The sequence below is a fragment of the Aeromonas allosaccharophila genome, assembly GCF_016026615.1.
In the GTDB taxonomy this organism is placed as follows: domain Bacteria; phylum Pseudomonadota; class Gammaproteobacteria; order Enterobacterales; family Aeromonadaceae; genus Aeromonas; species Aeromonas allosaccharophila.
On sequence record NZ_CP065745.1, the window covers coordinates 1,548,914 to 2,010,286 of the forward strand.

381 protein-coding genes, 8 tRNA genes, 1 other RNA gene, 3 pseudogenes and 2 riboswitches (1 of these 395 running past the window's edge) are annotated in these 461,373 nt (G+C 57.9%); of the genes and pseudogenes, 192 read left to right on the top strand and 201 right to left on the bottom strand.

The genetic code is table 11. The features are described 5' to 3' along the window. The first annotated feature begins 101 nt into the window (after window positions 1–101). Window positions 102–1,049 (top strand): magnesium/cobalt transporter CorA, encoded by a 948-nt coding sequence (gene corA / locus I6G90_RS06890; RefSeq protein WP_005337059.1) that lies wholly within the window; start codon window positions 102–104, stop codon window positions 1,047–1,049. A 148-nt stretch (window positions 1,050–1,197) separates the two neighbouring features. Beyond that, the gene (locus tag I6G90_RS06895; protein ID WP_124929286.1) at window positions 1,198–1,659 is read left to right on the top strand and encodes a DUF2919 domain-containing protein; all 462 of its coding nucleotides are present in this window, start codon (window positions 1,198–1,200) and stop codon (window positions 1,657–1,659) included. Between the two features lie 12 nt (window positions 1,660–1,671). Here I6G90_RS06895 and I6G90_RS06900 read toward each other — a convergent pair whose 3' ends face one another. Beyond that, entirely contained in the window at window positions 1,672–2,391 is a 720-nt protein-coding gene (locus I6G90_RS06900; protein WP_408628323.1) for a hypothetical protein, read from the bottom strand. Window positions 2,392–2,686: 295 nt separating this feature from the next. On the opposite strand from I6G90_RS06900, the gene I6G90_RS06905 reads away from it, so the two are divergent. Together I6G90_RS06905 and I6G90_RS06910 are read left to right on the top strand one after the other, a co-directional pair. Next, entirely contained in the window at window positions 2,687–3,238 is a 552-nt protein-coding gene (locus tag I6G90_RS06905) for a lipoprotein (RefSeq protein ID WP_042062293.1), read from the top strand. 199 nt (window positions 3,239–3,437) lie between these two features. Further along, window positions 3,438–5,435, top strand: a complete 1,998-nt coding sequence (locus I6G90_RS06910) for a hypothetical protein (RefSeq protein ID WP_197930422.1) — start codon at window positions 3,438–3,440, stop codon at window positions 5,433–5,435. Between the two features lie 84 nt (window positions 5,436–5,519). Here I6G90_RS06910 and glgC (I6G90_RS06915) read toward each other — a convergent pair whose 3' ends face one another. Then, entirely contained in the window at window positions 5,520–6,794 is a 1,275-nt protein-coding gene (gene glgC, locus I6G90_RS06915; protein ID WP_042063835.1) for a glucose-1-phosphate adenylyltransferase, read from the bottom strand. Window positions 6,795–6,983: 189 nt separating this feature from the next. On the opposite strand from glgC (I6G90_RS06915), the gene I6G90_RS06920 reads away from it, so the two are divergent. Further along, complete coding sequence (locus I6G90_RS06920) at window positions 6,984–8,624, top strand: EAL domain-containing protein (protein ID WP_197930424.1); 1,641 nt, start codon at window positions 6,984–6,986, stop codon at window positions 8,622–8,624. Here the strand turns inward: I6G90_RS06920 and I6G90_RS06925 are convergent. The 9 genes from I6G90_RS06925 to I6G90_RS06965 form a co-directional block, all read right to left on the bottom strand. Next, window positions 8,587–9,081 carry a hypothetical protein gene (locus I6G90_RS06925; protein ID WP_042063839.1) on the bottom strand — a complete coding sequence of 165 codons (495 nt, stop codon included), beginning with the start codon at window positions 9,079–9,081 and terminating at the stop codon, window positions 8,587–8,589. The genes I6G90_RS06920 and I6G90_RS06925 overlap by 38 nt on opposite strands. A gap of 176 nt (window positions 9,082–9,257) precedes the next feature. Next, window positions 9,258–9,620, bottom strand: a complete 363-nt coding sequence (locus I6G90_RS06930; RefSeq protein ID WP_005337077.1) for a DUF2750 domain-containing protein — start codon at window positions 9,618–9,620, stop codon at window positions 9,258–9,260. A 180-nt stretch (window positions 9,621–9,800) separates the two neighbouring features. Next, window positions 9,801–11,105: an inosine/guanosine kinase gene (locus I6G90_RS06935; RefSeq protein ID WP_058051782.1), complete on the bottom strand. Its 1,305-nt coding sequence runs from the start codon at window positions 11,103–11,105 to the stop codon at window positions 9,801–9,803. 187 nt (window positions 11,106–11,292) lie between these two features. Then, window positions 11,293–11,685: an MAPEG family protein gene (locus tag I6G90_RS06940; protein ID WP_197930426.1), complete on the bottom strand. Its 393-nt coding sequence runs from the start codon at window positions 11,683–11,685 to the stop codon at window positions 11,293–11,295. A 34-nt stretch (window positions 11,686–11,719) separates the two neighbouring features. Next, window positions 11,720–12,694: a ferrochelatase gene (gene hemH, locus I6G90_RS06945; protein WP_075112403.1), complete on the bottom strand. Its 975-nt coding sequence runs from the start codon at window positions 12,692–12,694 to the stop codon at window positions 11,720–11,722. A gap of 98 nt (window positions 12,695–12,792) precedes the next feature. Beyond that, a complete protein-coding gene (gene adk / locus I6G90_RS06950) occupies window positions 12,793–13,437 on the bottom strand; it encodes an adenylate kinase (RefSeq protein WP_042657889.1) in 645 nt (214 codons plus the stop codon). 298 nt (window positions 13,438–13,735) lie between these two features. Then, window positions 13,736–14,494 (bottom strand): tRNA isopentenyl-2-thiomethyl-A-37 hydroxylase MiaE, encoded by a 759-nt coding sequence (gene miaE / locus I6G90_RS06955; RefSeq protein ID WP_197930428.1) that lies wholly within the window; start codon window positions 14,492–14,494, stop codon window positions 13,736–13,738. Between the two features lie 204 nt (window positions 14,495–14,698). Continuing rightward, a complete protein-coding gene (gene purF, locus I6G90_RS06960) occupies window positions 14,699–16,219 on the bottom strand; it encodes an amidophosphoribosyltransferase (RefSeq protein ID WP_058051778.1) in 1,521 nt (506 codons plus the stop codon). A 21-nt stretch (window positions 16,220–16,240) separates the two neighbouring features. After that, the gene (locus I6G90_RS06965) at window positions 16,241–16,729 is read right to left on the bottom strand and encodes a CvpA family protein (protein ID WP_042657886.1); all 489 of its coding nucleotides are present in this window, start codon (window positions 16,727–16,729) and stop codon (window positions 16,241–16,243) included. 8 nt (window positions 16,730–16,737) lie between these two features. On the opposite strand from I6G90_RS06965, the gene I6G90_RS06970 reads away from it, so the two are divergent. After that, the gene (locus I6G90_RS06970) at window positions 16,738–16,914 is read left to right on the top strand and encodes a hypothetical protein (RefSeq protein WP_162626921.1); all 177 of its coding nucleotides are present in this window, start codon (window positions 16,738–16,740) and stop codon (window positions 16,912–16,914) included. A 2-nt stretch (window positions 16,915–16,916) separates the two neighbouring features. On the opposite strand, the gene serS is transcribed toward I6G90_RS06970, so the two are convergent. The 5 genes from serS to lrp all read right to left on the bottom strand — a co-directional run bounded on the left by serS (window position 16,917) and on the right by lrp (window position 23,893). Continuing rightward, window positions 16,917–18,212: a serine--tRNA ligase gene (serS, locus tag I6G90_RS06975; RefSeq protein WP_042657885.1), complete on the bottom strand. Its 1,296-nt coding sequence runs from the start codon at window positions 18,210–18,212 to the stop codon at window positions 16,917–16,919. A 290-nt stretch (window positions 18,213–18,502) separates the two neighbouring features. Beyond that, window positions 18,503–19,840: a replication-associated recombination protein A gene (locus tag I6G90_RS06980; RefSeq protein ID WP_197930430.1), complete on the bottom strand. Its 1,338-nt coding sequence runs from the start codon at window positions 19,838–19,840 to the stop codon at window positions 18,503–18,505. Between the two features lie 153 nt (window positions 19,841–19,993). Next, window positions 19,994–20,602, bottom strand: a complete 609-nt coding sequence (lolA, locus tag I6G90_RS06985) for an outer membrane lipoprotein chaperone LolA (RefSeq protein WP_042063852.1) — start codon at window positions 20,600–20,602, stop codon at window positions 19,994–19,996. An 80-nt stretch (window positions 20,603–20,682) separates the two neighbouring features. Next, window positions 20,683–23,199, bottom strand: coding sequence for a DNA translocase FtsK (locus I6G90_RS06990; protein WP_269668409.1), 2,517 nt, complete (start codon window positions 23,197–23,199; stop codon window positions 20,683–20,685). Window positions 23,200–23,401: 202 nt separating this feature from the next. Then, window positions 23,402–23,893 (bottom strand): leucine-responsive transcriptional regulator Lrp, encoded by a 492-nt coding sequence (gene lrp, locus I6G90_RS06995; protein WP_005300047.1) that lies wholly within the window; start codon window positions 23,891–23,893, stop codon window positions 23,402–23,404. A gap of 150 nt (window positions 23,894–24,043) precedes the next feature. Between lrp and ald the strand changes: the two genes are divergently transcribed. From ald to I6G90_RS07010, 3 genes are all read left to right on the top strand, one after another. Beyond that, entirely contained in the window at window positions 24,044–25,159 is a 1,116-nt protein-coding gene (gene ald, locus I6G90_RS07000) for an alanine dehydrogenase (protein WP_197930432.1), read from the top strand. A gap of 186 nt (window positions 25,160–25,345) precedes the next feature. Continuing rightward, window positions 25,346–26,296, top strand: coding sequence for a thioredoxin-disulfide reductase (gene trxB, locus I6G90_RS07005; protein WP_058051777.1), 951 nt, complete (start codon window positions 25,346–25,348; stop codon window positions 26,294–26,296). A gap of 63 nt (window positions 26,297–26,359) precedes the next feature. Next, window positions 26,360–27,607, top strand: coding sequence for a diguanylate cyclase (locus I6G90_RS07010; protein WP_111808473.1), 1,248 nt, complete (start codon window positions 26,360–26,362; stop codon window positions 27,605–27,607). 108 nt (window positions 27,608–27,715) lie between these two features. On the opposite strand, the gene I6G90_RS07015 is transcribed toward I6G90_RS07010, so the two are convergent. Next, a complete protein-coding gene (locus I6G90_RS07015; protein WP_005337104.1) occupies window positions 27,716–28,186 on the bottom strand; it encodes an outer membrane lipoprotein in 471 nt (156 codons plus the stop codon). A 19-nt stretch (window positions 28,187–28,205) separates the two neighbouring features. On the opposite strand from I6G90_RS07015, the gene aat reads away from it, so the two are divergent. The 3 genes from aat (at window position 28,206) to infA (ending at window position 29,913) form a co-directional block, all read left to right on the top strand. Next, window positions 28,206–28,913, top strand: coding sequence for a leucyl/phenylalanyl-tRNA--protein transferase (gene aat / locus I6G90_RS07020; RefSeq protein ID WP_019445527.1), 708 nt, complete (start codon window positions 28,206–28,208; stop codon window positions 28,911–28,913). Then, window positions 28,910–29,626, top strand: coding sequence for an arginyltransferase (locus I6G90_RS07025; protein ID WP_075112408.1), 717 nt, complete (start codon window positions 28,910–28,912; stop codon window positions 29,624–29,626). The genes aat and I6G90_RS07025 overlap by 4 nt, the downstream gene beginning before the upstream one ends. Before the next feature lie 68 nt (window positions 29,627–29,694). Next, window positions 29,695–29,913, top strand: coding sequence for a translation initiation factor IF-1 (gene infA / locus I6G90_RS07030; RefSeq protein WP_005300033.1), 219 nt, complete (start codon window positions 29,695–29,697; stop codon window positions 29,911–29,913). Between the two features lie 68 nt (window positions 29,914–29,981). Here the strand turns inward: infA and clpA are convergent, their stop codons facing one another. Together clpA and clpS are read right to left on the bottom strand one after the other, a co-directional pair. After that, window positions 29,982–32,237 carry an ATP-dependent Clp protease ATP-binding subunit ClpA gene (gene clpA / locus I6G90_RS07035; RefSeq protein ID WP_042657877.1) on the bottom strand — a complete coding sequence of 752 codons (2,256 nt, stop codon included), beginning with the start codon at window positions 32,235–32,237 and terminating at the stop codon, window positions 29,982–29,984. Between the two features lie 59 nt (window positions 32,238–32,296). Continuing rightward, window positions 32,297–32,614, bottom strand: a complete 318-nt coding sequence (gene clpS, locus I6G90_RS07040; protein ID WP_005337111.1) for an ATP-dependent Clp protease adapter ClpS — start codon at window positions 32,612–32,614, stop codon at window positions 32,297–32,299. 229 nt (window positions 32,615–32,843) lie between these two features. Here clpS and cspD point away from each other — a divergent pair, with 229 nt between their 5' ends. Continuing rightward, window positions 32,844–33,062, top strand: coding sequence for a cold shock-like protein CspD (gene cspD / locus I6G90_RS07045; protein WP_005300025.1), 219 nt, complete (start codon window positions 32,844–32,846; stop codon window positions 33,060–33,062). 117 nt (window positions 33,063–33,179) lie between these two features. On the opposite strand, the gene folD is transcribed toward cspD, so the two are convergent. Then, on the bottom strand, window positions 33,180–34,034 hold the full coding sequence (gene folD, locus I6G90_RS07050; RefSeq protein WP_197930433.1) for a bifunctional methylenetetrahydrofolate dehydrogenase/methenyltetrahydrofolate cyclohydrolase FolD: 855 nt from the start codon (window positions 34,032–34,034) through the stop codon (window positions 33,180–33,182). 213 nt (window positions 34,035–34,247) lie between these two features. Here folD and I6G90_RS07055 point away from each other — a divergent pair. The 8 genes from I6G90_RS07055 (at window position 34,248) to I6G90_RS07090 (ending at window position 40,620) form a co-directional block, all read left to right on the top strand. Continuing rightward, window positions 34,248–34,324 (top strand) — tRNA-Pro (locus tag I6G90_RS07055). Between the two features lie 37 nt (window positions 34,325–34,361). Continuing rightward, a tRNA-Arg gene (locus tag I6G90_RS07060) sits at window positions 34,362–34,438 on the top strand. Window positions 34,439–34,489: 51 nt separating this feature from the next. Continuing rightward, window positions 34,490–34,565 (top strand) — tRNA-His (locus I6G90_RS07065). A gap of 323 nt (window positions 34,566–34,888) precedes the next feature. Next, window positions 34,889–35,599 carry a two-component system response regulator RstA gene (gene rstA, locus I6G90_RS07070; protein ID WP_197930434.1) on the top strand — a complete coding sequence of 237 codons (711 nt, stop codon included), beginning with the start codon at window positions 34,889–34,891 and terminating at the stop codon, window positions 35,597–35,599. Window positions 35,600–35,620: 21 nt separating this feature from the next. Further along, window positions 35,621–36,946 carry a two-component system sensor histidine kinase RstB gene (rstB, locus tag I6G90_RS07075; RefSeq protein WP_197930435.1) on the top strand — a complete coding sequence of 442 codons (1,326 nt, stop codon included), beginning with the start codon at window positions 35,621–35,623 and terminating at the stop codon, window positions 36,944–36,946. Window positions 36,947–37,000: 54 nt separating this feature from the next. After that, window positions 37,001–37,183, top strand: a complete 183-nt coding sequence (locus I6G90_RS07080) for a hypothetical protein (RefSeq protein ID WP_111809659.1) — start codon at window positions 37,001–37,003, stop codon at window positions 37,181–37,183. A 153-nt stretch (window positions 37,184–37,336) separates the two neighbouring features. Continuing rightward, the gene (gene mprF, locus I6G90_RS07085) at window positions 37,337–39,886 is read left to right on the top strand and encodes a bifunctional lysylphosphatidylglycerol flippase/synthetase MprF (protein WP_197930436.1); all 2,550 of its coding nucleotides are present in this window, start codon (window positions 37,337–37,339) and stop codon (window positions 39,884–39,886) included. An 11-nt stretch (window positions 39,887–39,897) separates the two neighbouring features. After that, window positions 39,898–40,620: an AcvB/VirJ family lysyl-phosphatidylglycerol hydrolase gene (locus I6G90_RS07090; RefSeq protein ID WP_197930437.1), complete on the top strand. Its 723-nt coding sequence runs from the start codon at window positions 39,898–39,900 to the stop codon at window positions 40,618–40,620. 292 nt (window positions 40,621–40,912) lie between these two features. Here the strand turns inward: I6G90_RS07090 and I6G90_RS07095 are convergent. The 3 genes from I6G90_RS07095 to I6G90_RS07105 form a co-directional block, all read right to left on the bottom strand. Then, window positions 40,913–41,000: transfer RNA gene (locus tag I6G90_RS07095), tRNA-Ser, on the bottom strand. A 183-nt stretch (window positions 41,001–41,183) separates the two neighbouring features. Next, the gene (gene dauA / locus I6G90_RS07100) at window positions 41,184–42,920 is read right to left on the bottom strand and encodes a C4-dicarboxylic acid transporter DauA (protein WP_197930438.1); all 1,737 of its coding nucleotides are present in this window, start codon (window positions 42,918–42,920) and stop codon (window positions 41,184–41,186) included. Window positions 42,921–43,028: 108 nt separating this feature from the next. After that, entirely contained in the window at window positions 43,029–43,358 is a 330-nt protein-coding gene (locus I6G90_RS07105) for a hypothetical protein (RefSeq protein WP_197930440.1), read from the bottom strand. Window positions 43,359–43,407: 49 nt separating this feature from the next. Between I6G90_RS07105 and I6G90_RS07110 the strand changes: the two genes are divergently transcribed. Together I6G90_RS07110 and I6G90_RS07115 are read left to right on the top strand one after the other, a co-directional pair. Continuing rightward, window positions 43,408–43,483 (top strand) — tRNA-Asn (locus I6G90_RS07110). A gap of 2 nt (window positions 43,484–43,485) precedes the next feature. Continuing rightward, window positions 43,486–43,561 (top strand) — tRNA-Asn (locus tag I6G90_RS07115). Between the two features lie 223 nt (window positions 43,562–43,784). Here the strand turns inward: I6G90_RS07115 and I6G90_RS07120 are convergent. Beyond that, entirely contained in the window at window positions 43,785–44,774 is a 990-nt protein-coding gene (locus I6G90_RS07120) for a DUF2860 family protein (RefSeq protein WP_197930442.1), read from the bottom strand. A gap of 276 nt (window positions 44,775–45,050) precedes the next feature. On the opposite strand from I6G90_RS07120, the gene I6G90_RS07125 reads away from it, so the two are divergent. From I6G90_RS07125 to I6G90_RS07160, 8 genes are all read left to right on the top strand, one after another. Continuing rightward, on the top strand, window positions 45,051–45,536 hold the full coding sequence (locus I6G90_RS07125) for a YqhA family protein (protein WP_042657617.1): 486 nt from the start codon (window positions 45,051–45,053) through the stop codon (window positions 45,534–45,536). A gap of 127 nt (window positions 45,537–45,663) precedes the next feature. After that, a complete protein-coding gene (locus I6G90_RS07130) occupies window positions 45,664–46,113 on the top strand; it encodes a hypothetical protein (protein ID WP_197930444.1) in 450 nt (149 codons plus the stop codon). A gap of 4 nt (window positions 46,114–46,117) precedes the next feature. Further along, a complete protein-coding gene (locus I6G90_RS07135) occupies window positions 46,118–49,108 on the top strand; it encodes a YncE family protein (RefSeq protein ID WP_197930445.1) in 2,991 nt (996 codons plus the stop codon). Next, window positions 49,108–49,947 carry an FTR1 family iron permease gene (locus I6G90_RS07140; protein WP_197930446.1) on the top strand — a complete coding sequence of 280 codons (840 nt, stop codon included), beginning with the start codon at window positions 49,108–49,110 and terminating at the stop codon, window positions 49,945–49,947. The genes I6G90_RS07135 and I6G90_RS07140 overlap by 1 nt, the downstream gene beginning before the upstream one ends. A gap of 102 nt (window positions 49,948–50,049) precedes the next feature. Then, window positions 50,050–51,474, top strand: a complete 1,425-nt coding sequence (locus I6G90_RS07145) for an NAD(P)/FAD-dependent oxidoreductase (RefSeq protein ID WP_197930447.1) — start codon at window positions 50,050–50,052, stop codon at window positions 51,472–51,474. A gap of 141 nt (window positions 51,475–51,615) precedes the next feature. Continuing rightward, window positions 51,616–52,176, top strand: coding sequence for a hypothetical protein (locus tag I6G90_RS07150; protein ID WP_197930448.1), 561 nt, complete (start codon window positions 51,616–51,618; stop codon window positions 52,174–52,176). A gap of 106 nt (window positions 52,177–52,282) precedes the next feature. After that, the gene (locus I6G90_RS07155; protein WP_197931173.1) at window positions 52,283–53,563 is read left to right on the top strand and encodes a hypothetical protein; all 1,281 of its coding nucleotides are present in this window, start codon (window positions 52,283–52,285) and stop codon (window positions 53,561–53,563) included. A 54-nt stretch (window positions 53,564–53,617) separates the two neighbouring features. After that, on the top strand, window positions 53,618–54,829 hold the full coding sequence (locus I6G90_RS07160; RefSeq protein ID WP_197930449.1) for a Bcr/CflA family multidrug efflux MFS transporter: 1,212 nt from the start codon (window positions 53,618–53,620) through the stop codon (window positions 54,827–54,829). 92 nt (window positions 54,830–54,921) lie between these two features. On the opposite strand, the gene nhaD is transcribed toward I6G90_RS07160, so the two are convergent. Both nhaD and I6G90_RS07170 read right to left on the bottom strand, forming a co-directional pair. Then, entirely contained in the window at window positions 54,922–56,346 is a 1,425-nt protein-coding gene (gene nhaD, locus I6G90_RS07165; RefSeq protein WP_058051667.1) for a sodium:proton antiporter NhaD, read from the bottom strand. Window positions 56,347–56,453: 107 nt separating this feature from the next. Beyond that, the gene (locus I6G90_RS07170; RefSeq protein ID WP_042059795.1) at window positions 56,454–56,921 is read right to left on the bottom strand and encodes a DUF4357 domain-containing protein; all 468 of its coding nucleotides are present in this window, start codon (window positions 56,919–56,921) and stop codon (window positions 56,454–56,456) included. A 197-nt stretch (window positions 56,922–57,118) separates the two neighbouring features. On the opposite strand from I6G90_RS07170, the gene I6G90_RS07175 reads away from it, so the two are divergent. The 4 genes from I6G90_RS07175 to I6G90_RS07190 all read left to right on the top strand — a co-directional run bounded on the left by I6G90_RS07175 (window position 57,119) and on the right by I6G90_RS07190 (window position 64,074). Then, window positions 57,119–57,799, top strand: a complete 681-nt coding sequence (locus I6G90_RS07175; RefSeq protein WP_111809487.1) for an ABC transporter ATP-binding protein — start codon at window positions 57,119–57,121, stop codon at window positions 57,797–57,799. Between the two features lie 30 nt (window positions 57,800–57,829). After that, the gene (locus I6G90_RS07180; RefSeq protein WP_197930450.1) at window positions 57,830–60,259 is read left to right on the top strand and encodes an FtsX-like permease family protein; all 2,430 of its coding nucleotides are present in this window, start codon (window positions 57,830–57,832) and stop codon (window positions 60,257–60,259) included. Next, entirely contained in the window at window positions 60,256–61,335 is a 1,080-nt protein-coding gene (locus tag I6G90_RS07185; RefSeq protein ID WP_197930452.1) for a lipocalin-like domain-containing protein, read from the top strand. Before I6G90_RS07180 ends, I6G90_RS07185 begins: the two co-directional genes overlap by 4 nt. 576 nt (window positions 61,336–61,911) lie before the next feature. Then, window positions 61,912–64,074, top strand: a complete 2,163-nt coding sequence (locus tag I6G90_RS07190; RefSeq protein ID WP_197930454.1) for an AAA family ATPase — start codon at window positions 61,912–61,914, stop codon at window positions 64,072–64,074. A 24-nt stretch (window positions 64,075–64,098) separates the two neighbouring features. Here the strand turns inward: I6G90_RS07190 and I6G90_RS07195 are convergent, their stop codons facing one another. Further along, window positions 64,099–64,917 (bottom strand): alpha/beta fold hydrolase, encoded by an 819-nt coding sequence (locus I6G90_RS07195; RefSeq protein ID WP_197930456.1) that lies wholly within the window; start codon window positions 64,915–64,917, stop codon window positions 64,099–64,101. A gap of 118 nt (window positions 64,918–65,035) precedes the next feature. Here I6G90_RS07195 and I6G90_RS07200 point away from each other — a divergent pair, with 118 nt between their 5' ends. Genes I6G90_RS07200 through I6G90_RS07210 form a run of 3 tightly spaced genes read left to right on the top strand, consistent with a single transcriptional unit; the run spans window position 65,036 to window position 66,285 of the window. Beyond that, the gene (locus I6G90_RS07200) at window positions 65,036–65,419 is read left to right on the top strand and encodes an MmcQ/YjbR family DNA-binding protein (RefSeq protein ID WP_197930458.1); all 384 of its coding nucleotides are present in this window, start codon (window positions 65,036–65,038) and stop codon (window positions 65,417–65,419) included. Next, window positions 65,416–65,892: a GNAT family N-acetyltransferase gene (locus I6G90_RS07205; RefSeq protein ID WP_197930460.1), complete on the top strand. Its 477-nt coding sequence runs from the start codon at window positions 65,416–65,418 to the stop codon at window positions 65,890–65,892. The genes I6G90_RS07200 and I6G90_RS07205 overlap by 4 nt, the downstream gene beginning before the upstream one ends. A 57-nt stretch (window positions 65,893–65,949) precedes the next feature. Next, window positions 65,950–66,285, top strand: coding sequence for a DUF3802 family protein (locus tag I6G90_RS07210; protein ID WP_101347415.1), 336 nt, complete (start codon window positions 65,950–65,952; stop codon window positions 66,283–66,285). A gap of 262 nt (window positions 66,286–66,547) precedes the next feature. Here I6G90_RS07210 and msrA read toward each other — a convergent pair whose 3' ends face one another. Continuing rightward, on the bottom strand, window positions 66,548–67,180 hold the full coding sequence (gene msrA / locus I6G90_RS07215) for a peptide-methionine (S)-S-oxide reductase MsrA (protein ID WP_197930462.1): 633 nt from the start codon (window positions 67,178–67,180) through the stop codon (window positions 66,548–66,550). Window positions 67,181–67,448: 268 nt separating this feature from the next. On the opposite strand from msrA, the gene argA reads away from it, so the two are divergent. Both argA and lysC read left to right on the top strand, forming a co-directional pair. Beyond that, entirely contained in the window at window positions 67,449–68,777 is a 1,329-nt protein-coding gene (gene argA / locus I6G90_RS07220; protein ID WP_042657634.1) for an amino-acid N-acetyltransferase, read from the top strand. 107 nt (window positions 68,778–68,884) lie between these two features. Continuing rightward, window positions 68,885–69,108, top strand: a riboswitch (Lysine riboswitch). A gap of 90 nt (window positions 69,109–69,198) precedes the next feature. After that, entirely contained in the window at window positions 69,199–70,551 is a 1,353-nt protein-coding gene (gene lysC / locus I6G90_RS07225; protein ID WP_197930464.1) for a lysine-sensitive aspartokinase 3, read from the top strand. Between the two features lie 82 nt (window positions 70,552–70,633). Here the strand turns inward: lysC and I6G90_RS07230 are convergent, their stop codons facing one another. Next, entirely contained in the window at window positions 70,634–71,719 is a 1,086-nt protein-coding gene (locus tag I6G90_RS07230; RefSeq protein WP_197930466.1) for a protein kinase family protein, read from the bottom strand. A 255-nt stretch (window positions 71,720–71,974) separates the two neighbouring features. Between I6G90_RS07230 and I6G90_RS07235 the strand changes: the two genes are divergently transcribed. After that, entirely contained in the window at window positions 71,975–74,230 is a 2,256-nt protein-coding gene (locus I6G90_RS07235; protein ID WP_197930468.1) for an LTA synthase family protein, read from the top strand. Window positions 74,231–74,293: 63 nt separating this feature from the next. Here I6G90_RS07235 and I6G90_RS07240 read toward each other — a convergent pair whose 3' ends face one another. Beyond that, window positions 74,294–75,310 (bottom strand): S66 family peptidase, encoded by a 1,017-nt coding sequence (locus I6G90_RS07240; RefSeq protein ID WP_197930470.1) that lies wholly within the window; start codon window positions 75,308–75,310, stop codon window positions 74,294–74,296. A gap of 269 nt (window positions 75,311–75,579) precedes the next feature. Here I6G90_RS07240 and I6G90_RS07245 point away from each other — a divergent pair, with 269 nt between their 5' ends. From I6G90_RS07245 to cysG, 5 genes and pseudogenes are all read left to right on the top strand, one after another. Next, complete coding sequence (locus I6G90_RS07245; RefSeq protein ID WP_197930472.1) at window positions 75,580–76,422, top strand: patatin-like phospholipase family protein; 843 nt, start codon at window positions 75,580–75,582, stop codon at window positions 76,420–76,422. Window positions 76,423–76,622: 200 nt separating this feature from the next. After that, entirely contained in the window at window positions 76,623–77,681 is a 1,059-nt protein-coding gene (gene asrA, locus I6G90_RS07250; protein ID WP_075113046.1) for an anaerobic sulfite reductase subunit AsrA, read from the top strand. A 1-nt stretch (window position 77,682) separates the two neighbouring features. Beyond that, complete coding sequence (asrB, locus tag I6G90_RS07255) at window positions 77,683–78,522, top strand: anaerobic sulfite reductase subunit AsrB (protein WP_021229668.1); 840 nt, start codon at window positions 77,683–77,685, stop codon at window positions 78,520–78,522. Window positions 78,523–78,533: 11 nt separating this feature from the next. Then, window positions 78,534–79,544: a sulfite reductase subunit C gene (asrC, locus tag I6G90_RS07260; RefSeq protein WP_197930474.1), complete on the top strand. Its 1,011-nt coding sequence runs from the start codon at window positions 78,534–78,536 to the stop codon at window positions 79,542–79,544. 196 nt (window positions 79,545–79,740) lie between these two features. Continuing rightward, window positions 79,741–81,133, top strand: a pseudogene (gene cysG, locus I6G90_RS07265) (siroheme synthase CysG). Between the two features lie 114 nt (window positions 81,134–81,247). On the opposite strand, the gene I6G90_RS07270 reads toward cysG, so the two are convergent. From I6G90_RS07270 to I6G90_RS07310, 9 genes are all read right to left on the bottom strand, one after another. Beyond that, window positions 81,248–81,850 (bottom strand): hypothetical protein, encoded by a 603-nt coding sequence (locus tag I6G90_RS07270; RefSeq protein ID WP_197930476.1) that lies wholly within the window; start codon window positions 81,848–81,850, stop codon window positions 81,248–81,250. Between the two features lie 288 nt (window positions 81,851–82,138). Beyond that, on the bottom strand, window positions 82,139–82,456 hold the full coding sequence (locus I6G90_RS07275; RefSeq protein ID WP_042657642.1) for a heavy metal-binding domain-containing protein: 318 nt from the start codon (window positions 82,454–82,456) through the stop codon (window positions 82,139–82,141). 172 nt (window positions 82,457–82,628) lie between these two features. Then, a complete protein-coding gene (gene dedD, locus I6G90_RS07280; RefSeq protein ID WP_197930478.1) occupies window positions 82,629–83,429 on the bottom strand; it encodes a cell division protein DedD in 801 nt (266 codons plus the stop codon). 74 nt (window positions 83,430–83,503) lie between these two features. Beyond that, window positions 83,504–84,763: a bifunctional tetrahydrofolate synthase/dihydrofolate synthase gene (folC, locus tag I6G90_RS07285; RefSeq protein WP_197930480.1), complete on the bottom strand. Its 1,260-nt coding sequence runs from the start codon at window positions 84,761–84,763 to the stop codon at window positions 83,504–83,506. Window positions 84,764–84,765: 2 nt separating this feature from the next. Continuing rightward, a complete protein-coding gene (accD, locus tag I6G90_RS07290; protein WP_042657645.1) occupies window positions 84,766–85,629 on the bottom strand; it encodes an acetyl-CoA carboxylase, carboxyltransferase subunit beta in 864 nt (287 codons plus the stop codon). Window positions 85,630–85,748: 119 nt separating this feature from the next. Next, window positions 85,749–86,558 carry a tRNA pseudouridine(38-40) synthase TruA gene (truA, locus tag I6G90_RS07295; RefSeq protein WP_197930482.1) on the bottom strand — a complete coding sequence of 270 codons (810 nt, stop codon included), beginning with the start codon at window positions 86,556–86,558 and terminating at the stop codon, window positions 85,749–85,751. A gap of 199 nt (window positions 86,559–86,757) precedes the next feature. After that, window positions 86,758–88,956 (bottom strand): FimV/HubP family polar landmark protein, encoded by a 2,199-nt coding sequence (locus I6G90_RS07300; protein ID WP_197930484.1) that lies wholly within the window; start codon window positions 88,954–88,956, stop codon window positions 86,758–86,760. A gap of 270 nt (window positions 88,957–89,226) precedes the next feature. Continuing rightward, a complete protein-coding gene (locus I6G90_RS07305; RefSeq protein WP_197930486.1) occupies window positions 89,227–90,243 on the bottom strand; it encodes an aspartate-semialdehyde dehydrogenase in 1,017 nt (338 codons plus the stop codon). 192 nt (window positions 90,244–90,435) lie between these two features. Continuing rightward, on the bottom strand, window positions 90,436–91,557 hold the full coding sequence (locus I6G90_RS07310) for a 4-phosphoerythronate dehydrogenase (RefSeq protein WP_197930488.1): 1,122 nt from the start codon (window positions 91,555–91,557) through the stop codon (window positions 90,436–90,438). Window positions 91,558–91,804: 247 nt separating this feature from the next. Here I6G90_RS07310 and I6G90_RS07315 point away from each other — a divergent pair, with 247 nt between their 5' ends. From I6G90_RS07315 to I6G90_RS07325, 3 genes are all read left to right on the top strand, one after another. Next, entirely contained in the window at window positions 91,805–92,548 is a 744-nt protein-coding gene (locus I6G90_RS07315; RefSeq protein WP_075113057.1) for a phosphatase PAP2 family protein, read from the top strand. A gap of 98 nt (window positions 92,549–92,646) precedes the next feature. Then, entirely contained in the window at window positions 92,647–93,324 is a 678-nt protein-coding gene (gene rnt, locus I6G90_RS07320) for a ribonuclease T (protein WP_197930490.1), read from the top strand. Between the two features lie 263 nt (window positions 93,325–93,587). Then, on the top strand, window positions 93,588–94,910 hold the full coding sequence (locus I6G90_RS07325; RefSeq protein WP_042657651.1) for a Na+/H+ antiporter family protein: 1,323 nt from the start codon (window positions 93,588–93,590) through the stop codon (window positions 94,908–94,910). A gap of 592 nt (window positions 94,911–95,502) precedes the next feature. On the opposite strand, the gene I6G90_RS07330 is transcribed toward I6G90_RS07325, so the two are convergent. The 4 genes from I6G90_RS07330 to ydiJ form a co-directional block, all read right to left on the bottom strand. Then, entirely contained in the window at window positions 95,503–97,413 is a 1,911-nt protein-coding gene (locus I6G90_RS07330; RefSeq protein WP_042059352.1) for a DEAD/DEAH box helicase, read from the bottom strand. Window positions 97,414–97,594: 181 nt separating this feature from the next. After that, the gene (locus I6G90_RS07335) at window positions 97,595–98,056 is read right to left on the bottom strand and encodes a hotdog fold thioesterase (RefSeq protein WP_139409031.1); all 462 of its coding nucleotides are present in this window, start codon (window positions 98,054–98,056) and stop codon (window positions 97,595–97,597) included. Between the two features lie 108 nt (window positions 98,057–98,164). Further along, complete coding sequence (locus I6G90_RS07340) at window positions 98,165–98,653, bottom strand: hypothetical protein (protein ID WP_042059346.1); 489 nt, start codon at window positions 98,651–98,653, stop codon at window positions 98,165–98,167. Continuing rightward, window positions 98,653–101,724: a D-2-hydroxyglutarate dehydrogenase YdiJ gene (gene ydiJ, locus I6G90_RS07345; protein ID WP_197930492.1), complete on the bottom strand. Its 3,072-nt coding sequence runs from the start codon at window positions 101,722–101,724 to the stop codon at window positions 98,653–98,655. The genes I6G90_RS07340 and ydiJ overlap by 1 nt, the downstream gene beginning before the upstream one ends. A gap of 163 nt (window positions 101,725–101,887) precedes the next feature. Here ydiJ and I6G90_RS07350 point away from each other — a divergent pair, with 163 nt between their 5' ends. From I6G90_RS07350 to I6G90_RS07365, 4 genes are all read left to right on the top strand, one after another. After that, window positions 101,888–102,814 carry a cation diffusion facilitator family transporter gene (locus I6G90_RS07350; protein WP_042059343.1) on the top strand — a complete coding sequence of 309 codons (927 nt, stop codon included), beginning with the start codon at window positions 101,888–101,890 and terminating at the stop codon, window positions 102,812–102,814. A 300-nt stretch (window positions 102,815–103,114) separates the two neighbouring features. Continuing rightward, window positions 103,115–104,650, top strand: coding sequence for a TerC family protein (locus I6G90_RS07355; RefSeq protein ID WP_197930494.1), 1,536 nt, complete (start codon window positions 103,115–103,117; stop codon window positions 104,648–104,650). Between the two features lie 196 nt (window positions 104,651–104,846). After that, window positions 104,847–105,968 (top strand): alkene reductase, encoded by a 1,122-nt coding sequence (locus tag I6G90_RS07360; RefSeq protein WP_197930496.1) that lies wholly within the window; start codon window positions 104,847–104,849, stop codon window positions 105,966–105,968. Between the two features lie 148 nt (window positions 105,969–106,116). Continuing rightward, window positions 106,117–107,103 (top strand): zinc-binding dehydrogenase, encoded by a 987-nt coding sequence (locus tag I6G90_RS07365; RefSeq protein ID WP_197930498.1) that lies wholly within the window; start codon window positions 106,117–106,119, stop codon window positions 107,101–107,103. A 113-nt stretch (window positions 107,104–107,216) separates the two neighbouring features. Here the strand turns inward: I6G90_RS07365 and I6G90_RS07370 are convergent, their stop codons facing one another. Beyond that, complete coding sequence (locus I6G90_RS07370) at window positions 107,217–108,281, bottom strand: adenosine deaminase (protein ID WP_197930501.1); 1,065 nt, start codon at window positions 108,279–108,281, stop codon at window positions 107,217–107,219. A gap of 198 nt (window positions 108,282–108,479) precedes the next feature. Here I6G90_RS07370 and I6G90_RS07375 point away from each other — a divergent pair, with 198 nt between their 5' ends. From I6G90_RS07375 to asnB, 4 genes are all read left to right on the top strand, one after another. Next, window positions 108,480–109,229 (top strand): HAD-IIA family hydrolase, encoded by a 750-nt coding sequence (locus I6G90_RS07375; RefSeq protein ID WP_005337281.1) that lies wholly within the window; start codon window positions 108,480–108,482, stop codon window positions 109,227–109,229. Between the two features lie 54 nt (window positions 109,230–109,283). After that, complete coding sequence (locus I6G90_RS07380; protein WP_197930503.1) at window positions 109,284–110,858, top strand: cation:proton antiporter family protein; 1,575 nt, start codon at window positions 109,284–109,286, stop codon at window positions 110,856–110,858. A gap of 141 nt (window positions 110,859–110,999) precedes the next feature. Beyond that, the gene (locus I6G90_RS07385; RefSeq protein WP_197930505.1) at window positions 111,000–111,368 is read left to right on the top strand and encodes a cupin domain-containing protein; all 369 of its coding nucleotides are present in this window, start codon (window positions 111,000–111,002) and stop codon (window positions 111,366–111,368) included. Between the two features lie 216 nt (window positions 111,369–111,584). Then, window positions 111,585–113,249, top strand: coding sequence for an asparagine synthase B (asnB, locus tag I6G90_RS07390; RefSeq protein WP_197930507.1), 1,665 nt, complete (start codon window positions 111,585–111,587; stop codon window positions 113,247–113,249). Between the two features lie 403 nt (window positions 113,250–113,652). Here the strand turns inward: asnB and I6G90_RS07395 are convergent, their stop codons facing one another. The 16 genes from I6G90_RS07395 to I6G90_RS07470 form a co-directional block, all read right to left on the bottom strand. Further along, window positions 113,653–114,789 (bottom strand): ISAs1-like element ISAs12 family transposase, encoded by a 1,137-nt coding sequence (locus I6G90_RS07395; protein ID WP_021141311.1) that lies wholly within the window; start codon window positions 114,787–114,789, stop codon window positions 113,653–113,655. A 264-nt stretch (window positions 114,790–115,053) separates the two neighbouring features. After that, a complete protein-coding gene (locus I6G90_RS07400) occupies window positions 115,054–115,506 on the bottom strand; it encodes a hypothetical protein (RefSeq protein ID WP_197930509.1) in 453 nt (150 codons plus the stop codon). Window positions 115,507–115,577: 71 nt separating this feature from the next. Next, the gene (locus tag I6G90_RS07405; RefSeq protein WP_332260274.1) at window positions 115,578–116,897 is read right to left on the bottom strand and encodes a capsule biosynthesis protein; all 1,320 of its coding nucleotides are present in this window, start codon (window positions 116,895–116,897) and stop codon (window positions 115,578–115,580) included. Window positions 116,898–116,909: 12 nt separating this feature from the next. Then, entirely contained in the window at window positions 116,910–118,994 is a 2,085-nt protein-coding gene (locus tag I6G90_RS07410) for a capsular polysaccharide biosynthesis protein (protein WP_197930511.1), read from the bottom strand. Between the two features lie 22 nt (window positions 118,995–119,016). After that, the gene (locus tag I6G90_RS07415; protein ID WP_232254431.1) at window positions 119,017–120,078 is read right to left on the bottom strand and encodes a galactosyltransferase-related protein; all 1,062 of its coding nucleotides are present in this window, start codon (window positions 120,076–120,078) and stop codon (window positions 119,017–119,019) included. A gap of 35 nt (window positions 120,079–120,113) precedes the next feature. Then, complete coding sequence (locus I6G90_RS07420; RefSeq protein WP_197930513.1) at window positions 120,114–120,959, bottom strand: hypothetical protein; 846 nt, start codon at window positions 120,957–120,959, stop codon at window positions 120,114–120,116. 51 nt (window positions 120,960–121,010) lie between these two features. Beyond that, window positions 121,011–122,066, bottom strand: coding sequence for a CgeB family protein (locus tag I6G90_RS07425; protein ID WP_197930515.1), 1,056 nt, complete (start codon window positions 122,064–122,066; stop codon window positions 121,011–121,013). Further along, on the bottom strand, window positions 122,066–124,684 hold the full coding sequence (locus I6G90_RS07430) for a CgeB family protein (RefSeq protein ID WP_197930517.1): 2,619 nt from the start codon (window positions 124,682–124,684) through the stop codon (window positions 122,066–122,068). Before I6G90_RS07430 ends, I6G90_RS07425 begins: the two co-directional genes overlap by 1 nt. Before the next feature lie 83 nt (window positions 124,685–124,767). Next, a complete protein-coding gene (gene wecC / locus I6G90_RS07435; RefSeq protein ID WP_197930519.1) occupies window positions 124,768–126,024 on the bottom strand; it encodes a UDP-N-acetyl-D-mannosamine dehydrogenase in 1,257 nt (418 codons plus the stop codon). 68 nt (window positions 126,025–126,092) lie between these two features. After that, window positions 126,093–127,268: a non-hydrolyzing UDP-N-acetylglucosamine 2-epimerase gene (gene wecB / locus I6G90_RS07440; RefSeq protein ID WP_197930521.1), complete on the bottom strand. Its 1,176-nt coding sequence runs from the start codon at window positions 127,266–127,268 to the stop codon at window positions 126,093–126,095. Window positions 127,269–127,316: 48 nt separating this feature from the next. After that, window positions 127,317–128,309: a CgeB family protein gene (locus tag I6G90_RS07445; RefSeq protein WP_232254432.1), complete on the bottom strand. Its 993-nt coding sequence runs from the start codon at window positions 128,307–128,309 to the stop codon at window positions 127,317–127,319. Between the two features lie 228 nt (window positions 128,310–128,537). Then, window positions 128,538–129,764: a sugar transporter gene (locus I6G90_RS07450; protein ID WP_197930523.1), complete on the bottom strand. Its 1,227-nt coding sequence runs from the start codon at window positions 129,762–129,764 to the stop codon at window positions 128,538–128,540. A gap of 15 nt (window positions 129,765–129,779) precedes the next feature. After that, entirely contained in the window at window positions 129,780–130,430 is a 651-nt protein-coding gene (locus I6G90_RS07455; protein WP_197930525.1) for an ABC transporter ATP-binding protein, read from the bottom strand. Window positions 130,431–130,441: 11 nt separating this feature from the next. After that, window positions 130,442–131,242: an ABC transporter permease gene (locus tag I6G90_RS07460; protein ID WP_139473516.1), complete on the bottom strand. Its 801-nt coding sequence runs from the start codon at window positions 131,240–131,242 to the stop codon at window positions 130,442–130,444. Window positions 131,243–131,306: 64 nt separating this feature from the next. Beyond that, window positions 131,307–133,058 carry a polysaccharide biosynthesis/export family protein gene (locus I6G90_RS07465; protein ID WP_232254433.1) on the bottom strand — a complete coding sequence of 584 codons (1,752 nt, stop codon included), beginning with the start codon at window positions 133,056–133,058 and terminating at the stop codon, window positions 131,307–131,309. Between the two features lie 20 nt (window positions 133,059–133,078). Then, the gene (locus I6G90_RS07470; protein WP_197930527.1) at window positions 133,079–133,450 is read right to left on the bottom strand and encodes a hypothetical protein; all 372 of its coding nucleotides are present in this window, start codon (window positions 133,448–133,450) and stop codon (window positions 133,079–133,081) included. A gap of 1,057 nt (window positions 133,451–134,507) precedes the next feature. On the opposite strand from I6G90_RS07470, the gene I6G90_RS07475 reads away from it, so the two are divergent. Then, a complete protein-coding gene (locus tag I6G90_RS07475; RefSeq protein ID WP_197930529.1) occupies window positions 134,508–135,032 on the top strand; it encodes an acyloxyacyl hydrolase in 525 nt (174 codons plus the stop codon). Between the two features lie 100 nt (window positions 135,033–135,132). Here the strand turns inward: I6G90_RS07475 and dcuC are convergent, their stop codons facing one another. The 13 genes from dcuC to I6G90_RS07540 form a co-directional block, all read right to left on the bottom strand. Then, window positions 135,133–136,506 (bottom strand): C4-dicarboxylate transporter DcuC, encoded by a 1,374-nt coding sequence (gene dcuC / locus I6G90_RS07480; RefSeq protein WP_197930531.1) that lies wholly within the window; start codon window positions 136,504–136,506, stop codon window positions 135,133–135,135. A 9-nt stretch (window positions 136,507–136,515) separates the two neighbouring features. Continuing rightward, window positions 136,516–137,754 (bottom strand): peptidase T, encoded by a 1,239-nt coding sequence (pepT, locus tag I6G90_RS07485; RefSeq protein ID WP_197930533.1) that lies wholly within the window; start codon window positions 137,752–137,754, stop codon window positions 136,516–136,518. A 481-nt stretch (window positions 137,755–138,235) separates the two neighbouring features. Further along, window positions 138,236–139,732 (bottom strand): C69 family dipeptidase, encoded by a 1,497-nt coding sequence (locus I6G90_RS07490; RefSeq protein WP_197930535.1) that lies wholly within the window; start codon window positions 139,730–139,732, stop codon window positions 138,236–138,238. A gap of 462 nt (window positions 139,733–140,194) precedes the next feature. After that, complete coding sequence (gene maiA / locus I6G90_RS07495; protein ID WP_197930537.1) at window positions 140,195–140,830, bottom strand: maleylacetoacetate isomerase; 636 nt, start codon at window positions 140,828–140,830, stop codon at window positions 140,195–140,197. A gap of 139 nt (window positions 140,831–140,969) precedes the next feature. Beyond that, window positions 140,970–141,965, bottom strand: coding sequence for a fumarylacetoacetate hydrolase family protein (locus I6G90_RS07500; RefSeq protein WP_197930539.1), 996 nt, complete (start codon window positions 141,963–141,965; stop codon window positions 140,970–140,972). A gap of 10 nt (window positions 141,966–141,975) precedes the next feature. Beyond that, entirely contained in the window at window positions 141,976–143,127 is a 1,152-nt protein-coding gene (locus tag I6G90_RS07505; protein WP_197930541.1) for a homogentisate 1,2-dioxygenase, read from the bottom strand. Further along, on the bottom strand, window positions 143,120–144,259 hold the full coding sequence (gene hppD, locus I6G90_RS07510) for a 4-hydroxyphenylpyruvate dioxygenase (RefSeq protein ID WP_197930543.1): 1,140 nt from the start codon (window positions 144,257–144,259) through the stop codon (window positions 143,120–143,122). The genes I6G90_RS07505 and hppD overlap by 8 nt, the downstream gene beginning before the upstream one ends. 224 nt (window positions 144,260–144,483) lie before the next feature. Continuing rightward, on the bottom strand, window positions 144,484–145,164 hold the full coding sequence (locus I6G90_RS07515) for an HAD family hydrolase (RefSeq protein WP_197930544.1): 681 nt from the start codon (window positions 145,162–145,164) through the stop codon (window positions 144,484–144,486). A 26-nt stretch (window positions 145,165–145,190) separates the two neighbouring features. Next, window positions 145,191–145,850, bottom strand: a complete 660-nt coding sequence (locus I6G90_RS07520; RefSeq protein ID WP_197930545.1) for a TIGR01621 family pseudouridine synthase — start codon at window positions 145,848–145,850, stop codon at window positions 145,191–145,193. Between the two features lie 209 nt (window positions 145,851–146,059). Further along, a complete protein-coding gene (locus I6G90_RS07525; RefSeq protein ID WP_005337302.1) occupies window positions 146,060–146,752 on the bottom strand; it encodes an ABC transporter permease in 693 nt (230 codons plus the stop codon). Window positions 146,753–146,755: 3 nt separating this feature from the next. Further along, window positions 146,756–147,496 (bottom strand): ABC transporter permease, encoded by a 741-nt coding sequence (locus I6G90_RS07530; protein WP_042053114.1) that lies wholly within the window; start codon window positions 147,494–147,496, stop codon window positions 146,756–146,758. Window positions 147,497–147,682: 186 nt separating this feature from the next. Continuing rightward, complete coding sequence (locus tag I6G90_RS07535) at window positions 147,683–148,456, bottom strand: ABC transporter substrate-binding protein (RefSeq protein WP_197930546.1); 774 nt, start codon at window positions 148,454–148,456, stop codon at window positions 147,683–147,685. Window positions 148,457–148,505: 49 nt separating this feature from the next. Beyond that, window positions 148,506–149,276 carry an ABC transporter ATP-binding protein gene (locus tag I6G90_RS07540; protein WP_033138423.1) on the bottom strand — a complete coding sequence of 257 codons (771 nt, stop codon included), beginning with the start codon at window positions 149,274–149,276 and terminating at the stop codon, window positions 148,506–148,508. Window positions 149,277–149,809: 533 nt separating this feature from the next. On the opposite strand from I6G90_RS07540, the gene I6G90_RS07545 reads away from it, so the two are divergent. Next, complete coding sequence (locus I6G90_RS07545; protein WP_197930547.1) at window positions 149,810–150,712, top strand: lysine exporter LysO family protein; 903 nt, start codon at window positions 149,810–149,812, stop codon at window positions 150,710–150,712. A 91-nt stretch (window positions 150,713–150,803) separates the two neighbouring features. On the opposite strand, the gene iadA is transcribed toward I6G90_RS07545, so the two are convergent. Continuing rightward, a complete protein-coding gene (iadA, locus tag I6G90_RS07550; RefSeq protein ID WP_197931177.1) occupies window positions 150,804–151,934 on the bottom strand; it encodes a beta-aspartyl-peptidase in 1,131 nt (376 codons plus the stop codon). Window positions 151,935–152,110: 176 nt separating this feature from the next. Between iadA and I6G90_RS07555 the strand changes: the two genes are divergently transcribed. Beyond that, entirely contained in the window at window positions 152,111–152,719 is a 609-nt protein-coding gene (locus I6G90_RS07555) for an acyl carrier protein phosphodiesterase (RefSeq protein WP_197930548.1), read from the top strand. Between the two features lie 56 nt (window positions 152,720–152,775). On the opposite strand, the gene I6G90_RS07560 is transcribed toward I6G90_RS07555, so the two are convergent. Then, window positions 152,776–153,159, bottom strand: coding sequence for a DUF2069 domain-containing protein (locus tag I6G90_RS07560; protein ID WP_197930549.1), 384 nt, complete (start codon window positions 153,157–153,159; stop codon window positions 152,776–152,778). Next, on the bottom strand, window positions 153,156–153,506 hold the full coding sequence (gene arsC, locus I6G90_RS07565) for an arsenate reductase (glutaredoxin) (protein WP_197930550.1): 351 nt from the start codon (window positions 153,504–153,506) through the stop codon (window positions 153,156–153,158). The genes I6G90_RS07560 and arsC overlap by 4 nt, the downstream gene beginning before the upstream one ends. A gap of 60 nt (window positions 153,507–153,566) precedes the next feature. On the opposite strand from arsC, the gene I6G90_RS07570 reads away from it, so the two are divergent. Next, window positions 153,567–154,049, top strand: coding sequence for a TlpA family protein disulfide reductase (locus I6G90_RS07570; protein WP_197930552.1), 483 nt, complete (start codon window positions 153,567–153,569; stop codon window positions 154,047–154,049). A 100-nt stretch (window positions 154,050–154,149) separates the two neighbouring features. Here I6G90_RS07570 and bepA read toward each other — a convergent pair whose 3' ends face one another. Further along, complete coding sequence (gene bepA / locus I6G90_RS07575; RefSeq protein ID WP_362808102.1) at window positions 154,150–155,604, bottom strand: beta-barrel assembly-enhancing protease; 1,455 nt, start codon at window positions 155,602–155,604, stop codon at window positions 154,150–154,152. 121 nt (window positions 155,605–155,725) lie between these two features. On the opposite strand from bepA, the gene I6G90_RS07580 reads away from it, so the two are divergent. From I6G90_RS07580 to I6G90_RS07590, 3 genes are read left to right on the top strand one after another with little or no spacing between them, the layout of a single operon-like run. After that, entirely contained in the window at window positions 155,726–155,959 is a 234-nt protein-coding gene (locus I6G90_RS07580; protein ID WP_075112720.1) for a sulfurtransferase TusA family protein, read from the top strand. Between the two features lie 25 nt (window positions 155,960–155,984). After that, window positions 155,985–157,055, top strand: coding sequence for an AI-2E family transporter (locus tag I6G90_RS07585; RefSeq protein ID WP_042059293.1), 1,071 nt, complete (start codon window positions 155,985–155,987; stop codon window positions 157,053–157,055). Window positions 157,056–157,103: 48 nt separating this feature from the next. Next, window positions 157,104–157,910, top strand: a complete 807-nt coding sequence (locus I6G90_RS07590; RefSeq protein ID WP_139406263.1) for a MipA/OmpV family protein — start codon at window positions 157,104–157,106, stop codon at window positions 157,908–157,910. A gap of 97 nt (window positions 157,911–158,007) precedes the next feature. On the opposite strand, the gene I6G90_RS07595 is transcribed toward I6G90_RS07590, so the two are convergent. After that, window positions 158,008–158,808, bottom strand: coding sequence for an alpha/beta fold hydrolase (locus tag I6G90_RS07595; protein ID WP_197930553.1), 801 nt, complete (start codon window positions 158,806–158,808; stop codon window positions 158,008–158,010). Between the two features lie 128 nt (window positions 158,809–158,936). Between I6G90_RS07595 and ppk2 the strand changes: the two genes are divergently transcribed. Beyond that, a complete protein-coding gene (gene ppk2 / locus I6G90_RS07600) occupies window positions 158,937–159,752 on the top strand; it encodes a polyphosphate kinase 2 (protein ID WP_197931178.1) in 816 nt (271 codons plus the stop codon). 113 nt (window positions 159,753–159,865) lie between these two features. On the opposite strand, the gene I6G90_RS07605 is transcribed toward ppk2, so the two are convergent. From I6G90_RS07605 to yejK, 5 genes are all read right to left on the bottom strand, one after another. After that, window positions 159,866–161,002, bottom strand: coding sequence for an ABC transporter ATP-binding protein (locus tag I6G90_RS07605; protein ID WP_042658642.1), 1,137 nt, complete (start codon window positions 161,000–161,002; stop codon window positions 159,866–159,868). Between the two features lie 68 nt (window positions 161,003–161,070). Then, window positions 161,071–161,961, bottom strand: a complete 891-nt coding sequence (gene malG / locus I6G90_RS07610; protein ID WP_197930555.1) for a maltose ABC transporter permease MalG — start codon at window positions 161,959–161,961, stop codon at window positions 161,071–161,073. Window positions 161,962–161,973: 12 nt separating this feature from the next. Beyond that, a complete protein-coding gene (gene malF / locus I6G90_RS07615) occupies window positions 161,974–163,626 on the bottom strand; it encodes a maltose ABC transporter permease MalF (RefSeq protein ID WP_197930557.1) in 1,653 nt (550 codons plus the stop codon). Window positions 163,627–163,702: 76 nt separating this feature from the next. Next, the gene (gene malE, locus I6G90_RS07620; protein WP_197931179.1) at window positions 163,703–164,884 is read right to left on the bottom strand and encodes a maltose/maltodextrin ABC transporter substrate-binding protein MalE; all 1,182 of its coding nucleotides are present in this window, start codon (window positions 164,882–164,884) and stop codon (window positions 163,703–163,705) included. Window positions 164,885–165,292: 408 nt separating this feature from the next. Continuing rightward, window positions 165,293–166,354, bottom strand: a complete 1,062-nt coding sequence (yejK, locus tag I6G90_RS07625; RefSeq protein WP_197930558.1) for a nucleoid-associated protein YejK — start codon at window positions 166,352–166,354, stop codon at window positions 165,293–165,295. Between the two features lie 73 nt (window positions 166,355–166,427). Here yejK and I6G90_RS07630 point away from each other — a divergent pair, with 73 nt between their 5' ends. Next, entirely contained in the window at window positions 166,428–166,655 is a 228-nt protein-coding gene (locus I6G90_RS07630) for a YejL family protein (RefSeq protein WP_005333874.1), read from the top strand. Between the two features lie 48 nt (window positions 166,656–166,703). Then, entirely contained in the window at window positions 166,704–168,554 is a 1,851-nt protein-coding gene (locus I6G90_RS07635; RefSeq protein WP_197930560.1) for a DUF3413 domain-containing protein, read from the top strand. Window positions 168,555–168,639: 85 nt separating this feature from the next. Here I6G90_RS07635 and I6G90_RS07640 read toward each other — a convergent pair whose 3' ends face one another. Next, window positions 168,640–169,425, bottom strand: a complete 786-nt coding sequence (locus tag I6G90_RS07640) for a MetQ/NlpA family ABC transporter substrate-binding protein (protein WP_197931180.1) — start codon at window positions 169,423–169,425, stop codon at window positions 168,640–168,642. A 605-nt stretch (window positions 169,426–170,030) separates the two neighbouring features. Here I6G90_RS07640 and asp point away from each other — a divergent pair. Further along, entirely contained in the window at window positions 170,031–171,905 is a 1,875-nt protein-coding gene (gene asp, locus I6G90_RS07645; protein WP_197930561.1) for a serine protease Asp, read from the top strand. An 18-nt stretch (window positions 171,906–171,923) separates the two neighbouring features. Then, window positions 171,924–172,382, top strand: a complete 459-nt coding sequence (locus tag I6G90_RS07650; protein ID WP_197930563.1) for a serine protease chaperone — start codon at window positions 171,924–171,926, stop codon at window positions 172,380–172,382. Window positions 172,383–172,433: 51 nt separating this feature from the next. On the opposite strand, the gene I6G90_RS07655 is transcribed toward I6G90_RS07650, so the two are convergent. Then, a complete protein-coding gene (locus I6G90_RS07655; RefSeq protein WP_197928825.1) occupies window positions 172,434–173,762 on the bottom strand; it encodes an IS4 family transposase in 1,329 nt (442 codons plus the stop codon). A gap of 126 nt (window positions 173,763–173,888) precedes the next feature. Next, window positions 173,889–176,261 (bottom strand): phosphoenolpyruvate synthase, encoded by a 2,373-nt coding sequence (gene ppsA / locus I6G90_RS07660; protein ID WP_197930565.1) that lies wholly within the window; start codon window positions 176,259–176,261, stop codon window positions 173,889–173,891. 348 nt (window positions 176,262–176,609) lie between these two features. Between ppsA and ppsR the strand changes: the two genes are divergently transcribed. Further along, on the top strand, window positions 176,610–177,422 hold the full coding sequence (gene ppsR, locus I6G90_RS07665) for a posphoenolpyruvate synthetase regulatory kinase/phosphorylase PpsR (RefSeq protein ID WP_197930567.1): 813 nt from the start codon (window positions 176,610–176,612) through the stop codon (window positions 177,420–177,422). 251 nt (window positions 177,423–177,673) lie between these two features. Here the strand turns inward: ppsR and I6G90_RS07670 are convergent, their stop codons facing one another. Beyond that, window positions 177,674–177,946, bottom strand: coding sequence for a hypothetical protein (locus tag I6G90_RS07670; protein WP_232254434.1), 273 nt, complete (start codon window positions 177,944–177,946; stop codon window positions 177,674–177,676). A gap of 410 nt (window positions 177,947–178,356) precedes the next feature. On the opposite strand from I6G90_RS07670, the gene I6G90_RS07675 reads away from it, so the two are divergent. The 3 genes from I6G90_RS07675 (at window position 178,357) to I6G90_RS07685 (ending at window position 185,450) form a co-directional block, all read left to right on the top strand. After that, entirely contained in the window at window positions 178,357–179,739 is a 1,383-nt protein-coding gene (locus I6G90_RS07675) for an amino acid permease (RefSeq protein ID WP_005333893.1), read from the top strand. Between the two features lie 961 nt (window positions 179,740–180,700). Continuing rightward, window positions 180,701–183,859 (top strand): glycoside hydrolase family 2 TIM barrel-domain containing protein, encoded by a 3,159-nt coding sequence (locus I6G90_RS07680; protein ID WP_197930571.1) that lies wholly within the window; start codon window positions 180,701–180,703, stop codon window positions 183,857–183,859. Between the two features lie 79 nt (window positions 183,860–183,938). Then, the gene (locus tag I6G90_RS07685) at window positions 183,939–185,450 is read left to right on the top strand and encodes an APC family permease (RefSeq protein WP_197930573.1); all 1,512 of its coding nucleotides are present in this window, start codon (window positions 183,939–183,941) and stop codon (window positions 185,448–185,450) included. Between the two features lie 796 nt (window positions 185,451–186,246). Here the strand turns inward: I6G90_RS07685 and zorD are convergent. The 4 genes from zorD to zorA are packed head-to-tail and all read right to left on the bottom strand — an operon-like array spanning window position 186,247 to window position 194,742. Beyond that, on the bottom strand, window positions 186,247–189,489 hold the full coding sequence (gene zorD, locus I6G90_RS07690; RefSeq protein ID WP_064339933.1) for a type I Zorya anti-phage system protein ZorD: 3,243 nt from the start codon (window positions 189,487–189,489) through the stop codon (window positions 186,247–186,249). After that, window positions 189,489–191,480, bottom strand: a complete 1,992-nt coding sequence (zorC, locus tag I6G90_RS07695) for a type I Zorya anti-phage system protein ZorC (RefSeq protein WP_024941362.1) — start codon at window positions 191,478–191,480, stop codon at window positions 189,489–189,491. The genes zorD and zorC overlap by 1 nt, the downstream gene beginning before the upstream one ends. Next, a complete protein-coding gene (gene zorB1 / locus I6G90_RS07700) occupies window positions 191,480–192,223 on the bottom strand; it encodes a type I Zorya anti-phage system protein ZorB1 (RefSeq protein WP_024941361.1) in 744 nt (247 codons plus the stop codon). The genes zorC and zorB1 overlap by 1 nt, the downstream gene beginning before the upstream one ends. An 11-nt stretch (window positions 192,224–192,234) precedes the next feature. Then, complete coding sequence (gene zorA, locus I6G90_RS07705) at window positions 192,235–194,742, bottom strand: anti-phage ZorAB system protein ZorA (protein ID WP_024941360.1); 2,508 nt, start codon at window positions 194,740–194,742, stop codon at window positions 192,235–192,237. 251 nt (window positions 194,743–194,993) lie between these two features. On the opposite strand from zorA, the gene I6G90_RS07710 reads away from it, so the two are divergent. After that, window positions 194,994–195,437, top strand: a complete 444-nt coding sequence (locus tag I6G90_RS07710) for an antitoxin Xre/MbcA/ParS toxin-binding domain-containing protein (RefSeq protein WP_232254452.1) — start codon at window positions 194,994–194,996, stop codon at window positions 195,435–195,437. A gap of 284 nt (window positions 195,438–195,721) precedes the next feature. Here the strand turns inward: I6G90_RS07710 and I6G90_RS07715 are convergent, their stop codons facing one another. From I6G90_RS07715 to gcvT, 17 genes are all read right to left on the bottom strand, one after another. Continuing rightward, entirely contained in the window at window positions 195,722–196,021 is a 300-nt protein-coding gene (locus I6G90_RS07715) for a hypothetical protein (RefSeq protein ID WP_024941359.1), read from the bottom strand. Between the two features lie 60 nt (window positions 196,022–196,081). Beyond that, on the bottom strand, window positions 196,082–197,704 hold the full coding sequence (locus I6G90_RS07720; RefSeq protein ID WP_064339932.1) for a TnsD family Tn7-like transposition protein: 1,623 nt from the start codon (window positions 197,702–197,704) through the stop codon (window positions 196,082–196,084). Between the two features lie 4 nt (window positions 197,705–197,708). Then, complete coding sequence (locus tag I6G90_RS07725; RefSeq protein WP_064339931.1) at window positions 197,709–198,668, bottom strand: TniQ family protein; 960 nt, start codon at window positions 198,666–198,668, stop codon at window positions 197,709–197,711. After that, on the bottom strand, window positions 198,665–200,113 hold the full coding sequence (locus tag I6G90_RS07730) for an ATP-binding protein (protein WP_064339930.1): 1,449 nt from the start codon (window positions 200,111–200,113) through the stop codon (window positions 198,665–198,667). The genes I6G90_RS07725 and I6G90_RS07730 overlap by 4 nt, the downstream gene beginning before the upstream one ends. Beyond that, window positions 200,110–202,278, bottom strand: coding sequence for a transposase (locus I6G90_RS07735; RefSeq protein WP_231556886.1), 2,169 nt, complete (start codon window positions 202,276–202,278; stop codon window positions 200,110–200,112). The genes I6G90_RS07730 and I6G90_RS07735 overlap by 4 nt, the downstream gene beginning before the upstream one ends. Window positions 202,279–202,288: 10 nt before the next feature. Continuing rightward, complete coding sequence (locus I6G90_RS07740; RefSeq protein WP_024946119.1) at window positions 202,289–203,161, bottom strand: TnsA endonuclease N-terminal domain-containing protein; 873 nt, start codon at window positions 203,159–203,161, stop codon at window positions 202,289–202,291. A 440-nt stretch (window positions 203,162–203,601) separates the two neighbouring features. Then, window positions 203,602–204,393 (bottom strand): M48 family metallopeptidase, encoded by a 792-nt coding sequence (locus tag I6G90_RS07745; protein WP_197930575.1) that lies wholly within the window; start codon window positions 204,391–204,393, stop codon window positions 203,602–203,604. Between the two features lie 4 nt (window positions 204,394–204,397). After that, window positions 204,398–207,676 carry a type I restriction endonuclease subunit R gene (locus tag I6G90_RS07750; protein WP_197930577.1) on the bottom strand — a complete coding sequence of 1,093 codons (3,279 nt, stop codon included), beginning with the start codon at window positions 207,674–207,676 and terminating at the stop codon, window positions 204,398–204,400. Further along, window positions 207,673–209,166, bottom strand: a complete 1,494-nt coding sequence (locus I6G90_RS07755; protein ID WP_064339928.1) for a VWA domain-containing protein — start codon at window positions 209,164–209,166, stop codon at window positions 207,673–207,675. The genes I6G90_RS07750 and I6G90_RS07755 overlap by 4 nt, the downstream gene beginning before the upstream one ends. Then, on the bottom strand, window positions 209,157–210,686 hold the full coding sequence (locus I6G90_RS07760; RefSeq protein WP_064339927.1) for an AAA family ATPase: 1,530 nt from the start codon (window positions 210,684–210,686) through the stop codon (window positions 209,157–209,159). The genes I6G90_RS07755 and I6G90_RS07760 overlap by 10 nt, the downstream gene beginning before the upstream one ends. Window positions 210,687–210,800: 114 nt before the next feature. After that, on the bottom strand, window positions 210,801–211,487 hold the full coding sequence (locus I6G90_RS07765) for a UPF0149 family protein (RefSeq protein WP_197930579.1): 687 nt from the start codon (window positions 211,485–211,487) through the stop codon (window positions 210,801–210,803). Then, window positions 211,484–212,662 carry a restriction endonuclease subunit S gene (locus I6G90_RS07770; RefSeq protein WP_064339925.1) on the bottom strand — a complete coding sequence of 393 codons (1,179 nt, stop codon included), beginning with the start codon at window positions 212,660–212,662 and terminating at the stop codon, window positions 211,484–211,486. The genes I6G90_RS07765 and I6G90_RS07770 overlap by 4 nt, the downstream gene beginning before the upstream one ends. Beyond that, entirely contained in the window at window positions 212,652–214,175 is a 1,524-nt protein-coding gene (locus tag I6G90_RS07775; RefSeq protein WP_064339924.1) for a type I restriction-modification system subunit M, read from the bottom strand. Before I6G90_RS07775 ends, I6G90_RS07770 begins: the two co-directional genes overlap by 11 nt. Window positions 214,176–214,225: 50 nt before the next feature. Next, a complete protein-coding gene (locus tag I6G90_RS07780) occupies window positions 214,226–214,816 on the bottom strand; it encodes a restriction endonuclease subunit S (RefSeq protein WP_231554860.1) in 591 nt (196 codons plus the stop codon). A gap of 310 nt (window positions 214,817–215,126) precedes the next feature. Continuing rightward, window positions 215,127–218,003 (bottom strand): aminomethyl-transferring glycine dehydrogenase, encoded by a 2,877-nt coding sequence (gene gcvP / locus I6G90_RS07785; protein ID WP_197930581.1) that lies wholly within the window; start codon window positions 218,001–218,003, stop codon window positions 215,127–215,129. 273 nt (window positions 218,004–218,276) lie between these two features. Next, window positions 218,277–218,666 (bottom strand): glycine cleavage system protein GcvH, encoded by a 390-nt coding sequence (gene gcvH / locus I6G90_RS07790; protein ID WP_042060204.1) that lies wholly within the window; start codon window positions 218,664–218,666, stop codon window positions 218,277–218,279. 85 nt (window positions 218,667–218,751) lie between these two features. Continuing rightward, window positions 218,752–219,849: a glycine cleavage system aminomethyltransferase GcvT gene (gcvT, locus tag I6G90_RS07795; RefSeq protein WP_197930583.1), complete on the bottom strand. Its 1,098-nt coding sequence runs from the start codon at window positions 219,847–219,849 to the stop codon at window positions 218,752–218,754. On the opposite strand from gcvT, the gene I6G90_RS07800 reads away from it, so the two are divergent. Then, window positions 219,826–220,053 carry a hypothetical protein gene (locus tag I6G90_RS07800; RefSeq protein WP_033138042.1) on the top strand — a complete coding sequence of 76 codons (228 nt, stop codon included), beginning with the start codon at window positions 219,826–219,828 and terminating at the stop codon, window positions 220,051–220,053. The genes gcvT and I6G90_RS07800 overlap by 24 nt on opposite strands. A gap of 212 nt (window positions 220,054–220,265) precedes the next feature. On the opposite strand, the gene I6G90_RS07805 is transcribed toward I6G90_RS07800, so the two are convergent. The 3 genes from I6G90_RS07805 to I6G90_RS07815 form a co-directional block, all read right to left on the bottom strand. After that, window positions 220,266–221,549: an FAD-dependent 2-octaprenylphenol hydroxylase gene (locus tag I6G90_RS07805; RefSeq protein WP_197930585.1), complete on the bottom strand. Its 1,284-nt coding sequence runs from the start codon at window positions 221,547–221,549 to the stop codon at window positions 220,266–220,268. Between the two features lie 136 nt (window positions 221,550–221,685). After that, a complete protein-coding gene (gene ubiH, locus I6G90_RS07810) occupies window positions 221,686–222,909 on the bottom strand; it encodes a 2-octaprenyl-6-methoxyphenyl hydroxylase (protein WP_197930588.1) in 1,224 nt (407 codons plus the stop codon). Between the two features lie 177 nt (window positions 222,910–223,086). Beyond that, entirely contained in the window at window positions 223,087–223,656 is a 570-nt protein-coding gene (locus tag I6G90_RS07815) for a UPF0149 family protein (RefSeq protein WP_111809561.1), read from the bottom strand. A gap of 173 nt (window positions 223,657–223,829) precedes the next feature. On the opposite strand from I6G90_RS07815, the gene zapA reads away from it, so the two are divergent. Next, entirely contained in the window at window positions 223,830–224,162 is a 333-nt protein-coding gene (gene zapA, locus I6G90_RS07820; RefSeq protein WP_005333910.1) for a cell division protein ZapA, read from the top strand. Window positions 224,163–224,178: 16 nt separating this feature from the next. Continuing rightward, window positions 224,179–224,360, top strand: a non-coding RNA gene (ssrS, locus tag I6G90_RS07825) — 6S RNA. A 177-nt stretch (window positions 224,361–224,537) separates the two neighbouring features. Here the strand turns inward: ssrS and emrD are convergent. From emrD to I6G90_RS07840, 3 genes are all read right to left on the bottom strand, one after another. Next, entirely contained in the window at window positions 224,538–225,734 is a 1,197-nt protein-coding gene (gene emrD, locus I6G90_RS07830; RefSeq protein ID WP_197930590.1) for a multidrug efflux MFS transporter EmrD, read from the bottom strand. 262 nt (window positions 225,735–225,996) lie between these two features. Next, window positions 225,997–226,659, bottom strand: coding sequence for a glutathione S-transferase family protein (locus I6G90_RS07835; RefSeq protein WP_197930592.1), 663 nt, complete (start codon window positions 226,657–226,659; stop codon window positions 225,997–225,999). 215 nt (window positions 226,660–226,874) lie between these two features. Further along, window positions 226,875–227,330, bottom strand: coding sequence for a hypothetical protein (locus I6G90_RS07840; protein WP_075112662.1), 456 nt, complete (start codon window positions 227,328–227,330; stop codon window positions 226,875–226,877). 199 nt (window positions 227,331–227,529) lie between these two features. Between I6G90_RS07840 and suhB the strand changes: the two genes are divergently transcribed. The 15 genes from suhB (at window position 227,530) to I6G90_RS07915 (ending at window position 241,230) form a co-directional block, all read left to right on the top strand. Continuing rightward, window positions 227,530–228,333 carry an inositol-1-monophosphatase gene (gene suhB / locus I6G90_RS07845; RefSeq protein ID WP_042060219.1) on the top strand — a complete coding sequence of 268 codons (804 nt, stop codon included), beginning with the start codon at window positions 227,530–227,532 and terminating at the stop codon, window positions 228,331–228,333. A gap of 321 nt (window positions 228,334–228,654) precedes the next feature. Further along, window positions 228,655–229,587 (top strand): ZIP family metal transporter, encoded by a 933-nt coding sequence (locus I6G90_RS07850; RefSeq protein WP_197930594.1) that lies wholly within the window; start codon window positions 228,655–228,657, stop codon window positions 229,585–229,587. Between the two features lie 169 nt (window positions 229,588–229,756). Beyond that, on the top strand, window positions 229,757–230,449 hold the full coding sequence (gene mtnN / locus I6G90_RS07855; RefSeq protein WP_197930596.1) for a 5'-methylthioadenosine/S-adenosylhomocysteine nucleosidase: 693 nt from the start codon (window positions 229,757–229,759) through the stop codon (window positions 230,447–230,449). Continuing rightward, window positions 230,446–231,408, top strand: coding sequence for a cobalamin biosynthesis protein CobD/CbiB (locus tag I6G90_RS07860; protein WP_197930598.1), 963 nt, complete (start codon window positions 230,446–230,448; stop codon window positions 231,406–231,408). Before mtnN ends, I6G90_RS07860 begins: the two co-directional genes overlap by 4 nt. After that, the gene (locus tag I6G90_RS07865; protein ID WP_197930600.1) at window positions 231,401–232,234 is read left to right on the top strand and encodes a cobalamin-binding protein; all 834 of its coding nucleotides are present in this window, start codon (window positions 231,401–231,403) and stop codon (window positions 232,232–232,234) included. The genes I6G90_RS07860 and I6G90_RS07865 overlap by 8 nt, the downstream gene beginning before the upstream one ends. Window positions 232,235–232,339: 105 nt before the next feature. Continuing rightward, complete coding sequence (gene pseB, locus I6G90_RS07870) at window positions 232,340–233,344, top strand: UDP-N-acetylglucosamine 4,6-dehydratase (inverting) (RefSeq protein WP_197930602.1); 1,005 nt, start codon at window positions 232,340–232,342, stop codon at window positions 233,342–233,344. Next, entirely contained in the window at window positions 233,341–234,486 is a 1,146-nt protein-coding gene (gene pseC, locus I6G90_RS07875; protein WP_197930604.1) for a UDP-4-amino-4,6-dideoxy-N-acetyl-beta-L-altrosamine transaminase, read from the top strand. The genes pseB and pseC overlap by 4 nt, the downstream gene beginning before the upstream one ends. A gap of 26 nt (window positions 234,487–234,512) precedes the next feature. After that, window positions 234,513–235,229 (top strand): pseudaminic acid cytidylyltransferase, encoded by a 717-nt coding sequence (gene pseF, locus I6G90_RS07880; protein ID WP_197930606.1) that lies wholly within the window; start codon window positions 234,513–234,515, stop codon window positions 235,227–235,229. Next, window positions 235,226–235,927 carry a PIG-L deacetylase family protein gene (locus I6G90_RS07885; RefSeq protein ID WP_197930608.1) on the top strand — a complete coding sequence of 234 codons (702 nt, stop codon included), beginning with the start codon at window positions 235,226–235,228 and terminating at the stop codon, window positions 235,925–235,927. The genes pseF and I6G90_RS07885 overlap by 4 nt, the downstream gene beginning before the upstream one ends. A 7-nt stretch (window positions 235,928–235,934) precedes the next feature. Further along, window positions 235,935–236,966, top strand: coding sequence for a UDP-2,4-diacetamido-2,4,6-trideoxy-beta-L-altropyranose hydrolase (pseG, locus tag I6G90_RS07890; protein WP_197930610.1), 1,032 nt, complete (start codon window positions 235,935–235,937; stop codon window positions 236,964–236,966). After that, window positions 236,963–238,021, top strand: coding sequence for an N-acetylneuraminate synthase family protein (locus I6G90_RS07895; RefSeq protein ID WP_197930612.1), 1,059 nt, complete (start codon window positions 236,963–236,965; stop codon window positions 238,019–238,021). The genes pseG and I6G90_RS07895 overlap by 4 nt, the downstream gene beginning before the upstream one ends. Then, window positions 238,018–238,464: an acyltransferase gene (locus I6G90_RS07900; protein WP_197930614.1), complete on the top strand. Its 447-nt coding sequence runs from the start codon at window positions 238,018–238,020 to the stop codon at window positions 238,462–238,464. Before I6G90_RS07895 ends, I6G90_RS07900 begins: the two co-directional genes overlap by 4 nt. Continuing rightward, entirely contained in the window at window positions 238,454–239,122 is a 669-nt protein-coding gene (locus I6G90_RS07905) for a WbqC family protein (protein ID WP_197930616.1), read from the top strand. The genes I6G90_RS07900 and I6G90_RS07905 overlap by 11 nt, the downstream gene beginning before the upstream one ends. A 15-nt stretch (window positions 239,123–239,137) precedes the next feature. Further along, window positions 239,138–239,734 carry a class I SAM-dependent methyltransferase gene (locus tag I6G90_RS07910; protein WP_197930618.1) on the top strand — a complete coding sequence of 199 codons (597 nt, stop codon included), beginning with the start codon at window positions 239,138–239,140 and terminating at the stop codon, window positions 239,732–239,734. 77 nt (window positions 239,735–239,811) lie between these two features. Beyond that, window positions 239,812–241,230, top strand: coding sequence for an IS66-like element ISAs21 family transposase (locus I6G90_RS07915; protein WP_004576012.1), 1,419 nt, complete (start codon window positions 239,812–239,814; stop codon window positions 241,228–241,230). Window positions 241,231–241,334: 104 nt separating this feature from the next. On the opposite strand, the gene I6G90_RS07920 is transcribed toward I6G90_RS07915, so the two are convergent. The 7 genes from I6G90_RS07920 to flaB (I6G90_RS07950) all read right to left on the bottom strand — a co-directional run bounded on the left by I6G90_RS07920 (window position 241,335) and on the right by flaB (I6G90_RS07950) (window position 248,591). Beyond that, window positions 241,335–242,753 carry an IS66-like element ISAs21 family transposase gene (locus I6G90_RS07920; RefSeq protein ID WP_004576012.1) on the bottom strand — a complete coding sequence of 473 codons (1,419 nt, stop codon included), beginning with the start codon at window positions 242,751–242,753 and terminating at the stop codon, window positions 241,335–241,337. Between the two features lie 180 nt (window positions 242,754–242,933). Beyond that, window positions 242,934–245,027 (bottom strand): motility associated factor glycosyltransferase family protein, encoded by a 2,094-nt coding sequence (locus I6G90_RS07925; protein WP_197930620.1) that lies wholly within the window; start codon window positions 245,025–245,027, stop codon window positions 242,934–242,936. A gap of 8 nt (window positions 245,028–245,035) precedes the next feature. Then, window positions 245,036–245,335 carry a hypothetical protein gene (locus I6G90_RS07930; RefSeq protein WP_197930622.1) on the bottom strand — a complete coding sequence of 100 codons (300 nt, stop codon included), beginning with the start codon at window positions 245,333–245,335 and terminating at the stop codon, window positions 245,036–245,038. Beyond that, window positions 245,332–245,745, bottom strand: a complete 414-nt coding sequence (fliS, locus tag I6G90_RS07935) for a flagellar export chaperone FliS (RefSeq protein ID WP_197930624.1) — start codon at window positions 245,743–245,745, stop codon at window positions 245,332–245,334. Before fliS ends, I6G90_RS07930 begins: the two co-directional genes overlap by 4 nt. 43 nt (window positions 245,746–245,788) lie before the next feature. After that, a complete protein-coding gene (gene fliD, locus I6G90_RS07940) occupies window positions 245,789–247,177 on the bottom strand; it encodes a flagellar filament capping protein FliD (RefSeq protein ID WP_197930626.1) in 1,389 nt (462 codons plus the stop codon). Between the two features lie 29 nt (window positions 247,178–247,206). Continuing rightward, window positions 247,207–247,644, bottom strand: coding sequence for a flagellar protein FlaG (locus I6G90_RS07945; protein WP_232254435.1), 438 nt, complete (start codon window positions 247,642–247,644; stop codon window positions 247,207–247,209). 35 nt (window positions 247,645–247,679) lie between these two features. Beyond that, entirely contained in the window at window positions 247,680–248,591 is a 912-nt protein-coding gene (gene flaB / locus I6G90_RS07950) for a flagellin N-terminal helical domain-containing protein (RefSeq protein ID WP_197930630.1), read from the bottom strand. 413 nt (window positions 248,592–249,004) lie between these two features. Here flaB (I6G90_RS07950) and I6G90_RS07955 point away from each other — a divergent pair. Next, window positions 249,005–250,143, top strand: a protein-coding gene (locus I6G90_RS07955) for an IS3 family transposase (RefSeq protein ID WP_197930632.1) whose coding sequence is annotated in 2 segments (ribosomal slippage) — window positions 249,005–249,242 and window positions 249,242–250,143 — 1,140 coding nt in all. Because the reading frame shifts where the segments join, the coding sequence is not laid out codon by codon here. 207 nt (window positions 250,144–250,350) lie between these two features. Here the strand turns inward: I6G90_RS07955 and flaB (I6G90_RS07960) are convergent. Further along, entirely contained in the window at window positions 250,351–251,268 is a 918-nt protein-coding gene (flaB, locus tag I6G90_RS07960; RefSeq protein WP_197930634.1) for a flagellin N-terminal helical domain-containing protein, read from the bottom strand. Window positions 251,269–251,850: 582 nt separating this feature from the next. Next, window positions 251,851–252,768 (bottom strand): flagellin N-terminal helical domain-containing protein, encoded by a 918-nt coding sequence (flaB, locus tag I6G90_RS07965; RefSeq protein ID WP_197930637.1) that lies wholly within the window; start codon window positions 252,766–252,768, stop codon window positions 251,851–251,853. Between the two features lie 382 nt (window positions 252,769–253,150). Here flaB (I6G90_RS07965) and I6G90_RS07970 point away from each other — a divergent pair, with 382 nt between their 5' ends. Continuing rightward, window positions 253,151–253,783, top strand: a complete 633-nt coding sequence (locus tag I6G90_RS07970) for a trimeric intracellular cation channel family protein (RefSeq protein ID WP_111805894.1) — start codon at window positions 253,151–253,153, stop codon at window positions 253,781–253,783. A gap of 100 nt (window positions 253,784–253,883) precedes the next feature. Beyond that, complete coding sequence (locus tag I6G90_RS07975; RefSeq protein ID WP_042063739.1) at window positions 253,884–254,276, top strand: hypothetical protein; 393 nt, start codon at window positions 253,884–253,886, stop codon at window positions 254,274–254,276. 59 nt (window positions 254,277–254,335) lie between these two features. Here I6G90_RS07975 and I6G90_RS07980 read toward each other — a convergent pair. Continuing rightward, window positions 254,336–255,662: pseudogene (locus tag I6G90_RS07980) on the bottom strand (IS4 family transposase). Between the two features lie 124 nt (window positions 255,663–255,786). After that, window positions 255,787–257,235, bottom strand: coding sequence for a tRNA uracil 4-sulfurtransferase ThiI (thiI, locus tag I6G90_RS07985; RefSeq protein WP_111805892.1), 1,449 nt, complete (start codon window positions 257,233–257,235; stop codon window positions 255,787–255,789). A 177-nt stretch (window positions 257,236–257,412) separates the two neighbouring features. Between thiI and I6G90_RS07990 the strand changes: the two genes are divergently transcribed. Then, a complete protein-coding gene (locus tag I6G90_RS07990; RefSeq protein WP_197930638.1) occupies window positions 257,413–258,378 on the top strand; it encodes a hypothetical protein in 966 nt (321 codons plus the stop codon). A gap of 426 nt (window positions 258,379–258,804) precedes the next feature. Here I6G90_RS07990 and pbpC read toward each other — a convergent pair whose 3' ends face one another. The 4 genes from pbpC to I6G90_RS08010 all read right to left on the bottom strand — a co-directional run bounded on the left by pbpC (window position 258,805) and on the right by I6G90_RS08010 (window position 268,807). Beyond that, the gene (gene pbpC, locus I6G90_RS07995; RefSeq protein ID WP_197931181.1) at window positions 258,805–261,201 is read right to left on the bottom strand and encodes a penicillin-binding protein 1C; all 2,397 of its coding nucleotides are present in this window, start codon (window positions 261,199–261,201) and stop codon (window positions 258,805–258,807) included. Between the two features lies 1 nt (window position 261,202). After that, window positions 261,203–266,089: an alpha-2-macroglobulin family protein gene (locus I6G90_RS08000; protein WP_197930640.1), complete on the bottom strand. Its 4,887-nt coding sequence runs from the start codon at window positions 266,087–266,089 to the stop codon at window positions 261,203–261,205. A 165-nt stretch (window positions 266,090–266,254) separates the two neighbouring features. Further along, window positions 266,255–266,914, bottom strand: coding sequence for a DedA family protein (locus I6G90_RS08005; protein WP_111805882.1), 660 nt, complete (start codon window positions 266,912–266,914; stop codon window positions 266,255–266,257). A 204-nt stretch (window positions 266,915–267,118) separates the two neighbouring features. Continuing rightward, on the bottom strand, window positions 267,119–268,807 hold the full coding sequence (locus I6G90_RS08010) for an FAD-dependent oxidoreductase (protein WP_197930642.1): 1,689 nt from the start codon (window positions 268,805–268,807) through the stop codon (window positions 267,119–267,121). A 135-nt stretch (window positions 268,808–268,942) separates the two neighbouring features. Here I6G90_RS08010 and I6G90_RS08015 point away from each other — a divergent pair, with 135 nt between their 5' ends. The 3 genes from I6G90_RS08015 to I6G90_RS08025 all read left to right on the top strand — a co-directional run bounded on the left by I6G90_RS08015 (window position 268,943) and on the right by I6G90_RS08025 (window position 273,472). Next, window positions 268,943–271,879, top strand: a complete 2,937-nt coding sequence (locus tag I6G90_RS08015; RefSeq protein ID WP_197930644.1) for a sensor domain-containing phosphodiesterase — start codon at window positions 268,943–268,945, stop codon at window positions 271,877–271,879. 65 nt (window positions 271,880–271,944) lie between these two features. Next, window positions 271,945–272,742: a pyruvate formate lyase 1-activating protein gene (gene pflA, locus I6G90_RS08020; RefSeq protein ID WP_082034841.1), complete on the top strand. Its 798-nt coding sequence runs from the start codon at window positions 271,945–271,947 to the stop codon at window positions 272,740–272,742. Between the two features lie 88 nt (window positions 272,743–272,830). After that, entirely contained in the window at window positions 272,831–273,472 is a 642-nt protein-coding gene (locus tag I6G90_RS08025; RefSeq protein WP_182970775.1) for an energy-coupling factor ABC transporter permease, read from the top strand. A gap of 84 nt (window positions 273,473–273,556) precedes the next feature. Here the strand turns inward: I6G90_RS08025 and I6G90_RS08030 are convergent, their stop codons facing one another. Together I6G90_RS08030 and ycfP are read right to left on the bottom strand one after the other, a co-directional pair. Next, complete coding sequence (locus I6G90_RS08030) at window positions 273,557–274,849, bottom strand: NAD(P)/FAD-dependent oxidoreductase (RefSeq protein WP_197930646.1); 1,293 nt, start codon at window positions 274,847–274,849, stop codon at window positions 273,557–273,559. A 74-nt stretch (window positions 274,850–274,923) separates the two neighbouring features. After that, entirely contained in the window at window positions 274,924–275,463 is a 540-nt protein-coding gene (gene ycfP / locus I6G90_RS08035) for an alpha/beta hydrolase YcfP (protein ID WP_042061892.1), read from the bottom strand. Window positions 275,464–275,945: 482 nt separating this feature from the next. On the opposite strand from ycfP, the gene I6G90_RS08040 reads away from it, so the two are divergent. Continuing rightward, window positions 275,946–277,352: a nucleobase:cation symporter-2 family protein gene (locus tag I6G90_RS08040; RefSeq protein WP_042657363.1), complete on the top strand. Its 1,407-nt coding sequence runs from the start codon at window positions 275,946–275,948 to the stop codon at window positions 277,350–277,352. 59 nt (window positions 277,353–277,411) lie between these two features. On the opposite strand, the gene I6G90_RS08045 is transcribed toward I6G90_RS08040, so the two are convergent. From I6G90_RS08045 to I6G90_RS08055, 3 genes are all read right to left on the bottom strand, one after another. Then, the gene (locus tag I6G90_RS08045) at window positions 277,412–279,208 is read right to left on the bottom strand and encodes a M3 family oligoendopeptidase (RefSeq protein WP_197930648.1); all 1,797 of its coding nucleotides are present in this window, start codon (window positions 279,206–279,208) and stop codon (window positions 277,412–277,414) included. 127 nt (window positions 279,209–279,335) lie between these two features. Further along, window positions 279,336–280,253 (bottom strand): DUF808 domain-containing protein, encoded by a 918-nt coding sequence (locus tag I6G90_RS08050; RefSeq protein WP_197930650.1) that lies wholly within the window; start codon window positions 280,251–280,253, stop codon window positions 279,336–279,338. 1 nt (window position 280,254) lies between these two features. Then, the gene (locus I6G90_RS08055) at window positions 280,255–280,395 is read right to left on the bottom strand and encodes a hypothetical protein (RefSeq protein ID WP_193392583.1); all 141 of its coding nucleotides are present in this window, start codon (window positions 280,393–280,395) and stop codon (window positions 280,255–280,257) included. Between the two features lie 252 nt (window positions 280,396–280,647). Between I6G90_RS08055 and I6G90_RS08060 the strand changes: the two genes are divergently transcribed. Beyond that, a complete protein-coding gene (locus I6G90_RS08060; RefSeq protein WP_197930652.1) occupies window positions 280,648–281,250 on the top strand; it encodes a DUF924 family protein in 603 nt (200 codons plus the stop codon). 87 nt (window positions 281,251–281,337) lie between these two features. Here I6G90_RS08060 and I6G90_RS08065 read toward each other — a convergent pair whose 3' ends face one another. The 4 genes from I6G90_RS08065 to I6G90_RS08080 all read right to left on the bottom strand — a co-directional run bounded on the left by I6G90_RS08065 (window position 281,338) and on the right by I6G90_RS08080 (window position 285,045). Then, the gene (locus I6G90_RS08065) at window positions 281,338–282,597 is read right to left on the bottom strand and encodes a dicarboxylate/amino acid:cation symporter (RefSeq protein ID WP_042657367.1); all 1,260 of its coding nucleotides are present in this window, start codon (window positions 282,595–282,597) and stop codon (window positions 281,338–281,340) included. A 204-nt stretch (window positions 282,598–282,801) separates the two neighbouring features. Further along, window positions 282,802–283,233 (bottom strand): CC0125/CC1285 family lipoprotein, encoded by a 432-nt coding sequence (locus I6G90_RS08070; protein ID WP_197931182.1) that lies wholly within the window; start codon window positions 283,231–283,233, stop codon window positions 282,802–282,804. Between the two features lie 279 nt (window positions 283,234–283,512). Next, window positions 283,513–283,589 (bottom strand) — tRNA-Pro (locus tag I6G90_RS08075). A 112-nt stretch (window positions 283,590–283,701) separates the two neighbouring features. Then, window positions 283,702–285,045, bottom strand: coding sequence for a dihydroorotase (locus I6G90_RS08080; RefSeq protein ID WP_197930654.1), 1,344 nt, complete (start codon window positions 285,043–285,045; stop codon window positions 283,702–283,704). A gap of 79 nt (window positions 285,046–285,124) precedes the next feature. Between I6G90_RS08080 and I6G90_RS08085 the strand changes: the two genes are divergently transcribed. Continuing rightward, complete coding sequence (locus tag I6G90_RS08085) at window positions 285,125–286,000, top strand: 6-pyruvoyl trahydropterin synthase family protein (RefSeq protein ID WP_162518151.1); 876 nt, start codon at window positions 285,125–285,127, stop codon at window positions 285,998–286,000. 69 nt (window positions 286,001–286,069) lie between these two features. Here I6G90_RS08085 and I6G90_RS08090 read toward each other — a convergent pair whose 3' ends face one another. Then, window positions 286,070–288,082, bottom strand: a complete 2,013-nt coding sequence (locus I6G90_RS08090; protein ID WP_197930656.1) for a methyl-accepting chemotaxis protein — start codon at window positions 288,080–288,082, stop codon at window positions 286,070–286,072. Between the two features lie 252 nt (window positions 288,083–288,334). Here I6G90_RS08090 and hinT point away from each other — a divergent pair, with 252 nt between their 5' ends. The 12 genes from hinT (at window position 288,335) to tyrA (ending at window position 300,679) form a co-directional block, all read left to right on the top strand. Beyond that, the gene (gene hinT / locus I6G90_RS08095) at window positions 288,335–288,685 is read left to right on the top strand and encodes a purine nucleoside phosphoramidase (protein WP_197930658.1); all 351 of its coding nucleotides are present in this window, start codon (window positions 288,335–288,337) and stop codon (window positions 288,683–288,685) included. After that, complete coding sequence (locus tag I6G90_RS08100) at window positions 288,685–290,121, top strand: COG3014 family protein (protein WP_197930660.1); 1,437 nt, start codon at window positions 288,685–288,687, stop codon at window positions 290,119–290,121. The genes hinT and I6G90_RS08100 overlap by 1 nt, the downstream gene beginning before the upstream one ends. Before the next feature lie 82 nt (window positions 290,122–290,203). After that, entirely contained in the window at window positions 290,204–290,602 is a 399-nt protein-coding gene (locus I6G90_RS08105; RefSeq protein ID WP_197930662.1) for a YcfL family protein, read from the top strand. Continuing rightward, window positions 290,602–291,198: a penicillin-binding protein activator LpoB gene (gene lpoB / locus I6G90_RS08110; protein WP_033135283.1), complete on the top strand. Its 597-nt coding sequence runs from the start codon at window positions 290,602–290,604 to the stop codon at window positions 291,196–291,198. Before I6G90_RS08105 ends, lpoB begins: the two co-directional genes overlap by 1 nt. Further along, a complete protein-coding gene (locus tag I6G90_RS08115) occupies window positions 291,188–292,045 on the top strand; it encodes a phosphotransferase (RefSeq protein ID WP_197930664.1) in 858 nt (285 codons plus the stop codon). Before lpoB ends, I6G90_RS08115 begins: the two co-directional genes overlap by 11 nt. A 3-nt stretch (window positions 292,046–292,048) precedes the next feature. Continuing rightward, window positions 292,049–292,906, top strand: a complete 858-nt coding sequence (locus I6G90_RS08120) for a DUF6279 family lipoprotein (protein WP_042655848.1) — start codon at window positions 292,049–292,051, stop codon at window positions 292,904–292,906. Between the two features lie 98 nt (window positions 292,907–293,004). Next, window positions 293,005–293,439: a hypothetical protein gene (locus tag I6G90_RS08125; protein ID WP_197930666.1), complete on the top strand. Its 435-nt coding sequence runs from the start codon at window positions 293,005–293,007 to the stop codon at window positions 293,437–293,439. 159 nt (window positions 293,440–293,598) lie between these two features. Further along, a complete protein-coding gene (gene secD, locus I6G90_RS08130; protein ID WP_197930668.1) occupies window positions 293,599–295,401 on the top strand; it encodes a protein translocase subunit SecD in 1,803 nt (600 codons plus the stop codon). Window positions 295,402–295,551: 150 nt separating this feature from the next. Next, the gene (gene secF, locus I6G90_RS08135) at window positions 295,552–296,469 is read left to right on the top strand and encodes a protein translocase subunit SecF (RefSeq protein ID WP_197930670.1); all 918 of its coding nucleotides are present in this window, start codon (window positions 295,552–295,554) and stop codon (window positions 296,467–296,469) included. Window positions 296,470–296,697: 228 nt separating this feature from the next. Then, a complete protein-coding gene (gene glgC / locus I6G90_RS08140; protein WP_042655852.1) occupies window positions 296,698–298,014 on the top strand; it encodes a glucose-1-phosphate adenylyltransferase in 1,317 nt (438 codons plus the stop codon). A 345-nt stretch (window positions 298,015–298,359) separates the two neighbouring features. Continuing rightward, complete coding sequence (locus tag I6G90_RS08145; RefSeq protein WP_197930672.1) at window positions 298,360–299,433, top strand: 3-deoxy-7-phosphoheptulonate synthase; 1,074 nt, start codon at window positions 298,360–298,362, stop codon at window positions 299,431–299,433. Window positions 299,434–299,551: 118 nt separating this feature from the next. Further along, window positions 299,552–300,679: a bifunctional chorismate mutase/prephenate dehydrogenase gene (tyrA, locus tag I6G90_RS08150; RefSeq protein ID WP_139408824.1), complete on the top strand. Its 1,128-nt coding sequence runs from the start codon at window positions 299,552–299,554 to the stop codon at window positions 300,677–300,679. Window positions 300,680–300,840: 161 nt separating this feature from the next. Here tyrA and I6G90_RS08155 read toward each other — a convergent pair whose 3' ends face one another. The 3 genes from I6G90_RS08155 to carA form a co-directional block, all read right to left on the bottom strand. Further along, window positions 300,841–302,007, bottom strand: coding sequence for a DUF1615 domain-containing protein (locus I6G90_RS08155; RefSeq protein WP_197930674.1), 1,167 nt, complete (start codon window positions 302,005–302,007; stop codon window positions 300,841–300,843). A gap of 300 nt (window positions 302,008–302,307) precedes the next feature. Then, the gene (carB, locus tag I6G90_RS08160) at window positions 302,308–305,532 is read right to left on the bottom strand and encodes a carbamoyl-phosphate synthase large subunit (protein WP_197930684.1); all 3,225 of its coding nucleotides are present in this window, start codon (window positions 305,530–305,532) and stop codon (window positions 302,308–302,310) included. 16 nt (window positions 305,533–305,548) lie between these two features. After that, complete coding sequence (gene carA, locus I6G90_RS08165; protein WP_005337628.1) at window positions 305,549–306,685, bottom strand: glutamine-hydrolyzing carbamoyl-phosphate synthase small subunit; 1,137 nt, start codon at window positions 306,683–306,685, stop codon at window positions 305,549–305,551. A 706-nt stretch (window positions 306,686–307,391) separates the two neighbouring features. On the opposite strand from carA, the gene I6G90_RS08170 reads away from it, so the two are divergent. Beyond that, complete coding sequence (locus I6G90_RS08170; RefSeq protein WP_197930685.1) at window positions 307,392–308,729, top strand: IS4-like element ISAeme15 family transposase; 1,338 nt, start codon at window positions 307,392–307,394, stop codon at window positions 308,727–308,729. Between the two features lie 66 nt (window positions 308,730–308,795). Here I6G90_RS08170 and dapB read toward each other — a convergent pair whose 3' ends face one another. Further along, the gene (gene dapB / locus I6G90_RS08175) at window positions 308,796–309,608 is read right to left on the bottom strand and encodes a 4-hydroxy-tetrahydrodipicolinate reductase (RefSeq protein WP_197930686.1); all 813 of its coding nucleotides are present in this window, start codon (window positions 309,606–309,608) and stop codon (window positions 308,796–308,798) included. 331 nt (window positions 309,609–309,939) lie between these two features. Between dapB and I6G90_RS08180 the strand changes: the two genes are divergently transcribed. The 4 genes from I6G90_RS08180 (at window position 309,940) to serA (ending at window position 314,559) form a co-directional block, all read left to right on the top strand. Further along, window positions 309,940–311,274: a Na+/H+ antiporter NhaC family protein gene (locus I6G90_RS08180; protein WP_197930687.1), complete on the top strand. Its 1,335-nt coding sequence runs from the start codon at window positions 309,940–309,942 to the stop codon at window positions 311,272–311,274. 315 nt (window positions 311,275–311,589) lie between these two features. After that, a complete protein-coding gene (locus I6G90_RS08185; RefSeq protein WP_042057745.1) occupies window positions 311,590–312,186 on the top strand; it encodes a 5-formyltetrahydrofolate cyclo-ligase in 597 nt (198 codons plus the stop codon). A 161-nt stretch (window positions 312,187–312,347) separates the two neighbouring features. After that, a complete protein-coding gene (gene rpiA / locus I6G90_RS08190) occupies window positions 312,348–313,001 on the top strand; it encodes a ribose-5-phosphate isomerase RpiA (protein WP_182969314.1) in 654 nt (217 codons plus the stop codon). 325 nt (window positions 313,002–313,326) lie between these two features. Next, window positions 313,327–314,559: a phosphoglycerate dehydrogenase gene (serA, locus tag I6G90_RS08195; RefSeq protein ID WP_197930688.1), complete on the top strand. Its 1,233-nt coding sequence runs from the start codon at window positions 313,327–313,329 to the stop codon at window positions 314,557–314,559. Window positions 314,560–314,765: 206 nt separating this feature from the next. Here serA and I6G90_RS08200 read toward each other — a convergent pair whose 3' ends face one another. Next, window positions 314,766–315,146, bottom strand: a complete 381-nt coding sequence (locus I6G90_RS08200) for a diacylglycerol kinase (RefSeq protein WP_075112066.1) — start codon at window positions 315,144–315,146, stop codon at window positions 314,766–314,768. A 144-nt stretch (window positions 315,147–315,290) separates the two neighbouring features. Here I6G90_RS08200 and I6G90_RS08205 point away from each other — a divergent pair, with 144 nt between their 5' ends. Continuing rightward, complete coding sequence (locus I6G90_RS08205) at window positions 315,291–316,358, top strand: 3-deoxy-7-phosphoheptulonate synthase (RefSeq protein WP_182969315.1); 1,068 nt, start codon at window positions 315,291–315,293, stop codon at window positions 316,356–316,358. A 144-nt stretch (window positions 316,359–316,502) separates the two neighbouring features. Here the strand turns inward: I6G90_RS08205 and I6G90_RS08210 are convergent, their stop codons facing one another. The 3 genes from I6G90_RS08210 to I6G90_RS08220 form a co-directional block, all read right to left on the bottom strand. After that, the gene (locus tag I6G90_RS08210) at window positions 316,503–317,300 is read right to left on the bottom strand and encodes an ATP-binding cassette domain-containing protein (protein ID WP_197931183.1); all 798 of its coding nucleotides are present in this window, start codon (window positions 317,298–317,300) and stop codon (window positions 316,503–316,505) included. A 65-nt stretch (window positions 317,301–317,365) separates the two neighbouring features. Then, window positions 317,366–318,373, bottom strand: a complete 1,008-nt coding sequence (gene btuC, locus I6G90_RS08215) for a vitamin B12 ABC transporter permease BtuC (RefSeq protein ID WP_197930689.1) — start codon at window positions 318,371–318,373, stop codon at window positions 317,366–317,368. A gap of 99 nt (window positions 318,374–318,472) precedes the next feature. Continuing rightward, entirely contained in the window at window positions 318,473–319,204 is a 732-nt protein-coding gene (locus tag I6G90_RS08220) for a substrate-binding periplasmic protein (RefSeq protein ID WP_042656045.1), read from the bottom strand. Window positions 319,205–319,317: 113 nt separating this feature from the next. Between I6G90_RS08220 and I6G90_RS08225 the strand changes: the two genes are divergently transcribed. Continuing rightward, the gene (locus tag I6G90_RS08225) at window positions 319,318–319,674 is read left to right on the top strand and encodes a DMT family protein (protein WP_075112061.1); all 357 of its coding nucleotides are present in this window, start codon (window positions 319,318–319,320) and stop codon (window positions 319,672–319,674) included. A gap of 58 nt (window positions 319,675–319,732) precedes the next feature. Next, window positions 319,733–320,872: a type IVa pilus ATPase TapW gene (gene tapW, locus I6G90_RS08230; protein ID WP_042057762.1), complete on the top strand. Its 1,140-nt coding sequence runs from the start codon at window positions 319,733–319,735 to the stop codon at window positions 320,870–320,872. Between the two features lie 96 nt (window positions 320,873–320,968). Here the strand turns inward: tapW and I6G90_RS08235 are convergent, their stop codons facing one another. Further along, window positions 320,969–321,418 carry a methyltransferase family protein gene (locus I6G90_RS08235; RefSeq protein ID WP_197930690.1) on the bottom strand — a complete coding sequence of 150 codons (450 nt, stop codon included), beginning with the start codon at window positions 321,416–321,418 and terminating at the stop codon, window positions 320,969–320,971. 173 nt (window positions 321,419–321,591) lie between these two features. Between I6G90_RS08235 and alr the strand changes: the two genes are divergently transcribed. Beyond that, window positions 321,592–322,818: an alanine racemase gene (gene alr, locus I6G90_RS08240; RefSeq protein ID WP_058054059.1), complete on the top strand. Its 1,227-nt coding sequence runs from the start codon at window positions 321,592–321,594 to the stop codon at window positions 322,816–322,818. Between the two features lie 64 nt (window positions 322,819–322,882). Here alr and I6G90_RS08245 read toward each other — a convergent pair whose 3' ends face one another. From I6G90_RS08245 to I6G90_RS08275, 7 genes are all read right to left on the bottom strand, one after another. Then, window positions 322,883–323,827 (bottom strand): TerC family protein, encoded by a 945-nt coding sequence (locus tag I6G90_RS08245; protein WP_033137996.1) that lies wholly within the window; start codon window positions 323,825–323,827, stop codon window positions 322,883–322,885. A 301-nt stretch (window positions 323,828–324,128) separates the two neighbouring features. Continuing rightward, complete coding sequence (oppF, locus tag I6G90_RS08250) at window positions 324,129–325,124, bottom strand: murein tripeptide/oligopeptide ABC transporter ATP binding protein OppF (RefSeq protein WP_042057772.1); 996 nt, start codon at window positions 325,122–325,124, stop codon at window positions 324,129–324,131. After that, window positions 325,125–326,105, bottom strand: coding sequence for an ABC transporter ATP-binding protein (gene oppD / locus I6G90_RS08255; RefSeq protein ID WP_042057775.1), 981 nt, complete (start codon window positions 326,103–326,105; stop codon window positions 325,125–325,127). Between the two features lie 100 nt (window positions 326,106–326,205). Further along, window positions 326,206–327,117 (bottom strand): oligopeptide ABC transporter permease OppC, encoded by a 912-nt coding sequence (gene oppC, locus I6G90_RS08260; RefSeq protein ID WP_042057777.1) that lies wholly within the window; start codon window positions 327,115–327,117, stop codon window positions 326,206–326,208. A gap of 14 nt (window positions 327,118–327,131) precedes the next feature. Continuing rightward, the gene (oppB, locus tag I6G90_RS08265; RefSeq protein ID WP_042057779.1) at window positions 327,132–328,052 is read right to left on the bottom strand and encodes an oligopeptide ABC transporter permease OppB; all 921 of its coding nucleotides are present in this window, start codon (window positions 328,050–328,052) and stop codon (window positions 327,132–327,134) included. A gap of 98 nt (window positions 328,053–328,150) precedes the next feature. Further along, the gene (locus I6G90_RS08270) at window positions 328,151–329,770 is read right to left on the bottom strand and encodes an ABC transporter substrate-binding protein (protein WP_075112057.1); all 1,620 of its coding nucleotides are present in this window, start codon (window positions 329,768–329,770) and stop codon (window positions 328,151–328,153) included. A 279-nt stretch (window positions 329,771–330,049) separates the two neighbouring features. Then, the gene (locus tag I6G90_RS08275) at window positions 330,050–330,685 is read right to left on the bottom strand and encodes a YchE family NAAT transporter (RefSeq protein WP_005337678.1); all 636 of its coding nucleotides are present in this window, start codon (window positions 330,683–330,685) and stop codon (window positions 330,050–330,052) included. A gap of 840 nt (window positions 330,686–331,525) precedes the next feature. Here I6G90_RS08275 and adhE point away from each other — a divergent pair. Further along, the gene (adhE, locus tag I6G90_RS08280) at window positions 331,526–334,195 is read left to right on the top strand and encodes a bifunctional acetaldehyde-CoA/alcohol dehydrogenase (RefSeq protein WP_042656041.1); all 2,670 of its coding nucleotides are present in this window, start codon (window positions 331,526–331,528) and stop codon (window positions 334,193–334,195) included. 537 nt (window positions 334,196–334,732) lie between these two features. Here adhE and I6G90_RS08285 read toward each other — a convergent pair. The 3 genes from I6G90_RS08285 to I6G90_RS08295 form a co-directional block, all read right to left on the bottom strand. After that, window positions 334,733–335,473 (bottom strand): YebC/PmpR family DNA-binding transcriptional regulator, encoded by a 741-nt coding sequence (locus tag I6G90_RS08285; protein WP_033137210.1) that lies wholly within the window; start codon window positions 335,471–335,473, stop codon window positions 334,733–334,735. 102 nt (window positions 335,474–335,575) lie between these two features. After that, window positions 335,576–337,342 carry an aspartate--tRNA ligase gene (gene aspS, locus I6G90_RS08290; RefSeq protein WP_197930691.1) on the bottom strand — a complete coding sequence of 589 codons (1,767 nt, stop codon included), beginning with the start codon at window positions 337,340–337,342 and terminating at the stop codon, window positions 335,576–335,578. A 32-nt stretch (window positions 337,343–337,374) separates the two neighbouring features. Next, complete coding sequence (locus I6G90_RS08295) at window positions 337,375–337,626, bottom strand: FmdB family zinc ribbon protein (RefSeq protein WP_005337686.1); 252 nt, start codon at window positions 337,624–337,626, stop codon at window positions 337,375–337,377. Window positions 337,627–337,788: 162 nt separating this feature from the next. Here I6G90_RS08295 and I6G90_RS08300 point away from each other — a divergent pair, with 162 nt between their 5' ends. The 6 genes from I6G90_RS08300 to I6G90_RS08325 all read left to right on the top strand — a co-directional run bounded on the left by I6G90_RS08300 (window position 337,789) and on the right by I6G90_RS08325 (window position 343,985). Beyond that, window positions 337,789–338,637 carry a DUF72 domain-containing protein gene (locus tag I6G90_RS08300; RefSeq protein ID WP_197930693.1) on the top strand — a complete coding sequence of 283 codons (849 nt, stop codon included), beginning with the start codon at window positions 337,789–337,791 and terminating at the stop codon, window positions 338,635–338,637. Window positions 338,638–338,912: 275 nt separating this feature from the next. Further along, window positions 338,913–339,659 (top strand): carboxy-S-adenosyl-L-methionine synthase CmoA, encoded by a 747-nt coding sequence (gene cmoA / locus I6G90_RS08305; RefSeq protein WP_042656038.1) that lies wholly within the window; start codon window positions 338,913–338,915, stop codon window positions 339,657–339,659. Continuing rightward, entirely contained in the window at window positions 339,656–340,633 is a 978-nt protein-coding gene (gene cmoB / locus I6G90_RS08310; protein ID WP_197930695.1) for a tRNA 5-methoxyuridine(34)/uridine 5-oxyacetic acid(34) synthase CmoB, read from the top strand. The genes cmoA and cmoB overlap by 4 nt, the downstream gene beginning before the upstream one ends. Before the next feature lie 52 nt (window positions 340,634–340,685). After that, the gene (locus I6G90_RS08315; protein WP_232099085.1) at window positions 340,686–341,474 is read left to right on the top strand and encodes an ATP-dependent zinc protease family protein; all 789 of its coding nucleotides are present in this window, start codon (window positions 340,686–340,688) and stop codon (window positions 341,472–341,474) included. 3 nt (window positions 341,475–341,477) lie between these two features. Next, entirely contained in the window at window positions 341,478–343,016 is a 1,539-nt protein-coding gene (locus I6G90_RS08320) for an inactive transglutaminase family protein (RefSeq protein ID WP_040067874.1), read from the top strand. 3 nt (window positions 343,017–343,019) lie between these two features. Further along, complete coding sequence (locus I6G90_RS08325) at window positions 343,020–343,985, top strand: alpha-L-glutamate ligase-like protein (RefSeq protein ID WP_040067876.1); 966 nt, start codon at window positions 343,020–343,022, stop codon at window positions 343,983–343,985. A 408-nt stretch (window positions 343,986–344,393) separates the two neighbouring features. On the opposite strand, the gene I6G90_RS08330 is transcribed toward I6G90_RS08325, so the two are convergent. Then, window positions 344,394–344,996 carry a peroxiredoxin C gene (locus I6G90_RS08330; RefSeq protein WP_005337701.1) on the bottom strand — a complete coding sequence of 201 codons (603 nt, stop codon included), beginning with the start codon at window positions 344,994–344,996 and terminating at the stop codon, window positions 344,394–344,396. Window positions 344,997–345,142: 146 nt separating this feature from the next. Between I6G90_RS08330 and I6G90_RS08335 the strand changes: the two genes are divergently transcribed. The 3 genes from I6G90_RS08335 to I6G90_RS08345 all read left to right on the top strand — a co-directional run bounded on the left by I6G90_RS08335 (window position 345,143) and on the right by I6G90_RS08345 (window position 347,183). Continuing rightward, a complete protein-coding gene (locus I6G90_RS08335; RefSeq protein WP_042057802.1) occupies window positions 345,143–346,051 on the top strand; it encodes a hydrogen peroxide-inducible genes activator in 909 nt (302 codons plus the stop codon). 195 nt (window positions 346,052–346,246) lie between these two features. Continuing rightward, window positions 346,247–346,696, top strand: a complete 450-nt coding sequence (locus tag I6G90_RS08340; RefSeq protein ID WP_042656036.1) for a C40 family peptidase — start codon at window positions 346,247–346,249, stop codon at window positions 346,694–346,696. Between the two features lie 310 nt (window positions 346,697–347,006). After that, window positions 347,007–347,183, top strand: coding sequence for a hypothetical protein (locus tag I6G90_RS08345; protein ID WP_005337704.1), 177 nt, complete (start codon window positions 347,007–347,009; stop codon window positions 347,181–347,183). A 168-nt stretch (window positions 347,184–347,351) separates the two neighbouring features. Here I6G90_RS08345 and dsdC read toward each other — a convergent pair whose 3' ends face one another. Continuing rightward, the gene (dsdC, locus tag I6G90_RS08350) at window positions 347,352–348,296 is read right to left on the bottom strand and encodes a DNA-binding transcriptional regulator DsdC (RefSeq protein WP_197930697.1); all 945 of its coding nucleotides are present in this window, start codon (window positions 348,294–348,296) and stop codon (window positions 347,352–347,354) included. A gap of 223 nt (window positions 348,297–348,519) precedes the next feature. Between dsdC and dsdX the strand changes: the two genes are divergently transcribed. From dsdX to I6G90_RS08365, 3 genes are all read left to right on the top strand, one after another. Beyond that, complete coding sequence (gene dsdX / locus I6G90_RS08355; RefSeq protein WP_197930707.1) at window positions 348,520–349,857, top strand: D-serine transporter DsdX; 1,338 nt, start codon at window positions 348,520–348,522, stop codon at window positions 349,855–349,857. 16 nt (window positions 349,858–349,873) lie between these two features. Then, window positions 349,874–351,205, top strand: a complete 1,332-nt coding sequence (locus I6G90_RS08360; protein ID WP_197930709.1) for a D-serine ammonia-lyase — start codon at window positions 349,874–349,876, stop codon at window positions 351,203–351,205. Window positions 351,206–351,514: 309 nt separating this feature from the next. Then, window positions 351,515–351,691 (top strand): hypothetical protein, encoded by a 177-nt coding sequence (locus I6G90_RS08365; protein WP_111805851.1) that lies wholly within the window; start codon window positions 351,515–351,517, stop codon window positions 351,689–351,691. A 75-nt stretch (window positions 351,692–351,766) separates the two neighbouring features. Here the strand turns inward: I6G90_RS08365 and icd are convergent, their stop codons facing one another. Next, complete coding sequence (icd, locus tag I6G90_RS08370; protein ID WP_197930711.1) at window positions 351,767–353,020, bottom strand: NADP-dependent isocitrate dehydrogenase; 1,254 nt, start codon at window positions 353,018–353,020, stop codon at window positions 351,767–351,769. Between the two features lie 156 nt (window positions 353,021–353,176). After that, on the bottom strand, window positions 353,177–354,052 hold the full coding sequence (locus I6G90_RS08375) for a helix-turn-helix transcriptional regulator (protein WP_197930713.1): 876 nt from the start codon (window positions 354,050–354,052) through the stop codon (window positions 353,177–353,179). Between the two features lie 133 nt (window positions 354,053–354,185). Here I6G90_RS08375 and manA point away from each other — a divergent pair, with 133 nt between their 5' ends. The 8 genes from manA (at window position 354,186) to tauD (ending at window position 364,020) form a co-directional block, all read left to right on the top strand. Next, complete coding sequence (manA, locus tag I6G90_RS08380) at window positions 354,186–355,385, top strand: mannose-6-phosphate isomerase, class I (protein ID WP_197930715.1); 1,200 nt, start codon at window positions 354,186–354,188, stop codon at window positions 355,383–355,385. Window positions 355,386–355,888: 503 nt separating this feature from the next. Beyond that, window positions 355,889–357,781 carry a PTS fructose transporter subunit EIIC gene (locus I6G90_RS08385; protein WP_197930717.1) on the top strand — a complete coding sequence of 631 codons (1,893 nt, stop codon included), beginning with the start codon at window positions 355,889–355,891 and terminating at the stop codon, window positions 357,779–357,781. 233 nt (window positions 357,782–358,014) lie between these two features. Beyond that, window positions 358,015–358,767 (top strand): DNA/RNA non-specific endonuclease, encoded by a 753-nt coding sequence (locus I6G90_RS08390; RefSeq protein WP_197930719.1) that lies wholly within the window; start codon window positions 358,015–358,017, stop codon window positions 358,765–358,767. Window positions 358,768–359,089: 322 nt separating this feature from the next. After that, on the top strand, window positions 359,090–360,193 hold the full coding sequence (locus I6G90_RS08395) for a YdcF family protein (RefSeq protein WP_197930721.1): 1,104 nt from the start codon (window positions 359,090–359,092) through the stop codon (window positions 360,191–360,193). 385 nt (window positions 360,194–360,578) lie between these two features. After that, window positions 360,579–361,553 carry a taurine ABC transporter substrate-binding protein gene (tauA, locus tag I6G90_RS08400; protein WP_182937784.1) on the top strand — a complete coding sequence of 325 codons (975 nt, stop codon included), beginning with the start codon at window positions 360,579–360,581 and terminating at the stop codon, window positions 361,551–361,553. After that, window positions 361,554–362,348: a taurine ABC transporter ATP-binding subunit gene (gene tauB, locus I6G90_RS08405; protein WP_408628317.1), complete on the top strand. Its 795-nt coding sequence runs from the start codon at window positions 361,554–361,556 to the stop codon at window positions 362,346–362,348. It abuts the gene before it with no gap. Continuing rightward, window positions 362,345–363,172: a taurine ABC transporter permease TauC gene (gene tauC / locus I6G90_RS08410; RefSeq protein WP_197930723.1), complete on the top strand. Its 828-nt coding sequence runs from the start codon at window positions 362,345–362,347 to the stop codon at window positions 363,170–363,172. Before tauB ends, tauC begins: the two co-directional genes overlap by 4 nt. After that, entirely contained in the window at window positions 363,169–364,020 is an 852-nt protein-coding gene (gene tauD, locus I6G90_RS08415) for a taurine dioxygenase (RefSeq protein WP_197930729.1), read from the top strand. Before tauC ends, tauD begins: the two co-directional genes overlap by 4 nt. 65 nt (window positions 364,021–364,085) lie before the next feature. Here tauD and I6G90_RS08420 read toward each other — a convergent pair whose 3' ends face one another. Then, window positions 364,086–364,460: a DUF805 domain-containing protein gene (locus I6G90_RS08420; RefSeq protein ID WP_019446635.1), complete on the bottom strand. Its 375-nt coding sequence runs from the start codon at window positions 364,458–364,460 to the stop codon at window positions 364,086–364,088. A 368-nt stretch (window positions 364,461–364,828) separates the two neighbouring features. On the opposite strand from I6G90_RS08420, the gene I6G90_RS08425 reads away from it, so the two are divergent. Together I6G90_RS08425 and I6G90_RS08430 are read left to right on the top strand one after the other, a co-directional pair. Further along, complete coding sequence (locus I6G90_RS08425) at window positions 364,829–366,754, top strand: NAD(P)-binding protein (RefSeq protein ID WP_197930736.1); 1,926 nt, start codon at window positions 364,829–364,831, stop codon at window positions 366,752–366,754. After that, window positions 366,751–367,956 (top strand): c-type cytochrome, encoded by a 1,206-nt coding sequence (locus I6G90_RS08430; protein ID WP_197930737.1) that lies wholly within the window; start codon window positions 366,751–366,753, stop codon window positions 367,954–367,956. Before I6G90_RS08425 ends, I6G90_RS08430 begins: the two co-directional genes overlap by 4 nt. A gap of 99 nt (window positions 367,957–368,055) precedes the next feature. Here the strand turns inward: I6G90_RS08430 and I6G90_RS08435 are convergent, their stop codons facing one another. The 3 genes from I6G90_RS08435 to I6G90_RS08445 all read right to left on the bottom strand — a co-directional run bounded on the left by I6G90_RS08435 (window position 368,056) and on the right by I6G90_RS08445 (window position 369,983). Then, the gene (locus I6G90_RS08435; RefSeq protein WP_042057852.1) at window positions 368,056–368,391 is read right to left on the bottom strand and encodes a DUF3634 family protein; all 336 of its coding nucleotides are present in this window, start codon (window positions 368,389–368,391) and stop codon (window positions 368,056–368,058) included. Window positions 368,392–368,497: 106 nt separating this feature from the next. Next, complete coding sequence (locus I6G90_RS08440; protein ID WP_197930738.1) at window positions 368,498–369,466, bottom strand: nucleoside hydrolase; 969 nt, start codon at window positions 369,464–369,466, stop codon at window positions 368,498–368,500. A gap of 223 nt (window positions 369,467–369,689) precedes the next feature. After that, window positions 369,690–369,983, bottom strand: coding sequence for a hypothetical protein (locus tag I6G90_RS08445; RefSeq protein WP_042656987.1), 294 nt, complete (start codon window positions 369,981–369,983; stop codon window positions 369,690–369,692). Between the two features lie 212 nt (window positions 369,984–370,195). On the opposite strand from I6G90_RS08445, the gene I6G90_RS08450 reads away from it, so the two are divergent. From I6G90_RS08450 to I6G90_RS08515, 14 genes are all read left to right on the top strand, one after another. After that, the gene (locus I6G90_RS08450) at window positions 370,196–371,641 is read left to right on the top strand and encodes a coniferyl aldehyde dehydrogenase (RefSeq protein ID WP_197930739.1); all 1,446 of its coding nucleotides are present in this window, start codon (window positions 370,196–370,198) and stop codon (window positions 371,639–371,641) included. A gap of 11 nt (window positions 371,642–371,652) precedes the next feature. Then, window positions 371,653–372,273, top strand: a complete 621-nt coding sequence (locus I6G90_RS08455) for a TetR/AcrR family transcriptional regulator (protein ID WP_197930740.1) — start codon at window positions 371,653–371,655, stop codon at window positions 372,271–372,273. Next, window positions 372,254–372,772 carry a hypothetical protein gene (locus tag I6G90_RS08460; protein ID WP_197930741.1) on the top strand — a complete coding sequence of 173 codons (519 nt, stop codon included), beginning with the start codon at window positions 372,254–372,256 and terminating at the stop codon, window positions 372,770–372,772. The genes I6G90_RS08455 and I6G90_RS08460 overlap by 20 nt, the downstream gene beginning before the upstream one ends. Window positions 372,773–372,790: 18 nt before the next feature. Further along, on the top strand, window positions 372,791–373,975 hold the full coding sequence (locus tag I6G90_RS08465; RefSeq protein WP_197930743.1) for an iron-containing alcohol dehydrogenase: 1,185 nt from the start codon (window positions 372,791–372,793) through the stop codon (window positions 373,973–373,975). Window positions 373,976–374,177: 202 nt separating this feature from the next. Further along, a complete protein-coding gene (locus I6G90_RS08470; protein ID WP_005337747.1) occupies window positions 374,178–374,438 on the top strand; it encodes a GNAT family N-acetyltransferase in 261 nt (86 codons plus the stop codon). Beyond that, the gene (locus I6G90_RS08475; protein WP_139708929.1) at window positions 374,425–375,015 is read left to right on the top strand and encodes a nucleotidyltransferase family protein; all 591 of its coding nucleotides are present in this window, start codon (window positions 374,425–374,427) and stop codon (window positions 375,013–375,015) included. The genes I6G90_RS08470 and I6G90_RS08475 overlap by 14 nt, the downstream gene beginning before the upstream one ends. Before the next feature lie 71 nt (window positions 375,016–375,086). Next, complete coding sequence (locus tag I6G90_RS08480) at window positions 375,087–376,910, top strand: SulP family inorganic anion transporter (RefSeq protein ID WP_197930745.1); 1,824 nt, start codon at window positions 375,087–375,089, stop codon at window positions 376,908–376,910. 120 nt (window positions 376,911–377,030) lie between these two features. Further along, window positions 377,031–378,392: an MATE family efflux transporter gene (locus I6G90_RS08485; protein WP_042057867.1), complete on the top strand. Its 1,362-nt coding sequence runs from the start codon at window positions 377,031–377,033 to the stop codon at window positions 378,390–378,392. Further along, the gene (locus I6G90_RS08490) at window positions 378,389–379,000 is read left to right on the top strand and encodes a hypothetical protein (protein ID WP_111805811.1); all 612 of its coding nucleotides are present in this window, start codon (window positions 378,389–378,391) and stop codon (window positions 378,998–379,000) included. The genes I6G90_RS08485 and I6G90_RS08490 overlap by 4 nt, the downstream gene beginning before the upstream one ends. Window positions 379,001–379,276: 276 nt before the next feature. Beyond that, on the top strand, window positions 379,277–379,492 hold the full coding sequence (locus tag I6G90_RS08495; protein ID WP_042057872.1) for a YdcH family protein: 216 nt from the start codon (window positions 379,277–379,279) through the stop codon (window positions 379,490–379,492). Window positions 379,493–379,653: 161 nt separating this feature from the next. Next, window positions 379,654–380,847: a sugar ABC transporter substrate-binding protein gene (locus tag I6G90_RS08500; RefSeq protein WP_197930747.1), complete on the top strand. Its 1,194-nt coding sequence runs from the start codon at window positions 379,654–379,656 to the stop codon at window positions 380,845–380,847. Next, a complete protein-coding gene (locus I6G90_RS08505; protein ID WP_197930755.1) occupies window positions 380,844–382,982 on the top strand; it encodes a GGDEF domain-containing protein in 2,139 nt (712 codons plus the stop codon). The genes I6G90_RS08500 and I6G90_RS08505 overlap by 4 nt, the downstream gene beginning before the upstream one ends. A gap of 138 nt (window positions 382,983–383,120) precedes the next feature. Further along, window positions 383,121–383,780, top strand: a complete 660-nt coding sequence (locus I6G90_RS08510; RefSeq protein ID WP_042057879.1) for a YceH family protein — start codon at window positions 383,121–383,123, stop codon at window positions 383,778–383,780. Between the two features lie 85 nt (window positions 383,781–383,865). After that, complete coding sequence (locus I6G90_RS08515; protein ID WP_103250621.1) at window positions 383,866–384,423, top strand: HutD family protein; 558 nt, start codon at window positions 383,866–383,868, stop codon at window positions 384,421–384,423. Between the two features lie 131 nt (window positions 384,424–384,554). Here I6G90_RS08515 and azu read toward each other — a convergent pair whose 3' ends face one another. Then, window positions 384,555–384,995, bottom strand: a complete 441-nt coding sequence (gene azu, locus I6G90_RS08520) for an azurin (RefSeq protein ID WP_042656977.1) — start codon at window positions 384,993–384,995, stop codon at window positions 384,555–384,557. Window positions 384,996–385,331: 336 nt separating this feature from the next. On the opposite strand from azu, the gene I6G90_RS08525 reads away from it, so the two are divergent. Next, complete coding sequence (locus I6G90_RS08525; protein ID WP_197930764.1) at window positions 385,332–386,390, top strand: FAD:protein FMN transferase; 1,059 nt, start codon at window positions 385,332–385,334, stop codon at window positions 386,388–386,390. Window positions 386,391–386,441: 51 nt separating this feature from the next. Here I6G90_RS08525 and I6G90_RS08530 read toward each other — a convergent pair whose 3' ends face one another. After that, the gene (locus I6G90_RS08530; RefSeq protein ID WP_042057885.1) at window positions 386,442–386,867 is read right to left on the bottom strand and encodes an Hsp20/alpha crystallin family protein; all 426 of its coding nucleotides are present in this window, start codon (window positions 386,865–386,867) and stop codon (window positions 386,442–386,444) included. A gap of 296 nt (window positions 386,868–387,163) precedes the next feature. Here I6G90_RS08530 and I6G90_RS08535 point away from each other — a divergent pair, with 296 nt between their 5' ends. The 10 genes from I6G90_RS08535 (at window position 387,164) to I6G90_RS08580 (ending at window position 398,807) form a co-directional block, all read left to right on the top strand. Continuing rightward, the gene (locus I6G90_RS08535; protein ID WP_197930766.1) at window positions 387,164–388,810 is read left to right on the top strand and encodes a tetratricopeptide repeat-containing response regulator; all 1,647 of its coding nucleotides are present in this window, start codon (window positions 387,164–387,166) and stop codon (window positions 388,808–388,810) included. A 66-nt stretch (window positions 388,811–388,876) separates the two neighbouring features. Further along, window positions 388,877–389,839: an ion channel gene (locus I6G90_RS08540; RefSeq protein ID WP_111805803.1), complete on the top strand. Its 963-nt coding sequence runs from the start codon at window positions 388,877–388,879 to the stop codon at window positions 389,837–389,839. Window positions 389,840–390,064: 225 nt separating this feature from the next. Further along, window positions 390,065–390,871: an exodeoxyribonuclease III gene (xthA, locus tag I6G90_RS08545; RefSeq protein WP_058054096.1), complete on the top strand. Its 807-nt coding sequence runs from the start codon at window positions 390,065–390,067 to the stop codon at window positions 390,869–390,871. 144 nt (window positions 390,872–391,015) lie between these two features. Further along, on the top strand, window positions 391,016–391,447 hold the full coding sequence (locus I6G90_RS08550; RefSeq protein WP_111805801.1) for a PPC domain-containing DNA-binding protein: 432 nt from the start codon (window positions 391,016–391,018) through the stop codon (window positions 391,445–391,447). A gap of 8 nt (window positions 391,448–391,455) precedes the next feature. Further along, window positions 391,456–392,034 carry an ECF transporter S component gene (locus I6G90_RS08555; RefSeq protein WP_042018813.1) on the top strand — a complete coding sequence of 193 codons (579 nt, stop codon included), beginning with the start codon at window positions 391,456–391,458 and terminating at the stop codon, window positions 392,032–392,034. Further along, window positions 392,034–392,735 (top strand): energy-coupling factor transporter transmembrane component T, encoded by a 702-nt coding sequence (locus tag I6G90_RS08560; RefSeq protein ID WP_197930768.1) that lies wholly within the window; start codon window positions 392,034–392,036, stop codon window positions 392,733–392,735. The genes I6G90_RS08555 and I6G90_RS08560 overlap by 1 nt, the downstream gene beginning before the upstream one ends. Further along, entirely contained in the window at window positions 392,732–393,550 is an 819-nt protein-coding gene (locus I6G90_RS08565; RefSeq protein ID WP_197930770.1) for an energy-coupling factor ABC transporter ATP-binding protein, read from the top strand. The genes I6G90_RS08560 and I6G90_RS08565 overlap by 4 nt, the downstream gene beginning before the upstream one ends. Continuing rightward, complete coding sequence (locus tag I6G90_RS08570) at window positions 393,537–394,289, top strand: energy-coupling factor ABC transporter ATP-binding protein (RefSeq protein WP_197930772.1); 753 nt, start codon at window positions 393,537–393,539, stop codon at window positions 394,287–394,289. Before I6G90_RS08565 ends, I6G90_RS08570 begins: the two co-directional genes overlap by 14 nt. Window positions 394,290–394,493: 204 nt before the next feature. Then, on the top strand, window positions 394,494–395,693 hold the full coding sequence (locus tag I6G90_RS08575) for an efflux RND transporter periplasmic adaptor subunit (protein ID WP_111805791.1): 1,200 nt from the start codon (window positions 394,494–394,496) through the stop codon (window positions 395,691–395,693). A gap of 9 nt (window positions 395,694–395,702) precedes the next feature. After that, complete coding sequence (locus tag I6G90_RS08580) at window positions 395,703–398,807, top strand: efflux RND transporter permease subunit (RefSeq protein WP_042656972.1); 3,105 nt, start codon at window positions 395,703–395,705, stop codon at window positions 398,805–398,807. A gap of 59 nt (window positions 398,808–398,866) precedes the next feature. Here the strand turns inward: I6G90_RS08580 and I6G90_RS08585 are convergent, their stop codons facing one another. From I6G90_RS08585 to I6G90_RS08595, 3 genes are all read right to left on the bottom strand, one after another. Next, a complete protein-coding gene (locus I6G90_RS08585; protein WP_197930774.1) occupies window positions 398,867–399,952 on the bottom strand; it encodes an HlyD family secretion protein in 1,086 nt (361 codons plus the stop codon). Further along, window positions 399,949–400,404 (bottom strand): hypothetical protein, encoded by a 456-nt coding sequence (locus I6G90_RS08590; RefSeq protein WP_058054103.1) that lies wholly within the window; start codon window positions 400,402–400,404, stop codon window positions 399,949–399,951. Before I6G90_RS08590 ends, I6G90_RS08585 begins: the two co-directional genes overlap by 4 nt. Window positions 400,405–400,552: 148 nt before the next feature. Next, the gene (locus I6G90_RS08595; RefSeq protein ID WP_197930777.1) at window positions 400,553–401,752 is read right to left on the bottom strand and encodes an OmpP1/FadL family transporter; all 1,200 of its coding nucleotides are present in this window, start codon (window positions 401,750–401,752) and stop codon (window positions 400,553–400,555) included. A 399-nt stretch (window positions 401,753–402,151) separates the two neighbouring features. Here I6G90_RS08595 and I6G90_RS08600 point away from each other — a divergent pair, with 399 nt between their 5' ends. The 4 genes from I6G90_RS08600 to I6G90_RS08615 all read left to right on the top strand — a co-directional run bounded on the left by I6G90_RS08600 (window position 402,152) and on the right by I6G90_RS08615 (window position 408,064). After that, on the top strand, window positions 402,152–402,646 hold the full coding sequence (locus tag I6G90_RS08600; protein WP_197930778.1) for a hypothetical protein: 495 nt from the start codon (window positions 402,152–402,154) through the stop codon (window positions 402,644–402,646). 300 nt (window positions 402,647–402,946) lie between these two features. Further along, window positions 402,947–404,455: an efflux RND transporter periplasmic adaptor subunit gene (locus I6G90_RS08605; RefSeq protein WP_197930780.1), complete on the top strand. Its 1,509-nt coding sequence runs from the start codon at window positions 402,947–402,949 to the stop codon at window positions 404,453–404,455. Between the two features lie 73 nt (window positions 404,456–404,528). Next, window positions 404,529–407,657 (top strand): efflux RND transporter permease subunit, encoded by a 3,129-nt coding sequence (locus I6G90_RS08610; RefSeq protein WP_197930782.1) that lies wholly within the window; start codon window positions 404,529–404,531, stop codon window positions 407,655–407,657. A 44-nt stretch (window positions 407,658–407,701) separates the two neighbouring features. Beyond that, window positions 407,702–408,064: a copper-binding protein gene (locus I6G90_RS08615; protein WP_197930784.1), complete on the top strand. Its 363-nt coding sequence runs from the start codon at window positions 407,702–407,704 to the stop codon at window positions 408,062–408,064. Window positions 408,065–408,171: 107 nt separating this feature from the next. Here the strand turns inward: I6G90_RS08615 and I6G90_RS08620 are convergent, their stop codons facing one another. The 6 genes from I6G90_RS08620 to I6G90_RS08645 all read right to left on the bottom strand — a co-directional run bounded on the left by I6G90_RS08620 (window position 408,172) and on the right by I6G90_RS08645 (window position 415,198). Continuing rightward, entirely contained in the window at window positions 408,172–409,089 is a 918-nt protein-coding gene (locus I6G90_RS08620; protein WP_197930786.1) for an ABC transporter substrate-binding protein, read from the bottom strand. Between the two features lie 84 nt (window positions 409,090–409,173). Further along, window positions 409,174–409,977, bottom strand: coding sequence for an ABC transporter ATP-binding protein (locus tag I6G90_RS08625; RefSeq protein ID WP_106842624.1), 804 nt, complete (start codon window positions 409,975–409,977; stop codon window positions 409,174–409,176). Then, complete coding sequence (locus I6G90_RS08630; protein ID WP_197930788.1) at window positions 409,977–411,014, bottom strand: FecCD family ABC transporter permease; 1,038 nt, start codon at window positions 411,012–411,014, stop codon at window positions 409,977–409,979. The genes I6G90_RS08625 and I6G90_RS08630 overlap by 1 nt, the downstream gene beginning before the upstream one ends. A 7-nt stretch (window positions 411,015–411,021) precedes the next feature. Continuing rightward, a complete protein-coding gene (locus tag I6G90_RS08635; RefSeq protein WP_197930790.1) occupies window positions 411,022–412,038 on the bottom strand; it encodes a FecCD family ABC transporter permease in 1,017 nt (338 codons plus the stop codon). A gap of 109 nt (window positions 412,039–412,147) precedes the next feature. Next, window positions 412,148–414,115 carry a TonB-dependent receptor domain-containing protein gene (locus I6G90_RS08640; RefSeq protein WP_197930792.1) on the bottom strand — a complete coding sequence of 656 codons (1,968 nt, stop codon included), beginning with the start codon at window positions 414,113–414,115 and terminating at the stop codon, window positions 412,148–412,150. A 279-nt stretch (window positions 414,116–414,394) separates the two neighbouring features. Further along, the gene (locus tag I6G90_RS08645; protein ID WP_197930794.1) at window positions 414,395–415,198 is read right to left on the bottom strand and encodes a siderophore-interacting protein; all 804 of its coding nucleotides are present in this window, start codon (window positions 415,196–415,198) and stop codon (window positions 414,395–414,397) included. A gap of 322 nt (window positions 415,199–415,520) precedes the next feature. Between I6G90_RS08645 and I6G90_RS08650 the strand changes: the two are divergent. Then, window positions 415,521–417,039 (top strand): annotated as a pseudogene (locus I6G90_RS08650) (HD domain-containing phosphohydrolase). A 94-nt stretch (window positions 417,040–417,133) separates the two neighbouring features. Here I6G90_RS08650 and I6G90_RS08655 read toward each other — a convergent pair. Both I6G90_RS08655 and dnaQ read right to left on the bottom strand, forming a co-directional pair. Beyond that, a complete protein-coding gene (locus I6G90_RS08655) occupies window positions 417,134–418,399 on the bottom strand; it encodes a TIGR03503 family protein (RefSeq protein ID WP_197931184.1) in 1,266 nt (421 codons plus the stop codon). Beyond that, window positions 418,396–419,130 carry a DNA polymerase III subunit epsilon gene (gene dnaQ, locus I6G90_RS08660; protein ID WP_042656957.1) on the bottom strand — a complete coding sequence of 245 codons (735 nt, stop codon included), beginning with the start codon at window positions 419,128–419,130 and terminating at the stop codon, window positions 418,396–418,398. Before dnaQ ends, I6G90_RS08655 begins: the two co-directional genes overlap by 4 nt. Window positions 419,131–419,209: 79 nt before the next feature. Between dnaQ and rnhA the strand changes: the two genes are divergently transcribed. Further along, window positions 419,210–419,674, top strand: coding sequence for a ribonuclease HI (gene rnhA, locus I6G90_RS08665; protein WP_042656956.1), 465 nt, complete (start codon window positions 419,210–419,212; stop codon window positions 419,672–419,674). On the opposite strand, the gene I6G90_RS08670 is transcribed toward rnhA, so the two are convergent. Further along, window positions 419,662–420,384, bottom strand: coding sequence for a methyltransferase domain-containing protein (locus tag I6G90_RS08670; protein ID WP_042656955.1), 723 nt, complete (start codon window positions 420,382–420,384; stop codon window positions 419,662–419,664). The two genes, rnhA and I6G90_RS08670, sit on opposite strands and share 13 nt — an antisense overlap. A gap of 72 nt (window positions 420,385–420,456) precedes the next feature. Between I6G90_RS08670 and gloB the strand changes: the two genes are divergently transcribed. Both gloB and I6G90_RS08680 read left to right on the top strand, forming a co-directional pair. Continuing rightward, window positions 420,457–421,221, top strand: a complete 765-nt coding sequence (gloB, locus tag I6G90_RS08675) for a hydroxyacylglutathione hydrolase (RefSeq protein ID WP_058052089.1) — start codon at window positions 420,457–420,459, stop codon at window positions 421,219–421,221. Window positions 421,222–421,291: 70 nt separating this feature from the next. After that, window positions 421,292–422,842 carry a lytic transglycosylase gene (locus I6G90_RS08680; protein WP_139708894.1) on the top strand — a complete coding sequence of 517 codons (1,551 nt, stop codon included), beginning with the start codon at window positions 421,292–421,294 and terminating at the stop codon, window positions 422,840–422,842. Between the two features lie 159 nt (window positions 422,843–423,001). On the opposite strand, the gene astE is transcribed toward I6G90_RS08680, so the two are convergent. Both astE and I6G90_RS08690 read right to left on the bottom strand, forming a co-directional pair. Next, entirely contained in the window at window positions 423,002–424,027 is a 1,026-nt protein-coding gene (gene astE, locus I6G90_RS08685; RefSeq protein WP_197930796.1) for a succinylglutamate desuccinylase, read from the bottom strand. Between the two features lie 294 nt (window positions 424,028–424,321). After that, on the bottom strand, window positions 424,322–424,531 hold the full coding sequence (locus I6G90_RS08690; protein WP_011706670.1) for a DUF1127 domain-containing protein: 210 nt from the start codon (window positions 424,529–424,531) through the stop codon (window positions 424,322–424,324). 523 nt (window positions 424,532–425,054) lie between these two features. Between I6G90_RS08690 and I6G90_RS08695 the strand changes: the two genes are divergently transcribed. After that, window positions 425,055–425,948, top strand: coding sequence for a DNA replication terminus site-binding protein (locus tag I6G90_RS08695; RefSeq protein ID WP_197930798.1), 894 nt, complete (start codon window positions 425,055–425,057; stop codon window positions 425,946–425,948). Between the two features lie 154 nt (window positions 425,949–426,102). Here the strand turns inward: I6G90_RS08695 and I6G90_RS08700 are convergent, their stop codons facing one another. Beyond that, window positions 426,103–429,978, bottom strand: a complete 3,876-nt coding sequence (locus I6G90_RS08700) for a DEAD/DEAH box helicase (protein WP_197930800.1) — start codon at window positions 429,976–429,978, stop codon at window positions 426,103–426,105. Between the two features lie 518 nt (window positions 429,979–430,496). Continuing rightward, a tRNA-Ser gene (locus I6G90_RS08705) sits at window positions 430,497–430,586 on the bottom strand. A 391-nt stretch (window positions 430,587–430,977) separates the two neighbouring features. Between I6G90_RS08705 and I6G90_RS08710 the strand changes: the two genes are divergently transcribed. Together I6G90_RS08710 and I6G90_RS08715 are read left to right on the top strand one after the other, a co-directional pair. Continuing rightward, window positions 430,978–431,919 carry a L,D-transpeptidase family protein gene (locus I6G90_RS08710; RefSeq protein ID WP_232254437.1) on the top strand — a complete coding sequence of 314 codons (942 nt, stop codon included), beginning with the start codon at window positions 430,978–430,980 and terminating at the stop codon, window positions 431,917–431,919. A gap of 39 nt (window positions 431,920–431,958) precedes the next feature. Further along, window positions 431,959–432,945 carry a DUF481 domain-containing protein gene (locus I6G90_RS08715; protein ID WP_197930801.1) on the top strand — a complete coding sequence of 329 codons (987 nt, stop codon included), beginning with the start codon at window positions 431,959–431,961 and terminating at the stop codon, window positions 432,943–432,945. A gap of 98 nt (window positions 432,946–433,043) precedes the next feature. Here I6G90_RS08715 and I6G90_RS08720 read toward each other — a convergent pair whose 3' ends face one another. The 4 genes from I6G90_RS08720 to I6G90_RS08735 all read right to left on the bottom strand — a co-directional run bounded on the left by I6G90_RS08720 (window position 433,044) and on the right by I6G90_RS08735 (window position 437,285). Next, entirely contained in the window at window positions 433,044–434,459 is a 1,416-nt protein-coding gene (locus tag I6G90_RS08720; protein WP_042057969.1) for an SLC13 family permease, read from the bottom strand. A gap of 245 nt (window positions 434,460–434,704) precedes the next feature. Then, the gene (locus tag I6G90_RS08725; protein ID WP_042655982.1) at window positions 434,705–435,430 is read right to left on the bottom strand and encodes a MaoC family dehydratase; all 726 of its coding nucleotides are present in this window, start codon (window positions 435,428–435,430) and stop codon (window positions 434,705–434,707) included. 246 nt (window positions 435,431–435,676) lie between these two features. After that, window positions 435,677–436,648 carry a 23S rRNA (adenine(1618)-N(6))-methyltransferase RlmF gene (rlmF, locus tag I6G90_RS08730; RefSeq protein WP_197930802.1) on the bottom strand — a complete coding sequence of 324 codons (972 nt, stop codon included), beginning with the start codon at window positions 436,646–436,648 and terminating at the stop codon, window positions 435,677–435,679. Between the two features lie 148 nt (window positions 436,649–436,796). Beyond that, window positions 436,797–437,285, bottom strand: coding sequence for a C40 family peptidase (locus I6G90_RS08735; protein ID WP_042057977.1), 489 nt, complete (start codon window positions 437,283–437,285; stop codon window positions 436,797–436,799). A 275-nt stretch (window positions 437,286–437,560) separates the two neighbouring features. Here I6G90_RS08735 and I6G90_RS08740 point away from each other — a divergent pair, with 275 nt between their 5' ends. Together I6G90_RS08740 and I6G90_RS08745 are read left to right on the top strand one after the other, a co-directional pair. After that, window positions 437,561–438,283, top strand: coding sequence for a 4'-phosphopantetheinyl transferase family protein (locus tag I6G90_RS08740; protein WP_182937850.1), 723 nt, complete (start codon window positions 437,561–437,563; stop codon window positions 438,281–438,283). Continuing rightward, window positions 438,280–439,128: a tetratricopeptide repeat protein gene (locus I6G90_RS08745; protein ID WP_197930803.1), complete on the top strand. Its 849-nt coding sequence runs from the start codon at window positions 438,280–438,282 to the stop codon at window positions 439,126–439,128. Before I6G90_RS08740 ends, I6G90_RS08745 begins: the two co-directional genes overlap by 4 nt. 153 nt (window positions 439,129–439,281) lie before the next feature. Here I6G90_RS08745 and I6G90_RS08750 read toward each other — a convergent pair whose 3' ends face one another. Further along, complete coding sequence (locus I6G90_RS08750; RefSeq protein ID WP_005334342.1) at window positions 439,282–439,524, bottom strand: Lpp/OprI family alanine-zipper lipoprotein; 243 nt, start codon at window positions 439,522–439,524, stop codon at window positions 439,282–439,284. Window positions 439,525–439,749: 225 nt separating this feature from the next. Beyond that, window positions 439,750–440,403 (bottom strand): 3,4-dihydroxy-2-butanone-4-phosphate synthase, encoded by a 654-nt coding sequence (gene ribB / locus I6G90_RS08755; protein ID WP_139408112.1) that lies wholly within the window; start codon window positions 440,401–440,403, stop codon window positions 439,750–439,752. 104 nt (window positions 440,404–440,507) lie between these two features. Beyond that, window positions 440,508–440,664: riboswitch (FMN riboswitch) on the bottom strand. Window positions 440,665–440,921: 257 nt separating this feature from the next. On the opposite strand from ribB, the gene purU reads away from it, so the two are divergent. Continuing rightward, window positions 440,922–441,758: a formyltetrahydrofolate deformylase gene (gene purU / locus I6G90_RS08760; RefSeq protein WP_042655976.1), complete on the top strand. Its 837-nt coding sequence runs from the start codon at window positions 440,922–440,924 to the stop codon at window positions 441,756–441,758. A gap of 78 nt (window positions 441,759–441,836) precedes the next feature. Here purU and I6G90_RS08765 read toward each other — a convergent pair whose 3' ends face one another. Both I6G90_RS08765 and cls read right to left on the bottom strand, forming a co-directional pair. Further along, window positions 441,837–443,099: a DUF945 family protein gene (locus tag I6G90_RS08765; RefSeq protein ID WP_197930804.1), complete on the bottom strand. Its 1,263-nt coding sequence runs from the start codon at window positions 443,097–443,099 to the stop codon at window positions 441,837–441,839. A gap of 106 nt (window positions 443,100–443,205) precedes the next feature. Next, window positions 443,206–444,687 carry a cardiolipin synthase gene (gene cls, locus I6G90_RS08770; RefSeq protein ID WP_197930805.1) on the bottom strand — a complete coding sequence of 494 codons (1,482 nt, stop codon included), beginning with the start codon at window positions 444,685–444,687 and terminating at the stop codon, window positions 443,206–443,208. Between the two features lie 97 nt (window positions 444,688–444,784). On the opposite strand from cls, the gene I6G90_RS08775 reads away from it, so the two are divergent. Then, a complete protein-coding gene (locus I6G90_RS08775) occupies window positions 444,785–445,327 on the top strand; it encodes a DUF1439 domain-containing protein (RefSeq protein WP_058052102.1) in 543 nt (180 codons plus the stop codon). Between the two features lie 5 nt (window positions 445,328–445,332). Here the strand turns inward: I6G90_RS08775 and I6G90_RS08780 are convergent, their stop codons facing one another. Then, complete coding sequence (locus I6G90_RS08780) at window positions 445,333–445,773, bottom strand: GNAT family N-acetyltransferase (protein WP_075112598.1); 441 nt, start codon at window positions 445,771–445,773, stop codon at window positions 445,333–445,335. A 355-nt stretch (window positions 445,774–446,128) separates the two neighbouring features. Here I6G90_RS08780 and I6G90_RS08785 point away from each other — a divergent pair, with 355 nt between their 5' ends. Beyond that, on the top strand, window positions 446,129–446,851 hold the full coding sequence (locus tag I6G90_RS08785; RefSeq protein WP_408628324.1) for a lytic transglycosylase domain-containing protein: 723 nt from the start codon (window positions 446,129–446,131) through the stop codon (window positions 446,849–446,851). A gap of 90 nt (window positions 446,852–446,941) precedes the next feature. On the opposite strand, the gene aqpZ is transcribed toward I6G90_RS08785, so the two are convergent. Both aqpZ and I6G90_RS08795 read right to left on the bottom strand, forming a co-directional pair. Beyond that, window positions 446,942–447,631 carry an aquaporin Z gene (aqpZ, locus tag I6G90_RS08790; protein ID WP_042656004.1) on the bottom strand — a complete coding sequence of 230 codons (690 nt, stop codon included), beginning with the start codon at window positions 447,629–447,631 and terminating at the stop codon, window positions 446,942–446,944. Window positions 447,632–447,900: 269 nt separating this feature from the next. Further along, on the bottom strand, window positions 447,901–448,113 hold the full coding sequence (locus tag I6G90_RS08795) for a DUF1653 domain-containing protein (RefSeq protein WP_197930806.1): 213 nt from the start codon (window positions 448,111–448,113) through the stop codon (window positions 447,901–447,903). A gap of 381 nt (window positions 448,114–448,494) precedes the next feature. Here I6G90_RS08795 and I6G90_RS08800 point away from each other — a divergent pair, with 381 nt between their 5' ends. Next, entirely contained in the window at window positions 448,495–449,709 is a 1,215-nt protein-coding gene (locus I6G90_RS08800; RefSeq protein WP_042058000.1) for a pyridoxal phosphate-dependent aminotransferase, read from the top strand. 65 nt (window positions 449,710–449,774) lie between these two features. Here I6G90_RS08800 and I6G90_RS08805 read toward each other — a convergent pair whose 3' ends face one another. Further along, window positions 449,775–451,250, bottom strand: a complete 1,476-nt coding sequence (locus I6G90_RS08805; protein WP_197930807.1) for a YfcC family protein — start codon at window positions 451,248–451,250, stop codon at window positions 449,775–449,777. A gap of 162 nt (window positions 451,251–451,412) precedes the next feature. Continuing rightward, complete coding sequence (fabV, locus tag I6G90_RS08810; RefSeq protein ID WP_005344170.1) at window positions 451,413–452,606, bottom strand: enoyl-ACP reductase FabV; 1,194 nt, start codon at window positions 452,604–452,606, stop codon at window positions 451,413–451,415. A 327-nt stretch (window positions 452,607–452,933) separates the two neighbouring features. On the opposite strand from fabV, the gene I6G90_RS08815 reads away from it, so the two are divergent. Beyond that, window positions 452,934–453,866: a sugar ABC transporter substrate-binding protein gene (locus I6G90_RS08815; protein WP_182969374.1), complete on the top strand. Its 933-nt coding sequence runs from the start codon at window positions 452,934–452,936 to the stop codon at window positions 453,864–453,866. Window positions 453,867–453,934: 68 nt separating this feature from the next. After that, complete coding sequence (locus I6G90_RS08820) at window positions 453,935–454,624, top strand: type 2 periplasmic-binding domain-containing protein (protein WP_197930808.1); 690 nt, start codon at window positions 453,935–453,937, stop codon at window positions 454,622–454,624. A gap of 52 nt (window positions 454,625–454,676) precedes the next feature. Here I6G90_RS08820 and I6G90_RS08825 read toward each other — a convergent pair whose 3' ends face one another. The 4 genes from I6G90_RS08825 to I6G90_RS08840 form a co-directional block, all read right to left on the bottom strand. After that, complete coding sequence (locus I6G90_RS08825) at window positions 454,677–455,264, bottom strand: histidine phosphatase family protein (protein WP_197930809.1); 588 nt, start codon at window positions 455,262–455,264, stop codon at window positions 454,677–454,679. Between the two features lie 153 nt (window positions 455,265–455,417). Beyond that, a complete protein-coding gene (locus I6G90_RS08830) occupies window positions 455,418–456,071 on the bottom strand; it encodes a helix-turn-helix transcriptional regulator (RefSeq protein ID WP_040065159.1) in 654 nt (217 codons plus the stop codon). 65 nt (window positions 456,072–456,136) lie between these two features. Continuing rightward, window positions 456,137–457,426 carry an L-cysteine desulfidase family protein gene (locus tag I6G90_RS08835; RefSeq protein WP_075112587.1) on the bottom strand — a complete coding sequence of 430 codons (1,290 nt, stop codon included), beginning with the start codon at window positions 457,424–457,426 and terminating at the stop codon, window positions 456,137–456,139. Window positions 457,427–457,448: 22 nt separating this feature from the next. After that, entirely contained in the window at window positions 457,449–457,832 is a 384-nt protein-coding gene (locus I6G90_RS08840; protein WP_075112586.1) for a Rid family detoxifying hydrolase, read from the bottom strand. Between the two features lie 250 nt (window positions 457,833–458,082). Here I6G90_RS08840 and I6G90_RS08845 point away from each other — a divergent pair, with 250 nt between their 5' ends. Together I6G90_RS08845 and I6G90_RS08850 are read left to right on the top strand one after the other, a co-directional pair. Beyond that, window positions 458,083–459,378 carry an SLC5/6 family protein gene (locus tag I6G90_RS08845; protein ID WP_058052110.1) on the top strand — a complete coding sequence of 432 codons (1,296 nt, stop codon included), beginning with the start codon at window positions 458,083–458,085 and terminating at the stop codon, window positions 459,376–459,378. 197 nt (window positions 459,379–459,575) lie between these two features. Next, window positions 459,576–461,373 carry the 5' portion of a methyl-accepting chemotaxis protein gene (locus I6G90_RS08850; protein ID WP_058052111.1) on the top strand. The gene runs 209 nt beyond the window's last position, so 1,798 of the gene's 2,007 nt are visible here — the first part of the coding sequence; it begins with the start codon at window positions 459,576–459,578; the stop codon falls past the right edge of the window.

Genomic DNA, 461,373 nt, shown 5'->3' on the forward strand with positions numbered 1-461,373 from the left:
GCCCGATCTGCTTATCCACGGGATCGCCTTCTTCAGCGATCTAAGGCCGCATGACCTGTGCAACCATCCCTGATTACCCATGACTTTTTAAGGGGGGACAGATGATCACCGCCTACATTCTCAATAACAAGGTGCTGGACATAGTCACGCTCGGGCCTGACGACATAGTACCTGACAACACGGTCTGGCTGGATGCCTACAAGCCGGACACGGCAGAGCGAGAATGGTTGACGGGCCTGTTCCTGGAAGAGGTTCCCGACAAGGAAGAGCTCGACGACATCGAAGCATCCGCCCGTTTCTACTGGGATACCGATGGTCTGCACATTCACTCCCTGTTTCCCCAGCGGATCGGTCGTGACACCAAGGGTGTCCACGTCTCCTTTACCCTGCGCAACAACCTGCTGATCAGCATTCGTGAAGATGACATCGGGCTGGTACGCCTGCTGCGTCACTATATGCGCCAGGATCGACTGGAGGTAGAGGATGCCCTCGATATCCTGCTGGAGGTGCAAAACCTCAAGGTGGAGTACCTCTCCGACCTTATCGAAGATGGTTACAAGACCTTGGAAAACACCGCCGATCAGATCTTCGAGCCGGATCAGATCAACCCCATGCTCAAGGAGTTGATGGCTCAGGAAGAGGCCAACGGCCAGATCCGTCTCTCCCTGCACGATACCCGTCGCGCCCTGCGTTTCCTCAAACGCAGCCTGCGCCAGCGCATGAGCCTGGAGCAGAACAAGTGGATCGACGAGATGCTGCACGACGTGGAATCTCTCTTGCCTCACACCCAGTTCCTGTTCGACAAGATCAACTTCCAGCTGGAGGCCTCCATGGGGGTGACCAATCTGGAGCAGAACAAGGTGATCAAGATCTTCTCGGTTGCTGCCGTGATCTTCCTGCCGCCGACCCTGATCGCCAGTATCTACGGCATGAACTTCGGCCGCATGCCGGAGCTCGCCTGGGAGTATGGTTATCCCATGTCGCTGGTGCTGATGGTTATGTCATCGCTGGGCACCGGGCTCTTCTTCAAGCGCAAAGGCTGGCTGTAACGCCGCCGACGCGCACTGCGATATCTGAAGACATGGATTGGGGGGCATGGCCCCCCGATTAATTTGCGCTGATCCCAACGCCTTGCAAAGGGCGTTTCGTCGCCCCATATCCCTTCCATCACTCCATTCAAGTGGCTAACGGGCAACCATGACCCTCTACCCTGAACACCGATATGACGATCACGGCCAGTTGCGCCCGCCCCTCTGGTTCTGGCCCATCGCCCTGTTGCTGACCCGCTCGGTCTGGCTGTTTCTGATGGCTGGCGTCACCCGCGAGAGCGGCAGCGAGATCCTGACTCTCTTCTATCCGGACAAGATCACCCTCTACATCAGCCTGCTGACCGACGTGCCCGCCATCCTGGCGTTGCTCGCCTGCGGGGGCACCTATCAGCAGACCCAAAGCATTCGCGCCAGACTCCGGCGCCACAGCCCGCTGCTGCTGCTCTGCTCTGCCGTCAGCGGCCTGCTGATGCAACTGCACAGCCTCAATCTGCAGAAGTGGTCGTTCAGCTGGCCCACCGCGCTGGTGCTGGTCGCCAGCCTCTGGTCCCTCTGGTATCTGCTGCGCAGCCGCCAGCTACGGGAATATGCCGCAGACCAGCCCCACTGACGGGGCTGACACCTATTGACGAGTAACCCGGATCTGCAGGGTCTGGTGCTCGCTTTGACTGCCTCGCCCTCCCTGTAGCTGGGTACCGAGGCTGCTCCCCTGATCCGCAGAGCTGGTCGAGAGCTCCCCCACCGTCAACCACTGGCCCGGAGCCCCGCTCACTTCGGTGGCACTCTGCCCACGATTGATGGTGCCCTGCTCCAGCCTCGCCTGTTCGCTGCTCAGCGCAATCTGCACCCGATCACCAATCAAGGTGGCCGTGGCATAAAGGCCATTCACCAGCGGCATCATCCCCACCACGGCGCCCCCGTTCCACTGATAGAAGGTCACCGGCTGATAGGAGCCCATCTGCAGCAACACGGGGCGACCCGAAAGTCCGCGCACCTGCCAGCTGTCGTTCTGGCTGCGCTGGTACTGTTGGGCGTTGCCATCGAGCAGCCACTGCCGCTTGGCCTCGTCGCGACTGATTGAGCCCCCCAGTTGCTGACCGCTGGCAGCCCCATCCACCCGCCACTCGATAAGCAGGCTTTGCGGCGGCTGGTTGATCTGCGCCAACGTGGCTTCAGCCTCCTGCAGCTGGGCTGGCGTCCCGCTCAGCACCAGCTGGTTGCCCATGGCGCTTACCCCCAGCTGGGGATAGATCTCCTTGAGGGTCTGCACCGCCGCCTGCGCCTCGAAGACCGGGATCACCTTCACCTCGGCCCACAGCGACGGGCTCCAGAGCCCCATCATGCAGCCAAGCCACAGCAGCACCCTGCGGCCAACCTTGCCCATCCGAACCATTGCGCTCTCCTCGATCTCTGTTCTCTTCTTGTGCTCTGCTCAGGCTGCTCGGCTCAGACGTGGCCCAACGCCTGCAGCCAACCGATCGGCCCGACTCTGTTCACTCGTTGATGATGAACCCGGCTGTTGCCAAAAAACAACCGGGAATGCAGCAAGACCGTGATTTCCCACGGTATGAGGCTCTCATTCCACGCCCGTTATCGCGTAAGATAGCGCCATCATATTTGCCCAAGCGGAATCCATCATGTTGAAACAGCTGTTGTTACTCCCCCTTGCCCTGCTGCTGGGGGCCTGCTCCCTGACCCAGTACAACGTCAGCGAGGCCGAAATCAACCAGTACCTCAAAGATCAGGTCTCTTTTGAAAAACAGCTGGGGATCCCCGGTATCATGTCGAGCAAGATCCGTCTGGATGAGATGCAGAGCCGTATCGGCCGCAAACAAGCAGATCGCATCGAGCTGGACGCCGCTGGCGACCTGCAGGTGAGCAGCCCCCTTGGCAGCCAGCAGATGAAGATCCGCTTTGCCCTGAGCGCCCGTCCGGACTATGTGGCCGATCAGGGCGCCATCTATCTGCGCGATCTTGAGCTGGTCTCGGTCAAGACCGAGCCGGCCGATATCGGGGCCGCCCTCACCCCGCTGCTGCCCACCTTCAATCAGTCGCTCTCTCTGTTCCTGTCGCAGACCCCGGTCTACCGCCTCGACAGCAGCCGCAAGAACGAAGCCAGGATCAAGGACAAGGTTGAAGCCCTCAAGGTAGAGCCGGGCCGTCTGGTCATCCCGTTCAAGGTGCTCTGATCACCGCCGCACTGGCACTTTCATCGCAATAAACAGATAACCGCCCTCTTCGACAACGCACATCCGGTTTAACGTGCAGCCGAATGGGGCGGTTTTTTACTTCTCAAGTCCCCTCCAACACAGCATAATGCAGACCATTCTCATTTAGATTCGTCATGAGAAGCGTCAATAATAAAACCAACCAATGGTGAGAAGGGACATGAGAAAAACCGTACTGGTTCAGGCGATCGCCTGCGCACTGATCAGCGGCGCCGCACACGCTGCCGTCAAGGTCGAAGACAAGACATTCAACACCGCCGCCAACATGCTGGCCTATACCGAATTCGAGCTCTCCGGTGAGCCGCTGGCCGAAGCGCTGGGGCTGGATCTGGATGTGCTGGATGCCAACCGTGCCGATGAGCCGACCCCGTTCGACTTCGCCGCCGGCATCGAATCCTACGAGTACTCCGAAGAGGCGATGTACGCCCTCAACTACCAATCCGGCATGGGCCCGCACCTGGTGAACGGGCCACAAAACCTGGCCCGTGGTGGCACCATGGCCTCTCTGGGACAACGGGTGCTGGCCATGGCCGATGCGGTTGGCTTCCCGGCCGATGAAGTGCCGCAGGGCATGTATCCCCTCTCCCTGCCCTACGCCTCCGCCAATCCGGAATTTGCCCAGGCCGTCAACGCCACTCCGGTCAATGGTGACCAGATCACCATCAAGACCGCCAAAGGCACCGAGAAGACCGTCAAGACCCAGGTGCCCGCCTACTTCCGTGACTACAGCACCCTGCGCTGGAGCGGCAGTGACAACCTGCTGGTGCCCGCAGCCGTGGGCGGCATCCTGCTCAAAGAGGTGATGTGGTCGCAAGACTTCCTCGGCGGTATGCACGTGGCCGAGACCGATGAAGAGGTAGAAGCCGCCTCCGCCACCATGGATCAGGATGGCAAGCACAAGCTGGGCGTCTCTGCCGCTGACGGCTTCAACGGCATGATGCTGACCGAGCAATCCATCGACAAGCTGGCCATCATGCAGAACCAGCTCGGCTTCGATGGCAAGCAACTGGGCGCCAAAATCACCCCGCAGTACGATCCGGCCAAGGGCGTCATCTACTTCCCCCATCAGGTGAAAGTGACCGAAACCAGCAACAACGATGCCGGTGCCATCGGCAAGCTGGAGGTGGTGGATGGCTCCGCCCAGCTGCGCGATGCCTGGATGATGCTGTGGCCGCTCTCCGAGTTCTATGCCTTCAGCGATCAGCGCAGCGCCAACACCAACCAGAACCCAGCCTTCCACGCCGTGTTTGACGGCGCACCGTTTGCCGCTGCGCCAGCTGCCAACCAGGCCAATGACCTGGGCAAAGCGGTCGCAGGCAGCGATGCCTTCTCGCTGGCGATCAATCTCTCCAACCTCACCTTCAAGAACCTGGCGGCCCTGCACTTTGATGGCAAGACAGGCACCCTAGTCGACAGCTGGCAGGCAGGCAAACAGGGCAAGCACGTCACCACCTTTGACGCCGCTTACGCACTGGTCGCCCTGCAGATCTTCCAGCGCGCTCAGGATGCATTGCCGGTCGGTTACGCCGCCGGTGACAATGGCGAGCTGAACCTCAAGACCAAGCAGGGTCAGCAAGCGCTTGAGCTTATCCGCAAACAGGCCGATTTCATCCTTGCCAACCTCAAGGGCAAGAATGGCCTGGTGCATGACGGCATCACCCTGGGGGGCAAACTCGATGTTGGCCAGTCTGTCGATGCGCAGTTCGCCGCCATCCGTGGTCTGACCGCTGCGTTCCTCGCTACCTCCGATGCCAAGTACCGCACCGCTGCCCGCGAGCTGTTCATCGCCGCCGACAAGGCCTACTTCAATGCCAAGGCGGGTACCTGGCTGGCGGGTAAACAGGGTGAATACACCCCCTGGACCCAGGCTGCCATCTCCGGCGCCCTGCGCTCTGCCATGCTGAACCTGCGCAACGAAGGTGCCGAGAAGGCGCCCGAGCTGGAGCTGGCCAAGCTGACCGGTCAGTACGTCAGCTGGTTCCGTGGCACCGTCAACGGTGGCATGCAGATGGCCGAGTGGATTGGTGACTCCGGCGAGAACATCATCGAAGGTGCCGGCAGCGACACAGACGAAGATGGCGTACCGCAAGTGACCGCCGCCGGTGGCAAGCACGGCACCGCCATGGTGATGGCCGCCAAAGCGGTGGTTAGCGAGTAATCTTCGCCATTCACCCGGATGAAAAAGGGAGCCAATTTGGCTCCCTTTGCATTACAGCGTCTGACACAGTTTCAAGGACTTTCCTCAAACCAGCTTGTCCAGCATCTCCTTGGTCACCAGCACGATCCCCTGCTCGGAGCGGTAGAAGCGGCGGCTATCCTCGTCGGCATTCTCGCCCACCACCAGCCCATCGGGCAGCACACACCCTTTATCCACCACCACCCGGCGCAGACGGCAACCGGCGCCGATCTCGACCCCGGGGAAGATGATGGCCTGATCCAGGGTGCAGAAGGAGTGCACCCGCACATTGGTAAAGAGCACCGAGTTGAGCACGAACGATCCGCTGACGATGGTGCCGCCCGAGAACATGGAGTTGATGGTCATGCCGTGCTGACCATTGCGGTCCTGCACAAACTTGGCCGGTGGCGTCAGGGTCTGGCTGGTCCAGATGGGCCAGTTCTGATCGTAGATATCGAGCTCGGGCAACACGGAGGCGAGATCCATGTTCGCTTCCCAGAAGGAATCCAGGGTACCCACGTCACGCCAGTAGGGTTTTTGCCCCTCGCGGGCGCCGACACAGGACATGCTGAAGGGGTGCGCAAACGCCAGCCCCTCCTCCACGATGCGGGGGATCAGATCCATGCCGAAGTCGTGTTTGGAGTCCTGATTGAGAATGTCCTCCTCCAGCAGTTGATAGAGGTACTCCGCCTCGAAGATGTAGATCCCCATGGAGGCCAGCGAGCGATCCTCGCAACCCGGCATGGCGGGCGGATTGGCCGGTTTCTCCACAAAGGCGCGGATCTTGCGCTGCTCGTCGATGTCCATCACCCCGAAGGCGGATGCCTCGGCTCTTGGCACCTCGATACAGGCCACTGTCACCTTGGCACCGAGGCGCACGTGATCGAGCAGCATGGCGGCGTAGTCCATCTTGTAGATGTGATCCCCCGCCAGCACCACTATGTATTTGGGGCCGTAGTCACGGATGATATCGACGTTCTGATAGATGGCATCGGCGGTGCCGCGATACCAGTGCACCTCGTCCACCCGTTGCTGGGCCGGGAGCAAGTCGATGAATTCGTTCATCTGGTAACGCAGGAAGGACCAGCCCGATTGCAGGTGACGCAGCAGGCTGTGGGATTTGTATTGAGTGACTACACCAACGCGGCGGATCCCCGAGTTGATACAGTTGGAGAGCACAAAATCAATGATCCGGAATTTACCACCGAAATGGACGGCAGGCTTGGCACGGTTGTCGGTCAACTGTTTCAGGCGACTGCCACGCCCTCCTGCCAGCACCAGTGCCATACTCTGGTTCAGTAATTGTCGTGCTTTGGCACTATTTTCGGGCTCTAACAACATGATTTACCTCTGCCTTGTTTGATCTATTTTCAACTCATCTTCGCCTGATTCGGTAGCTGTGAAAGTGGTTTCACTCACATTTAACCGATCCCAATTGACCCTTTTAACCAAGTTGCGAGGAATAGCATGCTTTGCTCCGCCAGCTTGGTTAAAATTCCCCCATAAAGCAGCCACTTCAAGGATGACAAGATGGTTCACAAGCTCGGACGTTCCCTGTTTCTCATCGACACCATAGTGACCATACCCCTGCTGCTCCTGCAAGCAGTTTGGTTGGCCCTTCAGAGCACACCGCTCACCCTGGCCATTATTGTGGCCACCACACTGCTTGGCATGATCCTGCTGCTGATGCTGGCCATTCGTACCCTGGATGGCCTGCTCCAGCATCAGGAGCTCACCTGGGTCAAGGCGCTCAGAAGCCGGGATCCCTCCCAGCTCGATGAGCCCGCCTCCCGCGAGGTGCTGCAACAACTGCTGGAGCAGTTCGAAAGTGCCGAGCAGAGCGCCCATCGCCAGCTGACCGAGCTCAGCAATCTGGCCACCACCGATGAGCTGACCCAGCTACTCAACCGCCACGCCTTTCGCCGCGACATGACCGAGTTGCTGCAGCGGGATCAGGACACCCAGACCGCCACCCTGGTGCTGATCCGCGCCACCGAGCTTGGCAAGATCAACGCCCAGCGCGGCTTCCAGTCTGGTGATGCCTATATCAAAGACATGGCCGCCCTCATCAAGCGGGTGGTGAGCCGCTTCCCGGGTAATCAGGTCTATCGCATCTCGGGTGCCGATTTCGCCGTGCTGGTGCAACCGGTGGCCAATATTCCTCCCCATCTGCTGGGGCAGGATTTGAAGGTGGCCTTCGATCACTATCAGGATCAGCACGAGCTGGAGAGCACCGGTTACTCGGGGCTGACCAAGCTAAGCAGCGGCCAGAAAATCGAAGCTGTGCTGGCCAGAGCGGACCTGGCGCTGGCTCGCGCCCAGACCGAAACCATCAACGGCTGGGCTATCCAGCAGGATGACAACGTCTCCGATCTGCAGGGGCAACACCACTGGCGCGAAGTGCTGACCGAAGTGCTGGCGCAGGAGCGGCTCAGCTTTACCTACCAGCCGATCCAGCCGCTGCACCGCAGCATGCTGGCCTACAACGAGATCTACACCCGCTTCAGCGGCAACGACGGCACCGCCCTGCCCACCGACACCCTGTTTGCCATGGCCCAGCGGCTGGATATGGTGATGCGGCTGGAGCAGTTGGTCATTACCCACATCATGCGCCAGTACCGGGCCTTTGGTGCCAACCAGAGTCGCTGGGGGATCAACCTCTCCCCTAACCTGCTGCAAAACAGCACCTTCCTGATCTGGCTTGACCGCCAGCTGCTTAAAGATCCCAATACCAGCGCCAATCTGGTGTTCGAACTGGATGAAGAGCATCTGGAGCGCAACCTGACCGGCGCCAAGCGGGTGTTTGAACTGCTGCGCCGCAACGGCAGCCGCTCGGCCATCGCCAACTTCGGCAAGGGGATCGGCTCTTTTACCCTGTTTCGCGAGCTCAAGCCCGACTACATCAAGCTGGATCCCGCCCTGATCACCGGGCTGGAGCAGGATCAGACCAACCAGCAGTTCGTGCGGATGATCGTTGATGTATCACATCGGATGGGGTGTCAGGTGATTGCAGAGGGGGTGGAACAGCTTGGCCAGAAACAGCTGCTGCAGGGGATGTACGTGGATGGTTTGCAGGGCTATCTGATCGCCCGGCCGCAACCGCTGCGACCGGATATCAGCCAGCTGGGGCTCTTTACTGAGGATGCTTCAGCTTCAAAAGGGTCAGAATGATGTCATTGAGCTGGCGATAGCGTTCCAGCTCTTTCTGATCGTAACGGGTCGCCAGGGTGGTGGGGTTGTGGCGATTCTTGAGATAACGGTTGATTTGCAGGCGATTGAACCCCGCCACCTGATAGACCTGGCCAAGCAGGGTATTGAGCTCATCGTGCTCCAGACCGGCTCTGGCCAGATATTCCCCATCGGCGGGACTCTCGGTCTGATGGCTCCATTTGCCAATGCGGCCACTCTCTTGCAGATAGCTGAGCCACTGCTCGATATAAAGCGGTTTGCAGCCCGCCAGCAGATTGAAAAAGCCCACCGCATCGCAACGACAACCGCTCAGGAGCACGACCGCCAGCTGATCGTCATCGCACTGGAAGGTCACTGGCCCGGCTTGCGCCCAGTCCAGTGCCTGCACCCGAATGCTGGCCTTCTCACCCGCAGCTCCCGTTACGTCGAATACAAACATGGCGCTCCTCCCTTGGCAAAAGGTTGATGATGGACCATCCCCCTGACAGGTGCAAAGGCAAATCGGCTTTTAACTCATCAATCTGGATATTCGACCATAAAAAAGACCGGTATCCTGAACGAATACCGGTCTTTATCTTGATGGCCTGTACGTTCAGGCCATCAATGGAGGCGCTTTCAGGCGTCCAGTTCAACCAGTGCCTTGGCCAGCTCGATGGGTTCGAGCTCCTGACCTTCCAGATCGGCGTTCCAGTTCGGGCCGACCAGCACATCATCTTCATCCAGATCGTTGATCCAGATATCGAGAAACTCTTCCAGATCGATCACTTCCGGCTCGTAATCGGCCCACTCGTCGACGCAGTGCAGACGGGCGTCCTCTTCGGCAGACCAGAGCGGCATCACGTCGGCGTCTTCAAATTCGGCGGAGCGGCAGACGACCCAGTCTTCCCCATAGCGCAGACCCCACACCTGACCCGACTCGCGGACTTGTTCGATAAACAGTTGGAAATTGGCGTCAAGGTTGTCGTTAAGCATGCTCATGGGATTCTCTCTTTCTTTCGGGTGCTGCGGCATTGTCGGGCGACAATACAATGGCCAAATGGTGTCGCAAAAGCGACATGGACTCAAGCATATTGGGGTTATTACTGGAAAAAAGCCGGGATAACCCCCATTTGCCTGCAAAAACGCCTCCCGATGGAGGCGCCTTGCAGATTCAGGAGATCAACGCTCCCAGTAAACCTCTTCCAGGCTGTCCTCTTTCTCCGGCAAACCGCGGGAGAGACGGGGGCTGCTCTGGGCCAGCACCTCGTAGCTGACACGGTTGGCATATTTGCACACCTGGGCCAGTGAGGAGTAGGTCAGGAACTCGGAGGTGTGCTTGGCGGAGTTGGGCACATTCATCCGGTGATAGGAATTGGCGACCATGTCGTGCAGCACGGCAGAGAGCGCGCCATCCCCTGCCCCGTTGGTGTTCTTGATCTTCTCCGGGCCCCCCATGTACGGGGAGATGTGGGAGTAGATGCGGGCCGGTTTGCGGCACTTGGCGCGGGCCATCGGGCGGCTGAACTCATACATGTTGAACTCGGGGATCACGCCAGGCAGCAAGGTATGGGTGGTCTCGCGCTTGTAATCCTCGTCGGTGTAGCTCGCCATGTAGAGACCGATGGGGCCTGCGGTACAGAGCACCATGTCGGCCCAGTCGAGCGCCTTGTCGGCAGCACCGAGCGGATCAGCGATGCCGGTCAGGGCTTCACCCTCGTCTTCATTCATCGCCAGCACGGTCACGTTCTCGGCAATGAAGTCGCGCCACCACTGGGGATTTTCATCGATGACGAAACGGGTGCCCAGAGTCAGCACCACGGGAATACCGGCCTCGCGGGCATAACGGACGGCCGCCATCGCGGCCTCTTTCATCGGATCACCATCGTCACCGCGGACCAGATAGGCGGTGATCACCAGTGCAGAGGCCCCCTTGATCACATCCTCCGGAATGTGCTGCACATCCAGCTGATTCATCTTGCCGGCGTTGATGCCGAAGCTGCGCTCACCGCACTCGGTGATGAAGGTGAAGCAACGACCGATAGGGCCATCCACCGGCTGCAGATAGTCCAGATTGACGCGGGAAGAGGTGTTGCACAGATAACGGTAGGCGTAGCAGCCGATGCGAATGTCCTGGCTCATTACACCCAGCAGGATGGAGTGGGAATCGGCCAGCACCGAGTAGTTGTGTACCGTGTTGCCGATGGTGCCACCGGCAAACTCGCTCACCACCATGTTGTTGGTCTTGAGCTCGTCATAAATGCGTTCGGCCACGTCGTCGTTGATGACGACGGAGTGCCCCTTGCTCAGACCATAACGGGTCAGAAACGCTTCATCCACATGGGCTTCGATATCAACCAGGGTCTGATCAATCCCGACCACGTAGGCTTTGCCCAGCTCGGTTAACAGGGGATTTTGCGGCACCAGGGGATCGCGTCTGTCGACAGGGAAGTAGTGTTTGGACTTGCGCTGACCGGGAAATTTCATGGCAATGTTCTGTGCTCTGGGGGAAAGAGGGGCGGGATTTTAACACAATCCGCCGTCCCGAAAAGTCGCCCTGTTTAAATAATGGAGTCAGTATAGACAAGGCTTGCAAGGAAAAACGTTTGCCTTTTCACCATAAAAAAACCACCCCGCCCGGGGTGGTTCTGAAGTACAAAAACGCGGCCAGCGTTCAGAGTGCCGCAACGCCCTGCAACAGGGCCAGCACCGAGAAGAGTCCGAGGGCGAGCCAGAACAGCAAGGTACCCAGAAAACGGGGCACATTGGGGGCTTTCGGGATCTGGATGCCGATGGCATGAAGGATGCGGCCAACCAGCAGCATGGCGCCACCGGCATGCAGCCAGAGCGCACCGGCACCGGATAGCTCGCACAGCGCCATCAGCAGCAGGGTCAGCGGCACATACTCGGCAAAATTGCCGTGAGCCCGGATCGCCGCCAGCAGCTCGGGGGCTTCCCCCTGCCCTATCATCACCCCGAACTGGGCGCGGCGTCTGACCACCCAGAAGGAGAGCCCCAGAAACAGCAGCCCCAGCAGGCCTGCGTAAATCAGTGTGATATGTACCATGACTCGACTCCTTGTTTGACTGACTGCCGGTCACTCATGCCAGTTCGCGGCAGATGAGCGAGACCATCATCCGGATATGGGCCTGATCGCTGTTGAGGGCCGCAATATATTCAAACCGCTCGCCACCGGCCTCCATGAAGATCTCCCGATTCTGTACCTGAATTTCCTCGAGGGTTTCGAGGCAATCGGCGGCAAAGGCAGGACAAATCACATCGAGCCGCTTGATGCCCGCTGCCGGCATACCGGCGATGGTCACGTCGGTGTAGGGTTTGAGCCACTCCTCCTTGCCAAAGCGGGACTGGAAACTGGCCGTCCACTGCCCGGCCGCCAGCCCGAGCGCCTCGGCCAGCAGGGTGGCGGTGTGGCGACACTGGTGACCATAGGGGTCCCCTTCGTTCTCATAGCGCTCGGGAATACCGTGGAACGACATCAGCAGGTGATCACCCTGGCCGTGCTGCTCCCAGTGACGGCGCACGCTCATGGCCAGCGCCTGAATGTATTCGGGATGGGCGTGATAATCACGAATGAGCCGCACCACCGGCAGATTGCGCTCCTTCTTCATCGCCTTGCCCCAGGCATCGAAGACCGAGGCGGTGGTACTGACCGAATATTGCGGATAGAGCGGCAACAGGATCACCCGGTTGACCCCTTTGGCCTTGAGCGCCTGCCAGCCATCATTCACTGACGGGGAACCATAGGTCATCGCCAGCTCCACCGGCACCTCGACCCCTTCCCGCTTGAGCTCCTGCTCCAGCGCGGCGCGCTGCTGCTTGCTTATCACCATCAGCGGCGAGCCCTGCTCGGTCCACACCTGCTGATAGAGCTTGGCCACTTTGGGCGAGCGCGTCGGCAAGATGATGAAGTGGAGCAGCGGGCACCAGAGGTAACGGGGCAGGTCCACCACACGGGGATCGTGCAGGAACTGGCTGAGGAACGCTTTGACGGCAGCGGTGGTCGGTGCGGCTGGGGTACCCAGATTGACCAGCAATATTCCGGTTTTCGTGGTCACGTTGGCTTCCTGTCTATCTGTCATTATGCAAAAAGGGCCCCGCAGGGCCCTTCTCTTTATTTATCTGATGGCACGGGAAACTGTGCCGGCAGCAAAGATCAGCCCAGAATGGTGGCAAGCTGCTTGCTGACCTGATCAACCGGCTGGGTGCCGTCGATCTTGACGTAACGGGTGTGGCCCGCTTCCGCCTCTTTGCCGTAGAAACCGATCAGCGGCGCGGTCTGCTGATGATATACATCCAGACGCTTGCGTACTGTGGTCTCTTCGTCATCGGCGCGGATCACCAGATCTTCACCGGTCACGTCATCCTTGCCTTCCACTTTCGGCGGGTTGAACACCACGTGGTAGGTACGGCCGGAGCCGGAGTGAACGCGACGGCCGCTCATGCGCTTGACGATCTCTTCGTCCGGCACAGCAAACTCCAGCACGAAATCAACCACAACACCGGCGTCCTTCATGGCTTGCGCCTGGGGAATGGTGCGCGGGAAACCGTCCAACAGGAAGCCTTTGGCGCAATCCGGCTGAGCGATGCGCTCTTTGACCAGACCGATGATGATGTCGTCAGAGACCAGCTGACCTGCGTCCATCACAGCTTTGGCTTTCAGACCGAGCTCGGTGCCCGCTTTGATCGCCGCACGCAGCATGTCGCCGGTGGAGATCTGGGGAATACCGTGTTTTTCCATGATGAACTGAGCCTGAGTACCTTTGCCGGCGCCCGGAGCCCCCAACAGAACAATGCGCATACACGCTCCTATTGATTGGTTATTCAAATCTTGCGAAGGCAAAAAAGTACACGGTTTCGCCCGTTTCTACAAGCTCGCGCCGCCTGAATGGCCACTTTATCGCCATAAAAAACGGCGGCACGACGCCATACAAATTGGCAGGCGCACGGGAAAAGTGAGTGAAAATTCAACAGAAGTGCTGACAACAAGCTGACGACGGGGATAAAAAAATCCCGGCTCAAGGCCGGGAATTGCGCTCAAAAGTAACTACTTGTCGCTCGTAGTAGGAACAGGGCAATAGTAGTTTGCCCCCTGTGCGTCAACAACTGTCAGATGTGACAGGGAGGCCGCTATGAAACCGGAACTGGGGGTCTGGCGAGGAGATAAGCTCGGCTTCCAGCTTGCCAAAATAGGCAACCCGCTCGCTGATGTCCTCCCCCGCATACTGCTCGGCCAGCGCGAGGTAATCCTGATAGTGGCGCGCCTCGGAGCGCAGCAGGGAGACGTAAAAGCGCCCCAGCTCCTCGTCCAGATGGGGAGCCAGCTTGGCAAAACGCTCGCAGGAGCGCGCCTCAATATAGGCACCGATGATCATCTTGTCGACAATGGTGGCAGGCTCATGGGTGCGCACATGCTGCATCAGTTGCCGGGCATAGCGAGAAGCGGTGACCGGGCCATATTCGATGCCGCGGGCCTGCATGATCTCCAGCACCTGCTCGAAGTGATGCAGCTCCTCCTGAATGAGCCGCACCATGGGAAACAGCAGCGGATTGCGTTCCAGCTCGGCAAAGACGGTGCGATCAGACTCCCCCATGCTGCGTTTGCCCAGGATCTCGGCCTTCTCCGGGATGGCATCCAGCTCGCGATAAAACTCCAGCTTGGGCAGCAGATGGCGCTTGCCCTTGGGCAGGCAGTAGCGGCGCACCAGACTGTGGGCGGTGAGTGCGGCCTTGGTCTCACAGTTGGCGTGATCGATGAGCAGGGTCGGTAAACGGGCCGGATCCCGCGCCATCTCTACCCACTCCTCCGGGGTCTCGCACTGCAAAAACTGGCGCACTGGGGCTAGCAGATCATCCATCTGAACTCTCGTCTCTTAAAAGCGTATCGGTCATATATGTTGCCGCCTATGCTAGCGGATCCCGCTGGCCATGCCCATATCCGGCACGATAAACGGATATTTTTCAAACAGATACTCTCTCCCCTTCTGCCCGTGTGCGGCAGAAACGACAATGGGGGCCACTGGCCCCCATCTCGCTATCCCATCCGGCAAAACCGCAAACGTTTAACTGCCTTCGTTAAAAATTTCCAGATTGCTGGTGCCTTCCTGCCATTCACGCACCGCTTTGGTGTCATCGTTGCGCAGGGCGTTGAGGTGATCCAGATAGGACTGATCCACGTCGGAGGTGACGTAGTGGCCATTGAACACCGAGGTCTCAAAGTGACGCAGATCCGGGTTGATCTCCCGCACGGCTTCTTCCAGATCTTCCAGATCCTGGAAAATCAGGCCATCGGCACCAATCAGCTTGCACACCTCTTCCACTTCACGGCCGTGGGCGATCAGCTCGTTGGCGGTGGGCATGTCGATACCGTAGACGTTGGGGAAGCGGATTTCCGGCGCAGCCGAAGCGAAGTAGACCTTGGCTGCCCCTGCTTCACGGGCCATCTGGATGATCTGCTCGGACGTGGTACCGCGCACTATGCTGTCATCCACCAGCAACACCTTCTTGCCCTTGAACTCGGAGCCGATGGCGTTGAGCTTGCGGCGCACCGACTTCTTACGCTGGGTCTGGCCCGGCATGATGAAGGTACGGCCGATGTAGCGGTTCTTCACGAAGCCCTGACGGTATGGCAGGTCGAGGGTGTGAGCGATCTCCAGCGCCACGTCACAGGAGGTCTCGGGGATGGGGATAACCACATCAACGTCGAGATCTTCCCATTCGCGAGCAATCTTCTGACCCAGCTTGCGGCCCATGTTGAGGCGGGCAGCGTAGACCGAGACCTTGTCGATGCACGAATCGGGACGAGCAAAGTAGACATATTCGAAGATGCAGGAGCTCATCTGCGGGTTCTCCGCACACTGCTCGGAGAAAAGCTGGCCCTGCTCGGTGATGTAGATGGCTTCACCCGGCGCAATATCCCGCACCGTCTCGAAACCGATGGCGTCGAGCGCCACGCTCTCGGAGGCGAGCATGTACTCCACTTGACCCTGCTCGTCCTGACGACGACCGAGGATCAGCGGGCGAATGCCGTTGGGATCACGAAAGCCGATGAGGCCATGGCCAATCACCAGCGAGACCACCGCATAGGCGCCGCGGATCTGCTGATGGGTTCTGCGCACCGCCGCGAAGATATCTTCGGGGCGCAGCGCCATCTTGTCACAGCGATCCAGCTCGTGGGCCAGCACGTTCAGCAGCACTTCCGAATCGGAGGTGGTGTTGATGTGGCGGCGGGCGACCTTGAACTGCTGCTCCTTGAGCTCCTTGGCGTTGGTGAGGTTGCCGTTATGGGCCAGCACCATGCCGTAGGGCGAGTTCACATAAAAAGGTTGGGCTTCAGCGGCACTTGAGCTGCCTGCGGTGGGATATCTGACATGACCTATGCCGATGTTCCCTTGCAGACGCTGCATGTGGCGCACTTCAAACACGTCCTTCACCAGGCCATTGGCCTTGCGTTGCCGGAAGTTTCCACTCTCAATGGTCACGATCCCGGCGGCATCCTGTCCCCTGTGCTGCAACACCGTCAAGGCGTCGTAGAGGGCCTGATTGACGGGGGTGGTGCCAACTATACCGACAATACCACACATGTCTTTGCTACCTCGAAGTCACTATACCTGTTTAAGAAAACTGGATGAGTTCAACATGAACCCGAAAAACCACTGGATCACCGGCTTGAACTCCGGCACCAGCTTGGACGCCACCCACCAGTCGCTCTGGGAGAGGCTGGTGAAGGTATCCATGAAAAAAAGCAGGGCACTGACGATCAGCACCCCGCGAATTGCGCCGAAGCAGACCCCCAGCACCCGATCGGTACCGGAGAGACCCGTCTTGTCCACCAACAGGCCCACCACATAGTTGACCACGCTGCCGAGGATCAGGGTCGCCACAAACAGCGCCGCGATGGCCAGACCGTTGCGCACCAGCGCGTCGGAGAACGAGGTGAAATAGACGGCGAGATCGGGATAGAAATGGCTGGCAATAAAGAAGGCGATAAACCAGGTGACAAGAGACATGGCCTCCTTGACGAAGCCGCGCACCAGGCTGATGAGAGCAGAAAAACCGACGATGCCGATGATGGCGTAATCAATCCAGACCATAGAAAAAGATGTCCTGCGAAATTGCGGCGCAGTCTAACAAAAACGATTGCGCATTGCTTGATAAAAATGTGTTAACTGTTCAAAGCGGCGCCGAAAAGCCGCATTTTTTCAGCACTAAAACGGTTGACCGGCGCCAGAATGCACAACGCCATGGCAATGCCATGGCGTTGTGGTCAGCGGTGTGAGCTTACCCGATGTGGGTCAGGCCACCCATGTAGGATTGCAGCGCAGCCGGGATGGCGATGCGGCCATCTTCCTGCTGGTAGTTCTCCATCACCGCGACCAGAGTACGACCCACCGCCAGACCGGAGCCGTTCAGGGTGTGCAGCAGCTGCGGCTTGCCGTCGATGCGCACGCGAGCCTGCATGCGGCGCGCCTGGAAGTCGGTGCAGTTGGAGACAGAGGAGATCTCGCGGTAGGTGTTCTGGGCGGGCAGCCACACTTCCAGATCGTAGGTCTTGGCGGCGCAGAAGCCCATGTCACCGGTAGAGAGTGCCATCACGCGATACGGCAGTTCCAGCAGTTGCAGCACCTTCTCGGCGTGACCCACCATCTCTTCCAGCGCTTCCCAGGATTGCTCCGGGTGAACCAGCTGAACCATCTCGACCTTGTCGAACTGGTGCATACGGATGAGACCACGGGTATCACGACCGTAGGAGCCCGCTTCGGAGCGGAAGCAGGGGCTGTGGGCGGTCATCTTGATCGGCAGTTCCTGCTCGTCGAAGATCTCGTCGCGGGCCATGTTGGTGAGCGGCACTTCGGAGGTCGGGATCAGCGAGAACTTGCGCATCTTGCCTTCATCTTCCCCTTCGCCCTCAATCCCGGTATTGAACAAATCCTGGGAGAACTTGGGCAACTGGCCGGTGCCATAGAGGCTATCCGGGTTGACCAGATAAGGGACGTAGCATTCGGTATAACCGTGCTGCAGGGTGTGCAGATCCAGCATGAACTGGGCCAGCGCGCGGTGCAGGCGGGCAATCTGCCCCTTCATCACCACGAAACGGGCACCGGAGAGCTTGACGCCATTCTTGAAGTCAACGCCCTTGGCCGCTTCACCGAGATCGATATGATCACGCACCGGGAAGCTGAACTGACGCGGGGTACCCCAGCGGCGCACTTCCACGTTGTCGTTCTCGTCACGACCCACCGGAGTAGTCTCGCTCGGCAGGTTGGGGATGGCGTCGGCAATGGCTTTCAGCTGGGCCAGCAGGGCATCCAGCTCGACCTTGCTGGTTTCCAGCTCGTCGTTGATCTTGGTCACTTCGGCCTTGAGCGGGGCAACATCTTCACCACGACGGGCAGCTTCACCGATGGATTTGGAGCGGGCGTTGCGCTCGGCCTGCAGCTCCTGGGTACGGGACTGCAGATCCTTGCGTTTCTCTTCCAGAGCGTTGACAGCCGCTACGTCCAGAACGTAACCGCGTGTCGCCAGACGAGCGGCAGCCTCTTCGATATCGCTGCGCAGATATTTGGGATCCAGCATGGTTTACCTACTTTTTTAAAATGGGATCTGGGCCTGAGTCATCATGACGGGCTGGGAAACAGATCCGGAAGTTAACATCGGTTGGCGCACCCCAATCGTGTTCAGAATCGGGCCTTCGAAATCAAGAAGATGGTATCAGGCCGAAACCAACGGGGTCAGACGGGCAGTGTAGCAGACCGCCCCCCCGCCCGAACAGGGACTATTGGGGTCGTTTTTGCCGACTTGTGGGGTCAGACACCCCATTTTTCCGGTGTCTGACCACTTTTCATCCAGCAGGAGAAAACACGCGACTAGCGCCCCCGTTTTTGCGGGCTCTGCCGGTCCAGTTCGTGGAGGTAGTCGAGCTTCTGGCCGATCTGCTTTTCCAGACCGCGATCGGTGGGCTGGTAGTACTGCTTGCCCGCCAGCTCCGGCGGAAAATATTGCTCGCCCGCGGCATAGGCCCCCGGCTCGTCATGGGCGTAGCGATATTCGGCGCCATAGCCCAGATCGCTCATCAGTTTGGTCGGGGCATTGCGCAGGTGTACCGGCACCTCGAAGTCAGGCAGGTTTTTGGCATCATGAAGCGCCGCCTTCCAGGCGGTATAGACCGCATTGCTTTTCGGGGCACAGGCAAGATAGACGATCGCCTGGGCGATGGCTCGCTCCCCTTCCGCCGGACCGATCCGATGGAAGCAATCCCAGGCCGACAGGGCGACCTGCATGGCACGGGGATCGGCATTGCCCACATCTTCCGAGGCAATCGCCAGCAAGCGGCGGGCAATATAGAGCGGATCGCAACCGGCACTCACCATGCGGGCATACCAGTAGAGCGCCGCATCCGGCGCCGAACCGCGAATGGATTTGTGCACCGCCGAGATGAGGTCGTAGAAGTGATCCCCCCCCTTGTCGAAGCGGGCCACATGCTCCCCCACCACGGCAGCGAGCAGACCGCTGTCGATCACCCGCGCCCCAGTGCTGTCGGTTTCGGCCATGTCGGCCAACAGCTCCAGATAGTTGAGGGATTTGCGCCCGTCCCCATCGACCGCCTTGGCCAGCGCCTCTTTGACGCCGGGGGCAAAGGTGAGAGCCGGATCATTGAGACCACGGGGGTCCTGCATCGCCTGATCGAGCATGGCGAGGATGTCGCTCTCTTCCAGCCGCTTGAGCAGATAGACCCGGGCCCGGGAGAGCAGTGCGTTGTTGAGTTCGAACGAGGGGTTTTCAGTGGTGGCACCGATAAAAGTGATGGTGCCATCTTCGATGTGAGGCAAGAACACATCCTGCTGGCTCTTGTTGAAGCGGTGCACCTCATCCACGAACAAGATGGTGCGCACCCCGCGCCAGCTGTACTCCTTCGCCTTGTCGATGGCGGCGCGGATCTCCTTGATACCGGAGGTAACCGCAGAGAGCCGCTCCACCTCCGCCTGGCAATAATGCGCCATCAGCTCCGCCAACGTGGTCTTGCCGGTACCGGGCGGCCCCCACAGGATCATCGAGTGGCAGTGACCCGCCAGAATGGCTTTGCGCAGGGGCTTGTCAGCCCCCAGGATATGCTGCTGACCGATATACTGGTCGAGGTTTTGCGGCCGCATCCGGGCCGCCAGCGGACGAAAGTCCGATGAAAAATCCAGCGACAAGTTGCTCATCTGTATTGACCGTTCAGTATCACGGATACCGCCATGGAAAAACGGTCCGACGAAAAATCCAACCAGAGGTTGCTCATCGGTATTGACCACCCAGCGTCACGCCACCCGCCTTTGACTGGCGCAGTGGCGAGCAATCCAACGACCGCCTGCTCATTAGCGCTGGTCGTCCAGCTCGACCCCCTTCGGGATCTTGAAAACAAATTCGTTGCCCTTGAGCACCGGCTTGCGGTTGAAGCTGCTCAGGGTGAATTCACTCCACTGCCCCTGCGCCTCTTTCACATCGAAACGGCTGATGTTGTTGGCCCGATCGAAGGTGACGCGGAAGGAGGCGATCAGCTCATCCTTGTTGCGGCTGGTGACGGTGTAAACATCTCCCTGCTGGGTCACGTCATAGTTCTTCCAGAACTTGTCGTCATTGCCAGCGATCAGAATAAAGGGAGTGTTGAGCACCGCATCTTTCAGCTTGAGGGCGGTGACCTGCTCGACGAAGGGATCATAGACCCAGACATCCTGACCATCGGCCACGATCAGGCTCTCGTCCGGCGAGGTAGTGTGCCAGTTGAAACGGTTTGGCCGCTGCACCAGCAGATCGCCGCTGGCCTTTTGCAACTCCTTGCCCTTGCTGTCATAGACGGTCTGGGCAAACTTGGCGGAGAAGAGGCTGACACCCGCCAGCTTCTGTTTGAGATCGCTGGCCGCATCGGCCCACACCTGACTGCTGGCCATCAGCAACACAGTACCCATCAACAGTTGTTTTTTCATCACGCTCTTCATAAAGACGCTCTCGATAAAAGGCCACGCCCGCGGAGGGCATGGCCAGGGATAGTATGAAACGGTGAGGCTTAGTCCCGCACCGGCGGCGGTGCCAGCACGTCGCGCTGACCATTGCCACCCGGTGAGCTGACGATGCCCTGATTCTCCATCTGCTCGATGAGACGGGCTGCCCGGTTGTAACCAATCTTGAACTTGCGCTGGACGCTGGAGGTCGAGCCACGACGGGACTCCACCACAAAGGCGACCGCTTCATCGAACAGGGGGTCCAGCTCTTCATCGCCACCGCCGCCATATTCGCCGCTGCCACCTTCGCCACCCGACTCACCGGAGAGGATCTCCTCGATGTAGTTCGGCTCGCCGCGCAGTTTCCAGTCCGCCACCACCTTGTGCACTTCGTGGTCATCAACGAACGCACCGTGTACCCGGGTCGGGTTGGAGGTACCGGACGGCATGTAGAGCATGTCGCCCATGCCGAGCAGGGATTCGGCACCACCCTGATCGATGATGGTGCGCGAGTCGATCTTGCTCGACACCTGGAACGAAATACGGGTCGGGATGTTGGCCTTGATAAGGCCGGTAATCACATCCACCGACGGACGCTGGGTCGCCAGAATGAGGTGAATACCGGCCGCCCGCGCCTTCTGGGCGATACGGGCAATCAGCTCTTCCACCTTCTTGCCGACGATCATCATCATGTCGGCAAATTCGTCCACCACCACCACGATGTGGGGCAGTTTCTCCAGCTCCGGCGGCATCTGATCCATGGAGTCACCCGGACGCCACAGCGGGTCGAGCAGCGGCTCGCCCGCCTCGATAGCAGCCAGCACCTTGTCGTTGTAGCCCTTGAGGTTACGCACGCCAACTGCCGACATCAGTTTGTAACGGCGCTCCATCTCGCCCACGCACCAGCGCAGAGCGTTGGCGGCGTCCTTCATATCGGTCACCACCTCGGTCAGCAGGTGCGGGATCCCTTCATAGACCGAGAGTTCCAGCATCTTGGGGTCGATCATGATGAAGCGCAGGTCATCGGGGGATGACTTGTAGAGCATGGAGATGATCATGGTGTTCACCCCCACCGACTTACCGGAACCGGTCGTACCGGCCACCAGCAGGTGCGGCATCTTGGCCAGGTTCACCACCACCGGCTCCCCTGCAATGTCCTGACCCAGGCCCATGGTAAGCGGGTTGCGGCTGTCGCGGAAGGCATCGCAGTCGAGGGTCTCGCGCAGGTAGACGGTCTGGCGCACCCGGTTGGGCAGCTCGATACCGACGAAGGTCTTGCCCGGGATCACCTCAACCACCCGCACGCTGCTGGCAGAGAGGGAACGGGCCAGATCGCGCGAGAGGTTGGTGATCTTGCTCGCCTTCATGCCCGGCGCCAGATCCAGTTCGAAACGGGTGATGACCGGGCCCGGATAGACACCGACCACCTTGGCCTGCACGTTGTAATCGGCGAGTTTCGCCTCCACCAGACGGCCCATGCGATCCAGCTCATCCTTGCTCATCATCTGGGTCTTGGCAGGCGGTCTGTCCAGCAGCTCGATGCTTGGCAACGGGGGCATCGTTGATTGCGGACGACGCTTGGGCCTGCTCGGTGCGACGGCAACCGGTGCGGCGACCTCATCGTCACCTTCGGCCCAGGGCAGATCCAGCTCGTCCTCATCATCGTCATCGGCCACAGCCAGTACCGGTTGACGGCGACCATTGGCGGCCGCCACCGCACGTTTCGGCTTGGCAGCCGGAGCCGGCTCGTCATCTTCATCATCAAACTGCGGGTCGAACTCGAAGGTATCGTCGTCGAGTTCCGGCAGCCACTCTTCGGCGGCGGCCTTCTGATCCTTGGCCTTGGGTCGGCGAGTCCAGCTGGTGTGCGGCTCATCTTCCTCGTCATCAAACGCGATGGCCCCGACCCCGCCTTCCAGCAAGGGGTCCGGCCCCTCGTTGCGAGGTTGACGCCAGCCACCGGTCAGCCAGCGGCCGAGGGTGGTCGGGAAGTGGTAAACAGCGCTGACCGAACCGGTACAAGCCGCGCCGATCTGCTCGACGATGGTAAGCCAGGACCAGCCGGTAAACAGGGTGATGCCGGTTGCCACGAAGCAGAGCAGCATCAGGTTGGCCCCGACGCCGCCAAACAGCGGCACCACCGCGGAGGCGATCACATCCCCCACCAGACCACCGGCGGAGAAGTTCTGCATATCGTTGAAGTTCATGCTGGCAATGGCCGACATGCCGAGCACGGTCAGGATAAAGCCGATGATCCGCACCCCCAGGGTGAGGTAATCCACATCGAGCAGACGGCTCGGGCGCCAGAACAGACTCCAGCCCAGCAGTACCACCAGCGGCGGCACCAGATAGGAGAAGGCACCAAAGGTAAACATGGTGATATCGGCGAGCCAGGCACCGGCACTACCGGCGAGGTTCTTCACCTCCCCTTGCCAGGAGGTCTGGGACCAACCGGGATCAGCGGGATGATAGGACAACAGGGCAAGCAGAAGATAAGCAGCCATCAGGGTGATGGCGATCAAGACGGCTTCGAAGATCCGTTGTGTACCTGATAAAGGAGTAAACAGCTTTTTATCGGCCAAACTCCGGCTCCTTTCTGAAAACATGTAATGCAGGAAATAAGGGGGCCTAGTATCCCCGAAAAGCCCACCGATTGTCAGCCAGAGCCTGATGGGACGGGGCCATATTTGCAATTATCTTTACAAGAAGAAACGAGCGGACCGGCCGCTCGTTTCTGACTGTCATGGTGTCTCATATGGAAAAGAAACCACGGCATAACCTGCTTTATCGGGTGCTGATCACCAGACGACTGCTCTGCTTGACCTCTTCCATCACCACGTAGGTGCGGGTGTCATTGACACCGGGCAGACGCAGCAGGGTTTCCCCCAACAGACGGCGGTAAGCCGACATGTCGCTGACTCGGGTCTTGAGCAGGTAGTCGAAGTCACCGGAGACCAGATGACACTCCTGGATCTCTTCGAGTACCTGAACAGCCTTGTTGAACTGTTCAAATACATCAGGCGCCCCGCGATTGAGGGTTATCTCTACAAACACCAGCAGAGATGCGTCCAGATAATGAGGGTTCAGAATAGCGGCATATCCTTCGATATAACCTTGTCGCTCGAGGCGACGAACCCGTTCCAGACACGGTGTAGGACTCAGGCCAACTCGTTTGGACAACTCAACATTCGAAATCCTGCCATCCTTTTGCAGTTCATTAAGAATGTTGCGGTCAATCCTGTCCAAATCCTTTAGCCGACTCTTAGCTTCCATCATTTTATTCCATCCTTTGGCTATTTTTTGGTAAGAATCACCAGTCATTTTATAATTATGGTCACAAATCCTGTCAATACCTGAATATACTAGGCGCAAATGTTGGTTAACATTTTGGCAACATGAAACACCAATCTATAGACGAGGGATAGCATGATTATCGGTGTACCTAAAGAGATAAAAAACCATGAATACCGCGTAGGCATGGTTCCGGCCAGTGTACGTGAACTGACAGCACGAAACCATACTGTTTTCGTCCAAAGCGGTGCCGGAAACGGCATTGGCTTCAGCGATGCAGATTATATCGCTGTTGGAGCCGAAATTTTGGCCTCTGCAGCAGAGGTTTTCGCCAAAGCCGAGATGATCATCAAGGTCAAGGAACCTCAGCCTGTCGAATGTGCCATGCTGCGTCCGGGTCAAACCCTGTTCACCTATCTGCATCTGGCGCCAGACTTGGCCCAGACCGAAGCCCTGCTGCAAAGCGGCGCCATCGGCATCGCCTATGAAACCGTCACCGACGGCCGTGGCGGCCTGCCCCTGCTGGCCCCCATGTCGGAAGTGGCCGGACGCATGTCTATTCAGGCAGGTGCCCAGGCGCTGGAAAAATCGCGCGGCGGGAGTGGAGTGCTGCTCGGCGGCGTACCCGGCGTCGAACCGGCCAAGGTGGTGATCATCGGCGGCGGCGTGGTCGGCTCCAATGCAGCCCGCATGGCCATTGGCCTGCGCGCGGATGTGACCATCCTCGACAACAACGTCGATACCCTGCGCCGTCTCGATAACGAGTTCCAGGGCGCCGCCAAGGTGGTCTACTCCAACAGCGAGACCCTGGAGCGCCATCTACTGGCGGCGGATCTGGTCATCGGCGGCGTGCTGGTACCGGGTGCCACTGCGCCAAAACTTGTCAGCCGTGACCACATTGCGCGCATGAAGCCGGGCTCTGCCATCGTCGATGTGGCCATCGATCAGGGCGGCTGTGTGGAAACCTCCCACGCCACCACCCATGAAGATCCGACGTTTATCGTCGATGAGGTGGTGCACTACTGTGTCGCCAACATGCCGGGGGCGGTGGCCCGCACCTCGACCGTGGCGCTCAACAATGCCACCCTCCCCTTTATCATCAAGCTGGCCCAGCAAGGCTACCGCGACGCCCTGTTGTCAGACGTACACCTGCGTCATGGCCTCAACGTGATGAATGGCAAGCTGACCTGCAAGGAGGTAGCCGTGGCTCATGGCCTTGCCCATACGGATGCCCTGACCCTGCTGAACTGATCTGCGCTGGCCTGCGCCAGTCAACGATGAGTGAAAATCCGCCCGCGATGGGCGGTTTTTTTATCCCTTTATTTCGCGCTGTCACCCCTTGCGCACACGATTAGTGCAATCGACTCACCAGCCTTTGACCGCGGATCACGAATTACCTACAATCGCGCAAACTCATCACATCCCGGAAATTACATCATGAGCCAAGTCACTCACAGCAAATTGCTGATCTTAGGGTCAGGCCCGGCCGGTTACACCGCGGCCGTCTACGCCGCCCGCGCCAACCTCAATCCCCTGCTCATCACCGGCATGCAACAAGGTGGTCAGCTGACCACCACCACCGAAGTGGAGAACTGGCCAGGTGATCCGGAAGGTCTGACCGGCCCGGCGCTGATGGAGCGTATGAAAGCCCATGCAGAGAAGTTCGATACCCGTATCCTGTTTGATCACATCAACAGTGTCGAATTGACTCAACGCCCATTCCGCCTCAAGGGCGACAACGGCGAATACACCTGCGATGCCCTGATCATCGCGACCGGCGCCTCCGCCAAGTATCTGGGTCTGCCCTCCGAAGAGGCCTTCAAGGGCCGCGGTGTCTCTGCCTGTGCGACCTGTGACGGTTTCTTCTACCGCAATCAGGAAGTGGCAGTGATCGGCGGCGGTAACACCGCTGTTGAAGAGGCTTTGTATCTGGCCAACATCGCCAAGAAGGTGCACCTGATCCACCGCCGCGACGAATTCCGCGCCGAGAAGATCCTGATCAAGCGTCTGCACGACAAGGTCGCGAGCGGCAACATCGTGCTGCACACCCACCAGACTCTGGACGAAGTGCTGGGCGATCAGATGGGGGTCACCGGTGTACGCCTGCGCAACACTCAGGACAACAGCACCAGCGAGCTGCCGCTGATGGGCGTCTTTATCGCCATCGGCCACCAGCCCAATACCCAGATCTTCGATGGCCAGCTGGAGATGCAAAACGGCTATCTGAAGGTACGTGGCGGGCTCGAGGGTTTTGCCACCCAGACCAGCATTGAAGGGGTGTTTGCCGCCGGTGACGTGGCCGACCACAACTACCGTCAGGCCATCACCTCCGCCGGTACCGGCTGCATGGCCGCCCTCGATGCCGAGCGTTATCTCGACGCACAATAAACGCGCGCAAGATGTGATATAAGGCATACCAATCGGTATGCCTTTTTTCATTTAAGGAGTCTAATGAAACAGAAGATATTGATTGTCGAAGATAGCCTGACCATTCGCCGTATGCTGACTCAGGCCATTGCCCAGCAAACTGGCCTCGAGATTGATGCCTTCGATACCCTCGAAGGTGCCCGTCACTGCCGGGGCGAGGAGTATGTGGTCGCACTGGTGGACTTGACCTTGCCGGATGCTCCCCGTGGCGAGGCGGTGAACGAGCTGCTGGAGCGGGGTTTGCCGGTGGTGATCCTCACTGCCGACATCAGCGAGGATAAACGTGCCGCCTGGCTGGAAACCGGCGTGTTGGACTATGTGATGAAGGACTCGCGCCACTCGCTGCAATATGCCGTCAGTCTGGTGCACCGCCTCTATCTCAACCAGTCCATCGAAGTGCTGGTGGTCGATGACTCACGCACCTCCCGCCACCGCACCATGGCCCAATTGCGCAAACAGCTGTTGCAGGTGCATGAAGCAACCCATGCCCGTGAAGCGATGGTGATGCTGGAGCAGCACCCGGCCATTCGACTGGCACTGGTCGACTACTACATGCCGGATATCGATGGCATCAGTCTGGTGCGGATGCTGAGAGAACGTTACAGCAAGCAGCAGCTCGCGATTATCGGGATCTCGGTCTCGGACAAGCGCGGTCTCTCTGCTCGCTACCTCAAGCAGGGCGCTAACGACTTTCTCAACCAGCCGTTCGAGCCGGAAGAGCTGCAGTGCCGGGTCAGCCACAATCTGGAGGCGCTCGAACAGTTCAACAGCATTCAGGAGTCAGCCAATCGTGACTACCTGACCGGTCTCTACAACCGGCGTTACTGGTTCAACGAAGGGCAGAAGTGGTTTGAAGAGCATCAACGCCAGCAGACACAACTCGCGCTCTGTGTGCTCGATGTGGATCACTTCAAGCAGGTCAACGATCACTGGGGCCATGCCATCGGCGATCAACTGCTTTGCCACCTGACCCGGCTACTGACCCAGTTCTTCCCCGATGCCATGATTGCCCGCTTTGGCGGAGAGGAATTTGCCATGATGGTGCCTCACTGCACCGTCCCCGTGTTGATCAAGCGTCTTGAAGGGCTGCGTCAGCAGCTGCGCCAGCAACCCCTGTCACCGGAGACCCCGCTGTTTGTGCGCGCCAGTTACGGCGTGATCAGCGTCGGGCGGGTATCCATGGACGAGGCGCTGAGCGAAGCAGACCGGCTGCTTTATCAGGCAAAGAACACCGGTCGCGACAAGATAGTCTCTCAAGAGACGGCTGTCTGAATCCTCAGGGCATCAGTCCCGTGTATTACCGCCCGACAGACTTTCCAGCAGGAGAGTCTGCGGGTTCCTTTCCTGCCACAGTCTCCCCATCACCATGACTATCGAAAGTCAGTAAGTCTTGTCGACCCGCACCCCATCATCGAAATAGAGAATGCGCACCTTGTCCCCATTGGCAAAGACCATGGCGGGATCATAATCCTGGATAACGTTGATAAGGGCATTTTGCTCGTTGCGGATCAGCAGCTCCACCAGCTTGTTTTCCACCACGGTTCCCCCGGACTGGTATTGCTGCGCGGCCGCAGCACCCGCCAGCGCCCCGACGGCGGTGGCGATTTCACGGCCATGACCGCCGCCAAACTGGTTGCCAAGCAGGCCGCCCAGCACGGCACCACCCAGCGTCTTCCAGCCAGAGTGCTCGGACTCCAGGATCTGACGCTGGGTAATATTGCGCACCGTTTCGACCTGGCCAAACACCACCTGATTGACCGGCCGCGCGGTATTGCGCTGGTAAACTTCCGCCCCGGCGGGCGCCGTGACAAAGCAGAGCAAGCTGGATACTATCAGGATAATGGCCTTCATCTATGAACCTCGTTGCCTTATGTCTCGCTATCTTACCCAACTGGATGATGAGCTTTGCTGGTTTCCCGATCCCAGCCATGCGCTGGAAGAGCCCAACGGCTTGCTGGCGATCGGCGGGGATCTCTCCCCTGCCAGATTGCTGGCAGCTTACCACAAGGGGATCTTCCCGTGGAATGAACCCCACCAGCCGACCCTGTGGTGGTCACCGGATCCCCGCGGAGTGATCCGCCCCGACCAACTCCATGTGGGGCGGACATTGCAGAAGATTATCCGCCGTACCCCATTCGATATTTCCGTCAATCGCGCCTTTAATGAAGTCATCACCGCCTGCGCCGCCCCTCGTCGCACCGCTGATGGCACCTGGATCAGCCAACCCATGATCGAGGCCTACCAGCAACTGCACCGGCTGGGTCATGCCCACTCTATCGAGATCTGGCAGGAGGGAGAGCTGCAAGCGGGACTGTATGGCCTCTCTATCGGCCGACTGTTTTGCGGTGAATCCATGTTCAGCCGCATCGATAACGGCGCCAAGCTGGCCATGGTGGCACTCTGCCGCCATTTTGCTCGCCATCGCGGCGCCCTCATCGATTGCCAGATGCAGAACCCGTTTCTGGCGACCCTGGGTATCGAGGAGTGGCCAAGAGCCCGTTTTCTGGCCGAGCTGGCGCGCCTTGGCCATCAACCACTGTTGGCTTCCTGCTGGCAAGAGGGAGAGATCAGCTTATGACTGAAGAAGTGATCCTCAAGGTTGGGCTGACCCCCAAGCATCCTTGCAGCTATCTGGATCATGAGCAGGAACAGTTGCTGGTGCTGATGGATCACAATCTGCTCAATGCCAACGGCTACGAGCGATTGTTGACTGCCGGTTTTCGCCGCAGTGGCAACGACATCTATCGCCCCCACTGCCCGGCGTGCCATGCCTGCCAATCCCTTCGTATTCACAGCGAGCACTTTCGTCCCAGTCGCGGCCAAAAGCGGATCCGCCAGCTCAACAAAGATATCGAGCTCGTCCTGAGCTACGATGACAAACCCGAGTATTACCTGCTCTACGAACGCTATATCCGTGAACGCCACCATGATGGCAGCATGTATCCCCCCAACCGCAGTCAGTATCGCGGTTTTCTCCATTGTGACTGGATGCCGCCGCTCTATCTGGAGATGCGCAAGGAGGGCCGTCTTATCGGCGTGGCCACCACAGACCTGCTGCCCCACTCCCTCAGCGCCATGTATACCTTCTTCGATCCGGACTATGCCGATCGCTCCCTGGGCACCTTTGCCATCCTCTGCCAGCTCGATCTGGCCAGGCGAACCGGGCGAAGCTGGCTCTATCTTGGCTATCTGGTGGAGGCGTGTCGCAAGATGAATTACAAGCGCAATTACCTCCCCCATGAGCTGTTAATTCAGGGGGAATGGAAAAATATCGACACCAAGCCCGAGTAAACTTTACACATAGCCTTAAATCCGGCATGATCCAGCGGTTTTTTGTTGTGGCTTATCAAGAGGATTCAATGGCTAAAGAAGACAGTATTGAGATGCAGGGCACTATTCTCGAAACCCTGCCCAATACCATGTTCCGTGTGGAACTGGAGAATGGTCACGTGGTTATCGCTCATATTTCAGGCAAGATGCGCAAAAACTACATTCGTATCCTGACTGGAGACAAAGTAACGGTAGCACTGACTCCCTACGATCTCTCCAAGGGACGTATTGTTTTCCGCTCTCGCTAAGCCAGGAATTCAGCAAAAAACCCCAACCTGTCGGTTGGGGTTTTTTGTCGTTTTCTGATCACTGACGCTTAGTGGGAAACAGCTTCAACATTGACCTGAAAATCAAAGCTGAGGCTGTCATTTACCAACTCAACCTTCACTATCCCCCCGTCAACCAGTGAACCGAACAGGATCTCGTTGGCCAGGGGTTTCTTGAGGTGCTCCTGGATAACCCGACCCATCGGTCTGGCACCCATGGCTCTGTCATATCCCTTCTCTGCCAACCAGTGGCGGGCACGCTCGGACACCTCGAGAGAGACTCCCTTCGCATCCAGTTGAACCTGCAACTCGACAATGAACTTGTCGACCACCTGATGGATCACCGTCATATCGAGATGGTTGAACCAGATGGTGTGATCAAGCCGGTTACGAAACTCCGGACTGAAGGTCTTGTTGATCACCGCCATGGCATCGTGGCTCAAATCCTGTTGCTGGAAGCCAATCGACTTGCGCTGGGTCTCCTGCACACCGGCGTTGGTGGTCATGACCAGGATCACATTACGGAAATCTGCCTTGCGCCCGTTGTTATCGGTCAGGGTACCGTTGTCCATCACCTGCAACAGCAGGTTGAACACATCCGGGTGAGCCTTCTCAATCTCGTCGAGCAACACCACCGAGTGAGGATGCTTGATCACCGCATCGGTCAGCAACCCCCCCTGCTCAAACCCGACATAGCCGGGAGGCGCACCAATCAGACGAGATACGGTATGGCGTTCCATGTACTCGGACATATCAAAGCGCAGCATCTCGACACCCAATGCTTTACCCAACTGCTGGGTCACCTCTGTTTTACCGACACCGGTAGGACCGGCAAACAGGAAGCAACCAACCGGGCGGCGCTCGTTGCCAAGTCCGGAGCGTGACAGGCGGATGGCATCAGCCAGCACCTCAATGGCCTTGTCCTGACCAAAGACCACCATCTTCAGATTGCGCTCCAGGTGTTTCAGCACCTCCTTATCAGAGGAAGAAACTGATTTTTCCGGAATGCGGGCAATCTTGGCAACGATGGATTCAATCTCCTGCACATTGATCACTTTCTTGCGCTTGCTCGCTGGCAGCAACCGCTGTCCGGCACCGGCCTCATCGATCACGTCGATCGCCTTGTCAGGCAAATGACGATCATTGATGTACTTGGCAGAGAGCTCGGCAGCCGCCCGGATCGCCTTGGCGGTGTAGCGTACGCCGTGGTGGGCCTCGTAGCGGCTCTTGAGCCCCATCAGGATACGCGTGGTGTCATCGATAGTCGGCTCGACGATATCGATCTTCTGAAAGCGACGCGCCAGCGCACGGTCTTTCTCGAAGATCTGGGCATACTCCTGATAGGTGGTGGATCCCACACAGCGGAGCAAACCATTGGAGAGCAGCGGCTTGATCAGATTGGCCGCATCCAGCTGACCACCGGATGCCGCACCGGCACCGATGATGGTATGGATCTCGTCGATAAAGAGGATGGCCCCTTCCTGACGCTCAATCTGCTTGAGCAGTACCTTGAGGCGCTTCTCGAAATCACCACGGTATTTGGTGCCCGCCAGCAGAGAACCCATATCCAGCGAATAGATGGTGCTGCCCGCAATCACCTCTGGCACATCACCCTTGACGATGCGATAGGCCAGCCCTTCGGCAATGGCGGTTTTGCCCACGCCTGCTTCACCCACCAGCAGCGGGTTGTTCTTGCGACGGCGGCAGAGCACCTGAATGGTACGGTTGAGCTCCTGATCACGGCCAATCAGTGGATCGATGCGCCCTTCCAGCACCAGCTGGTTCAGGTTGGTGGCAAAGCTCTCGATCTGGGCGGCCGAGACATCATCATCAGACTCGGGATTGTTATTGCTGCCGAGATCCGGCTTGTTATCCTTGCGCACCCCGTGGGAGAGGAAATTGACAACGTCGAGACGGCTGATCTCGGCTTTTTTCAGGAAATAGGCAGCTTGTGACTCCTGCTCACTGAAGATAGCGACCAGCACGTTGGCGCCGCTGACTTCAGTATTGCCGGAGGATTGCACATGGAAGACGGCACGCTGCAACACACGCTGGAAGCCCAGTGTGGGCTGGGTTTCACGATCTTCATCATCGCGCGGAATGAGCGGGGTAGTTTGGGTGATAAATGCGCGGATCTCCTTGCGCATCTGTTCGACATCGGCACCACAGGAGCTCAGCGCCTCATGGGCTGAACTGTTATCCAGAAGGGCTAACAACAGGTGCTCGACAGTCATGAATTCGTGGCGCTCGTCACGGGCCAGTTTGAACGCCTCGTTCAGCGTCTTTTCTAGATCTTTATTCAACATAGGCACCTCCCCTAGTACAGCTACAATGTGGTGTCACACTCGCCATCAAGTCATCAGATTCAAGCCTTTTCCATAGTACAGAGCAGTGGATGTTCATTGTTACGTGCATAGGTGTTGACCTGGACAACCTTGGTTTCGGCGATCTCTGCAGTAAACATGCCGCAGACACCCTTACCACTATAATGCACACTCAGCATGACCTGAGTCGCCTTGTCCAAATCCATACCAAAGAACTTTTGCAGCACCTCCACCACAAACTCCATCGGCGTGTAATCATCGTTGTTCAACACAACCTTATACATGGGTGGCGGCTGCAGCTTTGTTTTCTCTGCTTCTGCAATCTCTTCATTAGCAAAGAGTTCTTTCTGCTTGCTCATAATCGCGCTTTGGTACCTCTAGATTACTACCGTCTAACACAAGGTTGTCAATAGACTTGTTAACCAGATCACATCAGCTGTTAACAACTTCTTGACTCGCTCAAAAGTTGGACTAGATTGGTTACTTGCTAATCTGTGCCCGTCTGCTACGGGCTTATGTCCCTAGTTATAAAGGGCTGGCGCAGGTTACTCAACGACTTCTGGGTAATCAATAAAAGGATGTAGAAGTATGGCAACCGGCACAGTTAAGTGGTTTAACAACGCAAAAGGATTTGGGTTTATCTGTCCGGAAGGGGGCGGTGAGGATATCTTCGCTCACTACTCCACGATTCAAATGGAGGGCTACAAGACCCTGAAAGCGGGTCAGGCCGTCAATTTTGAACTGCAACAGGGGCCGAAAGGAAATCACGCTTCTGTGATTGTGCCAAACGAAGCACAAAATATGTAAATAACACCCGTTGGATAAATAAAAAACCGGTTCCTCTTTGAGCAACCGGTTTTTTATTGTCAGATTTCTGGCGCGTCCTGCCTCCTCACGGGATCACAGGGTGATCACCAGCCATGATCAGTCGTGATATTCACTGCAGGCGATCAGGGTATTTTCCATCAGGCTGGCTACCGTCATCGGGCCCACGCCACCGGGTACCGGAGTAATGAAGGAGGCATGGCTGCGCGCCGTCTCAAACTCCACATCCCCGACCAGTGAGCCATCAGCCAGGCGGTTGATACCCACATCGATCACCAGTGCGCCCGGTTTGATCCACTCGCCCGGAATGAAGTTGGGCTTGCCGACCGCAACAACCAGCAGATCGGCACGGCGTACCTGATCTTCCAGATCCCGGGTAAAGCGGTGACAAGTCGTGGTGGTGCAGCCCGCCAGCAGCAATTCGAGGGTCATGGGACGCCCCACTATATTGGACGCCCCCACCACGACCGCATGCAGACCATGCGTCTTCACGCCGGTGGTCTCGATCAGCGTCATGATCCCTTTCGGGGTGCAGGGGCGCAGCGCCGGAATACGTTGGGCCAGGCGGCCTACGTTATAGGGATGGAAACCGTCTACATCCTTGTCAGGGTGGATCCGCTCCAGCACCTGAGTGGTATCGAAGTGATCCGGCAACGGCAACTGAACCAGAATGCCATCTACGTGGCTGTCTTCATTCAACTGGTCGATCAGCGCCAGCAACTCTTCCTGACTGGCGGTTGCACTCAGATCATAGGAGCGGGAGAGAAAACCCACCTCCTCACATGCCCGGCGTTTGCTGCCGACATAGACCTGAGAGGCGGGATCCGCCCCCACCAGAATGACTGCCAGCCCAGGAGCCCGTTTCCCTGCCGCCAACCGCTGTTGGACTTGCGCCGCGACCTGGCTGCGAATCGTTTGCGCAACCTGTTTTCCATCTATGATTTTGGCAGACATCGTTCTCCACTCACCATGTGTTCAACTGCCGCGCATTGTCGCATTTTTTTAGCCGGGGTGTTAGCGGCAGACGCACGCCAGACCTGTAGCGGGCAATAAGTAGGCACTTGAATTTACTGGGGGAAAAATACGTTGACGCTGGCCCGTACGCTTGGCTATGATGCCCGCCCGTTGCCCAGTACGACGCTTGTCGATATGCTGGTCAGGGATTTTCGGTGATTAGCGCAGTCCGGTAGCGCATCTGGTTTGGGACCAGAGGGTCAAAGGTTCGAATCCTTTATCACCGACCATGTTCATCGACTCGTCGTCAAGGCGTGTTGATACAGAGCGCCCTTAGCTCAGTCGGATAGAGCAACGGCCTTCTAAGCCGTGGGTCGCAGGTTCGAATCCTGCAGGGCGCGCCATTGATTCTCCCCTTCCATCTGGATTGGTGAGCGTTGATGAAAATTTCAGTGGTGGCTGTAGCTCAGTTGGTAGAGTCCCGGATTGTGATTCCGGTTGTCGTGGGTTCGAGCCCCATCAGCCACCCCATTTTTCTGTCGATAATTGCCGCAAGGTGATGTCAATCGACCATGTGCAGTGACCTTCTGGTCTGCCCCACGAAAAACCGGCCTTGGCCGTTTTTTTTGTTTTTGCGCATGCTTGCGCACAACAGCGCCTTGCCTTATCTGCAAGGCCATTCTCCAGATCGATAAACGCGGCTCTGCCCATTTGTCACGATGTGCTCCTCCCCATCGATGACACTGCCACGCTCCCCCGCACATCAGCCTGCCCGGTTCTTTTTCTGTATTTCCCAAGCACCATTGATATGCTGATCGCTCTTCTTCTCTCCTGCTTCCCGTTGGAGCTTTTCTATGCAACGCATTCTTTTTGTCGAAGATGATCCCGAGATTGGCCAGCTCATCAGCAGTTGGCTCGGTCGCCACGATATGGACGTGATCCTCGAGCCCAGAGGGGACATGGCGCTGGCCCGGGTCGAGGCCGAACAGCCCGATCTGGTGCTGCTCGATATCATGTTGCCGGGGCAGGATGGCATGTCCCTCTGTCGGGATCTGCGGCCGCGCTTCGACGGCCCCATCGTGATGCTCACCTCGCTGGACAGCGACATGAACCAGATCCTGAGTCTGGAGCTGGGCGCCAACGACTACATCCTCAAAACGACGCCGCCGCCGGTGCTGCTGGCCCGGTTGCGGGTGCAGTTTCGCCAGCACCAGCAAACATCAACCCAACCCGTCACCACCAGCAGCGTTCCTCAGCAACTGCAATTTGGTCGGCTGCGGGTGGATGGTCCGGGACGAGATGTGCGGCTCGATGGCGAGAGCATTGCCCTCTCGACCGCCGACTTTGATCTGCTGTGGGAGCTCGCCTGCCACGCGGGCCAAATATTGAGTCGGGAAGCCCTCTTTCGCAGCCTGCGCGGCCGGGAGTATGACGGTCAGGATCGCAGCATGGATGTGGCCATCTCCCGCCTGCGCCGAAAACTGGGTGATAACCCTGACAACCCGACCCGGATCAAGACGGTGCGCCAGAAAGGCTACCTGTTCGTCCCCCACGCCTGGGAATAACCCTCTTTCGGGAGCACTGCCATGCGCCGCCTCTTTATCCAGTTCTATCTGTTGCTGATCGGCTGCTTCACCCTGGCCATCCTGCTGGTGGGCGTGGTCTATCAGGTGACCGCCGAACGGGCGGGTGATCGCTATCTCGAACGCATGATGCAGGGCTCTCTTGGCCTGTTGACCGGCGAGTTGGCAAGAACCCCGCCAGAGCGCTGGCCCGATCGACTGGCCGAGCAGAGCAGTCAGTTTACCCTCCCCCTCAAGATCGGCGAGCTGGTGCGCCAGCCGCTGGCCAGCGAGGATCAGGCCTTTCTGGCCGCTGGCAACATTGTCATCGTCGAGGAGGATGACACCTTCCTGCAGCGCATTCCCGATACCGACCGGGTGCTGATTGTCGGTCCCGTTCCTTACCTCTCCTACCTGCATGAACTGCACTGGGTCGATGTGGGACTGCTGCTGGTGATCGGCCTCTCCCTCGGCCTGCCCATCCTGCTGTGGCTACGCCCCCACTGGCGCGGCTTGCAACAGCTGGAGCAGACCGCACGTCGCGTGGGCGATGGGGATCTCTCCTGTCGAACCAATCTGCCACCGGGCAGTAGTCTGGCCCGGGTGGGACGTACCTTCGATCAAATGGCGAGCCAGTTGCAGGCCATGATTGCCAGCCGCAAGCAGCTGACCGATGCCATCGCTCACGAACTGCGCACCCCGCTGGTCCGGTTGCGCTATCGGCTTGCCATGCTCGATCCTGCCCCTGCCGAGCAGGAGCAGTTGGCGCTGGAGCGAGATCTGGGAGCGCTGGACGCCCTGATCGAAGAGATGCTCACCTACGCCAGGCTGGACCGACCGGAGCTACCGTTGCAACAGGATGAGCTGGAGCTCAGCCACTGGGCACAAGCGCATCTCGGCGACTGGCAGGCGCTGGCCCCCGAGAAGAGGCTCTCCCTCGAGCTGCCGCCGCGCCACATGCCCTGGTGCGGCGATCAGCGTCTGCTGACGCGCGCGGTGGAGAACCTGATCGGCAACGCCCTGCGTTATGCCGAAAACCGGGTCACCCTCTCGCTTTCGCGCTTGCAGGATAACTATCTGCTGGAGGTGAGCGACGATGGGCCGGGGATCGATCCGGCACTGGCGCCACAGATCTTCGAGCCGTTCGTACGCCTTGATCAGAGCCGGGATCGTCGCACCGGCGGCACCGGGTTGGGACTGGCCATCGTGCGCAGCATTGCCCGTCATCACGGGGGCGATGTGACGCTGCTGACCAGTGACCACGGCGCCCGCTTCTGCCTCACCCTGCCTGTACATTTGGATACAAACCGTCACCAACCGCTCACTGAAGGACCGCCGCAACCGTCATAGGATGACTGTCATGGAGAACGCTCCATAACATCAACCCGAATAAGGAAATTGAACATGAAAAAGATCATTCCCCTGACCCTGGCTGCCGTCTTCGCCCTCACCTCCGGTTTCACCATGGCGGCCACCCCGACCAAGACCGCTACACCGCAGGCGACCCAGACCAAGGTGGTGAAAAAACACCATAAAGCCACCCACGCCAAGAGCCCAGCCGTCAAAGTCGCGCCGAAAACCAAGTGATCCAACCGGTCACTGGATAACACAGAGGGAGGCTGATACCTCCCTTTCCATCTCTTCCCGAAATTTTCCTGACGAGCGCCTCCCTCGTCCAAACCGGATCCACGACCCGGCTCCCCCTTTGCGGGAAACGGTCAATGACCACAGGAACATGGCATGTGGCGTCATCTGCTTAAATGGCTCGGCCCCTTGTGCAGCTTGCTGCTGCTCGGCACCGCACTGACCGTGCTGTATCACTTGACTCAGGCATGGCACTGGCACGATATTCGTGTGGCCATCTGGTCCCAACCCCTGCCGCGACTGGCGGGCGCCCTGTTGCTGACCCTGCTCAGTTATGGTTGCCTCTGCAGCTATGACATGCTGGCACTCCATGCGCTGCGCAAGCGACTTCCCTGGCAACAGGTCAGTATCACCTCCTTTATTGCCTACACCTTCTCCAATACCCTGGGATTTGCCCTGCTGACCGGCACCTCGGTACGCTACCGGCTCTACTCCGCGCTGGGGCTCGCCACCGGGGAAGTGGCCCGCGTGGTGCTGTTCTGCTCCATCACCTTTTTCCTCGGCCTGCTGGCGTGGGGAGGTGGCGCCCTACTGACCTGCGATGTGACACAGCTGTTGCCTGACTGGCCGCACTGGGCAGATACCCTGCTCAGGCTGGCGGGCGTGATGGCACTACTGTTGGTGGCCTGCTACCTCTGCTGGCCCGCCCCACGTCTCTCTTTGCGGAAACACACCCTGACCCTGCCGAGCTTCCGGGTACGTCTGTTGCAACTGCTGGTCGCGCTGGCTGACTGGATGGCCGCTGCTGCCGTGCTGTTTGTGCTGCTGCCCGCCCAGAGCGTTCCCTACCCCGTGCTGCTTAGCGCCTTCGTGCTGGCCAGTTTCCTCGGGGTGCTGGCCCACGTGCCGGGCGGGATCGGCGTGTTCGAAGCGAGCATGAGCCTGCTGCTGGCCCACTACCTGCCGGCCGACAAGCTGCTCGCCTCGCTACTGCTCTACCGCTGCATCTATTACCTGCTTCCCTTTCTCTGTGCCCTGCTGCTCTTTGCGAGTCAGGAGATGCTGCAACAAAAAGCACGCTGGCAGCGGCTACAGGGGCTGATGAGCGCAATACGCGAATTTCTGCCCGCCCTCATCAGCATGGGGACCTTCGCCGCCGGCAGCCTGCTGCTCTGCTCGGGCATGATCCCGACCATGCGCAGCCGCATCGAAGTGTGGCTGCAGGTGCTGCCGCTCCATCTGCTGGAGCTCTCCCATGTGCTCGGCAGCGTGAGCGGTATCCTCCTGATCCTGCTGGCGCGCAGCCTCTATCGCCGTCACGACGCCGCGTTTCGCATCACCCAGCTGCTGCTGGCACTGGGGATCGCCTTCTCCCTGCTCAAGGGGGGAGACTGGGAGTCCGCCCTGCTGCTCGGCAGCTTCCTGCTGATCATGACCCCTTGTCGTTCCCTCTTCTATCGCAAGGGGTCGCTGCTCTATCCCCAGTACACCCCGGGCTGGCTCATCTCGGTCGGCGCCGTGCTGCTGGGAGCGCTGTGGTTGCTGCTCTTCTCCTATCGTCAGGTGGAGTATGACCACGCTCTCTGGTTCCACTTCTCGCCCCACGGCGGGGCTGCCCGCGGCCTGCGCGCCATGGGGAGCGTGGTGGCCGTGCTGGCCGTTGCCGGGGTTGCCCAGCTGCTTGCGCCGCTGCGCGTGGTCGGTGAAAAGCCGGACAAAGAGACGCTAGCGCGCGCCCACGAGCTGGTGGTGCGTGAAGGGGGGATCCACGGCTATCTGGCCCAGTTGCAGGACAAGTCCCTGCTGTTCCATCCCGCCGGCGACGCCTTCCTGATGTATGGCATCGAGGGCAACAGCTGGATTGTGATGGGGGATCCCGTCGGCCGTTCCGAGCTGATCGAAGAGCTGCTCTGGCAATTTCGCGAGCGGTGCGACGAGCACGACGCCAACCCGGTCTTCTATCAGGTATCGGCCCGCTATCTTCCGCTCTATCTGGAGTTGGGGTTGATCCCTTTCAAGCTTGGTGAAGAGGCGATGGTCGATCTGGCCACCTTCGATCTGGCGGGCAGCCGGCTGCGCAACCTGCGCCAGAGCCATGCCAAGGGCAAACGGGAAGGGTTGACCTTCGAGGTGGTCGAGGCAAGTGCCGTGGCCCCCCTGCTGACCAGATTGCAGACCGTCTCCGATACCTGGCTGCAGAGCAAGATGGGCAAGGAGAAGGGCTTCTCGGTCGGCCGTTTCGAGCCCGACTACCTGACGTTGAGCCCGGCTGCGCTGGTGTGGCATGAGGGGCAGATTGTCGGCTTTGCCAACCTCTGGGTGAGTGATAACAAGGAGACCCTCTCCATCGATCTGATGCGCTACAGCCTGGATACCGGCACCGCCCCCATCATGGATTTTCTCTTTGTCGAACTGCTGCTGTGGGGCAAGGCGCAAGGGTACGCCAGCTTCAATCTGGGGATGGCCCCCATGTCCGGCTTCAACGATCACCCGCTCAACAGCTACTGGGCCCGCCTTGGCAATACCCTGTTTGTGCGTGGTAGCCGCTTTTACAATTTCCAGGGGCTCAGACGCTACAAGGAGAAATTTTCGCCCCGCTGGGAACCCCGCTACCTGCTATGCAGCAGCAAGCTGACGCTGCCCAGAACCCTGACTCACCTGATCACCCTGATTAGCCGCGGCCCGCTGGGGCTGATCAAGAAATAGGAGCATGGCCAATGAGAGCCCTGATATTGCTGTTACTCAGTCTCGCACTGCCCGTTTCGTCTTTTGCGGCGCACGCCGCCCCGGTCAAGGATGACCTGAGTCTGATTGAGCTGCCGGTCAAGCAGACATCCGACGCCCCCATGGTGATCTTTCTCAGCGGCGATGGCGGCTGGGCAGCCCTCGACAAGGGATTGAGCACCCAGTTTCAGCTGAACGGCATGCCGGTCGTGGGCTGGAGCTCCCTCACCTACTACTGGAAGAAGAAAACCCCGGAGCAGGTGACCGCCGATCTGGAGCGGATCCTCGATGATTATCAAACTCGCTGGCAGCGCCCCCGCTGGCTACTGGTGGGCTTCTCGTTTGGTGCCGAGATTGTCCCCTTCGTCATCAATCGGTTGCCGGAGCACTATCGTCAGGGGCTGGTCGGAGCCGTGATGCTCTCCCCCTCCACCAGCTCGGATTTCGAGATCCACGTCAGCGACATGCTGACCCACAAGGCCCGCAGCTACCCGACCGAACCGCAGGTGAAGACCATCCGCGATCTGCCGATGCTCTGTCTGCAAGGTGCCGATGATGACGACGACGACCGCCTCTGCCCCCGCCTCAACCAACCCAACGTCACGACCGTCACCCTGCCGGGAGGACACCATTTTGACGATAACTACCCCCACCTCTACGGCGCCATCACCAGCCGCCTTAACTTGCGCTCGGATCCGCAGCCTGTGGAGCGTTAACCGGTATCCGGTATCACCATTAAATGCCTTATAAACTCCAATCAAGACAAATCAGCGAGCAATGAAAAGGGCCTCTCTTGCGAGAGGCCCTTTTACTGAATTCGACGGAAAGTTTGACAGGAACAAGCTTGGGTACGGCGTCAAGGTCACTGCAACTTTTCACTGCGATTGCCAAAGCGGCTCAGCCAGATGCGCTATCAAGAATGAAGATTTGCATTCTTATGCCAGCAACCACGCTGGGATTGCGCCATAAAACAAAAAGCCCTGACGTTTCCATCAGGGCTTTGCAATTTGGCGGTGAGGGAGGGATTCGAACCCTCGATACGTTGCCGTATACACACTTTCCAGGCGTGCTCCTTCAGCCACTCGGACACCTCACCAAATTTTTGCTCACTGCTTTATGTGCTTGAGCTGCACATTCGCTGTCGGGCCATGCCGCGGCGACGGGGCGTAATGTAAGGGATACGATGGCTTTTGGTCAATGCAATTTTTTACTTTTTGCGTTCGTTTGCTCAATATCCGAACCAAGTGACCAAAAATATGCCGTTTCGTATCCCTTTCAATCAATTTACTGCCGCTTCGTGCAAATGTTCACCTTTGAGCGCCTCTTCCAGCGAGCCGTAGAATTCCAGCTTGCCGGACTGCGGCCGCACCTTGGCACGGGCCAGGGTTTTGAGCGGTTGGAACTGCAACTCGGCCACCCGCAACTCGACACCAGCTTTGGCCATCTGCTTGCCAAAGTGGAGGAAGGCAGACAGGCCGCCCGCATCGAGGATGGAGACCGCCTCCATCTGCAACACCAGCACCTTGTGCCCTTTCACTTGTGCTTCCAGCTCGGCAAAGACCCGTTCGGCCGCTGCGAAGAAGAGCGGGCCGTTGATCTTGTAGAGCAGGCCGTTGTCCGGCACCTCGTGGGCATAGCGCTTGTGTTCGGCCAAATCGTGCAGTTTGGTCATCTTGGCGATTTCGCGCATAAAGAGCAGGGAGGCCAGGATCACCCCGAAGGTGATGGCGATGACCATGTCGAAAATGACGGTGAGTGACAGGCAGACCAGCAGCACCAGCACATCGGATTTGGGCGCGCGGCGGATCAGCTCCACCACCTTGTGCGCTTCACTCATGTTCCAGGCCACGATGAGCAGCAAGGCGGCCATGGCCGAGAGCGGCAACCAAGAGAGCCAGGGGGCCAGCACCAGAATGGCGGCCAGCACCACCAGCGCATGGACGACCCCCGAGATGGGGGACGTCGCCCCGGCGCGGACGTTGGCGGCAGAGCGAGCGATGGCGGCGGTGGCGGTAATGCCGCCAAAGAAGGGAGCGAAGATGTTGCCAAGCCCCTGCCCCACCAGCTCGGCGTTGGAGCTGTGTTTGCGACCGGTCATGCCATCCAGCACCACGGCGCAGAGCAGCGATTCGATCGCCCCCAGCATCGCCATGGAGAAAGCGGCAGGCAGCAGCCGCTCAAGGGCGGCCAGATCCCACGCCACAGGGGCGCCATCCGGTCCGGGCAAGGCCCAGGGCATCACCAGGGTCGGCGCGATGGGCGGGATCCCCATCCCCTGGCTGCCATCGGCCAGGGTATAGCTGAACTTGCTGCCGATAGTGGCCACATCCACTCCAAAGTAATGGAGGCCAAAACCCAAGCCCACCCCGACCAGCACGGCAGGCAGGTGGCCGGGCACCGGCAGACGCAGCCGCGGCCAGAGCAGCAGCACGGCCAGCGTTGCGACCCCCACCAGGGTATCGCCCCACTGCCAGCTTGGCAGGGCGGCGGCCAGCGCCTCGACCTTGCCCAGATAGGTTTCCGGCATCTCTGGCACGCTCAGGCCAAAGAAGTCCTTGATCTGCAAGGTGGCGATCACGATGGCGATACCACCGGTAAAGCCCAGCGTCACTGACGGCGGAATGTACTCGATGAGGCGGCCAAGACGGGCCATCCCCATCGCCACCAGAAAGAGGCCTGAGATGAGCGTCGCCATCAACAGGCCACCGACCCCGAACTGCTGGGCGACCGGATAGAGGATCACCACAAAAGCAGCGGTCGGGCCGGAGATGGAGTAACGGGAGCCACCGGTCACGGCGATCACGATACCGGCGATGATGGCGGTATAGAGACCGTGTTGCGGCGGCACACCGCTGGCGATGGCCAGCGCCATGGCGAGCGGGATGGCGATGATGCCCACCGTCACACCGGCGATCAGATCACGGCCGAAGCGGGCCATGCTGTAGGGTTCATCAATACAGGACTGGCGTAAGGCGATGGCGAGCTTCACGCTATTTAAAGAGGCTTGCTTGTGCATGTATATCGTAATACCAGAAGAGGGAGATAAAGGCCGGAGAGATCCGGCGCCCGATCATCATCAAGGGCCGGCAGGGCTGTCGACGCGGCGATGGTATCCTGCGCAACCTTACTCCAGACGGGCCATTTTTTCGATGGGCAGGATCAATGAAAAGCACTCTGACCCATTATTTGGCCTATTTGCCGCCAAATCGCCGATCTTGACTCCTGCTCTCCCTCTTTTAGCCGCAAAGATTACCATTTGAGCCTCCATTGATTGCCAGCACGTTCGCGACATCATGCTGGCATCATCAGGTTGATGCGAACCGAATAAATCCACCCTGCACCGGTTGCCAAAGGTAATGGCAAGGGACTGATTGTGCTGAAAATAAACCGCAAAGCGCAACTTTTGGGCAAACAGTCCGAAAATCTGGTTTTCGGGGAGTTCGCGGGTTGACACCCGCCGCCCTGGTCATTAATATTCGCCCCGTCTTAACGAGACAGGCAATTCCTCCTTAGTTCAGTCGGTAGAACGGCGGACTGTTAATCCGTATGTCACTGGTTCAAGTCCAGTAGGAGGAGCCAATTCCCTCGTAGTTCAGTCGGTAGAACGGCGGACTGTTAATCCGTATGTCACAGGTTCAAGTCCTGTCGAGGGAGCCACATTATAAAGCCCAGCCTTTTGGCTGGGCTTTTTCGTATCTGCTGTTCGCCCCCTTCCCTGCCACGCGCGCCCCTCAAATGTCCTCTGCCATAACGTCTCTTGTCGGCATGTGATGACCAACCAGCACACTGTTTGACATGCCAATTGCACGCCATCCCATCAACAAGTGGCTGGATTGACCAGCCCCTGTGTGTGCCCTCATCTCACTGCCGGATGCCGGGATCAGAAGCGGTAGAGCAGCCCCGTGGTCATGCTGGTGGAGCGAATGTCGTAAAAGTCGATCCCGGAGTTTGCCGTGGCGTAGCTGGCGCTGAGGAGTGCAGAGAGCGGCGCGATGCCAAACAGCTGGTGCCAGAAGAGGGTGGCATCGATGGCCATGTCGCGGCTGTCGGCACGCTGGCCAAACAGCGGGTTGGCCTCGTCATAGTCGCGCTTGCCCAGATAGAGGTTGCTGACAAATGACCAGCGGGGCGAGGTTTTGGCGTAGGTGAGCTGCAACCCCTTGCCCACATAAGACTCGGCACTGCCCGCCAGATCCGCCTTCTGGTAGCGCAATGCTGGCTCGAGGAACTGATCGTCTGCCAGCCGGAACTGGTAGGAGAGCTCGGCGGTGTTGACCCGGCCATTGCGATCCAGCATCCCCATCGTCTCGCGGCCATATTGCTCGCCACTGGACTCCTCATCCACCCTGACGTCACGGCTGGTGACGCTGCCACTGAGCGCACTGCCCCAGATGTTGTCCCACGCCAGACGGGCACCGTGGGATCGCACAGCGCTCTCCTGACGTGCCACCCCCACCGCAAAGGGATCGCGCCACACCTTGACCGGGGTGGCATTGAACACCAGCGAACCGGCCACGATCCCCTTGTCCCCCAGCTGCTGGCGCAGCCCGAACTGCTGGGTGCCGTCGCCGCGAATGGCATCCTGAATGAGGTTGCCCAAGAACAACTGACTGCCGGTGGAGGCAAAGGTGTAGCGCAGATCCCCGTTGATCGCCGGTGCAACATTGTGTTGCTTTACCGCAGCCCCCAGCGCGTCTATCCGCTCGCGACCTGCACTCCCCGTGGCAAAATTGGACTGGGTCTCGACAACGCTGGCCCCTGCCAGCACACTGCCGGAAAAGCCAGATTCCCCGGGAATGGCTCCCAGATCTTGCGCCTGAACCCCGCTTGCAACCAGTACACCCATACCCAACAGCAGACCAATACGCATCGCAACACTCCTGGCAAGCGGCCACTAACGGTGGCCGAGCCTGATAAATAGAAGGGAGGCAGTCGCCTCCCGGAATCGAGAAGCGGCATGTTACGGCAGGGAAAAATCACAAATAAGACGGCGGGATGCGGTTTTATTTTTTATGATGGCGTTTTATTTTTTATAGGCGCAAGCAGGGGGCGACCCGGCATAATGAGTCCCCACAGTCGTGCAACGCTGCGGGCTGCTCGCGTCATACTCACTCTATTTACCCCTGTTCCCAACATCGGAGTTTTCATGCGTCGATTCAATTTCATGCTCAATGGCAGCCGATTGATGATGTTCCCCTTCTACGTCTGCATTCTGGTGTGCGTGGCCCTGCTGATGGTGAAGTTTGCCATGCAGCTCTATCTGCTCTGCATCAACATCATCGAGATCCCCTACATGGACCTCATCACCGGCGTGCTGACTCTGGTGGACTTCGTGCTGGTGGCCCAGATGCTGATCCTGGTGGCGGTCTGCGGCTATGTGCAATTTATCCAGACTCAGGAACAGCGCGAGGCTATCGGCGACAACTGGCTCAGCAAGATCAACTTTGCCTCCCTCAAGCTCATCGTCATCAACTCGCTGGTGACCATCGCCGGGGTCGAGGTGCTCAAGGCATTTCTCGAAGATGGCATCACCAATGAGGTGGAGATGAAGTGGTCCGTGGTGGTGTTTCTCGCCTTCTCGCTGGCCGCGCTCATCTATGCGGTGACCGAGCGGATGGCGGATCACAAATAGTCGGGCTTGATCACTGTGCTTGTTCAGCCTTGATTCACCAGCAATACAATTGATAACACTTTTCATTACTCTTACAGCGTTATAAACTTGCTCCCCCGGGCTGCCCCGCCCGGGTGCTGGAGCCTTTATGACAAGCCTTTCCCTCTCACCCCGACAATTCTGGCAGTGGCTGGCCTACCCCCATCAGGCCGCCGAGGGCACCCTCTATCTGATGTTCTTCTCCGGCCTGCTGCTGTGGGAGCCGCTGACCCCGACCTGGTCACTGGCGCGCTGGAATCTGTTTTTCCATGTGATGCTCTCGCTCACCCTGTTTCCGCTGTTGTTTGGCGCCTTCTGGCTATCCCACCGCTCGTTGTTGAACCGCAGCAGCAAACCCTTTTTGCGCACCACGGGGCGGATTATCGAAGCCCTGCTGCTGGTCTGTCTGGCCAGCGGCCTGCTGCTGGTGCTGCACGGCACTCCGGGCGATGTCATGGGCAACCTCGCCAGCTGGGCCCACTGGCTGAGCGCGTTGGCGTTAACTCCTCTGGTGCTGCGCCACGCCTGGCGCTGGACCATCTTGAAATGGCGCTCCTGATCCCATGTTGAAGTTATCGTTCTCTGCATATTTGTCACCCCTGCTGGCCCTCGTCCTGCTGCTGGTTAGCCCCTTTGCGCTTGCCCAGCAGATGGGCGCCGGGATGCTCGCCTATGAGGAGGGGCAAAGCCCACGCCTCGTTACCGCCAACCTGAGCGCAGGTTCCGTCACCCTGCTTGAGCGCGATAGCGGCAAGCGGCTCAAAGAGGTGCAGCTGGGCGGCGATCTGCGCCAGCTGGCCCGCGCCGATGACGGCACCCTGCTGGTCACCGACTACAGCGGCGATCGCCTGCTGCTGCTGGATGATGATCTCGATCTGGCAAAGGCGATCCCCACCGGCCATCGCCCCTACGGGGTCATCTTCGATGCCAAGCGGCAGTGGTTCTGGGTCACGCTGTTCGAATCCGCTCGCCTGCAGGCCTACGACACCGCGGGCAACCTCCAGCTGGATGCAGAAACCGCCGAGACTCCGCGTGGGCTGGCCCTGACCGACGATGATCGCCTGCTGCTGACCCACGCCATGACAGGCCAGCTCGCCATCTATGATCTCGCCAAGCTTGGCAACAACGCCAAGGGCACCACCCTCCCCAAGCCCAAGCTCATTAGCCTGGCCGAGACCCACAGCAATACGCCGAGCGACTCTCAGGGATTGCCGCGTCTGCTCGATGGCATCGCCCTCTCCCCCGATGGCAGCGAAGCCTGGCTGCCCCACGTGCTGTGGAGCTTCGATCACCCCTTCCAGTTTCAGAGTACCGTCTTTCCGGCGGTCTCCATCATCGATCTCGATGAGGAGAAAGAGCGGGTCGATGAAAGAAAACAGCTCTTTTTGCAGATCAATCTGCCCAGCGTCGGCAACCGCAGCCAGATCGTCTCCAACCCGTTCGCGGCGCGCTTTGCCGCCGATGGCAAGCGGGTCTATCTGACGCTAGCGGGCTCGGAAGATCTGCTGGTGTTTGACCTCTCCCGCAGCGGCAAATCCAACAACAACCGCCACCGCCGCAAGAAGTTTCAGGGGGGCGCCAAAGCGACCCAGCTCTTGCGCCACCTGCCGGGCCAGAATCCGCGGGATCTGCTGATCGACGGCGACCATATTCTGGTGCACAACGCCATGGGGCAGGATCTCACCCGCCTCAATAGCGGCGGCAGCGGCCCTTTCGCTCGCGTGACGGTGGATACGCCCCACTTCGCCAAGCTGGTAGAGACAGATCCGCGCCCCGAGCCGCTTCAGCGCGGCGAGCGGCTGTTCAACCTTGGCAACACCGCCGCAAACTCACGCTTCCCCATGGCGGGGGACAACTGGATGGGCTGCAACTCCTGTCATCTGGACGGGTTCAACTTCACCAACCGCTATCTGATGGCGGCCCATCGCCAGAAGAGCGGCGACAACGCCATCAACGGCCACGCCAACCTCACCAACATGGTGGCGGGGGATTTTGTCGGCGAATACCTGCGCATGACCCAGCAGACCCAGGGCGGCATGGGCCATGACACCCGCGATGGCGCCGAGGCGGTTGACCCCGCGAGGCCCCAACCGGAAGTGAAGGCCATGATGGAGGACTTGCACGCCTTCGTCACCGCCGATGGCAACCTCCCCTATCTCGCCAACTGGCTGCGGCTCGATGCCCCGCGCACGGATCCCGCCAAGGCGCCAACCACGCACCCGAAAGAGTGGCTCAACTCCGCCTCCTGCCAGAACTGCCACCAACAGGCCTTCAAAGATTGGAGCGAGAGCAACCACCGGCTGATGGGCAACTCCCACCCCTACTACAAGGTGGTGCAGGCGCTGGCCCGCGAAACCGAAGGGGAAGCGTTCGGTCAGTGGTGCCAAGGCTGCCACATGCCCCAGCAGGTGATGACAGGCCAGCTGGATCTGCCCAAGGGCTCCCACATGTTCGAGCAGGGTGGCGCCTCGCTGATCGCGGCCCACCAGAAAGGCGAGCCCGTGGTGGAAGAAGGGACCGGCTGCGTGCTCTGCCACCGCATCACCAAGGTAGAAGACGCGGGCGGCAACAGCGCCTTTACCGTGAATTTGAAAGACCGCGAGAGCTATGTGTTCGAGGATGCCCCGGGCGGCAGCCTTAAGCACTGGCTGGCCGAGCGGCAGATCAACGCCCGTCCGGCGGCCCACAAAGCCTCCTATCAGAAGGATTTCTACCGCGACGCGGCCCTGTGCAAATCGTGTCACAACGAGTTTGCCCCGGGCACCGGCGCCAATATCGTCAACACCTGGGACGAGTGGGAAAAATCCAGCTTCGCCAAGGCCAAGGATCCCGCCAAGCGGCGCACCTGCATCGACTGCCATATGAACCCGGAGCCGGGCAATGGCGGCGCACCGGTGGCGGGCCAGTCCACCGAAAACGGCACAATGAAGGCGCGGCTCTATCGCCACAACTTTACCGGCGCCCAGCACCAGCTGGTGGGGCTGCGCAATCCTGCGCTTGAGCTGGAGAGTCTGGCCCTGCTGCGCGCCAGCGCTACCCTCTCCGCCCGTATCGAACAGGCTGCCGATAGTCAGCAGCTGGTGGTGCGGGTCGCCAATACCGGCGCAGGCCATGCCCTGCCCACCGGGGTAGCCGATTTTCGTGAACTCTGGCTGGAGCTGACCGTCACCGACGCCAGCGGCAAGGTAGTGCTTGCCAGCGGCCAGCCGGTGGATGGCGCCGTCCCTGAGGATGCGCGACTGTTCAGAAAAGTGTTCGGTGATGCCGAGGGCAAGCCGGTGGGGCTCAAGTTCTGGCGCTACGCCAAGCTCTTGGAAGATACCCGCATTCCGGCCGATGGTTGGCGCGATGAAGCCTGGCCGCTGCCCGCAGATGCCCAAGGGCCCTTCAAGGCCGATATCAAACTCAATTTCCGCACCTACCCCAAGTGGGTCAATGATGCGGTGCGCGCCGCCGAGCCCAGCTTGCCGGAGCCACCCATAGTGCAGCTAAATCGGTTGCAACTCACCTTGCAGCCTCTCCCCATCACGCCCGCTACGGAGCCTCAATCCTGATGTTTGCAAGTTTTCTCATTACCCTGCGCGAGGGGCTGGAAGCCTTCCTGCTGGTCGGCATCTGCCTCTCCTACCTCGCCAAGCTGGGGGCGAGCCGCTACAACAAGTTCATCTATCTGGGGGTGGGGCTTGGCCTTATCGCCTCCCTTGTCGTCGCCTTCCTGTTCCAGGTTGTGGTGAGCCAGTTCGAGAGCGAGCGCTACAACCACCTCTTGATGGCGGGGATCCTGATCTTCGCCACCTTGGTGCTCACCTATATGGCGATCTGGATGCAAAAGCAGGCCAAATCCCAGGTGGGGGCCATGACGGCGCGCATCGATGCGGCCATCGATGGCGGCAACCTGTTTGGTCTGGTGCTACTCGCCTTCCTGGCGGTGATGCGCGAAGGGTTTGAAACCGTGCTGTTCTTCTCCGCCCTGCTCTACTCAGGGCAAGGGGTGGATCTGCAATCCGGCCTGATGGGCGCGCTGGCGGGGCTGCTGGTCTCCATCGCGCTGGTGTGGGGGCTGCTGCGATCCACCCGCAAGGTGGCGCTGGCCCCCTTCTTCCGCTGGACAGGGCTGCTTATCATCATCATCGCCGCAGGCTTGCTCTCGTCCGCCGTCAACATGTTGCAGGCAGCGGACGTCATCACCTTCTGGACCACGCCGGTGTTCGACATCAGCCACATTCTCGACGATCAGGGGGTATTTGGTACCTTCCTGCGCGCCCTGTTTGGCTACAATGCCTCACCCGCTGGCTTGCAGCTGCTGACCTGGGCCCTCTATCTGGCGATTTTCGTTACCCTCTGGCAGCGCAGCTACCGCCCGCAGGTGAACGCGCCATCCAGCAAGGGCTGAGCCAACACGCCCTGTGGTAACAAGACCACGGGGTAACAACACCATTCGGGGGCCGCGCCTTGGCGCGGTTTCCTTATCTATCAAGCAGTTTCGGAAAACGTCATGAGCGATAACAACAAGAAGCACATTGCGGTGCTGGGCGCTGGCCCCGCCGGTTTGATGGCTGCCTGGCGCCTGCGCCGCGCCGGTTTTGCAGTCACCCTGTTCGAACAGGAGCCGGTGGTCGGTGGCATGTGCGCCACCCAGACCTTCAAGGGGCGCGATGGAGAGTATCGCTTCGACTACGGCGGTCACCGCTTTATCACCAAGAACCCCGAGCTGCTCGCCTTTATCGACGAACTGATGGGGGACGATCTGCTCCACGCCGAGCGCAAGAGCGTGATCCGCTTTGGCGGGCGCACCTATGACTACCCCTTGAACCTGCCGAACCTGCTCAAGACGGCGCCGCTGGCCCTGATGGCCGGTGCGGTGAAAGACTTGCTGCTGTTGCCTTTTGCCAAGAAGCCGGATGATTTCGCCAAGGCGAGCTTTGCCGAGTGGATCCAGAGTCACTTTGGCCGCACCCTCTATCGCCAGTTCTTCGAGGGCTACACGGCTAAGCTGTGGGGCATCAACCCGGACAAACTTTCCGCCGACTGGGCCGGTCAGCGCATCAGCCTGATCGATCTCAAAGACGTGGCGCGCCGCCTGCTGCCAAGACGCAACGGCAGCATTTCGGTGCGCACCTATGCCCGCAAATACCGCTACCCCAAATATGGCTTCGGCCAGATCTTCACTACTCTGGGGGAGCGGCTGGAGGCAGAGGGCGTTGAGCTGAAAACCGGCGCCACCATCACCCGCCTTGAGCAGGCTGATGGCCGCATTGAACGGGTGTATTGGAAACAAGATGACGTTGAGCAGAGCGAGTGCTTTGATCAGGTGATCTCCACCCTGCCGCTGCCGCTCACCTGCCAGCATCTGGGCTTGCCGTGCGATCTGCACTACCGGTCGCTTCGCTTCGTCAATATGCCGCTGAAACAGGAAAACCTGTCGGACAACACCTGGCAGTACCTCTCCGACCCCCATATTCTGGCCACCCGTTTGCAAGAGCCGCGCCGCCGCAGCCCCTTTATGGCACCTCAGGGCCAGACCTCGGTGATGCTGGAGATCCCCTGCAACCCGGGGGATGCCACCTGGCAGGCGCCGCTCTCTGATCTGCGCGGTCGGGTTACCGCCGATCTCGCCAGCCTCGGTGTCGATACCGCCAAGCTTGGCGATGAAACTTTTGAAGCGCGTAGCGAATACGCCTATCCGCTGATGGATTTAGGCTATCAGGCGCGCCGTAACGAAGCCATCAAGGCGCTGATGCCGATCACCAACCTCATCATGACCGGCCGTCAGGGGACATTCCGCTACATATTCACCGACACCGCCATGGAGATGGGGATGATGGCCGCCGACATGGTGATCGACGGGGTGGACAGACGCCACGCCATCTTCAATCATCGCAACGAAAATACCGTGATTGAAACCCAGAGCGTGGCATGAGAAGCATTGTCGGTGTCCAACAGGTAGACAGACGCCGCAACACCTTCAACCAGCGCAACGAAAACACGTGATCGAAACCCAGAGCGTGGCCTGAGTGCCGCACCATGGGCATAGCCTCTTGGCATAAGAAAGGAGAACAGGATGACCATCCGCCTGGGTTTACTCGCCCTCACCCTGCTGCTGACCCTGAGCGGTCAGGCGCAGGCATACTCCTACGCCGCCGCCGGCAAGGAGCCACTGATCGACGCCCGCGAGGCACTGCTGGGCGCCGCCACGGACGGCAAGGATGCCAGCGCCACCTTGAGCGAGATTGCCGACGAGCTGACCTATCTGGAAGAGCACCACAAGGTGGAGCTGCAAGCGCCGCTGACCGCCGCCATCAAGGCCCAAGATGCATCCGCCACCGCCGCCCTGCTCAACCGCGCCTACAAGGCGGAGATCGAGCGCCGCCTCGAAGGGGCCAGCCAGAATCTTGGCGACTACCAGACCGCCAAGGTGCTGGTGGTCAAGAGCAAGCGCTTCCTGGATCTCATCCTCCCATCACTCAATGAAGGGGATCGCAAGGCAGCCGAACAGGCGCTGGCCAAGGTGCTCGATGCCATCGGCAACCCGGGGGTATTCGGGGTGGGGGCCAAGCCTGCCGATGCCGCCGCCTTTAGCGATGCAGAAAAAGCGCTGATGGCCGTGCTGGCACCGCTTTGATGGCCGCTCATTGATGACGACGGCCCCCCTCATCCCCGGCCCCTCTCCCGCAAGGGGAGAAGGGGGGCGTCACCACGGCCGATTACGCTTCGCTAATCGACCCTACTTGCTGATCCTGCTGCAACTGGCCTGGCTTGGCTGGCTGCTGGCCTTCCCGGTGGCGCTCGATTCCGACGATGCCCTCAATTTCGCCCACGGGGTAACGCGCTTTAGCGTGCTGGAGTTCTCCCCCCACTTTCCGGGCTATCCCGCCTTTATCTGGCTGGCGCGGCTGATCAACCTGGTGGTGGACGATCCGGCCCTCGTGGTGCAGTGGGCAAGTCTGCTCGGTAGCAGTTTGCTGGCGCCGCTCGCAGCCTTGCTGGCGGTCAGATTGTGGCAGCGACCTAGTCTGCTCGCCCCCGTCTGGCTGCTGGTACTGGCCCTGCCGCTCACCCCGACGCTGGCGCTCTCCGGCCTTTCGGATGGGCCCGCGCTCGCCGCCTGGCTCGGGGCGCTCTTGGCCTTGCAGCAGCGCAGAATTGCGCTGGCCGGTCTGCTGCTGGGTCTGCTGCTGGCCCTGCGCCCCTCCTATTTTGTGCTGGCGCTGCTGCCCTTTTGGCTCGGTCTGGCGCAGCAGGGCACGCGCGTCAGGTTTATGCTCCCCATCGCGCTGGTTGGGCTAGCCTGCCTGCTGTTTGTCTGGCAAGCCGATGGCTGGGCCTATTTCAGCGAGGGACGGCGCTTTACCGACGGCCACTTTACCCTGTGGGGCAACACGGCGGCGGCCCACGGCGATCGGCTGCTAAGTTGGGCCCGCACCTTCAACGATCAGCTCACCCCGCTCTGGCCCTTGGCTGTCGGAGCCTTGCTGGTGCTGCCGCTTTGGCAAAACTCAAAAGGCCAAGCCACTACCCTCTCGCCGCTCTGGTCGCTCTACTGGCTCGCCCTGCTGCTCTGGACCCTGTTTGGCCAGAATCCCGACAATCCCCGCCATCTGGCCCCCATCACCCTGCTCGGTATCGTGCTGCTGGCAGGCTGGCTGCCACGTCGTGGTGAGTGGCTGGTCGCGGTCGCTGGCTTGCTGCTGCTCGCTGCAACCTTCACCCTGCCCCGCCCACCCGCCATGGTGCAGGCGGCAAGGCTTGCAGAGAAAGCCTGCCCGACGCTGGTGACCCAATGGGGCGTAAGATTGCTGCGAGAGACCACTGCCCTACCGGTGACAGACGGCTGGTACAAGGGAGATGCGGCGCTGGCACTCTCTCAAGGAGCCTGCCGTCTCAGTCGCCGCCCCATCGCCGCGAGCGAGATGCCCACTGCGGTGCGCCAGCACTGGTTTGCCCCGCGCTTTGCCGCCGAGCCCGGACTCTGGCTCGCCATACCGGATCCATCGGCGCGACAAAACTGATAGACTGCTTTTTTCGCGCTTTTCAACCCGACGTTTCGCATCACTGGACACCCTATGCCCCAATCGCCCACTGCTCAGGCTGCCGCCCTCTCCCCCCGTTTCCTGTTTATCCTGCTCGGAGCTCTGGCGGGCCTGACCCCGCTGGCGGTGGATATGTATCTGCCCGCCATTCCGGCCATTGCCCGGGATCTGGCCACCAGCATCGACGGCGCCCAGCTCACCATCAGCGCCTTTCTGGGCGGTTTTGCCATCGGTCAGCTCTTCTACGGCCCGCTGGCCGATAGCTATGGCCGCAAGCCGGTGATCCTGGCGGGGCTCACCATGTTTGCCATCGCCTCGGTCGGCTGCGCCATGGCGGACTCCCTGCCCGAATTGCTGGCCTATCGGATGCTGCAAGCCGCGGGCGGTGCGGCGGGCTCGGTGGTGGTCAATGCCCTGCTGCGCGACCTGTTCGAGAAGGATGCGTTTTCCCGCGCCATGTCGTTCGTCATTCTGGTGATGACCCTGGCACCGCTGGTGGCCCCAGTGGTGGGCGGCTATATCAGCGCCCACGCCAGCTGGCGGGTGATCTTCTGGCTGCTGGTGGGGATCAGCCTGCTGGTGTCGCTGGTGATGCAGTGGAAAATTCAGGAGACCCTGAAACCCGAGCACCGCCAGCCTCTCAATCTGGGCCAGATCCTCAAGAACTACTGGGGCGTGCTCTCCCATCGCGGCGCCATGGGTTATGTGCTGTGCGGCTCCCTCTCCAGCTCCGGCATGTTCGCCTTCTTAAGCGGCTCCCCTTACGTCTATATCGAGTATTTCAAGGTGCCGACCGAGCACTACGGCTGGCTGTTTGGCCTCAATATTCTGCTGATGATGGTGGTCACCTTCGTCAACAGCCGACTGGTAAAAGGGGTAGGCGCCGAGCGGATGCTGCAATACGGCCTGCTGGTGCTGCCCTGCGCGGGCGCCCTGCTGATCTACAACGCCTGGAGCCAGACTGGCGGCCTGTGGGGCATCGTCATTCCGGTGGTGCTCTTTATCGGCCATATCAGTCTGGTGGGCGCCAACGCCATGACCGGCCTGATGGGCCACTTCCCGCAATCTGCGGGCACCGCCTCGGCACTGGCGGGCACCCTGCGCTTTGGTATCGGCGCCGTGGTCGGCATTCTGGTCAACCTCAACCCGCCCCAATCGCCGCTGCCCATGGCCATCGCCATCGCCTGCTGCGGTGTGGGTTCCACCCTGAGTTACTGGCTGCTGACGGGCAAGCGAGGAGAGTAGCCCCCCTTCTCCTGCACCGACCACGATCCTTGCATCTGGATCAACGAGGCCCCGCATCTACGGGGCCTCGCTGGTTATGGCGTAATACCGATTCAGAACATGGCGCGATTGAGCAATAGATGCGCCCCTATGCTCACCAGATAACCGAGCACGATGGCAGGCAGCCACTTCAGGTGGCCAAAAAAGGTATACATGCCGTGGGCCTGCCCCATCAGGGCCACCCCGGCCGCAGAGCCGATGGAGAGCAGGCTCCCGCCCACCCCGGCGGTCAGGGTCACCAGCAACCACTGCCCCAGCGCCATATCCGGGTTCATCGACAGCACGGCAAACATCACCGGAATGTTATCAACGATGGCCGACAACACCCCGATGAAGATGTTGGCCATGGTGGGATCCCCACCGGCATACAACCAGTGTGACACCAGCTCCAGATACCCCATAAAACCCAGACCACCGACACACATCACCACCCCGTAGAAGAAGAGCAGGGTATCCCACTCCGCCTTGGCCACCTTGTTGAACACGTCAAATGGCACGACAGACCCCAGACTGCGCAACCGCACATCATCGCCATTGCGTTCATAGAGCGCACGCTTGCGGGCAAGGGATCGCGGCAGCGACTTGCGCAAATAGAAGCCGAAGAACTGCAGATAGCCCAGCCCCAGCATCATGCCCAGTACGGGCGGCAGATGGAGGAAACTGTGGCACAGCACCGCCGTGGTGATGGTCAGCAGGAACAGCACGACGATGCGGCGGGCTCCCCGCTTGAGATCGACCACTTCGTTATCAGCCTCCGGCACATGCCGTGGCACCATCAGGCTCATCAGAATGGCTGGTACTAGGAAATTGAGCAGAGAGGGAATAAGCAGGGCGAAGAACTGGCCAAATTGCACCTTGCCCGCCTGCCACACCATCAGGGTGGTAATATCGCCAAAGGGACTGAACGCCCCTCCGGCGTTTGCGGCGATCACTATGTTGATGCAGGCAAGATTGACAAAACGCCGATCACCATTGGCCACTTTCAACACCACGGCGCACATCAGCAGCGCAGTGGTCAGGTTGTCTGCCACCGGCGAAATACAGAAGGCAAGCCCCCCGGTCAACCAGAACATGGTGCGCAAGTGAAACCCTGAACGTACCAGCCAGGCACGCAGGGCATCGAACAGCCGCCGATCCTCCATGGCGTTGATGTAGGTCATCGCCACCAGCAGGAACAACATCAGCTCGGCATATTCCAGCAGGGTATGGCGAAATGCCTGCTCGGCGACAGGGCTCATCCCCTGCTGTGCATAGGCGATACCGATCAGGATCCAGATCACCCCGGCGGCCACCAGCACGGGTTTGGACTTGCGCAGTTGCAGATACTCTTCAGCCATCACCAGGGCGTAGGCCAACACAAACAGTCCGACACAAAAAAGTCCGATGGCGGAGGATGTCAACATAACAGGGCCACTACTGGCATGGGCGGGAGGGATAAACAGGAAAAGCAGTAAAATAACAGGGGTGAGCGCAGACATGGTCTCTTCCTTTTAGAACCATCTGGCAACGATGCTAGCACCTGGATGAAAAGAAAAATTCATCCAGGTCAATTAACGCTTAATTAGTGTGCTGTCGAGACGCCGGGTTATTTCTTGCCGAAACCCGACTGCTTGAGGGTATAGCCTGCGCTGTTTTGCCAGGCATCCAGACCGCTGCGGTTATTGCCCGCTACCAGACTGGCGGCCAGGCTCGGGCTGTTGAACAGCTGATCGGCGGTAAAGACAAAGCCGCCCTGACTGCGGGGCACAATGATCCCCTTTTGCAGCAACTCCAACCGCAGTTCAATCACCGCTTCGCGCAAAGAGGCGGCATCCTCGCCATTGGCGGTGGAACCGGCCAGCACCATAAAACCCGGATTTTGCCGCTTGCCCACCGGATAACCGTGGGCCTCGGCCCCTTTGCCGTTGAAGTGGTAGAGCTCGCGCTCCCCCGGCCGGTTGTCAGAGAGCGCCTTTTGCAGGGTCATCAGCTCGTTGTAGATCTCGATGGGGACGACGGCAGCCTGCTTGTTGCCCTTGCTATCGATGATAAAACTGACTTGCTTGTGTAACATCCTTGCTCATCCTGTGACCCATGGAAGCCCCTATTCTAACCACCTCGGGCAAGCGGGATCCAGCGAGGATCCACTGCTCTTTTGCCGACTCGATCACTAACTGGCACTCTTGATCAACCGTAAGGGGTGTTGATCATTACCGACCGTGCTAGCGTACCAAGCATGATGAAAGCCATTGACCATCAAACGGTTACCCCATGCTGACCCTGCGCAACCTCTGCAAGAGCTTCGATAACGGCAGTGAACGACTGCCGCTGTTCCACCATCTCGATCTCGCCCTCCCCGCTGGCGAGATCACCCTGCTGCTGGGCCAAAGCGGCTGCGGCAAGTCCACCCTGCTCAATCTGATCGCCGGGCTGATTGCACCGGACGAAGGGGAGATCTGGCTGGGGGAGACCCGGATCGACACCCGCTCCCCCGACGAGCGGGCGCGCCTGCGTGGCCGCCATTTCGGTATCGTCTATCAGGATTTCAACCTGCTGCCGACTCTGAACGTGGCCGAGAATCTGGCCCTGCCGCTGGCTATCAACGGACTGCCACCGGATGAAACCAGGATTGACCAATTGCTGCAACGGCTCGATATGAGCCACAAGCGCCATGCTTGGCCGGAGCAGCTCTCCGGCGGTCAGCGCCAGCGGGTGGCGCTGGCCCGCGCCCTCATTCATCAGCCAAAGTGGCTGCTTGCCGACGAACCCACCGGCAGCCTCGATGAACACAATGCCGAACAGGTGATGGCGTTAATGATCGCGGCGGTGCGGGGCACAGGCGCAGGCTTGCTGCTGGTGAGCCACAACCCGGCCTATGCCGCCTTGGCAGACAGAGTATTGCGCCTCGAAGGGGGCCAACTTATCGAACTCAAGGGGCCCCGTCATGACTAAGCGGCGACTGCGTCTGCCGGAGGCACGCTGATGCTGCCACTCAAAGCGCTGCTGCGCCTCTATCGCAGCCACCCCTGGCTGCTGTTGATGAGTCTGGCCGGGCTGGTATTGGGGGTGTCGCTGGTGGTGGCCATCGAGCTGCTCAATCACAGCGCCCGCACCAACTTTGTCGCCGCCCGCAGCCAGCTTGCAGGGGAAGCAAACTACCGGCTGGCCCCCGCTGGCGGGCTGGATGAGCAGCTTTACGTGCAATTGGTGACCAGCCAGCCCGCCCTCGATGCCATGCCACAGCTCCATGGCTGGCTCAAGGATGAGCAGGGGCGCAGCTTTCAACTGCTGGGGATGGATCTCTTCAATCCCGGCCCCCTGCGCCAGCTGTTTGGCGCCCGACCCGCGAGCGAACCCGCGTTCTCCTTAAACAGGGCCGACAGCATCTGGCTGGCGGCCCCCGAAGCGGAGCGCCTTGGCTGGCAAGCGGGCCAGAGCCGCCGCTTTGTACTGGGCGGCAGCGATGGCGCCAGCGCAAAAATCCTGACCCTGACGCTGGCGGGTACGTTTGAACCCGGCGCCGTGCCCATGGAGCGGCTGCTGGTCACCGATATTGGCCTCGCGCAACCGCTGCTGGGCAAAGCGGGTCGGCTCGATCGCATCGTCTTCAAGCTAAGCGACGCCGAGGCTCGTACCCTGCAGGCCACCCTGCAAACCGATTACCCGAACCAGCCATTGTGGCTTGAGCCCATCAGCCCTGCGCTCGATGCCAGCCAGCTTGGCGATGCGCTGGCCCTCAACCTGACGGCGCTGTCATTGCTCGCCATGGCGGTGGGATTGTTTTTGGTGTTCAACGCCCAGAGATTTGTCCAGAGCGTGCGCCGCCCCCAGCTGGCCCAGTTGATCATTCTGGGGATGGGGCCGAGTCGGGTACTCCGCTGGCTCATCCTTGAGCTGCTTATTCTTGCCACCATCGGCACCCTGCTCGGGGTGCTGCTCGGCAGCCTGTTGGCGCTGGCGCTGATGGGGCAACTGTCCCAGGCGCTGGCCGATCTCTATGGCCCCAACCCCATTGACCTGTTGCGCCTCTCCCCTGTGAGCCTGCTCAAGGCGCTGTTGATCGGGCTGTTCAGCACGCTGGCCGCCAACCTGCCCGGCTGGTGGCAACTGCTGCGCCAATCCCCTCTCGAACTGCGCGCCGGGAGCAGCCGTCCTCCCGTGCATCCGTGGCGACGGCGCGTGCTGGCCATCGCCATCTTGCTGCTGTGCGCCCTGTGCCTGTGGCTGCCGCAAACCGGTCTGACCGGCGCCCTCTTTATCGCCGGAGGCTGGCTGCTGGCCATGGCGCTCTGGCTGCCCGATGCCCTGCGCGGCCTGCTTGGCTGGTTGCGACGGCGCGCGGGCGGCCCCCTCACCGCCCGGCTCGGGGTGGCAGAGACCCTATATCATCTCGATCGCACCGCCATCGCGGTGATGGCATTGCAGCTGGCCATCGCAGCGGCCATCGGCATCGGGGTCATGGTGTCGAGTTTTCGCTCAAGCGTGGAGATCTGGCTCGGCCAGCGTCTGGCCGCCGATCTCTATGTCACCGCTCCCAAGGGGGTGGCGGGTAACAAGGGCACTTTAAGCGACACAACCCTCGAGACCCTGCTCGCCAATCCGCTGGTGAGCGCCGCCTCGCGCCGCTCTGTGCACCCTGCCCGCTGGCAGGGGCAGCCCATCGAGTGGGCGCAGATGGACTTTATCCCCCAGCTTAAAGCGGCCTATCCGCTGCTGGCCGGACGCTGGCCGACCCGCCCCGACGAAGTACTGGCGAGCGAACCGCTGACGGTGCGCCTCGGGGTCAAGGTGGGCCAGCAGTTGGCGATCAGCGGCGAGCAGGGGCCAAGGCAGTTCACCGTCACCGGCGTCTATCAGGACTACGGCAGCGACAAGGGGCAACTCCTGCACGCCTTCGAGGCCGGGGCGGTGCAATCCCTCGCCCTCTTCAGCAATGATCCCGAGCAGTTGGCCGACCGCCTGCGCGAGCGCTTTGGCGAGCGGCTCAATCTGCTCTCCGCCCCCGCCATTCACAGCGCGGCGCTCAAGGTGTTTGACCAGACCTTTGTGGTGACCGAACTATTGAAACTGCTGATCCTCGGCATCGCCTTTGTCGGGATCGGCTCGGCTTTTATGGTGCTGGGGCTGGCACGTCGTGGCGAGCTGCAGACCTTGCAGAGTCTGGGCTTGAGCCCCCGCCACTGCCGCCAGCTGCTGGTGTGGCAAGGGGCTGGATTGGGGCTGCTCACTGCGTTGCTGGCACTGCCGGTGGGGTATGGCCTTGCCTGGGTGCTGATCGAGGAGGTCAATCCTCGCGCCTTTGGCTGGCGCCTCGCTTTCGAGGCGGCCCCCCTTCATGCGGTCACGGCCCTGTTGCTGGCGCCGGTCTGTGGCGCACTGGCCTCCTGGTATGCCGCAAGGAGAGTGGTATGAAAAAAATCAAAGGGTGGGCGCTGGGGGTTCTCTGGACACTCTATAGCGGGACTATCGGTGCCAGCGATCTGGGCGCCCTGCTCGGCGGTGGCAACGACAGCTTTAAAAAGGTGCTGCCGGGGCAAACTATCCAATTGCCGGAGGATCACGCCGCCCACCCCGATTACCGCTCCGAGTGGTGGTATCTCACCGGCAATCTCAAGGATGAACAGGGGCGCGAATATGGCATGCAGTGGACCCTGTTTCGCCAAGGGATCGAGCAAGAACTCCGCACCAGCAACCCCTGGCTCACCCCCCAGCTCTGGCTGGCCCAGTTTGCCATCACGGATCTCGAGCGTGGCACCCACCAGCAAGATGAACGGGCCAGTCGGCAGGGGCCGGGACTGGCGGGGGCCAGCGGCGGCCAATATTGGCTCAGGGAGTGGCGGCTTGCCTCGCAAGGGGCTGCGCTGTTCCCCGCCACCCTCAAGGTGCAGAGCAAGATTGGCGAGCTGAACCTCACCGTCAATGCCGCCAAGCCGCTGGTGCTGCAAGGCAAGGCCGGTTACAGCGAGAAGAGTCCGGGCAACGCCTCCTTTTACTACTCCTACCCGCGCCTGCATTTGAGCGGCACCCTGACTCGTGATGGCGAGACCCGCACCGTCACCGGCCAAGGCTGGTTTGATCACGAGTGGAGCAGCTCGGTATTGGCCGAGTGGCAATCGGGCTGGGACTGGTTTTCGCTGCAACTGGCCGATGGCCGCGAGCTGATGCTGTTTCGCCTGCGCACCAAGGCGGGGCGCGCTAATCCCGAAAACCAGCCAGAAAACCGCTACGGCATTTTGATTGAGCGGGACGGCAGCAGCCGGGTGCTCGCCCCCGACGCGATTCGCCTTACGCCGGGCAACACCTGGCGCGGCCCCAAGGGGCAGGATTACCCCGTCGAGTGGCAGCTAAACGCCGCCGGGATGACCCTCACCATCAAAGCCCGTCAGCCCAATCAGGCCATGACAGGTCGCTTTGACTACTGGGAGGGAGCGGTCTCTGTCTCGGGAGATGCCAAGGGGGTCGGCTATCTGGAGATGACCGGCTACTGATCAACGTCGACAAACGTAGCCGGTCTGCTCAATGACCCGAAACCAATAGCCCTTATAACAGGACATAAAACAGGCATTGCACAGCAATCCATATAACTGGGCATCAGCAATCAAGGATGCCGAGCCCGCTTGCTTATCGAACAAACCTCCTCAGTCCCCTGCCATCTTGGCTCAAGTCTGATCCCTGTCAAAAAACCAGCCAAAACCTGATCGTTAACTGACTTTCCACTCTCTACAATCAGTCAGCGTTTGATACCCTACTCATCCGGCCCTCACAGCCCCAAAAGCAGCCGAGGTAAGCCCATGATTTACTAACTTCGATCTGATTAAAAGCAGCACTCGGAGAGCTGTAACCCCGTGCGGTAGCCATCCCGGTCGTAGGGTGTCAATAAGCGAAGCGCATTGCACCACCACCTTATCTTAAAGACATAGGGATAGAGCAACTTCTCATCCTTACATCTCGGTAAACGTTGAGTTTCGTAAGCTCAGCCCAACCAACCTTGCAGCCAATATTTCCCAATGAACTTAATGCACCTATAAAAGCAATGGAACATTAAAAATTATTAAGGAGACGCAATGATAACAAATATTGTACTAGATAATGTAGCAAGCTACAGGTCAAAAACAGAGCTAAAAACAGAGAAAAAAGTCAATATAATCTATGGCTTGAATGGGTCAGGAAAGAGCACTTTTTCAAACTATTTTTATAATTCTGAAAATACAAAATATCAGCAATGCTCTCATATTAGTACTGATGATACAGTTCTCGTTTACAACCAAAAATTCATCCAAGATAATTTCTATGCGAAAGACACTCTGAACGGTATTTTTAGTCTATCCAAGGAAAATAAAGAGGCAAAAGAAAAGGTAGAAGAAATTACTCTTGAATTAGATGGGATTTCTAAAGATAAACAACAACTCCAAAAAGATATAGGTGTTCTTCGCTCTAAAATCGATCAAGCAAAGGAAATCGCTCAGAATAAAACCTGGGAAATAAAGACAAATTACGCAGGTGGTGATCGAGTGCTGGAGTTTTGCCTGAAAGGCAAAATGGGCGGCAAAGAACCACTTTTCAACCACCTGTGCTCTATACCTTTACCAACATCCAAACCATCAAAAACAATTGCAAATCTCAAAGAAGAAGCGAGTGCAATAGATGGTGAATTGGCTATCAAGCACACACCACTTAAAAATTTAGGTATATTTGATCTACCTTCTGATGATTTAATATCGCTCAATGAAATCATTGTTGGGAGTGAAGATAGCCCTGTATCAAAACTTATTATTACACTTAAAAACTCAGATTGGGTAAGTGAAGGCCTTAAGTATCTCGAGAAAATTGATGGCCCTCAGTGTCCATTTTGCCAATCAGAAACAATTACAGATGAACTAGCAAAACAAATCCGTGATTATTTTGACGAAACATATATAGAAAGTGTGAACAACATTAAGTCTATTCAAGTTCGCTATGATTCAATTATTGAAGGCATCCCTAGTCTAGATGACTATAAAGAAAGTCAATTCTCCACAGCCTATATTGTCAAATTAAATGAATATCATGCCAAACTCTCTAAAGATACAAGTGCTAATATTGAACTAATAAAACAGAAAATTGCAAATCCCAGCCTACAAGTCACATTAACCGATGTTTCCAGCTCTGTTGAAGAATTCAATCTTGTTATAGACTCCATCAACAAACTGATAAATGAACATAATGCAAGAATCGATAACTCCACAAACGAACTAAGCCGAATTAAAACTGAGTTTTGGAATATTTTACGATATGAATATGATCAAACAATCAGCAACTTTAATAACATTAAAAAGAATGCTAACAAGGCCATAACTGATAAAGTAAGAGAAGAAACTACGATAATAGAACTAGAAGAAGCAAAAGATGCTGAAAGGGCAGAACATCAGAAATCCACAGTAAACATTGATGATGCGATATTAAACATCAATCAGGGTTTAATTGATATTGGCATTACAGACTTTTTCATAGAAAAATATGAAAATGAGTTATATAAAATAGTTCGCACCGGATCTAATTCGAAAATTTTTTCATCGTTAAGCGAAGGAGAAAAAATGATTATTAGCTTCTTATATTTTAGAGAACTATTCAGAGGGAAACAAAACGCAACAGAAGGGAAATTGAAAAAAATTGCGATTATTGATGACCCTGTATCCAGTCTGTCACATATCTTTGTTTACAACATAGGTCAATTACTAAAAAATGATTTTTTCAATTCAAAGGAAATTGAACAGGTCTTTGTGTTAACTCATAGCTTGTATTTTTTTTACGAACTTGCCGATGCAAATCATGAAAGGAGAGAAATGAATCAGAATTTATTCCGTCTCTCTAAAAATGCAAGTGGCAGTTCTATTAGCTCAATGAAATATGAAGAAATACAGAACGACTATCAATCATATTGGTCTGTAATTAATGATGAAAAACAACCACCCGCTTTAATTGCCAACTGCATGAGAAATATCATTGAATATTTCTTTAACTTTGTACAAAAAGCTGACCTAAGTAATGTAATTCAAAAACCTGAATTAAAAAACATACGATTTCAGTCGTTCTTACGCTATATAAATCGTGAATCACACTCATTAGGTCAGAATATTTTCGATTTTAAAGAGTTCAATTACAATGATTTTAAAGAAGGTTTGAGGTTGGTTTTTGAACATACAGGGTATCCTGAACACTACAAAAAAATGTCAAAAATCAAAACCTAAAGCTAAGAGTTAGCTAAGAGTTTTTTAGGATGGAGGCCTTTGATAAAAATAAGTGTGAACTGCATCCATCTGCTTGGACAAAAACGCCAACGACTGCCGATTAAAGTGATCCGGCTGCTCCACATTGCAAACATGGCCGCAGTTTTCGATGATCTCGAGCTGACTGTAAGGATCGCGGGCCACCTGTTCGCGCACCGGAGCCAGAAACATATGATCCTCCTCCCCCATCACATAGAGGGTCGGGATCGGCAGGGAGCGTTCGCGGAAGTAGCGCATCAGCGGGTTGACCTCGGTGGCGAGGCGGAACCAGCGTTTGAACTCTTTCTGGCAGAGCTTGCGGGCCTCGCGCACAAAGAGGTTGCGCGACTCCTGATGGTGCTGGCGCGGCATGATGATGAAGGCAAACAGCCGGTAGAGCCACATATAGGGCAGGATATGCTGGCCGAGTCGGCCCAGCTGCACCAGCACCCGCGAGCGGATATCGAGCCGCAGGATGGCGCCCCCCAGAACCATGCTTTTGACCCGCTCCGGGCAAAGCTCGGCTAGATGACGAATAAGGATGGTGCCAAGGGAGATGCCGACAAAGTGGGCGCGGCGGATATTGAGATGATCGAGCAGCCGAACGATATCTTCGGTCACTTCCCGAAAGCTGTAGTGGCCCTTGACCACCTGTTGCAGCTGGTGGGACTGGCCGTGGCCGCGCAAGTCCAGCAGCAGCACATTGAAGTGTTCACGATAGGCGCGCAGCTGCTTGAACCAGATGGAGGAGCTGCCACCGGCGCCGTGGACAAACACCACCCAATCCCGCTCGGGACCCAGCTCAAAGGTCTTGTGATACAACATCCAATAGGCTCCCTTGGTGATGGGGGGTATACTCGGCTGCGCGCATATTAACAGAACAGACCCGCCGATAGATATGCGCCTGACATGACCCGGATCACCCCTTGCGCGAGAACTCTCCATGGATTTGACCCGTTTGCGCCACTTTCTGCTGACCCTGCCGGGCGCCACCGAAGATACCCCGTTTGGCCCGGAGATCCTGGTCTACCGCATCGCGGGCAAGATGTTCGCGCTGGTGGATTGGCAGGCCGACCCGCTCACCATCAACCTCAAATGCGAGCCCGAGCTGGCGTTGCTGCTGCGCGAGATCCACCCCGAGGTCAAACCGGGCTGGCATATGAACAAGCAGCACTGGAACACGGTGACGTTAACCGATGCGCTGCCGGACGAGCTGTGGCAAGGCTGGGTGCATCACTCCTATGAACGGGTTGTCGCGGGTCTGCCCAAAGCCAAACGACCACAGGCGCCACGCCCCCTCCACCCCACTGACGACCAGACCTTATGACCCCGGAATTACGTATTGTCCCCCTTAGCGAGGCACATATCCCCGCCCTCGTGAGCCTGTTTGAGCAGGCGGTGCGACGCAGCGGCCCCGAGCACTACAGCGCCGAGCAGGTGGAGCAGTGGGCCCTCGGCGCGCGCCATCCGGGCTTTGTCAGTCAGTTGCGCGAGCACCACGGCTGGGTGGCGGAGCTGGCAAATGTGCCCCTCGGTTTTGTCACCCTGAGCCCCGATGGACACCTCAGTCTGCTCTATGTGAGCGCCGACCATCAGCGCCAGGGATTGGGCAATCTGCTGCTCACCACGGCGCTGGCGGGGGCTCGGGCGCTCGGTCTGAAGCACATCACCACCGAGGCCAGCGCCTTCAGTTATGAGCTATTTTTACGACATGGCTTTACGTTGACCGGGCTGGAGTGCGTAGAGCGGGGCGGAGTCAGTTTTACGCGCCATCGCCTGCACTGCTGCTTGCCAAGCTAGGGCAAGCCACTAAAATACGCTTAATTTTCGTATTGTTACTGTATTGAGGCAGCAACCATGGTGGTAGAAAGTGAAGGCTATATCTCGCTGATCGAGTATCTGGTGGAGAGTTTGGGATTGTTTGAATCCCAACAGCAGAGCAACGGGGAAGAGACCATCGAAGATCTGGTCAGTGGCCGTGTTGCCAGCAACCTGATGGCTATTTGCGAGCAAAATCCCCAGCTCGATCCCAAGGTGCGTTTTGCCATTATGCAGGAGGCCGACGCCGTGGTCGCCGATCTTGAAGAGGTGCTCTCCGCCGTCTGGCTGCGCGCCCCGACCCCGGAACAAAAAGCCTTCCTCATCGAGTTTATTGACCTGATCAAGAACCTGTTTGACAGCGCGATCGGCTGATCTGCCGCTTGGTTCTCCCGCCCAACGCAAGGTTTTCAAAACACGCAGACAGGAAAAGGGCCGCCTTGGTGGGCAGCCCTGCTTGCTATCATTTTCAATCCACCCAAGCGTTCATTCATCAGGTGGTTTTCAAGGCAAGAAATGTGTCTGGACTTTGCATCCGATCCCTGGACGCTACCTAGTTAGTCCTGTCAGGTAGCAATAAGTTCCCGCCAGACCTCATTTATTTTCACTTTTTTTAAGAAAGTCCCTACAAACCTGTTCAGCGGTTCAGATTCGGCGGCAAACAGACTCCAATGCCACCCAATCCGCAGTAGCCATCCGGATTTTTCTCCAGATATTGCTGGTGGTAATCCTCGGCGTAATAGAAGGGTGCCAGCGGCAGAATGCGGGTGGTGATGGCACGGCTGTCGCCGCTCGCCGCCATCGCCTGCTGATAGGCCGCCATGCTCTGCTGGGCAATGATCTGCTGGCTCTCGTCGCCATAGAAGATCACCGAGCGGTACTGGGTGCCCACATCGCCCCCCTGCCGCATCCCCTGCGCCGGATCGTGCTGCTCCCAGAACAGTCTGAGCAGATCGCCGTAGCTGATCACAGCCGGATCAAACACCACCTGCACCGTCTCGGCATGGCCGGTCAGCCCGCTGCACACCTCTTTGTAGGTGGGATTCTGGGTGACGCCACCCTGATAACCGGCCGCGGTGGAGTAGACTCCCGGCTGCTGCCAGAACAGGCGCTCCACGCCCCAGAAACAGCCCATGCCAAACCAGGCCACCGCCATCCCTTCCGGCCAGGGGCCCTGGGTCGGGTTGCCGTTCACCGCATGCTGCTGACCAATCACCATCGCTTCGCGTCGTCCCGGCAGGGCATCTGCCGGTGAAATAATCTGTTCCATGAATTCTGTCCTTGTATAAAACCCTGTGAAATCACACAGCTGACGAAAAGGAGCATCGAAGATAGCAGTTTATCGCGCCGGATCAACCGGCGTGCCCCTCCCCGCTCGCTCCGACGGCTATCTGCGCTTCCTGCCACCGGTTCCCAATCCGCACGGCCAAGCCGCTCCTCGTAGACCAGAAACGGCCAAAATCAATATTTAGTCTTGATTTGTGAATTAATTTTCATATATTGAGCCAATCGCTGTTTTTTTATGGAAGAAATATCAAGTGCGTGAACGCGAACCCAGTCTGGTCAATGCCTTTCGGCAATCCACCCCCTATGTCAATGTGCATCGGGGTGCCACGTTTGTGCTGATGATGGGGGGAGAAGCCATCTGCCACCCCAACTTCGCCAATATCGTCAGCGATATCGCCCTGCTGCAGACACTGGGCATACGCCTGGTGCTGGTGTTTGGTTCACGTCCGCAAAACGATGAGGCGCTGGCCCGCGCCGGTATCGAGGCCCAGTACCACAAACGGATCCGGGTCACCGATGACGAGAGTTTCACCATCATCAAACAGGTGTGTGGCGGCCTGCAATACGACATCACCGCCCAGCTCTCCATGGGGCTCGCCAATACCCCGATGCAGGGGGCGCGGATCAGCGTGGTGAGCGGCAACTTCGTCACTGCCCAACCGCTTGGTGTGGATGATGGCATCGACTTTTGCCACAGCGGCCGGGTGCGCCGCATCGACGTCGAGGGGATCACCCGCCAACTCGATCAGAAGAGTCTGGTGCTCATCTCCCCCATCGGCTGCTCGGTCACCGGCGAGAGCTTTAACCTCAGCTCCGAAGAGGTGGCCCGCCGGGTGGCGGTCGATCTCAAGGCAGACAAACTGATCTGCTTTAGCAGCACCCAGGGGGTGATGGACAGACGCGGCGAAGCCATCTCCGAGCTCTTCCCCGAGCAGGCCGAAGAGCTGCTGGTGGAGCTGGAGCAAGCGGGTGAAGAGATGTCCGGCACCGCCCGCTACTTGCGTGCGGCCATTGCCTCTTGCCGCGGCGGCGTGCCTCGCTCCCATCTGGTGAGCTATCAGGATGATGGCGCCATGCTGCAAGAGCTGTTCAGTCGCGACGGCCTCGGCACCCAGATTGTGCGGGAAAGTGCCGAGCAGGCTCGCGCCGCCACCATCGAGGATATCGGTGGCATTCTGGATCTCATTCGCCCGCTGGAGGAGGAAGGCATTCTGGTGCGCCGCTCCCGCGAGCAGCTGGAGATGGAGATCGACAAGTTCACCATCATAGATCGCGACGGCCTGATCATCGGCTGCGCGGCCCTCTACTGCTTTATGGAAGAGGCGATGGCGGAGATGGCCTGCGTCGCCATCCACCCCGACTACCGCAACTCCAACCGGGGAGATCAGCTGGTGGCCAAGGTGGCCGAGCGGGCCAAGCGGCTCGGCATCCGTCGCCTGTTCGTGCTCACCACCCGCTCCATCCACTGGTTCCGGGAGCGGGGCTTCGATCCGCTGGAAGTGGAAGATCTGCCGGTGGCGCGCCAGCGTCTCTACAACTGGCAGCGCCGTTCCAAGGTTTTGTCAAAAACCATTGCCTAACCCATTGATTCTGCGTTGAGTTAGCCGACAATTTGAACTTTTTCACAAACTCGATTGACAGTGCAATCCAACGCAGGGTATTTCTAAATGCACTCCACCGCCCTGGTGGAGCCAGAAGAGGAGCGCTGCCCAGGCAGCCCAAGGGAGGACGCCAGCGTCCGGTGAACTTGGGTCAGGGGGAGCAGCGCCGAGACGTGTGAGGAGACTGGTGACCTCAACGTCGGCTGCGGGGGCTGAATCCCCCGGGTTGTCATCGGTAGTGATCATCCCCCACCGCGCCCTATCAGGGGCGGTACGGGATGGGCTCTGCAGGTGGAGTGCTTCTGGCCGGGATAGCTTCGTTCATTCCTGCCATTTTCAGCCTCCTCCTCTCTTTTTTGCCCGATGGAACCGGAATCTTAAATTAAGACAGGAGTAAGCAATGAGCCCGATCAATGTCGCCAAGTTTGGCGGAACCAGTGTCGCCAACGCCGCGGCCATGAATCACTGCGCCGATATCGTGCTGGCCAATCCCGCCACCCGGGTGGTGGTACTGAGCGCCAGCGCCGGTGTCACCAACCTGCTGGTCGCCCTGGCACAAGGTGAGCTGGACGAAGCGGGCCGCGACGAGCAGCTGGCCAAACTGGCCGGGATCCAGCAAGCCATTCTGGCCGATCTCGGCAACCCCGGTGATGTGAGCGCCCTCATTCATGGTCAGCTGGACGAAATCCGCCTCATGGCCCAGCAAGCCCACCAGCATACCGATGCGGAGCTGGCCGATCGCCTCATCGCCTGCGGCGAGCTGATGTCTACCCGCCTCTTTACCGAACTGCTGCGTCAGCGCGGCGTCAAGGCCCACTGGCAGGATGTGCGCCAGCTGATGCGCACCGACAGCCGCTTTGGCAAGGCCACCGTCGATCTGGCTACCACCCGCACTCTCTGCCAGCAGACGCTCGGCCCGCAGCTGGGTGACAGCCTCATCATCACCCAGGGCTTTATCGGTGCCGATGGCGATGGTCGCACCACCACGCTGGGTCGCGGCGGCTCTGACTACAGCGCGGCCCTGCTCGCCGAAGCGCTCGATGCCGCCAGTATCGAGATCTGGACCGATGTGCCCGGCATCTACACCACGGATCCGCGTCTCGTCACCCGCGCCCGCCCCATCCCCGAAATCAGCTTTGTCGAAGCGGCGGAGATGGCCACCTTCGGCGCCAAGGTGCTGCACCCCGCCACCCTGCAACCGGCGGTGCGCCAGAATATTCCGGTGTTTGTCGGCTCCGCCAGGGATCCTGCCGCCGGTGGTACCTGGATCCGCGCCAGCACAGATTCAAGCCCGCTGTTTCGCGCCGTCGCCCTGCGCCGCCAGCAGGTGCTGGTGACCCTGCACAGCCTCAACATGTTCCACGCCTACGGCTTTCTGGCGGAAGTGTTCGGCATTCTGGCCCGTCACCGCATCTCGGTGGATCTCATCACCACCTCGGAGGTGAGCGTGTCATTGACGCTGGATCACACCGGCAGCCAGAGCAACGGCGAGCCGATCCTGAGCGACAAGGTACTGGCCGAGCTGGGGCAACTCTGCAAGGTGGAGGTGGAAACCGGTCTGGCACTGGTGGCACTGATCGGCAACCGGATGAGCGAAGTGAACGGGGTGGGCAGTCAGGTCTTTGACGCCCTGCGCGAGCACAACATCCGGATGATCTGCTACGGCGCCAGCGCCCATAACCTCTGCTTCCTGGTCAAGGAGAGCGAGGCGGGCAATATCGTCAATCGCCTCCATCAGGAGTTGCTGGACTGACCCTCACCGCGATGCGTTTCCTACCATGCAACAGGGCGCCGACAAGGCGCCCTGTTTATTTGTGTATCACTGACGTATTGGCTCAGGCAAAGCTGGTGGCGGGCAACTGGCAGGCCACGGCTTCGCGGCGCAGCTGCTGCAAGCGGGCCAGCAGTCCGGTCTGGCCAAGCTCCGTCTCCTGAGAGGAGAGATTGTCCACCAGTAGCGGATAATGCTCCGTCACCGCCTGCATCAGCCAGTCGAGCCGACGCAGGGTCAGCGGGCCGCAGCTCTGGCCGCTCAGATCATCGGCCACATCGAGCCGGTGGCTGCGATACATGTCCCGCCACCAGTTGGCGACCAGCGCCTCGTCGCTCGCCAGTGCGGCGCTCCACTCCCCTTGCAGGGCGTGCAGGCGGGCCAGCACTGGCGCACTGGCCCCTTCACGGATCAGGTGATGGATCTCCCGTTTCACCCACTTGAGGCAGAGCTCGCGCCAGTAGCGAAATTGCTGCAGGGGATCGGCCTCATCGAGCCAGAGCCCGGAGAGAGTGCGGGTCTCCAACCGCTCCGGTACATGGAACTGCGGATCGACCAGACCGTTGGAGTTGTATTCAAAGCGGGGATCGAAGGTCCACATATAGCCAAAGTCGAACACGCTGATCTGCTCACCGTCGTCGAGCAGGTTGCCCGGGCTCGGATCCCAGTCAAACCAGCCCCAGCGGGCCAGCTCCCCCTGCACCTCCAGCATCTGGGCCAGATTGCGTTCGTTGAGCTGATGCACCGGCACGCCCCGCAGCCAGGGGGAGACCAGCACTCCGGCCCGCGCCGAGCCGAAGCTGGTGCAGACCACATGGGAGAGGATGGTGGGATGCAGCTCGCGCAGCGCCTCGATTTCGCGCCGCCGCTCCAGTTCGGTCAGAAAGGCGGTCTTGCCATCGAGGTTGGCCACCAGCGAATCCTGACGCCGCCGCTTGAGACACCAGTGGTGCCCCTCCACCTTGAGGTGAAACACCTCAGCAGTGAGACCGTGACGATAGACCTTGATCACCGCCGGATGGGTATCCTTCAGTTTGACCAGCTGTGCCAGCGGCAACGGGCAGTCACGCTCGCGCCCGATCCGGATCTCTTCCTTGCTCTCCAGCATGCGCAGCAATCTGGCCTGGCGCGCCATCACCTTAGGATTCATACATGTACCTCCTGTCGCTATTGAGAGACTAAACAGCGCCTTTCTCCCAGGCCAGCGGCAAAACCCCATGATGACGCTTTCATCACATATTCCGTGCAACCCCTCGATCGGGATCACAATTTGCAAGGTTGAACTGTAACCAAATATTCATTGAGTGGTCATTAAATTGACAACCCGGAACAAGGCCCGCACCATCGGGTCAAACTCTATGCGGATGAACGATCTCTCCCTCACTCGCTCAAAGGATGAGCTTATATGAATCGCCCCTCCTCAGGCCGCCACCGCGTCCTGAGTCTGCCCTCTCTGCTGCTGGCCCTGCTGGGCGGATTGCTGCTGCTGACGCTGTTATTGCCGCTGATCAATCCCGGCAGCTGGCTGGGCCGTGCCCAGCCGCTGGTGCTGGGCCCCGCCGACAATCCGCTGGCCACCCTCACCCGCCACGCCCTGCTCTATAAAAGCGACAGCCGCGGCCTCTATCTGGTGGTGCGCAGCCAGTGGCAGTTGCGAGGGCCACTGCAAGCGGGGGACAAGGTACGGGTGGAGCTGCTCAACGACAAGGGAGAGCGGATCGACGAGCTGAGTCAGGCGGTGGATAAACGTCAGGTGTGCCGCAATAACCGCTGCTCGCTGGATCTCAACAGCACCCTGCGCGCCCCGGACGACGCGCTGGCCAGCCGCTATCAGCTGCGCATCGGTCTGCTACTCAAGGATCGCCCCGAGAGCGGTGATTTCAGCCAGATCCTGCAAACCCTGCCGGAGCAGGGCTTCAACCTCACCTATCTGGTGGTGAGCCTGACTCTGGTGCTGGCCCTGAGCGCTGCCGTGCTCAAAACCGTGTTGCCAAAGCTGCGCCGCAGCCTGCGCTGGCGGATCATCGGCAGCCTGCTTTTGGGCAACCTCACCTTCGTGCTGCTGCACGGCTTCGTGGTGTTCAAACTGGGGGAGTTTCTGCTCTGGTCAGGCTTTCGGCCGGAGCACTACTATCTCGCCTGGGGCAGCATGGTGCTGGGTTGGAGCCTCTGCGCACTGGCGGGCTTCAACCTCTATATGGGGCTGGTCTTTACCGCGCTTTCGGGCATAGGTCTGCTCGCCAACTTTATGAAGATCGCCATCTACGGCGTGCCGCTCGGGGGGGATGATTTTGGCAACCTGCTGGCGCTGCTGCGGATCCTGCTCGATCAACATCCCATCCTGCCTATTTTCACCCTCTTGCTGGCACTGTTTCTCTGCTGGCGCTTCGCCCTGTCACGCTGGGTGCTGCGCACCGCCGCCGCTACCGTCGCCTTCTTTGCGCTGTGCGTGTTTGCCACCCAGACCGGCAACAAGCTGCTGGGGGCCAACATTCGTTACGTGGACCGCGCGGTCAACTACCACAGGGACATCATCCGCTCCGGCCCCGGCCTCTATCTGTTCAATCTGGTGGACGAGATGCTGCAAAGCGGCAGCGTGTTTCGCTACCCCTTGCAGATCAACGAGCTGACTCCGCAGTTGAGCCATCCGCCCCAGGGCATTGCGCCGCGCTGGGATCTGGTGATCGTGCTGCAATATGAGTCGCTGATGCTCGACTGGCAGGGGCGGATCTGCGCCCCGGCCCCCACCCTCTCCCTGCCTGCCAGCGTGCAGCAGTGGCACAAGACCATCCACTCCCCCACCACTGGCGGCATGACGGTGCTGGCGGAGTTCGAGATGAACACCGGCCTGCCGGTGGGCTTGCTCAAGCAGGGGGTGGTGCCCTACTACTACCTCTCGGAGCAGGTGCCGGGGCTGGCCCAGAGCGCCAGACAGAGCGGCTATAAGACGCTGTTCGCCCACCCCTATGTGGAAAAATTCTGGGGCCGCGCCAAGGCGATCCCGGCGCTCGGCTATGAGGAGCGCTGGTTCGATACCCGCTTCACCACCCTCGAGCACAAGGGGCTTTATATCTCCGACGATGCGCTGATCGACCATATGCTCAAGCGCAGCGAGCAGGATAGCCAGCCGCTGTTTGCCTACGCGGTCACCATGCAGGGGCACGGCCCGTTCGATGGCCCCCGCTATCAGGGGCAGGAGCGCAGCGGAGCCTGCCCGAACCAGAGCGAGAGTGACACCCAGCTGCTCAACACCTACTACACCGGGGTGGTGGATGCCATGGCCTCGCTGGAGCGGCTGCTCAAGACCCTCGACCAGTCGGGCAAGCGCTATCTGGTGGTGGCCTTTGGCGATCACCAGCCGTTTTTGATGTCCGCCGGCAAGGGCATTCACGGTGACAAACCGGCGCGCGATGCCACCTACCAGATCCCCATGATGGCCTTTGCCCGCGCCGATGACCCCCTCAATCTGGCGACCCAGTTTGCTCCGGTGCGCCAGCTCTACCAGATGGGTCAGGCCACTCGTCAGCTGCTGGCGGGGGATATCACCCCCATCGAGGACAAGCCCCTACTCCATCCGGTGCTGGGGGAAGAGAAGGGATTCGACCCCTCAAGCCTGGTGCCGCAGATCCGCGCCAGCTTCCGGCCCGATGCCCTGCCCTGATCCCGCCCCACAAAAACAGACAAGGCCGCATCAGCGGCCTTGTTTTTGACATTCATTTCGCACTCATTCTGCTCGCCACCAGGGCTGCAGCAAGGTGAGCTGCTGGCGGTCGAGATCGAGCGCCACCTCGATACCCAGCGGCAACGTCAGCATGGGGTGGGTATGGGCGCAATCAAACTCCGCCAGAATGGGGAAAGTCGGTTCCCCCACCACCTCCAGCAGGATATCGAGGGGGCGCTTGCCACTGCCCTGATTGTTGAACTGCTCGTGCTTGCCGAGGATAAGCGCGCCGATCCGATCAAACACCCCGCACAGCTTAAGGTGGGCAAAGGAGCGCTCCAGCGTCTCGGCTGATTTCAGGCTGTCCTCGAGCAGCAAAATGTCGCCGTGCTCGATGGCCGGCATATAGGGGGAGCCCCAGCTCCCCGCCATGGTGTTGAGGTTGCCGCCGATCAGCCGTCCCTCAACCCGACCTGAGCCCACCGAGATCAGCCGATTGGGCTGGCACTGCTTGGCCCGGGTCTGGTTCTCCCAGTCCAGCCGTTCATCGCTCCACTGCGCGGGGGTGGGCAACGTGCAGGGGACGCCAGCTTCATCGGCCAATGCAATCTGTAAAAAACTGGCCAGCGTCTCGTCCACCAGCGGCGGCAACTCGCCAAAGGAGGCCACCAGCGCCGGGCCATAAAAAGTAACCAGGCCAGTTTGGGCATGGATGCCGAGCAGCAGCGCCGTCACGTCTGAGTAGCCGACGATGATCTTGGGATCGCGCTTGAGCGCCTCGAAATCGAGGTAGGGCAGCAGGGAGTTGGAGTTGCTGCCGCCAATCACCGACATGATGCAGCGCACTTGCGGGTCGCGAATAAGGGCGTTGAGCTCTTCGGCCCGCGCGGCGATGGAGCCGGATCGCCAGTGATCCTGCTGGCCGGTCAGGCTGCCCGCCTTGAGCCGGAAGCCCTTCCCCTCAAGAAACGCCCTGGCGCGGGCAAAACGGTTGGGGGCCCAGGCGGTCGCCGCGCTGGAGGGGGAGAAAAAAGCGATGGTATCGCCACGTTTGAGCAGCGGGGGAACCAATAACGTCATGACACGCGCATCCTTGCCAACATCCAGCCATTACAGAATCTTTGAGACTCTTACATAACCCCTTTGATCACAACGGGTTTTATCGTTAGAGTTTAGAAATACCAAACACTTGATTCATTATTAACAGATATTCTAAACGCTATCCCCTTCCTAGAATGACCTCATTGCGATGGCCAACACCGGTTGGCTATCAAAGCGGTCGGTCTGACAGCCCGGACGTTTCTCCCCCACTTATCTTTTATCTCTCACTTATCAATGAGGTGCTTGTCATGAATAGAACCGCATCCCCCAGCGCATTGGTTGTAGAAGGCGGTGCCATGCGCGGCATCTTTGCCAGCGGCGTCCTGGATGCGTTTATCGAGCATGACTATCGCCCCTTTGACTTCGCTATCGGCGTCTCGGCTGGAGCCACCAACCTCTTGGCTTACCTCGCCAGTCAGCATGGCCGCAGCCACGACATCCTGACCGAACTGGCGTGCAGCCAGCAGTTTATGGATCCCCTGCGCTTTGCCAAGGGGGGCAATCTGGTGGATATCCACTGGCTGTGGAACACCAGCTGCCGCAAATACCCCCTCGATATCCATCGCTATCGCGAGACCGGCATCCCCTTCTATGCGGTGGTGACCAATACCCTGACCGGCAAGGCGGAGTACATCCGGGTCAAGCCGGAGAACATGAACGAGGTGCTGCCCGCCAGCTGCGCCATTCCCCTCGCCTCCCACGAATACCCGGAGGTACACGGGGTACCGATGACAGATGGGGGGGTGGCCGACTCCATCCCGGTGATCGAGGCCTACCGCCGCGGTGCCCGTCATATGACGGTGATCCTCTCCGAGCCGCTTGGCTACCGGCTCAAACCGATGCCGTTCCCCTGGATGATCCGCACCCTGCTCAAGACCCGCCCCGCGCTGGCCCATGCCCTGGAGCAGCGGGATCGAAGCTATAACGAGGCGCTCGATTTTATCGCCAATCCGCCGGAGGACTGCCAGATCGAGGTGATCGCCCCGGCCAACTACTTCCCCGTCTCCCGTTTTACCCGCGATATCAACAAGCTGGAGATGGGATACGTGATGGGCAAGTGCGCAGGCTATCAGGCCGCCCTGCTCAATTGATAAGGGTTTTACAGGCATGACCCGACCTGCCGCGACGCACGCGCCGCCAACACAATAACCATCGGGTCAGTTGAGCAACATGAGTCATAAAAACAGACCGTGGCGAGGCAAGCGCGGCCAGAACCGATGCCAGACATCCTGACCGGCCCGCTCCTCATCCCTATGCCAGGGCATCTCACCCTCATACAAGGTGTTTATTTATGTCGTTTCTTCTCACCCATCCCGCGCTGGCGCAGCTGTTCGAGCGGCTGCTGCCCGATTACCGGATCATGGCGCCCGCGGCCGAATATCGGGGCGGCCGCTTCTCCGACACCGACAACGTCACCTACCACAGCATCCGCCATCCGGCCGATCTGGTGTGGCAGGAGAAGTCCCACTTCTCCCCGAAAGAGGTGGTGCTCCCCATCACCCAGACCTTGTTCCACTTCGACAATCTGGAGCTGCGCGAATCAAAGGTGGAGGCCAAGCCCACCCTGCTGTTCTTGCGCAGCTGTGATATCCACGCTCTGCGCAGGCTGGATCAGGTCTACCTGAAAAATGGCCAGAACAGCGACGTCTACTACGCCCGGCTGCGCAGCAAGCTCAAGCTGGTGCTGCTGGAGTGCCGTGAGAGCTTCGAGAACTGCTTCTGCGTCTCCATGGGCAGCAACGAGACCCAGGACTACGCCGCCGCCATTCGTCTGAGCGATGAGGGGGCCCGCATCGAGGTGAAGGATCCCGAGCTGCTCGGCTACTTTGCCGAACTCGGTGAATCCGACGACTTCACCCCGGAATTTGTCCAGAGCAACCCGGTCAAGGTACGCACTCCGGACAGCATCTGTGACGACCCCCAGCGGATCCGCCAGATCCTCACCGCTCATCCGGTCTGGGCCGAGTATGACAGCCGCTGCATCGGCTGCGGTCGCTGCACCACCTCCTGCCCGACCTGCAGCTGCTACAGCGTGCACGACCTCACCTATGCAGAAAACCCCAAGCAGGGTGAGCGCCGTCGCCAGTGGGCCAGCTGCATGGTGGATGGCTTCAGCGACATGGCCGGTGGCCACGGTTTTCGCGCCAAACATGGCGAGCGCCTGCGTTATCGCGCCCTGCACAAGGTCAACGACTACAAGGCACGTCAGGGGGAGGAGCACATGTGCGTCGGCTGTGGCCGCTGCGACGATCGCTGCCCTCACTACATCTCCTTTAGCAACATCATCAACAAGATGACCGATGTGGTCGAACAGACCATCGCAGCCGACAACGCGCAGGGGGCGAACTGATATGTGCCAGTGCCAGCAAACCGCAACAGCAGAACCGCAGCAGGACGTGGTCGAAAACCGCCTGCTGCCCAAGGCCTACACCATTCTGGCCATCGAGCGTCACACCGAGCTTGAGTGGAACTTTCGGGTCTCCCGCGACTTTGATGTCCACTACGGCCAGTTTGTGGAGATCTCCCTGCCCACCGTCGGCGAAGCGCCTATCTCGGTCTCCGACTATGGCGATGGCTATGTGGACCTGTTGATCCGCAAGGTCGGCAAGGTGACCGATGCGCTGTTTGCCCTCGATGTGGGCGACAAGGTGTGGATGCGCGGCGTCCACGGCAACGGCTATCCGCTGGAGACCTACCGCAACCAGCACCTCATCGTGGTGGCGGGCGGCACCGGCGTCGCCCCGGTCAAGGGGCTGCTGCGCCGCTTCAGCAAACATCCGGAAGAGGTGAAATCCCTCGACATGATCCTCGGCTTCAAGAACGAGCAGGCGGTGCTCTATCGCCACGAGATGCCGCTCTGGGCCGAGCAGCAGAACCTCATCGTCACCCTGGACGAGGGCAAGGAGAGCGAGCAGTTTCGCATCGGCCGGGTCACCGACTACATCGACCAGCTGGATCTCGCTGACAAGGAGGATATCCAGGTGATCGTGGTCGGCCCCCCCATCATGATCCGCTTCGTGGTGCTCGCCTTCCTCGAGCGGGGCATCCCCAAGGATCGCATCTGGGTCGACTACGAACGCCGCATGGCCTGCGCCGTGGGCAAATGCGGCCACTGCCGGATGGGCGACACCTATATCTGCGTGGATGGACCGGTCTTTCGTTTTGACCAGGCCCAGCATCTGATCGACTGAGGGAGAACACCATGAGTCTCGATATCGACATCATCAAGGCCCGCGCCAAGAACGAATACCGCCTCTCCAAGGTGCGCGGCGAAGCGATGATCAGCGTACGCATTCCCGGCGGGATCATGCCCGCCCACCTGCTGGCGGTGGCCCAGCAGATCGCCGAACAGTACGGCAACGGCCTGATCCACCTCACCACCCGCCAGAAGCTGGCGATGCCCGGCATCAAGTATCAGGACATGGACAAGGTCAACGCCGCCCTCGAACCCTTTATCAAGGAGATCGAGGTGGAGACCTGCGGCATCGAGGTAGAAGACACCCAAGCCGGTTACCAGACCATCGGCGGGCGCAACATCGTCGCCTGTCAGGGCAATACCATCTGCCAGAAGGGCAATATCGACTGCACCGGGCTGGCCCAGCGGATGGAGAAACACCTCTACCCCAACCCCTATCACCTCAAGATGGTGATCGCCGGCTGTCCCAACGACTGCGCCAAGGCCAACATGGCCGACTTCGGCATCCTCGGCATCGCCAAAATCCACTTCAATGCCGAGCGCTGCATCGGCTGCGGCGCCTGCGTCAAGGCGTGCAGCCACCACGCGGTGGATTGCCTCGCCATCAAGCATGGCAAGGCGGTCAAGGAGGAGAGCAAGTGCATCGGCTGTGGCGAGTGCGTACTGGCCTGCCCGACCATGGCCTGGCAGCGGGATCCCAAGCAGCTCTACATGGTCAAGCTGGGGGGACGCACCAGCAAGAAGACCCCTCGTACCGGCAAGCTGTTCCTCAACTGGGTCACCGAAGAGGTGCTGCATGCGGTGATCAAGAACCTGTTCGAGTTCGAGGCCGAGATGCTGGATGGCAAGCCCATCTACCTGCACATGGGTCACCTTATCGACAGGGCCGGTTATCACAAGTTCAAGGAGCGGGTGCTGCGCGGCGTCACCCTCAACCCGGAAGCCATGGTCGCTGACCGCATCTTCTGGGCCGAAGATCAGTACGTCGCCAACATGCACGTCAAAGCGGTGCAATAGAAAAACCTCGTTTGGGGAAGCGTGATCAAGTGGCCGACACCGGTGGGGATCTGTCGTTGGCCCGGGCGTCGATCACCCTTCCCCTTTTTTATTCCCGTCGGGGGACCGTTCCCCCGACCATCCGGGGTGCGTCACGGCGCGCCCTGCTATCTCGCCCGGCGCGGTATTGCGAGCGGGCCAGCATCCGGAGCCTGTTATGGACTTTCTCCCTCTCTTCTGTCAGCTTCAAAACAAGCCGGTACTGATCGTCGGCGGCGGTGAGGTGGCGGTGCGCAAGGCGCGTCTGCTGCTCAATGCCAAGGCGAAGATCACCATCAATGCCCCGCACCTGGAACCCCAGCTGATGAGCTGGGCCGAGCAGGGGCGCCTGACCGTCTGCGCCGCCGATTTTCACCCCGAACTGCTCGATGGCAAGTGGCTGGTGATCGCCGCCACTGACAATCCAGAGGTCAACCATCAGGTCTTTCGCGAGGCGAGCCTGCGCCAGATTTTCTGCAATGTGGTGGACTCTCCGGCCCACTGCAGCGCCATGATGCCCGCCATCATCGACAGATCGCCGCTGATGGTGGCCATATCCAGCGCAGGCGCGGCGCCGGTACTGAGCCGCCAGCTGCGGGAAAAACTCGAAGCCATGCTGCCGCAGCACCTCGGCCAGCTCGCGGCGCTGGCGGGCAAGCTGCGCGAGCGAGTAAAGGCCATACCGGACAAGCTGGCCCGCCGCCGCTTCTGGGAACGACTCTTTAGCCACGATCGCCTCGCCCTCCAGCTGGCGCGCGGCCAACAGCAGGCAGCCGAACAGAGCGTCGCCGAGCTGCTCAATGAGCCGCTGCAGAGCAAAGGGAGCGTCACCCTGGTGGGGGCTGGCCCCGGCGATGCGGGGCTGCTTACCCTAAGCGGTCTGCAGCAGCTGCAACAGGCAGATGTGGTGGTCTATGACCGGCTGGTCTCGCAGGAGGTGCTGGCACTTGTTCGCCGGGATGCCGAGCGGATCTTTGTTGGCAAGGAGGCGGGCCGCCACTGTGTGCCCCAGCAGGCGATCAACCAGCTGTTGCTGGAGCAGGCTCGCCTAGGCAAACAGGTGGTACGGCTCAAGGGGGGGCGATCCCTTTATCTTTGGCCGGGGCGGCGAGGAGCTGGAGACTTTGGCCGAGGCAGGCATCCCCTTCTCGGTAGTGCCGGGCATCACCGCGGCCTCGGGTTGCGCCGCCTACAGCGGCATTCCCCTCACCCACCGCGACCATGCCCAGCGAGTGCAGTTCATCACCGGTCACGACAAGGAGGGCAATATTGCCCAGGAGTGGTCGGCACTGGCCGCGCCTCACCAGACCCTGGTGTTCTACATGGGGCTAGCCCACGCCGCCCGCATTCAGGATGAGCTGCAAACCCACGGCATGCCCGGCCACACCCCGGTGGCGCTGGTGGAGCAAGGCACCCAGCTCAGTCAGCGGGTGGTGCGCGGCGAGCTGCAACAGCTGGCCGCACTGGCTCGTCAGGTGAAGAGCCCGAGCCTGATCATCATCGGCTCTGTGGTGACCCTCGCCGACAAGTTGGACTGGTATGGGGAGGCCAACACCCTCACCGGTGTCTGATCCGGCAGACGTGTCCAAGGGGCGGGATAATGCCCTCCATAGACAAAAAGCAGACACCGTGCAACCGGTGTCTGCTTTTTTCATCAACAGGATAAGCGCTAAACCGCGCGCCCGTTACTCCAGCGTGATGGGGCCGGTGTTCTGGGCATCGCTGTCATTCCAGTCACTCTCATAACGAATGCGCGGATCCCCCTGCAGGGTATAGAGAATGGTGCCCTGACGAAACTGCAGCGCACCATCGGCCCGCTTGGCCTTCACCTTGACCCCGTTGACCCACACCTGCTCCTTGCCATCCACCTGAATGTTGGCCACGGTGGCACCGGTCTCGCTGTTTCTGGCGGTCCACTTGCCCTGATAGGGGGAATCCCCTTTGGCCATCGGCAGCGTAGCCGCCTTGCCAGCAGACCAGGCGCTGACCGTACAGATGCCGTTGGCGCGCTTGTCATGCTTGATGGCGTAATCGACGCTGGGCTCGCTGGTCGTGGAGTCAGAGGTGATGCCGATCATGATCTTGCCGCTCTGGGCGGTATAGGCGGTCGGCGCATCGGTTTTCAGCGTGGCCTTCTTGCCATTGATAAAGACATTGCCCCCTTGCGCCTTGACCTGAATATTCATCGGACAGCTGGCGGTAAAGTTGGGAACGGCCGCGGCAACACTTCCGGCATAAGCGGCGATGGCCAGCGTGATAACAGTCAACAGAGCAGATTTTTTGTGCATCTTGATACGCCTTCAAGAAAGAGTGGTTCATGCAAAATGGGGGTCATCCGTGATGAGGTGTCGTCCTGATAGCTGCCACTCTAGTCCGGCGATCCAGGGGGGCCCAGTTAAAAAAAATAAAACCCGAGCCATCGGGTTATGAAAAAACATAAAAGTTTGAAATCAGCAACTTAGATTCATTAATGGCATGGGTCCAACACCCCGTTCACGCCTCGTTGCCAGCAGCCGGGCACAAAAAAGCCGATAACCCGGTTATCGGCTTTGGCCCGAACAGCTGGCGGCAGGATATCAGAACACCACGGCGGTGCCGCTGATACTGACCATCAGCATGCTGCCGTTTTGCCCCACCACCTCGTAGTCGATATCGATGCCGACCACTGCGTTGGCACCAAGGGCCGCGGCGCGCTCTTTCAGCTCGTCGAAAGCGATCTCGCGGGCACGGGCCAGCTCTTTTTCATAGGCGCCGGAGCGGCCACCGATGATGTCGCGGATCCCGGCAAAGAGATCCTTGAAAATGTTGGCGCCGAGGATGGCTTCGCCCACCACGATGCCGCGGTATTCACGAATGGTTTTGCCTTCCAGCGTGGGGGTCGTCGAGAGGATCATCTTGAACTCCTGTGAGTAGCAGAAGGGCTCAGACTACCCCAACTGCCCGAAAATCCCAACCGGGTGGAGGCCTGTGCGACGCCGACCTTAAAAATCACGACGGCCAGATAAAAAAACACCGCGCACGGAGCGCGGTGTTGCTATCGGAACGTCATGGCCAGCGGCCAGACCGTTACGGATTGTATGAGACCACCGAGCCACTGAGGCCCGTCATCTGGGAGATCCGCCCCTGCATCCCCTGAAGCTTGGCCTTGGAGACATCCGGCCCGATAAAGACCCGGTTGAGCTGACCCTGCACCGGTGTGCGCGGCGAAGTGTGGGCAGAGTAGCCCGCCGCCCGCAGCTTGCTCACCAGCGCGTTGACGCTGTCGACGTTCTTGAAGGCGCCAAGCTGGAGGATCCAGCTACCCTGCGCCGGCACAGCAGCAGGCGCGGGTGTGGTCGGCTGGGTCATCTTGCTTTCAATCAGATCGTCGAGGGACTTGATCTGACCCGCCTGCGCTTTGGCCGGCGCGGGCGCCTTGGCCACTTCAACCGGTTTGGCTGGCGTCGGCTTGGGTGCTGGCTTTGGCGGTTCGACCGGCTTTTTGGCCACCACTTCCGGTTTGGTTTGCGGCTTGGGTTGGGCATTCGGTTGCGACTGGACCTGCGCCGGTGCGGCAGGGGTTGTCGCCTGCTGCGCGCCGTTGCCCTGACCGGCGAGGGTCATGGGGTCAGCCACCTCTTCCACTTGCCACTGTTGGGCCGCAGAGGCCTGTTGCTGGCTGGCCAGATGCTCAGCAGGCAAGGTGCTGGCCGCCGAGACTTGCAGCGCAGGCTTGGCTGGCTCCAGCTCGGGGCGCAGCGGGATCTTGGCAAAGGCCTCCTCCTTTTGCGCCAGCTTGTGACCATCCAGCAAGTCCGGCAGGAAAATAACAACCAGGGCCACCAGGATGACGGTGCCCACCAGACGGTTTTGAAACTTCGAGGCCAAGTTAAATCCTACCTTTACGTAACTCAATATGCGATTTGGCTCCCCGCCCGAGGGCCGGGGAGCCGGGGTGTGGCCTAGACGGCGACACCCGCCAGAATGTCGGCGACAGTGTAAAACGAACCAAACACAATGACCATATCGTCCGGACTCGATGCGGCCAACGCAGCCTGATAAGCGGCACTGACATCATCAAACGCCCTGGCTGGCCCCTTGCCTTCCCCCAGTGCCGCAGCCAGCTGCTCGGCAGTGGCGGCGCGCGGGCCGGTGAGACTGGCCAGATACCACTCGCCAATCAGACCATCGAGTTCGGCAAGCGATCCTGCCATGTCCTTGTCTTTGAGCATGCCGACTACGGCGCGGCGCACGCCTGCGCAGGGCATTTTACGCAGCTGGGCCGCCAGATAGGCCGCCGAATGGGGATTGTGGGCCACATCGACGATCACCTGCGGCGCACTTTGCAGTTGCTGCATCCGGCCAGCCAGTCGGGCATTGGCCAAGCCGTCACGGATGGCAGACTCCGGCAGCGGCAAGCCGAGGGACTCCAGCGCCGCCAGCACGGTCACGGCGTTCATCAGCGGCAAGGCCGGTTTTGGCAGATCCCGCCACTGGTTGAGGCCCTGATAATCCCAGCTGCTCTCGTGCTCATCGCCACGAAAATCGATACCGACCTGACGCAGGTTGGCACCAATTCGCGCTGCTTCGCTGGCGATGGTCGCTGGCGGATTGGGCTCGCCGCTGATGGCGGGTTTACCGGCGCGATACACGCCAGCCTTCTCCACCGCGACCGCTTCGCGGGTATCACCCAGCCAGTCGCAGTGATCGAGGGCAATAGAGGTGATCATCGCCACATCGGACTCCACCACATTGGTGGCATCGAGCCGACCGCCCAGCCCCACTTCCAGCAGCAGCACATCGGGCGCGGCGCGGCAGAAGAGCCACAAGCCGGCCAGGGTCGCGAACTCGAAGAAGGTAAGGGCAATCTCGCCGCGAGCAGCTTCCACCTCGGCAAAGGCGGCGCAGTGATCGCTGTCGGGCAGCTCTTGCCCGTTGACCCGCACCCGCTCGGTAAAGCGCAGCAGATGGGGCGAGGAGTAGACACCGACCTTATAGCCTGCGGCCATCAGAATGCTGGCCGCCATGGCACAGCTGGAGCCCTTGCCGTTAGTGCCCGCCACCGTGATCACCTTGAACGGCAGTTGGGTAAGCCCCATACGCCGGGCGACGGCACCGACCCGATCCAGACCCATGTCGATATTGACCGGGTGGATCTGCTCCAAATAAGAAAGCCAGTCGACAAGCGACCGGCTTTGGGATTGTTGCATGTTTGAACTCATCTTCACTCTTCGATGACGTGAGTATTCAGCATTTTGGCGAGCAGGCTGGCCAGACGGTTACGCATTTCGCGGCGATCGATGATGATATCGATGGCACCCTTTTCCAGCAGGAACTCGGAGCGCTGGAAGCCTTCCGGCAGTTTCTCGCGCACGGTCTGCTCGATAACGCGCGGGCCGGCAAAGCCGATCAGCGCCTTGGGCTCGCCCACGTTGATGTCACCCAGCATCGCCAGACTGGCGGAGACGCCACCCATGGTGGGGTCGGTCAGCACGGAGATATAGGGCAGGCCCGCCTTGGTGAGTCTGTCCAGCGCCGCACTGGTCTTGGCCATCTGCATCAGGGAGAACAGCGCTTCCTGCATGCGAGCACCACCAGAGGCGGAGAAGCAGACCAGACCGCGACCTTCCTTGATGCACTCCTCGACGGCACGCACGAAGCGGGCACCGACCACGGAGGCCATGGAGCCACCCATGAAGGAGAATTCGAACGAACAGGCGACAACCGGCACCCCTTTGAGGGTCCCTTTCATCACCACCAGCGCATCTTTCTCTGCCGTATCTTTCTGGGCGGCAGACAAACGATCCTTGTAGCGCTTGGAATCCTTGAATTTCAGTACATCCTGCGGCTCCAGCTCGGCACCGATCTCGGTACGACCCTGCTCATCGAGGAAGCTCTCGAGACGGGCGCGGGCGCTGATACGCATATGATGATCACACTTGGGGCACACTTCGAGGTTGCGCTCCAACTCTGCCCGGTAGAGCACCTGTTCACAAGCACTGCACTTGGTCCACACCCCTTCCGGAATGTTGTGACGACGGGGCGCAGTGATCTTGCTCTTGGGAAGAATCTTCTCAAGCCAGCTCATGGAATTCCTTAATGCTTTTGTGCCTGACAAAACGCATCGAGCCTAGATTGTTCAATGACTTACTAGCTCGATGGCAACAAATGACGGGTCATTAAACCACAATTTTTCGGGCGCAGTTACTAAAAACTGGTCGTACCCGGTGCCGAGTCCGGCAACCACAGCGGGCCGAGCGGCAACTGCGGCAGAGCAAACTCGGCCGGGTAATCGACGTCGACCAGATAGAGGCCACCGGCCTTGGCGGTCGGCCCGGCCAGATTGCGATCCTTGGCAGCCAGCACCTCGGCAATCCACTCCACCGGTTTGAGCCCCTGCCCCACCAGCAGCAGGGAGCCGGTGATGTTGCGCACCATGTGGTGCAGGAAGGCGTTGGCCTTGATGTCGAGCACGATGTAGGGGCCGGAACGGCTGACGCACAGATGGGTCACATTGCGCCACGGGGTGTTGGATTGGCAGGCGACGGCACGGAAGGTGCTGAAGTCATGCTCCCCCAGCAGGCTCTGGCCCGCCCGGTGCATCAGCTCGGCATCGATGGTCTCGTGATAGTGACTGACGCCACTGCCGAGGATCGCCGGCCGGTAGTTGTGGTTGTAGATGACATAGCGGTAGCGACGGGCGGTGGCGCTGAAGCGAGCGTGGAAGCTATCGTCCACCTGCTTGACCCAGCGCACGGCGATATCCGGCGGCAGGTTGGAATTGAGCCCCAGGGTCCAGGCGCCCTCGGCGCGGTTCGCCTCGGTATCGAAGTGGATCACCTGGCCGGTCGCATGGACACCGGCATCGGTGCGTCCGGCACACTGGATGGAGACAGGGTGGTTGGCAATCCGGCTCAGAGCCGTCTCCAGTTCAGCCTGCACGCTGATCACTTCACGCTGACGCTGCCAGCCGAAATACCGGCTGCCGTCATATTCAATACCTAGGGCAATTCGCATGGATAAACTTGTCTTGTTGTGAAAACGCAGTGAAAGAAACGGGGCGGATTATACGCGCTCAGCCCGAAAAGTCCCACCACGCGCGCAATTGGCCTGGATGGTCAGCCTGCATGGCCACCCTCACCCCATCGCAACTCGCCAAAAGAAGAGGGCAGCCACTGGCTGCCCTCGTTTTGCTGATCCCGTGATGGGAATTGATTTAGCCCAACCGCTTGAGCAACTTCTCTGCTTCGGCGCGCTGGTGATCGCTGCCCTGCTCTGCCGCCTCTTGCAGCAGCTCGCGAGCGCTATCCTTGTCATCGATCTCGAGGTAGGCACGGGCCAGATCCAGCTTGGCACCCACACCGCCGTCGTCGGCATCCACATCAAACCCGGTGGATTCCGGCAGCACCTCGGGGAAGCCATCGAGCCCCACATCCAGCGAGAAGCCCTGATAAGGCTCCTGCTCAGTGGTGCTGGCATCGGCCTCGGCCAGCAGCTTGTCGATCTCGACGTAGCCGCTCTCCTGCGCTTGCTCACGGGGCTGCACATCGGCCGGATGAGATTCCACCTCGGCGAACGCATCTTCGAAATCGGAGAGCGCCAGCTCGTTGGGATCCCACTCCAGATCCAGCTCGGCTTCCTTCGCCTTGGCTGGCTCAAGACCGAGCTCAGCCAGCATCGCATCGGCACTCTCGTCGGCGCCGTCTTCGGCACTGAGATCAATGGCGTTGTCATCTTTGCCAGCGGCGGGCTCGTCGAAGGCATTTTCGAACTCGCCGAGATCGAAGCTGGCCAGATCGTCGTCAGCGGCGCCGACTTCGTCAATGGAATTCAAATCGGGCTCGAGGTCGGCAGAGAGATCCGCATCCAGCTCGGCAAACAGGGCGGCCTGCAGTTCCTCTTCGCTCATGACTTCATCAGCGGCCTTGGGCTTGGGATTGAACTCGCTGGCCAGATCCATGGCGGGTTCGTTGGCCAGGGCGATCGGCTCATCCAGCGAGAGATCGAGATCCGGCACCAGATCCGGGTCACGACTGGCTGGCTGGGCCGCCATCCGCTCCGGCTCGAAGCCTTGCAGATCCATCTCACCGTCGTCGCTGAACACCAGATCCAGTTCCGGCTTGTCCGGTTCAACCGGCATGAAGCCATCGGGGGTGTTGAGATCCGGCACCGGGCGCACCGGCTCATTGTCGGTCACATCGACGCTCAGCAGATCATCAAATTCGCTCTGCTCCTGATCCATCATCATCGCAGTGGATTCGGAGAGGCTCTTCTCCTGCTCTTCCAGCTCGCGACGGGCACGGGCCCGCAGCCAGAGGGTCACCAGTGCCAGCACCAGCAGCACCGGCAGCAAGATGATCATGGCGAGGTTGAGCGGTGAGGCGAGCAGATCCATCAGCCAATTTTGCTTGGGCTCGGGCGCAGCGACCACCGGAGGAACCGGCTGGGCCTTGAGCTCGGCAATCTCTTTTTGCAGCGCAGTCTGATCCTGCAGCTGGGCCTTGAGGGTCTCCACCTCTTCGGTCAGCGATTGCAGGCGCAGCTTGAGCCTGTGGTTCATTTCGGTCACCTGACCGAGCTGGGCATTGGCATCTTCCAGTGCCAGCGCCATCTCGGTGGCCGGTTTGCCCACCGGTTTATCCAGATCTGAAGGCAGAGGCGCCGGTGTGGTGCCTTCTGCGGCGCTCGGTACAGGTGCGGGAGCCACCGCCTCTTTCGGCGCGGGCTCGCTCACCTTGGCCACTTCTTTGGTTTCAGCCGCCTGTTGCGGTGCCACAACAGGCGCAGGAATGGGTGCGGCTTTCGCCACCGGCAGCGGTGCCGGAGCGGCTTTCACCGGCTCGGACTTGGCCGCCTCAACCTTCGCCGGTTTGACAGCAACCGGTTTGGCCGTGTGGGCCTGCTTATTGGCCAGATATTTGGGGCTCAGCCCTTTCCAGCTGGCGTTGTCGCTGCGGAATTTGGCGCGGGCCTGGGCATCGGTGATGACGCTCGCCTCGGCCACGGTCGGCAGCAAAATGCGGGAGCCCACCAGAATGTGGTTGATATTGCCATCGGCAAAACTGCGGGGATTTTTCTCGTAGATCGCCACCATGGTCTGGTAGACGCTGACACTCGTAGAGGGGCGATATTTGCTCGCCAGACTCCAGAGGGTATCGGTCGGACGAACAGGGCCATAGCTACCGGCATTGGCCGTGACCTGACGCACCACCGGCTCGGCGGTTGCGCGCACCGGCTGCGCCACGGGTCTGGCGACCGGTTGCGCCAGCGGCTGGGAATTGACGGCGGGAGGTGCAGGTTCGTCAGGGCCTTTTAGCTCGACAAAAAAAGGCTCCCGCGCCGAGTCTTCAGCCTGGACGGTGCCCAGCAGACCCAATGCGAGTAGCGTTGCCAATGTTATGCGGGAATGTCCCATATTCGTTCCTTCGTATGACGGCCCTATCGCATTGAAAAATCTGGATAGTTACCCCAAAACAGTCGGTTCAATATAAATCAGGCTCGCCTAGCAAGCCAGCAGTCCGACACATTTAGCACCCAACTTGACTCTGAGTGTAGGAAAAAACTTAATCAGTTGATATCGCAACAGAATCTTGAAGTGGCGGAGTGCGGCATGGGTCACACCCCGCAGTGCTCACCGGCCGGATGCGCAGCACTCCCTGCTGCGCATCGGTGGCATCGTCCCGCTTTACAGATAGTCGCGAACCAGCAGCTCGGCAATCTGTACACTGTTGGTTGCCGCGCCCTTACGAACGTTATCGGCCACGATCCACATATTGATACCACTCGGATGAGAAATATCCTGGCGCACCCGACCGACCAGCACCTCATCCTTGCCTGTTGCGTCACGCACCGGGGTCGGATAATCCCCTTCGTCATCAAACAGGGTTACGCCCGGCGCATTGCGCAACAGATCCTTGACCTGTTCGGCATCGAGCGGCTGGTGCAGTTCGACGTGTACCGCCTCGGCGTGGCCGTAGAAGACCGGCACCCGCACACAGGTGGGGTTCACGGCAATGGTGGCATCGCCCAGGATCTTCTGGGTTTCCCACACCATCTTCATCTCTTCACGGGTGTAGCCGTTGTCGGTGAAGCTGTCGATCTGCGGGATCAGGTTAAAGGCGATCTGTTGCGGATAGAGGGTCGGTTCCACCGGGCGACCGTTGAGCAGATGAGCGGTCTGGCCCGCCAGCTCGCTGACCCCCTCTTTGCCCGAGCCTGACACGGATTGATAGGTCGCCACGTTGATACGGGCGATCCCCACCTCATCGTGCAACGGCTTCAGAGCCACCAGCATCTGGATGGTGGAGCAGTTGGGGTTGGCGATGATGTTGCGATTGCGAAAATCGGCCAGCGCGTCCGGGTTTACTTCCGGGATCACCAGCGGGATATCTTCGTCATAACGGAAGCAGGAGGTGTTGTCGATGACGATACAGCCGTGCTCGGCAGCAATCGGCGCCCACTTGGCAGAGACCTCGGCACCGGCGGAGAACAGCGCGATCTGCACCTGGCTCCAGTCAAACTCCTCCACATCGAGGATCTCGAGGTTCTTGCCGCCAAAACGCACGGTATCACCGGCGCTACGGCTGGAAGCCAGCGGATAGAGGGTCGCCACCGGAAATTCGCGCTCTTCCAGGATCTCGATCATCGCCTGACCCACGGCGCCGCTGGCACCCAATACCGCTACGTTAAACTGCTGGCTCATTCTGTTCTCCTCTGATAATGCTGCAATGGCACCGGCTGGCGCCATGGTCGGCAGACTCTCGCGCTGCGAGATGACGCTGCCTGATATGGCTGAACCAGCGCAGTAAAATCTGCGCCAGCTCAGTAAAAAATCGGGTCGGTGTGGCCAGTACGGCTCACCCCTTCCGGTTATCTTCCAACAATTTGCCCCCGTTCAGGGGCGTGACAGCGCAAATCCCAACGCGCCCAGCGCCTTGTCGGCAAACTCCCCATCGATCTGCAGGGAGGATAGTTCACGGCGCTCGGGATAGTGTTTGCGCTGCTCGTCAAAGCTGCCGGACAGGCCGAGTCGGGCCCGAAAACGGGCATCATCGCGGCGCACGTCATAAACCAGATGCACCAGCTGCTTGATCAGCGCCTGATCCGGCGCGCGGCCCGGCACCACCGCCTGCACATCGGGGGCAGGCAACAGCCGACTCAAATCCTGACGAGGCTGGAGCCCCAGCTGCAGGCAGAGCGCCTGATAGAGCATCCAGGTGCCGCGCGCCTTCCCCTCCAGGCTGTAACCGGCGATATGAGGGGTGGCAATCTCGGTATGGGGCACCAGCGCTGCCAGTGGCTCGGGCTCCTTCTCCCACACATCCATCACCAGTCGCAATGGCGCATCGCCCAACTGACGCGCCAGCAGGGCCCGGTTATCCCACACCTCGCCTCGGGAGGCATTGATCAGGATCTGCCCGGCAGGACGGGCGGCAATCTGCTCGGCATCCAGCAGATGGTAGGTGGCATCCGGCCCTTCGCGGGTGATGGGTACGTGGAAGCTGACGATATCGGCGCCAAGGGCGGTCTGATAATCGACAAAAACGCCGCTGGGATTATCCCTCGCCTTGGGCGGATCGCAGCGCAGCACCCGCATGCCGAGCGCTTGTGCCTTGCCAGCCACGCACTCGCCGGTATTGCCCGCGCCAATCACCGCCAGCGTCATGGCCGAGAGGTCGAGTTCGTAACGCTCCGCCAACACCAGCAGGGCGGAGAGCACATAGTCCCCCACCGAATACTTGTTGCAACCTGGGGCGCTGAAGAAAGGAATATTGCGGCTCGCCAGCAGTGCCTTGTCCACATGGTCGGTGCCGATGGTGGCGGTGCCGACAAACCCGAGTTTCGGGCTGGTCGCCAGCAAATCGCCGTTGACGCGGGTGACCGAGCGCACCAGCAGCACATCGGCATCCAGCAGATCGCGGGCCTGCATCTGCCGTCCGGGCAAGGGGATCACCTCGCCAAATTCGGCAAACAGCTCCACGGCATGGGGCATATTCTCATCAACGACTATCTTCATCGGGCTCTCTTTGGTCACAACCGCCACGGGGGCGCCATTCTAGCGCAAAGCCGCCCGAGATTTCAGCCTGTGATGCAATCCGGCGCGAAAGGGGGCCACATTGCGCGGCGACCGCCCCATCCGCCCATTCAAACAGAGGATGTCGCCACAAATGTGTAAGCAGAGGTAACAAACTGACTGCTCGGCTTTGTCCGGGCATGTCACGGTGGCACAATGCCCCTCTTTTTCGCGATCGCCCATACCCACCATGCCGCAACACGCCCCGTCGCTCCCAGCGTCAACCGCCTCACTCACCCGCAGTCAGGTGCTCGGATTCAGTGCCCTGTTGATCCTGCCCCTGCTGCTACTCGCCACGCTGCCCTGGCAACCGTTTCTGACCGGCTCGCTGCAAGCTGGCTGGCTATGGTGGTCATACGCCCTCACCCGCATGGTCGATATTCCCGGGATTGGAGTCAGTGGCGCCCTCTTGCTGCTGCTGAGCCGCTACAAACTGAAACTGGAGTGGGCCCCCTTCATTGCGCTGGGGTGTGCACTGGCGGCCCTGCTTGCCAGCGACTGGGTGCTCAAGAGCCTGATCAAGCACCTGACCGAGGAGCCCAGACCCTACCTGCTCTGGCTGGAGAGTCAGGCGCTGATCCCGGCCATCAAGAGCTTCTACGCCAGTAGCGTCGAGGTACGCAGCGAACAGGTTCACGCCGCCAGCCAGTTGCTGGCACTGCCCGAGTGGCTCGGCCACCACTGGCAAAAGGAGGTGAATTACGCCTTCCCCTCTGGCCACAGCATCGCCGCCATCAGCCTGGCCCAGTTTTTCGGCCTCATCTGGCTGGCCCGCGCGCCCACGGGCGTCTGGCTGCTACCGCTGTGGGCGCTGGGGATTGGCCTGTCGCGCATGGTGATGGGGATGCACTGGCCGATGGATGTGCTGACCAGCGCCCTGCTGGGCACTGTCACGGCGCTGATCGCCGCCCGCTGGTGGCTGCACAGATATTGAATCCAGCACCACTTGCACAGGCTTCCTGCGTGGGATGGGAGGACAAGCCTGTGCTTTTTTGCCATAATGCCGCCTCATTTTATCCCGACCGAGATCCCATGACCGACGCAGTTCATACCCTCAAGGGCCGTTTCCGTGGTTTTTACCCCGTCGTCATCGATGTTGAAACAGCCGGGTTCAATGCCAAGACCGATGCTTTGCTCGAAATCGCGGCTTACACCCTGAAAATGGATGAGCAGGGCTGGCTCGTTCCCGACCAAGTGTTCCACTTTCATGTCGAGCCCTTCGAAGGGGCCAACCTGGAAAAGGCCGCACTGGAGTTCACCGGCATCGATCCTTACAACCCGTTGCGTGGCGCTGTCTCGGAAAAAGAGGCACTGACCGAGATCTTCAAGGGGATCCGCAAGGGGATGAAGGAGCAGGATTGCGGCCGCGCCATCATAGTGGCCCACAACGCCACCTTCGATCACGGCTTCGTGATGGCCGCCGCCGAGCGCGCTGGCCTCAAGCGCAATCCGTTCCACCCATTTGCCACCTTCGACACCGCCGCCCTCTCCGGGCTGGCGCTGGGGCAGACCGTGCTGGCCAAAGCGTGCCAGAGCGCCCGCATCCCGTTTGACAATAAAGAGGCGCACTCTGCCCTCTATGACACCGAGCGCACCACCGAGCTGTTTTGTCATATCGTCAACCGCTGGAAGAGCATGGGGGGCTGGCCGCCTGCTCATCTGGATGACGACACGCCGGATACCCCTGCCGACGATGACGGGCAGGCATAAACGGATGAAGGCTGCCACAGGCAGCCTTCGTTTTTTTCGGCGGCGTGATTGATCGCTCTGCGCACAAGAACGCACTATCAACCCTTGTATGCGCTGTGCACGGAGACAAACCGGCCACAAACCCTCATGTTGATCAACCTTGTGCCAGATGCTGCTGCGATATGAGGGGGTTGACTGATTTTTTTCTCGACATTTGTCACATTTTTCGCAAACTAACTCCCCTTCACATGACAGACAGCAATAACAAACTATAAGGAAATCAAATGAATCCAGTTGTTATCGCAGTCGGGCTGATGCTGGTGCTCAGTCTGCTGCGGATCAATGTGGTGGTCTCGCTGGCGCTGGGGGCCATTGCTGGCGGCCTGGTCGGCGGGCTGTCGTTGACCGATACCCTCACCACCTTCAGCGGTGGCCTGGGCGGTGGCGCCGAGATTGCCCTCTCCTACGCCATGCTGGGCGCCTTTGCGGTTGCCATCTCCCGGTCCGGGATCACCGACCTGCTGGCCCGCAAGGTGATCAGCCAGTTGGGCAAGGATGCCAGCTCGACCCGCATCATGTGGGTCAAGACCCTGCTGCTCTGTTCCGTGCTGGCCGTGGCCATCTCGTCCCAGAACCTGATCCCGGTTCATATCGCCTTTATTCCCATCCTGATCCCGCCGCTGCTGCATGTGATGGCGCAGATGCAGATCGACCGTCGTCAGGTGGCTTGTGTCATCACCTTTGGCCTGACCGCCACCTATATGGTGCTGCCGGTCGGCTTTGGTGGCATCTTCCTGAACAACATTCTGGCCAAGAATCTGATCGATAACGGCGTGCCCATCACCACCAGCCAGATCCCGCTGGCGATGGCCATTCCGGTCGCCGGTATGTTGCTGGGCCTGCTGATCGCAGTGTTCATCAGCTATCGCAAACCGCGCCAGTACGATCTCGCCAAGATCCTGGATGCGGAGCCTGAGACCGTTGAACTCAATCTCACCCACATCTGGGTCGCCCTGCTGGCCATTGGCGTGGCACTGGGGCTGCAACTGATGACCAACAGCATCGTGCTGGGTGCGCTGGCCGGTTTTGTCATCTTTACCTGCGGTGGCGTCATCAAATTTCGCGAAAGCCAGGATGCCTTCACCCAGGGGGTGCGCATGATGTCGCTGATCGGCTTCATCATGATCTCCGCCGCCGGCTTTGCTGCCGTGATGAAGGCAACCCACGGTGTCGATACGCTGGTTCAGGTGGTCGCTTCCGGCATCGGCCAGAACAAGGGCATCGCCGCCTTCCTGATGCTGCTGGTAGGCCTGCTGATCACCATGGGGATCGGTTCTTCCTTCTCCACCGTGCCCATCATCGCCACCATCTATGTGCCACTCTGCCTGCAGCTGGGCTTCTCACCGATGGCGATCATCGCACTGGTTGGTACCGCTGGCGCGCTGGGGGATGCGGGTTCACCGGCCTCCGACTCCACTCTGGGCCCCACCTCCGGCCTCAACGCCGATGGCCAGCACGACCATATCTGGGACAGCGTGGTGCCCACCTTTATTCACTACAACATCCCGCTGGTGATCTTCGGCTGGATTGCCGCCATGGTGCTCTGATAGCCCCGCAGGCAGCGACCAGTACACTTCACCATGTACAACAAGAAGGCGACCTGATGGTCGCCTTCTTCATTGACGCCAACCGATTCTCCCGCTCGACATGAATAGTGGCCGCCAGCCAGATAGGCCTTCTGAGCGACCACCTCACCACCACCGCTTCCGACCGCCGAAGTCACCGGGCGCAATGCTGTCTGTCTCCGTGCAACCATCCACCCAAGCGCACACGTCCCAACGCCTGACCTTGAGGTCATAAAGAGTGCGCGTCTCCCCAGGTGCGCTCCAGTGGATTGCACAACGATGCGCTGCACTGTCGCAGTACTATCGGTTCGCTCAACGCTTGCCAATACAGAGAAACGGCTGCCCGCTCTGCCTTATGGCAGCACGGCGGATGACACCAGACCACATCACAACCGCCTGTCGAGTAGAAAAGGCGTTCTCTCTCCCCGGCATCCAGTTATCAAGTAGCGGCCATCATGCGCTAACCCATGTAACACCTTATGCCACCCTGGCGTTCAGCAAGAACACAGGGCAAAACCGCAGGCACAAAAAAAGGCCGCTCAATGAGCGGCCTTTTTCATAACGGGGTCAGCAATCAGCTTTCGCGACGCTTGCCACTGAATTTGCGATCTTTGTTGAAGCCACCTTCACGGCGCTCACCGCTCTTGTTGAACGGGCGGTCACCCTGGGGACGGCGATCCTTGTTGAAAGGACGCTCCTTGTTGAAGGGGCGATCGCTACGCGGAGGACGGGGAGCAGTGTTGCTGCCAGCCGGCACTTCGGTGTAGCGAGTGATCTGCAGCGGACGCTGGCAAACACGGGCTTTCTTGATCACTTCCAGTACATCGGCGGTCATGCCTTTCGGCAGATCGACGGTGGAGAAGTCATCGGCGATGTCGATGTTACCGATGAAACGGCTCTCGATGTTCGCTTCGTTGGCGATGGCGCCAACAATCTGGCCCGGCTTGACGCCGTGATGGGCACCCACGTCTACGCGGTAACGCTCCATCTCCACATCCGGGTTGTCTTTCAGCGGACGCGGCTCGAGGGACGGCATGCGACGGGCAGGACGATCACCACGGTCGCCGAAGTCACGGGCACCGAAATCGCGGCCACCGTCACGACGGTCGAAATCACGACCACCACGATCGTTGCTGGCATTCAGCAGCGGATCCGGGATGGAGTCATCCAGCAGCAGCGGTTGGTCGCCCTGTACCAGTTTGGCCAATGCGGCAGCCAGCTCCAGCGGATCGGCAGAATCTTCTTCGATCAGCTCGTTAACCAGGTTCACATAGATCTCGAGCTCTTCACCCATCATGGTTTCCCGGATGCGCTCTTTGAACTTGGTCAGACGGTGCTGGTTGATGTCCTCGGTGCTCGGCATCTTCATCGGCTCGATGGCCTGACGAGTAGCGTGCTCGATGGCGCGCAGCATGCGACGCTCACGGGGAGCAACGAACAAGATGGCTTCACCTTTACGACCGGCACGACCGGTACGGCCGATACGGTGTACGTAGGATTCGGTGTCGTACGGAATGTCGTAGTTCACTACGTGAGTGATACGCTCAACGTCCAGACCACGAGCGACAACGTCGGTGGCGATCAGGATGTCCAGCTGGCCTTGACGCAGCTTGTCAACGGTACGCTCACGCAGTTTCTGCGGGATGTCACCGTGCAGCGCTTCACAAGCGTGGCCACGAGCGGCAAGTTTGCCAGCCAGCTCTTCGGCAGCATTCTTGGTGCGCACGAAGACCAGTACGGCTTCGTACGGTTCGACTTCCAGCAGACGGGTCATGGCGTCCAGCTTGTGCAGACCGGTTACCTGCCAGTAACGCTGGCGGATGGTCGGTGCAGTGGACGTCTTGGTGATGATCTTGATCTCTTTCGGCTGCTTCAGGTGCTTCTGGGCAACGCGACGGATCTGGTCCGGCATGGTAGCGGAGAACAGGGCAACCTGACGGGTGGCCGGGCACTGCTCCATGATCCAGTCCACGTCGTCGATGAAGCCCATACGCAGCATTTCATCGGCTTCGTCCAGTACCAGGGCTTTCAGGCCGGAGAGGTCCAGGTTCTTGCGACGGATCAGATCCATCACACGACCAGGGGTACCGACGACAACCTGGGCACCACGACGCAGGGCGCGGGTCTGGGTTTCGTAAGAGGAGCCGCCGTAGATCGGCAGGACATGGAAGTCAGGCATGTGCTTGGCGTAACGTTGGCACGCCTCGGCAACTTGCAGGGCCAGTTCACGGGTCGGAGCCAGCACCAAAACCTGAGTGTTGCGGTTACCAGCTTCCAGACGAGACAACAGAGGCAAGGCAAAAGCAGCGGTCTTCCCTGTACCGGTTTGCGCCTGCCCCAGCAGATCGTGTCCCGCCATCAGGTGGGGAATTGCTGCGGCCTGGATCGGTGACGGGCGCTCATAGCCCACGTCTTGCAGCGCTTTCAATACAGGCGCGGCCAGTCCAAGCTCACTAAAAAGGGGCAGTTGTTCGGTATCAGACATAGATTCTTCCAGATTAAGGCAGGCGGCTAAGCACCGCGGAATAGCAAAAAGGCGGCGATTATAGCGCCACTTTGTTCTGCTGTCTTGAAAAATGTGATAAGCCTCTCAAGACGTTGGCAATTATAGAGGGATCTTGCGACTATGGCTTGCTTATTTTTCACTACTGGTGCGTTATTGCAGGTCACTCCTCGCTGGAGTCCTTGCCCCGCTTGTGTTTGAGCACCGCCATCGTCAGTCGGCTGGTACACAATAAACGTCCCCGTTCGTCCCGAATTTCAATCTGCCACACCTGAGTCGTCGCCCCCAGATGCAGCGGCGCGCAACGACCGGTCACCACCCCTTCCCGCTTGGCCCGCAGATGGTTGGCATTCACCTCCAGTCCCACGCAGTAGCTATCTGGCCCCACCGCCATATTGGCTGCCAGCGATCCCAGGGTTTCTGCCAATACTACCGACGCGCCGCCGTGGAGCATGCCAAGGGGTTGGTGGGTACGATGATCCACCGGCATGGTCGCTTCCAGCCAGTCCGGGCCAAAGCCGGTATAGACGATGTCGAGATGGGCCATCAGGGTGTTACGAGAGGTGGCGTTGAGCCCCTCCAGACTCATGGGCTTGCGCCAGATGGGGGCGTTTTCTTGACTCATGGCGAGCAGACTCCTTATGTGATCAATGGGTTAGACGCGAGCAGCGTCGGCGAAAAAGACAACGAAAAAAAGATGCCCCGACCGGGGCATCCTGGCAACCACCTTGCGTCACCAGGGATAGGTGACTCCGGGCCACTCGGCCCACGGCACCTCTCGCCCCGGCAGACGGGGTTCCGGCCACTGCCACACCCTGGCGAGCCAGTCGCGCAGCTGCGCCTCCAGCTCCTCATCCATGATGGGCGCCTCGGCCACCTTCCAGAAGAAGAGCTCTACAGCTACCTCCGGCAGCACCGAGGGGTAAAGATAAACCCCGCCCCAGAATTGCGGCTCCCGATCCGGGCTCCAGAGACCATAGGCAAAGGAGCGCTTGGCCAGAAACTCCGACTGCTGCCACTCCAGATCCCCTTCGTGCTGGCTCAAGCTGAAGTTGGCGGAGGGCCAGATATCGTTCGGGCGAAACAGCTGATGGAGCTGCTCCCGCTCGCGCAACATGGCGACAAACTCCACCACCGCCTGAGCGGGAGTGGCAGGCAACAACAAGAAACGTGGATGCCGATAGGCCTTCGGCACCCGAAACCGCTTGGGAAAACGCAGCATCAGAGCAGCTCCAGTAGGGCCTGCAATGGATGTTTGAGCTTCTCCCCCTCCATTCGCTTGACCTGACTGCGGCACGAATAGCCGGTCGCCAGACAGCGCGCTTTGGGCAGACGAGCAAGGGGATCGGCCCAGCTCAGCCCATAGATGCCCTTGGAGTTCTCCACCTGTTTGACGTCGTGACCATAGGTGCCTGCCATGCCACAGCAACCCACAGAGACCGGCTGCAAACTGGCCCCGAAGCGGCCAAACAGGGTGCTCCAGTCGCCGTGAGTCGAGGGCTTGGCGGTTTTCTCGGTGCAGTGAGCGAACAGATACCAAGGTTCGCTCCCCTCCCCGCTCTTTGCCTTGTCGGCGCTAACAGGCAGCTGATCTGCCGGCAGCGACAGCAGCCACTCCTGCGGCAGCAGCACCTGAAAATCACCGCGGGCCGACCCCAGCGCCTTGGCATACTCGTCGCGATAGCAGAGCACCATGGCCGGATCCACCCCCACCATGGGAATACCAAGCGCCGCCACCTTGTTGAGGAACTGGGCGCTGTTGGCGGCGGTGCGGGCAAAGGCGCGCAGGAACCCCTTGATATGCTGGGGTTTGCCGTTCGGTTTAAAGGGCAGCAGGTAGGGCTGGAAGCCGAGCTTGCTGGCAAGTTTCACCAGATCGCGCACCACGGGGGCATCGTAATAGCTGGTGAAAGGATCCTGCACGATGAGCACCACCTGCTTGCGTTGCTCGGCGCTCATCCGCTCCAGTCCCGGCAGATCAAAATAGCGGGCGCGGTTGTCATGCAGGCTCTCGGCCAGAGTCGGCACCGAGAGCAGCGGCACATCGACCATGCCGATGCTCTTCTCGGTCGCCTTCTGGGCCCACTCTTTTTCGAGGAAGAAGTTGACCAGTTTCGGTGCTTTGGCGAGCAGCGGCGCATAGCTTTCGACGGTGCCGACAAAGTAATCCTTCGGCGCGCGCAGGTAGCGGCCGTGATAAAGCTGCATAAAACGGGCGCGAAAATCGGGCACATCCACCTTGATCGGGCACTGGCTGGTGCACGCCTTGCAGGCCAGACAGCCCGCCATCGCCTCCATCACCTCGTGGGAGAAGTCATACTCGCCACGCTGTTTGGCCCAGCTGTTGCGCACCTTGTCCACCAGCTGCTTGAAGCGCACGCCACCGGATTGCAGCGCCACCTCTTCCGCCAGCGGATCGAAACCCTGCTCCGCCAACTGACGCAACCATTCGCGCATCAGGCCCGCTCGCCCCTTGGGGGAGTGGCGGCGATCGCGGCTGATCTTGACCGAGGGGCACATGGGGGAGTCGGTCTCGAAGGTGAAGCAAAGACCGTTGCCGTTGCAATCCATGGCGCGGGTGTAGCTGGTGCGCACGGCAAGCGGGATCTGACGGTCATACTTGCCGCGCTTGGGGCCATCCACCGACACCAGCTCGGCGCCGCTGCCATAGGGGATACAGATCTTGCCCGGGTTGATACGGTTGGCCGGATCGAACGCCCCCTTGACCCGCTGCAGCTCTTCCCACAGCTCGCCAAAGAAGGCGGGGCTGTATTCGGAGCGAAAACCCTTGCCGTGTTCCCCCCACATCAGGCCGCCATATTTGGCGGTGAGCGCCACCACCTGATCGGAGATGCGCCGCAGCAGCACCTCCTGCTCCGGGTCACAGAGGTCCAGCGCCGGGCGCACATGCAGCACACCGGCATCGACGTGGCCAAACATGCCGTAGTCGAGGCCGTGGGCGTCCAGCAGGGCGCGAAACTCCATGATGAAATCGGCCAGCGACTCTGGCGGCACGGCGGTGTCTTCGGTAAAGGCCACCGGCTTCTTGCGCCCTTCGGCGTTGCCCAGCAGCCCCACCGACTTCTTGCGCATGGTGTAGATGGTCTCGATGCTCGGCAGGTGGTCACACACCTGATAGCCGATGATCCCCGCCTCGCCCTTGGCCAGCAGCGCATCGATACGGCGGCAGAGCTCAGCCACCTTGGCCTTGTGTTCCGCCTCGTCGGTATCGGCAAACTCGACGATGTTGAGCCCCTGCAGATCCTTGCCGGGCACATCCTGAATAAGTTCTTTGACCGAATGCCAGATGATGTCGGCGCGGGCCAGTCCCAGCACCCGGGAGTCCACCGTCTCCACCGAGAGGGCCTGCGCCTGCACCATAAAGGGGGCGTTGCGCAGAGCGGAGGGGAAGCTGTCGTACTTGACGTTAACGAGCGTGCGGTAGCGCGGGATCGGTGTGATGTTGAGTCTGGCTTCGGTAATGAAGCCAAGAGACCCTTCCGAGCCGCACAGCACCCGGCTCACATCCAGCGTATCTGTATCCGGTTGATAGAGGTGCTTGAGATCGTAACCGGTCAGAAAGCGGTTGAGCTTGGGGAACGTCGCCTCGATGTCGGCGCGCCGCTCCTTGCCGATGCGATAGAGGGTGCGATAGATCTCCCCTTCCCGAGTTTCGAGGGCCAGCTTGTCCTCAAGACGGGAGCCATTGACCGGCTCGGTGACCATGATGTCACCGTTCTCCAACACGGCTTTCAGGCCGAGCACGTGATCCGAGGTTTTGCCGTAGACCAGAGACCCCTGCCCCGAGGCATCGGTGTTGATCATGCCCCCTAAGGTGGCGCGGTTGGAGGTGGAGAGATCCGGCGAGAAGAAGTAGCCGTGGGGCTTGAGCCAGGCGTTGAGCTGGTCTTTCACCACCCCGGCCTGGGCGCGCACCCACCCCTCATCCAGATTAATTTCCATGATCTGGTTCATATAACGGGAGAGATCGACGATAATGCCGCCGCCCAATGACTGACCATTGGTGCCGGTACCGCCACCACGAGGGAAAAAACACAGGGAAGCGAACGCCGGCTCTGCGGCCAGCTTGAGCATTGCTGCTATGTCATCCGCACTGCGCGGATAGAGAACCGCCTGAGGTACTACCTGATAGACGCTGTTATCCGTCGCCATCGCCAACCGGCTTGCATAAGACTTTTCGATATCACCACGAAATGCGCTGCGCTCTAGCAACTCAAGAAACTGCAGGGTTGCGGGTGACAAACTGTCCTGGTAATCGAGTCTCGGGATCATGAATCCTTGTTCCCATCCTTTGCTTGATGCCGGCACGCCGGCGACTACGACTGGCCGCCTGTCAATGGCAATCAGGCCAGTCCGCTCACATGTGAGCGGGCAGTATATCAGCTAGAAAACCGCTTGCGCTTGGCAATATTCACCATTTGAAAGGAGGACTTTTATGGCTCACCCCAGCCATGTTATCAGTACGCTTATCACCACCGAGAAGCAGGCGCTCACCCTGTCACTCGTCGGCAGCATCGCCTTTGCCATCTTCGGTATTGGCTACGGTCTGCTGGTCGGCTCCCACGCCATCATGCTCGACGGTATTTTCAGCCTGTTCAGCATGGGCATGACAGGTCTGGGTCTGGTCACGGCCTACTTCGTTACCCGTCCCTACGATGAGCGCTTCCAGTACGGCTACGCCCACTTCGAACCCATCGCCAACGTGATCAACGGCCTCATCATCTTGCTGCTCTGCCTGGGGGCACTCTATAACGGCATCACCACCCTGCTGGAGGGTGGCCGCGAGATAAACCTCGGTCACGCCCTCATCTGTGCGGCCATTTCCACCTTCCTCTGTTCGCTGCTTTATCTGGTCGAAGCCCGCTTGGCCAAGCAGTTCAACTCCGAACTGGTGCGGGTTGATTCCGAGGAGTGGCTGGTCGATACCATTTTAAGTGCCACCCTGCTGGTCGGTTTTCTGGTCGCCATTGGTCTGGATGCCATCGGCCACGGCCAATACAACCGCTACATAGACCCGGTGCTGGTCTCGCTGCTGGCCCTCTGTGCCACCCTCATTCCCATCAAGGTGCTGAGCAGAAACCTGCGGGAAGTATTCAAAATTGCCCCCAAGGGCGATGTGTCACAGCACGTCGAGCGGGAAATAGAGACGCTGCGCCAGCGTTATGGCTTCGAGTGCTATAGCCATCTGGCGAAAAGCGGTCGCCGCTTCGATCTGGAGTTGAACATTCTGGTGGCACCGGATCAGGATTGGCCGGTCGAACGGCAGGATGCCCTGCGCCATGAGCTCTGGTCCCGCCTCGGCGATACCCTGGGCGATGCCTGGCTCTCGGTCTGCTTCACCCGCGAAAAGCGCTGGTTGTAACGACCGCACGGGGGAGCGCGGCCCAGCCGCCTCCCCCTGTCTCATCACAGCCCCGTCACGCCCCGTTGATGCTGCACTTGCCAAATTGGCGCCAATCGTTATCATCAGGGCTCATTTTTTACCCGAGGTTTTATTGCCCATCATGGACAATCCCCGAAGTTGCCCTTCGTCCCTTTCTGTCAAAGCCTATCTTTATCTGCTTCATCAGCGCCTCTGAATAACACCTTTGCCTTGCTGTTACTGCGGCCATCGCGCGCCGTGATCACTGTTTGCTCTGTCTGTTTATATTGAGGTCACACAATGGAATTGCTGCTGGATCCCCATATCTGGATTGGTCTGTTTACCCTGATCATTCTGGAAATCGTGCTGGGGATCGACAACCTGGTCTTCATCGCCATCCTGGTGAAAAAACTGCCACCTGCCCAGCGGGACAAGGCGCGCATCATCGGCCTGTCGCTGGCCCTGCTGATGCGACTCGCGCTGCTGAGCGTGATGTCATGGCTGGTCACCCTGACCACCCCGATCTTGCATCTGTGGGATCACCCCTTCTCCGGTCGGGACCTGATCCTGATGGGGGGCGGCCTGTTCCTGCTGTTCAAAGCCACCTCCGAGCTGCACGAGCGGCTGGAAGCCAAACCCCAGGATGACGGCCCGGTAGGCGCCTATGCCAGCTTCGGGGTGGTGATCGCCCAGATCCTGGTGCTCGATGCGGTCTTCTCGCTCGACTCCATCATCACTGCCGTCGGCATGGTGGAACACCTTGGCGTCATGATGGCCGCCGTGACCATCGCCATGGTGGTGATGGTGCTCGCCTCCAAGCCGCTGACCCGCTTCGTCAACGCTCACCCGACCGTGGTGGTGCTCTGTCTGAGCTTCCTGCTGATGATCGGCTTCAGCCTGGTGGCGGAGGGCTTCGGCTTCCACATTCCGAAGGGCTACCTCTATGCGGCCATCGGCTTCTCGGTGCTGATCGAGTTTTTCAACCAGCTGGCCCAGCGCAGCGCCGAGCGCCACGAATCCAAACAGCCGCTGCGCGAGCGCACCACTGCCGCCATCTTCAAGCTGATGGGCAGCAAGGCCTATCAGGATCAGCCTGATGACGATCTGGACGCACCGGCGCCTGCGCCGCTGAGCTTTGGCGAGGAGGAGCGTTACATGGTGACCGGCGTGTTGTCGCTGGCCGAGCGATCCATTCGCACCATCATGACCCCGCGCTCCGAGATGGCCTGGATCGATATCAACGACTCCAGCGACGAGATCCGCGCCCTGCTGCAGCGCGAGCCCCACAGCCTGTTCCCCATCTGTGACGGGGATCTGGACGAGGTTATCGGGGTGCTCAAGGCGCGCGACCTGCTGTTTGCCTTGAATGAAGGGCAATCCTTAAGCGAACTGGCCAAGCAGAACGACCCCATTATCGTGCCGCAGACCATCAACGTGATCCGCCTGCTGGCGGAGCTGCGCAAAGCCAAGGGGAGCCTCATTCTGGTCTCCGACGAGTTTGGCGTCATTCAGGGGCTGGTCACCACCCACGATCTGCTGGAGGCTATCGTCGGCGAGCTGCCGGACGAGGACGAAACCCCGGATATCGTGCGCGATGGCGAAGGGTGGCTGATCAACGGCAGCACCAACATCCACCATGTGGAGCAGGTGCTGGAGCACGAAGGGCTGGTGAGCGAGAGCGACGAGTACGTGACCCTGGCGGGCATGCTGCTCTCCCACTTCGGCACCCTGCCCACCCCGGGCCAGCAGCTGCAACTGCAGCAACTCAACTTCGAGGTGATCGAGGTGAGCGAGCGGCGCATCGAGCGGGTGAAAGTGATGCCAGGCACGGCTTGAGCCTGCCACCGGTAAAAAACTGAAGAGGGCCAGACGGCCCTCTTTTTTATGCTTCAACTTTATGCCTCAACACCGCCTTTCGCGGCGGTTTGCGCTGATTGCTGCATCAAGCGCAATTCTCTTGTGCAATTACCCCTCTTTTTCACAACAAGATACCGGCATAGAGTGGCCTCACTTCCACCATGAGGAACTCAAAATGAGCCACGATCACCTGTTCTGCCCGCTGCGCCTCGGCCAGCTGCACCTTGCCAACCGCATCGTCATGCCCCCCATGACCCGCTCCCGTGCCAGTCAGCCGGGTGATGTGGCCAACGCCATGATGGCGAGCTACTACGCCCAGCGAGCCGAGGCGGGCCTGATCATCAGCGAAGGCACCCAGATCGACCCCATGGGCAAGGGCTACGCCTGGACGCCGGGGATCTACAGCGCCGAGCAGATCGCCGGTTGGAAGGGGGTGACCGATGCCGTGCACGCCAAGGGCGGCACCATCTTCGCCCAGCTCTGGCACGTCGGCCGGGTCACCCATCCCGACAACATCGGCGGCGCCCAGCCCATCTCCTCGTCAGCCATTGCGGCCACGGGCGTCAAGGTGTTCGTCGATAACGGCAGCGATACGCCGGGCTTTGTCGAGACAGTCACCCCACGTGCCATGACCCAGGCCGATATCGATGCGGTGGTGGGCCAGTTCCGTCAGGCGGCCCGCAACGCCATCAGCGCCGGTTTTGACGGCATCGAGCTGCACGCCGCCAACGGCTACCTCATCAACCAGTTCCTCGACTCCGAGTCCAACGCCCGCACCGACCGTTACGGCGGCTCGCTGGAGAACCGGCTGCGCTTCCTCAAAGAGGTAACCGAGGCGGTCAGCAGCGAAATCGGCGCCGATCGGGTTGGGGTGCGTCTTGCGCCGCTCACCACCCTCAACGGCACCGTCGATGCCAACCCGCAGGAGACCTATCTGGCGGCCGCCCGCCTGCTGGGCCAGCTCAATGTCACCTACCTGCACATTGCCGAAGCGGACTGGGACGATGCCCCCCTGATGCCGGAGAACTTCAAGCAGGGTCTGCGGGATGCCTTCCCCAACACCCTGATCTATGCCGGTAAATATGATGGGGCCCGTGCGCGCGCCGCCCTCGAAGCGGGCTGGGCCGACATGATTGGCTTTGGCCGCCCCTTCGTCGCCAACCCGGATCTGCCGAACCGGCTACGCCACGACTACCCGCTGGCCCCCCACGATCCGGCCACCCTGTTTGGCGGCGGCGAGCAGGGGCTGACCGACTACCCCGTCTATCAGGCCGATGACGCAGCGACCAGCAGTTGATTGCCGATGGCCAACCGGCCACGTAAAGCAGGCCCCACAGGTTGGGGCCTGTCGTATTGTTGCGCATTCGCAAGAGTGATATGACTGACCGAATCACTGTTGCAATGACCTCATTGTTCTCCCCCCCTCGCTTTCACAAGGAGTCCCCATGAATCACACCCAAGCCTGGTGCTGGCATGCCCCCGGTGAACCGACCCAGCTTACCCTCGCCGATCTGCCCCTGGCACCGCTCGCCCCTGACGAGGTACTGGTAGCCAACCGGGTTATCGCCTTCAACCCGGTGGACTGGAAGCTGATCGAATATGGCCACTCCAACTGGCAGGATGGTCAGGTGCCCGGCGTCGATGGCATGGGCACTATCGTGGCGCTCGGCGCCAACGTCAGCCATCTGCGTCTCGGCGCCCGGGTCGCCTACCACACCGACCTGCGCCACCACGGCAGCTTTGCCCGCCACACCCGGGTACCGGCCCGCGCCCTGCTGCCGGTGCCCGATGCCCTGAGTGACGAGGCGGCGGCCGCCCTGCCCTGTCCCGGTCTCACCGCCTGGCAGGCGCTGGCCAAGCTGCCACGCCTGCACGGGGAAGCGCTGCTCATCACCGGTGCGGGCAGCAGTGTCGGCCGCTTTGCGGTGCAGCTCGCCCTTAAACAGGGGGCGCGGCTCTTTGCCAGCGCCAGCCCACGCCACCATCAGTGGCTCAAACAGATCGGGGTGCAGGGGGTGGCCGATTATCGGGATCCGGAGTGGCTGGCCACCCTGCAGGCCACCAACGGCAACGAGCCGTTCGAGGGGATCATCGATCTGGTCTCCAGCCAGCAGGCGGAAAGCTTGCTGCCCGCCCTTGGCTACTACGGCCATATGGTGACGGTGCTCGGGCGCATCCCGCACAATCCGCTGCCCGCCTTTGCCCAATGCCTCTCATTACACGAAATTGCACTGGGCGCCCAGCACGCCTTTGGCTCGGACAAGCAGTGGAGCCGACTGGTGGCGGCCGGTGTCGCCATGATGGCGCAAATGGCGACCGGCGAGCTGACTCTGCCGCCGCTGGTGATCGGCAACTTCGAGGCGCTGCCCACCCTGCTCGAGCGCTTCAAGCGCGAAGGACAGGGCGAGAAGTTTCTGGTGCGGGTGGCGTAACGCTGACTTCGCCCGGCAGCTACACCAGCCTTTGAAATGAGAGAGGCCCGCCAGTGATGGCGGGCCTCTTTGTATATCAACTGCTTTTCATATCGACGGCATTGGCGCCTGACTCAGTGCAGGATCACCCCGTGGGTCGCAGCATAGCCACGGATCTCCCGGGTCAGCCGCGCCTTGTCAGCCAGAGAGAGCCAGCTCGCCTCAACGGCATTGAGCGACAAGCGGCAGAGCTGACTCATGGTCGCGCCGAGGCCATCGGCCAGCGCCGCAAAGTTGGCCCCCATATAGCCACCGAAATAGGCGGGATCGTCGGAGTTGATGGTGACGCAAAGCCCCTGCTCCAGCAGCCGCAACACATTGTGCTGGGCCATATTGCCAAACACCTTGAGCCGGGTATTGGAGAGGGGACAGACGGTGAGCGGCAGACGGGTATCCGCCAGATAACGCAGCAACTCGGGATCGTCGGCCGAGCGCACCCCGTGATCGATGCGGCACACCTGCAGCTCGTTGATCGCCTGCCAGATGTAGTCGGCAGGCCCCTCTTCGCCCGCATGGGCCACCACAGGCAACCCCAGCTCGCGGCAGCGGGCAAAGACCCGGGCAAACTTGCTGGGCGGATTGCCCTGCTCCCCCGAGTCGAGGCCGATGCCGTGAATGCGTGACAGGAAGGGCATAGCCTCTGCCAACGTCGCAAAGGCATCCTCTTCACTGAGGTGGCGCAAAAAACTCATGATCAGCCGCCAGCTGATGCCAAACTCTTTCTCCCCGCTCTGCAACGCCCGCTCGATGCCGCCCAGCACGGTAGCAAAGGGGACGCCGCGGGCGGTGTGGGTCTGCGGGTCAAAGAAGATCTCCACATGCACCACCTTGTCGGCAGCGCAACGTTCAAGATAGGCCCAGGTGAGGTCGAAAAAATCCTGCTCGGTCACCAGCACGCTGGCGCCGCAATAGTAGAGGTCGAGAAAGGATTGCAGGCAGTCAAAATCATAGGCGGCGCGCACGCTGGCCACATCAGGCCAGGGCAGCGGGATGTTATTGCGGCGGCCCAGCTCAAACATCAGCTCGGGTTCGAGGCTGCCTTCGATATGCAGGTGCAGCTCCAGTTTCGGCAGTCCGGCGATAAATTGCGCGGCGGTGAGGTGTTCGGATGTGACGGGCTTGGGAATCGGGGTGTCCATAGCGACGGCTCCAGCAGCAAAGTGATCCCGGCGTCAGCCCCTCCACCAGACTGACACCATGACAACTTTATTGTGCACCCAAGTGGCGAGACAGGGGAGACTTGTCATCAAACAGACTTATAATGGCGTCACAAAAATCATAATTGATTGAACATCTTAACGATTGGCGGCTCGCCTGCGCCCTGACAAGGAGTTTTCATGAAGAAGAACGTCATCTGCGATATCGACGGTGTCATCCTGCACAATAACGATCTCATCCCCGGTGCCGACCGTTTCGTACATCGCCTGCTGGAGCAGGGCAGCAAGCTCTTGTTCCTCACCAACTACCCGGCCCAGACCCAGAAAGATCTGCAAAACCGCTTCCGCTCCGCCGGGATCGAAGTGCCGGAGGAGTGCTTCTATACCTCCGCCATGGGCACCGCCGACTTCCTCAAGCGTCAGGATGGCAAGAAGGCCTATGTGATCGGTGAAGGGGCGCTGACCCACGAGCTCTACAAGGCCGGTTTCACCATCACCGACATAGACCCCGACTTCGTGGTGGTGGGGGAGACCCGCAACTACAACTGGACCATGATGCAACAGGGCGCCAAGTTCGTCGATCAGGGTGCCCGATTTATCGCCACCAACCCCGATACCCACGGCCCCATGATGCACCCGGCCTGCGGCGCCCTGTGCGCCCCCATCGAGCGGATGACCGGCAAGAAGCCGTTCTATGTCGGCAAGCCGAGCGCCTGGATCATCCGTGCGGCGCTCAACCGGATGGAGGCGCACTCCGACGACACCATCATCATCGGCGACAACCTGCGCACCGACATTCTGGCGGGCTTTCAGGCGGGGCTCGAGACGGTGCTGGTGCTCTCCGGGGTGAGCAAGGTGGCCGATATAGACCGTATGCCGTTTCGCCCGAACCATATTTTCGACTCCGTGGTCGACATCGATATCGTCTAATCACCACCCAAGCGTTAAACAGGGCAGGTCTCTCCTGCCCTTGCAGGATCTGTTATGGAACCCATTCTGATCGCCGTGGCCTTTGGCTGCGGCATGGTAGTCAATCTGATTGGCCTGCCCCCCCTGCTCGGCTTTCTGGCCGCCGGTTTTATCCTCAACGGCATGGGATATGAAAATACCCCCGCCCTGAGCGAGGTGGCCGATCTCGGCGTCACCCTGCTGCTGTTCACCATCGGTCTCAAGCTCAATATCAAGACCCTGATGCGGCGCGATGTGTGGGGCACCACCAGCCTGCACCTTCTGCTCTCCACCCTGCTGTTTACCGTGGTGCTGCTGGTCTGCAAGGGGCTGGGGCTCCACCTCGCCCTGTCGCTGGACTGGAAGCTGGCGCTGCTGCTGGGCTTTGCCCTCTCCTTCTCCAGCACTGTCTTCGCGGTCAAGGTGCTGGAAGATCGCAGCGACATGAATGCCCTCTACGCCCGCATCGCCATCGGCGTGCTGGTGATGCAGGATGTGTTCGCGGTGGCGTTTCTAGCCTTTTCCAGCGGTAAGTTGCCCAGTATCTGGGCGCTCTGGGTGTTGGGGCTGCCGCTGCTGCGCCCGCTGCTCTTCAAGCTGCTGGAGCGGGCCGGTCACGGCGAGCTGCAGGTGCTGTTCGGAGTATTTCTGGCGCTGGTGGTCGGAGCCGCCGGTTTTGAAGTGGTCGGCCTCAAGCCGGATCTCGGGGCCCTTATCATCGGCATGATGCTCGCCTCCCATCCTGCCGCAGCGGGCCTTGCCAAGGCGCTCTTCAACCTCAAAGACCTCTTTCTGGTCTGCTTCTTTCTCACCATCGGCCTCAACGGTCTGCCGACTCACGACACCATGTTGTTGGCACTGGCACTGGTGCTGGCGCTACCGCTGAAAAGCGCGCTCTACTATCTGGTCTATAGCGGTGCCCACCTGCGGGTGCGTACCGCCCTGCTCTCTACCCTGGCGCTCACCAACTTCTCGGAGTTTGGCCTCATTGTCGCGGCCATCGCCGCCAAGGCAGGCTGGATCTCCCACGAGTGGCTGGTGGCGGTCTCGCTGGCACTGGCGGCGAGCTTTATGATCTCGGCCCCGCTCAATGCCCAGAGCGAGCGCATTTATCACCGCATCGGCCACTGGCTGCGAGGATTACAGGCGAGCAACCTTCATCCGGAAGACAGGCCCATCGAGCTTGGCGATGCCGAGGTGATCATCCTCGGCATGGGACGGATCGGTCAGGGGGCCTACTTCGAGCTGGAGAACAAATACGGCAACGTCATTCTCGGGGTGGAGAACGACAGCGAGAAGCTGCCCACCCTGCGCGCCCAGGGGATGAACGTCATCGAGGGGGATGCCACCGATACCGACTTCTGGGACAAGGTGCTGCTCTCCAATCAGGTCAATCTGGTACTGCTGGCGATGCCCCACCACTCGGGGAATCTCTACGCCATCGAGAAGCTGCGCAGCCACGGCTTCAACGGCAAGATCGCCGCCATCGTCCGCTTCGAGGACGATATCGCCTCCCTGCAAGAACAAGGGGTGGATGCGGTGTTCAATGTCTACAACGAGGCGGGCAGCGGCTTTGCCCGCCATGTGATCCGCCGCTTGCAGCCGCGCTGAGAGCTGGTATCGGAGGCTTGGCGAGGGCCCTTGGCAAGGGGATGTGCATCGTTTAAGTTATGCTCAACCTCGTTTAATAAAACGAACAATCGCGGGGCCGGGATGGCCCCGCTTTCATATCCCCATTACCAGGGAGGCACCATGAAGACCCTTAACGACTGGATTTTGCTCGACCGCCACGAGGCAAGCCCCACCCCGCTGATGCCTGCCCCCGAGCGCATTAAAGCGGGCAACCCGAGCCAGACGGTATGGAACCACTACTCCGACCCCAGCCAGCAGTTTCACGTGGGCTTCTGGAGCTGCGAGCCCGGCCGCTGGGCCATTCACTACACCGAACACGAGTATTGCCAGCTGCTGGAGGGGGATGTGGTGATCCACGACAGTCAGGGCGGCCAGCTTGCCCTCAAACCCGGCGATCAATTCGTCATTCCCGCCGGCTTTGTCGGCGAGTGGGAGACCCTTACGCCCTGTCGCAAGGTATATGTGATCTTCGAACCCGCTTCGGCTTGACGTGCACGTCACCTGAACCCACTCCCTGTACCACGACCGGCGCCACTACCGGCCCCCTTATCCCGTTGATCCGCTTGACGCTTACGGCATGATTTTCTGCGGTTTTCCCGCTTGCAAAAGGTTTTTCCGCTAGGCATTGTGTCTGACGAGGAATGTAAATGGAATTTCGAGCCCGGACGTGGGGGGCTCATATAAAAATCAAGAGGATTACCGCCAATGTGTTCAATTTTCGGCATTCTGGACATCAAAACCGACCCGGCTCTATTGCGCAAATCGGCGCTGGAGATGTCCAAGCGACTTCGTCACCGCGGGCCTGACTGGTCCGGCGTCTACAGCTCCGACAAAGCGATTCTGGTGCACGAGCGCCTGGCCATCGTCGATCCGGGCAATGGCGCCCAGCCGCTCTACAACCCCGAGCGCACTCACGTATTGGCCGTCAACGGCGAGATCTACAACCACAAAGAGCTGGAGAAGAACCTCAAGGTCGACTTCCAGTTCCAGACCAAATCAGACTGTGAAGTGCTGCTGGCCCTCTACAAGGAGAAAGGCCCGGCGTTTCTGGACGATCTCAACGGCATCTTCGCCTTTATCCTCTATGACGCCGAACAGGATGCCTATCTGATTGGTCGTGACCACATGGGGATCATCCCCCTCTATACCGGTCGCGACGAACACGGCAACTTCTATGTCGCCTCCGAGATGAAGGCGCTGGTGCCGGTCTGCAAGAGCGTCGAAACCTTCCCACCGGGACACTACCTGTGGAGCAAGGATGGCGAACTTAAGCAGTGGTACAAGCGCGACTGGATGGAGTACAGCGCGGTCGAGCACAACGTCAGCGACAAGGCCGAGCTGAAAGCGGCACTGGAAGCGGCGGTCAAACGCCAGCTGATGTGCGACGTGCCCTATGGCGTGCTGCTCTCCGGCGGGCTGGATTCGTCCGTCATCTCCGCCATCACCAAGATCTACGCCGCCCGTCGGGTGGAAGACGATGGCAAGAGCGAAGCCTGGTGGCCGCAACTGCACTCCTTTGCCGTGGGGCTGGAAGGCTCGCCTGACTTGGCTGCCGCCCGTAAAGTGGCCGACCATCTGGGCACCATCCACCACCAGATCCACTTCACCGTGCAAGAGGGTCTGGATGCCCTGCGCGACGTCATCTATCACCTCGAGACCTATGACGTCACCACCATCCGCGCCTCCACGCCCATGTATCTGATGGCCCGTTACATCAAGGCGATGGGGATCAAGATGGTACTCTCCGGCGAAGGCTCCGACGAGCTGTTCGGTGGCTATCTCTACTTCCACAAGGCGCCCAACGCCAAAGAGTTCCACGAAGAGAACGTGCGCAAGCTCGCCTCTTTGCACCTCTATGACTGCCTGCGCGCCAACAAGTCGATGGCTGCCTGGGGGGTGGAAGGTCGCGTGCCCTTCCTCGACAAGGAGTTCATGGATGTGGCGATGCGCCTGCAACCTGCCGACAAGATGTGCGGCAAGGGCAAGATCGAGAAGCACATCCTGCGCGAAGCGTTCGAGGATCTGCTGCCCCACGAAGTGGCATGGCGCCAGAAGGAGCAGTTCTCCGACGGCGTGGGTTATTCGTGGATCGACAGCCTGAAAGCCATGGTGGAACAGGAAGTGACGGATCAGATGTTCGAGGCAGCGGAATTCCGCTTCCCCATCAACACCCCGCTCACCAAGGAGGCCTACTTCTACCGCGCCATCTTCGACGAGCACTTCCCGCTGGAAGCTGCTGCCCGTACCGTGCCCTACGGCAAGTCGGTCGCCTGCTCCACCCCCACTGCGCTGGAGTGGGATGCCAAGTTCAAAGAGATGGCCGACCCGTCAGGCCGCGCCGTGATGGACGTGCACCAGCAAGGCTACTAAGCCCGCACGGGTTCACCCGAGCGGATAACGCCAGATAGCAAAAAGCCCTTCACCACGGTGAAGGGCTTTTTAATTATTCAATTACGGATAATCATCTAACAACCTCAAAAATGACATAGATCATAGAAGTTTAATTTACCTGACGCAGGTAACAGTCTGAATCACTATATTCATTTTCTGTTCATAACTAGATGCTGGAAAATATTCCATCTGTCACGAAAATATTATGAGCGTTTATTTGTCCATTTCAGGCGTTCATCAAGCACTCTGTATATTCCCAGATAACACCATGGAGATTACATAAATGTCCAGCGTAACGAGAAGGTCGTTACCGCAACATGCTCTCGCCCCACAACCCAGTGAACCTTGGGTGCATATCCAGGGTGAGAGCGTGAACATTTTGTTAAATTTCACCCAGTTTTTTGAGACCCGCATTGAGTACCGTTTCCAGATATTCACTGCTCATTCCTGCGATTTTTTGCTTCCGTCTTACGCTCGCCTTGCGTGAAGTCTCGGCCCTGAGCATGTTCAGCCCCATGTGCCGGATGCACGCCAAAATCTCTGCGGCATCACCGCGATAAATCGGGCAATCATCCTCGCCCATCGTGACGTCCAGCACCCAGTGCAGGCTATTTTCGATGGCCCAGTGCCCACGCACCGCTCGCGCAAACTCATCCTGCACCAACGCTTTGGAACTGATGAAATAACGCTGCTCTATGGTAATTTTTTGCATATTTTCAACGCGATAGGAGATGGCCACGCCAATGCTGTGCAACTGTTTCCAATGAGGAAACTGGGCGGCCAACTCGCCCGCCGCCATGACATGGTACTCACGACCATCGATGCGGCCATGAGCCTTCTCAAGCGTCATCGTCTCTGCGCATAACGGGGTGGCCGCCAGCGGGGCGAGGGCCTGTCGAACCGCCTCGAACAACTTGGGTTGGTTGCCTTTGACGGCCAATAAGTAATCGCCACCTTGCTGAAGGATGGTCTCGGCGATCTCGGTCTGGCACCCCATCGCATCGATGGATACCAGGCAGCCTTTGATGTCGAGCAGCGCCAGCAACTCGGGAATAGCGGTAATTTCATTGGACTTGGCGTCGGTTTTTATCTGTCCGAGCACCAGCTTATTGGCGGCGGCATAGGCACTGACCATGTGAATGGTCGACGTTCGATCCTCACGGTCATAGGAACTGCGCAGGGTTTTGCCATCGATAGCGACCAGGGCGCCATCGGTGTGCTGGTTAATGGCTTGAGTCCACCGCACAAAGGCGGCCTGAAACGGCTCTGGTTTGATGCCGGAGATGATCCTGGCAATGGTGTCATGGACAGGAATGCCGTTTTTAAACAGTCCCTTGGATTGAAACCAGGGAAGATGAACCTCGCCGAAATCCTCAATATCTTCCCAGCCCTCAGCCCCGCCGATCACGGCACAGACGGTGAGAAACAGGACATCGTAGAAGGGATAATAAATCTTGGCATGCTGGCGAGGGTCGTGAATATTGTCGAAGAACTGAGCGAAAACGGCATCAATAGACATGAGAGCACTCCTGAAAAGGAGCATGAGATCACAGCCGGATCACCAGGTCAAATTTCAGGGTGAGGATGTGAGCAAATTGTTAACTATGGAAATCATGGAAATTATCATTTTTTGGATTTCATGCGCATTTTTTGAGCTGAAATGACGTGCAGTGACGATTAAAAAGTGTGAAGGCGATCCTGACTATAAAGTTAACTGCATATCACAGGCCTATAAGTATTTGTTTTGTAGGCAAAAAACTATTTTTAATTTTTAACAAAATGTTCACGATCTCGCCCTGGGTGCATATCCCACCTCCAAAGCCAACGACTTGTAACCCAGAGTCGCCATCGGCAGCGCCGCAAAACCATCAGAACCAGATCCATTCAGATAGCCTGCCTGCAACCCTAAACCGGCAAAGGCATGCTCGGTAAAATACCACTCTTTACGATAGGAAACCCCTGCATAACCAGCTGTTTTCTCATAGGAATCCCGATACATCCCGCCACGAAGCGCAAACTTTCCCATATCGTTATCACCCCAAAACACCCACGCAAGTCCCAACCCCGGGTTAACGCCGTTCAAATCGCATGTCTTGCTTTTCGACCCATGCCCTTTCTCGCAACCACTGTGGATCGACGCACCATGGATCAGGAGGGAGAGGTCATGATCTGAAGCCATCACAAAACTTGGCAAGCACAACAGGCTCACAGACAACATGCCGCTTTTTATATTCATCTTACCCACTCCTTGTAATTAATCACGCCAAATGATTAAACCACAAAAGCACTTCATAAAAAACTCTGCTGTCAATAAAGCTCAACAATCACAATGTCACTGGCCTGCAAGATATAGTGAATGACAAGAAGATATGTAGATGTAGAAAAAAACTGTTCTCTTAATGAACCATGTTTTTTATTTACACAAACCGAATTTAGTTCTGGCTCAAGGAGCGCCATTTTCTTCATCACTGCATGGGCACTCAAATCCATATGACGGTAAAAACTGGCATTGAGCTGGGTCAAATGGAGCAAGGAGTGGCGCACTCGTTTAAACGTGTCGGCACATACCGGGCTCTGCTTGTGCCAGAAGGATGCCAGTGAGCCTTTGGTGGTCAGGCCGGCAATATCATAGAGTGCCCGCCCCATACAGAAGGTAGGCACATCATGCAGCAGCGCAGAGAGACCGACCGTACTGTTGATGGTGATAACCCCTTTGAGCAAGGGATACAGGGTTGGCAGCGGCAGTTCATAACCGTAAAAGACCCTCCCCTCCAGGCCAAGCACTGCGATGAGTCTGTTTATCTGGGCGCGATAACTGACATAGCCCCGATCCATGGGGTGATGCTTGAACAGCAACACATCTTCGGGTTTGGCATGCTGCGCAAAGGAGTTGATCACCTGCGCAACCATCTCCTCTACCCCGCTCAAGTCAGAGTGTTCCCTGATCTGAAAATCTTCGGTCACTTGCAGTGGCACAAAGAAGATCCGCCCAGCGTGCTGCGGCAACGCTTTGAGCAAGGCGCGATCCTGGCGCAAGTTGCCGTATTTCACCATGGCGCCGCAGACCCACCCCATCGCCTCCTGCACCAGATTCCAGGGGCGATGATTGACAAAATGGGGATAACGCCACTGCATCAGCGCCTTGCTGATATGGTAACGACTGGCATTCCAGGCGCGCACAGCAAAGGTCTTGCCCACCTTGAGCGAACTGTCATAAGGCTCTGGCCAGTCCAGCAGGGCAAGCTGATCACGCCGCTCATACCAGGGACTGAAGGCATTGACCCCCCCCTGTTCCAGCGTGACGTAATCGGGTCTGAGATACCCCTCCTCCATCGCCCAGAATGGCACTTTTTTCAACTTGCAAATGCGACCAGCAACCAGATGGTAGTAACGGCAATCCCCGTAACAGATCACCGAATCGATACCGTGATGCTTGAGCAATCTGCGGAAAAATGCGTTCCAGCTCTCTGGTTTACCGCGAAAGCACACATTGTCTCCAGCGCAGGGCCAGCACTCATCCCCCCCATTGAAATGGATCTTCACCACCTGATGCCCCGCCTCGGTCAGCTGATGGCTCAGGGTCTGAAAGAAAGGGCCAAGCGGTCCTTGCAGCAACAAAATCTTCATTGATGACTTATCTCAAAAGCGGGGAAGAGAGGGGCGCTGCGTGAGCGTCTGAGCCAGGTAACTGAACTTGATTTGCCAACGTTGCCAGCGGCTCGCTTTTTGAGCCGATGAGTGTCCCTGCTTCGCCAACTGGCGGATCAACTGCTCGGGACTGATCCAAAGGCCGGTCTGCCAATCGATATAGAGCGGATAAGCGACCAGCGTCAAATAGACCAATGCAGCCAAAGGCAAGCTACGCTGACGCCGTGCCGGAGGATTGGCATCCATCGTCAATCCCCAGCCACTGTAGAAGGGTTGACCCCAGGTAGTGACCTTGACCCCCTGCACCAGCGCCTCAAAACCACTGAGCGACGTCATGGTGTGCAGCTCATCCACATGGGGGTAGAGGCTGGTGAGGCCAATATCGAGCACCTGACTATCGATACATTCCGCCAGACAGGCCGCTGAAATCGCCCCTGCGCGATTACCCGCCACCACATCAGGATGAGGCTTGTAGAGGATATGAGCTTCGGGTTTGGCTGCGCGCACCGCCCACAGCAGTTGCTCGTTGCTGCGAATATGCGGGCTACCCGTCAGGATGGAGGCATCGCCATCCACCTGACCCACCACCAGCACCAGCTCGCGACCATCATCCGGCTTGGAGTAGTGCTGCGGCTCGCCAACATTGTATTTGCTGACTCGGTGTTCACGTAGCAATGCGATCAGGGCGTCACCACGCTTTACCTCTGCCTCGGTCAACTCCTGATAGTTGAGCAACTGTTCAAGCCCGCTGGGGGTGCGGCTGTCAAAATAGATCCCGACCGGATCCAGTGACAACGAAGAAGGGCGACACAGATTGGAGCCAAGCCCTCTGGAGCGAATAAAGCCATCCTCGACCCGGATAGCAGAGGTGAGATCGGGGTGACGACTGCCCCACACTACTATCTGCTCGTCACCGGTCAACCGCTTGGGAGGCTTGCTAACAAAACAAAGCTCCTCGGCCAAGTGATGACAAAACGCCTGCATAAAGGCGCGCTTCCACAGCGAGAAACCGACCAGATAAAGCCTGCGCCAACGTGGAGCAGGCTTTTGCTGGCGAGCAATGATGGCAACGACCTCTTCCACTTCACAACGTTGGCCAAGCACGGGGTCAAGATAGCGCGGGTAGCAGATTAAGGCTGCAGCAACCAGCTGGGGGAGCGACACTTTTACGTTGCGCCGTTCACACTGCTTGGTGTCATGGGTCAGCCCCCAACCGGCATAAAATGGCATACCGAAGCAATAGACAGGCTTGCCAAGCAACAGGCCCTCAAAACCAAGTTGGGATGACACCGTATAAACAGCATCCACCACCTTGAGTAGCGCATGGGGATGGCAGTGATCGGCAACAATCTCCACATCATCCAGGTTCAGACGGGCCAACACCCCACTCTTCTTGCCAAGGCGAGTATCGGGATGGGTGCGCAGCAACAGGCGCGCATCGGGATGATTGCGGCGCGCCGCCTCCACCATCGCTACAAAATCCGCTTCACTGGCCATGGCGCCCGGAATGGAGAGATCCCCTGCGACCTGATCGACCAGCAGGATCCTGAGTTTGGCGCTCTGCTGCAGACGTGTGGCAAGCCCTGATGGCAAGCCACCATAGTCCCCGACAGCAGAGAGGGCGGTCACGCTGCCGCTGACAATCGACTGACCGGGGGCAGTGGCATAACAGTTGTATTTGGTGACCCCGAGGCGTACCAGCTCACCAATCAGTCGTTCGGCCCGTTCCAACATCTGTGGCTCGCACGGGGTGGCAATCAACTGCTCAAGCTGGCTAGGCTGGCGGGCATCGTAATAGATCCCCACCGGATCGGCGATCAGCGAGACCGCCTTGCCCCCCCTGGCGGGATGGCCGATATAACCGATAAAGCCATCTTCAAGCTGCCAATAGGGCAAACTCAGGGTCTTGGCCTGCTCCTTGATCTGGTGGGTATTAGCCTTCTGGCCCCAGCCGATCAGCACATCACCCGGCTGTACGGCATCAGGGGAAGCGAATCGCGCCAATGGCTGTCCCAGACAGGCGCTGATTTGAGTGCTGCGGGCCAGAATGCCGCTGGATTGTGTCCATAGAGTCATGCAAATTGCTCAGATAAAAAGTTCAGCGAGATGTGGGCTTAAACATATCTCTGAAAAAGGCCCGAGGGTTGAGGTAGAGCTTGCGCAGCTTGCGCCACAGTGGCCGCTTGCGCTGCACACCCTCTTGCCAGCGCAACAGCCCCGGATATTCGCTCACCGGATAGCCCGCCTCCTCCTGCAAACAGATCATCCACTCGCGAAAATCCGGCAGCTCCTCGCCAAGGTCGTTACAGGGCACCACGGGCCCCTTCAACGGGCCTCGCTCTGCTTCGCTGCGAGCCAGCATCTGCTCAAGCAACTGATCATTGTTAGCCCGCCGCTTGTGGTAAGGGTGAGTCAGTGGGCGTGGATGCCACTGGTGAACCAGAAACCGGCCGGCAAACAGATGGGGCAGCGCATAATAGCTGAAATAGCGCCGAAACCCCTGATAATCTCCCGGATGCTGGGCCTTGATATTGAGGGCATAGTCATCCGGCCTTGGCCCGATGGGGTAGTGGCGGGTGAGCCGGTCAATCAGTTCAAGATCTTCGCCGCCATGGCCGACAAACTGCTCGTCAAAGCCCCCCAGCTGCAAAAACCACTCGCGATTGATCAGCAAGCAACTACTGGCCAGGGCGATTCCCTCCACCCGGTGATTCTCCCCGCGCAGAAAGGATTCCAGGCAGCCCTGAAAATCTCCGTCAAAGTGCTCTGTCTCCTCCTTGGTTAGATAGAGACAGGGGTACATCTCAAAGGCTGTATGATTGACAGCAAATAATTTATTTGCCTTTGAATTAATTTCATCAGCAAGGTTTGGATTGCAGATTAAATCTGCATCCATAAAAAAAACATAGTTAGAATCAATATGACTGATTGCTAAGTTTCTGTCGTGCCCGGGGGAGTAGATAAGTGTTGGTTGTAGTGTAATGACAGAGATGTCTATACCTAAATAGAAATGCTCAATGTGACTACTTGTTGCAACATTAATCCCAATGCCGTTTTCTTTCAGAGAGGATATGCATCTTAATAGCCTATCCCTCACTGATAGTTTACATTCTCTATGAATCGTATCTTTAAATGGGATTACCGTTGAAATATTAACCAAAAAAGTCACCTTAACTTAAGTAAAACAGCAATAAGCTATTTTTCTAGTAGAAGAAAACTTGACTTGTAGAAATGTTTGAAAGCACAATCAAGGCGTTCAATTGCAACCTCAAATGTATCCGCATCATGCCCCTGAGTTTTACTGGAATATAAGTCAAATACTATTTCAGAGTTAATTACTACGTTTTTCTTTATTTTAAATAGGCCTTCTATAAAAATTTTAAAATGTAAATCAAAATGATGTGAGTCATATGTATTTTGAATGTAATACACATTTGGTATATGCTTTTGTTTTTCAAAAAGTGCAACTACATTAGTTCTTTCAGGTGGGAGGCCTATATTGTTGAAGTTATTTTTTATGATCTCTGCATAGTAGTTACCGTGATACTTCTTTATATCTATCTGTGGGTTTTGTACAATCGCCTTTGAACCTTTTAGATAGGCAGACATAATTAACGATGAAAAACCACCCGCAGAAGAGCCATAAAAAATGGTATTTTCTCTAGCTATCATGAGTTGTGAAGCTATTTTACTGATCACATTAACTATTTTGGTGATTGCATATTGTTCTTGAACACCTAAAAACCAACCAATATTGAATTTTCCTGTCTCTAAGGTTGGATCACTAATAACAATAGTTGACTCAGAAAACTTATTTGCCCAACTCCAACGATGATAAAATGGTGGAGTCACCTTTGTTGCATCAATTGCTCCTGGGCTACATATAATTAGTTTATCTGAGTTTGACTTAAGGCTCATGTATAAGCTGTAATTAACACCATCTACATCTACATTCAATATATAGTTTATTCCTATATGTATAGGATAGTTTTTTCCTGATGTAAAATGATATTTGCAGTGCTCAATTGTATCTACTTTCATTTAAGTCTCATAATATATATGTGCCTGCAATGCAGGCACTTATAATAAAAGTTAGTATGCGGTAAATGATAAAGATCTAGCGTAAGAATCGCCACTTAGTATTTTTTCTGGATTTTTCATAATATCAACTAGGAATAATGCTCTTGACTTGGCAGAATAATCTTTTTGAAAGCGATTACTTATTAACCTGGATTGTTCTAAGGCGAAGTCATAATTATTTATTATTTCTTGGATATAAGGGCGCAGTTCATTTATTGTTTTCTTTACCTCTATCTCAGGGAAGACCTCTTTCATATCTTGTTCACCGAGCGCTACTATTGGTAATCCTGACGCTGCATATTGAATAACCCGACTTGGAAATTGGAAATAGCCTAAGTTCTCTAGGCCATCAAAATAGTATTCATCAAGACCTATATAACTTTCAAAGTATTGAGGGATACTTATTCCGAATTTAGCAAGCTGCAACTGCTCACTTATTTTATGTATATTTATATAGCCATCCCTGATGTTTCCACCATGCATGCCATTAAAATCACTGTCAAGTAATCCGAAAATTTTAACATTGCAATCTAAGCCAGCGATTTCTTTATAGCGTTTGTGCCTTACAGCACCGTGCATATTCCCAAGAAATATACCATCAGTTGTAGAGAATTCAGGAGCATAGATGTTTGGTAATGCGATATTATCTGTCCAGAAAGGAAAGTTAACACCCGCCTTATGCCCCTTATCTTTATAAAAGCTTAGAACTCGCTCGCTACCACAGTGTAAAATGATATCGTACTCATCAACTACTTCACCATAGCATGTTTTGTAGAGAACAGGATCATCTGAAAGCCATATTGCAATTGCTGCATGTTTTTTAATTTTGGCAAGCAAAGCTTTGTTAAGATTCATCGGCCTGAATGAGATGACAAGATCTACGGAGTTATCAATGTATTTTTCAACAGCTGCTTCCATCACTTCAATATGTTTTGGGTCAGAAATCATGGAGTGACCATGTAGAATCAGGTCTGTATATATCACCTCGTGGCCCAATTCTGTAAAGGCTCTTTGCAAGCTTTCACATAAATGTCTTTCTAGAATTGTGTCAAACAATACGATTTTCATTATATCCCCACAACACTGTTTGTTTTATAAAGAAATGCCTGATGTGATACCTGCTTCTGTGGGTACTCCAATATGCTAAACGGATCACAGGAATATATCGACGGTTCTTTATTTTTTTTTGCTGACATAGACAAGGCTGACTGCCAAATGTCATAATTTTCTACATATGAATGAATACTGTCCTTGTTAAAGACCGAAAGCTTGTCATTTTTCATCTTGAAGAAGCTAGCTTTTGTAATAATATCAGCATTTGTAAATTTGAACGGCAACAGCAGATCAAATACATAATTGTCGAAATAATGGTACTTATCACTCATAAATACAGCGTATGACTCACTATCAGAAATAGATAATGCTTCGTCGAGGGATCCTACAACTGAAAACGTGTCATCAGACATAGAGCAAAATTCGCTATTAATTATAATTATTTTATTTATATTGTACTGATTGTATAGTTTTTGTCTCTTGATAGATGTCAGCATCCTTGTAATGCTAACGTCATCGCTTGCAGATACAATAACATTGAAAGATTCGGTAGCTCTCTGTACCGTGAGACCGAGTTCTTTTGCAATAGATTCTGCTCTGTCTAAATAAGTGCAATATGCATGTATATATCTATATCCTAAGTGACTCTTTTTGTACCAAAATATTTCATCGCTTAAGAGTTTTTCTGCAGCCAGATTAGCTTCTTCTTTATTTTTTACGGTAAGAACAAGACCAGGTAATTGCTCAAAAATCGCCTTAGATGTCGTTGAGATTATTGGTGTGCCAGACGCCAAAATTTCATAAACTCGTCTTGACATCATGCTTGGCGAATTTGTAATGGTATTGACATTTAAGAAAATATTAAATTTCTTATAAGTATCCATCATTTCATTAAATGGTATACTAGGTTTTAGATAATTATTATATTTTTCTGGGAACTTGTACCGATCACTATCAGAGCCTGATGCCCTGTCATATATAACGCCATTACGACCTTCAAGTGTAGACAAGACAACATCCATTTGATCTCTTCTATCACCGTGATCATGTGCATAGTATGTTCCAGCAAAGCATATATCACCCAAGCACATGTTATTTCTACCAACAGGATTACAAGAGCTTGTTTCAGCTGCAAATGGTAACCCATAAACATTGCTGTTATAGGTGTCTCTCTTATAGCTATCCACTTTATTTGTGTCAGTTGTGAAGATGAAGTCACTTTCCTTTGCAATATTAATGAAGGTTTCATAATGCATTGGATCTTCTTTATTCCAAAAAACAATTGGAATATTCTTCTTCTTTAAGCGGGATAGCGCATCTAAAAAACGCTGAGCATTTATATGTGAAAAGTTTGGGGATGTTTGAGCATACAGCCAAGTGCCTTGGTTTGCATTCCAACAGCTTTCCATGAAGAAAAAATCAAAGTCTCCATTTTCTATTTGATCTATATAATTGTCATAGGATAGAGGCGTGATATTAAATACTGCTGACCAGCACGCATGAGAAATTGGGTCAAGCAGGCTTAGCACTTTTATGTTCTTTGTACTATCAAATGAACGAGTTCTGACTTTTGTTGAGGTCGCTGCAGGAGATTTAGATCTTAGTTTTCTACGCTTAACCTCCTCTCTTAATTTATATAGCTCAATTGGCAACTTAATTATGCCGGATATTGATTTCTTACTATTAATAAGGGTTGAGCCAAGACGATAACTAATTGAGTTTTTGGCATTGAAGTGAGCTTTATTTGACTTGGAAAGCTCTTTCTCCAATTTATTAACTTTATTCAGAAGGGCAGGTACAGTTTTTTCAGAACCAATTACACCAGATAATGGTGACATGTCTTGAAGCGACTCGAATATTGTACTTTTAAAATATACTCGAGAATTTGGATTCCAGGAGCGAATGCCCACCTTAAATGTCTTTATGACTGGTGGTAATGTGACATTGCAGCTGAAAATATCAAATCCATTAATGTCATTGACATACAAATAATAACCTGCGACAGCTGACAAACCAAATCCGTTTCCGTTCTTGTATTTTTCATCAAGAGTATGCTCACCAAAGTCGAAGCATATTAAAGCAGACTGCTTGCTATCGCCATCAATATAGCATGGGATATGTATGGATAGTTTTTTACCAGGGTTTACATATTCTTTTAACCAAGTCGTATTTATATAACACGCTTGGTTGAGATCCCGTTTATGATTAGTTATTAAAGAACTTGTTTTTAACTCTGTTGCTGAAATGAAATCCTTAGACTCGTTATTATGCTTCCATTTCTTTAAAATAACTTTTACCTTCTCTACATTGGAAGGGATTTTTAGTGTATCACTATAGGTATTATGCCCTTTTTTGATATGAAGATATTTGTAGTTGCCTAGTACAGATGAATTACTAATATTATTAGCTTTTAGTGCCTCAAGTGAAGGCTTTGAATCGAGAAAATCAAAGCACATGCACATCCCATCTTTTTCATGACCAAGTGATGAATCAACGGAGAAGCTAAATGATGTGATGCCTTCTTTATTTTCAAAAATGCCAATTAGATGCCCATCATTTAATATATTTAAATTCTTCACATCACTACTTTTAGTACTATTTCGTTGGCTCTTCTTATTTATTCTCTTCCGCATGCTTGGTTCCATAATATATCAGATAAGTGTGCTATTGTGATGCAGTATAACGTGCTGGAGGATATCCACCAGCACGTTATCACTTAATAGGTAGCATTTACGAAATCATATATTTTAGCTTCTTTAAAATCTCTTTTTGATAGAGAAGTGAACGAATTATGCTTAACAAGAATTACGACTATGTCAGCTTTTTGAATAGCATCAGACAGAGATGTCAATTTGACGTTATTACGATTTTCTAATGCTGCTGGCAAAACCTCAATGTTAGGCTCAACAGCCAAGATCTGATAGGCCGGGTTGTTGGCCAGGGTCTTGGTGATATCCAGCGCCGGGCTTTCACGCAGATCGTCGATATCCGGTTTGAAGGCCAGACCCAGACAGGCTATTTTCGGGTTGCTCAGACCGGCAACCGCTTTTTCTACCTGCTCCACCACATAGTGCGGCTTGTAGTCGTTGACCAAGCGAGCCTGGTGGATGATTTTGGCGGTTTCAGGATTCTGGTTGACGATAAACCAGGGGTCAACGGCGATGCAGTGACCACCCACGCCACAACCCGGCTGCAGGATATTGACTCGCGGGTGACGGTTGGCAAGGGAGATCAGCTCCCACACATTGATGCCCTGCTGGTCACAGATCAGCGACAGTTCATTGGCAAAAGCGATATTGACATCACGGAAGGCGTTCTCGGTCAGCTTGCTCATCTCGGCGGTGCGAGCTTCGGTGGCAATGCATTCACCCTTCTTGACGAACATCTTGTAGACCTGAGTGGCGGCTTCGGTACTGGCCTTGTCCATGCCACCGATGATGCGATCGTTCTCCACCAGCTCGCGGATCACCTGCCCCGGCAGTACGCGCTCCGGGCAGTGCGCCACAAAGATATCAGGGGTCTGGCCTTCTGCCACTGTGTGCGGGAAAGTCAGATCGCTGCGCTCTTCGGCCAGCCATTTGGCCATCTGTTCGGTGGCCCCCACCGGAGAAGTGGACTCCAGTACCACCAGATTGCCTTTCTCCAGCATGGGCGCCAGGGCACGGGAAGCACTCTCGATATATTTCAGATCCGGTTCGTGATCTTCACCCTTGAACGGGGTCGGCACAGCAATCAGGAAGGCATCCGCCTTCTGCGGGCTGGTGTATGCGCTCAGGTGGCCATCCTGCACCGCTTGCTTGACCAGATCTTCCAGGCCCGGTTCCACGATATGGATCTTGCCCTGATTGATGGTGTCTACCGCATGCTGGTTGACATCGACTCCGATAACCCGAATGCCGTTGCTGGCGATGACTGCTGCTGTTGGCAAACCGATATAGCCCAGACCAACGACGGAGATGGTTTCGAATTTCATTATCTTGTGCTCTCAAAAGTAAAACAGGGGGCAATATGCCCCCCAAGGACAGTTATGTAATCTGTAAATCAGGCCACTTGCAGGCTGCTGTCAATCTGCTGGCCGAGGGCGCCGCTCAGGCCAATGACGGCCTCGACGATGCGTTGACTGGTTCTGCCATCCCCATAGGGGTTGTTGGCATGGCTCATCACCTGATAGGCCAGCTCGTCATCCAGCAACCGCACGGTCTCTGCGACGATGGTGGCGTCACAGGTACCCACCAGACGAACCGTTCCCGCCTTGACCGCAGCGGGACGCTCTGTGGTATCACGCATGCACAGCACCGGTTTGCCCAAGGTAGGCGCCTCTTCCTGAATACCGCCCGAGTCGGTCAGGATCAGGTAGCTCTGCTTCATCAGATAGACGAACGGCAGGTAATCTTGCGGCTCGATCAGATGCACATTGTCGAGCCCCTTTAGGTTGCGGTTGACCGGCTCTTGTACATTGGGGTTGAGATGAACCGGATAGACGATTTGCACATCATCTCGCTGGGCCAGCACGGAGAGCGCCTTGCAGATCCGCTCAAAGCCATCGCCATGGTTTTCGCGGCGATGACCGGTGACCAGGATCAGCTTCTTGCTCTTGTCGAGGAAGGGGAAGCACGCGGCCAGTTCAGCCTTCATGCCATGGTTTTTATCAATGCGTTGGGAAACCTCAATCAGGGCGTCGATCACCGAGTTGCCGGTGACGAAGATGGTCTCCGGTGAGATGTTCTCCATGATGAGGTTTTTCAGTGAGCTGATCGTCGGGGTGTAGTGTTGATCGGCGATGCCTCCAGTCAAACGACGCATCCCCTCTTCCGGCCAGGGAGAGTAGATGTTGCCAGTGCGCAGCCCTGCTTCAACATGGCCAACCGCGATACGGTGGTAGTAAGCAGCCAGTGTCGCCGCAAACGACGTAGCCGTGTCACCGTGCACCAGAATGCGGTCCGGTTTGAACTCGGCAAAAACGGGTTTGAGCCCCTGCAAGATGGCGGTCGTGACATCGGTCAGATCCTGGCCCGGCTTCATGATGTTGAGATCATATTCCGGCTCAATCTCGAACAGGTTGAGAACCTGATCCAGCATCTCCCGGTGTTGCCCGGTAACACAAACCCTGACGTCAACCTTGCGATTGGCCTGGAAAGCCTTGACGATAGGGGCCATCTTGATGGCTTCCGGTCTGGTACCAAAAACGATCAATACTCGCTGCGCCTTAATTGGCATAATAATCACTCCCGTGTGAGCTAATTGGTTTTATCTATCCGAAATTAACTAATAAAGACTGAGTTCACTGTTGAGCTGTGTCAGCCTGTGTTGCCAGGTGTGTTGGGCCAGCACGATTTCCATCGCGTTTTGACCCAATTCGTCTCTTAGTCGAACATTATTTTGTAATTGTTCACACCATTCGCGCGCCGCAGCACCATCCTGCACTGCGACAATGCTCTTGCCAAAAATGTTATCCATGGCGATCGAAGGCGTACTGATAATAGGGCAGCCAGCAGCGGCCAATTCAAACACCCGACGGGATAGCATTGTTGAAGATTGACTAATTGTATTGAAGTTTAAGTATATTTGATATTGCTGATATGCCTTGGCAACTGACATTTGAGTGATCGCAGGCTTACAGTAAGGTTGTAGTTGCTCAGGATAGCTGCAGCCATTTTCTTTCTGCCAAAACCGGTCAAAAACAATCAGATTCTTATCTCGCAATGCCAGAAGAATATTCTCCTGAATCCTGCTTCGCTCAGCCAGCTCGTTACCATAATAGCCACCCAGAAATGCGACCTCCTGACCCCGCACTCCCTTCTCTGCAGGTTGATACCAGCGTGGCTGGGCAGCAAACATCAGCACACCGACATGCTGAAAACGCTGATGGGGGAGCGCATGATAGCGCTCCAGTGAGCCGGAGTCCGTGGTGTAGACTACATCAAACAACGCGGCCGCATCAGCAAAGCGTTCGAAGTGAAACGGATCTTCTTTGTTCCAGAAAATTGTTGTGATTTTCCGCTTTTGGCAGAATTCCAGCAACCTCCGCAGCTCTGGTTTATTAGGCGAACTATGGGCATAACTGGCTATTTTCCCTTTCCAGCTATCCTTATAACCACGCCAGGCTGATTCGACAAATAAAAAGTCAGGTTTGTAAAATCTTAACTTCCATTGCCAATCTATCGGTGTTATTTGAATTAAATCTGCGTCTGGAGCCAAACTGAATGTAGTAAACTGGTCGGCCACTAAAGCAATACATGGTCGTTTATTATTGCCCAAAGAAATTGATCCACATATATAATAAAGTGAAAATCATAGCCACCTATTATCTACATAGCGTGGAATATGAACAGCATGCTTATTTTTATCAAAAAAACAATAAATTTTTATAAAATAGTCACTTGGCTATATTCTGACAGGCAGACCTCATTCCTCAACGTTATCTCTTTGGCAGATGATATTCTTATCTGCCAAGAATACAGATCTGACCTATCTTGCATCACCCTATCAATCCTGATGTTCACGCAAGGTCGCCAGCCCCATAACAATCAGGCCATAGAAGAGGCAAAGCAGAACACCAATTGTGACCAGGTTATACAAGCGGCGTGGGTATTCGGCTTCTTCCGCCAAGGTTGGCTTCGTCACGACCAGCAGGTGTTTCAGCTTGCGATATGCCTCAACGCGAGCTTGCTCCAGACTGATAAGGCCCGTCTTGTAGAGATCAGCAGCCAGGGTAGCCTGAGTTTTCAGATCCATATATTGGGCAGTGATTTCGTTCATCGCCTCGGGTCCCACCTGTTTGCTAGCTCCTGTACCGTTGGTGGTCAATTTGGCCTTTTCCTGCAACAGTTGCTTGCCAAGGGCATTGACCCTTGCCTGTACCGATACCACCGCAGGGGCACTCTCTTTCATATAACTGTGCAACTGCTTGAGTTCTGCCTGCTGGCGAACAAGCTCGGCTTCAATTTCACTGACCACACCAAGACGTGCACTGCTGGTCGATTCCGGGCTGATTAGCTGATGGCTATTTTGAAACGCCAGTACCTTGGCTTTCTCTGCCTGCAAGCGTTGATGAGAACGGTTGACCTCTTGCTCGACAAAGGCGAGCTGATCCATGGCGACCTGATGGCCCAGCTGGTTGATAAAACCCTCCGCCTCTTTCAGCATCATGCTCACTACCTGCTGGCCATATGCGGGATCAAAAGCCTGCAGTTCGATGGTTAATACCCCGGAGAGTTCATCAAGACGCAGGGTCAGGTGATCACGGAAATATTCAAGAAACTCTTCGCGGGTCGCCTCCCCCGATAAACGGGAGAAGAAGTCAGCATCATTGCTTTGGTAGTGCGCTTTAAGCGCCAATTCGCGATCCAGCTTGGCCAGCAGATCCCAGGAGCGTAGATAGTCTTGTACCAACAATACGTCCTGATGATTGTTACCACCCAGCCCCAGCATCGATAGGGCATCGGGCAACATTTTGATTTGATCTGCCTGCTTGATGATGATTTCGCTGCGGCTGACATAACGGTCTGAAGCAATCCCGCCAAAATAGATCGATGCCATGGTAAAGCAGGCTACAACCCACAAAAAGCTGCCCAGTTTCAGACTCTGTTGCCAAGACCTGTGGGCAATTTTATAACCGTTGGAATCAATGAAGAAACGCTTCGGCTCTTTGCCCAGTTTGCGAAGCTTCCGCACGAAGCGTGATGGCTTTTCTGTTCTGATAGGTTGTGTCATGTTTAATTGTGCTTATTATAGATTTTGATAAATACGGATGGCATCATCGATATTGTCAAATACCTCCAATCGGCTATTTCGTAATAAAATACCCATATCACACTGCTGACGCAGGTTTTTCATATCGTGCGACACCATAATAAGGCTGGCAGTTTCACGTTTCTGGTTAAATACATCGATACACTTCTGCTTAAAACGCGCATCCCCCACCGAGGTGATTTCGTCAGTCAGATAGATATCGAAATCAAACGCCATGCTAACTGCAAAGGAAAATTTGGAACGCATACCACTGGAGTATCCCTTGATTGGCAGCTCGAAATGCTGACCTATTTCCGAGAAATCCTTGACCCACTCCTCAACAGCAGCCGTCTCGCGCACCCCATGAATGCGGCAAACAAAACGGGTATTTTCACGCCCCGTCATACTGCCCTGAAATCCTCCCCCCAATGCCAGTGGCCAGGAGACCCGGCAATGCCGGCTTACCTTGCCACGATTGGGCATATCCATGCCCCCGAGGAGTCGCAACAGAGTCGATTTGCCCGCCCCGTTGACCCCCAGAATGCCGATATTGCGATCTCGAGGCAGCGTGAGCGATACATCGCGCAACACATAGTTGCGACCAAATTTGGTCGGGTAGTACTTGGTAACAGAGTCAAGAACGATCATCGGGTTTCACTTTAACTGGCGATCAGGCGGCGATGGCTCAACCGATAGCAACTCATGGCAAAGGTGAGCAGAATCAGGGTGACAGCAGCCAGATACTCCCAACTAACATATGGGCTGCTATAGCCGGCAATCCAGCCACTGCGAATAAGCTCGAGGGCATGCACCAGCGGATTCCATAAAAACCAGTGCCGATATTGGGCCGGAATGGTGGCCAGCGGGAACATGACACAAGAGATAAACATCAATGGCATCATCAGCAGGTTGAGGAATTTGTCGGCCTCTTGCACCAAATTGCAGATAACACAAAAAACAATACCGAGGGAAAATGAGAATACCATCAGCAGCAGATAAATAAGGAGCACCTGCAGCGGGTCGGCGGGGATGGCATCAAAACCAAACCAGATTAGCCCCAACATCAATATCCCCCCAACCATCATCCCGACCATGGTTTCGAGCATAAAGCGCGCGATGAAGGTTGAGAATGGGGTGACCTGACGGTAGCAAAACAGCCCCATATTGGAGCTAACTGCCGTTTGCAGTTTACTCACCACATTTTTAAAAAAGATAAAGGGCAAATACCCGGCTGTGATAAAGAGTGGTGCTGGCGCGCCGCCAAAGCCACTGTGGTTCCGCAGGCCAAAAATCAGGCTGAAAAAACCAATCATTAGCAACGGATCCAGTAGCGCCCAGGCATAGCCCAGGCGGTAGCTGCCAAAACGGGTTTTCAACTCGCGAATAAGCAAGCCAAAGACGACATCGCGCAATACCTGTAAAGAGGTCCGTGGCGTCTGATTGAGAATGGGTTTATGCATTGGCGTACTTTATGGTGCGGCAGGCTTGCCTGACGGCAAGCCTGCCTGGTGCGAAGATTCGGGATTAGTTAATCGCTACGTTAGCAGCCACGGCGATCTGATAGATGATTTGAGTAATATCTTTGACCGATTGCATGGTTTTGTTATCGACCTTGGGCAACACAAGGATCTGATCTCCCGGCTGAACACTCCCCTGATCTTTAAACTCCACCAGCCCGTTGGCATGAACCACGGCGATCCGCTTGTCATTAGCTCGTTCTGTGAATCCACCTGCCCACGCCACGTAGTCATCAAGGTTTGCTTTTCCGTTGTAGACCACGGCTTGCGGCATCAACACTTCCCCACCAACCTGGATAAGATCCGTTTTGTTGGGAATGACTATCTGATCACCCTGTTCCAGCTGAATATTGGCAATGACGCCACGGTCGGCCACCACCACCTTACCCAGCGGCTGGATCTTGCGCGCTTTTTCGACAAACTGCATCACCAGTTCAGCCTCTTTGGCACGAATCGTAGCTTCCCCATCCGAACTTGCAGGAGCTGTGAACACACTACGTTCCAGTCGGTTGAGTGACTCATCCAGCATCTCTTTCTGCCGCGCCGCCACACTCTGGCGCATCAGATAGATAGATTGATAATCGGCAAGCTGAGGATCAATCGGAATGTGGTTGAGCAGGTCGTGCAACTTGGTCTGTTTGCGCACAGTAAAGTAAGAGGGGCCCATATAGCTGCCAGAGACCTGCACATCATAAACCTGTGCATGCATGTCATCGTTGAATAGCACTTTGTCGCCATCTTTGAGCTGAATGTTGGCAAAATCTTTGTATGGTAGATAGACAGAGAAGGGGCCGTTGGCACGATCACCAATCACACCGACATGGCTCACTTTGGCAAGCGGCAACGCATAATTGATAAGTTCCGCCCCCAAGGTATTGCGCTGGGTCAGTTCAAATCGGAATGGATTACGGACCTTTCCAGCCACATTGATCATCGGACCTTGCGGTTCCACCAGGATCACGTCCTGATCCTTGAAGGAGAGGATGGGCATTTTGCCCTGCCGCATAAATTCATACAGGTCGACTTGCTGGATCACCCGATTCTGGCGCAGCACCTTGATCTGGCGGTAGCTGCCCCGCTCTGAGTCAATCCCGCCAGCTCGTTTGAGGAAATAGAGCACGCTGTCTGAGGATTGACCGGCATATTGACCAGGGCGGATGACAGGGCCGGTGACATAAACACTGACCGGTGTCGTGGTAAGCAGATTGACGTAAACATTGACGTTGTTGGTGAATACATCGCCAATTCGGCTGGTCACCAGCCCGTTCACCTGACTGGCCGGCACATTCTTGACATTGATAGGGCCCACATCAGGGATGAAGATATTGCCCTGATTATCCACCGTCACCACATTGGAAAAATTGACTGCTCCCCAGATCCAGATATTGAGTTTGTCGCCTGCGGCTATCAGGTAATTGTCATTCAACCCGTCACTGCGTTCGGTTTCATAACCACCGGCAAACAGGTTGGCACCGTATGGAGGAGGCAATCCGGCCTCTGCTTGTGGCAACAACTTGCGCACATCCGCCTCGCCCGGCAGTAACATACCCTGCCGATTCTGCTGGGCAAAACTGCCGGTGGTGGAATCTGTATTGGCTTGACCACCTGGTGCAGAGTGCAAGCCTTTGTTGTTCGTCAGTTGATAGCCAAATGTCTGGCCATCGGCTTGGGCCAGATTGGGGGCACTGGCAGAGAGTACGGGGAAGGATGCAGTGACCAGCCACAACATCACACTCAAACGGCTACTTTTAATCTTCAAAACCTAACCCTTTCGCGTTGTTACCCGGCAAACAGATTGCCCAAAGATGCCTGATCCAATTGAGGAACCTGGTACCACTGCTCAGCACTCTTGCAAGCTGCACTGCGTTGCTGGTGCCCTTGCTGATGACTGTAAATCAGCTCGACACACTCACGTCCGAGCGCCGAGACATAACGCTTCCCGAGCGTAAATGTGGTGTTGTGATGGGTGAACGCCGAGCCTTGAGGCAGCGTATTAAGCGCTTGTTGTACTGCACTTGGCATGACGGGCTGTGCATTCATATCAACCGGGTTAACCAAGGGACGAGATGCCTCGACCTGCTTGGGTTGGTATGCGCAGCCACCGATCTGAATGGCGAAGATGACCGCCAGGAACGGGGTGACGTTGTTCATGTATCAAGATATTCCATTAGTTCACATTGCGAGATGCGAAGTAGTGTTCCGTAAATTCTTGGAGGAAGCGAGCTTTCGATGAAATGAAACAAGGCAGGTAGCCGCATTCCGCTCAGTGCGCACCGAGACGGCTTTCTGACTCGCAAGTTAAACTTGCCGCATACGATAACTGTGTACGGGAAGCTTGACTTGATGGCCACGAGCACGAAGAAAAGCTCTAAACACGCGAAGAGCCCATTACTGCCATGACATTATGCATAGCTACCGCACGACAATTGCCATACGTTTCAATAGACATAGCTACCGCACGGCAATGACATCTTCCCGAGTAAAAAACAAACAATCTGGATGAGAAAAAAATAGGAGGGACTATAGCGAGGCTCGCCAGCTCAAAAAGCCAACGAGATTGATTTCAATGTAAGCACCCAACCCGTACACGAAATGTCACTATGTGACACACATCATGCTTATTCTTATTTTTCATGAATCCTATCAATCAGGCACGATTGGGTCAAGACTCAAAAAATTCCTACCGATAGTGACATACAGAGTAAAAAATACAATAACACATTGTTTTTAATTGACTTTTCCATCAAGTTTATTGATGGCAGCTGAAAAACATTTGCTGTATTACTTATAACGAGCAATTTTTTCGATGTTAAACCATCACTTTAGTTATATAGCCAACCCACCATTTAATTTTATTTTGTGACAAAGATCACTTGAAATTACAGCAACAATGGAAATCAAACGTACATCTCCGTTAAACCGCGTAATATGTGATCTAACAGATACCTCAAACAACCAAATCATTCATTTAGCAAAACCAAATGCTGTCTGTTCTGCTGCTCCTCTATCACGCGGACCAATAGCTCAAATAACGTACAGCAAGTTCGGTTTTGCTTGATGTAATAGACATGACGAAGGCTATGCATTAACCAATGCGTCTTTGTTTTTTAAGTGCCCCTCCCGCCATTGACAAGGATTGCTCCGATTGACTATGCCTGAAGGGTGATCAATAGGATCACCACGATGACAACAAGGATCGGGAGGGGGCATGGACGCTAACACTCTTTCAAGGATTGGCCTGCTGGCAGCACTGCTCGTCAGCTCGGCTACGATGGCCAATGACAATATCGCGGTGCTGCAGCTTGGCAACGCCTTCAGCAATGAAAAGCTCGACATAAAAATTGCCGATGCCAAGTTCCACCATATGTTTTGGCGTTGGGGAGATTCTGGCTGCCAATTTGGACTGGGGGTTCGTGGCGGTACGCTCAAGGTTGAAGATGAAGAGACCGCCAGACTGGGAGGTGGAGCCCGTATCGAATGCCAATGGGGTAAGTGGGTGACCTGGATCCCCGGCGAAATGGTCTGGCTCGATCAGCATCAATTCGGAACCCGCGGCCATGGCTACAAAGATTACGGCGGTCCCTTCCAGTTCGCTCTGGGTATCGGCCTCGGTTACGCCATCACCAAAAATTGGCTGATCGGCTATCAGTATGAGCACATGTCCAACGCCTATATGTATGACAAGAACCCGGGGCTCGACAGCCATACCCTCCATATCGAGTATCGTTTTTAGCTGGAGGCACCCCACTGCAAGTGGCATAACGCGATGCAAAAAAGCCTTCACTCCCGTGAAGGCTTTTCGTTATTTCATCTCCGGATAACCGAAGAGGCAGTTACAGATAGAAGATCCCCACGATCAGGGTATGGAAGACAAAACCGACCATCAGGGGCACCGAGGTGCGCTTGATCACCGCAAACGGGGTCAGCTTGGCGCCACTGGAGACCGCGATGATCACCCCGGAGACTGGCGACATGGCGCGCCCCATGTGGGAGGCCTGCTGCATCGGCAGGATCATGGCGGCGGTATTGACCCCCATGCTGGCTGCGATCTGCGGGATCAGCTCGACAAAGGCGAGGAAGGGCGCATTGCCGGAGCCCATGATAATAGCGGCAACCAACGTCACCAGTGCAAAAACGATCGCCATGGCAAAGGCGGGCAGCCCCACATGTTCGGCGCCGACGATCAGAATGTCGATCACCCCCAGCACCTTGATGCCGTGAGCGAAGATCCCCGCCGCCACCAGCAGCCCCACCACGTTGCTGAACGCTGACCCCATGCCGTTGAGGAAGTGGCTGAAACCGCCGCACACCAGCTTCATGTCACGGGTTCTGGCTGCCTCCACCACCATACTGATAAACATCGAGATCATCACGATGGTGATGACGTTGAGCTTGATGTGATCGACAAACAGGGAGGAGAACCCCACCGCCATGATGATGGGCAGCATCGGCAAGATGGCATAAAAGCCGGGGACTCCGACCTGTTGCTCTGAGTCGTCCACCGCAGCCGCGCCCTGATGCTGGTGCCCCTCCTGCAGATCGCAACGACGCTGCCAATAAATGTGCATCAGCCCCACCACCAGTACCGTCGCCAGCGCAGCCGGCCCCTGATAGGTGTAGACATATTCGATCACGTTATGGCCCATGCCCACCGCATCGGTTGCCCGGATGGCGTCGATAGCGGTCGGGGTATAAGCCACCCCGAGGGAAGTGGCAATCACCCCGGCCGACGAAGCGGCCGACAGCCCCAACCCCACCATGATGGGGAACAGGGTCGCCATCAACAGTACCGCCAGACCGGTCGCCGAGGGGATCGCCAGTTGCAGCGCGCTGGCCAGCAGATAGGAGAAGAAGAGCAACACATAGGGGGAGCGCAGCTTGCGCAGCGGACGAATCGCAATGCGCACCACCGCATCGTTGGCACCGATATGATCCATGTAATGGGCAAAGCCCATCAGCGCCATGATCATCAGCCCCAGATCGGCCGCCCGCGAACTGAAGAGATCCCGCATCACCTCGAAGGGGTCAAACAGGGCAATCCCGGTGCTCTCGACCCCTTTGGGTAGCACACTCCCCCACCCTGCCAGCTGGCTGGCCACCATCAGCACCAGACCGGCGGCAAACAGCACCGGCTCGGCCCGATAGCCTTTGAGGATCAGTCTGGCCACCAGCACGATGACCAGCACTGCAATCACTACCTGCAACATGACGACTCCTTAGCGGCTGAAACGGGCATGGGTGAGCTTGATTATCTCGATCACCACGGCACTGGCCGCCTCGAGGGAGCTAACCGGCAGGTACTCGTAGATGGAGTGAAAGTTGTGAGCACCGGTGAAGAGGTTCGGGCAGGGCAATCCCTTCTGGGAGAGCACGGCGCCATCATAACCACCGCGCATCGGGATGGGCTTGGGGGTGATGCCCAGCGTTTCATAAGCGGCCAGCGCCAGTTCGATGGGATAGCGGTTCTCCCCCTGCAGGCTGTTGAAGACATTGCTGTAGCGATCGCTCAAGTGGTAACTCACGCTCTGCTCACCCCACAGTGCCTGACAGCTCTTGCCGAGGGTGTCGAGCAGGGTCATTCGTTGCTGATACCCCTCCTGAGTGAAGTCGCGCACATCCAGCTTGAGCACAGTTTGGGCGCTGTTGCCCTGCATCTGCTTGACCCAGTAGTAACCTTCACGCCCCTCGGTATATTCAGGCGCTTCGCCCCCCGGTAGCATGGCGATAAACTTGTGCGCCATCAGCAGGGAGTTTTTCAGCTTGCCCTTGGCCGACATGGGGTGGGCCGAGGCACCGTGAAAGACAAACTCCGCATCCCCCGCATTCCAGTTCTCATAGACCAGCTCGCCAATCCCGCAGCAGTCGAGGGTGTAGGCAAAGTCAGCGCCAAAACGTTCGGTATCGAACGCCTTGGCCCCGCGCAGCCCCTGCTCCTCGTCAGGTACCAGACCAATTTTGATGGTGCCGTGGGGGATCTCTGGATGCGCCTGCAGATAGGCCACCGCATTGACGATGGCGGCGATGGCCGCCTTGTCATCGGCCCCCAGCAGGCTGGTGCCGTCGGTCACGATGATCCGATCGCCGACATAGTTGGCCAGCTCGGGGAACTCGCTCTGGCGCAGGGTGATCTGCTGGGCGGCATTGAGGCAGATATCCCCCCCTTCATAGGCCACCACCTGGGCATGGGTATCGTTGGTGTGTTCGGCACTGGTATCGAGATGGGCAAAGAAGGCCACGGTGGGCAGATCCCCCGCCACATTGGCAGGAAGTGTGGCGGTCAGGATGGCGTTGTCCGCCACCTCCACGGTCAGCCCCAGGGCGATCAGCTCCTCTGCCACCTTGTCAGCCAGCACCCGCTGCCCAGGAGAAGAGGGCATCACCCCGGCGGCCCCCGCGTCACGGTTGGTGGTGGTATTGATGGCGGTGTATCCCAAAAATCGGTCGACAATCTGCATTGCGGTAGTCCTGTGAGTAGTGACGGATATGATGCCGTGACGAGATCCGGCGGCGCGGTCACCTTATTCAGAAAGCAGCCGCCTTTTTCTGCAAACAGCCGTCTGATGAAGCGATAACGCCTTGGATTAACGAGAAAAATGAGATGGATAAAGAGAGTGCCCATCACAGTCGAATCAATGGGTAGTGATAAATAACACAGAAAAGCTGCATAAAAGCCATCAGATAACCAAAAGTGGGTAGCTGATCACATGCCTGATATGCTGAAAGGCGAAATAAAAACCTGAATGAAAGTCTCTGCTTTCGTATCGGGTAGCGAAATCCACTGCCAGCCAGACACATTGGCGGGATGTCATAGAGGAAAAATGCCGGAGCACAGGCTCCGGCATCGATAGAGGGAAAGTGTTCAGAGGAACCGGTCAGCCCGGCGACCGCTCAGGCTGACCGTCGGGGCCCCTCTTTGGCATGATGAGTGCGTCGCGATTAATCCTTTTTCGCCTTGTTGGCGAAGAAGATATCGGCCTGAATATCCTGGGTGCGCACCGTGAAAATCTGGTTGGTCAGATCGTCGGTCAGCGTTTCGGCCTCCTGCATCACCCGCAGATTGAAGTCGTTAAGCATGCTGTTGGCGGCAACCTTGTCGGTCTTGACCGTTTTCAGATAGTTGGCTTCCATCTCTTTCTGCTCTTTGGCGATCTTCGCCTCCCAGCTCTGGTACGCCTGCTTCACCATGGGGGCCAATTTGGGGTAATCGGTCATCACCAGGGTCTGCAGCTTGCGATATTTCCAGTAAATGGAGTCGCTGTCGGCCTTGTCGCTGCCCATGGCATAGTGCGCCGGATAGGCTTCCAGCCCACTATAGTAGGGAACGAAGGCGGTCAAGTCCGCCATGCCGAGGCCCACATAGGTCACCTCCCCCACTTCGCGAGGCATCCAGGGGCGTACCTGCATCACGTGGGACTCATAAGTGCGGAACACACTGACAGGGCGCCACGGCTCCTGACCGTTCAACCCCTTGCTGTAGGGATCGTGCTCGGTGCCATCATAGTGATTGCGCAGCACCGCCTTGACCTCCTCCAGCGTCATCTTCTTCTCGGGGGAGAGGGTGACCGGGAACTGGCGACCGGCATCCACCGCCTGCTTGAGCGAGGGATTAAACATCTGCTGGATGGTCCAGACCCGCGGATCGTTATAGGTGCGATCCCGCTCGTCATCGCGGGTATAGGCTTTCGAGAAGTTGAACGCCCCATCCTTTTGCGGATGGTAGAGCCCCTTCTCGGTGGCAAATTCAATCAGATTTTTCGAGCCCATCATGTCGGCACTGGCGGGATCGTACTGCTGCAGGCGGCCCTGATTGCCGGTGGCAAAATAGTGATTTTTCGGCAGACGCTGCGCCATCCAGTGGTGGCCGGTGGCGGTCTCCAGATACCAGAGCTCGTTGTCATCCACCACGGCAACGCCAAATCCCTCTCCCGCGCCTATGGTCTCGATGATGTTGCCAAGCAAGGCGATCGCCTCGCGGGCCGAGGTGGACCGGGAGAGCAGCACATCGGGAATGTCATCCTCGGTGATCCCCTTGTCTTCCACATAGGGGTCAAAGGCGAGCGCTTCGGGTGAGGCGAAAATGGACTCGGTGCCGCTCACCCCTACCCCCTTCTCATTGAACCCGGTGGCGCCGTGCAGCTGGGTCTTCCAGTTCGGCACTGTGGTATAGCGCAGGGAGTTTTTCGGCAAGGGGTAGCTGAAATCATTGGCGCCGTTGTGAGCCTTGGAGCTGTGCACGCCACTTTGCCCCTGCTTGGCCGGATGGATCACAAAATGTTGGGCTTTCAGGGCATCGCTGTCGGCGCTGCGGGCCACCATCATGGATCCATCGGCGCTGGCCTCGCTGCCGACCAGCAAGGTGGTACAGGCGAACGCCGACGAGAAGAGGGCAAGGTTGATGGAGAGTGCGACGACGCACTTTTTGAAGGAATGCATGAGATCTCCTTGTTGCACAGAGTGGTTGCAAATAAACGGTGGCTCGCCAGTCAACCTGCCTCTGTCGCAAGGGATAGCCACAGTGACAGCGGCCGGGCAGTGCGGGCCATCAAACCGTAAAAAATGAAAAAAGAGAGGTGCGGACAAATCGCGGGACAATCGACAGAAACCCAGGCGCCCCCTGATAGGCGACCTGTTCGCATCTCCCCTTCGCCTATACCTCAGGCGTGGCAATCCTAGGCTTAATCAACTGATGGGAGTGTGATTAATAACGCAAAACACTAACAATGAAGCGCATGACGACTCAAAATATTGATAACTGTGACAAGAGTGGAGTTTTTGACAATAAGTCGATTCACCAGCAGCGCCGGAGGCAAACCGGCTATGAGATCAACCAAGAGGGGGGCGGATAGCGGGATAACGTGATCACGTCATCCCGTCATTTTCAGCTGTGTCAGCGGATCACTGCGCATCCGGCTGGTTTGCGGGGGCGGCCTTGATAAAGGCCTGCAACTGCTCGCAGTTGGCGACGATGCGGCGGATGGTGGGGTAATCGTCCAGGGTCATGTCGTAACGGCGCGCGTTATAGACCTGGGGCACCAGCATGCAGTCGGCCAGAGTCACTTCATTGCCGACGCAGTAGACACCGGCGGTGGTCATCAACAGCTGTTCGAGGGCAGTGAAGGTCTCGTCAATCCAGTGGCGATACCAGTCCGCTTCCTGTGCTTTGTTGACCCTTAAGTGCTCTTCCAGATAGCCCAGCACCCGCAGATTGTTGAGCGGGTGGATATCGCAGGCGATCATATTGACGATCTGGCGCACCCAGGCCCTCGCCTCGGGAGCAGAGGGCATCAGGGAGTAGGCGGGATAGGTCTCATCGAGGTACTCCATGATGGCAACGGACTGGCCGATCTGCAGATCGCCATCCACCAGAAACGGCACCAACCCCTGTGGATTGAGGCGGCGATAGGCCTTCTCGCGCTGTTCGCCCTGCCGCAAATTGATCGGATGCTGCTCGTAGGCGAGCCCCTTGAGCTGCAACACGATCCGCACCCGGAAACTTGCCGACGAACGCCAATAGCCAAACAACTGCAACATAATCTGTCCCTGCTTTTAATCTGGGCCCGAAGCCCGGCAGGTGCTCACCACCTGCCTCCTTGTGTATCCGGCACCGGTTGAGGGCTCGTCGTGATCCGGACATATCCCGAATAGGTTTGCCACCAACCGGCGCTGGCCATCAACCTCCCTGACCGCTCGCAGGCATCACTTGTTGAGAGATGGTGCCAAACAGGTTTTGGCCAGAGCGATCTTCCATCGCGATCGACACTCTATCACCAAACTGCAAATAGGAGGTTGTAGCTTGATCACAATCAAGAATTTCCAGCATGCGGCGCTCGGCGATGCAGGATGAACCGGCGCTGCGATCGTAGTTGGAGACAGTGCCCGAGCCGATGATGCAGCCAGCGCCAAGGGGACGGGTCTTGGCGGCGTGGGCAATCAGTTCTAAGAAGCTGAAGGTCATATCCACCCCGGCATCCGGTGCACCGAACAGGGCGCCATTCAGATGGGTGCGCAGGGGCAGCATAACCTTGCCATCGCGCCAGTCATCCCCCAGCTCGTCCGGGGTGATCGCCACCGGCGAGAAGGCGCTGGACGGTTTGGACTGGAAGAAACCAAAGCCCTTGGCCAGCTCCCCCGGGATCAGGTTGCGCAGGCTCACGTCGTTGACCAGCATCATTAATTTGACGTGGCTGGCGGCCCCCTGCGCGCTCACCCCCATCGGCACATCGTCGGTGATGATGGCCACCTCCGACTCGAAATCGATCCCCCACTCCTCCGAGCCCATGACAATCGGCCCACGGGGTGCGAGGAAGCTGTCGGAGCCCCCCTGATACATCAATGGATCGTGCCAGAAGCTCTCGGGCATCTCGGCGCCGCGTGCCTTGCGCACCAACTCCACATGGTTGACGTAGGCGCTGCCATCGGCCCACTGGTAGGCGCGCGGCAGCGGAGAGAGACAAGCCGCTTCGTCAAAGGGGAACGCCTCACCAACGTGGCCCTCGTTAAGCTGCTGATAGACAGCCTCGAGCCTGGGGGCAGCCTCGGCCCACTCGTCGAGGGCGGCCTGCAAAGTCGGGGCAATCTCGCTCACCCGAACCGCACGGCTCAGATCCCGGCTCACCACCACCAAAGCGCCATCGCGCTTGCCATTGTTCAATGTTGCCAATTTCATAAGCGATTCCTTATTTGCCGGCAGCCGCGTCCGGGCGCTGCCAGCTGGAGACATACCGGGTGTTCTCGATCCCTTCGCAAAGGCTGCCGACGTTCAGCGCATCGCGGGTGTCTAGCATGACCGCCACCTCGTCGGTGAACTTCTTGGCATAGGCCTGCCCCGCCGCAAACGCCTTGGGATGGGGGCCGTGGGTAAAACCGGCAGGGTGGAAGGTGACCATGCCCCGCTCGATATTGTCCCGGCTGAAGAAATCCCCTGCGTGGTAGAAGAGCACTTCGTCGTAATCATCATTGCTGTGATAGAAGGGCACCTTGAGGGCTCCGGGGTCGCTCTCGATGGGGCGCGGCACGAAGGTGCAGATGACGAAGCGGCTCGCCACAAAGGTGGAGTGGGCCGACGGTGGCAGATGGTAGCGGTGGCTCATCAGCGGGCGGATATCCCGCCAGTTGAGGCGCACCACGCACAAGTCGCCGTGCCACCCCTGCGCATCCAACGGGTTGAACGGCCAGGTGATGACCGACACCTGATCGTGGCGCTTCACCTGCAGCGACCAGGGATTCTCATCCTGCTGGGCCAAAAAGCGCTCGTTGATAGCGGGAACATCCAGCGCAGTCGGATCGAAGATGGCGTGATTGCCCACCAACCCCTTGTCCGGCAGCTGATAGCTGTCGTTGGTCGCCTCGATCATCAGGATGAACATGGGCGAACCGGGTTCGATGCGCCACATGGTGCCACGGGGGATCACCACATAGTCGCCATCGCGCAAGGTCAGGTGGCCGTAATCGCAGAAGAACTCGCCGCCCCCCTCGTGGATAAAGAGCAGCTCGTCACCGTCGGCATTGCGCACCAGAAACGGCATCGCCTCGGAGAGCCGCCAAATCCGGTAGCGACAGTGGGGGTTGCTGAGAATATCGGGGGCCACCCAGGGGGAGAGCGAGCTCACCTCCTCTTGCAGGGCATTCAAGTCAAACAGCCGTGGCCGCAGTGGCCCCTCCCAACTGCTCCAGTCGGTGGGGGCATGCTTGTGGTGCATGTGGGTAGCGGGACCGAAAAAACCGCTGCGCCCCAGCTCGCGCTCATAGATGGCCTGTTCGGGCAGATCGGCATGGGCCTGTCGGGAGTGGGTCCCCTCCCGATGGGGGAAACTTATCCAGTTACGCATTATTTGGATCTCCTTTGCCATGCTCAGCGTCATCCAGCACGCCGCGGCGGATCTGGTCCAGCTCGATCGATTCAAACAGCGCCTTGAAATTTCCCTCGCCAAACCCTTCGTTGCCCTTGCGCTGGATGATCTCGAAGAAGACCGGGCCAATCACGGTATCGGTGAAGATCTGCAGCAGGATGCCATCCTTGGTGGGGGAGCCGTCGATGAGGATACGCAGATCTTTGAGGGCCGCCAGATCCTCCTGATGCCCCTCGACCCGGCAGTTCACCTTCTCGTAGTAGGTATCCGGCGTCGGCATAAAGCCAGTACCGCGGCTGCGCAGGGTGCGGATGGTGTGGTAGATATCGCTGGAAGCCATGGCGATATGCTGGATCCCCTCCCCCTTGTACTGACGCAGATACTCCTCAATCTGGGACTTGTCATCCGCCGACTCGTTGATGGGGATGCGGATCTTGCCGCAGGGGGCGGTCATGGCACGAGAGTGCAGCCCGGTCAATTTGCCCTCGATATCGAAGTAGCGAATTTCACGGAAGTTGCCGATCCGCTCATAGAAGTTGGACCAGACATCCATATTGCCGCGATGGACATTGTGGGTCAGGTGATCGATCTCGATGAGACCGGCATCCACCTCGGCCATCCGGGCCTGCCAGTCGGGGTAGAAAACAAAATCCACGTCGTAGATGGAGCCCTTGTCGCCATAGCGGTCGACAAAGGAGAGAGTGCTCTCGCCGATACCGTAGATGGCGGGAATGTTGAGCTCCATCGGGCCAATCTTGCCAATAAAGGGCTTGGCCCCCTTGGTGATGGCGAACTGCTGGGCCTTGCCCGCATCGCTCACCCGAAACGCCATGCCGCAAACGCTCGGCCCGTGCAGGCTGGCAAACTGCTCCGCCTGGGAGTGAGGTTCGGCATTGACCACGAAGTTGATGTCCCCCTGCCGGTAGAGCCAGCACTGCTTGTGTTTATGCCTGGCGACCTCGGCAAACCCGAGCGAGACAAACAGGCTCTTGAGGGCGGCAATCCCTTTGGCATCGGGGGCTGTGTACTCGACAAACTCGAAACCGTCCGTTCCTAACGGATTCGAGCTCAGCGGATTGATGGTATGGGTGGCGGAAGAGGTGGCATTCATCGGGCGCTCCTTGCTCTTGATTCGGTTAAAACGGATTGCAGCACCCAGCGGCGCAGCAAGTGTTAACAACTTGTTTCATTAGAGGCAGGGCGTAGCAGGAAGAGAAGAGGCGAGATGCAGATAGTTTTTCGCAGCTGGCAGCAAAAGATGTAAACAGATTGTGACATTAAGACCACAACCTTGCGGATCAAACGGTGACGACCCGCAGGGCTGTCAGCTTTGGCTTACAGTTGCCAATTTTTGACCATCAGATGGGGCAAGCGGGCCCGGGCTTTTTGGAGCCGCGTGAGCGTCGGGTTGATCAACCACGCCTCTTTCCCCAACCCCAGCAGCGGCAGATCGTGCAGGCTGTCGCTCAGGGCCAGCTCGGCATCGAGGGCGCAGATTTCGGGCAGCAGCTTGTGCTGACCGTGGCAATAGAAGCGCGGCATCAGGCCGCCAAAACGGTAGTGCATCTGCGAGCCAATGATCCGGTGGGGCAACTGGCCGGGCAGTTGCTGATAGAGCTGGGCCCGCACCAGCGCGCAGGGACTGGCGGAGATCACCCAGCAGCGTGCCCCCTCGCGTTGCAGCAGTTCGCGAGCCTGACGAAACAGTCCCGGTCTGGTGCGGCAATAGCCACGCACCAGCTTGCGCCAGCCCAAGGGAGAGAGCCCCAGGGTGATGGCCCACCAGATAAGGGAGATACCACGGCGCCGCTGGCTGGGCAGCAAATAGACCATCCCGCCCAACGCAATCACCGGCAACAGCAGCAGCGGCCAGAACCGGCGCCGCAGGATATAGCGCAACAGACCGGCGTGGCTGTCGCCGGGGGCCAGGGTGTCGTCAAAGTCGGCCAGGATCCAGCGCGGAGTGCTCCCGTCAGAGGCATTGGATGCATCACGCTCTTTTGCTGAATGAATCATGGTGTCAGGCTCAAGTTGCATCAGAGTCAGGGCACAAGGGTGGCGATCGCGGCTGTCAGCTCGGGGGTGACAAATTCATTCCCCACATCGGGCGGGCAGACAAAATCGAACGGCTCCCCCGACAGCGAAAAACTCAGTCGCCAGGCGTGCAGATAGCCTCGCTCGGCTGGCGTGCCGCCATAGCGCTCGTCCCCGAGGATGGGGGCACCGATGCTTTTGAGCGCAACCCGGATCTGGTGGGTCTTGCCGGTCTGGGGCTTGATGCGATAGAGCCGCAGACCCTCGCGCACCGACACCGAATCGAACCAGCTGATGGCGGGGTTTTCCAGCGTGCGCGCCAGCAGCCAGCTGCCACCGCGCCCCTTTTGCATATCCCCTTTCACCCAGCCCTGCTTCTTCTTCGGTTTGCGATCGGAGAGCGCCAGATACTGCTTGCTCACCTCGCGGGCCGCAAAAGCCATGCTCAGCTCGCGGTTCGCCTCCGTGGTACGAGCCAGCAGCACCAGCCCGGAGGTCATCTTGTCGAGCCGGTGCACCGGATAGAGAGTCAGACCTGTATCGGCCTTCACGCGATTGACCAGCCCCGGATTGACCGCTTCACCGTCGCCCTTCTCGTCGTGCATACCGATGCCGGGCTGCTTATCGATAACCAGAAAAGCGGGATGCTCAAACAATATCCGGTACATAAAACCTCGGGAACTGGGGGATAAGGCACGCAGCCAACGGCTGACTGCGCTCGGGAGTGCTGCATTCTCCCTGCTCGGCCGCCATTTGGCAAACCGGGTGGGCCAAACCGGGTGGACAGACGAAGAAGATGAAAAAAGCCGAAGAAGATAAAAAATGACCCCACCTGCAACAGGTGGGGCCATTTTCGGCCATCTTGGCAGCTCAACCCTTACACATTGCGCGGGCGCAGGTGGGCATGCCAGCGCGCTTCCCACTTCTTGAACAGCCAGACGATGACAAAGGTGAGCAGCATATAGAGCAGCCCGGCGGTCAAAAATGCCTCGAACGGACTGTAGTAGCGGGAGTTGATGATCCGCGCCGCGCCGGTCAAATCGACGATGGTGATGATGCCCGCCACCGCCGAACCTTGCAGCATGAAGATCACCTCGTTGCTGTAGGCAGGCAGTGCCCGACGAAACGAGTTGGGCAAAATGATCCGGGTCAGGGTCTGCCAGCGGGTCATGCCAAAGGCGTTGGCTGCCTCAATCTGGCCACGCGGCATATTGTGCACCGCCCCGCGCACGATCTCGGCGGTATAGGCGGCGGTATTGAGGGTGAAGGCCAGCAGGGCGCAGAACCAGGCTTCGGAGAAGAGCGACCAGGCGGCACTGTTTTTCAGCCACTCCCACTGGGCGGCGCCGTAGTAGATGATAAAGAGCTGCACCAGCAGCGGGGTGCCACGAAAGAAGTAGATATAGGCCCAGATCGGCCCCTTGATCAGCCAGTTGCGGCTATTGCGCAGGATGCCCATGGGCACCGCCAACATCAGACCAAGGATCAGAGAGAGGGCCACCAGCCAGACGGTGGTATAGAGCCCCTCCCAGTAGGTCGGCCACTCTTTGAGAATGATTGAGAAATCCATGGCTTACCTCGTCTTTATGGCATAGTGGCGCTCGGCCCACTTGAGCGCCGAGGTGGAGACTGCGGTGAAGATCAGGAAGATCAGCGCCACCGCCATGTAGAAGGTGAAGGGTTGCTGGGTTGAACCCGCCGCCAGCGAGGCTTTGCGCACCATGTCATCAAGGCCGATGATGGAGACCAGCGCGGTGGTTTTCAGCAGCACCAGCCAGTTGTTGCCAAACCCCGGCAGGGCGTGGCGCATCATCTGGGGGAAGAGGATCCGCACAAACACCTGGGTTGCCCGCATGCCAAAGGCGCGTGCGGCCTCCAGCTCGCCTTTGTCCACCGCCAGAATGGCGCCGCGAAAGGTCTCGGTCATGTAGGCGCCGAAGATAAAGCCGATGGTCGCGACCCCGGCCACAAAGGGGCTGATATCGATATAGTCCGGGAGCAGGGAGACCCACTCCTGATTGGGATTACTTTCCAGCAACCAGTTGTTGTAAGCCTCGTTAACCCAGGTGCAGATGCCGTTGATCAGCACCTGGCCGCCAAAGAAGAGCAGCATCATCAGCACCAGATCGGGGATACCGCGAATGATGGTGGTGTAGCCGGTGGCGATGGCCCGGGCCCACTTGTAGGGAGAGAGTTTGGCCAGCGCCCCCAGCATCCCCAGCAGCAACGCCAGCAACAGGGAGGCCAGCGCCACTTCCAGGGTGACCCAGGCCCCCTCCAGCAGCGAGGCTTCGTATCCTTTCAAATCAAACATGGGCAGCTCCATTGCAATTAATAGGGCCCATTGCTCCACACAGAGAACATGGGCCCCGGGACTACTGGCGAGGTGAGCCAATCGGCCTGTTACTTGTCGTTGAGCAAAACGTCACAAGTCCCCTCACCCTGCCCTCTCCCAAAGGGAGAGGGCACTGCCTTTACTCGCCGTAAACGTCTCTTTGTTTTACTCGCCGTATACGTCGAACTCGAAGTACTTGTCGTTGATCGCCTTGTACTTGCCGTTGGCACGCAGCGCCAGAATGGCGGCATTGAATTTCTCTTTCAGATCCTTGTCAGCCTTGCGCACCGCGATACCGGCACCCTCGCCAAACCACTTGGGATCGGTCAGTTTCGGACCAACGAACTCGTAGGCATCGCCCCCTTCCTTCTTCAGCAGACCGTCGGTGATGGCGGCAGAGTCGGCCATCACATAGTCGACACGACCGGATTTCAGATCGAGATAAGCTTCATCAGCGGTGCCGTAACGTTTGATGGTGGCGTTCGGGAAGTTGTCGGTGATGTAGGTATCCATGGAGGTCGCACGTTGCACCGCCACGGTTTTACCATCCATGAAAGCCTTGTCGAGCTTGACGTCAGTGCCCTTCTTGGCAGCGAAGCGGGCCGGAATGTGCTGGTACTTCTGGGTGAAGTCCACCTTCTTCTTGCGCTCTTCGGTGATGTCCATGGTGGCGATGATGGCGTCAAACTTGCGCGACAGCAGCGCCGGAATGATGCCGTCCCAGTCCTGCTTGACCAGGGTGCACTTCACCTTCATCTCTTCGCACAGGGCGTTGGCGATGTCGATATCAAAACCTTTCACCTCGCCACTGGGCTCGGTCCATGAGAAGGGGGGATAGGCACCCTCAACCCCGATCCGTACCTCTTTCCACTCCTTGGCCATCAGGCTACCGGACGCGAGGGCAGTGACTACGGCAGTCGCCAGCATCAGCTTGTTCATGTATCTCTCCTTGATAAAACAGTTGATTGGGTAACTCGACATTCCGCCATCAGTAGATGGAGGAGATGAATTGCTTGAACCGCTCGGATTTGGGATGGGCGAAAATCTCCTTGGGGTTGCCCTCCTCTTCCACCCGCCCCTGATGCAGAAACATCACCTTGTTCGATACATCCCGGGCAAACGACATCTCGTGGGTCACCACCAGCATGGTTCGCCCCTCTTCGGCCAGCTCGCGCATCAGGCCGAGCACCTCCCCCACCAGCTCGGGATCCAGCGCCGAGGTGGGTTCGTCAAACAGCATCACCTCGGGCTCCACCGCCAGCGCACGGGCGATAGCGGCTCGCTGCTGCTGACCACCGGAAAGATGGCCGGGATAGTAGTCGCGCCGCTCCCACAGCCCGACCCGGTTGAGCAGATGCTCGGCTCTGGCGATCGCCTCGGCGCGGGGCACCTTGAGCACCTGGATCGGCACTTCGATGATGTTCTGCATGATGGTCATGTGTGACCAGAGGTTGAAACTTTGAAACACCATGGCCAGTCGGCTGCGGATCCGCTCCACCTGACGCATATCTTGTGGTTGCCGCTCACCGGCCCGGTTGGTTTTCATGGCAATCAGCTCGCCATGGAGCGAGACAGTGCCGGATGAGGGAGTTTCGAGCAAATTGATACAGCGAAGAAAGGTCGACTTCCCCGAGCCGGAGGAGCCGATAAGGGAGATGACATCCCCCTTGTGGGCGGTCATGTCGATGCCCTTGAGCACTTCGTGGGTGCCAAAATATTTGTGCAGATCACGTACTTCCAGTGCGGCAACGTCGCTCATCCATTACAACCTTGTCTGTCCCTAGACGCCGCAGGGGGCGTGACTCAACCATCGTCCATTTAACAAAAAGTTAACCGATGGCAACCTTCAGCGAAAATATCACCCGGATAGTGAAAAAACAATACAGAACGAGGGTCTTCAGGGGATTCGCTCTATTTTTATTCGCTCTTTGCGTATTTTTCAGCACTTTGTTTGCATAAACAGCCGTTTCAATGGCTATTCAGATACCGCCTTTTTATACCCCAATCATATCAGTGGCAAGAGAAAAGCGTGATGCGTGCCAAACCGGCTCCGAAATCGCTTTATGCACCCCCTTGCAGAGCGAAAGATCAGCCCCCCGATCGGATCAACTTGATTTCATTGGTTCACTCGGGCTCGCACAGAACCTTAACAAACAGCCGAGTTGTGGCGAAAAAGTAACAACACCCTCAAAAAAGGGCTGTTTTCGGCCATGAAAGCGAGAGATATGTGACACAGAGCCAATAAGTAATGATAAGGTGGTATTTTTATCAGTTTTTGTGATCGAGGCCTCGATGTTGCTCAATGTGTTGCTGATCCTGTTGCCACTGGCAATCGGCTATCTGGTTCCCCTCTCCACTGCCCGACTGATCAAGCTGGTCAACCAGAGTTTGGGCAAGATGGTCTACCTCATCCTGTTTCTGATGGGGCTGGGGCTTGCCTATGTGGAGAACCTGGGCAGCAATCTGGCGGTGATCTTCAAGGTCGCCGGGGTGATGCTGGCGGCGATCACGGTCTGTAACCTGCTGGCCCTCTGGTGGCTCGACAAGCGCACGCCGCCGACCCACGAGGCAAACGATGCCAGGATGCCGAGCAAGCTGCACCTGTTGTGGGAGTCACTGCAGCTCTGCTTTGTGGTGCTCGGCGGCGTGCTGCTCGGGCTGCTGGTGGATCTGCGCGCCCTGCCCATCGACAAGTGGAGCGAGTGGGCCCTGATGCTGCTGCTGTTTCTCATCGGGGTGCAGATGCGCAACTCCGGCATGCGACTGCGGCAGATCCTGCTCAATCCCTGGGGGATGAAGATCGCCTTCACCGTCATCATCAGCAGCTGGATTGGCAGCCTGCTGGCCGCCCAGCTATTGGGCATGCCCCTGAGCCACGGGTTGGCCCTGAGCTCCAGCTTCGGCTGGTACTCGCTCTCCGGCATTCTGGTGGCCGACAAACTGGGGCCCGTGCTGGGCTCGGCCGCCTTTATCAACGATCTGGGCCGTGAGCTTATCGCCATCCTGATCATTCCGGTGCTGATGCGTCGCCACCCATCGGCCGCCATCGGTTACGGCGGCGCCACGGCGCTGGACTTCACCCTACCGGTTATCCAGAAATCGGGGGGCATTCAGGTGGTACCGGTGGCCATTGTCTCCGGCTTTATCCTGAGCCTGCTCGGCCCCATCCTGATCCTCGGGTTTCTGGCGATCTAACTGCATTTGCCCGCAGCCAGCACGAAAAAGCCCGACACGACTGTCGGGCTTGTGTTATCCGGGTATACCGCACGCCTACTTTATCTATGACTTATCCACGCCACTGTCCGCCACTCATCACCCGCTCGATAGCGAACGTCCGGGTGTGCACCAGCAGCAGATCCGCATCCTGCCCGACCCCGATACGGCCCTTGCTGCCAAGCCCCATTGCCTGCGCCGGATTGCTCGTCACCGCGGCCAACGCCCTCTCCAGCGACACACCGAGCCGGATCGCGCGCACGCACTGCTGCCACAGGCTGGCAATCTGGCCGCAGCGCATCTCGATAAGCCGACCTTCGCCATCAAAGCGCGGCAGGCTGGCATTGGCATCCGAGCTGAAGGTGATGCGCTCGGCAGGCACACCGGCGGCCAGCAGCTCGGCCAGCCCATCGGCGGCAAGCCGTTCACCATCCTCCAGCAGATCGGGGAAGCTCGAGGTGGTGAGGTCGACCCAGCCTCCCGCCTTGCCCCACTCGATGGCCTCGGCAAACAGCCAGGGATTGCGGTTGCAGTGAGTGGGATAGAGCTGGCGCAGCGGGATATCGGTCTCATCGCGCAGCGCCCGCAGGGGGGCCAATGCCCCCTTGCCATCCCCGATATGGAAGAAGCTGACCCCGCTTTTGCCCGCGAGCAACCCGGCCACCCGCGCCTCGCTGGCAAGCCTGGCCAGCTCGTGGTGGGTCGGCGCACTGGATCTGTGGTCACTGATGGCCACCTCCCCCACCCCCAATACCTCGGGAATGAGGATGATGTCCGACTCCACCGTGCCGGTCAGAGTCTTCACCGGCAGATGGTAGGAGCCGGTATACATAAACGCGCTCACCCCAGCGGCGCGAAACTCCCGCACCTTGCCGATCACCTGCGCGGGAGTGCGGGTCAGGCTGTCGGTACCGAGCGCCGCCACCAGGGTGGTGACACCGGCCTTGAGCGCCTCGCATGCCGCCAGTTCCGGGGTGCGAAAGGCAAAGCCCCCCTCACCGCCACCGCCGGTGATATGGGCCAGCGGATCCACCAGCCCGGGCACCAGATAACTGCCACGACCATCGACCCGATTCAGCGGCCAGTTTGCAGGCACCGTCAACCCCTTGCCCATCCAGGCAATACGGCCATCGGCCACCAGCAGATCCTGCTGGCCAAGGTGGGTGGGGCTGAAGATCTCGGCCCCCTCGATCAGGGTCAACATCATGGCTACTCCTTCTCTCAATCCGGTGAAATGTCGCGAGGCAAAACCCTATTTACCCACTATTGGCGGCCCGGTGAAAGCCCTTCCTGCCAAACACCTTGTCATTGCATCCATAGGCAAGGGGAAGCGGATCCGCTAGGCTCAGCGGCACTGTCCCTCTGCGAAGCGACTTTTCCATGAATTTTCTGGCCCATCTCCATCTGGCGGCCCACACCCGAAGCTCCCTCACCGGCAACCTGCTGGGGGATTTTATCAAAGGACCGCTGCCCACCGCTCTTGCGGCCCACTTCGATGAGGGGATCTGGCTGCACCGCAAAATCGACTCCTTCACCGACAGCCACCCCGAGCACAAGGCGGCCGTTGCCAGCTTCGAAGCCCCCTGGCGCCGCTTTGGCGGCATTGTGGTGGATATGATCTACGACCACTGGCTGAGCCAGCACTGGGGGCGGTTCAGCACCGAGCCCCTGCCCAGCTTCCTGCAACGCAGTTATGACCAGCTATTGGCGGATCACCCGCATCTGCCGGACGGGTTGCCACTCCCCCTCAAGCGAATGGCCGAACAAAACTGGATCGCCTCCTATCGCCACAGGGAGGGGCTGGGGCAAGCGCTTAACGGCATCGGTCGCCGACTGCGCCGCCCGATACAACTGGGAGAGGCACTGCTGACCCTCGATGAGTCGCAGTGGCAAACATGTGAAGCGGGATTTCTGCGCTTCTATCCCCAGCTGATGGATTTTAGCCAGCAGCAGCTGGCCCAATATCGGGCAGCGCAAGGGGCACAGTGATCCCTCTGGATAGACCTGCTTCCCCATAAAAAACGCCCCTTGCGGGGCGTTTGTCATCAGCTGGCTTCATCTTTCTTCTTGCGAATGCTTAAGCCAAGCTCCCGACCACGCAGTCGGGCGTAGTAGATGGTGCCGACAAAGGCGAGGGTAGTGAACAGCAGCTCCACCACCGCCAGCCACCGCTCTCCCTCATCCGTGGTGATCAGGGTAAGAGCGTGCAAGAAATAGGGCATCAACACGAAGTTGCCCCAGGCGTGGGTGTAGGGGTTGCCCTGCACTATCCCCTTGAGCGGGAAGAGCAGCGGCACCGTCCAGATCACCGGCAGCAGCCAGGGGTTGAGGTCCGGGTGGGGTGACAGCCACAGATGCCAGAGGATGACCCAGCCCAGCAGGCCGAAGAAGCCGACCAGGGTCAGCCAACGTGCGAAGCGGGTGCTCACTTGAGGATCTCCAGCACCTGCTCAGGCGGGCGACCAATGCGGGCCTGACCATTCTTGATGACGATGGGACGCTCGATCAGCTTGGGATGCTGGTGCATGGCGCTAACGAGGGCATCACCGCTGACATCGGCCAATCCCAGCTCCTTATAGAGATCCTCCTTGGTACGCATCAGCTGGCGCGGATCGCTAAAACCGAGCAGAGCAAGCAGGTTGCGGATCTCATCTTCGCTCGGGGCCTGCTCCAGATAGAGCACCACATCAGGGGCGATCCCGTGCTGTTCCAGCAGGGCCAGGGTTTCGCGACTCTTGGAGCAGCGCGGATTGTGGTAGATTTGGGTCTCGCTCATGGTAACTCCCTGATTAATCGCAAGATGGGACTAGAAACGGCGCTATTGTAGGGGAAAGTGATGGTCAGGGTAAGCGGCAGTGGAAAGGAATTGAAACGAATTTGTTGGCTGATTGTGGCTGGCCTGCTGGGTGCCTGCACACCCGCCCCCGAATTTACCGATGCCAAAGGGCAGCCGGTCAGCTTGCGCCACTTTGCCGGCAAGCCGCTCCTGGTCAACTACTTCGCCCCCTGGTGCGCCCCCTGTCTGCGGGAGATGCCGCGCCTCAACGCGCTGGCGGCAGAAGGCCAGATCGCCGTGGTAGCGATCAACTACGACCCGATGACCCCGGCAGAGCTGGGGCAACTGGCAACCCGATATGAGATCAAGGTGCCGCTCCTGATTGCCAATGAGGATGCCAAGCTCCCCTTCCCTCGTCCGGGCGCCCTGCCTACCAGCTATCTGCTCGATAGCGAGGGCAAACTCAAGCAGACGCTGATCGGTGAACTGGACCCGTCGAACATCGAGATGCTCAAGGCGACCATCAGCCGCGTGAGCCACTAACGAGCCGTGCTATCACCGTTACCCACATCAACGTCACCGCCATAAACAACAAGGGCGCACCGTGGTGCGCCCTTGTTGGATTGGCCAATGCCAGCTGTCGTTAGCCCTTGAGGCTGTCGAGATCCTTCTTGGCGCGTTCCAGCTCGGTGATGCGCGCCTCCAGACGAGCCAGAGTCATCCGATCGCTGGTGGTGCCGCGTGCAACGATCAGCTCGTCGATGGCCGCCTGATAATCCCCGCGCAGCGAGAGCATCTCGGCCCGCGCCATATGCAGTTCGGTCATCCGGCCCGCCTTGCGATAGGCATCGGCCAGCAGGTTCCAGGCCAGATTGTTCTCTTCATGCTCGCGGGCATAAGGGTCGAGGATGGCGATGGACTTCTTGTAGTTGCCGCTCTCGAGGTAGGCGTTGCCGAGGTTGACCACCACCACTTCGTTATCCGGCATCCGGCTGCGGAACTTCTCGAGGCGGGCGATGGCCTGGGCGCTACGCCCCTTGGCCAGATCGATGTCGGTCTGGGCATCGACGATAAAGAGATCTTCCGGATGACGGGACGCCAGCTCCTGCATCAGGGTGTCAGCCTCGTCAGTGCGCTTGAGCTGGATCAGCGCCAGCGCCTTGCCATAGATGGCGGCATCCTTGAGCGGGTAATCCCCCTTCTGGATCCGGGTATCGAAGTAGCTCAGCAACCCCTGCGGGGTATCGGTGCCAAAACGGACCTGAATACGCACCTTGGCCAGCCAGAAGTCGAGGCTGGGCGGCAAGTCGCGGCGGCCATAGTTGCCTGCACGGGCGCGGGCCTCGCTGATCCGGGTCTCCGGCAACGGGTGAGTGAGCAGCATTTCCGGCGGCTTGCTGGCATAACGGTACTCGGCAGCCAGTTTCTGGAAGAAGTTGGCCATCCCCATGGGATCGAAACCGGCATCGTAGAGAGTCTTCATGCCGATGCGATCCGCTTCATATTCGTTGTCGCGGGTGTAGTTGATGGCAGACTGCATGGAGAGGCCCAGCGTGGTCTGCAGCGCGGCGATACCGGCGGTCGGGTTGATCACCGCCAGCGCGATGGAGCCCACCAGTCCGGCCAGGGTCACTGCCGAGCTGCTCGCCTGCGCCTCCATGTAACGGGCGATATGGCGCTGGGTCACGTGGGTGATTTCGTGAGCCAGTACCGAGGCCAACTCGCTCTCGCTGTCGGCGTAGAGGAACAGGCCGGTGTGCACCTTGACCCGCCCGCCGAGGAAGGCGGCCGCGTTGATGGTGGGATCATTGATCAGGAAGAAGGTAAACGGGAAACGCACCCCATCTGCGTTGGTCAGCAGTCGCTGACCCAGATCGTCGATGTACTGGCTCAGCACCGGATCATCGATGATCGGCAGGCCCGCGCGGGCAAAGCGCATAAAGGCGTTGCCGTAACGCACCTCCTGCTCGATGGGCAGGGCCGCCACCCCGGCCGTGCCGATGTCGGGAAGCTGGTTGTTGGCCTCGGCATGAAACGTGGCGCCCATCAGGGAAGCCAGCAGGGGAAGCGATGCCATCAGGGGGGAAAAGCGTGCCACGTTATCTCTATCTCCATCAGAAAGGGCCTCGGCAGAATACCCTTGCCCATCAAGGGCTACAAGCGTTGTTTCACGCTCTTATCACGGCCATAATAGCGGCCACCTGCCTGATGGAGTCCCCATGGAAGTTCTCGACCTGACCCCCTGGCGTTGCCCCGAGCCGCTGATCCGGCTCAAGCTCTGGTTGCGGGAGGCCAAAAGCGGTCAAACCGTCACCATCCGGCTGGCCGATGCGGGCTCCCGGCAGGATATTCCGGCCTATCTGCAGCGTCAGGGCCACCATGTCGAGATGCAGCAACAACCGGACAATACCCTCTCTTTGCAGTTGGTTGTCGGGGCGAAACAGCCATCTTGAGCCCCAGTGATGTAAGGATGCAGTCATGTTAGAAGTATTGAAGCGCTGGTATCAGACCCGTTTTTCCGATCCCGATGCCGTTACCCTTTTCCTGTTGCTGGTGTTCTGCTTCACCATCATCTGGCTGTTTGGCGATCTGCTGGCCCCGCTGTTGGTGGCGCTGGTAATGGCCTATTTGCTGGAGTGGCCGGTCGCCCGGCTGCAAAAAGCGGGGCTGTCGCGCACCCTGGCCACCAGCGTCATTCTGATCCTCTTTATTGCAGTGGCGGTGGCCTCCTTGCTGGGTCTTATCCCGACGCTGGTGAGTCAGGGGATCAATCTGGCCAAAGAGGCGCCCGCCATGCTGACTCACGCTCAGGATTATGTGCGCACCCTGCCGGACAAATACCCCGAGCTGATTGATGTCAGTCTGGTGGAGACGGTCATCGACAATATTCGCCAGCGCATCCTCAGTGGCGGCGAGCATCTGGTGAGCGCCTCCCTCAGCTCGCTGGTGAACGTAGTTGCCATCATGATTTACCTCATTCTGGTGCCGCTGATGGTCTTCTTTATGCTCAAGGACAAACGGGTACTGATGGGCAGTCTGCGCCGCTTCCTGCCGCGCAACCGCACCCTGGTCAACCGGGTGTGGGTGGAGATGAACAACCAGATCATCAACTACATCCGCGGCAAGGTGATCGAGATCCTGATCGTCGGTATCGCCACCTATGTTCCCTTCGCCCTGATGGGGCTGCGTTACTCGGTGCTGCTGGCGGTCGCGGTCGGCTTCTCGGTGCTGATTCCCTATATCGGCGCCGCCGTGGTGACCGTGCCGGTGGCCATGGTGGCATTGTTCCAGTGGGGGCTCACCCCGGAGTTTGCCTGGCTGATGGTGGCCTATCTGGTCATTCAGGCCCTCGATGGCAACCTGCTGGTGCCGGTGCTCTTCTCGGAAGCGGTCAACCTCCATCCGGTGGCCATCATCATCGCCGTGCTGGTGTTTGGCGGCTTGTGGGGATTCTGGGGGGTCTTCTTCGCCATTCCCCTCGCCACCCTGGTCAAGGCGGTAATCAACGCCTGGCCCAAGCGGGAAGATAATGCCCATGCCGTCAAATAACCGGCCACTGCGGCCACGCCTTCAGCCACTGACTCCCAGAGAGCGCTTATGACCCTTTCACGTCGCATCCCCCTTGGCGGGCTAATGGCCCTGCTGCTTGCCACCGTGACCCCGGCACAGGCCGAGATCGATCTCGGCTCGGTCGATATGCTGGCCAGTGACAGCCCCACCAGCCCGGTGCCACAAGGGCTGGTGGTGGGCGCTACCCTGATCGGGGGACAGGCCCGCTACGAAGCGCAGGACAACGCCGTCTACGCCATCCCCGGCTTTATCTACTTCGGCGACGACTTGATGTTTTTGGGAGATCGGGCCCGCTACTACTTCCACAAGGATGAGAACGTCGCCCTCTACGGCTATGGCCGGGTGCGTTTTGGCAATCTGGATCCCGAGGACTCGCCCGCCTTCAGCGGCATGGAGCAGCGTGAGTGGCAGCTGGAAGGGGGGATTGGCGGCAACATCGTCACCCCTTACGCCCTGCTGACCATCCGCGCCAACAGTGATGTCACCGGCCGCAGCAAGGGACAGGAGCTGCTGCTGTGGGCCGATTTCCCCATCCTGCGCGACAACCTGCTGATCATGCCCGGCATGGGGCTGATGCTGCGCAGCGACAAGATGGCCAACTACTACTTCGGCGGCATCTCCGAGAGCGAGGCGACCGCCCAGCGGCCCGCTTGGGATACCGGTACCACCCTCTCCCCGATGGCGGCGCTCATCACCAGCTACCGCTTCAGCCCCAACTGGATTGGCATGTTTGCCATGAACTACGAATGGTATGATCGGGACATCAAAAACAGTCCCATCGTCCAGCACGATGGCGAGCTCTATGCAGGCTTTGCGCTGGGTTATATCTGGTAACGCAGGTCAGCTAGCAGGCTGCGCCAATAGACGCCAGCCTCATCACCAAACGCAACAAGGGAGCCAATGGCTCCCTTGTTTATAACTTGCGTCTGGCTTACAGCGCGGCCAGAAACTCACCGAGCGCCTGATTGACGAAGGCGGGGTTCTCCATGGAAGAGATGTGACCGGCCGCCGGGATCTCCTTGAACGGGCAACCCAGTACCTCGGCCATCAGATAGCCCTCCAGCACCGGACGGGCCTTGTCCTCGCAACCGGTCATCACCAGCGCAGGCACCGTCACCTCTTCCAGCCACTCGATACGATCTTCGCGGGTCACAAAGCTGCGACCCACCGCCACCATGGCGGCGATCTTGTCGCTTGGCCAGCTGGCCAGCCGCGCCTTGAACTCGGCCAGCAAGGCGGCATCGGGCTGGTTGGCAAAGAAGATGGGCGCCACTTGTTCGATGATGGGTGCCGGAATGGAACCAAGCTGCTCGATCGCAGCGAGCATGCCAAGGTAGCGTTCGCAGGTGATCTGCGGCTCGAGGCCGACAAAGCTGTCCATCAGCACCAGACCCTTGATACGGTTTGGCGCCATGTGCGCCAGCTCAACACCCCACATGCCGCCGATGGAGAGGCCCACCAGCACGCACTCCTCAATGCCGAGGGCATCGAGCAATGCCAAGTGATCGCGCGCCAGCGTCGCCAGGGTGCAGCCACCGTCGGGGAGTACATCGGAATCACCGTGGCCCCACAGCTCGGGGACGATGCAGCGATAGCTGCCCTTGAGCGCGGCAATTTGCGGCGCCCACATGGCGCTGTCCCACAGATAGCTGTGGCCAAACAGCAGCACCGGGCCCTGCCCTTCGTCCAGATAGGCCATCCGGCGGCCCGCTATCTCCATAAAATGCTTCATGTTATCTCCTGTTGCCAGCGATGGGCGGGCAGTGTATCACGTCCCCCTTGGCAGGTGACGCCTCCCTGGTGCAAGCTGACAGTGACTCAAAGAAGTCACCCATGAAAGGATGCCAAAAGGAGAAGCCCATGGCGAAGGAGAAGAGCAAGAAGCGGCCGCGTCTGGACAAGAAGTGCTACGAGCACCACCTTGCCCATCTGCAGGAGGAGCTGGTCAAGCTGCAGGAGTGGGTCAAGCAGGAGGGATTGAAGGTAGTGGTACTGTTCGAGGGACGGGACGCCGCCGGTAAAGGGGGCGTCATCAAGGCGATCACCGAGCCGCTAAACCCCCGGGTCTGCCGGGTCACGGCGCTGCCCGCCCCCTCCGATCGGGAGCGATCTCAGTGGTACTTTCAGCGTTATGTGGCCCACCTGCCCGCCGCTGGCGAGATGGTGCTGTTTGACCGATCCTGGTACAACCGGGCCGGAGTCGAGCGGGTGATGGGATTTTGCAGCGACGCCGAGTATCGCGAGTTTCTGCGCGCCTGCCCCGAGTTTGAGCGGATGCTGATCCGCTCCGGCATCACCTTGATCAAATACTGGTTCTCGGTCAGCGATGAGGAGCAGGAGAAGCGCTTTAAAGAGCGGATCAACACCCCCATCAAGCGCTGGAAGTTCAGCCCGATGGATTTGCAGTCCCGCTCGCGCTGGGTGGAATACTCCCGCGCCAAGGATGACATGTTCACCTACACCGACACCGAGGATTGCCCCTGGTTCGTAGTGGAGGCGGACGACAAACGCCGTGCCCGTCTCAACTGCATCGCTCATCTGCTGGGCAAGGTGCCCTACGAGGCGATCCACTACGAGCCCATCAAGCTCCCCCCCATCAAGACCGAAGGCTATGAGCGCCCGCCGCTGACCAGCCAGAACTTTGTGCCCGATATTACCGCCGACCTCGAAGCCTGAGCCCTGTCACCTAGCCTGAATTCTCCCATGGCAGAATTACAGGCAATAAAAAGCCGGTCTGACGACCGGCAAAAAGGCATTGAATAATAAGGAAAACCAGCACAACAAAAAAATCAGGTACGGATATATTTGGCGGTACGGGGGAACGCCTGCTCCTTGGCATCGAACAGGTAGCAGGCCTCGGCCGGAATACCCACGCTGTAGGTCTGACCGGTCGCCACATCCACATCCGAGGTGGCCTTGACGGTAAAGTCGTGACCATCCACATCCATATAGACGAAGGACTCGGCGCCCAGGTGCTCGGCCACCTGCACGATCCCGCTCACCTTGCTGTGCGCATGGGGGTGATCCAGCGGCATCAGGTGCTCGGGACGAATACCCAACTCCACCTTGTCACCCACCGCGCCACTGCGGGCATCGACCCGGGCACGCACGGTATCGCCGGAGGTCAGCTTGACCACGCACTCCTGCTCGCCAATCTCCAGCAACTCGCCCGCCAGGAAGTTCATCTTGGGAGAGCCGATAAAGCCTGCCACGAACTTGTTGTCCGGGTTGTGGTAGAGATCCAGCGGTGAACCGAACTGCTCCAGGTTGGTGGCCGCCTCGCCCTTGAGCGGGCTCAGCACCACGATCTTGTCGGCCAGGGTCATCGCCTCCACCTGATCGTGGGTCACGTAGATGATGGTGGAGTTGAGCTCTTTGTGCAGCTTGGCGATCTCGATCCGCATCTTGACCCGCAGCGCGGCATCCAGGTTGGAGAGCGGTTCGTCAAACAGGAACACCTGCGGCTGCTGCACGATGGAGCGACCGATGGCAACCCGCTGACGCTGACCACCGGAGAGCGCCTTGGGCTTGCGGTCCAGCAGCGGCTCGAGACCCAGGATCTCGGCGGCGCGCATCACCCGCTTGTGGATGTTCTCTTTGTCCATCTTCTTGAGCTTCAAGCCAAAGGCCATGTTCTCGTAGATGTTCATGTGGGGATAGAGGGCGTAGGACTGGAACACCATGCCGACGTTGCGCTCGACTGGCGGCACGTCGTTCATGTAACGACCGCCGATGGTCAGCTCACCGCTAGTGATGTCTTCCAGACCCGCGATCATCCGCAGCAGAGTGGATTTACCGCAGCCGGACGGGCCGACGAAGACGATGAACTCCCCTTCCTTGATGGAGAGGTTGATGTTGCGCAGGGTGTCCTTGTGAACAGCCGGATCGTAATTTTTGCGAACGTTGTTGAGTACTACTTCAGCCATGACGAGCTCCGCTCTTGAATCTTTGCAAATCGTGATAGCGGGGGGAGACAGCTCCCCCGGCCATAAACTTAACCTTTCACACCACCGGCGGTGAGGCCACCGACTAACCAGCGCTGTGCAAGCAGGAACACCACTGTGATGGGGAAACCGGAGAGCACTGCGGCCGCCGCGAAATCACCCCACAAATAGTTCTGCGGATAGAGGTACTGCTGGGCCCCGACCGCCAGGGTCAGATTGTTCACATCCTGCAACAGGATGGAGGCCATGGGCACCTCGGTAATGGTGCCTATAAATACCAGAATGAATACTACCGCCAGGATGGGCACCGACAGGGGCAACAGGATCAGGCGAAATGCCTGCCACGGGGTCGCACCGTCGATGGCCGCAGCCTCCTCCAGAGAGGAGTCGATGGTCTCGAAGTAGCCCTTGATGGTCCAGACGTGCAGGGCAATACCGCCCATGTACGCCAGGATCAGGCCACCGTGGGTGTTGAGACCGAGCCAGGGGATGTAATCACCAATCTTGTTAAAGAGCGCGTAGATGGCCACCAGCGCCAGTACTGCCGGGAACATCTGGAAAATCAGCATGCCCTGCAGGATGGTGGACTTGCCACGAAAACGCAGGCGGGCAAAGGCGTAGGCACAGGTGGTGGAGAGCGTCACGATCATCAGGGCGGTGACACCGGCGATCTTGATGGAGTTCCACAACCAGGTCAGCACCGGGAATGGCGGCGGTGTCAGACTGCCATCGGCGTTGGTAACCGTCATGCCCAAGGCAAGACGCCAGTGGTCCAGGGTCGGATTGGAGGGGATGATCTCCCCTACTGCGAAGTTACCGTTACGGAACGAGATGGCGATAACCATGATCAACGGGAAGATGATCAGCGCCAGGAAGCACCACATGACCAGGTGGGTTGCCCACACCCGGTATTTGACTGATTTGGGTTGTACGATTGCCATGTTGAAGCCTCCTTACAGCTGCTTGTCGGCTTTGGACAATTTCAGGTTGAGCAGCGCCAGCGCACCGACGATGAGGAAGATAGCTGTGGCGATGGCACTGGCCAAACCAAAATCTTGTCCACCGCCCCCTTGGAACGCAATCCGGTAGGTATAGCTCACCAGCAAGTCGGTGGTTCCGGCCGGGGTGCTGGCGCCGATGATGTCCGGCGCACCGTTGGTCAACATCTGGATAAGCACGAAGTTGTTGAAGTTGAAGGCGAACGAGGCAATCAACAGCGGTGTCAGTGGCTTCATCAACAGCGGCACGGTGATCTTGAAGAAGTTTTGTACCGGACCGGCACCGTCCATGGCGGACGCTTCATAGAGATCTTCCGGAATGGCCTTGAGCAGGCCCATGCAGAGGATCAACATGTAGGGGTAGCCGAGCCAGGTGTTGACGATAAGGATCATCACCTTGGCCAGGAAGGGGTTGGTATACCAGTCCGGCTTGATACCAAACGCCGCTTCCAGAAACATGTTGATCTCACCGAAGTTCTGGTTGAACAACCCCTTGAACACCAGGATGGAGATAAATCCAGGAATTGCGTAGGGCAGGATCAGCATGACCCGATAGAAACCACGCCCTTTAAGCGGTTGCCACTGCACCAGACAAGCCAGCACCATACCGATAGCCAACGTAAAAACCACGGCACAGGTAGCAAAAATAACGGTCCAGATGAAGATCTGCAGGAATGGCCCCTGGATACCCGGATCAGTCATGATCCGTACGAAGTTCTTCCAGCCCACGCTGACCACGAAGCCAGGAGCGATACTCTCCCCGACAAACTGACCCTGTTCGTCGATGTACTGATAGAAGCCGGTGTCACCGTTGGGCAGCATCAGTTCGCCATTCTGGTTATCACGCAGCAGGTTACTGTCTTTGATCACCACCCCAGACTGAAGTTTGATACCCTCAACCAAGCGAGTGTAATGCGGCTTCTGGGCGGCAAATTTGCGCAAACCACTCAAGGTAAGATGAGTGCCCCCCTCCGGCATCACCAAATCCAGCGAACTTAAATGCACACGGTGCTCTACGATCGCCCGAACTGGTGCCGCCTTGCGCTCCGCATCACCAACCAGCGGTTGCAATTCGACCACTTGCGACGTGGTTTGAACCTTCCCTTCGCGAACAGCCTGTTCACGATCCTTATTGTTCATCAAAATAACGGGTTGACTGATAAAGGATTGATCATCCTGTGTCAGCAGCAGCTGAAACTGGCCATTGTCGCCACCCAGCAGGGAGAAATCGAATTCACCGCCCGCCACCTTGTAGGTTTTCTTCAGATGGTAGTCCCGCGCCTGCTCCACGGAGAGCAAGTTGACACCTGAATAATTGGTAAACGCAATGCCAATTGAGTAAACCAGCGGAAAAATGATAAATACAACCATGCCCGCCACACCCGGAAAGATGTAGCGATGGGCATAGGTCTTCTTGTTCATGAAGACATACAGACCGGTGGAAACCACCACCAGATCCAGCAGCGCGAATACCCACTCGCCACTGGCATACATCATTACGGCTGCGTAGCCGTTGAGAATGGCGACCAGGGCCGCAATGGTCCACTTGAGCCAGGAGTGCTTATCCTTCGGACCGGCATATGACTCGATAGAAGGTACTACTTCCATGCCAATTAACCTTTATAACGCCAAGAGAGACTTGAGAGAGCGGGAGGCCATATTGGCCTCCCGAGGTAATGCTAAGTTACTGGACAACACGCTTGGCGGCAGCAGCAAGAGCGTCATCAACACTCTGACGACCGGAGGTAATGTTGGTCAGTGCTGATTCGAACCCACCCCAAAAACGGGTCATTTCCGGAACAGAGGGCATAACTTCACCTGCTTGGGCACTAAGCATGGTCGCCTTGATACGTGGATCAGACTCCAGGGTCTTCTGGAAGGATTTCAGCGCAACAGCACCCAGCGGCTTGTCGGTGTTAACCGGAGTCAAACCGGCATCGGTCAGCAGGTAGTTTTCCAGGAACTCGATGGCCAGATCCTTGTTCGGGCTGGCGGCGTTGATGGTGGCACCCAGCACGCCAACGAAGGCTTTGGCCGGCTTGCCGTTCAGGGTCGGCAGCGGCGCTACGCCATACTTGATGCCGCTCTTGTCCAGGTTGCTCCAGGCCCAGGGACCGTTGATCATCATGGCCACTTCACCCTTGTTGAACTTGGCATCCATCACACCGTAGTCAATACCTTTATCCATATGACCATTTTTAATCATATCGGACAGGTAATTCAGACCGATTTTGGTCCCCTCATTATTGACGCCAGTATCTTTAACGTCATAACCGGTCGCAGTTTTCTTGAAGGCATAACCCCCATTAGCCGCAATCAGTGGATAGGTAAAATACGGAGAGGTATACGCCCACATGATGGCACGCTTACCATCTTTTTTGAGTTTATCGTCGATACCGGCGATCTCTTCGAAGGTTTTCGGCGGCTCGGGCAGCAGATCCTTGTTATAGATCAGGCTGACCGCTTCCATGGCAACCGGGTAGCCATAGGTTTTGCCATCAACAGTCATGGCATCCCAAGCCATAGTGTCAAACTTGGCTTTGGTTGCGGCATTCGGCGTTACTGGCAAGAGCAAACCTGCTTTGACCCACTCACCGTAACGATCGTTTGCCCAGAAGAAGATGTCCGGGCCATTGCCAGTGGCGGCGGCTTGCTGGAATTTCACTTCAACCTGATCCGGGTGAGCCACAGTCACCTTGATGCCGGTTTCTGCTTCAAACTTCTTACCCACTTCAGCCAAACCGTTGTATCCCTTGTCACCGTTGATCCAGATGGTCAGCTGGCCTTCATCGATGGCAGCAGTAGCAGAGCAAGCGACGCCAAGAGTGGCCAGACCGATCAGGGATGACAGCAATTTCTTTTTCATGAGCCTTTCCTTGTTGTAGTTCCGCGCTGTAAGAGCATTGTGTGCGAGATGAATATTATCCCAAGCGGCAAACGGCTCACATGACGCAACTCGCATTTTTGAAATGCAATTACGTCATTACCTCCAAAAAATCATGAAAACATTTTCTTAAAATAGAGATAAACCCCTATTTATCGGCATAAACGACTACATTTGGTGAAATTAAATTACCATTATGAAATATAAATACGACCATGAAATGGTTTTCAAACAAGTGAAACCCCTTTCATGCGCATTATTCATGCTGGAAGTGTTAACAAAACACCGAGTCACTTTCTCCAATAGCCCCTTGATGCATAAAAAAGAGACCCCGCCGGGGCGGAGTCTCTTTTTGCCAGAAATGACGACTTGATCACACTACTGATCCCACTACGACTGACGCAGCAGCTGATCCTTGAGATTGGGCGGCACGCCCTTGATGGTCAGGGTGTCGGTCTGGGGATCGTAAAAAATGCGGCTGTTCAACAGCTTTTGCTCAAAGCTCAAAGTCAGGCCGCCGCCGGAGCCAACAAACTTGGTCAGGCCGCGCAGGGTAGAGCGATCCGCCGGGAAGCGATCTTCCAGCTCATACTCCTGACCGATAAAGCTGTAAAAATCGAGATCACCGTCACCGCCATCTTTTGCGGAGAGTTCTGCTGACAGCTCCTTGATTTCGATCTCTTCACCGGCACTCGCCTGTTCGGTGCAATATTTGAAGACCTGCTTTTTGTAATCGTTGCGCTCGGTCGGTTCGAGCTGGCGACTGTCGCAATAATCTTCGACCGCCTGCAGCAAGCCTTTATTTTGCACCTTGGCATCCATACCCTCACGGGCACCCAGCAGATCCATAAAGAAGTCGCCCAGTTTGCGACCGATGCGTCCCTTGCTGAAAGTGATATAGCGGCGCGAATCGGCCTGAGTTTTCCATTCGGTCAAATCAATGCGGGCCACCAGATTGAGTTTACCGATATCCAGATACTGGATATGGCGCAATTCCAGCGCTTCGCTGACGGTGACGCTCTCCTTGCCCTCCAGCAGGGCAATCAGCAGATAATCGACCCCGACGTAGTTGTATTTGGCAAACAGCAGCACCCCTTGCTCGTCGAGGGCGTGCTCCACCAGCTGTTTGACCAGCATCTGGGTCACATTGACCGAGAAGGGAACGAATTCGGTCTGCTCACTGAGCAGTTGTTCAAGGGCGATACGAAACGCGGGTGAGGGCTGCTTGGGGGCCTCTTCCCCCTCCGCCAGCTCGGCGACGGCCGTTTCGGGGTCGGCAAAGAAGCCAAAACCCTTGCCGCCCTTGCCGTTGTAAATCCGATGCAGTTCCGCCATCAGTCCCTGTACCGCCTCGTCGGGAGGCAGGGTCTGGCTGCGGGTATCGGCGTGGGGTTGACCATCGCCGCCCTGGCGCAAGGAGTGAAGAATGATCTTGTCGATATCGAGACTCATGTCACAAAGCCATAGTGTTAGCCGAAAGGGTGAAGTATTATAAGGCGCTTTGAACCGAGATGAACTGAAGATTATGCCTATCGTATCAAAGTACAATAACGAGCAATTTGACGCCCTGATGAACGACCTGATCACCGCGCTGGAAAAGCATAAAGCGCCGGTGGATCTCAGCCTTATGGTGCTTGGCAATCTGACCACCAATATCATCAACGGTATGGCACCGGCCCAGCGCCAGGCCATCACTGAAAAGTTTGTCCAGGCCCTGACCGCATCGGTCGATAATCGCCACGACGCACACTGAGTCCTGCGACTCTGTTGATTTGACGTTTCTCAACGCAGATGGATCACTATGGTCGAAACCGGTAACCCCTATCGTGATAATGTCTCTCGCCTGATCACCTGGGGGCATTGGTTCTCCTTCTTCAACATTATCCTGGCCATGCTTATCGCCACCCGCTATCTGGGTGCCATCGGCTGGCCATCGACCACGCTGGGCGTGATCTATCTCGTTGTAAGCTGGATTGGCCACTTCTCGTTCCTGAGCTTCGTCACCTACCTGTTGACGGTCTTTCCGCTCAGCTTCGTGCTGCCCAAAGAGAAACCGCTACGATTCATCTCGGCCATCATCGCCACCCTGGCGCTGGTGCTGCTGCTGATCGACACCCAGGTATTCCGGCTGTTCAAGTTTCACCTCAACAGTCAGGTATGGCAGTTGCTGCTGGATCAGGCACAGACCGAAGAGGGCTCAATCTGGAGCATTATCTTCGTCGCCGTGCCGACCATCTTCCTGCTGCAACTGCTGCTGTCGGCCTATGTCTGGCGCAAGATCAACAAGCGCAAGCGCCGCCAATACGGCAATCAGGTAGGGTTGGCCCTGCTGGTCTGCTTTATTCTGACCCACGTGGTCAACAGCTGGGCGGATGCGACCCTCTATCAGCCCATCACCATGCAGAGAGCCAACTTCCCCCTCTCCTACCCCATGACGGCCCGCTCCTTCCTGGCCAAACATGGCTGGCTGGATCTGGATCAGTACGAGAAGCAGGCGGCATCCCAGGGTGATGACAGCGACAGCCGGATGCACTATCCGCTGCGCCCGCTCAACGTCAATGCGCCACTGACCCACAGCAATCTGCTGATTGTGGTGGTCGACTCCCTGCGCTTTGACATGCTCAACAACATCAACATGCCCAATCTGCAGCGCTATGCGGATCAGCACCTGACGTTCCGCAACCACATGAGTGGTGGCAACGACGATCTGATGGGGATGTTCAGCCTGTTCTACGGCTTGCCCGGCCACTACTACAAGGACATCAGCAGCGACAAGCGTCCGCCGGTGCTGTTCGACGAGATGCTGCGTCAGGATTACCAGTTCGGGCTGTTCGGCGCGATGGAAGATGCCCAGCAGTATCGCAAGAGCATCCTCTCCGGCCTGCGCAAGCAGGTGTTTGTCTCCGAACAGATCGATGATGGCAAGCTGCTGACCGACTGGCAGCATTGGCTCGGCAAGCGCACGCCGGAGCGTCCCTGGTTCTCGCTGGTCTATCTCTCGAGCCCAGGTGACTACCAGTTGCCCGCGACCATGAAGGGGCCGTTCCAGCCGGAGCTGGCCAACTTCAACCCGGCGACCGCCTATCGGGCGGAGAACCTGCAAAAGCTGGAGAACCGCTACAAGAACTCGGTCTTCTATACCGACCAGCTGCTTGAGCAGATGCTGACCAGCTTGCAGTCGCAGGGGATGGACAGCAATACCGTCGTCGTCATCACTGCCAACCACGGTCAGGAGTTCAACGACACCCGCAGCAACAGCTGGGGTGCGGGTAGCAACTACTCCCCCTATCAGGTGCAGGTGCCCATGGTGATTGCCTGGCCGGGTCGCGACAGCCTGGTACTGGAACAGCCGAGCAGCCATCTCGATCTGGCCCCGACCCTGATGCAGGGGATGCTGGGGGTACGCAATCCGGCACGCGATTACAGCATTGGTCGCAATCTGTTCGATACCACTCCCCGTAACTGGCTGCTGGCGGGGGATCAGAACGATTTTGCCATCTATCAGGGCGACACCATCACCCACTTCAACAAGCAGGGTGACTTCGAACTGCTGGAGCGCAACAGCTATCGCCCCATCAAGCACGGTACCCCAGATATGGGCGCCATGATCCAGGTGATGAACGAGCTGAACCGCTTCTATCGCAACCAATGAAGCCCCCGCTGATGGCTTGATACCATAAAAAACGCCCCGAATTCGGGGCGTTTTTCGTTGTATCGCGGGGCCACTTTCGCGACTGTTAGCCACCCCACCCTTGCGGGTACTTGTAGCCGACGAAACGCTTGGCCGCATAGGCCTTGAACGCCGCCGAGTTGTAAGCCGCCGCCACATCTTTGGCAAACGGCTGATCCGCATCCGCACTTTTCACCACCACCCAGTTGATGAAGTCGTAGCTGCGCTCCAGAAACAGTCCTTCACTGAACGGGATACCGCTGGAAGCGGCAAAGTTACCGTTGATCACCGAGAAGTCCACATCCTCCCGCGAGCGGGGCAGCTGCGCGGCTTCCAGCAACACCAGCTTGAGATTGTGCGGATTATTCACCACATCAAACTCGCTCGCTTTGAGCGGATTAATCCCCTCCTTGAGGGTGAGCCAACCGAGATCCTGCAGCATCAACAGCGCCCGCGCCTGATTGGTGGGATCGTTGGGGATGGCCACCGTGCTCCCCTCTTGCACCTTGTCGAGTGCAGCCAGCTTGCCGGAGTAGAGCCCCATCGGACCGGTTGGCACCTGGGTAATGGGCACCAGCGACAACCCCCGATCCTTGGCAAAGCTCTCAAGATAAGGTTTGTGCTGGAAACAGTTCACATCCAGTGAACCGTCAGCCAAGGCAATATTGGGGGTCACATAGTCGGTGAACTCCACCAGCTTGACCTTGTACCCCTTGGCCTCCAGCTGCGGTTTGATGGAGTCGGTCACCATGTCGGCAAAATCCCCCACCGTGGTACCAATCACGATCTCCTGTTTGGTCGGCAAAGACGCATCGGCGGCAACCGCGGAAAAAGAGAGGCTCCCGACCGCCATCGCGGCAATAAAGGTGCTGGCGCCAGCAGCGGCGCGCAAGGAAGCAGTGCAAGAAGAAGGTAAGAAGGAACGAAACGGCATAGGGACTCCCTGTCAGGTACGCATCAAAATATGGGACTGCGGCGGGCTTGTCCTCAGAGGCAACGCCCTTTACACCACAGCAATCTAGCCATCCAAACGGCTATTTTGATTACCATAACAGAGCCATCCACCGCCGCCAAGCAATAAACCGCTGGCCACCCCCACCTCATCACCCTTGCTGTCACCCCCGAACGCATATCTGCACTCACGTTGGCACACACCACCATGCCGTTCACTTTCAAGAGCGCACGACCTCCCCTCGGAATTGCCCCGAATCGGGATGGCTGCGGCGAAGGAGAGTCACGAGAGAGTGAATTACAGATAAAAAGATCAGTAATGAGCGGTGAGAACCATTCTCAATAGAACACATAACCAGCGTCATTGGAATACCTACCATAAACCGGATCGGATTTCTTTGAACCTCGTACAACTTTTTGTAAAAGGCTCTTTTTGAATCTCCATCACCCGTGTATAGATTTCCGTCGCACCCAGGATGGTGCGATCCAAGATGGAGTTTAAAAATAATGAAGCAAACATCGTTAGCACTGGCGATCACAGCACTGCTGTCGACCCTGCCCAGTGCGCTCGTTCAGGCAAATGAAGGTTGTGCGCCGCTCACCGGCAAGGAGAGCGGCGTGGATATCGGACGCAGCAGCACCGAGCGCTGCCTGCCAGGTACCAATCCCCTGCAGGATCAGCAGTGGTATCTGCTCAACAGCGGGCAGGATGGGTTCAGCGCCCGTGGCGGGGTAGCGGGCAACGACCTCAACCTCTGGTGGGCTCATCGCACCGGCGTGCTGGGCCAGGGAGTCAATGTGGCCGTCGTGGATGATGGTCTGGCCATCGCCCACCCGGATCTGGCGGACAATGTGCGTCCGGGTTCGAAAAACGTGGTGACCGGCAGCGATGATCCGACCCCGACAGCTCCGGATACGGCCCATGGCACCTCGGTCTCCGGCATCATTGCGGCGGTAGACAACGCCATCGGTACCAAGGGGATCGCCCCGCGAGCCCAGCTGCAGGGCTTCAACCTGCTGGATGACAACAGCCAGCAGTTGCAGAAAGATTGGCTCTACGCCCTTGGCGACAGCGATGCCAGCCGCGACAACCGGGTATTCAACCAGAGCTACGGCATGAGTGTGGTGGATCCCCGCTCTGCCAACTCTCTGGATCAATCCCAGCTCGACCGTCTGTTTGAACAGCAGACCCTCAAGGCGCAGGGCGCGGCCTATATCAAGGCCGCCGGCAACGGCTTCAACAAGATAGCGGCGGGCGGCTATGTGCTTAACCGCACCGGCAATGGCCCCAAATTGCCGTTTGAAAACAGCAACCTCGACCCCTCCAACAGCAACTTCTGGAACCTGGTGGTGAGCGCCCTCAACGCCAACGGGACCAGATCTTCCTACTCCAGCGTCGGCAGCAACGTCTTCCTGAGCGCCACCGGTGGCGAATATGGCACCGACTCGCCAGCGATGGTCACCACGGATCTGCCCGGCTGCGACATGGGCTACAACCGCACCAATGATCCCAGCACCAACCGGCTGCACGGCAACCCACAACTGGATGCCAGCTGCGACTACAACGGCGTGATGAACGGCACCTCCTCCGCCACCCCCAGCACCTCCGGCGCCATGGCGCTGCTGATGTCCGCCTACCCGGACTTGCCGGTGCGGGACCTGCGGGATCTGCTGGCTCGGAGCGCAACCCGGGTCGATGCCACACATAAACCTGTGATGGTCAGCTACACCAGCAGCACCGGCAAGGTACGCGATGTGAAAGGGCTGGAAGGTTGGGAGCGCAATGCCGCCGGCATGTGGTTCAGCCCCACTTACGGCTTTGGCCTGATCGACGTCAACAAGGCCCTTGAGCTGGCAGCCAACCACCAGCCGCTGCCGCCCCTGGTGCAGTTGCCGTGGCAGAAGACCAGCGTCACCGGCAGTACCGCCACCATTGCGGATGCAGGCAACAGCCCGACCCGTTCCGCCACCCGCATCGCGACACCATTGACGGTGGAAGCGGTTCAGGTGATGGTGAGTCTGGATCACCAGCGCCTGCCCGACCTGCTGATCGAGCTGGTCTCCCCCGCTGGCACCCGCAGCATCCTGCTGAACCCGTTCAACAGCCTGGTCGGTCAATCCCTTGATCAGCAAAAACTGGGATATGTGCGCACCAAAGGGCTGCGTGATATGCGCCTGCTCTCCCACAAGTTCTACGGTGAAGCGGCCGAGGGCGACTGGCGACTGGAGGTAACCGACGTTGCCAACGGTAGCCGCCAGGTCTCTCTGCTCAATCGCGAAACCGGGGAGCGCACCACCCTGACCGAGCGCAACAATCGCCAACCGGGCAAGTTGATCTCATGGTCCCTGCGGGTCCTGGGTCACGATGCCAACCGCAGCTAACACGCTAGGAGTATTACCATGAACAAACCTGTTACCTTGCTTCTGGCAACCCTGCTGGCCCCCCTCTCTGGACAGCTCTGCGCCGAGGAGTCGGTCACCATGGATGGCAAGCAGTACAGCACCATAGAGGTGAACGGCCAGACCTATCTCATTCCCGACAACGGCAGCAAGAAGCGGGTCACCCGCAGCCTTGACAGCAAGGCTCCGCAGCAGGCCCTGCGCCGCGGCGACGTGTTGATGCAAGGGGCCGCCAGCCCCGAGCTCACCGTCAGCGGCACCCTGCTGGTGGAAGCTGACGATGCCACAGCCAAAGCACTGGCGACTCGCCACGCCCTGATCTTCAAGCAGAGCAGCGGTGGTATCGCCCTGCTGGAGGCCAAACCGGGCACCGATCTCAACGCCATCGCCACCCAGCTCCAGAGCGAGGGAGTGAAAGTTCAGATCGAGCTATCGGGGGCCGAACAGCAGCCGAAATAGGCCGCGTCACACAGATAACAAAGGGGGCCATCATGGCCTAATGCCAGTCAGTTAAGCCTGACTGGCATTGTTTTTATTGGCTTTTTTCACACTATACCTCTGTGGCCTTGGCTTCACGCAGCGGGGGTAACTTCGCTCCCTTCGTGCCGGCAGCACAAACTGCCCCGCCTGTTTCTCCAGGTCAGCTACCCGCTTCGGGATAGTCCCCGCTGACAGGTAGGGCATGCAGCTCAGTTCATGGATAAGATAGATCGACGCCATGTGAAAACTCAGCTGGCTCGCCGTGTATCCCTTCAGGCTCGCCGTCATCTTCACCATCTGGCTGCGCAGCAGGTTGTACGCCAGCAGCACGCCCCACAGCTCTTGCCGTATCCCCGTCGCCTTCTTGCTACGCAGGGTCAGTCGATGTTGTTGCAGGCTGTGCTTCATCTCCCGATAGCCCAACTCGATTTCCCAGCGATGGCTGTAGAGTTCAGCGATGTCAGTCCCCGGGAAGCGCATCGGGTCGACCATCGAGGTTAACACTTGGCGCTCCTTGCCGTTGATGTTGCGAGTCAGCAAGCGGGCTTCCACCGTATCCGGCAGTTGTGGCCACTTCTTGCGTGCCTGTGGACTGGTCGTCAGGCGCACCAGCACATCCTGGCGCCCCAGCTTGCGTACCACCTCGTATTGCGTGCCCTTTTTGAGCGGCAGCAGCCAGTGCCGCTCGCTACCCGCAGTTTGCCAGGCATGTAGCAGACCGAGGGAGTAAAACCCCTTGTCGAACAGGGTCAGCGAGTGGTCCGGCGTGCGCGCGACAAGCTGTTCGGCCAGCACCATCTCGTTGACGGCGCAGCTCTCCATGACAGCCTGAACAAGCAGGTGACTGGTCAGCTCCATCTGGCAGAGCATGCGTACCTGCGGATAGGCTGTCTCGCCATGCTGGGTGCCGGGCTTGGCAAACGCGGCGGTATTGTCCAGGGTATCGGGCGTGCGCCACATCACGCCATCGACGGCGAGCAGTTGCAGCCCGGCCCAGCCGGGGTGATTGGCCTGCTGGTGCCAGAGCGAGGCTGTCTCGTGAAACAACCGCTCGATGCTCTTGTCCCCGAGCTTTTGGCGGGCTTGCAGGAAGGCGCTGGGGGCAACAAAGGGACGGTCACCGGGCAACAGGATATCGAGCTGATTGACCAGCTGGGTCATGGGGACATGGCGGAACATGGCCATGCCGATGATGGCCCAGACCAGGCGCTCCATGGGCATGCGGCGACGGCGCAGGGTCACGACATCCTCTTCGGCGAGCAGAGTTGTGATGAGCTCGGGGGAAATGAGGTCGGAGAGTGACTCAAACTGAGCGGGATTGCTGGCGTGGAGGAAGTCGAGAGCCTGTACGATACGCATAAAAAATCCGAAACCAATCAACAGGTTTCGGATTTTTACACATCAGGAGGATCGGTCAATGGATCCTTAACTGATCGGCATTAGCCATCATGGCCCCCTTTCTGTGCTGCTCATTACAACAGTGGCTTACTTGGCGCCATGCTGCTCCGCCAGATAAAGCCAGGTATCGACCACGGTATCGGGGTTTAGCGACACCGAATCGATCCCCTGCTCCACCAGCCAGGCGGCGAAGTCCGGGTGATCGGATGGGCCTTGGCCGCAGATCCCCACATACTTGCCCGCCTTGCGCGCTGCCTGAATGGCCATCGCCAGCAGCGCCTTGACCGCCTCGTTGCGTTCGTCGAACAGGTGGGCAATCAGCCCGGAATCCCTGTCCAGCCCAAGGGTGAGCTGGGTCATGTCGTTGGAGCCGATGGAGAAGCCGTCCACATGCTCGAGGAACTGGTCCGCCAGCAGGGCATTGCTCGGGATCTCGCACATCATGATCACCTTGAGCCCCCGCTCGCCGCGGCGCAGGCCGTTTTCGGCCAGGATGTCGATGACCTGCTCCGCCTCGCCCACGGTGCGCACGAAGGGGATCATCACCTCGACGTTGGTCAGCCCCATCACATCGCGCACCCGCTTGATCGCCTCGCACTCGAGGGCAAAACAGGGGCGGAAGCTGTCGGCGATGTAGCGGGATGCGCCACGAAAACCGATCATCGGGTTCTCTTCGTGAGGCTCGTAGTCACGACCGCCCACCAGATTGGCGTACTCGTTGGACTTGAAGTCCGACATCCGCACGATCACCCGCTCCGGCCAGAAGGCTGCTCCCAGAGTGGCGATCCCCTCGGTCAGCTTGGCCACGTAGAACTCCCGCGGGCTGTCGTAACCGGCGATCATCTTGGCGATGGTGGCCTGCAGCGCTGGCGTTTGCTGGTCAAACGCCAGCAGCGCCTTGGGGTGCACCCCGATCATCCGGTTGATGATAAATTCGAGTCGCGCCAGCCCGACACCAGCATTGGGCAACTGGGCAAAGTCGAAGGCCCGATCCGGGTTACCGACGTTCATCATGATCTTGATGGGCAGCCGCGGCATGTTGCCCACCTCGGTCACCGCCACGTCGAAGTCCAGCTCGCCGTCATAGATAAAACCGGTATCCCCTTCCGCGCAGGAGACGGTGATCCGCTGACCCGGCTCAATATGATCGGTGGCGTTGCCACAGCCGACCACCGCCGGAATGCCCAGCTCGCGAGCGATAATGGCGGCGTGACAGGTGCGGCCGCCACGGTTGGTGACGATGGCGGAGGCCCGCTTCATGATGGGCTCCCAGTCCGGGTCGGTCATGTCGGTCACCAGCACGTCGCCGGGCTGCACCTCGTCCATCTGGCTGATGGAGGAGATGACTCGCGCCGGGCCTGCGCCGATCTTGTGGCCGATGGCACGCCCTTCGATCAGCACCTTGCCCGCTTGCTTGAGGGCAAACCGCTCGAGGGTGTTGGCCTCCTGACGGCTGCGCACGGTTTCCGGGCGCGCCTGCACGATATAGAGCTGGCCATCCTGACCATCCTTGGCCCACTCGATATCCATCGGGCGGCCATAGTGCTGCTCGATGATGAGGGCCTGTTTCGCCAGCGCCATCACCTCTGCATCCGTGATACAGAAGCGGCTGCGCTCGGCCTCATCGGTGTCGACAATCTTCACCTGACGGCCATGACCGGCATCGTCCGAGTAGGTCATCTTGATAAGCTTGGAACCGAGGGTCTTGCGCACCACCGCCGGGCGGCCCCCCTTGAGGGTCGGCTTGTGCACATAGAACTCGTCCGGGTTGACGGCCCCCTGCACCACCATCTCCCCCAGCCCCTGACTCCCGGTGATGAACACCACGTCGTTGAAGCCCGACTCGGTATCCAGGGTAAACATCACGCCAGAGGCGGCGAGATCCGATCGCACCATCCGCTGCACCCCGGCCGAAAGAGCAACGCCCTTGTGGTCATAGCCCTGATGCACCCGATAGGATATGGCGCGATCGTTGAACAGAGAAGCAAACACATGCTTGACCGCCGTCATGACGGCATCGATGCCACGTACGTTGAGGAAGGTCTCCTGCTGGCCGGCAAAGGAGGCGTCCGGCATATCCTCGGCGGTGGCGGAGGAGCGCACCGCAAACGAAGCCTCGACACCGGCACTCAACTTCTCATAGGCCACCCGGATCGCCTGCTCCAGCTCGGGCTGGAACGGGGCGTCGATCACCCAGTCGCGGATCTGCTGACCGGCCCGGTTGAGGGCGGCGATATCGTCCACGTCCAGATTGTCGAGCAGATGGTGGATCTTGCCGTTGAGGCCGCTTGACTCCAGAAACTCGTTAAACGCAAAAGCGGTGGTGGCAAAGCCCCCCGGCACGGATACACCGGCGCCAGAGAGGTTGCTGATCATCTCGCCAAGGGATGCGTTTTTGCCGCCAACACGTTCTACGTCCTGCATTCCGAGTTGTTCGTACCAGAGCACGTACTGTTGCACTTGGATGTCTCCAGGTTGGTGGGCACCGATGCCATAGCACCTCGTGCGCCCGATTTAATCGATGAGGTTATGGGTAAGTCAGGTGCGTTATTGTCTGTTTCTTTTGTTGCCAACGACCATGAAAACGTTTTCTATTGGTTTTCAAAAAAATCCCCGAGCAAGCGTTGGGGATGGTCGAATGACCGGAACATTCTACAATGGCGACACAAAAAGATAACGATTCAGGTTTGCAAGCCACTTCACAACTTGGGCACAGCAGACCGGTTGACAAAACTGGTATGGTTTCGAGAGATACTTCTCACCCTTTACCCCATGCGACCCCACCCGCCGGTATCACAGGAGCCCCACGTGCACACCGTATTTTATGTTTCAGACGGCACCGCCATCACCGCCGAAGTGTTCGGCCACGCGGTACTGAGCCAGTTTCCGCTGGCCTTCGAGCAGATCACTATCCCCTTTGTGGAGACACTGGAGAAAGCCCGTCAGGTGAGGATGCGGATCGATGAGCAGTTCCGCCAGACCGGGGTGCGCCCCATCCTGTTTCACACCATCGTCGACCCGCTGGTACGGGAAGAGGTGCTCAAATCGGAAGCGTGCGGCCATGACTTTCTCAACACCTTCGTCAGCCCGCTGGAGCAGGAGCTGGGGGTAAAAGCCGAGCCTCGCCTCCACCGCACCCACGGCATGGAGAACCGCAAGCTCTATGACGATCGCATCGAGGCGGTCAACTTCGCGCTGGCCAACGACGATGGCATCACCACCAAAGAGTACGATGAGGCGGATATCATCCTGATCGGGGTCTCCCGCTGCGGCAAGACCCCGACCAGCCTCTATCTGGCGCTACAATTTGGCATCCGGGCCGCCAACTACCCCTTTATCGAGCAGGACATGGGCACGCTGGACTTGCCGAGCGCCCTCAAGGCCAACCGCCACAAGCTGTTCGGCCTCACCATAGCGCCGCAGCGGCTGCACGAGATCCGCAACCAGCGCCGCGCCAACAGCCGCTACTCCTCCATCGAACAGTGCGAGCAGGAGCTGGCCTGCGTGGAGCGACTGTTTCGCCAGGAGGCGATCCGCTTTCTCGATACCAGCTCCCACTCGGTGGAGGAGATCAGCGCCAAGGTCCTCGAGGCGACCGGTCTGCGTCGCCAGCTCTGTTAAGCCAGCTTGACAGCTATCGACATCAACAAAAGATAAAAACCCCAGATCGGCGGTAAAAGTCAGCTGTTGTAAGTTGTGGTTTGCATAGATAACAGTGAAAAGCGTGGATAAAAAAGGGATAATCACCACAAATGCTTATCCCTCTGCTTGCCAACCTGTTCCAACCTGCCGTTGCGCGCCTGCCGCCCGTTAGCCGCCGTTTTGTTCCGCTCTGCTCTACTGTGCTCTGCTCTGCGAACAGCCAGAGTTAACTAACGATTGAGTTCGGGGTTGTTCATCAACCGGGCATAGAAGGCCAGCAAGCCGTGGCGCAGGCGAACCCGCTCTGCCAACCAACCGCCAGCAACAGCACCCGTTACCCCGCCAACCAGCAACAGCGGCTGCCAGTAGTGCAGCAACCCCTGATCACCGAGCGAGAGCCAGCCCAACAGCATGGTTGCGGCCACCAGCAACAACAGCGGACTGGCGGCAATCCCTAACCAGAGCGCTACCAGCACTCCCCAGCCAACCCCTTGTTGTAGCACGCTTTCGCGTTCCCTGTGCTCCAACTCCCCGCACTCTTCCCTGCACTCTCGCTCGTTTGGCATCATTTGCATCCACCTATGGCTCAGCACCAAAAAAGCTCACCGATAGCACCAAATGTCAACAAAACGGAATTCGATTGCGCAAACATCAATCAAAAACTACTAACAAGCCTCTCCAGATCATGAAAAAGCTGACATTGGTACAAAATACGGCCATTAGAGATGGAAAACAGGTGCATTAATGGCGGATTATCACTATTCTGCTTCGGCTGCCAGCCAACACTAAAAATTGAAAATGGCATGGCGTAACGAAATAAATACAGCTTTCGTCAGGTTTTGGCTACGCACTGCGGCCTGCTCAGGATGAGCCCAACACCGACCAGAGACAACAGAGACGTAAGGACAGACCCATGGATTTGAAACAAGACGGTGAGGAGCTGAAGCGCGGCCTTAAAAACCGCCACATTCAGTTGATTGCTTTGGGCGGCGCCATCGGCACCGGCCTCTTTCTGGGCATTGCCCAAACCATCAAGATGGCAGGCCCTTCGGTCCTGCTTGGCTACGCCATCGGCGGCTTTATCGCCTTCCTGATCATGCGCCAGCTCGGTGAAATGGTGGTGGAAGAGCCGGTAGCCGGCTCCTTCAGCCACTTTGCCTACAAATACTGGGGCGAGTTTGCCGGTTTTGCGTCCGGCTGGAACTACTGGGTGCTCTATGTGCTGGTGAGCATGGCCGAGCTGACCGCGGTGGGCATCTATGTCCAGTACTGGTGGCCCGAAATCCCGACCTGGATGTCGGCAGCCTTCTTCTTCGTGCTGATCAACGCCATCAACCTCTCCAACGTCAAAGCGTTTGGCGAAATGGAGTTCTGGTTCGCCATCATCAAGGTGGTCGCCATCATCGGCATGATTGGCTTTGGCGGCTATCTGCTCATCTCTGGTGCCGGCGGCCCCGAGGCGAGCGTCACCAACCTGTGGGCCCAAGGCGGCTTCTTCCCCAACGGCATCAGCGGTCTGGTGATGGCGATGGCGGTGATCATGTTCTCCTTCGGCGGTCTGGAGCTGGTAGGCATTACCGCCGCGGAAGCGGACAACCCCGAGAAGAGCATTCCCAAGGCCACCAATCAGGTGATCTACCGTATCCTCATCTTCTACATCGGCGCCCTGGCGATTCTGATGTCCCTCTACCCCTGGGGTAAAGTGGTGGAAGGCGGCAGCCCGTTCGTGATGATCTTCCACGCACTGGACAGCAATCTGGTCGCCACCGTGCTCAACATCGTGGTGCTGACAGCAGCGCTGTCGGTCTACAACAGCTGCGTCTACTGCAACAGCCGGATGCTGTTCGGTCTGGCCAAACAGGGCAACGGCCCGAAAGCCCTGCTCAAAACCAACAAGAGCGGCGTACCGCTGGTTGCCCTCTCGGTCTCGGCGATCGCCACCCTGCTCTGCGTGCTGATCAACTACCTGATGCCGGGCAAGGCGTTTGGCCTGCTGATGGCGCTGGTGGTCTCCGCACTGGTGATCAACTGGGCGATGATCAGCCTCGCGCACCTCAAGTTCCGCAAGGCCAAGGTCGCAGAAGGTGTCCAGCCCAAGTTCAAGGCGTTCTGGTACCCCTTCGGTAACTACCTCTGCCTCGCCTTTATGGCTGGCATCCTGGTGATCATGTATATGACCCCCGATTTCCGGATCTCGGTCGAACTGATCCCCGCCTGGCTGGTGGTTCTGGGCATTGGCTTTGTCATCAAGCGCAAAGGACAAGCCCAAAGCAAGGTCGCTGCCAATCTGGGTTAATGCCTGCAGCTAGCGACATCAATGCAAACGCCGATCGGATGATCGGCGTTTTTTATTGTTCATATCAGTCATCCTGCCTGCGATAAAGATGTGGGCCGAGATCCAGCACCGCTGACTCTTTACTGCTGTACCAAAGAGGTATGTTGTAGAACCATATCAACAGCGATTGCTGGCTTGATCTATCTACTGCGAAACGGATCGAATGCAGCCAGTCCACTCCCGAAAGTATCAGTTAACCGCTAGGCCACTTTCAACGATGCCACCGCACGGTCATATGTGCGGCTCACATAGCGAAATACATTGAATGCCATGTACAGACCTCTGAGGGCCAGGTCCAAAAGTCGATGACGGCTTCATCGCCCCGTTCATTGAGCAACCATCCTGAGCAAGCCTGCAGATTGACCTTTTGAAGCGACATAGCACGAGCCATCACATCACGCTCTTCTGATAAATCCATGCAAAAGTACCGGTCGGATGTTCGCGGCCAGGCATCTCCAAACACCCGCCTTTCCTTCAGATTTTGCCAATGACGCAGTACCAGATGTGAATCAAAGCACCCGATAGTGAGCATAAACTCAATATTTGTGACACAACACGCATAACCTGCGTGTTGCAAGTGGTAAATTTTACTTAAATAACAAGTAAAACTTTACCAATGGATACTCTACAGCACATAGGAAAACCGAGTCTTCGCACCTTATATAGTGTGCTCGTTTCGTTATTCTATATTCCTGGCGGTGATAATATGCTTTTCATTTTCAATATAATTGCCGAGGGACTGTATATCTGCATGTGCAGGTAAATCACTGATTGGCTTTATCATTAATCTTATATGACGCAATTTTTTACCCCATATTAGCCTCGCGTTATACATCGCAGGAACACGGTTATTTTATTTGAAATTTATTGCTGCTGTAACTTTGTTTCACAAACTTCATACTTAGACGTAGGATAAATGACTATGAGTGCTGTAGTTTTCGACAAGCAAAAAATAATCTCGTTATACGAAGAGTATAATCATGTTCCTATGGTGATGGAAAATCATCAAATCAATGGCATCAACAAGGAAGCACCGAGACCATATATATTTCCATTTACCAACAAGTATCTTGCCATACAAAACACTCATCATGATGCAAAGAACTATCTATCTTTGAATGGATTGTGGCAATTCAACTGCGCACTGAATCCGGAGTCAAGGCCCAAGGATTTTTATCAAGAAAATTATGATGCTTCTGATTGGTCAACAATCCAGGTACCTGGCAACTGGGAAGCTCAAGGATTTGATAAAGCAATTTATATTGATGAGCGATTCCCTTTCACTACCAACTGGCCGGAAGTTCCACGTGATTATAACCCGGTAGGTTCATACCGCCGCACCTTCTCCTTGGATGAAAGTTGGTCTAACAGGCAGGTATTTCTGCAGCTGGCAGGAGCAAGAACGGCATCATTTATTTGGATAAATGGTCATCGTGTAGGCTATAGCCAGAATGCCAAAAATCCGGCAGAATTTAACATTACACCATATATTCGGCAGGGTGAAAACTCAATTTCTCTTGAAATTTACAGATGGTCTAATGCCAGCTACGTAGAGAAACAGGATATGCTTGATATGTCCGGCTTGGAACGCGAGGTATTTATATATTCCACAGGGACATCTCGAATTTACGATTTCCATTGCAAGCCACAGCTTGACAAGTCTTTTACTCAGGGTACTTTCGATGTCAGCATTGACATAATGCATTATGACACTCAGAAAAATGAGCTTGTGTTGAGCTGTCAGCTACTTGATGACTCAAACGATTTCAATGTCATTATTGACAAACATGTACATTTCAAAATAAACGATTCCAAGCAAACTTTTTATTTTACTGATCAGCTTGAAAAGCCACGCCTTTGGAGTGCTGAAGCACCAAATCTGTATACACTACTGCTTACGTTAACTAACGAACAGGGTGAGATCATAGAAACCACAAGCCACAAGATCGGTTTTCGACATATTGAAATTGTTAGTGGTCAGTTGACTGTAAATGGTAAACCTATAAAAATTAAAGGGGTGAATCGCCACGAATTACACCCCACATTAGGCCATGTTCCTACAGAAGAGAATATGTTGATTGATATTAGACTGATGAAAGAGCACAACATTAACGCTGTTCGCACCAGTCATTTCCCATGCCATTCACGCTGGTATCAATTATGTGACGAATATGGAATATATATCGTTGATGAAGCAAATATTGAATCACATCCGTTAGCGTTAACACCAGAAACACAAATAGGCAACGATGAGTCCTGGATCCCCGCTCATCTAGATCGAGTTCAAGCCATGGTTGAACGAGACAAAAATCATGCCTGTGTAATTATATGGTCTATGGGAAATGAAGCAGGCACTGGGTGTGTATTTGAAACATTATATAAATGGATAAAAAATAAAGACAGTAGCCGCCCAGTTCAATATGAACCAGCAGGTGAAGAGTTTTATACTGATATTGTCTGCCCAATGTACCCATCTCTCGAGCGCTTGGAGGAATTTGCCAAGCAGGGAAGCGAGCGGCCAATGATCATGATCGAATATGCTCATGCGATGGGGAACTCTATTGGTATTCTTAATGACTACTGGCAGATAATTGACCGTAATAGTAACTTACAGGGTGGATTTATTTGGGAGTGGATGGATCATGCTCTGGAACTGGTTAATAACCGAGGGCAAAAATTCTGGGGTTACGGTAAAGATTATCATCCGGATAAACCTAGTGATGGAAATTTTATGAATGATGGTCTGGTTGCACCAAATCGGATTCCACATCCACATATGTCTGAAGTCAAGAAAGTTTACCAACCAGTTAGGTTCCACTCAAAAGATATCGCTACTGGGCATTTTGAAATAGAAAACCGTTATGACTTTATCAGTTTAGAACACCTTGATATTCACTATCAAATATCCATTGACGGAAATGTGTTTGCTACAGGCAGCCTGGGCTCAGTGGCTATCAGTCCTGCAGAACGCTATTCAATCCATATCCCACTTGATGAAATTGAATTTCAACATAATAAAGAGTATTTACTCACCCTCAGTGCAGTAACAAAAAATGATATCCCTTTAATTGGTATAGGATATGAACTTGCCTGGGATCAGTTTAACTTGACTCCCACATCAGTTTTCAAACATTCCGATACACTCACGTCTTCAGTACTAGACGTACAAGAGGATAAAAACAATCTTCATATAAATGGAGACTTTTTCTCAATATCATTCAACCGTAGTAACGGTCGTCTGGATCAATTCGTGGTAGATAATAAAAACCTTATCACTACTGGTTTTGAACCTAACTTTTGGCGTGGTCTAACCGATAATGACCTGGGAGCAAAAGTCTTTGAGTGGGGGGCAGTATGGAAATATGCAGCCCAAGAAAGAGTGCTGTCCTCTCTCGAAGTAGATAAGCTTTCAGCTCATAAAATCGTAATCACCACTAGATTTGAACTTCCGACAGTACAGAGCCAATACATACTGACATACTCTATCCATGCAAATGGAGAAATACATATTTGCATAGACTTTATTCCTGGGGAAAAAGAGCTACCCATCATGATGCGTATGGGTACAAAACTCACACTGCCGGCGGAATATCAATATATAAAATGGTTCGGTCGAGGTCCAGTAGAAACCTATTCAGATAGAAAGGGAGCAAAAGTCGGAATATATGGTGGTACAACTTGGGAGCAATTCCATGCATACCCAAGGCCTCAAGAGAGCGGAAATAAAACGGACGTTCGTTGGGTACGCTTGCTTAATCGAGATGGTTTTGGCCTTGAGGCTATCGCAGAACATGATTTATTAAATACCAGTGCTTGGCCATTTACCGCAGACGAGCTTGATTTTGTTGCTGACACCGATAGCGATAGTGCATCTGGCTTAACCCCCATGTCATGCAAACATGGCATCGATGTGCAACCAGGCAATATCACCACGTGGAATTTGGATTTAGCTCAAATGGGGACTGGCGGGCAAAATTCATGGCGTTCATTGCCACCTGAAATCTATCAATTACCCGCACAGAGATATCACTACGGATTTTATGTAAGACCGGTAAGAACTAATCAACAAGAGATCATTTAATAACGGTCATGTCGAGTGCTCCTAACTGAGCACTCGTGACTGTCAACGTTACACGATTACATGAGAAAAGGTGGGTTACATGTCAGAAAATACTGATTCAAGATACCAGATGTCATTAATGACATTCTTGTTCTTTTCTATAGCCGGTGGTGGTTTTGTACTGAAAGGTGTGGTTAATCAATACACCGACTGGGGCGTAAACTCATGGCTGCTGTATGTCTTTGCATCTTTATTATATGCAATTCCTTATACATTTATGATAATTGAGTTTTCATCAATTAAAAAATTACGCGAGTCTGAAAGTGGATACCAATCTTGGTTAAATCTCATTCTAGGAAGAAAGATGGGATTTATTGCTGGCTTTTTCTATTTTTACGTAAACATTTTTTACTTCGTTGACTTGCTGCCGAACGTAATTACTTACTTCATATATACATTATCCAGCGATGTCGATTTCGTTACCAACCTGCTTAATCAGAATTGGTTCAAACCAATCATCAGTTTTACATCTATTGCATTGTTCTGGCTAGCTACATGGGTTTCCATGAAAGGGCCTAAATGGTTATCCCGTACACTATCATTTGCCGGTTATGCCGGGTTTGGCCTGACCATATTGTTCATTGTATCAGCCGCATATAAATTGACATTCGGCACCGTGGTGTTTGATGGCTCTCCGGTTATTCCAGAGTACATCCATCAATTTGATCTCTCCTGGTCCAAGATTGCATCGATGTCTTGGGCATTACAGTCACTGGGTGGCTTGGAAGCTTTAGCTGCTTACAAAAGAAACATTCGTGGTGGTGACCAAACCTTCCGGATTGGGCTGATCCTTAACGTCTTTATTTTCTCCACAATCATCGTTATTTCATCTCTCTTGATGAATATGATCCTCCCTGCTGAAGAGGCTGAAAAGTTAGGATTATTGTCAGCAATTTACATTGCATTCCAGCAATTAGATTTTCCTGTCTGGTGGACCAATGTCATTGCTCTATTTCTGATGATCACTACACTGTGTGGGTCTTTGATGTTGTGGACTTCTGCACCGGTGAAAATGCTGTTTGTTGATGCTCCAAAAGGGATTTTTGGCAAGAAACTATCTGAGGTAAATCATGAAGGAACACCCGTAAATGCACTGAAGATGCAAGGCATTCTGGTCACAATCATTATTATTCTGTTCATGGTTGGTCAATTTGATTCAGGAATGAACTCAATACTCATTGCTGTAAAAAACCTGAATGGTGGCGCAGCCACTTTACCGGTTATCTTCATGATCATTGGCTATATCAAGTTACGTTGGAAGTCAGATCGCCCAGATTACGAACGTGATTACTACTTCCTAGGGAAGAGTAAGGTATGGGCATTGTTGTCTGTTGTTCCTATCGCTACAATATTTATTGCATCCACAATTGCGGCTCTGGTACCAGGACCAGAAAACTGGAATGAGAATTTTGTTGGTTCTTTAATTCAACTTGCGCTTGGACCGATGAGCATCGTCGCAGCATTGGGTTATTGTGTATGGTCTTACAATAAATGGCGAGCAAAGAACCCAGATGACAACTCTTACTTCAACAAAATAGAAGTAAGTTCGTAGTCACTAACATCAAACATTCATTAAAAAAGCCCCAGCCACTGGGGCTTTATTTATAACCAAATACTGTCCTACATGTGCCGTAACAAGTGAAGCTGTGAACATTTTTCAAGCTAAAATCGAGCTCATCACAAACGGAATTAATTCACTAAATAAGCAGAGTTAATCTATACCAAGTTGAAGCAGAGCATAAATTTAACAAACGACTGTGTTTTGGCTTACTCATGATATCGCCCTGACCGACTACCCGCTGATAGGAAGCACGTTCTCGGCTTGGCTGGCGATATGCTTCGATTTCTGCTTCCAAGCATCCTTGGCGGCATCGCTATAAGCAACTGTGACTGAAATAATCCAGAGGTGTGCACCATGCGGCTGGCAAGTTGGGGATATCGCCATCTGTGGAAGTAAAATAGTTAACATGGGAGCATATGTAATGCACCGAAACAGCAAAAGAAATGCCCTGCGATTGCAGGGCATTGTTAGTTTCCAACTTAAATGTCCGTGATCACAAGCTGATCATGACCATTTAAGTTGGAAACTAGCTGATCAATCGATTCAGTAACTTAGCGACCCCACAAGTGACATTTAAGTTGGAAACTCAATAGCAATCCTCCGCCAGCTCAACCAACAAGCAGGACATTGAAGTTGGAAACCAAGTTTTGTTTGCCGTGACAGTGACTATGTAACTAAATTACAAAACAGCTAATTACCTCTTATGAGGATTAGTGAGCAGACGCTTGTCATTTGTGCGCGTTAGCAGAAAGGCTACATGCTAGTGTTGAAAAGTGTGGCAATGACATCATTTGTTAAGCACACCATCAAAATCCGATAGTTGTAAATCCTTTTTCCCCTGCAACATATCACTCGCTAACAATCTCCGCTGATCCAGCAAATCATCGAGCGTTGCCTCAAAGGTCTGAATTTCAGCATCACGTATGGTTGGATAATAGACAAATACATCCTTGGTCTGGCCGATACGGTATGCTCTATCGGTCGCCTGATCTTCTTTGGCCGGATTCCAGCATCGGGTGAAATGGATCACATGGTTTGCTCCCTGCACATTGACACCAAACCCCACCGCCACGGTGGAAAGAATAATTACATTGAAACCGGTCACAACCTGGAAACGGTCAATCAGACGTTGGCGACTATTCAGGCTATCGCTACTTGTACTGGTGTCCCCATTAATGATTGTTGGGGATATATCGAAACGGACCTTAACCGCGTGCTGTACTTCACGCTGAACATCCCGTAGTTCGGTGAAGATGATAACCTTATCCCCGCTGCGACGGATGTTATCCAGTTGTTCTAAAAGCCACCTCATCTTAGGGGAATGTTCGCGTAACCAAAGATCAGGCTCCACACAATAGGGGTGAGCACAGACCAGCTTGAGTTTATGCAACACAGGAAGGATGAAACTCTCTTTACTCCCTGCGGCCTCCTGCACCAATTGTCGCTGTCGATATTCACCAATCTGCTGGTTATAGAGGGAACGCTGCCGACTAACCATGGTCAGATTGCGGCAAGTGCGATCTTCTATCTTGGAAGGCAAATCCTTAGCCACGTCCTGCTTGGTTCGCCGTAAGGTTTGAGGTTCAATCAAGGAGCGTAATCGAGCCAGAGCAGCTAGATCCTTGCACTCTCCCTCTTCAATTGGTTTTTGGTATTCACGACCAAATTGGTTCAAGGCCCCGAGCAAACCAGGCTGGACAAAATCAAACAGGCTCCAAAGATCGATCAGGGTGTTTTCTACTGGAGTCCCAGTACAAGCGATACGAAACCTAGACTTCATGGCTTTTATAGCCCTAGTCACCATAGCTGCCGGATTTTTGATTTTTTGGGCTTCATCACAGATCACCATGGCCCATGACTGACGACCCAAGGAGATCTCTTGGGAACGCATCGTCTCGTATGTTGTTAACACGATACGAGCCTCCTTCAACCAACCGGGACGCAGCAAATTTGTTACACCCTGCTGACGCAATGATTCTGGGATTTCATAGCTACGAAACTTTGCCTCTGATAGAGCGTCACCGTAGAGTCGCATGACGACAATGTCATCGGCATAGAAGAACTTTCGCAATTCTGCTTCCCAGTTATCCAATAACGAAACCGGGGCAACGATAAGAACAGGATCGCCACTAGGTTGACGTTCCAGATAATCAACCACAAAGGTCAGCAATTGGATCGTTTTACCTAAGCCCATGTCATCGGCTAAGAGGCAACCAGATACATGTTCTGGCGACAGTTCGAACAGATGCTGTAACCATGCCACACCGTGCAATTGGTGCTCACGCAGCGAAATTTCTGGCTTAAGTCTCTCCGGTAAGGAAGGGGAAGAGAGATGCGCCTGTTCAATCGCATCTTGTCGCCACTTGGCATAACCCACCTCATCGATGTTTTCTTCCATCAACAAGCCAATGCCATTTTTCCTCATGGATTCTTGAACTGTTGTATCTTCGCTTTGAAGGCGCTTTTGCCATTCCTTTTGTAACTGCTCAGCCAAGCGCAACGGGACTGGTTGCTCAGAACCGGGCAAACAAAGATGTCCAATGTCGTTTGCAAGCGCAGCATCAATCCTCTTTGACAACTCATCTAGCAGAGCTGAATCATCAAAATTGATCTGTGCGATAGCATCTCCCAAGGATTCCTCTATTTCATGCGACTCGCTCGCGCTCGATAGCCAATCCTGCCCCGTGGTTCTAGCCAGAAAGGGCGATGAAACAGGAACGACTTCTCCCAGACCGATGATGCGATCCCCATAGCGAGAAAGCTCAAACAAAGAATCGAACAACTCTCCGGCCACCTCTCTTTGCCAGCGATCTAGCAACTTTTCGATGTCGAACAACTGCTGTTCGTCAAAGTCGCCGAGCTCAAGCTCAAAACCCTGCCAGAAACCTGCACTCATACCAGCAGCCATCTTAAGGCGAAGCTCTTGAACAAAAGGAGCAAATGCTCCTGGTGAATTGAAACAAAGGGTTACATCTGGGAGTGGCTTTCGGCTTATTGGGGAAAGGTGCAGCAATACGATGGTGATTTTCCCACTCTCGACCTCGAATTGCGGCTCCAGACGAAAGTGATGAAAATAAATCCCCGCATCGACAAGCGATTGCTCGTGCTGATCTGGATCGAGTACTACGCTGGTCTTTTCTCCCAGCAGGGCATAGGGGTTACGTAACAAAGACAAAGCCGAATCCCCAGCAACTCTTCTGCCTGGGATCGCCTTGATGGCTTCGAGTACATGTTTAATTTCAGGCTCTATCACCACATGAGCAATAGTGCCATCTGGCTGCGTTATACGGTATCTATCCTGCACCCGTTGCGTGGCATCAAATGAGGAAAGGAACCCTGCCGGTTGTTCAGGAAAATCAACGCTAACCTCAATGACGGGACAGGAATCGATCTCAGCCTTCCGTGGTCGCAAGGCCAGTCGCTGAGGCTTGACAACCACGGTCTTGGCAAGAAAACCATCCATGTCAGCATTAGCTGCCTTAGCTGCACTGCGAATAACGGCCCATCCCTCATAGTTGGTCGCCTCACCTGGTTGCTCCTTCTGACAACGAACAAGATCACGCAACGCTTCACAGAGCTGCCAGCTAGCCTCGCTCAGCAAACCCTGTCCTTTTGCCGTTGTTACTGACGCCCCTTGGCGTTTTAACTCAACATGTTCTCCTGTTACGCCGTCACACCAGTGAGTAATCGCAACGGTAAAATGAGCATCAAGCAGGCTACCAGTACATTCCAATTTGGGGCGTACATCAGCAAAGTGAGGCAAAGATAACAACGCCAGACTGCTTTCATGCTCGGGATCCGCTAGTAATCGATACAAGTTACGCCAAGTTAGGAGCCAGCGGTCGCTAAGCTCTGCGGCATAATCCTCCTCAGCAAGCTGTTCCAAATAGGCAACCAAGGCCCATCGCGAAGGTTCGTCCTGTATACTTTCGGCAAACACGAGCCCTCTTTGATCCGCCTGCCAACATGGGCTGAGATCAACCGGGTCATGCTTATTTTTCCCAAATTTGCTAAACCAACGTCCAAGCATCATTTTTTCCAAAACATAAACGGGCTACCATTTTTGACCACAAAACCATTGCGTCTAAGAAGCAAAATGTCATCTGTATTGCGCTGCTTGATCTCTATATGGAAAGCTCCCCCCTTAGCGCGATGATCCGTATAGTGCCGCAGGTTTCCGCCTAACTGTTCTAGCAGTAGAGAGAAATCATCTTTTATCGACACTGCCGCTTGGGGAGTACTAGTGCTTTCATTGTCCTGAATAACTGTACTGAACATGAGAGGTTTGTTTTTGTCCGCGATGAAGTTACAGCTTTTTAATAACCATTCATGCCGTTCATGCCGTTCCCTGAGCTCTATATGGAAAGTCCCATACTTGTTGCTGTTATCCACATAGCGCAGCAAGTTATCGCCTAACTGCTCAAGCAACAGGGTAAAATCCCTTTTCCCTTTACTGTCTGAATACACTGAGTTACTGGCTGCCGTCTGCCGTTCAGGTACATTGTAAGATTGGCGCTTAGGTTCTGATTTGGTAGAGGATGTTTGATTGGATTGAGCTGTTGGCTTGACAACTTGACTCCACGACTGACTGGCGCCCTGTGAGGTTGGAACAATGCCAAGCAACCGTAACTCATCATCATATTTTTGCTGCCACCCGTCCATCGCATTGGGCTTCAATGGTTTGGGGACATGTATCCAGCGCCCCTTCGCAAGTTTTTTTTGTTTCAAATCACGAGTTAAGTACAGTGTGCTTGCATCAGGATTAAATCCACAGGAATCAGCTCGGTATACATAACAAGCATTTCCTGTGTGCGAAAACTCGACAAAGATGTAGTCACCAATCTGCATAATGACCGCATTATCCGCTGGCTTTGTTCCAGCCTCTTTCATTAGGCTCCCAAAACGTCCCATATTTTCTTTACGAAACTGGACAAAATCCTCATTTTTATTCTCTCTAGCATCTTGTCCCATTACGATACGGGTGTAGCTCATTTGATCAGCAAAACGCAGCCAATAGAAGAGGCGAGCCTGATCAACCTCACCTTCGCCTTTAAGTAAACTAAAGAAATGTTGTAAATCCTGTTTGGCAAGCCAAGCACCCACCATGTCGCACACTGGTTTGCCTACATGGTGGCGCCAACGATTCTGCTCTGACTTCAACTGGGGATTTCCCCAGATCTCCAGACCAGCTTGCATCAAATGGGGTTGTGGCTGAGCATGACAGTGACAATCACGATACCGAGTAAGACAAGCGGCTAAGATCTCGTCAGCATGTCGTCTATTGTTTACCCCCATCAGCGTCAGCAACTCCGGTAACCGGGCTAAAAATCTCGTCTCATCAAGTTCGGTAATTTTCTTCTGCACGACCGCGATAACTTGATGCCAGAGCCAACTTTCTGCCGGGATCTGGGCAAGAGTCTGAAGCTGAGTAAGGTCTGTTACAGTCCCCTCAAATATCTGCTGCCCTAACTGCAAGCCAGCCTCACTCTGAAAAAGATCTTGGTGCTCATCAACTATCCGCATCCAAGCTTTCAGCTTCGCCGGATTCCGTAAAACTCGGTAACCATCCCGGATATAGGTGCGCAACTGTTGCCAGTTTTGACTCTTTTCTGGATCGATTGCCTGATAGCCAAAATAGCTAAAACAAAGTGCCAACCAATCTCGACGAGCTAACCCACTGTTATCGATGTGAGCACGAACATGCCTACCCACTCGTGGAAAGACTCTTTCATCATCTAGTAGTTGTTTACCTGCCTCAACAGAGTCAACAAGTCCTGCATATACCAGCCGCCACTGTCGTCGAGTGAGTGGTTCATTGCGCAGGAAAGCCGCCAAAGCGGCATGACGCTTCTCCTTCGGTGGTTCTGGTGCAGCATCCGCTTGGTCAAAGCTTGCCTCAACCTCAGCACTAGCTTGCTTCAAAGCAGCAAAAGAATGTAGAGGTCGCTCCAGATAGTGTTCCTTGACCCGTTCTACACTGGACTCCAAGGTCGCGGTAAAACGGGAAATTGCATCCACCATCAACGCATCTCCAATTGACAGCGTTCAGCAGTCATCAAACCAGAAAAATGAGGTGCGCTCTCCACTGCCTGCTGCTTGTCTTCCTTGAGTCCATAAAATTGCATGCGCAACTCTACTCGACGACTTGCCTCTTTGCTGTCCTTTGCATTGTTAAAAGAAACGCCTCCAGCTAAAAACAAGCTGCGGATCTGCTGTTGGTGCTCGGCTGATAGGGACTGCTGCAACTGGCTCCGCCCATCAAGCAGAGAACACATTACCCACTCGGAACGCTGTAGGGACAGATGGAGGTTATAGAGGTAAGAACCATCCGTATCAGTAAAACCTTCGACCACCACTTGCTTCATCCAACGTTGCCCTTCCGGGCTATCGGCAACATCCAAGATCAATGGCACCACATCCTGCAATGCCTGCTGACCCTGTGGGTCGAGAAAATATTGGTTGTGTCCAAAGCGACCAGCCTCCCCAAAGCTAATTCGGTTGTCGCGACAGTCTACCTTGATGATATTGCTCTTCTTTCGCGCCTGAATCTCCAGGCTTTGACAGATACGGGTAATATCCTGTCCTCTTTGCTTTTCCCCAGCCTCTACTTCCCGAATTCGCTGGGTCACAGATGCAAGTGAGGCAACCATAACCACTAGGAACAACACCATCATGGCGGTCATCAGATCGGCATAAGATATCCAAAATGGCTTTTCCGCCTCATCATAGCGACGTGAGGTTGAGGCCCCTTTCATCCCGAACATAAGTTAGCCCCTTAGCGTCGTACCTTGACCGACTCAAACAACTCGGAAAGATCCTCAATCCCTTCCTTCATTTCATCAATACCACCAGCAAGGCCTTTCACTGCCTTATCCAACTCGCTATCCAAACTCCCCATGGTCTTAACCAGATTTCGATTCAGCCCATCAGCAAACTCGTTGAACCCCTTTGCCATCGCGTTGCCGATCTGCTCGAGGTATTCTGTAGCCTCACGGTTCAGATCACGCATTCGCTCACCGTGTTGTTTAAGATCGCTAATAAGTTGCACTCGCTGGCTCTGTTCGCTCTGCGCTCCAGCGACAACAGACTCGATAGTACCCAGAATTTTGACGGCAGACTCTCGATGAGCGCGGTATTCTGCGATGATAGTTGTGAGCTCACGAGAAGCGCCTGCCAGGTCTCCACCAACTTGCTGTACCGACTCCATCACTTTGGCAGTAGTTTCACCAACCTGAGCCACACTATTGCCTGCCGTGTCGAACCGATCCGCAGCGAGGCGCATTTTGTCCGCCCCTTGTGCCATCTGCTGCAAATGCTCCCTTGTTTGCTGACCAAGAACCTCAATAACTTGCTGCGCTTCTTCGCGCTGCTGTTCTACCAGCGCCATCAAACCTCGAATCTGTTGTTGCAGACCATCAACAATGTTCTCAGTCATAGTACGAACGTTAGTTAATGCTTGGCTATGCGCTGTATCCATGCCCTCTCGATTGGTCGCAAACGTCTCGAACATTTGCTCAAGCTTGGAGCCCAAATGAGTTAGTGAGCTCGACATGCTCGCCATAACCTCTTCTTGCCCCTGACCTACTCGGTGCTGAATCTGAGCAATAAAATGATCCAGATTCTCAACCATTGCTTGTTGCTGGCTATCGCTAGCCCGCTGTGCCACTTCTCTCTGCTGCTCGACCAATTGCAGCGTCTCTTTAAGCTGCTTATCCAACCCACCAATAACAGTCTCCGTTGTGTTCCTGATATCGGCCTGTGCCTGACGATGAGCAGCATCCATTCCCTCTTGGTTAGAGGAAAAGGTCTGGAACATCTGGTTGAGTTGGGAGCTCAAGAGAGTCAAGTTGGTGGACATGTTGCTCATGATCTCTTCCTGTCCCTGACCAACACTTTGCTGGACCTGCTCTATAAAGCTGGTCAGACTTTCGGCCATCTGTTGCTGACGAACCTCACTCTCAGCAAACAATTTCTCAAGTTGGTGAGCTATACGCTCACTGGCATCTTCGCCCGAACTTCCCATTCGTTCTACCGTAGTCTGCATCTGTGACAGCATTTCATTCATGCCCGTCTGCATACTTGCTTGGCCAGCCTGCATATCAGCAAGAAGTTGCGCGATCATGGAGGAACTTTGCTGAGAAGAGGATTCTCCAGCTCGTCGCATATCGTCAACCAATGCCATAAAGCCTTGCTGCATGGACTGCATTGCTGTTACGGACTGACCCAGCATCTCATGCAAACCGCTGAACTGTTGGCCGAAAGATGCATCTAGTTTGCTCATGAAAGCACTCAGTACATCAGTCAATAGATGCTGTACCTGGCCCGACTGATCGCCACTTGCCTGCTTCACAGATCCAGCAATTTTTTCCAACGGGTCTTTAAGACTATCTTCGATAGAACGCCCAATTTGGTTAGCTAAAGACGCACCGACTTCTTGATAAGAGGTTGAGAGAGTGTTGGCTAATTTGAAGTTTTCCTGTACCTGGGTATCAACCAGGTTTTGCAACATGGTGCGTAGGTCATTCACCAAGCTGTCTTTCAGTTGCCGGGCATTAACTGCACTTTCATTGCTGGCCTTAACCAGGTCGGCTAAATATTCCTCACCCACCCCCCCCTTGAAGAGTTCATCAATGGACTCGGTCAGCTTTTCCAGCAATACAAGGCAACGTCCCCATCGAGCCTTCTCAAACCCAGTAACTAAAATAGAGGCCAAAATTGCAAATGAAGACCCAACAAAAGCGTAAAGTACATCACTGAGCAGGCGAGAAACACTTTCGGTCACTTTCGCGGGATCTGATACATCAAAATGCGACAATCCCAACATCAGTCCTAAAAAGGTGCCGACAATACCGATACCAGTAAGTACGCCTGGTAGATGCTTGAAAACCTCAGTGCGAAGCGGCATTTCCACCATACTTGGCACTGAGAAGAAAGTCGCTGACAGGGTTGTCGCGCGAACAGCTATCAAGCGACTCTCTCCCTCGGCCAGTTCACTCTGCTTATGCAAAGTGTCTTCATATTCTTTCCACGCATGCTTCATAGCTATAAATTTTGGCGATGCAAACATTGCTGTTGCCTGCTCCAACTTCTCAAAAGCAGGCAGGTCACGCAGTGGTTCTAATCCTTTGCTTGCCTGCTTCAGATTGTTCGCCACAAACAGAGATGGCCAAAGATAGAACAAGCCAAAAAGCACTAACAGCAGCCCGACCAGGCAGACCACGAAAGTAGGGGCAGAAGTCGGCTCAAGAAGCTTGAGCCAATCGAACAACAAGGTGAAATTCATGCATCACTCCCGATTTTGAAGTGATGCAGTATACCAATTCCAATGAACACTTTTTTAATCGAAATCATGCAATTGGGCCCAATCGACACAAACCACTTAAGAGACTGATTCAAAAGGATTTAATATATTTATCGTTCTTGTGGTCAACCGCTCACGAATACCCCAAACTAGATGATGACCCAATGAACTCCTGAGTGATGATTCGCATTGGGCTGCCATCAACAACCCCCAGACGGAGGCGCAGACTCATGATGACTCATGTAGAGCAATCTCTCCCAACCAGCAATCTATCTGTTCTGGAGTCGCTCGGTCTACCACGTAACTGGCTAGCCGCCCATCAGCACATAGTGTCTGGTGTATCTCCTGAGATCGTCGTCAAACTGAGCAAGCTATTGGGGTCTAATACCCGAACAATTTGCCAGATGATTGGCATTAGCCGAGACACACTGAATCGCCAAATCAAACGGGGCAATCGCTTATCGACAGCTCAGGGAGATCGCGTTTACTGGGCAGCCTTAGCAGTGGACGCAGCCATATCCCTACACCGGGGAGATACTGCTAAAACGATGAGATGGCTCACCCGCTCTGCGTGGGGATTAGGTGGTGAAAAACCGGCCGATGTGATTACTACGCCTATGGGAGCGCAGGCAGTTATCGATCTTGTCGGCCGGATTAGGCATGGCATCCCCTGTTGATTAACAGTTCATACGTGACCATAAAGCACCAACAATAGGCTCATTTGGTGAGCCGATCACCTCGACCAATCGACTCACTTGATGAGCCGATCACCTCGACCAATCGGCTCATTTGATGAGCCGATCACCTCGACCAATCGACTCATTTGATGAGCCGATCCCCTCGACCAATCGGCTCATTTGATGAGCCGATCACCTCGACCAATCGACTCATTTGATGAGCCGATCCCCTCGACCAATCGACTCATTTGATGAGCCGATCAACACAACCATTCAAATCGTGGTTAGATAAGCTCTCGATTGCCTTCAATTTTCCCAAATTGATCAGGGTCTGCGGGTTGATAATCATCCGAAAACATATTCATCAACCGATGCTCCTGTCTCAGGTTGGCCAGCGCCCCAAAAAAGCAGCCTTCACATAGGTGTACCTGATATCGTTCACCATCGTGCTGCGAACCATAACCCCAGCAAGCTTCCAGCGTGCCGAATTCCTGCGTACCGAGCGATTTAGTAGTACTAGCACCACAGACATCGCACAAAATATCGACGACCTGTGTGGTAGGAACGATGGCTTCGACCTTCATGGCAATACTCCTCGTTGTGATGCCTGATATCAGAACCTGTATAGGTATCGACGGCGAGCATCAGGGCATAGGATGTTGAGCGGCATACGCCGCAACCAGCCGCACAGCCAATGCGTAACTGAGCGGTAGACGTGTTTTGTATTTCCTCAGGCAGTCTGGCCTATCGACTGCCCGTTCCAATGCAGATAGAGAGCTTGCCTGCTCGGCCAGCAGCCCCAGTTGCTCAGCCAGTTTCCTATCCCGTTCTTCCCAATCCACACTGGGATGGTGAACTGCTCGCTTGGCGGCAGGTAACTGTTGATACAACCAGGCACGATCATGTTTATAGAGCCAAGTAAATGCGGTTCGACACACCTGTTCGACACAGCCTCGACTGACATCGGCATGCTGTGCCAAATATGCAGCCACCGTTACACGGTGCTCACGTAGACGGTTAACCCTTCTCAAATGCCGTCGCCAGTCAGACAGCCCCTGGTGGCTCTGAATAATGGCTTCGACCGCCCCGACAGAAACGCCATGACTGTACGCGATCTGCTGCCGTGCTCCCCCCATGAACGCCTGACGCCATATTCCCCGCTCAACTTCAGCTGTAATGCGCTTGGCACGGTGATCAACCGGTTGATTGTGTCTCAGGGCGAGTTGTTTGATATAGCCGACACTGTATCCAGTCTGGCGGGCGATCTGCCGCATGGGGGTCTGTTCCGCCAGCAGCCTTAACACCGCTTGCTCGGCGGCTTGCCTGTCACTCGGAGAAGAGGCAGGCACCGGCATCACGTGTGGCTCCTCGATGGAAAAGAATTCTGCTGGGCTGCGGCTCACAAACGCCATCAATACCGCGTGTTTTAGGTAGTGGTGGTTACGATTTCCGTGAACCAGAGCCGAGATGTACTGATAACTGGCCAGGCCCACTGGCACCATGGGGGCAGAGCCGGTAAATAGGCTCTGCCAAAACGCACTCAGAGCCTTCAACAGGGCCTGGCTGCGGAGATGACCTTGGGCTGTCAAATAGCCCTGCTGTCCCAGCCATCGCCGATAATACTCAGCTGGTGATGCCACTGGCGACTGGACGCACAGATACCGATGCAGCTCGGTGATAAATGAAGAAAGGTAGATTTCTTGCTCGGACGGCAACGATTGCTCATAGCGCATGGCGGGATCGGGCAAGAGCAGTCGCCGATCGATACCTCCCGCGCTGGCCGCCAGGGTTTGCAAACGCAGCGTATGCCTGATACAGGCGGTCACTCCATACAGTTGATGCTCTGTATGCCAATATCCGGCCCCAAACGTCTGTTCATCCTCCAGCAGGCAACTAGGACACCATTTCAGGCAAACTACACCAAAGGCGAGTTTGCTGGCGGCTTGTCCTGACAGGGCCATGATTCCCCTCCCCTCACCCAGCATGGCGGCAGCCAGGGCGTGGACTTGGTGCTTATTGTTCAGCGTCAGGGCGAACAATGGGAAACCCGTGCCATGGTGCAGCAGATATTGCGGATCTACGCCCGCAGCCTGAGCTGCTGCCTCAATATGCCCAGGTAATAAGGGGTGCAGACGAATGGCAGGATGGTGGAATAACCGGTTACAAAAATGGTTTCTATCACTGTATGCGGAATGAACAAAATACTGAGTGACCCAACTGTAGACCGACTCACCAGGTATGTACGCCGGGAGCACCGAACCCAACACGGGGTTAACCCTCAGACCTCAGGAGCCCCACCAGATCGATGCCTGCATGTTGTAACAGCAGCAGGTGGACCAGCGGGTGCAACGGATCTCGGGCTGACTGCTCATGGTAGCCCCGTGCATTGCGCAGCTGTGGGGGTAATTGCCATACCTGACCTGGCCCCCCTGTATTGGTGAAATACGCAGTAAGTGCCATGGGATCGCTTTGAACATCCATCTCCCTAAACCACACATTGATTGACCGGATACTCTCGACCGTGCGCATCGGCTTACCCGATATTCCCATAGACTCACTCACCAACTGGGTCAGCGAGCGTAGGGTGAGAGCACTCGCTGACTGGGCCAATGCCAGCGATGCCAACTCGATCTCGTGCATCCGCTCGGTAAAATGACCATCGTATCCCCCCATCCAGTGTCCACAATGGGGGCAGAGGCTATCGTAGGGTGGGATCAGTTGTTCCGACAACAATTTGGCAGAAAAACCACAGCCTGCGCAGTGACCAGACAAACCGCGTTGATGCCGATGACAATGGAACACTCCTGGCAGTTGATGATCTCGGTGGTAGTAGGGCATACCATGGAGCTCATAATCCTCGGCGATACAGTCTGTACACCAACGCCAGTATCGGTGCTGTAGATTGTTCTGACCGGTCACCCTCAACCGGAGCGGCGTGTAACCCGCCCACGCAGCCGTCAACATATCCTGCTCAGGCAGACTCAAAAACGGGGTTAGATAATGGCCGTAGCCATGTGTCTGCCAGGGCTGAGCTATCCTCTTCGCCCGAAAAATGGCATCGAGGGCTATGTCATCGGCATGAGACAATCGTTGGGGGCGAATCGGCGGGCTACCTAGACCCAGCGCTTTTACTGTAGCGGTGAACGTCCCATGGATGCTCAGCACATGCATTCGACCAGCCACGGCTCCCAGATGTTCACCCGGCAGCAACTCTAAACGATGGAGAATCATTTCGGCTTAACCTTATCTAGGTTGTAGCCGAGTTGTCCTAACAATACTGACGGCGATAACTGATCCAGTTTTTTGCGTTTCTGTACCTCAATCTGCGATGATACGGGTTTGTCGCTCAGCTCGACCTCTCCTTGAACTAGGTTCATGGCTGGAGGCGGAGTTATCTGTGTCATGACATCAGAATGGCTCGCCACCGACTCCAGCATCAGCATCGGCTCAAAATCCTCAAATTTGTGGTAATCACCTCTTCTCAGTGCAGTTAACGCCGGGTTCAATACTCTAAATTCACGATTAAAAACTAAGTCCAGCGCGGCTATAGAAAGATCTTGATCCTGAGGCTCCAGGAACGTGAGATAGGCGAGCGTGGCCCTAACCAGGCTGCTGGCAATTGCCGGAATGCCCGCACTCAGATAATGAATATGCCTACACAATGTATCTACCGATGTTGACTGATTTTTTAGTAATTGAGTCTGGCATAGCAGGCGGATAAACCGTTTCCAAAATGAGCTATTAGAATCGCAACTCGCCAACAACATAGATCCATTTTTGGTCACTCGCCGACCGATAGTTGTTTCCCTCTCAAATAATGCTAGCGTTGCAAATGTTCCTACCAGCATGATCGGCACACCGACTCTGTTGAACAATTCCTCGACAAATTTTATCGACGTTTTTTCATTGATACTTAAAACTTCATTACGGGAGGATTTGGCTAGATTTTGGGCCTCATCAACGACTACCAACCCAACACTATGACCGATAAGAAGCTTGCGCACTATGGTAATTAACTCATTAACAGACCTATTACGGTGTTCATATGCATATGCTTGTCCGGTCACCTCATCCAGCGCCTCCAGCATATTCAACAGCAGCGCTTTTTGACCACGACGCTCGTGAATTTCTACATACAGATACGTTACCTGAGATTGATCAAGCGTATGCTCCTGCCCCTTGTGGTCGGTATAATTGAAATGTTCAATAACTTGATCAAATAGTTTCAGAATACGCCTTACCATAAATGATTTACCACGACCACTCAGTCCAATCAACAAATAACTCTGCAATACAGAATAGAGTTCCAAGCTTGATAAATATGCAACCTGATTGGGATTGGTCTTGTCTCTATCGATAGCCGTCAGTATCCGCCGTATATCTGTTCGCAGAGGATTGCGTTTATCATACCCCGCTTCAATCATGCGTCGCATGACATCATATAAACGATATGCCTCGTCTTGAACGGCATAAACATCATTCAATTGATCGATCAGGGTTCGGATATAATAACCATGAAGTGATGCATCAACACCAGTCAAATCAACATTGTTAATAAAAGGCAACTCGCTGAGTGCATAAAACTGCTGCATTGTTAATGGCTGACCCAGCGCCTCAATTAATGGGTTGTCTCGATACTGTCGATTAGGATGCATATAATAATTTGGCTGGCTCATTGTTCGTCTTCCTGAAAGGATATTACTGTCGGATCATTCAAATTTTGTTTAGATTGCAGCGATTTGGGCCGATGGATTTGATCCCGGTTGTCGACCCCAGAGAGATCGGCATAAATGGCTTGCATTTCATTATGTCGCTGCTGTACAGCCTCAATATGCTTGAGGGTTTTCATCCCTGGCTGAATGCCTTTAGCATTGGATTTTTTAAGATGGCGACTTTCTGCTCTAATCGCATCATCACATTGTTTTAAATCCATTTCCAATAAAGCACGTGCATCAAATCTGCTTTCATCTAGAATAGCCAGTTGTTCTTTGACAATCGCTTGACGGCGCATGACATTGGCCCAAATTTGATTTTTATAGGCTTCGCTACGATCAGTCAAATCCAGTTGGAGGAGCTCTCCACTTTCGTCATCTCCATACCAGATATGATTAGTGCTGATATCGGTATATCGAACCTTTATTTTGAAACGACCAATATTTTTTGCTCGGTCAAGATAGCCCCTACGTACAATTTCATTACAATTATAATATAAACCTTTGAAGAACACTCCCTGAGACCTAACTGTTGCCTCTGCTTCCGGCAACAATGCGTATCGTAGGCGATTTGTTGAAACTCGTGGTTTCAATATCGCCTGCTCCATCCCCCAATCCCAAACACCACGAGATGTAAAAACCACACCATCTCGCGACATCTCAAAATTATGAGATAGGACTCTTTCCCTGTTATTGTTGGTAAATATGATACATTTTATCAGTCGAACCATAAACTGTTCATAGGTATACAAAGAATTACGGGATGCATGTTGGTCTTCTTTTTTTGGAGATTTTACAACCTTGCCAGAATCAAAGGGAATCGCTAGAGACTGAATAATATCAAAACTCTTCTCAACCGTGCCTTTCATATCACCACGATGATATGCATTAAAATTGCCTACAGTAATACCAATTTGACCGCGAAGGAGGGAAGCTATATTGCTATCAGTATTCTCTGAACCTCGGTCTAACGTTAATTCACGACAAACCTCCTGGCAGGGCCAATCAGACTCAGCTATTTCATAGCCATACTGTCTACAAAATTCGACCTTATTACTCATAGCATTAAATAATGCCTGACTGGCACCGTGCCAACAAGGACTATCAAAACCAACATGAATTCCCACAATCATTCCACTGAAACTATCAACAACACTATAGATTACAGGTCGTCCTATACTGACTAGTTCATCTTTGCTGTAGGAATATCGAATATATATATCTGCAATAGTACTATCAATTTCGTAGCGCGATGCCGGTCCTCGGAGTCCCGCTCTCGCGAGCCCGGGCTTGCCGGCGTAATCTCGATCATAATTTATACTACCTACCCGTTTTTTCAAAAACGTCAACTGATCAACATATTTAGTAAGCTGGCGCTTGAATGATTTGGGAGAAATAAGATAATTTCTGGGTAGTAACATTTTGAACGGTTCAGCAATATCCTCGTCCGGGGCTCCCATCGGGCGCAACTCTGTCGAAGCATACTCCATACAAAAATCCAAATACAACCGAGAAAGCTGGACTTCTGTCCCCGAGCGGATTTTCTTGGAGAAGAATACTATATTTTTAATGTCTTGTTGGGTAATGCCACGGTAAGATTTACCATAAAGCGTTTCGCGCCCTCGTTTTGATGCAAGACAAACTTTCCCCTTTTCCAGCTCCAGGTATGTAGTAGGCAACTGGTGATTTTTGCCACATGCGAAGTAATTAGGTAATAGCGCATTTGGAATGCCACCACATCGGAAGTAGCGATTCAATTGACTAGTGACATACTTTTTACTTTTTCCTGAACGATCAATGAGTAGTTTCAAAATCCCGCTTGAGTCACCATATAGATAACGATGCCTCAGTTCATGATCGCTTATTAGGGGTTCAAGCGTAGCAAGTCCTTCATCACGTTTTTTTATCCAGCTTGGATTTAAGTTATTATCTGCTTCATAGATGATTTTTGGAAAATCATGATCTGCTATATGTCTACGCCCTTGAGAAATATCATTTTCAACTTCGTCAAGCGACAAGGTAAATGGCCGTTTCGGTGAAACGAGTAGCAATTCAGTTACAGCTAGCCGCATTGTATCCCAGCAGATATCAATGATCAGCAGCTCGGAACTATTTTTGGTATCAGACACGATCTTTTGGTTAACCCGCATTAGACCTCCGTATTACTGACAGAGGACGGTATAACTCGATTCGTTGTGTCAAATCGATATTCAAACGACCGGTATAAACCGCGTGCTGGAACAAACACTGCACCTGAAATTTATCAATATTAAGTTCATAGGCTACCTGATGAATTAACATCAGCAGCGTGGATAAAGGGGTTGCTATCATGTGGTGCCTAAACCGAACAATAACATTGGCATAAAATTCTGCCGAAACCTGAATCAGTTCAGCCTCATCAAAACATTCTCGTAGAAACTCTAAATTGTAAATAATGGTGGCGTCAAAACTCTTCTCTGTTATCAACACATGATCAATATTTTGAGTACGCCAATACTCAAGGGAAATTCGCTCTTTTGCCAATGTACGATTAACAACACGGGGGGATGTTATTTCTGGATCCAGCGCATCAGAATATTTGAAGCTATATGGACTCAATATATGCTTCCCTGCCTCCGTTTGCCGAATAATGACAAAATCCTGAGTCATAGTTTTGGCTGGGATGCGGCCACCATGATTACCTCGTTCTTTATAATTACCTGGATGGACAACGTTCAGAGAGGCAGCAATTTCTAGAGTTTGATGCAGTGGTAACGGATACTGTTCGAGAATGTCGATAACAGTTGGATCGCGTTCGAAATAGAAAAATGGTGCCCTCTCGCCACGACTCAGCAGATGATGCTCACGTCTCGTTTTGTGACTATACACAATCTGCCCCTGACCATAGGTATGGGACTGCCGCACCGTGACCCAGGGGCGATACCCCGAAGCTTTGATGTCTCGGTTATACCGTGCTGTTTTTGCGATCTCCGCATCGGTGACGATGGGCTGCTGAACCGTTTTTTGCTGCATGACTACTCCTACCTGACCTGCATACAACCTAGTAACTGGGCAGGGGGTCGTCAACCGCAATAGTGCACGTAAGGCGTTGTTTTTACTTATTTATTTTTATAAATAATAACTATCGACGCTATCATGGCAAAAATGCCACACTCAACAAAATTTCATTTTTTATATTAAAAAACATATAGTTATAAAAAATCACATAAGCATACATAATCACGAATATTTATTTTTATAAATAATAAGTAAATGTTTTTTATTCCTTTTTTGACATAAGAGGGTGGCGGATATAGAACATTATTCTGAAGCGATTGATGATTCCGCTCAGAAAAAATGTCCGTTTTTGGCTACAAAAGGCTCCATGCGAAGAGCAATCAATGCATCCACACCAAAAAATCAGCCCGGCAAGGGTGGCCTGCCGGGCTGTGGGTGACTGACGAGCTGATAACTCACGTCAACAAGCGGTTAGCCATGCCATCCAGCTTCGCTTTGGTCTTTTCCCAACCGGGCATCACCTGACCCATCAGCCGGTAAAAGTGCTCGCTGTGATTGTGCTCGGCAATATGGCAGAGCTCGTGCAGGATCACGTAATCGATACACTCGCGGGGCGCTTTGACCAGATGCGGGTTAAGCGTGATCCGGCCATTGGGGGAACAACTGCCCCACTGGGTCTGCATGGTCAGGATGCGCAGTGGCGGACGCTCGGTGACCCAGATGGCCTGATCGAGCATGGCATTGAGGCGTCTGGCAAACACCTCTTTGGCACGGGCCTTGTACCAGTCAGCGAGCAGTGCATGGACTTTCTCGGCTCTCTTTGCGCTATCAGTGACTAGGCTCCTGACCGACACCTCCAGCTTGCCACGCAGCATTTTGACCCCCGGCACCGAATTAGGGGCTTCGATCACCTTGAGCAGGTACTGCTTGCCGAGGTAATAGTGACTTTCCCCACTGATGTACTGGCGTGGGGTGACGTGCTCCAACTGCTGGCGAAAGTCGCGTAACTGTTCGTAGATCCAGCGTCCGCGCTGCTTGACCGCTGCGAGAACCGCTTCATCAGCCGCCTCACGCGGGGCCGAGACCACGACGCGGCAATCGGGATGCACCTTGATAAGCACCTTGCCGCTAGCCTGTCTCCGTTGCACCCGCTCGAAGGCGATCCGCTCATCGCCGTAGCGAAAGCTAAAGGATGGAGCTGGAGCCTGGGCCTGAGCATCGCCCTTGGCCCGAATAGGCACATTCATCTGATCAGACTCCGCTCAAGCCGACTCGGGTGATCTGCACCACCATCTCGACGATCTTCTTGGCCTGCTCCATACCACTGCCGATTGCTTTGCACTCCTGGAACATGCGCGGCAACAGTTTCTTGCGAATACCCGCCTCGATGTTCTGCGGGTTGATGGAGTGCTCGGCCACAGACGCATCCACGACCGTATCGATCTCGAAGGCCAGCTTTATCCACTTATCCTGTACTTGGCTGTCGGTAATGGCGAACACCTCCGGCAGTACCTTTTTGAACACCCCAAAGTAGGCCTGAGCGTGGCGATGCCCAGCAAAGGCGTCAGGTATGTCACTCAGGCGGCGCTCCTGCACCTGCTCTTCGAACTCCCGAAACAGCATGTACTGCTTGAGCGGGTGCTCGAACAGCTTCTCTGCCTCCTCGATAGCTTGTCGCAGCAGCTTGGAGAAGGCTTCCTGGGCGTAAGGGTCATCTCGTAGCTCCTGCTCAATCATGCGGCTGACCCGCGTTTTGATGATGTCGGTCTCGTTGCGGGTCTTGTTCTCGTTCCACTCTTCTGGCTGCTGCTGGCCCATCTTGCCGACCTCGTAGACGCCACCCGGCTCTTTGACCTCTACACCGACCACATGCTTATCCAGCAGCTTCTTCACCTGCTCGGCATATTCGTCGTAGTCAATCTTCTCACCTGCATCCTGCTGCACCAGTTGGCGCAGGCTGGAGAGCTGTTTCACCGTCTCCTTGTAGTGACGGCGATCCGCCTCGCTAAAGGCGCTGTCCTCGAAGAAAGAGGCCGACTGCAACGCCACTTTCAGACAACTGGCAAATGCCGTGAGCGCCTCGTAGAAGTCTTCTCGCACCTTGAGGTTCACATCCACCAGTTCGCCGTCCAGATCCTCCATCTTGGGCACCAGCACTTGGCGCAATTGCTCGATATCCTGCTTGTTCTTCACCCCGGCGAAGATACCCCACAGGGTCTGGTAGAGCTGCGGCAAGCGCTTGTACTCGGTGCCCATCTGGTTGTAGAGGCCTTTGAGGTCGTCAACGTCATAGCCGCCTTGGGTGCGGAAAGCGAGATCCTGATACTTGCCGATGGTGGTATCCAGCTCGGATAAGATGCCGCGATAGTCGATAAGCAGACCAAATTTCTTCTTCGGGTGCAGCCGGTTGACCCGCGCAATCGCCTGGATCAGGTTGTGCTCTTTGAGTGGCTTGTCGATATAGAGCACGGTGTTCTTTGGCTCATCGAAGCCGGTCAACAGCTTGTCCACCACGACCAGCAACTTGAGAGGATCATTCTCATCGGCAAAACGCTCGATAAGCGCCTTGGAATACACCTGCTCATCCTGAGTGCCGACATTCTCCTTCCACCACTGAGTGACCAGCGGGGTGGTCGATTCATCGACCTCGGTGTTGCCTTCCCGGCTGTCGGGCGGACTCATCACCACCGCCGACTCGAACAGCCCCGCCTCGTCGAGGTACTTTTTATAGAGCACCGCCGAGGCTTTGCTATCGCAGGCCAGCTGGCCCTTGAGCCCCTCGACAATGTGGTTTGAAAAGTGACTGGCGATATCGAACGCAATCAGCTTGATGCGATCTTCCGCGCTGTAGATCTCGCCCTTGCGGGCAAATTTGCGTTTCAGATCGGTCTGCTGCTGCTCGTTTAACCCCTGGGTTATGCGCTCAAACCAGCTGTCGATAGCCCGCTCGTTGACCTCCAGATCGGGAATGCGCTCCTCGTAGAGCAACGGCGTCACCGTCTTGTCCTCGACCGCCCGTTGCATGGTGTAGGCATGGACGATGGGGCCAAACTTATTGGTGGTCTTGTCATCCTTGAGAAGCGGCGTGCCGGTAAAAGCCACAAACGCGGCGTTGGGCAATGCCAGCTTCATGCGGACATGGTTCTCGCCCCCCTGGCTGCGGTGGCCCTCATCGATCAGCACGATGAGATCCGGGCTCTTGTTGATGCACTCCGGCAACTTGGTCGCTGAGTTGAACTTCTGAATAAGCGAGAAGATGATCCGCTCGCTGCCCTTACCGATCTGCTCGGCCAGCCGCTTGCCCGAGGTAGCCATGGCCGCTTCTTTATCCTTCTTACCCGCGAGTTCGCCGCTGGAGGCAAAGGTCTTGCTGAGCTGGCTCTCCAGATCCACCCGGTCGGTCACCACCAGCAGGCGACACTGTTTCAAACTGTCGTGCAGGATCAGCGCCTTGCTGAGGAACACCATGGTGAACGACTTGCCCGAACCAGTGGTGTGCCAGATCACCCCACCTTCTCTCCCGCCATCGGGGCGTTTCTGGTTGATACGCTCGATTAACCGCTTGATGCCAAACACCTGCTGGTAGCGGGCGACTATCTTGCCCGCCTTCTTGTCAAACAGGGTGAACAGCCGGGTCATCTCCAGCAGCCGCTCCGGGGAAAGCAGGCTGATTAGCAGCCGATCCTGATCGCTGACGGCCAGTGCGCCCGCCGCAACCAGAGACTGATACCAGTCCAGGTCGGCGGCGGAACGGTGGCTAAACAGGGCAGAAAGTTGTTCGGATGAGAGCGGCTGATTCTTGATGGCCGTCATCTCGCCATCACCGATGTCCTCCTCACGCCAGGCGGCCCAGAACTTCTCCGGCGTACCGCAGGTGCCATATCGCCCCTCGATGCCATTGATGGAGAGCAACAACTGGCTGTAGGCAAACAGCAGCGGGATCTCGTCGGGGCGCTGGTTGCGCAGGCTTTGGGAGATCCCTTCCTTGATGGTCGGCCCTTTTTTGGCATTGCCATCCGGGCGCTTGGCCTCGATCACCACCAAGGGCAAGCCATTGACGAAGCAGACGATATCCGGGCGACGCGACTCGATGCCCCCTGCGCGGGTAACCCGAAACTCTTCGGTAAAGGTGAATCGGTTGTTGTGCGGGTTGTGCCAGTCAATGAGGGGGATGGTGGGGCTCACCTTCTTGCCATCAACAAACTCGGTGACGGACATGCCATAGAGCAAGTGGTTATAGAGCCGCTCGTTGGCCGCCTGCAACCCTTCATTCAAGGCCGGGCTGCACAGCTCACTCACCAGATTGTCCACTGACTTGGGCGACAGCGGATAGGTTTTGCCCGCAAACACAAAGGTGCGCTCGGCCAGCACGCTGCGCAGTTGTTGGCGCAGCACCACCTGATCGAACTTGTTATCCCGTGCCGCCAGCGCCTGTTCAGGGGAGAGGAAAGACCAGCCCAGCTGGGTGAGCAGGGTCAGGGCTGGGATCTTGGCGCTGTACTCTTCCTGAAATTTCGGCAAGGCCTTCATAACGGGGGTGCCTCAAACTGGTTATCAATTTTTTGCTGAAAGCCGATCAACTCATGAATGGTACTCGTCGTCGAGTTATACACCCACTCATGATCAAAGAGGCTCTTTAGCCGCTGAACCATATAGGCAGAGCCGACCACCAGAGAGTAAAAGCGGTTACCCTTACCACGCTGTTGCTCGATATTTGCCAGGGTCGCCGGTGGCAGATCCGCCATGATGAAGTCAGAAATCATCAACAGGTCAGCCTTTTGGTAGGTCTCTGCGTCCATGGTTTTCAACGCATGGCCAAGGGCAGGTGCCGCATCAGTACCACCATGAAACGACATTTTCAGAAAGTCGATTATCGACGCAAGGCCCCATTCTCCACTCAACTCCAACGTCTTGATACCCGTAGAGAAGTTAATCAGGTAACAGGGACGTTGCTCCTCTCTCGCTTTGGTTGCCAGAAATAGCGTCATGGCTTTGGCGATCGTCTCGGGCGCACCGCTCATCGAGCTACTGGTATCAACGCAGAGGATCATGGGGCCGCGCTTCTCCTCTTCGTTGACCTGCCTCTCCTCTTCCCTTTCAACATGCTGATGTTGAGTCTGTATACCAGCCATATCAAAGCTCATCAGTCGTGACTCGACGAACTTCAAATCAAACAGCAATGCGGTCTCGTCATCAGCCAACAGGGCTTTCTCGCTGGGTAATACATGCTCCAGATCTCGCCCCAACCGAATACCCACTATCTCCTCTCGGGAGTTGATATCGGGCAGACAGAGATCCAGAACGTGGTTGACCTTCACCCGCTCAATCTTTTCGGAGAGTTCAATCTGCCGGATCTTGCCGAGCAAGTCGCATAACGCATGCAACCCCTTGTCGTTTGCCAGATAGCTTGCCCACTTCTGGAACTGGGCCAGATCTTGGGCAGAGAGCTGGCCACTGGAGAGATCAACTAGCCGCCCCGGATCCAGCCCCAACGCTTCAAGCAAAGGTTGCAACTGCTGCAACAGCTTGAGCATGCTCTCCAATCGTTCCATTAACTGGACACGCAGCTGCTCGATCCGGGTCAGCTCCCATCCATTGCGGGCTTTATCCAGCACCTTTTGCCATTCAGTAGCCAGCAGTTGGCAACTGACGGCCTTATCCGCACTCGGCAGCTCCGCGTCCTGAGCGAAACTATCGGCAACCTGTTTTTGCCAAAATGGCGGATCCGCCGGGTGCTGGCAGGCTTTACAGAGCGCGAGATAATCCTTCACAGCCCCTTGAAAAGAGGTTTTGGATATATCGCCAAGCGCACTCTCTCTTCGCCAATGGTTCAGCTTGTGGGCATGCCCGGCGAATGGACACTCGCTGGTCAACGCGGCCTCAGTATCTCTCTTCCACTCCTCGATGTGCTGCGTGACCTGGCTGGTCAGCGAGCTGGAGTGAGCCAGCAATCCACCATAGCTGTCGCGGAATTCTCTTTGAGCGAGAAGCGATGCACTCTCCACCAGGCTTATTTGCATAAGGCTTCCAGCCGTTCGCAATCCTTGATACGCAGCTTGATCTGGCTTATCTGCTCCGTAATCCCATCGAGCGCAATGGCTACTTTTTCTACCGGGACAAATATGGATGCAAGACGCTGTTCATATCCCTGCTGCAAGGTCTCCACCTTGTCCAAAATGGCACTCAGCTGCGATCTGACATCTGTCACTGAAGATGAGAGTGAGTCAATCAGACGTTGGTTGATATCCGTTTTTTTATCACCTTTATGGAAAAGTATTTCTGGTTTGAAATCAAACGAAGAGTTGCTGTGAAAACTTCTTGGATTTGATATTTTACATGTTCCCTGCTTATCAAACTCGAAAACCAAGTAATCAATTTCGTTGCCAGACTTGTCCACTGGATGAAATTTACCTGCCTTGCTCATTCGCTCTGTTGGAATATATATATGCTCTTGACTGCTGCCATGGCCATTAAATTTATTGCTAACTTTAAAAAAAGTTTTCTCTTTAATGAAACGACTAAGTGATTCAACCTTGTAAATATCTTCCGTACAAAAAAGCTCAATGTGAATCTCTTTATCCAGCAACGTTTTTTTGAGATCGATCTCTGCCAGATTAATACCACTGTCAAAACCGCTATCCTTGACGGCTTGCTCAACGATATCGTTAACGGCAACACGATTATCTTCATGGGTCCACAAGCAGTGCCGCAATAGCAAGGCATCACTGTGATTGGTTTCGCTGCGGCCATTAAAGAGGGCAGCGGCCTTGAGCAGTTGGGTCGCCCGCTGCCAGCGGCGGTCGGAAACATAGACCTTCAGTTTGTCATATTTGGTGGCGAGTTCACTGCGGATCAGGCGAATAATGGTCAGGGTTTCCGGTGACAAGCTCACCTCATGCAGTTGCTCTCGCCATTTAGCCCACTCATCGGCCTTCACAACAAGCGAGTCATCAATCCTGATAGCCGCCTCGGTCGGTTTACACGCCAGCAATCGTTCAAAATTATCAGACTGCTCAATGGGCCCGACCATCAGGCGGATGATAAAGCGATCATACAGCGCATCCAGCCCCTGATTGGCATCGGGTGTTTCATTCGACGCAGCCACCAAGGCTTTCAGTGGGGCCTGCTCGATCTGTTCGCCATTGCGAAAGGTGTGCTCATTGATAAGTGTCAGCAGGGTATTAAGGATCGCCGGGCTCGATTTCCATATCTCGTCCAGAAATGCGAAATCGGCCTGGGGCAGATAATGCTCGGTTTTACGAACATACCGATCTTCTTTGAGTGCCTTGATCGAGATGGGGCCAAAGACCTCCTCGGGGGTACTGAACCGGTTCATCAGATACTCGAAGTAGGCCGGATTGGCAAAGGCACAGGCGATGCGACGGGAGATCAGGCTTTTGGCCGTGCCGGGTGGGCCGTAAAGAAAGGTATTCTGACCACACAAGGCACCCAGCAGTGCCACCGAGATCACCTCCTCCCGCTCAAACATCCCTTCACATACCGCGTTGACCAGCCGTTCCATCCGTTGTTGTAATTTCATGTTTATCCCTAACTGACTGTTTATCTTATTTAATTTTTATGATGATGCGATGCAACCAAGGCTCGCCATTCGCCTGGCCGTCACCCTCACTGAGGGTACGGGCCGAGCGCCTGATCAGTGCAAACAGCACTGCTTGTACTTCTTGCCGCTACCACAGGGACATGGCTCATTGCGCCCGACCTTGGCAGGGGCCTTTGCCGGTTTCACCGATGGCACCGCGACAGGCCCCCTGTTTGGCCCCCGTTGGGCGAGAAAATAGGCGTGCAATTTCAACGCGGCAGGGCCCACTTCGGCCACGCTCTGTTGATGTTCCGGCAGCGACAGGCTGGCAAGCAGTGGCAATTGGTCATCGCTGCCATGCAGGCGGATCACCTCAAGCCAGGTATCCAGCTCCTCTGGCAGCGCAGGCCAGTTCCCCAGCGCCATACCACGCAGATAGCCAAAGCACCACTCTTCGGCGTTGCAGATCTCTTGTTCTTCGAAAAGATTGACCATCAACACAGGTATAAAGTGCTCGGGCTGATAACAGAGGGTATGGGCCAGAATATTCATATGGCCGATGATAAGGTCCAGCGCCCGTTTCATCTCCCGCTCGGATGACCACTCGGGGGGCATGCCGCCCCAGAGTACCGGCCACCACTGGCTTGGTGATACCAGCTCGGGGCCGGAGAGCACGGCAGTCAGAAAGCCGTCGAGTGCCGACAGACTCAGCATCGAGTAGTCATTGCCATAGTCCATCAGCCGCTGCTCCAGCCACTCAACGTCGGCCTCGGTCATGGGGTGAAGGGTCACTTTTTTCATGCGGCCTCCTCCACCTTGACCCGCCGTTTGCCAGTCAACAGTTGTTGCATTAGGGCTTTTTTCTCTTGCTTTAGGGCATCGAGCTTTTGTTGCAGGGCAATAATTTCTTGATCGGCGGTGGAGAGTATGGTGGCGATTTTTTGTTGTTCTTCTAGTGCGGGAATTTTCACCACGTGAGTTTTTATATTTCCCGTAATCTGTGGCTGGCCAGATCCTGATATTAAGTACGACAGATTGCTTCCATCCAATACATAGAAGAGGAACTTTTTACTTATAGCGGGAAAATTATCGGTATTAATAACCATTGCATTCCCTGTAATCCATGACTGAGCCTGAGTCCAGTTAACAACGCCGCATGTACTACCCCGACAAGTAACCGCGATTTGCTCAGTTGCGTGATTAAATTCTTCGTAGAGGCCAATAATTCCGTTTGCGCCATAAACGGGATAACCAGTTTCAGTCAACATTGACTGCGATATAGTCTTTGGCTGATAGACTTCTGCTATGTCTGATAGAGACTTACTTTCCCACTCCCCACTAAACCTAACTCCATTGTTATCCAGCAGGCGCTTTTTTCCGGTGAGCAGTTGTTGCATCAGCGCCTTTTTCTGCTGCTGGCTATTGGCAAGCAGTTGCTCAGTAGAGCTGATCGCCCTATCCCAAGTGGAGAGGATATTGGCAATTTTTCTTTGTTCGGGTAGAGGAGGTATTGGCGCTACAAGTTCTTGCACCTGCTTTGCAGACAAATTAGCTTGTTTTGTGCCCCCAGGGAATGAATATAATCGTGAAAGAATCACTTCACTTCGCAGTAAATTTAGTAAATAACCAGCACTTGTTTTTTTCTTAGGAACAAATTTCATTACTCGCTGATTCAATAGTGAATCGGGCGCATGAGATGGTATTTCTACTGTAAATCCATAGTCGCGTTTACCCATAGTCCCCGTCATAGACATGACCAGATCACCAGGTCTCACCAGAAATCTAGCATACTCATCCTTGAATGACTCAGGTAGATATTCTGGATTTCGTTCAAAATCTAAATTGTTTTGATATAAATTACCCATTCTGAGCAAAGGAATACCCGTAGGAGTAAAGTCGCTACTTTTAAATGCGAACCCCATAACGGTATCTGCTAATTCACTTAATGTACCAACCGTCCACCCCTTAGGCACCATAGCCCAGCTCCTCCAGATACTTAGCCATCTCGATTTCCAGCTCGGCCAGTCGGGTTTTCAGTTGTTCGCGCTCGGCCCGCACCGCCAGCAGATCGATCTCCTCTTCCTCCTCGAAGGTATCCACATAGCGTGGGATATTGAGGTTGTAGTCGTTCTCCTTGATCTCTTTAAGCGAGGCGAGATAGGCGTATTTATCGACATTGCCGCCGTTGCGGTAGGTGGCGACGATCTTGGCGATATTGTCCGCACTCAACAGGTTCTGGTTTTTACCCGCCTTGAACTCACGGCTGGCATCGATAAACAGCACATTGTCATCCACCTTCTGCTTTTTAAAGATCAGGATGGCGGCCGGGATGCCGGTGCCATAGAAGAGCTTCTCTGGCAGGCCGATCACCGCATCGAGCAGGTTCTCGTCGATCAGCTGCTGACGGATCTTGCCCTCGCTGGAACCCCGGAACAGCACGCCGTGAGGCACCACGACCCCCATGCGACCACTCTTGGGTTTGAGGGTCTCAATCATATGGAGGATAAAGGCGTAATCCCCCTTGGTCTTGGGCGGCAGCCCGCGCTTGAAGCGACCGAACTTATCGTTCCCCGCTTCCTCATAACCCCATTTATCCAGCGAAAACGGCGGGTTGGCGGTCACGATATCAAAGCGCATCAGATCGCCGTTTTTATCGAGCAGCTTGGGGTTGCGGATGGTGTCGCCCCACTCGATCTTGTGGTTGTCTTCCCCGTGCAGGAACATGTTCATCTTGGCCAGCGACCAGGTAGAGCCGATGGCCTCCTGCCCGTAGAGGGCGTAGTGCTTCTCGCCATGGTTTGCTACTACCTTGCGGCCGCACTTCATCAAGAGTGATCCCGAGCCACAGGCCGGATCGCAGATGGTGTCGCCCGGCATCGGCTCCAGCAACTCGGCGATAAGATCGGAAACTTCGGGCGGGGTATAGAACTCCCCCGCCTTCTGGCCGCCGCTGGCGGCGAAGTTCTTGATGAGATATTCATAGGCGTTGCCGATCACATCCAGGGTGCCGACCCGGCTGGGCTTGAGGTTTAGCTCATCCTTGGCAAAGTCTTCCATCAGGTGACGCAGTATGGTGTTCTTCTGCTTCTCTTCGCCGAGGCGGTCGGTGTTGAAGCTGATGTCCTGAAACACGCTCTTGCCCGCGTCTTTGAGCTTGGTGCCATTGGCCTCTTCGATGGCGTGCAGCGCCTGATCGATCCGCTCGCCATTGCCCGGCTCGTGACGACGCTCGAACAGGCTGTAGAAACTGGCCTGTTTGGGCAACACGAAGCGCTCGTTTTTGAGCATCTCTTCAATGAGCTCCGGCTCATCGCCATATTCGGCCTTGTAGCCATCGTAGTGATCCTGCCAGACATCGGAGATGTATTTCAGGAACAGCATGGTGAGCACGAAATCTTTATAGGTATCAGGGCTGACAGTGCCGCGAAAGGTATCACAGGCAGACCAGAGGGCCTTGTTGATATCGTCCTGGTTTATCGAGGTAGTCATAAGTCACAATTCCTTGGGTATTTCTTGGAAAAATGGGCTGCTCAGCGAAACTATTTCGGTTGCTGATCGGATTGTTCGAGCAGGCTGGCAGCGATGGCCTGCATCATCTGCTCGCCGTTGCGTTGCAGTTGTTGCGTCAGACGTCGCTCTTCACGCAGGATGTTGACCATCTTCATGATGGCTACTTGTCTCGCAAGAGATGGGATGCCGATGGGGGTCTCCGCCAACACCTGACGACGAATACTTTTGGCAGCGCTGCCTTCGGCGTGAAGCTCGAAGTAGCGCTGGCAAGGGGACTGATTGAGCTGCCAGGCCAGAAATTCGGGACTGAGCGCCTCGCTATGCAACCGCACCACATAGAAGTGAGGGGCGGCTACGGCGGGCAATGGTGCAAGCCCGGTATCAACCAGCACGGCATAGTTAGTGCTGCCACGGGCCGCCACCAAGATATCGCCGGTTTGCAGCCAGTCAGGTTCCTTCTTGCTGGTAGGCTCAGAACGAAGGCAGGCAGACCAGTCAACCCCCCCTTCTGGCGAGGCATCTCTCATCTGCACCACGGCCATGCTGCCGGAATCGATCTCCGGGATCTTGCCGCGATAGGGGTGCCCAGCACTGATGGTGGCAATTTGGTTCAGCTTCACAAAAAATCTCTTCATCGTTAATGATGCAGTTACAGTGTGTCGCATCTGACGCTATTGAGTCAATATCAACGCCCATTATTTTTGCATCAATAGGAATGATGCTTTTATGTGTGCCATTGACAAGAGGTAGACCCTGACCTGCCTGAAAGATCCAACCGAGATCATTTTTGTAATTTAATTACAGATATTCACCGCACAAAATAAAAAGGCCCTGCTGTTGCAGGGCCTTTGAGTTTCCAACTTGAATGGTCGGTTTCCAACTTCAATGTCACGGTTTCCAACTTAAATGGCCGTGATCACAAGCACGCCTTTACTTGGCGTAATCCTCAGTCGGGATACAGGCACAGAACAGGTTGCGATCGCCGTAAACGTCGTCGATGCGATTCACTGACGGCCACAGCTTGCTGGCGCGCACGGCGTCGGACGGGAAGACCGCCTCAGCGCGGCTGTAGCCACGATTCCACTCTGTATCCATCACGTCATCCTGGGTGTGCGGCGCATGGACCAGCGGGTTGTCGGTCAGGCTCCACTGCCCGTCCTGCACCTTGGCAATCTCGGCGCGAATCGCAGTCATCGCCTCGACGAAGCGATCCAGCTCGCGCTTGGATTCGGATTCCGTCGGCTCGACCATCAGGGTGCCCGCTACCGGGAAGCTCATGGTCGGCGCGTGGAAGCCATAGTCCATCAGCCGCTTGGCAACGTCCATCTCGCTGATGCCGGAGGCCTCCTTGAGCGGACGGATATCCAGAATGCACTCGTGAGCTACCCGACCGTTACGACCGGAATAGAGCACCGGGAAGGAGTCACCCAGCTTCTTGGCCAGATAGTTGGCGTTGAGGATGGCCACCTGAGTGGATTTCTTCAGCCCCTCGTCACCCAGCATGGCGATGTACATCCAGCTGATGGGCAGGATGCTGGCCGAACCGAACGGTGCCGCCGACACGGCGCCGTTGTCACGGCTCTCCTTGTCGGTCTTGACCACGGCGTGACCGGCCACGAACGGTGCCAGATGTTTCTTCACGCCGATGGGGCCCATGCCCGGGCCGCCACCGCCATGAGGAATGGCGAAGGTCTTGTGCAGGTTGAGGTGGGAAACATCCGCCCCGATAAAGCCCGGCGCCGTCAACCCAACTTGCGCGTTCATATTGGCGCCGTCCAGATAGACCTGACCACCGTGCTGGTGAACGATGTCGCACACCTCCTTGATGGTCTCCTCATACACCCCGTGGGTGGAGGGGTAGGTCACCATCAGACAGGAGAGCTGATCACCCGCCTCGGCGGCCTTGGCCCGCAGATCGTCGAGATCCACGTTGCCGGACTTGTCACAGGCGGTGACGATCACCTTGAGCCCCGCCATCTGGGCAGAGGCCGGGTTGGTACCGTGGGCAGAAGCCGGGATCAGGCAGATGTCGCGATGCCCCTCACCGCGGGAATCGTGGTACTTCTTGATGGCCAAGAGGCCCGCGTATTCACCCTGAGCACCGGAGTTGGGCTGCATGCAGACCGCATCGTAACCGGTCACCTTCACCAGCCAGTCTTCGAGGTCGGCCAGCAGCAGCTGGTAGCCCTTGGCCTGGGCCAGTGGGGCGAACGGGTGCAGCTTGCCGAACTCGGGCCAGGTGACCGGGATCATCTCGGCGGTGGCGTTGAGCTTCATGGTGCAGGAGCCGAGCGAAATCATGGCGTAGTTGAGCGCCAGATCCTTGGCTTCGAGACGGTGGATGTAGCGCAGCATCTCGGTCTCGGAGTGGTACTTGTTGAACACCTCGTGGGTCAGCACGGCATCGGTGCGCAGCAGATCCTGCGGGATGGCGTGATGGGCCTGGGCCGCCTTGTCGAGGACCTCAATATCCAGTCCATGGCCTTGGCCGAGGAAGAGATCAAACAGCTCGGCCACATCGCCGCGGGTGGTGGTTTCAGAGAGGGACACCCCTACCGCACCGTCGAGGTCTGCACGCAGGTTGATGCCGAGCCCCTCAGCCTTGGCGATCAGCGCCGCCTTGTCGGCAGTCTGCACGGTCAGGGTATCGAACCAGCTGGCATGGTTGAGGGCCACGCCCTTGGCCTTGAGGCCGAGCGCCAGAATGGTGGTCAGACGGTGCACACGGGAGGCGATGGTTTTCAGCCCCACCGGGCCGTGGTAGACGGTATAGAAGCTCGCCATGTTGGCCAGCAGCACCTGTGCGGTACAGATATTGGAGTTGGCCTTCTCGCGGCGGATGTGCTGCTCGCGGGTCTGCATCGCCATGCGCAGGGCACTCTTGCCACGGGCATCTTTGGAGACACCGATGATGCGACCCGGCATGGAGCGCTTGTAGGCATCGCGGGTGGCGAAGAAAGCGGCGTGGGGGCCACCGTAGCCCATGGGCACGCCAAAGCGCTGGGCGGAGCCCAGTACCACGTCAGCCCCCAGCTCGCCCGGGGACTTGAGCAGCAGCAGGGAGAGCAGATCGGCGCTGACGCAGGCCAGCCCTTTCTGGGCCTGTACCGCGGCGATAAGCGCCCGCAGATCTTTCACCTCACCTGTGGTGGTTGGGTACTGGAACAGGGCACCAAACACCTCTTCACTCACCGCATCGCTCGCGGCGCCGACCGCCACGTCGAAACCGAAGTGAACCGCGCGCTCCTTGACCACGTCGATCACCTGCGGGTGCACGTCATCGGCCACGAAGAAGAGATTGGATTTGGACTTGGCCATCCGTTTGGCCAGCGCCATCGCCTCGGCAGCGGCGGTCGCTTCATCCAGCAGGGAGGCACTGGCCAGATCCATGCCGGTCAGATCCAGCGTCAGCTGCTGGAAGTTGAGCAGGGCTTCGAGACGGCCCTGCGCCAGCTCGGGCTGGTACGGGGTGTAGGCGGTATACCAGCCCGGGTTTTCCAGCACGTTGCGCAAAATGACGTGGGGCACATGGGTATCGTGATAACCCATGCCGATATAGCTCTTGGCAATCTTGTTCTGGGCGGCATAGCCCCTGAGCTTGGCCAGTGCCTCCACCTCGGTCATGCCGGCACCGATGCCCAGCGGGCCCGGCAGGCGAATGGCGGCAGGCACGGTCTGGGCAATCAGATCGTCCAAGCTCTCTGCCCCGACGGTCGCCAGCAGTTGGCGCAGCTCTTCCTCGCCCGGGCCGATATGGCGGCGGACAAAATCGGTTTTTTGCTCGAGTTCAAACAGTGACTGGGTCATTTCCCTATTTCCTGATAAATAAGTCCTGGCATGAAATCCTGATAACCAAGACCTGATGTTCCTGATGGTCGGCTGATACCGACGCCACTCATGTTCGCTATGCCGCAGCCAAGAGAGCACGGCACTGGATGCTCGCTGGCACCACGGGGATCACCCTGTAAACCGCGCGCTGGCTAAACCCCAACACGCCGGATACGAGTGACTTCACCCTGCTGTCGACTCTGTCGGCAGCCATACAAAAGGGCCCCGCACGTTGGTGCAGGGCCCGGGGCATTACTCTTCGTCCACCACGTTCTGGTAGCCTTCGGCATCCAGCAGGTTGGCCAGCTCGCTCTCGTCATCGAGCTTGATGCGGAACAGCCAGCCAGCGCTGTAGGGGTCGGAGTTGACCAGCTCGGGGCTCCCTTCCAGCTCGTCGTTGACGGCGATGATCTCGCCGCTCACCGGGCTGTAGATGTCGGAGGCCGCCTTGACCGACTCGGCCACGGCGCAGTCGTCACCGGCACTGACCTGCTTGCCCACTTCCGGCAGCTCGACAAACACCATGTCACCCAGCAGCTCCTGGGCGTGCTCGGTGATACCGACCACGGCCTCGCCGTTGGCTTCAACACGGATCCACTCGTGGGAAGTGGCATATTTCAGTTCGCTCGGGATATGGCTCATTTGTGCTTCCTTTGATCTTTGAGTCGCGTTTAAAAACGAATATGAAAAGGGATGGGGGGAGGCACAGCCCTCCCCCAAGACGGTATTAAACCAGCTTCTGGCCGTTACGGACGAAAGCGGGCTTGGTGACCTTCACGGTGACCAGCTTTTTGCGGATCTCCACCTCGGCTAGCTCACCGATATCACGGGGCACCCGCGCCAGGGCAATACTGTAGCCCAGGGTGGGGGAGAAAGAGCCGGAGGTGATCACACCTTCCCGCTTCTCACCGTTTTCCGCAGTGAAGGTGACCGGCATACCGGCACGCAGCACCCCTTTCTCTTCCATCACCAGACCCACCAGCTTGGGCTGGTTGCCCGCCGCTTTCTGCGCTTCCAGCACGTCGCGGCCGATGAAGTTGCGATCGCTCGGCTCCCAGGCGATGGTCCAGGCCATGTTGGCGGCGAGCGGAGAGATTGACTCGTCCATGTCCTGACCGTAGAGGTTCATCCCCGCTTCGAGGCGCAGGGTATCGCGGGCACCGAGACCACAGGGGGCCACGCCGTTATCCAGCAGCGCTTGCCACAGCTCGCAGGCTTTCTCTTGCGGCACCACGATCTCGTAGCCATCCTCGCCGGTGTAACCGGTAGTGGCGATAAAGAGATCGCCAGCCTGCACACCGAAGAAGGGTTTCATCCCCACCACGGCTGTGCGCTGGGCGGCGCTCAGCACAGCAGCTGTCTTGACCTTGGCGTTGGGGCCCTGCACCGCGATCATCGCCAGCTCGGGGCGCTCGGTCACTGTGATGTCGAAAACGATGGCGTGATGGCGGATCCAGGCCAGATCCTTCTCGCGGGTGGCGGAGTTGACCACCAGCCGGTAGAAGGTATCGGTCAAGTAATAGGTGATGAGGTCATCGATCACGCCGCCTTCCGGATTGAGCATGCCGCTGTAGAGGGCCTTGCCGGGGGCAGTGAGTTTGGCCACGTCGTTGGCCAGCAGATGTTGCAGAAAGGCTTTGACCCGTTCGCCGGTCAAATCGACGATGGTCATGTGGGAAACATCGAACATACCGGCATCGCTGCGCACCGCGTGGTGCTCTTCCAGCTGGGAGCCGTAGTTGATGGGCATTTCCCAACCGTGGAAGTCCACCATCTTGGCGCCGGCTTCCAGGTGTTTGGGATGCAGTACAGTAGTCTGGATCATCGCATTCTTTCCTTAGCAAAAAGCCTTTTCGCTTTGGCGACCACCCTTGCGACCCGCGCCACCGCTCTGACTGCACTGCGCGCAGCAAAAAGCGACCGGATCCAAAAGTGTGTGCTCGCTCCTGCCCTTGCCAGGCAAGAGGGATTCCTTGAACGGAGCGGATTATATGACAAGCAGGCGAGCGTGCCGCTCAAAAAAAACTAATCTCCTCCCGTAAAACTGACTCCAGACACTAAGATAAATGCAGTGATAAAAACAGCCATAAGCCGACTCAGGCGAGATTAAATTTTGATTTTTACCGTTTCGTCACAATTTGCAGAAAAACGTTTCGCTCCAGAGCAAAATTAAAGGCTGACACCCAAAACGGGTCATCAGCCTTGTCGGATTACTTTTGTTGTCAAAAACGGCGAGTAATATTAGTTTTTTTCACCCTTGGCCTGCATAGCACTGCCCTTGGTCGCCGCAACGGCCCAGTCAGGACGGGCCAATGCGGGTAGCTCGCCCTCCAGCCCCATGGCTGCCCGGATCACTCCCTCCTTGAAGGGCGTCAGCAAATTCGCCGCGCGCAATCCGACGCCTCGCACCAGCTTCTTGAGCGGGTTGGCACCGCTGAACAGCCGCTTGAGCCCTTCCATTGCCGCCAACATGCGAGCCGCTTCGCTCTTGCGCCAGCGCTCGTAGCTGCGCAGGTTGGCGAGCAGGCCGATATCCTCGCCCGCGGCATGATTTTGCAAGATCTGCTCCGCCAGCGCGGCAGCATCCAGCAGGCCAAGGTTGACCCCCTGCCCCGCCAGCGGGTGGATGGTATGGGCCGCATCTCCCACCAGCACCAGCCGCTCGCGAGCAAAGTCGCGGGCATAGCGGGCAGTGAGCGGAATGGCGCTGCGCGGCCCCTCCACCTTGCACAGACCGAGCCGGGCATCGAAGGCGGCGGTAAGCTGGCGATTGAACTGCTCGTCATCGCAGGTGCAGAGCTCCTCGGCGCGGGCCGCAGGCAGCGACCAGACGATGGAACAGAGGTTCTCCTTCCACAGCGGCAAAAAGGCGAGCGGGCCATCCGGGGTGAAGATCTGGCGAGCAACAGCTTCATGGGGTTCGGCGCAGCGCACCGTCGCCACCAGGGCGTGGTGGCCATAATCCCAGCTGGTAAGCGGGATATCAGCCTGACGGCGCACCCAGGAGTGGGCGCCATCGGCAGCCACCACCAGTTTGGCCGAGATGGCCTGACCATCTTCAAGGAGCAGCAGGGCGCCCGCCGGACCGCTCTGCAGGCTCTTGGCTCTGGCGGGGGTCAGCAGCTGGATATTGCTGGCCCCCCGTGTCCCGTCAGCAAGAATCGCCTCAAGCAGTGCCAGCTGGATCACCCGATTCTCGACGATGTGGCCGAGGTTGGCCTGACGCAGGCTGGCGGCATCGAAGTCGATATGGCCAAAACTGTCCTGCTCCCACACCGCCATCTTGTCGTAGCCCTGCAGGCGGCGCGCTTCGATGCCGTCCCAGGCACCAACATGGCGCAGGATCTGTTGGCTAGCCAGGCTCAGGGCGCTGACCCGATTATCGGCCACCTCCCCCAGCTGCGGGTCGGGCAGTTGTCCCTCCACCACCAGTACCTTGAGGGCGCTATGTTTAAGGGCCGCAGCAAGCCCCAGCCCCACCATGCCGCCACCGACAATCACCACATCCACATTTTGCATCTGCATCATCTCATCCTTTCTGGGCTGACCGGCTGGCCAGCGAGGGGACGCCCGCAGGCATCGCCTCTTTATTCAATACGTTTTGATCAACGAATGGCGGTCACCATCTTCCGGTCGACAGGCTCCACTCAACAAGTGCTGGCTAGTTACTACACACATCGGCGACAAAGCCCAGGGTGCGCGAGGCAAGCGGTGCCTTGAGGCACGGGAATCGCCCCATCAGGGTGAGCGCCAGATTGCGCCCAGCCACCAGCGGATCGTGACCATTGGAGAAGAGCTGGGCCAGCGAGGAGGTGAGCCAGACGGTCTGCTCCTGATCGCGCTGACGCTGCTGCCAGTAGCCGCTCAGCACCTTGAAGCTGCCGATATCCTCCCCCTCAGCCAACGCCTTGGCTACGGCGCCGGTAAGCAGATCCAGATCCCGCATCCCGAGGTTGAAGCCCTGTCCGGCAATCGGGTGCAGGGCATGGGCGGCATTGCCGACCAGCACGGTGCGCTGGGCCAGCGGGTAGTCGCAGGCGGTCAGAATGAGCGGATAGACGTTACGCACGCCGCATCGCTCGAAGCGGCCGAGCCGCCAGCCAAAGGCCTGCTGCAGACGGGCAAGAAACGCCGCCTCATCGAGGGCCATCAGCTCATCCACCTCATGCTGCCCGACGCTCCATACCAGCGAGGAGAGCCCCTCCAGCATCGGCAGCAGGGCCAGCGGGCCCCCTTCGGTAAAGCGCTCGAAGGCGCGTCCTTCTGGGTCTTGCGCCGTTTTGACCGTGGCGATGATGGCGTGCTGCTCAAAGTCGTGGCGGGTCACCGGCAACTTGAAGTGCTGACGCACAAACGAGTTGCCCCCGTCAGCGGCTACCAGCAAGCGGGTCTCAATCTGTTCACCGTCTTCGAGGGTGAGGGTCACCTTCTCCTCATCGGGTTCTATCTCGCGCACCCGGGCCGGACAGCAGACCCGGATATGGGGGGCGGCCGCCATCGCCTGTTGCAGCTCGCGACCGATGGCAGCAAGTTCGATCACCTGACCCAGCGCAGGCAGACAGTATTCGGCCGCCGACAGGCGAGCCTGGCCGAAGTGGCCCCGATCCGAGACATGAATCTGGGTAATGGGGGAGCAATGGGGGGCAAACAGCGGCCAGAGTCCGCGCCGCAACAGCGCATCACAGGTACCGGCCGAGAGCGCAATGGCGCGGGCGTCGAACCCTGAATGGGTGTGCTGTTCGGGGACGCTTGCCTCCAGCAGCAGGATCTCGAGGGGGGAGCCATCGGATCGAAGCAGGGCTGCCAGCGAAAGGGCCAGCACGGCACCGCTCATTCCACCGCCGACCAGGGTGACATCGACCTGTCGCACATCAGATTGAGACATAAGCAGAGAGGAAGAAGTGAAAAAGGTGGCCTCATGCTATCACAAAGCCGCTGGCCGAATGCGAGGTCAGCGGCAAAAAACCGGTTGCGCCTCACAGGGTTAGCCACCACAAGGGAATAAAAAAGAGCGCCATCAGACGCTCTTGCAGATTCAGTAAGGATCGCGTTGACCCGCACCTCAATGAAGGGTCGGCGGCGCGCTCGGGGTTTCGGGGCGCTTGCCAAACTCTTCGAAGGCCATCATGACCCCCAGTTTGACGTGTTCGTAGAGCACCAGGAAGGAGGCTTCGTTCTCGTCATCTTCCTGATCGAACTCGGCGGAGACCTGAGTGATGCTGGCGATATCCTGGATCATCTCCTGCAGCTCTTCCGATGCGCGGGAAAGCTCCTGCTGCACCACGCCGAAACCGGCCAGAAATGCCTGCGACCAGTCCACCAGTGAATCGATGCGCTCGTCGAGGGGAGCGTCATCGCTTGGCAGCAGCAGCTCGACGCCCTTCTGGGCCATCAGGCTCTCGACCACATTGTGATAAAGATCGGTCATCACCTGGCGCACCGGGGCCGGCAGGCCGAAACCGTCGTTCACCAGATCGTTGAAATGGGGCAGCCAACTCTTGTCGTCCAGTGCCACACCGCCACACACCAGACCGCAGATCACACCATGGGCCTCTACTGCGCTGGCCATCAGCTCATGCTGTTCCATGATGTCGGCCACTGCCGCATATTTAAGGGGGTTCGTTTTGCTCATCGAGGATCCGCTCAAAGTTCAGTCAAATTTGCAGAATTAATGGTCAGGATCCTAGCATTCTCCCTCTTCCAGAGCCAGCAAGGCCTTGAAACTTATGCATCTGCGCTATATAGTCCCGCCCAGTTGTCCACGTGGATAAAGGCGGAAATCAGCTCCGCCGTATTGAGGAAGGCATGAGCACAGAGGCCGTAGAAATCGTCATTTTGGGACGTCCCTACAAGGTATCCTGTCCCTTGGGACAGCAGGATGCCCTGCGCCAGGCCGCCGAGCAGCTGACCGACAAGTTGATCGACCTGCGTCAACGCTCCAAAGTCTCCAGCAACGAGCAATTGGCTATCATGGCGGCGCTCAATTTCTGTCATGAGCTCTGCCTTGAAAAAGAGAAGAACCACCAATACTCTGAGACCATGGACAAGCGGATCAAGATGCTGCAGCGCACCATCGAAGCGGCCCTGATCGAGCACGGACAATATGGTGATTCCAGCGAAGAGGGGCAACAGCCCTAATCGCAAACCGTTTTAAAATTCCCTGGGATGTTTGTCAGCCGGTTCAAGTCCCCGAGCCGATAATCATACCCAACAGGGGATCGGCCTTCTGGCTATTGCGCATGCTCGGCACGACCGAGAAGCCTGCGGTCAGATTCGATTCCCGCCTTGAACCTACGGTTCAAGGGCCCAAACCGGCAACGGCATCTCGGGGTACCAACAGCAAAAGCCCGTCACCTGTGTGACGGGCTTTTTCTTTTCTACCCGTTCAACATCCTGCGATGACACCGCAGCACTCACCGCATCAAGCGAATGCGATCTCCCTGCCCGTTCTTCGGATAAAACAAAGCCCACCGCTGAGGGTGGGCTTGCTCCAGGCGCAAAGAGAGCGGCTGATCAGATGGCCATCTGCTCGTGGGGGGAACCGTGGTGGCGCAACCAGACAAAGCTCAACGCCACGATCAGCACCATCAGGGTCATGATGGCACCCAGGGTCACCTGACCGGTCATCGGGAAACCGGCGGCCAGCAGAGTCACGATACCGGCCCCCAGATTCTGCATTCCGCCGAGAATGGCACCGGCTGTGCCGGCCTGACCCGGGAAGGGCTCGATGGCGCAGGAGGTGGCGGTCGGGTAGAGAATGCCACTACCGATGAAGTAGACCGCCGCGCCACCGACCAGCGAGGCAGCACTCACCACACCGAACAGCCCCGGCACCAGAATGATCAGCGATCCCAGCGCCAGAAAGGCGATACCCAGACGCATCAGCTTGCCCTGGCTCAGGCGAAAGCTCAGCTTGGCAGAGAGCCAGGCACCGAACAGATAGCCGGGCAGCGGCAGCACGAACAGCACGCTCACGGTGCGGGCGCTCAGTTGCAGCACATCACCGAGCAATACACCGGCCGCCGCTTCAAACACCGCCAAACCGGCAAAAGTCGCCATCAGGCAGAGCAGGTTGCCCTGAAAGCGCGGGTTGCTCAGCACGTGGCGATAGGCGGCGCCGACGCGCAGCGGCTGACGGGCTGCAACGGGCAGGGTCTCGCCAAACCAGGCCAGAATGGCCAGGGTCGCCACGGCGCCAAAGCCGAACAGGAACCAGTAACCGGCGCGCCAGTTGAACAGCTCGGTCAACCAGCCACCCAGCACAGGTGCCAGCAGCGGGGAGAAGATCACCCCCATGCTCACCAGACTGTTGGCGCGGTTGAGCTCGGCACCGTTGTAGCGATCGCGCATCACGGTGCGGCTCATGGCGCCACCGGCACCGGTCCCCAGCCCCTGAATAAAGCTGCCCACCAGCAAGGCGGTGAAGTGCGGAATAAGCTGGATGGTCAGGGTGCCCACCAGAAATACCATCATGCCGACGATCAGCACCGGGCGACGGCCGATCCGATCCGACAGCGGCCCGTAGACAAACTGGGAGAGGCCATAGGGGATCAGGTAACAGGCCATCACCGCCTGCAACTGGCCCGAGGCCACATTGAAGTCCCCCGCCATCATGGGAATGGAGGGAACATAAAGGGTCTGGGTCATCTGGCCCACAGCGACCATCAGAATGGTCAATAAAAACAACGGATAAAAACTGTGCCGATCCATATCAGTCCCAAAAAATCGAAAAAATGCTGCCGCCCCTCTGGCACAAAATAGCCCAGAGGAATCCGATCACAGATGCTGTGATGCAATCAAAAACAGTGTTGGAAACAGTAGGCGGGGAGCCCGCCAGACCACCGCACAGGACGCTTGATGGTATGGGGGCATCATAGTGACTCAGCTCACAAAAAACGAACGAATCTTTATAATCAGCTTGCCCTAGTTTTTCTAATATTACGGGGCAAAGCGCCCCGTCGGCAGTTAAAAATCAACGCGTTACCATCTGCTGCGCCTGCTTGATCAGCTCATCGGGCTGCTCCTTGCGCGGCGGTATGGTGATCCCCTTCTGGCAGGCAGGCTTCTCTGCCATACGGGCCATCCAGGCTTGCAGATGGGGCAAGCCTTCGATCGAGATGCCGCTCCAGTCATAAATACGCACCCAGGGCCAGGTGGCAATGTCGGCGATGCTGAACTCATCCGCCAGATATTCGTGGTGGGCCAGATGGCTGTCGAGCACCTCGAACAGGCGGCGCCCCTCCTTCTGATAACGTTCGATGGCGGCGGGGATCTTCTCCGGGAAGTAGCGATAGAAGACGTTGGCCTGCCCCATCATGGGCCCGACCCCACCCATCTGGAACATCAGCCACTGGATGGCCTGAGAGCGGCGTTTGGGCTCGGCGGGCAGCAACTTGCCCGTTTTCTCCGCCAGATAGATGAGGATGGCCCCCGACTCGAACACGGCGAAATCGTCGTTATCCCGGTCGACGATCGCAGGAATGCGGCCATTGGGGTTGATGGCGAGAAACGCGGGTTGTTTCTGATCCAACGCCGACAAATCGAGGGGAATGACCCGATAGGGCAAACCCAGCTCTTCGAGGGCGATTGCCACCTTGAAACCATTGGGGGTCGCGGCGGTGTAAAAGTCGATCATGATTCACTCCTTGTTGGTCATAGCTAGGTCATAGCCGGATAGTTCGACTCGAAATAGTAGAGGTCGGTATAGATAGCTCGGCTCGATGACGAGACCAAAACCGTTGCCGCCTCATCTTGCAACAAGTCACCGACAGCGGGCCATTAAAAAGCAACGCACCGCGAGCTGATATGGCCTGCGGTGCGTTGTTTGTGTAATCAAAAAAACAGGCGTGACTAGTTGAGCATGGCGACCGGCTTGCGCTGGCGCAGCATGATCAGGCGGGAAAGCAGCGGGAAGTAGGACTCCAGCTTGCTCAGCAACACCCGGCTGCAGGCAGGCTCGGCCAGCTCCGACTCATCCAGCACGATGCCGTTTGAGACAAAATAGAAACGGGGATCCCGCACATCCGGCCCGCAGACCGTCAACTCCTTGTCCCCCTTGCGGATCAGCAGTGGCAAGACCGGCAAGCCGATCGTCTCGTCCTCTGCGCGGGCAAATCCGGCATCCTGCCAGGGGGCATCCCCGTCGATCAGCAAGATCGCCGCCTCCGTCTTGGCCGGTTGCCACTGGGCAAGGGGGGTCACGGCGATGTGGGCAAAGTGATCACCATACTCCGGTGATGACCGCAAAATGGCCAACAGACCTTCACTGGTCGCTGACACGTTCTGACTCACTAATGACAAATTCATGGCTCATATCCCTATGCTCATGACAGCCGGTATCAGGCTGCTGGGATAAGACTAGCGCAGATCTGGTCTATATTGGAGCCGTCAAATCTGGCAGTGCTAATCAATTGGTCGTAGGGGGATAACAGTTGCCATCGCACAAAATACTGGTATCATACCGCGTCCTTTTATCCCCCGTTCTTTAACATCCAGTGGTGAACCTATGCATCCGATGCTGAATATCGCCGTGCGCGCTGCGCGTAACGCCGGTCAAGTTGTAGTAAAAGCCTTCTCCCAGCCCGAGAACATTGAGGCTATCCAAAAAGGCAGCAATGACTTCGTGACCAACGTTGACCGTGAAGCCGAAGCGGCCATCATTCACACCATCAAAAAATCTTACCCGGAACACAGCATTGTTGCTGAAGAGTCCGGTGAGATTGCCGGTACCAATCCGGACTACCAATGGATCATTGACCCGCTGGATGGCACAACCAACCTTGTCAAAGGCATTCCGCACTTTGCCGTTTCCGTCGCGCTGCGCGTGAAAGGCAAAACCGAACAAGCCGTTGTTTATGATCCCATCCGTGACGAACTGTTTACTGCTACCCGTGGTAACGGCGCCCAGCTGAACGGCTACCGCATCCGTGTCGGCAAAGCCAAAGAGCTGGCTGGCACCGTACTGGCCACCGGTTTCCCCTACAAGCAAAAGCACCACATCGAGCCGTACCTGAAGATGTTCCAGAGCATGTTCATTGAATGTGCCGACATCCGTCGCTCCGGCTCTGCCGCGCTGGATCTGGCCTATGTGGCTGCCGGTCGCGTCGACGGTTTCTGGGAAATCGGCCTCAAGCCCTGGGACACCGCTGCCGGTGAACTGCTGGCCAAAGAAGCTGGCGCCATCGTCACCGACTTCGTAGGTGGTCACAACTATGAAAACTCCGGCAACATCGTGGTTGCCAACCCGCGCGTCCTGAAAGAGATGCTCGGCAAGATCCGTGAAGAGCTGCCGGAATCCCTGGCCAAATAAGCCAGCTTCCCAGCATTCACCAAGATAAAAAAACCGGCGCAAGCCGGTTTTTTTGTCTCTGCCGTCCGCACTCCAGGTGCCGACATTCGCCCTCTGTTTAAAGCATGACGATGCATCCCCATTTGCCACTCAACACCCACTTCAACCATTTCCGACACTCCCTCTCACCGCCAGCCTTTGGCTGCTGATTAAGCTACCCATATTGCCTGGATAAACGTCTCCCTCGCTTTTCCGATAGCGGCAATCGTCTTGCAGACATGGACAAGGGGTGGCCGAGTCGATGTAATGCCACCATCCACTTTGCACATCCGAGGTCATGTCATGAACCATCTCTCTGCCCTCCCCACGTTATCCTGGTCACAGCAACTGCGCAGCCAGATGCAAAGCCGCCCGCTCACCGCTCTCGGCCTCTTTATCGCGCTGGTCGCGGTGCTGCTCCTGTTGCTACAGAGCCTGGTCATGCTGGCGACCGGCGACGTAACCAGCGGCGTGCGCTACGGCCTGATCGGTGGTGCCGCCGGGTTTGCCGCCACCGCCATCGGCGCCCTGCCCGCTCTGTTTCTGCGCTCGGTACCGCAAAAGGTAGAGGACACCATGTTGGGCTTTGCCGCTGGCATGATGCTGGCCGCCAGTGCCTTCTCGCTGCTGCTGCCCGGGCTGGAAGCCGCCGAGGGGATCACCGGCAACGGCTTTAGTGCCGCCGCCGTGGTTGTAGTCGGCATGACCCTCGGGGTGCTGTTGATGCTGGGGCTGGATCAGTTCACCCCGCACGAGCATGACAAAACCGGCCCCTGCGGTCCCGGCCACGAGCAGTGCTCCCGGGTCTGGCTGTTCGTCTTTGCCATCGCCCTGCACAACCTGCCGGAGGGGATGGCCATCGGGGTCAGCTTCTCCCAGGGGGATATGTCGGTCGGGCTGCCGCTCACCACCGCCATCGCGCTGCAGGATATTCCGGAAGGACTGGCAGTGGCGCTGGCCATGTGCGCCGCCGGTTTTCGCCCCTCAGTGGCGGTGCTGGTTGCCATCGCCAGCGGCCTGCTGGAACCTCTGGGCGCCCTGCTCGGGGTGGGGCTCTCAAGCGGCCTGGCCATCGCCTACCCGATAGGGCTTGGACTCGCTGCCGGTGCCATGTTGTTCGTGGTCTCCCACGAGGTGATCCCCGAGACCCACCGCAACGGCCATCAGACCTATGCCACCCTCGGCCTGATGGCGGGCTTTGCCCTGATGATGACACTCGACACCGCGCTCGGCTAAACGCTCCACTCGTTTCCCTCCCACGCTGAATTAGCAACTGACGGCACGCCATACGGCGTGTCGTCGTTTATCTCTCCTTTCGCTTGTGACTCTCGGCGCCGACGCCATCTTTTGTTATGATCTACAGCAACTTAAATTCAGCCACACGGCTAGCAAGACGAGGTCAGCAATGAAAGTAGGTATTATCGGCGCCATGGAGCAAGAAGTAGCCCTGCTGCGCAGCCAGATGAGCAACCCCACCACCCTGCAACTGGGCGGCTGCGAGTTCTATCAAGGTGAGCTGGCAGGCAAAGAGGTGATCCTGACCCGCTCCGGCATCGGTAAAGTCGCCGCCAGCGTGGCCACCAGCATGCTGCTGGAAAAATTCGCTCCCGACTGCGTCATCAATACCGGTTCTGCAGGCGGCTTTGCCCAGGATCTGCACATCGGTGACGTGGTAATTGCCAGCGAGATGCGCTTCCACGATGTCGACGTAACCGCCTTTGGTTACGAGATGGGCCAGATGGCGCAGCAACCTGCCGCCTTCCACTGTGACGAAAAGCTCATCGCGGTTGCTCAGGATTGCATCGCCGAGCAGGGCAAGCATCAGACCAAGGTTGGCCTTATCTGCACCGGCGATCAGTTCATGTGCAAGCCGGACGCCATCGCCAAGGCCCGCGCTGACTTCCCGCTGATGCTGGCAGTCGAGATGGAAGGGGCTGCCATCGGCCAGGTGTGCCACATGTTCAAAGTGCCCTATCTGGTAGTGCGCGCCATGTCCGACATCGCGGGCAAGGAACAGATTGAATCCTTCGATGCCTTTATCGAAGTGGCTGGAAAGCACTCCGCCGAAGTGATCATCAAAATGCTCGGCAAGCTGTGATCGAAACCGGCTCACTCGAAGTGATGGCCGACGCCCTCCTCTCGACGACGGCGGCCATTCTGGTGGTAGCGGCCCTGCTGGAGGCGGTGATCCCGTGGCCATCCCATCTGCGGCTCTCGGCCATTACGCCCCTGCTGACCCGGCTGGGTCACAAGGTGCACAGAGCAGATGGCACGCCCCGCCAGCAACTGCAAGCGGGCATGCTGGCGATGCTGGCGGTCTGGGTTCCATGCGCAGCCGGACTCTGGTCGTTGCGTAATCTGGCCTTGAGTGAGCCGCTGTTTGACCTGTTGTTCCTACTGCTGATGATCGAATCCCGTCCGCTGCGCGAACTCGCCCATGCCACCCGATCGCTCGCCACCCAGGAGACCCTGCCGCTGGCAAGATTGCAGTCCGCCCCCTGGCTCAAACGTGAGACCGGCAAACTTTCTGCCATGGGCATTGCCAAAGCGGTGAGCGAAAGCAGCGCCCTGCGCCTGGTGGGCCAATGGGCTGGCCCGCTGCTGGGATACGCCCTCGCGGGGGTACAAGGCGCCCTGCTCTGGCGGCTGACCCAGCTGATGAACCAGGGTTGGAGCATGAAGGATCCCGCGTTTGGCTATTTCGGCCGTGCCGCCAGCGCCCTCTATCAGGGGCTCAATGCCCCCACTATCCTGCTGCTGGGACTGCCGCTCCTGCTGCCCCGTATCAGGCAGGCCACGCAACTGCTGCGAAGTGGTGCGATCTGGCCCTACCCTGCTATCGGGATGCTGTTGACACTACTTGCTGACAAGTGCCGAATTCGCCTTGGTGGCCCCCGCTACTATCAGGGAACCTTGCAACGCTGGCCGGTACTTGGCAGCGGTCATGACCCCGATGGCGAGTCACCGCGCAAGCTACTCAATATTCTGCAAGCAATGGGCTGGGGCTGGTTGATGCTGGCGCTACTTGTCACGGTGGCGGGGTTATTTCATGGTTAGATGGCTGCGATTGCCAAGCTGGCTGCCCTACGCGCTGCTGGCCTGGTTGCCCGGTGCGCTGCTGGCCGCGACTCCGAGCCGGGTGGTGAGCGTAGTTCCCCATCTTACCGAGCTGCTTTATGACATCGGTGCCGGTGACAAGCTGGTCGCTATCGACGATGCCTCCGATTATCCCGCCGAGGTGAAAACCAAGCCCAAGGTGGCCAATTATCGCAGCATCAATGTCGAGGCCCTGCTGGCGCAAAAACCGGACCTGATCCTGGGCTGGCGCTCGGCCCAGTCACGGATGCTGGCCCCGCTGGAGCAGCTGGGTATCCCGGTTTTCTACTCGGAGCCCACCGATTTTGCCTCGCTGGCTACCGAGATGAGAGTTCTGGGTAAATTGCTGGGGGTGGAGAAGAGTGCCAACGAAGCCGCCGATCGCTATCTGGCGCGCCTGCATGACCTGCAACAGCGTTATGGTCAGCCAACCGGCGTCAAGGTGTTCTACCAGCTCTGGTACCCACCGCTCACCAGCGTCAGTGGCAATGCCTGGCCTGCTCAGGCCATCGAACTCTGCGGGGGGATCAACATTATGGCGAATGCCAAGACGCCCTACCCTCAAGTGGGCATGGAACAGGTGATCAGAGCCAATCCGGCGCGGATCCTGGCAGGGAGTCAAGATCCTGACGCCCTACGCCACTGGCAGAAGTGGCCAAATCTGGACGCCGTAGAGCATCGGCGACTCGATTTGATCAACTCGGATGAGCTGCACCGCTTCACCCCTAGAGCCCTCAATGCGGTGGAGCAGGTATGCCAAGCTATTACCCAACCCAACAGCAAGTAGCCAAAAAACAGCCATTCAGATCACGCCTGCCAATATACGTCTGCAAATGGCATAAAAAGTGCTTTAGAATTCTATAGATACCAATCTTCATCATGGGACACCGTCATGTTTAATGGAAAAACAATCTTGGTTACCGGTGGCACGGGGTCATTTGGCAAGAAATTCATTGCAACCGTGCTATCCCGCTACCAACCTGCACGACTGATCGTCTACTCCCGTGATGAGCTCAAGCAGTTTGAAATGCAACAGCGTTTCAACCATCCCTGCATGCGCTACTTTATCGGCGATGTTCGCGATGCCGAACGCCTCGACATGGCGATGCGCGATGTTGACTTCGTGGTGCATGCTGCTGCGCTCAAGCAGGTGCCAGCAGCCGAATACAACCCGATGGAGTGCATCAAAACAAACATTGGGGGCGCCGAAAACGTCATCAAGGCAACCATCAATAATGGCGTTTCAAAGGTGATCGCACTCTCCACGGACAAGGCTGCCAACCCGATCAACCTTTATGGTGCAAGTAAACTCTGTTCCGACAAACTCTTTGTTGCCGCCAACAATATGGCAGGCAAGAACCCGACCATCTTCTCGGTGGTGCGTTATGGCAACGTTGTCGGCTCAAGGGGCTCCGTGGTTCCCTTCTTCGACAACCTGATCAAAAGTGGGGCTGATACGCTGCCTATCACCCATCCCGAGATGACACGCTTCTGGCTGACCTTGCAGCAAGGTGCCGATTTTGTTCTTAGCAACTTCCAGCGTATGCGTGGGGGCGAACTGTTTGTACCGAAAATCCCGTCGGTCAGGATCACTGATCTGGCGACGGCCATGGCTCCGGCCCTTAAACAGGAGATCATCGGCATCCGCCCCGGGGAGAAGCTGCACGAGGTGATGTGCCCGGCAGACGACTCTTTCCATACCTACGAGTTCAACGATTACTACGTGATTGCTCCCAGCATCAGCTTCAATAGCCGCAACAATGATTTCAGCATTAATGCTCTGGGCGAAACAGCCACGCTGGTTACTCCAGGTTTTGAATACAATTCTCTAAATAATCAGCACTTTCTGTCGATAGCTGAACTACAGAGCATGAACCAGCAGGTGTTGTCCGAATGATTCCTTATGGTAAACACAACATATCCAAGGCAGACATATCTGCTGTATGTGATGTCCTTGAGTCAATGTATATTACTCAAGGTCCAAAAGTCGCTGAGTTTGAGCAAGCACTATGCAATTATACTGGCGCAAAATACTGCATTGTAGTAGCTAGTGGAACTGCAGCATTACATCTTGCGGTTGCAGCACTAAATCTGCCTGAAGGCAGTGAAGGTATTACGACTGCAAATACCTTCGCTGCGACAGCCAATAGCATGGTGTATTGTGGTCTTGTACCCGTTTTTGCAGATATTGATGCTGCCACTTACAACATAGATCCATATAGTCTGGCACAACTTATTACTCCAAAAACCAGCTTGTTAACTCCTGTACATTTTGCCGGTCAACCCGCAGATATGGAAGTAATAAAAGAGATCGCTGATAAACATAACTTAAGAGTGATTGAGGATGCTGCGCATGCGATAGGTTCTACATATAGAGATGGTAATCGTGTTGGCTGTTGCAAATATTCAGATGCAACTATTTTCTCATTTCACCCGGTGAAAACAATAACCTGCGGTGAAGGTGGCGCAATTCTGACCAATGATCTGTCCCTTTATGAAAAGATATTATTATTGCGCAACCACGGCGTAACTAAAGACATTACAAAAATTGGTGTTGACCTAGGTCCATGGTTTTACGAAATGCAAACACTGGGCTGGCATTATCGTATGACAGATATGCAAGCGGCACTAGGACTAAGTCAATTAAAACGATTGGATGAATTTAAAGCGCAGCGGCGAGCATCCGTAGCTCGTTATAATGAAGCATTTTCAGATATTCCATGGATAACGATTCCATATGAAGATGAAAACATATCGTCTTGTTTTCATTTATATGTCGTACTTATTGATTTTTCCGCCATTGGTAAAACTAGACGTCAAGTCATGGATTTGCTATTTAATAAAGGGGTCGGAACACAAGTTCATTATATTCCTGTATATCACCATCCCTGGTATCAACAACACTATGATTACCCTGAGGGAATGTGCCCAATAACAGAAAATTATTACCAAGCATGTCTTTCATTACCACTTTATAGCTCATTAAGTCATGTGGAGCAGGATCAAGTCATAGCTGCAATCCGCAGTCTACCCAGTTAACTTGTTAAAACGCAATGGTGAGATGTATGGGCACACCAAAAAAATTTACACTGGCAGTAATCCCTGCTCGAGGGGGAAGCAAAAGGATTCCACAAAAAAATATCCGTTTATTCGCAGGAAAACCCATTATTGCGCACTCGATTATAGCTGCACAACATGCTGGGTGCTTTGACCAGATAATCGTGTCAACAGATGACCCACATATCGCAGATATAGCCAGGCAGTATGGTGCCGAGGTACCTTTTATTCGCCCAGATGCATTGGCAGATGATCATACAGGTACCCAGGAGGTTGTTGCACATGCGATAAACTGGGCTATAGCACAAGGATGGCACCTAGGTCAAGTATGCTGTTTATACGCGACAGCTCCTTTTGTTCGAGCCAAAGACCTATGTCTTGGTCTCGAGATGCTAAATGAAAGTAAACAACACTTTATTTTCAGCGCGAGTAATTTTGATTATTCACCTTATAGGGGATTTGTACGAGCTGGCAAAGGAGTCGAGATGCTTTTCCCGCAATACTTTCCGACTAGATCCCAAGATCTCCCGCAAGTATTACACGATGCAGGCCAATTTTATTGGGGCATAACTGATGCTTGGCTCAACGATACTCTATTGTTCAGCGAAAAAGCTACACCACTCATACTACCACGTCATCTGGTAATTGATATTGATACTCCAGAGGACTGGTTTCAAGCTGAGCTTATGTGGCAGTTTCAAAAGCAACAAGGCTTTATTATATGACAACACCGCCTCGCAAAGTATTGGTTGTTGCTGCACATCCGGATGATGAAATTTTGGGATGCGGAGCTACTATAGCCAGCCACATTGAACATGGAGATCAAGTTTCCGTGCTAATTATGGCTGAAGGTGCCACCTCACGGCTTTCTAAACGTAATCGTACCGAGGTAAAAGATGAACTGTCAGAACTTCATTTGGCAGCACAGGCGGCCAATGAAATTCTTGGAGTAACAAGACTCCAGCTATTGGATTTTCCTGATAATAGGATGGATAGTGTTGATCTTCTCGATGTTATTAAAGTTATCGAGGCAGAAATAAATGAGTGGCAACCGAATATTCTGTACACGCACCATGCTGGTGATGTAAACATTGATCACAGAGTTATACATGATGCAGTCATAGCCGCAACTCGTCCACAACCATCAAATAATTTGCATACTCTGCTTTTTTTCGAAATAGCATCGAGCACTGAATGGCGTCCAACAGCCTCTGCACAACAGTTCAGTCCAAATTGGTTTGTTAACATTACCAATTATTGGCAAAAAAAACAGATCGCGCTAGAGGCATACAAATCAGAAATGCGTCCATATCCACACCCGCGCTCCATTGAGGCACTTGAAAGTTTGGCGAAATGGCGAGGATCCTCTGTCGGTTATGCATATGCAGAAGCCTTTATGCTAGGCCGAAATATAATATCATAGGTACCTCATGATAATTTTTCGTACTGATGCATCATTGATATTAGGCCATGGCCATGTGATGCGTTGCTTGGCGCTTGCTGATGCATTCAGGTCGTTAGGTGAGAATTCGTTATTCATATTCTCAAAAGAAGGTAATGCACTTGCACAAGAAGTAGTGAAGAGAGGCCATCAATATTTCACTTTAACTAAAAATTATGACCTCAATCTTGATGAGGGTGAAATAATGGATGCTAGAGAAACACTCACAGCTATACCTGGATCTATCAAGTTAGTGGTTGCTGATCATTATCATTTGCAAACAGATTGGGAACGTACTATAAAAAATGCTGCGTTGCCACTTTTAGTTGTAGATGATTTATTTCGTCATCACATAAGTGATTTCTTGCTTGATCAAAACATAATTACAGCCAAGAATAATTATAAATTACCAGAAACAACATCCTGTTTTTTTGGTCCGGAATACTCCTTACTATCTTCTTCTTTTCAAGAGTTAAGAACTCAAGTCAACATTAGGGAAAATATAGAAACAGTACTTATATTTTTTGGTGGTAGTGACCCAGATAATGAAACGGAAAAAGCACTATTGGGCACTTTATCTACCCACAAAAATCTAAATATTGATGTTGTTATCGGTAGCAGTAATCCACATCAGGCCAGGTTATCAAAGATATGCCATGACAGAAATATTACATTACATGTACAGACACCGCATATGGCAAAACTGATGTTGGATGCAGATCTTGCAATCGGAGCAGGTGGCAGTGCATCTTGGGAAAGATGCTGCATGGGATTACCCTCTATTATCTCTATACAAGCAGACAATCAAACTCCGATTGCCACGGTATTAGATAAACTCGGCGCTGCATATAATTTAGGGATAACGACAAACCTGACATCAGCAGACTATAAAGAAGCACTGCTATCAATTACCCCGCAGACGCTGAGCAAAATGTCTCATACTGCACTATCGATAACAGATGGAAAAGGTGCAATCCGTGTTGCATCTTGCATACTCACAGCTATTGAGGATATGCAATGAATATTGATATGGACCATATATTTTCAGAACAAGTAACTCATAATAAACCTCCATTTATTATCCTCGAAGCGGGTATTAACCATAATGGGGATATCGCTATAGCAAAAGACATGATCTGCATGGCTAAAAGCTTGGGCGCTAACGCAATCAAGTTTCAAACATTTAAAGCAGAGGAATTTGTCGGTGATCCAGAACTACAATTTACCTATCAATCTCAAGGTGAATCTGTTACTGAATCAATGTTAGATATGTTTAAACGTTATGAATTTACGTACGATGAATGGTGGATGCTTAAGGAATACTGTGATGAACAGAGAATTATCTTTCTCTCCACACCTCAAAACCCTTCGGATATGAAGTTGTTACTTGAGTTAGGTGTCCCTGCGCTAAAAGTAGGATCTGATGATTTCACCAACATTCCTTTGCTAAAAGAGTATAGCTCCCAAGGACTTCCATTACTGATTTCATGTGGTATGGCAGATATGGCAGAGGTATACCAAGCCCTTGACATAACTGGCGCATTTATAGGTAAGAAAGTTGTGTTAATGCTTTGCACTTCACAATACCCTACACCATCAATCGATGTTAATTTGAACAAGCTGAAAACACTATCAGCTGCATTTCCAAATATAACGCTAGGTTTTTCTGATCATACACAAGGACCATTAGCTGCGGCAATTGCTTATGGACTTGGAGCCGTTGTATTTGAAAAACATTTCACCCTTGACCATCAACTTCCTGGTCCGGATCACTGGTTTTCAGAAGATCCGGTTGGGGCAAAAGAATGGATAACTGCTATTCATACTGCTTATCAAATGATGGGATCTCCACATATAAAACCTACTGATGCAGAACAACATATGCGAACGCTAGCACGGCGTAGCATTACTGTCATATCGGATATATCGCCAGGAGAGCATTTGACAGCAATCAATATTGGTCTGAAACGCCCAGGAAATGGCCTACCACCTCTTTATTTTGAAGATATAGTTAATAAAAAGGCAATACATGCTCTTAAAAAAGGTCATCTCATTACTTGGAGTGATCTACAATGATTAATGACGATAAATTTAAAAATTTATTTAGCAAAATGACTAATTTCCAAGAGAACCCTTATCATCCACTCGTCTGGATTTCAGGTTCACCAATCATTGGGCAGGGTGTTTTTATTGGAGCGTTTTCAGAAGTAAATGCCAAAGATGCTGATCTATTTATTGGCGATAATTGTGACATAGCCTCTTTTGTAGCTATTAACTGCGCTGACTCTCATTTACGTTGTATTGGTATATCAGAAAATATATCCAGGAAAAATATCAATATAGAAAACAATGTTTTTATTGGCTCACACTCCGTGATTAAAGGAGGGGCCCACATTGGCCATCATAGCGTAGTCGCGGCAGGAACCATTGTTGAGCCTATATACATACCACCATATTCTCTTGTTATTGGCAACCCAATGAACGTAAAAGAGGGATATTATTTAAATTATGGAAAGTAAAATCAGTCTCTCTATACATCAGCCTGCATATATACCTTGGCTAGGATATTTTGATCGTATAGATAAAAGTGATATATTTATATTTCTAGATACTGTTCAATTTGAGAAAAACAGTTATACAAACCGCAATAAAATAAAGGGGCCAAACGGCCCTCACTGGTTAACTATCCCGACAAAACAAAAAGGTCATTTACAAAAAACTTTATCAAATATTGAAGTCGATAACTCAATCAACTGGAGAAAAAAACATTTAAAATCAATTTACAATGACTATCATTTGTGTGCTGGGTTTGATCATAAATACTCCAAGCTAGAGACCTTATACTCTGACCATGATAGTCCGTATTTAGCGGAGCTTTGCTTTACTCAATTATGTTTTTGGTTAACAGAACTGAAGATAACAACCAAGATTGTAAGGTCTTCATCTCTACAAACTAATTTTGTAAAATCAGACCTAATCTTGGAACTATGCAAGTTATTTAATGCTACTGACTATATTTCCGGGCCAATGGGAAAAAACTACCTAAATGATGCGGACTTCATTGAATCCAATATTAATATTCAATATCACACATATAATCCGACACCATATCCACAGCTGTTTGGGCAATTTATTCCTTGTATGGGTGTTGTCGATTATTGGTTTAATAAATCATAAATCGTGAGGTTTATCATGTCTTTTTCAAAACAGTGGAATGATATATATAAAAGTAATGCTCATATGAGCATTTGGCCATGGAGTGACTTGGTATCTAATTTTTATCGTCATGCACACCCTAATAATGGTTTCATTAAGGTTTTGGAGCTAGGTTGTGGGGCTGGGGCTAATATACCATTATTTATTCAGGAAGGTTGTGACTATTTTGCAATAGAAGGGAGCGAAGCGATAGTCTCAAAAATAATCAAAAAATATCCTGAGTTAAATCATAAGGTCAAGATAGGTGATTTCACTAATAAAATGGATTTTTTTAACGATAACTCCTTCGATCTAGTCATTGACCGTGGTTCAATTACTTGCAATGATACAACTTCGATTGTTAATACTTTAAAATGTGCCCTTGAATACCTACGACCTGGAGGAAAAATAATTTGCATTGATTGGTACTCGGATATGCATTCGGATGCAAAGAATGGTGAATATGTTGACTCACACACTAGGAAAAACTTCCCAGAAAATAGTCATTTACATGGGATAGGTAAAGTTCACTTTAGTGACAAAAAACATATTTTACAGATATTTAAACGTAACTGTTCACCCAGATGGCATTGACAGGAAAAAGTGAGACGATCATCCCTTGATCCACTGTTGCCCCTTGCCTGATCCCGCCAGCTTGGCACCATCACGTCATGAGCAAACCCATTACGCCACCACCCGGCCTGCCGCTGACCCTCGAGCAAGCCAACGAGCTGATTTACAAGCTGATGGCGCGCATCGCCGAGCTTGAAGACCGCCTCAACCAAAACAGCAATAACTCCTCCAAGCCCCCCTCCACTGATGGCTCGGGGACCCCGCCTGCGCGCAAGCGCCCCGCTTCCGGCAAGGCTCGTGGTGCCCAGCCTGGCCACAAGGGGCAGCGGCGTGAACGTCATCCTGAGGACGACCGACTGACGGCAATACCACACTATCCTGCCCGGCAGTGCGCCTGCTGTGGTGAGCAGGTGGTGTCCCATGACAAGCCCTACCGGGTTCATCAGGTGTTTGACCTGCCCGAGGTCAGCTATGTGGTGACAGAGCATCAGCTGTATCGGGGCACCTGCCGTGGGTGCGTCACCACCAGTGAAGCAGCCCTGCCCGATACGGTGAGCCACAGCCAGATGGGGGCTAATCTGCTGAGCTATATCGCTTTGCAGAGTGGTCAGTTCCACCAGAGCATCAGCAAGATACAGCAGCAGCTCAAGCAGCACTTCGGTTTGAGCTTTAGCCGAGGCGCCATCAGTGAAGCGCAAGGCCGGGTCAGCGCCATGCTCACCCCGACCCACCAAGCCATCAAACAGCAAGTGCAGTCTGCCGCCATCATCCATGCCGATGAAACCCGGCACCAGCGGGGCGGTGAGCGACGCTGGATGTGGCTGGCCCTGAGCAAGGTCGCGGTCTGCTTCATGACGGCGTTTGGCCGCGGTCAGGAGGCAGCGAAGCGGTTGCTGGGCAGTGAGCTTGATGGGGTGCTGGTGACCGACCAGTATGCGGGATACCGCTTCATCGACAGCGCCCAGCGCCAACTGTGCTGGGCGCATGTGCTGCGCAACGTGGCGGCGATTGCCGAGAGTAGCGACGCCGTCAACCAGCCTATCGGAGCCCGGCTGGTACTGCTGGCTGACACGGTGTTCAGAACCCGGCATGGCTATGAACAAGGCTGCTTAAGCCGGGAGCAGTACCAGCGAAGGTTGCAGCGATGTCGGCAAAGCTGGCGAAGGCAGCTGGAGCGGGGCAGTGTACTGTGTTCCAAGCGCTACCGTGGGCGCTGCCAGTTACTGCTCAAGGACGATGAGATGCTATGGCGTTTTATGGAAAACGACGAGATAGCGCTGACCAACAATGAAGCGGAGCGGGCGCTGCGTGGCTATGTGCTGTGGCGCAAGGGAAGCTATGGCGTCTGGTCGCATCGAGGCGAGCAGTTCAGGCAGCGTATCCTATCGTTGGTGGAGACGGCCAAGCGATTGGGCCGCTGCCCGCAGGAGTGGCTGAGGGCAGTTGTCAGGTCCTGCATCGAGAAAACCGACTACCCGTTCCCGGAGGAGTTGGTGCTGTCAACACCGTCCCGGTGAACGGTTACATTTAAACAGTCAGGTCTTATTGTAGAAAAATTAGAACATAAAGAAAAAAAACAAGAAATACCAAGCAATAACACTCGATTTGCTAGTGTAACCGTTCACCGGGACGGTGTTGACAGCACCAACTCCTCCGGGAACGGGTAGTCGGTTTTCTCGATGCAGGACCTGACAACTGCCCTCAGCCACTCCTGCGGGCAGCGGCCCAATCGCTTGGCCGTCTCCACCAACGATAGGATACGCTGCCTGAACTGCTCGCCTCGATGCGACCAGACGCCATAGCTTCCCTTGCGCCACAGCACATAGCCACGCAGCGCCCGCTCCGCTTCATTGTTGGTCAGCGCTATCTCGTCGTTTTCCATAAAACGCCATAGCATCTCATCGTCCTTGAGCAGTAACTGGCAGCGCCCACGGTAGCGCTTGGAACACAGTACACTGCCCCGCTCCAGCTGCCTTCGCCAGCTTTGCCGACATCGCTGCAACCTTCGCTGGTACTGCTCCCGGCTTAAGCAGCCTTGTTCATAGCCATGCCGGGTTCTGAACACCGTGTCAGCCAGCAGTACCAGCCGGGCTCCGATAGGCTGGTTGACGGCGTCGCTACTCTCGGCAATCGCCGCCACGTTGCGCAGCACATGCGCCCAGCACAGTTGGCGCTGGGCGCTGTCGATGAAGCGGTATCCCGCATACTGGTCGGTCACCAGCACCCCATCAAGCTCACTGCCCAGCAACCGCTTCGCTGCCTCCTGACCGCGGCCAAACGCCGTCATGAAGCAGACCGCGACCTTGCTCAGGGCCAGCCACATCCAGCGTCGCTCACCGCCCCGCTGGTGCCGGGTTTCATCGGCATGGATGATGGCGGCAGACTGCACTTGCTGTTTGATGGCTTGGTGGGTCGGGGTGAGCATGGCGCTGACCCGGCCTTGCGCTTCACTGATGGCGCCTCGGCTAAAGCTCAAACCGAAGTGCTGCTTGAGCTGCTGCTGTATCTTGCTGATGCTCTGGTGGAACTGACCACTCTGCAAAGCGATATAGCTCAGCAGATTAGCCCCCATCTGGCTGTGGCTCACCGTATCGGGCAGGGCTGCTTCACTGGTGGTGACGCACCCACGGCAGGTGCCCCGATACAGCTGATGCTCTGTCACCACATAGCTGACCTCGGGCAGGTCAAACACCTGATGAACCCGGTAGGGCTTGTCATGGGACACCACCTGCTCACCACAGCAGGCGCACTGCCGGGCAGGATAGTGTGGTATTGCCGTCAGTCGGTCGTCCTCAGGATGACGTTCACGCCGCTGCCCCTTGTGGCCAGGCTGGGCACCACGAGCCTTGCCGGAAGCGGGGCGCTTGCGCGCAGGCGGGGTCCCCGAGCCATCAGTGGAGGGGGGCTTGGAGGAGTTATTGCTGTTTTGGTTGAGGCGGTCTTCAAGCTCGGCGATGCGCGCCATCAGCTTGTAAATCAGCTCGTTGGCTTGCTCGAGGGTCAGCGGCAGGCCGGGTGGTGGCGTAATGGGTTTGCTCATGACGTGATGGTGCCAAGCTGGCGGGATCAGGCAAGGGGCAACAGTGGATCAAGGGATGATCGTCTCACTTTTTCCTGTCAATGCCATCTGGGTGAACAGTTACTTGCTAGTTGGGACATTGTTGCCTATAAAAAATTGTGAAATGGTGCCCTGAATATCATAATTCAGGGCATTTAAAATTCAAACCCTCCTGAAATGACTTGTAACTTCAAGGTCACAATTATCCATGTGCTGGCATGCAGTAGGGTACATAATCCGTATCTTCTTTAAAAAATCGATAAATATTTCTCTCGCCTCACTCATTACTTTATTGAAAATACATTCATCACTGAATGAATATAGCATTGTTGTTAAGAATGAGAAAAAATAATTAATAGATCCAACTAATACTCTGTGTATATGTGATTGCTTAGTCGTCAGTAAGTAATTTAAATAGTCATAATGTCGTTGCATCAGTTCAGATATTTCATTTCTATCTAGGTGAACTCTTTCCCACTCTGACTCCATCAATGTTACCAGCTCATCAAATGTCTCAACAGACAGAGCTTCTTTTATATCCTCTATGGATATAGATAGTGATTCAAAGCAATTATTATATATACTTTCTACAATGCTATTTTTATCAATGATTCTCTCTTTAATATTTACATCATAGTATCTTAGCGGTGTGGCTCCTCTAACTAGAGATCCATCACTACAGTTAGAGCAGCTAGCATCAGGATACATAGCAATCACTTTGGCCATTGAGTTTGCAGATAGTCCAAACAGGCAGTCAGAACTGATCTCGCCACCAAAATTAGCAGGAACAAGGAATGTCTCATTAGAGGTAACGGCATCAGTTAATTCTTTAATAGCTGAACCATTATCTTCATAATACGCACTATGACGAGAATGATGATGATTTTTTTCTTTATAGCCATTATCTAGGCCAAACATATATATATTCTTGAAGCCCAAAGTCATGGCATAACTTAAGCCCGTATTTCCCACCAAAGGATTTACGTATGGTAAATAACCAAATTTATGTAAATCAAGTCGATTAAGCATCAGCATAGAAAACATAGCTTCATTATGTTTAAACCCAAGTGCAGACTTGGAAAAATACCGTCTGCAATCCGGGTGTATAACATCAACACTTAAAAAAAGTATATCCTTCAAATACTCTTTATCATCAAATATATCAAAAAAATCAGCCATCGACTTGGTTCTTTCTACTGCGACACATATATCTGGTTTTATTCCAGCCTTATGTAGAGCTGATACAGTACTACCACATGCAATAATAATAGCTTTCTCTTTATTATTTTTAATATAACCAATAGACTCATCCAGTGATGGACCATTGCCTATAACAAAAACAGGTATGTTCCTATAGGATATATCTACCTGTTTATCTTTCAAAAGAAAAGGCACTTCCTCACTTATATTTTTTGCACTGTGGGCAATTGCAAATAGATTATCATCAAAAAAACCCCAGCCTGTTTTCAATAAATAAAACTCTTTTGCTACACGATCTATAAGCGAAAATATTTCTGGGGAAGGATAATGCCAAAATGCAAACATACTTGCTATCCAGAATGCACCTCTCTTGTGAAGCCCTGCAAGCAGGTCTTCGATAATACTATCTTGATCTTGTCCTAAAAAAATATGTAATCCTAATTTCTCTTGTTTCAAATATTTCAGGAGTGGAGCCCAATCAAACGAAAATAATGAAGCATAAAAAATATCCATATCCGGTTCAAATATAAAAAGATTTTTTATGCTACAGCGCTCATATAACAACCCCAATTGATATCCCAAACCGACACCAAACATGAATGCCATTGGCATACTATCTGGAATTGAGGATGTTTTCTCCTGGACACTCTCAGCTTTAATATAACATTCAGCCAACAAATTAAGATACTCGACATGAACTTGATTCATGTCATTTTCACTTACGTTATAAATGAAGCGCTCAATTTGAGATGTGGCTAATACATATTCAATTTGTTCATTAGCCTGCTGATATGGATCATCACCATATAGAGATACATTATCATCTAACCACAGCAAATTCGGTATTCCATTCTCATTGCAAAAAAAACGAAAAGCCCGCTTTGGTTTATATTCTTTGAATTGCATATAAATATCAGGAAGATATTCACTAAATGCAGCCATATTATCAGAAAATCGTTTTGGTAGTACATCCGCCATTGCTTGCTCTTGATTCTTTTGCTCATGTAACCTAATTACTTCACACTCAAGAGATTCTATACTTTTGTCAAAATTCATGAAGAATCCTATTTGGAATATGTCTTATATAGTTGCGATACTTTCTCAGCAGCCATGAAATCTCGTAGTTTAATTTCTATTTGTTTTTTCTGCTCTTCTATCAATACACAAATTTTTTGATCTTGCTCCAATGCTCTCATCGCTGCAGCAACAAAATCAGCTGAATAACTTTCCGCAATACAGTTATCTTGTAGCCATTGTAAACGAAGATCAACAAGCTCGTGAGCAAGATCCAATTTATGATTACAGAAAGCACTCGCAATTCTATCACTAAAATCATTCAAATCATCTGCTTGCTTTGTTGTCATAATGAAGCCTGACGAGCTAAAGCCAGCTCCCTCTCTTCCAGGGGAATAGAATCCCAGCCACTCTTAATCGTCAGCATCAAATCAAAAACTTCATCTATAGGTGCTGTATCCATGTCACGGCTAGCATCCAGTATCCTTTGCTTCATATAATCATAAAGAGAAAAAAGATCCTCTGGTATTTTCCCATATGAAAGATCCAGTGCCTCTTGTAGACCATAAATCAAACCCAATGTTTTTGATATTGCTATAGATTTACCCTCAAAATCTTTTCGCAATATGGCACCTTTAGCTTGGGCTAAACGTTCAATACAGCCTTGCATCATAAGCTGGATAACACGATAAGGATCAGCCACTGCCAGTTCAGATTGAATATTCTGAGTTGTATATGCCTTGATTTTTTTCTGATACATAATTACTCCCATCATATCAGTATAATTTGGCTGATTTTAAACTTTAGCTACTTTTGGTTGATGTCTGGATATTGTTCAAATAAGATGCTGAACGGTTCATTTTGGCTAGTAATGCATCAAGCCCACCATACTGAGCCCGCAGACTAGCTTCATATTTTACTAGCTGTGCCGCAGCATCTGCCTCTTTTTGTGCTAAAGAACGCAGTTCTGTATTAAGCGAGTCTTCTCGCTGTGCAACTAATCCACCACTTTTGGAAAAACTCTCTAATGATGTAGCCAACTTACCAGCGACACCTTTTTCCCCACCAAAAACAGCGACAACTTGCTCGAAATTTTTATCTAATACTTCATTAAACTTTTTTTCATCTAAAGATAGGATACCTTTATTATCCATCTTTATCCCAAGTTGAAAGATCGTAGAAATATCTTTTGATGTCTCCGATGGAGATACAATTATGCTACTCATGAGGTTCACAACACTGCGAGTCATAGAGTCACCAGCCAAGGCACCACCATCATCCTTGGTCACACCCGCCACAACTGAGTTTCTTTTTCCTAACGCATTAGCCTTGCCAACCAGGTCGTTATAGCCAGCAACAAACCCTTTGACCATCTCTTTGATACCATCTTTATCTGTCGTGACATCAATTTTATTAGATTTGGCAAGTCCAGCTGCATCCTTGTCTGAGGTGCGTAATACTGTGAGCTTCAATCCTACGATCGTGCCATCGAATGTATTCGTATCACTGGTCAGTGTGCTGCCATCGACAGAAATTTCCGCACTTCCAGCAGATTGAGTCTTAGTGAGAGCGGAAGTAAAAGGATCCAGCCCACTCGAACTGCCTGTTATTTGCAGATCCTTGCCTGTGCCACTTACACCTGAATCAATTACTAGCTTTGATTTTCCATCGGAAGTATTAATTATATTCGCAGTCAAGCCGAAGTTATTGCCATTATTATTAACCCGCTTACGAATGTCCTGCAGGGAATCTCCATTTTTCACATCAACGGTGAATGTTTTATCACCGGCTTTAAACGTCAAGGTGCCATCTTCGGTGACCAGAGGATTTGTTGAGCTATTGAAAGTCCCTTCAAATTTACTCGTGGTCGCCAATTTATTTACTAATATATTGTATTGACCATTAGATGCTCCTGTTTTACTCTCTGCCTTGAGAACAGGATTATCCTTATCTTGTGTCACATTCACTGAACGCTTATTAAAAGCATCTGTTTTTGCCATCTCTTTGAGGTTAGTAACATAAGAACTGATGGCTGACTTTAGTTGCCCAAGACCAGACAACGTAACCTGAGCATTGACTCTTTTCGTCACTATAGGTTGTTGGATCTGTGCCTTTCTTGCTTCGAGGCTGGCAGATATTACACTTTCCAGATCTATACCAGATCCAGCCCCGGCTGAAGTAATCGCTGCCATACCTCTTTCCTCGCTTGACTTATAAAAATTTAAATTTCGCTATCCAGTAGTAGACCTAGTTTTGACGATGCTCCGAATTCACCTTCACGAAGAGCCTGGATCCGTTTATTTATCGCAAGCAGCTCCTCACTGGGGATCTGCCGGATCACTGACTTAGTGTCCGTATCGACCACTTTGATAACTACTTTATTCAAGTCCTGCTCCATACTGAAACTGACCGTCCACCCCTGCGACGCTCCAAAATCTTGCAATTTTTGTACCTGGATGGCCAGTTCACTTTCACTTTCTTTGCTTGACCGACTTGAAGTAACCGTGACCTCTTTGTCCTCTGATTGCTCAGACTGTATTTTTGTGGATTCTACCAATCTGTCCGAAAGTGTTTGAGCGGCCTGCGGGCCGCTCTTCTCCTTCAACAGTGCGGAAGAGCCGTTAGCAGATGACAGGCTTCCTATATCGATAGTCATCATTTCTCTCCCCTCTTGAGATCATAAATCTGGTGGCCTTAGCCCAGCAGGGACAGCGCTGACTGCGGACGCTGATTTGCTTGTGCCAGAATACTGGATGCTGCTTGCTGCAGAATATTCTGTTTGGTCAAGTTAGCCGTTTCTGTCGCAAAATCTGCATCACGAATACGCGAGCGTGCTGCACTCAGGTTTTCGGATACGTTAGCCTGGTTTCTGATCGTCGAGTCAAAACGGTTCTGCACCGCACCCAGCTCGGCACGCTTACTGTCTACCGATTGGATCATAAAATCCAAGTTTGCCATCGCTAACTGAGCACTAGATGCCGCTTTAATATCTTGAACAGATGCAACAGTAACCGCTGTTGTCAGCTTTGCTACCGCATAAGGTTCATTTGTGGTCGTACCAGCAGCAGATACCGTTGCACTGCCTTGAGTCGCACTCGCTATGCCCGTCAAAGTAAATGCAGATGTCATCTTGAACGAGATGGTCTGCGCGGCATCGGCACCAACCTGGAACGACCCTTTGTAACTCCCATCCAGTAACTTTTGTCCACCAAACGTGGTGTCAGATGAGATGCGATCAATTTCAGTGGTTAATTGATCATACTCTTGCTGCAATGCAACCCGGTCATCCGCATTGTTAGATCCGTTAGAGGATTGCTGAGCCAGAGTACGCATCCGCTGCAGCATAGAGGTCACTTCATCCATCGCACCTTCTGCTGTCTGCGCAACTGAAATGCCATCATTAGCATTACGGTTACCTTGGGTAAGACCATTGACCTGGGAGGTCAAACGGTTGGAGATCTGCAAACCGGCCGCATCATCTTTGGCACTGTTGATACGTAGACCCGAAGCGAGTCGGGTATAGGAGGTATCCAACGCTTTGTTGGTATTCATCAAGTTACGCTGAGCGTTCAATGATGAAATGTTGGTGTTAATGTACATGGCCATAAAATATTCTCCCGAAGAACATGCGACTGCGGGTTGTGCTGACTACGCAGCAGCCCACCAGTTGAAGAGCAGGTTGAACAAGCCTGGCTCTTCTGGCGGGTGGCTGTTTGAACGAACAGGTCACCCGCAGTAGTGCAAACGTTGGATTCCGAACACCCCTCGATTGCCTCACTCTATGTAACGGCTGCGCAAGATTAATGTTTAGGCAAAAGATTGCCGAAAGCGGCAAAAAGATGCCACATAAGGTTTAAGTTACAGCTGGGGACCCAAATAAACCCAAATATAGAGATGAATCGCCCCCAGTTCCCTAGACACCTCACAGCCTTAAAATGAGGCAACTATTGGAGGTGTGAATCGCCCCCAGTTCCCTAGACACCTCACAGCCTTAAAATGAGGCAACTATTGGAGGTGTTATGACCCGTCAGCGTTATCCAGAAACATTCAAAATCGAAGCCGTTAAACAAATCACCGAGCGCGGACGGCCGGTGGCTGACGTTGCACGCGCCCTTGGGGTATCCAGCCACAGTCTGTATGCCTGGCTCAGGCAGTACGGCAAGCCTGCTGACCAGCAGCTCGAAGAGTCTGCCTTGCAAGCCGAGATACGCCGCCTGAAAGCCGAACTGCGCCAGGTCACCGAGGAGCGCAATATCCTAAAGGAGGCCGCCGCGTACTTTGCCAGCGAGTCAAGGAAAGGTACGCGTTCATAACCTCCCGACTCGACCGCTACAGTGTCGTTACCCTGTGCCAGACCCTGGGGGTTCACCGAAGTGGCTTCTACGCGTGGCTGAAACAGCCCACATCGCCACGCCATCAGGAGGACGAACGACTGACCGGATTGGTCAAGCAATCCTGGCTGGAAAGTGGTGCTGTCTACGGTTATCGCAAAATCCATCGCGACCTTCGTGACGCAGGGGAAGCCTGCGGCAAGCACCGTGTGGCCAAATTAATGAGGCGGGAAGGGCTGCGTTCGCAAACGGGCTATCAACGCCGCAAGGGGCATTATGGAGGCAAGAGCCCGCAGGCTGCCCCAAACACGCTGGCACGTCAGTTTAAGGTGCCAGCCCCCAACATCTCCTGGGTGACTGACATTACCTACATTCGCACTCAAGAAGGGTGGCTGTACTTGGCGGTGGTGCTCGACCTGTTCTCTCGCCAGATCGTCGGCTGGGCGATGAAGTCACGCATGACGGCAGACTTGGCGGTTGATGCGTTATTGATGGCCGTCTGGCGGCGCAAGCCCAAGCAGCCGGTACTGGTGCATTCGGATCAGGGCAGCCAGTTTACTGGTGGTGAATGGCAGGACTTTCTGAAGGCCCACAACCTGAGTTGCAGCATGAGCCGACGGGGTAACTGTCACGACAACGCGGTCGCCGAGAGCTTCTTTCAGTTGCTCAAACGGGAGCGGATCAAGCGCAGGATTTACGCGACAAGAGATGAAGCCCGCAGTGACGTATTTGATTATATCGAAATGTTTTACAACCCAATCAGGCGCCATGGTTCCAATGATGGGCTATCGCCGGTAGAGTTTGAAAGGCAGTTTATTTTTCAGTAATAAAGTGTCTAGAAAACCAGGGGCGATTCAATTGAGAAATGCGACAGGAGAAGTACCGCTAAAAAGAAAACCCCCGATGCAGTACATCGAGGGTCTGAGGTCAGCAGCCACTAGCGTTTTTTAGATCTAAACATCAAATCCAAACAGCTAAAAACCATAAGTTACGATCACCGTAGCCACTGCGTGAGCATAAACATATCACCTTGCCTAACCCAGTAGTGACAGGGCTGATTGCGGACGCTGATTTGCTTGCGCCAGAATACTGGATGCTGCTTGCTGCAGAATATTCTGTTTGGTCAAGTTAGCCGTTTCTGTCGCAAAATCTGCATCACGAATACGCGAGCGTGCTGCGCTCAGGTTTTCTGATACGTTAGCCTGGTTCCTGATTGTTGAGTCAAAACGGTTCTGCACAGCACCAAGCTCGGCGCGCTTACTGTCTACCGACTGGATCATGTAATCCAAGTTTGCCATCGCCAGTTGGGCTGATGAGGCATCCTTGATACTCTGAACTGTCGTTACGCCTACAGCAGTACCTGCAACTTGTGTGACTGAATATGGCTCATTTGTCGTAGTTACTGTTACGCTTGCGACAGTAGCACTACCTTTAGTCGCACTCGCTATTCCTGTCAAAGTAAATGCAGACGTCATCTTGAAGGAGATGGTCTGTGCTGCATCGGCACCAACCTGGAATGACCCCTTGTAAGTGCCATCCAGCAATTTCTGCCCACCAAACGTGGTGTCAGATGAGATGCGATCAATTTCAGTGGTTAATTGGTCATACTCTTGCTGCAATGCAACCCGGTCATCCGCATTGTTGGATCCGTTAGACGATTGCTGAGCCAGAGTTCGCATCCGCTGCAGCATAGAGGTCACTTCATCCATCGCACCTTCTGCTGTTTGTGCAACTGAAATGCCATCATTCGCATTACGGTTACCTTGGGTAAGACCATTGACCTGGGAGGTCAAACGGTTGGAGATCTGCAAACCCGCAGCATCGTCCTTGGCACTGTTGATACGTAAACCCGAAGCCAGTCGGGTATAGGAGGTATCCAACGCTTTGTTGGTATTCATCAAGTTACGCTGAGCGTTCAATGATGAAATGTTGGTGTTAATGTACATGGCCATAAAATATTCTCCCGAAGAACATGCGACTGCGGGTTGTGCTGACTACGCAGCAGCCCACCAGTTGAAGAGCAGGTTGAACAAGCCTGGCTCTTCTGGCGGGTGGCTGTTTGAACGAACAGGTCACCCGCAGTAGTGCAAACGTTGGATTCCGAACACCCCTCGATTGCTTCATATTATTTAGCGGCAGCGCAGCGACAAGCTTTAGGAAAATCCTTGCCTACAGCGGCAAGTTTTCTCCGGTAGGAGGCATATAGACAGAGAACCATAACCCTTACCAGGCAGCGTCTGCTTTGATGATGACTCCCTTCATAAGATCAAAAGCGTTGGCATGGTTCATGCTTTGAACTGATAGAGTGACGTCAATTTGACGACACAATAAAAAGAGGCCGGTAAACCGGCCTAAAGATGAGCATATGCTCAGGAGAATATGACCAAGAGTGACAGAACTGAACATCTGGACAACACTTGGCTTTACTAGCAGAGAATTATATCTCTCCCGATAGAACAAGGTGCAAACCCGAACACCCCTTTGTTCCATCTCTTGACCAGGGCGGCCTGAACAACCGCCCTGTTTTTCTTTTGTTAGCCCTGCAACAGTGACAGAGCAGACTGCGGACGCTGGTTTGCCTGAGACAGAATGGTCGATGCCGCTTGCTGCAGAATATTCTGTTTGGTCAGATTGGCGGTTTCAGTCGCAAAGTCAGCGTCACGGATGCGTGAACGGGCTGCGCTGACGTTTTCAGAAACGTTCGCTTGGTTACGAATGGTAGAGTCAAAACGGTTTTGTACCGCACCAAGTTCAGCACGTTTACTGTCTACGGTTTGAATCATAAAATCCAGGTTCGCCATGGCTAGCTGTGCTGAAGACGCATCAGTGATTGTTTGGACTGATGCAGCTGTCACCGCTGTTGTTACCTTAGTCACGGTGTAAGGCTCTGTAGTAGTAGTGAGTGTTGTTGTCGCTACAGTTGCACTACCTTGGGTACCACTGGCAATTCCTGTCAGGGTAAATGCTAATGTCATCTTGAACGTAATTGTTTGAGCTGCATCAGCACCGACCTGGAATGAACCAACATATCCACCAGCCAATAGTTTCTGGCCACCAAAGGTGGTGTCATTAGATACGCGGTCAATTTCCGTAACTAACTGAGTATATTCTTGCTGCAAGGCAACACGATCATCAGCACTGTTAGAACCGTTCGATGATTGTTGAGCCAGTGTACGCATCCGTTGCAGCATGGCAGTCACTTCATCCATCGCCCCTTCGGCCGTCTGCGCCACGGAGATGCCATCATTGGCATTTCGGTTACCTTGATTCAACCCATTGATTTGCGAGGTTAAACGGTTAGATATCTGCAGGCCAGCCGCATCATCTTTTGCACTGTTAATACGCAGGCCCGACGCCAAACGAGTATAGGATGTATCCAATGCTTTGGTCGTATTCATCAGATTACGCTGAGCGTTGAGTGATGAAACGTTAGTGTTGATGTAAAGACTCATGATTCTTCTCCTAAGCTATTAAAATTACTCTTCTATTTGCTCAGGCTTTATTATTTTCTGTGCCCGATGCGTCTTATTTAACGGCTCGTTTTTGGATGTCTTTAGCATTTTTTTCAACGCTTCATCGCATTAACGCCGCTTACCTTATATATCGGCGGGTCGGGGGGAAACTTAAGGAAAAAATCGGGCCAAAACAGACGACAGGAGTCACCTCCCGAATCCCGCGAACGACGGGGCAAGCGGGCACACTCGAGACTCACCCGGTCCATACAGTGAGAAAAAGTCCGTCTCGACTCGCAATTTTATCGAGCACAGTTGGCGATTGGGCTCGCCAGCCCCTAAAATCGCGGCCCCATCAACAATTTGGCGTGAGTTGTTCCCCATGCAGACACTGGTTGAGCAGATTGTTTACATCAGCGACATGTTTGGTACTGCGGTATTCGCGTTTTCAGGGGTATTGGTGGCTGGCCGGCTCAGAATGGACGGGTTTGGCGTCATGGTTTTGGCGGCAGTGACCGCCATCGGCGGCGGCACCATCCGTGACATGATCCTGGGCGCGACCCCCGTGTTCTGGGTGCGCGATCCCCTCTATATCTGGGTCGTTATCGCGACGGCGCTGCTCGGTATGTGGATGGTCAAACTGCCCCGCAGGATGCCCTGGTATGTACTGCCGGTGGCGGATGCCTTCGGGCTGGCCCTCTTTACCGTGATCGGTGCCCAGAAGGCCCTCAACTTCGGCACCCCGGGTCTGATCGCCGTGATCATGGGCACCATGACCGGCGTAGCCGGCGGCATGATCCGCGATGTACTGGCGCGAGAAGTGCCCATGGTGCTGCAAAAAGAGATCTATGCCACCGCCTGTATCCTCGGTGGCATTCTCTATACCCTGGCGCTGGAGGCGAACATGGACAGGGTAACGGCCATGCTCATCTGCATGACGGCCGTGTTTGGCCTGCGGGTCGCGGCTATCTACTGGCACCTGTCGCTGCCCACCTTCTCGCTGCAACGCAATTGAGAGCAGGCCCACAGCGCCATCATGTCGCTGTGGGCCATGCGTTGAACCAAATAGGCTTTTCTGTTGTCATAGAAGCAGTCGTTGTTAGCCGGAACTTCTCATGCGCAAAATCGGTATGCTTACCACACTCCTCCTGGCGAACGTGACGGCAGCCCACGCCGAAGCTCAAGTAGTGTTTGGTCGACTGGCCTCGGCGCCGGTGCAGCAGTTCAACCAGCAGATACGTCAAGCCAGTGATCAACAACAACGCTGGGTCAATGACTACCGTGAGGTGGCACTGCGATTTGTGGGGCATGGCGACACCCCCAGTCGCATTCATGCCCAGCAGCTGGATAATGATCTGGTGCTCTCGGTGGCCCTCGATGGCAGCAAGAGTGACATGATCTACATCCTGACTCTCTATCGCAGCGACAACCTGTGGCAGATGCGGGAGGCGGAAATGGGCTGGCGTTGCCAGGGGCAAGACTCCTTCACCCCGGTCCCCTGTCCCTGATGGTCATGACTCACTCAGTGAAATAAAAAAATCCGGCACATTGGCCTAATGCCAGTCAGTTAAGCCTGACTGGCATTGTTTTTATTGGCTTTTTTCACACTATACCTCTGTGGCCTTGGCTTCACGCAGCGGGGGTAACTTCGCTCCCTTCGTGCCGGCAGCACAAACTGCCCCGCCTGTTTCTCCAGGTCAGCTACCCGCTTCGGGATAGTCCCCGCTGACAGGTAGGGCATGCAGCTCAGTTCATGGATAAGATAGATCGACGCCATGTGAAAACTCAGCTGGCTCGCCGTGTATCCCTTCAGGCTCGCCGTCATCTTCACCATCTGGCTGCGCAGCAGGTTGTACGCCAGCAGCACGCCCCACAGCTCTTGCCGTATCCCCGTCGCCTTCTTGCTACGCAGGGTCAGTCGATGTTGTTGCAGGCTGTGCTTCATCTCCCGATAGCCCAACTCGATTTCCCAGCGATGGCTGTAGAGTTCAGCGATGTCAGTCCCCGGGAAGCGCATCGGGTCGACCATCGAGGTTAACACTTGGCGCTCCTTGCCGTTGATGTTGCGAGTCAGCAAGCGGGCTTCCACCGTATCCGGCAGTTGTGGCCACTTCTTGCGTGCCTGTGGACTGGTCGTCAGGCGCACCAGCACATCCTGGCGCCCCAGCTTGCGTACCACCTCGTATTGCGTGCCCTTTTTGAGCGGCAGCAGCCAGTGCCGCTCGCTACCCGCAGTTTGCCAGGCATGTAGCAGACCGAGGGAGTAAAACCCCTTGTCGAACAGGGTCAGCGAGTGGTCCGGCGTGCGCGCGACAAGCTGTTCGGCCAGCACCATCTCGTTGACGGCGCAGCTCTCCATGACAGCCTGAACAAGCAGGTGACTGGTCAGCTCCATCTGGCAGAGCATGCGTACCTGCGGATAGGCTGTCTCGCCATGCTGGGTGCCGGCTTGGCAAACGCAGTAGCATTGTCCGGGGTATTGGGCGTGTGCCACATCCCGCCATCGACGGCGAGCAGTTGCAGCCCGGCCCAGCCGGGGTGATTGGCCTGCTGGTGCCAGCGCGAGGCGGTCTCGTGAAACAACCGCTCGATGCTCTTGTCCCCGAGCTTTTGCGGGCTTGCAGGAAGGCGCTGGGGGCAACAAAGGGACGGTCACCGGGCAACAGGATATCGAGCTGATTGACCAGCTGGGTCATGGGGACATGGCGGAACATGGCCATGCCGATGATGGCCCAGACCAGGCGCTCCATGGGCATGCGGCGACGGCGCAGGGTCACGACATCCTCTTCGGCGAGCAGAGTTGTGATGAGCTCGGGGGAAATGAGGTCGGAGAGTGACTCAAACTGAGCGGGATTGCTGGCGTGGAGGAAGTCGAGAGCCTGTACGATACGCATAAAAAATCCGAAACCAATCAACAGGTTTCGGATTTTTACACATCAGGAGGATCGGTCAATGGATCCTTAACTGATCGGCATTAGGCACATTGGCCGGATTTTTTGTGGGCAGTGCAAACCACGCTTACGGGCGGTACACCTTGACGTTGTCAAAGCCCTTCTCTTTCAGATAGAGCGCCTGCAGCTTGCTCATCACGCCGCGATCGCAGTAGAGCAGATAGGTCTTCTCCTTGGGCAGATCGCCAAAGGCGGTGGCCAGCTTGAAGAAGGGGATGTGCAGCACTTCACGATCTTCCACCACCAGCGGCTTCTCGTCGTGTTCGTCGGCAGAGCGGATATCCAGGATCACCTCGTCAGCTCCCAGCACCTGAGTCGTTTCCACCTCTTGCACTTCAGCGGCAGTCTCTTCACCGATGCGGCGGATATCGAGGTAACGGGCCTCGGAGACCACCTTGTCCAGAATGGAGAAGTCGAAGTTGGCCTCTTCCGCTTCAATGCGGGAGAGCTCGGCTTTCACGGTCGGCTTCTTGGAGATAACGCCGCAATACTCCGGCATGGTCTCGGCAAACTCCAGGGTACCGATGCGGCGCGCTTCGCTGATGATATCCGGCTTGTCCCAGGTGATGAGCGGACGCAGGATCACCTTGTCGGTCACCCGGTCGATCACGTTCAGGTTGGTGAGCGTCTGGCTGGAGACCTGGCCCACGCACTCGCCGGTGACCAGCGCCGGGATCTGGAAGTAGTCGGCAACCTGACCGGCTGCACGCATCATCATCCGCTTGAGCACCACGCCCATCTGGCCGTTGTCGACCTTCTCGAGGATCTCGGCGACCACAGGTTCAAAGTCGATGGCGGTGAAGCGCACCTTGTGGGAGGCGCCAAACTTGTTCCACAGGTAATAGGCCACCTGCTTCACCCCGATCTCGTGGGCCGCGCCCCCCAGATTGAAGAAGCAGTAGTGGACGCGGCAACCGCGCTTGATGAACTGGTAGGAGGCAACACCGGAGTCGAAACCACCGGAGAGCAGGCTCAGCACATCTTCCTGGGTGGCCATCGGGAAGCCGCCCATACCGTGGTGCACCGCACTGATGATGTAGAGTTCGTCATTTTCCACTTCCAGATTGATCTGGATGTCCGGTTTTTTCAGACGCACACCGGCGGTTTCGCAATGCTGATTGAGGCCACCGCCCACATAGCGCTCCAGCTCCAGCGAGCTGAAATCATGTTTGCCGACGCGACGGGCACGCACGCAGAAGGTTTTGCCTTTCAGGCGCTCACCCCAAACGGCGCGGGTCTGCTCGAAGATGTCGTGCAGGTCGGTAAAGTTGCTCAGTTGCACTTCGAGGAAGTACTGAATGCCCGGGATACAGGCCAGGGTCTCGAGATACTGGGCGTGGAACTGATCGTTGCGGGAGCTCACTACCAGCTTGTCCCAATCCATCCGTACGCGGGCATCTTCGTCGAAGCGGCGCAACACGTTGCGGATGTTGCCCTGCAACATCTTGGTGAAACGCTGGCGAACTGATTTGCTCTTGATGGTGATTTCCGGGAACAGCTTGATAATGAACTTCATGGTTTTGACTCGGGTGGCCTTGATTTAAGGGCGCGAATTATATCAGAACTTTGTGGCCAGCGCCTACTGGATGAGCGTTTGCTCACATTACCCCACGCAATGTTTGCCGCGCGGCCGCAATCTTGCGTATATTCCCGACCCTGCACCTCGCCAGATTTTTGACAACAGACCGATCCGATGAAGACCTATATCTACTACCCCGGCATGGAGGTACGCGACGAGCTCTGGCTCAAATTTGCCCTGCTCTATCTGGAGCGGCTCGCCTTCGTCTTCACCGTCAGTGAAAAAAGTGGCCTCACAGCCTTGCTTGATACCTTGCAGCAGCAGACCGATCTGCTGGCCGAGCGGCCCGATGCCGCCTTCTTTGCCGCAATCACTCCCCAGTTGGAGAGCCAGATCAGCGGCCTGGTGGCCCCCGATTTCGTACGCCACAAGGTGTTTGGCAACAAGGAGCTGATTGGTCGCTGGCGCCAGGGCACCAACCACGACTGCTTCTGCCCGGAACAGGCCGGACTGGAGCGGCTGCACGGCTTTTGCCTGACCCACGGCTTTGCGACCCGGGATGAGGGGGGGATCAGAATGGCACGGCGCTTTGCCAACCTGCTCTCCATGCGTCTCGCCCGTGAGTGGGCACTCGCCAATGACGGGGCGCTCATTACCGATCACGACTATCTCGACCGCCTGCTCCACCTGCTGGAGTCCCGCTACCACAACCGGGGCGGGCAGGATTGCTTCCATCTCGAGATCCCGTTGCAAGTGCCCACTCACCTGGCCGACATTCCGTTTGCAGAGCTGATTGCCCTGCGCGGGCGCAGCGGCTTTCGCCAACAGCTGGCCGAATTTCATCAGGCCCTCGACAGCCTGCTCGCCATGCTGGGCAGCGGCTACGCCGATCCGGCGGCCCTGACTCGCTTCGAGCAAGCTCAGCAAGGGCTCAATCAACTGCTGGGGCCCGAGACCCTCAGCATGCCACTCACTACCCTGGTCAGCACCAGCCTGCCCGCCGTAGCCATGCTCCACCAGTTAAAGGCAAGCCACCCCGAAAGCAACCTCATCTTCCATCCCATCAAGAAGAGCCACTTTCACCAGCGCAAGAGCCAGCACTTCTTCACCCGGCTCGGCCATCTGCGCCAACCGGGCTGAACCGATGGAATGAAAAAGGGGTTGGCATCTGCCAACCCCTCTCGTTATCTGCGGCCTACCAATCATCACCACGATGATTTGCCTGCTCTTGCGCCTGCCTGCGCGCCTCCATCGCCCTGTCACGGCGGATATTGGCAGGGGTACAGGCAAACTGTTTCTGATAACAACGTACAAAACTCTCGGAAGCTGGTTCGAAAGGTGAATAGAACCCGGTACGTTCAGGAGCAACATGGTGATCACCATGATTAGTCGTGGCACAACCCGCACTCATCAGCACCAGCAAGGGACAAAAAACACGCAGCAAAAGAGCACTCCCGATTGGATTTGAATGAATTTGTAATTATTCATAAATTAATTCATCCAATCAAATATTGATGCATTTCAAATGGTTAATTACATTCGCCTCAATGGCTGTCGGCAAAACGCTCAACGGGTGATGGTGCCGGCCTCACTGTCAGGGTGCACCACGCGAAACTCGATACGATCGCTGTTGCCCGCTGCATCCACCACAACCAACTGGTAGCGCCCCGCCACGCTCAGCACCTGATCCCCATCCCAGCGCAGCCGCTGACCGTTGAGAAACCAGGCCGGCTTGCCGACACCGCCCAGCACTTTGGGTTGCAACCGGTAACGCTGGCTGCGAATAAGATTGCCCTCACCCAGCGCCACGATGCGAATGGGTGCCTGCAGCTCTGCGCTCTGCCCCTCCCCCGCGCAACCGCTGGCAAGCAGCGCCTGCCGTCGCTCGCCGGGCACCCGCCATGGCTCCAGCGATAGCGGCCACAGGGCCCGAAAGCCGGATTGCGCCGCATCGGGGCAACGGGTCAACGTCGGCTTGCCCTCCTTGGTCAACGCCACTTGCCGCAGCGGCGAGGGCCAATCCATGGGATCCGGCAAGGTGGGCGGATCGCGCCCTTCCAGCAACCAGGCGCTCTGGCGCTGCAGACAGGCCTCAGGCAGGGTTGCGCTCGCTTTGCGCCCCAGCGGCCAGCAAACTTCGGCCTCGCTCACCGTGTTGGGTTGTGCTGGCAGGGGACTATTGTCGGCCAGTCGCGAGTAGACCGAGAGCAGTAGCGGCACTGCTGCGCTCTGGCCGTAAAAACCGGGCATGGGGGTGCCGTCGGGGCGCCCCAGCCAGACGCCGATGGTCCAGCGACCAGAGACCCCCATCGCCCAGCTATCGCGATAGCCATAGCTGGTGCCGGTCTTCCAGGCCAGCCGGTTGACCCGGCCGGTTGCCTCACTGGAAAAGGGCTGATCAGCCCGTCCCTGCGCACTCAATATTTGCCAGATGATCCAGGCCGCCCCCGGGCTTAGCAAGGGGCGCGACACCGCCTGCTGCCCCGCCAGCCAGACCGGCATCGCCACCTGCCCCTCCCGGGTCAGCGCACTGTAGAGCGCCGCCAACTGCTCGAGCCGGATCCCCGCCGCCCCCAGTGCTATGGCCGGATTGGGCTTGTCGGAGAGCGCCAGCCGAACCCCGGCGTTGTCTAAGCGGCTGACCAGCTTGTCCGGCCCCAGCGCCTCCAGCACCTGCACCGCCGGCACATTGAGGGATTGCTGCAGCGCCTGGGCAAGCGTCACCGGCCCCTGAAAGGCACCGGAAAAGTTGGCGGGGCGATACTCCGAGCCGAGCCTTGGCGCATCGGAGAGCAGAGACGCCGAGTGCACCAGCCCCTCATCCATCGCCAGACCGTAGATAAAGGGCTTGAGGGTGGAGCCAGGAGAGCGGATCGCCTGCACCATGTCGAGATAACCGTGGCGGCGCAAATTGCCATACTCGGCGCTGCCCACATAGGCGCGTACCGCCATGGTTTTGTTGTCCACCAAGAGCAACGCCGCTGAGGTCTGCTCGGGGAAGCGGCGGATATAACTTGCTACCCGCCCCTCCAGCCAACGCTGCAGATCGCCGTCGATGGTGGTGTGCACCAGCGCCCCGGCCTGATTGTCGGCGGCGAGACGGGCAAACAGCGGCGCCTCCATCGGCGTGAAGTGACCGCGAGCCAGCACCGGCTCGATGCGCCCCTCCAGCCATGCCTGTTCGGGCCAGACACCCTGTGCCACCAGCCGCTGCATCACCTTGTCGCGGGCGGTGCGGGCCCGCTCGGGGTGGCGATCCGGCCGGTTGCGGCTAGGGGCCTGCGGCAACACCGCCAACAACGCCGCCTCGGCATAAGTCAGCTTGGCCGCACTCTTGCCGAGATAGGCAAAACTTGCCGCCTGCACCCCCTCCAGATTGCCGCCAAACGGCGCCCGATTGAGGTAGACGGTGAGCAGGGTGCGCTTGTCGTAGTGCCACTCCAGTTGCAGCGCGCGCACCATCTGGCGCAGCTTGCCGGGCACGCTCCTGTGGTAGGGCTCGATAAGACGCGCCACCTGCATGGTGAGGGTCGAGCCGCCCGACACGGCGCGCCCATAGCGCAGCCACTGCCATACACCCCGCACCATGGCCACCGGATTGACCCCGGGATGACGCCAGAAGTAGCGATCCTCGTAGCCCAGCAGCGCTTCGATATAGCGGGGGGAGACCTGCTCCAGGGTCACGGGGTAGCGCCACACACCGCTGGTATCGGCAAAGGCGCGCAGCGGTCGCCCCTTCATGTCAAGCACCACCCGCGCATAGGCAGGGTCGAGTGGCGGCGGCGGGAAAATGCGATCCAGCGCCAGCAATGACAGGAGCAGTGCTACAACGCCCAGCACCGAGAAACGCAGCCAGCGTGGCAAACGACCAAGCCAGCGCCAGCCAGCGCGGCCACTGCGACCCAGGCTCAGCCAGCCACGCTGCCAAAAAGTGAGCGGGCGAACCCGCTCAAGGGAGGGAATGTTACTCAGAGATGCTCACCTCATGGATATCCTCACCCACAGCCCGCAGCTCGGGGCGGTACATATCTTCCACCTGGGTCGGCGGCACCTGATAGCGGCCCGGCGTCACCGCCCGCATCAAGTAGACCAGCTGCTGGTTGCTCCCCTCGCTCAGATCCAGCGCCGCCGTGTAGCGGTCGTCGCGAAACTCCTGATGCTTGAGATAGTCGTTCCACTCGCTCTGCCACGCCGGTTTCCCCTCGATGGAGAGCTCTTCGAGCTTGATGCTATTGCCAAGGGCCGGGTTCTCCAGCTCGAAGCCAGCGGGCACCATCTCCACCAGCAGGGCATCGGGCACCGCCGATTCACTGCTGACGTTGAGCCGCACCACCACCAGATCGCCGACCTTCACCTTGGTGGGATCAAACGGCTGACCGTCGCTGTTGAACCAGCTGCGGGTCACGCTCATTCTCTTGCTGATCCGTGCCGGTGCCTGTTCGGGGTAACCGACCAGGGTGCGCTGCACATAGAGGGAGCCCTTACCCTCGTTGGTAACCGCACTGGCCGCCAGTGCCTCGGGGGCGCCCAGCAGCAACGGGGCCGAACCATTCAAGGCTTCGCTGCCAGAGGATGAAGCAACCCTGGCCTGCCAGTCGACGGCCGGATCGACGCGGGCGAGTCGCAGCAGGGCGAGTCGCTCCTGGGTGCTGAGCCACTGACGGTGAGCCAGGGTATCGGCCACCTTGGCACTGAGGGCCGGCCAGCGATCCGCAGCCAGCTTGTGCTGGCGCAGCAAAGAGAGCTCAAGGGCCTGATCGCGTAGCGGTGAACCGTAATCCCCGAGATAGTCGTCCCCGCGCTCGGTCGCCAATGACCGGCTGAGGGCCCTGGCGGCATTCTGCTCATCCCCCATGGCCGAGAGCGCCAGCGAGAGGTGCAAGAGCGGCAAGCCGGAACGGGCGTGATCGGCCTGCTGCTCCCAGATAAGGCGCAAGGTAGCGAGCGGCGCCTTGCCCACCCGGGCCAGTACATAGGCGCTGTAAGCCTGATAGGCCAACCGGCTGTGCTCGGGGGCACTGCTCCAGCGCTCGCCGTACTGGCTGTCGGTGAGATAGCTTTGCAGCCGGTTCAGCGCCTGATTGAGCATTGCCTCCGGCACTGCGTCGCCCGCCTCCTTGCGCGCCAGCAGGTAGTCGGCGGCATAGGCGGTGAGCCACTGCTCCTCGTCGGAGCGACCATCCCAGAGGCCAAAACCGCCGCTTGGCAGTTGCAACCGCTGCAGCCGCTGCAACAGAGCGCGTTGCACATCCGCCTCGCTCGCCGCTTTCTTGCCCTCTGCGGGTTTGCTCCATGCGATGCGCTCATCCGCAGTGGTCAGCAAGTAAGGCCAGGCACGGGACAAGGTCTGCTCCAGACAGGCATAGGGGTAGTCGGCCAGTGCCTGCCACTGGGCTGCCGGATCCCAGGGGGGAGTGCCGGAGAGGCTGAGCAGCCCCTGCAGGTTGGCACGATCCAGCCCGGCCAGCTCAGCTGGTGCAAAGCTCATCTGCTGGCCGGGGGCCAGCATCTGATAGCGCTGGCGAGTCTCGGCAGGCCAGGGGGAGCGCAGCGGCAAAGTCCAGTCGCGGCTGATGACAAAATCCTTGCCGCTGGCCGCCAACTGCAGGCTTGCCACGCCGCTCGCCCCGGTCACGGTGAGCGGCAGGGTCAGCCACTGCTCCTCGCCGTTTTTAAGGGCAAGGGTGCCGGGCAGCTCGCCATTTGCTTTCAGCCCGCCATTGAGGGTCCAGGCAAGGGAGAGGGTCTGATCCTCGCCGCTCATGTTGCGCAGCTGCACCAGCACCCGGGTCTCATCCCCTCTGGCGCCAAAGCGCGGCCAGCCAATTTCGGCCACCAAGGGCGCTACTACCTTGACGGCGCGCTCGGCCTCCCCGACTTGCTGTTCGTTCCAGGCCAGCGCCACCAGCGCCAGCTCGCCGTTGAAGTTGGGCAGATCGAGCGGGATCACCGCCTTGCCGCTCTCATCAAAACTCACCTCGCCGCTCCAGAGCGCAGCTATCTCGACCCGGCTCTCCAGCGCGCCGCCCTTTTTCAGCGGCGCCCGATCGCCCCCGTAGTTGAGGCGGGCCAGCTTGCCATCTTGCGGCGGGATCACCTGGCCGTAGTTGTCGAACAAATCTTGGGAGAAGCGCTTGCGACCAAAGAAGATCTCGAACGGGTCGAGAGGCTGGTAGTCGCTGATATTGAGCACGCCCCGATCCACCGCCGCCAGCACCACGCGGCCCTGACTGTTGGGGGTGGAGGTGGCGGTCACCTCCAGTCGGGTGAGCGGCACCGCTTTATCAGGCGCGCTCAGGGTGAGCGGAAGACGGCGGGCTTCTCGATCCAGCGTAAGCGGCACCAGACCGACCGAACGCAGACTCTGCCCCTGCTGCTTGCCGACCGGTTTGGAGGCGCTGTCTGGCGCGGCGATCTGGGCCGAAATGTGCAGGTCATGGCGCTGCCACTCGGGGCTGACCGGGATCTCGAACTCGCCGCGGGCATCCTTGGCATCGCCACTGGCCCCCTTGAGCTCGATGCGCTGCCACCAACGCAGGCCGTCGCCATCTTCCACCAGCAGCAACCCCTTGCCGGGGCGCGGCGCCACCAGCGTCACTTTGGCCTTGTTACCTGCCTGATAGGCGCGTTTGTCGAGGGTGATGGCAATCTTGTCAGGCCGTGCCTGCTCGCCACCACCGCCCCAGGCGTAACTGCCTATCTCCACCCGCAGGCTCGATTGATGGCCCTGACTGTTCTCCACTTCCAATCGATACCAGCCCGCCGCCAGTTGCAGCGTGAGCGGGGTCGGCCCCTTGCCATCCAGCTGCAGGGTCTGCTCCTGTTCCAGATAGGGCTGGCTGTTGAACTCGTACTTCCACCCCTCGCCATCGGCGTAGTGCCAGTAGTAGTCGCGGTACTCGTTGATGAGGCGCACTTTCACCGCCCCCGCCACCGGCTGGCCTTGCTCATCGAGGTTGAGGATCTGGAAGGGGAGCGGCTTGCCCCCCTCTACTCGCTCCGCCACGAAGTCGGCCTTGAGCGCCGGCCACTGGCTGCCCGCGGGCCAGCCATACTGGGTGCGGCTGCGATTGACGGCGCGACCACCGGGCTCGGCGAGCGACACCCGATAGGCCACCTCCAGCGGCCCGAGGGCGCGCACCCCATCGAGCTCATCAGCTAACGAAAAAGTCCCCTGCCCCTGCGCATCGAGGGTGAGATTCAGCGGCTCAAGATCCTTGGCCTGCTCGGCAAGCAGCACGTTACCCAGGGTGAACTCCTGCCACTGGGTAAAGGGCATGGTGGCGCGGCTGATCTTCACCTCCGCCTTGGCCTTGGTGGCACTCGCTGGCGCACCATAGAGATAGTCCCCTTGCAGTGGCAGAGTCAGGGCGGCACCCAAATCGGTGACTTCGCCATCCGGCCCCTTGCCAAGCTGCAGTTTCAAGCGCTCAGGCAGAAATTCCTCCACTAAAAAGGGCCACTCGAAGCGGCTGCCAGCGGCAGTCTTGAGGTTGATGGTCCAGCGCCCGAGCGGCGCATCGTCCGGCAAACGCAGGCCGTAGTGGGCGGCACCAAGATTGTCCGGCAGCAGCCGCTTTTGTTCGAGCAGCTGGCCGTCCGGCTGTTTCACCTCCAGCTCCACCGCCATGCCCGGCAGCAGCTGGCCATCTTGGCCCTTGAGCAGGATCTCGCTGTCGAGCCGCTCGCCGGGGCGATAGAGGTCACGCCCGCTAAAGAGATACAACTGCTGGGCCTGCCAGGGCTGGGTGCCGAGATCGAAGGTGGAGAGATCGAGCGCCGCCCCATCGAGGCGCAGCACCGCCAGATGGTTGCCCTGTTCGGCCAGCAGCAGGCGAGCACCCTGCACCTGATCGAAGCGGCGATGGCCCTGCGGATCGGTATTTTGCACCTGCAGCCGGTTGCCCTTCTCGTCGAGCAGGGAGAGCTGCACATCCTTGAGCGGATCGGCGCTGGCCAAGGAGCTCACGAACACCTCCAGCTGATCGCGGTAACGGCGAGCACTGAGCCCCATGTCGCTCACCGCGAAATAGGTGGTCTCCTTGCGCCAGTCGTAGTTGCCAAGGGGCGACATCACAGCGAAGTAGACACCGGCCTCGACCAGTTGCGGCTCCTTCACATTGATGAGGCGGGTCTCGCGCCGGTTGGCATCGAGCTCCAGCGCATAGCGGCCGCTGAACACCCGCTTGGCGCGCTGGGTGATCTGTTCAAGCTCCCAGTTGCCCATGCCAGCGCCGGGGCGATACTCGGCCAGAAAACGGGGCAGATATTCCGCATCGACCCGAAAGAAGTCGATATTGACCTCGTCCACGTTGACCGCGCTGATGGGCAGGCGCAGCTCCTGACGCAGCGGCAATACCATGCCGCTCTCGGTAAAGGAGGCTCCCGCCTCCAGCGGCCGGGTCTTGAGGGTCCAGCTCTGGGGGGATGGACCCAGCCCCGCCTTGAGGCTCACCTCGTAGCTTTTATCGGGCTGCACGTTCGGAAAATAGAGGGTGCGACCATCTTCGGCGAGGATCCACTCCCCCTGTACTTGCTTGCCCCCTTCACTGACCGCTAGCCAGCTCTGCCAGTTTGCCTTGGGCGCCAGAGGGCCGGAGAAGACCAGCGCCAGCGCCGGGGCATCGCGATATTGGCGGGCATTGGCCTGCACCACTGTACTCGGCGCTCCTGCCTCCTGACGGGCAGCGGAATCTGTGGTCGGCCCATTGACGACAGGCTTGTCAGGGCCACAACCGGCCAGCAGCAAACCGGCCAGCCCGGATAGCAGCAGGGCCGACCAGCGGTGGCGCAGAGCGCCAGTTCCAGCGTGAGAGCGGTGAGAAGCAGGGGGAGAGTCGAAGAGGCGCATAGGTTCCATCCCGAGTTGGAGCGCTTGCAAGCGCAGCGTGGCTGGAAACAGGATAAGGCATCCTGCTCACCCGACACAAAGCTCATTACCCGAATGGGCACAATTCCGCGCCCCTGCAGCGCGAGAACCCCTTGCCCACTGATTTAGTGCGGCAAGGGTTGTCATCTAGTCGTGGGTGGTCTCGTTTTTTGCACCGCCTTTGAACCAGCGAAACAGGATGGCCATGACGGCCGCCAGAAACAGCACCAGCGAGGTGATGAGCAGCGCCCGGGTCAACAGTTCGCTGTGGTGGAGGAAGAAGGGGGTATTCATCGCCAGCTTGCCCAGCAAGCTCACCGTGAGTGCCCACATAAAGGCACTGGCAAAGCTGGCCACGCACATGCGCACTACGCTCAGGCGGCCAATCCCCATCAGCATGGGGGTCAAGACCCGCACGAACGGGATAAAACGGGAGGAGAACATCGCCAGAAAACCGTACTTTTTTAGCAGCCGGGTCGCCTTGGGCAGGCTGTCGGGGGGCAACATCCGCTCGATATGCTCCATAAAGCGGGTGCGCTGCAGGGCCCGCCCCTGCCAGTACGCCAGCACGGATCCCATCCCCGCCGCCAGCGGCAAATAGCAGAGAGTCACCTCGGGGCCGAATACCCCCATGCCCACCAGCCCACCGGCCAGCAGCACCAGACTGTCACCCGGCAGGGGCATGAAGACGAATGCGGACTCCAGCAGCAACACCAGCATCAGGCAACTGATCAGCAGGGGCACTGCCTGCATCTGAACCAGGGCGTCAAAATCCTGATGCCAAATGGCCATCAGCATATCCAGCATGTCACTCTCCCTACTACACGGTTCATCATGAACGAGGCAGGGGTTATAGCACTCATCCCCTGAACAAAACGTTAATTTTGTCCGGTGCAGGAAAAAAAGTGTGTCGAAATATTGCCGTAACAAGGAGGGCGAACAGCAGAGGCAAAAAGCCCCTCATCTTGCACGCACAAGGGAGAGGGGCAAACAGGCACAGAAATAAAACGGTTACTCGGCGGTGGCCATCTGCCAGGTTTTGAAGCCGCCGGAGAGATTCTTCACTTTGAAGCCATGCTGGCTTAGCAGGCGGCAGGCGACATGGCCGCGCAGCCCGACCTGACAGCTGATAAGCAGCTCTTTATCTTTGGGCAACTCATGGAGGCGACCACGCAACTCGTCGAGGGGGATATGCAGCGCCCCCGGAATGCGGCCCAGCTTGTCGAGCTCGGGGCCATTGCGCACATCCACCACCAGCTGGTGCGGGTTGCGAGCCTGCACCTCGGCCACGTGGCAGAGCAGGGTGTCCCCCTTCAGGTGGTTGCTCGCCACAAAGCCCGCCATGTTGATCACATCCTTGGCCGAGCCGAACGGCGGCGCATAGGTGAGCTCCAGATCCTGCAGATCAAACACGGTGAGACCGGCCCGCTGGGCCACCGCCAGCACGTCGATGCGCTTGTCGATGCCATCCTTGCCGATGGCCTGGGCGCCATAAATCTTGCCATCCGGGGCAAACAGCAGCTTGAGGCTGACCGGATGGGCGCCGGGGTAGTAACCGGCATGGCTGCCCGGGTGGACATAGACCTTCTCGAACGGCAGCCCCAGCTGCACCAGTCGCTTCTCGTTGAGGCCGGTGCTGGCCACCGCCAGATCGAACAGCTTGCAGATGGCGGTCCCTTGTGTCTTCTTGTAGGTTTCGCTGCGGCCCAACATGTTGTCGGCGGCGATGCGTCCCTGCCGGTTGGCCGGACCCGCCAGCGGGATCAGCACAGCTTCGCCGGTGACGAAGTCAATCTCTTCCACCGCATCCCCCACCGCATAGATAAAGGGATCCGAGGTACGCATCCCGGCATCCACCTTGATGCCGCCACGCGGGCCCAGCTCCAGCCCCGCCTTGGCGGCGAGCAGGGTTTCAGGTTTGACGCCGATGGCGAGGATCAGCAGGCCGGTATCAAGATGTGAACCGTCATTGAGGGTCAGGCGCAGGCCCCCGCTGTTGGCGGTCGGCACGGCGGAGGTCTTCTCGGCAGGCAGATCCAGACTCTCGATGGCGGTGAGGCCGGTGCGCAGGCGCAGGTCGACCCCCTCTTCGCGGATGCGGGCATGGAGCATGTTGGCCATCTCCTTGTCCACCGGTGCCATCACCTGATCGGCCAGCTCCAGCAGGGTGACCTCCAGCTTGCGCTGATGCAGCGCCTCCATCATCTCCAGCCCGATAAAGCCGCCGCCCACCACGGTGATGTGGCGTGGCTGATCGTGGTGCAGGGCCGCCAGAATGCGGTCCATGTCCGGAATGTTGCGCAGGGTATAGACATGGGGGCTGTCGATGCCGGGGAAGGGAGGACGGATCGGCGCCGCCCCCGGGCTCAGCAGCAGCACATCGTAATGCTCGCGCTGCTCTTCACCGGTTTGCAGGTTGCGCACCAGCAATGTCTTGCCCGCCTTGTCGATCTCGATCACATCGTGGAAGACTCGCACATCGACGTTGAAACGGCGCTTGAAGCTCTGGGGAGTCTGCAGCAGCAAGGCATCCCGATTGGGGATATCGCCCCCGATGTGGTAGGGCAAACCGCAGTTGGCGAAGCTGACAAACTCGCCCCGCTCGAACATCACGATCTCAGCCTCTTCACTCAAACGACGAGCGCGAGCCGCTGCCGATGCGCCCCCCGCGACACCACCGATAATCAGGATCCGTTTCATCTGCAAGACTCCTCAAACATGATAATAGGCCATAAATTAGACTTTTCTAATTTAGAATTCAATGAAATTTTGTTTCACACCATTTTGCAGTATTCTTGCAACCCCGACGGTTGCTTAACAGGATGTTGTTTGTTCATGTCGTCTACCGCACTCAGTCATCTTCCTCCTGCCCTCCAGACGCCGCTCTTTTTCCGTCTGGATCTGCGCAGTCAACGGCTGGTCGCCCTGACCGACGTGATGCAAACCCCGCTCTACTGGCTCGATGAGCCGCGCGCCCCCTGGCCTGCCCAGCTGCCAGACGCCCTGCGCCAGCCCATCGAGCAACTGTTGGCCAACGGTCATGGCGGCAAGATCACCGTGCGCTTTGCCAGCCAGTTGTGGCATATCGCCCTCGCCCACGAGCAGGATGGCTTCTGGCTCATCTGTCTGCAGGCCCTTCGTCAGGAGCCCATCGCCGATCTGGCATTGCAACTGCCACGCCTCAGCCAGATGGCGAGCCAGCAGCAGTATGCGCCCCTGCTCGAGGCCCTTAAAGAGAGTCTGGGGGCCGATCGGCTCATCCTCTGGCACTATCAGGCCAACGGCGATCTCGGCAGCGAGCAGCTCACCCCGGTGTTCACCCTGGGGGTCGAGGCGCTCTACCCCATTCGCGGTGACAGCCGCTATATCCGCGCCCTGCGCACCCGTAAATCCTTGAGCTTCTCGGAGGCGGCCCACCAGCCAATGCTGAGCAATCACCTCTATCTGAGCAGTGCCGGTGTGCGCTCGCGCCTCGATGGCGCCCTGCTGGAGCAGGACAAGCTGTTCGGGGTGCTGAGTCTGGAGTATCTCGATCCTACCCCGCTCAGCGAAGATATGTTGCAGCTGGTACGCAGCAGCGCCCAGCTGCTCGGCCACTGGCAGCCACAACCGGAAGAGCACCGTGCTGAACTGGCCCTCCCGCCCGAGCTGCACCAGCAGACCGGCATCGACTACTGCAAGACGCTGGTGAGCTGGGCCATGAGCGCCAGCGGCGCCCGGGTGGGCTGGATCGGCGAGTTCCAGCCCCGCGGTCAGGATCTCTGGATCATCCCCCGCTGCGTCATCAACGAGGAGATCTTCTCCACCCTCAAGCCCATTCAGCTCGACCCCGGCCCCGCTCAGGAGCTGTTCCAGCATGGTCAGGCCATCTATGTGGAAGATCTGCCCGTGCGCTATCCCAAGGCGACCCGGCTGCTGGCCCTCAATGCCAACACCTATATCGGCATTCCGCTCCATGGCCAGAGCGGCGCCCCCATTGGCCAGATCACCCTGCTGCTCGATACCCCTCTTGCGGATCCAGAGCCCCTGCTGGATCTGCTGAGCAGCCAGCACAAGCGAGCGGCCATCGAGCTCAAGCGCCTCGCCGCCGACGACGCCCTGCGGCTGGCCGAAGTGGCCTTCAATACCCACGATGGGCTGATCGTGATGGATCACAGCGGCATCATCCTCAAGGTCAACCACTCCTTCAGCCGGATCACCGGGTTTGGCGAGGTAGAGGTGATCGGTCACTCCATTCGCAAGCTGCGCCCCACCTACTACGGGGATCATCTCAAGGAGGATGTCAGCCGCACCGTCAACGAGCAGGAGTTCTGGCTCGGGGAAGAGCGCTGCCTGCACAAGGATGGTCACCTCTTTCCGGTGCGCTTGATGGTGAACGGGGTCAAGGATGAGCGGGGGGAGCTCAGCCACTTCATCTGCAGCTTCTACGACATCACCCAGGAAAAAGAGGCCGCCAAACACATCGAGCAGCTCGCCTACTACGACGATCTCTGCGGCCTGCACAACCGGCGCAGCCTCAACCAGATTTTGCAGCAGACCCTGAGCGCCCCCAACGGCCAGTGGGGTGCACTGCTACTGGTGGATCTCGACAACTTCAAGTCGATCAACGACTCCCTCGGTCACGCCTGCGGCGATCAGCTGCTGCAAGCGGTGGTGCAGCGTTTCAGGGAGCTGCCCCAGGACAATCTGGTGCAAGCGCGCATCTCGGGGGACGAGTTTGCCCTGCTCTTTACCCAGCTTGGGCAGGGTGAAGTCACCGCCAAAATTCTGGCGGAGCACTTCGCCCGCGAGCTGATGGGGCTGTTTCGCACCCCGTTCGACATCGGTGATCACAAGCTGCACTGCAGCGCCTCGGTAGGGATCAGCCTCTTCTCCGGCAACGAGACCGATCATCTGGTCCTGATGCAACAGGCCGACACCGCGACCCACATGGCCAAGCGCGCCGGTCAGGGCCACTACGTCTTCTTTACCGAGGCGATGGCCCGGCACGAGAAGAACCGGCTGACCCTCACCAATGAGCTGCGCGATGCCCTGCGCCATCACGAGCTGCAACTGCACTATCAGCCGCAATACCGGGTCGACAATGGCTCGCTGTCGGGCATCGAGGCGCTGCTACGCTGGCAGCGCAGCGACGGCACCATGGTGCCACCCGGGGAGTTCATCCCCATCGCCGAAGAGACCAGCCTGATCCTCGAAATCGGCTACTGGGTGATGAAGACCGCCTGCGCCCAGTACAGCTTCTGGCTCAACCGCGGCCTGCAGATCCCCCATCTGTCGGTCAACGTCAGCGCCCGCCAGTTCCACACCCAGGGCTTCGTACAGCAGGTGGAGTACATCTTGCGCGACACCGGTGTGCCCCCCTCCCGCCTGCTGCTGGAGGTGACCGAATCGGTAGTGCTGGAGAATCGGCGCGAGAGCATCGCCAGAATGCGCCAGCTCAAGGAGCTGGGCATCCTCATCTCCATCGATGACTTCGGCACCGGCTACTCGTCGCTGGCCTATCTGCGGGATCTGCCCGCCGATGAGGTGAAGCTCGATAGAAGCTTCATTCAGACCCTGGTGCACAGCGAACAGGACAGAGCCATCGTCAAGGCGATACTCGATCTGGCCCAGGTCTTCCGCTTTACCGTCACCGCCGAAGGGGTGGAAGAGGAGGCGCAGCTGGCCATCCTCAAAGCGTTGGGATGCCAGCATTATCAAGGGTTTCTCACCAGTCGGCCGCTCACCGTCAAGGCGCTGGAGCAGTTGCTTGGCAGCCGGGCACCGGACTAAAGGTGTAGGATCAATAGGGGTTTATGTAATAAAATCACGGCCTGCTCGAATCGTTGGAGTTGTTTATGTCTGTCATTAATCGGATCCCTGCCGTTGAAATCAGCCAGCCAGCCGGATCTCACGGCACCATTGGCCGGATCCATTCCGTCGAAACCTGCGGCACTGTCGATGGTCCGGGGATACGCTTTATCGTATTCATGCAAGGCTGCCTGATGCGCTGCAAGTACTGCCATAACCGCGATACCTGGGATACCGAGGGTGGCCGCGAAGTGACCGTACCGGAGTTGATGAGTGACATCACCAGCTATCGCCACTTCATGAATGCCTCCGGCGGTGGCGTGACAGCGTCCGGCGGTGAAGCCATGCTGCAACCGGCTTTCATTACCGAACTGTTTACCGCTTGCAAAGAGAAAGGGATCCACACCTGTCTCGACACCAACGGCTTCGTCCGTCATCTCGACGAACAGGTGGACAAGCTGCTCGAACAGACCGATCTGGTGCTGCTCGACATCAAACAGATCAATGACGAGAAACACATTCCGCTGACTCACGTCAGCAACAGATACACCCTGGAGTTTGCCCGCTATCTGGCGGCCAAAGGCAAGACCATGTGGATCCGCTACGTGGTGGTGCCGACCTGGAGCGACGACGACGAGAGCGCCGAAGGGCTGGGCCAGTTCATCGCCGAGCTGGGCGAGAGCGTGGAGAAGGTGGAGCTGCTCCCCTACCACGAACTGGGCAAACACAAGTGGGATGTGCTGGGCGACCCGTACGAGCTGAGCGGGATCAAGCCTCCCAGCAAGGAGACCATGGAACGGGTCAAGGGCATCCTTGGCAAGTACCACGACAACGTCAAATATTGATGGTAAAAGCAGGCTGACTCGTCAGCCTGCTCTGCTATGGGGCTGTCGGGAAGGCAGCCCGGACTCTACTGCATGAATGGACGACAAGATGAGTGAAGGACAACTCGCCGCCCTCCTGATCTGGCTGGTACTGCTGGCCTTTAGCCTGCGCCGCTCCCTGTGGCAAACCCTCCATGACAACCCTCTCTATCAGCACCTGCTGCTGGGGAGTGCCATCGCGCTGGTGCCGCTCTGGTATCTAAGGGCCGGTCTTCATGAAGGGCTGGAGGTCCATTTTCTCGGGCTCACCTCCCTCACCCTGCTGCTGGGCTGGCGGTTGGCGCTGCTCGCCCCCTGTCTGACCCTGCTGGTGCTTGGTTACTTCGGCGTCACCAATCTGGCCGATTTTGGCTGGCAGGCGCTGGTTGGCATCGCCCTGCCGGTGGCCACCAGCTGGCTGCTGTTTCTGGCCAGCTGGGCCTGGCTGCCGCGCCACCTCTTTGTCTATATCTTCGTTGCCGCGTTTCTCGGTGGTGCCATCGCCATCTCGGTCAAGGTGGTAGCCAGCGCGTTGCTGATGGGGCTGAGCGACAGCTACCCCTGGCATACCATCACGGCGGATTACCTCTCCATCTGGCCGCTGCTGCTGTTCCCCGAAGCGCTACTCAACGGCATGGCGATGACGGTGCTGGCCATCTACCGCCCCCACTGGGTCAATACCTTCTTCGACCGCACCTATCTGGGCCAGTAACTCTCTCTTCCCTGATCTGCGTCCATAAAAAAGGAGAGGCCATCGCCTCTCCTTTTGATCTTCCGAATTGTGCCAGTTACTGGCTTAGTGCAGCTTCAGGGTCGGGCGCAGTACCCGGTTGATGCGACCCACCAGCATGATGAGACCGGTTTTGACGTAGCCGTGCAGGGCGATCTGGTGCATCCGGTAGAGGGAGATGTAAACCAGACGGGCGATGTAGCCTTCCACCATCATGGAACCGCGCATCAGGTTACCCATCAGACTGCCCACGGTGGAGAAGCGGCTGAGGGACACCAGCGAACCGTGGTCGTGGTAGAGATAAGGCTTCATCTCGCCACCGTTCAGCTTGGCCAGAATGTTCTTGAACGCCTGGCTGGCCATCTGGTGGGCAGACTGGGCGCGCGGCGGCACAAACTTGCCATCCGGCTGCGGGCAGGCCGCACAGTCACCGATAACGAAGATGTTCTCGTCACGGGTGGTCTGCAGGGTCTCTTTCACCACCAGCTGGTTGATGCGGTTGGTCTCGAGACCAGCGATGTCCTTCATGAAGTCCGGCGCCTTGATACCGGCCGCCCACACCATCAGATCCGCTTCAATCAGCTCGCCATCCTTGGTGTGCAGACCTTCGGCCGTCGCTTCGGTAATCATGGTGGCGGTACGCACGTCCACACCCAGCTTGACCAGCTCCTGATGGGCGGCGCCGCTGATACGCTCCGGCAGGGCCGGCAGAATGCGCGGGCCCGCTTCCACCAGCGTCACCTTCAGGCTGTCGGTGGTGAGATTCTTGAAACCGTAGGCGTAGAGCTGCTCGACCGCGTTGTAGAGCTCGGCAGAGAGCTCGACGCCGGTGGCGCCGCCGCCGACGATGGCAATCTTCACCTTGTCGCCCGGCTTATATTCAGTCGCGAACTGCAGGAAGCGGTTCATCATGCTGTTGTGGAAGCGGTGCGCCTGGGAGGGGCTATCGAGGAAGATGCAGTGATCCTTGATCCCCTTGGTGTTGAAGTCATTGGAAACAGAACCGATGGCCATCACCAGAATGTCGTAAGGCACGGCGCGCTCGTTGACCACGATGTCGCCATTGTCGTCGTGGATCGGGGCCAGCACGATGCGCTTCTCGTCGCGCTGGATGTCGGTCAGGGTGCCGAGCTGGAAGTCGAAACCGTGGTTCTTGGCATGGGACTGGTAGCTCAGGGCATCGATGCCCGCATCCATGGAGCCGGTGGCCACTTCGTGCAGCAACGGCTTCCACAGGTGGGTGCGGTTACGGTCAACCAGGGTGATCTTGGCCTTGTTCTTTTTGCCAAGCTTGCGACCCAGACTGGTGGCCAGCTCCAGGCCACCGGCGCCGCCGCCTACAACGACAATATTCATCATGATGATTTTCCTCGGTTCCTCAAAACGAAAGGGAGCCATTGGCTCCCTAAAACGAAATCGGTCGACGTGATGGATCAGGCTTCTTTGAAGGCCTTCATCCGCTGCAGATGATGCGAGATATTTTTGAACTTATGGGTCTCGCGCTCATCCCACACGATGTCGTAATAGTTCTTCAATTCACGTTCAGTGTCCCGATTATCGCGCACTTCATCCTGAACGGAAAGGATGCACAGACAGTTTCCTGAATTTTTCTTACGAAATTCAGTTACACACTTGGTACCGATATCGTCATATTCCTCTGGCCGGTCGATCTTGCCCTGCATGTTCTCTTCCGGATGGAGGTTGGGGTTGAAGAGCACCTGGCGAATGCCGCACAGAAAGCCGATCCGCTCGCTCCAGTAAGCACCAAGTCCCACGCCGCAGATCAGCGGTTTGGGATCGGTACTCATATCGAGCTGCTTCTTCACTTCCTTGAGCAGGTGGCTCATATCATGACGGGGGTGAACCGTGCTGTAGTGCACGAAACGCACATCATCATCAATAAACTGCAACTGCAGCACTTTCTCGTGATTGCCGGGGCTGGTGGCATCAAAGCCATGCAGATAGATGATCATGGATAAGACCTCAGGAACTGTGTCGGTTTTATCGAAACTACCCCAGCGGCGGCCCCGCGCGCCACCAAAACATCCAACTTTCTTGCTTTGGATCACGCCCATAGACCTGATCATGGCCCGTCACGACGGCGTTGTTCACCCGGGGACCAGCGATTGGCTATCAAAGTGAGAGTGGCCTCCCGATAATGATAAAAACATTACCAATGTGAGATCCCCCTCCCGCTCGATGCAGCCCCACCTTGGCCACTTATCTGGCCGGGATGTGACTCATCCCACAAAAACAAGGCGTTAGCGCCAAACGTTTTCGCTCATGACCGGCGTTGTGCATGTTTTGTGCACTGACCCGTGCTGCACCGGATCCCTCTCACCACGGCAAAGGGATCTGGCACGTCAGTCAATACACGAGATCAATGACCGGGAAAGCCACGGCTTTCACTATCTTGCCTGTAGCGGTTGCGCGGGCTTCAAGGAGTGATCTGTTCATGAACGAGACCAACCCCCCCTCCCCTCGTCCGGGTACGCGCAAGCGCCCGGTGGATGAAGTGGAGCGCATGCTCCCCATGGGCCAGCTCTTTACCCTCGGCCTGCAACATGTGCTGGTGATGTATGCCGGTGCCGTGGCGGTGCCACTGGTGATCGGCGGCAGTCTGGGGCTGCCCAAGGATCAAATCTCCTACCTCATCAGCTCGGATCTCTTCTGCTGCGGCATCGTCACCCTGCTGCAATGTGTCGGGATTGGCCGCTTTGCCGGGATCCGGCTGCCGGTCATCATGTCGGTCACCTTTGCCGCCGTGATGCCGATGCTGGCCATCGGCGGCAATCCGGATCTGGGGCTGACCGGTATCTTTGGCGCCACCATCGCCGCCGGTATCATCTCGACCCTGCTGGTACCGCTGATCGGTCGGTTGATGCCGCTCTTCCCCACGGTAGTGACCGGGGTGGTTATCACCTCTATCGGGATCAGCATCATGCAGGTGGGGATCGACTGGATGGCGGGGGGCAAGGGCAATCCGGAATATGGCAGCCTGCGCTATATCGGCACCAGCTTTGTGGTGCTCGCCTTCATCTTGCTGGTGACCCGCTTCACCAAGGGCTTTTTCAGCAATATCTCGGTGCTGCTCGGGATCATCTTCGGTTTCGTGGTGGCCATCGCCATGGGTGAAGTAAGCCTCGACGGCCTTGGCAATGCGGCCTGGTTTGCCCCCATAGTGCCGTTCGCGTTCGGCTGGCCCACCTTCGATCCAATCTCTATCGCCACCCTGACGGTGATCATGCTCATCACCTTTATCGAGTCGATGGGGATGTTTCTGGCGCTTGGCGACATCGTCGGCCATCCGGCCAGTCGCGGCGACATCGTGCGCGGGCTGCGGGTCGATGCCATCGGCACCATCGTCGGCGGGGTCTTCAACAGCTTCCCCCACACCTCGTTTTCCCAGAATATCGGGCTGGTGAGCGTGACCGGAGTGTCGAGTCGCTGGGTCTGCGTGATGTCGGGGGGGATCCTGCTCGCTTTTGGCCTCATCCCCAAGATGTCGGTGCTGGTCGCCTCCATTCCGCCCTTCGTATTGGGCGGTGCAGGCATAGTGATGTTCGGCATGGTGCTGGCGACCGGCATTCGCATTCTGGCGCGCGCCGATTACAACACCAACCGCCACAATCTTTACATCGTCGCCATCAGCCTCGGGGTCGGCATGATCCCCACCGTTTCAGGGAATTTCTTCCAGCACTTCCCGGCGGCAGCACAACCGCTGTTTCATAGCGGCATCCTGCTGGCCACCATCAGCTCAGTGGCACTCAACCTCTTCTTCAACGGCTATCAGCCTGATCTGAGTCACCAGACCCGTCCTCTGTTCGTTGGTCCCATCAAACCGGAGCAGGAGCAGGCATAACAAACAGGCCCCGGACAGCGAGACTGTCCGGGGCCTTGTTCACATCGCCACTGACCCAATCAGGCTGGCAGCTGTTCGAAGCGTTCTACCGCCCGCGCTACCTGTGCCAGACTCCCCTGCCAGAAGGCGGCCTCACGGATATCCTGTCCCAGATGTTTCGCCACCAGATCTTCGGCGCTCATGCGGCCGGTATCTCGCAGCAAGGCGCGATACGCCTCTGCCACCCCCTCTTCCCCCGCCGCCTTGCGGCTCATCAACTGCTGATAGACCCCGAGGCTGAACAGATAACCGAACAGATAGGGGTAGTTGTAAAAGCCCAGCCCGGCGATGGAGAAGTGTGCCTTGGCCGCCCAGAACATGGGGTGATAGCGGGTCAGGCTCCCCTCATACCAGCGTCCCCACGCCTCGTCGGTCAGTGCCTTGAGCCGCTCTGCCGGCACATAGCCCTGCGCTCGCTCGGCCACCAAGGCCTGCTCGAAATCGAAGCGGGCCGGGATATTAACCAGGAAGGTGGCAGCGCCATCGGCCTCCGCCCAGGCGATGGCCAGCTGATCTTCCGGGCTTTGCGCCTGCTCGAACAGGGCGCTGCGCACCAGAGTCTCGGCAAAGATGGAGGCGGTCTCCGCCAGCGTCATGGGGTAGCTGCGCTGGCTCATCGGCAGATCGCGAATGACCCAGTTGTGCCAGGCGTGGCCCAGCTCGTGCGCCAGGGTGATGACGTTATCCATGGTACCGGCATAGGTGACGAAGACCCGCGGCTCCACCGGCGCGGCAAACTTGGTGCAGTAGGCACCGGTGCGGCGATTTGGCGTAGGTGCCGCATCAATCCACCCCTGCTCGGCCATCATGCGGGCAAACGCCCCCATCTCGGGATCGAAACGGCTAAAGGCATCGGCAATCAACTCGATCGCTTCCTCAAACGGGATCTCGCGGCTGCTGGCAGCAGGGGGCGGCGCAAACAGATCCTCCGGCCCCAGATCGTCGAGTCCGAGCCGCGCAGCCATCAGCCCTAGGGCGCGCTGACCCAGCCAACGGGCCCGCCAGGTTTCGCTCATCAGGGCATCGAGGGTGGCACGCTCGATATGACTCTGATGGCAGGAGAGATCCAGCGCATCGAGCACACGGGTTTTGCCGCGCTGACGGGCCAGCTCCAGCCGCCAGCCGTTGAGGGCATTGAGGATGGCGGCGACCGTCTCCTGCTCCCCTTCCCAACCGGCGCTGATGGCATCAAAGGCTTCCAGACGCAGGGCCCGCACCGGGCTGGAGAGCAGATTGCTCGCCTCGGCCAGCCCCATCTCGCGGCCATCAATGGTTAAGCGGATCTTGCCCACCAGATCGTTGTAGAGGTTGCCCCAGGCGTGCAAGCCATCGGTGCCAAGGCCGATCACCAGCTGCTCCGCCGCCACCGGCAGGCGCTGATCCTGCAAGCGACGCTCATGGCACAAGCGGTACGCCTCCTCGCCAAGCAGCGGATCCCTCATCAGCGCGGCGAATTCCTCTTCCGGCAGCGCCAGCATCAGATCGTCCACTGGCGCCAGGGTCTTGAACAGATCGGCGTTGAGGGCGCGGGCACGGGACGCCAGCTGTTTGGCCTGCGGATCCCGCGCATCCTGACTGCCGCGACACGCGGCCAGAATGGCGACGTTCCAGCCGATATGGCGAATATCACGGGCGCGCAGCCGCACTTCCCGCAAAAAATCCTGCAGCGCAACGTCATCGCCGCGCACCCCGTCCAGACCCGCCATATAGCTGGCCAGCTCTTCCAGCGCGTGGCGGGAGGCGCGCATGTCCGCTTCCAGCTCGGGGCTGTCGAGGCCCGGGTAGATATGGTCGTTATTCCACTGTTGTTGATACATAGCTTCTCGCAAAGGCCTTCATCGGGAGGCGCAACAGACCTGCGGGCAGCAAGCCCGAGACCGAGCGTCCCGCAGGCAAAAAAATGAAGAGAGGAAAAAAAGAGAAAATAGCCCGTAAGTTCACTTATCACTTGGCCGGGGCAAGACGGCTCACCAGCGTCATCACCGCAACCAGCAGCAGACCCGCCACCACACCGGCCACGGCGTTGAGCAGGGTTGGCGTCACCGCCGCCAGTACGGCCCCCACGGTCGGCAAGGTGGCAACGACAGCGGCTGCCCCTTCAATCAGGTGATGGGCAAAAGGCCAGCCGTGCACCAGAATGCCGCCCCCCACCATAAACATGGCGATGGTGCCGACCAGTGCCAGCAGGTGCATCAGACGGGGCGCAGTCACCAGCAGCCCTTGCCCCACCGCACGGCGCAGGGCGCTGCCATCGGGCTTTTGCAGCAGGTGCAGGCCGATATCGTCGAGCTTGACGATCAGCCCCACCAGCCCGTAGACCCCGATGGTCATCAGCACGGCGATGCCCGCCACCACCGAGAGCTGCAGCGCGAGGCTCGCCCCCTGTACCGTGCCAAGGGCAATGACGATGATCTCGGCAGAGAGAATAAAATCGGTACGGATCGCCCCTTTCACCTTCTGCTGCTCAAACGCGGCCAAATCATCGGGAATGGGGGTGGCGTGACTCTCCCCCTCGCTCACCTCATGAGGCAGGAACTTGTGCGCCAGTTTCTCGGCCCCCTCAAAGCAGAGGTAGGCGCCCCCCAGCATCAGAAGCGGCGTGATCAGCCAGGGCACCAGCGCACTGATGGCGATGGCGGCGGGCACCAGGATCAGCTTGTTGCGAAATGAGCCCTTGGCCACAGCCCACACCACCGGCAGCTCCCGCTCGGCCCGTACCCCGGAGACCTGCTCCGCATTGAGGGCGAGATCGTCCCCCAACACCCCGGCGGTCTTCTTCGCCGCCATCTTGGTCATCAGAGCCACGTCATCAAGCACGCTGGCAATATCGTCGAGCAGGGCCAACAAACTGGTTCCAGCCATATCAAAGATCCCTTGTATCAGTGAGAAACGTCTTCCCGAAAAATGTCTCGCGCTTGTTCACCACGACCTTGGTCATCAGTGCCACGTCATCGAGCACGCTGGCGATATCATCGAGCAGGGCCAACAAACTGGTTCCGGCCATATCAGAGATTCCTTATATCAGTGAGAACAACCCAGGGAGATAGGTGTACATCCCCCCGATAACCACCGTGGGCAACAGGGCCACCTCATGGCGAGCGCAGGCCATCATCGGCCGCGCCAAGAATCGGGCGCTCGCCATCGGGGTTACGTCTTTCGGGCAAAAGATGGCACAGTGTAACGAGAAGCCGCCGTTTCGGCAGCACCCCTGAGCCATTTGATCTTGGTTCCCTCTGAATCACTTGAAGGAGTTCCCATGCAACCCTGGCAACCTCTGCTCGATCTCTGGTTTGGCGACGAGGCCGATGACGCCCTCCGGGCCACCCGGCAAGCCCCCCTCTGGTGGGGAAAAAGCAGCGAAACGGATACCCTGCTGGCCAGCCGCTTCAGCGAGCTGGCAAAGGCCGCGGCCGAAGGCAGCCTCGCCCACTGGGCCAATGCCCCCAGCGGTCGGCTGGCGCTGATCCTGCTGCTCGACCAGCTGCCCCGCAATATCTATCGCGGCACACCTGCGGCCTTTGCCCAGGATCCGCTGGCAAGGGATCTCTGCCTGAAAGGGTTGTCCATCGGGGCTGACAAATCCCTCTCGCCACTGGCGCGGGTCTTCTTCTATCTGCCGCTGGAACATGCCGAATCCCGTGAACAGCAAGCCAGAAGCGTGGCGCTGTTCGAAGCACTGGCAGCGGAGCAGGCCGGCACACCGGCGCAAGCAACCTTCGCCGGATTTGCTGACTTTTCCCGCCGCCATCAGGTGATCATCGAGCGCTTTGGCCGCTTCCCGCATCGCAACGACATACTGGGTCGCACCAGCACGCCGGAAGAGGTGGAATTTTTGCAGCAACCGGGCTCCGGCTTCTGACACCCGCCATATAAAAAAATCCCCGTCATGGTCATGACGGGGATTTTTCGTTCAACCTGCCAACCCTGCGGGCGGCTTAAACCGTTGTTACGCCTTGGCGGGCTCACGCTCGCCCAGTTCATCGGTCTCGCCCAGACTGTCTTCGGTCTTGGCAACCACGCTGGCGGCAATGGCGTTACCCAGCACGTTGGTAGCAGAGCGGCCCATGTCGAGGAAGTGGTCGATACCCAGCAGCAGCAGGATGCCCGCTTCCGGAATATGGAACTGGTTCAGGGTGGCGGCAATCACCACCAGAGAGGCGCGCGGCACCCCGGCCATCCCCTTGGAGGTGACCATCAGCAACAGCAGCATGGTGATCTGTTGGGCCATGGAGAGCTCGATGCCATAAGCCTGGGCGATGAACATCACCGCGAAGGTGCAATACATCATGGAGCCGTCGAGGTTGAAGGAGTAACCCATCGGCAGCACGAAGCTGGCGATGCGCTTGTCACAGCCGAACTTCTCCAGACGGTCCAGGGTCTTGGGGTAGGCGGCTTCAGAGCTGGCGGTAGAGAAGGCCAGCAGGATGGGTTCGCGGATAAGCGCCAGCAGTTTGATGACGCGACCACGCAGGAAGACGCTGCCCATGGCGATCAACAGCAACCAGAGGCAGGCCAGCGCGATGTAGAACTGGGCCATAAAGCTGCCGTAGGTGACCAGAATACCCAGTCCCTCTTTGGCGACCATGGCGGCGATGGCACCAAATACCGCAAACGGCGCAAAGTTCATCACGTAACCGGTCACTTTCAGCATGATCTCGGCAGCGCTGGCCATCAGCACCACCACCGGCTTGGCCAGATCGCCGAGCGCGGCGGCAGCCAGACCGAAGAAGAGGGAGAACACCACGATCTGCAGGATCTCGTTGGTGGCCATCGCCTCGACCACGCTTTTGGGGATGGCGTGGGTCACAAAATCTTTCAGGGTAATGGCACCGGCAGCAATACCGGAACTGGCGGTGTCATTGGGCAGGGAGAGTGAAAGACCCACGCCCGGCTGCATCAGGGTCACCATCACCAGACCCAGGCTCAGTGACATCAGGGAGGCCAGCATGAACCAGCCGAGGGTTTTGGCGCCGATGCGGCCGACAGTGCGGGTGTCGCCCATCTTGGCGATGCCGACCACCAGAGTGGTGAAGACCAGCGGTGCGATGATCATCTTGATCAGTCGCAGGAAGATATCGGTCAGGATAGTGATGTTATTGGCGAAATCCGCAGCCTGATCTGCGGCAAACATGCGATAGCCCTGGCCGGTGAGGATGCCAAACATCATGGAGATGAGGATGGCGACCGTCAGTTTATTCATTTTCATGGGGGAGTCCCGGTTTTGATTGGTGCAAGCCGTTAACGGTGGCATGGGAGCCACTACAGTCCGTTTTTGTGATCCGAGCCGTTGATTCCTGGCGGCTGGTATGCTGGGAGAATGCCTAAAAGCAGGGGGTAAATCTAGAGGGTTGTTCCAGAATTTTATGCTGCCATTAGGTGTATGTGATATGGATCTTGCAAGCCACCAATATTAATCACTGTTTGTTTTAATTGTGGCGAGATATTTCGCGTTGAGGGTTCGCTCATCCATTGCCCGTGGCAACAGGCGAAAAGTGAGCAGCGCCGAGATGCGGTGCTGCACCTGCATCTGGGCCATAAAGAGATCCGGTTCATCCTCGTCAAACCCGAAGATCGGCCGCGATGGGGTCACCCTGACGGCATCACGGGTAATGGTCAGCTCATCGACGCCGAGCCAGCTATAGCCTTCTGCGAGCGCCAGCTCCCCTGCCCGCTTGAGCACATATTTGCGGGCGGTCTCCCTGTCCACCAGATCGTTGCCGACAAACTCCAGCTGCCACTTGTCCGGGCCAAGCCGGGTCTGGGAGAAACCGGTCTGGCCATTCCAGAACGACTTTTCACTTTCATAAGGAGTGGCGCAGCCCACCAGCAGCAGGGTGAGCATCAGCAGACAAACCGGTTTGAAGAGAGATGCAAACACAGAGGACCTCGGCTGGGGGGGTGGCAACTGAGCCGTTACTACAGCACAAACCTCGGTGGCGACACAATCACAGTGGCCATCTCTTCTATCCGTTTCTTCTAGCCGCCTCTTCTACCCGTCTCTGTTCGCTGCTGCCTCTGCCCGCCCTTCCGGCCTGAGCCGCCTGTCCGGGCCACACACCGGCGCCGAATTGCGCGCAAAAGAAAAGGCCTTGTCGTTTGACAAGGCCTTTACCGGGGAATTTGGTCGGTGTGAGAGGATTCGAACCTCCGACCCTCTACACCCCATGCAGATGCGCTACCTGGCTGCGCTACACACCGACGGAGTCAGCTCGGCTGACGGGGGCAGAGTTTATGGAGATGACCCTGCCCTGTCAACAGGGAAACACTGCCAATTCCCCGACCACGGTGCGTTCGCCTGCTTTGCGAACAATCAGCGGTTAAAGGTCAGCCGCTTGCCCAAAATACCGTCGCTGACCTGACCGTTCTGCCAGGCGATCTGGCCGTTCACCAGCGTCATCTCCACCGTGCTGTGGAAGCGGTAGCCGTTGAAGGGCGACCAGCCGCAGTGGTAGAGAAGGTTGTCATCGTTGACCACATAGGGCTTGCCCAGATCCAGCAGCACCAGATCGGCGAAGTAACCTTCGCGGATATAACCGCGCTCCTCCACCTGAAAACGCTCGGCCACCGCGTGGGAGGTCTTCTTGACGATGGTCTCCAGGGTGAAGACGCCGTTGTGGTAGAGCTCCAGCAGCGCCTGCAGGGAGTGTTGTACCAGCGGCACGCCGGACGGCGCCTTGAAGTAGCTGTTCTGCTTCTCTTCCCAGGTGTGGGGAGCATGGTCGGTGGCAATGATATCGAGCACGTCGTTGCGCACCGCATCGAGCAGCGCGTGCTGGTCGGCGGCACTCTTCACCGCCGGGTTGCACTTGATCTGGCTGCCCAGGGTGTCGTAATCGGCCTCGTTGAAGAACAAATGATGCACACACACCTCGGCGGTGATGTTCTTGTCCTTCAGCTCGCGCAGATCAGGAGTGGCGGTAAAGAGCGACAACTCCTTGGCCGAGGTCAGGTGCAGCACGTGCAGCTTGGCGCCGTACTGTTTGGCCAGCGCCACCGCCATGCTGGAGGATTTGTAGCACGCCTCGTCACTGCGAATGCGGCCGTGCTCGCTCATCGGCACATTCTCGCCCCACTTGGCCCGCGCCGCCTCTTCCGCCTTGGCGATGGTCGGGGTGTCTTCGCAGTGGGTGACGATCATCACCGGACTCTCGCGGAAGATAGCCGCTAGGGTCTCCTGATTGTCTACCAGCATGTTGCCGGTCGACGAGCCCATGAACACCTTGACCCCGCAGGACTGCTTGGGATCGAGGCGCTTGATCTCTTCCAGGTTGTCGTTGGTGGCGCCGAGATAGAAGCTGTAGTTGGCGACGGAGGAGTTGGCGGCGATCTGGTATTTGGCTTCGAGGGCGTCGAGGGTGGTGGTCTGGGGATTGACGTTGGGCATTTCCATGAAACTGGTGGTGCCACCGGCCACGGCGGCGCGGGATTCGCTGGCGATGGTCCCCTTGTGGGTCAATCCCGGCTCCCGGAAGTGGACCTGATCATCGATCATTCCGGGGATCAGGTGACGACCTGCGGCATCGATGACCTGCGCATCGGGCGCCTCGATATCCGGGGCGATGCGGGCAATCCGTTCCCCCTCGATCAACACATCGGAGGCATAGATGCGGCCTTCGTTGACCAGGGTGGCATTTTTGATAAGCAGTTTGTTCATGGGGGGTTCCAGTTCCTTTGCCGATAATCGCGGGTCATAATATCGCAAACTGCCCTTTCTCTGTAGCAAGGCCTGACTGATGAAGTTATTTGTAAGAGATTTGACCGTGATCGACTCCAGCTACCTGTGCGAACGCCGCGGCATGGTCGGCGAGAGCTGGCTGGTAGATATCGAAATGAGCGGTGAGCTCAACGAAATGAGCATGCTGCTGGACTTTGGCCGGGTAAAGAAGCTGATCAAGTCGATCATCGATGAAGAGGTGGATCACAAGCTGCTGGTGCCGACCGAGTGCCCGCTGATCCATATCGAAACCCTGGACGGTGACGAAAGCACGGTGGATCTGCTGCGTCCGGGTCGTTCCATCCACCTGCGTTGCCCAACCCAGGGTTTTGCCTTTATCCCCGCGCCTCTGGTTGATAAAGAGTCGGTGACTCGCTACCTGCTGGCGGTGCTGGCCAAACGGCTGCCGGGCAATATCAAGGATCTCTCCCTGACCCTGCGCCACGAAGCCATCGACGGTGCCTTCTACCACTACAGCCACGGCCTGAAAAAGCACGATGGCAACTGCCAGCGCATCGCCCACGGCCACCGCTCCCCCATCGAGATCCACGTCGATGGTGAGCGCGATGGTGAGCTAGAGCTCAACTGGGCCGAACGCTGGGGCGATATCTACCTCGGCACCGAGGAAGACAAGGTGGCGTTGACCGAGCTCGCCTTGAGCCCCCGCGCCAATGCCCAGCTTGGCGAGCATCACTGCGGCTTCAAATATGTGGCGCCGCAGGGGCTGTTCCAGCTGGCCATCCCCAGCGCCGAGGTGGAGATGATCGACACCGACACCACGGTCGAGCTGCTGGCCTGCTACATCGCCCGCGAAGTGAAGAAGATGGTGGGCGACAAGTTCGTCAAGATTGTCGCCTATGAAGGGGTTGGCAAGGGCGCGATTGCCTACGCCTGATCCCCTTATCACTGCCGCAATAGACAAGGCCCCGCATCTGCGGGGCCTTGTTATTTCAACTTTCGACCATCAGGCGCTGAGGCGGAAACGCTTGACCAGACTCTCCTGCTGCTCGGCGAGGGAGTCCAGCTGCTGGCTGGTCTCGGCCACCCGCTCGATCCCCTGATAGTTGAGATCCGAGATATCGGAGATACGGTTGAGGTTGGTGGCGATATCGGCGCTGGTGGCCTGCTGCTGCTCGGCGGCAGAGGCGATCTGGCTCGACATGTCGCTGATCAGCACCACGATCCCCTGCACCTCCTCCATGGCGTTGTTGGCGTGAGAGCTCTGCTCCACGCAGCTATCCATTTCGCGAGAGCACTCCTGCATCACGGTCACCGCCTTGGCAACCCCCTGCTGCAGGTTCTCGATCATGGTCTGGATCTCGCTGGTGGACAGGGCGGTACGGCCCGCCAGACTGCGCACCTCATCCGCCACCACCGCAAATCCGCGCCCCTGCTCACCTGCCCGCGCCGCTTCGATGGCGGCGTTGAGGGCCAGCAGGTTGGTCTGCTCGGCGATACCGCGAATGACATCAAGGATATTGCCGATCTGGCCGCTCATGGCGCTCACATCGCCAATCACCTTGCCGGTCTGTTGCAGCTTGCCCGCCAGCTGATGAGTGGTGGTGATATTGCCTGCCATCACCTTGCGGCCGGTCTCGGAGGCTTTCTCAACATCCTGCACCCGCTCCAGGGTCTGGTTGGCAGCCTGCGCCACCTCCCGCACCGAGGCCTCCATCTGGGTCATGGCGGCGGCGACCGAGGCGGTCTCCTGACGCTGTTTCTCCAGATCCGCCCGCACCGATTCGGTGGTGTGACGGTTGCCGTGGGCGGCATCGTTAAGCTGGGCCGATGCCTGCGAAAGCTGCGCCAGCACCTCCCCCATCTGGGCGATCAGCAGGTTGATCTGGCTGCCCAGCTGACCGAATTCGTTCTTGCTCTGAAAACCGATGCGCTGGGTCATGTCGCCCTGGGTCACTTCGGTCAGTACCCGCAGCAACTCTTTGAGCGGGCGGCGAATAGCTTTGCCGAGGGTGTAGGCCACCAGCATGGCGATCAGGATGGCGACCACGATACTGGTTCCCTGAGTCAGAGTGCTCTGGCTCTGTGTAGCTTTGGCGTGCGCAATGCTCTGGCTCATCAGCTGCTGGCTCTGGCCGGTGATCCGCTCAAGCCGGTTCTGGATCTCGACGATGAGCGCGCTGGCCTGCTTGCTCTTCTCTCGCATCTGCTCCTGCTGCTTCATCAGCGCCAGATACTGGGAGAGCACGCCTTCGCTCGCGGTGGTGTCACGTACAAAGCCGTGAACATAGTGGCCCATGTCGTTCTCGAAGTTCTTGAGCTCCCCCTGCAGATCCTTGATGGTGCTGTTGAACCCTTCAATCTGCATCTTGTTGCGCTTGAGTGCCCCTTCGATGGGAGCCGGAATGGTCTGATTGAGGGCGTCCATGGTGGAGAGTTCGATGGCGGAGAGCTTGGTGGTCAGGGTCTCGGATAGCATCTTGATGAAGCTGTCGTCGATGGTAACCATCATGTCCCCCAGACTCTTCTTGAACTGGGGCAGGCTGACCTGAAACTGCCCCTTGGCCAAGTTGACCTTGTGCAGTCGGGTGAGCAGTGCCTCGTGTTCGCCGGGCAGGGTGTCGGTCAGTTGCAGGTAGCTGTCGACCTGCTGGCTGAGCGTGCTCATCTCCCCTTGCAGTTCGGGGTGGTGGGCGACCTGCTGGCGCAAGGCGTCAAGACTCTTGCCCACCGCGGCCTTGGCCTGTTTCAATTCGGCCACTTCGGCCGGCAGCTGTTTGGGATCCTGCTCGGTGAGCACATCCCCCAGCCACTTGTTGGCGCTGAGCAGGGTGATCTGGGTCTGGCTGCTGGCAATCACCAGCGGCATCGACTGCTGGGTAACCTGCTCCAGCGCGTTCCCTAGAGTCTCCTGACTACGAAATGTGAGCAGTGAACTGGCCACCATCACGGCCACCAGGATCGCGAAGCCGAGGTAGACTCGCTGCAAGATGGAGAGATCCGACATTGTTTGTTTCATTATTGTCCCGCTGTATATGCAAAAGTCCCTTGCCTGAGTACCCCGTCCTTTTGATACCCTGCATACCACCCTGAACAGGCGGTGCAGATGACGTCCCTCTGGCTATCGGTATTTTTAACAATAACTGAAGGGAATGGGACATCAGCTGTGTCAAATGTCGGCTTGTGTCACACTTGGCGTGCTGCTCGCCCCCCTTTCGGGAGCCGCTTGGGGTTCTAGTTCAATTTTCTGTTTCATATAAGGGAGTTAGCCATGGCGCAAGAAACCATTTTCAGCAAAATCATCCGTAAAGAGATCCCTGCCGACATCCTTTATCAAGACGATCTGGTCACCGCATTCCGGGATATCCAGCCCAAGGCCAAGACCCATATTCTGATCATCCCCAATTCCCTGATCCCCACAGTCAACGACGTGGAAGCCGAACATGAACTGGCCCTTGGCCGGATGTTCACCGTGGCCCGCAAGCTGGCCGCCGAGGCGGGCATCGCCGAAGATGGCTACCGCCTCATCATGAACTGCAACCGCCACGGCGGGCAGGAGGTCTACCACATCCACATGCATCTGGTCGGTGGCCAGCCGCTGGGGCCGCTGCTCAGCCTGTAATGAATCGCAACGCCTCAACCTGCCGCAGCGCCCTGTTGCTCTGCGGCGCCCTGCTGTTGCTGGGGGGCTGCGCCTCCCGCTGGCAGGATATGTTCGTCTCCTACTCGGATCAGATGGTGCCGCTGCGCAACCAGCTGCTGCTGGGCCATGCCGCCGAGGCGTTGCCCGAGGTGCGTGACTCGACCCTCGGCGATGACACCTTTGTCCTCGATCGCCTTGAAGAGGGACGCATCGCCTGGCTCGCGGGTCAGGATGCAGGCAGCAAACAGGCGTTCGCTGCCGCCGACAGCCGCCTTGAGTGGGAAGACAATCAGGCCGAATACCGGCTGAGCCACGGGCTCGATCAGGTGGGCAGTCTGCTCACCAACGATCAGTCGATGACCTATCTCACCCCCGATTACGAACGCACCATGCTGCACCACTATCTGGCCCTCAACTACCTGCAACGGGGGGATGCCGATGGCGCGCTGGTGGAGGTACGCCGGGCCAATCAGGTGCAGGAGCAGGCCCTGAAACGGCGAGCCGACGAGGTGCGCAAGGCGAAGGACGAGAGCGAAGAGGCCGAGGCAGAAGGCGAGATGCGCCAGCTGATGTCGCGCGGCGCACCGGATCTCGACCGGTTGATCGGCAAGGTCAAAAACGGTTTTCAGAACGCCTACACCTTCTATTTTTCCGCCGTGCTCTATGAAGCTGCGGGGGATCTCAACGATGCCTGGGTCGACTATCAGCGCGGCTACCAGATAGCGCCGGACAACCGCAGCCTGCAAGATGCCTTGCTGCGACTGGCGCGGCTGCGTGGTTCGCCGGACGAGATCCGCGAGACCGAAAAAAAGGTGGGCCGCAAGGCGCCGCTGCTTGCCAAGGATCAAGGCCAGCTGGTGGTGCTGTTTGAAGATGGCTTGATCCCGGCGCGGCGCGAGCTGTTCCTGCCACTGCCCATCTCCACTTCCAGCGGCGATTTTCGTACCTTTACCGTCGCCATCCCCTATTACGATAATCGGGCCAGCGACACCGGCCCGCTGACGGTGGAGGTCGGCAAACGGGTCGAACAGACCAGCGAGCTGGTGCGACTGGAGGCGTTGGCCGCCAAAGATCTGCAGGAGCGGCTGCCCGGCATGCTGACCCGTCAGGCGCTGCGACTGGTGGCCAAGGAGCAGATGCGCCACACCGCCGCCAAAGAGGGGGGCGATGTGGGCAATATTCTGGTGGGGATCTTCAACACCCTCTCCGAGCGGGCCGATACCCGCAGCTGGCTGACGCTGCCAGCGCAGGCATCGAGCTGGCAGGGAATGGTGTCGGCAGGTGACATCAATCTCACCCTGGGCGCGGGGGCCGCACAGCGGCAATTGCCGCTCACCATCCACAAGGGACGCACCACTCTGGTCTGGGTTCAGCGCCTCGGGGCCGGTCTGACCACCCGGGTGATGCCGCTTTGAACACACGGCCAACGCAGATGAACGAGACGATTAACGGGCAGGCTCACGCGCTGCCCCACTCACCCCAATCAAGGAGAGCAAGATGAAAGCATACGGGATGGCCCTCGGGCTCGCGCTACTGCTCAGCGGCTGCGCCACCAATACCTCCGGCATTGCGCTCTATGGCCCGGCGGGCGGTGCACCCACGCTGGAGCAGCACCAGAATGTCAATGTCACCCTGACCGAACTGAGCCGCCGCCAGCAAAACGGCCTGCTGCAGGTCAATGTGGCCGCCGCCAGCACCCAGCGCGGCGATAACAAGCTGCAATACATGTTCTATTGGTATGATGAGGCCGGTCAGGAGGTCGCCAGCGATGGCCGTGGCTGGACCCCCATCAAGCTGCATGGCTATCAGACCCGCACCCTCTCGGCCCTGGCGCCCAGCCCGGCGGCGCAGGGTTACCGGATTTACGTACGCGAAGTGATTGAGGAATCCAACTGATGAAAATGAATCATGCCCTGCTGATCCTGACCGGCGCGTTGCTGCTGGGCGGCTGCTCCAGCACCACCGTCAGCTATGGCGATCCCACTGAAACCGAAACCGTTACCGTCGATTACGGCTCAAGCGATCTGCAGGCCATCGCCGACAAGATGGCGGACTCCATGCTGGCCTCCCCCGCCACCAGCGAGATCACCGCTGGCGGTCGTCCGGTGATGTTTATGGACTCCATCCGCAACAAGACCTCCGAGCACATCGATACCGAAGCCATCACCGATACCATCCGCACCAAGCTGCTGCGGGCCGGCAAATTCCGCTTCGTTGACATGAGCAAGGTCGCCGCCGTCAAGCAGCAGCTCGAATACCAGCAGAGCAGCGGCATGGTAGACCCGGCCTCCATGGTACGTCTGGGCAAGCAGACCGGTGCCCGCTACATGGTCTATGGCAACCTCAGCAGCATCGTCAAGGACAATGGCAAGGTGAAGGATGTCTACTACCAGATGACCATGAACCTGATGGATCTGCAAAACGGCGAACTGCTGTGGGCCGATCAGAAAGAGATCCGCAAGCAGGCGAAGAAATCCACCTTTGGCTGGTAACCGGATCCCGCTGACGGGCAACGGTGATCCGCTGCTGGCCAGCCTGCCCGCCCCCTGGCGGGAGGGGCTGCTGGAACCACTCGGGTTAGGTTTGACCAACTGCAACTATCGACTGCGCCTCCCCTCGGGGCGCAGTTACTTTTTGCGTCAGGGCCACCCCGATCCGCTGCGCCTTGGCATCGACCGTCCCACCGAGTGGCAGCTTTATCAGGGGGCGATGGCCGAAGGGCTGGCGCTGCCCTGCCACTATGGCGATCCCGCGAGCGGTCTGATGCTGCTCGAATGGTGCGATGAGCCCAACTGGGTGGTCGCGGCGCCACCGGCAGCCGATCAGCCCCGTCTGCTGGCTGAGGTGCTGCGCAAGCTCCATCGCCTGCCGCTACCCACGGTAGTGATGGCGGTGCGAGCCCACGCGGCGGGCTATCGCGCCCGGCTGGCCCACATTCCCTCCTGGCTGCCCGCGCTGGAGCGGGGCTTGCTCGCCAGTAGCGAGCCAAATGATTGCTGGCGCCCTTGCCACCATGATCTCAATCCGGCTAACTTGTTGGGAAGCAACCCCTGGGTCATCGACTGGGAGTATGGCGCGGCAGGTCACCCCGGCTTCGAGCTCGCCAGCATCCAGCGTACCCACGAGTGGCCCGCCGAGCGGCGCGACGCGCTGGAAGCGCACTATCTGCAGGCCCTGCCGCGCCACCAGTGGCCCGATTTTCAGAGCGAGGCATTTTTACCCTGGGTCGACTATATCGGCCTGCTCTGGGCCCTGCTGATGGCAGAGCAACAGGCCTCACCCGACGATTCACCCGACTATGACACCCTGATCGCCATCAACCGGCAACGACTGGAGTAACAGATGATAAACAAGGTGCGCTGGCACAAGCCGAAAACCTGGGGTCTGCTGCTGATCGGCCTGCTGCTGACCGGTTGCTCCACCCGGGTGATCTACTACTGGCTCGATACCGCCATCATCTGGCAGTTGGATGACTACTTCGCCCTCTCCTATTCGCAAAAGGATCTGCTCAGCCGCGAGGTGAAGGGGTTGATGGCCTGGCACCGCCAGCATGAGCTGCCCCGCTACGCCAAGGATCTCGATGCGCTGGCCAAAGCCATTGCCAGCCCCATGACTCCGGCACAGATCTCGACCAACCTCGATGCGGTGCAGCAGAGCCTGACCCGCACCCTGGAAAACACCATTCCCCGCGCGGTCAGACTGGCGCGCACCCTGACCGACGATCAGGTCGCCCGCTTCATGACCGATCGGGTCAAGCGGCAACAGGAACGGCAGCACGACTTCGCCACCGAGCCCAAAGAACAGATGCTGGCGGAGTTTCGCGACAAGATGAACAAGCGGCTCGAGTTCTGGATTGGCGAGGTGAAACCGGCACAGGCGCCACTGGTGGCCCAGTGGGCCGAGTGGCAATACGAGCTGATGCCCCCCTGGCTGGAGTTTCAGGCGTCATGGACCCAGGAGCTGGACAGGCTGATGAAGCAGCGCCAGAGTCCCGACTTTACCCGCGAGCTGACTGACCTGCTGGCCGAAGGAGATGGCCTGATGGATGGCCGCTTTACCGGCTATACCGAACAGTCGCGCCAGCGCACGGTCAACTGGCTGAGCGCCATGAGTCAGTCGCTGGACATCTCCCAGCGGGCCCATCTCTACTCCCTGCTCAAGGGCTATGCCCGCGACTTCGAGCAGATGACCGGAAGCTGACAACGCGACCTCGGAATCATCCTAATTAGGCGGCAAGGGTTGTCCCTCCGCCGCCGCCTGTGGTAGTTTGCCCTTTCTATTTATCGGGAATTAACTTTTTGCGCCTTATCGACAAAGCCAAACTGGTGCTGGTAACCCTGGTTATCGCCCTCACCCTGCTTTGTTCCATCACCCGAATGGAAGGCCCGCTGCTACCCGCATATCCCCACAGTGAACAGCAGCAGACTCAGGTGTTCAATCAGTTGAGCGACAGCGATGATGGCGTCATCAAGTTTGTCGGCAGCCATCAGAATCACCTGCTGCGTCTCGAACAATCCCTGCGCAGTGACGACCAGCCCGACAGCGTGGTCTACGAGCTGATCCAGAGCTGGTCTGCCCAGGCCATCCTGCTGTTGCTGCTCGGCTGGCTGATGCTGGCCCCCGAGCTCTATCACAAACAGAGTTTTCGCCATCACTTCGGCGCGATCCACCGGCGTCATCTACAGCACCAACATCTGCAATATCGCTTCAACCAGAGCTATCTGAGCGCCTGACCCCGGAGGGGTTGGCACATCCACTGTTTGCACATCTCCTCATCCTGACGGATCCGGCTACCGCCTGATCCGCACCCGATGCATCCCATTTTTTTGTGCCTTGCCGAGCCTTGCTGCTATCGGCCTGCGCACAATTCTCCTGACAGAGGCTTGTTTGCCATGAGAAAGAGCAATCGCACCATTCTCAACCGCATGAGCAAGTGGCAGTACGCACTGCTGCTGTTGATGCTGTTGACCTTTACCTTTTACTCCCTGCCCACCTTTTTTGGTGAGCAGCCCTCCCTCGGCCTGCACGGACAGCAGCGCCTGACCACCCAGCAACAGATGCTGCTGACCGACAAACACCTGACCCCGGTCAAGGTGATCGAGCAACCTGAGCGGGTCGAACTGGTCTTTGCCAGCCAGGGCGAACAGCAGCGCGCCAAGCAGTTGCTGGAGCAACAAGGGGTCGACAGTGCCGCCCTCACCCTGGAGTTTTACTCCAACGCGCCTAGCTGGATCACCCGCCTCGGCGCCGATCCCATCAAGCTGGGGCTCGACCTGCGTGGCGGCTCCCAGCTGCTGATCGGGGTAGACGTGGATTTTGTCATCGATACCCAGACCAAGAATCTGGTGGATACCCTGCGTACCCGCTTTCGTGAAGCGAACCTGCGCGGCGCCAGCGTCATGCGCAGCGCACAGGGCGCCGTAGCCGTGACCCTGCCGGAGGTCGCCGAACAGGAGAGCTGGCTCTCTATCATCAAGGAGAGTGCCGGTACCCGTCAGGATCAGTGGAAGCTGACCCGCTCCGGCAATGATCTGAAACTGGTGCTGAGTGACGCGGAGCGCACCCTGCTGGTCAACAACGCCGTGACCCAGAACCTGTCGATCCTGAAAAAACGGATCAACGAACTCGGCATCGTCGAGGCCTCGGTGGTACGTCAGGGGCAGGATGGTATCCGTATCGAACTGCCCGGCGTGCACAACCCCAAGCAGGCAAAAGAGGTGATCGGCGCCACCGCCTCGCTGGCCTTCTACGAGGCCAAAGCCGACAGCCACTTCTATATCGCCGATCGCAGCGGTCAGGCCGTCGGCATGGCGCGCAAACCGGTGCTGACCGGCGAGCACATCGTCGATGCCCGCGCCAACATGGGCGAGATGGGTCAACCCCAGGTCAATATCGTGCTCGACACCCTGGGTGGCAGCAAGATGAACCAGTTCAGCCGCCAGCATGTGGGCAAACCGATGGCGACCGTCTTCACCGAGTACAAGACCAACGCTCAGGGCAAGTTGCGCGCCCAGAGCGAGGTGATCAACGTCGCCACCATCCAGACCGCCCTTGGCAACCAGTTCCGCATCACCGGCATAGGCAGTCTGCCGGAAGCGCAAGAGCTGGCCATGCTGCTGCGCGCCGGCGCCCTCACCGCCCCTCTCAAGATCCTCGAGGAGCGCTCCATTGGCCCGACGCTGGGGATGCAGAATATCGAGGCGGGCTTCACCGCGCTGGCCTTCGGCATGGCAGGCATGATGCTGTTCATGATGGCCTGGTACCGCAAGTTCGGCTGGGTTGCCATCACGGCGCTGGTCGCCAACCTGTTGATGCAGGTCGGCATGCTGGCGGTGCTGCCCGGCGCCGTACTGACCCTGCCGGGGATCGCCGGTCTGGTGCTGACGGTGGGCATGGCGGTGGATACCCATGTGCTGATCTTCGAGCGGATCAAGGACCGTCTGCGAGAAGGGGGCTCACTGGCCAACGCCATCGACTTTGGCTATCGCTCGGCCTTCCACACCATCTTCGATGCCAACATCACCACCCTCATCTGCGCCGTGGTGCTCTACTCCATCGGCTCCGGGCCGCTGCAGGGCTTCTCCATCACCCTCATTCTGGGTCTGCTCTCCAGCATGATCACCGGGATCTGGGGGACGCGCGCCATCATCAACCCCCTGTGGGGACGCAGCAGCGAGCGCACGTTGAAGGTGTAACGGGACAGCTGTCCCGCTGATGAGCGGCTTTGGCGGCGCCATCGACCATGGAGATGGCCGGGGCGACCAAAGCAGAACCCTTTTCCCCGGCGTGTCGCGACAAGTCGTGATGGGCCAACAGCCTGATGCTGGCTGGCCAAGGAGAGAATTATGTTGAGAATGATCGTTGCCATGGGGCTGACCCGTTGGCGCTATATCGGCCTGTGGGCCTCCATCCTGCTGACCGTGGCCAGCGTCGCCATCTTGCTGGTGAACGGCCTGACACTGGGGCTCGATTTTACCGGCGGGATCCTGCTGGAGTTTCATATCCAGACCCTGAAAGAGGCCCATGAGCTCAATGCCATGCTGGTCTCCCCGCTGGCGGGGGCCGTTGAGCTGAGCTCGGCCGGTATTCCCGGCGAGTGGCTGATCAAGCTGCCACCGCACGAACTGCCCTGGCCCGCGGCGGATCTCGCCACCATGCTGACCCAGCAGTTGGGGATGCCGGTCGAGCTGCTGCGCACCACCATCGTCGGCCCTCAGGTGGGCGCGGAGCTGTTCCAGCAGGGGATGCTGGCAGTGCTGGTGGCTTCGCTGGCGATGTCGGCCTATCTGGCATTTCGCTTCGAGTGGCGTCAGGCCATCGGCATCCTGCTCTCGGTGGTGCATGACGCCATAGTCGCGCTGGGTCTGCTCTCCCTGTGCCAGATCGAGTTTGACCTCAACATCATCGCCGGCTTGATGGCGGTGATCGGTTACTCCCTCAACGACAGCATCGTCATCTCGGACAGGCTGCGGGATCTGCTAAGCTCGCGCACCCAGATGGGGATCCACGAGTGCTCCGATGTGGCCATCAAGGCGACCTTCAGTCGCACCATGATCACCTCGGGCACCACCCTGTTTACCGTAGGCGCCCTGCTGCTGTTTGGCGGTGACGCCCTCTACGGCTTCTCCTTCACCCTGTTTGCCGGGATCCTGGTGGGCACCGTCTCCTCCATCACCGTCGCCTCGACCGTGCAGGAGCTGCTGGGCCTCACCCCGCAGGCCTACCAGAAGAAGAGCGAGGATCCACTGGCCAACGCGGCCTGACCCTTGCGCTGACCAGGCCCCTGCCAACGCGCGGCAGGGGCCACCGCCCCCAGTCTCGTCTCAATTGACAACTGAACAGATTCGCAACACTTTCTGATCGGAGCGTCGTTTTTAATGACATAAGAGTCATTTTGTTACGAAATCAACCGCCAAAATGTGACTGAAAGCACTTTCTTGAGGGCTCAAAAGCGGCACCATTGTAGTGATTTATCTACAAAGGGATATGAGATGTTGTTACAACCTGCCAATACAGCGAAATCCAGACAGTTGCTGAACGAGACCATGGCCTTGGTGCTCGCAGGAGGGCGGGGGAGTCGCCTCAAACAGTTAACCGACAACCGGGCCAAGCCTGCGGTGCATTTTGGCGGCAAATTCCGCATCATCGATTTCGTGCTCTCCAACTGCATCAACTCCGGCATCCGTCGGGTCGGTGTCGTCACCCAATACAAGTCCCACAGCCTGTTGCGCCACCTGCAATCCGGCTGGTCCTTCTTGCGCTATCAGATGAACGAGTTTATCGATCTGCTCCCTGCCCAGCAGCGGGTGGACGAGGTGAACTGGTATCGTGGCACCGCTGATGCGGTCTATCAGAACCTGGACATCATCCGCGATCACGCCCCCAAATATGTGGTGGTGCTGGCGGGCGATCACATCTACAAGATGGATTACGCCGCCATGCTGCTGGATCACGTCAATATGGGCGCCAAGGTCACCGTTGCCTGTATCGAAGTACCGCGCAGCGAAGCAAGCGCCTTCGGGGTGATGGCGGTGGATGATGATCGCAAGATCAATGCGTTTGTCGAAAAACCGGCCAACCCGCCCGCCATGCCGGGCAAACCAGAGCACGCCCTGGCCTCCATGGGGGTCTATATCTTCGATGCCGAGTATCTCTATCAGCTGCTGGATGAAGATATCGCCAACGCGCAGTCCCACCACGATTTCGGCATGGATGTGATCCCCCGCGTAGTGAAAGAGGGCACCGCTTACGCTCACCCGTTCAGCATGTCCTGCGTCGGTTGTGCCCCTGACAGAGCCCCCTATTGGCGCGATGTAGGCACCGTAGACTCCTTCTGGGAAGCCAATATGGATCTTGCCTCGGTGACCCCGGAGCTCGATATCTACGATCAGGAGTGGCCCATCTGGACCAGCCAGAACATGACCCCCTCCGCCAAGTTCGTGCAGGACAGAAACGGCCAGCACGGCATGACCATCAACTCGATGTTCTCCGGCGGCACCATCGTCAGCGGCTCCTTCATCCTGAGTTCGGTGCTCTTCACCAATGTACGGGTCGATTCATTCTGCACCCTGGATCAGGCAGTGATCTTCCCGGGTGTGGAGATCGGCGCAGGTTGCCGGCTGCGTCGGGTAGTGATCGACAAGGGGTGCAAGCTGCCGGAAGGGATGGTGATCGGTGAGAACGCCGATGAAGATGCCCGCCGCTTCCATCGTTCCGAACAGGGGATCGTACTGGTCACCAAGCCGATGCTGGATGCACTGGCAAAAACGGCGCGCAAGCAGGCTGTAGAGCAGGCCGTGCCGGCATAACTCTCCGCCCCGCACTGCTATCGCGACAAACAACGGGAGCCCTTGCAGGCTCCCGTTTTTTACGGCCACTTGCCCCCGCCATTCGACCTCCCCTTGCCAGACCGTAAAGATAAAATTACAAAATTGACTTTTCATGGATAAATCTGGCAGTTAATCCAAACCTTTGGCGATGAGCAGTACTTTTATATTGCCAAAGTGATATTAAATTCCATATCCACACTTGAAAGTTGGCATTTACTTGGTATTGTGGTGGCCATTCGTAACGAAAGCGGTACTTTCGTAAACATAAAATTACAGCCGGTGGTGTCAAAACCAGTGTGCTGACTCTGGCGAGGCAAACAGGCTATGCAACGAGATCCCCTGAACAACATCCATATCCAGTCCGAACAAGTGATGATCACCCCTGCCCAGCTCAAGGAGAAGTTACCCATCTCCGACAAGGCGCTGGCATTCGTGCAAGGGGCCCGCACAACCATCGCCGACATCATTCACCGTCGCGATCACCGGCTGCTGGTGATCTGTGGTCCCTGTTCCATCCACGACATGGACGCCGCTAAAGAGTACGCAACCCGACTCAAAGCACTGCATGATGCCTATCAGGATTCTCTCTACATTGTCATGCGGGTCTACTTTGAGAAGCCACGCACCACGGTCGGCTGGAAGGGCTTTATCAACGACCCGAATCTGGATGGCACCTTCGATGTGGAGCTGGGACTGCACCGTGCCCGCGAGCTGCTCTGCTGGCTGGCGGAGCTGGAGCTGCCACTGGCGACCGAGGCGCTCGATCCCATCAGCCCGCAATACCTGGCGGAGCTCTTCTCCTGGTCGGCCATCGGCGCCCGTACTACCGAATCCCAGACCCACAGGGAGATGGCGTCCGGCCTCTCCATGCCAGTGGGCTTCAAGAACGGCACCGACGGCAACCTGGGTACCGCCATCAATGCGCTGCAGGCGGCCTCCTCCCCTCACGCCTTTATGGGGATCAACCAGCAGGGTCAGGTTGCCTTGCTGCAGACCCAGGGCAACCCGGATGGCCACGTGATCCTGCGCGGCGGCAAACATCCCAACTACGACTCGGTTAACGTGTCGCTGGCGGAAGAGGCGCTGGAGAAAGCGGGCCTGCTGCCCGGTCTGGTGGTGGATTGCAGCCACGGCAACTCCAGCAAGGATCACCGCCTGCAACCCAAGGTGGCCGACAACGTCATCCACCAGATCCAGGAAGGCAACCGCTCCATCATAGGGGTAATGCTCGAATCCAACCTGTTCGAGGGGAACCAGTCCAGCGAGCAGCCCAAGTGCGAGATGCGCTACGGTGTCTCCATCACCGATGCCTGCATCGACTGGGATAGCACAGCCACTCTGCTGGCGCGATGCCATCGCGAGCTGGCTGCGCCGCTCAAGGGCAGAACTGCACGGTAAGCCGTGGTATCTTGTCGTAACTGATTGAACCATAGAGGTATCACTGCCCACGCAGTGATACCTTGTTGCCTCTTGAATTTCAGGGCGCCGCCGCTTGCGGCGCCAGCAGGGACTGGATATGGCTGAAGAGTTGAATGTACTCAGGGACAAGATAGATGCGGTGGACAAGCAGCTGATCGATCTGCTGGCCGCTCGTCTGGCTCTGGTGGGGGAAGTGGGTGAAGTGAAGAGCCGCCACGGCCTGCCCATCTATGCACCGGACAGGGAGGCGAGCATGCTGGCCCGCCGCCGCGCCGAGGCAGAGCTGCTGGGGGTGCCCGGCGATCTCATCGAGGATGTACTGCGCCGGGTGATGCGCGAATCTTATGCCAGCGAGAAAGACACCGGCTTCAAGTGCATAAAGCCGGATCTTGGCAAGGTGGTCATCATCGGCGGTCAGGGCCAGCTTGGCCGGCTGTTCGGTCATATGTTCGGCCTCTCAGGCTATCGGGTCGAGACGCTGGAGCAAGCCGACTGGCCGCGCGCCGACGAGATCCTCGCCGACGCCGGTCTGGTGATGGTGGCGGTGCCCATCGACATCACCTGCCAAATCATCGACCGGCTCGGCAACTTGCCCGCCCACTGCCTGCTGGTGGATGTCACCAGCGTGAAGGCGGCGCCGCTCGAACATATGCTGGCAGTACACAAAGGGCCGGTGCTGGGGCTGCACCCCATGTTCGGACCGGATGTGGCGAGCCTCGCCAAGCAGGTGATCGTCTGCTGCCAGGGTCGTGACCCCGCCGCCAGCCAGTGGCTGCTGGATCAGATGACCATCTGGGGCGCCCGCTTGCAACAGGTGGAAGCCAAGGCCCACGATGAGGCGATGACCCTCATTCAGGCGCTGCGCCACTTCGCCACCTTTGCCTATGGCTGGCACCTATCCCGGGAGCAGGCCAATCTGGATCGCCTGCTGAGTTTGAGCTCCCCCATCTACCGGTTGGAGCTCGCCATGGTCGGACGGCTATTTGCCCAGGACCCCCACCTCTATGCCGACATCATTTTGTCGTCACCGCAAAACCTGGCGATGATCCGCCGTTACTACCAGAACTTTGGCGAAGCGCTGGGGCTGCTGGAGCGGGGGGACAGAGCCGGATTTATCGACGCCTTCTCGCAGGTCTCCGGTTTCTTCGGCGAACACGCCGACCAGTTCCTGCGGGAAAGCCGCATGCTACTGGCCCAGGCCAACGACCGCCGCCAACACGGCTGATCCTGCAAAAGCAGTAACCACTCATGCCACTCGGAAGGAGCCGCCACCATTCATGACTGGATGCGGGCCAAAGACTTCCATTGGAGGGGCGATTAAGCGCCTGCGGGTTGCCATTAACAATGGCAACCCGCTTTGCAACTTGTCTCGAAGTAAACCCAGTCCTACCTAATCGTCGCCATCTGCCGCACGCAGCGTTGTTCCCTGTCATCCACCCGTTTGGCAAACCAGGCGGTGGTGAGATTGCGGGTGATTTTCGGGCTCTTTAGCTGAATGCCGGGCAGGATGGCGCGGGGCTGCCGCTTGCCCGCTTGCTTGTCGGCCAGGGTAAAGATGCGATGGTAAAGATCGGTCTCGGCAAATTCGGCGGTATCGCCAAGTTTGAGGCTCTGGTGGATCGCCTGTTTGCTCATATGGACCCGGTTGGCGAGGGTGTAGACGGCCAGTTCGGTGTTGCCCGGCAGATCCGAGTCATAGCGGATCAAATCCCCGTCCAGCGCCAGGGTTTTGCCACTCAAACGGCTGACGGCGGCCTGAAAGGCGGCGTTGCGGCTGGCGTACCAACCGGCGTTGAAGTCGGCGAAGCGATAGAGGGTATCGGGGTACTCCGCCTCATAGCCAAAGATATGTTTGGTGCCAAACCAGATGCCACCACGGCGGGTAAAGACCTCGTGGCGAATGGAGTCCTTGACGGGATAGGGGTAACCACGGGTGTTGGCCTCGGCAAAGGCGATACTCACCTGCATCGGTCCGCCGGTATGCACCGGGTTGAGGTTGCCAAACAGCGTCTTGCCCATCGGCAGCATGCTGATCATGTCTTCGAAAATTTCGCTCATCTCCCGCTCGGTACGCAACTTGTCGATGCGCTCGGCGTAGCTCTTGCCGGTCGGCGAGTTGATAGAGAGTGCGGCCCGCACCATAAACTCGGGGATCAGCAGCTTGGCCGCCCGTAAGTTGATCTCCTTCCAGGCGATCTTGCCAAGGCCCGGCACCACGGGGTCGGCCTGATAGGTCGCCTCCTGCTCCGCCACCGCCAGCACGGTACAGACGTTGTGGTCATTGACCGTCACCCCTTGCGTAGTGAGCGCCGTCACCACGTCGTTGGCCCACCCCTGTTTGTCAGGCACCTGACGGGGCAAGAAGCGCACGATGCGGCTCTTCATATCCGCCGGTTTGCGCGGCTGCATGGCGGGTGGTGTCGCTTTTTGGGCTGGAGTTGTGGTGCCCGTTGCGTCGCTCGGCGTAGGGGTTGAAGCAGGATCGCTGGCACAACCGGCCAGCAGCAAGGCAGAGCAGAAGGCGAGAAGACGACAGGAAGGCAAAGCGGTCATAAGCATGTCCATTTTTGTAGGCCCTACAGGCAGTGCCTCGGCACTGCACTGACAAGCAAAGTGGCGCCATTGTAGAGGATTGCCTGCTGCAGTTGAAACCCGCGCTCGCGACATCCCCTCCCCTTGTCTGCTTTTGCCACCTCACGCGCAATCCGCTGTCTGCGATGCAGCACTCATCACCGTCATCAATGACTCACCCGGCCCGAACTGAACGGTTAGCAACAGATAAAAAGAAACCCCCGCCATCGCTGGCGGGGGTTGGTCGTCTGGCGAGTCGGGCGGATGCCCGCGGCAAACCGCTTAGCGGTTTTTCACCTTCTGGTGCAGCTCCTGCACCGAGTTGACGTTGGCGGTAGCATCCACGCTGATGGCCATGCAGGTGGCAAACGCCTCATTCATGGTGGTGGTATACGCCACCTTGTTCTGCAAGGCGGCGCGGCGCAGCTGCTTGGAGTCCTGGATCGCTACCCGCCCTTCGGCGGTGTTGACGATGTAGGTGTACTCACCATTCTTGATGCGGTCGAGAATGTGCGGACGCCCCTCGTGCACCTTGTTGACCAGACGCGGGTTGATGCTCGCCTCGCCCAGTGCGACGGCGGTGCCGTGAGTGGCATCCAGCTCGTAGCCCAGCTCCAGCAGCTTGGCGGCCAAGTCGACCACCTGCGCCTTGTCGCTGTGACGTACCGACAGCAGGGCACGCCCCTCTTTCGGTACGGCGTGGTTGGCTCCCAGCTGCGCCTTGGCATAGGCCTCGGCAAAGCTGCTGCCCACCCCCATCACCTCACCGGTAGAGCGCATCTCCGGCCCCAGCAGCGGGTCAACCCCCGGGAACTTGGCGAACGGCAGCACCACCTCTTTCACCGAGTAGTAGGGCGGGATGATCTCTTTGGTAAAGCCCTGCTCTTTCAGGCTCTGACCGGCCATCACGCGGGCGGCAATCTTGGCCAGCGGCGCACCGGTCGCCTTGGAGACGAACGGCACGGTACGGGCGGCACGCGGGTTCACCTCGATGAGGTAGATGTCGTTGCCCTTGACCGCAAACTGCACGTTCATCAGGCCGACCACACCGAGCTCCAGCGCCAGCTTGCGCACCTGCTCGCGGATCTCGTCCTGAATCTTCTTGGACAAGGTGTACGGCGGCAGGGAGCAGCCGGAGTCACCGGAGTGGATACCGGCCTGCTCGATGTGCTCCATAATGCCACCGATGACCACATCGGTGCCGTCGCAGATGGCATCCACATCCAGCTCGGTGGCATCGTCCAGGAAGCGATCCAGCAGCACCGGCGATTCGTTGGAGACGCTCACCGCCTCGGCGAAGTAGCGACGCAGGTCGGTCTCGTCGTAGACGATCTCCATGGCACGGCCACCCAGAACGTAAGAGGGGCGAACCACCAGCGGGTAGGTGATGCGCTCGGCTACCACAACCGCCTGCTCCAGCGCGGTGACGGTGCCGTTTTCCGGCTGCTTGAGGCCAAGGCGCTCGACGGCAGACTGGAAGCGCTCGCGGTCTTCGGCGCGGTCGATGGCATCCGGGCTGGTACCGATAATCGGCACGCCGTTGGCTTCCAGGGCGCGGGCCAGTTTCAGCGGGGTCTGGCCGCCGTACTGGACGATGACGCCCTTGGGTTTTTCGATGCGCACGATTTCCAGCACATCCTCCAGGGTCACCGGCTCGAAGTAGAGACGATCCGAGGTGTCGTAATCGGTGGAGACGGTCTCCGGGTTGCAGTTGACCATGATGGTCTCGTAACCGTCTTCGCGCAGGGCCAGCGCCGCGTGCACGCAGCAGTAGTCGAACTCGATACCCTGACCGATACGGTTCGGACCGCCGCCGATGATCATGATCTTGTCGCGGGTGCTCGGGTTCGCTTCGCACTCCTCGTCATAGCTGGAGTACATGTAGGCGGTGTTGGTGGCGAACTCGGCGGCGCAGGTATCGACCCGCTTGTAGACCGGGAAGATGTTGTGGCGGGCACGCAGTTTGCGCACTTCCCCTTCGGCCACGCCGAGGATCTTGGCCAGACGGGCATCGGCAAAGCCTTTGCGCTTGAGGGCGCGCAGAAAGTCGGCATCGAGACCGGCCATGCCGCGCTCTTTCACCTCTTCTTCCAGCTTCACCAGATCTTCAATTTGCACCAGGAACCAGGGGTCAATCTTGGTCAGCTTGAAGATGCCATCCATGGAGAGACCGGCGCGGAACGCATCGGCGATGTACCAGATACGGTCGCAGCCAGCATCCTGCAGCTCGTGGCGAATGCGGGTCAGGGAGTCCGGGGCATTGAGGTCAACCATGGGGTCGAAGCCGGTTTTGCCGGTCTCGAGGCTGCGCAGCGCCTTGTGCAGGGACTCCTGGAAGTTACGGCCGATGGCCATCACTTCACCAACCGATTTCATCTGGGTAGTCAGACGGTCGTTGGCACCGGCGAACTTCTCGAAGTTGAAGCGCGGCACCTTGGTGACCACATAGTCGATGGCTGGTTCGAAGGAGGCCGGAGTGCGGCCGCCGGTGATGTCGTTCATCAGCTCGTCGAGGGTGTAACCGATGGCGAGCTTGGCCGCAATCTTGGCGATGGGGAAGCCGGTCGCCTTGGAGGCCAGCGCGGAGGAGCGCGACACCCGCGGGTTCATCTCGATGATGACCATCCGGCCATCTTTCGGGTTGATACCGAACTGGACGTTGGAGCCGCCGGTCTCGACGCCGATCTCGCGCAGCACCGCCATGGAGGCGTTACGCATCAGCTGGTACTCCTTGTCGGTCAGCGTCTGGGCTGGCGCGACCGTGATGGAGTCACCGGTGTGGATACCCATGGGGTCGAAGTTTTCGATGGCGCAGACGATGATGCAGTTGTCGTTGCGATCCCGCACCACCTCCATCTCGTACTCTTTCCAGCCAATCAGCGACTCGTCGATGAGCAGCTCTTTGGTCGGCGACAAATCCAGACCGCGCTCGCAGATCTCGACGAACTCTTCGGTGTTGTAGGCGATGCCGCCACCTGAGCCACCCATGGTAAAAGAGGGACGGATGATGCAGGGGAAGCCGACCATCTGCTGCACGCCCCACGCCTCTTCCATGTTGTGGGCGATACCGGCGCGCGGGCACTCCAGGCCAATGCTCTTCATGGCGATGTCAAAGCGACGGCGATCTTCGGCCTTGTCGATGGCATCGGCGGTGGCACCGATCATCTCGACCCCGAACTCGGCCAGCACGCCGTGCTTCTCCAGCGCCAGTGCGCAGTTGAGCGCAGTCTGGCCACCCATGGTGGGCAGGATGGCGTCCGGGCGCTCTTTCTTGATGATTTCGCGCACTACTTCCCAGGTGATGGGTTCGATGTAGGTGGCGTCCGCCATCTCCGGGTCGGTCATGATGGTGGCCGGGTTGGAGTTGACCAGAATGACGCGGTAGCCCTCCTCGCGCAGGGCTTTGCACGCCTGGGCGCCGGAGTAGTCAAATTCGCAGGCCTGGCCGATGACGATGGGGCCGGCGCCGAGGATCAGGATGCTCTGAAGGTCGTTACGTTTTGGCATGGCTTCTCTTTTCCTCTTAAGCGCGATACTGCTTGATCAATTCAATAAAGTGGTCAAAGAGACCGGCACAGTCGTGCGGGCCCGGGCTCGCTTCGGGGTGACCCTGGAAGCTGAAGGCCGGACGGTCGGTGCGATGGATGCCTTGCAGCGACCCGTCGAACAGGGAGACGTGGGTGGCGCGCAGGCAATCCGGCAGACTGTTCTCATCTACCGCAAAACCGTGGTTCTGGGCGGTGATCATCACGGTGTTGTCATCGAGACTCTTCACCGGGTGGTTGGCACCGTGGTGGCCAAACTTCATCTTGACGGTCTTGGCACCGGAGGCCAGACCCAGCAGCTGGTGACCCAGGCAGATACCGAACACAGGGGTGTTGGTATTGAGGAAGGCCTTGATGGCCTCGATGGCGTAGTCGCAGGGCTCGGGGTCGCCGGGGCCGTTGGAGAGGAAGATGCCATCCGGGTTCATCGCCAGTACCTCGGCGGCCGGGGTCTTGGCGGGCACCACGGTCAGGCGGCAGCCACGGTCAACCAGCATCCGCAGGATGTTGCGCTTGACGCCAAAGTCATAGGCCACCACGTGGTATTTCAGCTGGTCGGCATCCGGGGTGACGTGCCCCTTGCCAAGCTGCCAGCTGCCTTCTGTCCAGTTGTACGCCTCACCAACCGTCACCTCTTTGGCCAAGTCCATCCCCTTCAGACCGGGGAAGGCGCGAGCCTGTTCGAGAGCATAAGCTTCATCGACCTGCTTCCCAGCCAGAATGCAGCCAGCCTGAGCGCCTTTCTCGCGCAGGATGCGGGTCAGTTTGCGGGTGTCGATGTCGGCGATGCCAACGATGTTGTGAGACTTGAGGTATTCGGAGAGGGATTGCTGATTGCGGAAATTGGAGGCAAGTATCGGAAGGTCCCGGATGATCAATCCCTGAGCGTGGATTTGACTGGACTCTTCATCTTCGCTGTTGGTGCCGGTGTTGCCTATATGGGGGTAAGTGAGGGTGACTATCTGACGGGAATAAGAGGGATCGGTGAGGATTTCCTGATAGCCCGTCATCGACGTATTGAAAACCACTTCACCAACGGAACATCCCTCGGCGCCTATCGACACGCCTTTGAACACAGTTCCATCTTCCAGCACTAGCAATGCAGTGTGATTCAAGACAACCTCCAGTTATTTAGCTTTAAATTCAGCAATTTACCTGGGTGTTGCGGGCTCGGTTCCGGTCTTGGACAGGACTCGAACCCGGCAGATTTCTGGCAAATTGGGCGCATTCTACTTAAAAAAAGTGGCATTTCAACGTCTTTTCTCAGATGAAATGCATCTAAATTCAATAAACAAGCAACATTACCCATTATCTATGCACTATATCGCTTTGCAACCCCCTCTCACGAAAGAAAAGGAAAAACCACTACCAAAAGACGCACCCAAGCCCGCAATAGCGACAAAAACCAACAAAAAACCCAATAAAAACAATGCATTTTTTTTCAAAATTAAAATGATTAATGATTAATCTGACTTCTTTTAGGTGACAAGATTGAACGAGAAAAATAGAAAACGTTTTTCTGCGTTTGAATTTTTAGTCTTTTTTGTGGTGTGTAAAGAAATGGCTGTATCAGCCATAAAGATGCTCAAATCCGTTACCTGGCGATGACATTCAGAAAGGAAAAATCTGGAGGATAAAGCAATAATGCGATTTATGAGGCATTCATAGATAAAACAGCGGAAGAGCCTTATTTTTCACATACTCCGGATAGCAGGCAGCAAAAACCCCGGCAAGCCGGCAATGCTGATCAGTTAAGGATCCATTGACCGATCCTTCTGCTGTAGGACAATCCGGAACCAGTCACTGGTTCCGGATTTTTTTATGTCTATTGCAAACGACCTGAACGATGTTATTGAGACATCTGGCGACATGCTGGCTCGGCTGGCCATTTTTGCCGACCATATTCCCGACGAATGGATTACTGCCGCTGCCACCTTGTCTGAAAAGGCCACTATTCGCCGCCGCCGCTTACCTTCTGATATGGTCTTGTGGCTCGTCGTGGGGATGGCCTTTTTCCGTAATGAGCCCATCTCCGAGGTCGCTCGGCGCCTCAATATCTGTGCAGAAGGGTTGGCCAATGACGCCTTGCTCGCGGACAGTGCCCTGTCTCAAGCCCGTCAGCGACTCGGCAAACAGCCGCTCGAGTGGCTGTTCAAGCAGTGTGCCGATGTGTGGGGACGGGAACGTTATCCTGAAGACCAGTGGCACGGTTTACAGGTCTTTGCCATCGATGGAGCCCTGTTCCGTACCCAGGATATGCCTGAACTCAGGGCGCATTTCGGCTCGGGTAACACCTCAACCAACCGGCAGACACCCTACCCGATGCTGCGGCTGGTCACGCTGATGAATGTCCGCTCGCATGTCATTGCCAACGCGGCCATCAGCCCGTACCGCAAAGGGGAAATTCCCCTGGCCAGCGAGTTCATTCACTCATTGCCGGACAATTCGGTGACCCTGCTGGATAAAGGTTTCTTCGGTGCCGACCTGTTGCTGCGTATTCAGGCCGAAGACACCGACCGTCACTGGCTCATCCCGGAACGCAAGGGGCTGGTATATACGGAACTTGAGCGCTATGGCGACGGTGACCGTCTGTTGCAAATGACGGTCTCGCCTCAGGCTCGCAAGAAAAACCCCGAGTTACCGACGCACTGGCAAGTTCGCGCAGTGACCTATGAGGTGGCAGGCAAGGAGAAAACGGTCTTTACCTCCCTGCCCGTGGTGAGGTTCAGCGCAGCTCAGGTGGCGACCCTGTACCACGAGCGCTGGGAAATCGAGCTGGGATACCGGGATATCAAAAGCGCGATGCAGCACAACGCCATCACGCTGAGAAGCAAGAAAGTGGACTTGGTTTATCAGGAGCTGTGGGGATTGCTGCTTGGATACAATCTGGTCAGGCGGGAGGCGAGCCAGGCCGCCGTAGCTCATCAGCGAGCGCCCAATGAGGTGAGCTTCAAGTTTGCCTGTCAGTTCATCGCGAACCAGATGGCGGTGATGGCGGGCGCGTTATCGCCAGCACATACCCCACGGAGGTTGGCGGAGTTGCGGGGCTGCATAGGCGTCATGTTCATAGAAAAACGCCCCAGGCCATCGAGACCCAGGGCGGTGAAGATATCAAAGACCCGTTTTCCGGTAAATCGCAATGCGGCTCCGCTTAAGTGAACAGCATTGCGGCAAGCCGGGGTTCTTCACTGGATACAAGTCGCACAAGCGTGCCGCACAGAGGCATCACTTGAGATTGAGCACGTCCTGCATGTCATAAAGACCGGCACCCTGCTGGCCAAGCCACTTGCCCGCCCGCACCGCACCGTTGGCGAAGGTCAGACGGCTGGAGGCCTTGTGGCTAATCTCCACCCGCTCGCCGATATCGGCAAACATGACGGTGTGCTCCCCCACCAGATCGCCGGCGCGGATGGTGGCAAAGCCGATGGTGTTGCGATCCCGCTCACCGGTGATCCCCTCGCGGCCATAGACGGCACACTCCTTGAGATCGCGACCCAGCGTTTTGGCGACAACCTCCCCCATGGAGAGCGCGGTGCCGGAGGGCGCATCCACCTTATGGCGATGATGGCCTTCGATGATCTCGATGTCGGTGTAGTCGCCCATCACCTTGGTGGCCTGCTCCAGCAGCTTGAACACCAGGTTGACCCCGACCGAGTAGTTGGAGGCGAACACGATACCGATCTGCTTGCCTGCCTCTTTCAGGGCGGCCTTGCCTGCCTCGTCAAAGCCGGTGGTGCCGATCACCATCTGCTTGTGGTGAGCCAGCGCAAAGGTCAGATTGCCCAGCGTCACCTCGGGGCGGGTGAAGTCGATGATAAGATCAAACTCATCGCGCACCTTGTCCAGACTGTCGCTGATCGCCACCCCCAGATGGCCCAGCCCGTTGAGATCACCGGCATCGAGACCGATCACCGCAGAGCCCGGCCGCTCCAGCGCTGCCCCGACCACCACGCCATCGGCATGAGTAATGGCCTCCAGCAGCACCTTGCCCATACGACCATTACAGCCCATCACGGCCACACGGATCGGATTGTCCATCTCCACCCTCTCATCTCTTTATTATGGAAAGAGACCGTTTTACCAGCCCGCGCCCGCTTTGAAAAGCTCACTCTGCGCCACCACACCACCTCGACATATAAACGGAAATATTGGATAAATCAGAATATTTGACGGATTTAATCACACAGACAAAATCACCAAACAAAAACACCTATCCGTCTGGACGTCTATCTTGACCTTGCGGGGTTGACTCACTACTGTGGGCCCCCCAATGCGGCAGGATGCCCGCCCTGTTTTCCCCCTATCCCTATCCGATACAGGCACAAAGCAGTTTATGACAGGAGGTCATTGTTCAATTTCAGAGGAACACATGATCCAGACTCAACCCAGTGCCAGGGCCTTGCTGCCACTCCTGGTTTTTCTCGCACTCTTTATCGGTACCGGCACCTGGCTGACCCTGCAAGGGGTCGAGTTCGCCTTCTATCAGCTGCCCGCTCCCGTGGCGGCCCTGCCTGCCGTGATGCTCGCTCTGCTGCTTGGCAAGGAGGGCTTCAACAGCAATCTGGAGACCTTCTTCAAGGGGGTTGGCCACAGCAACATCATGGCGATGTGCCTTATCTATCTGCTGGCGGGTGCCTTTGCCAGCGTGGCCAAGGCCACCGGGGGCGTTGATGCCACCGTGGCGCTCGGTCTGTCGCTCATCCCCGGCTGGGCGCTGCTGCCCGGGTTGTTCCTGATCTCTGCCTTTATTGCTACCGCCATGGGTACCTCCATGGGCACTATCGGTGCCGTGGCGCCGGTGGCGCTCGGCGTAGCGCAGGCGGCCGGTATCGATCCTGTGCTGATGGCGGGCACCATTCTCTCCGGCGCCATGTTTGGCGATAACCTCTCCATCATCTCCGACACCACCATCGCGGCCACCCGCAGTCAGGGTTGCGAGATGAAGGACAAGTTTCGCGAGAACTTCAAGATTGCCGCTCCTGCCGCCATCGCGGTGATCCTGCTCTATCTGACGCTCGGGTCAGTGGGTGAAGCCCCTGCCAACGGCAACGCCATCGAGCTGGTCAAGGTGATGCCTTATCTGCTCATTCTGGGGCTGGCGCTCGCCGGAGTGAATGTGTTCGTGGTACTGGGGATCGGCATTCTGGCCGCTGGTGCTGTGGGCATGGTCAACGGCTACGCCATCGGTCAGTTCAGCAAGGATATCTATCAGGGCTTTACCGGCATGCAGGAGATCTTCCTGCTCTCCATGCTGATCGGTGGCCTCGGCGCCCTGATGGAGCGTCAAGGTGGGCTGGCCTGGATCAGCGAGCGCATCAGCGCCCTGATTGCCCGTTTCACCCGCGAGCACAACGGCGAACAGAACGAGAAAGCGGCCGAGCTGGGCATCGCCGGGGTGGTGAGCCTCACCAACCTCTGCACCGCCAACAACACGGTGGCCATTATCGTCGCCAGCAAGGTGGCCCGTGATCTGGCCGAGCACCACGGGGTCACCCCGCGCCGCGCCGCTTCCATGCTCGATATCTTCTCCTGCGTGGTACAGGGTCTGATCCCCTGGGGCGCACAGGCACTGCTGCTGGGCTCCATCTTCGCGATGTCGCCGCTGGCGGTGGTGAGCATGAGTTTCTACCCGATGGCGCTCGCGGTGGCGGCACTGATTGCCGTGTTCGTGAAACACCAGATGCGTGGCAAGGCTGACAAATAACAGGATAACGTCCATGCGTTTCTACACAGGATTAGCGCTCGCGGTGGCGGCACTGATTGCCGTGTTCGTGAAACATCAGATGCGCAGCAAGGCTGACAAGTAACAGACCCGACGCTGGCGTGCTGAGATGCCATCGACAGGGGCCACACCTTAGTCCTTGTTGATGCAATATCGGATGCGCCAGCGTTTATCTCACCGCCCCTTGGCATCAGCCGTCCGGGGTGGGAGTTCCCCTGCCCCCTTAACGTCCAGAGTGAATGTGCTAAGGTAGAGCGCGTTCACGCCATCGATGCGCAGCTATACCAGAGGTTCCCCATGCATGAGTCCCAACCCGAACGTCAATCCCTGCGCCAACTGGTTCGTCAACGCCGCAAAAATCTGAGCCCAGCCGAGCAACAAGCGGCGGCCCAACAGTTGCTGGCCCAGTTCAAACAGCACCCCGAGATCCTCGCCGCCAAGCGCATTGCCCTCTATCTGGCCAATGATGGGGAGATCAATCCCCTGCCCACCATCCATTGGCTGTGGGCCCAGCACAAAGAGGTCTACCTGCCGGTGCTCCACCCCTTTACCCCGGGTCACCTGCTCTTTTTGCGCTACACCGCCACCAGCCCCATGGTGCGCAACCGCTACGGCATCGAAGAGCCGGAGCTGGATATCCTGCAGGTGGTGCCCCACAGCACTCTCGACCTGATTTGCACCCCGCTGGTGGCTTTCGATGCCCAGGGCAATCGCCTTGGCATGGGCGGCGGCTACTACGATCGCACTCTCGCCATCTGGCATGAGCACAAGCTGGGCCCCAAGCCACTCGGTATTGCCCACGACTGCCAGCAGGTGGATGCGGTTCCGCAAGAGGAGTGGGATGTACCACTGCCCCAGATCATCACCCCGAGCTACTGCTGGCGCTTTGAATAGGCGGTTTTTGGCCAGCTGACCCGGCTTTGTGCGCGCAAACGCAGATTAAACAGGCAAACGATTTACCAATCACCGCTTTTTACCCCGGAACGTGAGCAACAAGGTCGCGACGGGGCATCGGGTTGGATATAATGCGCCCGCTTTTTTCTTAAGGAACGATCATGACTCAAGATGAAATGAAGAAGGCGGCCGGTTGGGCTGCGCTCAAGTATGTGGTTCCCGGCACCATCGTCGGGGTGGGCACCGGCTCTACCGTCAACCACTTTATCGACGCGCTGGCGACCATGAAGGACGAGATCAAGGGGGCGGTATCCAGCTCCGTGGCCTCCACCGAGCGCCTCAAGGGCTTCGGCATCACCGTGTATGATCTCAACGAGATCGACGCCCTCTCCGTCTATGTGGATGGCGCCGACGAGATCAACGGCACCCGCGACATGATCAAGGGCGGTGGCGCTGCCCTGACCCGCGAGAAGATTGTTGCCGCCGTGGCTGACAAGTTCATCTGCATCATCGACAACACCAAGACCGTCGACGTGCTGGGCCAGTTCCCGCTGCCGGTGGAAGTGATCCCGATGGCCCGCGAATACGTGGCCCGCGAAATCCGTAAACTGGGTGGCAACCCGGTGTGGCGTGAAGGGGTGGTCACCGACAACGGCAACCATATTCTGGATGTGAAAGGCATGGCCATTACCGATGCCAAGGCGCTGGAAGTGCAGCTGAACGCCATCGTAGGCACCGTCACCAATGGCTTGTTCGCCGCCCGTGGCGCCGATGTGGTCCTGATCGGTACGCCGGATGGCGTGATTACCCAGTAATCCCGACACCGGTGGTACAGTGCAACAGCATCATCCCTCGCCCAGCATCGCCACACAGCCAACCCTGGCGCAGCAGCGGCGTTGATTGGCGCCCGGGATGGGATACGCACCCAAACATTGCACTGTGAATAAATGACGGCGCCTGATGGCGCCGTTTTTATTTATCCCTCAACAAGTTGCATACGGATGTTTACAACAATCGTTGATAACTTCAAAGAATTTGACTTTCGTCACAAATATTCCCTCTCCCAAACGTTTTTGCTACTTTACGGTTTTCTTCGCACACCAAATCTGCACTTACGTTTGCACATACAGAGGGATCGTCATGACTGCCAAGTTTTCGTTGGACAAGGATAAAATCAAGGTTCTGCTGCTGGAAGGAGTCCATCCCAACACCGTAGAGACCTTTCGTGCCGCAGGTTACACCAGTGTGGAGTATCTCAAGACCTCTCTCTCAGAAGAGGAGCTGATCGAGCAGATCCGTGACGTCCATTTCATCGGGCTGCGCTCCCGCACCCAGATCACCGAGAAGGTACTCGATGCCGCCAACAAGCTGGTCGCCATCGGCTGCTTCTGCATCGGCACCAACCAGGTCGAGCTGGAAGCGGCTCAGATCCGCGGCATTCCGGTCTTCAACGCCCCCTTCTCCAACACCCGTTCGGTCGCCGAACTGGTACTGGGTGAGATCCTGCTGCTGCTGCGCGGTATCCCCGAGAAGAACGCCAAGTGCCATCGCGGCGTGTGGGAAAAGCTGGCCAACCGCTCGGTAGAAGCCCGCGGCAAGAAGCTCGGCATCATCGGCTACGGCCACATCGGTACCCAGCTTGGCATCATCGCCGAAAGCATCGGCATGAAGGTTTATTACTATGATATCGAGAACAAGCTCTCGCTGGGCAACGCCATTCAGGTGCCGAGCATGGTCGAGCTGCTCAATATGTCTGACGTCATCAGCCTGCACGTACCGGAGACCGCCTCCACCAAGAACATGATCGGTGCCGAGCAGCTGCGGATGATGAAACCGGGCGCCATCTTCATCAACGCCGCACGCGGTACCGTGGTGGATATCGATGCGCTGGCTGACGTCATCAAGAGCGGCCATATTGCCGGCGCCGCCATCGACGTCTTCCCGGTCGAGCCCAAGTCTAATGAGGAAGAGTTCCAAAGCCCGCTGCGTGGGCTGGAGAACGTGATCCTGACCCCGCACATTGGTGGCACCACCCATGAAGCGCAGGAGAACATCGGGCTAGAAGTGGCCAACAAGCTGGTCAAATACTCTGACAACGGCTCCACTCTCTCCGCCGTCAACTTCCCGGAAGTGTCGCTGCCGGGCCACAAGGGCTCCAGCCGCCTGCTGCATATTCACCGCAACCAGCCGGGCGTGATGAACAAGATCAACCAGATCTTCGCCGAAGAGGGGATCAACATCGCCGGTCAATACCTGCAGACCAGCAGCCACATCGGTTACGTGGTGATCGACGTGGAGACCGAGCACAGCGAGAAGGCGCTCGCCAAGCTCAAGGAGATCAACGGCACCATCCGTGCCCGCATCCTCCACTGATAGACCCGTTTATCGGAGCAGCAAAAGCCCGTCGTGATGACGGGCTTTTTTATGATGCGACGCTCAACGCACATCCGCGTCTTGGCTCTTTTGCCCCCTTCTCCCCTCGCGGGAGAAGGGTTGGGGATGAGGGGCGAGAAGATACAAGTCTCACCCTGCCCTCTCCGAGAGAGAGAGGGTGCCAACTCACCCGCAAGATATGTGCTCTACCACCAGCCCAGCAGATTGCGACCTACCAGCGCGCCCCAAACCAGCGCATTGAGGGCCAGCGCGATAAAGACAGCGGCAGAGCCCAAATCCTTGGCTCGACCGGAGAGCTCGTGATGCTCGGAGCCAACCCTGTCAACCACTGCTTCGATGGCGGAGTTGAGGATCTCGACGATCACCACCAGCCAGCTGATGACGATAAGCAGCAGGATCTGGTTGAGAGAATCCCCCAACCAGAAGGCCAGCGGCATCAGCAACAGGATCAGCATCAGCTCCTGCCGAAACGCCGCCTCGTTGATCCAGGCTGACTTGAGCCCCTTGATGCTGTAACCGGTTGCGTTGATGATGCGGGTGACCCCGGTTGCCCCTGGCTTTGCCACGCTATCTACCTCATTTGGAATCGATTTTGGCCTCACATCCTATCAGAGCCCCCCAAGGTTTCAATCAGGGGACTTTTGCTTTATTTTATCTCTTTGCTTTTTCGCCCCTTGCGGCTGACACCACCCACTCGAGACTTGAGTTGTATGTCCATTCACACAGATGAATTGCGCACCCGTCGCCTGGAGTCACTGATCACTCCGAGCGAGCTCGCACACGCGTTTCCGATCACCGATACCATTGCCCAGAATCTGCTGGATGCCCGTCGCGAAGTGGAAGCCATTCTGGCCGGAGACGATCAGCGCCTGCTGGTCATCGTCGGCCCCTGCTCCATCCATGATCCCGCTGCTGCTCGCGAGTATGCCCTGCGTCTCAATGCCCTGCGCGAGCAACATAAAGAGAGCCTCTGCATCGTGATGCGCACCTACTTCGAGAAGCCGCGCACCATCGTCGGCTGGAAGGGGCTGATCAACGATCCGCGCCTCGATGGCAGCTTCGACGTCAACGAAGGGCTGAAACTGGCGCGCAAACTGCTGGTCGACATCAACGAAATCGGCATGCCCACCGCCACCGAATTCCTCGATATGGTGACCGGCCAGTATATTGCCGACCTCATCACCTGGGGAGCCATCGGCGCGCGTACTACCGAATCCCAGGTGCACCGCGAGATGGCCTCCGCCCTCTCCTGCCCGGTCGGCTTCAAGAACGGCACCGACGGCAATACCCGCATCGCCATCGATGCGGTGCGCGCCGCCCGTCACAGCCACATCTTCTATTCGCCGGACAAGGACGGCAAAATGACCATCTACCGCACCGCCGGTAACCCCTTTGGTCATGTAATCCTGCGTGGCGGCCACCGACCGAACTACGACACCGCCAGTGTCGATGAAGCGTGTGAAGCGCTGGCCGATGTGGGCCTGCCGGAACGTCTGGTGGTCGATTTCAGCCACGGCAACAGCATGAAGGATCACCGTCGTCAGCTGCTGGTGGCGCAAGACATCTGCGATCAGCTGCGCCGCGGCCGCACCGGCATCGCTGGCATCATGGCCGAGAGCTTCCTGGTGGAAGGGCGTCAGGATGTGGAGAACGGCTGCGCGGCCACCTTTGGCCAGAGCATCACCGATGCCTGCCTGTCATGGAGCGATACCGAAACCCTGCTGGCGATGCTGGCAGAGGCAGCGCAGGTGCGGTTGAACAAAGCAAACCTGCGGTAACAACTGCTGCATCACCCCTCGGCCTGAGCAAACAAGTTTGAACTGCACATAAAAACCAAGGGGCCAGTATTGTTGATACCGGCCCCTTCTTCTTGCTGTCGGCCGATTACGCTTCGCTAATCGACCCTACATGCGCGCTCTTTCCTACAGACTGGGCATAAACCAGACCCGGCCAGCGGCTTCGATGCGATCGGTGCGGATCTGGAACACCTGCGCCAGCAGCGCCTCATCCACCAGCTCGACACCGCCTTCGCGCACCACGGCGCCCTGTTGCAGACAGAGGATGCGGTCGGCCCAGTCGATGGCCAGATTGATATCGTGGATGGCGAGCACCACCAGCAGTCCCTGCACGGCCAACTTTTTCAGCAAGCGCAACAGCGCCAGCTGGTGATGAAGGTCGAGCCCAGCCAGCGGCTCATCCAGCAACAGCACCTTGCCGGTTAGATTGAGGCTCGGCCACACCTGCAGCAGGGTGCGGGCAATCAGCACCCGCTGCTGCTCGCCCCCCGACAAGCGACTGAAATCACGTGCCAGCAAGGCTTCCAGCTCCAATGCTTCGCACAGCGCGTTTATCGCTTCGTTCTGTCTGGCGGGCGCAACCGCCTCATTGAGCCCCAGGCTCAGCACCTGAAACACCGGAATATGAAACAGCTGAGGCAGGCGCTGGGGCAACATGGCACGCCGTTTGGCCAACTCCGGCCAACTCAGGTCAGTGAGCACTTCCCCCCCCAGCAGCACTGAACCCTCGGCGGGCAAAATCCCCGCCAACGCGCCAAGCAGGGTCGACTTGCCACTACCATTGGGACCGAGCAGAGCCACCAGCTGGCCGCCATGCCAGCGCAGATCGAGGGGGGAGAGCCGCCCGGCAATAGCGAGTGCACGCGCCTCCAGCAACGGGGCAGCAGCAAGAGCAGCAACAGAGATGGGATCAGCAGGCGACATCGGCATCTTGCCTCAACAACGGGTAAATAAGGAGACTGCGAGCCCCGACCAAATCATGCAGATATTCATGCAGCACCATCGGCAGTTTGCCTCAATAGCAGGTAGATAAAGAGCGGTGCCCCCACCGAGGCGGTAATCACCCCGATGGGCAGCTCACCGGCACTGAGTGCCGAGCGGGCTAACAGATCGGCGGCCAGCAGCAGAGCCCCGCCGCCGAGCGCCGAGGCGGGCAGCAGGAAGCGCTGATCGCTACCGCCGCATAACCGCAGCAGATGGGGCACCACCAGCCCGACAAAACCGATGACGCCGCACAGCGACACCGCCACACCGGTCAGCAGACAGACCGCCAGCACCAGCCGCACCCGCATCTTGTCCACATCCATCCCCATCAGGCGGGCCTGGGTCTCCCCCAGCAGCAACTGTTGCAGCGCCTTGCCCTGCCAGCAGAGCCAGCCCAGAGTGAGCGGCAGCACCAGCCACCACCAGCCGAACTGCTGGCTGCCGTAAGAGAGGCTGCCCATCATCCAGAACATGAATTCACGCAAGGAGCCATCGTCGGCAAAGTACATCAGCCAGGTCATGGCGGCATTGGTGAGAATACCGATGGCCACGCCAAACAGTAGCAAGCGGGCATGGCCGAGGCGTGCGCGGCGAGCCAACCGAATGAGCAGCATGGTCACCAGCAGCGCGCCACCGAAGGCCGCCAGCGACAGCCCCCAGCCGGGCAGATAGACACCGAGGGATTTGGCCACCGCCATCGCCACCATGGCGGCCAGTCCTGCTCCGCTCGAAACGCCAAGCAGCCCGGGCTCCGCCACCGGATTGTGCAGCATCACCTGCAACACAGCGCCGCCACAGGCCAGCGCCGCGCCTGCCAGCAGGGCCAGCAGGGCGCGCGGCAGCCGCAGCTCCAGCAGGATGCGCTGTTCGAGATCGCCAAGGGGCTGCCAGGGCAGCAGCACAAACTCGCCCCAGACGAGGGAGAAGAGAAACAGCAACAGGGTCAGCAGCGTCAGGCCAAACAGCCAGCGCCGCTGCCAGCGCTGCTGGCGGGCGATAAGGGAGAGGTACAAGGATGATCCCCGACAATAACTAGGCTTTATCCCAGGCCCTGTCGCAGAGCCGGGGGGAAGCAGGAAAAGGGCATGATAACAGCGGCTTGCCACCCAAGGTCAAGGCTGGTAACGCTTGGCCATCACGCTTATCTCGCCACTGGCTACCAGATTTTGCAGCGCCACCAACAAGGGCTGGCGCAGCGACTGGTGAGGTGAGTGCTTGCTCATCCCCAGATAGAGGGTCACCGGACTAGCGGGGCGGTAGTCCGCTTTGCTCACCCGGTTGGCATTTCCCTGACTCAGGGCATAGTCCACCTGACAGTCGGTGCCAATCATCAGCGGCAGGTGGCCGCGCTGCACCATGCGCAGCAACTGCTCCTCGGTGGGCACCCCGTGCTTGTCGAGGCGACTGTCAGAGTTGAAGGGCTCAAAGTAGGCGGAGTTGAGCACATAGCCCACCTTCACCCCCTGCAAATCGCGGTATTGGTGGATCCGGGCCACATTGACCGGCTGACCGTAAAACGCGGGCCAGCACTGGTAGTAAGCAGGCTGCAAATAGTCGATGAACTGCGCCCGCTCGGCGGTATAGGCGAGGCCAATCATCAGATCGACCCGACCGGTCTGCATCTGCTTGAGCGCCCGTCCCCAGGGCATCCGTTTCACCTTGAAGCGAATGCCGCTGCGGCTCTCCAGCTGTTGCAGAATATCCATGTCCAGCCCGTAAAACCGGCCATCCGGCTGCAGGATACGAAATGGCGGCCAGAGATCGGTGGCCACCGTCAGCGTCGGGGTCGCTCGCACCGGCATGGCAAATAACAGTAACAACGCTATCCAACTTAACTTGCCCATCCCGTCGCATACCTCGCACGGCCCGATCCTGTTGGTTAAAAATACCCTTCCGCACCACGTATGAAAACCCGTGGTTCAGGGATAAAATGCGCCGGATTTTAAAGGAGAACCCTATGAACCCGATTTTCGCCAGTATCGGCCTGCTGCTGTGCAGCAACGTCTTCATGACCTTCGCCTGGTACGCTCATCTCAAGAGCATGAACCACAAACCCTGGATCATTGCCGCGCTGGTGAGCTGGGGCATCGCCCTGTTCGAATACCTGTTGCAGGTGCCCGCCAACCGCATCGGCCATACGGTGATGAGCGTGGGGCAACTGAAAATCCTGCAAGAGGTGATCACCCTCACCGTATTCGTCCCCTTCTCTATCTTCTATCTCAAGGAAGATCTGAAATGGGACTACCTCTGGGCAGGGCTCTGCATTATGGGTGCGGTCTTTTTTGTCTTTCGCGAGAAACTGACCGGCGCCTGACGCTGTACACTCAATATCATCCCGCTCATGGCATCTCATTGATCGACGAGGCAAAAAAATGGAATTGCGAGACATGTTACAGATCCTGGCCAAGCAGGATGGCTCAGACCTCTATCTGTCGACCGGCGCCCCCCCCTGCGCCAAGTTCAACGGCGGCCTGCGCCCCCTGAATGAAACGCCGCTGGAGCCGGGAGAGGTGGCACGGATCGCCGCCGAGATCATGGATGGCGAGCAGAAACTGCAGTTTGACAAGGAGCTGGAGATGAACCTCGCCATCTCCCTGCCCCAGATCGGCCGCTTTCGGGTCAACATCTTCAAGCAGCGCAACGAAGTCTCCCTGGTGGCGCGCAACATCAAGACTGAAATTCCCCGCTTTGAAGACCTGAAACTCCCGCCCGTGCTGCTCGACACCATCATGGAGAAACGAGGTCTGGTGCTGTTTGTCGGCGGGACCGGCTCGGGCAAATCCACCTCGCTGGCGGCGCTGATCGACCACCGCAACCGCAACAGCGGCGGCCACATCATCACCATCGAAGATCCGGTGGAGTTCGTTCACCGCCACCGCAAGAGCATCATCAATCAGCGGGAAGTGGGGGTCGATACCCGCAGCTTCCACGCCGCGCTGAAAAACACCCTGCGTCAGGCACCGGACGTGATCCTTATCGGTGAAATTCGCGATCGCGAAACCATGGAGCATGCGCTGGCCTTCTCCGAAACCGGCCATCTTGCCATCTCCACCCTGCACGCCAACAACGCCAACCAGGCGCTGGACCGCATCATCAACTTCTTCCCCGAGGAGCGCCGCCCGCAGCTGCTCAACGATCTGGGCAACAACCTCAAGGCCTTTGTCTCGCAGCGACTGGTGAAAACTACCGATGGCGGCCGCCGGGCGGCGGTGGAGATCATGCTCGGCACCCACACCATCCGCGACATGATCAAGCGCGGCGAATTTGGCGGCCTGAAAGAGGTGATGGAGAAATCCAAGGCCCTTGGCATGGTCACCTTCGACAGTGCCCTGTTTGATCTGGTGGTGGAAGGGGTGATCGAGGAGGAAGAGGCGGTGAAGAACGCCGACTCGGCCAACAACCTGCGCCTCAAGATCAAGCTGTGGAAGGAGAAGGGACAGATTGCCAGCAGCAGCGATGCCACCGGCTGGAGCCTCGAACCCACCAAGGACGAGAAGGACGATATGTTCTAATCTGCCACCAGCGAGAACCCCGGGCCTGCCCGGGGTTCTCTTTATCCGGCACACCCCATCCGGTTTATCCGCTCACCCCGCACAGGCCACGGCCCTTCAGCACCAGCGGCGAACGCGCTGGCAATAATCCACATACTCGTTGCCGAAGCGGGCGCGCAGCAGCCGCTCCTCCGGCAGGATCTGGAAACGGGTCAACCAGGCCACCAGCACAATCGGCCCAGCCCACACCCAACCGCCACCGAGATAACAGCCCCAGGCGGCCAGCCAGCAGAGCAGCCCCAGATACATGGGATTGCGGCTGAAGCGATAGACGCCACAGGTCACCAGACGGCTGGTGTGCTGAGGCCTGGTGGGGCTGACCGTGGTCTGATGGTGGCGAAACCGTTGCAGGGCGCCAAAGCCCATGATGGCCCCTACCACGACCAGCGCAGCCATCAGCACCATTGCCCAGATACCGGGCTGGCTCTCCCCTCTTAGCCACCACATGGTTCCCGCACAGAGCAGGAAGATCAGCGGTGGTGGCAAACGTAACTCAAGATTGACCATTTTCTTCCCCTGACAAGTGTCAGCCGACCCCGTGTTGCGGTAGACTGCCAACCAGTCAGCGCCTGTTGAGAGTGACAAAGATCATAATAATAACAACAAGTTGTCGTTAGACCACAGCCAATGTTGACGCTCTCATCCAAACTATCCAACGCGAACAACAAAAAGGAATCACCATGCACAAGAAAACGCTATTGGCCACCCTGATCTTCGGCCTGCTCGCGGGCCAAGCCGTTGCGGCTCCCTACCTGCCCCTTGCGACGGATCATCGCAACGGTCAGGAGCAAACTGCCAGCAACGCCTGGTTGGAAGTGGATCTGGGCGCCTTCGAACACAATATCCAGACCCTCAAGGATCGCCTCGGTGACAAGGGTCCGCAGATCTGCGCCATCATGAAGGCCGACGCCTATGGTCATGGCATCGACCTGCTGGTCCCCTCCGTGGTCAAAGCCAATATCCCCTGCATCGGCATCGCCAGCAACGAAGAGGCGCGCGTTGCCCGCGAGAAGGGCTTTACCGGCCGTCTGATGCGGGTGCGTGCCGCCACACCGGCCGAAGTGGAGCAGGCGCTGCCCTACAAGATGGAAGAGCTGATCGGCAGTCTGGTGAGTGCCCAGGGGATCGCCGATATCGCCCAGCGCCACCACACCAATATTCCGGTACACATAGGTCTCAACTCTGCCGGCATGAGCCGCAACGGCATCGACCTGCGTCTGGCCGATGCCAAGCAGGATGCGCTGGCCATGCTCAAGCTCAAGGGGATCACCCCGGTCGGCATCATGACCCACTTCCCGGTAGAGGAGAAAGAGGACGTCAAGATGGGGCTGGCCCAGTTTAAACTGGACTCCCAGTGGCTGCTGGAAGCGGGCAAGCTGGATCGCAGCAAGATCACCATCCACGCCGCCAACTCCTTCGCCACCCTGGAAGTGCCGGATGCCTACTTCGACATGGTGCGCCCGGGTGGCCTGCTCTACGGCGACTCCATCCCCTCCTACACCGAATACAAGCGGGTGATGGCATTCAAGACCCAGGTCGCCTCGGTCAACCACTACCCGGCGGGCAATACCGTTGGTTATGACCGCACCTTCACCCTCAAGCGTGACTCCTGGCTCGCCAACCTGCCATTGGGCTACTCCGATGGCTACCGCCGTGCGCTCAGCAACAAGGCCTATGTGCTGATCCAGGGTCAGAAGGTGCCGGTGGTCGGCAAGACCTCCATGAACACCATCATGGTGGACGTCACTGATCTCAAAGGGGTAAAACCCGGTGATGAAGTGGTGCTGTTTGGCCGTCAGGGTGAAGCCGAGGTGAAACAGGCCGATCTGGAGGAGTACAACGGCGCCCTGCTTGCGGACATGTACACCATCTGGGGCTACACCAACCCCAAGAAGATCAAACGCTGATACGCGAGATGAAAAAGGGCTCCCGATGGAGCCCTTTTTGTTATTGCTTCATTGTCTGCCGCGCTCAAGCGGCTTTTTTACGGGTCACAAACAGACTCAGCCCCATGGATGCCAGCAGGATCAACGCAACTACACCAAGCGCAATGCCGGTCGGGATCTTGAAGATATCCAGCAGCAGCATCTTGACCCCGATAAACATCAGGATCAGCGCCAGACCGTACTTCAGCAGGGCAAAGCGATCAGCCACACCGGCCAGCAGGAAGTACATGGCACGCAGACCCATGATGGCGAAGATGTTGGAGGTCAGCACGATGAAGGGATCCGTGGTCACCGCGAAGATGGCCGGGATACTGTCCACCGCGAAGATGAGATCGCTCACCTCCACCAGCACCAGAATGAGCAGTAGCGGGGTGGCATAGCGCACACCGTCACGCCAGACGAAGAAGTTCTCCCCTTCCAGGGTCTCGGTCACCTTGAAGCGACGGCGCATCCAACCCAGCAGCGGGTTGTTGGCCAAGTCTGGCTCCTTGTCGGCCGCCCACAGCATCTTGGCACCGGTCAGCAGCAAGAAGGCGCCGAACAGGTAGAGGATCCAGTGGAACTGCTCGATGAGCCAGCTGCCCGCGAACACCATACCGGCACGCATCACGATGGCACCCAGTACCCCGTACAGCAGCACCCGGCGCTGCAGCTCGGCCGGAATGGCAAAGTAGCCAAACAGCATCAGCCAGACGAAGACGTTGTCCACCGCCAGCGCTTTCTCGATAAGGTAGCCGGTGAGGAACTCCAGCCCTTTCTGGTTGGCAATTTCACGGCCTGCGCTGTGATCCAGCCAGAGCCAGATCGCGAGGTTGAAGAGCAGGGCCACACTGATCCAGATGAGGGACCAGACACCCGCCTCTTTGAGAGACACCTTGTGTGACTTGCCGCCACCGACAAAGCGTATGTCTATCCATAACAGGACCAGCACTATGCTGAAGAAACCGGTCCACATCCACCATTCACCCATTTTCACTTCTCCCAAAAACGACAAAACCCACGACCGAGAGGCGTGGGTTTGCGTTTGGAGCAGATACACCTTGCCTCTCGGCAAGGTCTCACTTACAGCTGATTTTCATCAACTGCCCGGCTGCCGGGTGCACTGCAGGATATGGGTGCACCGTAATGACGACAAACCGGCGAGAAGTTACTCCCCTTGTGCGCGGATATTAACAGCGGAAAAAGATAACGCCAAGAGGCATCTTCATCTGTTGCCAAAATTAATCGGGGCCCCATCAAGGGGCCCCGTAAACAGGTTCAACACATCCCCATCAGAGCGGATCGACCTTGAGGCAAGAGACCGCGTGATCGAAATTCCCCTCCAGCACGGGCCGGGTCTTGGCGCACTCGGGGCCAGCTACCGGGCAGCGGGTGCGGAACACGCAACCGGACGGCGGATTCATCGGCGAGGGCAAGTCCCCCTCCAGGATCTGGATCACCTTGTTGCGCTCCAGCTCCGGGTCCGGGATCGGTACCGCTGACATCAGCGCCTTGGTGTAGGGGTGCAACGGATTGGCGAAGATCTCCTTGCGGGTCCCCAGCTCGACGGCGTTGCCCAGATACATCACCAGCACCCGATCGGAGATATGTTTGACCACCGACAGGTCGTGGGCGATGAAGATGAGCGACAGCCCCATCTCCTTTTGCAGCGACTTGAGCAGGTTGACCACCTGCGCCTGAATGGAGACATCGAGCGCCGAGACCGGCTCGTCACAGATGATCATCTTGGGCTCGAGGATCAGCGCCCGGGCAATCCCGATCCGCTGGCACTGACCGCCGGAGAACTCGTGGGGATAGCGGTTCACCAGGTTGGGTAGCAGCCCCACCTTGCTCATCATGGCGCGCACCTTCTCCTTCACCTCCTCCCGTGGCAGCTTGGGGTAGAAGGTGATGAGCGGCTCGGCGATGATGTCGCCGATGGTCATGCGCGGGTTCAGCGAGGCCAGCGGGTCCTGGAAGATCATCTGGATCTCTTTGCGCTTCTCGCGCAGGGCATTCTGGTCGAGCTTGGTGAGATCGTCGCCGAGCCACACCACCTTGCCATCGGTGGCCGGTACCAGACCGATGATGGCGCGGGCAAAGGTCGACTTGCCGCAGCCGGACTCACCTACGACTCCCAGGGTCTCCCCTTCGTAGAGACGCATGGTCACGCCATCGACGGCTTTCAGATCAGACGGCTTGGCCCAGGGCCACGCCTTGCCACTCTTGATACTGAAGTGGACCTTGAGGTCAGACACTTCCAACAGCAATTTTTTGTCGGCACCCATTTAGTTGGCCCCCTTGTTGATGGCATCCGAAACCCAGTGGCAAGCACGTTCCCGACCGTCGTTGAACGGCGTGAGGATCGGTGACTGTTGGCCGCAAATCTCGCTGACCCGGTGGCAACGCTCCTGGAAGGGGCAGCCGGTGGGCAGACGCAGCAGGTTGGGCGGATTGCCCGGTATGGTGGGCAGCACTTCCCCTTCGGTATCGAGGCGGGGAATGGCGCGCAGCAAACCTTCGGTATAGGGGTGGCTCGGGCGATAGAAGATATCGTCGACCTTGCCGTACTCCATGGTACGACCGGCATACATTACCAGCACCTTGTTGCAGATACCGGCAACCACGCCAAGGTCGTGGGTAATCATGATGATGGCGGTGTTGAACTCGCGCTTGAGCTCGTTCATCAGGGTCATGATCTGGGCCTGTACGGTCACGTCGAGGGCCGTGGTCGGCTCATCGGCGATCAGCAGTTGCGGCCGGCAGAGCAGCGCCATGGCGATCATCACCCGCTGACGCATGCCGCCGGAAAACTCGTGGGGATACATGCCCATCCGCTTGCGCGCTTCGGGAATTTTCACCGCATCGAGCATCCGCACCGACTCTTCGAACGCTTCCGCCTTGCTCACCCCTTTGTGCAGCATCAGCACTTCCATCAGCTGATCCTTCACCTTCATGTAGGGGTTCAGCGAGGTCATGGGGTCCTGAAAGATCATGGCGATCTTCTCGGCGCGGATCTTGTTGAGCTTGGACTCCGGCAGGTTGAGGATCTCCTCCCCCTGAAACTTGGCGGAACCGGTAATAATGCCGTTTTTGGCCAGCAGGCCCATGATGGCAAAGGCAGTCTGGGATTTGCCGGAGCCTGATTCACCGACGATCCCCAGGGTCTCGCCTGCGGCGAGGGAGAAGTTGAGGTCGTTGACCGCCACCACATTGCCATCCGGGGTCTTGAACTCGACCCGCAGATCTTTTACATCCAGTAATTTCATAAAAACTCCTTATCGATCTTTCGTGACGTTTTCCTGTCGATCCGATTCGCTGTCAGCGATGGGTGGCCGCGCTCTTGCGGGCAGCCACTTGCCACCTTGATTAGCGATCCTTCGGATCGAGGGCGTCACGCAGACCATCCCCGAGGAAGTTGAAGCAAAACAGGGTCACCACCATAAAGCAGGCGGGGAACAGCAGTTGCCAGATGGCCACTTCCATCGACTTGGAGCCTTCATCCAGCAGGGCACCCCAGCTGGTCATCGGTTCCTGAACACCAAGGCCCAGGAAACTGAGGAAGGATTCAAACATGATCATGCCCGGCACCAGCAAGGTGGCGTAGACGGCCACGATACCGAGCACGTTCGGTACAATGTGACGGGTGATGATCTTCCACTTGGAGACGCCACAGACGTGGGCCGCCTCGATAAACTCCTTGCTCTTGAGGCTCAGGGTCTGGCCGCGCACGATCCGCGCCATGTCGAGCCAGCTCACCGCCCCGATGGCGATAAAGATGAGCGCCAGATTGCGGCCGAAAAAGGTGACCAGCATGATGACGAAGAACATGAAGGGGAAGGCGTTGAGGATCTCCAGTACCCGCATCATCAGGCTGTCGACCCGCCCGCCGATAAAGCCGGAGGCCGCGCCATACAGGGTGCCGATGATGACCGCCACCATGGCGCCCATGATGCCGACCATCAGCGAGATGCGCCCGCCCAGCAAGGTGCGCACGAACAGATCGCGGCCCAGGCTGTCGGTACCGAAGTAGTGACCCGCTTCCATATCCGGCGGCGACTGCATGGCGCCCCAGTCCGGATCGTCAAAGGTGAATTGTGACAAATGGGGGCCAAAGATGACCGCCAGACCGATGATGGTCAGAATGATCAGGCTGGTCAGTGCCGCCTTGTTGCGCAGGAAACGGCGACGGGCATCCTTCCACAGGGAGCGCCCCTCCACCACCTCTACTTTTTGCGCGAAGGCCTCGACGGCATCGCGTTTTTCAGTTGAAACAACCATGATGAACTCCCGAATTAGTAACGGATCTTGGGATCGATAAAGGCATAGAGAATATCGACCACAGCGTTAAAGGTGATGGTGAGAGCGCCGACCAGAATGGTCAGACCGAGCACCATGGAGTAATCACGGTTAAGGGCACCGTTGACGAACAGCTGACCGATCCCCGGCAGACCGAAGATGGTCTCGATCACCACTGAACCTGTGATGATGCCGACAAAGGCCGGGCCCAGATAGGAGACCACCGGCAGCATGGCAGGACGCAGCGCGTGTTTCAGGATGATGTGGCGCAGCGGCAAGCCCTTGGCGCGGGCGGTACGGATGAAGTTGGAGTTCATAGTCTCGATCATGCTGCCCCGCATGATCCGCGAGATGGCGGAGATGTAATACATCATCATGCCGAACACCGGCAGCACCATAAACTGCACGCCACCACCCTGCCAGCCACCGGCAGGGAACCAGCCCAGATGAATACTGAAAAAAAGCACCAGCAAGGGCGCCAGCACAAAGCCCGGTATCACCACCCCGGCCATGGCCGACGACATCAGCAGATAGTCGATGATGGTGTTCTGTTTCAGGGCCGCAATGGTGCCGAAGGTGACCCCCAGCAGCACGGCGAAGAAGAAGGCCGCAGTCCCGATCTTGGCAGACACAGGCAGCGCCTGACTCACCAGATCATTGACGGTGAAATCCTTGTATTTGAAAGAGGGCCCCAAATCCCCCTGCACCAGGTTACCCAGGTAGGTGAGATATTGCATGCCAATGGGTTTGTCGAGCCCGTATTTGGCCTCGATATTGGCGATGACTTCGGGGGGCAGTGAGCGCTCGCTGGTAAAGGGGTTACCCGGGGCGAAACGCATCATGAAGAAAGAGACGGTGATCAAGACCAGCAGAGTCGGGATCGCTTCCAATAGCCGTTTAAAAATGAATTTCAACATAGACATTACCTGTCCTGAACTGCTTCCAAATGGTCGCGGTTGTAATAAAGGCCCGCCGTCTGGCGGGCCCTGCTTGTTATGCGACTTGTTGCTTTAAATCAGTGAGCAATGATGTACATATCTTTGCTGTAGAGGTTATCCAGCGGGTTGGCCGGGTAGCCGCCTACATAGGGTTTGACCATACGGGCAGTCACGTACTGGTAGATGGGCGCAATCGGCATGTCTTTGGCCAGGATCTCTTCAGCCTGGACGTAGAGCTTGTTGCGGGCAGCCACATCGACCTGATCACGGGACGAATCCATCAGCTTGTCGAACTCCGGATTGGAGTACTTGCCGTCGTTGTTGCCGTGGGTGGTCTGCATCAGATCCAGCATGGACGAGGCTTCGTTGTAGTCGGCGATCCAGCCGGCACGACCCACGTCAAACTGGCCCTGTTTCTTGGTTTCCAGGTAAGTTTTCCACTCCTGGTTGACCAGGCTGACCTGCACGCCCAGCTTCTTCCACATGGAGGCAACGGCCACAGCCACTTTCTTGTGGTTGTCGTCGGTGTTGTAGAGCAGCTCGAACTTCAGCGGCTTGCTGGCATCGAAACCGGCCTCTTCCAGCAGCGCCTTGGCCTTGGCATCACGCTCGGCCTGGGTCATCTTCGACCACTCGGGGGCGACCGGTTTGAAGCCATCCACAAAGTCCGGCACCAGGGTGTAACCCGGCGTCTGACCCTGACCCATCACCTTGTCGGCGATCACGTTACGATCGATGGCATAGGAGAGCGCGGTACGGACACGCACATCGTCAAACGGCTTCTTCTTGACGTTGTACTGGTAGTAGTAAGTGCCGACATAACCGGTCACTTTCAGCTCGTCCGGCTTCTCTTTCTTCATCTGCTTGAAGCGCTCGATGGGCATCTGATAGGTAATGTCCACTTCGCCCGCCAGATAGCGGCTCAGATCGGCGTTGGTAGACTGGATCGGCAGATAGACCACCTTGTTGATAACGGTCTTGCCATCGTTCCAGTAGTGCTTGTTGCGTTCCACTTCGACGCGCTCGTTCACCACCCAGCTCTTCAGGGCATAGGCACCGTTGGATACCATATTTTCCGGCTGGGTCCACTTGTCACCAAACTTCTCGATCACCTTCTTCGGCACCGGATAGGTGGTGGTGTGGGAGAGCATGCTGACGAAGTAAGGGATCGCTTTCTCAAGCTGCACTTCGAAGGTGTAGTCGTCGGTCGCCTTCACGCCCAGAGTATCCGCAGGCTTCTTGCCGGCGATGATCTCGGATGCGTTGGCAATGGTCGGGATCTCCAGATACCAGGAGTAAGGAGAGGCGGTTTTCGGATCGACGGCGCGTTTGAAGGCAAATTCGAAGTCGTGCGCGGTGACCGGGTCACCGTTGGACCACTTGGCATCTTTGCGCAGGTGGAAGACGTAGTGCTTGTTATCCTTGGTTTCCCAGGATTCGGCCACCGCCGGGAGAATTTCCCCTTTCGGACCGGAAGCAACGAGACCCTCGAACAGGTCGCGCAGGATATTGGATTCGACCGTTCCTTCGGTCTTGTGCGGGTCAAGGGTCGCAGGCTCCGAGCCGTTGCCTTTTACCAGTTGCTGGACTTCAGCCAGCTTGGTTCCCGCCGGGACATCGGCAGCCTGAGCCACATTGACGCCACCAAACAGTGCAGCCATCAGCAGTGTGTTAATCATTGTTTTTTTATGAGTCATTTCCCTACTCCAACAAGAACATTCCATGCGTTTTTTAAAGTGACGGGGTTAAAACCCGCTCCCAGCATAATTCCCTGCCAATTCCGATAATGCAACAGATATTGTCAGGGTAATCGGCATTTCCTGGTCAAAAAACCAGCACCAGCGCGCTTTCTCAGTATTAAAACACCAGCGCCACGCTCATTTTTTACACAAACGACCGATTCTAGAAAAGCGCGGGCAAAAAGCAACCAATAAAAAGCCGGTCACGAGGACCGGCTTTCATAAAACAGACCTGGCTCACATCAGGCTGGGGAAAACCCCCTTGATGCCGGCCACCATGATCTCGATGCCAAGGGACATCATGATAAGGCCCATGATACGGGTCACCACGTTGATCCCGGTGTTGCCCATGATCTTGAACAGCAGCGGCGCGGCACGGAAGATGAGCCAGGAGCAGAAGGAGAAAACAACGACAACGACTGACATGCCGAGCAGTTGCTGCCAGTGGCTCTGGCTGGCATAGACGATGACCGAAGAGATGGCACCGGGGCCCGCCATCAGCGGCAGCGCCAGCGGCACCACGGCGATAGACTCGCGCACCGCCAGTTCCCCCTTCTCCTGTTTGTTGTGTTTCACTTCACCGAGCTTGCCCTGCAGCATCGACCAGGCGATCAGGGTGATGAGCGATCCCCCGGCAATGCGGAACGACGCCAGCGAGATGCCAAACCCATCGAGGATCAGCTGCCCCATATACATGGAGACCAGCAGGATCACCATCACCGCGATATTGGCGGTGGTATTGGTTTTCATCCGCTCGGCCTGGGTATGGTGGCTGGTCAGGCTGACAAACACCGGCAACAGACCCAGCGGGTTGATAATTGCGAACAAACCGACAAAAAACTTTAGATACAGCGAGACGTCAATTGCTGCCATAGGCGCCTTCCAATAGAGTTTCGGGCCCACTGGGCCAGTCCATTAATTTCGTGCGTAAATTTACATCATAGCCAGAGCGGGCACCAATCAAATAATCTCACCATTTGGGGGGGTTTTTAGTTAGTTCATCTAATGCATCCGCGCTAACTGGCATAAACAAATGCCAAAAGCCCCTGCCACCGCCCGACCCGCGTCACAAGAGTGAACGAGAGTCTGTTTAATCAGGCCCGGCAGCGCTGACGGGGACTGACTGGATGGAAAAGCGACTCGAGAGACTCCACCTGCGACGTTCCCCATCTTTCAGGCCCGACACCACTGACATGAATCGGCCGGAGAGCCGCAATGCCAAAACGGGTAAAGCGGGCAGAAATGGCTCCCTCGGGCAATAAAGCAGATTAGTCATGGATTAAAACAACAATCATTTTCGCAACAAATGCGGAAATAAAGCGCGTTTGTCGGTGGTTTCGAAACCGATTCACTCATATTTGCTAACCAATACCGCCAAAACAGCTCTTCATCCCGATCTCAAAGTGCAATTAACCATTTGATAAATGTGGTTTATTACCCTGCATTAACAAGTCTCTCGCCTTCCCCTTGCCAGCACACTCCTGTAACATCAGTCAAACAAGGATTGTGAAATAAAATTTCTTTTGTTCTTTTGTTACACATGATCCAGATCAAGTTTTTCTGAGTCAGCCCCGCTCTATAATCGACTCAGAAAGCGATTTAGTAAGGCATGTGAAAAAGCTGTTGCAACGATACCGTCTTGACAGGGCGACTATAATTGCCGGGCATTGCCAACGTCTTACTAAACAGTTTTCAAATAATCAGGAGATAAACATGGCAGTAACCAATATGGCTGAACTGGATGCACTGGTCGCCCGCGTTAAGGAAGCCCAGCGTGAATTCGCCAGCTTCTCACAAGAGCAGGTAGACAAGATCTTCCGTGCCGCCGCCCTGGCCGCCAGCAATGCCCGTATCCCCCTGGCCCAAATGGCCGTGGAAGAGTCCGGTATGGGTATCATCGAAGACAAGGTTATCAAGAACCACTTCGCCTCCGAATATATCTACAACAAGTACAAAGAAGAGAAGACCTGCGGCATCCTCAGTGAGGATGACGAGATGGGTACCATCACCATCGCCGAGCCGGTAGGTATCATCTGCGGTATCGTTCCGACCACCAACCCGACTTCCACTGCGATCTTCAAATCCCTGATCTCCCTGAAGACCCGCAACGCCATCATCTTCTCCCCGCACCCCCGTGCCAAAAACTCCACCAATACCGCTGCCAAGCTGGTACTGGATGCAGCCATTGCCGCCGGTGCACCGAAAGACATCATCGGCTGGATCGATCAACCGACTGTTGAACTGTCCAACGCCCTGATGAAGCACAACGACATCAACCTGATCCTGGCCACCGGTGGCCCGGGCATGGTGAAAGCTGCTTACTCCTCCGGTAAGCCGGCTATCGGTGTAGGTGCCGGTAACGTACCTGTTGTTATCGACGAAACTGCCGATGTGAAGCGTGCTGTCGCCTCCATCCTGATGTCCAAAACCTTCGACAACGGCGTAGTCTGTGCCTCCGAGCAAGCCGTTATCGTGGTTGACTCCATCTATGACCAGGTGAAAGAGCGTTTCGCGACTCACAACGGTTATGTGCTGACCAAAGAAGAAGCTGACAAGGTCCGTAAGGTCATCCTGATCAACGGTGCCATGAACGCCAACATCGTGGGCCAGCCTGCTACCAAGATCGCCGAAATGTCCGGCGTGACCGTACCTGCCACCACCAAGATCCTCATCGGTGAAGGTCTGGAAGTGTGTGAAGAGGAAGAGTTCGCTCACGAGAAGCTCTCCCCGACTCTGGGTATGTTCCGTGCCAAGAACTTCGAAGAAGCCGTCGAAATGGCCTGCAAAATGGTCAACCTGGGTGGTATCGGCCACACTTCTGGTCTGTATACCGACCAGGATCGCAACGCCGACCGCATCAAGTACTTCGGCGACAAGATGAAAACCGCCCGTATCCTGATCAACACCCCGACCACTCAGGGTGGTATCGGTGACCTGTACAACTTTGCCATTGCTCCGTCCTTGACGCTGGGTTGCGGTTCCTGGGGTGGTAACTCCATCTCCGAAAACGTGGGTCCCAAGCACCTGATCAACAAGAAGACAGTCGCAAAACGGGCAGAAAATATGCTGTGGCACAAACTTCCGAAATCCATCTACTTCCGTCGTGGTTCCCTGCCGATCGCTCTGGGCGACCTGGAAGGTAAAAAGCGCGCACTGGTCGTGACCGATCGCTTCCTGTTCAACAACGGCTACGCCGACGAAGTAGTTCGTCTGCTCAAAGGCCTGAAGATGGAAGTGGAAGTATTCTACGAAGTAGAAGCTGACCCGACTCTGTCTGTGGTACGCAAAGGTGCCGAGATGGCGAACTCCTTCAAGCCTGACGTTATCGTTGCGCTGGGTGGTGGTTCACCGATGGATGCGGCCAAGATCATGTGGGTCATGTACGAGCACCCGGAAACTGCGTTCGAAGATCTGGCCATGCGCTTCATGGACATCCGCAAGCGTATCTACAAGTTCCCGAAAATGGGCGTGAAGGCCGAACTGGTCTGTATCACCACCACTTCCGGTACCGGTTCTGAAGTGACTCCGTTTGCGGTCGTGACCGACGACGCCACTGGCATGAAATACCCGCTGGCTGACTACGAGCTGACCCCGAACATGGCCATCGTTGATGCCAACCTGGTTATGGGCATGCCGAAATCCCTGTGTGCCTTCGGTGGTATCGATGCCGTGACTCACGCCATGGAAGCCTACGTCTCCGTACTGGCTAACGAGTACTCTGACGGTCAGGCGCTGCAAGCTCTGAAACTGCTGAAAGAGTACCTGCCGTCCAGCTACCTGAACGGTGCCAACGACCCGGTTGCTCGCGAGAAAGTACACAACGCCGCTACCATCGCCGGTATCGCGTTCGCCAACGCCTTCCTGGGTGTGTGCCACTCCATGGCTCACAAACTGGGTGCTGAATTCCACATTCCGCACGGTCTGGCCAACGCCCTGCTGATCAGCAACGTGATCCGCTACAACGCCAACGACAACCCGACCAAGCAGACTGCGTTCTCCCAGTACGACCGTCCGCAAGCTCGCCGTCGTTACGCCGAAGTGGCTGACCATCTGGGTCTGAGTGCTGCCGGTGACCGCACCGCTGCCAAGATCGAGAAGCTGCTGGTATGGCTGGACGACCTGAAAGCCACTCTGGGCATCCCGGCCTCCATCCGTGAAGCTGGCGTGTCTGAAGCTGACTTCCTGGCCAAGGTTGACCAGCTGGCCATCGAAGCCTTCGATGACCAGTGCACCGGCGCCAACCCGCGCTACCCGCTGATCAGCGAGCTGAAAGCCATCCTGATGGACACCTACTACGGCCGTCCGTTCACCGAAGGCGTTGCTGCTCCTGCTGCCGCACCGGTTGAAGCCAAGGTTGAAAGCAAGAAAAAATCCAAGGCCTGATAACCAGCCCTGAGATTACAAGCCCGCGCATTGCGCGGGCTTTTTTTATCTGCCACTTATCACCACCCTCCTCTCCCCTGCCGATTGCGGTACTCTCCCCATCAACCAACCAACCTGCAAACCCGGCCCTGGCTAATCCGTTATCAGCATCCCAACCGGTAACTCAGCATTGCTGGCCACCCTGTGATAACAAGGGTGCGCCCCCATCACCTCGTCTCCCTTACCCGCAACGCAATTGCCCTGACGGGCAGATGTGAGCAGTCAACGCCATCTAAAGAGCTGAGCGCGTGATACACAGGATAAGCGGAGCCGCGCCATCACCACGCAACGCAACGCAGCAGAACGATGATCAGCGTATGTTCGGGGCGAACCAACCCACAGGAAGCCTGGAATGACCATCAACAGAGAAAACGGAATAGGAATAAGTGGAGAGCGCTGTTGCAGCGGCGGATCACCTGACTCGTCAGCAGTTGCCCCGATGCAAAGATAAAAAAATGGCAGCCATCTGGCTGCCATCAGGAGAGCACGATTCAGCGATCAGAGGGTCGCAGCAACTTCATCGGAGATGGAGCCGTTGTGATACACCTCTTGCACGTCGTCCAGATCTTCCAGCATGTCGATCAGACGCATCAGCTTGGGCGCAGTTTCAGCATCCAGCTCGGCTTCGGTGGAAGGGATCATGGTCACTTCGGCGCTCTCGGCCTTGAAGCCGGCGGCTTCCAGACCATCCAGCACGGTGCCGAAGTCGTTCGGGGTGGTATACACCTCGATGGAGCCATCCTCTTCGGTGACCACGTCATCGGCACCCGCTTCCAGTGCGGCGTCCATCAGAGCATCTTCGTCCACGCCCACGAAGGTCAGCAGACCTTTCTTGCTGAACAGATAGGCGACGGAACCGTCGGTGCCGAGGTTGCCACCGCACTTGCTGAAGGCGTGACGCACTTCGGCAACGGTACGGTTACGGTTATCGGTCAGGCACTCTACCATGACAGCAGAGCCAGCCGGGCCGTAGCCTTCGTACACGATGGTCTCGAGCTGTTCGCCATCGCCACCACCGGCGCCACGCTGGATGGCACGGTTGATGGTGTCGCGGGTCATGTTGTTGGTCAGGGCGGCAGTCACCGCGGCACGCAGGCGCGGGTTGTTGGCCGGATCCGGGTCACCAAGACGCGCGGAAGTGGTGATTTCGCGGATCAGTTTGGTGAAAATCTTGCCACGCTTGGCGTCCTGAGCGGCCTTGCGGTGTTTGATGTTGGCCCATTTACTGTGACCTGCCATAGAGACTCTCCGTTATTTTTTAAATGTCAGTAACACTGGTCATGACTAACCCAAGGGAAACACAGAGGCCGCACGGCGGCGGCCTCCGGTGCCGGTATCGGCTTACTCGTCGCCCTTGACGGTGGTTGCAATCGCCAGCTCACCCAGTTGGGCTGCGTTGGCAAGGCTGGGGGCGTCTGTCATCAGACAGGCAGCCGCGGTCGTTTTCGGGAAGGCAATCACGTCCCGAATGTTTTCGGTGCCGGTCAGCAGCATGCTGAGACGGTCCAGACCGAAGGCCAGACCGGCGTGCGGCGGGGTACCGTACTTCAGAGCATCGAGCAGGAAGCCGAACTTCAGGCGCTGCTCGGCCGGAGTAATACCCAGAATGTCGAACACGGTGGACTGCATCTCGCTGTTGTGGATACGGACAGAACCGCCACCCACTTCGTAACCGTTGATCACCATGTCGTAGGCGTTGGCGTAAGCCGCCACCGGGTTGGCTTTCAGTTCGCTCGGGCCCATGTTGCTCGGCGCGGTGAACGGATGGTGCATGGCAGCCAGACCGCCTTCGCCATCTTCCTCGAACATCGGGAAGTCGATAACCCACAGCGGCTTCCAGCTGTTCTCCAGCAGACCCAGATCGCGGCCCACTTTCAGGCGCAGAGCGCCCATGGCATCGCAGACCACTTTCTTGCTGTCCGCGCCGAAGAAGATGATGTCGCCGTCAGCAGCGCCGGTACGGGCCAGGATCTCGCGCACGATCTCGTCGGAGAGGAACTTGGCAACCGGAGACTGTACGCCTTCGAGGCCGTTGGCGGCTTCGTTGACCTTCATCCAGGCCAGGCCCTTGGCACCGTAGATGCCGACAAACTTGGTGTACTCGTCGATCTGCTTGCGGGAGAGCTCGGCGCCGCCCGGGACTTTCAGGGCTGCCACGCGGCCTTTCGGATCGTTGGCAGGACCCGCGAACACGGCGAACTCGACGGCGGTCAGCAGATCGGCCACATCGACCAGCTCCATCGGCAGACGCAGGTCTGGCTTGTCGGAGCCGAAGCGACGCATCGCTTCGTCGAAGGTCATGATCGGGAAGTCGCCCAGATCCACGTTCAGGATGTGCAGCCACAGTTTGCGGATCATCTCTTCCATGATCTCACGCACTTGCGGCGCGGTCATGAAGGAGGTCTCCACGTCGATCTGGGTGAATTCCGGCTGGCGGTCGGCACGCAGGTCTTCGTCACGGAAGCACTTGACGATCTGGTAGTAACGGTCGAAGCCGGACATCATCAGCAACTGCTTGAACAGCTGCGGAGATTGCGGCAGAGCGTAGAACTTGCCCTTGTGCACGCGGCTCGGTACCAGATAGTCACGGGCACCTTCCGGGGTGGCCTTGGTCAGCATCGGGGTCTCGATATCGAGGAAGCCGTGCTCGTCCATGAAGCGGCGTACGAAGGCGCTGGCCTTGGCACGGGTCTTCAGGTACTTGGCCATCTCGGGGCGACGCAGATCCAGGTAGCGATACTTGAGGCTGATCTCTTCGCTGTTGACCTGGTTGAAGTCAAGGGGCAGCGGCTCGGCACGGTTGATGATGTTGAGTTCGTGGGCGAACACTTCGATGGCGCCAGTGGCCATATCGCTGTTGCGCTGGGAGTCCGGACGGGTACGCACCACACCGGTCACCTGGATGCAGAACTCACCGCGCAGTTCGGAGGCCAGCGCAAACGCGTCCGGCTTGTCCGGATCGAAGAACACCTGAACGATCCCTTCCCGGTCGCGCATATCGATAAAGATCAGACCGCCGAGATCACGACGACGATGAACCCAACCGCACAATGTAATGGTCTGCCCTGCATGGGCCTCATTGACCTGTCCGCAATAGATAGAGCGCATGGACTTCTTCCTTCGAAATTGTAGAGAGACGGTTAACCTTGGGCCGCCGGGCACGACTGGCAAGCACCGTCTGTCTCACAGCTGGCCAGATTCTTTTTCTTACCCGGTTTGAAATCAGTCTCGTACCATCCGGTTCCCTTGAGCCGGAAGCCTGCCGCCGATATCAGCTTGACCAGATTCGGCTTGCTACAGGCCGGACAGTCGGTCAGAGGGGCATCGGAAAGCTTTTGCAGTTTTGCCAATTCATGGCCACAGACGTCGCAACGATATTCGTAGATAGGCATGGGTCACAAGAAATTGAAAAACAAAAGGGCTGGCATTATAGAGGAAAACCCCCTTTTGGGTAAAATGGCCAGCAGCCTCCTTTCGCCAGTTTTTTGCACTCGATGGCAAAAAGCGGGCAAAAAATCGGCACGAATGCACCAAGAGCGAAGAGAATAGCCACCATGAGCCTCTATTTGGGCCTGCCACAGTGGTCCCACCCCAGCTGGCCCGGCCAGTTGCTGGGCCTTGGCGCCAAGCCTGCCGAACACCTCGCCCACTACGCCACCGTGTTCAATTCGGTGGAGGGTAACACCACCTTCTACGCCCTGCCGACACCGAACACGGTACAGCGCTGGGCCGATGCGGTGCCCGCTCACTTTCGTTTCAACTTCAAGTTTCCGCAAACCATCAGTCACCAGAGCGATCTGGTGAGCGCAGATAAACAAGTGACCGACTTTATCCAGCTGCTCGCCCCGCTGCACGACAAGCTGGGGCTGCTCACCCTGCAGTTGCCAGCCCGTTTCGGGCCGGAAGGACTGGCCAGACTGACGGCCTTTCTCGAGCGGCTGCCGCGGGCGTTTCGCTACGCCCTCGAGGTGCGTCACCCCGACTTCTTCGCCAAGGGGGAGGCAGAACGGGCATTGAACCGGCTGCTGATGGAACAGGGAGTGAACCGGGTGATGCTCGATAGCCGGCCGCTCTTCTCGGTGCCAGCAACCACGGCGGCCCTTGTCGATGCCCAGGGCAAGAAGCCGCGCCTGCCGGTGCATCTGCTGGCCACCGCCTGTGCCCCCATGGTGCGCTTTATCGGCCTGCCGGATCCGGCGGCCAACCACCCCTTCCTGCCAAGCTGGCTCCCCCATTGGCGTCAGTGGCTCGCGGAGGGGAAAGATCTCTACCTCTATATACATACTGCCGACAACGCCCAGGCACCGGAATTGGCCCGCCAGATCACCCGCTTGCTGGAGCAGGAGATGGCCCCCTGGCCGGGGGAAAACGATCGCGCGCGTCAGGGAGTGCTGCGCTTTTAGCCAACCCATTCTGCGGCCATCGTTTCGCTGCAAAAAAAGCGCTTTTTTGTGGCGAGGCAAGCCCTGGCGTCAAGACAAACGGCCATCAATCCTCTACACTACCGCCCCAAGTAAGGGTCCGGAACATGGCCCGTACGAACAGGACAGGTCCAAAGGATTTCATGACCAGCCACCCCGTTCGTAAACAGATGATTGACCTACTCTGATGGGTATCATCCAACGACTCAATTGAACAATACAGCCGGGTGATGTCCCGACTGTCAGGTTGCGCCAGCATGCAGACCAAAGACCAAATTTTTGCCGCCCCGATCGCCCGATTGGGCGACTTCTGTTTTGACGAACAGGTCGTCGACGTATTTCCCGATATGATCCAGCGCTCGGTGCCGGGTTACAGCAACATCATCTCCGCCATCGGCATGATGGCCGCCCGCTACGCCCAACCCGAGAGCCGACTCTATGATCTCGGCTGCTCACTGGGCGCAGCCACCCAGGCGATGCGTCGCCATATCAGCCAGCCCGGTTGCCGCATCACCGCGGTGGATCTCTCCCACCCGATGATCGAGCGTGCCCGCGCCCACCTCTCCGGTTTCAAATCCGAGGTGCCGGTGGAGCTGGTGGAAGCGGATATCTGCGATATCGAGATCGAGAACGCCTCCGTGGTGGTGCTCAACTTCACCCTGCAATTTGTCGAGCCGGAGAAACGGGCTGCCCTGATCCAGCGCATTCACGATGGTCTGCGCCCGGGCGGGATCCTGATCCTGAGCGAGAAGTTCCGCTTCGAAGATGAGCCGGTCAACGAGCTGCTTATCGAGCTGCACCTCGACTTCAAACGGGCCAATGGCTACAGCGAGCTGGAGATCAGCCAGAAACGCACCGCCCTAGAGAACGTGATGCGCACCGACAGCCTGGAGACCCACCGTGCCCGCCTGCGGGATGCCGGTTTCACCCATCAGGATCTCTGGTTCCAGTGCTTCAATTTCGGCTCCATGATTGCCATCAAATCCAGTGACGCCCAGCCATGATCGACTTTGCCAATTTCTATCAACTGATTGCCAAAAACCGGCTGAGCCACTGGCTGCACACCCTGCCCGCCCAGCTGCACGCCTGGCAACATGACAACCAGCATGGCGATCTGCCGCGCTGGAACCGCGCCCTCAACAAGCTGCCGGTGGTATCCCCCGGCAACATCGAGCTGAAAAGCCGGGTCGAGATAGGCTCGGCCGAGAGCCTTGGCGAAGGGGAGCGCAAGAAGGTCGAGAGCCTGCTGCGCCACTTCATGCCCTGGCGCAAGGGGCCTTTTATCGTGCACGGCATCCACATCGACACCGAGTGGCGCTCCGACTGGAAATGGGATCGGGTGCTGCCCCATATCAGCCCGCTGGCAGGACGTTACGTGCTGGATGTAGGCTGTGGCAGCGGCTACCACCTCTGGCGCATGGTGGGTGAAGGGGCCAAGCTGGCAGTCGGCATAGACCCGAGCCCGCTGTTCCTCTGCCAGTTCGAGGCCATTCGCCACTTCGCAGGCAATGATCAGCGCGCCCACCTGTTGCCACTCGGCATTCAGGAGTTGCCGGAGCTGCGCGCCTTTGACACCGTCTTCTCCATGGGGGTGCTCTATCACCGCAAATCCCCCATCGAGCACATCGAACAGCTGCGCAATCAATTGAAAGACGATGGCGAGCTGGTGCTGGAGACCCTGGTGATCGATGGTGGCGTCAACGACGTGCTGGTGCCCACCGACCGTTACGGCAAGATGCGCAACGTCTGGTTTATTCCCTCAAGTAGCGCCCTCAAACTGTGGGTCGAGCGCTGCGGCTTCACCGACGTGCGGATAGTAGACGAGAATATGACCAGCACCGACGAACAGCGTCGTACCGACTGGATGATTAATGAATCCCTGAGTGACTATCTGGATCCAGACAATCCGGCACTCACGGTAGAAGGACACCCGGCGCCGAAACGTGCCGTACTGATTGCCCGCAAGGCCAAAGACTAGCCGGTGGCGCTTGTGGAAGTTACACTGACCCCATTCCAGGAAGCACAGTTAAATGAATGACATGAAAAGCAAATTAAAAGGAATGACCCTGCTCTCCCTGCTTAGTCTCGGCGGGTGTGTCAATATGGAAAAAGCGCCTCAGGTTCCAGCTCTGACGCTGGCCGAGCTTCGTAGCGAGCTGAGCCAGAGCGAGCAGCGCCTGCAAACATCCATGGAACAGCAACAGAAGCAGTATGTGCAGCAACAGCACCTGCTGGTTCAGCTCAACACAGATGTCACCAATATGAAAGAGTCCGTCAAACAAGTAGACCACAAGCTCGCCACCCTCCCCGCCGAGCCACCCAAGCCGATGGCCATCCCCACCGAGAAGTGCCCGGCCCCCAATCAGGGTCACACCATCGATGGCAAGCTGATGGTCGGTGAAGCTGAGTGGATCTGGGTTGATGCCGCCAACGACGCCTTCCAGGCGCGGGTGGACACCGGTGCGACCACCTCCTCCATCAGTGCGCAGGAGATCACCATTTTCGAGCGCAACGGCAAAAACTGGGTGCGCTTCTTCCTGAGCCATCAGGATGTGGACGACAAGATCCAGATCGAAGCGCCGCTGGTACGCCATGTGCGGGTGCGTCAGGCCTCTGCCGATGATCTCGACCGCCGTCCGGTGGTGCGTCTGGCCGTGCGCATTGGCGACATGACCGAGAAAGCCGAATTTACCCTGAAAGACCGTAGCGACATGACCTTCCCTGTGCTGCTGGGTCGCGAATTTTTGAAAGACATCGCCGTGGTTGATGTGGCCCGCGAATATATCCAACCCAAACCCAAGCTCAAGGATGTGAAATAATCCATGGTTTCCCGTAAGCCGTTCTATTTGCTGGTCGCCCTGCTGTACATTGTCGGCCTGGGGATGACGATCTATCACCATATCGCGTTGGATGTGCCGCTGACGCCCGGTGAAAAGCGCCAGATCTGGTCCATCGAAGCCAAGCTGGAGTTCGAGGCGACCGGTGATCCGGTGATCGCCTCCCTGGCCATTCCGGGCACCCAGCCCGGTTTCACCCTGATGAACGAGAACGCCGCCAGCCCCGGCTACGGTCTCTCCTTTGTCGAGAAAGATGGCGATGCCCGCGCCGAGTGGTCCATCCGTACCGCCTCTGGCCGTCAGGAGCTCTACTACCGCGTCGACATGATGGCGGATGCCCATGCCAAACCGGCCGCCAATCCGCAGCCGCCCGCCATCGAGAAGCAGATCGAGAGTGAGCCTTATGCCACCGCGATGAAGCAGATCCTCGAGCGGGCGCAGGAGCGCTCTGCCGACGGCTACACCCTGACGCGCGAGATCATCAAGGAGATCGAGAAGCAGGAGCAGAACGCCGAGCTGCTGAAAAAGCACAAGAGCCGCGCCAACCTGATCGCCGAGCTGCTCAACAATGCTGACGTGCCCACCCGCGTGGTGCATGCCCTGAATCTGGAAGATGGCCGCCGTCGCCAGGAGCTGGTGGATTACCTGCAGGTGTTCAACAGCCCGACCGACTACAAACTGTTCAACCCGCAAACCGGTGAACAGGGCCGTCCGGCCAACCTGCTGCTGTGGGAATACAACTCCGGCGCCCTGCTGGACGTGACCGGTGGTCACAACTCCCGTGTCAGCTTCTCGATGATCGAGCAGGAACAGCCGGTGAGCGTGGCACTGGCGCAGAAGTTTGAAAAATCAGAGATGATGAACTTCTCCATCCACAGCCTGCCACTGGAAGAGCAGACCCTGTTCAAGGGCTTGCTGCTGATCCCGATCGGCGTGCTGATGGTGGTGTTCCTGCGGGTTCTGGTGGGGATCAAGACCTCCGGTACCTTTATGCCGGTGCTGATCGCGGTCGCCTTTATCCAGACCTCGCTGGTCACCGGTCTCATCGGCTTCCTGCTGATCGTCGGTACCGGTCTTGTTATCCGTTCCTATCTGTCGCGGCTTAACCTGCTGCTGGTCGCCCGAATATCGGCCATCATCATCATGGTTATCTCGATGATCGGTATCTTCTCCGCGTTCGCCTTCAAGCTGGGGCTGACCGACGGCATGAAGATCACCTTCTTCCCGATGATCATCCTCTCCTGGACCATCGAACGGATGTCCATCCTGTGGGAAGAAGAGGGCCCGAAAGAGGTGTTCCGCCAGGGTGGTGGCTCTCTGCTGGTTGCCGTCATCGCCTATCTGGCCATGGATAACGAGCTGATCCGTCACCTCACCTTCAACTTCCTCGGCCTGCAGCTGGTGCTGATGGCGACCGTGCTGTTGATGGGTAACTACACCGGCTACAAGCTGAGCGAACTGAAGCGCTTCAAGCCGCTGGTGGACGAGATGAAATCTGGCGTCACCCCGGGTAAGGACAAGTAACCGATGTGGTTCTGGGAAAAATACACCACCCCGTGGAGCCTGTCCCAATCAGGCATCCTCGGCATGAACAAGCGCAACCACTCCTACATCAGCCGCTACAATCCGCGCAGCCTCTATCCACTGGTGGATGACAAGCTGCAGACCAAGCGGATTGCGCTGGATGCAGGGGTCACCGTGCCGGAGCTTATCGGCACCATCCGTGCCCAGCACGACGTGGGTCGCATCACCGAGCTGGTAAAAGATTGGCCGGGCTTCTGCATCAAGCCGGCCCGTGGCTCGGGCGGCAAGGGGATCCTGGTGATCCTGCGTCAGGAAAATGGCCTCTTCTACAAGCCCAATGGCAGCGCCTCTACCGGTCAGGATCTGGAGCGCCATGTTTCCAACATTCTGGCGGGGCTATATTCGCTCGGCGGCAAGCCCGACGTAGCGCTGGTCGAAGGCCTCATCAACTTTGATGATGTGTTCGACGGCTACTCCTTCGAAGGGGTACCCGATGCCCGGGTCATCATCTTCAAGGGGTTCCCGGTGATGGCAATGATGCGCCTCTCCACCGCCGCCTCGGACGGCAAGGCAAACCTGCACCAGGGCGCCGTGGGGGTGGGTCTGTGCCTGCGTACCGGTCGTGCCCTGCGGGCGGTGCAGTTTGGCAATCCGCTGCGCCACCACCCGGATACCGGCCTCGACCTTTATGAGCTCAAGGTCCCCCACTGGGATACCCTGCTCACCCTGGCAGCCTCCTGCTACGAGATGTCGGGTCTGGGCTATATCGGAACCGACATGGTGCTGGACAAGTTCCGCGGCCCCATGCTGCTGGAGCTCAACGCCCGTCCCGGCCTTGCCATCCAGATCGCCAACGGTCGCGGCCTGGTGCCCAATCTCAAGACCATCGAGAAGCTGGGCCAGGTGAAGATGAACGTGGAGCAGCGGGTCAATTTCGCCAAGGATCACTTCGGGATCTTTGAGGAGTAACACCTCCGCTTGTGAACTGAGCGCGCCTATGGCGCGCTTTTTTTATGACTGTTGTTTGTCTGTCGGGCCATCCCGTCCCCAACAATAGTGTCAACATCTCATCCCGAAACGACGAGTACGCCAGTGAACGTCAGCTTGGAATAGCGAGGAACGAAGAGGCGAAGAGGCGAAGAGGCGAAGAGGCGAAGGGGCGAAGAGGCGAAGAGGCGAAGGGGCGAAGGGGCGAAGGGGCGAAGGGGCGAAGGGGCGAAGGGGCGAAGGGGCGAAGGGGCGAAGGGGCGAAGGGGCGAAGGGGCGAAGGGGCGAAGGGGCGAGAAGAGTGTGACCGCTATGATAGGGGATAGGTAAATTACATGTATAAAAAAACCGGCGCCAAGACGCCGGTTCTTCACGCAGAGTGCGACCCGATTACAGGGAGTCAGCATTCTCGGACAGGTACTTGGCAACGCCATCCGGAGAGGCTTGCATACCTTTTTTGCCTTTTTCCCACTGAGCCGGGCACACTTCGCCGTGCTCTTCGTGGAATTGCAGGGCATCGACCATGCGCAGCATCTCATCGATGTTGCGGCCCAGCGGCAGATCGTTGACAACCTGATGACGAACGACACCGTTCTTGTCGATCAGGAAGGAGCCACGGAACGCCACACCAGCTTCCGGATGTTCAACGTCATAGGCTTTGCAGATTTCGTGTTTCACGTCGGCGATCAGCGGGTACTTGACCTGACCGATACCGCCATCTTCCACTTTGGTATTGCGCCATGCGTTGTGGGAGAACTGGGAATCGATGGAAACACCGATCACTTCCACGCCACGCTTCTGGAACTCTTCATAACGGTGATCAAAGGCAATCAGCTCGGATGGGCAGACGAAGGTGAAATCGAGCGGATAGAAGAAGACAACGGCAGCCTTGCCTTTGATGTGGGATGACAGGTTGAATGAATCAACGATCTCGCCATTACCCAGAACAGCAGCGGCGGTAAAATCGGGTGCGGGACGGCCTACCAATACCATATTCAATTCCTCTTTATGTGAAGTGAACAATCCGGTGAGGATTGGGCTACCTAGAGCCAAGTCCATCTAATTCAAGCGACAAACTATAGACCCGGTGGTAGATTAGTTAAATCAAATTAAATAGATAGCATCAATCGGGTTTTTCTATGCAACGTTGGCCCAGCCTCAAACAGCTGCAATATCTGGTCGCTCTCGATGAGCACAAGAACTTCAACCGCGCCGCCAAGGCCTGTCATGTCAGCCAGTCGACCCTGAGTACCGGGATCCAGACACTGGAGGACATGATGAACCTGCAACTGGTGGAGCGGGACCACAAGAGCTTCATTATGACCCCTGTCGGCATGGAAATCGTCGAGCGCGCTCGCAATTTGCTCTCCGATGCGCGGGATCTGATGGAGCTCGGGCAACATCAGGGCGGCGTGATGCAGGGGACGGTGCGTCTGGGCTGCATTCCCACCATCGCCCCCTTCCTGCTCAGCAAGCTGCTGAAAGAGTGCAGCAAGACCTATCCTGACCTCGAATTGTTGCTGCGGGAAGACACCACCAGCAATCTGCTCAAGCAGCTGGAACAGGGTCAGCTCGACTTGCTGATCCTCGCCCTGCCCATCGAGATCGGCGGATTTCACTGCAAGACCGTCGGTCAGGATCCGTTCCACATGGTGATGCCCGCCAGCATGGCGGCCGGTCTGCATACCCCGTTCGACTACAAGGAGCTGCCCAACCAGAGCATCTTCCTGCTGGAACGGGAGCACTGCCTGACCGAGCATGCGGTGAGCGCCTGCCGCCTGCGGGACAAGAGCAAGATCAACCCGTTTGCCGCCACCAGCCTGCACACCCTGGTACAGATGGTGGAAGCGGGTCTCGGGACCACCTTCCTGCCGCAGATGGCCATCGATGCCGGCATTCTTGCCAACTCCGATCTGGTGGCCATCCCGCTGCCGGGAGAGACCCCCTATCGCGAGATCGGTCTGGTCTGGCGCCCCAGTACCACCCGGGTGCAGACCTTCTACAAGCTGGCCGAGCTGCTGACCCCGCTGGTCAGCCACTGCGAGTGACAGCAAGCGCCAGCCCCCGGGCTGGCGTTTTTCAATCCCCCGCCACATTTTTCCCTCCAGAGACTAGGTATGAAGCCAGATCCCTGTTTATGATGGAAAAGTTGTCGCGCCAGCGCCTGTAGCCAAAACGGTGTCGCAGAAACTGGCGCGCGATGAATATCTCGTTTGGTAGATCCGTCCGTGGAGAGAGCCCCGATGTATCGCACACTGCTGCTATCCCTGCTGACTCTGTTGCTGGCCGCCTGCTCCAGCACGCCGGAGCCCCCTCCGGCCCCCCGGCAGAGCAGTGCCTTTGATGGCTTCTACCAGCAGTGGCGCGGTGTTCCCTACCGGATGGGCGGCGCCAGCCGCGCCGGGCTCGACTGCTCCGCCTTCACCCAGCTCGCCTACAGTCAGGTGCTGGGCTTCAACCTGCCAAGAACCACCGAATCCCAGGCCAGCATCGGCAAACCGGTGGATCGCTACCGGCTGCAACACGGGGATCTGGTCTTCTTCAAGACCGGCTGGCAGCAGTACCATGTGGGGGTCTACACCGGTGCCGGCGAGTTTATCCACGCCTCCACCAGCAAGGGGGTGATCCGCTCGCGCCTCGACAACGTCTACTGGAACAGCCGCTACTGGCAGGCGCGTCGGGTGACCCAGTAACGGCTTACACCCCTGCTCGCAGTACAAGTTGCGTGCCGACGCCCTCCGTCAATCTCTGTCGTTATGTCGGGATACTCAGCTCACGCTTATAACTCAATTGGCCCCAAAACCTGCATATCACACCATTTTGTGATAAGGTGGTGGCCAATTTTTAACACTTTCGCTGTTTTCTCATACGTTCTCTGTCCTGATTGACAACAAGCGAGGCGATAACAAGCAGCGCGCGGCGAAGGTGGAGTGTGGTGCAACACTGCCGGACGGGTGTCCCACAGCAGCAGTATCAAGGGTTAAATAGATAAGGAGATCTGCAATGAAACAGTATCAAAGCTGGCTGGGGCAATACCTGATGAGTCGCCGTGACGGTGACCACGCCATGGCATGCGAGATGGCGAGTTCCATCTGCGAGTTCTGGCAGCAACAGGGTGATGAAAACGAACTGGACAAGTGGCAGCAGATTTACCAGAACCATCTGGAAAAGACCACCTGATCCCGACCGTTGCCTTGCTGCCAGCCATCCGGTGTTGGCAGCAAGGCCACTCGCGACCAACCACCATCAGCCAACCCCTCTCCCCCAATTTTCCCGCTACGTTAAACCGCTACCTTCGTTAACTCGCACTTTACCATCTTCATGTTGCTCTTGCGCACCGGCCTCTGTTCATTCCATCTCGGCAGCCATCCCTTGTGCCCAGTCGATAAAGGCCTGGATCTTGGGGCACTCGCGGTTGCGCAGGGTCGCCATGTAATAACGCTGCTCGCACTTGACCTCCAGCCCGGCAAAAGGGGCCACCAGCTCGTTGCGCGCCAGCCGTTTGCTCACCAGATTCTTGCGCCCCATGGCGATACCGGCGTGATTCATGGCGGCGATAATGGCGAGATCCGAGCGATCAAAGCCCATGCTCAGCTGACATGCCTCCAGGCTGACCCCGGCATGGCGAGCCCAGCAGCTCCACTCGTCGGTGTCCGAGTCAAATCCCCACGCCTGCCGATCATGAAGCAGACGGCACCGGGACAAGTTGGCGGGATTGCCGACAAGCCCGTGCTGCTCGGCATATTCCGGACTGCAGACCGGCAGTATGTACTCATCCATCAGCGGGTGGATGGCGAGCCGATCTGGGCTCTTCTCATCGAAATAGAGGGTCAAATCGATGCCATAACCGTGCAGGTTGATGTTCTCGTTGCCGGTGATGATATTGAGCTCGATCTGCGGATGCAGGCGGGAGAAGTCCGCCAGTCTGGGCACCAGCCAGCACTGGGCGATGGAGGGGCGAGAATAGATGGTCAGAGTGCCAGAGAGCTCCTGATTCTTGATCTCCAGGATCTCCTGATTGATGAACTCCAGCGAGGATTTGAGCGCCCAGAACACCCGCTGCCCCTCCGCCGTCAGTACCACCTTGCGGTGAAAACGCTCAAACAGCTTAAACCCCAGCTCCTCTTCAAGCGCACTGATCCGGTGGCTCACGGCACTGGGGCTCAGCGACAGCTCATCGGCCGCCATGGCAAACGATCCGTAGCGGGCGGCCGCCTCGAAGGTATGCAACTTGGCCAGCTGGTAGCCACTCAGCAGCTTATTGCGCGATATGTAATTATCCCCGTTATACATTCATCCCCCTCTTCACAATGGCCGCCGATGATACACCCAAGGACCCGCCTTCAGGGTGAGAAGAGAAGAACCAAAAAATGTAGTTTCGATAAAATGTGATGAATGTGGCGAATTAGCATCACCTCAATTCACCCAAGAGCCGAATTTCATCATTTGTCAGCGACCCGCCATTTTCATTCAATAGCGCATAAACAATCACACATAACAGATGTCGAGGCGCAGTATGAGTTCAGAATTGTGGGTCATCGCTACATTGCTAAGCAGCATCATTCTTATCGTGGTTACCATAGTGAAGGGCAAGGTACACCCTTTCCTCGCCCTGCTGCTGGCAAGCTTCTATGTCGGCACCCTGATGGGGATGAATCCTCTCAAGATGGTCAGTGCCATGGAAGAGGGGATTGGCGGCACCCTGGGCTTTCTCGCTGCCGTCATCGGCCTTGGCACCATACTCGGCAAAATGATGGAAGTATCTGGCGCGGCAGAGCGCATCGGTCTCGCCCTGCAGCAATGCCGCTGGCTCTCGCCCCAGGTCATCATGGTGCTGGTGGGTCTGGTGTGCGGCATCACCCTGTTTGTCGAAGTGGGGGTGGTACTGCTCATTCCGCTCGCCTTCTCCATCGCCCGTAAAACCAGAACCTCGCTGCTGACCCTGGCCATTCCGCTCTGTACCGCCCTGATGGCCGTGCACTGCATCGTGCCGCCTCACCCTGCCGCCCTCTATGTCACCAATCAGCTGGGTGCCGATATCGGTTCCGTCATCGTCTATGGCCTCGCGGTCGGGCTGTTTGCCTCGCTGGTGGGCGGCCCGCTGTTCCTGAAACTGCTGGGCAAACGGGTGCCGTTCAAGGAGGTGCCCGCCGCCTTTGCCGACATCAAGGCGCGCGATGAGGCAACTCTCCCGACCTTAAGCGCCTCACTCTTTACCGTGCTGCTGCCCATCCTGCTGATGCTGGCCAAGACGGTGGCCGAGCTCAATATGGATCACGCCAGCAGCCTCTATGTTGTGCTGGAGTTTATCGGCAACCCTATCACCGCGATGTTTATCGCCGCCTTCACCGCCTACTACGTGCTGGGGATCCGCCAGCAGATGAAGATGGAAGGACTGCTCAAAAAGACCGAGGAGTGCTTCTCCTCCATCGCCAACATTCTGCTGATCATCGGCGCGGGGGGCGCCTTCAACGGGGTACTCAAGGCAAGTGGCCTGGGCGACTCTCTGGCCACCATCCTCTCCCAGCTGGACATGCACCCCATTCTGCTGGCCTGGCTGGTGGCCATCGTGCTGCACGCCGCCGTGGGCTCCGCTACCGTCGCCATGATGGGCGCCACCGCCATTGTCTCCCCCATCATGGTGCACTACCCGAATATCAGCCCGGAGATCATGACGCTGGCCATCGGCTCCGGTGCCATTGGCTGCACCATGGTGACCGACTCCCTGTTCTGGCTGGTCAAGCAGTATTGCGGTGCCACCCTGAACGAAACGCTCAAGTACTACACCACCGCCACCTTTGTTGCCTCCCTGATGGCACTGGCCGGTACTTTCCTGCTCTCCTATATCGTGTAACAAGACCGAGAACCTTATGAAAAACATCGACGTACAACAGCTCACCAAACAATTTCCGCTGGTGCAATCCCTGATTGATCTCGAGCAGGTCAGCTGGTTCAACCCCAACGCCACCACCCTGGCAGTCGGTCTGCCCTATGTCGGGCTCGATAACAACAATGTGGCGGACGCTTCCGCCCGCCTGGCCCGCTTTGCCCCCTACATGTGCGAAGCCTTCCCGGAGACCCGCGTCAGCAATGGCATTCTGGAGTCAGAGATTGCGGCCATTCCGGCGATGCAACGCACCCTCAATGAGCGTTATGGGGTTGAATTGACCGGTAAGTTGCTGCTGAAAAAAGACAGCCACCTGCCCATCTCCGGCTCCATCAAGGCGCGCGGCGGTATCTACGAGGTGCTGACCCATGCCGAACAACTAGCCATCAAAGCCGGACTGCTCTGCGAAGAGGATGACTACCGCAAACTGTTCACGGACGAGTTTCGCCAGTTCTTCAGCCAGTACAGCATTGCAGTGGGCTCCACCGGCAACCTCGGCATGTCCATCGGCATCATGAGTGCCAAGCTCGGCTTTACCGTCACCGTCCACATGTCTGCCGATGCGCGGGAGTGGAAGAAGCGCAAGCTGCGCGAGCATGGGGTGATCGTGGTCGAATATGCCGAAGATTACGGGGTAGCGGTGGAACAGGGTCGCAAAGAGGCCGAGCGCGATCCCAACTGCTTCTTTATCGACGACGAGAACTCCCGCACCCTGTTCCTCGGCTACTCGGTCGCGGGCGAGCGGGTGAAAAAGCAGTTCGACGAGCTGGGCATCAAGGTGGATGCCGAGCACCCGCTGTTCGTCTATCTGCCCTGCGGCGTAGGCGGCGGCCCGGGCGGCGTGGCATTTGGTCTCAAGCTCGCGTTCGGGGACAACGTCCACTGCTTCTTCGCCGAACCCACCCACTCTCCCTGCATGCTGCTGGGAGTCCACACCGGGCTGCACGATGCCATTGCGGTGCAGGATCTGGGTATCGACAACCTCACCGCCGCCGATGGTCTGGCGGTAGGACGCGCCTCCGGCTTCGTCGGCCGCGCCATGGAGCGGCTGCTGGATGGCTTCTACACCCTGAGCGATCAGGAGATGTATGACCTGCTGGGACTGCTGGCGCGCGATGAGCAGATCAAACTCGAACCGTCCGCCCTGGCGGGTATGACAGGCCCGTGGCGCGTGGCGGCCAACCCGGAGTGGCAGGCGGCGCGTGGTTTCGATGCGACCACCATGGCACAGGCCACCCATCTGGTATGGGCCACCGGTGGTGGCATGGTGCCCGCCGAGGAGATGGCCAAATACCTGGCCAGCGCCAAGATCTAGGCTGTTTCGCCACATTTATCTGCAAACAAACCCGCCATCACGGCGGGTTTTCTGTTTTGGGAACAAGGGGATGGGGCCGATCCATTGCAATCCGTGGCGACAATTTCCCCAAGTTGCTCAGTTTGTGCTAAAATAGCGCTCGTTTTTTGACATCTCGCGTCACGTTCGCCGCCAGATTGCCCATCGGGCACTCTGCCCGGGTCGTGACTCTGCACCATCATGTCTGGTGATGTCACCCCTCATGGCGAGCCATCCGGTTCCCATCAGAGAGGACACCATCAAGGGCACATGAGATAAGGAGATCGGGTAATGAAACAATATCAAGGCTGGCTGGGTGATTATCTCATGAGTCGCCGTGACGGAGATCACGCGATGGCTTCGGAACTTGCCAACACCATTTGCGCCTTCTGGAAGGCACAGGGTGATGAAGCAGAAACCAGCAAATGGCAGCAACGCTACCAGCAACACGTAGAGCAGGCGCAATAAGCCCCTTCGCTCTTCACCGATAAAAAAACCGGCGCTCATGGCGCCGGTTTTGCATTTCTGACCCTCAACCGATCATTACATCTGATCGATCATGTCCTGGGCGAACTGGGAGCAGGAGCGCAGGGTGGCACCTTCCATCAGACGCTCGAAGTCATAGGTGACGGTCTTGTTGGCGATGGCCGCTTCCATCCCCTTGATGATGAGATCGGCCGCTTCGACCCAGCCCATGTGGCGCAGCATCATCTCGGCAGAGAGGATCAGGGAGCCCGGGTTGACCTTGTCCTGACCGGCATATTTCGGCGCAGTACCGTGAGTCGCCTCGAACAGCGCCACGCCGTCACCGATGTTGGCACCCGGCGCAATACCGATACCACCCACCTGAGCGGCCAGCGCGTCGGAGATGTAGTCGCCGTTGAGGTTCATACAGGCGATGACGTCATACTCGGCCGGACGCAGCAGGATCTGCTGCAGGAAGGCATCGGCGATAACATCCTTGACCACGATGGTCTTGCCGGTTTTCGGGTTCTTGAAGGAGCACCAGGGGCCGCCGTCAATCAGCTGGGCACCGTACTCGCTTTGGGCCAGAGCATAACCCCAATCCTTGAAGGCACCTTCGGTGAACTTCATGATGTTGCCCTTGTGCACCAGGGTCACGGAGTCGCGATCGTTGTCGATGGCATACTCGATGGCGGCACGTACCAGACGCTCGGTACCGGCCTTGGACATCGGCTTGATACCGATCCCGCAGGACTCGGGGAAGCGAATTTTCTTCACGCCCATCTCGTTTTGCAGGAAGGCGATCACCTTGTTTGCTTCGGCGCTGTCGGCCTTCCACTCGATACCGGCGTAGATGTCTTCGGCGTTTTCGCGGAAGATCACCATGTCAGTCAGATCCGGACGTTTGACCGGGCTCGGGGTCCCTTCGTAGTAACGCACCGGACGCAGGCAGATGTAGAGATCCAGCTCCTGACGCAGGGCCACGTTGAGGGAGCGAATACCGCCACCGACCGGCGTGGTCAGCGGGCCCTTGATGGCCACGCAGTACTCGCGAATGAAATCCAGGGTTTCGGCCGGCAGCCAGGCACCTTCGCCATAGATATGAGTCGATTTCTCGCCGGTATAGATCTCCATCCAGGCGATCTTGCGCTCGCCCTTGTAGGCTTTCTCGACCGCAGCATTCACCACATTCAACATGGCCGGGGTTACATCAACACCGATGCCATCCCCTTCAATAAACGGAATGATCGGATGGTTGGGAACCTGCAGCTTGCCGTTGGCATCGACTGTGATTTTCTGACCCTGGGTCGGGATTACTACTTTGCTTTCCATCGGCATCTCCTAACTTCCGTTTGTTATCAACTTGTTTGTTGCGCGCGGCCATCTTAGCCCATTCATTTTCATAATAAAACGACAAGAAAGCATGTCAGACCAAAGAGGTAGCCACCCGCCAGTGCGCCGTCACCACGCCTCCCCGACCCCGCCCCGTTATCCCTCCAGCTCGCTGGCCGCCGCCTGCGGCTGACTCAGGGAGCGGTACTGGGAAGGGGTCAACCCGGTCTTCTGTTTAAACACCCGACAGAAGTAGTTCACGTCGCTGTAACCGCAGCGACTCGCCACTTCCTCAAGGCGGAAGCGGTACTTTTTCAGCATGAATTTGGCCCGGTCTATCCGCACCCAGCTGATGTAATCGGCAAGGCGCATATGACCTTGTTCACGAAACAGGTGGGAGAGATGGCTGGCAGACACATTGAAGCGGCCAGCGATGGAGTCACGAGTAATGGGACGGTGAAAGTTCTCCTGGATATAGATGCAGATCCCGTGAAAAAGCTCAGCCCCTCGTGGTCGATCCGCAGCGGACTCCAGCAGCAGCTGACGAGCACTCGCCAGCAATGCCTGTAGCAGATGGTCATCGGTGGGGGAGCGACCGGGATCCTCGGTCAGCACGTTGAGCGCCGCCAGAATATGTTCAATCACATGGCCCGCCCGCGCCATGATGCTGTGCTTTTGCACATCGAAAAAGTCCGGGTCTTCACGGCGCTTGCTCACCAGACTGAACCCCAGCTGGCGTTTGCCAAACAGCAGGCTCAGCACCGAGCAGTCGGTGGTCCAGAGCGGCTTGTTCCAGCCATTGGGAGGGATATAGAGCGCCTGTCCCGGCAACACGCAGATCTCCTTGCAACCACCCTCCCTGTCCCAAATCTGGTTGAGATACTCACCGCTAAAGACCAGCTCGAGGCGGGGAAAGTTGACCTGATAACTGAAGCTGGGTGGCACCCCCTGTTCGCTGGCAAACCAGATTTGGTCAAAAGGAACCTGTTCGCCGAGTGCGCCGTCGAGCAGCTGGTTGAAGATGATACTCATGGTGATCCTGATCAAGAGAGAGGCAAGCGATTGCGGCGCGCGCAATGGCCCATGTTATAGTCCGGCACGGACTATCAATTCCACCCTTTTCTTCACACGAACACATTTCTTCAAACTAAATGAGGCATCCCTTATGAGCAGTAGCGATCTGCCCTCCTTTCTGTTGATGCAAAACCCGATTCAAGGCTACGACTGGGGCAGCCATGACTCTCTGACTACCCTGTTTGGCATTCCCAACCCGCAAAGCAAACCTCAGGCAGAGCTGTGGATGGGCGCTCACCCCAACGGCTGCTCTGAAGTCACGCTGGCAGGGAGTGCGCAGAAGCTCTCCACCCTGATCGACGCAGCCCCCGCTGCTGCGCTGGGTGATGCTACCCTCGCTCGTTTTGGCAGCCTGCCATTTCTGTTCAAGGTGCTGTGTGCCGAGAAGGCCTTATCTATTCAGGTGCACCCGAGCAAGGCTCAGGCCGAAGCGGGCTTTGCCAAAGAAGAGGCCGCAGGCATCGATATCAAGGCGAGCAATCGCAACTACAAGGATCCAAACCACAAACCGGAGCTGGTCTTTGCCCTCACCCCCTATCAGGCGATGAACGGCTTTCGCGCCATCCCGGCCATCCTGGCCCTGTTCGATCGCATGGCGCTGCCCGCGCTGGCCGATCTGACCGCGGCGCTGCGCCAGTCACAGGATGAAGCAGGCCTGCAGCACTTCTTCCACCAGCTGCTGATCCTCTGCGGTGAGAGCAAGGATGAGGCGCTGGCCGGGCTGCTGGCCTATGCCGCCAACCATCAGGATGAGGAGACCTTTGCGCTGATCACCAGTCTGGCGACCCAGTACCCGGGAGATGTGGGACTCTTCTCGCCGCTGCTGCTGAACGTAGTGACCCTCCAGCCCGGTCAGGCGATGTTCCTCGATGCCTGCACCCCCCACGCCTATGTACGCGGCACGGGTCTCGAGATCATGGCCAACTCCGACAACGTGCTGCGCGCCGGTCTCACCCCCAAATATATCGATGTGGCAGAGCTGCTGGATTGCACCCGCTGCTTGCCCAAACCGGACGACCAGATCCTGCTGGCCCCCCGCTGTGACGGTGCGGTGCAACACTTCGATGTGCCGGTACCGGACTTTACCTTCAGCGTCTATCCGACGGGCGAGCATCAGCTCACCACTGCCAGCGCCGAGATCCTGTTTGCCATCGATGGCACCGTGCACCTCAAACAAGGCGAGCAGTCACTGCGTCTGGAAAAGGGCCAATCCGCCTTTATTCCTGCGGCGACCGGCAGTTATCAACTGCTGGCCGAAGGACGGGTCGCCCGCGCAGGCAACCGCTGCTAACGGGCACATCCCGGGGCGACGCCCCATCCGAACATGCACAAGGGCCATCAATGATGGCCCTTGTTTTTTTATCCCCTGCCATCCCCTTTCACCGGTTAACAACGCGGTTGACCAGACCCGCAGAGTCATCTCCCTCCCAACTAATGACAATGAAGTCACTTGCGGCGCCTGCTATTTGCCAACCAGCTCACACTATTGAGCCATAACAAATCACACAAATATCCATTCCATCACAGCAAATTCATCATCGACCTGGACACTTAGATAAGACTTCGCATGAGCAACACAATCACAATCAATTGATATTAAAGTGATAAATTGAAATTCACATCGCATTGAATCATCTCACTAAAACGAGATGGCGGTCACAGCTCATTCTTGCCAGCACAAAAATCCAGTAAACGGCACATTTATCCGATTTCGGCCTAGCGCCAACAGGAGAACAATATCCAGGTCAATTGTTCCCACATCATGCGGCTCGGCAACGGAGCCAGGAGTGTAATATGTTACCCACCATGACCAACGGCAGACTCATCTGCCTGGAGTTGAAGGCCACCAGCAAGGAGGCCCTGTTCGACGAGATGGCACAGATGCTGGCGCGCGATGGCGCCGTGTCTGATCAACAGCAATTCGTCAAAGATGTCTGGGCCCGCGAGCAGCTGGACTGCACCGGCTTCGAGCAAGGTGTCGCCCTGCCCCACGCCAAGAGCAAGGCGGTCAGCCGCCCGGCCATTGCCATCGGTGTCAGCCGTCAAGGTATCGAGTACGGCGCCGAAGATGGCAAGCCGACCCAGCTGATCTTCATGATCGCCTCCCCGGATGGCGGCGCCAACCACCACATCGAAGTGCTGGCGGAGCTCTCTACCCGTCTGCTGGAGCCGGGCTTTATCGAGCAGATGAAAGCGGCCACCACTGTCGAGCAAGCCCTGACCCTGCTCAAGCAAGGTCCGAAAATGGAAAAACCGGCGCCAGCCGCCAAACCGGCTGCCACTGCACCGGCCGAACCCGAAGAGCGCACCTTCAAGGATCGCCTCAACACCATGAAGCAGCACCTGCTGTTTGGTACTTCCCACATGATCCCCTTCATCGTGGCGGGCGGTGTATTGCTGTCGCTGTCGGTGATGCTGAGCGGCAAGGGCGCCGTGCCGGAAGTGGGCTTCCTCAAAGACATGGCGACCATGGGTATCGCCGGTCTGACCCTGTTTACCGCCGTGCTGGGTGGCTACATCGCCTACTCGCTGGCTGACAAACCGGGCCTGGCCCCGGGCATGATCGGCTCCTGGATTGCCGTTCAGCACTATCAAACCGGTTTCCTCGGTGCCATTCTGGTGGGCTTTATCGCCGGTTTCGTGGTCAATCAGCTCAAACGGATCAAGCTGCCTGACTCCATGACCTCGCTCGGTTCCATCTTCATCTATCCGCTGATCGGTACCTTCCTGGTGTGTGGCATCGTGATGTGGGGGATCGGTGCCCCGATCGCCGCCATGATGGAAGGGATGAACCACTGGCTCTCCAGCATGGCGGGCTCAGGTAAAGTGATGCTGGGTGCCATTCTGGGTGGTATGACCGCCTTCGATATGGGCGGCCCGGTCAACAAGGTTGCTACCCTGTTTGCCCAGACTCAGGTCAACACCCAGCCCTGGCTGATGGGCGGCGTCGGTATCGCCATCTGTGTGCCGCCGCTGGGTATGGCACTGGCTACCTTCATGTCTCCGAAGCGTTACAAGAAAGAGGAGCGTGAATCCGGTAAAGCGGCCGCCATCATGGGCATGATCGGTATCAGTGAAGGTGCCATCCCGTTTGCCGCTGCTGACCCCATGCGTGTTATCCCGGCCATCGTCGCAGGCGGTATCGTCGGCAACATCACCGGCTTTATGATGCACAGTATCAACCACGCCCCCTGGGGTGGCTGGATTGTCCTGCCGGTTGTTGAAGGCAAGATGGGTTACATCCTGGGTACCATCCTCGGCGCCCTGACCACTGCAGTCATCGTCAACCTGCTGAAAAAGCCGGTGAGCGAAGAAGATGACGTCACTACCACCCAAACCAGCTTCGAAGTCATTGAAGCGGAAGGGGAAGCGGACGTACTGGCCATCACTGCCTGCCCGTCTGGCGTTGCCCACACCTTCCTCGCCGCCAAGAGCCTGCAGAAGGCCGCTGCCCAGCAGGGGATCAAGATCAAGGTCGAGACTCAGGGCGCCAACGGCATCATCAACCGCATCACCGCCAAGGATGTCGCCAACGCACGCTGCGTCATCTTCGCCCACGATGTGGCCATCAAATACCGTGAGCGCTTCACCAATATCGAAGTCATCGATGTGAAGACCAAAGAGGCGATTCACAATCCGGAAGGTCTGCTGGCCCGCACTCTGGGTAACAAGGCAAACGCCGCCTGATAGCAGTCAGACCACTCAGTACAAGGGGCCCATCACGGGCCCCTTTTCGTTTCCTGCCGAACAACCGCATATCATCCCACCGACCAAGCCACTGATTTAAAACATATTAACCAGTCACATCACGGATTTTGGCGAGCCGTCACAGAACGGTGACGTGTAAAAAAACAGCAATTGAAGCGCTGGTCAGATCTCATGTCAAATGGCTCCGCCTACTAAACTGGAGCATCACAAAAATGATAAAAATCAATAAATTGGTTCTGGCTGTTACCCTCACCCTCACGACCACCCCCTTGCTGGCCGCCCACTGGGAGTGCGGCGAGCACGTGCGCTTTGGCCTCCCCTCCGAATCGGATCAGAAGCTCTGCCGTGAAGGGTATGCCGTCGGCTACAACTACGACTACAAGGTGGCGGACTGGGTCTCCTACCGGATGACTGCCCAGAGCGCACAGGGCACAGTGCCGCGCAAGGATGCCTTCGCCGAGGACAGGGAGATCCCGGTTGCCTATCGCGCCACCCTCTCCGACTACAAGGGCTCGGGTTACGACCGTGGCCATCAGGCCCCGGCGGGGGACATGAAATCGAACAAGAACACCATGAAAGAGAGCTTCCTGCTGAGCAACATGACGCCGCAGATCGGGGTGCTCAACCAGAAGGCGTGGCGCGTGCTGGAGGACAAGGTGAACAAGTGGGCTGTCTCCCGCAAGGATGTGCAGGTGATCACCGGCCCCATCTTTACCGGCTCTGAAGAGTCCATCGGTCAGGGTGTGGCGATCCCGAGCGCCTACTACAAGATCGTGATGGACCCGGCCAAGCTGCAGGCCATCGCCTTTATCATGCCGCAGCAAGAGGTGCCCATCAGCCAGATCGCCGACTACCGGGTCTCGGTGCGTGAGGTGGAGGAGCAGACCCAGCTCAACTTCTTCAGCGATATGCCCGAAGAGCAGCAAGAGACGCTGGAAGCCCGCGTCTCCCCGATGTGGAACTGACCGCGAACACTCACCCGCAGATGGATTGACACCCCATCTATCTTGCATCGCGATAGAGGGAGGGGCCAGCGCCCCTCGCAGCAGGGGGAATCACGCTCCCCCTGCCCTTTTCAGATGGCTGCCGACCCTTTGCTGCCACTTTTTCGGCCACTGGTGTGGCATCACCCGACGACCCGTCCCGATTCACAGTTTACTGCGCCGTTAGCTGCTATATTGCCCCCTCTTTGGCACTAACAGACTGAATTGACGCACATTTGCCTCGTCGCATCGGCCCGCAAACCGCGGCGCCACAGCGCGATTCAGCCCGACAGAGGACCTTTTGATGAAACAGACCCTTCTTGCCCTCACCCTCGGCAGCCTGCTGGCGCTCTCGCCCCTCGCCCTGCAAGCAGCCGAGAGCTCGATGCAGATGGAGCACGACCTCAATACCCTGGTCAGCAAACGGCAGGCGGTGGACATGCTGCTCGGCGAAGCGCTGCAGATCTACAAGTCGCCAGCCAAGATCTCCCACGCCGGTTTTACCGCCAAGATGCCGAGCAATATGGAGCTGGTGACCGAGCGGCTGCTGGCCGCCTACCAGCTCGAGCCCTACCGCACCGACCTGCTGATCTCGGCGGCCAACGCCCAGATCTACAACGGCAACCTGAGCCGCGCCATCACCTTGCTGGAGCAGGCACAGGCCGTCGCTCCCGATGATCTCGACATCAACAGCTATCTCGCCATCTGGCAGCTGGTGAAGGGCAACAAGGAGGCCTCCCGCAGCTATCTGGCGAAAGTGGCGGATCGCAACGGCGGCCGCGCCGCCGATCTGGAGGAGATCATCGCCCGGGTGCAGCGGATCACCGCCGCCCCGCTGCAGACCGAACTGACCGAGGATCAGCTCAAGGCCACCAGGGAGGGCAAACGCGCCATCGTCACTCTGGGCTACGCCCTCAATCCCGACGGCAGCATGGACAAGATCCTGCTGGGCCGCCTGCAAACCACCCTGACGCTGGCCAAGGCCGACCCGGAGGCGCTGATCATCCTGACTGGCGGCGTGCCGCAGAACCGCCAGACCGAGGGCAAGCTGATGGCTGACTGGCTGGCCAACCACGGCATCGACCGCAGCCGCCTGATTGAAGAGAACTACGCCACCAGCACGGTGGACAACGCCCTCTACAGCGCCTATGCCCTCGCCCGCCACCAGATTGACTATGCGGTGCTGGTGAGCTCCGCCAGCCATGTGCGCCGCGGCCAGACGGTGCTGGAAATCGCCTGCGACCAGATTGGCCCGGCCAACATCAAGGTGGCGAGCGTCAGCTACCCCGACAAGCCTCTCGAAGAGCTGGCCACCCCGAGCGATAGCGAGCTGCTCGGCATCTACCGCGACGTGCTGCGCACCTACGGCATGTGGAGTTACCGCTCCGCCCCGCTGATTGAGCGTTGATCAGCCGGGTTCACGCTGAACCATCCGTGATAAACCATAAAGCCCGCCACCCCGGCGGGTTTTAGCATTGCCCCAACGGCTTTCGTTTTACCGCCATCGCTTATCGTTCCGTATCGCTATCGCTCGCCCCGTCTTTTGTCTGACAAGGCGAGGTGGCCATCCCCCATGTATCAGGTGGACAATCTCACTGCGAGGAACATATCCAGACGACGTTTCTCGCCTGACAAATATCGACTGCGATGATTGGGATATATAAATAAATGCATTGATTTACCGCTCTTTTTCTAAGAACCATTGCTCGCCACAACAATATTTTCGTTATTTCATTGTCAGGCCAATAAATGGGAAAACGGCTATTCCACCCCCCGGATAACGGAATAGCATCATGATAGGAAAAGGATATTCTCTCTGGCTGACAGCCCTCGCCCTTCTCAGCCTGCAGGCCCACGCCGTCGACGTGACAGTGGCTTACCAGACCTCGGCCGAGCCAGCCAAGGTGGCTCAAGCCGACAACACCTTTGCCCGCGACAGTGGCGCCAAGGTGAAGTGGCTCAAGTTTGACAGTGGTGCCAGCGTGGTGCGGGCGCTCGCTTCCGGCGATGTGCAGATCGGCAATATCGGTTCCAGCCCGCTGGCGGTGGCCGCCAGCCAGCAGGTACCGATCGAGGTGTTCCTGCTCGCCTCCAAACTCGGCAATTCGGAAGCGCTGGTCGTCAAGCCAGAGCTCGCCTCCCCCAAAGCACTGGCTGGCAAACGCATCGCCGTGCCCTTTACCTCCACTACCCACTACAGCCTGCTGGCCGCCCTCAGACACTGGGGCGTGGATCCGGCTAGCCTGCAGATAGTCAATCTGCAGCCGCCCGCCATCATCGCTGCCTGGCAACGGGGTGACATAGATGGCGCCTACGTCTGGGCTCCGGCCCTCAATGAACTGGCCAAGGAGGGCAAGGTGCTGACCGACTCGGCCCAGGTGGGTGAATGGGGCGCGCCCACGCTCGATGTATGGGTGGTACGCAAGGAGTTTGCCAAAGCTCACCCCGAGGTGGTGCAGGCCTTCGTCAACAGCACCCTGGCGGCCCAGCGCGGCTATCTGGACAACCCGGCAGGCTGGCTGGCACAGCCGGACAACCTCGCCAAGCTGGCAACACTGAGCGGCGTCCCAGCCGCAGAGGTTCCCGGGCTGGTCAAAGGCAACACCTACCTGACTGCCCGGCAGCAGAGCGACGAGCTCGCCGCACTGGTGAACCGGACCATAGTGGACACCGCCCGCTTCCTCAAGGAGCAAGGCAAGGTACAGAGCGCCGGCAGCGATTACAGCCAGTACGTCACCGACCGTTTCGTCAAGGCCCAGGCCCGCTGAATGACCCCAAGTAACCCGGAGGCTGCCATGCTGCAACTCACCCACCTTTGTGCCGACTACGACGGCAAACGGGTGCTCGACAACATCAACCTCACGCTGGAAGCGGGGGAGCTGATGGTGGTACTCGGCCCCTCCGGCTGCGGCAAAACCACTCTGCTCAACCTTATCGCAGGCTTTCTCACCCACCATCAGGGCGAGATCAGCCTGCAAGGCAAACCGGTGACCGGCCCCGGTGCCGAGCGGGGGGTGGTGTTCCAGAACGAGGGACTACTGCCCTGGCGCAACGTGCTGGACAACGTGGCTTTCGGGCTACAGCTGGCCGGTCTGCCCCGCCCGGAGCGCGAAGCGAGAGCCCTGGCCATGTTGCGCAAGGTGGGGCTGGAAGAGGCTCATGCCAAACCCATCTGGCAGCTCTCCGGCGGTCAGCGTCAGCGGGTCGGTATCGCTCGGGCGCTGGCCACCCAGCCGCAACTGCTGCTGCTCGACGAGCCCTTCGGCGCCCTCGACGCCTTCACCCGCGAGCAGATGCAGACCCTGCTGCTGCGCCTGTGGCACGAGCAGCGCCGCCAGGTGCTGCTCATCACCCACGACATCGAGGAGGCGGTATTCATGGCGACCGAGCTGGTGCTGCTCTCTCCTGCCCCGGGCCGGATCACCGAGCGGCTGACCCTGGATTTTGGCCGCCGCTTCGCCGCCGGGGAGTCGTGCCGCAGCATCAAGTCGGATCCCGCCTTCATCGAGCAGCGTGAATATGTGCTCAGCAGGGTCTTCGCCGAACGGGAGGTGTTTGCATGACAGCCGCCCTCTCATCCTCGACAGTCCCTGCCACTGTGCGCCTGCGCTGGCCCCTGTCACGCCGGCTTGGCGTGAGCCTGCTTAGCCTGACCACCCTGCTGGCTATCTGGTGGCTGGTGGCGCACCTTGGCTGGATAAGCCCTCTATTTTTGCCGCCTCCCGAGCAGGTTCTGCACCAGTTCATCACCATTGCCGGGCCGCAGGGATTCATGGATGCCACCCTGTGGCAGCATCTCGCGGCCAGCTTGCAGCGCATCCTGATCGCCCTGATAGCTGCGGCCCTGTTCGGGGTAACGGTGGGGATTGCCATGGGGCTGAGCCCCACGGTGCGCGGCATGCTGGATCCGCTGATCGAGCTCTACCGACCGGTCCCCCCGCTCGCCTACCTGCCACTCATGGTGATCTGGTTTGGCATAGGCGAGACATCCAAGGTGCTGCTCATCTATCTCGCCATCTTCGCGCCGGTGGCCATGGCAACCCTGACGGGAGTGCAGAGCGCCCAGCAGGTGCGACTGCGGGCCGCCCAGGCGCTGGGCGCCACCCGCTGGCAGGTGTTGTGGTTCGTCATCCTGCCCGGCGCCCTGCCGGAAATCTTGACCGGGCTGCGCATCGGGCTCGGGGTCGGCTGGTCCACCCTGGTGGCGGCCGAGCTCATCGCCGCCACCCGTGGCGTGGGCTTTATGGTGCAATCCGCTGGCGAGTTTCTCGCCACCGACGTAGTGCTGGCGGGCATTCTGGTGATCGCCCTGATCGCCTTCATTCTGGAACTTGGTTTACGTGCGCTGCAGCGTCGCCTGACGCCGTGGCATGGAGAAGGACTATGAGCAATACCCTGCGTATCACCCCCCTCGGCCCCCACATCGGTGCCGAGATCAGCGGCATTCAACTGGCTGAACCTTTGAGCGATAGCCACTTTAGGCAGATCCATCAGGCCCTGTTGAGCCATCAGGTACTGTTCTTTCGGGACCAGCCAATCACACCTCTGGCTCAACGGGCGCTGGCCAACCGCTTCGGCGATCTGCACATCCACCCCATCTATCCCCATGCACCCGAGGCCGAAGAGATCATCGTGCTCGACACCCACAACGATAATCCACCGGACAACGACAACTGGCATACCGATGTGACCTTTATCGAGACGCCCCCGGCGCTGGCCATCCTAGCCGCCAAGCAGTTGCCTCCGGTCGGTGGAGACACCCTGTGGGCCAGCGGTATCGCCGCCTTCGAGGGGCTCTCCCCAAGGCTGCAACAACTGCTGGCGGGACTGGAGGCCGAACACGACTTCAGCAAGTCGTTCCCGGCCCATCGCCACACTGGTAGCCCGGAGGAGTACGGACGTTGGCAGGAGGCAGTAGCCCGCCATCCTCCCTTGCGCCACCCGGTGATCCGTACCCACCCCCTCAGTGGCCGTCAGGCCCTGTTTGTCAACGAAGGGTTCACCACCCGCCTGCCCGACTTGCCAAGGCAAGAGAGCGAGGCCTTGCTCGCCTTCCTGTTCAAGCATGTCAGCAAGCCCGAGTATCAGGTACGCTGGCGCTGGCAAGAAAACGACATCGCCATCTGGGACAATCGGGTCACCCAGCACTATGCCAACGCCGACTATCTGCCAGCCCGGCGCATCATGCATCGGGCGACCGTGCTCGGCGACAAACCGTTCTGGCGCGCCTCTTGACGCCCAACAACGAAAGAGGGAGGCATCTTGCCTCCCTCTTTCGTTTGTACGTTTCACCGCACCTGTCAGCTGACGATAAAGCCCTGCGAGGGGGCCGCTTTGGGATCGTCACCGAAGCGGTTCGGCCCCTGCTGGCCGTTGCACACCATAAAGTAGATGAGCACCAGGGTGCCGATAATGGGGATGAGCCCGAGCAGCAGCCACCAAGCGCTGCGGTCGGTGTCGTGCAGGCGACGGGCCGCCACCGCCAGCGATGGCAGCAGCACCGCCAGCGAATAGATCGAGCTGATCAGCTCCTTGTCGCCGCCGATCAGCTTGTCCACCATGCCGAGCAGCAGCATGACGATGACGTTGCACAGCACGAACATCCAGTATTCGGTGCGGCGAGCCCGCCCGCTGAATACCGCATATTGCTTGAGGACCGAGATATACCAGTTCATTGCGCCTCCAGAGTGGCTGTTACGCCAGTGAGTAAAAAGAGAGTCGATAAAACAAGTAGTTAAGAGCTTAACGCGATCATCCCCCCGAGTCGACAAGGATGCCCGAACGCCTCCCAAACTAATCAGCTGCGGCAATGATTGACCGGCCCGAACCGGGGAGAGCTGCGCCCCTGCAACAGGGCAAATCATCCCCATCAGCGCATCACTCTCGTCACAAGCAGGAAAATGGTGCTTAATAATCCATTAGCAATCGTATGGACTCAGCGTGAGGATAACGGTAGATTCGGCGCCCAATCCTGAACAGGATCTGTGTCTCCCTCCCATAATGAATCCACTTATTCATTACTTCTCCTAACACAGGGATAGCCATGAGTATTACACGCAGAGATTTTCTCAACGGCGTTGCCATCACCATTGCGGCAGGCATCGCCCCCATCAATCTGCTCAAGGCTGCCGAAGGCGGCAGCGCGCTGGCGGATAAAACCCTGGCCTACCCGCCCGCCCTGACCGGCCTGCGCGGCAACCATCCTGGCTCTTTCGAACCGGCCCACAGCATCGCCCGTGACGGCAAACAGTATGACTTCGCCAATATCCCCCTCGAGGGGGAGTACGATCTAGTGATCGTCGGCGCCGGGATCAGCGGGCTGGCCGCCGCCTGCTTCTATCAGCAACTGCTTGGCGCGGATAAGAAGATCCTGCTGCTCGACAACCACGATGACTTCGGCGGCCACGCCAAGCGCAACGAGTTCACCACCCCCGATGGCCTGCGTCTGGGTTACGGCGGCAGTGAGTCCCTGCAATCACCGCGTTCGGTCTACAGCCCGGTGGCGCTCGGTCTGCTCAAGGCGCTGGAGGTCAATATCGACGAGCTGGCCGCCGGTTTCCAGCAGACCTTCTATCCGGATCTGGGGCTCAGCCGCGGCGTCTATTTCGATGAGAAGCACTTTGGCGTCAACAAGATAGTGAACGGGGATCCGGGCCACAACGTGGCGGACGACATCCCCCGCGATCGCCTGAATGGCCGTCCGCTGGCAGAGTTTATCGGTGACTTCCCCCTCGATGATGCCGACAAGGCTGCCCTGTTGGCCCTGCACGAATCGAAGATCGACTACCTGAGCGGCATGACCCGCGAGCAACAGGATGAGTGGGTAATCCGCAACAGCTACACCACCTTCCTGCGCGATAAAGTGGGTCTCAGCGAACGGGCGATCACTTACTTCCAGCAGCGCACCAACGACTTCCAGGCGGTCGGCATCGACGCCACCGCCTGCGCCGATGCGCGCCTCTGTGCCTTGCCGGGCTTCGACGGCCTCAATCTGACGCCGCTGGATGCCGAGGAGCAGGCGGAGCTGGACGACCCCTACATCTTCCACTTCCCCGATGGCAACGCCGGTCTCACCCGCCTGATGGTGCGCAAGCTCATCCCGCAAGTGGCACCGGGTCACACCATGCAGGATGTGGTGCTGGCCAAGTTTGACTACGGCAAGCTCGACCTGCCGGAACACAAGGTGCAACTGCGCCTTGGCAGCACGGCGTTGCAGGCCAAAAACGTGCGCCTCGCCGACGGCAAGCTGGCGGTAGATGTCACCTACATCAAGGAGGGGAAACTGCATCGGGTACGGGCCAAGCAGTCAGTCATGGCGGGCTACAACATGATGATCCCCTACATGGTGCCCGAGATGCCGGAGCCCCAGAAGGAGGCGCTGCGCCAGAATGCCAAGGCGCCGCTGGTCTACACCAAGGTGGTTATCAAAAACTGGCAAGCCTTCGTCAAGCTCGGGGTACACGAGGTCTACTCCCCCGCGGCCCCCTACAGCCGGGTCAAGCTCGACTATCCGGTCAGCATGGGTGGCTACGAGCATCCCAAGAGCCCGGATCAGCCGATGTGCCTGCACATGGTCTATGTACCGACCCTGCCGGGCAGCGGCCTGTCGGCCCGCGAGCAGTCCCGCAAGGGGCGCGCCATGATCCTCGGCATGCCGTTCGAGCAGCATGAGCAGATGATCCGCGAGCAGTTGCAGGGAATGCTGGGCAGCGCCGGTTTCAACCATGAGCAGGATATCCTCGCCATCACGGTCAACCGCTGGTCTCACGGCTACTCCTATGTCACCAACACCCTGTTTGATGACGAAGCGCAGTGCGAAAAATGGATTGAGCTGGGTCGCCAGCCAATTGGCAACATCACCATCGCCAACTCGGATGCAGGCTGGAGCCCCTACGCCCACGCCGCCATCGACGAAGCGTGGCGCGCCGTCAACGAGCTGGTGGCCATCAGCAAGGGAGGTGCCCAATGAGCCGCGCCCTGTCACTGACGGCCAGCGCCCTGCTGCTGGCCCTGCCCGCCCTTGCCGCCAACGCAGCCCCCGCCATGTCTGCGGGGGAATACGTGGCCAAGCTCGGCGATTGCGCCGCCTGTCACACCAGCGAGACCAGCAAGCCGCTGGCTGGCGGCAAAGGGTTCCCGACCCCCATCGGCACCGTATTTGCCACCAACATTACCCCCGACAAGACTCACGGTATCGGCAACTACAGCCTGCCGGAGTTCATCAAGGTGATGCGCGAAGGGGTGGCCCGCGACGGGCATCGCCTCTACCCGGCCATGCCCTACACCGCCTACGCCAAGATGAGCGATAAGGATCTCGAAGATCTCTATCACCATCTGATGAAAGAAGTGCAGCCGCTGGCCATCGCCAACAAGGAGAGCGACATCCCCTGGCCGCTCAACATGCGCTGGCCGCTGATGGGCTGGAACTGGCTCTACCACGATGACAGCCGCTTCACCCCGGTGGCCGGCAAGAGCGAGGAGTGGAACCGTGGCGCCTATCTGGTGCAGGGCGCCGGTCACTGCGGCAGCTGCCACACTCCGCGCGGATTGGGGATGCAGGAGAAAGCGCTGACCGAGGCGGACCCCGTCTACCTGAGCGGTGCGGCGCTGGATGGCTGGTATGCTCCCGACATTCGCGGCAGCCGTTACAGCAAGCAGGCGCTGATCGACCTGTTGAAAACCGGCCGCAGCCAGCATGAAGCGATCGCAGGCCCCATGGGGGAAGTGATCACTCACAGCAGCCAGTATTTCAGCGACGCCGATCTGGCCAGCATCGCCACCTATCTGACCGACCTGAAAGATGAACAAGTGGCGGAGAAAGGGGCCCGTGCCTATGCCAGTGCCAGCGGCAAGGCGGATTACGCCATGTACTGCTCCACCTGTCACGGGGTCAACGGTCAGGGCAATGACCATGTCATCCCCTCGCTGGTGAACAACCGCACCGTGCTGGCGAGCGATCCGTCGAGCCTGATCAACGTGCTGCTGCACGGCGCCGAGACCCCGGTTACTCAGGGCCATCTCGGCTACCACATGCCGGGCTATGGCTGGACCATGGATGACGAGCGGCTCGCCGAGCTGGTCAACACCCTGCGCGCCTCCTGGGGCAATGAAGGCACCGCCGTCAAGGCGGCGGCGGTCAAGGCCCAGCGCGAGCTGCACGGCAAGGAGTAAAACTCCGGCGCCAGTGCAGCACCATTGCATCGCGCAGCACTATAAAAAACGGGCCTCCACTGGAGGCCCGTTTGCTATTGGTGAACTGCTGGCAGGGGATCACCCCTTGCGCGGTTTGGTGCCCGGCAGCGGCGCCGCCGGCTGGCGGTAATCGCCATAGGGGAAGATATTGCGAAAACGCTGGGCCACCGGCTCGGGGATGGAGCGGGAGAAGATCAACTTCACACCATCGCCATCGCGCTGCCCCACAATGCGACCGCGCACCGTGTCGTGGCGCAGGATCTGCTTGGCGTGCTCAATAAACGCAGGCGACACCTTGCCCTGCTTGACCACCACCTTGCCGGGAGCAAGGCGGATCTCGAACAGGGCGCCACGCCCCAGCTTCATCAACCACCAGATCAGCGCAATCGCTACGATCAAGGAAATCCAGGCCATCTTCATCCCTCCCAAGGTCTTGATATCAGGCAGTATAAGCGGCTGTGCGCCCCGATTGTTTGGCGCCGATCACAGCCACCGCGTCAGCGCAATGCCGCCTCTTGGCTCAGCAATCCTTGCCCCAGCCCACCAGCGTCTCGCGATAGAGCGCCAGCAGCGCATCATCGCGCACCGCTACCCCGACCTGCTGCGGGCGATACTCAGCCCAGTCATCGTGGGAGTGGCGCTTGCCATCAAACTTTTGCAGGGTATGACCGATGGCCGGGCCGCTGGTGATGACCCGCACCGGCCCTTCCCGCAGGGTAAAGAGGGTCGGGTCGATGACATAGGCGATGGCGGACGGATCGTGGACGTGACAACCGGAGAGCCCCAGCTTCTCGGAGTAGAAGCGCAGGTAGAAGCGGCTGACATCCCACAGGAAGCGGCCCGGCTCCCCTGCCTTATCCCTGAGCTCATCCAGATAGCCGCTGCTGAAGAAGCTCTGTTGGGTCACGTCCAGCCCGATGATCACCACCGGCCAGTCGGCGGTAAAGACCCGGTCGGCGGCATCGGGATCGTCGTGGATATTGGCCTCGGCATAGGGGGTGACGTTGCCGCGATGGCCGTTGACGCCAAACGCGCCACCCATCACCACCACCTGTTTTACCAGCGAGACAATCTCGGGCGCCTGTTGCAGCGCCAGCGCCAGATTGGTCAGCGGGCCGATAGTGACGAGGGTGATCTCCCCCGGCGCGGCTTTGACCGCCTCGACAATATATTGCCAGGCGGGACGGGGATCCGGAGCGATAGTCACCTCCCCCGCCTCCATGTCACCAAAGCCGCTCGGGCCGTGGACTATGGTGGTGGGGCCGACCGGTTCGCGCAGCAGCGGGGCAGCGGCCCCCTTGGCCACATCCGCCTTCATGCCATATTTCTGTTTGAGCCAGAGGGCGTTGCGGGTGCCATTGGCGATGGTGGCGTTTCCATACACGGTGGTGATGGCGAGCAGCTCGATGGCGGGGTGGGCCTCGGCAAACAGGATGGCCATGGCATCGTCGATACCCGGGTCGGTATCCAGAATGATTTTATGGGTCATGAGAAATTCCTACGGTGACAAACCCTGCGGCAAAAGGGAGAGTCTACCCGGCTGACGGCCTCGTATCCCGGCATGGGATCACAGACCGGGCCTTTGCTCCCGGCAACGACACTCGGCTGGCGACGATCAGCACAAAAAAACGGCGCGGCCCTGTTGCCAGCGCCGCGCCACTCATCGTTGTTCGTTATCTGCTATCTGGCACTAATCTGCCTGACTGCGACCCTCAGTGCTTGCGATGCCAGCGCGGTGAGGTCGCCTTCTCTCCCCAGGGGGTGACGCAGGGGAGCAACGCCCCTTCAATCACCACCTCGCTGCCCGCCAGCGCCTCGGCGATCTTCTGGTGCAGCACCCGCAGCACCTTGCCCTCATGCTCGGCCAGAGAGTGGCCCGCAGCAAAAAACTCCGGCTGATATTGCAGCGCCAGCTTCTGGGCGAACTCATAGGTGTTGAAGCAATCCGGCATCCGCTCAACCACATCTTCAAGCCGGGCCAACAAGCTGTTCAGTTCCCTGGTCATAGTGCTCTCTCCGTGTAGGTTAATAGCCAAAAACTACCCCTTATTGGATAAGTCACCAACGAGCAAACCACAAAAGTGTGGGGAGGCACACAGTTCTCTCTTGCGTCCAGCTCGCGGTGAGCGGGAGAGAGCTTGCCAGCTTTACATTCCGGTAACAAACAGCTAAATTCAGACCGACTAATCAGTCGGTCATTTTTCATGCGGAGAACAACATGGGTGCGGCGCAGCTTCAACACACTCCCGAGGATATCCTCGCCATCAAGCTCTCCTTGCCGGATCAGCTGGCACGGCTCAAGCGGGCGAGTCTGGCTCACCCCATGCCCACCCTGGCAGAACGCCGGGCACAGCTGACCAAACTCAAGCAGGCGCTGCTCGCCCACAAGGGAGATCTGTGCAAGGCGCTGGCAGCGGATTATGGCCAGCGCAGCCACTACGACAGCCTGATCGCCGATGTGCTGCCCTGCATCATGCAGATCAACTACACCCAGAAACGGCTCAAGCGCTGGATGCAGCCTCACCGCCGCCACACCGGCCTGCTGCTAGCCCCCGCCCGGGTCGAGGTGCACTTCCAGCCGCTCGGGGTGGTCGGCATCATAGTGCCGTGGAATTTTCCGGTGATGCTGAGCCTTGGCCCCCTCATCACCGCCATCGCGGCGGGCAACCGGGCGATGCTGAAACTCTCCGAATTCACTCCCCATACCAACGCCGTGCTGCGCACCATGCTCACCAGCGTGTTTGACGAGCACGAGATCGCCATCATCGAGGGGGATGCCCAGATGGCGGCCGCGTTCAGCTCGCTGCCGTTCGATCACCTGCTCTTTACCGGCTCCACCATGGTGGGCAAGCTGGTGATGGCCGCGGCGGCACCCCAGCTCACCTCGCTGACACTGGAGCTGGGTGGCAAGAGCCCCTGCCTCATCGCCCCCGACATGCCGGTGGCCACCGCGGTCGAGCGGATGATCTTCGGCAAGAGCCTCAACGCCGGGCAGATCTGCGTCGCCCCCGACTATGTGCTGCTGCCCCGCAGCGAGGTGGGGCACTTTATCGCCGCCTATCGCAGCCACTTCAGCAAGCTCTACCCGCAGGGGCTCAATAGTGCCGACTACGGCGCCATCATCAACGATCGCCAGTATCAGCGCCTCGTCAGCTGGCTCGATGAAGCCGAGCAGGCCGGTGCCGAGCTCCACCCCTGTGGCAGCCCTGCCCGTGACGACCAGCGTCGCCTGCTGGTGCCCCACTTGCTGACCGGGGTGCCCCATCATTGTCAGGTGATGCAGCAGGAGATCTTCGGCCCGCTGCTGCCGCTGATCCCCTACGACACGCTGGAGGAGGCGCTCGCCTATGTGGCCGAGCGGCCCCGCCCGCTGGCCCTCTATTTGATGAGCTTCGACCCCGGGCTGCAGGCGCGGGTGACCCGGGAGACCCACTCCGGCGGCATGGCGATCAACGAGAGCCTGTTTCAGGTGGCCGCCGATGATGTGCCGTTTGGCGGCATCGGCGCCTCCGGCATGGGCCACTACCACGGCCACGAAGGGTTCCTCACCTTCTCCAAGGCGAAAACCGTGCTGACCCGCGGCAAGTTCACTACCGGCTCCCTGATCCACCCGCCCTACCACAGCTGGATCCAGAAGCTGATGATGGCCTTCTTCCTGCGCTGATGGAGACGACCATGAACCAGGCCATCCCAGCGCCACCAGCCATGACCGACAAACGCCGCCAGATCCTGGATGCCGCCCTCGCCCTCTGCGCCGAAGATGGCCTGCAGGGCGCCGCCACCGCCCGTATCGCCAAGGCGGCCGGGGTAGCCAACGGCACCCTGTTCCACCACTTTCCGAGCAAGGAGGCGCTGATCCTCCAGCTCTATCAGGATGTGAAAACCCGGATGGGGGCCGCCATCCATGAAGCAGACCCCACCCTGCCGCTGTACGACCAGACCCGCCACTACTGGCAACTGGCGATGGAGTGGATGCAGGCTAACCCCAATGAACTCAAATTTGTGCTGGGTTTCTTTCACTCCCCGCTGCTGGCCAGACCGGCCCGCAGCCAGATCCTGAACGATGCCCTGCGCTTTCTGCCCGCCCTGCTGGCAAAGGGGCAGGCCAGCGGCGAGCTGATGCAGGCTCCCGCGCCACTGTTGCTGGAGGTGTGTCAGGGCCAGTTCCTCGCCTGCGCATCACTGTTTGTCGATCAACCGGAGCTGGGACAGGACGACTACTGGCAAGCCAGTGCGTTCGCCCTCTTCTGGTCAGCCATATCAGGAGCCAATCCCCATGCAAACAAGGATGTTTGAATCTGCGGCCGCCCTTGGCCGCCACCTCTGGATCATCACCCTGCTCTGGGTGGTGGGTCGCACCCTCTGCCGCGCCGCCCGCACCGACGAGGCGGTGCGCCGCGAATTGGCGCCGTTGCCGGACGGGCTGGCGATCCGCCTTGAAGTGGGCGGCATCGGCTACGCCATGAACATGCACAAGCAGGGTGGCCGCTGGTATCCCGGTCCGCCAGTCGCTCCGCATGCCACCATCCATCCACTGCGGGTGCGCTTCAAGCACCCCAATATCGCCTTTCGCACCCTGAGCTTTCGGCTCGGGGTCAATCAGGCGTTTGGTGAAAACCGGCTGTTGGTGGAGGGGGATCTGACCGTCGCCATGCAACTGGTGCGGGGGCTCGAGCAGATGCAGTCCCTGATCCTGCCCGCCTTTATCGCGCGGCCCCTGCTGCGCCACTATCCCGTCCCGACCAACAAATTCGGCCGGGCCTGCAACATCTATCTGGGTCTGGTGACCGGCTAACGCGCAAGGAGCCTTGAAATGAGCCGCTATTACGATTTCTTCTGCCCGGTCAAACTGCTGGCCGGTGAACAGGCGCTGGAGCAGCTGGCCAGCGAGCTGGCCAGCCTCGGGGCGCGTCGCCCGCTGCTGCTGACCGACAAGGGGGTCAATGCCACCGGTCTTGCCACCCTGCTTGCCAATGTGCTGGCCGAGGGGGATCTGCCGGTTGCCGCCATTTGGGATGAGATCCCGGCCGACTCCTCCACCGCCGTGGTGGAGCGGATCGCCAAGCGCTATCGCGAGCTCGACTGTGACAGTCTGGTGGCGCTGGGGGGCGGTTCGGTGATCGACACCGCCAAAGCGGTGAACATTCTCACTTCCATGGGGGGGGATCATCTGCTCGACTACTCGGGTGCCGGTTGCCTGACTCGTCCCCTCAAGCCGCTGGCGGTGGTGCCCACCACGGCGGGCACAGGATCAGAAGTCACCCTGGTGGCGGTGATCAAGGATGAGGCGAGCGGGCGCAAGGTGCCCTTCACCTCCCCCTTCCTGCTGCCCCAGCTGGCGGTGCTCGACCCGCGCCTGACCCAGGGGCTGCCCCTCAATATCACCGCCGCCACCGCCATGGATGCCATGACCCATGCCATCGAGGCCTTTATCGGCACCGCCAAGAACCCGGTGAGCGATGCGCTGGCCCTGATGGCGGTGGAGAAGATAGCCAGCGCCCTGCCGCAAATCATCCACGATCCGCAGAACAAACAGCTACGGCTGCAACTGGCGGAAGGCTCCACCCTGGCTGGCATGGCTTTCTCCAACTCCATGGTGGGGCTGGTGCACGCCCTCGGCCACAGTCTGGGGGCCCGTTGCCATCTGCCCCACGGGCTGTGCATGAACCTCTTTTTGCCCACCGTGCTCGACTACAACCGCCCCGAGGTGGATAACGAGCTGGCCCGGCTGCTGTTGCCGCTGGTGGGGGCCGAGCGCTTTGCCGCCACTCCGGCCCACCAGCGGGCGGAGGCGACCATCACCGCCATTCGCACCCTGCGCGATACCTTGTGGCAGGCGGTCAAGCTGCCGCGCACCATGAGCGAAGCGGGGGTAAGCGATCGCTCGCTACTGACCGAGATACGCGATCTGGCGCTCAACGACGGCGCCATGCTGTTCAATCGCAAGGACGCCGACCGTGAGCAGTTACTTACCCTGCTGGAGCGGGCCTGGGCCTGATCCTGCCCCCTTGCCAGCACTCTTGGCTGACACTAATGCGGTGCCCGACTAGCAATCGGGCATCTTGATCTACCTCGCGATATTCACACCACACCATGCCAAAGCACATGATATTGGCCACGGGCTCTCATTATCTGTTCTATACCTTGGCTAACAGTTATGTTGTGCCGAGAGACCCAACTTTATGCCAGAGGTGCCCACCATGAGCGACATCATTCATCAGGCCAACCAGCAGCAGTTCATCTGTATGGTGGAGGGGAAAGAGTCGAGACTGCGCTACCGGCGGCTCGATGCCAAAACCATCGATGCCTACAGCACCTTTGTGCCGCCCGAGCTGCGGGTACAGGGGATTGCCGATCAGCTGGCGCGCGCCTTCTTCAACTGGACTCAGGCGGAGGGGCTCACTATAGTGCCGAGCTGCCGTTACATTGATGTCTGGTTACGCCGCAATGCCAACAACTGAACCTCTGAATACCGCCCTCGAACAGCAATACCAAGCCAAAACCGAAGCCCTGCTGCGGGCTGATCCGCAGCGGATGGCCTGCCTGCAAGCCGCGGCCGAACTCAATCTGCCCGACTGGGCGCTGGGAGCCGGTTTTATCCGCAACCTCATCTGGGATCACCTTCACCACAAGGCGGTGCCCACCCCGCTCAACGATATCGACCTTATCTATCTCGATAAAAACGATCCGCAAGGATTGGCCGAGGCGGAACACGAAGCCTGGCTAGCCAAACGGCTGCCGGGTCAGCAGTGGGAGGTGCGCAATCAGGCCCGTATGCACACGCGCCAGCTGGTGGCGCCGTTTGCCAACAGTCTGGAGGCGCTGAGCCACTGGGTCGAAGTGCCGACCTGCATCGGAGTTCGCCTCACCCGGGATGGCGAGTTCGAATGGCTCGCCCCCTACGGCTTTGCCATCAACTGGTCGCTGCAAGTGAGTGCCAACCCCAGATGTCGCCAGGACAAACAGATTTTTACCCAGCGCATCAAGGAGAAACGCTGGCAGGCTATCTGGCCTGACCTTCAGGTAAACTGGCCATAACCTGATTGCAATCTTTCGATAACCTTGGGCACACTAGGGGAAAAGCTGGTTGTAACTCAATGGGTTAAATAATGCGCGACTTCTTCTCTCTCGAACGCTGGCTACCGGGCCTCGCCGCCCTGCTGCAATACCAGCGCGCCTGGTTGATGCCAGACCTTCGCGCCGGACTCTCGGTGGCGGCCGTGGCGCTGCCTGTCGCCATCGCTTATGCCGAACTCGCCGGGGTGGGCGCCATCGTCGGCCTCTACTCCTGCATCCTGCCCATGCTGGTCTACGCCCTGTTTGGCACCTCCCGCCAGCTGATTGTCGGCCCCGATGCCGCCACCTGCGCGGTCATTGCCGCCGTTGTGACGCCGCTAGCCGCAGGCGACCCGACCCGTCACTGGCAACTGGTGATGACCATGACCGCCATGACCGGCTTCTGGTGCCTGATTGCCAGCCGCTTCAAGCTGGGAGTGCTGGCGGACTTCCTCTCCCGCCCGATCCTGATGGGGCTGCTCAACGGGGTGGCCATCACCATCATGGTGGGCCAGCTCTCCAAGATCTTCGGCTTCACCTTTAGCGAACGTTACCTCATCGAGCGGATCGCCAGCGGGGCCACCTATATTACCCAGACCCATCTACCGACCCTGGCCATGAGTCTGGTGGCCCTGCTTACCCTGCTGCTGGCCAAGCGCTACAAACCGGCATGGCCCTCCTCCATGGTGGCCATGGTGGTGACCGCTGCGCTGGTGTGGGGCTTCAATCTCGGCCAGTTTGATATCGCCACCCTGGGGGCGGTGGGTTCCGGCCTGCCCGCCTTCCAGATGCCGGAATTTCCTCCCGGCCTGATGCGGGAGCTGGTGCTGCCTGCGCTTAACCTAGCCATGGTGAGCTTCGTCTCCATGATGCTGACCGCCCGCAGCTTTGCCGCCAAAAACGGCTATGAGATAGACGCGGACAAGGAGTTTCGGGCCCTTGGCATGGCGAACCTCGCCTCTGCGGTCTCGCAAGGCTTTGCCATCAGCGGGGCAGATTCACGCACCGCGGTCAACGATGCTAACGGCGGCAAGAGCCAGCTGGTCTCCATCATCGCCGCGGCAGTGATCGCCCTCATCACCTTCTATCTGACGGCGCCGCTCAAATACATTCCCACCGCCGCCCTCGGGGTGGTGCTGGTGATGGCCTCCCTGTCGCTCACCGATTTTCGCGGCCTCTGGGCGCTGCGCAACTCCGATCGTTCCGCGTTCTGGCTGGCACTGGTCACCTTTATCAGCGTGCTCACCATGGGGGTGATCCCGGGGATCACCCTCGCCGTGCTGCTGGGGCTGTTCCAGTTCCTGCGCAATGTGATGCGCCCCACCGATCAGTTGCTCGGCATGGATGACGAGGGGGTGGTGCGCACCTTGGGAGACAACGAGCTGGCCAAGGCGATCCCGGGCATTCTGGTCTATCGCTTCAACTCGCCGCTCACCTACTTCAACGCCCCCTACTTCAAGCGGCGGGTGCTGGCCTTGCTGGTGCAGGATCCCCACAATCCCAAGTGTCTGGTGATCGACGCGGTGGCCTGTTTCACCCATCAGGACATCAGCGTGATGAGCATGGTGGGGGAGCTGCACAAGGATCTGAAACGGCGCGGCATCCATATGGTGATGGCGGGCCGCCATGGCCAGATGACCCACTGGCTCAAGCAGGCGGGCGTGCGGGTGGGCGATGAAGGGATCATCCTCTGCCCGGATATGTATCAGGCGCTGCGCATGACCCGCTGCTACCGCGAGCCGGTGTTCAGGGATGATGCTGTGGTGGAGAGCACGACCGATGCCATCCGCTCACACTGGCCGCAGGATGATGCCCTGCCCGACTCGGCACGCCTCACCCTGCCGAGCGAACAGGAGGCGGGCGCCACCCCTGCCTGATCCCTTGGCCCGATCCTCTGGCCGGGCAATCCTGCACAAGGATTGCACCGGCCTTTACCTTGGTGTTAAATGCGCCCCCAGAGGGCACTCCCCCGTGCCCTCCCAGCTGTTGGACATGCCATGCAATCTCAATCCCACGCAGGCCCGGGCACCCTCTTTGCGCTGACCTGGCCGCTCTTTATCGATCTCGCCCTGCACTTTCTGACCGGCGCCCTCAACACCTTCATGGTGGGTCACGTCTCCTATCAGGGAGTGGCCGCGCTGGCGGTCGGCAATCAGGTGTTCGATCTCGCCATCACATTGTTCAGCTTCGTCAGCATCGGTACCAGCGTGGTGATAACCCAGTATCTGGGCGCGGGCGATCGGGAGAAGAGCCGGGTGGTGATCCACACCGCCATCGGCTTCAACCTGCTGATCGGGCTGGTGGCCGCCATCGGCGTGATGGCGGGGGCCAGCACCATGCTGGCGCTGATGAACCTGCCCGCCAACCTGATGAGCGACGCGACGCTTTACTTGCAGATCATCGGTCTCTGCCTGTTGCCGGAGGCCGCAGCCCTCTGTCTGGCGGCCACCCTGCGCGCCCACGGCCACACCCGTCAGGCGATGTATGTGACCCTGATCGTCAACCTCATCACCTTCGTCGGCAACCTGTTGCTGCTCTACGGCTGGTTCGGCCTGCCCCAGCTGGGAGTAGCCGGTGTCGCCATCAGCACAGTGGCTGGCCGACTGGTCGGCGTGGTGCTACTGGTGTGGCTGGTGGCCCGCAAGACCGGCATTCGACTGGTGGTGCGCGATATAGTCCACCCCAGCCGCGAGATGCTGGGCAAGGTGCTCCATATCGGCCTGCCTGCGGCGGGGGAAAACCTCTCCTGGATGCTGCAGTTTATGGTGGTGACAGCCTTTGTCGGATTGTTGGGTGACAAGGCGCTGGCAACCCAATCCTACTTCTTCCAGATCTGCCTGTTTATCCTGCTGTTTGGCCTCTCCATCGGCCTTGGCAACGAGATCATCATCGGCCATCTGGCGGGCGCCAGACAGTTCGATCGCGCCTATCAACAGTTGCTCAAGAGCCTCAAGCTGGGGCTGGCGGTCACCTGCGTCATCGCCGTGGCGGCGGCCCTCAATGGCCGCACCATCATCAGCCTCTTTACCGATGATGCCGACATCATCACCCAGGTGGCACAACTGTTTCTTATCAGCCTTATCCTCGAGCCCGGCCGCACCTTCAATCTGGTGGTGATCAACGCCCTGCGGGCCACCGGGGATGCCCGTTTCCCGCTCTACATGGCGTTGCTCTCCATGTGGGGAATTGCCGTGCCACTCTCCTATTTCCTCGGTATCATGCAGGGCTATGGACTGGTCGGTATCTGGCTGGCGCTGGCCTGCGACGAGTGGGTGCGCGGTCTGGCCATGTTCTGGCGCTGGCGCAGTCGTCGCTGGCAAAACAAAATTCTTGTTGAAACAAAAGCGGAATCACAATGAAGAAGATAGGACTCTTGCTGGCTGCCATCCTGCTCAGCCCCCTGGCCATGGCGCAAACTGCCCCTGCCGCTCCCAAGGCTCAAGCCACCCAGACCTGGTATGTGGCCCCCATCGCCATCGATGAAACCAGCGACGCCCAGAAGGCGCTGACCAAGGACTTCATGGCCCAGATGATCAAGACCATCAAGATCAACGAGTACCAGACCGGCAAGGCGGTGGGCAACACCAAAAAGCCCAAGTGGCTGATCCGCACCAAGCTGATGCCCGCCAGCAACGAGCCGCTGGTCGGCAAGAAGCACCCTCAGGGTCTCACCTACGGCAAGGGCAACCCGACCCAGGAGATCGTCGGCGAGCTGCTGATGAACGGCACCCTGGTAGCCCACATCGGTCAGGGCTGGCGTGAGCCAATCGTCCCGGGCACGCCGGTGGCTGACAAGCTCTCCATCGCCAACTATCGCTACGCCATCGGGGATCAGGCCAAGTCGGCCGATCTCGAAGAGCTGGCCGCCCAGATTGGCTTTGAAGCGGGCAAGGTGATCCACCGCGATGGCAAGCCGCTGCCCGAGAAGAAAAAGAAAAAAGAGCCGGCGGACGAAGAAAAACAGTAACGTCGCCAGCACCCAGACAAAGGGGCCACACGGCCCCTTTGTTGATCCTGTCCCCTCACGCCAGCGCCGCCCCTGTTGTGACTTACCGCACAGTTTTGTGCACCATTCAGATTGATAAATCACTTATTTTGTTTTAATTCAACAACTTATAAACATCCCGCCAAATACTCCAAATGATTGCCCCCAAATTCGATCAGGATCACATTTATCCCCGGCACTAAGGGGTAGCTTTGGTCTTACAGGCACAATCAAACGAAACCAAGGAGGTTCCATTACATGTTCCCAGAGTACAGAGAACTCATCTCGAAACTGAAGAGCAGTGATGTCCATTTCCAGAAGAAGTTTGACTTGCACAACGACCTGGATGCGGAGATTAGAAAGTTGGAAAAGCATCACGCCAGCGACTATAGCGCCGAGGTGAGGGATCTGAAAAAACAGAAACTCAAACTGAAAGAGGAGATATACGACATCCTCAAACAACATCCACACTAGATGCCTCGAAGAATACCCGGATAAGCAATTTATCCTCCAGCCCGGCCCAAGAGCCGGGCTTTTTGTCGTTTCAGTCAATTAGTTGGCGCCCGTGCCTACCGACATTGCCGGTTGTTTGTTACATTTCCCTTTGGAATTCAAGGTATAACGGTGATGGTAACATGAGCATAAAACGATCCTTTTATCATCTCTTGCTGCTTTGCCTGTTCGCATTGAACCACCCCCTGCGGGCTCAGGAGCCTGAGCTGGAGCTGTGGCACTCCCAGCAGGCCGGTTACGTGATCGACGAGGTGATCGCCCGCTTCAATCAAGAAGGCAACCACAGCGTGCGGGTCACCCAGATCGAACCGGGCAAGATCAAGGCGGATCTCCTGCTGGCGGCGCAAGCCAGGGGGCTGCCCGATCTGATGCTGATCCCGTCCGACTTTATCGGTCTCTATCGCCAGATGGCCCTCGCCCCCCTCCCCGCCGAGTGGTTTTCCCCCGTACTGATGGCCAGCGCCCTGCGTTATGTCACCCTCGACAGCCAACGCTGGGGCATGCCCATGATGCAGGGCAACCACCTGATGCTGTTTTACAACAAGAAGCTGGTCTCGGCGCCGGTGACCCAATGGCAGCAACTGGCTGCCATCACTCCGGCCCTCAAGGCCAAGGGGGTCTACCCCGTCAGCTGGCCCTATCACGACATGTACTACTTCGCCGCCTTTTTGCACACCTTTGGCGGCTCGCCGGTGACCGAAGGGCGCATCACCCTCGACACCCCGGCCATGGTGCAGGCACTGGAGGCCTACCGCACCGTCGCCAGCGAGCAGTGGATCGATCCCGACTGCGACTATGACGCCGCCCTCGCCCGCTTCAACGAAGGCAAGAGTGCCTACCTCATCAACGGAGACTGGGCTTTCAATGATCTGGTGAAAAACATGGGGGATCAGCTGGGGGTCGCCCTGCTGCCCCACTGGCAGACGCGCCCCATGCACTCCATGAGCGGCGCCTACGTGATGGGCGCCTCCCGCTGGGCGATGGACGATGAGGACCGGCAGCCCGTCATCAAGGCGCTGATGGCCTTTCTCCAGCGTGAGGATATCCAGCAGTTCATCTATCGACAGGGGGCACTGTTGCCGGTCAATCAGCAGGCCTTTGCCACCATCAGCCACAACCCCACGCCTCGGGAAAAAGTGCTGCTGGAACAGTTCACCCTCACCACCCCCATGCCCTCCGACAGCGCCATGTCCATTGCCTGGCAAGCGATGGATAAAGGGTTCGAGCGCTTTAAAGAGGGGATCAGTGCCGCCGACACCGCCCGCTACATGCAACAGCTGGCCGATCAGCAGTACCGACAGGTCAAAGCACCATGAACCATCGCACCGTTCGGCTCGGCCCGACCCTCATCATCATTCTGTTCACCGTGGCCCTGCTGCCAGCGCTGCTGGCCAGCGTGGTGCTGCTGACCCGCCAGCACCAGATCATCGCCCAGAGCGAGCAGTCACAGCTGGAGCGGGCCCTCACCAGCATGACTCGCGAAGCCCGTTTTCGCAGCGAGATGATCGGCACCCAGATCAATCAGCTCAGTCAGGATCGGGTGCTCCATCAGGCCCTCGACAACTTCCTTTTCTCCAGCCATGCCCGGCTGGCACTGGCCGCCTTCATCAAGTCCAACAGCCTGCTCACCTCGGCCTATCTCATCGATGACAAGGGGCTGGTGGTGGAGTACATCAATGGCCAGGCCTCCCACCTCGAATCGAGCAATCTGATGCCGCAGCTGATGGCCTGGAGCAAGACCCGCGAGGCGAAACAGGGCAAGCATCTGCTACTGCCCGTCGATGATCCCGTGCTGGTCGGCGACATGGAGCAAAACCGCAGCGGCGGGCTGGCACTGGTGGCCCCCATCTATCGCAATCACCAGCGCGCAGGGGTGATGCAGACCCCTTCCGGCTTCGTGATGGCCATCCTCCCCTGGCGACAGATGGCCCAACTGCTGGAGCCCTATCTCAAGGGGAGCGAATATCTGGTGATCTCCCAGGGCAAGAACCGTCTCTACGAAGGGGCTCACCAGAGCGCCAACGCAATGGATGACAGGGAGCCAAGCAAGATGGCGCAACCCCTGGTCATCGGCTGGCCCCAGTTGGAGCAGGAGATCACCCCCACCATCACCCTCTACAGCTACAGCGATGACAGGGTCAGCGAGCTCAACAAATCCCAGCAGCTGCTGACCGGCAGCATTGTCGGCATGTTGCTGCTGGTGGCCATCGGCTGCGTCTGGCTCACCCGCTGGCTCACCCGACCGCTGCGCTCGCTGGCCGCGCTGGTGCGCAGCTATGGCAAGGGCAACTACCAGCAACAGCAAGCACCGCTGCGCTTTGTGGAGTACGACGAGGTACGCCAGTTGCTGCAGGAGATGGCCTACACCATCTCGGCCCAGGTACGGGCGCTCTACCAGCAAAACGAACAGCTGCAGCGCGCCAATAGCGAGAAAGAGGCGTTCAACCAGCGGCTGCTCGGTTTCAACGACGAGCTGGAGCAAGAGGTGGCCTCGCAAACGACAGCCCTGCGCTCGGCCCTGAGCCGGGAGGAGCGCAGCCGCCATATCCTGCAATCCTGGCTGCAGTTCGGCCTGCACCAGCAGCTGGATATCGATATTGCCGAGCTGGCCAGCTCCGCCCTGCTGCAGCTATCCCAGCTCTATCCCGGCCACCGCTGGGGGCTGGTGATCCGCCGCGACGGAGAGCCTCACTACTCCCTGACCCAGGGGGTGGATGCCCCCTTGCGGGATGCCCTGCAGGAGAAGCTAGCCCAGCTGATAGATGAAGAGATCAGACACTCCGAATGCCTGTGGGATAACACGCTCTGGAAGATCATGACCCTGCCCGGCAGCCAGAGCGGCGTGCTGTTTGGCTATCTGATGGTGAGCGCCGAAGGGTTGGAGTCCGAAGACAGGGCCATCTTGCGGCTGTTTGCCAAGCAGCTGGCGGTGGGTATCGAAGGACGCCTCTTCACCGACGAGCTGGCGCGGGTCGCCCGCACCGACAATCTCACCGGGTTACCCAACCGGCAGGCGTTCGAAGAGGCCTTCCATCACTATCAGGCGGTGCTGGCGCGCCATCCCGAGCGTCACCTCGCCCTGTTCATGCTCGATCTCAACGGCCTCAAGCGCACCAACGACCAGTATGGGCACGAAGCAGGCGATGCCCTGCTGATCCAGATGGCTCGCCAGCTGCGCACCCTCTGCCGTCAGGATGAGAAGATCTTTCGCATCGGCGGCGACGAGTTCGTGCTGCTGGCGGAGGCCGATCACCTTGCCAGTCAGCGGCTGGCAGCCCGACTGGAAGCAAGCCAGCACCACGCCACCGTGCAGCATGGCGAGCACAGCTTCCCGCTGCGTTTTGCCATCGGCTGGAGCAGCAGCGACCAGACCCCGCTGGCAGAGCTGAGCCGGGTGGCAGACGATGCCATGTATGCCGACAAGGCGCGCTTCTATCAGGAGCAGCAGTAAAACCGGATGCCTCCGGCGTTGGCGAGCCTTTCGCCAACCCCCTGATGACCTCGCAAAAATGGCGCGCAACGCTAGACGCGGCGCGGGCCATGACTAAGATAGGGGCTCTTGATGTTTCGATTCGGAAGGGAGTAGGAAATGGAGTTAGTACTTGGCCCGCTGGAGGCCCGCGTCATCGGCTGTCTGATTGAAAAAGAGATCTGCACCCCGGATCAATATCCCCTCTCCCTTAATGCGCTGGTCAACGCCTGCAACCAGAAGAGCAACCGCGAGCCGGTGCTGGAGCTCTCCGAGCTCGATATCCGCGCCGTGGTGGACGAGCTGATCCGCAAGCGGCTGGTGGTCAACACCGCCGGCTTCAACGCCCGGGTGCCCCGCTACCAGCACAGGTTCTGCAACACCGAATTTGGCGAGCTGAAATTCAGCGCCCAGGAGCTCGGCATCGTCTGCGAGCTGCTGCTGCGCGGCCCGCAAACCCCGGGGGAGCTGCGCTCACGCACCAACCGCCTCTGCAGCTTCGATGATGTCACCGAAGTGGATGCGGTGCTCGGCGCCCTTATCGAGCGTGGCCCCTACGTGGTCAAGCTGCCGCGCGAGCCGGGCAAGCGCGAATCCCGCTACGCTCACCTGTTCAGCGGCGAAGTGGATATTCAGGCGATGATGGATGCCGCCCCCGCCGCAGCCTATGCCTCCCCTGCGGCGGATCGCCTGAGCGAGCTGGAGCAGGAGGTGAGCGAGCTCAAGAGCCGTCTCGCCGCCATGGAAGCACGGCTGGCCGCACTGGATGGTCAGGGCTGATCGCTTTTACCATCGCCAATCTCTATCAGGGAGCCGGGGCTGATGTCCCCGGCTCCCTGCGTTTTTTCATCGTGAGGAAGTGCCCGTGATCACCCTGATTAAAGAGTCTGACCACCAGAAGATGCCCTGGAAAAACCAGCAGGGCACCACCAGCCAGATCCTCATCTCCCCCAAAGGGAGCAGCCTTGCCAAACTCGACTTTGACTATCGACTGAGCTCGGCCCCCATCAAGAGCGCGGGCCCCTTCTCCCCCTTTCCCGGCTATCAGCGCATTTTGCTGCCGGTGAGCGGGGCTGGCTTTGTGCTCAACGGCCACCCCTACGCCACCTTCGAGGCGGCGCACTTTAGCGGCGATGAGGAGACCCACTGCGAGCTGCTGAAAAAAGAGGTGACCGATCTGGGGCTTATCTACCATCCGGATCGCATCAGCGCCAACGTGCGGGTGCTAAACCTCCCCTTCCCGCTGACCCTTACCCTCGAGCCAGAGAAGACCTACCTCTGCCACCTGCTGAGCGGCCAGCTGACCGTGCAGGGCAAAGAGGTGGCCATCAACGAGACACTGGTGGTAACCGGAGAAGAGAGCATTCACTTCGAATGCCAGAAGAAGACCGCCATCGCCTTCTTTACCCTGCAGGCTAAATAGCGCGAAAGTCGGTGAAAGTCGGCGGGCATGCAGCCATGTTATGCCACGCTACACACAAACAATAGAGATGAAAAAGCCGGGTAATCCCGGCTTTTGCTATTGAGGCAACCGGCTCGATGCCGGTTATCGCCTTAGTTGACCTTGAAGGCGCCCTTCATCATGGCGAAGTGGCCGGGGAAGGAGCAGAAGAAGGTGAGATCCTTGCCCGCCAGACCATCAGTCTTGAAGGTAACGCTGCTGCTCTCGCCGCCGCCGATCAGCTTGGTGTGAGCCAGCACACGGGGATCATCCTTGGGCAGGTAGTCATTCTCGGCCCCGGCGCTCATACCGGCAGTCGCCACGGTCTGATAGTCGGCAGTGCTGGCCAGCACCCAGTTGTGGCCCATGGCAGTAGCAGGCAGCTTGCCGGTATGGTTCAGGGTGACCGTCACCTCTTTGCAGGTGGCCGGCACACTCATCTCTTTGAGGTTGTACTGCATGGCATCATTGCCTTCGATGACCAGTGCACACTCATCCGCCAGCACGGGGGCAGCCAGGGTACTCAGCAACAGCAGGGTAATCGCCTTTTTCATCATCTTCTCCTTTGATTGGCAATGGATGGCAACGACTTGGCGGATGCGGTTAACGCTTCGCAAAGATGCCGTCTAAATCAACCTTCATTTTACTCAATTGTCTTCAATCGGCTATGGCTTTTGGCCAAAGCTGCGGGCCAGGTCACCAGATGGTGCTGCACTCGCCAATATCTCCCCTCACGGATGGACGATACGACCCGCTCCAGCCACAGGTTCAAAACTGTTTAATTTTTTCTGCCTTTTTCCTTCCGATTGCCCCTATCAGGGCTCGCCCGGCGGGCGCCCCTTGGCTAAGCTAGCGCCCCGATATGAACCTTCTCCAGATGAGAGCGCCGGATGATTGCGATAACCCCCGTGGCGGCCCTGCGCGGCCTGCTGCTGACCCTGCTGCTGGCGCTGGCCGGCTGCCAGCCCACCCCGCCTGCCCAGACCCGCATTCAGGGCAAGACCATGGGCACCTACTATGTGGTGACCCTGAGCGATAACTACCCCGGTGGGGAGCCCGCCCTCAAAAGCGACGTAGAAAGCTTGCTGGCCCGAATGAACAAGGAGATCTCTACCTACGATCCGGGCTCGCTCATCTCCCGTTTCAATCAGGGGCCAGCCAACGCCCCGTTTGCCATTCCGCCCACCATGGCCATCATCGTCCAGCAGGGAATTGATGCCGGTCGGCTGACCGACGGCAAGCTGGATGTGACCGTGGGGCCACTGGTCAATCTGTGGGGCTTTGGCCCCGACAAACGCCCGGTCAAGCGACCCGATGAGGCGGCCATTGCCGCCGCCCGCCACAAGGTGGGGATCGACAAGCTGACCCTGACCCCGCAGGGGGATCACTTCCTGCTCGAAAAAACGATACCGGATCTCTATCTCGACCTCTCCACCCTCGGCGAAGGGGCCGCCTCTGACGAGATTGCCGCCCTGCTCGAGGGCAAGGGGGTACACAACTACCTGATCGAAGTGGCCGGTGCGGTGCGCAGCAAGGGTAACAACAGCAAGGGTTCGCCGTGGAGAGTGGCCATCGTCGAGCCCTCCGATCAGCCGGGGGCGTTTTCCGATATCGTCATCCCCAACGGCATGGCGCTCAGCACCGCAGGCAGCTATCGCAACTACTACGAGCTGGATGGCCAGCGCTACTCCCATATCATCGACCCCGCCACTGGCCAGCCGGTCACTCACAAGCTGGTCTCTGCCAGCGTGATCACCCCGACCGCGCTGGAGGCCGATGCCCTCGATACCGCGCTGATGGTGATGGGCCCCGAGCAGGCGATGGCTTTTGCCAAGCAGCATAAGCTGGCGGTCTATCTCATCGTCAAAACCGGACAGGGGTTCAAGGCCGAGTACACGCCGCAATTTGCCCCCTATCTAGCAGAGAAGCGGGCAGAAAAACACTCCTGAACATAAGGCCCCGAGAACGGGGCCTTATCATTAGAGGTCATTGATGACGGGTTATTCGATGGTCACCCGATGAGGTGCCGGGGTTTCCACCTGCTTGGGCAGTTGCAAGGTGAGGATGCCGTTCTCGAACCTGGCGCTGACCTTGTCCAGCGCTACCTCGACCGGCAACTCCAGGGTGCGCGAGACACTGCCGAAGTAGCGTTCACTGCGCAGGGTTCGCTCATCCTTGTTCTCGCTGTCAAACTGGCGGATCTCCGCCTTCAGGGTCACCTGCTTGCCATGGATATCCACATGGATATCCTCCTTGGCGACCCCAGGCAGCTCGGCCTGCAACAGATAGTTGTCATCACTCTCTTTCAAATCCAGCCTGATCTGGCTCGGTAGCGGATCCCCGTGCAGGGGACGAATATAGAAGCCGGACGCCATATCGCGAAACAGGTCATCGAACAGACTGGTACGGCTCGGTAACAGACTCATTTTTGCTCCCTCCCTGATTGTTCCATGGACAGATGCAGGCCCTGATGCCTGCCTGATAGGGTCTACAGCTGACCGAAGCGTCTCTCCGGTCCCCTCTATCAGTCTAAAAAGCGCGCCGCTGGCTGCCACCCCATCTGAACTTTATTTGATATGGATCAACCACATGGCCCCGATAAATCCGGAGAAAACGTGACCCGTGAACAGAAAGCGAGGCGGCAAAAGCACATTGATTGCCACTTCACGCGCTTTGGTGGCACACTTTCCCTCATCAGCCCGCAGCGCCTCGACCCAGACAGATGCAGACACCTGAACAAGAGCCAGAAAAAAAGAGCCCAGCCAAGCCCCAACGCATTCTGATGGTCAATGAGCAGCGCTCGTTTCAGGTGATGATGAAGGCGATGCTGATCAATCTGGGGATCAGCAACATCACCTACTCCAATACCGCCGAGGATGCGCGGCGCCGCTGCCAGAAGGGCAGTTTCGACATTTATCTCATCGATTACGATCTGGGGGTCGGCGAAAACGGTCGCCAGCTGCTCGAAAGCCTGCGCGACAAAGATCTGATCCCGCCCCAAAGCGTGGTGATCATGGTGAGTGGCGACAGCTCCCGCGCCATGGTACTGAGCGCACTGGAAGCCGAGCCCGACGAATACCTGATGAAGCCCTTCTCCCAGGAGCAGTTCTCGTTTCGCTTGAAGCGTGCCCTCGCCCGGCGCAACGCCCTGGCCAGCGTCTTTACCGCGCTGGCCGATGACAATCTGGCAGCCCTCATTACCGCCTGCGCCGAGCGGGCCGATGCGGTGCCCCGTTTTGCCAACTACTGCCGCTGCCTGCAGGCCGATACCCACCTCAAGCTGGGTCAGGCACAGGAGGCGCGTGCCCTGATGCGCCAGCTGCTGGCCGGACAGGAGAACAGCTGGGCCCGCCTGACACTGGGCAAGGCGTGCAACACTCTGGGACTCCACGAAGAGGCGGTCAGCCATCTGCAGGCGACCCTCAAGAATACCCCGCTGATGGTGGAGGCTCACCTCTGGCTGGCAGAGTCCCTGCTGGCCCTCGGCCATGACGAGCAGGCGCAGCAGGAGCTGAGACGGGCGGTGGATATCTCCCCCCAGTCGGTGCAACTCTCCCGCCGGCTGGCGGAGGTGTGCCTGCAGCGCCACGACTACGCCCAGGCCAAGGATGTGCTGCTTGCCCTCATCGATCTGTCGCGCAACTCGATCCATCGCACCCCCCACTATCTGGGGGCCTATATCCAGACCCTGACCCTCTACGCCCTCAACAGCAACGACAGCTACCACATCGCCAACCTGCAAAAGCAGGTCAATTCGGCCCTGTCGCGCATCCGCGATTCGTTGATGATGTCGGAGTTCAACTACCCGGTGTTCGAGCAGATCTGTCAGGCCCGGGTGCAAATTGCGCTGGGGGAGCTGCTCAAGGGCAAGAAGATGCTCTATCGCGCCAACCAGAACTGGCTCGATGAACCGGCCACCATGCCCCCCGCCCTGCTTGGCGAGACCATCCTCGCCCTCTACCAGCTCGGCGAGTTCGAGTATGCCGAGAGCCTGCAGGGACTGCTGGCGGAAGACGAAGACCGGCTGCTCACCACCTGCATTCAGGCGACCCGGGATGACAAGACGGTGCTGGAGCGACGTCAGCGCTACCAGCAGCTCAACGATTTGGGGATCAAGGCCTATCAGAGTGGCGAGCTGGAGCAGGCCCTCGGCCATTTTCGCGAGGCCCTGCGCCGCGCCCCCGCCAATACCGGTGCCGCCCTCAACAAGATCCAGGTGCTGCTGCAACTGATGCAGAAAAACCGCAAGAGCCCGGAATTTGGCGCCGAGTGCAAAGACACCCTGGACGTGCTCGACGGCATCCCCCTCAACCCGGCCCAGCAGGAGCGTTTTCGCAAGTTGCGTCAGGAGTTCAACCAGTTCAGCTAAGACGCCGCCACGCCCCCTTTTCCCCACCTATGCTGAAACCAGTTCGGCAATGCGAGGGAAACGAAGATGGCGATGTGTCGTTATCTGGTGGCCGATGGCCGCCACTGCAGTGAAGAGGCTGGCGAGCACGAGCTCTGCCACTGGCATGATCCCCACAGACCCCATCAGGAAGCCCACACCGCCGAGGCGCTCGAGCAGTACGTTCGCGCTGGCGGTCTCTGCCACGGCCTGCAGTTGTCACGGGCCAATCTGGCTGGCCTCAATCTGGTCAACAAGGAGTCCGATCAGGGATTTTTGCTGGAGCAGTGCAACCTCTATCGCGCCAACCTGCGCGGTGGCCACCTCTACGGCCTGCGCATGAAGGGCGGCAGCCTGATGAAGGCCGATCTCAGTGATGCCAACCTCCAGTGCGCCACCCTCGATGACGTCAACCTGCTCGGCATCCGCTGGCACAACACCCGGCTCGACAACATGCAGACCGGCAAACGGGTGATGCAGGATCGCAAGGGCCGCCGCGAACGGGATCCCAAACAGGCGCGTGTCTGGTTCAAGGAGGCGGAAGAGACCTACCGGGATCTGCGCAAAGCCTCCGAGGCGCAGGGGATCTTCACCATGTCCGGCAACTATATCCAGCAGGAGCTCACCATGCGCCGGCTGCAACTGCCGCTCTGGTCGAGCCAGCGCTTCACCTCCTGGGTGGTCGATCTGTTCTGCGGCTATGGCGAGGCCCCGATGCGGGTGGTGCTCTTCTCCCTGCTGCTCATCTTTATCTGCAGCATTTTTTACTTCTTCTGCGGCCTCAACTTCTCCGGCAACCACCTAATCTATCGGCCGGATGCCCCCTTCGAACAGAACGCCATCTTCCTGCTCGAGTGCCTCTACTACAGCGTGGTCACCTTCACCACCCTGGGCTATGGCGACTTTACCCCGGTCGGCCTCTCAAGGCTCTTCGCCGCCTTCGAGGCCTTTACCGGCAGCTTCACGCTGGCGCTGTTTGTGGTGGTATTCGTCAAAAAGATGACCCGCTGACAACCTGCCCACGATCTTGCTGCGAGGCCGTGATCAAGGCTCATGTGCTGCTCGGAATCCTCACGTATATCTATACGCTCCGGTTCCTGCGCTGCGCTTCACCTTGCTGACAGCCTCTCGCGACAGCTCGTGAACAGGTTACCGATAGCCCGGCACCTGAACTTGCATCCACCGCCGATTCCTAGTCCAATAGCGACTTATAAAAATGACATGAGCATCCCGGACATGAAGATCATCTCTTTCAATATCAATGGCCTGCGCGCCCGCCTGCACCAACTGCAAGCCATCATCGACAAGCACCAGCCCGATGTTATCGGCCTGCAGGAGATCAAGGTGCACGATGAAGCCTTCCCGCTGGCCGATGTGGAGGCCATGGGCTATCACGTGGAGTTTCACGGCCAGAAGGCCCACTACGGGGTCGCCATCATGAGCAAGCAGAAGCCGGTCAAGGTGGAGAAAGGCTTCCCCACCGACGATGAAGAGGCCCAGCGCCGGATGATCATGGCCACCTTCGAGCGCGAAGACGGCTCCCTCATCAAGGTGATGAACGGCTACTTCCCGCAGGGTGAAAGTCAGGATCACGAGACCAAGTTCCCGGCCAAGCAGAAGTTCTACGAGGATCTGCAGCACTACCTCGAAACCAACCACACCCCGGACGACCAGCTGGTGCTGATCGGGGATATGAATATCTCCCCCACCGATCTCGACATCGGCATCGGTGAGGCAAACCGCAAGCGCTGGCTGCGGGATGGCAAGTGTTCCTTCCTGCCCATCGAACGCGAATGGATGGAGCGGCTGAAAGGGTTTGGCCTCACCGACACCTTCCGCGCCGCCAACCCCACAGAGTGCGAGCGTTTCTCCTGGTTTGACTACCGCTCCAGAGGCTTTGACGAGAACCGCGGCCTGCGCATCGACCTCATCATGGCCTCCGACGCCCTCAAGGACAGCGTGACCGAGACCGGCATCGACTATGAGCTGCGCGGCATCGAAAAGCCCTCCGACCACGCCCCCATCTGGGCCTGCTTCGCCTGATGCGACGCACGGTTAACCGCTAAGCCGCTGCGCGTTCACCAATCTGTGAAGCGGCTCGCGGTTGCTTGCGATAAAAGGGCGTAAACAGCCTATCCAGACAAGGTGCCTCAGGGCACCTTCTTTTTGCAGCAAGGAGTGCCTGACGTGACTACCCCTCACCTTCCCCTCTCCCCCGCCCGTTTTCTGGCCCTGCGCCTGTTGCCGGGGGAGGACCTGATCGCCGGATTGCGCACACACATGGCCCAACACGGCCTGCAGGCTGCCTGGATCGCCGGGGCGGTCGGCAGTCTGACCCACGCCAATCTGCGCTATGCCGCCCGCCCCGATGGCACCCTGCTGGAGGGGGCCTTCGAGGTGATCGCCCTCGGCGGCACCCTGGACCCGGAGTGCGAACACCTGCACCTCTCCCTCTCTGACGAGCAGGGATTGATGCGAGGTGGCCATGTGCTGCCCGGTTGCCGGGTCCGCACCACCCTCGAACTTGTGATTGGCGAGCTGGAGGCGTACCGTTTCACCCGAGCCCCCTGCCCCCACTCCGGCTATGAAGAGCTGCTCATTACCCCCAGAACCTTGTGAGGATCACTATGTCCGTCAGTAAACTCTCCAGCTACAACCTGGCCTTTATGGTCATCTGCATCGCCATCAACATGGTGGCGGGACAGGCGGTCTCCATGCTCAAGCTGCCCATCTTCCTCGACTCCATCGGGACTGTGCTCTGCGCCATTCTGGCGGGCCCCTGGATGGCGGTCGCCACCGGTCTGCTCACCAACCTGCTGTGGGGACTGCTCACCGGCCCCATCGCAGCCGCCTTTGCCCCGGTCGCCATGATGATTGGTCTCAGTGCCGGTCTGATGGCGCGCGCGGGCTGGTTCAACAATCTGCCCAAGGTAGTGGTGAGCAGCGTGGTGATCACCCTGGCGCTCACCCTGGTGGCCATTCCCATCCGCTCCTACCTATTTGGTGGCGCCACCGGCAGCGGTGCTGACTTTATGGTTGCCTACCTGCACGCCATGGGCAGCGATCTGCAGGAGTCGGTTGCCGTCACCGTGCTCGGCACCAACCTGCTGGACAAACTGTTGACCGTGCTGATCGCCTGGGGGCTGGTACGCCGCCTGCCGCAGCGCACCCTGCGCCACTTCCCGCAGATGGCCGCCGTGCGCTGATGCACCCGTTTACCTCCCTCGCACTCTGGCTGTGGTTTTCGGTCACGGCCAGCGTGCTGCCACCCCCCTGGCTCTGGGGCTGGAGCCTGCTGCCGCTGCTCGCGTTAATGGTGCTACCGGGAGCCCGCTCCCGGGTCAAGCTTGTGCTGGCGGTGATGCTGCCGCTGGGGCTGGGGCTCTATCTGGTTCACGGCCCTTGGTTGCGGATCCTGCTCGGCATGCCAGAGGCGCCTGTCAGCGAAACCTTCCCCATTCTGCCCCTCTGGTGTCGCCTGCTCGCCTGTCTCGCCAGCGCCCAGCTCTGGCTGTGGGCGGTCTCGACCGAGCGCTTTGTCCATGCGCTGTTTGCCAGCCGGCTGCCCATCGCCCTCTCCTACCTCTGCTGTGGCCCGCTGCTGCTCAAGGAGCAACTTGGCCACCAGCTGCGGGCGATAAAGGAGGCCCAGCTGGCCCGTGGCGTCCCCTTTGATGGCCATCCGTTGGCCCGGCTGCGCGCTACCATTCCGCTGCTCTCGCCGCTGGTCGGGCAGGCGTTAAGCGAACTGGCGACCCGCAGCATGGCACTGGATCTGCGGGGCTTTCGCAGCCAACCGACCCGCACTCGCGTGGTCGAGATCCCGCAGCGGCACCATGAGCCGCTGCTGCGCTATCTGTTGCTGGTGCTGGTGCTACTGGAGATTGTCTGGAGGTGGTGGCCATGATCTCGCTCCGTGGATTAAACATCGGCCATGCGGCCCATCCTGACCACTTCCAGCTGGGACCCCTCGACATTGAATTGGGTGCTGGCGAGTGGCTCACCATCCTCGGCGGCAACGGGGCGGGAAAATCCCTGCTGGCTCAACTGCTGGCGGGAGGCTGGTCACAGCTGCACCTCGATACCCTGGCCGGGACAGGCATCATCCTCGGTACTCCCCACGACGGGGGGCAGCTCAATGAACAGGCCGCCCAACGCCAATGGGTGCAGCAATCCCCCTATCTGCAATTTTCCGGCTGCTGCTTTTCGGTGGTCGATGAGGTGGCCTTCGGCCCCGCCAATCTGGCGCTGCCAGTGGCCGAGATCTGTCGGCGGGTGGCTGATGCCATGGCGTGCTGTCACTGCGAGGAATTGGCGACGCAACATCCCCTATCCCTGTCGGGAGGGCAGGCCCAACGGGTGGTGCTGGCCTGTGCACTGGCGATGCAGCCCAAACTGTTGATCCTGGATCAGGCCTTCAGCCGCCTGACCCCGGAGGCGAGCCACACCCTGCTGCGCCAGATCCGCCGCTACAGCGAGCTGAGCGGCTGCAGCGTCATCTTGCTGGAGCAGCGGCTCTTTCCGGCCGCTCACTATTGCGAGCAGTTCGTACTGCTCGACCATGGCCGCCAGCTGGCCCGCGGCGAGCTCGGCGAGGTGCTGCCCCATCTGCCCGGGCGGGTGATCCTGCCGGACTCCCTGCGCGAGGCGTTGCAGGCGCGCGACCCGCACCATCATCCCTACCCTTTGGCCATTTTGCGGGAGTTTTATGCTGAACTTTGACCGCCTTTGTTTTTCGTGGGCGCCGGACAATCCCTGCCTGCACGACATCACATTGCAGATTGCCAGCGGGGAACAGGTAGCCATCGTCGGGGATAACGGCGCAGGCAAGTCGACCCTGCTGCGACTGGCGGCGGGCCTGCTGGCCCCCACCTCCGGCACGGTGAGCTGGCAACAACAGGATCTCTGCGAGCAGCGGGCACTGGCGCGCGCCAGTCAGATCGGTTTTCTGTTTCAGGAGTCGGAGCGCCAGCTGTTTCACAGCCGGGTCGACGATGAAATCGCCTTTGGCCTGCGCCTGCAAAAACAGCCGGGGGAAGAGATCCGGGAACGGGTGGCGGCGGCACTGGCGCAGTGCGAGCTGACCGCGTGGGCAGCATCCCACCCGCTGGATCTCGATGCCGGTCAGCGACGGATGGTGGCGGTGGCCTGCCTTCATGCCATGCAGCCCGAATTGCTGCTGCTCGATGAGCCGAGCCGGGATTTCGATCCCCATTGGCTGGCCATTCTGGAACGCTGGCTTGCCAGCGAACGGGCGAAGGGCACCACCATAGTGGCCATCAGTCACGACGCCGAATTTGTCAGGCGTAACTTCACCACCCTGATCGAGCTCAAAGCCGGGCGTCTGGTGGCCCACGGCCCCGCAGCCGAACGACTCTCTGCTCTCAATGGCTATCACCAAGACGAGAAGAGCAGTGCCCTGTTGTTGGCCACCCTCGCCCGAGCCGAACATCCCCGCTGAACCTCGCTACATCGGAAAAAGTCAGGCTTTTTTCGTCAATCGGCAACCTTGATTGCCACCTTGAGAAGGCTGGGTTCAGATTACAGACCTATCATCTCTCATTCCTCTCATAAAAAAGTTGTTTTTTTAATCATGAAGTTAATGATGTGTATGGAGTGTTTTGCTGAACGCAGCAACCGGGATCGATTGAACAGGAGTGTGATGATGAAGGTGCCCCTTGCCGGAAAAGAGATTTACAAACGTAGCTTGCTGACCCTGGCGCTGATTGGCGGATTGACCGCCTGCGGTGGCGAGACGACCCAGACGGCCCAGACCATGCCCGCCGTCCCCGTGGTGGTCGCCGAAGCCACCCCGACCGATGTACCATTGACCACCGAGATGGTGGGCGAGACCGCCGGTTTTCGCGAGATCGATGTGCGCTCCCGGGTCAATGGCATCCTGCTCAAGCGCACCTATGTGGAAGGCCAGCCGGTCACCGCCGGTCAGGAGCTGTTTCTAATTGATCCCGAACCCTACAAGGTGGCGCTGGAACAGGCCAAGGGGACCTTGGCTCAGGAGCAGGCGCGTCTGAACAAGGCCCGTGCCGATCGGGATCGCATCATTCCCCTGTTCAAACGTCAGGTGGTGAGCCGCCAAGACTATGACAACACCATCGCCAACTACGAAGCCGCCATCGCCAGCCATCAGGCGGCTCAGGCCATGGTAAAAGAGGCGGAGCTCAACCTCAGCTACACCCGGGTGACCGCGCCCATCAACGGCATGGCGAGCAAGAGCTCCCAATCCGAGGGTAGTCTTATCTCCACCAGCGGCGAAAATGGTCTGCTCACCACCATCACCCAATTTGATCCCCTCTACGTCAACTTCTCCTACTCGGAGCAGGATCGCCTCAATTTCGAGAACTCGGTAAAGAAAGGGATCATTGAAGCCAAGGACGCCACCACCTGGCGCACCCATATTCGCCTCGCCGATGGCTCCGTCTATCCGGAAGCGGGCAAGCTCAACTTCTCCGACAACCGGGTCGATCCGCAGACCGGTACCATCCGTGCCCGCGCCATCTTCGACAACAAGGACGGCGTGCTGCTGCCCGGTCAGTTTGTCCGCATGACCATCGATCTGGGCCTGCGCAAAAACGCCATCGTGGTGCCGCCGCGCGCCATCGTCCAGTCTCAGGCCGACCGCATGGTGATGGTGGTGGATGCCGACAACAAGGTGATCCCGCGTCCGGTCAAGCTGGGACCTGTGGTCACCGATGGTGTGCTGATCGACAGTGGCCTCAATGCCGGTGACCGTTACATTGTCGAAGGCCTGATGAAAGCTCGCCCCGGCGCCGTGGTCAAACCGGTCTCGGCCGATGAGATGAAGGCCATCACCACCAAGGTGGTCAGCCAGTCTGCGGCCAAGTAAGGAGCCCGTATGTTTTCCAAGTTCTTCATAGAACGCCCCATCTTCGCCAGCGTGATTTCGATCATTATCGTGCTGAGCGGGTTGGCGGCGATGCGTTCGCTCCCCATCGAGCAGTATCCCCAGATCACCCCGCCGGTGGTGTCGGTCACGGCGTTTTATCCGGGTGCCACCCCGGAGGTGATCTCCCAGACCGTGGCGGCGCCGCTGGAGCAGCAGATCAACGGCGTCGAGCGGATGATCTACATGCAATCGGGGTCGGCCTCCAATGGCCAGATGAACCTCAACGTCTACTTCGAGATCGGCACCGATCCGGATCAGGCCACCATCAACGTCAACAACCGGGTGTCGGCCGCCATGGCCCAGCTGCCGGAAGAGGTCAAGAAGCAGGGGGTCACGGTCAAGAAGAAATCGACCGCCATCCTGCAGGTGGTGACCCTGCAATCGCCGAACGGTTCGTTTGATACTACCTATCTGTCGAACTACGCCCTGCTCAACATCATCGACGAGCTCAAGCGGATTCCAGGCATCGGTGATACCACCCTGTTTGGCGGTACCGACTATGCGATGCGCATCTGGTTGCGGCCGGATCGGCTGGCCCAGCTCGAACTTACCCCGAGCGACGTGATCGGCGCCATTCGCGAGCAGAACACCCAGTTCGCGGCAGGCAAGATCGGTGCCCAGCCCACCACGACCCCAATCGACTTCACCTACACGGTGCAGACCAAGGGGCGCCTTGAGGATGTGAAGGAGTTCCAGGACATCATCGTCCGCTCCATGCCCGATGGCTCCAAGATCCGGGTGCGCGATGTCGCCAGGGTCGAGCTGGGCGGTAAGGATTATGATCTGGTCGCCCGTGCCAACGGCAAACCGGCCATCGGTATCGCTACCTATCTGCAACCGGGCGCCAACGCCGTGGCGGTCGCCGATGCGGTGCACGCCACCATGGAGCGACTCAAGGAGCGCTTCCCGCAGGATATCGAGTACCAGATCCCCTACGACACCACCGAGTTCGTGAAGATCTCCATCGAAGAGGTGGTCCACACCCTGTTCGAGGCGATCGTGCTGGTGTTCGTGGTGGTCTACCTGTTCCTGCAGAACTTCCGTGCCACCCTGATCCCCTGTATCGCGGTGCCGGTATCGCTGATCGGGACCTTCGCCGGCATGCTGGTGCTCGGTTTCTCCATCAACCTGCTGACCCTGTTCGGCATGGTGCTCGCCATCGGTATCGTGGTGGATGACGCCATCGTGGTGCTGGAAAACGTCGAGCGGATCATGAGCGAGAAGAAGTGCTCGCCCAAAGAGGCCGCCATCCTCGCCATGCAGGAGGTCTCCGGTCCGGTGGTCGCCATCGTACTGGTGCTCTGCGCCGTGTTCCTGCCGGTCGCCTTTATGGGCGGCATGACGGGGGTGATGTACAAGCAGTTCGCCATCACGGTCGCGGTCTCGGTCGCCATCTCCGGTCTGGTGGCGCTGACCCTCTCTCCCGCCCTGTGTGCCTTGCTGCTGAAAGAGGGGCACCACAAGCCGGCCCGTTTCTTCGTCTGGTTCAACAGCAGCTTTGACAAGCTGACCAACCGCTACGTGCGCGGTGTGGCCTTCCTCAACCGCCGGGTGGGTGTGGCTTTTTCCATCATCGCCGTGCTGCTGCTCTCCATCTACGGTCTGTTCCTGAAAGTGCCGGGCGAGCTGGTACCGAACGAGGATCAGGGCTACCTCATCTCCGCCGTCATGCTGCCGGATGCCGCCGCCATGAGCCGCACCCAGGAGGTGGCTGACAAGTTTGACCAGATTGCCATGGCCAACCCCCATGTGAAGGATGTCATCACCTTCTCGGGCTTTGACATTCTCTCCAACGCCGTCATCAGTAACAGCGGTCTCAGTTTTATTACTCTGACGGACTGGAGCGAGCGCCAGGGGGCCGGGCAAGACTCCTTCTCGCTGGCCAAGACCTTCCAGGGGATGAGCCTGATGGGACTGGCGGATGGCTTTGTCGCCTCCTTCAACCCGCCCCCCATTCAGGGGATGTCCACCACCGGCGGCCTCGAGGCCTATCTGCAAAATCGTGGCACCGGCAACGCCCAGGCGTTTTCTGGCGAAGTGGAGCGTTTCCTCGCCGCCGCCAAGGAGCGCCCGGAGTTTGCCAGCGTCACCTCCACCTACCGTGCCAACGTGCCACAGGTCTATCTGGACCTTGATCGCGAAAAGGCCAAGGCGCTGGGGCTACCGATCAATGCGGTGTTTGACACCATGCAGGCCACCTTCGGTCAGGTCTATGTCAACGACTTCAACCAGTTCGGCCGTACCTACCGGGTGCAGTTGCAGTCCGAGGCGGACTACCGCGCCAAGAAGAGCGACATCCGCAATGTCTATGTCCGCTCCGACAAGGGAGAGATGATCCCGCTCAGCAGTCTGGTGACGGTGCGTGACGCCACCGGCCCGGAACTGGTGGAGCGCTTCAACATCTTCCAGGCCGCCAAGATCATGGCGCAGCCCGCCCCCGGCTACAGCTCGGGTCAGGCCATCGCCGCGCTGGAAGCGGTCGCCAACGATACCTTGGGCAACGACGCCAAGCTGGAGTGGACCGGTTCCGCCTATCAGGAGAAAGCGGCCGCAGGTAGCGCTGGCACCGCGTTCGGCTTCGGTATCGTGATGATCTTCCTCATCCTGGCCGCCCAGTATGAACGCTGGACCCTGCCGTTTGCGGTGATCACTGCCGTGCCGTTTGCCCTGTTCGGCGCCCTGCTCGCTACCTGGCTGGTGGGCCTGACCAACAACGTCTACTTCCAGATCGGGCTGGTGACGCTGGTCGGGCTGGCGGCCAAGAACGCCATCCTGATCGTGGAGTTCGCGGTGATGAAACACGAAGAGGGGATGAGCCTTATCGAGTCGGCGCTGGAGGCGGCGCGCCTGCGTTTCCGTCCCATCGTGATGACCTCGCTCGCCTTCATCCTCGGCTGTGTGCCGCTGGTCACCTCCAGCGGCGCCGGTGCGGCAAGCCGTCACGCCCTCGGCTGGCCGGTGATCGGCGGCATGCTGGCGGCCACCTTTATCGCCATCTTCTTTATCCCGCTCTTCTTCCGGCTCATCATGCGCCGCTCGGAGAAACAGGCCTGACCGCTGCGATCTCGCTCACCAAGCCCCTCCCTCACGGAGGGGCTTTTTTATTCCGTGCGTTACATGGCAAACAGATAGGCCTTCATCGCCTTGAGACGCACGGTGGCAGCACCGATGATGTCGATAAAGCCGAGCAGCGGATGGGGTTTGTGTGCCGAGATCCAGGCCGAACCGGTCGCCCCGATGGGCAGCACGACCCCTTCCGGCTCCAGCATGTCTAGCACCACGGTACGGCCATGGCTGGACATGTTGTTGCCCACATGCTGGCGCACATGCTGATCACCCTGCATCGCGTTCAGCTGGGCCTCACCCGTGCCGGTACGCACCGAGTGAACCCGAGCCCGGAATACCCGCCCCGGATAGGCATCCACATAGAACTCGGCAAACTGGCCCGGTTCAATGGCGCGGTAGCTCTGATCCGGAATGCGAAACTCCAGAAACTTGCGCGAGGTATCGTAGAGGTGCATGTTGCCGGTGCGCGAGCCGTTGGCCAGATTGACCACCGACACCTGACCGTCGAACGGGGCACGGATCACCTTCTCTTCGTTCCGCCGTTGCTGCAACGCCAGCTCGCTCCCCAGATTCTGCACCTGGGCCTCGATCATCTTCACCTTGGCCTCGCTGGCACTCTGTTGCGCCAGATCACCATCGATCTGGGCCTGCAACTGATCGCGGCTCTGGATGCTGGAGTAGCTGCCCAGCTGGGTCAAGCGCGCCAGCTCTTTGCGATTGAGGGTCAGCCGCGACAAAATGGCGCGCTGCTGGCTCAGCTCGGCGCTGATCTGGGCCTGCTGGGCGTCGATCTGGTGGCTCAGGGCTTGTGCCTTGCCATCGCTCTCCCAGTTGGCGAGGGTGTAGATGGGCTGACCCTTCTTCACCTGCTGGTTGTGGACGACATGGATCTCGTCGATCTGGTGGAACTGGTTGGTGCCGAGCAATGGGCCCAGCACCGCATGAGGCGCCTTGACCGTGGCCGAATCGGTGAAGTCCACCGGTGCCAGATGGCGGGAGGTGGTCAGCAATCCGAGGGCCAGCAAGGCCCCGATCGCGGTGCTCCAGAAACCGGTCTTGAGGTTCCAGGGCAGCACCTTCAGCTTGACCAGCAACCAGACGAGCAGGATATAGGGCAGCAGGATCTCTTTCACGATGGCTCCCCTTGATGACGACCACGGCGAATCCCATGGCCGATGATCTGGCTCATCCGCTCGGCCAGCACATCCCAGCGGGCAAAGGCGATGATGATGGCCAGCACCCACCAGGTCTTGTCGATAAACAGGCCGCAAAGGGACAAGGCAAACACCAGAGTGATATGCACCGACTCGGACAACTTGGCACGATGCACGGCGATCTCGTGCAGTTGCCACAACAGATGGATCAGATAGAGCACGACATAGAGGGTAATGACGGTGATCACCCCCATAAAGATCTCGGAATCGAGCAGTACCATGATGGCTGGCAGGGGATGACTGAACTGAGCCGCATCAACCGGATAGATGCTGGCCCCTTTCGAGAAGAAGATAACCAGAGCGACCGTGACCAGAATAAACGCCAGGCGCCAAAGCCACCGTGCTAACGCAGAGGCAGGTTGTGATGACATTCGCTGTTGCTCCTCGTGTAACGGGTGATCAAACGGGTGTCCCTCGAGGGTCACCCGGCTCATACCCCGCGCCGGTTGGCAATGACCAGACCGGCTACGGGCAGGATGGAGAAGCCCCCAACCTGTGGGGGCTTGCTTGACTCACGCCTCAGAACTGGTGCTGCACACCGATATTGAAGAAGTTGAGATAGCTGTTGTTGTAGGTGCCGGAAATATCCTTGCGAACTCCATATGGGCTCTCTTGATTAACCGACATATCCCCCAACCAGGCCAGGGTGTAGCTGGCTTCCAGCCTGGTGGCCGGGCTCAGCTGGTAGCTGGCACCCAGACCCCAACGCCATCCCTCACCCATCGGCAAGTTGACGGTGCGGTGGGCATCGTCCACGGCGCTGCTGTCATAAGCGATACCACTGCTCAGACGCAGAGCGGGGGTAACGTCGAACTGGGTACCCAGGCTGAGGTGCCAGGTGTCCTTGTAGTGCATATCCACGCTGCGGCTGCGACGCTGGGTCGTCACGTCAATGTCACCAAAACGGGACCACTGCTGCCAGTTGGCGCTGGCCAGCAAGGCCCACTGGTCGTTGAGCTGGTGATAACCACTCAGGGTCACGGTCTGCGGGATCATCATATCCACACCAAGCCCTGCGAGGTTAAAGTGGGTAAACAGCTGATCTTCCAGCTCCCACTTCAGCTCGGAGAAGTAGCTCAGACCGATGCGGGAGTGTTGGTCCAGCTCATAGAGCACCCCGAAGGAAGCACCATAAGCCCAGTCGCTATCGGAAAACTCCTGACCCTGAATCGGGTTGAGACCAGCGGCAGCAACATCGAGTGAAGTGTCCAGACTACCGTGCATGGCGATCAGGCTGGCCCCCACCGACCAGTTGGCGTCGATGCGGTACGCCAGGCTCGGAGCAAAAGCGATACCGGTCAGCTTGGCGGCCTCTACATAACCACTGCCCTCCCAGCCTTCGCCATAGTCGATACCCAGACCATGGCTGCCAAACATGCCGAAACCGGCGACCCACTGGTCATTGATGGCATGGGTCAGATAGACGCTGCCGAGCGGCGCGGTCTGCAACGCATTGCCGCCGTTGTTGCCGCCATTGTCCAGATCCAGCTCGAGATCACCGTATACCACACCGCCATTGACCTGCAGCTGGGTACCTTCCAGCTTGGTCATACCGGCCGGGTTGCTGGCGATGGTCTCTGCTCCCTGGGCACGGGCGGCTGCCCCTGCGTTGGCCAGCGCACTGTTGGCAGTGCTGGTTTCGTAGAGGGCAAGGCCGCCAGCCATTGCTGAAGGGCTCAGCAAAGCGGCAAGCATCAGCGACAGCAGTCGTTGCTGCATTTCGATACTCCTGAATAGTGAACAAGGGGGCACCCGAGAGGGTGTGCATCTCAACAAATGACATTTCTGTGTCTGGCAATCAGCATCCGGGAAGCCAACGGCTTTATGTTGCACGTTCGTGGCGTCACGCTATTGAGGGGGCTGGCAAGCATGTTGTGAGGCCCGCTTCCCTGTTGCAACCGGCATCCGGACGCGGGAAACGCACCATCACTCAATAGTGGCGACTGACTGGCGCGCATCCTAACGGGATGAGCGGCAAGCTTCATTAGGGTTGGGCATACGCAATAGTTAAGCAATGCTTAACTATTTACCCTCTATACCATTCCTCCATTACATAACCGGCGCCATTGACCTTCACCTCGAGGCAAGGTTTACAGTCCCGCCATCTGCTCCCGAAGGATGCCCGGATTGTCACTCACCCAGCTTGCTGCAAGATTGCCCTCAGTTGCTTTGGCCCGGCTATTGCTGGCACTGCTGCTCGTCTGCAATCTGACCCTCTGCATCAGCTGGCACGGGGCGCAACCAGCGCTCGACATTTCATCCCGACCAATGGCCTCCCAGCCTCACAACATGGTGATGGGTGGCGACGAGCCGATGGCGGTCATGGATCACCAAACCCCTACCGCGTCCCTCTCCTGCCATCAGGGGATGGGAGATGACGCCACCCCAAGCGGTGACTGCCAGATGCAGACCGGCGTCTCTGGCGCAGCCAACACCCTGCCGCTGTTTGGCATGCTGCTCTCCCTGTTTATCTTGCCGCTGCTGCTACTGCCCACTGGAGCGGCGAGCAGCGTACTGGACAACTGGCTGCGCGACCCCTTCTTGCGATCCCGCGGTACTCACCCTCCCTCCTGGCCGCGCCGACATCTGATGCTGTCGGTGCTGCGTCACTAGAACGATCTTCTACTGCGTGCCTGCGGCAAGGTTGACCTTGCCCGTGTCTGCACGCCTTGCTTGACCCTGTGAACACTGGCCCCGCCAGCAGCAGGGAGCCGTGCGTCTGCTGACTCGTCAGCAACGCCCCGTTTGCCGCCAGCCCCTTGGGTAATGCCTTGCACCTCACCCGCCCGGCGGCCTGCACAAGAGAAGACGTATCATGTCACCAGCCCACTTTTCACCCACCAAGGTTGCTGCCTTCGCGGGCGCATTGTCCCCCAGCACGTTCTGCATGCAGATCCGCGCCGGAGGCCACTCATGAACAAGACCGTCCTGATGTCGGCCCTGTTGCTCGCCCTTGGCGCCGGTGGCGGCTACTGGGCCGCCAAACAGAGCACCGATAGCACCAGCGCCAAAGAGAAGACGCCCCTTTACTGGGTCAACCCCATGGATCCCCGCGACAAGCGCGACGGCCCCGCCAAGGACAACATGGGGATGGACTTTATCCCCGTCTATGAGGAGCAAAAAAACGGCTCGCCGGGCACCGTCACCATCAGCCCCGAGATCCAGCAGAACCTGGGGGTGCGGCTCGCCAAGGTGGAGAAGCTCCCCATCCACCAGCAGATCGAGACGGTCGGCTACGTCGGCTATGACGAGGACCGGCTGGAGGCGATCAACGCCCGCATGGCGGGCTGGATCCGCACCCTCGCCATCAAGAGCGAGGGGCAGCAGGTGACTAAAGGCGCCCTGCTCTACGAGATCTACGCCCCGGATCTGGTCAACGCCCAGCACGAGTACCTGCTCGCCCTCAACACGGCCAACCCGCTGCTACTGCGCGCCGCCGAGGGCAAGCTCAAATCCTTGCAGGTGCCGGCAGATCAAATCGCCGCTCTCAAACGAAGCCGTCAGGTGCAGGAGACGGTGCGTATCTATGCTCCGAGCAGCGGCTATGTGTCGGAGCTCAAGGTGCGCGAAGGGCAGTATGTGGAGCCCGCCGCCGCTCTGTTCAACATCAGCACCCTCAAGCAGGTGTGGGTCAGTGTCGAGGTGTTCGAGCGCCAGGCGGCCCAGCTGAAAGTGGGCGATCCGGTCACCATGACCCTCGACTATGCTCCCGGCCGCAGTTGGCAAGGTAAGGTGGATTACCTCTACCCGACTCTGGATGCCGCCACTCGCACCCTCAAGGTGCGGCTGCGCTTTGACAATCCGGACGAGTTTTTGAAACCCAATATGTTCGCCAAGGTGAGCATTCGCACCGGGCAGGGGGAACCCCGGCTGGTGGTACCGAGCGAAGCGGTGATCCGCACCGGCAGTCAGGATCGGCTGGTACTGGCGCTGGGGGATGGCAACTTCAAGTCGGTCGCCGTCACCCTGGGTCCCCAGTTTGGTGACAAGGTCGCCATCAAGGCGGGGGTGGAGGCTGGGGACAGCATAGTCAGCTCGGCCCAATTCCTGCTCGACTCCGAATCGGCCATCGATTCAGACTTCCAGCGCATGACGGCGGTGCGCCCCGCCCAAGTGTGGACCCAGGGCGAGGTTGAAAGCATCGATCTGGCCAACCGCACCCTGATGGTGGCCCACCAGCCCATCCCCGAGTGGCAGTGGCCCGCCATGGAGATGGAGTTCACCGTCGCCGAGGGGGTCGACATGAGCAAGCTGGCCGAGGGGCAAACCCTGCATCTGCAGGTGATGGAGGAGGGAGATGAGTACCGCATCACCACCATCCATCAGGAGAAGGCACCCGCTACTGACGGCGACGCCAAGCCTGCAACGGATGAGATGGAAGGGATGGACCATAGCCAGCACGATATGGGGGCCAAGTCATGATCCCTGCCATCATTTGCTACCTTGCCGATAAACAGGCTCAGCTCTCTGCACCAAATGAGCAAGGAGCCCAATCATGATCCCGTCCATCATTCGCTGGTCAGTGGGCAACCGCTTTTTGGTGCTGCTATTAACCCTCATGCTCACGGCCTGGGGGCTCTGGTCGGTCAAACAGACCCCGGTGGACGCCCTGCCAGATCTCTCCGATGTGCAGGTGATCATCAAGACGGCCTATCCGGGCCAAGCGCCTCAGGTGGTGGAGGATCAGGTGACCTACCCGCTCACCACCGCCATGCTGGCGGTGCCGGGGGCCACCACGGTGCGCGGCTACTCCTTCTTCGGCGACTCCTTCGTCTATGTGCTGTTTGACGACAACACAGATCTCTACTGGGCCCGCGCCCGGGTGCTGGAGTATTTGAGCCAGGTGGCCCCCAATCTGCCCGCCTCTGCCCGCCCCCAGCTCGGCCCCGATGCCACCGGGGTGGGCTGGGTCTATCAGTACGCATTGGTGGACAGAACCGGCAAGCACGACCTCAGCCAGCTCACCTCGCTGCAGAACTGGTTCCTCAAGTACGAGTTGCAGACGGTGGATGGGGTCTCCGAAGTCGCCACAGTCGGTGGCATGGTGCGCCAGTATCAGGTACGGGTCGATCCGGACAAGCTGCGCGCCTACGGCATCCCGCTCTCCCTTATCGAGACCGCCATCAAACAGGGCAATCAGGAGACCGGCGCTTCCGTCATCGAGATGGCGGAAGCGGAGTACATGGTGCGCTCCAACGGCTATCTAAAGAACGTCGAGGATCTGAAGCAGATCCCGCTCGGCACCACGGTGCGCGGCGCCCCGCTGCTGCTGGGGGATGTGGCAGATGTGGTCACCGGTCCCCAGATGCGGCGCGGCATTGCCGAGCTCAACGGCGAAGGGGAAGTGGTGGGCGGCATCATAGTGATGCGCTACGGCGAGAATGCCCAGCACACCATAGACGGAGTCAAGGCACGGCTGGCGGAGCTGAAAAGCAGCCTGCCAGAGGGGGTGGAAGTGGTCACCGTCTACGACCGATCCGACCTTATCCAGCGCGCTATCGACAACCTCTCCGGCAAGCTGGTGGAGGAGTTCGCGGTGGTGGTGCTGGTCTGCCTCGCCTTCCTGTTCCACCTGCGCTCGTCGCTGGTGGTGGTCATCACCCTGCCCATCGCCATTCTGGTGGCCTTTATCGTCATGCACCTGCAGGGGATCAACGCCAACATCATGTCGCTCGGGGGTATCGCGATTGCCATCGGCGCCATGGTAGATGGCGCCATCGTGATGATCGAGAACGTCCACAAGCACATGGAGCGAGAGGCGCTTACCGACAAGAACCGCTGGCGCATCATCACCGAGGCGAGCATAGAGGTCGGGCCCGCCATCTTCTTCTCTTTGCTCATCATCACCATCAGCTTCCTGCCGGTGTTCGCGCTGGAGGCGCAGGAGGGGCGGATGTTCCACCCCCTCGCCTTCACCAAGACCTACGCCATGGCCGCCGCGGCCGCGCTCGCCATCACGCTGGTGCCGGTGATCATGGGTTACTTCATCCGTGGCAAGGTGCTGGCGGAGCAGGCCAACCCGCTGAACCGCTGGCTGAGCCAGGGCTATGTGCCGCTGCTCAAGGCCGTCCTGGCTCGTCCGAAAACTACCCTGGCCATCGCCGCCGTGGTGACGGTGGCGGGCTTCTGGCCGCTCAAATACCTGGGCTCCGAGTTCATTCCGCCGCTCGATGAGGGGGACATCATGTACATGCCCACCACCGCGGCCAATATCTCGGTGGGCAAGGCGCGAGAGATTTTGCAGCAGACCGACAAGCTCATTCGTACCGTGCCCGAGGCGCAAAACGTGTTCGGCAAGGCGGGCCGCGCCGAATCGGCCACCGACCCCGCCGATCTGGTAATGATGGAGACCAGCATCCAGCTCAAGCCCCGCGATCAGTGGCGCCCCGGCATGACCCCGGAGAAGCTGAAAGAAGAGCTCGACTCCCTCATCCGCTTCCCCGGTCTCACCAACGCCTGGGTGCCCCCCATCAAGACCCGCATCGACATGCTGGCCACCGGCATCAAGACCCCGGTCGGCATCAAGATTGCGGGGCCCGATCTCAAGGTGATCCAGCAGCTCGGCCAGCAGCTGGAACAGATCGTCGGCAAGGTGGAGGGCGCCTCATCGGTCTACGCCGAGCGGGTGGCAGGCGGCCGCTACGTCAAGGTGGATATCGACCGGCTCAAAGCGGCCCGTTACGGCCTCAATATCGCCGATGTGCAGGCGGTGCTCGCCACCGCGGTGGGCGGCATGGAGGTGGGCCAGACCATAGAGGGGCGCGAGCGCTACCCCATCAACCTGCGCTACCCCCAGAGCTATCGCGATTCGGTAGCCAGCCTCGAGCTGTTGCCGGTGGTGACCCCGAGCGGCGCGCGCATTGCGCTGGCGGACGTGGCGCGGGTCTACATCAGCGACGAAGCCCCCATGCTGCGCAGCGAGAACGCGCGCCTCAACGGCTGGGTCTACGTCGATATTCGCGGCCGCGATATCGGTTCCTTTGTCGATGAAGCCAAAGCACAAGTGGACAAGCAGCTGGTGCTGCCGGCTGGTTACGCCCTCACCTGGTCTGGCCAATACGAGTACATGGAGCGGGCCAAGGCGCGTCTCGCCTACGTGGTGCCGCTCACCGTCGCCATTATCGTGCTGCTGCTCTATCTGGCGTTTCGCCGCGTTCAGGAGGTGCTGCTCATTCTCACCACCTTGCCGCTGGCGGTGGTGGGCGGGATCTGGACACTCTGGCTGCTGGATTTCAACCTCTCGGTGGCGGTCGGGGTGGGCTTTATCGCTCTGGCCGGGGTGGCGGTGGAGACCGGCGTCTTGATGCTGGTCTACCTCAACCACGCCTGGGATGACCTCATCGCCAGCGGCAAGCCGGACAAGGCGGGTCTGCACCGGGCGGTGATCCACGGCGCCGCCCTGCGCCTGCGCCCCAAGATGATGACGGTAGTCACCATCATCGCTGGCCTGTTGCCCATCATGTGGAGCCACGGCACCGGCTCCGAGGTGATGCAGCGCATCGCCGCCCCCATGATCGGCGGCATGGTGAGCGCGCTGGTACTGACCCTGCTGGTGCTGCCTGCCGCCTACTACCTATGGCGCAGCCGAACCCTTGGCAAGCATGCCGACCAACAAGCCGAATAGGCTGACACCAGGATCCATTTCGACTAAACAACGAGGAAATCAAGATGAACTACAAGACGCTGACCCTGACCCTGCTGATGGGTCTTGCCACCCACACCAGCCTGCAGGCTGCCGAGATGATGAACCATCAGGGCCACAACATGAGCCAGATGGGGCAAATGGAGGGCATGAGCGAGATGGGCGACATGATGATGACCAAGGGAGTCATCACCCGCATCGATGCATCCAACGGCAAGGTCGGCATCAAACACGAGGCGATCGATAACCTCAAGATGCCCCCTATGACCATGGTGTTTCGGGTGGCTGATCCGGCCCTGCTCAAGGATCTGAAGGTAGGGGATGCGGTGCGCTTTCATGCCGAGAACCCGGGTGGCAAGCTCACCATCACCCAAATTCAGCGGCAGTAAATGCCCAGCTCGCTCTGGGCCGAACGGATAAGCAAAGAGGGAGGCATCAGCCTCCCTCTTCTTTGGTCAACCTTTTCGTGTGGCCAACCTCAAGTGCGCGATGGCACTCAGCTGCGGGTTGCCAGCAACTGCTCCACATCATCAATCACCTTGAGGGCCGCCTGCGGGCCACCGCTGGAGGTCCAGAGCGACCCATCAACGGCACCAAAGCGCTTGGCCTTGATCACCGGCAACTGCTGGAACGCCGGGGTCTGCTCCGCCTGACGCATGGCATCCACGGCATCACCGGTGGCGCTGAGGGTGCCGACCACCAGCCAGTCGGCATCCAGCAGGTTGAGGGACTCCAGACTCAGCGCCGGTGAGTGGGGTGCGCCAGTACCCTGTTGTTTGTCCGGACGCACCAGCCCCATCGACTCCACTACGCTGCTGGCAAAGGTGCCCTGATACATAAAGCTCGGCCCCTTGGGGTTCCAGCGCACTATGCTGATGCTCTCCCCCTGATGCTTGGCCAGCTTGCTGCGAGCCTGAGTCAACCGCTCGGCGTACTGCAGCAAGAATGTATCGGCTTGCTGATCGCGATTAAGGGTGTGGGCGGTGCGGCGGAAGCTATCCTGCCACGGCTCACCCCACTTGCTGGTCACCACGGTCGGCGCGATCTCCCCCAGCAGCGTTAGCAGCTCGGGGCGGGTCTGGCCGGTCAGGATAAGGTCAGGCTCCAGCGCAATCAGCGACTCCAGATTGGGGCTGTCGAGATCGCCGATCACCTGGATCCCCGTGCCCGCCTTGTTCAGCAAATAGCGGGGCAAGCTGGGTTGACCACGGCCATTGACGGCGCCGATGGGGGTCAGCCCCAGGGTCAAGGTGCTGTCGAGTTCGAGCTCGCTCAGCACCACCACCCGCGTTGGCTGGACTGGCACCAGCACCTGCTGGCCAAACGCATCGGTCACTTCACGCATCTCCTGCGCCTGAACCAGCGGGGCGGCCAGCATCAGGATGGCTGCTGCCAGGGCGGCAAAACGCTTCATCATCTCACTCCTTCTCGTTGCACGGCCCGGATAATCGGCCGCGTGGATACACTCGGTGGGCCCACCAGAGCAGGCCCATATAACTCAACTCGCCGAACGCAGGGCGCGGCCATGTTCGTGACGACGGGGCACGATAATCGGCGCCCCGTCACCGGGGGCATGCAGAATGTCGACACTGGTCTGGTAGAGCCGGTCGATCAGGGACTTGGTCACCACCTCACGGGCCGGGCCCATGGCGGCAATGGTCCCCTCGCCGATGGCGATCAGCTCGTCACAGTAGCGGGCCGCCATCGCCAAATCGTGGATCACCAGCAGCACGGTTTTGCCCTCGGCGGTGATGCGGTGAATCGCCTCCATCACCTCGGTCTGGTGGCCGATATCGAGGGCGCTGGTGGGCTCGTCGAGCAGCACCATGTCGCTGTCCTGCGCCAGGATCATCGCCAGCCAGGCCCGCTGCGCCTGCCCGCCGGAGAGGGACGCGGCGCTCTGCTGCCAGATGCTTTCAAGCTGCATCCGCTCGCAGGCGCTGCGCACCATGCGGGCATCCTCCTCGCCCCACTGATTGAACCAGCCCTGATGAGGGTGGCGACCATACTGCACCAGCTGCTCCACCAGAATGCCGGCAGGCAGGGTCGGCCGCTGGGGCAGATACGCGAGCTCCCGCGCCAGCCCCTTCATGGGGTAGCTGGCGAGCGGCTTGCCCTTGAGCAGGATCTCGCCGCGTTGGGCTTTCATCTGGCCGGAAAGCAACTTGAGCAGGGTCGATTTGCCGCAGCCGTTGGGGCCGACGATCCCCACCAGCTTGCCCCTCGGCACGCTGAAGGAGATGTCCCGCAGGATGGGGGTCTGCTGATAGGCGAAGTGGAGGCGATTTACGGTGAGCGTCATCAGTCAGCCCTCTGGCGATCGTTAACAAGAAGAAACAGCAGCAACAGGCCGCCGAGAATACGGGTCATGATGCCGGTCGCCACCTCGTGGGGGCTGGCTAGCACCCGGACCAGGGTATCGCTGGCAAGCAGCAGCAAGGCGCCGCTGAGCGCCGCCAGCCAGAGCGGCACCACCCGGTCTTTCACCAGCCAGGAGGCGAGAATGGGGGCCGCCATGGCGATAAAGACCACGGGGCCGCCGATGGCGGTGCCAAGCGCCGCCACCAGAATGGCCTGCGCCAGAATGCCCAGTTGCACCCTATCGCCGTTGACGCCAAGCCCTCTGGCCATCTCGGGGCCAAAGCGCAGCACCGCCAGCGAGCGGGAGAGATAGACGATCCAGGGGCAAAGCAGCAGCAACAGGATGGCGATGGGGGTGATGGTGCTGTACCCCACGGCGATAAAGCTGCCCATATTCCACAGATAGAGGGAGCTCAAATGCAGCAAGGCCTGAGTGGACATCACAAACTGGCCGAGGGCCTCGAACAGTTCGGAGAGGCCGATACCGATCACCACGAACAGATAGCCCTGCTCACCGGGCTTGCGGCAGAGGGCATAGAGCACCAGCGCCGCGAAGATGGCACCGATAGGCGCAGCCCACCAGGGCCAGCTGCCCACGGTCAGGTAGAGGGAGAAGACGATGATGGCCAGAGAGGCACCGTTGTTGACCCCCACCATATCGGGGGTAGCCAGCCGGTTGCGAACCAGAGTTTGCACCAGACAGCCGGAGAGCCCCATGGCCGCGCCCGCAACCACCACCCCAAGGATGCGCGGCAGCCGGATCTTGAACAAAGTGAGCTGCTCAAACCGCGTCCCCTCCCCCAGCAGGGTGTTGACCACCCCGGCAAAGCCGAGCTTGCCGCTGCCAACGCTCAGGGCCAACAGAGCCAGCGCCAGCAGCGCCATGGCCAGCAGTGCCAGCCAGCGCCAACTTGGCAGATGGATCAGCAAAGAGCGGTTGCCTGCCCGCAGGCAGAGCATATCGGTAGGTGTACGCATCAGCCCCTCACTTGACGGTTAGCAGGGTACGAAAGCCCCCGCGATGGACGATGGCGATCAGCACTGGTGCGCCGATCAGGGCCAGAATGACGCCGTTGGGCAGCTCGAAGGGCTGGATCAGCCAGCGCGCCAGAATGTCCGCCAACAGCAGAAACAACATGCCGAACAGGGCGGAGAAACAGACCTGCACCGACAGCTTCACCGGCTCCACCAGTCGGCCACAGTAGGCGGCCAGAAAGCCGACAAAACCGATGGGGCCAGCGATGGCGATGGCACTGGCGGTAAACAGGGTGGCGGCCAGCAGCACGCCAATCCGCACCCGGTTGGGGCGGATCCCGAGCGCCTGGGCCTGACTGTCCCCCATCTGCATCAGGGTCAGCTGGCGACAGAGCAGCAGGGTGATGACAAACGCTGCCAGCACGAAGGGCAGCACGGCGATGATGGCATCGAGATTGGCCGCCGACAGGGAGCCGAGGTTCCAGAAGCGGTACTGCTCCAGCACCATATTGTTGGAGAGCAGCAGAAAGCTGGAGAGACCGCCGAAGGTGGCGGAGAGCGCCACCCCGACCAGAATGAGCTTGAGCGGGTTGGAGCGGCCAATCATCATGCCGAGCCCCAGCACAATCACGTTGCCGAGCAGCGCGCCAAGTCCGGCCCAGAGCAGATAGCCGTAGGCGGACTCCACCCCGAACCAGGTGAGCCCCACTACTAGTGCAAAGACGGCCCCGGCGTTGACGCCGAGCAGGCCGGGCTCTGCCAACGGGTTGCGGGTCGCGCTCTGCAACAAGGAGGCAGCCAGAGATAAAGAGGCGCCGACCACCATGGCACAGAGGGTGCGTGGGATCCGCAAGGTATTGAGCACCATGGCGAGCTTCTCGTCGCCAGCCCAGCGGGCATCGCCCATCAGGTAGCCGAGTACCTCGCGGGCACCATAGACGCCCGCACCGGTGGCGAGCGAAAGAGAAAGCAGTATGAACAGGAGGAACAATCCCAGCCAGAACAGCGAGGTCTGGTCTCTAAACACCCTTTAACTCCTTATGATTGCAATGCCATGTGGTTGAAATAAAAGCCGTCACCCGGGGTGATACAGCGGCGACAACGGAAGCCCGCCAGTGCGGGCTCCCGCTCAGCCATTACAGCTTGTAGGCCACACCGGCATAGACAGTGCGCCCGTCGAGGATCTGATCGGCCTCGGTAGCAACCCAGTCACGCTTGGTATTGGTCAGGTTGTTGAGTCCGAACTTCAGATCCAGTGCCCGGGTGGCGTTCCAGACTGCCCCGACATCCAGGGTGTGGAATCCGGCGGTGGTCTCATAGGTGGTGCCGCTCATGCGCGGAACCGGGAGGATCTGGCTGCCGGAGTAGTTCCAGCCGAGCTGGGTACTCAGGCTCTCGATGACCTGCCACTCCAGCTTGGCGTTGGCGGTATGCTCCGGCGTCCGATAGAGATCCTTGCCGCTGGTCTTGTCTTCCCCGTCGATCAGGGTGACGTTGCTGGAGAGGGTCAGGGTATCGGTGAGATCAAACCAGCCGCTCAGCTCCACACCCTTGATGCGGGCCTTGCTGACGTTCTGATAGGTCATCACAGCCGGACGCCAGGTGGAGGTCCATGCCTCGCTCTGGATCTTGTCCTTGATATCGTTGTGGAAGGCGGTAACCCCGGCGCCCCAGAACGACCCATCATAGGCGGTACCCAGCTCGTAGCTGACGGCGGTTTCCGGCTTCAGATCCGGGTTGCCCACCACGGCGCAGCGACCGCGACAGGCGGCTACCGCATAGTCCGGGTTGGACTGGGCAATGGTCGGCGCCTTGAACGCCTTGCCAATGCCGCCCTTGAGCACCCAGTTGTCGGTCAGGCTGTAGAGGGCATAACCACGGGGGCTGAACTCGGTGCCATAGGTCTCGTGGTGATCGACCCGGCCACTCAGGGTCAACGCCAGATCGCCAAAGCCAAACTCATCCTGCAGATAGAGCGCGCTCTGGTTGACGCTGACATCACCCCCCTTGAGGTTGACGTTATGCTTGAGTTCGGTGATGCGGTACTCGGCACCACTGGTCAGCAGGTGGCTGCCCAGATAGCCGCTCAGCTGGCCATCGAAGGTGTGGTTGGTCTGGCTCACATCGCCACTGGTCTTGCTCAGCGCCGTCATCAGTTCGGAGTCATCAAAGAGATCTACCTGCTCGAAGGCATAGCCGACCCGGCTGTCGAACTGATCCCAACGGCCGACGTGGGTGGCGTTGAGTCCCAACCGTTCCATCTGCTGGATATTGCGCGGCGTCTGGCCGTAGTTGTTCCAGTGGGCCTCGCGATCGTCTTTGGCGTAGTTCATCCCCACATCCAGATCCTGACGATCGTCGATCAGCCATTTGACGTTGGAGAGGATCCCCAGCTTTTCACGCTGCTCGATGGCATCGGCCTTGGGGTTGATGCTCTGCTCGCTCTGCCAAGCATCTCTGTGGTTCCCTTCCACCACCAGGTTGGCCAGCAGTTTGTTGTCGATCAGCGCCCCGCCCACATAGGCGTTCGCTTTGTTGATATCCCCGCCGTGACCGTCGGTGGGGTCGCTGAAGGTATAGGTGGCCGCTGCTTCGGTCTTCTCCCCGGGTTGGCGCAAGATGACGTTGACCACCCCACCCAGCGCATCGGCACCGTAGAGGGAGGAGATGGGGCCGCGGATCACTTCGATACGCTCGATGGCCGCCATGGGGATGGCGGAGAGATCGAAATCATTGCCATAACCGGAGGTAAGGGCGTCGCGGGAGCTGATACGCCGGCCATTGACCAGCAACAGGGTGTAATCCCCCTCCAGCCCACGCAACTTGATCTCGCTGCGGCCGTAGCTGGTGGCAGGGCTGATATTGACCCCCGGCAGCTGTTTCAGGGCGCCGGTCAGGTCATTGACATTGAGCTTGTCGAGCTCGGCCCGGGTCACCACAGAGACGCTGGCCGGGGCGGTCAGCTCGCTGTGCCGGGTTTTGGTCGCCGTCACGACCATGGTTTCATGAGCGGCGGCAGGCGCTGTCCCCTGGGCCAGAACTGGCAGGGCAAAAAGGGACAACACCAGAGGATGCACTGCAAATCGTCGGGATGATGTACGCATCATCAACACTCCACATAAAACAACCAAGGCCAACACCACCGACATCCCTGTCTGACCTCGTCAGACCCGGTGCAAAGTGATGGAGTTCATTGGCATGAACTGTCGTCCATGTCCTATCACTCCCGAACATCAGTGCATTACGGCAGGGCCTGCGTTGTGCTATGCCACTCGCAGCCATCAATAACAAAAACGCCGTGCCGACTGACATCGGGACGGCGCAATACTAAATGCAAATCATTTTTATTTGCAAGCGTGAATCAGGTATTCTTTCGCATCCGCTTAATTATCCATCACATCGTGACGGGTCTGGTGATAGGCCTCTTCACTCTTGCCCCGCCGCCAGTACGGCACGGCGTAGAGCGACTGGCGATCCACCTCGAGCACAGACCGAAAATGGCGGCGCAGCGGCAACACCAGCGCCTCTTCCCCACCCAACCAGAAGAAGCCGCCATCGCGCACCAGCGGCAGAGCAATAACATGCTCCAGCAGGCCGCTGGGCTCGGGCTCGCCGACAAACCAGTGACAGCGCACCCCGACCGGCAGCGTCAACGGCTGAGCATCCGCCTGATCCGGCACCAGAATCGCAATTTCCCCTCTGGCATCGGCAGGCATCACCTCGCACATCGCCATGATGGCGGGCAAGGCAGTCAGATCCCCCACCAGGCAGTAATGCTCGGCCGGTTGCAGCATGGGGTTGGGGCCACCCGGCCCGGAGAGGATCACCTTATCTCCCGGCTTGGCATGGGTGGCAAAGGCACTGGCGGGCCCGCCGTCACCGTGCAGCACGAAGTCGATGTCAATTTCCTGCTCATCACGGCGAAACGCGCGGATGGTGTAGGTGCGGATCACCGGCTTGTCTGCAGGATTGCTCCAGCGCGGGCCGCTCGGGGTCATGGCAGGCAGCACCGGCTCAACCTGATGGGGCTGGGCCAGCATCACCTTGATATGGGCCCCACCGCAGGTAAAGGGATAGTCAGCCAGTTCGCTGCCACCAAAAGTGATGCGACGCAAATGGGGGGTGATCCGGGTAACGGCCTTGACGGTCAGCAGACGGGGGCGATTGGGAGGCAGAGATGGGGACACGATGGGGCTCCTCGTTGAGTGTGTCACCCATGCTACACGCAAATAGGAATTACTATCAAATAGGATTCCTTCTCGTCGGCCCCGGCGGGAGGGATGTGCAAGAGCCGCGCGATGTGGTGCGGCAATCGAGAGCTCGAGTGACGTGGATGCAATCCAGCCTCATGATTGTGCGAAGAAAGCCCTCGCCAACGGTCACCGGAAGTGGCGGTTCCATTTGCTTATTCGACCATTGTTTTTCGAGATCAAATTTTATTTCTCAATAAGTTTCCTATCCTTAGTGAAGCAGTTAATGTAAGCACAGGATGCCAAACAGGATTGTATGATGGATGACCAAATCCTGATTATTGATGATGATGATCTCGCCCTTCCCGACACGCAACAAGCGGGCTGGAAGGTGATGATTGTTGACGATGAGCCCGAAGTGCATCGCATCACCAAAATCACCTTGAACAAATTCGAGTTTGACAATCGCCCCATTGACTTTCTGCATGCCTATTCCGCTGCAGAGGCAAAGAAGCTGCTGGCCATCACCCCTGATGTCGCGCTGCTGCTGCTGGACGTGGTGATGGAGGTCGACCACGCGGGCCTTGATGTCGTCAAATATGTCCGTGAAGAGCTGCAAAACAAGATGGTGCGCATCGTGCTGCGTACCGGCCAACCCGGCCAGGCGCCGGAAGATGACGTGGTCACCAACTACGACATCAACGACTACAAGGATAAAACCGAGCTCACCTCCCAGAAGCTGCGTACCCTGCTGCGGGCCAGCCTGCGCTCCTATCGGGATATCCGCACCCTGGAGAGCAACCGTCAGGGGCTGGAAAAAGTCATCGAAGCCTCCAAGGGGATCTTTGAGAAACGGGCCCTGCGCCAGTTTGTCGAAGGGGCCCAGGAGCAGCTCAGTGCCCTGCTCCATCTGGGGGAGACCCAGATCTACGACGTAAAGCAATACGCCTATGAGGTGAGAGATCAAGTATTGGAGCCCCTGCTCCCCGGCCATCCCGCCATGCTCCTCACGGAAGCGCCGGAGATCTTGCGCCAGGCCATGGGCAAACGCAGCAATGTGTACGGCACCAATCAGATGGTGCTCTACTGCCAGAACCAGCGCCACCACCTGCTGTTCCATATCGAGACCACTCGTCAACTCAGTCAGATCGATACCAGTCTGCTGACCCTGTTTACCGAAAACATCATAGTGGCGCTGGAAAATATCCGGCTGAACGAGGTGATCGCCGACAATCAGCGGGAGATCATCTACCGCATCGGCGAACTGGTCGAAACCCGCTCGAAAGAGTCGGGGCTGCACGTCAAGCGGGTCGCGCTCTATACCGAGCAGTTCTGCCTGCTGCTGGGGATGAGTGAAGAGCAAAGCGAGCTGATCAAAAGAGCCTCACCACTGCACGACATTGGCAAGGTCGGTATTCCCGATGCCATCCTGCACAAGCCGGGCAAGCTGACCCCGGAAGAGTTGGGAGATCATGAAAACCCACGCCCAGCTCGGGCAGGATATGCTCTCCGGCAGCGATCTGGCGCTGTTCCAGATTGGTGCCACCATCGCCGGCAATCACCATGAGAAGTGGAATGGCAGTGGCTATCCTCGTGGCCTGAAGGGAATGGATATTCCACTGGAGGGACGAATCGTGGCACTGGCGGACGTGTTCGATGCCCTCGGCTCGGATCGCTGTTACAAGAAGGCGTGGCCACTGGACAAGGTGCTGGCGCTGATTGAGGAGGAGAAGGGTCAGCACTTCGACCCCCAACTGGTCGAGCTGATGCTGGCCAATCTGGACAAGTTCCTCGAGATCCGCGAGCAGAACAAGGATGTCTACATCGGCGAACACTGATAGCCGGTTTGTTCTGTTTATGAACTCAAAAAAAACCGCCCTGATAATCAGGGCGGTTTTTTATATCTGGCATCACGCCACTGCTGAGCAAGGGTTACTGCTCCGGCAGGTTGAGATCCAGCTTGGCTGCCGGCTGCCCGGACTGCTGACTTTCGGCCTGTGCCGCCGCCAATGCGCGTTTGAAGGCTCGCCGTTTTTGCATCACCACAAAGCCGACACCACCCAGCATCACCAGCAGCACGCCACCACCCGCCAATACCCAGATCAGCCAGCCCATCTCCTCCTGTGCCGGAGCCTCATGGGTTGACTCGGCACTGGATGCCGGTGCGGCAGCCGATACCACCTCTACGGGAGGGGGAGGCGGCGGGAAAATATTGAAGGTTTTGACCGGCAACTCGATTTTCAGCTCGCGGCCGAGGCGAGTGGTGCCATAGAGGGTTGCTTTCACCTCATGCTGACCGACCTCCTTGATGATGGAGAGATCGATATCAAGCTTGGGCTCACTGGCGGTCTCGCTGAACTCGTAGAGGCCGCCCACATTGCTGGTCACACTCCCCTTGATCACCACTGAGGCAGGATCCAGCTCATCACGGTCGATCAGCAGCGACAACTTGGCACCCAGCTCTTCCGAAGGCGGCGCCAGGTTATAACTGAACGGATAGGGATAGAGCAGTACATCCTGATAACGGGCGCGAACAAACACCTGATTGCCGGTGCTGAACATGGCGCGGTACTTGCCACCGGGAATATCCTGCAGTGTCACTTCCGCGGTCATGATACCGTCACCCGGCACTTCGTCGAGACCCTTGCCGTCATCACGGTAGTGGCCGAGCACCTGATCCAGTACGACCCTTTGCTGGCTGGCATCGCTGAAGGATTGCAGCTTGACGGTCATACCAAGGTCAGAGAGATAGTATTTATCTTTCGGCGGCTGGCCATTGATCAGCAACCACGCCTTGAGCTTGACCACCTCTCCCTGATAGAGCTGCATCGGCAGGGCGGCGATATCGAGCCGGATATCGGAGAGGATGCGCACCCGGTTGTCGGGGTCCACCTCGCCAATTGCCTGCCAGGGACCCGGCATGGGATTGCGCAGGGTAATGAGATCGTGCTCCGGCAGTGCCAGCCAACCCACCTCGGCGGGTTTGACCTTGCCCACGTAGAGCTTGCTGCCATCGGGACGAACCAGGATCACTGACGGGGTGCTCGGCTTGCGCTTGACGATGAAGGTGATCTCCTTCACCCCGTAATCGATGCGAAAGCGGTTATCCAGCAGCGGGATATCGGAGGGAGCAAACACCTCGGTCGCCGACGCGCCCAGCGAGAGCAACAACAGCAGACCGGCACACCACTTGCTCATTGCCGCCACAGACAACTTCCTCCCTTCTTCTGCACCAGATCCAGCCTCGCCTCGTGCAGGGCCTCTACCTCGGCGCTGGCGCGCACTACCTTGAGGGCGGGCCGATTGCTCTCCAGCCGGCGAATGCTGGTGTCCTGATTGCTTTCGTTTTCGTTGCTTTCACTGGCCAGATTGAGTTTGGTCTGGCCACCGGTCATCAGCAGGTAGACATCTGCCAGGATCTCCGCATCGAGCAAGGCCCCGTGCAGGGTACGGTGGGAGTTGTCTATGCCATAGCGATCGCAGAGCACATCCAGGTTGTTGCGCTTGCCCGGGAAGAGATCCCGCGCCATCGCCAGGGTATCGGTGATGGAGCAGATATCGGCGGTCTTGAAGCCGAGACCGAGCTTGCTGAACTCGTAGTCCATGAAGCTCACGTCAAACGGCGCGTTGTGGGCGATCAGTTCGGCACCGCGGATGAATTCGATGAACTCGTCGGCGATCTGGCTGAACGATGGCTTGTCGCGCAGGAACTCGTCGGTGATACCGTGCACCTGGATCGCTTCCGGGTCGACCAGACGATCAGGCTTGATATAGACGTGATAGTGGTTACCGGTCAGCTTGCGGTTGATCACCTCCACACAGCCGATTTCGATAATGCGGTGACCCAGATAGACAGGACCGCCTGCCGTATTCATACCTGTGGTTTCAGTATCCAGAATGATCTGGCGATTCAGTTGGGGTGTGTTCATGATCCAATCTATGTCAAACTTCGGCTTTACTTACTCGCTAGTTTACCCCAAGCCTCATGCTAAAACAGATTGATTGCTCATGTTAAAACAGATTGATGTCTATACCGACGGCTCCTGCCTCGGCAATCCGGGCCCGGGTGGTTACGGAGCCGTGATGGTCTACGGCACCCACCGCAAAGAGATTTCCGCCGGATTCAAGTTGACCACCAATAACCGGATGGAGCTGATGGCCGCCATCATGGGCCTGCGCACCCTCAACGAACCGTGCAAGGTGCGCCTCACCACCGACAGCCAGTATGTCCGTCAGGGGATCACCCAATGGATCATCGGCTGGAAGAAGAAAGGGTGGATGACCGCCAACCGTCAGCCGGTCAAGAACGTCGATCTCTGGAAGGAGCTGGATGCGGAAGTGGCTCGCCATCAGATTGAGTGGCTCTGGGTCAAGGGTCACTCCGGCCACCCGGAGAACGAACGGTGCGACGAACTGGCCAGAGATGCCGCCTGCGGCAAGGATCTGGCCGAGGATACCGGCTACCAGCCCTGACGGGCCATTCCCGGTGTGGCGAGGGATTTGGGCAGTTGCCAGCGCCGCCGCACCGGGATCAGTGGAAAGCGCCGTTTACGGGCCGCAATCACATACACCGACGCAAACACCCTGCAGTAATCCCGCCCGATGCTTTCCTGCCACCAGCTGTGCCAGCTCTGTTTGCCCATAAACGAGTAGCCAAAGCGCTCGTCAAACATCACTTCGCATCCCAGCAGATGCAACCAGTCCGTCACCCGCCCCGGGGTAAACATCCGGGCCGACCAGGGCATCCTGCGCCGCAAGAACGGCACACAATGCCCGATCCCGACCAGGCTCAAGGGGTTGTAGCCGCTGATGATCAGCCAGCCATCGTCGGTCAGTACCCTTTCGGCCTCGCGCAGCACCTGATGGGGATCAGCAGAGAAATCGAGGCAGTGGGCCAGCAGGCAGGCATCGACGCTGCCGGTGCGTACCGGCAGATCGAGGGGATCGCCATACATGTCGAGCAACCGTCCACCGGGTGCCACCCCGATCTGGTGACGGATGGAGGAGCGTTTGCAGGAGAGTTCGGCGCTCAGGGCGCCAATTTTCAGCAGATGATAGCCAAACAGATTGGGGCACCAGTTGTCGAGCCGCTCCTGGATCTCGGCCGCAACCCAGTCCCCCATAGGCAATGCAGACCAGCTGGTCGGGATCTCGATTTGTTGTTCGGTACGTGCCACCTGCATAATAGGGCTCAACTCGGGGTTTCGAACGCCATCCTGTTATATAAGATACCCTCCCTAAAGAGAAGCAGACTCATGTATCCAGTGATCACAGTTCCAGCCTTTAATGACAACTACATCTGGTTGATCCGCCACGAAAATCATTGTCTGGTGGTCGATCCGGGCGATGCCGCCCCGGTGCTGGAGCGGCTCGAGGCATTGGGGCTGGTGCTCGACGCCATCCTGCTGACCCATCACCATCACGACCATGTGGGGGGCGTCACCGACCTGCTTACCCACTTCCCCCACGCCCGGCTTTATGGCCCCAAGCTGGACCCGATGCCGGATCATCACGGTCAATGGCTGGAAGATGGCGATCAGATCAACTGGCACGGCCTCGCCCTCGAGGTGATCCATGTGCCCGGTCACACCCGCGGCCACATCGCCTACCATGGCAACGGCATGCTGTTTTGTGGCGATACCCTCTTCTCGGCCGGTTGTGGCCGCCTGTTTGAAGGGACGCCGGAGCAGATGTACCACTCGCTGCAACGACTCGCCGCCCTGCCCGATGAGACCCTCATTTATTGTGCCCACGAGTACACCCTCTCCAACCTGCGCTTTGCCTATGCGGTCGAGCCGGACAACCCGGCGATCCGCCGCCAGATCGGGCTGATCAGCAAACTGCGGCAACAAGGGCTGCCAAGCCTGCCAACCCGGTTGGGGGATGAACGCACTTTCAACATTTTTCTGCGCTGCGAGCAGGATTCAGTGAAATTTTCTGCTGAAAATCACGGGCTAAAATGCGTGGAAAATCCGGTAGATACCTTCACCATCCTGCGCCAGTGGAAGGACGTTTTTTGAACAAACCTTGATCAGGGGGCCATTGCCCCTTATGATGCGGGCTGTTTTTCCTAAAAATGACCGGAACGAGATGAAGGTACGAACGGCCTTATTGGCAGCGCTGTTGCTCAGCGGCTGCCAAAACCTGAGCCATCAGGATGACCGGGCGCTAACGGCAATCGAGCCGATCAAGTCCCCCCAGGTCAAGAAAAAAGCGCATAAAAAACACTCTTCCCATTTCCTGTTTGGCGATGAACAGCTGGACGAAATGGAAGATACGGACAATCTGTGGGTGCGCATCAGCGATGATATGCAGCTGGAAACCCCGGATAATGCCCGCATCCGCCAACAACGAGAGTGGCTGTTGCGTAATGATAAGCATCTGGCGACCATTGCCAGCCGGGCTGAACCCTACCTCTATCTGATGGTAGAGGAGATAGAACGGCGTGAGCTGCCAATGGAGCTTATTACTGTCCCGATGATCGAGAGCATGTTTGATCCTCATGCCCGATCCCGCAGCAATGCGGTTGGACTCTGGCAGTTTGTCCCCGCCACTGGCAAGAACTTCGGTCTGCGCCACGACAACTGGTATGACGGACGGCGCGATGTGCTGGCCTCCACCAATGCGGCGCTCGACTATCTGGAGTACCTGAACCGCTTCTTTGACGGCGACTGGCTGCAAACGCTGGCCGCCTACAATGCCGGTGAAGGTCGGGTGCGCAACGCCATCCAGCGCAATCAGCGTGCCGGTAAACCGACTGACTACTGGTCGCTCGATCTGCCCCGCGAAACCCGGATGTATGTACCGAAGATCCTCGCCATGGCGGACATGATAAGCAATGCGGACAAGTACAACGTCCAGTTGCCGGTACTCGCCAACGAGCCCAAGCTGCGGGTGGTAGAGACCGGCAGCCAGCTCGATCTGAACGTGGCCGCCCAACTGGCGGGACTGCGCACATCAGAGCTCAAGGAGGTCAATCCGGCCCTGAGCCGTGGTGTGATGTCACCCCGTGGCCCTTACCGCCTGCTGGTACCGATCGAGTATGCCGATACCCTGGAGCTGGCACTGACCGACCTGCCCAAGCGCGAGCGTATCCGTACCCGCTCCTATCAGGTCACCAGTGGCGATACCCTGTCGCGCATCGCCCAGAATCACGGCGTCAGCGTGAGCGAGCTGAAGCTGGCCAACAATCTGCGCAGCAACAGCCTGCGTCGCGGTCAGCAGCTGGTGATCCCGACTCATGGTCAGGTCAGCAGCAAGGCAAGTACCGCCAGCAAGCCGCAGCAGCTGGCCAGCCGTGGCAGCCAGAAGGCCAAGGTCAGTTACAAGGTGCGCTCGGGTGACAACCTGTGGAGCATCAGCCAGGCGCACGGCGTCTCCCATGCCGAGCTGGCCAAGTGGAACGGTCTGAATGCCAAGTCGGCGCTCAAGCCGGGTATGAAGCTGGTGGTCTATCCCAAGCAAGGGAAGAAGAACGACAAGTCGATGGTGTATCAGGTTCGCCGTGGCGACTCCATCTCCTCCATCGCAGCTCGCTTCCAGGTGGCCATCAACGATGTGATGCGCTGGAACCAGCTGGATAAAGGTGATTACCTCAAGCCCGGTCAGGAGCTGACCCTGTTTGTGAAGAACAACAGCTAAGCCTCACCGCTTGAACCCGATACGAAACGGGGCCAGTCATCTGACTGGCCCCGTTTTTTTATTCCTGCGGCTAACCGCTGTATCCGAGCCACCCAATCAAACAATGGCTTGGCGCCGCCTGCCAACGCCTCGCCGCTCTGCGGGCAAAGTGCTCAAGCGCTATTCCCAGAGCCTTGTCGGCACCACCAGCAACACGGTGCGCTGGCCAATCGCCACGTTGGCATTGGGGAAGACCACCGCCTCGCGCGGCTGCTCGACCGTGTAGCGCAGTTCGCCATCCTCAGCCAGCACGAACCCTTGGGGGAATTCGGTAAAGTTGTCCACATCGCTGGCGAACAGGAAGCGAAACTGCTCCGATTTTTTGGTGATCGCCCGATCGATGGCAAACAGGGTGAAATCATCCGCCCACCAGGGCTCCAGCGCCACCTCATCCTGAGTGACCAGCTCCTGCAGTGCCTGCCGGGTCTCGATAAAGCGGGTCATGTCGTTCTCGCCAAATGGCCGTACCTTACCCAGCTCCACCGTGAAGGCGTGGGCCCCATGCTGGTGGGAGCTGTAGTAGCTGAAGGTGGTGGTCGGGCTGGCGGAAAGCAGAATAGTGCGCACCCCGCAGGCGCCGAGGAACTGCACCTGCTCGCGGCAGTGGGGCCGCTCATGGGGGAAGGGGTAGACGGCGAACTTCTCGTGGCGCGAACCGCGAATGGCGGTGTGCAGGTCGTAGTGGTAGCGGGGACGAGCCGGATCGGCAAAGAAGCGGCTCACATACTGCTCGAGGCGCATGGCGCGGATCCGCTCCCGATTGCACAGCCCCTCCCCCTTGCTGTGGGCACCAGAGAAGAGCCGATTCATGTTCTCTTCTACCTCCCGCAGCCCCAGATTCATCGCCGCCGGATTGCCAAACAGGAACAGCACCCGATGACGGGCACTCAGCTCGCCAGCGAGCAGACGGCTCAGCAGCTGGTTGCAGATCTCGATAGGAGCGGTCTCGTTGCCGTGAATGCCGCAGGAGAGGACGATATCCTTGTATCCCCCGGGCTGAGTGCCCGCGCCTCTGGCAGGCTCCAGGCAGAGCACGCCGGTATCCCAGACGCTGACCCGCGTGCCATCGGGCAGGGCAAATTCAAAGGGCTCAAGCTGCCACTCGTTGCTGCGAGTCAGGGCCAAAAAATCGTGCTGGGGAATCATCCGTCTCACCCTCTTGCTCTGGAACACTATGGCCGGATTATACGCAAGGCATTGCGGCTTAAAATCGTTTTTTAAACAAATTCAAACATTAACAATACAATTGTGATAACAATCGAGCGACGACAGCGAGGTGCTATAGCAATGTGAAATAAAGAGAAGAGGAAAGAGGATCAACGCACAACAGGGGGAAAACGGGGGAGATAAAACAGACTATTACCCGCCTGATGGCCGGGCGCCACAGGGGCAGAGCAGCAAACGGATCAGCAGAAAAACGAGGCATCCATGCCCGGCTGATCAACCACGCCAGAACGGCTTGGTGGTCTCTTGATAACGGTCAGCTTCGTTCAGGCCGATGTCTTTGAGCAGGTACTCGGGCAGCTCGGAGAGCTGGCGACGGCTGCGGCTGCGTTCCAGCCAGGTCAGAACGGTCATTTTTACGCGAGCAGCCAGATTCAATTGGCTGGAATGCTGGTAACCGGCTTCGGTATAAGTCATGTTGGCCATGATGTGGCTCCTCGGAATATGTGTTTACGCACTGGGCTTTATTTGATGCGCAAAGCTTAGTCAGAGAGCAGGGCCGACTCAATTGACGAATTTTGATACGTTACATTAGTAAAACTAATAGTAAAAAACTGACTGATACAATTTTAATACTTTGATTTATAAAGAATAATTAAGTCACCGTTCGACCATCCACGGCCCACAGCATATTGTGCTGCATGGCACCATCTTACATATGCAATTTACCGCGTTGCCTATGCACTCGCCAATGGACGCGCCATGGCTGGCAACCCTGCCATTACATCCGATTGTTAATTTAATGATCTCTTGGTGATCTGCAATTAACACCATGAAACATAAAACAAACTTACGTTTCTTCCCGCTCAGCATCCTCAATGACGACTCATAAACGCGCCCCTTGGCGCGCAACCGGCATACTGGTATGGTTATTTATACAGTAGTTTACCCCCCTGCCCTGACGCCATAGCTTATGCCGTCAACGGCGGATGAAACCACAGGATCATCGATGGATACCTTTACCCCGACCGCCGCCCTGCGTCAACAGATGGCCGCCATTGAAGCCTCTCTCAACCAGCTGACCGATCTGCTTGGCCAGCTCGAGCTGCAGGAGGCCCATGTCTATCCCCTGCCCCCGGTGCCACAGGGAGAGGAGCACGACCCGATCGCGCAGATTGAGGTGGGCTATCTCAACGGTGAAGCGGCGCTGGCGGCCACCCTCGCCGCCTATCGGGACCACAGCGCCCGCCCAGGCTGCTCCACCAAGGCGACTCACCGGCTGCCCGGCTGGTTGCGCTTTCCTGCCGCCGCCGCCCCCTTGCTGCAACCGCTGATCGACCAAATCAACCAGCACAAGCTCGATTTCAAGGCACTGGTGCAGCAGGCAGGCGGGCGGGACGAGAAGTTCGAGCTGGTACATACCGCCCTGCCCGGGGTGATCACTTTGCAGGTCTACCGCAAACTGACCCTGTTGGCGGGGGAGCTGCAATCCCTCGGCTTTACCTGGGCCGACAAGCAGACCATCAATCGCCTCAGTCGCGAGCAGGTGCTGGAGATGCTGGAGCGCAGCCGCCGCTACATACCGGCCCTCTCCAACAACGAGGAGTGGAGCAAGATGGTGGATCAGGAGGTGTACGACATTCGCCGCCTGCCGGCCGATGCCGAGCTGCGGATCCGCCGCCCGGTCAAGACCCACCCGATGATCAACCTGCTCTGGCTGGAGCGCACCCCGCGCAAGCAGCAGATCAAGGCGAGCCTGCCTCTATTGCTCTGCTCCGATACCCCGCCTGCGGTCAGCCATCTGGGCAACTATCCCCCCAAGAGCCGCCAAGCGCGGCGGGATCGCAAGATTGGCGGCGAACCCATCATCGAGCGGTTGCACCTCTATCTCTATCAGGGGTGACTGGATCAGGGATAGCTAGCTCAGGGATAACCGGGCCGCCTTGCCGCGATAAAGGGCGGATCCCGCATCTGCCCCAAATAAGAAAGGGGAGAACATCTCTGGATGTTCTCCCCTTTTCTGTATCGGTAGTCTGTATGGAAGGCAGCGTCGCCAATCAGCCCATCAGCAGGGCGCGCAGGCTCTCCACATCCAGCCCGCGCACCTCGGACTGGCCGCTCAGCAGGCCATCGGCCAGCGCCCGCTTCTCGTCGTGCAGGGCGACAATCTTCTCCTCCACCGTCTGCTCGCACACCAGCCGGTACACGGTCACCGGCTGGGTCTGCCCCATCCGGTGGGCCCGGTCACTCGCCTGATCTTCCACCGCCGGGTTCCACCAGGGATCGAGGTGCAGCACGGTATCGGCCTGGGTCAGGTTGAGGCCGGTGCCCCCCGCCTTGAGGCTGATGAGGAACAGCGGTACCGCTTCATGACGAAACCGCAGGATGGAGTCCTGACGGGATTTGGCGGAGCAGCCACCATCCAGATAGCAGTAATCCCAGGATTTCTGCTCGATGCGGGCGCGCAGCAGGCTCAGCAGATCGACGAACTGGCTGAACACCAGCACCCGATGACCGCCGTCAATCGCCTCTTCCAGCAGCGCCATCGCCTCGTCCAGCTTGCTGCTGGTCTGCGACCACTCGGGCATCACCAGCTCCGGCGAGCAGCAGAGACGGCGCAGCCGGGTCAGACCGCTCAGCACATGCATCAGAGCGCGGCCATCGGCGCTTTGCACCTGCTGCACCACTTCACGCCGGGTCGCCTCGTAGAGCTGGCGCTCTTCGGGGGAGAGGCTGATGTGGTGGATGATCTCGGTCTTGTCCGGCAGCTCGGTCAGCACCTGCAGCTTGAGACGGCGCAGGATGAAGGGGCTGATCACCGCCCGCAGCAGCGCCATGTGCTGGGGATCCTTGACCGCCTTGCCAAAGCGGCGCTTGAACTCGCCAAGGCTGCCGAGCAGCCCCGGGTTGATAAAGGTAAACAGGCTCCACAGCTCCCCCAGGTGGTTTTCGATGGGGGTGCCGGAGAGGGCGAGGCGAAAATCACCTTCCAGCTGGAACAGCAGCTTGGCGCGCTGGGTGCCGGCGTTTTTGATCTGCTGCGCCTCATCGAGCACCATGCTGGACCAGCGGCGGGACTTGAGCGCCTCCGCCAGACTGCCGAGCATGCCGTAGTTGATGAGGATCACCTGACCGGCCTTGGCCTCGCGAATGATCCCCTCCCGCTCGGCCGGGTTCTCGAACACCACCACATCCAGCTCGGGAGCGAAACGGGCCACCTCCTCCTGCCAGTTGGTGACCACTGACTTGGGCACCACCACCAGCGCCGGGCCAAGGTGCTGGCGCATCCGCAGCACGATCAGCGCCTGCAGCGTCTTGCCCAGACCCATGTCATCGGCCAGACAGGCGCCAAAACCGTGATGGGCCAGGGTCGCCAGCCAGCGCACCCCCTCTTTCTGATAGTCCCGCAGGCCGGTAAGCAACTCGTCCGGGCACTCGACCTCCTGCTGCCACTCCTGCTGCAGGGATTGCCACGCCGCGTCCCCTTCGGTGGTAATGACCGAGAGCAGGCGAGTGAGCGGATAGGCCAGCTTGTTGTTGATGCGCTGCTCTTCATCGAGCATGGCCCCCAGCATGGTGAGCCGCTCGACCAGCTTGTCGCTCAGCATCAGGCTGGTCTTCTCGTCGAGCTGCACGGTGCGCTGGCCCGGGGTCATCTGACGCAGAATAAGGCGCAAGTCGAGGATCTGGTGCTCATCGAGCGCCAGTGCCCCTTCGACCTGGAACCAGTCCTGCCGCCGCTCGATGCGCAGGCTCAGGGCCGCTTCATCGAGGCTTTTGAGGCGAGCGCTGTCCTGATGCCAGTGAATGACCACGCCGGCATCCACCAGCTCGGGCAGGGCATTGACCAGCGCCAGCGCCTGTTCCCCCTGCAGCAGCCACTCGCTGCCGGGCAGGCCGATGGGCAGTTGATTACGCAGCAGTTGGGCCTGCAGCTTCTCGGCGGCGAGATCCCGTTGCCAGTAGTGGTACGCCTTGATCCCCTGCCGCACGATGGGCTCACCCTTGCCAAGGGGCTGGGGCGGCAGATCGTCAAAGCGGGTCACCAGCTTGACCGACAGCTGACCATCCTGCCAATCCAGTTGCACCGATGGAATGCCCGGCCAGGGAGCCAGTTCGGCGTTGCCGCTAAGCCCCGCAACCTGACTGTGCCATGGCAGCTCGGGAATGGCATCCAGCGTGCGTTGCAGCTCGGCCAGCCCCTCGGCGGGCAGCAGCGGGATGGATTCGAGCGCAGGCAAGCGGTCGAGCAGCGGCTGCGGGGTGAGGATCAGCTGCCACAGATCTTGTGCCAGCGGCATGATATGGGCCCCGCGGGCCGCCGCATCGGGGCAGAGCTGCGCGCTCATCCCCTGTTCGGTGGCGACCACCTGCAGCAGGGGGGCGCTGATGGCCAGTTGCAGCTTTTGGCCCTTGGCGTTGAACAAGCGGGGGTGATCGGCCAGCGGTGCCCAGACATCCCGCGGCAACCGCCCCATCACCCGTGGCAGGGTGCGAACCAGTGCCCAGTCATGCTCATCGAGCATGGCGGCATACTGGGTGGAGAGCAGGGCCGGATCGACCCGGCGACCAGCGGTCCACTCCCCCTTGGTGCTGAGCTTCTGGATCTTGCACTCCAGCTCGGGGCCCTCGGCATGGAGCAGCCACACCAACCGCTCCTGTGGCTTACGTACGCCACTGGAGCGTCCCAGCCCCTGCAGCCAGTTGAGCCAGCTGGCAGAGGCCGCGGTTTTATCCTCGTCCCCTTCCTCATCCTGCTCGTCACTGCCCTCTGGCGCACTCTCTTCACTGCCGCGCAGCTGGCAAAGGGGCGCCCCTTTGGCCGCCTCGCCCAACAACAGGCGCAGCAGATCCTGACAAAACGCCATCAGGCGATGATGGGGCTCGGCATCGAGCAGATGGGAGAGATCCCACTTGTGCAGCATGGCCACCTGCGGGCTCTGAGCTCCGTGACGGGCCAGCGCACAGAGATCGAGCCAGAGATAGCCCCAGTGGAGCTCCTCCACCGGCAGCTGCAGGGTATCGAACAGGCCGACCGCCTGACCGTGACGATCGCCCGCCCACTGGCTGAGCAAGTCGGCAAGCAGGGGGAACTGGCCAGTCAGGCTGCGCTGCCACTTCTTGCGCTGTTCGCTGGCAATGACGGGATCAGCCTGCTGCAACCAGCCAAGCCAGAGCAGGGCGCTGAATGAACGGGGCCACTGGCCCGCCTCACCCTCATCGGCTGCCTGCCACTGACCCAGCGCGGTGAGCAGTCGCTCGCCGAGCGGGCCGCTCTGGCTCTGCTGGGCCAGCGCCTGCAGGGCTGGCCAGCCGGGCACGGCGTCGTTGCCCTCGCCGGTTGGCGACGTGCTCTCGCCATCCCCGCAGAGCCAGCGCCACTCCGCCTCGAACGCTTTGGCCCGGGCCTGCACCTCGGGAGCGCAGCGCACCAGCGCATTGGCCAGCGGCCAGCGCTCTTCATAGGGGGCATCAAGCAGCAGTTGCAGCGAGAAGTGCTCCAGCAGCAGTTGCTGCCAGGCGGGGCTGGAGCCCGCCAGCAGCTGGTGAGCATCCGGGGTATCGAGCAGGGTCAGCAGATCGCTCGCCGAGAAATAGGTCGGGATCTCCCCCGCCTTGCCGCGGCAGAGCTCGCGCACTACCGCATGGGTGAGATCCTGCCCGGTCAACGAGGGCACCCGGCTCCAGTCCGGCTCCGGGCAGAGACCGGCACGTACCCCCAGGATCAGCGCCAGCGTCCCCTCGGCGGTCAGGCTCCACTGCTGCTCCCCGCGCAATCTGACCAGCCCCGCATCCTGCAGTCTGGTCAGTTTATCGATCAGGGCATGGCCCATCGCCAGTTGATCTTGCAGCAAACGGGTACTGGCGACGCGCTGCAATTGCAGGGTGGCGAGCAGGGCATAACTATCCGAAGAGAGGGTGAACGCAGACATCAAGACTCACGGGCAAGTGCAAAAGCGGAATTTTAACGGTAAAGCGCCAGCGGCTCGACCCTTTACCGTGAAATAACTCAAAAAAAAACGGCCATCCATGATGACCGTCGAAAGTAACGAAGGAAATAGCCGGATCATCCGGTTACCTCCCACAGCGGGAAAATCGGGAGCGCAAGCCCCTAATTCGTGGAGCCAATGCTAGAGGTTGGCGCCCGAAAAAGCTTTGAAGCTGATCACAGTTGAAAAGGATTTCTGAAAACGGTTTCAATTTTTGACGGCAAAAAACCATGCTTTTAGCGCCAAATAAGCCATGCCAAGCCACCCTGCGCCCCCGGAACTGGCCGCAATAATGGATTACCCGCTCCGGGTATCAGGTGAACATGTCACCTCGCGTCAGGTGGCCACCTATCTCCTGCCACGACACGGTAAACAGGTCATGGCATCCATACCGTGGTTACATAAAGACGACGGTGAATAAAGAAAAAGCCCAACCTGTTCAACAGGCTGGGCTTGGTATGTGGCGGAGAGACAGGGATTCGAACCCTGGGTGGCATTGCTGCCACAATTGATTTCGAGTCAATCCCGTTCGGCCACTCCGGCATCTCTCCGTGGGGAGAGAGTTTTACCCAAGCAGGGCCGAGGATGCAATAAAAATTTGTTATATATCAAATGGCTGAATCAGATATCTGGGAGCCGGCTCACAATGCGGCGCGTGCTGTTCGCGTTGCTAGGCCACACTGCATCCACCCGACATTAACCCTCTCGCACACCCGGCCATTATCCATATCGTGATATTCCCCCATTGCCATCAGGCGTCTCTTTTTCCTGCTTGGCGCTCAAATTTATGGGTGAGGCCGATTTTGGCCAGTTTCCTATGTATCCCCAAACCATTGAGGGGGCGCGGCAAGCTGGTAATCATGGGCTGATTGAGGAACAATCGCGCCATCCTGGCGGCACTGTAGATGATGCGCCGCCCCGATTGAACTGATGGATCTCCCTATGCGATTGCCGAAACTCATGCCCCTCTCCTTAGCGCCCACACTTGCCCTGCTGCTGGCTGCGGCCCTGCTCTGCACTGCACCCGTGCAGGCCAAGCGCTACCCGCTGCCGCCGGCCGAAAGCCGTCTCATTGGCGAGCTGGAGGATTACATCATCCAGCAGGATGAGCATCTGGAGCTGGTTGGCAAACATACCCAGATTGGTTTTTTGGCGCTGCTTGAGGCAAATCCCGGTGTAGACCCCTATTTACCCAAGCCGGGCACCCGCTTGACGCTGCCCACCCAGATGCTGCTGCCCGATGTGCCACGCGAGGGGATCGTCATCAATCTGCCGGAGCTGCGCCTCTACTACTTCCCCAAAGGCAAGAGCGAGGTGATTGTGCTACCTATCGGGATTGGTGACATCGGCCGCGAAACGCCGGAGATGACCACCACCGTCATCGAGAAGAATCCCGACCCGACCTGGGTGCCCGGGCCCATGGTGCGCAAATCCTGGCTGGAGCAAAAAGGGATCACCCTACCCGCCGTGGTGCCTCCCGGCCCGGACAACCCCCTCGGCAAGTTCGCCATGCGCCTTGGTTATGGCAAGCGCGACTATCTGATCCACGGCACCAACAAGGATTTTGGCGTTGGCCTGCGGGTGAGTGCTGGCTGCATCCGGCTGCGACCGGACGATATCGAAGCCCTGTTCAAGATTGTGCCGATCGGCACGCCGGTGCGGGTCATCAACCAACCGGTCAAGGTGGCCATCGAGCCGGATGGTCGCCGCTGGCTGGAGGTACACTCCCCGCTCTCCCGCACCGAAGAGGAGCTTGAAAATGGCGCCCCGCTGGTGCTGTCACCGGCCATAGAGAGCTTTATCAGGGCAGCTGACGTGATGCAGGATGAGGTGACTGCGGCGCTGGAGAGCAAAAATGGCCTGCCCCGCCCCATCAGCAGTTAACTCATCAGCACCTGCACCATACCGGAGTTGCCTTACGTCATGAAATACCTGCCTCTCATGCTCATGGTGGTCTGCCACCCCCTGTGGGCAAAAGACATTCTCTGGATGAACAACGGCGATCGCCTGACCGGCACCATTGAAGAGATCGGCGATGAGTCGGTGCGCATCGCTCTGCCCTATACCGGCGCCGTGACCGTCCAGCGGGATGCCATCAAACGCTGGCGTCTGGAGAAGCAGGATAAACCCAAGGCAACCGCCAAAGGGGGTATCACCCTGTTCAAGGATGAGCAGAATGAGCGCAACGCCTGGCTCTGGAGTGGCAGCGGCGATCTCAACGTCAAGCTCAAGCACAAGGATAAACGTACCAACAACGTCAACTTCAAGGGAGTCACCGAACTGGCCAATCTGGATTGGCGTTACAGCCTCTCCGGGGAATATACCTACGAAACATCCGACAGCGTCACCGATAGCCACGACTACAAGCTGAACCCGACCCTTGACTACTTCTTTGACCAGCACTGGTTTTTACGCAACTCGCTCGATGCGGAATATGACATGATGGCTGACAACTATCTCAAGCTGAACTTTGGCTCGGGGCCAGGTTATCGCTTCTGGAATGACAAGCACAAACGGCTGGAACTGATTTCACAGGGCGGCATTCAGCGCGCCTACTTTCGCAGTGACAGCTGGCCAGGACTGGTCTTTTTCGATTCCAGGATCATCAGCTACCCCATCGGTAGCCTGAGCTGGGATTACCGCCAACCACTGTCATTCTGGCAACAGCGATTTGAGTTGTTCAGTAAAGGCACCTATCTGAAGTACCTGTCGCAACCGTCCCCTTACCTCACACTGGATCAGGACATCACCGGCAGCATCGGCCTGCGCTACTACTTTAACGATCATCTGCGTCTTTCCTGGTCGAGCGAGATGGAGTGGCAAAATGGCGCCCTGCACTATCCCGGGGTGGATGCCGAAATATCCGAAAGCGAATGGCGCCACTTGCTTAGTCTGGGGGCAAGCTTTTGAGTCGCGAGCAGATCAACAAGAGGAGCCAATTGGCTCCTCTTTCTATTGCAGTAATAGTGATGCGAGTGATGCAAACTCACGACTCGTCAACATCACACTCAGATCAATCCCCAGGCGGCAATCTGGTAGATCCACACCATCGCCAGCAGGGTACCGACCAATCCCATGATGACGCCGATGCGCACCATCTGGTGGCTCTCCACCAGACCAGTAGCATGGGCCAGCGCATTGGGCGGGGTACTGATGGGCAGCGACATCCCGAGCGAAACCGAGATGGTGACCGCCAGGATCAGGGTGTGGCTGCCGCCCCACTCGGCCAGCTCCGGCATGCTGACCGCCAGCGCTGCCACCAGTGGCAGCAACAGGTTGGCGGTCGCGGTGTTGGACATAAAGTTGGCCATCACCACCGCCAGCAGACAGGCCCCGACCAGCACCGCCAACGTGGAGTACTCGTGGAACGGAATGTGGGTGATAAGCCGCTCGGCCAACCCGGAGTCCTCCAGCGCCAGCCCCAGCGCGATACCGCCCGATACCAGCCAGAGCACATCGAGGGAGATCTTGTGCAGATCGTCCTTGGTAATGATGCCGGTGGTCAGGAACACCGCCACCGGGATCATGGCGACCACGTAGGAGCTCATGCCGTGCAGATCCCCCAGCAGCCAGAGCACTATGGTGGTGATAAAGGTGAGGTAGACCACCCAGGCGCGAGGGGTCTGCATAAAGCGCCCCTCAATCTTGAGATCCATCCGCTTGAGGGTGCTCGGGAAGAAGCGCCCCAGCAGGAACCAGCCGAGCAGCAACAGCAGCACCACGAAGGGCACCGCAAATCCCATCCATTGCCCGAACGAGATGGCATGCTCGCCGGTCAGGTATTTGAGGGCCACCGCGTTGGGCGGGGTACCGATGGGGGTGCCGATCCCGCCGAGGTTGGCCGCCAGCGGAATGGCCAGCACGAAGCCGATTTTGGCCGGGTCCTTGTCGGGAAACGCCGCCAGCACCGGAGTGAGGATGGCCAGCATCATGGCGGTGGTGGCGGTATTGCTCATGAACATGGAGAAGGTGGCGGTGATCAGCATCAGCCCCAGCATGACGATCCGGGGATCCTGACCGAACGGGCGCAGCAGCACCCGCGCCAGATTGACGTCCAGATGGTACTTGGTCGCCGCAATGGCGAGGAAAAACCCCCCGAGAAACAGCATGATAACCGGCGAGGCAAAGGTCGCCATCACCTCGGTCGACTTGAGCAACTCACCAAAGCCCGGCTCTGCCTTGTCGGCGGTCATGAACCAGATCCCCTTGTCCGAGAGCAGCAGCAGCTCCAGCACGATGATCAGCACCGAGGTGGCGAAGATGGGGATGGGCTCCAGGATCCAGCAGAGGGCTGCCAGCACGAAAATGGCCACGACTCGCTGCTCGACCACCGTGATCCCCTCCAGCGGGATCCAGTGGGTCGGGATCAGCAGGATGGCGAGGCTCAGCAGTAGCGGCAGAATAATCTTGTGATTGATGGGCACTATTGTCTCCAGGATCGGGAGTAAGAAGCCAATAGTGGCATAACATGCTATCGCCTCACGCAGCTATCTCGCCAAAATGAGAGCTGGCTAACTGCAGCCACTCCGGTTTTGTGAGTCATATCAAGCTGGAGTCAGCGCGCCATGGCTGACGCCTCACAGTTGGCAACAAACAGGCAAAAAAACGGGCCCGCTGTTCGTTGCACACGACAGCGGGCCCGTTTCACCATTTATGCCGATGAGGCGGCTCAGAAGTAGATGCGGGTCACCGACTCGATGACGCAACCCGGGCGACGGATCCCTTCGATCTCCACCTTGATCTCTTTGAGCAACTCCAGCCCGCCCTTGATGGGGGTGACCCGGGCCAGCTTGGTGCGGGCGCGGATGTTGCTGTCCACCTTGATGGGGTACGGGAAACGCACCTGATCCAGCCCGAAGTTCACCACCATGCGGGCGGTCGGGAACTCGGGGGTGGCCTCATCGACCGAGCCGGTCAACTGCGGCAGCAGCGCCAGGGTCAGGAAGCCGTGAGCGATGGTGGTCTTGAAGGGCGACTCGGCGGCCGCACGCTCCGGATTGGTGTGGATCCACTGATGATCCCCGGTCACCGCCGCAAATTGATCGATCATCTGCTGGCTGACATGGAGCCATTCGCCCACGTGGGTCTCTTCACCGATGCGGGCCTGCAGGGTGGCATAGAGCTCGGCAGCCTCGGCCCCCAGCTCCACAGCGGGTTCCTGAGCCACGACGGGGCGACCGTTGGCCACCTGTGCCACGGTTGCTGCATCCTGTTGCTGTTCGTCCTGAGACTCGGCTTGCAAGTCCAGCACACGTCCCAGCAAAGGATGAAGATGTGCCTTTTGCTGAAACTCACGCCAGTAGTCGCGGATCGCCGGAGAGAGCCAATCCTTGAGCTCAAAGGGGTGCTGCGCCAGAATTTCGCGCTTGCGCTTCAGAAAATCGACAACTTTCATCTACCGATCCCTATTTGATTCAATGCCTGTAAAGAGGTCTAACCAGTCCTATTTTATTAAAGTTTCAGCTGTAAGTGCAAAAAAATCTCGGCGTACACCTGTACCAAGGCGGAAGTCACTACTTACATCATGTAAACCAGCACGATCTGCCAATGAGGAAAACGATTGCCGGATATGCGACCAGCAGGGGGAAATTCACCGGGGTCATCATGACAAAAGGCCCTCGTCGGGCCTTGTGATGGGGGTTCAACGCGCGCTCGACCAGCCGTTCCGCAATCCCTCTTCATCCAGGAAGGACCAGGCGAGGATCCGGCTCACCTTGTTGCCCTGCGCCATGTCGATCACCCGCACCTGACGGGCTCCCACCCGGCTCAGCGCCTTTTTCGCCCCCGGCAGGTTCTCTTTTTTCGACACCAGCGAGCTGAACCAGAGGCACTGAGTGGCAAACTCCTTGCTCTGGGCGATCATATTGGCCAGAAACGCTGCCTCGCCCCCTTCGCACCAGAGCTCAGCCTTCTGGCCGCCGAAGTTGAGCACGGGCGCCCCTGTCACCTCCTTGCCCAGATTGCGCAGCTTGCGCTCCGTCCCCTTGCTCGCCTCTTCCAGCGACGCATGGAACGGCGGATTGCACAGTGTCAGGGCAAAGCGCTCCTTCGGCCCTATGATGCCGCGAAACACATGGTTGGGGTTGCCCTGCAGACGACACTCAATCTGATTGCCGAGCCCGTTGCTCCTGGCCAGCAGGGTGGCCGCCTTGACCGAAACCGGATCGATATCCGATCCGACAAAACGCCAGCCATATTCGCGGCAGCCGAGCAGTGGATAGATGCAGTTTGCCCCCACCCCGATATCCAGCACCCTCACCCCCTTGCCGGTAGGGAGCAGGCCTGCGCTCTCGGCCAACAGGTCGGCCGCCCAGTGCAGGTAGTCCACCCGTCCCGGGATGGGCGGACAGAGGTAACCGGCGGGCAAGTCCCAGTTGGCAATCCCGTAGTGATGGGCCAGCAGGGCGCGGTTGAGGGTCTTCACTGCATCGGGATTGGCAAAATCGATGGTGCGGGTGCCGTAGTCATTGATAAAGACGTGGGCAGCCAACTCGGGAGTTCGCAGGCAGAGCGCCTCAAAGTCGTAACCCGCCTGATGGCGATTACGGGAGTGAAGTCCGGATTTGCGGTCGCCCGACTTGGGGCCACCGGCTGATGGGGTGCGGGGTTTCATGCTGAGCCTGCCGAAGAAAACGGGCCCACACTATAGTGATTTGACTCGGGAAAGTCTAAACGAGGGCAATAAAAAACCGGGCTATCGAGCCCGGTTCAAGTGAGGTTGGAAAAACAGTCCGTACTGCGAGCCGTTTGTCCAGCCTGACTCAGATATCGATCCGGCGAGCTTGCCAGAACTTGCTGCGCCAGTATTGGCTGTCCAGCTTGGAGCGCGTCACACCGGCACGGGTCGAGGCGTGGATGAATTCGCCATTGCCGACATAGATACCAACGTGGTTGAGACGACGATTGATTTTGAAGAAGACCAGATCGCCTTCGACCAGATCCTGCTTGGAAACGCGCGTCCCTTCGTGGACTTGGGAGCGGGTATCACGGGGTAATTCGACACCGACGGCATTGCGGAACACTTCACGGGCAAAGGCGGAACAATCGATACCGCGCTGGCTACTGCCACCCATCCGGTACGGAACACCACGCCACTCTTTATATACTGTCAGGATTTCATTCACATCGGGTGTCTGGGAAGCTTCCGGTTCGATTACAGGTTCAACCATGGAAACTTCGATCTTGCTCGCGACCTCGGGTTGGGGTGCCGAGGCACAACCCACCATTCCGAGCGCGACCAGCAGTAGCATCAGGTGGCGCAATCCTTTATCCCCGCTAAATAGTAAATCTTGTTAAAATACGGCCCCAAAGGGCAATTTATAAGGCAACAGCACCCGACTATATCCAAGAATTCTATCGAGGCAAGTGAAAATCCCTATCGAGCTCACATTTTTGCAAGTAAATGCACGATTTTTCATAATTAATGTGATCATGCCCAAACAATATACAATCGCAAAAAGGGCCTTGGGTCTCATAGATAACTGGCTTTTATCCCTGCTTCAGCACCTTTTTAAAGTGAAAAATCATGATCGAAACCGATCTTTTTTTGTTAAAACCGGCCAGGGTATGCCAGGAACTGCTCGCTCAATTGCCTGAAGGGCTGTCAACCGATGAGCAGCATATCTGGCAAACCATGACCCATCCTGAACGGCGTCAGGAATATCTGGTGAGCCGCGCCCTGTTGCGCCAGCTATTGGCCGAACGGCTACAGCAACCCGCCGCCAGCCTGCAATTTTGCAACGGCCCCCACGGCAAGCCACGACTGCATGATGATGCCTGGCATTTCAATCTGAGCCACAGTGGCAGCTGGCTGGTGTTGGCACTCTGCCCGCAGGGGCCGCTTGGGGTGGATATCGAACTGGGCAAACGGCGGCATCATCCCCTCCCCCTCGCCCGCCGCTTTTATGCACAGAGTGAATATGAGTGGCTCTGCGCGCGGCCCGCTCAAGAGCAGGAGAGCGCCTTCTACCGGCTCTGGTCGCGCAAGGAGGCTGTACTGAAGGCCCACGGCGGCGGCATAGCCGCCGGGCTCGAGAAGGTGCGCTTTGTCCCGGAGCAAGGGTGGCAACTCGACAACCGGCTCGATGACATCTCTTATCAGGTACAGGATTGGCCCTTTGCCAGCGGCTGGCTCAGTCTTGCTGCAGCGGCAACCCCCGTGACGTTTTACCGGCTGGATGAGCGCTTGAATTGCCAGTCGCTCAACCCCATGTTACTCAACACCCTTTCTGAAGAGTCCAACTCATGATCGTCGACATTACTCCCCAGAATTTTCACGCTGAACTTATCGATGCGTCCATGAAGAAGCCGGTCGTCATCTATTTCCATGCTCCGCAGATGCCGGAGTGTCAGGGGATGACACCGCTGATCGAATCACTGGTTGGGCCCGCCAATGAGCAGGTCACCCTGGCCAGGGTGGATATGAACGATCCCCAGCTGCAACCGCTGGCCAGCCAGCTCGGTCTGCGCGCCCTGCCCGCGCTGGTGCTGTTCCATCAGGGTCGCCCTGACGAACAGGCGATCATCGAAGGGCCGCAGGATGAAGCCACCCTGCGCCAATATTTCGCCGCCTTCGCCCCCAAAGAGGAGGAAGAACTGCTGACCAAGGGGCAACAGGCACTGGCTGACGAGCAGCCCAGCATCGCCTATGCCCATCTGACCAAGGCACACCAGCTGGCCCCAGAGCGTCACGACATCAGCCTGTGGCTGATACAGGCCGCGCTCGACCTCAATCTGCTGGAGGAAGCGCAGGAGCGCCTCGGCACCATCCCGATGGTGGCGCAGGATGGTCACTTCCATACCCTGAGCTCACGGCTCGCGCTGGCCCTGCAAGCGGCAGACAGCCCGGAGCTGCGCGCGCTGGAAGCCCGCCATGCAGAACAACCCGATGATTTTGCCCTGACTCAGGAGCTGGCGGTGCAATACAACCAGGCTGGCCGTCAGGAAGAGGCGTTGGGACTGCTGCTGGAGATCCTCAAGCGGGATTTGGCATTCGGCGATGCCAGAAAGACCTATCTCGATATTCTGGCGACCATGGGCAGCACGCCGGCGGCGCAGAGCTACCGTCGCAAACTCTATAGTCTGCTCTACTGATCAGAGTCGAACTGGCTGGTAATGATGGGGGAGTGCCGGGAAAACCGGCATGACCTCATGGGTCAAGTGCGAAGAAGTACAGTGGGGATGTGGAAACGCTGAATTTCAGGCAAAAAAAAATGGCGCATAACTGCGCCATTTTTTTCGCATGGATTACTTCTTGTAAGAAGTAGCCATGTTGTCGATGCGCTGGTTAGCACGCATAGCTTCTTGCTTGGCTTCGGCAACATCAGCAGCGATTTTGGACTGATCAGCACGAACTGCGCTAACATCTTGAGCCAGTTGGTCAACTTTGTTAGACAGATTCTGAACGGAAGTTTCCAGTTCGCTGGTGTTTGCACAACCGCCCAGCAGAGCGGACAGACCAACAACACCTACCAACAACAATTTTTTCATTTTTAAAGCTCCCTTGAACTCGCCAGACGTTTAGCAAGCGGCGTGATTATGGCACAAAAAAATCATACTTTGCATAGTCCCCACCACAGATAAATGCATTAAAACCCTCATTTTTTTTTGAATGAACAGTTTTTGTCCAGATTCGTCTAAAAAATGAGTGCCGCGTGGTGAGGGCACGGACAAAGGTTAACCAAATTTTTGCCTTATTACAATTTCGTATGAGGCTCAGGCACTCTGTTCTGACAACAATTGACGATATTGCACCAGATCCTCGATGGTCAGCACCGGCATCCGGTGCTGCCGACCGAATGCAACCAGGTCTGGCAGACGAGCCATCGAGCCATCTTCCCTGGTCAATTCACACAACACCCCGAACGGTTTCAGACCGGCCAACTGCATCAGATCGACCGTCGCTTCGGTATGACCACGACGGGTAAGCACCCCACCGGTACGCGCCCGCAGCGGGAACACATGACCTGGGCGATGCAGATCGCCCGGTTTGGCGCCATCGGCGATGGCTGCACGGATGGTGGTGATGCGATCAGCCGCAGAGACACCGGTCGTAACCCCCTGCGCCGCTTCGATGGTCACGGTGAAGGCTGTCTGGTAGTGGCTGGAGTTGGCTTCCACCATCATCGGCAGTTCGAGCTGGCGAACCCGCTCGTCGGGCAGGCAGAGACAGACGATGCCGGAGCACTCGCGGATCATCAGTGCCATCTGTTCATTGGTCATGGATTGGGCGGCGAAAATGAGGTCGCCCTCGTTCTCCCGATCTTCATCGTCGGCCACCAGCACGCCGCCTCCGGCACGCAAGGCAGACAGGGCCGCTTCGACACGGGCAACGGGATCACCGAATTCACTGAGTAGAGACTGATTCATGGTAAAACTCCTAAACAAGACAAGGACCAGAATCAGGGCATGGAAAGGCAGACAGAGAGGAGCATGCAGCGGCCAGACCATAAGGGCCTACGCGGCAATGTCTGTCTTATCCTCTTTCATCCGGACTATGACCGTCGGCTCCGGCATTTCACCGGATCTGCTGACCCCGACTAGGCTATCAGCCAAGTCGGGCGCTCGCGGGCTCCCCGAGTCAATCGGGATACCGCCGGTGGGGAATTACACCCCGCCCTGAGAATAAGCGCAGACAGCCTAAAGAAAAACGGTTGCAGATACCAGCCAAAATCCCCCGCTGACTGAAAAGCGTTTCAACATTGCGCCAGGGATCGCGCTCTGCGGCCCGCTCGCCAGCGCGAGAGGCCGTGACTGGCGAATTTCTTTATGGCGCGGATCGGTTTATGGCATAGTTCCGGAAACAAAAAACAGTGCCCGAAAAAGAGCCTGAACAACGCTGCCTGCGCAGACAGCAGCGCCAACACCACAAACGGAAAATGACAGAGATGGAAAAGAAAATACTGCTCACGGATTGCCCGGATGCCAAAGGGCTCATCGCCAAGATCACCAACATCTGCTACAAGCACCAGCTCAACATCATCAAGAACGATGAGTTTGTGGATCACGAGAATGGCCGCTTCTTTATGCGTACCGAGCTGGAGGGACGCTTCAACGACGAGACCCTGCTGGCGGATCTGGATGATGCCCTGCCCACCGGCGCCCAGCGTCGGCTGGTCAAGGCGGGCAAGAAGCGCATCGTCATTCTGGTCACCAAGGAGACCCACTGCCTCGGCGACATTCTGATGAAGAACTACGCGGGCGCGCTGGATATGGATATCGTCGCGGTGATCGGCAACTACGACACCCTGGCCGAGCTCACCGGCAAGTTCAATATTCCGTTCCACACCGTCAGCCATGACGAGCTGAGCCGTACCGAGCATGAAGAGCAGGTGCGCGCCATCATCGACAGCTATGAGCCTGACTATGTGATCCTGGCCAAGTACATGCGGGTGCTGACCCCGAGCTTCGTCGAGGCCTATCCCCGCAAGATCCTCAACATCCACCACTCCTTCCTGCCCGCCTTCATCGGTGCCCGCCCCTACCGGCAGGCGTTCGATCGCGGGGTCAAGCTGATCGGTGCCACCGCCCACTTCGTGACTGACGATCTGGATGAGGGCCCCATCGTCGAACAGGACGTGATCCACGTCGGTCACGCCTTCAGTGCGGACGACATGGCCAAGGCGGGCCGGGATGTGGAGAAATCGGTGCTGAGCCGCGCGCTGGAGCTGGTACTGAACGAGCGGGTGTTCGTCTACGGCAACAAGACGGTGGTCTTCAAATAATCCGCCAACGCGCATGTATGCAAACGCTAGAAACAACAACGGCTCCCGCGGGAGCCGTTGTTGTTTCTGCGCCAAATCTCAGAGCGGCAGATCATTTACCGTCACGGCGCCCTTCTCCAGCTTCAGCTCGGAAGTCAGCACTTGCTTGTCGGCCTTCAGATAGCCCATCAGGGTCAGCTGATCGAGCATGGGAGCCAGTTGCGGCACCGCCTTGCCCAGCTTGTCACTGAGGTTGGCATGCAGCACGCCGCTGAGGGCCTGCATCCCCGCTTCGCTGTTGAACAGTTGCTCCAGCGAGGTCGATGCCAGCTTCACATCCCCCTTCATGGTCACCGCCTCACCATTGAGCTTGGCGCTGAGATCGGCCAGCTCCAGGGTCGCGCCACGTTTGAGCATCTTGTCCAGCGCCTGCTGGATGGCGGCATCTTCAACCCCCTTGCCACCGGCGGCCTGCAACCCCTGATACCCTTCCAGATCCAGACCGTTGAGGTTGAGCGCCAGCTTGCTGTCGGTGACCGCCAGGGTGTCGGTCTCGTTCTCCAGATCCAGCTTGGCAATCTTCATCTGATAGCTGCTGGAGAGGGTCTGGGCATCATCGCCAGTGAGCTGGGTCTCGGTAGTCATCCCCTGCAGGGCGACCTTGACGCTGTCAGGTAGTTGCACCGTGAGGGCCGAGAGGGTCATCTCGCTCTGGGGCGAGAGGAGCACACCGCTGATCTCGGCAATGTCGGCGCTCCCTTTCAGGTCGGTCAGTTCCAGCTCCATCTTGCTCTGCTCTTCGTGGACCGTCATCCCCTGCCAGGCCATGGTGATGTGGCCATTCCCCTCCAGGTTGCCATGAAACTCACCGGAAAGTGGCAGGAAATGGAACTCGTCCAGCCCCTGTTTGACCTTGAATTCGTTGGCCCAGAAGCGGCTGCTGTTGCCCTGAGTCCAGAGGCTGGTGACCGACTCCAGACCGAGTTCCCACTGCTCCATGCCCAGTGCGGTAAAGACCGGTGCCATAGTGCCATTATGGGTATCGAGCAGGAGGTGGCTCTTGATATAGAGCGGCAGGATCCGGCTCTTGACCGCCAGTTGCAGCTCGATCGGCTGACTCCCCTCCAGTTCGCTGTCGATGGTAGCCAGCTCCTCCGGCGTCACTACGATCTTCAGTATCCCGTCACGGGTGAAGAGGTTGCGGCTGCCCGGCTGCCACTGCATGTCGATGCCGGTCTCTTGCTCCACCTTGGCGATCTGCTCCGCCATAATGTTGTCGAAGCTGTTGCCCGTGTACCAGCACGCAGCCAGACCACCACCTACCAGTGCCGCACCCACGGCGAGGGCCACTATCTTTTTCATATATTCATGTGTCTCCAGGGAGTTGTCACTGCACTCTAGGGGCGTACTCGGGGCGAGGCAAGTGCAATCAGATAGCGCCCCAACATTCTTGCAATTCGCCACAACCTCACAGCAAGGGACTGAAGAGATAGAAGATGTTCTCCATCGCCTTCTTGTACCAGGGGCGTGCCTGCCATTTGGCCAGGGTCATCGGGGTGGCTTCCGCCATATAACCCTGTACCAACCGGGTCATCTGGGCCACGAACGAGGGGTTGTCCACCAGCAGGGTCACCTCGAAGTTGAGCCAGAGGCTGCGCCGATCCAGATTGACCGTCCCCACCAGCGCAAAGTCGTCATCCACCAGCACGCTCTTGGTATGGAGCAGACCGGCATCGTAGCGGTAGATCTCCACCCCGGCCGCCAGCAGCTCCTCCATAAAGGCGTTGCAGGCGTAATTGGCCATGATGGAGTCGTTGCGCGCCGGCAACACCAGTTGCACCTGCACGCCGCGAGCCGCCGCCGAGCTGAGTGCGGCCGCCAGCGGATCGTCGGGCACAAAGTAGGGAGTGGTCAGCACCAGATGGCTGCGCGCCTGATAGATGGCGAGCAGCAGGCTCTGCTGGATGCAGTCGCCACCGACGAAGGGGCCGGACGGAATAAGCTGGGCGCGGTAGTTGGTCTGGGGCCAGGCTTCGGGATCGTGTTGCAGGCTGTCGAGCAGCCGCTCGCCGGTCTCCATCTCCCAATCCCAGACGAAGATCGACCACATCAGCGGCACCATGGGCCCCTGCACCCGGATCATGATATCGACCCACTGGCCAACCCCGGCATCTTGCTTGAAGAAACGGGGATCCACCATGTTCATGGAGCCGGTGTAACCCACCCTGTCATCGATCACCACCAGCTTGCGGTGCATCCGCAGATCCTGACGCTGGAACACAATGCGCCACGCGCCAACCGGCAGCACCTCCACCAGTTTGACCCCCGCCTTACGCAATTTTTTCGGCCAGTGAGAGCGGAAGAACTGTTTGCTGCCCACCGAATCGAGCAACAAGCGACAATCCACGCCGCGTTGCGCCACTTCGATCAGCGCCTCGCACACCTCGTCAGCATCGCCGCCAGGGTGCCAGATGTAGAACTCCAAATAGCAGGAGAGGGTCGAGCGGCGGATATCCTGCGCAATCTCGCGCAAGATCCAGTCCGGCTTGTTGAGCAGAGTCATGCGGTTGCCGGAGAGCATCGGCATGGCGAGCCGCCCCTGGATCAGATCGTGCAGCGGTTGCGCCTTGGAACCCACTTCACAGCAGTGCTGAGGGAACAGACGGGCCAGCTGGCGGATCCAGATGGCGTAAGGACGGTACATGGCCTGGGCGCGCTCGGCGCGGCGGCGCCCCAGCTTTATCTCACCAAACAGCACATAGAAGCCCACCCCGGCAAACGGAATGGCGTAGATCAGCGCCAGCCAGGCCAGCGACACACCGATGGGACGGCGTTTCATCACCACCCGAAATGACACCCCGGTGACGATAACTGTGTGAAAAAGCAGTAGCAGCCAACCCAGAAAACGGGAAAACAGCAGTTGAAGATCATGTTCCAGACCGTTGAGCAACGGGGGCTCCTTCTCATCGACAAACAGTGCGGTGGGCAGACCCCAACCGGCCGCAATGGTATGCTGTAAGGCAAATCCATTCTATCAGGTCGCACGCATGATCCTGCAATCTATGCTGCTCAGCCTGGCCATGCTAGGCCAAGGCTCATATGACATCAATGAGCAACAGATAAACCAGTACCTGCAATCTCAGGTGCAAGTCGATAAACAGCTGGAACTGCCCGGCATCATCAAGGCTCATGTGAAGCTTGAGCAGAGCGATGTCCAGATTGGTCGCCAGCGCCCCGACACGGCACGGGTCTATGGCAAGGGCAAGCTCAAAATCGCCCTGCCCGACAATACCGAATATGACGCTCGCCTGCAGATGACCTATGAGGCGAGGCCCCGCTATGACAAGGCCCAGAGCGCGCTGTTTCTGGATAACATGAAGCTGGTGGAGTACAAGCTGGAGCCGGAAGCGGCCGAGAAGAAGTTCGGGCTGATGCTCAACATGCTGCTGCAGAGCATGGAGAAACGGCTCGAGACCAAGCCGGTCTACAAACTCAATGACAAGGATCCGGATCAGGCCTGGCTGAAGGAAAATCTGCTGGGGCTGGAGCTGTCACCGGGCAAGATCCACCTGTTGACCAACCCCCGCTAAACCACTCAATTCAGGAGGGGCTGGGTGGTATCCCGTACCAGCAGCTCCACCTGATAACCCTGCTGCTGCTGCCGCTCGTAGAGGGAAAAGAGCGACCCGCTCAATTGGTTGAGGGGCATATCGGCAAAACCGGCCTTGAGATAGAAGGGCTTCTCGAACGGGAGCGCCTGACAGACCACCGGTTTGTCCGCCAGACCGTGGCAAGCGTGCTGCAACAGCCGTGACCCCAGTCCCAGCGACTGGTAGTGGGGCAACAGACGAAAGCCGCACAGATGGTAAAACTCCTCCTCGTCCCGCAACCGTACCGCCCCCACCAGCCAGTGAGCATCACGCACGACAAAGATCCGCTCGGCCAGGTCCGGCACATAGTGGGAAAACGTCGTTTCGTAATAGTCCCTGATTAGGGAGAGGTCGGCGTCGCAGTACTCTTCGAAGGTGAGTTCCATCGCCAGCTTGCTTGTCACAGACAAATCCTTTGGTAATCAATTATTAGTGCCAGATACGGTGCGCTAATCCGACCAGCTGACGCCAGCACGATAGCATGCCTTTCGTCAACAAAAAAGCAGGCGTCATGGCGACGTTGCTGACCCGGTGGAGGAGACCATGACCCACGGCCTGACTGCCAACGCATGGCTTCACGATGACAACCCTTTATTGCGGTGGATACTTTGATCCCGGTCACCGAATCGGGTCATTTGCCCCCTGCTCGCCGCTTGTTCTGCCCTCGTCATGATGCTTTACTCAACATGGTCATCACAGGAAGGAGTATTACGGTTGAAAGCATGGATGCTGGCAGGCCCTATGTTGTTGATCCCCCTGAGTGGATGGAGCCAGACTCCCCCGCCCGCTGAGGTGGTCTTCCTGACTGCAGCCCCCTCCCCCCTGCGTCCGGTCAATGATCCCGCGCCCGCCCCGCAACCCGAAACCGCTCAAACGGCGGCAACCGCCGCTGGCGGCAACAAGCAGATCCAGGTCTATAAATCGGTGCAGCAGAACGGGGTGGTACGCTACTCCGACATGGCGCCAGAACAGGGCCATTACGAGCTGCTGCTGTTCAACGACTGCTTCGCCTGCGATCCCAAATCCAATGTCAACTGGCAGACCACCGGGCTGTTTCTCTATGACTATGCCAGCACCATCAAGGCCGCCGCCAAAACCTATCAGGTTGAGCCTGCGCTGATCCGGGCGCTGATCCATGCGGAATCTGCCTTCAACCCGCTGGCGGTCTCCCGCAAAGGTGCGATGGGCCTGACCCAGCTGATGCCCGCCACGGCGCGGGAACTGGGCGTCGGCAATGCCCTGCTGGCGGAGCAGAATATCTTCGGCGGGGTGAAATATCTGGCGGGACTGCTCAAGCAGTATGACGGCAACGTGGCACTGGCGACCGCGGCCTACAACGCCGGGGCTGGCGCCGTACAAAAACATGGCGGCATCCCACCCTATGCGGAAACTCGCGCCTATGTGGAGCGCGTCCAGCTGCTCCACCTGCGCTACAAAGAGATGCTGCAGGCCAAAGGGCTGTGACGCTCGGCTCAGTTAATTCTCTCTTTCCCCCCTCCAGAAACAAAAACACGCCCGCAGGCGTGTCGATACCACACGTTGTTTCGCCAATGATTACTTCTGCTCAGTCGCCACCAGGCGATAAGCCAGCGCACCCAGAATGGCACCGACAATCGGGGCAACCCAGAACAGCCACAGCTGACTGACCGCCCAGTCACCGACAAACAGCGCAACGCCGGTACTGCGGGCAGGGTTGACCGAGGTATTGGTCACCGGAATGCTGACGAGGTGGATCAGGGTCAGGCACAAGCCGATGGCGATCGGGGCAAAACCGGCAGGCGCGCGGCTATCGGTGGCGCCCATGATGACGAACAGGAAGAAACCGGTCATCACCATTTCGCACACCAGTGCGGCAGTCAGGCTGTAACCACCCGGAGAGTGCTCGCCGTAGCCGTTGGAGGCAAAACCGGCGGAGAGATCAAACCCGGCCTGACCACTGGCAATCACATAAAGCACCGCAGCGGCGGCAATGCCACCCAGCACTTGCGCCACGATGTAAGGCAGGACACCGGATGCCGGAAAACGACCACCCGCCCACAGACCGACAGTGACGGCCGGATTGAGGTGGCAACCGGAGATATGACCGATGGCAAACGCCATGGTCAGCACGGTCAGACCGAAGGCCAGCGAGACCCCCAGCAGACCAATTCCGACGTGAGGGAAGGCTGCAGCCAGCACGGCACTGCCGCACCCGCCCAATACCAGCCAGAAAGTGCCCATAAACTCGGCAGCAACAGGTTTCACAATATTTCTCCCATTTGAGGTAACACCGAACAGACCCGGGAAGGGCCCATGCTTGAACAATCGCAGCATTATGGGAGTGTGAGTCCAGATTGCGAACCCTGCCGACAAGGTTCATTGAATGTGATATCCATCACAATTTATTGATTAGATAAGAGATTTGTCATTAAGGAAGCTGGCGGCACGTCTCATACCCAAGGGCGTCATGCGACAACTTGTGACACCGTTTCGCTCGACTGCTCATCTGTTGAACGATCAAAACGGAGAGGTGGTCAGTTCCCTACCGGTGTAAAGCGGCTGACAACCTGCCCCTGATGCTCAATCCACTCCATGAACATGGCGACAGGGCGGGCATAGACCTGACCATCCTGTTCGGATTGATAGATCACCAGCTGCTCCTGGGTTTCGGTGTGCAGGGCCAGGGCGAGCACTTGATAGTAACCCCCCTTGAAGTGGCGATAGCGGCCGGGAACGGGTGAATGCATGGGAAAACCTCGCAGGAATAGACACCGATGAGCGGATCACATAACGATGACACCGTCGGTGCCATTCAACTCATCGCAAAGGGGGACGAAGACGATTTTTTACACAAGCCAATCGTGCCACAGGATCCGGATATTGCAACACAGTCGGGCAGCTTTGTTAATTCGTTCCCCATGTTTCACTGGTGAACCTCGGTTAGCACAAACGATCGTGCTAAATTTAACGTTCTAGCAACCCTGTTTCAGGGCTAAAAATCAGGGAATTCTTCTAAAAAGAGGATTGTTCTAGCATTCAATTCTGTGAAGAATAGGGGAAAAGAAATTTGATACTAAAAATCGCCTTTTTCGCCAACGCGTCCCCATGGGGAAGGAATCACACTCACCATGTTCACTATCGACAAGTCGCACAAGCTCGACGATGTCTGCTATGACATCCGCGGCCCGGTGCACAAAGAAGCCCGCCGTCTCGAAGACGAAGGCCACCGCATTCTCAAGCTCAACATCGGCAACCCTGCCCCGTTCGGTTTCGATGCGCCGGAAGAGATCATCAAGGATGTGATCCTCAACATGCCGCTGAGCCAGGGCTACTGCGACTCCAAGGGACTGTTCTCTGCCCGTAAAGCGGTGATGCAGTACTACCAGCAAAAAGGGATGCGCAAGGTCGATATCGACGACATCTACATCGGCAATGGTGCCAGCGAGCTGATCGTGATGGCGATGCAGGCGCTGCTCAACAACGGCGACGAGATGCTGGTGCCCTCCCCCGACTACCCGCTCTGGACTGCCGCCGTCACCCTCTCCGGTGGCCATGCGGTGCACTACCGCTGCGACGAAGGGGCTGACTGGTATCCGGATCTCGATGACATCCGTGCCCGCATCACCCCGCGCACTCGCGGCCTGGTGCTGATCAACCCCAACAACCCCACCGGCGCCGTCTACGGCAGCGAGTTCCTGCTGGAGGTGATCGAGATCGCCCGCCAGCACAACCTCATCATCTTCGCCGACGAGATCTACGACAAGATCCTCTACGACGACATCTCCCACACCAGCGTCTGTACCCTGTGCGACGACGTGATGGTGGTGACCTTCAACGGCCTATCCAAGGCCTACCGCGCCTGCGGCTTCCGCCAGGGCTGGATGGTCATCACAGGGCCCAAAGGCCGTGCTCGCGGTTACATTGAGGGGCTGGAGATGCTGGCCTCCATGCGGCTGTGTGCCAACGTGCCGATGCAGCACGCCATCCAGACTGCGCTTGGTGGCTATCAGAGCATCAACGAGCTGATCCTGCCGGGCGGTCGCCTGCGCAAGCAGCGAGACAAGGCATGGGAGCTCTTGAACGAGATCCCCGGCGTCTCCTGCGTCAAACCAAGGGGGGCGCTCTATATGTTCCCGCGCCTCGACCCCAAGGTGTACGACATCCGCGACGACCAGAAGATGGTGTTCGACCTGCTGCAGCAAGAGAAGCTGCTGCTGGTACAGGGCACCGGCTTCAACTGGCCGGCACCTGATCACTTCCGGCTGGTGTTCCTGCCCCGCGAAGAGGAGCTGGAGGATGCCATCGGTCGCCTCGCCCGCTTCCTCAAAGGCTACAAGCAGTAAACAAAGCCAATGAAAAAGGCTCCTTACGGAGCCTTTTTATTATCTGTCGTTTTTCGTCCGTACCATCAGCCATGCAGCAGGGCGCCGGCCACCAGCACCGCCATGGTGATGAGGGCCACCCCGATGATAAAGGGCAGTACCCAGCGCACAAAGCGATCATAGGGGATCTTGGCGAGCGCCAGACCGGCCACCAGATGGGCGGCGGTGGGGGCAAACAGGTTGATCCAGCCGGAGGCGGACTGATAGGCGGTGATCACCAGATCCCGCGAGATACCGGAGAAGTCCGCCAACGGCCCCATCAGCGGCATGGAGACAGTCGCCAGCCCCGAGGTGGAGGGGATAAAGAAGCTCAGGATGATGTGCACCAGATAGGCCATCAGGATGAACACAGACGAGGAGAGTCCGGTCACCAGCCCTTCGGCCCATTGCAAAATGGTGTCGATGATGACGCCCTGCTCCATCACCACATAGATGCCGCGCGCCACCGCCACTACCAGCGCCACCCCGATCAGATCCCGCGCGCCATTGAGGAAGGTCGCCACATAGTTGGACTCGGGCATCCGGTTGATCAACGCAATCAGGATGGAGGCGCTAAAGAACAGGGTGGAGAGCTCGTCAAACCACCAGCCAAAGGTGGGCAGCACATCGATCCCCAAATCCGACCAGGGCACCACCGCATAGATCATCAGCAGGAAGGTGCCGAAGAAGACCAGCATGGTGAGCTTTTGCTTGCCGGTGAAGGCGAGATTGCTGCTCTTCATCTGGGAGAACTCGTCGTCATAGGTGATGTCGGCCAGCACGGAGCGGGATTTGTCCTGCTGCACCTGCTTGGCATAACGCATCACGAACCAGGAGGCAAAGATCACCAGCAGCAGCCACTGGATGACCCGCAGGCCAATCCCCTCACCGATGGGGATACCGGCAAAACCGGAGGCAATACCGGTGGCAAACGGGTTGACGGTGGAGGCGAGCACCCCGACCCCGGACCCGAGCAGAATGATCCCCGCCGCCACCATGCGATCGAAGCCCGCCGCCATCATCACCGGCACGATCAGCGCCCAGAAGGCCACCGTCTCCTCCGCCATGCCGAAGGTGGAGCCGCCGAGGGCAAACAGGGCGATCAGCACCGGGATCAGCAGCCGTTCACGGCCTGCGAAGGCACGCACTATGGCCCCCACCCCGGCATCGAGCGCACCGCTTTGCATGGTCACCGCCAGAAAACCGCCGATGATGAGCACGAACAGCGCCACGTCGGCCGCCTTGTGAAAGCCCTGGATCGGCGCCTTGAGCACCTCGAACACCCCTTGCGGGTGGGCGGGTAACTCGGTGTAGCTGCCGGGCACCGGCAACAGCCGCTCGTCGCCGCTGTAATCGGCCACGGCCGCTGCCGCCACCGGCTGCTGGGTCTTGGCGGTGACGTAGTCATATTTGCCCGCTGGCAGCACCCAGGTGAGGGCCGCCATCAGGGCGATGATGATGAAAAGCAGGGTATAGACTGTGGGGAGTTGGCGCTTCTTGGGCGCCTCGTTTGGAGTGGTCATAGCTTCCGTTCCTCGGCAATGCCGTCTGTGATCCGATCAGCGCAAGACTAGCGGGTTTGATATGGGAAAAAGGTGATCGCTGATAATAAAATTCCGCTAATTAGCGGAATTTTTGCCAAAAAAACAGGGCCCCGCAGGGCCCTGTTTTCACTTGAGTCAGACTCAGAGTTCGACCACGTCGAATTTCACATCCGGATTCACATCCGCATCGTAATCGACCTCGTCCAGCCCGAAACCGAACAGGCGCAGGAACTCCTGCTTGTAGCCGGTGTAATCAGTCAACTCGGAGAGGTTCTCGCTGGTAATGGAAGGCCACAGGTCGCGGCAGGTCTGCTGCACGTCTTCGCGCAGTTCCCAGTCATCCATGCGGATACGGGCCTGCTCGTCCAGCGCCATGTCGGACGCGTAGAGACGGGTGCGCATCATGCGATCCACCTGCTCCATGCAGCCCTCGTGAATGCCCTTCTCCTTCATGATCTTGAAGGCCATGGAGATATAGAGCGGCATCACCGGAATGGCGGAGGAGGCCTGGGTCACCACGGATTTCAGCACAGCCACATGAGCGGTGCCACCCTTGGCAGCCAGATCGCCACGGATGGCGGCAGCGGCGCGGTCCAGATCTTCCTTGGCGCGGCCCAAAGTACCGTGCCAGTAGATGGGCCAAGTCAGATCGGTACCGATGTAGGAGTAAGCCACGGACTTGGCGCCGTCAGCCAGCACGCCAGCATCACGCAGGGCGGCCATCCACAGCTCCCAGTCCTGACCGCCCATCACGGTGATGGTGTTCTGGATCTCTTCCTCGTTCGCCGGCTCGACGGTGGCGGTGATGATCTGATCCTTGTTGGTGTCGATCGCGGTGGTGGTGTAGACCTCACCGATCGGTTTGAGGGCAGAGCGCACCACTTCGCCGGTGTCCGGCATCTTGCGCACCGGAGAGGCCAGGGAGTAGACCACCAGATCGATTTGACCCAGATCCTGCTTGATAAGCTCGATCACCTTGGCGCGGCACTCGTTGGAGAAAGCATCGCCGTTGACGCTCTTGGCGTAGAGACCCGCCTCTTTGGCGGCCTTGTCGAAGGCGGCGGAGTTGTACCAGCCGGCGGTACCGGTCTTGGACTCGGTGCCCGCTTTTTCAAAGAAGACGCCGAGGGTGGCGGCGCCGCTACCGAAGGCAGCCGCAATCCGGGAGGCCAGGCCATAACCGGTGGAAGCGCCGATCACCAGCACCTTCTTGGGACCATTCTCGATGGTGCCCTTGGCTTTGGTATAAGCGATCTGGCGACGAACATTGGCTTCACAACCAACCGGATGAGTGGTGGTGCAGATAAAGCCGCGAACCTTGGGTTTGATGATCATATGGAGTCTCGGATCCGTTTAATGGATGAAATCGGGGCATAAGATACCTCATCTTGCCGCGATAAGGTGCTCTGATGTGTTGAACGGCGGCAAAAATCGACTGGTCTGCTGTCGAATTAAACGAAAAGCAGTCATCTGTTTTGATGCCAACGACTGCCAGCCGTTATCGGCCGATCCCGGTGCGCTATCCCCGCTTTACCGCCATTGCCAAACCTCATTGTCGCCCGCTTGGTTACCTTGTCCCCAAAGCCTGCTCCGGCTGATGGCTGACATATACTTGGACAACATCGTGGCGCTGGATGATTAGCCCGACAGGGCGGAGGTAACATGACCAGATGTTGGCAAAAATGCTTGCTGTGGGCGGCCGTGGCACTGTTTGCGGTCAGTGAGGTATCAGCCAAACCGACCATCGGCATGGTGCTCAAATCCGTTCGCAATGAGTTCTTCATCGAGATGGCGAAAGGGGCCCAACGCTACGCCAAAGCCCATCCGGAGGCCCTCACACTACAACTGGAAGGCATCCAGCAAGAGGTCGATGTCAGCGGTCAGGAGGCGATCATCCGCACCATGATTGCCCAAAAAGTGGACGCATTGATCGTGGTTCCGACCGATTCGGTCGCCATGCTGCCCGTACTGATGGAGGCCATCCAAGCAGGCATTCTGGTCATCAACATGGACAATAAACTCGATGACCGTGCGCTGGTGCTGGAGGGGGTCAATATCCCCTTCGTCGGCCCCAGCAACTTTGTCGGCGCACGCAGTGTCGGAGAATATGTCGCCAAAGCACTGCCAGCAGGCAGCAAGGTAGGTCTGATAGAAGGGCCTCCCGGCGCCATCAACAGCCGGGCGCGCAGTGACGGATTCCGGGCCGCCCTACGGGCCGCTGACATGGTAGTGGCCGGAGTGCGCAGCGGCTACTGGGACGTTGCTCAGGGCAAGAGCGCAACTATCGATCTCCTCAAGGCAACTCCGGATGTCAAAGCGCTGCTCTGTGGCAATGACAATATGGCTATCGGTGCCGCTCAAGCGCTGGCTGAGTTAGGGCTAAAGGGCAAGGTGTTGCTCGGCGGCTATGACAACATTCCGGGGATCCACTCTTACCTCAGCGATGGCTCTGTCGCGGCAACGGCAGACCAGTATCCGGGCAAGCAGGCACAATACGCCCTCGATCTCGCTCTCAAGGCGCTGGCCCAGAACACGCCCCAAGCCGATTTGCCCGGCATAGTTCAGACCCCCGTGGAACTGGTTGTACATCCTTAGGAGAGGCGATGAGAGGATGGTGGGTATTGTTGGCATTGTGGTGCCGATTCGCATCAGCAGAGCCGGTATTGAACATCTATGCGGATGCCTACGCCCCCTTCATTCAGGTCAGCAAAGAGGGGCTGAGCGGCCCCTATGTCGATGCCTTTGCCCGTCTGGCGCAGCAGCAGGATATCAAGATCCACTTTCAGGCCAAGCCGATGCGCCGCCTGCTCAAGATAGTGGCGACCGAGCCAAACAGCTGCGGGCTTGCCGTGCACTTTTCCGCCGAAAATGCCGAAACCCTCCGCTATGTAGCACGTATTGCCCCGATCACCCTGGCAGTTTATGCCCGGCAGGGCACAGTGAAACCGCTGAGCAATATCGAGGCGCTGCGCAACTATCGCATTGGTGCCATCGATGTGGCCGAGCTGAGAGAGATCCTCGACAATGCGGCGATCCGCTACGAACTGCTACCCAAGGCTAGCCAGGGTATCGCCATGCTGCAGGCGGGTCGCTTCGATCTGCTGATCAGTGACGTACTCCCCGAGCTGGTGAGCGCCCCCGTCCAAGGGAAACCGGTCCAGCGGGTGATGGTGCTGGCCCGGGTCGAACGCTGGCTGGCCTGTCACCCGCAACTGCCACCCAACACGGTGAAACGCCTGCGCGCCGCCCTCACGCTGGGGGTATTCGACGATGCCATGGCCGACATCTGGCAACAATATGACCTGAGCTCGGTATACAACGGGGTCAGACGAGAGTGGATCCTGATCCCCTGATCGCAACCCCATTCAACCCAACGCCTCCCACGCTCACCGCCGCCAGCGACTGTCAGCAGGCAATGCGGGTGATATGACCATCCTGCAGCTTATAGAAGGCATCTTGCGGCAACTCCTGTGACCAGGTCGCCTCATAGTCGAGATCGGCATAGACGCCGCGCAGCATGGCGCCGAGCAGGCCGTGGGAGATGACGATGGCCCGCTCGGCGATCGCGGGATCCTGCAACCACTGGTGTGCCCGGCGCTGAATGCTCTCGAAGCTCTCGGCCCCCGGTGCCTGCAGATACCAGTCCCCCTTGTCGGTATCGAGTTCGGGGTGAGCGAGGCAGAGTTCCGGGATCCGGCACCCTTCCCACTCCCCCATGCCCAGCTCCATCAAGCGATCGTCCCAGACGATGCGCTCTGCCGCCAGCCCCAGTTGCTCACACACCAGCTGCGCAGTCTGGCGAGCACGGCCGAGCGGGCTGGCATAGACGGTCCAGCGGGCGGGATCGGCCAGCTCATCGGCAAGACGCCGCCCCATGGCGATGGCTTGCGCCTCGCCCTTGTCGGTCAGATCGGAGTTGCAACGCCCCTGCAGACGCTGCTCGGCATTGAATCGGGTCTGGCCGTGGCGCAGCAGATAGATGAGTCGGGACATGGTTTCTCCAGCACGTTCAGATAGATAGAAAAATAAGGGGGACGATGATAGCAGATGAGCCCGGGGGATGGCCCAAACAGACGTGTAAACGCAGGCGTAAAAAACGGGTCAGTGCCGACCCGTTTGCTGTCAATTTGGCCAGAGTGAACCGGCTCAGCCCTTCTTGATCTCCCGCAGATAGCGGTAGATGGAGTGGACCGAGATGCCGAGCTGGCGCGCGGCGATCTGGGCACTGTCTTTTAACTCGAAGATCCCCATGTCGTGCAACTGGTTGACGATGACCCGGGTCTTCTGGGACGGGGGCACCGCCTCGTTGCCACGCACCTCGGCACTGACGGTGTCTATGGTGCTGTTGAGCGCCTCGTCGATGTTGCGGGCGAACACCTCCGGGGTGGCATGACTCTCGTGGGGATGCATGCACTCCGGCATCATGGTGCGCAGCACGGATTGCAACGGGGCATCCATGTCGCTGTTGATGCAGAGCAGTCCGATGGCCCTGTGCTCCCCGTTGCGGATCACGGTGGTGATGGAGCGCAGTGTCTTGCCGGTGGCGCACTTGGTCATGTAGGGGCTGGAGATATCCTGCCCGCTCTTGAGCTTCATCATCGCCAGATTGGTGATGGGTGCGCCGACACTGCGGCCGGTGATATGGCCGTTGGCAATCTTGACGATCGAGGGATTGCGCACATCCAGACTGTGGAGCAGCACCTCGGTGTGCTGGCCATACATGGCGGCGATGCCGTCCACTATGTTCTCCATCGACTTGAGGATCTCAAAATCGCTCGGACTCAACTCTTGCAGCTTCACAATGGGACCTTCTTGCAAGGGTTGCTGCACGCGGGGGGATGGCAGTGCAGCAACCGACAGGGACATCAGGCGGACATGATATCAATAATGGTGGTGTCTGTGGCAGACATGCCTTCCTTCACCATCTGACCCACGTTGCGGATGGTCTGATCCACGTTGCCTGCAACGATCCCCTGACCCGACACCGAGTGGCTGTTGAGGGCCATCAGGAAGCCGCGTACCGCCGCGCCGGAGGAGGTACTCACCTTCATGGCGCAGGAGGCTTTCGCCCCGTCGCACACCATGCCGGCACTGTCGCTCAGCACGTTCTGGATGGCGAAGCAGGATTGCTCGAAGCTGCCGCCCGCCAGATAGACCATGGCCATGGAGGCGGCCGCGCTGGTCACGGTATTGCCACAGAAGGCCGACAGCGGCGGATAGTGGGACTTGATATAGATGGCGCCCAGATGGCTCATGATGAGGGCGCGAGCCAGCTGCTCTTCGCTGGCCGCAAAGCGCTCGGCAATCACCATCACCGGAATGGTGGCGGCGATGCCCTGGTTGCCGCTGCCGAAGTTGCTCATGGCAGGCAGGGTGGCGCCCCCCATGCGGGCATCGGAGGCAGCCGCCGTCATCATCACGATGCGGTTCATCACATCCTCGCCGATGAGGCCGGCATCGATGTTCTGCTGCATGGTGCGGCCGATCTCCAGGCCATAGGGGTTGTTCATCCCCTCGGCAGAGAGCTTGCCGTTGAGCTCGGAGGCCTTGAGGATGAACTTGATCTGCTCGAACTCCACCTGGGTGGCGAACTCGTAGATGGTGGCGATGCTGATATCGACGCCATCGCAGATGGAACCGGTGGCACCGCTCTGGCTCTGATCTGCGGTGAAGGTCACCTCGCCATCGCGACGCTGCTCGACGATGCGGGTATGGCCGCCACACAGGGTCACTTCGGCGCTGTGCTCTTCACCATGATCATCCGTGCCATAAACGGTCACGCGGCAGAAGATAAACTCGGGGGCGGCGGTGCGGCTCACCTGCACGTTGCCTGCATCGATCAGACCCTGGGCTGTGATTACTTGCTCGGGCTGAATGGCGGCCAGCACCTCCAGTCCGGCATCGGCGTTACCGCCGATGGCACCGGCGGCAGCCGCGATGGCCAGACCGATCTTGCCGGTGCCCGGTACATAGACACCCATCGAGTTTTTGTAGAGATTATCCGACACCGCGACCTCGAGGCGGCGGGGCTCACAGCCCAACTGCCGGGCGGCGACAGCCGCGGCATAGGCGGCGGCGATTGGCTCGGTACAACCCAGCGCTGGTTTGACAACCTGTTGAATAATCTGCAGATACTGCTGCCACGCTTGTTTCATCACTTGAACCTTTTTATCAGCATTAACGAGCGATATGGGCGATCGCTTCCACTTCAACCTTGACGCCCATCGGCAGATCTTTCACTGCAAAGCAGCTGCGCGCCGGACAATCTTTCTGGAAATAGGCTTTATAGACCTCGTTGAACGCGGCAAAATCGCTGATCTCGGCGAGGTAGCAAGTGGTCTTGAGCACGGTATCCAGCGAGCCACCTGCGGCTTCCAGCACGGATTTCAGGTTCTCCAGTGACTGGCGGGTCTGGGCAGCAATGCCCCCTTCGACCACGCCGCCCAACTGTTTGCAGACCGGCAGCTGACCTGAAGTGAAGATGAGATCGCCGTAGGCAGTGCCATGACTGTAGGGACCGATAGCGTCAGGTGCCGCTGCTGCTGTGATGATGCTTTTCATATAGCCACTCCTATTTATGCAATTTTTTTTGCAATCATGAATCTCTTTTCGCTCAACATTATTTGCTTTTTATTTTATCCATTCAACAAAAAGATACAAAAATGGCGTAAAAAGACATCGCCGGCCTCAATGCAAACCGTGATCACGGTCCTGATTTGAACAAAAGTATCGTCTTGGGCATTGTTTGCAACGCATTCATTCAACTATATTTGCGCCGCTTTCCCACATCCCTACAAAAAAGAAGGTTTTAATGGACGCGCACAGCACTACTCTCACCAGCCCCGCGATAGGCACCCTGGAATGGAAAGAAGCGGTTCGCTTCGACAGCACCGACTGGGGCTGGATCATCATGAGCATCGGCATGGCCATCGGCGCAGGGATCGTCTTCCTGCCGGTACAGGTGGGTCTGATGGGCTTGTGGGTCTTTCTGCTCTCTGCGGTGATCGGCTACCCGGCCATGTACATGTTCCAGCGCCTCTTTATCAACACCCTGGCCACCTCGCCGGAGTGCAAGGATTACCCCAGCGTCATCACCGGTTACCTCGGCAAGAACTGGGGCATGCTGCTCGGCGCGCTCTACTTCGTGATGCTGGTGATCTGGGTCTTCGTCTACTCCACCGCCATCACCAATGACAGCGCTTCCTTCCTGCAGAGCTTCGGCGTCACCGACGGCCTGCTCTCCGAAAATCCGCTCTACGGTCTGGTGCTGATCTGCGGTCTGGTGGCACTGGCTTCCCGTGGCGAGAACATGCTGTTCAAGATCTCCACCTTTATGGTGCTGACCAAGATCACCGTGGTGGCCGTGCTCGGCCTGATGATGGTGGACAAGTGGGATGCGGCCAACATCACCGCCATGCCCGCTGCCGGTGACTGGATGAAGGATGCCATCATCATGCTCCCCTTCACCCTCACCTCCATCCTCTTTATCCAGAGCCTGAGCCCCATGGTGATCTCCTACCGCTCCCGGGAGAAGTCGCTGGAAGTGGCTCGCTTCAAGGCGATGCGCGCCATGAATATCGCCTTCGGCATCCTGTTCGTGGTGGTGTTCTTCTATGCGGTCTCCTTCACCCTGGCGATGGGTCACGATCAGGCGGTCAAAGCCTCCGAGGAGAACATCTCCGCGCTGGCCCTGGTGGCGCAGGGCATGCCCGGCCAGACCCTCAAGCTCTTGAGCCTGACCCTCAACATCTTCGCGGTGATGACCGCCTACTTCGGCGTTTACCTCGGTTTCCGTGAAGCCTGTCAGGGTCTGGCGATGAACCTGCTGCGCCGCGTGATGCCGGAAAACCACATCAACAAGGGTCTGGTAGGCAAAGGGATCATGGTGTTTACCGTCATGCTCTCCTGGGGCGCCATCGTGCTCAACGCACCGGTGCTGAGCTTCACCTCCATCTGCAGCCCCATCTTCGGCATGGTGGGTTGCCTCATCCCGGCCTATCTGGTCTATCAGGTACCGGCGCTGCACAAGTACAAGGGCACTTCCCTTTACATCATCATCGTCACCGGCCTGCTGCTCTGTGTCTCGCCCTTCCTGGCGTTCAACTGATCGGTTGCAACCGGACATGCCTTCATCAACAACGGGCCACCTTCGGGTGGCCCGTTTTCTATTGCGTCAAAGGAGACGTCTGGGCAAAAAGCCAGAGAGATCACAACTTGCAATGCGGCCTCCCCCAAGGTGGCCTGCGCAGAGTACTATTCAGGCATCACCGCATAGACCCGCCACATCGGGTATCGAGGCCTCATATGAAATGGATTTTCAACCCGGCCATCCGGCTGGGCAATCAGCTCTCCTTCAAATACAAATTCCTGCTCTGGTCCTGCCTGATGCTGCTGCCACTGGCCTACAGCATGACCAATCTGCTGGGACGGCTGCAGGATGACAACGCCCAGGCCAACCGGGAGCTGGCCGGCGTGGTCAATCTCGCCCCCATTCCCGCCATCGAACAGACCCTGCTCACCCATCGCAATCTGATGACCCGCCACGCCTATGAGGTGGATCCGGTCGGTGACGACCAGCTCAAGGCAGCGGCACAAGCGGTGGAGCTGAGCCTGCAGGCCTTTGCCGACACCCGCCAGAACAACCCCTCCTTTGAGGTGATCCAGCAGGGCTGGGCCGCCCTGCAGAGTGAAGCGGGCAAGCTGGAAGTGGAGCAGAGCAACCTGCGCCACGACAAACTGCTGACCGAGGTGCGCCACCTCTACAAGCACATTACCGCCGCCAGCAGCCTGATCCAGGATCCGGCGCTCGGTACCTACTACATGGTGATCCTCGCCAGCGAGCGGTTGCCGCAGCTGCGCGACCTGCTGGCCCAGGTGCGGGATCGCGCCGCCACCATCGCCGACTTCGGCCTGTTTCAGGCCGAGGGCTACAGCGGCCTGCGTTTTCGTCTTGATCTTATCAGCGCCACCCTGCAGGAGCTGGAGGCCGACCTGACCCTGCTCTACCAGATCGAACCCGCCTACCGCGCCGAGCTAGGGCAGCAGACCGACGCCCTGATGCAGCTGGTGCGTCAGGGCGTCGAGACCATGGAAAACAAGATGATGAAGGATCAGCTGGTGCAACTCTCCACCAAGGAGGTGCAGGCACTGGGGGATAAGATGGACGAGGCCATCACCGCGCTGGCAGGCCATGTACGCCAGCGGCTGGAGGCCGATCTGCGTCAGCGGCTGGCCGCCAACCAACGTCACTTCTGGTGGGTCACCGCGCCGCTGACCGCCAGCTTGCTGCTCTACCTCTACCTGATGATCGGTGCCTACCTCTCCCTGCGCGAAACCGTGGCGCGGGTGCGTGATATTGCCGCCCGGGTCAACGCCCAGGATCTCAGCCAGCATATCGAAATCGTCGGTCAGGACGAGCTGGCCGCCATCAGCCGGGATTACAACGTGACGCTGGAGACCCTGCGCACCCTGATGCTGCGAGTGCGGGAGAATGGCGTCACCGTGGTGGAGAGCGCTACCGAGATCGAAGCGCGCACCTGCCGCTCGCAGGAGGTGATTGCCGATCAGCAAGGGGAGACCCATCAGGTCGCCACCGCCATCAAGGAGCTGGCCGCCACCTCACAGGACATGGCGGGCAACGCCCTGCAAGCTGCTCGCATGACGCAGGAGGCGCAGAACGTGGTCGGTCAGGGCGAGGATGTGGTGGAGCGCACCATCAAGGCCATCGACCATATCAACCGCGAGGTGCTGCGCACCGCCGACACCATCGGCCAGCTGGAGCAGCAATGCAGCCAGATTGGCGGCGTCATCAGCGTGATCCGCGGCATCGCCGAGCAGACCAACCTGCTGGCCCTCAACGCCGCCATCGAAGCGGCCCGGGCCGGTGAGCAGGGTCGCGGCTTTGCGGTGGTCGCCGACGAGGTGCGCTCCCTTGCCAACCGCACCCAGGGCGCCACCGTCGAGATCCAGCAGATGATCGAACAGCTGCAATCCGGCGCCCGCGCCTCGGTCACCGCCATGTCGGCGGCCAGCCATGAAGCGCAGGAGGGGGTCGGTCTGGCGCAGGAGGCGCAACAGGCCTTCGGTGCCATCACCGAGAAGG

Bases quoted from the DNA above. Each gene is read 5' to 3' on its own strand.
- corA (WP_005337059.1), top strand. From the start codon at position 102: ATGATCACCGCCTACATTCTCAATAACAAGGTGCTGGACATAGTCACG.
- I6G90_RS06895 (WP_124929286.1), top strand. From the start codon at position 1,198: ATGACCCTCTACCCTGAACACCGATATGACGATCACGGCCAGTTGCGC.
- I6G90_RS06900 (WP_408628323.1), bottom strand. From the start codon at position 2,391: ATGATGGGGCTCTGGAGCCCGTCGCTGTGGGCCGAGGTGAAGGTGATC.
- I6G90_RS06905 (WP_042062293.1), top strand. From the start codon at position 2,687: ATGTTGAAACAGCTGTTGTTACTCCCCCTTGCCCTGCTGCTGGGGGCC.
- I6G90_RS06910 (WP_197930422.1), top strand. From the start codon at position 3,438: ATGAGAAAAACCGTACTGGTTCAGGCGATCGCCTGCGCACTGATCAGC.
- glgC (WP_042063835.1), bottom strand. From the start codon at position 6,794: ATGTTGTTAGAGCCCGAAAATAGTGCCAAAGCACGACAATTACTGAAC.
- I6G90_RS06920 (WP_197930424.1), top strand. From the start codon at position 6,984: ATGGTTCACAAGCTCGGACGTTCCCTGTTTCTCATCGACACCATAGTG.
- I6G90_RS06925 (WP_042063839.1), bottom strand. From the start codon at position 9,081: ATGTTTGTATTCGACGTAACGGGAGCTGCGGGTGAGAAGGCCAGCATT.
- I6G90_RS06930 (WP_005337077.1), bottom strand. From the start codon at position 9,620: ATGAGCATGCTTAACGACAACCTTGACGCCAATTTCCAACTGTTTATC.
- I6G90_RS06935 (WP_058051782.1), bottom strand. From the start codon at position 11,105: ATGAAATTTCCCGGTCAGCGCAAGTCCAAACACTACTTCCCTGTCGAC.
- I6G90_RS06940 (WP_197930426.1), bottom strand. From the start codon at position 11,685: ATGGTACATATCACACTGATTTACGCAGGCCTGCTGGGGCTGCTGTTT.
- adk (WP_042657889.1), bottom strand. From the start codon at position 13,437: ATGCGCATTGTTCTGTTGGGGGCTCCGGGCGCCGGCAAAGGTACTCAG.
- miaE (WP_197930428.1), bottom strand. From the start codon at position 14,494: ATGGATGATCTGCTAGCCCCAGTGCGCCAGTTTTTGCAGTGCGAGACC.
- purF (WP_058051778.1), bottom strand. From the start codon at position 16,219: ATGTGTGGTATTGTCGGTATAGTTGGCACCACCCCCGTCAATCAGGCC.
- I6G90_RS06965 (WP_042657886.1), bottom strand. From the start codon at position 16,729: ATGGTCTGGATTGATTACGCCATCATCGGCATCGTCGGTTTTTCTGCT.
- I6G90_RS06970 (WP_162626921.1), top strand. From the start codon at position 16,738: ATGTCCTGCGAAATTGCGGCGCAGTCTAACAAAAACGATTGCGCATTG.
- serS (WP_042657885.1), bottom strand. From the start codon at position 18,212: ATGCTGGATCCCAAATATCTGCGCAGCGATATCGAAGAGGCTGCCGCT.
- I6G90_RS06980 (WP_197930430.1), bottom strand. From the start codon at position 19,840: ATGAGCAACTTGTCGCTGGATTTTTCATCGGACTTTCGTCCGCTGGCG.
- lolA (WP_042063852.1), bottom strand. From the start codon at position 20,602: ATGAAAAAACAACTGTTGATGGGTACTGTGTTGCTGATGGCCAGCAGT.
- lrp (WP_005300047.1), bottom strand. From the start codon at position 23,893: ATGATGGAAGCTAAGAGTCGGCTAAAGGATTTGGACAGGATTGACCGC.
- ald (WP_197930432.1), top strand. From the start codon at position 24,044: ATGATTATCGGTGTACCTAAAGAGATAAAAAACCATGAATACCGCGTA.
- trxB (WP_058051777.1), top strand. From the start codon at position 25,346: ATGAGCCAAGTCACTCACAGCAAATTGCTGATCTTAGGGTCAGGCCCG.
- I6G90_RS07010 (WP_111808473.1), top strand. From the start codon at position 26,360: ATGAAACAGAAGATATTGATTGTCGAAGATAGCCTGACCATTCGCCGT.
- I6G90_RS07015 (WP_005337104.1), bottom strand. From the start codon at position 28,186: ATGAAGGCCATTATCCTGATAGTATCCAGCTTGCTCTGCTTTGTCACG.
- aat (WP_019445527.1), top strand. From the start codon at position 28,206: ATGTCTCGCTATCTTACCCAACTGGATGATGAGCTTTGCTGGTTTCCC.
- I6G90_RS07025 (WP_075112408.1), top strand. From the start codon at position 28,910: ATGACTGAAGAAGTGATCCTCAAGGTTGGGCTGACCCCCAAGCATCCT.
- infA (WP_005300033.1), top strand. From the start codon at position 29,695: ATGGCTAAAGAAGACAGTATTGAGATGCAGGGCACTATTCTCGAAACC.
- clpA (WP_042657877.1), bottom strand. From the start codon at position 32,237: ATGTTGAATAAAGATCTAGAAAAGACGCTGAACGAGGCGTTCAAACTG.
- clpS (WP_005337111.1), bottom strand. From the start codon at position 32,614: ATGAGCAAGCAGAAAGAACTCTTTGCTAATGAAGAGATTGCAGAAGCA.
- cspD (WP_005300025.1), top strand. From the start codon at position 32,844: ATGGCAACCGGCACAGTTAAGTGGTTTAACAACGCAAAAGGATTTGGG.
- folD (WP_197930433.1), bottom strand. From the start codon at position 34,034: ATGTCTGCCAAAATCATAGATGGAAAACAGGTTGCGCAAACGATTCGC.
- rstA (WP_197930434.1), top strand. From the start codon at position 34,889: ATGCAACGCATTCTTTTTGTCGAAGATGATCCCGAGATTGGCCAGCTC.
- rstB (WP_197930435.1), top strand. From the start codon at position 35,621: ATGCGCCGCCTCTTTATCCAGTTCTATCTGTTGCTGATCGGCTGCTTC.
- I6G90_RS07080 (WP_111809659.1), top strand. From the start codon at position 37,001: ATGAAAAAGATCATTCCCCTGACCCTGGCTGCCGTCTTCGCCCTCACC.
- mprF (WP_197930436.1), top strand. From the start codon at position 37,337: ATGTGGCGTCATCTGCTTAAATGGCTCGGCCCCTTGTGCAGCTTGCTG.
- I6G90_RS07090 (WP_197930437.1), top strand. From the start codon at position 39,898: ATGAGAGCCCTGATATTGCTGTTACTCAGTCTCGCACTGCCCGTTTCG.
- dauA (WP_197930438.1), bottom strand. From the start codon at position 42,920: ATGCACAAGCAAGCCTCTTTAAATAGCGTGAAGCTCGCCATCGCCTTA.
- I6G90_RS07120 (WP_197930442.1), bottom strand. From the start codon at position 44,774: ATGCGTATTGGTCTGCTGTTGGGTATGGGTGTACTGGTTGCAAGCGGG.
- I6G90_RS07125 (WP_042657617.1), top strand. From the start codon at position 45,051: ATGCGTCGATTCAATTTCATGCTCAATGGCAGCCGATTGATGATGTTC.
- I6G90_RS07130 (WP_197930444.1), top strand. From the start codon at position 45,664: ATGACAAGCCTTTCCCTCTCACCCCGACAATTCTGGCAGTGGCTGGCC.
- I6G90_RS07135 (WP_197930445.1), top strand. From the start codon at position 46,118: ATGTTGAAGTTATCGTTCTCTGCATATTTGTCACCCCTGCTGGCCCTC.
- I6G90_RS07140 (WP_197930446.1), top strand. From the start codon at position 49,108: ATGTTTGCAAGTTTTCTCATTACCCTGCGCGAGGGGCTGGAAGCCTTC.
- I6G90_RS07145 (WP_197930447.1), top strand. From the start codon at position 50,050: ATGAGCGATAACAACAAGAAGCACATTGCGGTGCTGGGCGCTGGCCCC.
- I6G90_RS07150 (WP_197930448.1), top strand. From the start codon at position 51,616: ATGACCATCCGCCTGGGTTTACTCGCCCTCACCCTGCTGCTGACCCTG.
- I6G90_RS07160 (WP_197930449.1), top strand. From the start codon at position 53,618: ATGCCCCAATCGCCCACTGCTCAGGCTGCCGCCCTCTCCCCCCGTTTC.
- nhaD (WP_058051667.1), bottom strand. From the start codon at position 56,346: ATGTCTGCGCTCACCCCTGTTATTTTACTGCTTTTCCTGTTTATCCCT.
- I6G90_RS07170 (WP_042059795.1), bottom strand. From the start codon at position 56,921: ATGTTACACAAGCAAGTCAGTTTTATCATCGATAGCAAGGGCAACAAG.
- I6G90_RS07175 (WP_111809487.1), top strand. From the start codon at position 57,119: ATGCTGACCCTGCGCAACCTCTGCAAGAGCTTCGATAACGGCAGTGAA.
- I6G90_RS07180 (WP_197930450.1), top strand. From the start codon at position 57,830: ATGCTGCCACTCAAAGCGCTGCTGCGCCTCTATCGCAGCCACCCCTGG.
- I6G90_RS07185 (WP_197930452.1), top strand. From the start codon at position 60,256: ATGAAAAAAATCAAAGGGTGGGCGCTGGGGGTTCTCTGGACACTCTAT.
- I6G90_RS07190 (WP_197930454.1), top strand. From the start codon at position 61,912: ATGATAACAAATATTGTACTAGATAATGTAGCAAGCTACAGGTCAAAA.
- I6G90_RS07195 (WP_197930456.1), bottom strand. From the start codon at position 64,917: ATGTTGTATCACAAGACCTTTGAGCTGGGTCCCGAGCGGGATTGGGTG.
- I6G90_RS07200 (WP_197930458.1), top strand. From the start codon at position 65,036: ATGGATTTGACCCGTTTGCGCCACTTTCTGCTGACCCTGCCGGGCGCC.
- I6G90_RS07205 (WP_197930460.1), top strand. From the start codon at position 65,416: ATGACCCCGGAATTACGTATTGTCCCCCTTAGCGAGGCACATATCCCC.
- I6G90_RS07210 (WP_101347415.1), top strand. From the start codon at position 65,950: ATGGTGGTAGAAAGTGAAGGCTATATCTCGCTGATCGAGTATCTGGTG.
- msrA (WP_197930462.1), bottom strand. From the start codon at position 67,180: ATGGAACAGATTATTTCACCGGCAGATGCCCTGCCGGGACGACGCGAA.
- lysC (WP_197930464.1), top strand. From the start codon at position 69,199: ATGAGCCCGATCAATGTCGCCAAGTTTGGCGGAACCAGTGTCGCCAAC.
- I6G90_RS07230 (WP_197930466.1), bottom strand. From the start codon at position 71,719: ATGAATCCTAAGGTGATGGCGCGCCAGGCCAGATTGCTGCGCATGCTG.
- I6G90_RS07235 (WP_197930468.1), top strand. From the start codon at position 71,975: ATGAATCGCCCCTCCTCAGGCCGCCACCGCGTCCTGAGTCTGCCCTCT.
- I6G90_RS07240 (WP_197930470.1), bottom strand. From the start codon at position 75,310: ATGACGTTATTGGTTCCCCCGCTGCTCAAACGTGGCGATACCATCGCT.
- I6G90_RS07245 (WP_197930472.1), top strand. From the start codon at position 75,580: ATGAATAGAACCGCATCCCCCAGCGCATTGGTTGTAGAAGGCGGTGCC.
- asrA (WP_075113046.1), top strand. From the start codon at position 76,623: ATGTCGTTTCTTCTCACCCATCCCGCGCTGGCGCAGCTGTTCGAGCGG.
- asrB (WP_021229668.1), top strand. From the start codon at position 77,683: ATGTGCCAGTGCCAGCAAACCGCAACAGCAGAACCGCAGCAGGACGTG.
- asrC (WP_197930474.1), top strand. From the start codon at position 78,534: ATGAGTCTCGATATCGACATCATCAAGGCCCGCGCCAAGAACGAATAC.
- I6G90_RS07270 (WP_197930476.1), bottom strand. From the start codon at position 81,850: ATGCACAAAAAATCTGCTCTGTTGACTGTTATCACGCTGGCCATCGCC.
- I6G90_RS07275 (WP_042657642.1), bottom strand. From the start codon at position 82,456: ATGATCCTCTCGACGACCCCCACGCTGGAAGGCAAAACCATTCGTGAA.
- folC (WP_197930480.1), bottom strand. From the start codon at position 84,763: ATGAGTTCAAACATGCAACAATCCCAAAGCCGGTCGCTTGTCGACTGG.
- accD (WP_042657645.1), bottom strand. From the start codon at position 85,629: ATGAGCTGGCTTGAGAAGATTCTTCCCAAGAGCAAGATCACTGCGCCC.
- truA (WP_197930482.1), bottom strand. From the start codon at position 86,558: ATGCGAATTGCCCTAGGTATTGAATATGACGGCAGCCGGTATTTCGGC.
- I6G90_RS07300 (WP_197930484.1), bottom strand. From the start codon at position 88,956: ATGGGACATTCCCGCATAACATTGGCAACGCTACTCGCATTGGGTCTG.
- I6G90_RS07305 (WP_197930486.1), bottom strand. From the start codon at position 90,243: ATGAGCCAGCAGTTTAACGTAGCGGTATTGGGTGCCAGCGGCGCCGTG.
- I6G90_RS07310 (WP_197930488.1), bottom strand. From the start codon at position 91,557: ATGAAGATAGTCGTTGATGAGAATATGCCCCATGCCGTGGAGCTGTTT.
- I6G90_RS07315 (WP_075113057.1), top strand. From the start codon at position 91,805: ATGCCGCAACACGCCCCGTCGCTCCCAGCGTCAACCGCCTCACTCACC.
- rnt (WP_197930490.1), top strand. From the start codon at position 92,647: ATGACCGACGCAGTTCATACCCTCAAGGGCCGTTTCCGTGGTTTTTAC.
- I6G90_RS07325 (WP_042657651.1), top strand. From the start codon at position 93,588: ATGAATCCAGTTGTTATCGCAGTCGGGCTGATGCTGGTGCTCAGTCTG.
- I6G90_RS07330 (WP_042059352.1), bottom strand. From the start codon at position 97,413: ATGTCTGATACCGAACAACTGCCCCTTTTTAGTGAGCTTGGACTGGCC.
- I6G90_RS07335 (WP_139409031.1), bottom strand. From the start codon at position 98,056: ATGAGTCAAGAAAACGCCCCCATCTGGCGCAAGCCCATGAGTCTGGAG.
- I6G90_RS07340 (WP_042059346.1), bottom strand. From the start codon at position 98,653: ATGCTGCGTTTTCCCAAGCGGTTTCGGGTGCCGAAGGCCTATCGGCAT.
- ydiJ (WP_197930492.1), bottom strand. From the start codon at position 101,724: ATGATCCCGAGACTCGATTACCAGGACAGTTTGTCACCCGCAACCCTG.
- I6G90_RS07350 (WP_042059343.1), top strand. From the start codon at position 101,888: ATGGCTCACCCCAGCCATGTTATCAGTACGCTTATCACCACCGAGAAG.
- I6G90_RS07355 (WP_197930494.1), top strand. From the start codon at position 103,115: ATGGAATTGCTGCTGGATCCCCATATCTGGATTGGTCTGTTTACCCTG.
- I6G90_RS07360 (WP_197930496.1), top strand. From the start codon at position 104,847: ATGAGCCACGATCACCTGTTCTGCCCGCTGCGCCTCGGCCAGCTGCAC.
- I6G90_RS07365 (WP_197930498.1), top strand. From the start codon at position 106,117: ATGAATCACACCCAAGCCTGGTGCTGGCATGCCCCCGGTGAACCGACC.
- I6G90_RS07370 (WP_197930501.1), bottom strand. From the start codon at position 108,281: ATGGACACCCCGATTCCCAAGCCCGTCACATCCGAACACCTCACCGCC.
- I6G90_RS07375 (WP_005337281.1), top strand. From the start codon at position 108,480: ATGAAGAAGAACGTCATCTGCGATATCGACGGTGTCATCCTGCACAAT.
- I6G90_RS07380 (WP_197930503.1), top strand. From the start codon at position 109,284: ATGGAACCCATTCTGATCGCCGTGGCCTTTGGCTGCGGCATGGTAGTC.
- I6G90_RS07385 (WP_197930505.1), top strand. From the start codon at position 111,000: ATGAAGACCCTTAACGACTGGATTTTGCTCGACCGCCACGAGGCAAGC.
- asnB (WP_197930507.1), top strand. From the start codon at position 111,585: ATGTGTTCAATTTTCGGCATTCTGGACATCAAAACCGACCCGGCTCTA.
- I6G90_RS07395 (WP_021141311.1), bottom strand. From the start codon at position 114,789: ATGTCTATTGATGCCGTTTTCGCTCAGTTCTTCGACAATATTCACGAC.
- I6G90_RS07400 (WP_197930509.1), bottom strand. From the start codon at position 115,506: ATGAATATAAAAAGCGGCATGTTGTCTGTGAGCCTGTTGTGCTTGCCA.
- I6G90_RS07405 (WP_332260274.1), bottom strand. From the start codon at position 116,897: ATGAAGATTTTGTTGCTGCAAGGACCGCTTGGCCCTTTCTTTCAGACC.
- I6G90_RS07410 (WP_197930511.1), bottom strand. From the start codon at position 118,994: ATGACTCTATGGACACAATCCAGCGGCATTCTGGCCCGCAGCACTCAA.
- I6G90_RS07420 (WP_197930513.1), bottom strand. From the start codon at position 120,959: ATGAAAGTAGATACAATTGAGCACTGCAAATATCATTTTACATCAGGA.
- I6G90_RS07425 (WP_197930515.1), bottom strand. From the start codon at position 122,066: ATGAAAATCGTATTGTTTGACACAATTCTAGAAAGACATTTATGTGAA.
- I6G90_RS07430 (WP_197930517.1), bottom strand. From the start codon at position 124,684: ATGCGGAAGAGAATAAATAAGAAGAGCCAACGAAATAGTACTAAAAGT.
- wecC (WP_197930519.1), bottom strand. From the start codon at position 126,024: ATGAAATTCGAAACCATCTCCGTCGTTGGTCTGGGCTATATCGGTTTG.
- wecB (WP_197930521.1), bottom strand. From the start codon at position 127,268: ATGCCAATTAAGGCGCAGCGAGTATTGATCGTTTTTGGTACCAGACCG.
- I6G90_RS07450 (WP_197930523.1), bottom strand. From the start codon at position 129,764: ATGACACAACCTATCAGAACAGAAAAGCCATCACGCTTCGTGCGGAAG.
- I6G90_RS07455 (WP_197930525.1), bottom strand. From the start codon at position 130,430: ATGATCGTTCTTGACTCTGTTACCAAGTACTACCCGACCAAATTTGGT.
- I6G90_RS07460 (WP_139473516.1), bottom strand. From the start codon at position 131,242: ATGCATAAACCCATTCTCAATCAGACGCCACGGACCTCTTTACAGGTA.
- I6G90_RS07470 (WP_197930527.1), bottom strand. From the start codon at position 133,450: ATGAACAACGTCACCCCGTTCCTGGCGGTCATCTTCGCCATTCAGATC.
- I6G90_RS07475 (WP_197930529.1), top strand. From the start codon at position 134,508: ATGGACGCTAACACTCTTTCAAGGATTGGCCTGCTGGCAGCACTGCTC.
- dcuC (WP_197930531.1), bottom strand. From the start codon at position 136,506: ATGTTGCAGGTAGTGATTGCAGTGCTGGTCATCGTGCTGGTGGCCAGA.
- pepT (WP_197930533.1), bottom strand. From the start codon at position 137,754: ATGCAGATTGTCGACCGATTTTTGGGATACACCGCCATCAATACCACC.
- I6G90_RS07490 (WP_197930535.1), bottom strand. From the start codon at position 139,732: ATGCATTCCTTCAAAAAGTGCGTCGTCGCACTCTCCATCAACCTTGCC.
- maiA (WP_197930537.1), bottom strand. From the start codon at position 140,830: ATGTTGCAGTTGTTTGGCTATTGGCGTTCGTCGGCAAGTTTCCGGGTG.
- I6G90_RS07500 (WP_197930539.1), bottom strand. From the start codon at position 141,965: ATGAAATTGGCAACATTGAACAATGGCAAGCGCGATGGCGCTTTGGTG.
- I6G90_RS07505 (WP_197930541.1), bottom strand. From the start codon at position 143,127: ATGCGTAACTGGATAAGTTTCCCCCATCGGGAGGGGACCCACTCCCGA.
- hppD (WP_197930543.1), bottom strand. From the start codon at position 144,259: ATGAATGCCACCTCTTCCGCCACCCATACCATCAATCCGCTGAGCTCG.
- I6G90_RS07515 (WP_197930544.1), bottom strand. From the start codon at position 145,164: ATGATTCATTCAGCAAAAGAGCGTGATGCATCCAATGCCTCTGACGGG.
- I6G90_RS07520 (WP_197930545.1), bottom strand. From the start codon at position 145,850: ATGTACCGGATATTGTTTGAGCATCCCGCTTTTCTGGTTATCGATAAG.
- I6G90_RS07525 (WP_005337302.1), bottom strand. From the start codon at position 146,752: ATGGATTTCTCAATCATTCTCAAAGAGTGGCCGACCTACTGGGAGGGG.
- I6G90_RS07530 (WP_042053114.1), bottom strand. From the start codon at position 147,496: ATGTTTGATTTGAAAGGATACGAAGCCTCGCTGCTGGAGGGGGCCTGG.
- I6G90_RS07535 (WP_197930546.1), bottom strand. From the start codon at position 148,456: ATGAACAAGCTGATGCTGGCGACTGCCGTAGTCACTGCCCTCGCGTCC.
- I6G90_RS07540 (WP_033138423.1), bottom strand. From the start codon at position 149,276: ATGAGCGACGTTGCCGCACTGGAAGTACGTGATCTGCACAAATATTTT.
- I6G90_RS07545 (WP_197930547.1), top strand. From the start codon at position 149,810: ATGTTGCTCAATGTGTTGCTGATCCTGTTGCCACTGGCAATCGGCTAT.
- iadA (WP_197931177.1), bottom strand. From the start codon at position 151,934: ATGTTGACCCTGATCGAGGGGGCCGAGATCTTCAGCCCCACCCACCTT.
- I6G90_RS07555 (WP_197930548.1), top strand. From the start codon at position 152,111: ATGAATTTTCTGGCCCATCTCCATCTGGCGGCCCACACCCGAAGCTCC.
- arsC (WP_197930550.1), bottom strand. From the start codon at position 153,506: ATGAGCGAGACCCAAATCTACCACAATCCGCGCTGCTCCAAGAGTCGC.
- I6G90_RS07570 (WP_197930552.1), top strand. From the start codon at position 153,567: ATGGTCAGGGTAAGCGGCAGTGGAAAGGAATTGAAACGAATTTGTTGG.
- I6G90_RS07580 (WP_075112720.1), top strand. From the start codon at position 155,726: ATGGAAGTTCTCGACCTGACCCCCTGGCGTTGCCCCGAGCCGCTGATC.
- I6G90_RS07585 (WP_042059293.1), top strand. From the start codon at position 155,985: ATGTTAGAAGTATTGAAGCGCTGGTATCAGACCCGTTTTTCCGATCCC.
- I6G90_RS07590 (WP_139406263.1), top strand. From the start codon at position 157,104: ATGACCCTTTCACGTCGCATCCCCCTTGGCGGGCTAATGGCCCTGCTG.
- I6G90_RS07595 (WP_197930553.1), bottom strand. From the start codon at position 158,808: ATGAAGCATTTTATGGAGATAGCGGGCCGCCGGATGGCCTATCTGGAC.
- ppk2 (WP_197931178.1), top strand. From the start codon at position 158,937: ATGGCGAAGGAGAAGAGCAAGAAGCGGCCGCGTCTGGACAAGAAGTGC.
- I6G90_RS07605 (WP_042658642.1), bottom strand. From the start codon at position 161,002: ATGGCTGAAGTAGTACTCAACAACGTTCGCAAAAATTACGATCCGGCT.
- malG (WP_197930555.1), bottom strand. From the start codon at position 161,961: ATGGCAATCGTACAACCCAAATCAGTCAAATACCGGGTGTGGGCAACC.
- malF (WP_197930557.1), bottom strand. From the start codon at position 163,626: ATGGAAGTAGTACCTTCTATCGAGTCATATGCCGGTCCGAAGGATAAG.
- malE (WP_197931179.1), bottom strand. From the start codon at position 164,884: ATGAAAAAGAAATTGCTGTCATCCCTGATCGGTCTGGCCACTCTTGGC.
- yejK (WP_197930558.1), bottom strand. From the start codon at position 166,354: ATGAGTCTCGATATCGACAAGATCATTCTTCACTCCTTGCGCCAGGGC.
- I6G90_RS07630 (WP_005333874.1), top strand. From the start codon at position 166,428: ATGCCTATCGTATCAAAGTACAATAACGAGCAATTTGACGCCCTGATG.
- I6G90_RS07635 (WP_197930560.1), top strand. From the start codon at position 166,704: ATGGTCGAAACCGGTAACCCCTATCGTGATAATGTCTCTCGCCTGATC.
- I6G90_RS07640 (WP_197931180.1), bottom strand. From the start codon at position 169,425: ATGGCGGTCGGGAGCCTCTCTTTTTCCGCGGTTGCCGCCGATGCGTCT.
- asp (WP_197930561.1), top strand. From the start codon at position 170,031: ATGAAGCAAACATCGTTAGCACTGGCGATCACAGCACTGCTGTCGACC.
- I6G90_RS07650 (WP_197930563.1), top strand. From the start codon at position 171,924: ATGAACAAACCTGTTACCTTGCTTCTGGCAACCCTGCTGGCCCCCCTC.
- I6G90_RS07655 (WP_197928825.1), bottom strand. From the start codon at position 173,762: ATGCGTATCGTACAGGCTCTCGACTTCCTCCACGCCAGCAATCCCGCT.
- I6G90_RS07675 (WP_005333893.1), top strand. From the start codon at position 178,357: ATGGATTTGAAACAAGACGGTGAGGAGCTGAAGCGCGGCCTTAAAAAC.
- I6G90_RS07680 (WP_197930571.1), top strand. From the start codon at position 180,701: ATGAGTGCTGTAGTTTTCGACAAGCAAAAAATAATCTCGTTATACGAA.
- I6G90_RS07685 (WP_197930573.1), top strand. From the start codon at position 183,939: ATGTCAGAAAATACTGATTCAAGATACCAGATGTCATTAATGACATTC.
- zorD (WP_064339933.1), bottom strand. From the start codon at position 189,489: ATGCTTGGACGTTGGTTTAGCAAATTTGGGAAAAATAAGCATGACCCG.
- zorC (WP_024941362.1), bottom strand. From the start codon at position 191,480: ATGGTGGATGCAATTTCCCGTTTTACCGCGACCTTGGAGTCCAGTGTA.
- zorB1 (WP_024941361.1), bottom strand. From the start codon at position 192,223: ATGTTCGGGATGAAAGGGGCCTCAACCTCACGTCGCTATGATGAGGCG.
- zorA (WP_024941360.1), bottom strand. From the start codon at position 194,742: ATGAATTTCACCTTGTTGTTCGATTGGCTCAAGCTTCTTGAGCCGACT.
- I6G90_RS07710 (WP_232254452.1), top strand. From the start codon at position 194,994: ATGACTCATGTAGAGCAATCTCTCCCAACCAGCAATCTATCTGTTCTG.
- I6G90_RS07715 (WP_024941359.1), bottom strand. From the start codon at position 196,021: ATGAAGGTCGAAGCCATCGTTCCTACCACACAGGTCGTCGATATTTTG.
- I6G90_RS07725 (WP_064339931.1), bottom strand. From the start codon at position 198,668: ATGATTCTCCATCGTTTAGAGTTGCTGCCGGGTGAACATCTGGGAGCC.
- I6G90_RS07730 (WP_064339930.1), bottom strand. From the start codon at position 200,113: ATGAGCCAGCCAAATTATTATATGCATCCTAATCGACAGTATCGAGAC.
- I6G90_RS07740 (WP_024946119.1), bottom strand. From the start codon at position 203,161: ATGCAGCAAAAAACGGTTCAGCAGCCCATCGTCACCGATGCGGAGATC.
- I6G90_RS07745 (WP_197930575.1), bottom strand. From the start codon at position 204,393: ATGAATGTGCCTATTCGGGCCAAGGGCGATGCTCAGGCCCAGGCTCCA.
- I6G90_RS07750 (WP_197930577.1), bottom strand. From the start codon at position 207,676: ATGAAGGCCTTGCCGAAATTTCAGGAAGAGTACAGCGCCAAGATCCCA.
- I6G90_RS07755 (WP_064339928.1), bottom strand. From the start codon at position 209,166: ATGCAAATAAGCCTGGTGGAGAGTGCATCGCTTCTCGCTCAAAGAGAA.
- I6G90_RS07760 (WP_064339927.1), bottom strand. From the start codon at position 210,686: ATGAAATTACAACAACGGATGGAACGGCTGGTCAACGCGGTATGTGAA.
- I6G90_RS07765 (WP_197930579.1), bottom strand. From the start codon at position 211,487: ATGAAAAAAGTGACCCTTCACCCCATGACCGAGGCCGACGTTGAGTGG.
- I6G90_RS07770 (WP_064339925.1), bottom strand. From the start codon at position 212,662: ATGGTGCCTAAGGGGTGGACGGTTGGTACATTAAGTGAATTAGCAGAT.
- I6G90_RS07775 (WP_064339924.1), bottom strand. From the start codon at position 214,175: ATGACTACCTCGATAAACCAGGACGATATCAACAAGGCCCTCTGGTCT.
- gcvP (WP_197930581.1), bottom strand. From the start codon at position 218,003: ATGACCCAGTCACTGTTTGAACTCGAGCAAAAAACCGATTTTGTCCGC.
- gcvH (WP_042060204.1), bottom strand. From the start codon at position 218,666: ATGAGCCATATCCCGAGCGAACTGAAATATGCCACTTCCCACGAGTGG.
- I6G90_RS07800 (WP_033138042.1), top strand. From the start codon at position 219,826: ATGCAGTACAGTAGTCTGGATCATCGCATTCTTTCCTTAGCAAAAAGC.
- gcvT (WP_197930583.1), bottom strand. From the start codon at position 219,849: ATGATCCAGACTACTGTACTGCATCCCAAACACCTGGAAGCCGGCGCC.
- I6G90_RS07805 (WP_197930585.1), bottom strand. From the start codon at position 221,549: ATGCAGATGCAAAATGTGGATGTGGTGATTGTCGGTGGCGGCATGGTG.
- ubiH (WP_197930588.1), bottom strand. From the start codon at position 222,909: ATGTCTCAATCTGATGTGCGACAGGTCGATGTCACCCTGGTCGGCGGT.
- I6G90_RS07815 (WP_111809561.1), bottom strand. From the start codon at position 223,656: ATGAGCAAAACGAACCCCCTTAAATATGCGGCAGTGGCCGACATCATG.
- zapA (WP_005333910.1), top strand. From the start codon at position 223,830: ATGAGCACAGAGGCCGTAGAAATCGTCATTTTGGGACGTCCCTACAAG.
- emrD (WP_197930590.1), bottom strand. From the start codon at position 225,734: ATGGATCGGCACAGTTTTTATCCGTTGTTTTTATTGACCATTCTGATG.
- I6G90_RS07835 (WP_197930592.1), bottom strand. From the start codon at position 226,659: ATGATCGACTTTTACACCGCCGCGACCCCCAATGGTTTCAAGGTGGCA.
- I6G90_RS07840 (WP_075112662.1), bottom strand. From the start codon at position 227,330: ATGAATTTGTCATTAGTGAGTCAGAACGTGTCAGCGACCAGTGAAGGT.
- suhB (WP_042060219.1), top strand. From the start codon at position 227,530: ATGCATCCGATGCTGAATATCGCCGTGCGCGCTGCGCGTAACGCCGGT.
- I6G90_RS07850 (WP_197930594.1), top strand. From the start codon at position 228,655: ATGAACCATCTCTCTGCCCTCCCCACGTTATCCTGGTCACAGCAACTG.
- mtnN (WP_197930596.1), top strand. From the start codon at position 229,757: ATGAAAGTAGGTATTATCGGCGCCATGGAGCAAGAAGTAGCCCTGCTG.
- I6G90_RS07865 (WP_197930600.1), top strand. From the start codon at position 231,401: ATGGTTAGATGGCTGCGATTGCCAAGCTGGCTGCCCTACGCGCTGCTG.
- pseB (WP_197930602.1), top strand. From the start codon at position 232,340: ATGTTTAATGGAAAAACAATCTTGGTTACCGGTGGCACGGGGTCATTT.
- pseC (WP_197930604.1), top strand. From the start codon at position 233,341: ATGATTCCTTATGGTAAACACAACATATCCAAGGCAGACATATCTGCT.
- pseF (WP_197930606.1), top strand. From the start codon at position 234,513: ATGGGCACACCAAAAAAATTTACACTGGCAGTAATCCCTGCTCGAGGG.
- I6G90_RS07885 (WP_197930608.1), top strand. From the start codon at position 235,226: ATGACAACACCGCCTCGCAAAGTATTGGTTGTTGCTGCACATCCGGAT.
- pseG (WP_197930610.1), top strand. From the start codon at position 235,935: ATGATAATTTTTCGTACTGATGCATCATTGATATTAGGCCATGGCCAT.
- I6G90_RS07895 (WP_197930612.1), top strand. From the start codon at position 236,963: ATGAATATTGATATGGACCATATATTTTCAGAACAAGTAACTCATAAT.
- I6G90_RS07900 (WP_197930614.1), top strand. From the start codon at position 238,018: ATGATTAATGACGATAAATTTAAAAATTTATTTAGCAAAATGACTAAT.
- I6G90_RS07905 (WP_197930616.1), top strand. From the start codon at position 238,454: ATGGAAAGTAAAATCAGTCTCTCTATACATCAGCCTGCATATATACCT.
- I6G90_RS07910 (WP_197930618.1), top strand. From the start codon at position 239,138: ATGTCTTTTTCAAAACAGTGGAATGATATATATAAAAGTAATGCTCAT.
- I6G90_RS07915 (WP_004576012.1), top strand. From the start codon at position 239,812: ATGAGCAAACCCATTACGCCACCACCCGGCCTGCCGCTGACCCTCGAG.
- I6G90_RS07920 (WP_004576012.1), bottom strand. From the start codon at position 242,753: ATGAGCAAACCCATTACGCCACCACCCGGCCTGCCGCTGACCCTCGAG.
- I6G90_RS07925 (WP_197930620.1), bottom strand. From the start codon at position 245,027: ATGAATTTTGACAAAAGTATAGAATCTCTTGAGTGTGAAGTAATTAGG.
- I6G90_RS07930 (WP_197930622.1), bottom strand. From the start codon at position 245,335: ATGACAACAAAGCAAGCAGATGATTTGAATGATTTTAGTGATAGAATT.
- fliS (WP_197930624.1), bottom strand. From the start codon at position 245,745: ATGTATCAGAAAAAAATCAAGGCATATACAACTCAGAATATTCAATCT.
- fliD (WP_197930626.1), bottom strand. From the start codon at position 247,177: ATGGCAGCGATTACTTCAGCCGGGGCTGGATCTGGTATAGATCTGGAA.
- I6G90_RS07945 (WP_232254435.1), bottom strand. From the start codon at position 247,644: ATGATGACTATCGATATAGGAAGCCTGTCATCTGCTAACGGCTCTTCC.
- flaB (WP_197930630.1), bottom strand. From the start codon at position 248,591: ATGGCCATGTACATTAACACCAACATTTCATCATTGAACGCTCAGCGT.
- flaB (WP_197930634.1), bottom strand. From the start codon at position 251,268: ATGGCCATGTACATTAACACCAACATTTCATCATTGAACGCTCAGCGT.
- flaB (WP_197930637.1), bottom strand. From the start codon at position 252,768: ATGAGTCTTTACATCAACACTAACGTTTCATCACTCAACGCTCAGCGT.
- I6G90_RS07970 (WP_111805894.1), top strand. From the start codon at position 253,151: ATGCAGACACTGGTTGAGCAGATTGTTTACATCAGCGACATGTTTGGT.
- I6G90_RS07975 (WP_042063739.1), top strand. From the start codon at position 253,884: ATGCGCAAAATCGGTATGCTTACCACACTCCTCCTGGCGAACGTGACG.
- thiI (WP_111805892.1), bottom strand. From the start codon at position 257,235: ATGAAGTTCATTATCAAGCTGTTCCCGGAAATCACCATCAAGAGCAAA.
- I6G90_RS07990 (WP_197930638.1), top strand. From the start codon at position 257,413: ATGAAGACCTATATCTACTACCCCGGCATGGAGGTACGCGACGAGCTC.
- I6G90_RS08000 (WP_197930640.1), bottom strand. From the start codon at position 266,089: ATGCGCCTCTTCGACTCTCCCCCTGCTTCTCACCGCTCTCACGCTGGA.
- I6G90_RS08005 (WP_111805882.1), bottom strand. From the start codon at position 266,914: ATGCTGGATATGCTGATGGCCATTTGGCATCAGGATTTTGACGCCCTG.
- I6G90_RS08010 (WP_197930642.1), bottom strand. From the start codon at position 268,807: ATGAAACGGATCCTGATTATCGGTGGTGTCGCGGGGGGCGCATCGGCA.
- I6G90_RS08015 (WP_197930644.1), top strand. From the start codon at position 268,943: ATGTCGTCTACCGCACTCAGTCATCTTCCTCCTGCCCTCCAGACGCCG.
- pflA (WP_082034841.1), top strand. From the start codon at position 271,945: ATGTCTGTCATTAATCGGATCCCTGCCGTTGAAATCAGCCAGCCAGCC.
- I6G90_RS08025 (WP_182970775.1), top strand. From the start codon at position 272,831: ATGAGTGAAGGACAACTCGCCGCCCTCCTGATCTGGCTGGTACTGCTG.
- I6G90_RS08030 (WP_197930646.1), bottom strand. From the start codon at position 274,849: ATGATGAATATTGTCGTTGTAGGCGGCGGCGCCGGTGGCCTGGAGCTG.
- ycfP (WP_042061892.1), bottom strand. From the start codon at position 275,463: ATGATCATCTATCTGCATGGCTTTGATGCCACCAGCCCCGGCAATCAC.
- I6G90_RS08040 (WP_042657363.1), top strand. From the start codon at position 275,946: ATGAACGAGACCAACCCCCCCTCCCCTCGTCCGGGTACGCGCAAGCGC.
- I6G90_RS08045 (WP_197930648.1), bottom strand. From the start codon at position 279,208: ATGTATCAACAACAGTGGAATAACGACCATATCTACCCGGGCCTCGAC.
- I6G90_RS08050 (WP_197930650.1), bottom strand. From the start codon at position 280,253: ATGGCTGGAACCAGTTTGTTGGCCCTGCTCGACGATATTGCCAGCGTG.
- I6G90_RS08055 (WP_193392583.1), bottom strand. From the start codon at position 280,395: ATGGCCGGAACCAGTTTGTTGGCCCTGCTCGATGATATCGCCAGCGTG.
- I6G90_RS08060 (WP_197930652.1), top strand. From the start codon at position 280,648: ATGCAACCCTGGCAACCTCTGCTCGATCTCTGGTTTGGCGACGAGGCC.
- I6G90_RS08065 (WP_042657367.1), bottom strand. From the start codon at position 282,597: ATGAAAATGAATAAACTGACGGTCGCCATCCTCATCTCCATGATGTTT.
- I6G90_RS08070 (WP_197931182.1), bottom strand. From the start codon at position 283,233: ATGCTCACCCTGCTGCTGGTGGGCTGCGCCACTCCTTATGAAAGTGAA.
- I6G90_RS08080 (WP_197930654.1), bottom strand. From the start codon at position 285,045: ATGAACAAACTGCTTATCAAAAATGCCACCCTGGTCAACGAAGGCCGC.
- I6G90_RS08085 (WP_162518151.1), top strand. From the start codon at position 285,125: ATGAAGTTATTTGTAAGAGATTTGACCGTGATCGACTCCAGCTACCTG.
- I6G90_RS08090 (WP_197930656.1), bottom strand. From the start codon at position 288,082: ATGAAACAAACAATGTCGGATCTCTCCATCTTGCAGCGAGTCTACCTC.
- hinT (WP_197930658.1), top strand. From the start codon at position 288,335: ATGGCGCAAGAAACCATTTTCAGCAAAATCATCCGTAAAGAGATCCCT.
- I6G90_RS08100 (WP_197930660.1), top strand. From the start codon at position 288,685: ATGAATCGCAACGCCTCAACCTGCCGCAGCGCCCTGTTGCTCTGCGGC.
- I6G90_RS08105 (WP_197930662.1), top strand. From the start codon at position 290,204: ATGAAAGCATACGGGATGGCCCTCGGGCTCGCGCTACTGCTCAGCGGC.
- lpoB (WP_033135283.1), top strand. From the start codon at position 290,602: ATGAAAATGAATCATGCCCTGCTGATCCTGACCGGCGCGTTGCTGCTG.
- I6G90_RS08120 (WP_042655848.1), top strand. From the start codon at position 292,049: ATGATAAACAAGGTGCGCTGGCACAAGCCGAAAACCTGGGGTCTGCTG.
- secD (WP_197930668.1), top strand. From the start codon at position 293,599: ATGAGAAAGAGCAATCGCACCATTCTCAACCGCATGAGCAAGTGGCAG.
- secF (WP_197930670.1), top strand. From the start codon at position 295,552: ATGTTGAGAATGATCGTTGCCATGGGGCTGACCCGTTGGCGCTATATC.
- glgC (WP_042655852.1), top strand. From the start codon at position 296,698: ATGTTGTTACAACCTGCCAATACAGCGAAATCCAGACAGTTGCTGAAC.
- I6G90_RS08145 (WP_197930672.1), top strand. From the start codon at position 298,360: ATGCAACGAGATCCCCTGAACAACATCCATATCCAGTCCGAACAAGTG.
- tyrA (WP_139408824.1), top strand. From the start codon at position 299,552: ATGGCTGAAGAGTTGAATGTACTCAGGGACAAGATAGATGCGGTGGAC.
- I6G90_RS08155 (WP_197930674.1), bottom strand. From the start codon at position 302,007: ATGACCGCTTTGCCTTCCTGTCGTCTTCTCGCCTTCTGCTCTGCCTTG.
- carB (WP_197930684.1), bottom strand. From the start codon at position 305,532: ATGCCAAAACGTAACGACCTTCAGAGCATCCTGATCCTCGGCGCCGGC.
- I6G90_RS08170 (WP_197930685.1), top strand. From the start codon at position 307,392: ATGTCTATTGCAAACGACCTGAACGATGTTATTGAGACATCTGGCGAC.
- dapB (WP_197930686.1), bottom strand. From the start codon at position 309,608: ATGGACAATCCGATCCGTGTGGCCGTGATGGGCTGTAATGGTCGTATG.
- I6G90_RS08180 (WP_197930687.1), top strand. From the start codon at position 309,940: ATGATCCAGACTCAACCCAGTGCCAGGGCCTTGCTGCCACTCCTGGTT.
- I6G90_RS08185 (WP_042057745.1), top strand. From the start codon at position 311,590: ATGCATGAGTCCCAACCCGAACGTCAATCCCTGCGCCAACTGGTTCGT.
- rpiA (WP_182969314.1), top strand. From the start codon at position 312,348: ATGACTCAAGATGAAATGAAGAAGGCGGCCGGTTGGGCTGCGCTCAAG.
- serA (WP_197930688.1), top strand. From the start codon at position 313,327: ATGACTGCCAAGTTTTCGTTGGACAAGGATAAAATCAAGGTTCTGCTG.
- I6G90_RS08205 (WP_182969315.1), top strand. From the start codon at position 315,291: ATGTCCATTCACACAGATGAATTGCGCACCCGTCGCCTGGAGTCACTG.
- I6G90_RS08210 (WP_197931183.1), bottom strand. From the start codon at position 317,300: ATGTCGCCTGCTGATCCCATCTCTGTTGCTGCTCTTGCTGCTGCCCCG.
- I6G90_RS08220 (WP_042656045.1), bottom strand. From the start codon at position 319,204: ATGGGCAAGTTAAGTTGGATAGCGTTGTTACTGTTATTTGCCATGCCG.
- I6G90_RS08225 (WP_075112061.1), top strand. From the start codon at position 319,318: ATGAACCCGATTTTCGCCAGTATCGGCCTGCTGCTGTGCAGCAACGTC.
- tapW (WP_042057762.1), top strand. From the start codon at position 319,733: ATGGAATTGCGAGACATGTTACAGATCCTGGCCAAGCAGGATGGCTCA.
- I6G90_RS08235 (WP_197930690.1), bottom strand. From the start codon at position 321,418: ATGGTCAATCTTGAGTTACGTTTGCCACCACCGCTGATCTTCCTGCTC.
- alr (WP_058054059.1), top strand. From the start codon at position 321,592: ATGCACAAGAAAACGCTATTGGCCACCCTGATCTTCGGCCTGCTCGCG.
- I6G90_RS08245 (WP_033137996.1), bottom strand. From the start codon at position 323,827: ATGGGTGAATGGTGGATGTGGACCGGTTTCTTCAGCATAGTGCTGGTC.
- oppF (WP_042057772.1), bottom strand. From the start codon at position 325,124: ATGGGTGCCGACAAAAAATTGCTGTTGGAAGTGTCTGACCTCAAGGTC.
- oppD (WP_042057775.1), bottom strand. From the start codon at position 326,105: ATGAAATTACTGGATGTAAAAGATCTGCGGGTCGAGTTCAAGACCCCG.
- oppC (WP_042057777.1), bottom strand. From the start codon at position 327,117: ATGGTTGTTTCAACTGAAAAACGCGATGCCGTCGAGGCCTTCGCGCAA.
- oppB (WP_042057779.1), bottom strand. From the start codon at position 328,052: ATGTTGAAATTCATTTTTAAACGGCTATTGGAAGCGATCCCGACTCTG.
- I6G90_RS08270 (WP_075112057.1), bottom strand. From the start codon at position 329,770: ATGACTCATAAAAAAACAATGATTAACACACTGCTGATGGCTGCACTG.
- I6G90_RS08275 (WP_005337678.1), bottom strand. From the start codon at position 330,685: ATGGCAGCAATTGACGTCTCGCTGTATCTAAAGTTTTTTGTCGGTTTG.
- adhE (WP_042656041.1), top strand. From the start codon at position 331,526: ATGGCAGTAACCAATATGGCTGAACTGGATGCACTGGTCGCCCGCGTT.
- I6G90_RS08285 (WP_033137210.1), bottom strand. From the start codon at position 335,473: ATGGCAGGTCACAGTAAATGGGCCAACATCAAACACCGCAAGGCCGCT.
- aspS (WP_197930691.1), bottom strand. From the start codon at position 337,342: ATGCGCTCTATCTATTGCGGACAGGTCAATGAGGCCCATGCAGGGCAG.
- I6G90_RS08295 (WP_005337686.1), bottom strand. From the start codon at position 337,626: ATGCCTATCTACGAATATCGTTGCGACGTCTGTGGCCATGAATTGGCA.
- I6G90_RS08300 (WP_197930693.1), top strand. From the start codon at position 337,789: ATGAGCCTCTATTTGGGCCTGCCACAGTGGTCCCACCCCAGCTGGCCC.
- cmoA (WP_042656038.1), top strand. From the start codon at position 338,913: ATGCAGACCAAAGACCAAATTTTTGCCGCCCCGATCGCCCGATTGGGC.
- cmoB (WP_197930695.1), top strand. From the start codon at position 339,656: ATGATCGACTTTGCCAATTTCTATCAACTGATTGCCAAAAACCGGCTG.
- I6G90_RS08315 (WP_232099085.1), top strand. From the start codon at position 340,686: ATGAATGACATGAAAAGCAAATTAAAAGGAATGACCCTGCTCTCCCTG.
- I6G90_RS08320 (WP_040067874.1), top strand. From the start codon at position 341,478: ATGGTTTCCCGTAAGCCGTTCTATTTGCTGGTCGCCCTGCTGTACATT.
- I6G90_RS08325 (WP_040067876.1), top strand. From the start codon at position 343,020: ATGTGGTTCTGGGAAAAATACACCACCCCGTGGAGCCTGTCCCAATCA.
- I6G90_RS08330 (WP_005337701.1), bottom strand. From the start codon at position 344,996: ATGGTATTGGTAGGCCGTCCCGCACCCGATTTTACCGCCGCTGCTGTT.
- I6G90_RS08335 (WP_042057802.1), top strand. From the start codon at position 345,143: ATGCAACGTTGGCCCAGCCTCAAACAGCTGCAATATCTGGTCGCTCTC.
- I6G90_RS08340 (WP_042656036.1), top strand. From the start codon at position 346,247: ATGTATCGCACACTGCTGCTATCCCTGCTGACTCTGTTGCTGGCCGCC.
- I6G90_RS08345 (WP_005337704.1), top strand. From the start codon at position 347,007: ATGAAACAGTATCAAAGCTGGCTGGGGCAATACCTGATGAGTCGCCGT.
- dsdC (WP_197930697.1), bottom strand. From the start codon at position 348,296: ATGTATAACGGGGATAATTACATATCGCGCAATAAGCTGCTGAGTGGC.
- dsdX (WP_197930707.1), top strand. From the start codon at position 348,520: ATGAGTTCAGAATTGTGGGTCATCGCTACATTGCTAAGCAGCATCATT.
- I6G90_RS08360 (WP_197930709.1), top strand. From the start codon at position 349,874: ATGAAAAACATCGACGTACAACAGCTCACCAAACAATTTCCGCTGGTG.
- I6G90_RS08365 (WP_111805851.1), top strand. From the start codon at position 351,515: ATGAAACAATATCAAGGCTGGCTGGGTGATTATCTCATGAGTCGCCGT.
- icd (WP_197930711.1), bottom strand. From the start codon at position 353,020: ATGGAAAGCAAAGTAGTAATCCCGACCCAGGGTCAGAAAATCACAGTC.
- I6G90_RS08375 (WP_197930713.1), bottom strand. From the start codon at position 354,052: ATGAGTATCATCTTCAACCAGCTGCTCGACGGCGCACTCGGCGAACAG.
- manA (WP_197930715.1), top strand. From the start codon at position 354,186: ATGAGCAGTAGCGATCTGCCCTCCTTTCTGTTGATGCAAAACCCGATT.
- I6G90_RS08385 (WP_197930717.1), top strand. From the start codon at position 355,889: ATGTTACCCACCATGACCAACGGCAGACTCATCTGCCTGGAGTTGAAG.
- I6G90_RS08390 (WP_197930719.1), top strand. From the start codon at position 358,015: ATGATAAAAATCAATAAATTGGTTCTGGCTGTTACCCTCACCCTCACG.
- I6G90_RS08395 (WP_197930721.1), top strand. From the start codon at position 359,090: ATGAAACAGACCCTTCTTGCCCTCACCCTCGGCAGCCTGCTGGCGCTC.
- tauA (WP_182937784.1), top strand. From the start codon at position 360,579: ATGATAGGAAAAGGATATTCTCTCTGGCTGACAGCCCTCGCCCTTCTC.
- tauB (WP_408628317.1), top strand. From the start codon at position 361,554: ATGACCCCAAGTAACCCGGAGGCTGCCATGCTGCAACTCACCCACCTT.
- tauC (WP_197930723.1), top strand. From the start codon at position 362,345: ATGACAGCCGCCCTCTCATCCTCGACAGTCCCTGCCACTGTGCGCCTG.
- tauD (WP_197930729.1), top strand. From the start codon at position 363,169: ATGAGCAATACCCTGCGTATCACCCCCCTCGGCCCCCACATCGGTGCC.
- I6G90_RS08420 (WP_019446635.1), bottom strand. From the start codon at position 364,460: ATGAACTGGTATATCTCGGTCCTCAAGCAATATGCGGTATTCAGCGGG.
- I6G90_RS08425 (WP_197930736.1), top strand. From the start codon at position 364,829: ATGAGTATTACACGCAGAGATTTTCTCAACGGCGTTGCCATCACCATT.
- I6G90_RS08430 (WP_197930737.1), top strand. From the start codon at position 366,751: ATGAGCCGCGCCCTGTCACTGACGGCCAGCGCCCTGCTGCTGGCCCTG.
- I6G90_RS08435 (WP_042057852.1), bottom strand. From the start codon at position 368,391: ATGGCCTGGATTTCCTTGATCGTAGCGATTGCGCTGATCTGGTGGTTG.
- I6G90_RS08440 (WP_197930738.1), bottom strand. From the start codon at position 369,466: ATGACCCATAAAATCATTCTGGATACCGACCCGGGTATCGACGATGCC.
- I6G90_RS08445 (WP_042656987.1), bottom strand. From the start codon at position 369,983: ATGACCAGGGAACTGAACAGCTTGTTGGCCCGGCTTGAAGATGTGGTT.
- I6G90_RS08450 (WP_197930739.1), top strand. From the start codon at position 370,196: ATGGGTGCGGCGCAGCTTCAACACACTCCCGAGGATATCCTCGCCATC.
- I6G90_RS08455 (WP_197930740.1), top strand. From the start codon at position 371,653: ATGAACCAGGCCATCCCAGCGCCACCAGCCATGACCGACAAACGCCGC.
- I6G90_RS08460 (WP_197930741.1), top strand. From the start codon at position 372,254: ATGCAAACAAGGATGTTTGAATCTGCGGCCGCCCTTGGCCGCCACCTC.
- I6G90_RS08465 (WP_197930743.1), top strand. From the start codon at position 372,791: ATGAGCCGCTATTACGATTTCTTCTGCCCGGTCAAACTGCTGGCCGGT.
- I6G90_RS08470 (WP_005337747.1), top strand. From the start codon at position 374,178: ATGAGCGACATCATTCATCAGGCCAACCAGCAGCAGTTCATCTGTATG.
- I6G90_RS08475 (WP_139708929.1), top strand. From the start codon at position 374,425: ATGCCAACAACTGAACCTCTGAATACCGCCCTCGAACAGCAATACCAA.
- I6G90_RS08480 (WP_197930745.1), top strand. From the start codon at position 375,087: ATGCGCGACTTCTTCTCTCTCGAACGCTGGCTACCGGGCCTCGCCGCC.
- I6G90_RS08485 (WP_042057867.1), top strand. From the start codon at position 377,031: ATGCAATCTCAATCCCACGCAGGCCCGGGCACCCTCTTTGCGCTGACC.
- I6G90_RS08490 (WP_111805811.1), top strand. From the start codon at position 378,389: ATGAAGAAGATAGGACTCTTGCTGGCTGCCATCCTGCTCAGCCCCCTG.
- I6G90_RS08495 (WP_042057872.1), top strand. From the start codon at position 379,277: ATGTTCCCAGAGTACAGAGAACTCATCTCGAAACTGAAGAGCAGTGAT.
- I6G90_RS08500 (WP_197930747.1), top strand. From the start codon at position 379,654: ATGAGCATAAAACGATCCTTTTATCATCTCTTGCTGCTTTGCCTGTTC.
- I6G90_RS08505 (WP_197930755.1), top strand. From the start codon at position 380,844: ATGAACCATCGCACCGTTCGGCTCGGCCCGACCCTCATCATCATTCTG.
- I6G90_RS08510 (WP_042057879.1), top strand. From the start codon at position 383,121: ATGGAGTTAGTACTTGGCCCGCTGGAGGCCCGCGTCATCGGCTGTCTG.
- azu (WP_042656977.1), bottom strand. From the start codon at position 384,995: ATGAAAAAGGCGATTACCCTGCTGTTGCTGAGTACCCTGGCTGCCCCC.
- I6G90_RS08525 (WP_197930764.1), top strand. From the start codon at position 385,332: ATGATTGCGATAACCCCCGTGGCGGCCCTGCGCGGCCTGCTGCTGACC.
- I6G90_RS08530 (WP_042057885.1), bottom strand. From the start codon at position 386,867: ATGAGTCTGTTACCGAGCCGTACCAGTCTGTTCGATGACCTGTTTCGC.
- I6G90_RS08535 (WP_197930766.1), top strand. From the start codon at position 387,164: ATGCAGACACCTGAACAAGAGCCAGAAAAAAAGAGCCCAGCCAAGCCC.
- I6G90_RS08540 (WP_111805803.1), top strand. From the start codon at position 388,877: ATGGCGATGTGTCGTTATCTGGTGGCCGATGGCCGCCACTGCAGTGAA.
- xthA (WP_058054096.1), top strand. From the start codon at position 390,065: ATGAAGATCATCTCTTTCAATATCAATGGCCTGCGCGCCCGCCTGCAC.
- I6G90_RS08555 (WP_042018813.1), top strand. From the start codon at position 391,456: ATGTCCGTCAGTAAACTCTCCAGCTACAACCTGGCCTTTATGGTCATC.
- I6G90_RS08560 (WP_197930768.1), top strand. From the start codon at position 392,034: ATGCACCCGTTTACCTCCCTCGCACTCTGGCTGTGGTTTTCGGTCACG.
- I6G90_RS08565 (WP_197930770.1), top strand. From the start codon at position 392,732: ATGATCTCGCTCCGTGGATTAAACATCGGCCATGCGGCCCATCCTGAC.
- I6G90_RS08570 (WP_197930772.1), top strand. From the start codon at position 393,537: ATGCTGAACTTTGACCGCCTTTGTTTTTCGTGGGCGCCGGACAATCCC.
- I6G90_RS08575 (WP_111805791.1), top strand. From the start codon at position 394,494: ATGAAGGTGCCCCTTGCCGGAAAAGAGATTTACAAACGTAGCTTGCTG.
- I6G90_RS08580 (WP_042656972.1), top strand. From the start codon at position 395,703: ATGTTTTCCAAGTTCTTCATAGAACGCCCCATCTTCGCCAGCGTGATT.
- I6G90_RS08590 (WP_058054103.1), bottom strand. From the start codon at position 400,404: ATGTCATCACAACCTGCCTCTGCGTTAGCACGGTGGCTTTGGCGCCTG.
- I6G90_RS08595 (WP_197930777.1), bottom strand. From the start codon at position 401,752: ATGCAGCAACGACTGCTGTCGCTGATGCTTGCCGCTTTGCTGAGCCCT.
- I6G90_RS08600 (WP_197930778.1), top strand. From the start codon at position 402,152: ATGCCCGGATTGTCACTCACCCAGCTTGCTGCAAGATTGCCCTCAGTT.
- I6G90_RS08605 (WP_197930780.1), top strand. From the start codon at position 402,947: ATGAACAAGACCGTCCTGATGTCGGCCCTGTTGCTCGCCCTTGGCGCC.
- I6G90_RS08610 (WP_197930782.1), top strand. From the start codon at position 404,529: ATGATCCCGTCCATCATTCGCTGGTCAGTGGGCAACCGCTTTTTGGTG.
- I6G90_RS08615 (WP_197930784.1), top strand. From the start codon at position 407,702: ATGAACTACAAGACGCTGACCCTGACCCTGCTGATGGGTCTTGCCACC.
- I6G90_RS08620 (WP_197930786.1), bottom strand. From the start codon at position 409,089: ATGAAGCGTTTTGCCGCCCTGGCAGCAGCCATCCTGATGCTGGCCGCC.
- I6G90_RS08625 (WP_106842624.1), bottom strand. From the start codon at position 409,977: ATGACGCTCACCGTAAATCGCCTCCACTTCGCCTATCAGCAGACCCCC.
- I6G90_RS08630 (WP_197930788.1), bottom strand. From the start codon at position 411,014: ATGCGTACACCTACCGATATGCTCTGCCTGCGGGCAGGCAACCGCTCT.
- I6G90_RS08640 (WP_197930792.1), bottom strand. From the start codon at position 414,115: ATGCGTACATCATCCCGACGATTTGCAGTGCATCCTCTGGTGTTGTCC.
- I6G90_RS08655 (WP_197931184.1), bottom strand. From the start codon at position 418,399: ATGAGCAAGTGGTGTGCCGGTCTGCTGTTGTTGCTCTCGCTGGGCGCG.
- dnaQ (WP_042656957.1), bottom strand. From the start codon at position 419,130: ATGAACACACCCCAACTGAATCGCCAGATCATTCTGGATACTGAAACC.
- rnhA (WP_042656956.1), top strand. From the start codon at position 419,210: ATGTTAAAACAGATTGATGTCTATACCGACGGCTCCTGCCTCGGCAAT.
- I6G90_RS08670 (WP_042656955.1), bottom strand. From the start codon at position 420,384: ATGCAGGTGGCACGTACCGAACAACAAATCGAGATCCCGACCAGCTGG.
- gloB (WP_058052089.1), top strand. From the start codon at position 420,457: ATGTATCCAGTGATCACAGTTCCAGCCTTTAATGACAACTACATCTGG.
- I6G90_RS08680 (WP_139708894.1), top strand. From the start codon at position 421,292: ATGAAGGTACGAACGGCCTTATTGGCAGCGCTGTTGCTCAGCGGCTGC.
- astE (WP_197930796.1), bottom strand. From the start codon at position 424,027: ATGATTCCCCAGCACGATTTTTTGGCCCTGACTCGCAGCAACGAGTGG.
- I6G90_RS08690 (WP_011706670.1), bottom strand. From the start codon at position 424,531: ATGGCCAACATGACTTATACCGAAGCCGGTTACCAGCATTCCAGCCAA.
- I6G90_RS08695 (WP_197930798.1), top strand. From the start codon at position 425,055: ATGGATACCTTTACCCCGACCGCCGCCCTGCGTCAACAGATGGCCGCC.
- I6G90_RS08700 (WP_197930800.1), bottom strand. From the start codon at position 429,978: ATGTCTGCGTTCACCCTCTCTTCGGATAGTTATGCCCTGCTCGCCACC.
- I6G90_RS08710 (WP_232254437.1), top strand. From the start codon at position 430,978: ATGCGATTGCCGAAACTCATGCCCCTCTCCTTAGCGCCCACACTTGCC.
- I6G90_RS08715 (WP_197930801.1), top strand. From the start codon at position 431,959: ATGAAATACCTGCCTCTCATGCTCATGGTGGTCTGCCACCCCCTGTGG.
- I6G90_RS08725 (WP_042655982.1), bottom strand. From the start codon at position 435,430: ATGAAAGTTGTCGATTTTCTGAAGCGCAAGCGCGAAATTCTGGCGCAG.
- rlmF (WP_197930802.1), bottom strand. From the start codon at position 436,648: ATGAAACCCCGCACCCCATCAGCCGGTGGCCCCAAGTCGGGCGACCGC.
- I6G90_RS08735 (WP_042057977.1), bottom strand. From the start codon at position 437,285: ATGCTACTGCTGGTCGCGCTCGGAATGGTGGGTTGTGCCTCGGCACCC.
- I6G90_RS08740 (WP_182937850.1), top strand. From the start codon at position 437,561: ATGATCGAAACCGATCTTTTTTTGTTAAAACCGGCCAGGGTATGCCAG.
- I6G90_RS08745 (WP_197930803.1), top strand. From the start codon at position 438,280: ATGATCGTCGACATTACTCCCCAGAATTTTCACGCTGAACTTATCGAT.
- I6G90_RS08750 (WP_005334342.1), bottom strand. From the start codon at position 439,524: ATGAAAAAATTGTTGTTGGTAGGTGTTGTTGGTCTGTCCGCTCTGCTG.
- ribB (WP_139408112.1), bottom strand. From the start codon at position 440,403: ATGAATCAGTCTCTACTCAGTGAATTCGGTGATCCCGTTGCCCGTGTC.
- purU (WP_042655976.1), top strand. From the start codon at position 440,922: ATGGAAAAGAAAATACTGCTCACGGATTGCCCGGATGCCAAAGGGCTC.
- I6G90_RS08765 (WP_197930804.1), bottom strand. From the start codon at position 443,099: ATGAAAAAGATAGTGGCCCTCGCCGTGGGTGCGGCACTGGTAGGTGGT.
- I6G90_RS08775 (WP_058052102.1), top strand. From the start codon at position 444,785: ATGATCCTGCAATCTATGCTGCTCAGCCTGGCCATGCTAGGCCAAGGC.
- I6G90_RS08780 (WP_075112598.1), bottom strand. From the start codon at position 445,773: ATGGAACTCACCTTCGAAGAGTACTGCGACGCCGACCTCTCCCTAATC.
- I6G90_RS08785 (WP_408628324.1), top strand. From the start codon at position 446,129: ATGTTGTTGATCCCCCTGAGTGGATGGAGCCAGACTCCCCCGCCCGCT.
- I6G90_RS08795 (WP_197930806.1), bottom strand. From the start codon at position 448,113: ATGCATTCACCCGTTCCCGGCCGCTATCGCCACTTCAAGGGGGGTTAC.
- I6G90_RS08800 (WP_042058000.1), top strand. From the start codon at position 448,495: ATGTTCACTATCGACAAGTCGCACAAGCTCGACGATGTCTGCTATGAC.
- I6G90_RS08805 (WP_197930807.1), bottom strand. From the start codon at position 451,250: ATGACCACTCCAAACGAGGCGCCCAAGAAGCGCCAACTCCCCACAGTC.
- fabV (WP_005344170.1), bottom strand. From the start codon at position 452,606: ATGATCATCAAACCCAAGGTTCGCGGCTTTATCTGCACCACCACTCAT.
- I6G90_RS08815 (WP_182969374.1), top strand. From the start codon at position 452,934: ATGACCAGATGTTGGCAAAAATGCTTGCTGTGGGCGGCCGTGGCACTG.
- I6G90_RS08825 (WP_197930809.1), bottom strand. From the start codon at position 455,264: ATGTCCCGACTCATCTATCTGCTGCGCCACGGCCAGACCCGATTCAAT.
- I6G90_RS08835 (WP_075112587.1), bottom strand. From the start codon at position 457,426: ATGAAACAAGCGTGGCAGCAGTATCTGCAGATTATTCAACAGGTTGTC.
- I6G90_RS08840 (WP_075112586.1), bottom strand. From the start codon at position 457,832: ATGAAAAGCATCATCACAGCAGCAGCGGCACCTGACGCTATCGGTCCC.
- I6G90_RS08845 (WP_058052110.1), top strand. From the start codon at position 458,083: ATGGACGCGCACAGCACTACTCTCACCAGCCCCGCGATAGGCACCCTG.